Origin of the sequence: Streptomyces stelliscabiei, from assembly GCF_014873495.1 — a bacterium.
Taxonomy (GTDB): Bacteria; Actinomycetota; Actinomycetes; order Streptomycetales; family Streptomycetaceae; genus Streptomyces; species Streptomyces bottropensis.
On record NZ_JADBGF010000001.1, the window covers coordinates 8,655,294 to 9,116,666 of the forward strand.

General features: G+C 71.3%; 332 protein-coding genes, 4 tRNA genes, 22 pseudogenes and 1 riboswitch (2 of these 359 running past the window's edge). Of the genes and pseudogenes, 198 read left to right on the top strand and 160 right to left on the bottom strand.

Annotation, left to right across the window (positions count from 1 at the left end; translation table 11 throughout):
* The 10 genes from H4687_RS38070 to H4687_RS38115 all read right to left on the bottom strand — a co-directional run.
* Positions 1–297, bottom strand: partial view of an acyl-CoA dehydrogenase family protein gene (locus tag H4687_RS38070; protein ID WP_197696209.1) — the 5' portion only. The gene continues 1,026 nt to the left of window position 1, outside the view; 297 of the gene's 1,323 nt are visible here — the first part of the coding sequence; it begins with the start codon at positions 295–297; the stop codon falls past the left edge of the window.
* Positions 298–313: 16 nt separating this feature from the next.
* Entirely contained in the window at positions 314–1,138 is an 825-nt protein-coding gene (locus tag H4687_RS38075) for a hypothetical protein (protein WP_012999377.1), read from the bottom strand.
* 173 nt (positions 1,139–1,311) lie between these two features.
* Positions 1,312–2,733 (bottom strand): FadR/GntR family transcriptional regulator, encoded by a 1,422-nt coding sequence (locus H4687_RS48230; RefSeq protein WP_199835083.1) that lies wholly within the window; start codon positions 2,731–2,733, stop codon positions 1,312–1,314.
* A 244-nt stretch (positions 2,734–2,977) separates the two neighbouring features.
* The gene (locus tag H4687_RS38085; protein ID WP_106437240.1) at positions 2,978–4,282 is read right to left on the bottom strand and encodes an MFS transporter; all 1,305 of its coding nucleotides are present in this window, start codon (positions 4,280–4,282) and stop codon (positions 2,978–2,980) included.
* Between the two features lie 45 nt (positions 4,283–4,327).
* A complete protein-coding gene (locus H4687_RS38090) occupies positions 4,328–4,705 on the bottom strand; it encodes a nuclear transport factor 2 family protein (protein ID WP_012999374.1) in 378 nt (125 codons plus the stop codon).
* Between the two features lie 6 nt (positions 4,706–4,711).
* Positions 4,712–6,193, bottom strand: a complete 1,482-nt coding sequence (locus tag H4687_RS38095; RefSeq protein ID WP_037729166.1) for a carotenoid oxygenase family protein — start codon at positions 6,191–6,193, stop codon at positions 4,712–4,714.
* A gap of 541 nt (positions 6,194–6,734) precedes the next feature.
* Positions 6,735–7,520 carry an IclR family transcriptional regulator gene (locus H4687_RS38100; RefSeq protein ID WP_012999372.1) on the bottom strand — a complete coding sequence of 262 codons (786 nt, stop codon included), beginning with the start codon at positions 7,518–7,520 and terminating at the stop codon, positions 6,735–6,737.
* An 80-nt stretch (positions 7,521–7,600) separates the two neighbouring features.
* Entirely contained in the window at positions 7,601–8,443 is an 843-nt protein-coding gene (locus tag H4687_RS38105; RefSeq protein ID WP_012999371.1) for a fumarylacetoacetate hydrolase family protein, read from the bottom strand.
* Positions 8,440–10,128: a bifunctional 3-(3-hydroxy-phenyl)propionate/3-hydroxycinnamic acid hydroxylase gene (locus H4687_RS38110; RefSeq protein WP_012999370.1), complete on the bottom strand. Its 1,689-nt coding sequence runs from the start codon at positions 10,126–10,128 to the stop codon at positions 8,440–8,442. The genes H4687_RS38105 and H4687_RS38110 overlap by 4 nt, the downstream gene beginning before the upstream one ends.
* 5 nt (positions 10,129–10,133) lie before the next feature.
* Complete coding sequence (locus tag H4687_RS38115) at positions 10,134–10,628, bottom strand: VOC family protein (protein WP_012999369.1); 495 nt, start codon at positions 10,626–10,628, stop codon at positions 10,134–10,136.
* Between the two features lie 221 nt (positions 10,629–10,849).
* Here H4687_RS38115 and H4687_RS38120 point away from each other — a divergent pair, with 221 nt between their 5' ends.
* The 4 genes from H4687_RS38120 (at position 10,850) to H4687_RS38135 (ending at position 16,150) form a co-directional block, all read left to right on the top strand.
* Positions 10,850–12,481 (top strand): MFS transporter, encoded by a 1,632-nt coding sequence (locus tag H4687_RS38120; RefSeq protein ID WP_046913743.1) that lies wholly within the window; start codon positions 10,850–10,852, stop codon positions 12,479–12,481.
* 205 nt (positions 12,482–12,686) lie between these two features.
* Entirely contained in the window at positions 12,687–13,031 is a 345-nt protein-coding gene (locus tag H4687_RS38125; RefSeq protein ID WP_323131840.1) for a hypothetical protein, read from the top strand.
* Positions 13,032–13,125: 94 nt separating this feature from the next.
* A complete protein-coding gene (locus H4687_RS38130; protein WP_046913745.1) occupies positions 13,126–14,595 on the top strand; it encodes an aldehyde dehydrogenase family protein in 1,470 nt (489 codons plus the stop codon).
* A 34-nt stretch (positions 14,596–14,629) separates the two neighbouring features.
* Complete coding sequence (locus H4687_RS38135) at positions 14,630–16,150, top strand: carotenoid oxygenase family protein (RefSeq protein WP_012999365.1); 1,521 nt, start codon at positions 14,630–14,632, stop codon at positions 16,148–16,150.
* An 87-nt stretch (positions 16,151–16,237) separates the two neighbouring features.
* Here the strand turns inward: H4687_RS38135 and H4687_RS38140 are convergent, their stop codons facing one another.
* From H4687_RS38140 to H4687_RS38150, 3 genes are all read right to left on the bottom strand, one after another.
* Positions 16,238–16,825, bottom strand: coding sequence for a TetR/AcrR family transcriptional regulator (locus tag H4687_RS38140; protein ID WP_012999364.1), 588 nt, complete (start codon positions 16,823–16,825; stop codon positions 16,238–16,240).
* A gap of 142 nt (positions 16,826–16,967) precedes the next feature.
* Positions 16,968–17,453, bottom strand: a complete 486-nt coding sequence (locus H4687_RS38145) for an SRPBCC family protein (RefSeq protein WP_012999363.1) — start codon at positions 17,451–17,453, stop codon at positions 16,968–16,970.
* Between the two features lie 35 nt (positions 17,454–17,488).
* The gene (locus tag H4687_RS38150) at positions 17,489–18,898 is read right to left on the bottom strand and encodes a flavin monoamine oxidase family protein (protein WP_046773703.1); all 1,410 of its coding nucleotides are present in this window, start codon (positions 18,896–18,898) and stop codon (positions 17,489–17,491) included.
* A gap of 357 nt (positions 18,899–19,255) precedes the next feature.
* Between H4687_RS38150 and H4687_RS48235 the strand changes: the two genes are divergently transcribed.
* The gene (locus H4687_RS48235; protein ID WP_012999361.1) at positions 19,256–19,705 is read left to right on the top strand and encodes a hypothetical protein; all 450 of its coding nucleotides are present in this window, start codon (positions 19,256–19,258) and stop codon (positions 19,703–19,705) included.
* A complete protein-coding gene (locus tag H4687_RS38155) occupies positions 19,632–21,455 on the top strand; it encodes an MMPL family transporter (protein ID WP_318787723.1) in 1,824 nt (607 codons plus the stop codon). The genes H4687_RS48235 and H4687_RS38155 overlap by 74 nt, the downstream gene beginning before the upstream one ends.
* Before the next feature lie 108 nt (positions 21,456–21,563).
* Here H4687_RS38155 and H4687_RS38160 read toward each other — a convergent pair whose 3' ends face one another.
* The 10 genes and pseudogenes from H4687_RS38160 to H4687_RS38205 all read right to left on the bottom strand — a co-directional run bounded on the left by H4687_RS38160 (position 21,564) and on the right by H4687_RS38205 (position 33,478).
* Positions 21,564–22,145 (bottom strand): nitroreductase family deazaflavin-dependent oxidoreductase, encoded by a 582-nt coding sequence (locus H4687_RS38160; RefSeq protein WP_078580299.1) that lies wholly within the window; start codon positions 22,143–22,145, stop codon positions 21,564–21,566.
* 183 nt (positions 22,146–22,328) lie between these two features.
* Positions 22,329–22,751: pseudogene (locus tag H4687_RS38165) on the bottom strand (aldehyde dehydrogenase family protein); the annotation flags it as partial.
* Positions 22,752–23,338: 587 nt separating this feature from the next.
* Positions 23,339–24,256 carry an SDR family oxidoreductase gene (locus H4687_RS38170; protein ID WP_041670423.1) on the bottom strand — a complete coding sequence of 306 codons (918 nt, stop codon included), beginning with the start codon at positions 24,254–24,256 and terminating at the stop codon, positions 23,339–23,341.
* Between the two features lie 492 nt (positions 24,257–24,748).
* Positions 24,749–26,212, bottom strand: coding sequence for an aldehyde dehydrogenase family protein (locus H4687_RS38175; RefSeq protein WP_046913746.1), 1,464 nt, complete (start codon positions 26,210–26,212; stop codon positions 24,749–24,751).
* Between the two features lie 178 nt (positions 26,213–26,390).
* Entirely contained in the window at positions 26,391–27,521 is a 1,131-nt protein-coding gene (locus tag H4687_RS38180) for a hypothetical protein (RefSeq protein ID WP_012999356.1), read from the bottom strand.
* A gap of 148 nt (positions 27,522–27,669) precedes the next feature.
* Positions 27,670–28,455 carry a helix-turn-helix domain-containing protein gene (locus H4687_RS38185; protein ID WP_106437238.1) on the bottom strand — a complete coding sequence of 262 codons (786 nt, stop codon included), beginning with the start codon at positions 28,453–28,455 and terminating at the stop codon, positions 27,670–27,672.
* Between the two features lie 7 nt (positions 28,456–28,462).
* On the bottom strand, positions 28,463–29,275 hold the full coding sequence (locus H4687_RS38190; RefSeq protein WP_012999354.1) for a hypothetical protein: 813 nt from the start codon (positions 29,273–29,275) through the stop codon (positions 28,463–28,465).
* Entirely contained in the window at positions 29,275–30,519 is a 1,245-nt protein-coding gene (locus H4687_RS38195) for an acyl-CoA dehydrogenase family protein (RefSeq protein ID WP_041668939.1), read from the bottom strand. The genes H4687_RS38190 and H4687_RS38195 overlap by 1 nt, the downstream gene beginning before the upstream one ends.
* Positions 30,520–30,706: 187 nt before the next feature.
* Positions 30,707–31,816, bottom strand: a complete 1,110-nt coding sequence (locus tag H4687_RS38200; RefSeq protein ID WP_041668938.1) for an LLM class flavin-dependent oxidoreductase — start codon at positions 31,814–31,816, stop codon at positions 30,707–30,709.
* A gap of 96 nt (positions 31,817–31,912) precedes the next feature.
* A complete protein-coding gene (locus H4687_RS38205) occupies positions 31,913–33,478 on the bottom strand; it encodes an SDR family oxidoreductase (RefSeq protein ID WP_063778509.1) in 1,566 nt (521 codons plus the stop codon).
* A 248-nt stretch (positions 33,479–33,726) separates the two neighbouring features.
* Between H4687_RS38205 and H4687_RS38210 the strand changes: the two genes are divergently transcribed.
* The 4 genes from H4687_RS38210 (at position 33,727) to H4687_RS47690 (ending at position 36,031) form a co-directional block, all read left to right on the top strand.
* Positions 33,727–34,224: a flavin reductase family protein gene (locus H4687_RS38210; RefSeq protein ID WP_012999350.1), complete on the top strand. Its 498-nt coding sequence runs from the start codon at positions 33,727–33,729 to the stop codon at positions 34,222–34,224.
* A gap of 177 nt (positions 34,225–34,401) precedes the next feature.
* A complete protein-coding gene (locus tag H4687_RS38215; protein WP_197696208.1) occupies positions 34,402–35,259 on the top strand; it encodes an alpha/beta hydrolase in 858 nt (285 codons plus the stop codon).
* A gap of 223 nt (positions 35,260–35,482) precedes the next feature.
* Entirely contained in the window at positions 35,483–35,839 is a 357-nt protein-coding gene (locus H4687_RS38220; protein WP_159026084.1) for a sugar ABC transporter substrate-binding protein, read from the top strand.
* A gap of 66 nt (positions 35,840–35,905) precedes the next feature.
* Positions 35,906–36,031 (top strand): hypothetical protein, encoded by a 126-nt coding sequence (locus tag H4687_RS47690; RefSeq protein ID WP_264086509.1) that lies wholly within the window; start codon positions 35,906–35,908, stop codon positions 36,029–36,031.
* Between the two features lie 269 nt (positions 36,032–36,300).
* Here H4687_RS47690 and H4687_RS38225 read toward each other — a convergent pair whose 3' ends face one another.
* Positions 36,301–36,657, bottom strand: coding sequence for a transposase (locus H4687_RS38225; RefSeq protein ID WP_012999348.1), 357 nt, complete (start codon positions 36,655–36,657; stop codon positions 36,301–36,303).
* Positions 36,658–36,673: 16 nt separating this feature from the next.
* On the opposite strand from H4687_RS38225, the gene H4687_RS38230 reads away from it, so the two are divergent.
* Positions 36,674–36,928: a hypothetical protein gene (locus tag H4687_RS38230; RefSeq protein ID WP_148274189.1), complete on the top strand. Its 255-nt coding sequence runs from the start codon at positions 36,674–36,676 to the stop codon at positions 36,926–36,928.
* Between the two features lie 1,196 nt (positions 36,929–38,124).
* On the opposite strand, the gene H4687_RS38235 is transcribed toward H4687_RS38230, so the two are convergent.
* The gene (locus H4687_RS38235) at positions 38,125–38,343 is read right to left on the bottom strand and encodes an IS3 family transposase (RefSeq protein ID WP_046913748.1); all 219 of its coding nucleotides are present in this window, start codon (positions 38,341–38,343) and stop codon (positions 38,125–38,127) included.
* A 286-nt stretch (positions 38,344–38,629) separates the two neighbouring features.
* Between H4687_RS38235 and H4687_RS38240 the strand changes: the two genes are divergently transcribed.
* From H4687_RS38240 to H4687_RS47695, 3 genes and pseudogenes are all read left to right on the top strand, one after another.
* The gene (locus tag H4687_RS38240; RefSeq protein ID WP_012999346.1) at positions 38,630–40,102 is read left to right on the top strand and encodes a carotenoid oxygenase family protein; all 1,473 of its coding nucleotides are present in this window, start codon (positions 38,630–38,632) and stop codon (positions 40,100–40,102) included.
* A 1-nt stretch (position 40,103) separates the two neighbouring features.
* Positions 40,104–40,877, top strand: coding sequence for an SDR family oxidoreductase (locus H4687_RS38245; RefSeq protein ID WP_012999345.1), 774 nt, complete (start codon positions 40,104–40,106; stop codon positions 40,875–40,877).
* 228 nt (positions 40,878–41,105) lie between these two features.
* A pseudogene (locus H4687_RS47695) lies at positions 41,106–41,168 on the top strand (hypothetical protein); the annotation flags it as partial.
* A gap of 55 nt (positions 41,169–41,223) precedes the next feature.
* Here the strand turns inward: H4687_RS47695 and H4687_RS38255 are convergent.
* From H4687_RS38255 to H4687_RS38275, 5 genes and pseudogenes are all read right to left on the bottom strand, one after another.
* Positions 41,224–42,462 (bottom strand): annotated as a pseudogene (locus H4687_RS38255) (RNA-guided endonuclease InsQ/TnpB family protein).
* Positions 42,463–42,740: 278 nt separating this feature from the next.
* Positions 42,741–44,282 (bottom strand): ISL3 family transposase, encoded by a 1,542-nt coding sequence (locus H4687_RS38260; RefSeq protein WP_078907192.1) that lies wholly within the window; start codon positions 44,280–44,282, stop codon positions 42,741–42,743.
* A gap of 591 nt (positions 44,283–44,873) precedes the next feature.
* A complete protein-coding gene (locus tag H4687_RS38265; protein WP_046913749.1) occupies positions 44,874–46,127 on the bottom strand; it encodes an acyl-CoA dehydrogenase family protein in 1,254 nt (417 codons plus the stop codon).
* A 139-nt stretch (positions 46,128–46,266) separates the two neighbouring features.
* Positions 46,267–47,505 (bottom strand): FadR/GntR family transcriptional regulator, encoded by a 1,239-nt coding sequence (locus H4687_RS38270; protein ID WP_046913757.1) that lies wholly within the window; start codon positions 47,503–47,505, stop codon positions 46,267–46,269.
* Positions 47,506–47,554: 49 nt separating this feature from the next.
* On the bottom strand, positions 47,555–49,207 hold the full coding sequence (locus H4687_RS38275; RefSeq protein WP_012999339.1) for an MFS transporter: 1,653 nt from the start codon (positions 49,205–49,207) through the stop codon (positions 47,555–47,557).
* 195 nt (positions 49,208–49,402) lie between these two features.
* Between H4687_RS38275 and H4687_RS38280 the strand changes: the two genes are divergently transcribed.
* The 3 genes and pseudogenes from H4687_RS38280 to H4687_RS46905 all read left to right on the top strand — a co-directional run bounded on the left by H4687_RS38280 (position 49,403) and on the right by H4687_RS46905 (position 51,214).
* Entirely contained in the window at positions 49,403–50,695 is a 1,293-nt protein-coding gene (locus tag H4687_RS38280) for a PucR family transcriptional regulator (protein WP_046913750.1), read from the top strand.
* Positions 50,696–50,775: 80 nt separating this feature from the next.
* A pseudogene (locus H4687_RS46900) lies at positions 50,776–50,874 on the top strand (hypothetical protein); the annotation flags it as partial.
* Positions 50,875–51,001: 127 nt separating this feature from the next.
* Positions 51,002–51,214, top strand: a complete 213-nt coding sequence (locus tag H4687_RS46905; RefSeq protein WP_041668930.1) for a hypothetical protein — start codon at positions 51,002–51,004, stop codon at positions 51,212–51,214.
* Here the strand turns inward: H4687_RS46905 and H4687_RS38290 are convergent.
* Positions 51,165–51,710: a hypothetical protein gene (locus H4687_RS38290; RefSeq protein ID WP_167358628.1), complete on the bottom strand. Its 546-nt coding sequence runs from the start codon at positions 51,708–51,710 to the stop codon at positions 51,165–51,167. The two genes, H4687_RS46905 and H4687_RS38290, sit on opposite strands and share 50 nt — an antisense overlap.
* Positions 51,711–51,890: 180 nt before the next feature.
* Between H4687_RS38290 and H4687_RS38295 the strand changes: the two genes are divergently transcribed.
* The 3 genes from H4687_RS38295 (at position 51,891) to H4687_RS38305 (ending at position 53,511) form a co-directional block, all read left to right on the top strand.
* Positions 51,891–52,571 (top strand): IS110 family RNA-guided transposase, encoded by a 681-nt coding sequence (locus H4687_RS38295; protein ID WP_050398327.1) that lies wholly within the window; start codon positions 51,891–51,893, stop codon positions 52,569–52,571.
* Complete coding sequence (locus H4687_RS38300) at positions 52,568–52,912, top strand: IS110 family transposase (protein WP_012999333.1); 345 nt, start codon at positions 52,568–52,570, stop codon at positions 52,910–52,912. The genes H4687_RS38295 and H4687_RS38300 overlap by 4 nt, the downstream gene beginning before the upstream one ends.
* Positions 52,913–53,256: 344 nt before the next feature.
* The gene (locus H4687_RS38305) at positions 53,257–53,511 is read left to right on the top strand and encodes a transposase (protein ID WP_049875661.1); all 255 of its coding nucleotides are present in this window, start codon (positions 53,257–53,259) and stop codon (positions 53,509–53,511) included.
* Between the two features lie 187 nt (positions 53,512–53,698).
* On the opposite strand, the gene H4687_RS48555 is transcribed toward H4687_RS38305, so the two are convergent.
* Complete coding sequence (locus H4687_RS48555; RefSeq protein WP_158512226.1) at positions 53,699–54,181, bottom strand: transposase domain-containing protein; 483 nt, start codon at positions 54,179–54,181, stop codon at positions 53,699–53,701.
* A gap of 457 nt (positions 54,182–54,638) precedes the next feature.
* On the opposite strand from H4687_RS48555, the gene H4687_RS38315 reads away from it, so the two are divergent.
* The 3 genes and pseudogenes from H4687_RS38315 (at position 54,639) to H4687_RS38320 (ending at position 57,893) form a co-directional block, all read left to right on the top strand.
* On the top strand, positions 54,639–55,874 hold the full coding sequence (locus H4687_RS38315; protein ID WP_012999330.1) for an MFS transporter: 1,236 nt from the start codon (positions 54,639–54,641) through the stop codon (positions 55,872–55,874).
* 229 nt (positions 55,875–56,103) lie between these two features.
* A pseudogene (locus H4687_RS46910) lies at positions 56,104–56,343 on the top strand (IS5/IS1182 family transposase); the annotation flags it as partial.
* A 290-nt stretch (positions 56,344–56,633) separates the two neighbouring features.
* Entirely contained in the window at positions 56,634–57,893 is a 1,260-nt protein-coding gene (locus H4687_RS38320; RefSeq protein ID WP_012999329.1) for a cytochrome P450, read from the top strand.
* Between the two features lie 153 nt (positions 57,894–58,046).
* On the opposite strand, the pseudogene H4687_RS38325 reads toward H4687_RS38320, so the two are convergent.
* Both H4687_RS38325 and H4687_RS47700 read right to left on the bottom strand, forming a co-directional pair.
* Positions 58,047–58,898: pseudogene (locus H4687_RS38325) on the bottom strand (transposase).
* 17 nt (positions 58,899–58,915) lie between these two features.
* A pseudogene (locus H4687_RS47700) lies at positions 58,916–59,314 on the bottom strand (transposase); the annotation flags it as partial.
* A 30-nt stretch (positions 59,315–59,344) separates the two neighbouring features.
* On the opposite strand from H4687_RS47700, the gene H4687_RS38330 reads away from it, so the two are divergent.
* Positions 59,345–59,968: a 2'-5' RNA ligase family protein gene (locus tag H4687_RS38330; protein WP_106437236.1), complete on the top strand. Its 624-nt coding sequence runs from the start codon at positions 59,345–59,347 to the stop codon at positions 59,966–59,968.
* A gap of 135 nt (positions 59,969–60,103) precedes the next feature.
* On the opposite strand, the gene H4687_RS46915 is transcribed toward H4687_RS38330, so the two are convergent.
* Positions 60,104–60,592 (bottom strand): hypothetical protein, encoded by a 489-nt coding sequence (locus H4687_RS46915; RefSeq protein ID WP_012999326.1) that lies wholly within the window; start codon positions 60,590–60,592, stop codon positions 60,104–60,106.
* Positions 60,593–60,669: 77 nt separating this feature from the next.
* Here H4687_RS46915 and H4687_RS46920 point away from each other — a divergent pair, with 77 nt between their 5' ends.
* A complete protein-coding gene (locus tag H4687_RS46920) occupies positions 60,670–60,873 on the top strand; it encodes a hypothetical protein (RefSeq protein WP_041668927.1) in 204 nt (67 codons plus the stop codon).
* On the opposite strand, the pseudogene H4687_RS46925 reads toward H4687_RS46920, so the two are convergent.
* A pseudogene (locus H4687_RS46925) lies at positions 60,816–61,161 on the bottom strand (transposase); the annotation flags it as partial. The gene H4687_RS46920 and the pseudogene H4687_RS46925 overlap by 58 nt on opposite strands.
* A gap of 493 nt (positions 61,162–61,654) precedes the next feature.
* Here H4687_RS46925 and H4687_RS38345 point away from each other — a divergent pair.
* The 10 genes from H4687_RS38345 (at position 61,655) to H4687_RS38390 (ending at position 74,246) form a co-directional block, all read left to right on the top strand.
* Complete coding sequence (locus H4687_RS38345; protein ID WP_012999325.1) at positions 61,655–62,497, top strand: polyphosphate polymerase domain-containing protein; 843 nt, start codon at positions 61,655–61,657, stop codon at positions 62,495–62,497.
* Positions 62,494–63,171 carry a DUF4956 domain-containing protein gene (locus H4687_RS38350; RefSeq protein ID WP_037724132.1) on the top strand — a complete coding sequence of 226 codons (678 nt, stop codon included), beginning with the start codon at positions 62,494–62,496 and terminating at the stop codon, positions 63,169–63,171. Before H4687_RS38345 ends, H4687_RS38350 begins: the two co-directional genes overlap by 4 nt.
* Positions 63,171–64,952: a CotH kinase family protein gene (locus tag H4687_RS38355; protein WP_049875659.1), complete on the top strand. Its 1,782-nt coding sequence runs from the start codon at positions 63,171–63,173 to the stop codon at positions 64,950–64,952. The genes H4687_RS38350 and H4687_RS38355 overlap by 1 nt, the downstream gene beginning before the upstream one ends.
* Positions 64,953–65,037: 85 nt before the next feature.
* The gene (locus H4687_RS38360; protein WP_012999322.1) at positions 65,038–65,784 is read left to right on the top strand and encodes a response regulator transcription factor; all 747 of its coding nucleotides are present in this window, start codon (positions 65,038–65,040) and stop codon (positions 65,782–65,784) included.
* On the top strand, positions 65,781–67,352 hold the full coding sequence (locus tag H4687_RS38365) for a sensor histidine kinase (RefSeq protein WP_012999321.1): 1,572 nt from the start codon (positions 65,781–65,783) through the stop codon (positions 67,350–67,352). The genes H4687_RS38360 and H4687_RS38365 overlap by 4 nt, the downstream gene beginning before the upstream one ends.
* A 30-nt stretch (positions 67,353–67,382) precedes the next feature.
* Positions 67,383–68,219: a fumarylacetoacetate hydrolase family protein gene (locus H4687_RS38370; protein ID WP_012999320.1), complete on the top strand. Its 837-nt coding sequence runs from the start codon at positions 67,383–67,385 to the stop codon at positions 68,217–68,219.
* 152 nt (positions 68,220–68,371) lie between these two features.
* Positions 68,372–69,661 (top strand): bifunctional glycosyltransferase family 2/GtrA family protein, encoded by a 1,290-nt coding sequence (locus tag H4687_RS38375; RefSeq protein WP_037724135.1) that lies wholly within the window; start codon positions 68,372–68,374, stop codon positions 69,659–69,661.
* Positions 69,662–69,678: 17 nt separating this feature from the next.
* Positions 69,679–71,919 carry an ArnT family glycosyltransferase gene (locus tag H4687_RS38380; protein ID WP_037724136.1) on the top strand — a complete coding sequence of 747 codons (2,241 nt, stop codon included), beginning with the start codon at positions 69,679–69,681 and terminating at the stop codon, positions 71,917–71,919.
* 51 nt (positions 71,920–71,970) lie between these two features.
* Positions 71,971–72,714 (top strand): response regulator transcription factor, encoded by a 744-nt coding sequence (locus H4687_RS38385; RefSeq protein ID WP_012999317.1) that lies wholly within the window; start codon positions 71,971–71,973, stop codon positions 72,712–72,714.
* Positions 72,711–74,246, top strand: a complete 1,536-nt coding sequence (locus H4687_RS38390; RefSeq protein ID WP_012999316.1) for a sensor histidine kinase — start codon at positions 72,711–72,713, stop codon at positions 74,244–74,246. The genes H4687_RS38385 and H4687_RS38390 overlap by 4 nt, the downstream gene beginning before the upstream one ends.
* A 568-nt stretch (positions 74,247–74,814) precedes the next feature.
* On the opposite strand, the gene H4687_RS38395 is transcribed toward H4687_RS38390, so the two are convergent.
* Positions 74,815–76,422 carry an MDR family MFS transporter gene (locus tag H4687_RS38395; protein ID WP_012999315.1) on the bottom strand — a complete coding sequence of 536 codons (1,608 nt, stop codon included), beginning with the start codon at positions 76,420–76,422 and terminating at the stop codon, positions 74,815–74,817.
* Positions 76,423–76,467: 45 nt separating this feature from the next.
* The gene (locus tag H4687_RS38400; protein ID WP_012999314.1) at positions 76,468–77,010 is read right to left on the bottom strand and encodes an acyl-CoA-like ligand-binding transcription factor; all 543 of its coding nucleotides are present in this window, start codon (positions 77,008–77,010) and stop codon (positions 76,468–76,470) included.
* A 226-nt stretch (positions 77,011–77,236) separates the two neighbouring features.
* Here H4687_RS38400 and H4687_RS38405 point away from each other — a divergent pair, with 226 nt between their 5' ends.
* The 3 genes from H4687_RS38405 (at position 77,237) to H4687_RS38415 (ending at position 82,546) form a co-directional block, all read left to right on the top strand.
* A complete protein-coding gene (locus tag H4687_RS38405) occupies positions 77,237–78,454 on the top strand; it encodes a sensor histidine kinase (RefSeq protein ID WP_158512224.1) in 1,218 nt (405 codons plus the stop codon).
* Complete coding sequence (locus H4687_RS38410) at positions 78,451–79,125, top strand: response regulator transcription factor (protein WP_012999312.1); 675 nt, start codon at positions 78,451–78,453, stop codon at positions 79,123–79,125. Before H4687_RS38405 ends, H4687_RS38410 begins: the two co-directional genes overlap by 4 nt.
* 196 nt (positions 79,126–79,321) lie before the next feature.
* Complete coding sequence (locus tag H4687_RS38415; protein WP_012999311.1) at positions 79,322–82,546, top strand: efflux RND transporter permease subunit; 3,225 nt, start codon at positions 79,322–79,324, stop codon at positions 82,544–82,546.
* A 295-nt stretch (positions 82,547–82,841) separates the two neighbouring features.
* Here H4687_RS38415 and H4687_RS38420 read toward each other — a convergent pair whose 3' ends face one another.
* Positions 82,842–84,044, bottom strand: coding sequence for an IS110 family RNA-guided transposase (locus H4687_RS38420; protein ID WP_012999310.1), 1,203 nt, complete (start codon positions 84,042–84,044; stop codon positions 82,842–82,844).
* Between the two features lie 367 nt (positions 84,045–84,411).
* Here H4687_RS38420 and H4687_RS38425 point away from each other — a divergent pair, with 367 nt between their 5' ends.
* Together H4687_RS38425 and H4687_RS38430 are read left to right on the top strand one after the other, a co-directional pair.
* The gene (locus H4687_RS38425) at positions 84,412–85,446 is read left to right on the top strand and encodes an IS110 family RNA-guided transposase (protein ID WP_046913751.1); all 1,035 of its coding nucleotides are present in this window, start codon (positions 84,412–84,414) and stop codon (positions 85,444–85,446) included.
* 161 nt (positions 85,447–85,607) lie between these two features.
* Positions 85,608–86,048, top strand: a pseudogene (locus H4687_RS38430) (transposase); the annotation flags it as partial.
* Between the two features lie 62 nt (positions 86,049–86,110).
* Here the strand turns inward: H4687_RS38430 and H4687_RS38435 are convergent.
* A pseudogene (locus tag H4687_RS38435) lies at positions 86,111–86,266 on the bottom strand (transposase); the annotation flags it as partial.
* Positions 86,267–87,009: 743 nt separating this feature from the next.
* On the opposite strand from H4687_RS38435, the gene H4687_RS38440 reads away from it, so the two are divergent.
* From H4687_RS38440 to H4687_RS38450, 3 genes are all read left to right on the top strand, one after another.
* Positions 87,010–88,290 (top strand): lipase family protein, encoded by a 1,281-nt coding sequence (locus H4687_RS38440; protein ID WP_046913752.1) that lies wholly within the window; start codon positions 87,010–87,012, stop codon positions 88,288–88,290.
* A 776-nt stretch (positions 88,291–89,066) separates the two neighbouring features.
* On the top strand, positions 89,067–89,990 hold the full coding sequence (locus tag H4687_RS38445; protein WP_148274186.1) for a tyrosine-type recombinase/integrase: 924 nt from the start codon (positions 89,067–89,069) through the stop codon (positions 89,988–89,990).
* A gap of 782 nt (positions 89,991–90,772) precedes the next feature.
* On the top strand, positions 90,773–91,363 hold the full coding sequence (locus tag H4687_RS38450; protein WP_159026085.1) for a TetR/AcrR family transcriptional regulator: 591 nt from the start codon (positions 90,773–90,775) through the stop codon (positions 91,361–91,363).
* Between the two features lie 59 nt (positions 91,364–91,422).
* Here H4687_RS38450 and H4687_RS38455 read toward each other — a convergent pair whose 3' ends face one another.
* The 14 genes and pseudogenes from H4687_RS38455 to H4687_RS38520 form a co-directional block, all read right to left on the bottom strand.
* Positions 91,423–92,982, bottom strand: a complete 1,560-nt coding sequence (locus H4687_RS38455) for a class I adenylate-forming enzyme family protein (protein ID WP_012999302.1) — start codon at positions 92,980–92,982, stop codon at positions 91,423–91,425.
* A gap of 23 nt (positions 92,983–93,005) precedes the next feature.
* Positions 93,006–93,482 carry a hotdog family protein gene (locus H4687_RS38460; RefSeq protein ID WP_012999301.1) on the bottom strand — a complete coding sequence of 159 codons (477 nt, stop codon included), beginning with the start codon at positions 93,480–93,482 and terminating at the stop codon, positions 93,006–93,008.
* 73 nt (positions 93,483–93,555) lie between these two features.
* Entirely contained in the window at positions 93,556–94,347 is a 792-nt protein-coding gene (locus H4687_RS38465) for an ABC transporter ATP-binding protein (protein ID WP_012999300.1), read from the bottom strand.
* Entirely contained in the window at positions 94,344–95,339 is a 996-nt protein-coding gene (locus H4687_RS38470; protein ID WP_012999299.1) for an ABC transporter ATP-binding protein, read from the bottom strand. Before H4687_RS38470 ends, H4687_RS38465 begins: the two co-directional genes overlap by 4 nt.
* A complete protein-coding gene (locus H4687_RS38475; protein WP_037724141.1) occupies positions 95,336–96,190 on the bottom strand; it encodes an ABC transporter permease in 855 nt (284 codons plus the stop codon). The genes H4687_RS38470 and H4687_RS38475 overlap by 4 nt, the downstream gene beginning before the upstream one ends.
* A 3-nt stretch (positions 96,191–96,193) precedes the next feature.
* Positions 96,194–97,189, bottom strand: coding sequence for an ABC transporter permease (locus H4687_RS38480; protein WP_012999297.1), 996 nt, complete (start codon positions 97,187–97,189; stop codon positions 96,194–96,196).
* Between the two features lie 10 nt (positions 97,190–97,199).
* A complete protein-coding gene (locus tag H4687_RS38485; protein WP_225966946.1) occupies positions 97,200–98,834 on the bottom strand; it encodes an ABC transporter substrate-binding protein in 1,635 nt (544 codons plus the stop codon).
* Positions 98,835–99,466: 632 nt separating this feature from the next.
* The gene (locus tag H4687_RS38490; protein WP_046773329.1) at positions 99,467–100,882 is read right to left on the bottom strand and encodes an amidase; all 1,416 of its coding nucleotides are present in this window, start codon (positions 100,880–100,882) and stop codon (positions 99,467–99,469) included.
* A 266-nt stretch (positions 100,883–101,148) separates the two neighbouring features.
* Positions 101,149–101,541, bottom strand: a pseudogene (locus H4687_RS46930) (IS110 family transposase); the annotation flags it as partial.
* 502 nt (positions 101,542–102,043) lie between these two features.
* Complete coding sequence (locus H4687_RS38500) at positions 102,044–102,940, bottom strand: intradiol ring-cleavage dioxygenase (protein ID WP_012999294.1); 897 nt, start codon at positions 102,938–102,940, stop codon at positions 102,044–102,046.
* Positions 102,937–103,992 carry a maleylacetate reductase gene (locus H4687_RS38505; RefSeq protein WP_037724158.1) on the bottom strand — a complete coding sequence of 352 codons (1,056 nt, stop codon included), beginning with the start codon at positions 103,990–103,992 and terminating at the stop codon, positions 102,937–102,939. Before H4687_RS38505 ends, H4687_RS38500 begins: the two co-directional genes overlap by 4 nt.
* A gap of 2 nt (positions 103,993–103,994) precedes the next feature.
* Positions 103,995–105,785, bottom strand: coding sequence for an FAD-dependent oxidoreductase (locus tag H4687_RS38510; protein ID WP_012999292.1), 1,791 nt, complete (start codon positions 105,783–105,785; stop codon positions 103,995–103,997).
* A gap of 126 nt (positions 105,786–105,911) precedes the next feature.
* A complete protein-coding gene (locus H4687_RS38515) occupies positions 105,912–106,856 on the bottom strand; it encodes a helix-turn-helix domain-containing protein (protein ID WP_012999291.1) in 945 nt (314 codons plus the stop codon).
* Between the two features lie 103 nt (positions 106,857–106,959).
* Complete coding sequence (locus H4687_RS38520; protein WP_148274184.1) at positions 106,960–107,562, bottom strand: acyl-CoA-like ligand-binding transcription factor; 603 nt, start codon at positions 107,560–107,562, stop codon at positions 106,960–106,962.
* A gap of 360 nt (positions 107,563–107,922) precedes the next feature.
* Here H4687_RS38520 and H4687_RS46940 point away from each other — a divergent pair.
* Positions 107,923–108,090: pseudogene (locus tag H4687_RS46940) on the top strand (TetR/AcrR family transcriptional regulator); the annotation flags it as partial.
* Positions 108,091–108,328: 238 nt separating this feature from the next.
* Here the strand turns inward: H4687_RS46940 and H4687_RS38525 are convergent.
* The 4 genes from H4687_RS38525 to H4687_RS38540 form a co-directional block, all read right to left on the bottom strand.
* Positions 108,329–108,844: a MarR family winged helix-turn-helix transcriptional regulator gene (locus H4687_RS38525; RefSeq protein WP_012999289.1), complete on the bottom strand. Its 516-nt coding sequence runs from the start codon at positions 108,842–108,844 to the stop codon at positions 108,329–108,331.
* A gap of 54 nt (positions 108,845–108,898) precedes the next feature.
* Positions 108,899–110,479 carry a thiamine pyrophosphate-dependent enzyme gene (locus H4687_RS38530; protein WP_037724143.1) on the bottom strand — a complete coding sequence of 527 codons (1,581 nt, stop codon included), beginning with the start codon at positions 110,477–110,479 and terminating at the stop codon, positions 108,899–108,901.
* Entirely contained in the window at positions 110,476–111,429 is a 954-nt protein-coding gene (locus H4687_RS38535; RefSeq protein ID WP_106437233.1) for an SDR family NAD(P)-dependent oxidoreductase, read from the bottom strand. Before H4687_RS38535 ends, H4687_RS38530 begins: the two co-directional genes overlap by 4 nt.
* 73 nt (positions 111,430–111,502) lie before the next feature.
* Complete coding sequence (locus H4687_RS38540; protein ID WP_012999286.1) at positions 111,503–112,501, bottom strand: zinc-binding dehydrogenase; 999 nt, start codon at positions 112,499–112,501, stop codon at positions 111,503–111,505.
* A gap of 353 nt (positions 112,502–112,854) precedes the next feature.
* On the opposite strand from H4687_RS38540, the gene H4687_RS38545 reads away from it, so the two are divergent.
* From H4687_RS38545 to H4687_RS38585, 9 genes are all read left to right on the top strand, one after another.
* Positions 112,855–113,358 carry a MarR family winged helix-turn-helix transcriptional regulator gene (locus tag H4687_RS38545; RefSeq protein WP_231884904.1) on the top strand — a complete coding sequence of 168 codons (504 nt, stop codon included), beginning with the start codon at positions 112,855–112,857 and terminating at the stop codon, positions 113,356–113,358.
* A gap of 65 nt (positions 113,359–113,423) precedes the next feature.
* Complete coding sequence (locus tag H4687_RS38550; protein WP_041668926.1) at positions 113,424–114,632, top strand: acyl-CoA dehydrogenase family protein; 1,209 nt, start codon at positions 113,424–113,426, stop codon at positions 114,630–114,632.
* Positions 114,633–114,667: 35 nt separating this feature from the next.
* Positions 114,668–115,510, top strand: coding sequence for a class I SAM-dependent methyltransferase (locus tag H4687_RS38555; protein WP_037724145.1), 843 nt, complete (start codon positions 114,668–114,670; stop codon positions 115,508–115,510).
* Positions 115,507–116,061: a DUF1697 domain-containing protein gene (locus H4687_RS38560; protein WP_012999282.1), complete on the top strand. Its 555-nt coding sequence runs from the start codon at positions 115,507–115,509 to the stop codon at positions 116,059–116,061. The genes H4687_RS38555 and H4687_RS38560 overlap by 4 nt, the downstream gene beginning before the upstream one ends.
* Entirely contained in the window at positions 116,061–116,618 is a 558-nt protein-coding gene (locus H4687_RS38565; RefSeq protein WP_106437384.1) for a flavin reductase family protein, read from the top strand. The genes H4687_RS38560 and H4687_RS38565 overlap by 1 nt, the downstream gene beginning before the upstream one ends.
* Positions 116,554–117,636 carry an SDR family NAD(P)-dependent oxidoreductase gene (locus H4687_RS38570; protein ID WP_231884903.1) on the top strand — a complete coding sequence of 361 codons (1,083 nt, stop codon included), beginning with the start codon at positions 116,554–116,556 and terminating at the stop codon, positions 117,634–117,636. Before H4687_RS38565 ends, H4687_RS38570 begins: the two co-directional genes overlap by 65 nt.
* A 75-nt stretch (positions 117,637–117,711) precedes the next feature.
* A complete protein-coding gene (locus H4687_RS48250; protein WP_049875656.1) occupies positions 117,712–118,869 on the top strand; it encodes a zinc-binding dehydrogenase in 1,158 nt (385 codons plus the stop codon).
* Between the two features lie 42 nt (positions 118,870–118,911).
* Entirely contained in the window at positions 118,912–120,270 is a 1,359-nt protein-coding gene (locus H4687_RS38580) for an acyl-CoA dehydrogenase family protein (protein ID WP_012999278.1), read from the top strand.
* Positions 120,271–120,302: 32 nt separating this feature from the next.
* Positions 120,303–120,662, top strand: a complete 360-nt coding sequence (locus H4687_RS38585) for a VOC family protein (protein ID WP_012999277.1) — start codon at positions 120,303–120,305, stop codon at positions 120,660–120,662.
* On the opposite strand, the gene H4687_RS38590 is transcribed toward H4687_RS38585, so the two are convergent.
* The 3 genes from H4687_RS38590 to H4687_RS38600 form a co-directional block, all read right to left on the bottom strand.
* Entirely contained in the window at positions 120,637–121,026 is a 390-nt protein-coding gene (locus H4687_RS38590) for a hypothetical protein (protein ID WP_148274183.1), read from the bottom strand. The genes H4687_RS38585 and H4687_RS38590 overlap by 26 nt on opposite strands.
* 191 nt (positions 121,027–121,217) lie before the next feature.
* Entirely contained in the window at positions 121,218–121,841 is a 624-nt protein-coding gene (locus H4687_RS38595) for a TetR/AcrR family transcriptional regulator (RefSeq protein WP_012999276.1), read from the bottom strand.
* Positions 121,842–122,189: 348 nt separating this feature from the next.
* Complete coding sequence (locus H4687_RS38600) at positions 122,190–123,497, bottom strand: MFS transporter (protein ID WP_012999275.1); 1,308 nt, start codon at positions 123,495–123,497, stop codon at positions 122,190–122,192.
* Positions 123,498–123,699: 202 nt separating this feature from the next.
* On the opposite strand from H4687_RS38600, the gene H4687_RS38605 reads away from it, so the two are divergent.
* Positions 123,700–123,843, top strand: a complete 144-nt coding sequence (locus tag H4687_RS38605) for a hypothetical protein (protein ID WP_158512223.1) — start codon at positions 123,700–123,702, stop codon at positions 123,841–123,843.
* A 42-nt stretch (positions 123,844–123,885) separates the two neighbouring features.
* On the opposite strand, the gene H4687_RS38610 is transcribed toward H4687_RS38605, so the two are convergent.
* The 9 genes and pseudogenes from H4687_RS38610 to H4687_RS38640 all read right to left on the bottom strand — a co-directional run bounded on the left by H4687_RS38610 (position 123,886) and on the right by H4687_RS38640 (position 130,448).
* The gene (locus H4687_RS38610; protein WP_012999273.1) at positions 123,886–125,124 is read right to left on the bottom strand and encodes an acyl-CoA dehydrogenase family protein; all 1,239 of its coding nucleotides are present in this window, start codon (positions 125,122–125,124) and stop codon (positions 123,886–123,888) included.
* A 211-nt stretch (positions 125,125–125,335) separates the two neighbouring features.
* Positions 125,336–125,815: pseudogene (locus tag H4687_RS48560) on the bottom strand (zinc-binding dehydrogenase); the annotation flags it as partial.
* Between the two features lie 40 nt (positions 125,816–125,855).
* On the bottom strand, positions 125,856–126,659 hold the full coding sequence (locus H4687_RS38620) for a dienelactone hydrolase family protein (protein WP_037724147.1): 804 nt from the start codon (positions 126,657–126,659) through the stop codon (positions 125,856–125,858).
* A gap of 60 nt (positions 126,660–126,719) precedes the next feature.
* Positions 126,720–126,842, bottom strand: a complete 123-nt coding sequence (locus H4687_RS47715; RefSeq protein ID WP_012999271.1) for a hypothetical protein — start codon at positions 126,840–126,842, stop codon at positions 126,720–126,722.
* Positions 126,839–127,786 (bottom strand): SDR family NAD(P)-dependent oxidoreductase, encoded by a 948-nt coding sequence (locus H4687_RS38625; protein ID WP_012999270.1) that lies wholly within the window; start codon positions 127,784–127,786, stop codon positions 126,839–126,841. Before H4687_RS38625 ends, H4687_RS47715 begins: the two co-directional genes overlap by 4 nt.
* Complete coding sequence (locus H4687_RS46945; protein ID WP_037724148.1) at positions 127,783–127,965, bottom strand: hypothetical protein; 183 nt, start codon at positions 127,963–127,965, stop codon at positions 127,783–127,785. The genes H4687_RS38625 and H4687_RS46945 overlap by 4 nt, the downstream gene beginning before the upstream one ends.
* Positions 127,966–128,027: 62 nt before the next feature.
* On the bottom strand, positions 128,028–129,209 hold the full coding sequence (locus H4687_RS38630) for an acyl-CoA dehydrogenase family protein (protein WP_046918642.1): 1,182 nt from the start codon (positions 129,207–129,209) through the stop codon (positions 128,028–128,030).
* Positions 129,210–129,714: 505 nt separating this feature from the next.
* Positions 129,715–130,119 carry a hypothetical protein gene (locus tag H4687_RS38635; RefSeq protein WP_012999266.1) on the bottom strand — a complete coding sequence of 135 codons (405 nt, stop codon included), beginning with the start codon at positions 130,117–130,119 and terminating at the stop codon, positions 129,715–129,717.
* Positions 130,116–130,448, bottom strand: coding sequence for a hypothetical protein (locus H4687_RS38640; RefSeq protein WP_148274182.1), 333 nt, complete (start codon positions 130,446–130,448; stop codon positions 130,116–130,118). The genes H4687_RS38635 and H4687_RS38640 overlap by 4 nt, the downstream gene beginning before the upstream one ends.
* A gap of 37 nt (positions 130,449–130,485) precedes the next feature.
* On the opposite strand from H4687_RS38640, the gene H4687_RS38645 reads away from it, so the two are divergent.
* Positions 130,486–131,484 carry a PIN domain-containing protein gene (locus H4687_RS38645; protein ID WP_012999265.1) on the top strand — a complete coding sequence of 333 codons (999 nt, stop codon included), beginning with the start codon at positions 130,486–130,488 and terminating at the stop codon, positions 131,482–131,484.
* A 43-nt stretch (positions 131,485–131,527) separates the two neighbouring features.
* Here the strand turns inward: H4687_RS38645 and H4687_RS38650 are convergent, their stop codons facing one another.
* The 5 genes from H4687_RS38650 to H4687_RS38670 all read right to left on the bottom strand — a co-directional run bounded on the left by H4687_RS38650 (position 131,528) and on the right by H4687_RS38670 (position 135,816).
* The gene (locus H4687_RS38650) at positions 131,528–131,800 is read right to left on the bottom strand and encodes a hypothetical protein (protein ID WP_231884902.1); all 273 of its coding nucleotides are present in this window, start codon (positions 131,798–131,800) and stop codon (positions 131,528–131,530) included.
* 166 nt (positions 131,801–131,966) lie between these two features.
* Positions 131,967–132,845, bottom strand: a complete 879-nt coding sequence (locus H4687_RS38655) for a hypothetical protein (RefSeq protein ID WP_148274181.1) — start codon at positions 132,843–132,845, stop codon at positions 131,967–131,969.
* Positions 132,842–133,555: a ParA family protein gene (locus tag H4687_RS38660; RefSeq protein ID WP_012999263.1), complete on the bottom strand. Its 714-nt coding sequence runs from the start codon at positions 133,553–133,555 to the stop codon at positions 132,842–132,844. Before H4687_RS38660 ends, H4687_RS38655 begins: the two co-directional genes overlap by 4 nt.
* Before the next feature lie 183 nt (positions 133,556–133,738).
* On the bottom strand, positions 133,739–134,329 hold the full coding sequence (locus H4687_RS38665) for a helix-turn-helix domain-containing protein (RefSeq protein WP_046774077.1): 591 nt from the start codon (positions 134,327–134,329) through the stop codon (positions 133,739–133,741).
* Positions 134,311–135,816 (bottom strand): helix-turn-helix domain-containing protein, encoded by a 1,506-nt coding sequence (locus H4687_RS38670; protein WP_231884901.1) that lies wholly within the window; start codon positions 135,814–135,816, stop codon positions 134,311–134,313. Before H4687_RS38670 ends, H4687_RS38665 begins: the two co-directional genes overlap by 19 nt.
* Positions 135,817–136,548: 732 nt before the next feature.
* Between H4687_RS38670 and H4687_RS38675 the strand changes: the two genes are divergently transcribed.
* Positions 136,549–138,600, top strand: coding sequence for a phosphocholine-specific phospholipase C (locus H4687_RS38675; protein WP_046918641.1), 2,052 nt, complete (start codon positions 136,549–136,551; stop codon positions 138,598–138,600).
* Positions 138,601–138,705: 105 nt separating this feature from the next.
* On the opposite strand, the gene H4687_RS38680 is transcribed toward H4687_RS38675, so the two are convergent.
* Complete coding sequence (locus H4687_RS38680; RefSeq protein ID WP_046918640.1) at positions 138,706–139,665, bottom strand: DMT family protein; 960 nt, start codon at positions 139,663–139,665, stop codon at positions 138,706–138,708.
* Entirely contained in the window at positions 139,662–140,462 is an 801-nt protein-coding gene (locus tag H4687_RS38685; protein WP_046918639.1) for a phosphatase PAP2 family protein, read from the bottom strand. The genes H4687_RS38680 and H4687_RS38685 overlap by 4 nt, the downstream gene beginning before the upstream one ends.
* Before the next feature lie 230 nt (positions 140,463–140,692).
* Between H4687_RS38685 and H4687_RS38690 the strand changes: the two genes are divergently transcribed.
* Complete coding sequence (locus tag H4687_RS38690; protein ID WP_046918638.1) at positions 140,693–141,307, top strand: TetR/AcrR family transcriptional regulator; 615 nt, start codon at positions 140,693–140,695, stop codon at positions 141,305–141,307.
* A gap of 211 nt (positions 141,308–141,518) precedes the next feature.
* On the opposite strand, the gene H4687_RS38695 is transcribed toward H4687_RS38690, so the two are convergent.
* Entirely contained in the window at positions 141,519–142,604 is a 1,086-nt protein-coding gene (locus H4687_RS38695) for a DUF2510 domain-containing protein (protein ID WP_078907194.1), read from the bottom strand.
* Between the two features lie 553 nt (positions 142,605–143,157).
* Between H4687_RS38695 and H4687_RS38700 the strand changes: the two are divergent.
* A pseudogene (locus H4687_RS38700) lies at positions 143,158–145,830 on the top strand (ATP-binding protein).
* A gap of 1 nt (position 145,831) precedes the next feature.
* Here H4687_RS38700 and pcaDC read toward each other — a convergent pair.
* Genes pcaDC through pcaH form a run of 4 tightly spaced genes read right to left on the bottom strand, consistent with a single transcriptional unit; the run spans position 145,832 to position 149,768 of the window.
* Positions 145,832–146,953, bottom strand: coding sequence for a bifunctional 3-oxoadipate enol-lactonase/4-carboxymuconolactone decarboxylase PcaDC (gene pcaDC / locus H4687_RS38705; RefSeq protein ID WP_046918553.1), 1,122 nt, complete (start codon positions 146,951–146,953; stop codon positions 145,832–145,834).
* Positions 146,950–148,386: a 3-carboxy-cis,cis-muconate cycloisomerase gene (pcaB, locus tag H4687_RS38710; protein WP_046918554.1), complete on the bottom strand. Its 1,437-nt coding sequence runs from the start codon at positions 148,384–148,386 to the stop codon at positions 146,950–146,952. The genes pcaDC and pcaB overlap by 4 nt, the downstream gene beginning before the upstream one ends.
* On the bottom strand, positions 148,383–148,988 hold the full coding sequence (gene pcaG / locus H4687_RS38715; protein WP_046918555.1) for a protocatechuate 3,4-dioxygenase subunit alpha: 606 nt from the start codon (positions 148,986–148,988) through the stop codon (positions 148,383–148,385). Before pcaG ends, pcaB begins: the two co-directional genes overlap by 4 nt.
* 6 nt (positions 148,989–148,994) lie before the next feature.
* Complete coding sequence (pcaH, locus tag H4687_RS38720; protein WP_046918556.1) at positions 148,995–149,768, bottom strand: protocatechuate 3,4-dioxygenase subunit beta; 774 nt, start codon at positions 149,766–149,768, stop codon at positions 148,995–148,997.
* Between the two features lie 471 nt (positions 149,769–150,239).
* Between pcaH and H4687_RS38725 the strand changes: the two genes are divergently transcribed.
* Positions 150,240–150,701, top strand: a complete 462-nt coding sequence (locus H4687_RS38725) for a MarR family winged helix-turn-helix transcriptional regulator (protein ID WP_046918557.1) — start codon at positions 150,240–150,242, stop codon at positions 150,699–150,701.
* A gap of 3 nt (positions 150,702–150,704) precedes the next feature.
* On the opposite strand, the gene H4687_RS38730 is transcribed toward H4687_RS38725, so the two are convergent.
* Positions 150,705–151,709, bottom strand: coding sequence for a DUF3048 domain-containing protein (locus H4687_RS38730; RefSeq protein ID WP_046918558.1), 1,005 nt, complete (start codon positions 151,707–151,709; stop codon positions 150,705–150,707).
* Between the two features lie 130 nt (positions 151,710–151,839).
* Here H4687_RS38730 and H4687_RS38735 point away from each other — a divergent pair, with 130 nt between their 5' ends.
* Positions 151,840–153,030, top strand: coding sequence for a zinc-dependent alcohol dehydrogenase (locus tag H4687_RS38735; protein WP_046918559.1), 1,191 nt, complete (start codon positions 151,840–151,842; stop codon positions 153,028–153,030).
* A 46-nt stretch (positions 153,031–153,076) separates the two neighbouring features.
* On the opposite strand, the gene H4687_RS38740 is transcribed toward H4687_RS38735, so the two are convergent.
* Entirely contained in the window at positions 153,077–154,153 is a 1,077-nt protein-coding gene (locus H4687_RS38740; protein WP_046918560.1) for an ATP-dependent DNA ligase, read from the bottom strand.
* 87 nt (positions 154,154–154,240) lie between these two features.
* On the opposite strand from H4687_RS38740, the gene ligD reads away from it, so the two are divergent.
* A complete protein-coding gene (gene ligD / locus H4687_RS38745; RefSeq protein WP_046918561.1) occupies positions 154,241–155,251 on the top strand; it encodes a non-homologous end-joining DNA ligase in 1,011 nt (336 codons plus the stop codon).
* Positions 155,252–155,288: 37 nt separating this feature from the next.
* Here the strand turns inward: ligD and H4687_RS38750 are convergent, their stop codons facing one another.
* The 3 genes from H4687_RS38750 to H4687_RS38760 all read right to left on the bottom strand — a co-directional run bounded on the left by H4687_RS38750 (position 155,289) and on the right by H4687_RS38760 (position 162,215).
* On the bottom strand, positions 155,289–157,427 hold the full coding sequence (locus tag H4687_RS38750) for an abaA protein (RefSeq protein WP_046918562.1): 2,139 nt from the start codon (positions 157,425–157,427) through the stop codon (positions 155,289–155,291).
* Between the two features lie 100 nt (positions 157,428–157,527).
* On the bottom strand, positions 157,528–159,735 hold the full coding sequence (locus H4687_RS38755; protein WP_225966949.1) for an OmpL47-type beta-barrel domain-containing protein: 2,208 nt from the start codon (positions 159,733–159,735) through the stop codon (positions 157,528–157,530).
* Positions 159,735–162,215 carry a ThuA domain-containing protein gene (locus tag H4687_RS38760; protein WP_179859972.1) on the bottom strand — a complete coding sequence of 827 codons (2,481 nt, stop codon included), beginning with the start codon at positions 162,213–162,215 and terminating at the stop codon, positions 159,735–159,737. Before H4687_RS38760 ends, H4687_RS38755 begins: the two co-directional genes overlap by 1 nt.
* A gap of 199 nt (positions 162,216–162,414) precedes the next feature.
* Here H4687_RS38760 and H4687_RS38765 point away from each other — a divergent pair, with 199 nt between their 5' ends.
* The gene (locus tag H4687_RS38765) at positions 162,415–163,440 is read left to right on the top strand and encodes a multicopper oxidase domain-containing protein (protein WP_097251296.1); all 1,026 of its coding nucleotides are present in this window, start codon (positions 162,415–162,417) and stop codon (positions 163,438–163,440) included.
* Between the two features lie 43 nt (positions 163,441–163,483).
* Here the strand turns inward: H4687_RS38765 and H4687_RS38770 are convergent, their stop codons facing one another.
* A complete protein-coding gene (locus H4687_RS38770) occupies positions 163,484–164,350 on the bottom strand; it encodes a hypothetical protein (protein ID WP_046918565.1) in 867 nt (288 codons plus the stop codon).
* Between the two features lie 152 nt (positions 164,351–164,502).
* On the opposite strand from H4687_RS38770, the gene H4687_RS38775 reads away from it, so the two are divergent.
* Positions 164,503–165,561: a LacI family DNA-binding transcriptional regulator gene (locus H4687_RS38775; protein ID WP_046918566.1), complete on the top strand. Its 1,059-nt coding sequence runs from the start codon at positions 164,503–164,505 to the stop codon at positions 165,559–165,561.
* 10 nt (positions 165,562–165,571) lie between these two features.
* Here H4687_RS38775 and H4687_RS38780 read toward each other — a convergent pair whose 3' ends face one another.
* Positions 165,572–165,979 carry a hypothetical protein gene (locus H4687_RS38780; RefSeq protein ID WP_046918569.1) on the bottom strand — a complete coding sequence of 136 codons (408 nt, stop codon included), beginning with the start codon at positions 165,977–165,979 and terminating at the stop codon, positions 165,572–165,574.
* Positions 165,980–166,437: 458 nt separating this feature from the next.
* Between H4687_RS38780 and H4687_RS47720 the strand changes: the two genes are divergently transcribed.
* Entirely contained in the window at positions 166,438–168,378 is a 1,941-nt protein-coding gene (locus H4687_RS47720; protein WP_050398329.1) for a helix-turn-helix domain-containing protein, read from the top strand.
* Here H4687_RS47720 and H4687_RS38790 read toward each other — a convergent pair.
* Positions 168,356–169,573 carry a glycoside hydrolase family 64 protein gene (locus H4687_RS38790; protein ID WP_046914533.1) on the bottom strand — a complete coding sequence of 406 codons (1,218 nt, stop codon included), beginning with the start codon at positions 169,571–169,573 and terminating at the stop codon, positions 168,356–168,358. The two genes, H4687_RS47720 and H4687_RS38790, sit on opposite strands and share 23 nt — an antisense overlap.
* Positions 169,574–169,776: 203 nt before the next feature.
* On the bottom strand, positions 169,777–170,562 hold the full coding sequence (locus H4687_RS38795) for a VOC family protein (RefSeq protein WP_046914534.1): 786 nt from the start codon (positions 170,560–170,562) through the stop codon (positions 169,777–169,779).
* Between the two features lie 233 nt (positions 170,563–170,795).
* Between H4687_RS38795 and H4687_RS38800 the strand changes: the two genes are divergently transcribed.
* The 3 genes from H4687_RS38800 to H4687_RS38810 all read left to right on the top strand — a co-directional run bounded on the left by H4687_RS38800 (position 170,796) and on the right by H4687_RS38810 (position 172,804).
* Positions 170,796–171,044 carry a WhiB family transcriptional regulator gene (locus H4687_RS38800; RefSeq protein WP_028796893.1) on the top strand — a complete coding sequence of 83 codons (249 nt, stop codon included), beginning with the start codon at positions 170,796–170,798 and terminating at the stop codon, positions 171,042–171,044.
* A gap of 317 nt (positions 171,045–171,361) precedes the next feature.
* Positions 171,362–172,702 carry an SDR family NAD(P)-dependent oxidoreductase gene (locus H4687_RS38805; protein ID WP_046914535.1) on the top strand — a complete coding sequence of 447 codons (1,341 nt, stop codon included), beginning with the start codon at positions 171,362–171,364 and terminating at the stop codon, positions 172,700–172,702.
* A 26-nt stretch (positions 172,703–172,728) separates the two neighbouring features.
* A tRNA-Trp gene (locus tag H4687_RS38810) sits at positions 172,729–172,804 on the top strand.
* 37 nt (positions 172,805–172,841) lie between these two features.
* Here H4687_RS38810 and H4687_RS38815 read toward each other — a convergent pair.
* The 4 genes from H4687_RS38815 to H4687_RS38830 all read right to left on the bottom strand — a co-directional run bounded on the left by H4687_RS38815 (position 172,842) and on the right by H4687_RS38830 (position 177,389).
* Positions 172,842–173,819, bottom strand: a complete 978-nt coding sequence (locus tag H4687_RS38815; RefSeq protein ID WP_046914536.1) for an acyl-ACP desaturase — start codon at positions 173,817–173,819, stop codon at positions 172,842–172,844.
* Positions 173,820–174,043: 224 nt separating this feature from the next.
* Positions 174,044–174,820, bottom strand: coding sequence for a dimethylargininase (gene ddaH, locus H4687_RS38820; RefSeq protein WP_046914537.1), 777 nt, complete (start codon positions 174,818–174,820; stop codon positions 174,044–174,046).
* A 172-nt stretch (positions 174,821–174,992) separates the two neighbouring features.
* Complete coding sequence (locus tag H4687_RS38825; protein ID WP_046914538.1) at positions 174,993–176,624, bottom strand: ABC-F family ATP-binding cassette domain-containing protein; 1,632 nt, start codon at positions 176,622–176,624, stop codon at positions 174,993–174,995.
* A gap of 348 nt (positions 176,625–176,972) precedes the next feature.
* On the bottom strand, positions 176,973–177,389 hold the full coding sequence (locus H4687_RS38830) for a spore wall synthesis regulator SsgD (RefSeq protein ID WP_046920197.1): 417 nt from the start codon (positions 177,387–177,389) through the stop codon (positions 176,973–176,975).
* A gap of 293 nt (positions 177,390–177,682) precedes the next feature.
* Between H4687_RS38830 and H4687_RS38835 the strand changes: the two genes are divergently transcribed.
* The 4 genes from H4687_RS38835 to mmpA all read left to right on the top strand — a co-directional run bounded on the left by H4687_RS38835 (position 177,683) and on the right by mmpA (position 180,133).
* Positions 177,683–178,729: a WD40/YVTN/BNR-like repeat-containing protein gene (locus H4687_RS38835; RefSeq protein WP_046920196.1), complete on the top strand. Its 1,047-nt coding sequence runs from the start codon at positions 177,683–177,685 to the stop codon at positions 178,727–178,729.
* A 70-nt stretch (positions 178,730–178,799) separates the two neighbouring features.
* Positions 178,800–179,123, top strand: coding sequence for a hypothetical protein (locus tag H4687_RS38840; protein ID WP_046920195.1), 324 nt, complete (start codon positions 178,800–178,802; stop codon positions 179,121–179,123).
* A 46-nt stretch (positions 179,124–179,169) separates the two neighbouring features.
* A complete protein-coding gene (locus H4687_RS38845) occupies positions 179,170–179,859 on the top strand; it encodes an endonuclease V (RefSeq protein ID WP_192781767.1) in 690 nt (229 codons plus the stop codon).
* 127 nt (positions 179,860–179,986) lie between these two features.
* Complete coding sequence (mmpA, locus tag H4687_RS38850; protein ID WP_225966950.1) at positions 179,987–180,133, top strand: morphogenic membrane protein MmpA; 147 nt, start codon at positions 179,987–179,989, stop codon at positions 180,131–180,133.
* A gap of 42 nt (positions 180,134–180,175) precedes the next feature.
* Here the strand turns inward: mmpA and H4687_RS38855 are convergent, their stop codons facing one another.
* Positions 180,176–181,354 (bottom strand): saccharopine dehydrogenase family protein, encoded by a 1,179-nt coding sequence (locus H4687_RS38855; protein ID WP_046918883.1) that lies wholly within the window; start codon positions 181,352–181,354, stop codon positions 180,176–180,178.
* Positions 181,355–181,446: 92 nt separating this feature from the next.
* Between H4687_RS38855 and H4687_RS38860 the strand changes: the two genes are divergently transcribed.
* The 4 genes from H4687_RS38860 to H4687_RS38875 all read left to right on the top strand — a co-directional run bounded on the left by H4687_RS38860 (position 181,447) and on the right by H4687_RS38875 (position 186,803).
* Positions 181,447–181,827: an MmcQ/YjbR family DNA-binding protein gene (locus H4687_RS38860; RefSeq protein WP_046918884.1), complete on the top strand. Its 381-nt coding sequence runs from the start codon at positions 181,447–181,449 to the stop codon at positions 181,825–181,827.
* A gap of 168 nt (positions 181,828–181,995) precedes the next feature.
* Positions 181,996–183,225, top strand: a complete 1,230-nt coding sequence (locus tag H4687_RS38865) for a CaiB/BaiF CoA transferase family protein (protein ID WP_046918882.1) — start codon at positions 181,996–181,998, stop codon at positions 183,223–183,225.
* 46 nt (positions 183,226–183,271) lie between these two features.
* Positions 183,272–184,486 carry an acetyl-CoA C-acetyltransferase gene (locus tag H4687_RS38870; protein WP_046918881.1) on the top strand — a complete coding sequence of 405 codons (1,215 nt, stop codon included), beginning with the start codon at positions 183,272–183,274 and terminating at the stop codon, positions 184,484–184,486.
* A 142-nt stretch (positions 184,487–184,628) separates the two neighbouring features.
* On the top strand, positions 184,629–186,803 hold the full coding sequence (locus H4687_RS38875; protein ID WP_046918880.1) for a 3-hydroxyacyl-CoA dehydrogenase NAD-binding domain-containing protein: 2,175 nt from the start codon (positions 184,629–184,631) through the stop codon (positions 186,801–186,803).
* Between the two features lie 300 nt (positions 186,804–187,103).
* Here H4687_RS38875 and H4687_RS38880 read toward each other — a convergent pair whose 3' ends face one another.
* On the bottom strand, positions 187,104–187,847 hold the full coding sequence (locus tag H4687_RS38880) for a MerR family transcriptional regulator (RefSeq protein ID WP_050398331.1): 744 nt from the start codon (positions 187,845–187,847) through the stop codon (positions 187,104–187,106).
* A 78-nt stretch (positions 187,848–187,925) separates the two neighbouring features.
* Between H4687_RS38880 and H4687_RS38885 the strand changes: the two genes are divergently transcribed.
* The 5 genes from H4687_RS38885 (at position 187,926) to H4687_RS38905 (ending at position 194,082) form a co-directional block, all read left to right on the top strand.
* Positions 187,926–188,405, top strand: coding sequence for a macro domain-containing protein (locus H4687_RS38885; RefSeq protein ID WP_046916986.1), 480 nt, complete (start codon positions 187,926–187,928; stop codon positions 188,403–188,405).
* Between the two features lie 51 nt (positions 188,406–188,456).
* A complete protein-coding gene (locus H4687_RS38890) occupies positions 188,457–188,933 on the top strand; it encodes a F0F1 ATP synthase subunit B family protein (protein WP_046916985.1) in 477 nt (158 codons plus the stop codon).
* Between the two features lie 108 nt (positions 188,934–189,041).
* The gene (locus H4687_RS38895) at positions 189,042–191,006 is read left to right on the top strand and encodes a Xaa-Pro dipeptidyl-peptidase (RefSeq protein WP_046916984.1); all 1,965 of its coding nucleotides are present in this window, start codon (positions 189,042–189,044) and stop codon (positions 191,004–191,006) included.
* Positions 191,003–192,274 (top strand): M14 family metallopeptidase, encoded by a 1,272-nt coding sequence (locus H4687_RS38900; RefSeq protein WP_046916983.1) that lies wholly within the window; start codon positions 191,003–191,005, stop codon positions 192,272–192,274. Before H4687_RS38895 ends, H4687_RS38900 begins: the two co-directional genes overlap by 4 nt.
* Positions 192,275–192,357: 83 nt before the next feature.
* Positions 192,358–194,082 carry a BCCT family transporter gene (locus tag H4687_RS38905; RefSeq protein WP_046916982.1) on the top strand — a complete coding sequence of 575 codons (1,725 nt, stop codon included), beginning with the start codon at positions 192,358–192,360 and terminating at the stop codon, positions 194,080–194,082.
* 207 nt (positions 194,083–194,289) lie between these two features.
* Here H4687_RS38905 and H4687_RS38910 read toward each other — a convergent pair whose 3' ends face one another.
* A complete protein-coding gene (locus tag H4687_RS38910; RefSeq protein WP_046916981.1) occupies positions 194,290–195,240 on the bottom strand; it encodes an FAD-dependent oxidoreductase in 951 nt (316 codons plus the stop codon).
* Positions 195,241–195,306: 66 nt separating this feature from the next.
* Here H4687_RS38910 and H4687_RS38915 point away from each other — a divergent pair, with 66 nt between their 5' ends.
* The gene (locus H4687_RS38915) at positions 195,307–196,335 is read left to right on the top strand and encodes a hypothetical protein (protein ID WP_046916980.1); all 1,029 of its coding nucleotides are present in this window, start codon (positions 195,307–195,309) and stop codon (positions 196,333–196,335) included.
* Between the two features lie 75 nt (positions 196,336–196,410).
* A complete protein-coding gene (locus tag H4687_RS38920; protein ID WP_046916979.1) occupies positions 196,411–198,051 on the top strand; it encodes an ABC-F family ATP-binding cassette domain-containing protein in 1,641 nt (546 codons plus the stop codon).
* Positions 198,052–198,175: 124 nt separating this feature from the next.
* Here H4687_RS38920 and H4687_RS38925 read toward each other — a convergent pair whose 3' ends face one another.
* The 3 genes from H4687_RS38925 to H4687_RS38930 form a co-directional block, all read right to left on the bottom strand.
* Positions 198,176–200,569, bottom strand: coding sequence for a Tex family protein (locus H4687_RS38925; protein ID WP_097248990.1), 2,394 nt, complete (start codon positions 200,567–200,569; stop codon positions 198,176–198,178).
* Positions 200,570–200,780: 211 nt separating this feature from the next.
* On the bottom strand, positions 200,781–200,924 hold the full coding sequence (locus H4687_RS47725) for an LPFR motif small protein (RefSeq protein WP_020115189.1): 144 nt from the start codon (positions 200,922–200,924) through the stop codon (positions 200,781–200,783).
* Positions 200,925–201,009: 85 nt separating this feature from the next.
* Positions 201,010–201,876: an SCO6745 family protein gene (locus H4687_RS38930; protein WP_046916803.1), complete on the bottom strand. Its 867-nt coding sequence runs from the start codon at positions 201,874–201,876 to the stop codon at positions 201,010–201,012.
* A 124-nt stretch (positions 201,877–202,000) separates the two neighbouring features.
* Here H4687_RS38930 and H4687_RS38935 point away from each other — a divergent pair, with 124 nt between their 5' ends.
* Together H4687_RS38935 and H4687_RS38940 are read left to right on the top strand one after the other, a co-directional pair.
* Entirely contained in the window at positions 202,001–202,960 is a 960-nt protein-coding gene (locus H4687_RS38935) for a GlxA family transcriptional regulator (protein ID WP_046916804.1), read from the top strand.
* Between the two features lie 74 nt (positions 202,961–203,034).
* The gene (locus H4687_RS38940; protein WP_046916805.1) at positions 203,035–203,670 is read left to right on the top strand and encodes a DJ-1/PfpI family protein; all 636 of its coding nucleotides are present in this window, start codon (positions 203,035–203,037) and stop codon (positions 203,668–203,670) included.
* Positions 203,671–203,687: 17 nt separating this feature from the next.
* Here H4687_RS38940 and H4687_RS38945 read toward each other — a convergent pair whose 3' ends face one another.
* Entirely contained in the window at positions 203,688–204,431 is a 744-nt protein-coding gene (locus H4687_RS38945; RefSeq protein WP_046916806.1) for an enoyl-CoA hydratase/isomerase family protein, read from the bottom strand.
* A gap of 288 nt (positions 204,432–204,719) precedes the next feature.
* Between H4687_RS38945 and H4687_RS38950 the strand changes: the two genes are divergently transcribed.
* Positions 204,720–205,235, top strand: coding sequence for an ATP-binding protein (locus tag H4687_RS38950; protein ID WP_046916807.1), 516 nt, complete (start codon positions 204,720–204,722; stop codon positions 205,233–205,235).
* Between the two features lie 42 nt (positions 205,236–205,277).
* On the opposite strand, the gene idi is transcribed toward H4687_RS38950, so the two are convergent.
* The 4 genes from idi to galE all read right to left on the bottom strand — a co-directional run bounded on the left by idi (position 205,278) and on the right by galE (position 208,582).
* A complete protein-coding gene (idi, locus tag H4687_RS38955) occupies positions 205,278–205,871 on the bottom strand; it encodes an isopentenyl-diphosphate Delta-isomerase (RefSeq protein WP_046916810.1) in 594 nt (197 codons plus the stop codon).
* 126 nt (positions 205,872–205,997) lie between these two features.
* Entirely contained in the window at positions 205,998–206,525 is a 528-nt protein-coding gene (locus tag H4687_RS38960; RefSeq protein ID WP_046916808.1) for a GNAT family N-acetyltransferase, read from the bottom strand.
* Positions 206,516–207,454, bottom strand: coding sequence for a cation diffusion facilitator family transporter (locus tag H4687_RS38965; RefSeq protein WP_046916809.1), 939 nt, complete (start codon positions 207,452–207,454; stop codon positions 206,516–206,518). Before H4687_RS38965 ends, H4687_RS38960 begins: the two co-directional genes overlap by 10 nt.
* A gap of 159 nt (positions 207,455–207,613) precedes the next feature.
* Positions 207,614–208,582: a UDP-glucose 4-epimerase GalE gene (gene galE / locus H4687_RS38970; RefSeq protein WP_050398332.1), complete on the bottom strand. Its 969-nt coding sequence runs from the start codon at positions 208,580–208,582 to the stop codon at positions 207,614–207,616.
* 414 nt (positions 208,583–208,996) lie between these two features.
* On the opposite strand from galE, the gene H4687_RS38975 reads away from it, so the two are divergent.
* From H4687_RS38975 to H4687_RS39065, 20 genes are all read left to right on the top strand, one after another.
* Positions 208,997–210,802, top strand: coding sequence for a DUF5941 domain-containing protein (locus H4687_RS38975; RefSeq protein WP_046913552.1), 1,806 nt, complete (start codon positions 208,997–208,999; stop codon positions 210,800–210,802).
* Positions 210,799–211,551 (top strand): phosphocholine cytidylyltransferase family protein, encoded by a 753-nt coding sequence (locus H4687_RS38980; RefSeq protein ID WP_046913553.1) that lies wholly within the window; start codon positions 210,799–210,801, stop codon positions 211,549–211,551. The genes H4687_RS38975 and H4687_RS38980 overlap by 4 nt, the downstream gene beginning before the upstream one ends.
* Positions 211,539–212,603, top strand: coding sequence for an iron-containing alcohol dehydrogenase family protein (locus H4687_RS38985; RefSeq protein WP_046913554.1), 1,065 nt, complete (start codon positions 211,539–211,541; stop codon positions 212,601–212,603). The genes H4687_RS38980 and H4687_RS38985 overlap by 13 nt, the downstream gene beginning before the upstream one ends.
* A 28-nt stretch (positions 212,604–212,631) precedes the next feature.
* Positions 212,632–213,360 carry a CDP-alcohol phosphatidyltransferase family protein gene (locus H4687_RS38990; protein ID WP_046913555.1) on the top strand — a complete coding sequence of 243 codons (729 nt, stop codon included), beginning with the start codon at positions 212,632–212,634 and terminating at the stop codon, positions 213,358–213,360.
* Between the two features lie 8 nt (positions 213,361–213,368).
* Positions 213,369–214,241 (top strand): glycosyltransferase family 2 protein, encoded by an 873-nt coding sequence (locus H4687_RS38995; protein ID WP_225968267.1) that lies wholly within the window; start codon positions 213,369–213,371, stop codon positions 214,239–214,241.
* 95 nt (positions 214,242–214,336) lie between these two features.
* Positions 214,337–215,266, top strand: a complete 930-nt coding sequence (locus H4687_RS39000; RefSeq protein WP_046913557.1) for an ABC transporter permease — start codon at positions 214,337–214,339, stop codon at positions 215,264–215,266.
* On the top strand, positions 215,259–216,026 hold the full coding sequence (locus H4687_RS39005) for an ABC transporter ATP-binding protein (protein WP_005484611.1): 768 nt from the start codon (positions 215,259–215,261) through the stop codon (positions 216,024–216,026). The genes H4687_RS39000 and H4687_RS39005 overlap by 8 nt, the downstream gene beginning before the upstream one ends.
* 416 nt (positions 216,027–216,442) lie before the next feature.
* Positions 216,443–217,345, top strand: coding sequence for a squalene synthase HpnC (gene hpnC / locus H4687_RS39010; RefSeq protein ID WP_046913558.1), 903 nt, complete (start codon positions 216,443–216,445; stop codon positions 217,343–217,345).
* Complete coding sequence (gene hpnD / locus H4687_RS39015; RefSeq protein ID WP_046913559.1) at positions 217,342–218,292, top strand: presqualene diphosphate synthase HpnD; 951 nt, start codon at positions 217,342–217,344, stop codon at positions 218,290–218,292. The genes hpnC and hpnD overlap by 4 nt, the downstream gene beginning before the upstream one ends.
* On the top strand, positions 218,292–218,432 hold the full coding sequence (locus tag H4687_RS48565) for a DUF6380 family protein (protein ID WP_225966952.1): 141 nt from the start codon (positions 218,292–218,294) through the stop codon (positions 218,430–218,432). The genes hpnD and H4687_RS48565 overlap by 1 nt, the downstream gene beginning before the upstream one ends.
* Positions 218,429–219,856, top strand: coding sequence for a hydroxysqualene dehydroxylase HpnE (gene hpnE / locus H4687_RS39020; RefSeq protein WP_046913560.1), 1,428 nt, complete (start codon positions 218,429–218,431; stop codon positions 219,854–219,856). Before H4687_RS48565 ends, hpnE begins: the two co-directional genes overlap by 4 nt.
* Positions 219,857–219,924: 68 nt before the next feature.
* Positions 219,925–220,998 carry a polyprenyl synthetase family protein gene (locus H4687_RS39025; RefSeq protein ID WP_233443381.1) on the top strand — a complete coding sequence of 358 codons (1,074 nt, stop codon included), beginning with the start codon at positions 219,925–219,927 and terminating at the stop codon, positions 220,996–220,998.
* Between the two features lie 137 nt (positions 220,999–221,135).
* Positions 221,136–223,130 carry a squalene--hopene cyclase gene (gene shc / locus H4687_RS39030; protein ID WP_046913562.1) on the top strand — a complete coding sequence of 665 codons (1,995 nt, stop codon included), beginning with the start codon at positions 221,136–221,138 and terminating at the stop codon, positions 223,128–223,130.
* The gene (locus tag H4687_RS39035) at positions 223,130–223,774 is read left to right on the top strand and encodes a phosphorylase family protein (RefSeq protein ID WP_046913563.1); all 645 of its coding nucleotides are present in this window, start codon (positions 223,130–223,132) and stop codon (positions 223,772–223,774) included. Before shc ends, H4687_RS39035 begins: the two co-directional genes overlap by 1 nt.
* 5 nt (positions 223,775–223,779) lie before the next feature.
* Positions 223,780–224,811: an adenosyl-hopene transferase HpnH gene (gene hpnH, locus H4687_RS39040; protein WP_020115183.1), complete on the top strand. Its 1,032-nt coding sequence runs from the start codon at positions 223,780–223,782 to the stop codon at positions 224,809–224,811.
* 4 nt (positions 224,812–224,815) lie between these two features.
* Positions 224,816–225,973: a flavodoxin-dependent (E)-4-hydroxy-3-methylbut-2-enyl-diphosphate synthase gene (ispG, locus tag H4687_RS39045; protein WP_046913564.1), complete on the top strand. Its 1,158-nt coding sequence runs from the start codon at positions 224,816–224,818 to the stop codon at positions 225,971–225,973.
* A gap of 41 nt (positions 225,974–226,014) precedes the next feature.
* On the top strand, positions 226,015–228,042 hold the full coding sequence (dxs, locus tag H4687_RS39050) for a 1-deoxy-D-xylulose-5-phosphate synthase (RefSeq protein WP_046913565.1): 2,028 nt from the start codon (positions 226,015–226,017) through the stop codon (positions 228,040–228,042).
* Positions 228,039–229,448, top strand: a complete 1,410-nt coding sequence (locus H4687_RS39055; protein ID WP_046913566.1) for an aspartate aminotransferase family protein — start codon at positions 228,039–228,041, stop codon at positions 229,446–229,448. Before dxs ends, H4687_RS39055 begins: the two co-directional genes overlap by 4 nt.
* A gap of 96 nt (positions 229,449–229,544) precedes the next feature.
* Complete coding sequence (locus H4687_RS39060) at positions 229,545–230,177, top strand: helix-turn-helix domain-containing protein (protein ID WP_046913567.1); 633 nt, start codon at positions 229,545–229,547, stop codon at positions 230,175–230,177.
* Positions 230,174–230,296: a DUF6126 family protein gene (locus H4687_RS39065; RefSeq protein ID WP_037704099.1), complete on the top strand. Its 123-nt coding sequence runs from the start codon at positions 230,174–230,176 to the stop codon at positions 230,294–230,296. Before H4687_RS39060 ends, H4687_RS39065 begins: the two co-directional genes overlap by 4 nt.
* Positions 230,297–230,365: 69 nt before the next feature.
* On the opposite strand, the gene H4687_RS39070 is transcribed toward H4687_RS39065, so the two are convergent.
* Positions 230,366–231,163: a tyrosine-protein phosphatase gene (locus tag H4687_RS39070; protein ID WP_046913568.1), complete on the bottom strand. Its 798-nt coding sequence runs from the start codon at positions 231,161–231,163 to the stop codon at positions 230,366–230,368.
* Between the two features lie 223 nt (positions 231,164–231,386).
* On the opposite strand from H4687_RS39070, the gene H4687_RS39075 reads away from it, so the two are divergent.
* The 4 genes from H4687_RS39075 (at position 231,387) to H4687_RS39090 (ending at position 236,824) form a co-directional block, all read left to right on the top strand.
* Positions 231,387–233,462 carry an alpha-galactosidase gene (locus tag H4687_RS39075; RefSeq protein WP_046913569.1) on the top strand — a complete coding sequence of 692 codons (2,076 nt, stop codon included), beginning with the start codon at positions 231,387–231,389 and terminating at the stop codon, positions 233,460–233,462.
* Positions 233,463–233,764: 302 nt separating this feature from the next.
* A riboswitch (cyclic di-AMP (ydaO/yuaA leader) is annotated at positions 233,765–233,923 on the top strand.
* Positions 233,924–233,927: 4 nt separating this feature from the next.
* Positions 233,928–234,929, top strand: a complete 1,002-nt coding sequence (locus H4687_RS39080; protein ID WP_046913570.1) for a M23 family metallopeptidase — start codon at positions 233,928–233,930, stop codon at positions 234,927–234,929.
* A gap of 211 nt (positions 234,930–235,140) precedes the next feature.
* Complete coding sequence (locus H4687_RS39085; RefSeq protein ID WP_046913571.1) at positions 235,141–235,857, top strand: DUF6250 domain-containing protein; 717 nt, start codon at positions 235,141–235,143, stop codon at positions 235,855–235,857.
* 181 nt (positions 235,858–236,038) lie between these two features.
* On the top strand, positions 236,039–236,824 hold the full coding sequence (locus tag H4687_RS39090; RefSeq protein WP_046913572.1) for an SGNH/GDSL hydrolase family protein: 786 nt from the start codon (positions 236,039–236,041) through the stop codon (positions 236,822–236,824).
* A 345-nt stretch (positions 236,825–237,169) separates the two neighbouring features.
* Here the strand turns inward: H4687_RS39090 and H4687_RS39095 are convergent, their stop codons facing one another.
* Entirely contained in the window at positions 237,170–237,790 is a 621-nt protein-coding gene (locus H4687_RS39095; protein WP_179859969.1) for a TetR/AcrR family transcriptional regulator, read from the bottom strand.
* A 44-nt stretch (positions 237,791–237,834) separates the two neighbouring features.
* Positions 237,835–239,016 carry a Glu/Leu/Phe/Val dehydrogenase dimerization domain-containing protein gene (locus H4687_RS39100; protein WP_046913574.1) on the bottom strand — a complete coding sequence of 394 codons (1,182 nt, stop codon included), beginning with the start codon at positions 239,014–239,016 and terminating at the stop codon, positions 237,835–237,837.
* A 178-nt stretch (positions 239,017–239,194) separates the two neighbouring features.
* On the opposite strand from H4687_RS39100, the gene H4687_RS39105 reads away from it, so the two are divergent.
* The 13 genes from H4687_RS39105 to H4687_RS39165 all read left to right on the top strand — a co-directional run bounded on the left by H4687_RS39105 (position 239,195) and on the right by H4687_RS39165 (position 250,303).
* Positions 239,195–240,373 carry an MBL fold metallo-hydrolase gene (locus H4687_RS39105; protein ID WP_179859968.1) on the top strand — a complete coding sequence of 393 codons (1,179 nt, stop codon included), beginning with the start codon at positions 239,195–239,197 and terminating at the stop codon, positions 240,371–240,373.
* A gap of 388 nt (positions 240,374–240,761) precedes the next feature.
* A complete protein-coding gene (locus H4687_RS39110; protein ID WP_192781768.1) occupies positions 240,762–243,044 on the top strand; it encodes a sensor histidine kinase in 2,283 nt (760 codons plus the stop codon).
* An 80-nt stretch (positions 243,045–243,124) separates the two neighbouring features.
* Positions 243,125–243,556, top strand: coding sequence for a roadblock/LC7 domain-containing protein (locus H4687_RS39115; protein ID WP_046916332.1), 432 nt, complete (start codon positions 243,125–243,127; stop codon positions 243,554–243,556).
* 2 nt (positions 243,557–243,558) lie between these two features.
* Complete coding sequence (locus tag H4687_RS39120) at positions 243,559–243,930, top strand: DUF742 domain-containing protein (RefSeq protein ID WP_046916331.1); 372 nt, start codon at positions 243,559–243,561, stop codon at positions 243,928–243,930.
* Positions 243,908–244,507 carry a GTP-binding protein gene (locus H4687_RS39125; protein ID WP_046916330.1) on the top strand — a complete coding sequence of 200 codons (600 nt, stop codon included), beginning with the start codon at positions 243,908–243,910 and terminating at the stop codon, positions 244,505–244,507. The genes H4687_RS39120 and H4687_RS39125 overlap by 23 nt, the downstream gene beginning before the upstream one ends.
* On the top strand, positions 244,504–245,061 hold the full coding sequence (locus H4687_RS39130) for a GAF domain-containing protein (RefSeq protein WP_046916329.1): 558 nt from the start codon (positions 244,504–244,506) through the stop codon (positions 245,059–245,061). Before H4687_RS39125 ends, H4687_RS39130 begins: the two co-directional genes overlap by 4 nt.
* Before the next feature lie 198 nt (positions 245,062–245,259).
* Entirely contained in the window at positions 245,260–246,288 is a 1,029-nt protein-coding gene (gene tdh, locus H4687_RS39135; RefSeq protein ID WP_046916328.1) for an L-threonine 3-dehydrogenase, read from the top strand.
* A gap of 29 nt (positions 246,289–246,317) precedes the next feature.
* Positions 246,318–247,517 carry a glycine C-acetyltransferase gene (locus H4687_RS39140; protein WP_046916327.1) on the top strand — a complete coding sequence of 400 codons (1,200 nt, stop codon included), beginning with the start codon at positions 246,318–246,320 and terminating at the stop codon, positions 247,515–247,517.
* Between the two features lie 71 nt (positions 247,518–247,588).
* Positions 247,589–248,488: a LysR family transcriptional regulator gene (locus tag H4687_RS39145; protein WP_046916326.1), complete on the top strand. Its 900-nt coding sequence runs from the start codon at positions 247,589–247,591 to the stop codon at positions 248,486–248,488.
* Between the two features lie 46 nt (positions 248,489–248,534).
* Positions 248,535–249,119: a helix-turn-helix domain-containing protein gene (locus H4687_RS39150; protein WP_046916325.1), complete on the top strand. Its 585-nt coding sequence runs from the start codon at positions 248,535–248,537 to the stop codon at positions 249,117–249,119.
* Positions 249,116–249,712: a GNAT family N-acetyltransferase gene (locus tag H4687_RS39155; protein ID WP_046916324.1), complete on the top strand. Its 597-nt coding sequence runs from the start codon at positions 249,116–249,118 to the stop codon at positions 249,710–249,712. Before H4687_RS39150 ends, H4687_RS39155 begins: the two co-directional genes overlap by 4 nt.
* A 59-nt stretch (positions 249,713–249,771) precedes the next feature.
* A complete protein-coding gene (locus H4687_RS39160; protein WP_046916323.1) occupies positions 249,772–250,131 on the top strand; it encodes an MmcQ/YjbR family DNA-binding protein in 360 nt (119 codons plus the stop codon).
* Between the two features lie 98 nt (positions 250,132–250,229).
* A tRNA-Pro gene (locus H4687_RS39165) sits at positions 250,230–250,303 on the top strand.
* 57 nt (positions 250,304–250,360) lie between these two features.
* On the opposite strand, the gene H4687_RS39170 is transcribed toward H4687_RS39165, so the two are convergent.
* Complete coding sequence (locus H4687_RS39170) at positions 250,361–252,145, bottom strand: SulP family inorganic anion transporter (RefSeq protein WP_046916322.1); 1,785 nt, start codon at positions 252,143–252,145, stop codon at positions 250,361–250,363.
* A 208-nt stretch (positions 252,146–252,353) separates the two neighbouring features.
* Positions 252,354–252,755 carry a three-helix bundle dimerization domain-containing protein gene (locus H4687_RS39175; protein ID WP_046916321.1) on the bottom strand — a complete coding sequence of 134 codons (402 nt, stop codon included), beginning with the start codon at positions 252,753–252,755 and terminating at the stop codon, positions 252,354–252,356.
* Between the two features lie 436 nt (positions 252,756–253,191).
* Between H4687_RS39175 and H4687_RS39180 the strand changes: the two genes are divergently transcribed.
* Positions 253,192–254,652 (top strand): tetratricopeptide repeat protein, encoded by a 1,461-nt coding sequence (locus tag H4687_RS39180; protein ID WP_046916320.1) that lies wholly within the window; start codon positions 253,192–253,194, stop codon positions 254,650–254,652.
* 90 nt (positions 254,653–254,742) lie between these two features.
* Here the strand turns inward: H4687_RS39180 and H4687_RS39185 are convergent, their stop codons facing one another.
* The 8 genes from H4687_RS39185 to H4687_RS39220 form a co-directional block, all read right to left on the bottom strand.
* Positions 254,743–255,270 carry an NUDIX hydrolase family protein gene (locus H4687_RS39185; protein ID WP_005484552.1) on the bottom strand — a complete coding sequence of 176 codons (528 nt, stop codon included), beginning with the start codon at positions 255,268–255,270 and terminating at the stop codon, positions 254,743–254,745.
* Between the two features lie 109 nt (positions 255,271–255,379).
* On the bottom strand, positions 255,380–256,093 hold the full coding sequence (locus H4687_RS39190; protein ID WP_046916319.1) for a GntR family transcriptional regulator: 714 nt from the start codon (positions 256,091–256,093) through the stop codon (positions 255,380–255,382).
* Positions 256,094–256,136: 43 nt separating this feature from the next.
* A complete protein-coding gene (locus H4687_RS39195; RefSeq protein WP_046916318.1) occupies positions 256,137–257,138 on the bottom strand; it encodes a proline racemase family protein in 1,002 nt (333 codons plus the stop codon).
* Between the two features lie 25 nt (positions 257,139–257,163).
* Positions 257,164–258,060, bottom strand: a complete 897-nt coding sequence (locus H4687_RS39200; RefSeq protein ID WP_046916317.1) for a dihydrodipicolinate synthase family protein — start codon at positions 258,058–258,060, stop codon at positions 257,164–257,166.
* Between the two features lie 71 nt (positions 258,061–258,131).
* Positions 258,132–259,574: an FAD/NAD(P)-dependent oxidoreductase gene (locus tag H4687_RS39205; protein ID WP_046916316.1), complete on the bottom strand. Its 1,443-nt coding sequence runs from the start codon at positions 259,572–259,574 to the stop codon at positions 258,132–258,134.
* Complete coding sequence (locus H4687_RS39210; RefSeq protein ID WP_046916315.1) at positions 259,564–259,863, bottom strand: (2Fe-2S)-binding protein; 300 nt, start codon at positions 259,861–259,863, stop codon at positions 259,564–259,566. The genes H4687_RS39205 and H4687_RS39210 overlap by 11 nt, the downstream gene beginning before the upstream one ends.
* Positions 259,860–261,026 (bottom strand): NAD(P)/FAD-dependent oxidoreductase, encoded by a 1,167-nt coding sequence (locus tag H4687_RS39215; RefSeq protein ID WP_046916314.1) that lies wholly within the window; start codon positions 261,024–261,026, stop codon positions 259,860–259,862. The genes H4687_RS39210 and H4687_RS39215 overlap by 4 nt, the downstream gene beginning before the upstream one ends.
* 102 nt (positions 261,027–261,128) lie before the next feature.
* Complete coding sequence (locus H4687_RS39220; RefSeq protein WP_046916313.1) at positions 261,129–261,416, bottom strand: helix-turn-helix domain-containing protein; 288 nt, start codon at positions 261,414–261,416, stop codon at positions 261,129–261,131.
* Between the two features lie 348 nt (positions 261,417–261,764).
* Between H4687_RS39220 and H4687_RS39225 the strand changes: the two genes are divergently transcribed.
* From H4687_RS39225 to H4687_RS39270, 10 genes are all read left to right on the top strand, one after another.
* On the top strand, positions 261,765–263,624 hold the full coding sequence (locus H4687_RS39225; protein WP_050398335.1) for a glycoside hydrolase family 15 protein: 1,860 nt from the start codon (positions 261,765–261,767) through the stop codon (positions 263,622–263,624).
* 3 nt (positions 263,625–263,627) lie between these two features.
* Positions 263,628–264,095, top strand: coding sequence for a potassium channel family protein (locus tag H4687_RS39230; protein ID WP_046920001.1), 468 nt, complete (start codon positions 263,628–263,630; stop codon positions 264,093–264,095).
* 446 nt (positions 264,096–264,541) lie between these two features.
* The gene (locus H4687_RS39235; RefSeq protein WP_046920000.1) at positions 264,542–265,456 is read left to right on the top strand and encodes a glutathione S-transferase C-terminal domain-containing protein; all 915 of its coding nucleotides are present in this window, start codon (positions 264,542–264,544) and stop codon (positions 265,454–265,456) included.
* Between the two features lie 421 nt (positions 265,457–265,877).
* Complete coding sequence (locus tag H4687_RS39240; RefSeq protein WP_046919999.1) at positions 265,878–266,861, top strand: amino acid ABC transporter permease; 984 nt, start codon at positions 265,878–265,880, stop codon at positions 266,859–266,861.
* Complete coding sequence (locus H4687_RS39245; RefSeq protein WP_046919998.1) at positions 266,858–267,643, top strand: amino acid ABC transporter ATP-binding protein; 786 nt, start codon at positions 266,858–266,860, stop codon at positions 267,641–267,643. Before H4687_RS39240 ends, H4687_RS39245 begins: the two co-directional genes overlap by 4 nt.
* An 83-nt stretch (positions 267,644–267,726) precedes the next feature.
* Entirely contained in the window at positions 267,727–268,755 is a 1,029-nt protein-coding gene (locus H4687_RS39250) for an ABC transporter substrate-binding protein (RefSeq protein ID WP_046919997.1), read from the top strand.
* A gap of 58 nt (positions 268,756–268,813) precedes the next feature.
* Complete coding sequence (locus H4687_RS39255; protein ID WP_050398336.1) at positions 268,814–269,611, top strand: GNAT family N-acetyltransferase; 798 nt, start codon at positions 268,814–268,816, stop codon at positions 269,609–269,611.
* Positions 269,612–269,625: 14 nt separating this feature from the next.
* Entirely contained in the window at positions 269,626–270,879 is a 1,254-nt protein-coding gene (locus H4687_RS39260) for an LLM class flavin-dependent oxidoreductase (protein WP_050398337.1), read from the top strand.
* Positions 270,880–270,899: 20 nt separating this feature from the next.
* Entirely contained in the window at positions 270,900–272,246 is a 1,347-nt protein-coding gene (locus tag H4687_RS39265; protein ID WP_046919789.1) for an NtaA/DmoA family FMN-dependent monooxygenase, read from the top strand.
* Positions 272,247–272,747: 501 nt separating this feature from the next.
* Positions 272,748–274,109, top strand: coding sequence for an amidohydrolase family protein (locus H4687_RS39270; RefSeq protein WP_046919788.1), 1,362 nt, complete (start codon positions 272,748–272,750; stop codon positions 274,107–274,109).
* A gap of 121 nt (positions 274,110–274,230) precedes the next feature.
* Here the strand turns inward: H4687_RS39270 and H4687_RS39275 are convergent, their stop codons facing one another.
* The 3 genes from H4687_RS39275 to H4687_RS39285 are packed head-to-tail and all read right to left on the bottom strand — an operon-like array spanning position 274,231 to position 275,873.
* Entirely contained in the window at positions 274,231–274,713 is a 483-nt protein-coding gene (locus H4687_RS39275) for a Dps family protein (protein ID WP_046919787.1), read from the bottom strand.
* A 21-nt stretch (positions 274,714–274,734) separates the two neighbouring features.
* Positions 274,735–275,010: a WhiB family transcriptional regulator gene (locus H4687_RS39280; protein ID WP_046919786.1), complete on the bottom strand. Its 276-nt coding sequence runs from the start codon at positions 275,008–275,010 to the stop codon at positions 274,735–274,737.
* Positions 275,011–275,063: 53 nt separating this feature from the next.
* Positions 275,064–275,873 (bottom strand): alpha/beta hydrolase, encoded by an 810-nt coding sequence (locus tag H4687_RS39285; RefSeq protein ID WP_046919785.1) that lies wholly within the window; start codon positions 275,871–275,873, stop codon positions 275,064–275,066.
* A 197-nt stretch (positions 275,874–276,070) separates the two neighbouring features.
* On the opposite strand from H4687_RS39285, the gene H4687_RS39290 reads away from it, so the two are divergent.
* Positions 276,071–276,844: a sulfite exporter TauE/SafE family protein gene (locus tag H4687_RS39290; RefSeq protein WP_046919784.1), complete on the top strand. Its 774-nt coding sequence runs from the start codon at positions 276,071–276,073 to the stop codon at positions 276,842–276,844.
* On the opposite strand, the gene H4687_RS39295 is transcribed toward H4687_RS39290, so the two are convergent.
* Entirely contained in the window at positions 276,830–277,396 is a 567-nt protein-coding gene (locus tag H4687_RS39295) for a DUF309 domain-containing protein (protein ID WP_050398338.1), read from the bottom strand. The two genes, H4687_RS39290 and H4687_RS39295, sit on opposite strands and share 15 nt — an antisense overlap.
* 100 nt (positions 277,397–277,496) lie before the next feature.
* Between H4687_RS39295 and H4687_RS39300 the strand changes: the two genes are divergently transcribed.
* A tRNA-Pro gene (locus H4687_RS39300) sits at positions 277,497–277,570 on the top strand.
* A 110-nt stretch (positions 277,571–277,680) separates the two neighbouring features.
* Here H4687_RS39300 and H4687_RS39305 read toward each other — a convergent pair.
* Positions 277,681–278,514 (bottom strand): class II glutamine amidotransferase, encoded by an 834-nt coding sequence (locus H4687_RS39305; RefSeq protein WP_046920372.1) that lies wholly within the window; start codon positions 278,512–278,514, stop codon positions 277,681–277,683.
* A gap of 121 nt (positions 278,515–278,635) precedes the next feature.
* Complete coding sequence (locus H4687_RS39310; protein WP_417190218.1) at positions 278,636–280,591, bottom strand: helix-turn-helix domain-containing protein; 1,956 nt, start codon at positions 280,589–280,591, stop codon at positions 278,636–278,638.
* 389 nt (positions 280,592–280,980) lie between these two features.
* On the opposite strand from H4687_RS39310, the gene H4687_RS39315 reads away from it, so the two are divergent.
* The 9 genes from H4687_RS39315 to H4687_RS39355 all read left to right on the top strand — a co-directional run bounded on the left by H4687_RS39315 (position 280,981) and on the right by H4687_RS39355 (position 294,900).
* Complete coding sequence (locus tag H4687_RS39315) at positions 280,981–282,750, top strand: FAD-dependent oxidoreductase (protein ID WP_005484507.1); 1,770 nt, start codon at positions 280,981–280,983, stop codon at positions 282,748–282,750.
* 99 nt (positions 282,751–282,849) lie between these two features.
* Positions 282,850–283,809 (top strand): dioxygenase family protein, encoded by a 960-nt coding sequence (locus H4687_RS39320; RefSeq protein WP_046916862.1) that lies wholly within the window; start codon positions 282,850–282,852, stop codon positions 283,807–283,809.
* Positions 283,809–284,876, top strand: coding sequence for a maleylacetate reductase (locus tag H4687_RS39325; RefSeq protein WP_046916861.1), 1,068 nt, complete (start codon positions 283,809–283,811; stop codon positions 284,874–284,876). Before H4687_RS39320 ends, H4687_RS39325 begins: the two co-directional genes overlap by 1 nt.
* A 526-nt stretch (positions 284,877–285,402) precedes the next feature.
* Entirely contained in the window at positions 285,403–285,585 is a 183-nt protein-coding gene (gene fxsA / locus H4687_RS39330) for an FxSxx-COOH cyclophane-containing RiPP peptide (protein ID WP_046916860.1), read from the top strand.
* Complete coding sequence (locus H4687_RS39335; protein WP_233443384.1) at positions 285,582–286,874, top strand: FxsB family cyclophane-forming radical SAM/SPASM peptide maturase; 1,293 nt, start codon at positions 285,582–285,584, stop codon at positions 286,872–286,874. The genes fxsA and H4687_RS39335 overlap by 4 nt, the downstream gene beginning before the upstream one ends.
* A gap of 291 nt (positions 286,875–287,165) precedes the next feature.
* A complete protein-coding gene (locus H4687_RS39340; protein ID WP_046916858.1) occupies positions 287,166–288,503 on the top strand; it encodes a TIR-like protein FxsC in 1,338 nt (445 codons plus the stop codon).
* The gene (gene fxsT / locus H4687_RS39345; protein WP_046916857.1) at positions 288,493–292,512 is read left to right on the top strand and encodes an FxSxx-COOH system tetratricopeptide repeat protein; all 4,020 of its coding nucleotides are present in this window, start codon (positions 288,493–288,495) and stop codon (positions 292,510–292,512) included. Before H4687_RS39340 ends, fxsT begins: the two co-directional genes overlap by 11 nt.
* Before the next feature lie 1,016 nt (positions 292,513–293,528).
* Positions 293,529–294,779 carry an FxsB family cyclophane-forming radical SAM/SPASM peptide maturase gene (locus H4687_RS39350; protein WP_046916855.1) on the top strand — a complete coding sequence of 417 codons (1,251 nt, stop codon included), beginning with the start codon at positions 293,529–293,531 and terminating at the stop codon, positions 294,777–294,779.
* Between the two features lie 47 nt (positions 294,780–294,826).
* Positions 294,827–294,900: transfer RNA gene (locus H4687_RS39355), tRNA-Pro, on the top strand.
* 238 nt (positions 294,901–295,138) lie between these two features.
* Here the strand turns inward: H4687_RS39355 and rfbB are convergent.
* The 10 genes from rfbB to H4687_RS39405 form a co-directional block, all read right to left on the bottom strand.
* Positions 295,139–296,119: a dTDP-glucose 4,6-dehydratase gene (gene rfbB, locus H4687_RS39360; RefSeq protein ID WP_046916854.1), complete on the bottom strand. Its 981-nt coding sequence runs from the start codon at positions 296,117–296,119 to the stop codon at positions 295,139–295,141.
* On the bottom strand, positions 296,116–297,024 hold the full coding sequence (gene rfbA, locus H4687_RS39365) for a glucose-1-phosphate thymidylyltransferase RfbA (protein ID WP_046916853.1): 909 nt from the start codon (positions 297,022–297,024) through the stop codon (positions 296,116–296,118). The genes rfbB and rfbA overlap by 4 nt, the downstream gene beginning before the upstream one ends.
* Before the next feature lie 1,121 nt (positions 297,025–298,145).
* Positions 298,146–300,158, bottom strand: coding sequence for a carbamoyltransferase family protein (locus H4687_RS39370; protein WP_046916865.1), 2,013 nt, complete (start codon positions 300,156–300,158; stop codon positions 298,146–298,148).
* Positions 300,159–300,641: 483 nt separating this feature from the next.
* Entirely contained in the window at positions 300,642–301,385 is a 744-nt protein-coding gene (locus tag H4687_RS39375; protein WP_046916852.1) for an NAD-dependent epimerase/dehydratase family protein, read from the bottom strand.
* On the bottom strand, positions 301,385–302,434 hold the full coding sequence (locus H4687_RS39380) for a Gfo/Idh/MocA family protein (RefSeq protein ID WP_046916851.1): 1,050 nt from the start codon (positions 302,432–302,434) through the stop codon (positions 301,385–301,387). Before H4687_RS39380 ends, H4687_RS39375 begins: the two co-directional genes overlap by 1 nt.
* Positions 302,434–303,936 carry an NDP-hexose 2,3-dehydratase family protein gene (locus tag H4687_RS39385; protein WP_046916850.1) on the bottom strand — a complete coding sequence of 501 codons (1,503 nt, stop codon included), beginning with the start codon at positions 303,934–303,936 and terminating at the stop codon, positions 302,434–302,436. The genes H4687_RS39380 and H4687_RS39385 overlap by 1 nt, the downstream gene beginning before the upstream one ends.
* A 355-nt stretch (positions 303,937–304,291) precedes the next feature.
* Positions 304,292–305,545 (bottom strand): glycosyltransferase, encoded by a 1,254-nt coding sequence (locus tag H4687_RS39390; protein WP_046916849.1) that lies wholly within the window; start codon positions 305,543–305,545, stop codon positions 304,292–304,294.
* Between the two features lie 880 nt (positions 305,546–306,425).
* Complete coding sequence (locus H4687_RS39395; protein WP_046916848.1) at positions 306,426–309,197, bottom strand: ATP-binding protein; 2,772 nt, start codon at positions 309,195–309,197, stop codon at positions 306,426–306,428.
* Positions 309,198–309,286: 89 nt separating this feature from the next.
* On the bottom strand, positions 309,287–310,390 hold the full coding sequence (locus H4687_RS39400; RefSeq protein ID WP_373560605.1) for an arylcarboxylate reductase: 1,104 nt from the start codon (positions 310,388–310,390) through the stop codon (positions 309,287–309,289).
* The gene (locus H4687_RS39405; protein WP_046916847.1) at positions 310,387–311,349 is read right to left on the bottom strand and encodes a malonyl transferase; all 963 of its coding nucleotides are present in this window, start codon (positions 311,347–311,349) and stop codon (positions 310,387–310,389) included. Before H4687_RS39405 ends, H4687_RS39400 begins: the two co-directional genes overlap by 4 nt.
* A gap of 301 nt (positions 311,350–311,650) precedes the next feature.
* On the opposite strand from H4687_RS39405, the gene H4687_RS39410 reads away from it, so the two are divergent.
* The 4 genes and pseudogenes from H4687_RS39410 to H4687_RS48765 form a co-directional block, all read left to right on the top strand.
* Positions 311,651–320,161: a type I polyketide synthase gene (locus H4687_RS39410; RefSeq protein ID WP_192781769.1), complete on the top strand. Its 8,511-nt coding sequence runs from the start codon at positions 311,651–311,653 to the stop codon at positions 320,159–320,161.
* Between the two features lie 23 nt (positions 320,162–320,184).
* Positions 320,185–320,385: pseudogene (locus H4687_RS48760) on the top strand (polyketide synthase docking domain-containing protein); the annotation flags it as partial.
* A 42-nt stretch (positions 320,386–320,427) separates the two neighbouring features.
* The gene (locus H4687_RS39415; protein ID WP_451682055.1) at positions 320,428–334,662 is read left to right on the top strand and encodes a type I polyketide synthase; all 14,235 of its coding nucleotides are present in this window, start codon (positions 320,428–320,430) and stop codon (positions 334,660–334,662) included.
* A 14-nt stretch (positions 334,663–334,676) separates the two neighbouring features.
* A pseudogene (locus H4687_RS48765) lies at positions 334,677–334,727 on the top strand (polyketide synthase docking domain-containing protein); the annotation flags it as partial.
* Positions 334,728–334,742: 15 nt separating this feature from the next.
* Here H4687_RS48765 and H4687_RS48770 read toward each other — a convergent pair.
* Positions 334,743–334,922, bottom strand: a pseudogene (locus H4687_RS48770) (hypothetical protein); the annotation flags it as partial.
* Here H4687_RS48770 and H4687_RS48775 point away from each other — a divergent pair.
* The 10 genes and pseudogenes from H4687_RS48775 to H4687_RS39455 all read left to right on the top strand — a co-directional run.
* Positions 334,836–339,356, top strand: a pseudogene (locus H4687_RS48775) (type I polyketide synthase); the annotation flags it as partial. The pseudogenes H4687_RS48770 and H4687_RS48775 overlap by 87 nt on opposite strands.
* Positions 339,357–339,539: 183 nt before the next feature.
* Positions 339,540–343,994, top strand: a pseudogene (locus H4687_RS48780) (type I polyketide synthase); the annotation flags it as partial.
* 192 nt (positions 343,995–344,186) lie between these two features.
* A pseudogene (locus H4687_RS48785) lies at positions 344,187–349,679 on the top strand (SDR family NAD(P)-dependent oxidoreductase); the annotation flags it as partial.
* Positions 349,680–349,760: 81 nt separating this feature from the next.
* Positions 349,761–361,508 carry a type I polyketide synthase gene (locus H4687_RS39425; protein WP_192781772.1) on the top strand — a complete coding sequence of 3,916 codons (11,748 nt, stop codon included), beginning with the start codon at positions 349,761–349,763 and terminating at the stop codon, positions 361,506–361,508.
* A gap of 49 nt (positions 361,509–361,557) precedes the next feature.
* Positions 361,558–376,512, top strand: a complete 14,955-nt coding sequence (locus H4687_RS39430; RefSeq protein WP_046912787.1) for a type I polyketide synthase — start codon at positions 361,558–361,560, stop codon at positions 376,510–376,512.
* Positions 376,513–376,551: 39 nt separating this feature from the next.
* On the top strand, positions 376,552–382,701 hold the full coding sequence (locus tag H4687_RS39435) for a type I polyketide synthase (protein WP_046912788.1): 6,150 nt from the start codon (positions 376,552–376,554) through the stop codon (positions 382,699–382,701).
* 47 nt (positions 382,702–382,748) lie between these two features.
* Complete coding sequence (locus H4687_RS39440) at positions 382,749–383,621, top strand: 3-hydroxyacyl-CoA dehydrogenase family protein (protein WP_046912789.1); 873 nt, start codon at positions 382,749–382,751, stop codon at positions 383,619–383,621.
* A complete protein-coding gene (locus H4687_RS39445) occupies positions 383,618–383,896 on the top strand; it encodes an acyl carrier protein (protein ID WP_179859965.1) in 279 nt (92 codons plus the stop codon). The genes H4687_RS39440 and H4687_RS39445 overlap by 4 nt, the downstream gene beginning before the upstream one ends.
* The gene (locus tag H4687_RS39450; RefSeq protein ID WP_046912791.1) at positions 383,889–385,004 is read left to right on the top strand and encodes an acyl-CoA dehydrogenase family protein; all 1,116 of its coding nucleotides are present in this window, start codon (positions 383,889–383,891) and stop codon (positions 385,002–385,004) included. The genes H4687_RS39445 and H4687_RS39450 overlap by 8 nt, the downstream gene beginning before the upstream one ends.
* Positions 385,001–386,158 (top strand): HAD-IIIC family phosphatase, encoded by a 1,158-nt coding sequence (locus tag H4687_RS39455; RefSeq protein WP_046912792.1) that lies wholly within the window; start codon positions 385,001–385,003, stop codon positions 386,156–386,158. Before H4687_RS39450 ends, H4687_RS39455 begins: the two co-directional genes overlap by 4 nt.
* Before the next feature lie 143 nt (positions 386,159–386,301).
* Here the strand turns inward: H4687_RS39455 and H4687_RS39460 are convergent, their stop codons facing one another.
* The 4 genes from H4687_RS39460 to H4687_RS39475 form a co-directional block, all read right to left on the bottom strand.
* Positions 386,302–386,745 (bottom strand): AMP-binding enzyme, encoded by a 444-nt coding sequence (locus H4687_RS39460; protein ID WP_050398341.1) that lies wholly within the window; start codon positions 386,743–386,745, stop codon positions 386,302–386,304.
* Positions 386,746–386,770: 25 nt separating this feature from the next.
* The gene (locus tag H4687_RS39465) at positions 386,771–387,439 is read right to left on the bottom strand and encodes an O-methyltransferase (RefSeq protein ID WP_046912793.1); all 669 of its coding nucleotides are present in this window, start codon (positions 387,437–387,439) and stop codon (positions 386,771–386,773) included.
* 117 nt (positions 387,440–387,556) lie between these two features.
* Positions 387,557–387,880 (bottom strand): hypothetical protein, encoded by a 324-nt coding sequence (locus tag H4687_RS39470; protein WP_046912794.1) that lies wholly within the window; start codon positions 387,878–387,880, stop codon positions 387,557–387,559.
* Between the two features lie 20 nt (positions 387,881–387,900).
* Positions 387,901–388,686, bottom strand: coding sequence for a thioesterase II family protein (locus H4687_RS39475; RefSeq protein ID WP_046912795.1), 786 nt, complete (start codon positions 388,684–388,686; stop codon positions 387,901–387,903).
* Positions 388,687–388,889: 203 nt separating this feature from the next.
* Between H4687_RS39475 and H4687_RS39480 the strand changes: the two genes are divergently transcribed.
* The 6 genes from H4687_RS39480 (at position 388,890) to H4687_RS39505 (ending at position 396,191) form a co-directional block, all read left to right on the top strand.
* Positions 388,890–389,711: a metallophosphoesterase family protein gene (locus H4687_RS39480; RefSeq protein WP_179859964.1), complete on the top strand. Its 822-nt coding sequence runs from the start codon at positions 388,890–388,892 to the stop codon at positions 389,709–389,711.
* Positions 389,708–390,388 (top strand): 4'-phosphopantetheinyl transferase family protein, encoded by a 681-nt coding sequence (locus H4687_RS39485; protein ID WP_046912797.1) that lies wholly within the window; start codon positions 389,708–389,710, stop codon positions 390,386–390,388. The genes H4687_RS39480 and H4687_RS39485 overlap by 4 nt, the downstream gene beginning before the upstream one ends.
* Before the next feature lie 171 nt (positions 390,389–390,559).
* Positions 390,560–392,608, top strand: coding sequence for an AfsR/SARP family transcriptional regulator (locus H4687_RS39490; RefSeq protein ID WP_046912798.1), 2,049 nt, complete (start codon positions 390,560–390,562; stop codon positions 392,606–392,608).
* 183 nt (positions 392,609–392,791) lie between these two features.
* Positions 392,792–394,180: a crotonyl-CoA carboxylase/reductase gene (gene ccrA / locus H4687_RS39495; RefSeq protein ID WP_046917256.1), complete on the top strand. Its 1,389-nt coding sequence runs from the start codon at positions 392,792–392,794 to the stop codon at positions 394,178–394,180.
* The gene (locus H4687_RS39500) at positions 394,177–395,040 is read left to right on the top strand and encodes a 3-hydroxybutyryl-CoA dehydrogenase (protein WP_046917257.1); all 864 of its coding nucleotides are present in this window, start codon (positions 394,177–394,179) and stop codon (positions 395,038–395,040) included. Before ccrA ends, H4687_RS39500 begins: the two co-directional genes overlap by 4 nt.
* 605 nt (positions 395,041–395,645) lie before the next feature.
* Positions 395,646–396,191, top strand: coding sequence for a peptidoglycan-binding domain-containing protein (locus tag H4687_RS39505; protein WP_046917258.1), 546 nt, complete (start codon positions 395,646–395,648; stop codon positions 396,189–396,191).
* Between the two features lie 49 nt (positions 396,192–396,240).
* On the opposite strand, the gene H4687_RS39510 is transcribed toward H4687_RS39505, so the two are convergent.
* Together H4687_RS39510 and H4687_RS39515 are read right to left on the bottom strand one after the other, a co-directional pair.
* Positions 396,241–397,257, bottom strand: a complete 1,017-nt coding sequence (locus H4687_RS39510) for a glycoside hydrolase family 43 protein (RefSeq protein WP_192781841.1) — start codon at positions 397,255–397,257, stop codon at positions 396,241–396,243.
* Positions 397,258–397,374: 117 nt separating this feature from the next.
* Positions 397,375–397,794: a MarR family winged helix-turn-helix transcriptional regulator gene (locus tag H4687_RS39515; RefSeq protein WP_046917260.1), complete on the bottom strand. Its 420-nt coding sequence runs from the start codon at positions 397,792–397,794 to the stop codon at positions 397,375–397,377.
* Between the two features lie 289 nt (positions 397,795–398,083).
* Between H4687_RS39515 and H4687_RS39520 the strand changes: the two genes are divergently transcribed.
* The gene (locus H4687_RS39520) at positions 398,084–399,055 is read left to right on the top strand and encodes an alpha/beta hydrolase (protein WP_097248952.1); all 972 of its coding nucleotides are present in this window, start codon (positions 398,084–398,086) and stop codon (positions 399,053–399,055) included.
* Between the two features lie 78 nt (positions 399,056–399,133).
* Here the strand turns inward: H4687_RS39520 and H4687_RS39525 are convergent, their stop codons facing one another.
* The 3 genes and pseudogenes from H4687_RS39525 to H4687_RS39535 all read right to left on the bottom strand — a co-directional run bounded on the left by H4687_RS39525 (position 399,134) and on the right by H4687_RS39535 (position 403,733).
* Entirely contained in the window at positions 399,134–401,353 is a 2,220-nt protein-coding gene (locus tag H4687_RS39525) for an NADP-dependent isocitrate dehydrogenase (RefSeq protein ID WP_046917366.1), read from the bottom strand.
* 325 nt (positions 401,354–401,678) lie between these two features.
* Complete coding sequence (locus H4687_RS39530) at positions 401,679–402,761, bottom strand: mechanosensitive ion channel family protein (RefSeq protein ID WP_046919165.1); 1,083 nt, start codon at positions 402,759–402,761, stop codon at positions 401,679–401,681.
* 308 nt (positions 402,762–403,069) lie between these two features.
* Positions 403,070–403,733: pseudogene (locus tag H4687_RS39535) on the bottom strand (lysylphosphatidylglycerol synthase domain-containing protein).
* A gap of 174 nt (positions 403,734–403,907) precedes the next feature.
* Between H4687_RS39535 and H4687_RS39540 the strand changes: the two are divergent.
* Positions 403,908–405,800: an ABC transporter ATP-binding protein gene (locus H4687_RS39540; RefSeq protein WP_046919166.1), complete on the top strand. Its 1,893-nt coding sequence runs from the start codon at positions 403,908–403,910 to the stop codon at positions 405,798–405,800.
* Between the two features lie 22 nt (positions 405,801–405,822).
* Here the strand turns inward: H4687_RS39540 and H4687_RS48255 are convergent.
* The 4 genes and pseudogenes from H4687_RS48255 to wrbA form a co-directional block, all read right to left on the bottom strand.
* Positions 405,823–406,105: pseudogene (locus tag H4687_RS48255) on the bottom strand (DUF6766 family protein).
* Positions 406,106–406,745: 640 nt separating this feature from the next.
* Complete coding sequence (locus H4687_RS39545; protein ID WP_046919167.1) at positions 406,746–408,236, bottom strand: peptide ABC transporter substrate-binding protein; 1,491 nt, start codon at positions 408,234–408,236, stop codon at positions 406,746–406,748.
* Positions 408,237–408,276: 40 nt separating this feature from the next.
* Positions 408,277–409,482 (bottom strand): 3-hydroxybenzoate 6-monooxygenase, encoded by a 1,206-nt coding sequence (locus tag H4687_RS39550; RefSeq protein ID WP_046919168.1) that lies wholly within the window; start codon positions 409,480–409,482, stop codon positions 408,277–408,279.
* 241 nt (positions 409,483–409,723) lie between these two features.
* Complete coding sequence (wrbA, locus tag H4687_RS39555) at positions 409,724–410,338, bottom strand: NAD(P)H:quinone oxidoreductase (RefSeq protein ID WP_046919169.1); 615 nt, start codon at positions 410,336–410,338, stop codon at positions 409,724–409,726.
* 350 nt (positions 410,339–410,688) lie between these two features.
* On the opposite strand from wrbA, the gene H4687_RS39560 reads away from it, so the two are divergent.
* Positions 410,689–411,540 (top strand): shikimate dehydrogenase, encoded by an 852-nt coding sequence (locus H4687_RS39560; RefSeq protein ID WP_233443476.1) that lies wholly within the window; start codon positions 410,689–410,691, stop codon positions 411,538–411,540.
* Here the strand turns inward: H4687_RS39560 and H4687_RS39565 are convergent.
* Positions 411,520–412,731, bottom strand: a complete 1,212-nt coding sequence (locus tag H4687_RS39565) for an IS701 family transposase (protein ID WP_046919171.1) — start codon at positions 412,729–412,731, stop codon at positions 411,520–411,522. The genes H4687_RS39560 and H4687_RS39565 overlap by 21 nt on opposite strands.
* Before the next feature lie 206 nt (positions 412,732–412,937).
* On the opposite strand from H4687_RS39565, the gene H4687_RS39570 reads away from it, so the two are divergent.
* Complete coding sequence (locus H4687_RS39570; RefSeq protein ID WP_050398603.1) at positions 412,938–413,660, top strand: ScbR family autoregulator-binding transcription factor; 723 nt, start codon at positions 412,938–412,940, stop codon at positions 413,658–413,660.
* 897 nt (positions 413,661–414,557) lie between these two features.
* On the opposite strand, the gene H4687_RS39575 is transcribed toward H4687_RS39570, so the two are convergent.
* The gene (locus tag H4687_RS39575; protein WP_046918660.1) at positions 414,558–415,202 is read right to left on the bottom strand and encodes a ScbR family autoregulator-binding transcription factor; all 645 of its coding nucleotides are present in this window, start codon (positions 415,200–415,202) and stop codon (positions 414,558–414,560) included.
* A 176-nt stretch (positions 415,203–415,378) separates the two neighbouring features.
* Here H4687_RS39575 and H4687_RS39580 point away from each other — a divergent pair, with 176 nt between their 5' ends.
* A complete protein-coding gene (locus H4687_RS39580; RefSeq protein WP_046918659.1) occupies positions 415,379–416,380 on the top strand; it encodes a ScbA/BarX family gamma-butyrolactone biosynthesis protein in 1,002 nt (333 codons plus the stop codon).
* Between the two features lie 198 nt (positions 416,381–416,578).
* Here H4687_RS39580 and H4687_RS39585 read toward each other — a convergent pair whose 3' ends face one another.
* The 6 genes from H4687_RS39585 to H4687_RS39610 all read right to left on the bottom strand — a co-directional run bounded on the left by H4687_RS39585 (position 416,579) and on the right by H4687_RS39610 (position 423,133).
* Positions 416,579–417,352 carry a glucose 1-dehydrogenase gene (locus tag H4687_RS39585; protein WP_046918658.1) on the bottom strand — a complete coding sequence of 258 codons (774 nt, stop codon included), beginning with the start codon at positions 417,350–417,352 and terminating at the stop codon, positions 416,579–416,581.
* A gap of 78 nt (positions 417,353–417,430) precedes the next feature.
* On the bottom strand, positions 417,431–418,135 hold the full coding sequence (locus H4687_RS39590; protein ID WP_046918657.1) for an HAD family hydrolase: 705 nt from the start codon (positions 418,133–418,135) through the stop codon (positions 417,431–417,433).
* 30 nt (positions 418,136–418,165) lie between these two features.
* Positions 418,166–420,196: an anthranilate synthase family protein gene (locus H4687_RS39595; protein ID WP_046918656.1), complete on the bottom strand. Its 2,031-nt coding sequence runs from the start codon at positions 420,194–420,196 to the stop codon at positions 418,166–418,168.
* Complete coding sequence (locus H4687_RS39600) at positions 420,193–420,870, bottom strand: isochorismatase family protein (RefSeq protein WP_046918655.1); 678 nt, start codon at positions 420,868–420,870, stop codon at positions 420,193–420,195. Before H4687_RS39600 ends, H4687_RS39595 begins: the two co-directional genes overlap by 4 nt.
* Before the next feature lie 168 nt (positions 420,871–421,038).
* Complete coding sequence (locus tag H4687_RS39605; protein ID WP_046918654.1) at positions 421,039–421,821, bottom strand: 2,3-dihydro-2,3-dihydroxybenzoate dehydrogenase; 783 nt, start codon at positions 421,819–421,821, stop codon at positions 421,039–421,041.
* Between the two features lie 73 nt (positions 421,822–421,894).
* Entirely contained in the window at positions 421,895–423,133 is a 1,239-nt protein-coding gene (locus H4687_RS39610; RefSeq protein WP_046918653.1) for a 3-deoxy-7-phosphoheptulonate synthase, read from the bottom strand.
* 620 nt (positions 423,134–423,753) lie between these two features.
* Here H4687_RS39610 and H4687_RS39615 point away from each other — a divergent pair.
* The 17 genes from H4687_RS39615 to H4687_RS48265 all read left to right on the top strand — a co-directional run bounded on the left by H4687_RS39615 (position 423,754) and on the right by H4687_RS48265 (position 442,812).
* Positions 423,754–424,563 carry a dimethylarginine dimethylaminohydrolase family protein gene (locus H4687_RS39615; RefSeq protein ID WP_046918652.1) on the top strand — a complete coding sequence of 270 codons (810 nt, stop codon included), beginning with the start codon at positions 423,754–423,756 and terminating at the stop codon, positions 424,561–424,563.
* A 142-nt stretch (positions 424,564–424,705) separates the two neighbouring features.
* Entirely contained in the window at positions 424,706–426,778 is a 2,073-nt protein-coding gene (locus H4687_RS39620) for a copper resistance protein CopC (RefSeq protein ID WP_046918651.1), read from the top strand.
* Between the two features lie 88 nt (positions 426,779–426,866).
* Positions 426,867–428,141: an MFS transporter gene (locus H4687_RS39625; RefSeq protein ID WP_046918650.1), complete on the top strand. Its 1,275-nt coding sequence runs from the start codon at positions 426,867–426,869 to the stop codon at positions 428,139–428,141.
* A gap of 370 nt (positions 428,142–428,511) precedes the next feature.
* Positions 428,512–429,339 (top strand): isocitrate lyase/PEP mutase family protein, encoded by an 828-nt coding sequence (locus tag H4687_RS39630; RefSeq protein ID WP_050398604.1) that lies wholly within the window; start codon positions 428,512–428,514, stop codon positions 429,337–429,339.
* 156 nt (positions 429,340–429,495) lie between these two features.
* Complete coding sequence (locus H4687_RS39635) at positions 429,496–430,875, top strand: helix-turn-helix domain-containing protein (RefSeq protein WP_046912782.1); 1,380 nt, start codon at positions 429,496–429,498, stop codon at positions 430,873–430,875.
* 169 nt (positions 430,876–431,044) lie between these two features.
* The gene (locus H4687_RS39640; RefSeq protein WP_005484441.1) at positions 431,045–432,325 is read left to right on the top strand and encodes a lysine N(6)-hydroxylase/L-ornithine N(5)-oxygenase family protein; all 1,281 of its coding nucleotides are present in this window, start codon (positions 431,045–431,047) and stop codon (positions 432,323–432,325) included.
* On the top strand, positions 432,325–432,696 hold the full coding sequence (locus H4687_RS39645) for a cupin domain-containing protein (protein ID WP_005484439.1): 372 nt from the start codon (positions 432,325–432,327) through the stop codon (positions 432,694–432,696). The genes H4687_RS39640 and H4687_RS39645 overlap by 1 nt, the downstream gene beginning before the upstream one ends.
* Positions 432,693–434,231, top strand: coding sequence for a class I tRNA ligase family protein (locus H4687_RS39650; RefSeq protein WP_046912781.1), 1,539 nt, complete (start codon positions 432,693–432,695; stop codon positions 434,229–434,231). Before H4687_RS39645 ends, H4687_RS39650 begins: the two co-directional genes overlap by 4 nt.
* On the top strand, positions 434,232–435,305 hold the full coding sequence (locus H4687_RS39655) for an FAD-dependent oxidoreductase (RefSeq protein ID WP_179859962.1): 1,074 nt from the start codon (positions 434,232–434,234) through the stop codon (positions 435,303–435,305).
* Complete coding sequence (locus tag H4687_RS39660) at positions 435,302–436,600, top strand: ATP-grasp domain-containing protein (protein WP_046912779.1); 1,299 nt, start codon at positions 435,302–435,304, stop codon at positions 436,598–436,600. Before H4687_RS39655 ends, H4687_RS39660 begins: the two co-directional genes overlap by 4 nt.
* Entirely contained in the window at positions 436,597–436,941 is a 345-nt protein-coding gene (locus H4687_RS39665; protein WP_005484431.1) for a hypothetical protein, read from the top strand. Before H4687_RS39660 ends, H4687_RS39665 begins: the two co-directional genes overlap by 4 nt.
* Positions 436,938–438,293 (top strand): FAD-binding oxidoreductase, encoded by a 1,356-nt coding sequence (locus H4687_RS39670; protein WP_046912778.1) that lies wholly within the window; start codon positions 436,938–436,940, stop codon positions 438,291–438,293. The genes H4687_RS39665 and H4687_RS39670 overlap by 4 nt, the downstream gene beginning before the upstream one ends.
* A gap of 18 nt (positions 438,294–438,311) precedes the next feature.
* On the top strand, positions 438,312–438,818 hold the full coding sequence (locus H4687_RS39675) for a flavin reductase family protein (protein ID WP_046912777.1): 507 nt from the start codon (positions 438,312–438,314) through the stop codon (positions 438,816–438,818).
* Position 438,819: 1 nt separating this feature from the next.
* Positions 438,820–440,007 (top strand): acyl-CoA dehydrogenase family protein, encoded by a 1,188-nt coding sequence (locus H4687_RS39680; RefSeq protein WP_046912776.1) that lies wholly within the window; start codon positions 438,820–438,822, stop codon positions 440,005–440,007.
* Between the two features lie 52 nt (positions 440,008–440,059).
* Entirely contained in the window at positions 440,060–440,902 is an 843-nt protein-coding gene (gene ddaH / locus H4687_RS39685) for a dimethylargininase (RefSeq protein ID WP_046912775.1), read from the top strand.
* Between the two features lie 54 nt (positions 440,903–440,956).
* Positions 440,957–442,198, top strand: a complete 1,242-nt coding sequence (locus H4687_RS39690; RefSeq protein ID WP_046912774.1) for an ATP-grasp domain-containing protein — start codon at positions 440,957–440,959, stop codon at positions 442,196–442,198.
* Between the two features lie 443 nt (positions 442,199–442,641).
* Positions 442,642–442,812 (top strand): hypothetical protein, encoded by a 171-nt coding sequence (locus H4687_RS48265; RefSeq protein WP_404819300.1) that lies wholly within the window; start codon positions 442,642–442,644, stop codon positions 442,810–442,812.
* Positions 442,813–443,213: 401 nt separating this feature from the next.
* Here the strand turns inward: H4687_RS48265 and H4687_RS39700 are convergent, their stop codons facing one another.
* Positions 443,214–444,377, bottom strand: a complete 1,164-nt coding sequence (locus H4687_RS39700) for a hypothetical protein (protein WP_233443477.1) — start codon at positions 444,375–444,377, stop codon at positions 443,214–443,216.
* Positions 444,378–444,671: 294 nt separating this feature from the next.
* Here H4687_RS39700 and uvrA point away from each other — a divergent pair, with 294 nt between their 5' ends.
* On the top strand, positions 444,672–447,140 hold the full coding sequence (uvrA, locus tag H4687_RS39705) for an excinuclease ABC subunit UvrA (RefSeq protein WP_046912773.1): 2,469 nt from the start codon (positions 444,672–444,674) through the stop codon (positions 447,138–447,140).
* A 421-nt stretch (positions 447,141–447,561) separates the two neighbouring features.
* Here uvrA and H4687_RS39710 read toward each other — a convergent pair whose 3' ends face one another.
* A complete protein-coding gene (locus tag H4687_RS39710) occupies positions 447,562–449,346 on the bottom strand; it encodes a helix-turn-helix domain-containing protein (protein ID WP_046912772.1) in 1,785 nt (594 codons plus the stop codon).
* A gap of 291 nt (positions 449,347–449,637) precedes the next feature.
* Between H4687_RS39710 and dnaK the strand changes: the two genes are divergently transcribed.
* The 11 genes from dnaK to H4687_RS39765 all read left to right on the top strand — a co-directional run bounded on the left by dnaK (position 449,638) and on the right by H4687_RS39765 (position 459,975).
* The gene (dnaK, locus tag H4687_RS39715; protein ID WP_046912771.1) at positions 449,638–451,533 is read left to right on the top strand and encodes a molecular chaperone DnaK; all 1,896 of its coding nucleotides are present in this window, start codon (positions 449,638–449,640) and stop codon (positions 451,531–451,533) included.
* 8 nt (positions 451,534–451,541) lie between these two features.
* Positions 451,542–452,150: a nucleotide exchange factor GrpE gene (gene grpE, locus H4687_RS39720; RefSeq protein WP_046912770.1), complete on the top strand. Its 609-nt coding sequence runs from the start codon at positions 451,542–451,544 to the stop codon at positions 452,148–452,150.
* A 6-nt stretch (positions 452,151–452,156) separates the two neighbouring features.
* Entirely contained in the window at positions 452,157–453,107 is a 951-nt protein-coding gene (locus tag H4687_RS39725) for a DnaJ C-terminal domain-containing protein (protein WP_046912769.1), read from the top strand.
* Positions 453,107–453,514, top strand: coding sequence for a chaperone modulator CbpM (locus H4687_RS39730; RefSeq protein ID WP_046912768.1), 408 nt, complete (start codon positions 453,107–453,109; stop codon positions 453,512–453,514). Before H4687_RS39725 ends, H4687_RS39730 begins: the two co-directional genes overlap by 1 nt.
* A complete protein-coding gene (clpB, locus tag H4687_RS39735; RefSeq protein ID WP_046912767.1) occupies positions 453,505–456,144 on the top strand; it encodes an ATP-dependent chaperone ClpB in 2,640 nt (879 codons plus the stop codon). Before H4687_RS39730 ends, clpB begins: the two co-directional genes overlap by 10 nt.
* Positions 456,141–456,587 carry a thioredoxin gene (trxA, locus tag H4687_RS39740; RefSeq protein ID WP_046912766.1) on the top strand — a complete coding sequence of 149 codons (447 nt, stop codon included), beginning with the start codon at positions 456,141–456,143 and terminating at the stop codon, positions 456,585–456,587. The genes clpB and trxA overlap by 4 nt, the downstream gene beginning before the upstream one ends.
* A 5-nt stretch (positions 456,588–456,592) precedes the next feature.
* Positions 456,593–456,856, top strand: coding sequence for a UBP-type zinc finger domain-containing protein (locus tag H4687_RS39745; RefSeq protein WP_046912783.1), 264 nt, complete (start codon positions 456,593–456,595; stop codon positions 456,854–456,856).
* Complete coding sequence (locus H4687_RS39750; protein ID WP_046912765.1) at positions 456,856–458,664, top strand: FAD-dependent oxidoreductase; 1,809 nt, start codon at positions 456,856–456,858, stop codon at positions 458,662–458,664. The genes H4687_RS39745 and H4687_RS39750 overlap by 1 nt, the downstream gene beginning before the upstream one ends.
* A gap of 181 nt (positions 458,665–458,845) precedes the next feature.
* Positions 458,846–459,265, top strand: coding sequence for an aspartate 1-decarboxylase (gene panD / locus H4687_RS39755; RefSeq protein WP_046912764.1), 420 nt, complete (start codon positions 458,846–458,848; stop codon positions 459,263–459,265).
* A 49-nt stretch (positions 459,266–459,314) separates the two neighbouring features.
* Positions 459,315–459,659, top strand: coding sequence for a GNAT family N-acetyltransferase (locus tag H4687_RS39760; RefSeq protein WP_046912763.1), 345 nt, complete (start codon positions 459,315–459,317; stop codon positions 459,657–459,659).
* 85 nt (positions 459,660–459,744) lie between these two features.
* Positions 459,745–459,975 (top strand): hypothetical protein, encoded by a 231-nt coding sequence (locus tag H4687_RS39765; protein WP_192781773.1) that lies wholly within the window; start codon positions 459,745–459,747, stop codon positions 459,973–459,975.
* A 107-nt stretch (positions 459,976–460,082) separates the two neighbouring features.
* On the opposite strand, the gene gndA is transcribed toward H4687_RS39765, so the two are convergent.
* Positions 460,083–461,373: the 3' portion of an NADP-dependent phosphogluconate dehydrogenase gene (gene gndA / locus H4687_RS39770; RefSeq protein ID WP_046917807.1), read on the bottom strand. It continues 149 nt past the right edge of the window; 1,291 of the gene's 1,440 nt are visible here — the last part of the coding sequence; its start codon lies off the right edge, out of view — the gene reads right to left on this strand; the stop codon is at positions 460,083–460,085.

Consider the following 461,373-nt stretch of genomic DNA (forward strand, 5'->3'; position numbering starts at 1 on the left):
GGTCCAGCCCGCCGATCCGTCGCCGCTCGCGGCCGCGCTGACGATTTCGGCCAGATCGCGCGCTCCCAGGGCATAGCCGCCGAATTCTATCGGCACTGAGGCCCGAAACACTCCGGCCTCGTGCAGCGCATCGAGCGTGGGCGACGCCAGACAGCCGATTTTCTCACCTTCCAGGGCGTTCTCCCGGATCAGCGGTACCACTGCCCGCACGGCGTCACGGATGCGGCGCCCCTCCGGTGTCGTGAACGGCGACTCGTGGATAGACCCTGCTTGAGTCATATCTGGCGCTTCTTTCATGTACGTATCCTTTCTCTCACCAAGCCGATGGCGTGCCGAGCGGCAGGATTTCTCGTATTTCGTCGATACTGCGTATTTCGTTGTCGACCACTTTGAAGAGGGCCATCATGTAAAAAGAGCCGCTGTCGGGCCGCGGGCTGCCGGGGACGGGGTGGAAGTCGACGACGACCACACTCGCCGCGATCCCGCGGGCCACGTCGACAACGGGACAGCGGCGCCCACGGGCCGTCGGTCTGGCGCCTCGGGTGTTGTTCAGGCAACTCGCGACGGTGTGCACGGTGGCGTCCGGAGACAGCAGAGTGGTGAGGGTGTTCGTCACCTTCTTGCCGTTGTCGTAACGGTCACATCGGTATCCGAAGCGAGCCAGGCTGCCGTCGCTTTCCTGCAGTGCGGTCCAGTAGCTGTCCGCCGCGAGGACCAGCCCGTCCCGGTCGCAGGCTCGGTCGGGGGGAACCGGTGCGTCGTAGAGCACGTCGGGTGCCAGCAACTGGTCCACATCGGCGAAGTGCCCGCTCGGATCGGTACTGATGACGGCCTCTGCCTCGGTCACCTCGTCCCCGACGACCTTCAGTCGCAGGCCGAACGGCCGGCGTTGTCCCGCCGCGACGACGACCCCCATGGTGATGAGCTGCCCCTGGACCGGATCGGCGAAGGTCTGTAGGCCGAGGAAATCCTCGGCGGTCGCCCAGAGTCCATGTCCTGGCGCGGTCTCATCGGCGTTCTCCGTCGCCCGGAAAGAGTGCGCGAGGCTCGCGAGGCCCGGATCGTGCCCCACCAAGCTCTGCAGGAAGCTCTCCCCGTGCCTGAAAAGGTCCCGCTCGGGTTCCCAGCCGTGCGTCATTCCGACACCACCTGTCAGGGTTCGCATTCCTGCCCGCCTCCGCTCTGTGCGTGGATGTTTCCTATCGGTCCACGCAGATTGACCCTAGGCCTCGGCCCTCTCGGTAACCAGACGGCGTATTCGGGTCTGCCAGGGTTATTGACTGCGAAGGGGCCGGGTGCAATTCACCTGATTCACCGGAATTCCGGCTCCTGCCCTTCGAGCACGGCTTGGCGGTACTGCGCGAGCATTTCCTGTTTCATGGCCTGAAGCCGGGCTGCTTCCGGTGCGTCACGACGGCCGATGGCCCGCAGGACATCATGTGTGGACTGGGCGAAAAACTCGATGACCCAGGACGGCGCATGCAACTCCTCGCTCATGCTCCAGGACACATAGGCCTTGATGCCATTCACGAAGAGCGACAGCAGCACATTGCGCGCCAGGCGGTTCTGCAGCCTTTCGATCAGCTGAAAACTGGCTATCGGCGCGGCACTCGTCAGTTGTCGCAGTTCATCGAAGAGCGCGTCGAAAAGCTCGGCATCGCGGGGACCTGTCTTCCTGGCGGCGATCTCGGCCATCTCGATCATGAGACTGCCGAGTGCCAGGGCGGCGCCCTCGGGCGGTTCGGAGTGCGATGCGAGGTAGACGCAGACCTGACGGCTCAGGGGGGCTGGGCCCGGGCACCGGGTCACCAGGCCGTGTCCGCGTCCGGGCAACGTGACCGCCGTCTCCGCGTCCTCCATCATGCGGATCGCCTGGCGGATGACGCTGCGATCGACGCCGAATCGTTCGGCCAGTTCGCACTCGTTGCCCAGTGGCCGGCCTCGCACCCATTCCCCTGGCGTGATCTCCGACATCATCCGCCGCACGGCCGCGAACGCGGGTATGCGCATCTGCTCGAGCGGCTCCGGCACCGGCGTGCCCTTCCAGTCGCCCGTCCGTGCGACCTGCGCGAGGGTGTCCCGCGCCGCGCCGCAGAAGAGCGGACGCGCCTGACGCACGGCGTCCTCCGTACGGCCGCGATCGAGGTCATGGATGATCCGCTGCCGTATGTCGGCCAGCGCGTCGGCCTCCAGGGCGGTACTCATCCGCGGCAGCAGTGGGGCCAGGACGTCGTTGAAGTACTTCAGCGGACCGCTGTCGCTTGCGCCGATCACCTCGGTGGCGAATCGCCCGAGCAGCGCGGCGGTGTCCGGCATCTCGCCGTCGTCCGCCGCATGGTTCTCCCACAGCGGCCTTCCGCCGGCCTGCCGTGACCGGTCGCCTATGAGACGTACGGCGCTGATGTGCACGGCACTCCACGCCTCGACGATGTCCGGCAGTCCCAGGCCGGTGAGGTAGGCGTAACCGCCGATCATGACCAGCAGATGTGTGCCGCCCGGCCTGGCGACTGCGATGCCGCCCTGCGGGCCGCGCCGTACCCGCACCTCGTCACGTGCCTCCAGCACGCGTACGGCCTCCCGCATGACGTCCCGGCCGACGCCGTAGTACGCGGCCATGTCGGCCTCGCTGCCGTACACCTTGCCGACCGGCCAGCCGTCGCGGATGAAACGTTCCTCCATGTCCCGGGAGACGACCAGAGGCAGTTTGGTCAGTCGCTCCTGGTCGCCGACCACGCTGGAGTAGAGCTCCGACAGCATTTTTCCGGTCGCTCCGGTCGCTCCGGTCGCTCCGGTCGCTCCGGTCGCTCCGGTCGCTCCGGTCGCTCCGGTCGCTCCGGTCGTACGGGGGTGCCGTGCTCCGCCGGGGCCATCGGAGGGCCCGCGAGAGCGTCTGGTTGTGTTCATCGCTGTCCCTCAGATCCGGGGGGTGGCGGAGCAACGGGCGTGATCGCACTCGGTTGCCGGCGGCTCGCCGAGGCTAGGGGGTTGCCTCCTGTCCGGAGAGGCGTGTGTCCGTCCCGCCCGTGACCGTGTGCGTCCTGCCCGCATCGCGAGGAGCGGGCTTGACCACCGCGTAGATGTACGGCTTGAGCCTGAACATGAGCAGCGCGGAAACGGTGGTGGCGGCCACAGCGAGTGAGATCGGGAGCGTGTAGCTGCCGGAGGTGTCGAAGCCCATACCGATCAGCGTGGGCCCGGTTCCGATGCTGATCATGCTGCACGCGAGGCTGATGCCGAATATCTCGGCGGATGCCCGAAGCCCGAAGTACCGGGTGATCAGGTAGGGCAACAGGAGCGTCACGGCGGTCAGCGCGCATCCCATCAGGACGACTCCGACGCCCAGCATCCACAAGGTGTCCCCGGCGGCGAGAAGCAGGACCAGGCTGATCGCCGGCAGGGTGTAGAGCACGGCGGCGACGCGGTGCGACCTGATGCGGTCGGTGAGGGAGCCGGAAAAGAGCACGCCGACCATCCCGGACACCGCCATGAGGGATACCAGGAAAGTCGCCGTGCCGCCGGTGACGCCGCGGCCGGTGAACCAGTGCACCATGTGCGCCTGCGTGCCGATCAACGAACTCGTCGCGAGGCACTCCGCCGCCGTCAGGGTCCAGAAGGTCCGGGATCGGTATGCCCGCTTTGCGGGCACGCCTTCGAAGACCGCCGGGGACGGCGTGGCAGCAGCCGGGGAATCCGTGGCGGCATCCGCGCTCCGCACCTTCAGGAAGAACAGGGCCGATATGCATCCGACGACCAGGACAGCGGCGGCCAGCACCTCGTAGGCGGTGCGCCAGCCGAATGCGTCGATCAGCCATCGCGCCACCGGCGCGACCAGGGACTGCGACAGTGCGGGGGCCACCGCGACCACCAGACCGAGGGCGAGCGCCCGGTTGCTGTCCCACCACGAGGAGACGACGCGCACGTGGGCTACCGGCCCGGCCAGTGCGGCACCGATGCCGATGCAGACGGCGGATGCCCAGAACACGAATCCTGTTGAGTGTATCCGGGACAGGCCGAACAGCCCCAGGGCGAAGGTCGCGACACCGATGGTGACCGGGATGCGCACCCCGACCCGGTCGATCAGGCGCCCGCTGAAGGGAGTGCTGAAAGCGCCGACGTAGGCGGACACCGTGAACACCAAGGTGAAGACGGAAACGCCCCAACCCATCGATGCCGATACCGGACCGAGAAAGACCGACAGAGATCCGACGTAAATGGCCGACATGCCGAAGGACATGCAGAAGAAAGCGGCCACTGTAGCGGAGATGCGAGGATACGATGACATTCGAAAACCCTCTCGCGACCGGGCTCCGTTGCCCGAATTCGACGTCTATCCTGCTTCTTTGGGAGCGCCGTCCCAGTGCTCGGCGAGCTTGCCGTCCTCGATCCGCCACATGTCGAACCAGTAGGAGCGATAGGTCTTGCCCGGGTCATCCGGATCGGGCAGGTCCCGGGCCAGCATCATCACGACCTTGTCTCCTTCGGCGACGAACACCGGAGGCTCGGGCGCAGGGCGCATGGATTCCCGGGCCACGCGAGCCTGATCGGTTTTCGTCCACTCGATGATCGCGTCGGCTCCCGAGTCGATGTTGGGATTGTGCTGGACATAGGACTCGGTGAGGTATTCGCGCGCCTGTTCCGAGGTCGAGGGATCGACGAGGAGTGACATCATCTTGAGCACGATGTCCTTGGACTGGTCACCGGACATGGTGGGTCACCTCCAGGAGGGGACGAGGGCGCCGTCGATCCACGTCGAATGGATGCCGAGGCGCATGCGTACAGGAAGCCGCAGCCGGGCGACCGGCCCGCTTGCGAGGTCGAGCGTGTCGAGGATGACGAGTTCGCTGCGCTTTTCCGTCGGCCAGTTGAGCGTGGCGATCAGATAGCCGTCGTCCTCTGCGGACTCAGGGGACTTGGTGAAGTACACGGGGTCCTGGAACGTTGCGGCCGGCCCGGGATACCAGTCGTCACGGGTCCCGGCTACCAGGTCGAAGTGACTGAGCTGGTTGAACATCACCGGATAGGGGCGGCCGTTGACGTCGGTCTCGAGCTTGTCGCGGTCGAGCGTCGGCACGAAGACGTGGCGGTACGGCTTCGAATCGCGGCGCGGGTCGATGTGCGGCCCTTCGCCGTTGACGACTGCCAGCACCTCCCGCTCGGTGAGCCGCTGCTCGCCTGTGTGGTAGTCGATGTGCCAGCGCACGTGCCGGGTGGTGACGCTGCCAGGCGGTGTCGGCCTGCCGTTCTTGTCGGGCACGACCGGTGCGAAGCCGTTGCCGTCCGCCTCGTACAGGTCGAAGACGATTGCGCCGTCCTCCTCGTAGGCGTTGATCGTGTGGCCGGGAAAGGCCGGCGGGGCCTGGAACCAGCGCACCTCGGAAGCATCACCGAAGCGCGGAATGACTCCGAAGACCTGCGGAAGGTCGCCGTCGTACACGAAGTGCGGGCCGCCGGCCTTCAGACGGTCGAGGTCGCTGGTGATGGGCATGACCGGGAAGAGCATGAAGTTCTTGGTCAGCGCGCAATCGTGGATCATGGCCGAGTACGGTGCCTCGAACCAAGCCTCGTGGATCACCTTGCCCGAGGCGTCGATCACGTAGTAGGCGATGTCGCGCGTGGTCTCGCCTTTCGCGGCGTAACCGAAACCGAACATCTCGCCGGTGTCCGAGTCGAATTTCGGGTGGGCTGTGAAGGTCAGACTCGTGATATCACCGTGCGCATCCCATACGCCCCGGGTCTCGAGGGTTACGGGATCGATCTCGTACGGCAGTCCGTCTTCCTTCGACGCCAGCATCCGGCCGGCGTGGAAGTAGATGGCGGTGTTCGCCGTCGTACGGCTCGTGCCGGCGACGCTCGGATCGTCGGAGTACGGATCCCGGTAATTCCCGTAGAGGGATCGGCGGGCCTCGCGCTCGAGCAGAAAACGCTCGGTGCGTACATAGCGGGTCCGGAAGTCGACGCAGCCGTCCTTGATTCGAAAGGCGCGTACCGCGCCGTCCCCGCCCGCAGCGGTGGTCATCGGCCACAGCACCGGGACCTCGGGAACATACACCTGGTCCGGAACCGCCTGGACGAACAGGCCGTCGATGTCCGCGGGTACTGAGCCCTCGAGGACCTCCAGATCGAACACCTCGATATCGAACCGGCACGGCTCGTCCATTCCCATGGTGATTTCGGGGGGAAAAGTCTTTGCCATGAAGCCGTCTCCTTTGACTGCCGTCGTGCAGAATTTCGCCACGAGCTGCGGTTTTCTGACAGTAGGACGCGGTCGCTGCCCAAACCAGACGGTGGAATCACCGCACCCCACTTCCGGTGAGGGCCGGGCAGGTACCAGGCGCCTCGCACGCCGCTGACCTGGGTGTTTCTGATCTGCGCTACGGTCCCGGTGAGCGTTGTCGCGCGAACTCCGCTCGGCTGTGCATCTGCCTTGTGATCCGTGTTGGTTGCTGACACCGGTGAGCGTCAATGGCTGGTCGACGTTTCCGGAGTTGGGGCTGTTTCCTCGCCGCGGCTGGCGAGCCGAGCTCTTTGTGCGAGACGGTGGTCATGCCTTCGCCGGTGCGTAGGACGACATCCGCCTTCCATTGCCTTACCGACGAATCGCTGGGCCTCGGAGGCATCCATCTCGACCACAGAGGGCCGGTCGCCGTGATACTGAGAAATTGTGTGCCTGGCGCACGGTCGAGCCCTGACACGGCTTACCGCGTCACCCCTCCCGGACGGAGCAGGACCAGGGGTCAGCCCGCGACGACGGCCATCCGCTCGCTGATCTCCTGCGCGGTGGCCAGAACCTTCTGAGCGATCTCCGTCTCCGCCTCCGGGTAGACCCGGGAGGCGAGGGCGGCCACGCTGACCGCCGCGACCACCTGCTTGTTCTCGTCCCGGATCGGGGCGGCGATGCCGACCACGTCGGGATCCAGTTCGCCGCGGGTGACGGAGTAGCCGATGCGGCGGATCCGGCCGAGTCGTTCCATCAGGGCGTCGACGTCGGTGAGGGTGGCCGAGGTGAAGCGGCGCAGTTCGGCGTTCTGCAACAGCCCGCGGGCTTCGTCGTCCGGGCTCCAGGCCAGCAGGACAAGGGCGGAGGCGCCGGCGTTGATCGGCAGGGCGCTGCCGCGCTCGTACGAGATCCGCACCGCGCGGGTACTTTCCGCGCGGTCCACGCAGACCACCAGGTCACCGGTGCGCCGGGTCAACAGCACGGTTTCGTGCACCTCCTCGGCGAGCGATTCCATCGACGGCACCGCGACCTCGGAGAGACCGTAACTGCGGCGGGCCACTCGGGCGATCTCCAGCACTCGTAGGCCGAGCCGGAAGCCGCCGCCCGGAGCTTCTTCGAGGAAACGCCCGGCCACCAGGCTCTGCAGGTAGCGGTACGCGGTGGAGCGCGCCACGCCGAGCCGCTCGGCCACGGCGGCTCCGGAGATGACGAGATGGATGTCGTCGAACATGGTCAGGATGTCCAGTGCCCGGTCGGCCGTGGAGTTGCGCTCGCGGTAGCTGGGAGACATGTTTCCTGACATACGAGAGACTCTAGTGGGTGGGCGTGGGCCGGTGGCGGCCGCGCGGTGCCGCATGGTCGCCGTTGTCCTGTGGTCATGGTTCACAGCTGGTCCTTGATGACGGTGTTGCGGAGTTCCCCGATGCCTTCCACGGTGGTGATCAGCACTTGTCCGGGGCGAAGGAACACCTTCGGATCGCGACCGGCGCCCACGCCGCCCGGGGTGCCGGTGAGGATCAGGTCGCCGGGCAGCAGCGTGATGATGGTGCTGATGTACGCGACGGTCTCGGCCACGTCGAAGAGCAGATCCGCGGTGTTGGACTTCTGCATGGTGTGTCCGTCGACGCTGCAGGAGATGTCCAACCCCGAGGCACCGGGCGGGAGTTCGTCGGGGGTGACGAGCGCGGGCCCGACCGGGGTCGTGGCCTCGAAGGTCTTGCCGGAGAGGAACTCACGGGTACGGTGCTGCCAGTCCCGCACGGTGACGTCGTTGGCGACCGTGTAGCCGGCGACGTACTCCAGGGCCTTCTCGCGCGGCACACGGCGGCCGGGGCGTCCGACGACGACTGCCAACTCGGCTTCCCAGTCGAGGTCGTCGCTGACCGGCGGCGTGTGGATGGCGTCGTGGGCGCCGATCAGGGCGCCGTCGTACTTCGCGAACAGGGTGGGGTGCGCGGGGGTGGGGCGGCCCATCTCCTTGATGTGGGTGGCGTAGTTGAGACCGAGACACACGATCTTGTTCGGGTGAGGGACGAGCGGGGCGAGTGACGACTCGGCCAGGGGCAGGCGCTCGCCGTCGGCGGAGGCCGCGCGTTCCTGCCAGTCGTCGCCGGCTGCGAGCAGCGCGCCCACGTCGGCGTAGGGGAGCAGGACGAGTTCGTCGCCTTCCTGCCGGGCGGCGGAGGTCACGCGGTCGTCGGCGATACGGACGGTGCTCAGTCTCATCGGGGTACTCCTGGGGTGTCGTACGGGACCTCGGGGGCGGGGTCGGAAGTGGGCGGGCAGGCGGGCGGGTTGGCGCCCGGGGTGGGGCGGGCAGGAGCGAAGCGCCGCAGCGTCGCGCCGACGTACTCGGCCCGGTCGGGGGTGAACACCGCGGCCACGAACCGGTCGGGGCGCACGAGGACGAAGGAACCGGTCAGCCCGGCGAGGAGGGCGTCGAGCCGGCCGTCGGCGTCGGCGATCCCCGTCCGGCCGGCCAGGTCACGCGGCGCGCGGTCGTCCAGGAAGACATCCACGGCGGTGGCCTCGGGGAGGCCGGCCCGGACGACGGTTGCCCAGCCGGTGTCGCTTACACCGATCCCCAGCAGGCTCCAGCCCTGTCCGAGGATGTCGTCGAGCCGTGCGGGGCGGTGGTGCGGCCCGTGCAGCACCCGTGGCTGCGGCAGCATCGTGCCGACCAGTTCACCGCCTGCGCGGTCCGCCGGGAGGACGGCCCCCACCCGCAGCCGGGTGTCGGGACGGTAGCGCATCTCGGTGAGGTAGCGACGGGCCGGCGGGATGTGCGTCGCCGTGCGCACCAGCGCGTCGCGCAGCAGGGCACGCGGGCGGCTGGTGGTCATGACGATCCGGCCGAGGCGCACGGAGAGGTCGATCACGGCGCGGGCGTGCGGACGCCGCTCGGTGTCGTAGGTGTCGAGCAGGGTGTCACCGGCCCGGCCTGCCACCACCTCGGCGATCTTCCAGCACAGGTTGGCAGCGTCCCGGATCCCGGAGTTGAGGCCCTGGCCGGCGAACGGCGGCATCATGTGCGCGGCGTCGCCGAGCAGGAAGCAGCGGTCCTCGCGCAGCCGGTCGGCCAGCAGCGCGTGGAAGCTGTAGGCGACCGCGCGCTCGATCTGGTCGGGCGTGATCTCCCGGTGGGGCCGCAGGAGTTCGCGCACGAGGGCGAACGGGGGAGAGGTACCGGCCTCGCACTCGCCCGGCTTGAGGCGGAACTCGTAGCGGCAACGCCCGTCCCGGCCCGGGACGATGACGACGGGGCGGTCGGGGTCGCCGTGGTGCATGCCGAAACGCTGGTCGTGCGTGTCCTCGAGGGTGTCGGCCACCAGCCACACGTCAGGGAAGCTCCGTCCCCGCATGGGCACGGACAGAAGGTCGCGCACGGTACTGCGGCCGCCGTCGCAGCCGAGGACGTAAGGAACGTCCAACTCCTCGACCGGCCCGTCCTCCCCACCTGTTCGCAGGGACACGCGCACCCGGTCGGGGTACTGTGCGAGGGCGGTCAGCCGGGTGCCGAAACGGACGTCGACACCGGGCAGGCGGCGCAGCTGCTCACGCAGCACCCGTTCCAGATCGGGCTGGGCGAAGGGGTTCTTGAACGGATGTCCCAGGCGCTGCTCACCGGTGCCCCGGGCGTGCACGAGCGGCCGCCCGCCCACGCCGAAGTACCTCGTGCCGGTGCCCGGCACAAGGATCGGGTAGACCGCCTCGTCCAGGCCGCCGGCCGACTGCAGGGTACGAAGGGACTCGTCGTCGAGGCTGATCGCCTTGGCGTCGTTGCTTGTGGTGGTGTTGCGCTCCACCAGCAGCACCCGTACGCCCCGGGAGCCCAGCAGGTGGGCGGCCGTCAGCCCGGTCGGGCCTGCGCCGACGACCAGGACCGACGGCGGCGCGGATGTCGTAGGCACGGCAGTTACTGGACCGGCTGGTAGGCCGGTCCGCCCTCGGTCAGCAGCCGCTCGGCCTCGGCCATGATCTCCTCGGGGGGCAGGTCCAGATCGAGGCTCTTGCGGAACGGCTGGCGCACGTCACGCTCCAGGCGGAGGTAGACCTCGTTGCGGTTGCCCTCGGGATCGAAGAAGTAGATCCCGATCGCGTTGCCGTGGGTGACCTCCTGCTGGACCTCGATGCCCTCGGCGCGGAACCGGTGGTGAAAGTCGATGATCGACTCCAGGGAGTCCACGCGCCATGACACCTGATGGGTGAGCTTGGCGCCGGCAGGGGCGGTGCGGCCCTGCTGGAGGACGAACTCGTGGTGCTCATCCTCGGGACGCGCGGAGAAGAACACGATGCCCTGCTCCGGGTCCTCATCGGTGACGGTCAGACCCATGACGCGGGAGTAGAAGTCGCGCATCTTCTCCAGGTCGTCGACCCAGAAGCCGGTGTGGCCGAGTCCAGTGATCGCCATGCTTGTCTCCTTTTTCAGGACGGATGTTTTGTTTAATGGGACGCTAGATCGCTGACTGTGCCGACGTCAACGGTGAATCTCGGCGGGTCGGGCCTCTTGACTGTTCAAGCGCTTGGGGTGCAACGTCCTGTCTAACGCTACATGCGTCCGAGTATGTGGGACATCTGTCAGGCCCTGTCGGGCCACCGGGAACCGCTCAAGCCGCTACTGGAGACACCCTCATGAACCATTCCGCTGCGGAGGACCCGCCCTCGCTGGGCCTCGGCACCTTGATCGCCGCCTGCCTGGCCATCTGCGTGGCCCAGATCGGCATCCCGCTCTCGTCCCCGATCATCGGAGAGATCCAGCGGGACCTGGGGGCGTCTGCCGCCGCCCTCGCCTGGATCCCGGCCGCGTTCATCCTCCCGACGGCCATCCTGGAGCTGAACTTCGGTGTTCTCGGTGACCTCTTCGGGCGCAAGCGTCTGCTCGTTCTCGGAGGACTCCTGATCGCGGTCGGCTGCCTGGCCGTCGCTACGTCAGGCACACTGACCCAGCTCATCGCCGGCCAGGCGGTCGCCGGACTCGGCGCCGCAGCGATCTTCCCCTCGTCGCTGGCCGTGATCGTCGCGGGCACCCCGGAGCCCGCCGCCCGCGCGCGGGCCCTGTCGTACTGGGCCGTCAGCCTGGCTCTCGGCGCCATGATGGCGCCGCTGATCAGCGGGTTCATCGCCGAGCACACCGACTGGCACTGGGCCTTCGTACCTCTGACGGTGCTCGGCCTGGTGACCGCCGCCGTCAACCTCCGCTGGATCACCGATTCCCGCGAGCCGGCCGGGCGCGGACTCGACTGGCCGGGCCAGGTCACGATCGCCGTCGCCCTGCTGGCGCTGCTCTACGCCGTCATCGAGGGTGCCGTCGACGGCTACACCGCCCCGCACATCGTGCTTGCTTTCGTGCTGTCCCTGGCCGCCCTTGTGGGCTTCTTCATTGCGGAGCGCAGGTCGCGTACGCCGATGCTGCGGCTGGAGCTCTTCCGGAACCCCTCCTTCGCCGCGGCTGCTGCCATTGGACTGCTCGCCATGTTCGGCTTCATCGGCACCGCGTACGCGCTGAGCATCAAGCTGGAGGCCGTGCACCACCTCTCCCCACTGAACGCCGCCCTGCCCTTCGCTCTCATCCAGGCGATCCCGCTGCTGCTCACACCCGTCCTGCCGAGGCTGCTTCAGCGTGTGCACCCCCGGGTACTGCTCGTCGGCGGTCTGCTGTCCCTCGCCACCGGTGAGGTCTGGATGGCGCTGCTGCCGGGTGACGCCACGGATCTGGCGGCGATGGCCGGATCGATCCTGCTGCTGGGGGCCGGCTTCATCACGATGTTCTCCGCGCTGACGGCCGTCGCGGTCGGCACCGTGGACATCCGCCACGCCGGTATGGCCAGCGCGGTCACAAGCCTCGTCCGCGAGACCGGGCAGGCTCTGGGCCCCGCGATCGTCAGCGCCGTCGCCCTCGGTACGGCGAGCAGTGCCCTCGCTGCGAAGCTCGGCGCCGCGAAGCTTCCTGCCGAGGCCGTGGGCGTGGCCCAGGGAGTCAACGCGGAGGGCGGCGCGCTTGCGGTCGCCAACGCCGATCTCGGCGAGCTGTCGCGCACGCTTGCCCCCCTGGCCCGCGAAACCCTAGAAGCAGGCCTCGACCTCAGCCTCTATCTCTGCGCCGGTGCCAGCCTGCTCGCCGCATTCATCGCCGTACTCGCCCTGCGGCACACGACAGCCGCGAATGCGCCCGGCGGCTCGGACGGCAGGGAGGCGGTCGACCTGTCCACCCCGCCGCAGGACATCGACTCGGCAGCCCCGGCCAAGGCGCTGCCCAGCCACTGACCCGGCTTACCGGACCCACCTCACCCCGAGGGCCTCACCGTGATCCACTTCTACCGCGATGTCACCTCCCGGACGAACGGGTTGCACGGCGCCGCACTCCTGGCGCTGCGCGTCGGCGGCGGCCGGCTGTTCATCCTGCACGGCCTCGCCAAGTGCGACGCCGGCACGTCGGGCTTGGACTTCGGCGTGCTGAAAGCCGCTCGGACTGCCCGCGACCGGGCTGCTGAGCGTGCTCATTTCCACCTTCGAGACAGCCGCCGGGGCCTTCCTCATCGCCGGACTCCTGACCCGGGCGGTCGTCCTTCTCCTCTCCGCACTGACGTTGACGACCGGGCCCTGGAACAAGTTGAGCGTCTGGCACACCGGCATCCTCGGCCCGAATGGCGCAGGTAGAGCCGAAGTCGATTTCCTCTGTCTCGTGGTGTGCCTGATGCTCTTCCCCGCCGGACCGGGCGTGCCGGCGGCCGACTCCGCGCTCGGCCTGGAGCGAGCCTCGCAGGACAGGGGCCAGCTCGGAGACAAGGCCCTTGTTGGGACATCCAGGGAGTGAAACAGGGGATTGATGCCGGCAAGCCCCCACCTCCCCACCTTCGCGACACAACACATAATCTTCGCGCCACGGCGCACTACCGAATCGGGACACCATGACGTTCTTGGACAGCAGCACCTGGGAAGGCCGCATCTTCTCCGGCTCGGGTGAGTGGATCAGCGGCACCGGCGAGGGGTACGACGCCGTCGAGCCCGCCACCGGCAAGACGTTGGGCCGCGTCGGCTCCGCCACGCCCGCCGATGTGGAAAGGGCGGTGGAGCGGGCGGTGCGGGCCCAGCGGGAGTGGGCCGCGCGGCCGTATTCCGACCGTGCCGCTGTCTTGCGCCGCGCCGCGCGTCTCTTCGAGGAGCACCAGCAGGAGATCGAGACCTGGCTGGTACGGGAGTCTGGTGCGACTCGGCCGTTCGCCGCCCTGCAGGTCAGCAGCGGCGGTGCGGAGGAGTGCCACGAGGCCGCCGCCCTCGCCGGGGCACCCTACGGCGAGCTCCTGCGTTCCGGACAGGAGCGGCTGTCCTTCTCCCGCCGGGTCCCGGTCGGGGTCGTCGGCGTCATCGCCCCGTTCAATGTGCCGATCATCCTGGCCATGCGGGCCGTGGCCCCGGCGCTCGCCCTCGGCAACGCGGTCGTCCTCAAGCCGGACCCTCGCACCGCGATCAGCGGCGGTGTCGTCTTCGCCCGTGTCTTCGAAGAGGCGGGCCTGCCTGCCGGTCTGCTGCATGTCCTGCCCGGCGGGGCGGACGTCGGGGCAGCCGTCGTGGAGCATCCGCAGGTTCCTGTCATCGCGTTCACGGGTTCCACTCGGGCCGGGCGCGCCATCGGTATCGCCGCGGCCCGGCACCTCAAGCGGGTCCACCTGGAACTGGGCGGGAACTCCGCGCTCGTCGTGATGGACGACGTCGACCTGGAGCAGGCTGCCTCGGTGGGCGCCTGGGGGTCCTTCGTCCACGCCGGCCAGATCTGCATGGCCAGCAGCCGTCACCTCGTCCACGCGTCGGTCGCCGACGACTACACCGCTCTGCTCGCCCAGCACGCCGACGCGCTCAGGGTGGGCGACCCGGCCACCGAGGACGTCGCCGTCGGACCGCTCATCGACAGCGGTCAGCGCGACAACGTCCACCGCATCGTCACGGACACGGTCGAGGCCGGCGCCCGGCTCGCCGCGGGTGGCACCTACGAGGGCCTGTTCTACCGGCCCACCGTGCTCACCGGCGTACCGCTCACCGCGCCCGCCTACGCCGAGGAGATCTTCGGCCCCGTCGCGCCCGTCGTCCCCTTCCGGGACCTGGACGAGGCGGCCGGGCTCGCCGCCGGCACCGAGTACGGACTGTCCCTCGGCATCCTCACCCGGGACGTCGCGAAGGGCCTCGCCCTGGCGGAGCGCGTGCCCACCGGACTGGTCCACATCAACGACCAGACGGTCAACGACGAACCGAACATCCCCTTCGGCGGCGTCGGCGACTCCGGCACCGGCGCCCGTCACGGCGGCGCCATCGCCAACCTCGAGGCCTTCACTGAACAGCAGTGGGTCACCGTACGCGGCGAACTCCCGCGCTACCCGTTCTGACCGCCCCGACACACCAACCCGCACGGAGAGCCCCATGCCCGCGAACCCCATGACCGTCGTTCCCCGTGGGACCGGAGAGCGCCCCGCCCCCGCCGGCGCCGGAGCCGACTGGCACACCGGCAACAGGTTCCTCAACGGCCCCTTCGCGCCCTGGACGGAGGAGAACGAGGCGTACGACCTGGAGGTGGACGGCGAGATACCGTCCGACCTCGCGGGTGCGCTGTTCCGCGTCTCCTCCAATCCCCGTTTCCAGCCCCGCAACACCGACCGCTACCACTGGTGGGAGGGCGACGGCATGGTGTGCGGTGTCTACCTGCGCGAGGGCAAAGCCGCCTACCGCACCCGCTGGGTCCAGACCGACTCGATGAGGGTCGAGGTGGAGGCCGGGGAGGCGATCTACAGCGGCTTCGTCAACGGCGGCACCCCGGGCCGGCTGCCCGAGGGCGCCCCGCGCGCGAAGAACGTGGCCAACATCAACGCCGGCCTCTTCGACGACCATCTGCTCGTCTACTTCGACGGCGGACTGCCGCACGCGCTGGACCCCGAGACGCTGCGCACCCTCGGCACGTACGACTTCCACGGCGGCGTCGATGTCCTGTGCACCGGCCACTACAAGACCGACCCGGACACCGGCGACATGCTGTTCTTCGCTGCGGTCGGACCCACCATCACCTGGTACCGCGCCGACGTGAAGACGGCCGAGATCAAGGACTCGCACTCCTTCGACATCGGCGTGCCGGTCCTCATGCACGACTTCGCGGTGAGCGACACCTACGCAATCTTCTTTGTCACGCCCGCCCAGTTCCGCCTCGACCTGGTGGCCCAGAGCAGGCCCGGCGTGGTCTGGGACGAGAGCTCCCTTGAACATGGCGTCCAGATCGTCCTGATGAACCGCCACACCCACGAGATCACCTGGCACGAGCTCGGCGGCCACTGGGCCAACACCCACTTCTACAACGCCTACGAGCAGGACGATGAGCTGATCGTCGACGGGCACCGGATCAGCCGCCTCGGCAGCCCGGTCGACCGTCTCCTCACGCCCGTGGGCTCCCACGAGTGGTTCCCGCCGGCCCTGCCCTACCGCTGGCGCGTCGACCTGGCGACCGGACGGGCCACGGAGGAGATGATCAGCGGCGTCTTCGGCGAGTTCCCGAAGATCAACGACGCCTACATGGGTCGGCCGCACCGCTACGGCTACTTCGTCACCACGCGCAGCCTGGCCGACGACACCATGTCCGACGGCCTCGCCCGTCACGACTACCTTCTCGACCGCACCACCGTCGTTGACGGACCCGACGGCCTGACCAGCCCGAGCGAACCGGTCTTCGTGGCCCGTGAGAACGCCCGCAGCGAGGACGACGGCTACCTGCTCTCGCTGTGGTGGAACCGCGCCACCGACCTGAGCGAGCTCCTCGTCCATGACGCGGCCGACCTGCGCCGCACCCCGCTGGCCCGGGTCAAGCTTCCCAGCCGGGTGCCGTTCGGCTTCCACGGAAGCTGGGCCGACCACGACGTTCTGGACCGTGCCATCGCAGCGAAAGGCGACGACAGGTAGCGGGCGTTGCTTCGGATCCGGTCCTCGGTTCCGGGCGTCAACGGACTGCGATGGCGTGGGTGTCCTGGTCCGGACGACCGGGTGACCTCAGGCCATGGCCAGGACGGCCGAGACCAAGGACCGCAGGCAGGCGCTCTCGGCTTCCTCGTCCGGCAGGGAGAGGTGCTGCATCGTCAGTCCGTCGAAGCCGGCCAGGAAGAACCTCGCGATCGTCTCAGCGGGCTGGCCGAGCCGGTGACCGGTGCGTTCGGCGGCCTGCTCGACCAGCTTCGTCGTCACCGCCAGGACCTCGCTGTAGTGGTTCTGAAGGGCTTCCTTCAGGTGTGGCGTACGCAGGGCGAACATGCTCAGCTCGGTGAGCAGCTGGTGCGAGGCCGGCTGTTCGAGCACGGTACGCCAGAGTGCTTCGGCGAGCGTGACGACGGTTTCCTCGAAGCTCGCGTCCGTGGGCGCGGCCTGTGTCACCTGGTCGACGAGGTCGTGCGTGAGCTGTTCCATGACGGCCCGGTACAGCTCCTCCTTCGTGCCGAAGGTGTAGTGCACGGTCGCCTGCGCCACGCCGAGCTCGGCGGCGATGGCGCGGGTGCTGCCGGCGGCGACGCCCTCCCTGGCCATGAGGCCGATGGTCGCCTTGATCAGTTGCGGGCGGCGCTCCGCCGCGGATACATGAGCCATGACGTGATCCTATTCGACTCAGTCTGTCGAACAGGTCGCTCGACAAATCAGCGGTACATGATGACGGCCGCTCCTGGGCCCACGGCCGGTCGGACGGCCCGCCCGTCCGACCGGCCGCCGGCCCAGGAGTATTCGCCGCCTGTCAGAGAGCGGTCCTCGACGCCTCGGAACGCAGCAGGGTGTTGAGGTTGGCCATGGAGGTGCGCATGCCGGCGCGCATCGCGGGCTGCTGTATGGAGTCGAGGAGCAGGCCCAGCGGGCCGAGGCCGATGGTGTACTCGACCTGGTAGAGCATCTCCGTCGCCTCCCGGCCGTCGGCGCTCTGGACCGGGCGGAACTCGAAGGTGTTGGTGACGTCCTGGAGTGGGGTGAATCCGGTGCCCGTGTCGACGCGGCGCTTGAAGGGCTCGATCTCCCTGACGGTCCAGACCGAGTCGGTCTTGAGCGGGCCGAGGGTGCGGTTGCGCTCGGAGTAGGTCTTGCCGATGGTGGCGACGCCGTGGTGGTCGGTGACCTCGATGGCTCCGGCGACCCACTCGGCGTACCGGTCGGTGCGGGCGATGACGTCCCAGACCCGCCCGAGGGGGGCATCGATGACGGCGGTCTCGGTGACGACGAAACGGTTCATGACAGGGTTCCCTTGCTTGTCGGTACTTCTTGCGCTCAGTTCTGGTGGAGGAGGAGTTCGGTGGCGGTGTGGCGGCCGGAGCGGACCGCGCCGTCCATGTAGCCGTTCCAGTAGGGGGAGAACTCGGCGCCCGCCCAGTGCACGCGGCCGTGGGGGCGGCCCATCCACTGGCCGAAGTCGGTGAGCACGCCGGGGGCGGCGACGGAGGTGGGGCCGCCCTGGGTCCACTGCTCGGCGGTCCAGTCCTGCTCGACGTAGTCGACGGTGTCGAAGGCACGGTCCCCGACGACCTGGGCGAAGCAGCGCAGGACGGCGCCTCGGCGCTCGGCGGCCGGACGGTGGGCCCACTTGCGCCATTCCCGGCCGCCGAGGAAGCCCATCAGGACGCCCGGTCCGCCGTCGGGCGGGGTGTTGTCGAACATCTCACGGATGGGGGATCCGCCGCGCAGCAGGCCCATGCCTGACAGCCCGTCCTCGCGCCAGAACGGCTTGTCGTAGACGGCGACACACTTCATGAGGGTGCCGAACGGCAGCCGCTGGAAGAGCTGGTCCTGCTGGGCCGGCAGCAGCGGGTCCCACACGATCCGCGAGGCCACCAGCGGCGGTACGGCGACGATCACTCGGTCGGCCCGCCACTCACCGGCGTCGGAGACCACGGTGACACCGGTGGAGTCCTGGCTGACGCGCCGCACCGGCGCCGACAGGTGGACGCGGCCGTCGAGTTCTTCGGCGAGGCGCTGGGTGACGAGCTGTGAGCCGCCGACGAAGCGGCTGTCCTGGGCGCCTCCGGTGGTACCGGTGCCGCGCTCCATGGTGCCGGGGTTTGCCTCGTTGCCGAACGTCGAGACGTACCAGAGGCTGAACAGGGCGGAGGCGTCGCGGGCCTCGCCGCCGTAAGCGGAGTTCAGGAACAGGTTGATCATGTCGACGGCGTCGCCGGTGATCTCGGCCTTGCGCAGCCAGGTCTCATAGGTCAGGCCGTCCAGTTCACGGGCGTTCGGGGCCTTCCAGGGGGCAGCCGGGTCCACCTTGGCCGCGGCCTGGCCGATGCGGGCCAGGGCGATACCCATGTCCGGCAGCGCGAACAGGTCCGGAGGGGTGTGCCCCGTGAACCGCTTGGCCTTGCCGTCGTGCACGTAGACGGTCTCGCCGGGGACGGCGGCCTGGTAGGTGGCCACGCCGACCTCCTTGGCCAGCGCCAGGATGTGGTCCTGGGTGGGGCCGACGAACTGCCCGCCGATCTCGGTCACTTGACCGTCGCCGAGGTGGTGGTTGAGCAGCCGGCCGCCGACCCGGTCACGGGCCTCCAGCACAGCCACTGACTTGCCCGCCGCGACGACTTCCCGCGCCGCCGTCAGACCGGCCAGGCCCGCACCGATCACCACCACATCCGCCTTGCGGGCGTGGTGCGCCGTGGCGATGTCCTTGATCTGCGTGCTGCTCATGATCACTCCTTGTCCTGGGGTGGTCCCGGCGCTGCGGACGTGCTCCGCGGGGAGAACGGTGCAGGCCCATGACCTGGCTCTTCCCGGGGGCGGCGTGCTCCGGTGGCCATCACCATACACACGACATGGTCGGCTGACAATGTCGTGTGTTCAAGTTGAATGATTTGGTCGTATGATTTGATCGAACGACTTGAGCAAGTGATAAAGTCGATCGTCGAAGCGTGCCAGATGCCACCCACGGCACCGGCATGCCTCATGCCCGTGACCGCGCGACGGCACGGGCCCACCCGCTCCACCGTTCGTCCCGCGCCGCAAGGCGACGTCCGGGAAATTCCTTACGGACCTTGGGAGTTCGCCATGGCAGTCCTGCTCCATCGCCTGGGCCGCAGCGTCTACCGCCATCGCAAGCTGGTGCTCGGTATCTGGCTCGTGGCCCTGGCCGCGCTCATCACGTGCGCCGGAGTCTTCGGCGGCAAGCTCGACGACCGCTTCACCGTGCCGGGCACCGAGTCGCAGCGCGCGCTGGACACGCTCGGCAAGACGCTGCCCGAAGCCTCCGGAGCGGGCGCCCAGATCGTCTTCACCGCACCCGAGGGCCACCACATCACCGAGGCCCGCTACACCGCGGCCATAGCCACAACCGAGGCGGCGGCCACGAAGGCACCTCAGGTCAAAGCCGTCATGGGCCCCGAGCCAGTCCGGGGCCATCTCTGCCGACCGGAGCACAGCGATCGTGCAGGTGCAGTACTCCGTACAGCGGGCCGAGGTGTGCCCTTCGTCCCTGGACGTGATCGAACGGGCGGCTGAGAAGGCCGAGAAGAGCGGGCTCAAGACCTCGGTCGGCGGCAGCGCCTACGGCAGCAACGGCGTGCACATAGGCCCGTCCGAGATCATCGGCGTCGCCGTCGCTGTGCTCGTCCTCGTCGTCACCGTCGGCTCCCTGCTCGCCGCGGGCATGTCACTGCTGCCCGCCCTGCTCGGCGTGGCCGTGGGACTTGCCGGGCTGCTCGCCCTCACCCCGGCGTTCAGTATCTCCTCCACCGCCATCACGCTCGCGCTGATGCTGGGGCTGGCCGTGGGCATCGACTACAGCCTGTTCATCCTGACCCGCCACCGTCAGCAACTTGCCCGCGGAACCGACCCGCAGGAGTCCATCGCACTGGCCAACGGCACCGCCGGCAGCGCGGTCGTCTTCGCCGGCAGCACCGTGATCATCGCTCTGGCCGCACTCAGCGTCATCGGTATCCCGTTCCTGACCGTGATGGGCCTCGGTGCCGCCGGAGCCGTCCTTGTCGCGGTCCTGGCCGCGATCACCCTGCTCCCGGCCCTCGCCGGATTCGCCGGCACGCGGCTGACCCCGAAGCCCGGCAGCAAGGAGGCCCAGCGGGCCACCGACCCCGACGGATCCGCCGGCCGGACGACCCTGGGCGCTCGCTGGGTGAAGACCGTCGTCGCCAAGCCCCTGCTCACCGTCCTCGCCGGCGCCGGCATCCTCGTCGCACTGGCGCTCCCCGCGACGGACCTGCGCCTCGCTCTCCCAGACAACGGCTCGGCCCCGGTCACTTCCACCGAACGCAAGGCGTACGACACGGTCAACGACAAGTTCGGCCCCGGCTTCAACGGCCCACTTCTGGTGCTGACCGAGACCGACAAGGGCGCGGGCGCGCACGCGGGCGCTCAAGCCGCGCAGAAGCTCCGGAACCTCAAGGGGGTCAAGACAGTCCTGTCCCCCACGCCCACACACGACCCCGCGCAGACCGTCATCCAGGTCATCCCGAAGACCGGCCCCGACAGCACCCGCACCGGCCAGCTCGTCCGCGACATCCGCGCCGCCGCCCTGGACATCCGCGAGACAACCGGAGCGATGATCGCGGTCACTGGCACCACCGCCGTCAACATCGACGTCTCCAACCGCCTCAGCGACTCCCTGCTGCCGTTCATCGCGATCGTCGTCGGCCTGAGCCTGATCCTGCTGACCATGGTGTTCCGCTCGCTGGTCGTCCCGCTCAAGGCCACCGTCGGATTCCTGCTGTCGGTGGCGGCCTCGCTCGGCCTGGTCGGCGCCCTGTTCCAGTGGGGCTGGCTGGCAGACACCCTCGGCCTCGCCCACACCGGTCCCGTCGTCAGCTTCCTGCCGATCATCCTGACCGGCGTACTCTTCGGACTCGCCATGGACTACGAGGTGTTCCTCGTCTCCGGGATGCGCGAGGAATGGGTCCACACCGGCATGGCCCGCAGGTCGGTGACCGACGGCGCGCGGCACAGCGTCCGAGTTGTCACCGCGGCCGCCCTGATCATGTTCACCGTGTTCGCCGGCTTCTTCCCGCTCGACGACGCCCTGATCAAGCCCATCGCCTTCGCCCTCGCCGTCGGCGTCGCCATCGACGCCTTCGCCGTCCGCCTGACCCTCGTCCCGGCAGTCCTCACCCTCGCCGGACGCCACGCCTGGTGGCTCCCCGCCTGGCTCGGTCGCGCCCTGCCCGACCTCGACGTAGAAGGCACACGCCTCCAGACGACCCCGCAGACGCAGCACATGGAGCCCGAGCCGGCCCGCTGAACCGCCTGCGCCCCCAGCGGACTCGCCGCCGAAAGGAGCCCTGCCCCGGAAGAACCACGGGGCAGGGCCTCGCCTTTGCTGGGGGTGCCGTCTCCCAAGGCGCCCCGATCATGGGGACACAACCAGGCTGGCTGGAACACCGCCTCCACCATGGCGAGCAGCACGGGGCGCTCCCTCACCGAGAGACGGGATGGGGTGCCTGACAGCGGTGTCGAGCCGCACGAAGGGGATGGCTCGGCCGGCGTCGCGGTACGCCGCCTCGCCGCCGTCGACGGGCAGCCCCAGGTACGCGCACAGACGGTGGGCGGTGCGGGGATGCCTACGGGCATAGTCGGCCATGATGTCGGCGCCCTCGTCGGGCGTGAGGAAATGGGCCGTGACGGCGTGCGGCCGGTTGCCGAACTGGGTGAGGGTCTTTGGTTGTTCAAGCAGGTTCTGGTACCAGTCGGCCTTCGGTCCGAATCCAGAGGCGATGATCCAGCTCGCGTTCGCCGGATCGTAGGACACCACTTCCGGGACCACCATGCGGCCGAGGCCGCTGATCCGGCCTACGTGATGCAGCAGAAGCAGTCGTTTGCCGAAGAGGAAGCCGAGCCCGATGCGGAAGAGCAGGATCGGCAGCCGTGCGGCTAGGCGCCGCCAGCCGGTGGGAAGCGGGGGACGGCGGGCTGTGGTGTCTCTGTGGGGCATGGAGCTTCCGCGGGTCGGGGATGTCGGTTCTCGGCCTCGATCGGGTCCAACACCGGGTGCGAGCACCGCCTCGCGCACGCCACTTTTGCATGGTCTAAAGGTGGGGGAAGGGGCGCCTGCAGAGCCTGGAGGCGGCTCTCGAGGGCCGCGACATCGCTGGAGTGCGTCATGACCGACAAGAATCATCACGTGCTTGATGCGGGTGTAGTCGTCGAAGCCGTAGCCGGACAGGTCCTTGCCGTAGCCGGAGGCTCCGAACCCGCCGTGCGGCATCTCGGAGACGAACGGAAGGTGGGCGTTGGTCCACACGCACCCGAAGTCCAGGTCGCGGCTGAGGCGGTCGGCGGTGCCGTGGTCCCTCATCCAAACGCCGGCGGCGAGGCTGCAGGGCGCTCCGTTCGCCATCGCGACCGCCTCAGCCTCGTGCTGGAACGACTGGACGGTCAGGACGGGACCGAAAACCTCCTCCTGGACGATGCGATCGGACTGTCGCGCACCGGTGATCACGGTCGGGGCGAAGAAGAAGCCCCGCGTGCCGACCTGGGTTCCGCCCATCCGCACCTCGGCGTGGGATGGCAGGGTGTCGATGCACGACGCCACCTTGGCGAAGTGCCGGGCGGCGGCGCCGCGGAGGCCAACGGCGGTCGGCTGGAGCACGACACCCGACCCAGCCGGGGCTGCACCGTTCGTCTGCTGCTGCCGAACGGGTTCGTTGCCGTACTCATGGAGGGCGAGCACCTGTCGAGACCGAAGGAGTTCCACCGGTGAAGCTCAGCACCGTACGACTGGGACGAAATGCCACGGCCGCCGCGCGTCTTCAGAAGACGCACTGCGTGCTGCTGCCCTCCCCTGACGTCGGGCGCTGATAGCGTCCGGCGACGACTGGCGGGAGCGGTTCGGTGCTGACACCGGTTCCTGTGCGCCGCGGGCGGTGCGGCATCCCGGCCGGTCGGCGGCGATGGGCATGTTGGGCTGGTTCCTGTGAGCGAGCGCAAGCCCTACAAGACCGACGTGAGCGACGAGCAGTGGGCGCTGGTGGAGCCTGTGATCGTCGCGTGGAAGGCCGCGCACCCCTCGGTCAGTGGCTGTCAGGGCCGTTACGCGATGCGGGAGATCGTCAACGCGCTGCTCTACCCGGCCGGACCGGTTGCCGCGTGGCTGGGAGGTCAGTCGACCGCGTCAGTGGAGGCGCCTCATTCCGCCATGTCCGAGCTGTCGGGGCCGTTCATCCGGTCGATCGCGGCTCTGGCGGAATTCGTGCGCTCGCGGATCATGGCCTGGAATTCGAAGCGATCGGCGCCGATCTCCTGCCTGACAGGAAAGGCGGCCAGCAGTTCTTCGCAATTTTCAGCCACCTCTCCGCGAAACTCGCTGTGGCTCAGAATATGGCCCTTGTTCCTGAGGATGGCGTCCACCACCATCTCGCCCACCTCCCGTGGGTCCATCCCGGCATCCCCTGTCGGCCCGTGGGCGCCGACAGGGGATGCCGCCTGTCCGGTGCCGAACCGCGCCTGGCGGTTCTCCTCGGCCAGCAGCATGCGGGAGCGGGTGAGCCCCGGATAGAGCGTCGACACCCCGATGCCGTGGGGCGCGAGCGAGAGGCGCAACGAGTCCCCCAACCCACGGACCGCGTATTTGGACGCGGCGTAGATAAAATTGTCCACCGAGGGAAGCAGGCCTGCCATCGAGGATGTCGAAACGATATGCCCGCCCTCGTTCTGGCGCAGCATGTGCGGCAGAAAGCTCATGATGCCGTTGACCACACCGCCCAGGTTCACCCCGAGCACCCAGTCCCAGTCCTCGTAGCGCATCTCCTCGACGGTGGGTGCGGTGCCGACGCCGGCATTGTTGACGAGGATGTGTACGGCGCCGAAGCGCTGGACGACCCGATCCGCCGCGTCGGCCATCGCCGTGCGATCAATGACGTCAACCTCCAAGAATTCGGTGGACGGCCCGTCGCCGAGGACAGAGCGAGCCTCATCGAGGTGATCGGAGCGCAAATCCGCTACGGCGACGCGGACGCCATGAGCGAGGAGGGCCTGAACGATCCCCAAACCAATCCCACTCGCACCACCGGTCACAAACGCCACTTTGTCCGTCAGATCTCTCATGTCATCCTTCTTGTCGCCATGGCGTTGGAAGCAGCGCCAACTCTTGATCTCGATTGACGCCGGATGGGGGACGGGGGTGCTCGGCGTGCCCCCGCCGGGCTCCACCGCAGTGCTCTGCACCCAGCGGACCAGCCGCACGCGATCGCACAACCGGCCGGGGTGTCACAGCCCGCGGGTCGGGCTCATGGGCCGACGTACGGTGGCATGGTTTCGGAACACGTACCTCTGCGCGCACGAAATCAGCCGCCGCAGTCAGCCACCGCGTCGGGATCTCGCAGGTCAGCGACCTGTTGACATCAACTGCCCGGGACATCACGCATCGGGCCCCTACGCGGCACACACTGCCCGTCAAGGCACAAGACCATGGCCGCATGAGCAGGAAGCAGCGGCCTTCCGGCCGAGCCCGCGGCAGTCCCTCCTGGACGGACACCGCGGGCGCAGGATGTCCCTTGCACCTCATCGAGCCGGCGCGCCGGCTCAGTGGCGGCTGCGTCAGAACGGATAGCTGGGGATGTCACCGCGGACGGTGACCCACTGCTGTTCCGTGAACGCCTCCAAGTTCGCGGTGGCGCCACCGTGCCGGGATCCGTTGCCGGAGTCGCCACGGCCGCCGAATGGAACCGTCGCCTCGTCGTTGACGGTCTGGTCGTTGATATGCACGAGCCCAGTGGGGATGCGCTCCGCTAGCGCCAGGCCCTTGGCGACGTCCCGAGTGAGGATGCCCAAGGACAGCCCGTACTCCGTATCGGTGGCGAGCTTGGCCGCCTCGTCCAGGTCGTGGAACCGCACCACGGGAGCGACCGGGCCGAATATCTCCTCCGCGTAGGCGCGGGCGTTGAGCGGCACGTCTGCCAGGACGGTGGGCCGGTACATCAGCCCCTCGTAGGTCCCTCCGGTCACGAGCCGCGCGCCCACCGCGACAGAGTCCGTGACGACGGCATGTGCCGCCTCGAGCTGTCGCTGGTCGATCATCGGTCCCACAGCGACGTCGCCGCCGGCCGGGTCGCCCACCATCGCGGCCTGCGCACGCTGTGCAAGGAGCTCGACGTACTCGTCGGCGACCCCGGCGTGAACCAGATGTCGGCTGGAGGCCATACAGATCTGGCCGGCGTGGTGGAAGGAGCCGAACGCGCCGGCGGACGCGGCCCTTTCCAGGTCGACGTCGTCGAGAACGATCAACGCGGAGTTGCCTCCGAGCTCCAGGTGCGTCCGCTTGAGCCGCTTCGCCGCCGCAGCGGCGATGGCCTTGCCGGCGCGGGTGGACCCCGTGAATGCGATGACCGGCACCTGCGGGTGGTCCACCAGCGCTGCGCCCACATCGGCGCCACCGGGCAGCACGTGCAGGAGTCCGTCAGGCAGGCCCGCTTCCTCGAAGACACGAGCGATCGCCACGCCACCGCAGATCGCCGTGCGCGGGTCCGGCTTCAGCACAACTGCGTTTCCCAGGGCCAACGCCGGCGCCACGGCACGCATGGCGAGCACCATGGGAGCGTTGAACGGGGCGATGACGCCGACAACGCCGACCGGGAAGCGGCGCGAGATGGACAATCGCTCGTCGATGGAACGGAGGACTTCGCCGTACGGCGCCGCAGCCAGGGCAGCTGCCTCGTAGCACTCCTCGGCTCCACCGTTCGAAGACTGGAACTCCGCGAACGGCCGCAGTGCTCCCGACTCCCGCACGATCCAGTCCGCGATCTCCGCCTGGTTCTCCTCGAAGGCTCGGGCCGCGCGCCGCAGTACCTGCGCCCTCTCGACGTACGGCAGCGCCGCCCAACTCCGCTGAGCCTGCGTCGCCCGCTCCACTGCTCGCGCGAGGTCGTCCGGTGTCGCCGCGCCCACCCGGCCCAACGTGTCCCCCGTGGCGGGCTCACAGGAGTCGTACCAATCACCCGAACCCTTGATCCAGCCTCCGGAGAAGATCCTCTCCGTCCATTCCATGGAGTCGAGCAGTGCCATGATGTCTTCCTCACTTCCCTTGTTCGGTTGGTCGTAACTGGTGCCACGCCCGCAGGTACTCCTATGAAGGGGCGCGTTCCTCATGGGCTTCGAGGAGATCGGCATAGACGGCTTCAGCCGCGCCCATCCCTCACTCGGTAGCTGTCGCACCTGGCTCGGCCACGCATGCCCGGACGCGTCATGGTCGATTCAGCCACTGCCGCCCGCGAAGGCGCCGGCCAGCTGATGCGCCCGTCAGAAGTGGTGGGACATCCACACCACCTCGTGCTGTCGGCGACGGTTCACGGACCGGAGGCTGAGTCCCAGCCCTTACCGGCGCCGAAGTTGAGCGGGATGAACACCGGCGCTTCGATCTCGTGAATCCGACCCGAGTGGATCTTGAATATCTCCAGCCACTGCGTGCTGAACGGCGACGGGTCGTCAGCCGGTCAACGCCCGGATAACCCGTGAGCGGGGCGCACCGGACGTCGCCGTTCTGCATGAACGGCGGAAACGCCGCTACGAGTTCCTTGACCTCGTCGATCACGATCGGCCGCCGCGGCCACACCTTCCACAGATCGGCGAAGAGGCCCGAATCGATCTGTTCGGCAGCACTGCGCACGCTCATGCCGTTCATGAGGATCTGCATCCGCTCCCGCTCGTCTGCGGGCGTGTTCTGCGGAAGCAGCAGTTGAGGCGGCGTCGAGTTGCCGGTGGTCCGCAGACCCGTCTCATGTCGCACACAGTCGGCCGCGAACGGAGCGCGGCGGCTGTCCTCGCTCGTCAGTGCGTCGAAATAGGAGTCGGCGATCAATTGCAATTCGACGCGATCATTGGGCTGCTCGAGCGGCACATCCTGGAGGAGCGCATCAGGGGGTCGCTCAAGATTCGCCCACGCCGCCGGCTGGATCATGTCAGTGAGGAGATGCTCACCTTCGATGATCCGTCCCTTCAGCACCCTGAGGCGTATGCCGGCGAGATACGGGCGTCCGCGAACCTCCAGCAACCCGCCGACGACGATCTGCTCGGAGACCGCGTCAACGACGTCGACGCGGAAGCCTTCCGGCGCTTTGGTCAGCGCCCGCCACAAGACCCCTTCACCCATCGGAATGGCGATGGCGTTCTCGGTCATGCGCACCTGCGGATCGAGGGCCAGTTCTGCGGGCGAGTGACGGAGCAGGGCGTCAAAGTATCGGTCGGCGAGCGACTTCAGCCAGCTCCGCGCTTCATCGCTCTCGTGGCCCGGCGTCCGCGCATACGCCACTTCGGTCCCGCTGTCGGCGACGAAGCGGGGTACTGCCTCCGAGTCGATCGTGTGGACGTTCTTCATGACTTGTCCTCTCAACTCGCCTACGCAGCAAAGGCTGTCGAAGGGAGAAGCTCACAAACAGGCGTACGCCAGTTGCCACAGATCGCGCGGCCCCTCGCCGCTCTGCATGAACGGCGGCTGCAACGGCGGCTGCCTGGCCGGAGCCGGATCATTCGGGTGCCGCCTTGCGCGCCTGCAACGCGATCTCTTCTGCTGCGACCGCGAGCAGCGCAGCCGACTTTTCGATGGCTGCCGCGTTATCGGGTCCGCTGGCGAGGGCAACAGTCAGGCTGCCGGCGATGCCGTGCCCGTCCTGCTTCAGCGGAATCGAAACGTGGAGGACGCCCGGGTCGGGATCATCCACACCGACGGCGTAGCCGAGCCCGCGAACCGCCCGCATGCGCCGCTTGAAGACAAGCCAGTCGGCATCACCTGAGTCGACCCGCTGGTAGATCGACCGAACGATCCGCACCTCAAGGAAGGAGAGGAGGGCCAGCCCGGGAGCTCCCCGGAACAGCGGGGCCAGACGCCCCCTGGCGAACGCGCCCTCCGGGAACGGCTCGGCGCCGATCCGATGCTCGTGCGTCGTCATGACGGAATCGCGATAGATGCGACTCAAAAAGATCAGGCCCGGTTCAGCGTACTCCGCTGCCATCCTCACGACGGCAGGCTCCGCGGCGCGGATCAGTGGATCGGAGAGGCGCAGTTGCCGTTCGTAGTGGATGATGCCCGGCCCGAGCAGGTAGCGACCCGGCCTGATGCTGAAGATCAGTCCAACCGCCGCCAGGCTCCGAAAATACCTGTAGACGGTGCTCTCGGACTGGCCCATCGCGACGCACGCTTGCTCTACCGTCCACTCCGGCCGCTCAGGGGTGAACAAGTCCATCACTGACAGCATCCGGTCCGAACTTGTCCCGCTTCGATGCGTTTCGTCAGCCACTGCCACTCTCTCCATCCTGCCGCTACCAACCCGAGGAGGCCTTCAATGGAAGGATCTCCCGGATCTCGTCGATGATCCGAATCTCACCATCCACCACCTTGAAGACTCCCAGCATGTACATGGCTCCAGCGTCAGGCCGCGGGTGGTCCGGGATGGGGTGAAAGTCGACCACCACAAAGCTCGCCGCCACGCCCAACTCTGTGTCGAGCACCGGAAATCGGCGCTCACGTGCGTGCGGGCGCGCCGCACGGGTGTCGTTGAGCGCGGACGCACAAGTGTGAACCTTGGCGTCGGGCGACAGAAGCGTACGCAATGTATTCGTCGTCTTGGCGCCGTTGTCGAACTTGTCGCACCGGTAGTTGAAGCGCGGAATCGTCCCGTCGCTCTGCTCCAATCCCTCCCAATATGAATTGGCCGCTGCGCGCAGTCCCTCTCGATCGACGCGGCGGTCGGCCGGAACTACTGCTGAATAAATGATGTCGGGCTTCAGAAGGCGGGCAGCGTCGGCGAAATGCCCTTGGGAATCGGAACTGACGATCGCTTCGGCTTCGAGAATCAGCTGTCCACGCACCTGAATACGTTGCGCGAAAGGCTGGGGCTGGCCGCCTTCGAATGTGACCACGCCCATGCAGACCGCCTGGCCGGTGAGCGGATCGGCGAAGCTGATGATCCCTCCGAATTGCGGCGCCCGACGCCACAGCCCGTGGCCGATCTCCACGAGTGCACCGTTCTCGGTGCTGCGGAAGTCAGTATGGAATCCGAGCGTCTCAGGTGCGCCACTGGACAGCGCGGACAGATAGGCGGCGAGAAGGCCGGTCAGATCATTTGAGTCCATCACGATATACCTACAGGGGAGTGACCGAAATGAACGCGACCATAGTTGATCGCAGCGCTGTCGGACTGATGCGCGAGATGGCCGCGCAGCACGCCGACATTGCGCCAGTACCGGCCCAGCAACGCATCCTTCCTCGCGGCCGAAGAGCCCACTGTCCGGAACATGATGTCGACTGCCTCGTGCGCGAGATGGACGCTTTGCAGCATGACCATCGCCAGGCGCCGGCTGTCGTCTTCCGAACATGGTTCGCCTGTCGTGAACGTTCGTTCCGCGATCTCCATGTAGTCGGCCGCGGTTTGTAGCAGCGCGGCTCGCGCCGTATCGACCAGGGCGCGGCAACGTCCGAAGTTGAATTGGTACTCGGCCAGATCGGCACGTGAGGCCCCGGCCGGGCCGGTCGCCTTCCGCGCCCGGAAGGTCTCCTCGTAGACATCGAGTGCGCCTTCTGCGGCACCGACGATCACTGCGACGGACTCGGTGATGATGAAGGGCCGAGCGGGGCCGTAGAAGAGCGAACTGTCGCGGTAGGCCTCGGCAGGGGGCATTGCCGCTGTCTGCGGGTACGGCTTGGTCCGGTGCGCCGGCACGAAGACCTCGTTCATCACGGCGCGGTGGGACCCCGTGCCCTGCATACCGATCACGTCCCAGTTCCGCACGATCTCGTAGTCGGCGCGTTCGAACAGCCCCATCCGCAAGGGCGAGTCACCCGGCCGAGGGTCGTCGACCTGGAATGTCAGCAGGATGTGCGTGGCGTGAGCGCACCCAGATGCGTAGTCCCACGCACCGCTCACCCGAAAGCCTCCCGGCACCGCCACACCGGTCCCCTGCGGGGCGGCCACCTCCGGCGCTCGGAAATCGCCGAGGGCGCCGTACGCCTCCCGCTGGGCATCGAGGGGGAAAGTAGCGAGCTGGTGCACGTGTCCCGACACGATGGAGAGCACCCAGGCGGTTTCCGGACAGCCGCGCGCCACCGCCGTGACAAGGCGGACGAAGGTCGGCAGGTCGAAGCCGTAGCCACCGAACAGACGCGGCTGGATCACACGGTAGAAGCCCGCCTCCACCATGTCCCGGTTGGTCTCCGCCAGGATGTTTCCCGCCGCCTCCGTCTCCGCCTGGCGGTCGCGAAGATGACCGAGCATCTCCTCGGCACGCAGGATCAGTGCCCCTGGGGACAGATCGGGCTCCGGAGGCGCGATCGAAATGAATGGTGCCGTGCGCTGCTGCGCGCGCATCGGAGCGGTCATGATGTGCCTCTCCTTGTTGAATGGCTGCGGCGAGTGGCCGCGGATCAGCAGCGAGTGCTGCGGTGTGGGCACACGGGGCCCGACAACGACTGGTTGTGGGCGATGGTCGGCTGTCGCGAGCGCTACCTGGCGACACGACGAGCCACGGTGTGACCGCGTCCCAGGCGGCCGACCATCACGCGAGCGATCAGGAGGTTTGAAGCTCGCGAGACAGGCCGTCGAGAGTGCCCTCGCAGGGCCAGCTCTTGACCTCCGGCAGGCACTTGTCGGCGAACAGACGCATGTTCCGCTTGGCTTCCTCGCGCGGCATGCCGCCGAAGTGGAAGTGCGGGAAGAATCCCTGCAGGTTCAGGTCCGCATTGATCCGCTCGAGCGCTTCGATCACCTCGGTCGGGTTCCCGGCCGGCATCACCTTTGCCGTGTTCTCGGCCATCTCCTCGATCTTCTCGGGCGAGATCCGCATCTTCGCGTAGAACTCGTTGCCCTTGGTCGTCCCGAAGCTCTCCTCGGCCATGCCGTAGTTCTTCACCGCGGCGCGGAAGTTCACCCGGTGGTACTTGATGGACATCTCCTTGGCGCGGTCGCTGCTCTCGTCGACGAAGATGGTGCCCGACAGCATCGGCGCGGGGGCCGAACGTCGCGCACTGTGCGTCTCCCCCCACACCTGGTGGTAGGTGTCGACGTCGACGCCGAGGTTGGCGCGTGGCTCCGGATTGATGATCAGGACGCCGATACCCAGCTCGGCAACGGTCCGAACCGATTCCGGCGAGCCTGCCGATCCGAATATGCGTCCCTCGAAACTTCTGAACGGCCGCGGACGCAGCTCGCGGCGAGGTTGCTTCGTGCGCTCGCCGCCTTCGATGACACCCGTTTCGAGCGCGGTGATGATCAGCTCGGCGTGCTCTCGATAGAGTTGACGGGTCTGGTTGATGTCGACCCGCAGGCCGTCGTACTCCATCTTCCCGAGACCACGGCCGAAGCCGAGCAACAGCCGACCCTCCGTGACGTTGTCGAGCCACAGCGCCTGCTCGGCGACGCGCACCGGGTCGTTCCACGGCAGCACCACGACCTGCGTTCCGAGCTTCACTTGCTTGGTCCTGCCCGCGAGATACGCGAGCGACTGCAACGGTGAGGGAGAGATGGAGTAGTTGGAGAAGTGATGCTCCGTCACCCAGATGGACTCGAAGCCAAGGCCCTCTGCCTCGACCGCCATGTCGAGGTCTTCCTTGAGGAACTGCCTGTCATCGACCTCGTTCCCGCTCTGGTGCTGAAAACCAGTCGCGATACCTACATGCATCCTTCGCTCCTTCTGATCGGCCTGCGCGAGCACACTCCCAGACCGACCGTGCCGATTTGATCGTAACTTGTCACCATGTGAGAATGGAAGATGTTGTTACCCTGTGTTCTGAGGCGCCGAGCTTGAGGACTGGTCCGGCGCCTTCGTGCCTTCCGCCTCCAGGCGGTAGACCTCCCCCATCGGGCCGAGCGGGGGCAGCGCGAGATCCGACGGGGTCCGGGCGAGAGCCTCCAGCCACGGATCGAACACGCTCGTTATGCGCTCATCGGTCGCCGACGAGGGGAGGGCGTAGAGCGGCCCGTCACGCAGTGCCTCATGGATTCGTTTCGCAAGAACCGCTTCTTCCTCGTCCTCGTGAGTGAGGACGAGTGTCACCGCCAAACCCGTCGCGAGGAGTTCCGCCCGGAGCCCCTCGGTGAGGCCGACCAGGCTGCGGCCAAGCACCGAGTCCGCGCATCTGGCACTGTCGGCAAAAAGTGCGGTCGTCGGCAGAACGACCGCGACGCCTGCGCCGCCGGGGGACGCGACACGACCGGGAGCGAGCCCTCGGATGATGGTGAAACAACGCCGCAGGGCCTGATGCACTTGCGCCGTCCAGTCGACCGAACGTGAGCCCCCGGGGCTCTGTGGAGCGATGGCAAGCACCAGCGGCGCGGCATCCGAAGGGTCGCCCAGCTGCTCCGGCTCCTCCATCACTGTGTCGACCATCTTCATGTCGAGCACGTCCACCTGGCAGCCGAGAGCCGTCAGAGCGCGCCCCGCACGCGTCGCCCCCACGGGTTCAGCCAGAACGACCCTCTCGAGTCGGCTGGTCTTCCGTGCAGGAGTGGCGAGCCGGACGGCCCGCATGAGTGCATCGCGTCGCATCGTGACGACCGGTGCGATGCCGCCGTCGGTGAACACCATCGGCGCGTCTTCGTCGATCGCATCGAGCACTCGCTTGCCGACGTCGCGAGGGTCGGCGCCTTTCGACAGCAGCTCGCGAGCCGCATGCTGCACCCTCGCGCGCTCGATGTCGTCGCCCCGCAGGCCGCTGTCGCGATACGCCGCGGGACGCATCGTTTCATGGTCGTGAATGTTCGTATTCACCGCGGACGGGTACAGCGTCGTCACCCCGATGCCCTCCGCCGACAACTCCGTGCGCAGGCAGTCCATCACCGCGATCACGCCGAACTTCGCCGAGGAGTAGACACCGCCGTCGCTCGCCACCATGAGCCCGCCGGCGGAGGAGGTCGCCACGACATGACCGCCCGCGCCTCGTGCGCGCATGACGGGCAGCACGGTCTCCAATCCATTGGTGACCCCTTCCAGGTTGACTCCCATCAGCCACTCCCAGTCGGCCGGCCTGCTGCGCAGGATCGTCCCCAGAACACCGATGCCGGCGTTCAGGCAGAGGACGTCGACAGCGCCGAAACGGTCGCCAGTCGCCTCGACGGCATCGAGCCAGGCCTGCCTGTCGGTGACATCCAGCTGACGCGGCATCAGCCGGCTTCCGTGGCGGCGCAGGTGGTCCTGGGCATGAGCGAGGTGGTCGTCCCGCACATCGGCCACGACCACATTCATCCCCCGGTCGAGGAGTGCTTCGGCAATGCCGAGGCCGATGCCGCTGGCACCTCCGGTGATGAGCGCCGTATTGCCCGGCACCGCGGAGTGGGTGCGCATGTCCGCACTCCTCGGTCGCTTGTCCCTCGCGCCTTCCCCTGCGCCGACCCCGCGTCGTACCTCATCGCCCATGTCTTGGACGCTACCACGAAGCGACATGCATTGCCTCATCGTGAAAATCTATGTATGTTTTGGCAAGCCGGAGTGAGGTGTATCACGGTCAGGCGACCCCAAAAGGAACATCGGCGGGAAACGACGAGCCCGCGCTTCGGCTCGCGCAAGCCGACTCCGACAGAGAGGACGAAGCGATGACGATGAACCCGGCAGACTTCCGAGCCGCCATGAGTCACCACCCGACGGCCGTCTGCGTGATCACGACAACCACCAGCGAAGGCAAGGCAGTCGGGATGACCGTCGGCACCTTCACCTCGGTGTCCCTGGATCCACCGCTGGTCGGCTTCTTTCCGGACAAGAAGTCCACGAGTTGGCCGCGCATCGCCCAGACCGGTCGGTTCTGCGTCAACCTCCTGGCCGACAACCAGGAGGATGTGTGCCGCACATTCGCCGGGCGAGGACCCGACAAGTTCGCGGATGTCGTGCACCGCTTCTCCGAGCACGGCCTGCCCCTGGTGGACGGCGCGGTGGCCTACATCGAGTGTTCGATCCAAAGCGTCGCCGAGGCCGGCGACCACTACTTGGTACTCGGCGAAGTGGACGCCATGACAGTCGGCCGCTCCGCTTCGCCGCTCATATTCCACAAGGGCACCTACGCGCAAGTCGCCCCCACCGCGCGCCAAGTCGCTTGAGCCATCCTCCCCGACGCGCGGCGATCCCCTGACAACGAGGTGCTACGACGCCCGCCCGCGTCGACCGTGTGAAGCCGGGAGCAAGACACCATGGAAAGAGGACACGTGCCGCAGTTTCGAGCAGACGCCTTCGGCCCTGGCGCCGTTCCCGGGGATGTGGCCGCCCACAACGCGGCCATGGCCCGGCAATTCGGCGATCCTCCAGACATCTGGGACGTCGGCATCGACCGAGCACGCAGCGGCGGCTTCATGCCGCTGCCACCGGTCTCACCTCGTGCGTTCGACATCCAGATCGCCGACCGCCTGTCTCTGCACGTGGTCCCGAGCGCTCGTCCCCGGGCCGTGCTGCTGCACATCCACGGCGGCGGCTTCATACTCGGCGGTGCGGCGCACCAGGATGCCCTCCTGGAGAGGATGGCGGATGCGGTCGGAGCGACATGCGTCAGTGTCGAATACCGGCTGGCACCCGAGAATCCGTACCCGGCCGCATGGGACGACTGTGAAGAAGCCGCTCAATGGCTGCTGAAGCACGCAGGGGAGCGATTCGGAGCCGAGACCCTCCTCATCGCAGGCGAGTCCGCGGGCGCGTTGCTGGCCGTGGCGACCCTTCAGCGCCTGCGCAACCGCGGCCTAGCGGAACGTTTCCGCGGGGCAGCACTCAGTTTCGGGGTCTACGACTCGACGATGACACCGAGCCAGACGCGCGCACGCACAGGAACGCTCAAGGCCGCGAGTATCGCGAGAATCGTCGATGCCTATGCTCCCGACATCTCCCGACGTCGCGACGCGGACCTGTCACCGCTGTACGGCGACCTCAGCGAGATGCCGCCGGCGCTGTTCACCGTGGGCACACTCGATGCCATGCTCGACGATTCGATGTTCATGTACTGCCGCTGGCTCGCTGCCGGCGGCCGTGCCGAACTCGCGCTCTACCCAGGAGCGGACCACGCTTTCACCGAGACCGCGCATCCCTCGGCGAGTGAGGCCAACGCGCGTATCGATCAATTCCTGACGTCGTGCATCGAGTCGCACTGACCGCCGGCATCCTGCCTCGCCTTCTTGCTCATCTGCCCTCTCACCTTCCGCACCGACTCAGGGACATCGCCAAGAGGATCGTTCCGTTCCAGGACAGGGCCGCGCAGCATCGCACATGCGTCGAGAGCGGCGGGAGAGACGGACCTGCCGGCCGACCAGTCCTCCGGACAACGGGTGGGGGTGGCGGCGCGCACACGTCGGCCTCGTCGCAGGCGTGGGCGCAATGGGACTGCTCCTGGCTGCTTGTGGTTCATCGACCGGCTCCAGCAGCGAGTCGCCCAAGACAGTCGTCTTCTCGCCGCCGTCGCTTTCGATCGCTCAGATGAAGTCGATGGCTTCCGCACTCAAAACGGAGGCCCGTCCCGACGGCTGGAAGGCCGTGAACCAGGACCCGAACGCGGACGCTCAGGAGCAGGCAAGGCAGCTGAGCGCGGTCGTCTCCTCCGGCTCGGCGGGCGCACTGTTCATCGTCGCGATCTCGACGTCTTCGTTCAGACAGGTCGTGCGCGACGCGCAGGCCAAGGGCATCCCGGTGGTGACCACCGCTACGCCGGCGGACCACGGATTTGACGGCCCCTAGCCCGGCATCACCTTCGACGCCATCGACTACAAGGCGTACGGGGAGGCTGTCGGCCGAGAACTCGGCATGTGCATCAACGAGAGGCTCGGGGGCAAGGTCGAGGTGGTGCGGGGCCTCCCGGTGGTCGGCTCGGGTGGCAAGGAGGAGATGGTGCAGGCGGCAGCCCCGGGGGGCCGCCTGCGGGCCGGATGACGGTGAGACAGGACGGTCAGGCTGATGCTGGTGTGAGGGCGACTTGGTGGCCGAGGTTGCGGGTTTTGCGGCCGGGGTCAAGGTGGCGGCGGTGCCAGTCGGCGCCGAGCGCCTGGTAGGAGGCGTCCGGGTCGTTGATCAGGTGCCGGGCGATGACGAGTGTCGAGCGGCGACGGCGACCAGAGCTTTGGCATGGCCGCGGCGTCTTGTCGATGCGCCGGTCGCGGGCGCCGAGGAAGGTGTCGGTGCGGGCGGCGGCGTTGGCGGCCTCACCGAGAGCGCCCTTTGGCCAGGGGGTACCCGGCCCGGCCGGCCCCGAGGTGTTCTTCGCGTTGGACGGACCGGATCGTGCGAGGGCACAACTTGGCCCAGGACACCAGACGTTCAAGGGTGGGGAAGCGGCTCGTGTCGGCGCCGATCTCGGCGAGGAGGATCCGCGCGGTGGCCAGCCCGATGCCGGGAACGGCGTCCAGCTTCTCGGGCAGAGTCCGCGCACTGAGCGCGGCGGCCTCGTCCCCGGTGCTTGTGCTGCCTGGCGGGGTGGTGATCTCCTCCAACGTCCGGGCGATCAGCCGGTCGAGTTCGTCGATCTGCGCGGTGAGGTGATCGACGGTGGACTGCGGCACCCTCAGCAGCCGGGCCGTGGTCTTCGAACTGTCCGGTCAGGGCTTCGATGAGGGCCGGCTTCTTCTTGTCCAGCTTGCTCTCGGCGAGGTCGGCCAGGGTGCGCGGGTTGCGTTCCCCGGCGACCATCGCGTCGAGCATGGCCCGCCCGGACATGACGAACAGGTCCGAGACAACGCCGGACAGTTTGATCTGCACGTCCTGCAGGGCCTTGCCGACGCGGGTGCTTGTGCCGGGTACGTTCCCGGACGAACACGGTGCGGGTGCGGGTGAAGTCCCGCAGCTGTCGCACCGGCTTCGGTGGGACGACGAGGCGCGGACCATGCCGCGTTCGGCGAGTTTGGCCAGCCGGACCGCGTCCAGCCTGTCGGTCTTCGGGCGTCCGGGGACGTTCTTCACGTCACGGGCGTTGACGAGCCAGCAGTCCAGGCCGCTGGCTCGAGCAGATAGAAGAACGGGCGCCAGTACGAGCCTGTCGCTTCCATGACCACCCGCTCGACGCGCTGGCACACAAGCCGGTCGCCGAGTTCGAGGATTCGACGGGGACCGGCGCCTCCGGCACCACCCCGGACGCCCGCATACAGGCAAGCAGCGGCACGACGGCACGCGGAGTCGTCCTCTTACGGCAGTTGTGCCGACGCTCGGCGAGGAACTCCTCGATCACCTGGTCTGTCAGGGCTGCCGGTTGCAGAGAGCCAGCGGCCCGGTCACCACCACTCGCGACGGATCACGCTCATACATGACTGCCCTCCCAACCGGGCTTCCACCAGTCAGGCAGGCCGAGCCGCCGCAGGCGACCCCTGCGTCATTCCGATCGATCTACTGCTTGCCACCTCTACCTGCACGGTCTGTGCCAGACCGGGATAACGCGAAGCTCGGAACAGTACGAGCATCTGCCCCGCAGTTCGGAGTCGCGGGTGTACTGGGCGATGATCGCGGTGATACTGCGCCGGCTGACCGCTGGCCGCCCAGCTCGACGAACTAAGCCACCTCGAAAGCCTCCCAACCGCAAGGCCAGCGCACCCACCGAACTTGGGGCGTGGCCATCGAAGGGTGTGATCGCGATCTTGGTGGTGTCGTCCGTGTGGTAGCCCCAGTTGCGCGCGAGGGACTGATTCTCAATCTGCACGGTCCTGTTGCCGGGCGAAGCCGCCGCTGACCCCGAACATGGCCCGGCAGCGAGCGAAATCGTCCTCGCACGTGTCGACGAGCGCCTGAGCCCACCGCGGTCCGTCCCCGAACTGCTTGTCGTACGTGTAGATGAGTTCGTGCTCTGGGCCAGAATCTCGATCGCCGCGCCGCGCCTCCCTCGTCCCGGGGCAGCCCCCCGTGACAGCCCAGCCCAGTGAGTCTCCCACCGCTTCGTGCCCTCCGGCAGGGGCGCACAGGGGAGGTCCTCGAGTGCGCTCTGGCTGGACAGACCCTTGAGTGAGGCTCCCCCCGTCATGCGGGAGGTGCTGATCAGCTGGTCAGCAGGGGTTGATGGGGGGGGTGTTCAGATTCGTTGGTTCGGCCGTCGCCTGCTCGGCGCAGTGTTTCTCCTCGAACTCGATCGGGCTGAGGAATCCGAGCCGTTCCTGGATGCGGCGGGAGTCACAGAAGCCGTCGGTGTATTCGAAGAGCGCGATGTTGGCCTCAGCCCTCGCGGTGAAGGTGCGGCCGCGGATGCATTCAGTTTTGATGAGCATTCAGAGTCGCAGCTCCGCCTCCGTGGCCACCTGTGCGGCCCACCCGACCGGGCCCGGTCCGAGCACCGCCCGGGCGGCGGTCACCGGCTCCTCCTCGAGCGGTTCGCGTTGTGGTTGCCACCACAAACACCGGGCGGTTCATTGTCGTCCGGGACCGAGTGCGTGCAGGGGCCCAGCCGCTTGACTCTATCCAACGAGACCGGGCCGGGCCGCGACCGGACGACCGGACGCACGCCCCGCTTCGCCGCCCCTCGGGGGGTCCCCGACGCAGTGGAAGGAATGCTGGATGCAGCAGATCAGGTTTCCGCAGAACGAGTTCCAGAGCTTCGAGGCGCCCATGCGCGCGGAGGTCGACATCCGAGGACTGGAAGTAGTTCAGGGCGAGGTTCCGGAGCATCTCGACGGCGGCTTCTACCGACTGCTCGGCGATCGCCAGTGGCCTTCCTTCATCGAAAACGACATCTTCCTGCTGAACGAAGATGGCATGGCCTCATGCCTGCGCATCTCGAACGGCCGCGTGGACTTCCGGACACGGTATGTCAAAACTCCGCGATTCGTTGCCGAGGAGCAGGCCGGCCGGGCACTTTTCGGCGCGTACCGCAACCCGCTCACCGACGACCCGTCAGTGCAAGGCGTCCGCCGCGGAACAGCCAACGTGACCATGCTCTCGCACGCCGGCAAGTTCTTCGCCCTCAAGGAGGACAGCCCGCCGGTCGAGATGGATCCCTTCACCCTGGAGACGATCGGGGAGTACACCTTCGGCGGAGACTTCACGTCCGAAGCCTTCACCGCCCATCCGAAGATCGACCCGCGCACCGGCGAACTGGTGTTCTACGGCTACTGCGCGAAGGGCCCGGCCACGAAAGATATCGCATACTACGAGGCGGACCGGACCGGGAAGATCATCCACGAGACCTGGTTCGAAGCACCATACACCTGCATGGTGCACGACATCATGGTGACCGAAAACTACGTGGTGTTCCCTATTACGCCGCTGCGTCACGAATACGAATGGCTGGAGAAGCGCGAGCCGGCGTTCAAGTACGACACCGGCGAGCAGGTGCACCTTGGTGTACTGCCGCGCAAGGGCACCGCAGATCAGATTCGCTGGTTCGTCGGCCCCAACCAGTGTCACGGGCACACCGTGGGCGCCTATGACGACGGTCGCTACATCTACGCCGACAACACGCTGAGTGTCCGCAGCTTCTTCCCGTTCTTCCCCAACGCCGACGGTTCGCCGTTCGACCCGGAAGACACGAAACCCTACATGAAGCGCTGGGTCATCGACATGGGTAGCGAGGGCGACACTTTCACGGAGCGTCAGCTGCTGCAGTATCCCTGCGAACTCCCGCGCATCGATACCCGTTTCGAGACCCAGCCCTACAGCTTCTGTGCGCTGAACCTTCTCGATGTGCCCGGTCAGGATCGGGTCGGCGGCGGGTGGCAGTGGATCGCGACCATGGATGTCACCGGAAAGAAGCCGACCCGGATTCGCTATGCTGGCGACAACTGCTCGATCAGCGAGCCCCAGTTCGTTCCGGCGCACGACGGGGCTGCCGAAGGCGAAGGCTATGTCCTCGTTGTCGTCGGACGACACGAGGAAATGCGCAGCGAGTTCCTGATCCTCGACGCGCAGAATATCGACGGCCCGCCGATCGCGACCGTCGCGTTGCCGATGCGCGTGCGCAGCACGGGCCACGGATTTTGGTATGGGAAGCGTCAACTGATGGGCGAGACGCATCTTCTCGGGGCGAACTGACATGCCGCGCCTCGCCGGAAAAGTTGCGCTCGTCACCGGTGCCAGCCGGGGTATCGGCCGCGCCATCGCCTGTCGCCTCGCCGCCGATGGCGCCTTCGTCGTCATCCACTACGGGAAAAGTGAAGAAGGCGCCCGAGAAACACTCGCCATGATAGAAGCGGAAGGCGGGAGTGGCTGCATCGTACAGGCCGATCTCGGCAAGCCGGCTCAGTCCGTCATTCCCATGTTCGAGGCTATCGACGGTGAGTTGATGGGGCGGCAGTCCGGCAAGGACCTGGATATCTTGGTCAACAACGCCGGGCAGATGGTTATCGGAACCATCGAAACCATTACCGAAGCGCAGTTCGACGATGCCTTCACTGTGGATGTGAAGGCGCCATTCTTCATCACCCAGGCTGCGCTGGCGCGGTTGCGCGACGGCGGGCGCATCATCAACATCTCGTCCGGCACCGCGCGTGTCGTCAATCCCGGGGTGATCGCCTATGCCATGGCAAAAGGTGTGCTCGAGGTCTTCAGTAAGACCCTGGCGCTGCATCTCGGTCAGCGCCAGATCACCGTTAACACGGTGGCCCCCGGACCAACGGGCACCGAGGAGTTTCTGAGAATGTCGGCGGGCGACCCCGGTTTCGTGAAGCAGGCAGCAGCGCAATCCGCGCTGGGACGTATCGGCACGCCCGAGGAGATCGCAGACATCGTGGCCTTCGTCGCGAGTGGTGAATCCAGTTGGATCACCGGACAGGTCATCGACGCGACTGGTGGAACCTTCCTCGGGTAGGCGACGATTAGGTGGAGCGTGGTGCAATGACCGAACCGACGAACGGAGCCGAATCGTCCGGAGAAAGCGAAGTCGTCAGCAAATCCGGTGTGGCGGTCGGCCGACGTAGGGAACGTCCATAGATGGCCGGAGCGCCATGAACTAGAAGTCACCCGCACCTGCATCGTGGCTGGGGGCCGGTATGCCCCTGGCCACCTCGGTGAGTTCACCCAGCACCTGCCGTTCGAGATGGTCGACGAGGCGCTGGCCGCGACGAAGACCACCCAGTCCCGGCTGCGCGCTTTGCCTTCTCATGTGGTGGTCTACCTGCTGCTGGCCGCCTGTCTGTTTCGTCAACGACCCGGGATTAAAGTCCCGGGCTTGCACAAAGGGCACCAGTGGCTGTGGCGCTGCGTTTGCGTCCTGTCCCACGCCTCGGTTGCGGGGGTGGGCCTGGGGCGGTTGACTGCGCCCCGCGTCGCCACAACTCCCACGCTCTGGCACGGATGTTGCGGGAGGCGTTCCGGTCCGCGTGATCAACGAATCCGCAGGACCGGCACGCGAACCAGGCCTGGGAGACCCGGTTCGCCTTGTCCACATGCCCGCACTCGGCGCAGGTGCGGGAGGTGTACGCCGGATCAACGTACACCACCGGCACCCCCGCTTTTCGGGCCTTGTACGCGATGAACTTCCCCAGCTGGGCGAAGGCCCAACTGGTATGTGTGGCCCGTTGGGGCTTGCGAAGCCGTACCCGTTCGCGGATGCCTGTCAGGTTCTCCAGGGCGATTCCGCGACCGGTGCGTTCTGCCTCGGCCACCACATGTTTCGCGATCTTGTGGTTGATGTCCTTGGCCCGCCGTGCTTCCTTGCGCCGCCGTTTCTTCAGGCGGCGCTTGGCGGACGGGGTGTTCTTCTTCTGGAGCTTGCCACGCAGAGTCCGTTCCCGGGCACGGATGCGGTTGAGCTCGCGTCCGGCCATGATCTCGCCGTCGGATGTGGTGGCGATGTTGACGATGCCCAGGTCGATGCCAAGGAGGTCATGCGGTTCGGTGTTCGGCGGGGCTTCGGGCACCTCGCAGGTGGCGTTCAGGAACCACATGCCGTCCCGGTACAGCAGGTCCGATTCGCCCTTTCGGTACAGGGTCAAGGTGGCCAACTGCTCCGGTGCAGCGGTGAACGCGACGTCCTTGACCCGTCCGCGCACGGTCCAGATCGAGATCCGCCGCTCGGGAACCTGCCAGGACAGCATCCGGTCGTCGTACGGCTGCGCCCCTTGCGGACGGAAGGCGATCGGTTTCTCAGTGGCCCGGCGGTAGCGCTTCGAGCCGCGCGTGCCGAGGTTCCCGGCCTTGAGGTTGGCCTTGAGCGTGGCGTACGCATCGCACGTCTATTTCACGACGTGCTGGGCGGCCTGCGCGCCCAGTCCCCAGCGAGCCTTGATCTCGCCATAGGTGTGCTCGCGCAGCGCGAAGTTCCGCTTCACATCCTTCTCGAACGCGATGTTGCCGACCCAGGTGGCCGCCTCGTTGCAGGCGCGCAGGGTCGCCTCAAGTGCCGTCGCCTGCTCCGGCGTCGGCAACAGCCTGACCTGCACCACCAGCTTCACGATCACCCAACGTACACACCCGTACGACACCCCACCGCACGTTCACCCCTCATCACCCGACCGGCTGAACCCCGACACCGTGTGCGCAGCACCGGCTCCGCCGGACACGACTCTCGGCCGCTCCGCGGTCGAGCATGCACAGGCGGTACCGCGGCGCTCCGCGCCGCGACCACGAGGATGCGATTCCTCCCAGGGCTGAAGTCCTGGGGTCCTCGCAAGAATCCGCTGAAGTCGGGTACTGCGGTGCGTGGCGCAAGCTGACCGCCGCGCTGGAGGGCCTACCGATCGCCACACCCACGGCTGGCGGGTTGTCCCAAGCCCGCCGGGCGCTCCGATGATAGCGATGGTCGGTTCTTGCCTTGGTCCAGCGCCGCCTCCGGCGGCGTGAAGATCATGGCTGTGAGCGCAGGGGCGGCAGGTCGCTGCCCTCGGCGGCCTTGATCCAGCGGGGTAGGAGGTGGCCGTCGAGGTTCTTCATCATCGTGGCGAACGACGCGATATGCCGTCAGGTCGGCGAGTTCGGGGCAGCGGGCCATGATGTGCTTGAGGCGGAGATGCTGACCGGAGCTGAGGTTGTCGGGGTGGCGGGTGAGCCAGCCGGTGACCTGCCGGACGGTGGGCGCCTCGGATCGCTTCGGCGTCGGCGCTTCGGCCGACCGCAGAGGTTCGAGCCAGCGCCGGACACTGCGGCTGGTCCCGCGATAGCCGCGCTGCTGGATCTCGCGGAACAGCCGTCCGCTGTCGGTGCAGCCTTCCTGCCAGCGCATGTTGAGGCACTTGGCCCAGGGTTGCAGCATCTTGCGGCTCTGCCGGGGCGGCGCAAGCAGTCCCTCCACCGTGGTCGCGTGGGCGTACTTGCGGATGGTCTTGCGGTCCATCCGCAGGGTCTTGGAGATCACGTCGATGGCGACGCCCTTGTCGTACATCTCGCGCACCGCGGCGAAGTGACGCCGGGTGTTCGCCGCTCGCTTTCCCTCGATCGCCGGCGGTCCGGCGAAGGGTTCCACGACCGCGTCCTGGACCTCGTCTTCCGGTGGCGTGAGGCAGCGCCGGTGGGCGAGGACGCACTTCTCGACCGTCTTGCACAGGTTGAGCCAGAGATGGAACCTGTCCGCGATTTGGACCGCGTCGGGCGCGGCCGTGCGCACCGCCTCCGCATACGCGCTGGCCCTGTCTCTGCACACGATCTCCGCTCCGGGGTGCTGCCGTAGCCAGGCGGGGAAGGTCTCGGCGGTGCGGTCCGGCAGCACGTCCACCGGACGGCCCTTCTCGATGTCGATCAGCACGGTCCCGTAGACGTGGCCACGTTTGAGGGCGAAGTCGTCGACACCCAGCACCCTCGGACTCCGATCCGGTGGCTCCGCCGGCAGTGCCCGGAGGCGGCCGAGCAGGGTATTCGCGCTGACGCGGCAGTGCAGCATCGCCGCGAGGCGGGCCCCGGCCCGCCCGGCCAGGAACCTGCCGATCACCGCCAGCATCGCCTGCTGTGACTGGCTGCGGCGCCTGTATCGGAAGGTCAGACCCTCGACCTGCTCGGCGAAGGTCCGGCGCGGACACGACGACGCCTCGCACCGAAACCGGCGGACCGTCAGATAGATCGTCACCGGACGTCCCCCGACGGCGACATCGGCAAGCCTGCGCCGGTAACGGTCGTGCACACGACGGGAGTTGGCCGTACAAGTCGGGCACGACGCGGTCTCCGCGACCGTCGTAGCGGTGATCGTCAGTGTCGTGCCGACGAGTTGGAGGTCAGTCGCGGCCACGGATGCCAAGTGCGGCAGCTGCAGGTCAAGTATCTGATCACGTAACACGCACCCCATGATCAATCTGATGCATGGTCGCTCTGGGCGATCCCGAAATATTGATCAGAGCCGTTCAAAGTGACCATTGACACGAGTGGCCGACGAGCGGCTTCCGCGGCTGGCCGAATCGGTCCGCGACGCTGCCGACGAGATCACCACCGCGCTCGCCCGCGGAAATTCAGCACGCTCTCGACGCATCCACGTGCCGCCGACTCGACGGCGGAACCAAATCTGGCGACGACGCTGCCACGGGTGATGCTGCTCCACGAGTGGACCCATCCCACCTCGCACGCCGGTTCACCCGGTTCGTCCGGCTCGAGGTCATGCTCACGGACGTTGTCACGACCCGGATCGGGAACGACCCGGCGCGTGCCGAGCTGATCGCCGGAGCCGCGAAAGCCGGTCACATGGCCGCCGGCTACCAGCCCGACGTCGATCCCAACGGCATCATCTCGCGTATCTCATCGATGATCCGCAGCTCACCATCGACGGCCTTGAACAAGCCGAGCAGGTACATCGACCCGGCGTCAGGTCGAGGATGGCCCGGGATGGGTGAAAGTCGACCACGGCGAAGCTTCCGGCCACCCCGGGGCAGCAGTCCTGCGCTCGTCAGGCGATGCCTACCGGGGGCAGCCCGAAGTGCGTGCGCCCGAAGTTGATGGCGGCGCTGTCCACCTGATGCGCAACATGGCCCCGCATCACGCATATGTTGCGCCAGTAGCGACCGAGCATGCTGTCCTTTCGTGCTGCGGAACTGCCGGCGGTCCGGAAGATGATGTCTGCCGCCTGATGCGCGAGTTCGATACCTTGCAAGAGGACCAGCGTGATGCGTCGCTCGACCTCATCCGAGCAGGGTTCATTCGTCGCCTGGATTTCGTCCGCAACCTTCATGAAATCGGCAGACGCCTGAAGCAGCGCGGCCCGCGCGGTGTCCACCAAGGCCCGGCACTTCCCGAAATTCAGCTGGTACTCCGAAAGCTCGTAACGGGAGACCTTGATCGGTCCAGCTGGCCTGCGGACGCGGAACCCCTCCTCATAGAGGTCCAGCGCGCCCTCGGCCGCGCCGATGACCACCGATGCCGACTCCGCGATGGTGAACGGCCGGAAGGGTCCGTGAAAGAGCGGGCTGTCCTCGTAGAACGCCGGCGGCAGAAGAGTGTGCCGCATCTCCATAGCGCCGGGGTAGGGCTTCGTCCGGTGCTCCGGAACGAAGATGTCGTCAAGCGTGACGCGATCCGACCCCGTTCCCTGCATCCCGATCGTGTTCCAATTACGGACGATCTCGTAGTCCCGGCGATCGAACAAGCCCATGCGTACCGAGTCGACGTTCGGCTGCGGCTCGTCCACCACGAATACCAGCAGGATATGGGTACCGTGCTCGCTGCCCGACGCGTAGTCCCATGCGCCGCTCACCCGGTATCCGCCCGGCACCGCGACACCCACGCCTTGCCGCGCTGCGACCTCAGGTGCCCGGAAATCGCCGACGTGGCCATAGGCGTCGAGTTGAGCAGCCAGGGGATAGGTCGACAACTGGTAGACATGGCCAAGGGTCAGCGAGAGCACCCAGGCAGTCTCGGGGCAGCCGCGCGAGATCGCCGCGATCATCCGCACGTAGGTCGGCAGATCGAAGCCGTAGCCACCGAAGGCCTTCGGCTGGACGACCCGGTAGAAACCGGCGTCCACCAACGCCTGGTTCGTTTCGACGGAGATGTTCCCCTCCGCCTCTGTCGCGTCCTGCCGCGAGCGCAACATGTCGCACATCGACTCGGCTCGACGGATCAACTCTTCGGGATCGAGATCGGGCTCGGGCGGCGCGATCCTGGGGATGGACTGAAGTTCCTGGGCCGGCATCGCGGAGGTCATCGTTTCCTCACTTTCATGGGCTGCGTGTGGTCAGGGCCTCTGCCGCGCGCATCGCCTCGGCGGTGTGCCGACGGTGCACATGCTCGCAGTCTTAGCGGGACAGCTGGCAGGCATTTCCATGTCTTTCGCAACTTTCCGCTCAGAGAAGTGAGCGAATCACGTTCGAGAATGTCTCAACCCGCGCCCGCTGGGCGCTTCGTGCCGCTTGCGGGTCATTTTTCCGGAACGCTGCCAGGACGGGCCGGGTCAGCGGAAGGTACAACTGGTTCATGATACTGAGAACGGAAATTCTCTCGGGGATTCTGGCCGGAGGATAGCCTCGCAAGCTTTGGGTAAGGATATCCAACAACGGATTGTCGACCGCTTCCAGCGCCGCTTCCTCGACGGCGAAAATTGAGGCGAGTCCCGTATTCGCCCCCTGATCCAGCGCCCGGCGTAAACTGCTGAGCGCGGTGGCGATCTGCTGACAGGTCGTCGGGGTTGCCCGCTCAGCGGCCAGCGCAACCATTTCGACGCTCAGCAGCCGGAAGATACGCATGACGATGTCGGGATGGATCCCGCTACTGGCGAGGAGACAGGCGACCAGCCGCGCGACGGCACCGGCACGAGGTGTCCTGCTCACGAGACCACGCCCACGGCCACAGTAGGTTTCCGCGGCACCTGCGCTCTCCAGGATGCGGACCGCCTGGCGGAACGCGCCCCGATCGACGCCATAGCGGAAGCAGAGATCCTCTTCCGAGCCGAGGCGATGGCCCTGCACCCACTGTTCCGCGGTGCATTCCCGCAGAATGCGTTCGGTGATCTGACCCGCTCGTGAGCGGTTCAGGACCTCCGGCGCGAACAGTACGGTTGGATTGCCCGGGATCGCTCCGTTTCCGGACATCATCTGGCGGATCGCACCGAGCACGTCATCGAATAGGTCGAGTGCGACGGAAACTTGCCCGACGATGAGATCAGCGTCGTTGCGGACGTCGTCGGACAGTCCGTTGCGGACGCGTTGGATTGCTTCTTCGGCCTCGACCAGCTGCGGTTCCGTCGTTCCGAAGAAGAGCACGAAACCCATCAGGAATTTGGCCGTACGAGTGTGGTCGACTTCGCGGACCCGAAGCCCGCTGTTCGGCCCGCTGGGGCCGCGCACCATGCGGGCCGTGCCGCGCACCTCGAGAATGCGCACCGCCTCGCGGACCACGGCGCGACCGACACCGTATCTCTCCGCGAGTTCGACCTCGGATCCCAACGACGCGTCCTGCGGCCAACCGCGCGCGATGAGATCCTCCTCGACAAGGCGGGCGATCCGGCAGGCTCCCTTTTCGTCAGCCCCGCCCCACTCGTCGATCACGTCGGCCAGCAGACTTGCATCGTGGACGGCGGAAGACATCGCAGCAGCCGGAAGGCCAGAATGATGCCTGCGTAGCACCTCGGGCATGTCAGCTACTCCCCTCGAGAACAGGGGAATCGTTCTGCTGGCGGGGGCTGTCGACGTAGCGGTAGGTGGGAAGGAATAGGGAGCCGATGAACCCGACGGTAATCACGCCTGCGACGATCGCCATGGGCACCGCGTAGCCACCGGCGAGATCGTGGCCGAGTCCAAGAAGGACCGGCCCGATTCCCATGCTGATCGTGAGGGCCGCGAGAGCGCCGCCAAGTATTTCGGAGCTCGCCTTCATGCCGCAATAGCGGGTCACCAGGAGGGGTACGAGGCCGGTGATGCTGCTGTACGTGAGCCCGAGCAGCGCCATGCCCGTCAGCAGGCCGGGGGTGCCTCCCAGGAAGAGCAGCGCCATGCCGATCGGCGACAGGAGCAGGAACGCGGCGACGATCTTCGGACTTGGCACCCGATCCATGACGAACCCGCCGACCAACGGTCCTACGGGGCCGACGAGCGAGTACAGAGACAGGGCGAAAGTGGCGGTGTCCGGACTGACGCCCTGTCCGGTCGTCCACGCGACGATGTGGTTCGTGACGGCCACCAGCCCTGCGATCACCAGGCAGTTCGAGCCGATGACCATGAGGAACGCCCGGGATCGCAGTGCCTGGGAGCCGGTCAGTCCCTCATCTCTCGACAGCGCGGGACCGGCCCCATGCCGGGCAGGCGCCTCGCGAATCAGCAGGATGGAAACCGGGATCGTCACCGCGGCGGCGACGACGGCGAGCATGCGGTACGCGGCGCGCCAGCCGTCGGCCTCGATCAGGCCCGCAGAGACCGGCACGGCCACGGCGGTCGCGATGGCGGGCACCCCGCTCAGCACCAGCCCGAGAGCGAGGCCCCGGTTCTTGTCGAACCAGCCACTGATGACCTTGGCATAGGAAATGGGCCCCGCGATCGTGGCGCCGAGCGCCATCAGGAGCGCAACCAGATACATCGCCGCGGGTTGGCCACCGATGAGTGACAGCGAGAAGAAGCCCGCACACCAGAGCACGAGCCCGAAGGGCAAGGTGCGGCGCACGCCGTAACGATCGATGAGCCGACCGACGAACGGGCCGACGACGGCGCCTGCCAAGCCGACCAGCAGGGACGCCTGAGGATAGAGCGACAAACTCCAGCCGAATTCGTCGGACACCGGCTTCAGGAAGACCGGAAAGGTTCCTATGAACAGCGGGATGATGCCGAATCCGATGCAGATTCCGCAACCGATGGCCGCCACCGCGGCAGTACGTGCGTTTCGTCCTTCCTTCGGCGAGGCCGGGGTGCTCACCGGGACTCCAGGCACTGGACGAGCAATCGATCGATCCGCGCATTCGCTGCGCCCGCCGAGGGGTGGGGTGTCTCGATGAATGCGTGATCCGCCCCCGGATAAATCGCTGGTTCGGCGCGCACGCCGGCGGCAATACCGTGTCCGGAAGTCCACGCGGCCGTCCGGGATGCGCAGGCATGAGGCCATGCCATCTTCGTTCAGCAGGAAGATGTCGTTTTCGATGAAGGATGGCCACTGGCGATCGCCGAGCAGTCGGTAGAAGCCGCCGTCGAGATGCTCCGGAACCTCGCCCTGAACTACTTCCAGTCCTCGGATGTCGATCTCCGCGCGCAGGGGCGCCTCGAAGCTCTGGAACTCGTTCTGCGGAAATCTGATCTGCTGCATCCTGCATTCCTTCCACCGCGTCGGGGACCCCGTCGAGGGGCGGCGAAGCGGGGCGGGCGTCCGGTCGCGGCTCGGCCCGGTTTCGTTGGATAGAGTCAAGGGGCTGGGCCCCTGCACGCACTCGGTCCCGGACGACAATGAACCGCCCGGTGTTTGTGGTGGCAACCACAAAGGGAACCGCTCGAGGAGGAGCCGGTGGCCGCACGATGGGTGCTCGATCTTCGGCCCGGGCCCACGCAACCGCCGGTGACGCCCTGCTGCCCGGCGCCGACGGTGACCGCCGCCCGGGAGGTGCTCGGACCGGGCCCGGTCGGGTGGGCCGCACAGGTGGCCAGGGAGGCGGAGCTGCGAGTCGTCGAGCTCGTGCCGGAGATGGCCGGTTCCACCTCCATCGACACCGTCCGACGGCCCGCGGAGGCGTGTATCCTCGCCATCCTCATCGCCCTGCACGCCGACACCCCCGGCGAGGCGGTCGCGACTCCGCAGCTGGCGCTCGACGGCAACCGCGACAGCGTGCACCGCGGCGTCGCCCTGGACCGGGTGCTCCACGCGATGTGGATCTCGCACGTGCACCACTACGAGCGACTGCTCGAGTTCCTCGACCAGACCCTGCCTCCGCACGAGCTCGCTGGCACGGTGCGCCGGGTGACCGAGCTTTCCTTCGCCTACGTGGAGGCATTCACGGCGCGGTTCAGCGCCGAGTACACCGCGGAGCGGGAGGCGTGGCTGGGCAGCCTCGCCGCAACGAGGCGTCAGGTCATCGAGGACATCATTGCGGGTGTCCCCATATCGGTGCGCGATCCGGAGCTGGTGCTCGGCCTCGACCTGTCGCGTCACCACCGGGCCGCCGTGCTCTGGACCGAGGACGATGCGGGGACCGACTCCGCCCACACCCTCCACCGGCTCGCGGGCCGCCTCGCCGACGCCGCGGATGCCGGCCGACCGCTGGTGGTGCGCCCCGGCGGGACCTCGCTGTGGCTGTGGATGAGCTGGGCCGCGCCGCCGGAGCAGCGGCTCGCCGAGCGGCTGCGCGGCGCCGTCGACGCCCCGCACGGTATCCGAGCCGCCCTCGGCCCGCTCGACGCCGGCATTGACGGGTTCCGCCGCAGCCACCTCGGCGCCCTTGAGGTCCGCCGCGTCGCTGCAGCCTCCACCCGACGGTCGTCGTGGCTCGCCGACCATGACGAACTCGAGGTGATCGCCCTGCTCACGGCGAACCCCGAACACGCCCGCTGGTTTGTCCACCGCCAGCTCGGTGCGCTGGCCACGGACGACGACCGCTCGGCGGAGCTACGCGAGACGTTGCGGCTCTACCTGGCATTCGAGCGCAGCCGCACGGCCGCCGCCCAAGTGCTGCACGTCGCCCCGAACACCGTCGGCTACCGTGTCCGGCAGGCCGAGGCCATCCTCGGTACCGACCTGGCCAAGGACCCGCTCCGGATCGGGCTCGCGCTAGAGATCTACGACTATCTGAATCCTGAAAAATAGATAGAACATCCTGCATCGCGGGCGTAGTTCGATCATCGGGCTACCGGGGGGGGAAACTCGACCGCGGACCGGCCCTGGACATCCTCGGCATGCTCACCGACGACCGGCCGGTGGTCTCCGAGGCCGAAGTGGCCGGGCGACCGGGCACGTCGCGGTCCACGGCCTACCGCTACCTGCGGAGCCTGGTCGCTGACGACCCGGCGCCCGAGTTCTGCCCCGCTCAGCCGTCAGCTGTCCGTGCACCTCGCGTCGAACTCCCAGCCATGCAAGGGCGCCGACCGCGCTGGCCGTGGACTGTGGATCGAGATGGCCGAGATCGCCGCACGGAAGGTCGGCGCCGGCGACGCCGAGCTGATCGACGCTCCGCAGCACCTCGGCACGACAGAGCCGATCTCGAACGTCGCACCGATCGAGCGGGTACTGCAGCGCCTCGCGCAGAACGCATTGCTGTCCATCCTCGTGGACGGTGTCAAGGCGTACGACCACACGCGAGGAGCTCTCCGCACGATCCACCCTTGATGTCGTTCTGGCGATCCGGGACGGCGACGCCCAGGAAGCCGCACGCCTGCAGTCCGTGAAACGGGATGTGTTCGACAGGTGCCGCCAAGCCGTCGTCGTGAGCAGGGTGTCCGGCGACCTGCCGGTCTGACGTCAGGGGCCTGAGCCCGCATCCCAGCCGTTGCCAGCGCCGAAGCTGAGCGGGACTATGAGCGGCGAGGGGCGTGTCGCCGTTCTGAATGAACAGCGGGAACGCTGTCACGAGACCCTTTTCCTCGTCGAACACGATCGGCCGGTGTGGCCACACCTTCCACAGATCGGCGAAGAGACCCGAATCGATCTGCTCGGCGGTGCCGCGTACGCTCTTTCCCTCCATGAGGATTCGCATCCGCTCACGCTCGTCCGCGGGTGTGTTCTGCGGCAGCAGGGGCTCGGGTGGCGCCGCGTTGCCGGTGGTGCGCAGGCCGGTCTCATGCCGCACACAGTCGGTCGCAATCGGGGCGCGGCGGCTGTCCACACTCGTCAGCGCGTCGAAATAGGAGTTGGCCTCGCGCTTTCGCGAGTGAGCTTGTCCGGGTCTTGATCAAATATGCGGAGAGTGCTCCTGACCTGACCCTATGAGGGCTGGGGCTTCCCCTTGTGGTGCGTTCGGAGCACCCTGCTGTGGGGGAGCCGAGTCCGGGTCAGGAGGCCCGCGATGCAGGCTTACGTCGGGATCGATGTGCATCGCCGCCGGCCGCAGATCGCCGTGATGGACGAGAGCGGCCGGACGGCGGTGAACCGGAACGTCCCCAACGGGCGCGAGACGGTGCTGGGAGTGATCGGTGACCTGCCGGTGGGCACGCTGGTGGTGTTCGAGGCCGCGTATGGCTGGGGCTGGCTGATCGAGTTGCTCCAGGACTACGGCTTCGAGCCGCATCTGGCCCACCCGTTGCAGTGCAAAGCGATCGCTGCGGCCCGGTTGAAGAACGACAAGGTTGACGCGGCCACCCTGGCCCACCTGCTGCGCACGGATCTGCTGCCCGAGGCTTGGATCGCGCCGCCGGACATCCGCGAGCAGCGGGCCGTGCTGCGCCACCGAGCACAGCTCGTGCGGCTGCGCACCTTGTTGCGTAACCGCATCCACGCGGTTTTGGCCGATCACGGCTGCGACCGCGGGGCCAACTGCTTCAGTGGCGTGGGCCGGGAGTGGCTTCAGACGCTGCCGCTGCCGGAGGGGGCCCGGCGGACGGTGGCCGACCGGCTGGAGGTCATCGACGCACTGCAGGCCGTCATCGACCGGCTAGACGCCTCGCTCGCCGCGGTGGCAAAGGCCGACCCGCGGGTCAAGGCCCTGACCGCGCTGCCCGGCATCGGCCCGCCCCGCTCACCGCTTTGATCATCGCGGCGGAGGTCGGCGACATCCGCCGGTTCTCCTCGGCCCGCAAGCTTGCCTCCTGGGCCGGGCTCACCCCCACGGTCCGCGGCTCGGACCGCACCGTGCGCTACGGGCACATCTCCAAGCATGGAGATCCCTGGCTGCGCTGGATCATGAACCAGGCCGCGCAGACCGCCAAGCGCACCCCGCCGTATGCCGCCTGCTTCGAACAGATTGCCTACCGCCGCGGCAGGAAGATCGCCACCATCGCGGTCGCCCGCAAACTTCTCACCCACGCCTATCACGTGCTGCGCGAGGTCGACGCGGCCCAGCAGCAGAAGGAGCCGTGCACAACGGCATGACGACCACACCCCAGGGACGGGGTGCCAAGCCCCGGGCGAGCCCGCATTGTTGCACGAGCCGGCCCCGCCGAGCTCGTTGACCTGAATGAGCAGCCCGGCCCCCGAAGGAAGGTCATGATCCGGCTCGGTCGGCCGGGATCGAATGGGTGCGTGCGAGTTGCCTCCGCACGACCATGACTCGGGGGACCACGGCCCTAACACCCCTGTCCACAAAGGCGATCAACCCGGCGCGAGCCCATCGGCACACACCGGGCCGGGGCATCGTGCACCTTGACAGCCCCAGCCCTCATGGGTGCAACGATGGGACTGTTGAGGGTCCTGTCAGCTGCAAGGAGTCCTGGCAGATGAATGCCGCCTGGGTGCCGGCCGCCATGATCGCCGCCGACCTCGACGCATGGACCCGGCTCCTCCTCCTGCACGACGAACCCGAACTCGCCGCCGCGGAGCCGGAGACGATCCGTATGAAGCTCTACCACCTGCCCGCCCGGCTCACCGCCCACGCCCGACGCCGCACCCTGCACCTCGACCGGAGCTGGCCCTGGGCAGCAGCGTTCACCATCGACTGGCAGCGGGCCACTCAGCTTCCAGCTCTCACCTGACGGCCGGTCACCACCGCGACGAAGACCAGGAAGGAGAGGAAACCCCCGTCTCGGGCCCGTGGAACCCGACGCCTCCGCAGCGTCATGCGATGGCCCCTACAGCGACCGGTCGGACAAACCGGGGCAAGACACCGGATCAGCTGGACCAATCAGGCCGCTGACGAATCGAGGTTGACAGCCCTCGGGATCACGTGATCAACCGATGCAGGCACTGCCACGACCCTGGCCTGAGGGAACGGCCCCGGCATGGCGGTGCCACCAGGCCGACCGGAGTAGGCGTCGTCGGCGGGGGTGTCGTGCAAGTCGACCACGGTGCTGTCCACGGCCACCAGCCGCCACGTCCCGACCCAGCCCCCGGGGTGAGGATCTCCGTGATTGGCTCCGCCAGCCGCTCGTACAGATCCGCCAGCACCCCGGACCCCAGCCTCGGGCGGGACCACCGGTCCGTGAGCCGGGCCATCACCTGCTCGCAGTCATCACCGGACCACAACCCCAGAGCGAGCGCGAAGTACACCATCACATGCGCAGACAGTCTGGAATCCCGCCGCCTGGGCTGCCTGCCGTGCGCGACGACGACCTCGTCAACAGCCTCCCTGGACTGCTCCGAGGCCAGCACCCCGAACGGCATGAACTCCTGCAACGAACCCGATGGCATCCCGTCAACGTTCATGGTCACGGCGGAACCCTCCGCACACACAGACAGCGAGTTCTCACAGAAAATAGACAGACGATCTTAAGGTCGGGTTGCCCGTACACCTCCTGAGAACCGAGATCCGCCGTCTGGTTTTGCCGGCGATCCGAGGCATACCCTCCAGGCACCCAAGCGGGTAACTTGCCCGTAATCCTCTGGATACCCCGAAATATGGGTATATGGCATGTCTTGACCGGCATGCCAAGAATGATTCGGAAGTGAACGCCATCATCGCGTGAACGAAACCGACAAGGCGCGACTGCTTCGTGGAGGAATGAGTCAGGCACCGCACCGGAGCTGCCGGTGTGCGCGGCCCGCTGGGTACCGGGACGGCGCGCCAAAGGGAACCGAACTACCGGAACGTAGGGACGCAAAGACAGGAGGCGGCATGTCACGAAACGCTCGTATAGCCGCGACGGTTGGTATATTCATCTGCATGGCCTTCAGTATGGGAGGGATATTCGCGGGGTCCTTCTCGGTCTTCCTCAAGCCCGTATCCGAATCCCTGGGATGGGCCACAGCGGGCTTTACGCTCATTTTTACGCTTTCGCAGATTGTGATGGCGGTCATGAGCCCCGTAGCCGGGCGCATCATCGACCGGATCGGCGCGAAGACTCCTCTGTGTGTCGGGATCGCGTTCTTCGCACTGGGCCTCTTCGGGCTGTCGACGATGAAATCTACCGGAGCCGTCTATTGGCTGTCCGCGGTGGCCATAGGTATAAGCGCGGCCCTCGCCGGCCCGGTGGTGGCTATGCGGGTCGTGGCGTCCTGGTACAGCACAAGCCGCGCGCTTTTCCTCGGCATGGTGATCGCTGCCGCGCCGCAGTTGGCGCAGTCCATCGTCGCGCAAATATCTCGTTTGCTCATCAATGACTACGGCTGGCGCACCGCCTACGAAGTGTTCGCGCTGGCCGCTCTTGTGTGCGGCGGCAGTGCCGCGTTCTTCCTCGTGCGGACCAAGCCTGTCGACGCGGCGGACGTGGCACGGGTTGAGGTGGAGAAGGCGGCCAACGCGGCCGAGCCGGGAGTCCCCGCCAAGCAGGCCTTCCGCTCCCGGACCTTCTGGACCATCTCAGTGGCCGACGCTCTGGCGACCGGGGCCCTGGTCGGCGCGCAGACGGTGCTGGTGAACTGGATGACGGGACGCGGCACCTCTGAGGGGACCGCGACGACCCTGGCGTCGATTCTGGCCCTGTCCGTCGTGGTCGGTGTGCTCCTGAGCGGGTACGTCGCCGACCGTGCTCACTCTCCCCGAACCGCGACCGCGTTTTACCTCCTACCCATCCTCGGGCTGACTCTGCTCCTGGTCTCCGGTACCACGTTCGTCCTTCAGCTCCTCGGCGTCATCCTGACGGGTACCGGGATGGCGACCGTCGCCATGCTCCTGCCGTATCTGATCACCCGTTACTTCGGTCTGCGGACCTCCGCCGAGATCTACGGCGTCAGTGCGGGATTGAACGTAGTGGCAGCGGGCCTCGGCTCCGTGCTGATCGGTATCGGATTCGACGCGACAGGAAGCTACACACTCCCGATCTCGATCGCCGCGGGCGCCACAGTCATCGCCCTGTTGCTGATGACAACCTTGAAGCCCTACACCTACGGCGTCTCCACCCCCGAGGTGCCTGCGGTCAGCGATCCGCCGGCTACCACGTCAAACCCAGCCGTGTACTGATCTTTGACCACAGGCTTGATACGGGTGTGGCGAGTTCGCGGCCGGTCCCGGCCAGGAATCCGGTGAGGAGTTCGGGATGGCGCTCAATGAGGTCTTCTCAGCAACGTGATGGTTGCGGTGCGTGATCGCCTGTGCGTGCGCGGGATGGTGCCCCGGCGTCAGACACGTGTGAAGCCCCTGGTAGGAACGGGTCTGCCAAGATCACGTTCCGTACAGCCAGAGGCTTCACGTGCCGTCCAGTATCACCTGCACCGCTGTCCTCGATGTCCGCAGAGAGACTGCCGGGCATCTCGCGATGCTGCTGCGCGGCCACCGCGCCCGGCTGGGAACCCGCAGGGGCACACGGGTGCCGGGTGTCTTCAAGCAGGCCGTGCTGGTGCTGCGCTGGTCCGTCGACGGCGCGCGTCTGGTCCAGCTGGCCCGCGACAACGGCATCTCGCTGCCCACGACCTACCGCTGCCGGCACGAGACACCGGATCAGCGGGACCAATCAGGCCGCTGCCGAATCGAGGTTGGTCCAGCGGTCGGTTGCGGAAGGCTGCGACTTGTTCGTCGAGGTGGCGGGCCAGCGCCGAGACCTGCGACTTCTACACCATCTCCATGGACGCAACCGGGGGAGGCCTCTATAGCCGGGCAGATCACCCTGAACCAGGGGAATGAACTCCGGAGTTCATTCCACTCGTTGCGTCCGTACCACAGTGGTACTCCTTGAGCGCGGCCGTGGACTCTTGCCGCCGGCAGCGCGTACAGGAAGGGTGGATGGACGTGACGAAGTCGATAGACGAACACGTTAAGCATTTTGATATTCGCGACACCGCCTTTGACGACCCCGAACTGGTGTACAAGGTCTACGAGGCAATGCGGACGATCGGCGCTATTGTTCCCACTGACCAGCTCGACTTCAGCGGGCGCTTCAAAGAAACACTTCAGGTGATTGGCTATGCGGAGTGCCACCAGCTTCTGAAGGATTGGCGGCGCGTATCGAACGATCCGCGAAAGGCGTTCGACAATCTTTCCGAGATCGAGCGCCGGTCGGACCTCCCGGTCGACGACAGTGCGACCCCCATCAGTACTGATCCGCCGGTTCAGAAGGAGCTTCGAAAGGTATTGAGTCCGTCCTTCACTCCTGAGCGGATGGTCGCGCTCGAGCCAAAAGTTCGAGCGGTGGCGAACAGGCTCATCGACGAGTTCATCGAGGAAGGCAAGGGCGACCTCGCGGATTTTTCGTGGAAACTGCCGAGCGAGATCTTGTTCGCTGAGTTCCTTGGCTTCCCGGCCGAGCTGCTCGGCGAGGCGCTGGCGGCCCAGGGCGCAAGTTTGCTCGCGTCGGACGCGGCCGAGCGAGACCAAAGTGCCGCTAGAGTCTTCGAGCTCATCGCCGATGTGCTGAAGGAGCGCGTGGGCCAACCTCCGCGTGATGACATCATCGACGGCCTGCTCAATTCCGAGATCGGCGGGCGCCCGCTGACAGTGGGCGAGAGAATGGCCAACGCGACACTACTGGTCGCAGCCAGCCTGGAAACGACATCGAACGCGCTTTCCGCCGCCTACTACTGGCTGGCGCATCATCCCGCCGAGCGGAGTCGCCTGGTCGCGGATCCTTCACTCCTGCCCGCCGCGGTAGAAGAGTTCGTTCGATATTCGGGTTCAGTACACGGCTTGCCGAGGTACATCACGGCGGACGTCGAAATCTGCGGGTACGGCTTCAAGCGAGGTGACGCTGTCATCGTGAACTATGCGGCAGCAAATCGCGATGAAAATGAGTTCGCGGATGCCGGGAAATGCATCATCGATCGTGAGCCAAATCGGCACCTCGGGTTCGGCTTCGGCACGCATCGCTGTCTCGGTGCGCCCCTCGCGCGGCTCGAGCTTCGCGTAGGTTTTTCGGAGGTACTTCGGCGCCTTCCGGATTACCGGATCGCAAATGAAGACACGTGTGAGTTCAGTGGCTCATCCTTCACGCGCGGCTACCAAGCCCTGCCGGTTGCCTTCACTCCCGGCCGACGTGAGCATTCGTGACGCACAAGGCGGAGGCCATTTGCGACGTAAGCCTTGACGAAAGGTGAATGCAAGGTGGGTACGTACGAGACGGATCACGATGCGGACCGTACGGGTAGGTGTCTCGAGTCGTACGCCGATCGCCATTCTCGTAGGGACAGGTGAGTCCGACGGTCAGCCGGGGTTCGGCAGGAGTGCAAGCCGTTCGAGGGCGTCTGTGATCTCGCGGGTCCAGGGCCAGTGGTGGACGAGGCGGAGGATGCGGCGTCTGCCGGTGGTGACGAGCTGACCGGTCGCGGAGAACAGGCGGAGCCGCAGGCGGCGCGGTTCCCAGAGGCGGGCTTGCCCGGTCAGGGCGAGCACGGGCACTGTCTCCAGCCAGACCCTGTTCTGCGCGGTGTCGTGCAAGGGGAGGTTCCGCAGGCCGGTCGAACGTGCGGCCCGGATGCGGTCCTCCGCGCGGGCCCGCAGCCGGTGACGCAGTTCGAGTTCGGCGATCGGCCGGTCGGGGGTGTTGGTGGCGAAGCACGTGATCCGCATGCCGTCGGCGTCCGTGATTCTCAACTGGGCTGTGCGGCCGTTCCTTGAGGACGATCAACCCCATGCCTTTCGCCCAACCGTCGAGCAGGTCACCGGTGAGTTCGGCGACCCAGGCCCGTCACGGACTTCGCCGCTTGTCTCGACGGCCGGGGTCCAGGCCGATGCGGGGATCTCCAGGACGTGCTGGTGGACGGCCTCGGTAATCACCATGCCGACTGAGTAGGACAGCCAGCGTCCGCGCTGGGCGAGCCAGGCCACGAACTCATGGGTGCCGCCACCGGAGTCGCAGCGGACCAGCGTCCGCTGCCCTCGCCGGTACTTCCCTGGTAGTTGAGCGAGGGCGAGGCGGGTGGCGGTGATGTGGTCGGCGGCCGTGTTCGAGCCCGCGTTGCCTGGGCGCAGGAGAGCCGCGACGGGTTCTCCGGTCCTTCCGGGCCGTGGTCGACGAACCCCATGAGCGGGTGGTGGCCGTAGGTCTTCTTCCAAGTCGGGGCGGCGTCCTGCTTGTCCGAGTGCGCGACGGCCAGGACCCCGTCCAGGTCCACGATCACCTGCCCGCCGGCATCCGGAGCCTGTTCGCCAGCCAACTCCCAGACTCTTTTGCGGACTTCGGAACGTGCGGCGCGGATCGCGGTCAGCGCCTTCTCGCCCGAAGCGGCGAGGGTGTCGATCAACCGGGAGACCGTCGGATCGGAAGCCACTGGGCCGAACACGCCCGGCTCGGCCCGTGGCATGCCGACGTCGGCCAGGCAGGCGCTGCCGAGTGCGATGGCCAGGGTCGCATCCAGCAGGACCTTGCCCGGATCGTGCACGGCCCGCGGTTTGCGAGTGGTGGGTGTAGGTGGTGCTGGACGACACGTGAAGCCTCTCACCGACCTGCCAGCCGGTACGGCATCACGCACCGCAACCGTTGTGTTGCTGAGAAGACCTCAATGACGACGCAACCTGAGACCATGCGGAACCACTGGTGGTGGCGGCCCGGCTGGAGGGTGGGCCGCCGCTTCTACACCCGGCATCTGTCGTTCGAGGGCCAGGACGACGTGCACCGGCTTGCCACCGAGTACCGGTCCGCGCTCGCGCCTCTCGGAGACATCCTCACCCCGATCCCCGACCAGTGGCTGCACCTCACCATGCAGGGCATCGGTTTCGTAGGCGAGACCAAAGAGCAGCACGTTAACTCCATCGTGGAGGAAACACACACCCGCCTGGCCGTCGTACCGGCCTTCGATCTACGGATCGGCCCGGAGGTGCTGGACCCCGAAGCGGTGCTGCTGCATGTCCACCCCGACAGCCCAGTCCGGGCCGTCCGAAGTGCCATCCGGGAGGCCATCGGTGATGTCCTTGGAGATGTTCCGGAGAAGGCCGAAGGCTTCACCCCTCACGTCTCTGTGGCCTACAGCGCCGGAGACGCCCCCGCACAGCCGATCGCGCAGATCCTCGACGACCTCAACCTCACGCCGGCACAGGCACGTATCTCCAGCGCGGGACTGATCGTGATCCACCGAGACAACCAGATGTACGAGTGGGAGCCCTTCGCGAAGGTGTCTCTCGGTTAAGCAGCCTGGTCCGGGATCGGTACAACGACACGAAGGCACCGTGGGTGGGAGATCGGCCACTCAGCGGCCTCATCCACGGTGCGCGCGGTGCGGTTGGCGCCACATCAGTGATCTGCCGCGCAGACATGGCATGTCCTAAAGGCCTGCCTCGTCGGTGAGCAGCGTCATCCCCAGCGTGGTCGCGCCGACGGTCACTGCAACTGCCCCATGGCACTGGGAGTTCGGATCGTCAGCAGTAGGGTCGCCGTGGCACCCATTCGCCACGTACTCCGACCCCGCGTCCGTCATCTTCGTGATCTGCTCGGTGGTTGCCTCGTACGGTCGGCCGGAGTCGTTGATTGCGGCCTGCAGTTCACGGACAACGTCCATGATGTCGGCGACGTAGCGGGCGCAGGCATTGCTCGAGGGTAGCTGGCAGGCGCTCGTCGACTCTGCGTCCTTGCCTGCGGCGGTTTCTAGCTTGGGGCTGTAGATCGGCTCCAGCTTCTCGGGCTGCTTCGCTGCGGTGGAAGCGGCAGTCTTGGTCGGCGCGCTCTTGGAATCGACACCGTCGTCCATTGAGCAGCTGGCGACGGCCGTGGTGAGCAGAAGGACGGTGGCGAGTGCGGTCGCGGTGCGGCGCATGGTTCCCCCCAGTGGTTCGGCGCACGGTGCGGCATCCTGCGAGATCGTGTGTCGAGTGAAGGCTGCGTGTCTGGGTTGTGGCTGCGGATGCCGGCGCCCGGCCGCGCGCGGACGCGAGCCGGGGACAGGAGGCGGTGTGCCGTCAGCAGCTCTCGTCGTCCTTCACCGCGTACGTGCAACCGCTCCAGGACCAGCTCCAGCAGACGCCGCGGCGCCCGGTCGGCCACCAGACGGTCGCGGAACTCGCTCAGCACGGAATGGTCGAACTCGGGATCGGTTAACTCCAGCCCCAGAAGAAACTTCCAGTCGATGCGCCGCGCACGGTAGCGGCCCCCTGGCGATCCGACAGGCCCTCCACGAACTGCAGCACCGACACGAGCGCCAACTGATGTGGCGGCCAGGCGGGTTGACCACGTTGTGGGAACAGCTCCCACGAAGTCCTCGTCGGCGAACAGCGGCCCGAGCGCCTCCCGGATCCGCATGCACAGACAGCCCTTGGGAAAGGCCAGCCGGGCCACCTCGGCGGTCTGGGCCGGAACCTCGCCCGGCAGACGTGGACGCAGCGACATCTCGATCACCTCACGCTCGCGCCCCCACGCCGATCCGGCCATCATCCCGCCACCGCAAGGTCATTTGGCGACCACCGCCGAATTCGCCAACGGTGTCCTGAGAGGGACGTGACCGAAGCCCGCCCCGAACTGCCCGCGGCATCAACCCCCTGGGCACCCGAGACCGATACCGGCCGTCGCTGGGTCGGCCCACCGCACTGCAGGCGGTCAGCGCCGCCGCCCTACGGACCATCCACCAAAACCGACCAGAGCTGTCCCGGACCGTGAGGACGCCGCGTCAACGCGCGCAGTTCATCTACTGGTCACCTTGAGTACTCCTGGAATTACCTCGCAATTCTCAGCTGCTTCTCACATCCCACCGGTTTTGTGTCCTGCGTCGCCCGATTGGGCCGTACGACGAAGGAGGCGCATGGTGGCACTACCGGTGACCACGTGGCGGAAATCCGAGAGCCGGGGGGAGGAGCAGCCCCCGGCAGAGGAACAGCCGTTGCACGTGGCCAGCAGGCTGCACTCGTTCAACCGGTTCGAGCTCAAGTACCTCGTTCCGGTCGAGGAGGCGGCCGAGATCCGGGACGAGCTGGCCGAGCGGATGGACCGCGATCTGAACAGCCCGGTCGGCGGGTACGGGGTGTGGAGCCTGTACTACGACACCCCGCAGCTGCGGTTCTACTGGGAGAAGATCGAGGGCCTGAAGTTCCGGCGCAAGCTGCGCGTCCGCCACTACGGGAACCTGGACGGGGTGACCGACGAGTCCCCGGTGTGTGTGGAGATCAAGCAGCGGGTCAACCGGGTCACACAGAAGCGCCGTATCACCCTCCCGTACGGCGTCGCCCGGCAGTTGTGCGACGGCCGGGAGATGGTGGAGCACTCCGCCAGGGAAAGCGCCTTCATCCAGGAGGTGCTCGAACTCGTCGTACGACTGAATCTGCAGCCGACAGCGATCACCGGCTATCAGCGCGAGGCGCTGGTCGGCCGGGCCGCGGACACCGGGCTGCGGGTGACCTTCGACCGGCGCATCCGCGGCCGGGACCGGGACTTCCACTTCGGCACGCAGAACCCGGAGAACCGCTTCACCATCCCGCCGCACCTGTCGGTGATGGAGATCAAGGTCAACGAGCGCACCCCGTACTGGATCACGGACCTGGCGGCCCGCCGCAACCTCAGCCTCATCCGGGTCTCCAAGTATGTGCAGTCCATCGAGGCGTTCGGGCTCGCGCCCCGGTCCATCTTCCACGTCCACGAGGCCGACCATCCATCGCCTCACACCCCCACCACGAACGGGCTGTCCGAGCAGCCGTCGGCGCGTCAGGCGCCCTTGAAAGCAGGAGCACAGTGAACTTCGATCTGCAGGAACTCAGCGGCACGTTCAGCGTTGCCGATGTCGTCGTGGCCATGGCGCTGTCGTTCGTCCTGAGCACGTTGATCGGTTACGTGTACCGGTACACGCACCGCAACGTCTCCTACAGCCAGTCCTACGTCCAGACGCTCGTCATCGTGGGCATGGTCGTCGCGCTGATCATGCTCGTCGTCGGGTCCAACCTGGCGCGGGCGTTCTCCCTGGTCGGTGCGTTGTCCGTGGTCCGGTTCCGGAACGCGGTCAAGGAGACACGAGACGTCGGCTTCATCTTCCTGGCCATGGCGATCGGCATGGCCTGCGGCGCCCGCTTCTACACGCTGGCTGCGGTCGGCGCCGTGGTGATCTGCGCCGTCATGCTCGTCATGTTCAAGTTCAACTGGTTCGCCCTCAACGTGCAGCGGCAGGTCGTCAAGGTCCAGGTGCCGGCCGGTGAAGACTACGGCCCCGCCATCGGTGACGTACTGATCAAGTACACCAGCGAGTTCGAGCTTGTGAGCACCGAGACGATCCGCGGCGGCGCGCTGACCGAGGTGTTCTACACGGTGCGCATGAAGAAGGGCACCGAGCCCGGCGACCTGGTGGCCGCGCTGCAGGAGCGGACATCGGGCCAGCGGGTGACGGTGCTGACCGGTTACGACTCGACCGACCTGTGATGGCCGGCGGCAGCGAGGCGGCCCCCACGGCCGCTGTGCGCAGGCCGCGGCGGATGCGGGACCGGGTACCCGTACGGCTGCGGCACCACTGGAAGTCCGCCGGCGCCCTCTGCGCGGGACTGGCGGTGATGGTCTACTTCTTCGGCGACGCCCGAATCTCGCCGTACGTCACCTCCTCCTCCCGCGTGGAGGCTGACGCCATCACACAGAACGTCGAGGGCACGGTCGACCTGTACGACACCTCGGTCTCCCACTCCATCCAACTGGAGTACGACCAGACCGACTTCACGAAGATGATGAAGGAGTTCCGCGAGGACGGGACCAAGGACTACATCGAGGCCGACCTCACCATCGACGGGGTCTACCTCGAGGACGTTGGAATCCGCCTCAAGGGCAACTCCACACTGTCGTCCCTGCGCGGAAGCGGCCGGGGCAGGCCCGGTGGCGGCCGGACCATGCCCGAAGGCGCCGAGCAGGGCGCCCCGGAGGCGCAGCAGGACGGCGCCACCGGGGGCCGGGACCGCGGCCAGGCCAATGGCCGCGGTCCCGGCGGGGCCGGCGGCATGGGGGGCCTGATGACCAACTACAACCTGTCCGAGAAGAAGCCCGAGGAACTGCCCTGGCTCATCAAGATCGACGAGTTCGTCGAGGGCCGCGCCTATCAGGGCGAGCGGGAGATCTCGCTGCGCCCCGGAAGCAACGGCCAGGTGCCGGTGAACGAGGCCCTCGCGCTGAGCCTGACGGACACCACCGGTCAGAAGAACGAGCGGTACGCCTTCACGTCGGTGAAGGTCAACAACCGTCCGGTCGCCGCCCGGTTGATGGTCGAGAGCCCGGACACGGAGTACGCGGAGTCCGTCGCTGACGGGAACGGCGTGCTCTACAAGGCGCGGGCCGGCGGCAGCTTCGAGTACAAGGGCGACGACCCGACCGACTACGAGGAGTCGTTCGAGCAGCTCAACAAGGTGGGCAGTCAGGACCTGGAGCCGGTCATGAAGCTCATCAAGTGGGCGAACGAGGCGTCGGACGAGGAGTTCGAGAAGGAACTCGACCAGCACGTGGACGTCGAGTCCTTGGCGACGTATCTCGCCGCGCAGAACCTGCTCATGAACTTCGACGACATGGCCGGACCCGGCAAGAACTATCTGCTGTGGTACGACCTGGACACCAAGAAGTTCTCGGTCCTGGGATGGGACTACAACTTCACCTTCACCGGCGATGCGACCTCGGGCCCGGACGACGACACGGGCATGGGCGGTGCCTTCGGTGGTGGCGCTGGAGGTGCCACTGGGCAGAGCAGCCGGGGCGGCCAGGGCACAGGTGGCCAAGCCGCGCAGAACATGCCCTCCGGGATGCCGTCAGGAATGCCCGAAGGAATGCCTGAAGGAATGCCTGAAGGGATGCCTTCGGGGATGCCCGAGAATCTGCCGGAAGGCATGCCGTCCGAAATGCCTTCCGGTCTGCCGGGCGGTCAGAACGGCCAAGGCGGTCAGGGCGGTGAGGGCGAAGGCGGTGGGTTCGCCGGCATGATCGGCCACCCGCTGAAGGAGCGCTTCCTGGACTCGGACACCTTCGACCCCGTCTACAAGAAGGCGTACAAGGAGCTGTACCAGAAGTTCTACGGCTCCGGGACCGCACTGAAGGCGCTGAACGCCATCGCCGAACAGGCGGGGAAGGCCGGTGCCGACGGCAAGGAGCTGGACTCCGCCGTCGAGAAGCTGCGCAAGACGGTCACCGACCGTACCGCGGCGCTGGCCAAGAACAAGGAGGTGACCGGCTGATCCCCGGCGCCCGGACGGCAGTCCCCGTGGGGCGCCGTCCGGGCGCTCGGCGCACCGCGAACGCCTCACCAGCAAAGGAAGGTCTATGCCCGTCGCGCCGTCGGCGCCCGCGCCACCTCCACACAATGTGCTCGTCGTCGAGGACGACCCCAGCATCCGCACCTTGCTCACCTCCGCTCTGCACGCCGCCGGTTACTCCGTGAGCACCGCCGACACAGGTCAGACCGCCATGTTCGAGGCCGGTCGCGGCCAACCCGACCTGATCGTGCTGGACGTCGGCCTTCCGGACATCGACGGCTTCGCGGTGACCCGTCATCTGCGGGCTGAGGGCGTCTATACGCCGGTGCTGTTCCTGACGGCGCGTACGGACGTCGAGGACCGCATCATCGGCCTCAGCTCCGGCGGCGACGACTACGTCACCAAGCCGTTCCACGTGCAGGAGGTGCTGCTGCGCATCCGTGCCATCCTGCGGCGCAGCGACATGCCACCAAGCGGCGGGACCAGGAGGCCGCCGCTGCGGTACGAGGATCTGGAGCTGGACCAGCAGACCCACGAGGTGCGCCGGGCCGGGCTGCCCATCCAGCTGTCGCCCACCGAGTTCCGGCTCCTGGTCTGCCTGCTTGCGCAGCCGGAACGCGTGGTGGGCAAGAAGGAGATCCTGTCCGAGGTCTGGCACTACGACTTCGCCGGTGACGCCCGCATCGTCGACACCTACGTACGCAACCTGCGGCGCAAGATAGACCGGTTCGAACCCCAGCTCATCCAGACGGTCCGCGGTGTCGGCTACTGCCTGCGGGCCGCACGCCCCGGACCGGGGGCGGCGGCGCTGTGAGGCGGTGGCTGCGCCGGCTGAAACCGCGCTCGCTGCGCGCCCGCCTGGTGCTCGGCGTCACGCTGCTGGCCACCTCGGCGGTTCTGCTCTGTCAGGCGGCAGGGCTCGCCCTGCTCCACTCCTGGCTGACGGACCAGGTCGACGGGCGACTGAGCCGTTTCCAGCTGGTGCCCCAGCTTTACAAGGACGTGGCCGACGGCCGGACGGCGTCAGGGGCGTCCGCCAGGACGGGCGGCCTCCCTTCGGACTACCGGGTGTACTTCTACGACAGAGGCGGCCACCGGATTGCCATGTCGCTGAGCGGCGACGGGGGCAGTGCCGGGCCGCGACTCCCGAAGTCGGAGGCGGAACTCGGCCTCAAGAACGGCCGACCCGCCACGGTCGCCGCAACCGACGGCGGCAGTACCTGGCGGGTGATCGCCCGGACCGGCACCGACGGCACCCGGGTCGTGGTGGCGCTGCCTCTGAAGGAGGTGGACGAGGCGACCTCCCGGATGCTGTGGTTCAGCCTCGCTGTCGGGGTGGCCGTCGCAGCGGGGGTCGTCCTCTTCGGCACCCTCGCTGTGCGGCTGGGGCTGCGGCCGCTGGTCGGAGTCGAACGCACTGCCAGGCGCATCGCCGAAGGTGAGTTGGAACTGAGCGTTTCGGACCGGCATGCGGTCACCGAGGTCGGCCACCTCAGCCGTGCCCTGAACACGATGCTCGACCGGCTGCGCACCGCGCTGCGTCGCACCGAGGCGTCGGAGCAACGGCTGCGCCACTTCCTGGCGGACGTCGGCCATGAACTGCGAACTCCCCTCACGTCTCTGCAGGGCTTCGCCGAACTCCTGGTGCAGGAGCCGGAGATGAGCCTGGAGCGACGCCAGGAGGCGCAGCAGCTGATCGTGCGGAACGCCGACCGGATGAGCCGTCTCATCGAGAGCCTGTCCCAACTGGCCAGGCTCGGTGAGGTACCCGCGACGCGGTGGCAACCGGTCGACCTCCTCTCTCTCGTGGCCGACGGTATCGCTGCCGTCGCCGTGCGACACCCTGGGCGCAGCATCGGCCTTGGCACTCTCGCCGACCCCGAGGACGACGCCCGCGTGAACGAGTTGGACGTCGTCGACGCCGTCGGCGACCCGCATCAGCTGGCGCAGATCCTGTCGAATCTGCTCACCAATGCGTGCGTCCACACTCCGACCGGGACACACATCCAGGTGCGTGTCGGCACCCTTCGAGTCCGCCCACACGGGCCGGGCACGACGGGACCGGGCCGTACCAGCGCCAACGCTCCGCTCATACCCGGTACTCGGGTCTGTGTCGTCGAGGTCGCCGATGACGGGGCCGGCCTTGCCGAGTCGCACGCGCGGCGGGTGTTCGAGCGGTTCTACCGCGTCGATTCGACCGAGCGGGCCGCGGCAGCGGGGTCCGGCCTGGGGCTCGCGATCGCCGCCGGCGCCGCCGAGGCCAACGGCGGCCGTCTGGAACTCGAGGCCAGGCCAGGTGAAGGCTGCACATTCCGTCTGCTCCTGCCGTATCAGCCCGCCGCTGCGGCGACGGCTGCCCCGGCTCTCCACACCTGCGTATAGGGCCGCATCGCTACAAAAGGAGTGCCACCGGTGAAGCTCAGCACCGTACGACTGGGACAAGGCCGTACAGCCGCCGCACGTCTGCAGAAGAAACACTGCGTGGTGCTGCCCTACCCGGACGTCGGGGCGCTGGTCGCCTCCGGCGCCGACTGGCGGGAACCAGCCGCTGAGGAAACCGGTGAACGCCGCAGGCTGGACGACATCTCCTACGCGCCCCTCATCACCCGGCCGAGCAAGATCGTTCGTGTGGGACCCAACTACGCCGCACGGGTACGGGAGACGGGCACCTCCTTCCCCACCGTTCCGGTGTTCTCCGTGCGGCAAGGCGGCCAGGGCGTTGCAGGTGCCCGCGACGCCATCTGCCTGTCGGCCGAGGGCCGGGACGTGGACTGGGGCGTGGAGTTGGGCCTGGTGATCGGGTGCCGGACCCGTGAGGTCACGGCCCGGACGGCGCTGCGCCATGTCGCGGGCTACACCGTCGTCAACGGCGTCGCCGCGCGGAGCGACTCGGGAAGCGCCCCGGCGTCGGGACTGTCCACGGACGTCACCCTGGTGGGACCCGCCATGGTCACCACCGACGACGTGCCGACGGGCGGCCGGGGTCTGACGATGAGCTGTGTCATCGACGGACGGGTCCGCCAGAAGGCGAACACCTCGCAGCTGATCTTCGACGTAGCCACCGTCATCGCCCATGTCAGCACCGTAGTCACGCTGCTGCCCGGAGACCTGATCACGACGGGCAGGCCGGCCGGACCAGGCACTGGACGCGAACCCGAGGTCCTTCTGTACCCCGGTGTGGACATGGTCACCGAGATCAAGGGTGTCGGGGAACTCAGGAACTCCGTGGTGCGGTCGGGTTCGCAGTGAACCGTGGGAGTGCTTTCGGCCATAGATCTGACTCTCTGTCAGTTCTCAGCGTTCTTTCCCCGCCTCCACAGGCGGGGCGGCAACAGTGAGGCCGCGGCCCGGACCTGGGCCTCAGAGCCGCAGTCTGCCGTCCCCTCACGCCTGAGGAAGCCATGACTCCCACCCCCCATCTCACCGAGACCACTGCCCGCCCGGAGCGCTTGGCCCCGTTCCAGCAGGTCGAGCGGTCCCTTCATGCACAGGCCGGTACCGCGACGGTCGACATCGTCGTTCCGGTCTACAACGAGGAACGCGCCCTGCCCGGCTGCCTGCGCACACTCCACGCCCGACTGGCGGCGGACTTCCCCTTCCCCTGGCGGATCACGGTCGCCGACAACGCCAGCACCGACGAGACCCTCGCCACCGCCCGTCGCCTCGCCGACGAACTGCCGGGCGTCGGCGTCGTCCACCTCGACCGCAAGGGCCGCGGGCTCGCCCTGCGCACCGTCTGGGGCGCCAGCGACGCGGACATCGTCGCGTACATGGACGTGGACCTGTCCACCGGCCTCGACGGGCTGCTGCCGCTGGTCGCCCCCCTGGCCAGCGGTCACTCGGACCTCGCCATCGGTTCCCGGCTGGCACCTGGGTCGCGCACGGTGCGCGGCCCGCGCCGCGAGTTCATCTCCCGCTGCTACAACGGCATCATCCGGCTCACGCACGGCGTCCGGTTCACCGACGCCCAATGCGGATTCAAGGCGGCCCGCACCGAGGTGCTGCGGCCCTTGTTGCAGGTGGCCCGCGATGACGCGTGGTTCTTCGACACCGAGCTGCTGCTGCTCGCCGAGCACAACGGACTGCGGGTCCACGAGGTCCCCGTCGACTGGGTCGAGGACGTGGACACCCGGGTGGACATTGTGGGCACCGCCACGGACGACCTGCGCGGGCTGTGGCGGATGACGCGGCTCAAGGCATCCGGCGGCGCCCGGGTCGACGTACCGTCTCGCCCCGCACCGGCCGCCGAGCACCCCGACGCGGTCCTCGCACCCACCACCCGGCGTGGCGCGTTGTCGTGGGAGGTCGGCTGCTTCCTGGCGATCGGTGTCGTCTCCACGGTCGGGCAGGCGCTGCTTTACTGGCTGCTGCGCGGTTGGTGGAGCCCGGCCGTCGCCAACCTGGTCTCGCTGTTCGTCCTCACCGTCCTCAACACGGAGGCGAACCGACGCCTCACCTTCCGGTACTCCACTGCTCCGCCCGCGCGAGCGCACTTGGGCGCCGGGGGCCTGTTCGTCCTGGGGTACCTGGTCACCTCCGGCGCGGTGCTGTGGTTCAAGTGGCTCGATCCCGGGGCCTCGACAGCCGCTGAGACCGCGGTCCTCGCCACGGCATCCGTGGTGGTCACCTGCGTGCGCTTCGCCGTGCTGCGGCTGGCCGTCTTCACCAGCGCCCCCCGCCGTACCCGTTGACGAGAGCGACTTCCGACATGAGCAATCCCACGCACCTCAAGCCCGTAACGGCCGCCTCAACACCCGACGATTCGCCTGCGTTCGTCCGCTCGCTGCCTGCCTGGGCTGCACCGGCCGCACTCGGAGCGATCCTCGTGCTCGCGGCCGTCCTGTACGGCTGGTCACTGGGCTCTCTGGAATGGGCCAACAGCTATTACTCCGCGGCCGTGAAATCGATGGGGAAGGGCTGGACCAACTTCCTCTTCGGCTCGTACGACCCGGCCGGGGTGGTCACGGTCGACAAACCGCCGGCCGCGCTGTGGCCGCAGGTGATCAGCAGCAAGATCTTCGGGCTGCACGGCTGGGCGCTGGTGCTGCCGCAGATGATCGAGGGCGTGGCCGCGGTCCTCGTCCTGCACCGCACCGTGCGGCGCTGGGCGGGGGAGGGGGCGGCGCTGGTCGCCGCTCTGGTGCTCACTCTCACGCCCATCACCGTGGCCATCAACCGGGACAACAACCCCGACACGCTGCTCGTCCTGCTGCTGGTGTCCGCGGCGTACGCGCTCACCCGCGCGTTGCAGGCCGAGGGCAGGACCGAGACCTGGTGGCTGTGTGCGAGCGGCTTCCTGATCGGGTGCGGATTCCTCACCAAAATGCTCGCCGCCTGGATGGTCATTCCCGCGTTCACTCTCGCCTGGCTCGTGGGAGGAAGCGGCCCCTGGATACCGCGAGTGCGGCGTCTGCTGGGCGCGGGGGCCATCCTGGCGGCGTCCTCCTTGTGGTGGGTCGCCATGGTCGCCCTGTGGCCGGGCGACCGCCCCTACATCGGCGGCAGCAAGGACGGCTCGGCCTGGGATCTCGTCATCGGCTACAACGGGCTGGGCCGGGTCTTCGGCTCGAGCGACGGGTCGTCCCAGACCATGGGCGGGTTCGGCGGCGGGTTCGGTGGCGCGTCCGGCCTGGGCCGGTTGTTCAACGCGCAGGTGGGCGGCCAGATCAGCTGGCTGCTGCCGGTCAGCGCACTGGCCTTGACCGTCGCCCTGGCCGGCGTGGTGATGCGCCGACGCGGCACGCTGTCCGCCGACGCCCTGCTGCCGGCCTCCGGCTGGCTGCTGTGGGGAACCTGGCTGGTGGTCTGCGCGGCCGTGTACTCGACACAGAAGGGCATCTTCCACCCCTACTACACCACCCAACTCGCTCCGGCGATCGCCGCCCTGTGCGGCGGACTGACCGCCACCCTGGTCCGTGTCCACCGTGCCGGCGTGCGCTGGGCGCCCCTGGTGGGCGTGGCCGCGGTCGTGGTCAGCGCGGTCTGGGCCGTGGCAGTGGTCCGCCGCGACTCCGACTGGAACGGCTGGCTGGTATGGCCGGTCCTGCTGCTCGGCTGCGCCGCGGTCGTCCTGCTGCTCCTCGCGCGGCGGCGCGGCCGGCTGCTGACGGTCGCCGTGGGTGCCGCCGTCGCGTCGGTCCTGGTGGCCCCGGGAGCGTGGGCGGTCAGCGTACCGGGCTCGACATCCGCGATGGGCGGCTCCAACCCGACGGCCGGTCCGATGACGTTCGGCGGGGGCGGCCGGATGCCCCGGCAGAGCGGGAACGACGGCGACCTTCCGTCGTCGGGGATGCCGTCGGGCTTCCCTGGTGGTGACGCCCCTTCGGGACAGTCCGGCCAGCCCTCCTCCGGCGATGTTCCTTCGGGAATGCCGTCAGGCATGCCGTCCGGTATGCCCACAGGGGGAGCGAACGGCATGCCCGGCATGTCCGGAGGCTCGACTTCGGGAGACAGCGGCATGCCGTCGTTCCCCGGCGGCGGTTCCGGGAAGGCCCCCAGCGGACGCGGTGGCTTCGGGGGCGGGGAACTCACCAGCGAGCAGCGCAAGATCCTCGACTACGCCGTGGAGCACGCACCCCAGGCCCGCATCAAGCTCGCCGTCGAAGGCGGTGCCATGGCGGCCAGCTCCTTCATCCTGGGCTCCGACGAGACCGTCATCGGCATGGGCGGTTTCACCAGCGGCGACAACGCGCCGTCGGTGGACGAGTTGAAGGAGTGGACGAAGAGCGGGGAACTACGCTATGTCCTGGGCTCCGACAGGAACAGCGGCGGCAGGCCGGGCATGACCGGGTCGGCTAACTACAGCAAGCAGCGTTCCGACTGGATCGCCGACAACTGCACCAAGGTTCCGGCATCGGCGTACGGCGGCACGTCGTCGAAGGAGAGCAGCGGTAGCGCGATGGGCTTCGGAGCAGGAGCCGACGTGCTCTACGACTGCGCCGCCAAATAGGCGACGCCGGAGCAACGGGGACCACCCGGGAGAACGGACCAGCATCACGTCATGACCGAGCAGTCCGCAACGACTCGTCCTCGACATCGGCTTCTCGTGGTCGAGGACGAGCCCAGCATCCGCACCCTGCTGGAGGCGACGCTCCGCCTGACCGGGTACGAGGTGAGCAGCACCGACACCGGACAGTCCGCCCTCGTCGAGGTCGAACGCCTGCGACCGCACCTGGTGCTGCTCGACGTGATGCTGCCGGACCTGGACGGCTTCGAGGTGACCCGCAGGCTGCGGGCGGCGGGTGACGAGTGTCCGATCCTGTTCCTGACCGCCCGCACCGGCACCGACGACCGCATCCAGGGCCTGAGCGTCGGCGGGGACGACTACGTCTCCAAACCGTTCAGCATCGAGGAGGTGCTGCTGCGCATCGAGGCCATCCTGCGCCGCACGGCACCGGTGGACGCGGCACTGCCACCACCGAGCGTCCTGCGCTACGCCGACCTCGAACTCGACGAGGGCGCTCACGAGGTGCACCGCGCGGGACAGTACATCGCCCTGTCCCCGACCGAGTTCAAGCTCCTGGCCTACCTCCTGTCCAACGCCGGCCAGGTGGTGAGCAAGGTCCAGATCCTCGACCACGTCTGGAGCTACGACTTCGCCGGTGACGCCAGGATCATCGAGACGTACGTCCGCTACCTGCGCAGGAAGATCGACTGCTTCGAGCCGCCGCTCATCCAGACCGTGCGCGGCGTCGGCTACTGCCTGCGGCTGCCCCGCGAGCACGAGGGGATGCCGGAGGAGTGATCCCCCGCCTGCCCCGGCCGCCCGGCTCACTGCGACGACGACTGATCCTCGGTGTCACTGTCCTTGCCACGGCGGCGGTCCTGATCTCCCAGGCCATCGGCTACGTGGTGCTCCGCTCCTGGCTGCTCGATCGCGTCGACCAGCAGCTGGTGGAGTTCCACCCCCCGGCCCCGGCCTTCTACGACGCCCTCCGTGGCGCTTTCCCCGCGCCGGCCGAGCGCCCGGACGTACTGCCGTCGGATTTCCACGTCTACTTCTACGACTCCTCCGGGCATCGCCTGAACAACTCCCTCGGCACGGAGGCAAAGCCGGGGCCTCGGCTGGCCGATCAGGCGCAGGACCTCGGCTTGCGGGACGGGCACCCGGAAACCGTGTCCGCCGTCAGCGGTGACGGCCGCTGGCGGGTGTTGGTCAATCCCGGCCCGGACGGCATGAGCGCGGTGGTCGCCCTGCCGCTCGACACCGTCGACGGCGCCACCTCGAAGCTGTTGTGGCTGAACGCCGTGCTGCTCGCTGTCACGATCGCCGGCCTGCTCGCCCTGGGCCGGTGGGTGGTCAGGCTGGGGCTGCTGCCACTGACCAGGACGGAACGTACTGCCCAGGACATCACCGCGGGCCGGCTCGACCTGCGGCTGCCGGACACCGACCCGCGCACCGAGATCGGACGGCTCGGCCGGGTGCTGAACTCCATGCTCGACAAACTGCAGACCGCCCTGCTGGCCCGAGAGGCTTCCGAGGCACGGTTGCGCCGGTTCGTCGCGGACGCCGGGCACGAACTGCGCACTCCGCTCACCGCCATCCAGGGCTACGCCCAGCTCGCGCTGCGTCCGGAGCGGCGCCCGGAGCGTGAGCTGCGGGAGGCCAACCGGTTCATCGCGCAGAACGCGGAGCGCATGAGCCTGCTCGTCGACGACCTCCAACTGCTCGCCACCCTGGACCGCGAACCCTCCTACCGCAAAGAACGGGTCGACCTGCTCTCGCTCGCGGCGGACGCGGTGAGCGCGGCCGCCGTCCACAGTCAGTCCCATCCCGTCGACCTCGGCCCGTTGCCCACTCCGGCAGATCCGGGCGGCACCGAGGAACTCGACGTGGCCGAGACCGTAGGCGACCCGCGCCGACTGGGCCAGATCCTGGAGAACCTGCTGTCCAACGCCCGCGTCCACACGCCGCCGGGCACCCGGGTCCACGTACGGGTGGGCACGACAGAGACCGGACCCGGAACGGGCGGCACCGACCGGCCGGGACGCACCTCCGCCTCGCCGCCGCTCCCGGAGCGCCTCCCGGTCAGCGTGATCGAGGTGGCGGACGAAGGACCGGGCCTCGCCCCCGTCGACGCCGAGCACGTCTTCGAGCGCTTCTACCGGGCCGACCCCGCCCGTTCCCGCAGCCACGGCGGGAGCGGCCTCGGTCTCGCCATCGCCGCGGCCATCGCCCAGGGCCACGGCGGCCGTCTCGAACTCGATACCGTCCCGGGCGAGGGCTGCACTTTTCGCCTGCTCCTCCCCGCAGCCGACTTCGGGCAGGGCCGTTGATGAGTCGGTGCCTTCGGGTGCCAGAGGTGATGCGCGGTGCTCGCGCCGGTGCGGGCGTCCGACGTTCCGACAGACCGTCGGCCACGCCGCGTCATGGCTGCGCCGAGGGTTGTCAGGCGCCGGCGGCGGGCGGCTCCGGGGCGGTCCGCCGTCGGCTGGGCTCCTGCCGCCGGGGCTGGTGCAGAGCTCTCGTCCTTGGCCGCGGCCTGATCGACGCGCGGGTAGCGCGGCAGCAGGAAGATCAGCAGGAGAGCGCGTTGAAACGATCCCCAGGGGTCGCGGGCGCGTCGACTGCCGCAGCAAGCACAGTAGCCCCTGCGTTGCAGGGCTCTGGAAACAGCACCAACTCGGCCGAGACAGGACCAAACGCTCAGTAAGTGCCGGCGAATGGACGGGAGCGACCAGGGCCCTTCTTCTTGGGCCCATCCAGACCACAGGTATTTCACGGTGATCGCGCCGTCGTCCCACTGGATGGCGACCGCTACAGGAAGCTCCGGCCAACGGGCCCTGGTCGAACTCAGCGACGCCTCTTCAACGGTGCGCCGGGCGGTCACTCCGCTCTGCAGCTTCATTTCCGTGTCATGGCCGCTGCTCCAGCCTCGGGCTCGCAGTCACCGCCGCCCGGAATCGCCTGATCCATTTTGGGCCCATTGCTGCCGCCCAGCTTCTTCTCCGGGAGGAGAAAAGCGAGTACGAGGCCCAGGGCGAACAACGGCGCCATGTATCGGAACACCGGGGTCAATGCCTGCTGATAGGCAAGGATCACGGCGTTCTGCACCTTGTCCGGCAGAGCGTGGACGAGAGTCGGCGTCAATGAGTCGGTGGATCCCACCACCTTGGCGTCCGCAGTGGAGAGTCGATCGGCGAGCTGGTCAGTCAGGCGGTGGGTGAACACGGCGCCGACTGCGGCGGTGCCCAGGGTGGCTCCGATCTCGCGGAAGAAGTTGTTGGCGGAGGTGGCTGTGCCGACGTCACTCGGCGGGAAGGCGTTCTGCACAGCCAAGACGAGGTTCTGCACGATCAGGCCAACACCCGCGCCCAACAGGAACAGGTAGCCACAGACGACAACGATCGAGGTGCTGGTGTCGAGCGTGGACATGAGCAGTACGGTGACGCCGACGACCGCGGTGCCGAGGATCGGGTAGATCTTGTAGCGTCCAGTCCTGCTGATCAGCTGGCCCGACGGGAGGGCAGTGGCCATGATGCCGACGACCATGGGGATAAGCAGCAGTCCGGACTCGGTCGCGGTCTTGCCGTACACCATCTGCAGGTAGGTCGGCATGTAGCCGACGGCTGCGAACATCCCGACACCGATGACGACCATGCCGAGCAGGGTGGCGATGCTGAAGATCCGGTTACTGAACAGCCGCAGCGGGATGATCGGTTCAGCCACGCGGCTCTGGGAGAACAAAAACAGGGCCCAGGCCACGACGGCGCCGACGGCGAGGCCGAGGACGAGCGGGTCGGTCCAGGCGTAGTCAGTGCCGCCCCAGTCGGCGACGAGTACGGTGCAGGTGACGGCGGCGGCCATCAGCGCGATACCGACGTAGTCGATCGCGACCCTGGTGCTACGGCGGGGTAGGCGCAGCGCGAACGCTGCGACTGTGAGGGCGAGCGCGCCGAGCGGCAGGTTGATCCAGAAGGCCCAGCGCCAGCCGATGCCATCGGTGAACCAGCCGCCGAGCAACGGCCCGACGACCGAGGCCAGCCCGAAGACGGCGCCCATCGGAGCCATGTACTTGGCGCGTTGGCGCGGCGGCACCAGGTCGGCGATGATGGCCTGCGACGTGATCATCAGGCCTCCGCCACCGAGACCCTGCACGGCACGGCCGATGATCAGAACGGTCATGTTCTGCGCCATTCCCGCGGTTGCGGAGCCGACGATGAAGACAGCGATGGCGCCGAGGAAGAGTGTCTTGCGGCCCATCAGATCGCCGAGGCGGCCGTATACGGGCATGGCGATGGTGGCGGCGAGGATGTACGCGGTGGTCACCCAGGCCATGTGGTTCACGCCGTGCAGTTCACCGACGATGGTCGGCAGCGCGGTGCTGACGATGGTCTGGTCAAGCGTGGCGAGCAGCATCGCGGTCATCAGGCCCGCAAATATCAGGCCGAAGTGTTGCGGAATCCCGGAGGAGCCCTGCTCCTCCTTCTCCGCCGGGGTCGGTCCACTCATGAAGGGTTCCTCAATTCGATGGGGGAACGTCGCACAAGGACGGGCTCAGTCGGCCGACAGGGCGTGCAGGAGATCCAAGGCGCGTTCCACGTACGGAATCGGAGAGTCGTCCGTGGCGCTTCCCGGTACTGCACGCGCCCAGCGCTCCAGACCGCTGCGCACCGCGGTCAGCGCGACGGCGGCGATCAGGCTCGGCACCTCGTCGTCCGGCCGCTGCCCCATCCGTTGGGCGACCACGTCGGCGATGGACCGCTGAAAGCCGTCGATACGTGCCAACATCGCGGCCAGTACGGGGGGATGGCTGTCCGCCAGCGCGAACACGTCGTGCATCAGCGCCCGCTCGGGCGGGTTGTCGGTCATCTCCCGCACGAGCAGTTGGGTCACATCCGCGAGCACGGTCCGGGGAGATGCGACGCCGGCCGCGACAAACTCCGCGGCCAGGGCCGGGGGCACCTCCTTCGGCCCCAGCAGCAGGGCCTCCTCCTTGTTAGGGAAGTAGTTGAAGAAGGTGCGGGGTGAGACCCCGGCCTCCGCGCTGATCATGTCGACCGTGACCTTGCCGAAGCCGTGTTTCCGGGCAAGCCGCAAGGCGGCTGTGTGGATTTCACGCCGTGTCTCGCGGCGCCGTCGGTCGCGCAGACCTTCACCTGGGGATGCCATGCCGCAATTCTTGCATATTCTGCAAACTTTGCGGACTACGCAAGATGTGAAGCTCATGACTCGCCCGGGCTGCCAGGCATACCGCCACCGCAGTAGAGACGGATGCCGCAGCTGGGTGACGAGCCGCCGTCGTGGCGCTGCCTACGCTGTTCATATGCGAACGATCGGCCAACTTGGCCGCGCGGCGGTCCGAAACCGACCAGGAGAGGCGCGCCTCGTCGGCTACGTGGCCATGGCATCTTTGGTGACCGCGTGCGGCGATCCCAACCGCTTTCCCCAGTGGCCCAGCCTGCTGGACATTGCATTCGCCTGTCTGGCGAGCATCGCGTTGCCGGCCCGAGGTCGCAGTGCGCTCGGCGTGCTTGTGACGGTCTCCGGGTTGTCCGTGGCCTACCAGGCCTGTGGGGGCCCGTTCTTTCCCGCGCTGCCGCCGCTCATGGTCGCCCTGTACACGGTCGCGCTGCACTCCGGTCGGCGTCAGGCATGGACCGCTGCTGCCCTCACGGTGACCGCCATGGCCCTGGCGGCCGCGTTCTTCCAGCCAGGCCCGTTGCTGGGGCCACAGCGCGTGGGAGCCGTCGCGTGGATGGGGCTGGCCACAGTCGTCGGCGACTCGGTCCGTAACCGCCGCGCCTACGTCCGGGCCCTTGAGGAAAGGGCAGAACGAGCCGAACGGACGCGCGAGGAGGAGGCCGCCCGCCGCGTGGCCGGTGAACGAATGCGGATCGCCAGGGAACTTCACGACGTCGTCGCGCACGAACTCACGCTGATCAACGCCCAGGCTGGGATCGGCGTCCATGTCGGAAGGAACGATCCGGTTCAGATGGCCGAGCTCCTTGAGGCCATCAGGGACGGTTCGAAGGGCGCGCTCGGCGAGCTGCGTTCCATCGTGGGACTCCTGAGCCAACCCGGGGACGCGGTGGCGCCACGCGAACCGAGCCCAGGACTCGTTCGGCTGGAGGATCTCGTGATCTCTTTCGACCGAGCCGGCCTGCGCGTGGACGTGGACCGTGACGGACCGGAACGGGCGACACCGTCTGCGGTGGATGTGGCGGCCTATCGGATCGTGCAGGAAGCGCTGACCAACGTGCGCAAGCACGCGGGCGTGGACGCTGCCGGGGTACGGCTGCGCTACAGCCACGACGTGCTGCACGTCACCGTGGAGAACGACGGTGACCCTCTACGGCCCCAGAGCGAAGGCGACAGCACGGGTCGCGGCCTGATCAGCATGCGCGAGCGAGCCGCCGCAGTGGGGGGAAGCACGGTGATCGGCCCACGCCCCGGCGGCGGATTCGTCGTGGAGGCATGGTTGCCGTTGAGCAGCGCGCAGAGCACGGAACGTGAACGAGTGAGGAACGAGGGCGCCCGATGACGATCCGGGTCCTGCTGGCGGACGATCAGGCGCTGCTGCGCGGCATGCTCAGACGGCTTGTCGACAACACTCCGGGCATGGAGGTGGCCGGCGAGGCAGCGGACGGTGCCGAGGCGGTCGAGCTCGTACGGGCTCAGGGCGCGGACGTGGTCCTCATGGACATCCGGATGCCCGGAACCGACGGCATCGAAGCCACTCGGACCATCACAGCTGATCCCGCCCTCGGCGAAGTGAAGGTGCTGGTCCTGACCACGTTCGAGATCGACGAGTACGTTGCGGAGGCGGTCCGGGCGGGAGCGAGGGGTTTCATCGGCAAGGGCGCCGACCCGGAGGACCTGCTGGCGGCGATCGAGACCGTCGCGGCCGGCGAGCCCATGCTGTCAGCAGCGGCAACGGCCGCCCTCATGGGCCGTTTCCAGGCTCACGCCCCGCGCAACTGGGCGAAGGAGACTGAGCGCTTGGCGGAACTCACGCCACGAGAGCGCGAGATGTTGGTCCTGGTGGCGAGCGGCCTGACCAATGACGACATCTCCGAGCGACTGCAGTTGAGCCGACACACCGTCAAGACGCATGTCAACCGGGCCATGACCAAGATCGGTGTCAGTGAGCGGGCGCAGCTTGTGACGATCGCCTACGAGAGCGGATTGGTGCAGCCGGGCGACATGCTCTGATACCGCGTCCGGCCCCCGAACGCGGTAGGCGGCTGTATGCATAACGCGCCCGCGGTAGGCGCAAAGCACCGCGGGTGGCTGACGACCGGGCGACCGGACGCGAGAGAGGCTGGGGCAGGTCGCCGGAGGCCAGGCGAATTCGGCCATGAGGCGACTCGCACGACTCCGTCCATTCCCAGAAATGAGACCTGTCTCGATGTCCTGGCTGTCTCGGATCAGTCTGGCCAACCGCAAGTTGGCCGCATTGATCACGATCATCGTCGTTGCCTTCGGGGCGTACGCCGCCTCGTCCCTCAAACAGCAGCTGATCCCTAACATCTCCTTCCCCGCGGTCACCGTGACCGCCACCTATGCGGGAGCCTCGCCGCAGGTGGTGGAGGACCAGGTCGTCAAGCCGATCGAGGACGCCGTCAAAAGCGTCGACGGGGTCGAAACGGTGACCTCCACGTCGAGGCAGGGCTCGGCCTCCGTCCAGCTGCAGTTCGACTACGACGCTGATGTCGACACCAAGGCGAACGACGTCCAGCAGGCGCTCTCGAAGAGCTCCGCGAGCCTGCCCGACAACATCGACCCCGAGGTCCAGAAGGGCAGCAGCGACGACCAACCGACCATGACGCTGGCCGTCACCTCCGACGAGGATCAGCAGGACCTGGCGAAGGTGCTCGAGGACAAGGTTGTCCCGGAGCTGAAGGCCGTCGACGGGGTCAACCAAGCCACGGTCACCGGTGAACGCGACCGGAATGTCGTCATCACCCCGGACTCCGGCAAACTTCAGGACGCCGGCCTGACCGTCCAGTCGATCAAGAGCGCGCTGACGTCGAACGGCTCCACCTCGCCCGGCGGATCCGTGAACTCCGACAAGAAGTCGCTCAGCATCCAGATCGGCGGTGCCCTGACCTCCGTACAGCAGGTCAAGGACCTGTGGCTGAGCGCGGAGACCGGCGCCGGCAGCGCCTCGGGGGCGAGTGGTCCCGGCGGCGCCGCGGCAGGCACGTCCTCGACCACGGGTTCCACGGGTTCCGGTTCCTCCAGCCCGGTGCAGCTCAAGGATGTAGCGACGGTCGAGCTCAAGGACTCCGACGCCACCACGCTCACCAGGACCAACGGCAAGGAGAGCCTCGGCGTAGCAATCACGATGGACCAGGACGGCAGTTCGTCGTCCATCTCCCAGGACGTCCGCGGGAAGCTGTCCGGCCTGGAGAAGGACCTCGGCCACCATTCGCGGATAACCGTGGTCTCCGACAACGGCCCGCAGGTTCGGCAGGCCGTCGTCGGCCTGTTCGAGGAGGGCCTGCTCGGTCTGCTGATGGCGGTCGTCGTGATCGTCGTCTTCCTGCGCTCCGTCCGCTCCACCCTGGTCACGGCCGTCTCGATCCCGTTGTCCCTGCTCATCGCGCTGATCGCGCTGTGGACGAAGGACTACTCGCTCAACGTCCTCACCCTCGGAGGCCTGACCCTGGCGGTCGGGCGGGTCGTCGACGACTCGATCGTGGTCCTGGAGAACATCAAACGCCACCTCGGCTACGGCGAGGACAAGCGCACCGCCATCCTGACGGCGGTGCGCGAGGTATCCACCGCGGTCACTCTCTCCACTCTCACCACGGTGGCGGTGTTCGTGCCCATAGCCCTGGTCAGCGGCCTGGTCGGGGAGTTGTTCGGACCGTTCTCGATCACCGTCGTGGCGGCGATGCTGGCATCCCTGCTTGTCTCGCTCACTATCGTGCCCGCGCTCGCCTACTGGTTCCTCAAGCCACCGAAGGAAGCCGAGGCCGCCGACCCCGAGGAGTTCCGCAGGAAGGTTGAGGAGGAGGAACGAAGCGGCACCCTGCAACGGGCGTACGTCCCCGTCATCGACTGGGCCATTGGCCACCGCAAATCCGTCCTGGGCATCGCGGCCGCCCTGCTCGTCTTCACGTTCAGCCTGACTGCAGGCCTCAAGACGAGCTTCCTCGGCGACTCCGGCTCGAACTCCGTGAGCGTTACCCAGACCCTGCCCGAAGGCAGCAGCTTGCAGGCTACCGACGCCGCAGCCAAGAAGGTTGAGAAGGTCATCTCCGCTGTCGACGGGGTTGACTCCTACCAGGTCACCATCGGCTCCTCGGGCGGCTTCGCCGTCATGGGCGGCGGCAGCAGCGCCAACAGCGCCTCGTACAGCATCGCCGTCAAGGACGGGGCTGATTCGTCGGCAGTCGAGGACACACTGCGGGACAGGTTCCACGCCCTCAAGGGCGCCGGCGACCTGACGGTCGGATCCAACAGCGGCTTCGGGTCCAACAACTCCATCCAGGTCGATGTGAAGTCCGACGACGACGCGAACCTCAAGACCGCCACCGACAAGATCGAGAACGCGCTCAAGGGCCTCAAAGAGGTCACCGACGTCAGCAGCGATCTCTCCACGCAGTCACCACAGATCAGCATCCGGGCCAAGGGTGAGGAAGCTGCCTCGTACGGACTGACCGACACGAGCATTGCCTCAGCCGTGAGCGAGGCTGTGCAAGGCAGCACCGTCACGCAGATCACCGTCGACGGCTCGGCACGCGACGTGCTCGTCAAGACCACCTCCACCGCACCGAACAGTGTCAGCGGCCTTGAGGCGCTGAAGATCTCGACATCTCACGGGGAGGTCCGGCTCGACAAGGTCGCCACGGTCACGCAGACCCAGGCACCCACCAAGCGCCAGCGCGTCGATGGTTCCGGTGACGCCGCTGTCACCGCCACCCCGGCCGGAGACAGCACAGGCACTGCCAGTGCGAAGGTGCAGCAGGCGATCGACAAGCTCGACCTGCCGTCCGGCGTGACCTACGAGATGGGGGGCGTGACAGCCAGTCAGGGCAGTGCCTTCAGCCAGCTCGGCTTGGCCATCCTGGCCGCGATCGCGATCGTCTTCCTTCTGTTGGTCGGAGTCTTCCGCAGCATCCGCCAGACCCTGGTGCTGCTGGCCTCCATCCCATTCGCCTTCACGGGTGCGTTCGCCCTGCTGCGCATCACCAACACTCCGCTGGGCGTGGCGGCGCTGATCGGCATGCTGATGCTCATCGGGATCGTGGTCACCAACGCCATCGTGCTGATGGACCTCGTCAATCAGTACCGAGCCCAGGGCATGAGCGTCCAGGAGGCCGTGCGCGAGGGCGGACGACGCCGGCTCCGCCCGATCTTGATGACCGCGTTGGCGACCATCTTTGCGCTCCTGCCGATGGCCCTCGGCATCACCGACTCGGGCGGCTTCATCTCCACGCCGCTAGCCGTGGTGGTCATCGGTGGCCTCTTCAGCTCCACCCTGCTCACCCTGGTGCTCATCCCGACCCTCTACACAATGGTCGAGACCCGCCGCGAGCGCCGCACACAACGCCGTGCCCGCCGGGCCGCGCGAAAGCCCGCGCCAACGGCACAGGAGAACTCCACGCTGCAGCCGCAGCCGTAGCAGCTCAAGAAGAAGAGGTCGTGTGTGCGGGGGCTCTATCGGCCACCCGCACACACGCGTTGGCCGGCCACCCCGTCGATCCTTGTCAGGAAGCAGCGAAGACCTGTGAGTCGTCGGCGAAAGCCTTGAACTCCAGGGCGTTGCCGGCCGGGTCGAGGAGGAACATCGGGGAGTGTAAATCTGACGGCGGATCCGACGATCATGGAGAGACGTCAAGTGACCGGCATCGCCGTGGAGTTGGAGACCGTGGAGCCTGTCGAGAGTGCCCCGTGGGGGGGTGCCTCTATGTCTTTCGTCAAGCGAGGCGGGGGGTTCGGGGTTCGTAGAAGGTGCCGTCGCGGAGCATCGCGAACAGCACGTTGATGCGTTGCCGGGCGAGGCGGAGGAGTGCCTGGGTGTGGGTCTTTCCGCGGGCCCGGCATCGGTCGTAGTAGGTGCGGGAGGCGGGATCGTGCAGGGCGGCGAACGCGGAGAGGAACATCGCGCGTTTGAGCTGCCGGTTGCCGCCTCTGGGTGCGTGTTCGCCATGGATCGAGGTCCCGGACGACTTTGTGGTCGGGGCGAGGCCGGCGTAGGAGGCGAGGTGGGCGGCGGTGGGGAAGCTGGTGCCGTCGCCGACGGTGACCAGCAGTGCGGCGGCGGTCCTGACGCCGACGCCGGGCAGCGACGTCAGGACCTTGGAAAGAGGGTGGTCCTCCAGCAGGGCTGTGATCTGGGCTTCTGCCGCCCGTCTTTGTTCGCGAACGGCGCCGAGCGAGCGGGTCAGCGACGGGATCACGACATCCAGGGTGCCGGTGCCCGGGACCACGACGGTCTGCTCGTCGAGCGCCTCGAAGACGTCGTCGATCAGCCGCTTTGCCATGCGCGGGGCTTTGGGCCGGATTACCTCGACCAGCCTGCGGCGTCCGGCCTTTCGCAGCGCGGCCGGGGATCCGTAGCGTTCCAGCAGCCAGGTGACCGCCTGGTGATCCAGACGTGGGCCCAGGACCCGTTCCAGGGAGGGGTGGAACTGGGTGAGCAGGCCCCGGATGCGGTTGCTGGTGCGGGTGGCCTCGGCCGCCAGGTCCTGGTCGAAGCCGACGAGGACGGTGAGCTCGGCGGTGATCTCGTCGGTCAGCTGAAGCGAGCGCAGGGTGTGCGGCATGGTGCGGGCGGCGTCCGCGATGACGGCCGCGTCGCGGGCGTCGGTCTTCGCCTCGCCCGGGTAGAGGTCAGCGATCCGCCGCATCGACAGGCCCGGCAGGTAGGCGACCTGGCAGCCCGTGTCGCGGGCCACCGTCAGCGGCAGAGCGCCGATGGAGGCCGGCTGGTCCACGACGACCAGGACGGTGCCGAACTTCTCGCGGAGCTTGTCGAAGACCTGCCTCAGCTTCGGTTCGGTGTTGGGCAGCTGCTTGTCGAAGACCTTCTTGCCAGCCGGGGTGAGTCCGTGGCCGTGGTGAGCGCTCTTCCCGACACCCAGGCCCAGGAAGACGCCTGTCTCGTCGTACTCGTTCAAGCCGTCCTCCCGAACGGGGCGTGCGGTGCTGGCCTGGGCGTTGGCGTCGTGCGCGCATCCACGTTATGCAGACCTGTCGCCCGTGTACGGCCGGGCATTGCGCTCGGCCGGGCGGTAGTCGGACCTCTGACTTGTTGAATCGGACCCAGACGCACGGTCTGCAGCCGTAGCGTCCAGGGTGCCGGTCAGCATGGGCTCGCGTGACCTCATGCCGCCCCAATTCGGGCTGGCTCATGATGAGTTTGCCGCCGCTGGCCGGCACCCGCGCGGTGTGGCTCGACAGAGGCGTGACCAATGGACGCTGAGACTTCAAGTCAGAGTGCCCACCGCACCCGTCCCATCCCGTTGCGACCTGGTCAGGGTGCCCGTGATCACCATCGGTATCGATCCCCACAAGTCCTCTCACACCGCCGTTGCCGTCGATGCCGCCGGGCATCAACTGGCCCAGCGGCGCTTCGTTGTCAACGCCGGGACCGTCCGTCAGCTCATGCGCTGGTGCGAGACGTGGCCCGAGCGGCGCTTCGCCGTCGAAGGCGCCCGCGGCCTGGGCCGCAGCCTTGCCCAGCAGCTGGCCGCTGCCGGGGAGAAGGTGGTGGACGTTCCGTCCACCCTCTCCGCCCGGGCCCGGCTGCTGGCCACCGGCGGGGACCGCAAGACCGACGCCGCCGACGCCCTTCATGTCGCTCAGGTCGCACTCTTCCGGCAGGACTTGCGCACGGTCGAACCGGAGGACCAGTCGACGATCCTGCGGCTGCTGACCGAGCGCCACGACGACCTCGTCAACGAACGCACTCGGATCATCAACCGACTCCACGCCGTCCTGCGAGACCTGCTGCCGGGCGGGGCTCCCACCCGCCTGTCCGCCGAGAAGGCCGCAGCCCTCATGAAGGGCATCCGTCCCGCCACAGCCACCGACTCCTGCCGACGCGATCTCGCCCGGGATCTTCTCGCGGATCTTCGACGCGTCGACCGCCAGGTCCGTAACAACGAGGCCCAGATGCGTGACGCCCTGGCGGCCGCCCGCCCCGCGCTGACCGCACTGCCCGGACTGGGCACCGTGATCGCCGCCAAGCTGCTCGGGCACGTGGGCGACGTCGCGCGCTTCCCTACCGAGCACCATTTCGCCAGCTATACCGGTACTGCCCCACTGGACGCCTCCAGCGGAAAGAACACCCGCCACCGACTCAACACCGGAGGAAACCGAGCCCTCAACTCGGTGCTGCACATGGTGGCTGTCTGCCAGATCCGCGACGGCGGCCGTGGACAGGAGTACTACCTGCGCAAGATCGCCGAGGGCAAGACACCGGCGGAGGCACGGAGGGCCCTCAAACGGCGCCTCTCGAACGTGGTCTATCGCACCCTCAAACGCGACCGCCGCAAGGCCCTCCCTACGGCCGCTTGACACACAGAGGCACTCATCAGCGTCTCCAACGGCGCCTCTCGGGCCCGGTGGCACCACCCCCCAGGTCATCTGTTCGACAGGGGGGAACAGCCATGCCGGGCCCGGAGGCCAGCGGCCCTCTTGCAGGACCGCGAAGAAGATAACGGGGGCAGCCTGCGTCCGTGTCCGACGAGCAGCTGGTCGCGAGGCTGGTGGAGCGGGGCCGGTCGGAGGGGCTGCAGGTGACCAAACGGGTCCTGGAAGCCGCCCTGGAAGGCGAGATCACCGATCACCTCGGTTATGAGAAGCACGATCCGGCAGGGAAGAACAACGGCAACAGCCGCAACGGCACCCGTGCCAAGACCGTGCTGACCGACGTCGGGCCGGTCGAGGTGAAGGTGCCGCGTGATACCGCCGGCAGTTTCGAGCCGCAGAGCGTCGAGAAGCGGCAGCGGCGTCTGATCGGCGTCGATGAGATGGTGCTCTCCTTGTCCGCGAAGGGCCTTACCCACGTGGAGATATCAGCTCATCTCGCCGAGGTGTACGGCGCCGAGGTGTCCAAGCAGACCGTCTCCACCATCACCGACAAGGTGAGGGAGGGTATGGCCGAGTGGCAGAACCGCCGCTCGACCGCGCTTGACTTCTATCGGTGATTGCGAACGCCCCGCAACCGGTCCGGTCCGGCCCTGTAGAGCAGCGCGTTGACGATCTGCCGCATCTCGTACCGGCCCTGATGGCCGCTGACCGACGGATGCGCGGCCTTCCACGCGGCGATCACAGGCTCGATCAGCGCCCACTGATCGTCGCTCACGTCGGTCTTGTGGGGCTTGCGCTCGCTCACGGTGCCCAGCCCAACATGCCCATGGCCGCCGGCCGGCCGGGATGCCGCACCGCCACACGTTCAGGTGATGCCAAGACTCCTATGCACTCTCATTCCTCCCTCTCACAGCGCCGTGCAGCTCAGCTGGCCGACGGGCCACCTGAGCCGGTGACACCTACGGTGCTTTGCGCGTTGTTGGTGACAAGCAGCGTGCTGACCTGCTGACGACTATCCAGATTCATCGCACCAGGGCCGCACGTCAGTGGCCGCCGATGGTGGCAACTATCGCGCTTCGGCACACATGGACATGGAACCGGCCACCAAAGCGCCCCGGTCGAACGACGACGCATTGACAGACCGGGACATCGTGGGCGCTCGTGACCGGGCATGGCTCCCGCGTCGCTGAGGAGATGAGCAGAACACGTGGACCGGTCGGGGTGGGCAGATTAGGGCGCCGCCGTGTGAACACGACAGTAAGCGAGTGGGGGAGGGCTGGCGCTGATCTCTGCGGCGCGGTCCCCGGGCTGGTGCGCTGTCTGTCAGCTGGACGACCCGTCGCTCCGGGCTGTGGTTACCGCCCACCACCGACGACGACAGCGGCCACAACAACCCCTGTGCGTGCAAGAGCACGGCACGGATTTTTCACGAGGACACAGCGCAGACGGAGAAGGCACGCATCTCCTGACTATCAGTCAAGTCGTGGCGGTCCTAGCGTCAATAGCCCCGGCCACATCGCTCTCTCCGTGAAAAGAGGCCCCTTGGCGATGAAGAGATCACTCCTGCTCAGCGCCCTCACGACGGCCGCGGCACTCGTCGGAACCGTGGTGTCCCCGGCCTACGGCGTCACCGGGCACGCGGCTGCCGCACCCACCTGCAACGCGGCCGACTCCGACATCTACGCCGCTCCCACGAGTGTGGCCGCCACTCCGGGTACCGTCCTCAGCTGCCGTCCAGTCTCCCTCACCCAGGTGCCCGGCAACATCTCCATGACCGCGTGGAAGGTGCGCTACAGCTCAACCGACAACCAGGGTCGGCCCATCGCCGTCTCGGGCACCGTCGCCGTTCCGGCGGCCCCCTGGACCGGACCAGGCACCCGCCCGATCGTCGCGTTCAACCCGGGCACCCTGGGCCTGGGCCCCCAGTGCGCGTTCTCCAAGCAGCTCGCCGGGGCCTACCAGGACGAGTACGAAGGCGACAACATCGCCGCCCTGCTCAAGGCGGGCTACGCGGTCGCCGCCACCGACGGCGCCGGATACCTCGACGGACAGACACACCCCTACGTCTCCGGGACCGACGCCGGGCACGCCCTGCTCGACATCGCCCGGGCCGCCACCGCGCTACCAGCGAGCGGCCTCTCTCCGCAGACCAGCGTGGGACTGTGGGGCTACTCCGAAGGCGGCGCGGCAAGCCTGTGGGCCGCCCAGCTCGCCACCGCTTACGCCCCCGATCTGCATGTCGTCGGCGACGCATCGGGCGGTGTCCCCGGCGACCTCAAGACCGTCGCCGCCTCCCTGGAAGGCGGCGCCTTCTCCGGCTTCCTCGCCGACGCAGCCATCGGGATCCACGCGGCCTACCAGGCGCTCCCCTTCGACTCCCTGCTCAACGACGACGGCCGTAAGGCCGTCACATCCGCCAAGTCCCTGTGCCTGGCCGGTACCACGGCCACGCTCGCAGGCAAGAAGCTGGCCGACTACACCAAGGACGGGCTCAGCCTCGACCAGCTCTACCAGCAGCGCGGTACCGACGGCCGTACCTGGGGCCAGGTCCTGGATGCCCAGAAACTCGGCGTGGACGTGGGCCCCGCGTCCACCACCGCCCGCTACCGCATCCCCTTCCCGGTGCTGCAGTACCGCGGTCTGCTCGACGAGGTCATCCCCACCTCCACCGAGGACGCGACCCGCGCCGCCTACTGCAGCGCCGGCATCACCACCGCTTGGCGAACCTACCCCGGCGACCATCTGCTCACCGACAACCAGGCGATCGGCGACGTCGTCAACTGGTTCGGCGACCGCTTCGCCGGACGCACGGCCCAGAACGACTGCTGAGGCCACGCGTCGGCCGGACATCAGGCAGATCGGAGGGTGAGCGCCAGCGAGTCCCACATCCACCTCGACGGCCCCGGTCCGGCCATAGCGGTCTATGGCACGAGAAGGAGCAATGCTCAGAACCTGTGGATCGCCCGGGGAGGACGTACCTTCCCGGGTGATTGATCGATAGGTCACCGAGCAAGACCGGCGTTCGCAGTACCGGCCGGGAAGGTACGTCCGTGCTCACCGTAGTCAGCGAGAACGGCTCCACTCACGACCTTCGCCGGCGTGCTCGCCCACCAGCTCGCCACCCGGGCCGAAGTCCTCGGCTTCACGCCCCACAAGCAGTCCGGTCCCGCAACACGGGAGGTCTCCCGCCGCCGTGCCAGCCGCACGTCCCCGCCGGTGTCCGGCCAGCTCCTCGATCCCGGGCAGCCGCCCCTGTTCGCCATGGAGCGGGAGTGGACCGCGCTGCGCGGGCTGAGTACGACCGAGCTTCCGGCCCTCACCGAGCGTGCGGCACAACTGCCGGCCGGCTTCGCGCCGCTGACGCCGGTTCCCGACCCGCGGCGCCCCGCATCGGCAGGTGCGGGGTCCTGCGAATTCTCTAGGCCTGGTTGGGCGCCGAGGCACCGTTCAGCGTGGAGGATGTCCTTGGTCTGTCCGCCACGTTCTCCCCGACAGCAACGGCGCGCGCTCTGGGGTACCTGCGACGCCAGGGTCTTCTTCGCCCCGCCGGCCCCGCCCAGCAGGACGAAGATGCGCTACGCGAGATCCACGCCGGGGGGGCCAGCGTGTCAGCGAGCTTGGCCCGCGAACGCCGCAACCGGCGACACGAAGCCGCGATCGCCGCCAAGCTCACCGTGCTGCCCGGCCCGCTCGCCGCCCAGGTCCATGTATGGGTGAGGGTCATGCGCGGCCAGGGGCGACGCTGTCACCGGGCTGCCGACTACGCCCGTATCCGGCGCAACCTCAGCACCGCCCTGCCCGTGCTCAAGGCATGGGCCAGCGTCGGCCTGGACCTGCGGCAGATCACCGCCGAGCACATCCGCACCGAACTCAACCAGCGTCAGGTCAGCCAAGCCCGCGCGCTGCACCACGTCCTGCGCAGCGTCTTCGCCGCGTTGAAGCAGGAGAAAGTTCTCTTCCACAACCCGACGTTGGGAATCTCGCTGACCACCGCGGTGCCCGTCCCCACCCCGCTGCCCAGCGACCGGCTCCGCGGCCTCCTGGACCGCCTCGAGGGCCCCCGTGCCAGGCTCACCGTCGGCCTGGTCGCGGTCCACGGAGTGCGGCCTCTCGAAGTCACGCGGCTCAGACTCGCCGACCTCGATCTGCACCGCCGCACCCTGCGCATCCGGCGCGGCAAGGGCCACCAGCACGTCGTCCACCTGGACGTGCTGACTCTGCACCTTCTCGCCGCCTGGCTCACCGAGCGCCGCAAGAACTGGCCCACCTCGGACAACCCGCACCTGCTCATCACGAGCCACTGCGCCCACCACCCCGCCCAGCCACCCATGAGCTACTGCGCACTGAGGGCCGCCTTCGACCAGACCGGCATGCTGCCGAAGCAACTGTGGAGCGACCGCGTCCTCGACGAAGCCAGACACACCGCCGATCCTGTTCACCTCGTCCGCGTCTTCGGCATCCACCCCCACACCGCCGTCAGGTACGTCCACGCAGCCCACCCGGACAAGGCCTTGGCGAGAATCCGCTGAGGCGACGCCGGCCCCCGCGCGGTGATCCGTGCCAGCCCCAAACGCTGGGAAAGGAAGTTCTTCGAGGGGGAAAGGATGGGTACCCCGGGGCCGTCGCACAGGCCCACGCCGGCTTGGGGTGCCGGTAAGAACGCTGTCAGCAGCCGCAAACAGCGGTGATTCCTGACCGTTGCGAACGCCGACGCCCCCAGGCGCGGAAGCGGCAGCCAGTCTGAGTTCGTTGCTCTTCCCCAGCCGGGCGATAGCGGCCACCCCCGACCCTCCGTGGGGAGGGCCTGGCACCCGGGACCAATGAGGTCCGGCTCGCCGCGTGCGAGACCCACACAGGTGGGCTGACACTGCCCGACGAGGTCATCACGCTTGCCGCGGCCTTCCACTACGCCGACTACCGCCGCGTCAGCACCTGTGGCATGCCTCTGACGACCCCACGGGCTAGGCAGTCGACCAGATCTACGCCCGGATGGCCGGAGCCAAGAACGGCGTCCATGCACCGGAACGGGCGGCCGAGGCACTCCACTGGGTCGTACGGGATCTGAGGCAGGAGTCCCCAGGGCGGCTGAGCCTATGGCGCTTCATCCATCTGGGGCGACGAGGCCACGGTGCGGGTCGACTCCGTCACGCATGGTGCCCTGTGTTCGCGGGCATGCACGGACGGCGGCTCCGAGGTCATGGTCTCGACGACGGTGCTCATGACGCACCTCCGGGATATGTTTCGCTTGCTATATTTCGATGTCTGTGAGTCGTGCCGGGCGAGGGCCGGGTGCGCGGGCGGGGAGGTCTCAGTGCCGCGGTATGTGGATCCGGAGGAGCGTGTTCGCGACATCGTCGCGGCCTCCCTGCAGGCTTTGAGTGAGGGAGGGCTGGCCGAGCTGACGCTTCGGAAGATCGCGCAGCGGATGGGCGGGTCCATCACGCTGATCACGCACTACTTCGCCAACCGTGAGGCCCTGCTGGATGCCGTCCTGCAGTACGCGTTGGCTGATGTGGACGTCGTCCTTGAGGAAATGGGGCAGATTGCCGAGCCCCGGGACCGGCTGCGGGTCGCCCTGCAGTGGTTCCTGCCGGACACCGAGGAGGCGCTGAGAGATGAGCGCGCGCGGGTGGCGTTGCTGACGCATCAGGGTGCGGAGCCGGTCATCCGGCGGCACCTGGCGCGGATGGAGCCGGCGATGCGAGCGGTTCTGGTGCGGGCCGTCGAGGAGTTGGTCCCGGCCGACGAGCTGGAGGACACGGTCGACATGGTGCGGGTCTGGGTGTCCGGTATAGCCCTGTCCGTGGTCGAGCACCCGGAGATCTGGACGCCGGAGCGTCAACTGGCCGCGCTGGAGCGTTTCCTCAAGGTGCTGTCGCTCGTGGAGCTCCCGGCCGGTTGAGCGGACCGCAGCGAGGGAGCGGACCGGCCGGTGGCATCCGGTCGATCCGCTGCTCTGTCTCAGGGTGCCCGCAGATCGACGGCGTGTGCACGGTGCGGTTCGGCGCGGAGTTCCGCCTTCGCGATCTTGCCGCTGGCCGTGTGCGGCAGGCTGTCACGGAACTCGATGTAGCGTGGCACCTTGAAGCGGGCGAGCCCCCTCAGGCACCACGCCTCGATCTCCTGGGCGGTCAGGCTGGCCCCCGGCTTGAGTACGACGACCGCCTTCACCTCTTCGTCGCGCTGGGGGTCGGGAACCGGTATGACACCGACCTCCTCCACCTCCGGCATGCTCATGATCTGCAGTTCGACCTCGGCCGCGGCGATGTTCTCTCCGCTGCGGCGGATGACATCGCGGACGCGGCCCTCGTAGTAATGCTGTCCGTCGGCGTCCTTGCGGACGATGTCGCCGGTACGGAACCAGCCGCCGGGCAGGAAGAGTTCGGCGTTGGCCTCGGGGCGGTTGTGGTAGCCGAGCATCATGCCGGGTCCCCGCAGGCACAGTTCACCCGAGCGGCCCGGCTCGACCTCCTCGCCGTTCTGGTCGATGATCTTCGACTCGCGCTGAGGGAAGCACCAGCCCATGGAGCCGGTGCCGACGGTGTCGGTGCGCTCGTACGGGACAAAAGTGCCGTTGCCGACCTCCGTGCTGGCGTAGACCTCGCGCGCCCGCAGGCCGAAGCGGCGCTCCAGCGGCTCGTGCAGGGAGGGCGGCATGGCCGACACGGGTGCTTTTTTCAGGGCCAGTTTCCGGTCGGCGTCGCTCTCCGGGAGATCGAGCATGCCCTCGTCGATCCAGGCCATGTCGATCTGGTGGTCGACGAGCCAGTTCATGAACTTGCGCCGGCTCAGCCCCGCGGTGACGTACAGGCCACCTCCGCCGGCCAGCGCCATCATCAGATAGGCCTGGTTCTGCATGTAGTAGAAGGGGTGGTCCGCCAGGATCCGCTGGGCGTCGCCGAGCGCCGAGCCGTAGACGCCGATCTGGATCCAGTAGGTGTGGGTGAGCAGGCATCCCTTGGGGAGCCCGGTAGTGCCGGACGTGAACTGGATGTTGACCACCACACCGGGGTCTGCCCGGTGGGTGCGCGGCGTCGGCTCGTGCGCGGCCAGCGTGGCGAAGTCGTGCAGGCCGGTGACGGGTTCGCCGACGACGATGATCCGTTCGCTCGCCACGGGGCCGATGCCGTCATCGGTGAGTGCGCCGGTGACGACGTCGTCGGCGGCGACGAGCCACCGGGCGCCGGCGTCACCGAGGACGAAGTCGATCTCCCGCGGGGTGTACTTGGGGTTCATCGGCACGGCGACCGCGCCGGCTTCGATGACCGCGAGCCAGGTCAGCGGGAACTCCTCCTGGTTGCGCAGCAGGATGCCGACCTTGTCGCCGGGCGTGAGGCCGAGGAGTTCGAGGCCAGTGCGCACCCGGCTGATCCGCTCGCGCAGTTCCGCCCAGGTCAGTGTGGGGCCCCCGCCCTCGATGTGGGTGAGGGCGAGGTTGTCCGGCCACTGCCCGGCGGCGTAGTCCAGTGCCTCGGGGATGGTCTTGTCGAGGAGGTACTGCTGGTGTGCGTCCAGTTCCATGTTCTCGGCCTCTCTACGGCAGTTCAGACGGTGGACCACAGGGCGCGCTGCGTCGCGACGAATCCGGGGCGCTCCCGGCCCCTGACCTCGGCGCGCAGGTCGGTGACGACGAGGTGGCCCTGGTCCCCGCGGTCGATGACCTCGCGGACGTGGCCGTGGACGCGGAAGGGGTCGGTGGTGCGGATCACCGAGACGAAGCGGACGTTGTCCAGCCCGTAGTTCCAGGCGATCCACGGGCCCTCGGACCACAGGGAGTGGTTGCACAGCACGTCCAGCAGGCTGAGCAGGTGGAAGCCCTCCACCAGGCCGTCGCCGTACTCGTCCTCGCCCTCGTAGGCGTGCGGGTACTCGTCGTGGTACGACGCCTTCTCGAAGTCCTTGGTGCGTTCGTCGTCGACGACGAACCAGGGCGTGGTGAACGTCCCGCCCAGCAGAGCCGGTGCCTGGGAGGGGTGGGGGACGGTCAGGGTCGTGGCTCCCTCGGTGGAGAGGATGCCCATGGTCGGCTCCTTTGTGTAGCGATTGATTTACTACGAGGGCGTACGTGGCCCGGAGGCCGGCGGGCGCGGGGTGTCAGGCGCTTCGGCGGCGGGGCTGCCAGCCGGGCCGGGGCACCGCGTCCAGCAGTTCCCGGGTGTACGGGTCCCGGGGGTGGTCCAGCACCTCGGCGGTGGGCCCCTGTTCCACGACGCGACCGTCGCGCATGACCAGGCATTGGTCGGTGACCTGGCGGACCACCGCAAGGTCGTGCGAGACGAACAGGAACGCCACTGTGGTGCGCTCGCGAATGTCGCGGAGCAGGTTCAGTACCTGTGCCTGCACGCTGACGTCGAGGGCGGCGACGGCCTCGTCGAGGATCAGGATCTCCGGCTCCAGGGCCAATGCCCGGGCGATGGCCACGCGTTGCCGCTGTCCGCCGGACAGATCGCGCGGGAGCCGCGCCGCGTGCTGCTCGTCGAGCCCGACCTCGGCCAGCAGACCCACAGCGCGCTCCTGGGCCGCGGCACGCCCGAGCCCGATGCGCACGCGCAGCAGTTCCGTCAGACCGGCGCCGATGCGCTGGCGGGGATCGAGGGAGGCGAAGGGATCCTGGAAGACCATCTGCACGGGGCGCGCGGTCCCCTTCCCGCTGCCCGCGGCGGTGACCGTCCCGCTCGTGGCCCGCTCCAGCCCGGCGATGATGCGCGCAGTGGTGGTCTTGCCCGAGCCGGACTCGCCCACGACGGCCAGCGAGCCACCGCGCTCCAGGGTGAAACTGACGTCGTCGACGGCGACGAGCGCCTTGCCGCCCCGGGAATGGGAGGGGAACTCCTTACGCAGACCCTCCACGACGAGTGCGGGAGCGATGACTGATCGGGTCGTCATGAGTGCACCACCTGGGCAAGCTCGGCGCCGATCTGTTCCACTCGATGGCAGGCGACCAACCGGTCCTCCACGGTGCGCAGTTGTGGCCGGTTTTTCCGGCATTCCTCGGTGGCGAAGGGGCAGCGTGCGGCGAACGCGCAGCCCGAGGCCACCTCGTACGCCGAGACCGGCCGGCCCGGGATCGGCTTCAGCCGGGTCACGGCCGTCGCGCTGGGACGGCAGGCGAGCAGGCCGGCCGTATAGGGGTGCAGGGGACGGGAGTAGACCTCCGCGGTGGTTCCCCGTTCGACGACGGTCCCGGCGTACATGACGGCCAGGGAGTCGGTCACAGCGGCGGCCAGATCCAGGTCGTGGGAGATGAACAGCAGCCCGAGGTTCCGCTCGCGGATCTGCTCCTGCAGGATCGCCATGACCTCAGACTGCACGGTCACGTCCAGCGCGGTGGTGGGCTCGTCCGCGAAGACCAGCTTGGGGGAGGGCAGCAGCGCGGCCACGATCATCATGCGTTGCAGCAGGCCGCCGGAGAGCTCGTGCGGGTACTGGGTCAGGCGGTGCTCGGGGTCGGTGATGCCTATGCCCGCCATGAGTGCGCAGGCCCGCTGCCTGGCCTCTCGGGGGCCGAGCAGTTTGCCGGCCACGACGCCTTCGATCAGGAAGTCCCCGACGGTGCGCAGCGGGTTGGTGTGGGCGCGCGGGTCCTGGTGGATGAGCGCGACGTCCCGGGACCGGTACGCGCTCAGTTCACGGCGGGAGAAGCCGAGCACCGAACGTCCCTCGAAGTCGATCCGCCCGGACGTCGCGGCATGCCGTGGCAGCAGTCGCATGGCGGACTTGACCAGCATCGACTTGCCCGAGCCCGACTCGCCGACCAGTCCCACGGTCTCGCCCGCCGCCACGGTCAGATCCACGTCGCGGACCAGTGTGCGCCGGTTCCTGCGGTCCCCGGCAGTGATGCCGACGCCCTGCAACTCCAGCAGGGGTGCGTTGTTCATCGGGTCCCTCCGAACCGCTGGGTGAGGCGCTCCCCCAGCACGTTGAACGCCACCACCGAGATGACGATGCACAAGCCCGCCGCCATGCTCTGCTGCACGGCACCGTCCAGCACCTCGGACCGGCCGTCGGCCACCATCACTCCCCATTCCGGCGTCGGAGGCTGGATGCCGAGCCCGAGGAACGACACAGCCCCGAAGTCCATCAGCGCGGATCCGAAGCCGATCGTCGCCTGGGCCAGCACGATCGGTGCGACATTGGGCAGCAGGTGCCGCAGGCAGATTCGCCACGTCGGCAGACCCGCCAGCTGCAGTGCCTCGATGTAGGGCAGCTGTCGCTGCCGCACGGCGACACTGCGCACCACCCGGGCCACGTACGGCGTGTAGACGAGCGTCAGGGCCAGGACCGGCGCCCAGAAGCCGGCGCCGAACACGGCCGCGGCGACGACGGCCACGAGCACGCCGGGAATCGCGAACAGCAGGGTCAGCAGCCGGTTCAGCAGCCGGTCGACCCAGCCGCCGTGCCAGGCGGCCGCGAGCGCCAGCAAGGTGCCCAGGCCGGCGCTGCCCAGGACGATGATGCCCGGTCCCGCGAAACTCAGCCGGGCCCCGGTCAGGGCCCGGGAGAAGATGTCCCGGCCCAGCGAGTCGGTGCCGAACAGGTGGGCGCCGCTCGGTCCCTGGCTCGCGGCGAGGACATCGGTGGCCGCCGGGTCGTACGGCGCGATCCAGGGGCCGATCACCGCGAGGACCACCAGGCCGGCGGCCAGTGCTGCCGAGACCATGAGCAGCGGGTCACCGGGACGCCTGGTGCTGGTTCTCCGCAGACGGAGAGTGGCTGTGAGCGTGGCCATCGGTCAGCGTCCTTTCCTCAGTCGCGGATCCAGCAGGTGCTGGCCGGCGTCGAGCAACGTGGTCACGACGACGAACACGGTGACGATCAACGCGCTGACGGCGGTCACGACCGGGTAGTCCTTGGCGGAGACGCTCCTGATCAGCAACGAGCCGATGCCGTCGATACCGAAGGCGGGCTCCACCACCACCGCGCCGGCCACCAGCCCGGCCACGGTCAGACCGGAAGCGGTCAGGATCGGCAGTGCGGCGTTGCGCAGAATGTGCCGCCGGAAGACCCAGGAGCGGGGCAGCCCCCGGCCACGGCCGGTCAGCACATGCTCGGCCTCGGCCTCCTCGCCGATCGCACTGGAGGTCATCTGGATCAGATAGGCGGCATACCCGATGGACAGCGCGATGGCGGGGAGGGTGAGGTGCCACAGCCGGTCGGTGAAGCCGCTGCCCGCGCCGCCGGTCGGGAACCATCCGAGGTTCACGGCGAAGACACTGATCAAAAAGGTGGTGGCGACGAAGGCCGGCACGGCGATGCCCAGCCCGGCCAGGGCGTTGACCAGCGGGCGCCACCGCGGACTCGTCCCGCCGATCCCGCCGAGGACCAGGCCCGCGACGAGGATGAGGACCGCTGCCATGCCGACGAGCACAAACGTGGTGAGCAGCCGGGGAGCGAGCAGATCGGAGACCGGTTCCCGGTAGGTCAGCGAGGTGCCGAGGTCTCCGTGCAGGGCGCCGGTCAACCAGTGCCAGTATCGCTCCGGCAGCGGGTCGTCCAGCCCGAGCCTGACCCGCATCGCGGCGCGCGCGGAGTCAGAGGCGTGCGGCCCCAGCAACTGGGCCACCGGGTCTCCGGGAGACAGGGTGAGGACGGCGAACAGGAGGAAGGAGGCGCACAGGATGGTGAGGACGGGGCCCACGACGTAGGTCATGGCGAGGGCCGTGGCGGGGTGGCGCCAGGAGGTGCGGATCCGGGCCGGCACACCGGTCGCGGAAGTGGACACGGACATCTCGTCGCTCCTACTTCTGCGTGGCGCCGACGTAGGCCATCTGCGGCATGGACCAGTAGGCGAACGAGGTGATCGCCCCGGTCAGCCGGTCGTTGAGGAAGGTCGTGGTGTTGGTGGAGACCAGCGGGATGACCGCGTCGGCCTTCTCGTACAGCGCCTGCATCTCGATGATCTTCTCGGCTCGCTGGGTTCCGTCGAAGGTGCTGCGTGCATCGTCGAACAGTTTGGTGGCCTGCGGGTCGTCGTAGTTGACGTAGTTGTAGGTCTGCTTGGGCAGGAACGTGAAGCCGATGGTCTCCAACGGGTCCGGCGTGGCGCTGAAGTTCGACGACAACATGAGATCGACGCCCTTGCGCTTGGAAGCGTCGTAGCCCGCCTGTGCGTAGACCAGCGGCTGCATGCTCTGGATCTTGATCGTCAGGCCGGCTTCCCGGCCCTGCTGCTGGAGCAACTGCGCCGTGCGCGACTGAGTGTCATCGCCCGCGGCGATGGCCAGGACGATCTGCTGTCCCTTGTAGGAGGAGGACTTGACCAGCTTCTTGGCTGCGTCCATGTCGTAGGACCGCGCGGTCTCGAAGGCCTTGTACGCCTTCTCGTACGCTGCGCGCTGGGCGTTGGGCCAGGTTGCGGGGGGTGTCATGGTGTACAGGGGGGTGGCGGCTCCGTGGTACACGGCCTTCGCGAGGGCCTCGCGGTCGATCATCCGCTGCAGGGCGGCGCGCAGGTCGCCGTCGGCCATCACACCGTCCGGACGGGCGACGTAGAGGTTCATCGACTGAGGAGAGAGCCCGAAGACCAGTCGCCCCTTCTTGGAGTTCTGCAGGGCCGGCACGGAGGAAGCAGACAGCTCGTAGGCGCCGTCGATCTCGCCGGCGTTCAGCGACTGGGCGAGGGAGGTGGCATCGGTGACGAACGTGAACTTCACCGACTTGGCGAACGGGCGCCGCTCGCGGTTCCAGTAGGCGTCGTTGCGGCTCATCGTGATGCTGTCGCCGCTGGTCCATTTGTCGAGCTTGAACGGCCCGCTGCACATCAGGCCGCCGGCCGGGGTGCCGAGCTTGGAGCCGGCCTTCTCGGCGAACGTCTTCTTCAGGACCACCATGTTGGCCAGTTCGCTCGTGAACATCTCGTCCGGCTGTTTGAAGGTGACGGTGACCTTGTCGGCTGCCGTCGCCTTGATGGAGTCGACGTTGGCGAAGAGATAGCTGGTGACCTTCGACGGGTCGGCTGCCCGGCGCAGACTGAAGGCGACGTCCTCCGCGGTGACGGTGGACCCGTCCCAGAATGTGGTGTCCGGGCGGATCGTGAGCACGAGTTTGGTCGGCGACTGCTGGTCGTAGCTCGCCAGGTTGGGCTTGAGGTTGTACTTCGCGTCCAGGGTCAGCAGGGAGTCGCAGAGATTGCGGACCACCTGGCCGCTCTGCGGGGTCGCGGCGTTGGCCGGATCCAGCGTCTCCGGCTCGCCGCCGGTGAGGTTCCACGTGATCCGGTCGACGTCACCCTTTGCGGCCGGAAGTGAGGGGATCAGGTCGTCGGCGGAGACCGGCTTCTGCCCGCCCGATGAGCCACCGGAACACGCGGTGAGCGTGGACGCGGCCAGTGCGAGGCTGAGCACCGCGGCTCCTGGAATGTGTCGTATAGCCATCGGGACGCTCCTTCGGCGCAGCCTGTGGCCGCTTTCGAGCCAAGTTGACGGTGAATGTATAGCGACTGATGTACAACAGGCAATGAGTCAAGGGCGGGGTTTTCCAGGTCGTAACTTTCGTCCGGCAGCGCCCCTCTGTGCCGGTGCGGCTACCGTGCGTATCGCGACAGGTGTACGACGCCCGTCGGGCGCGCATCGCAACCGGACCTGCCGCATGGTGGCGCTCTGCCGCCAACGTGTGCCCCAGGTTGGGACGATGTGTCCTGGCCCACTTGTGGTCCGAGCCGAGGGCACTGGACCACAACGCGAGCACCGACGTGAGCGCCGAGTCCCGGGTGCTGTGCACTCGTCGGGAGGGCGCGGCACGGCGCGCGCTCTGGGCGACGGCAGCCGGTGGCGGACGGTGCCGTGCGCCGCCGCCCCGCGTCGGCTCGGTGTCCCGTCGTTGCCGGTGGGTCGACCCTGGTTCCAGCCCATGCTGTCGCGTGCCCGGGGGTTACCGGCGACGGGGCCTGGCGACCTCTCCACGGCCGAGCTCGAGACAGAGGGTCGCCGATTTCAGCCGCATGTGCGGTCGGCGAGTCCTCGTCCGCTCAGCCCAGGATGCGGCGTGCGGGGTGGACTCGGTGAACTCACAGGGCGGGGTGCCGTGTCCACCAGTCTGTGGCGCGCTCGTAGCGGGCGGCAGCGGAGACGACGGCCTCGTCGGCGTGCTGAGGTCCGATGATCTGGAGGCCGACGGGAAGACCTCCGGCCGTGAAGCCGCAGGGCACGGAGACGGCGGGGAGTCCGGCATGGCTGGGCGACTCGGTGAGCCGGTGCAGGTGCCATCCCGGATCGGCGAGAGGCAGCCCGTTCACGGTGGCGGGACCGCCCACGTCCCCGGCGTGGGGGAAGGCCGGGAAGGGCGTGGTGGGGGTGACCAACAGGTCGAAGTCGGCGAACACCTCCGCATAGGCGAGGTAGATGGCCGTCTTCGTCTCGCGCGCGGCACGTCCCACGTCCACGGGCGAAAGGCGCGCCGCCCGGTCCGCCATGTCCACCGCCAGAGGCCAGATGTCGAGCTCCGCCGCGCGCATCTCCTCCACGATCGTCATGTACTCGGGGCCCCAGTAGGCCACGGCGAATGCCATGGGGTCCGGCACTTCCACCTGGGTCTCCTCCACCACCGCCCCGGCGGCCCTCAGGTCCTCCAGAGCGGCGGCGAAGACGCGCTGCGTCTCCACGTCCACCGGGCCGTGCAGCAGGCCGCGGTCAGCCGCGATGCGCAGGCCGCTCAGGTCCCCCGCGGCCAGGGCCGCCTCCGCATACCGTTCGCCGGTGGCGGGCAGGGAGAGGCGGTCGAGGGGGTGGGGGCCGACGGTGGCATCAAGGAGGAGCGCGGCATCCACGACACGGCGGGTGATGGGACCCTCGGTGGTGTCCGGCTCCGTGTTGGCGAGGTGGGGAATGCGGCCGGTTGAGGGCTTGACCCCGACCGCTCCGCAGAGCGAGGCGGGGACGCGGATGGAGCCTCCGCCGTCGGAGCCCCAGGCCACGGGCGCGACGCCTGCGGCGGTCGAGGCCGCGGCGCCACCACTGGAGCCGCCGGCCGCACGGGCCGGGTCCCATGGAGTGCCGGTGGTGCCGGTCAGCTTGCTCTCGGTGACGCCAAGGAATCCGAACTCGGGGGTCGTGGTCTTGCCCAGCAGGATCGTCCCGGCGTCCTTGAGCCGGGACCAGGCGGCGGCATCCTTGTCGGGCACGTGGTCGGCGTAGGCGACGCAGCCGTATGTGGTGCGCACACCGGCCGTGTCGGTGAGGTCCTTCACCGTGATCGGAACTCCGTACAGCGCAGGCAACTCCTCCCCGGCGGCAAAGCGCTGCTCGGCCTTCAGCGCCTGCTCCCTGGCGGCGTCCGCGGTGACCGTCACCATGACGTTCAACCGGGCGTCCACCCGATCCAGGCGGTCCAGCGCCGCACCGACCACCTCCACCGGCGACAATTGCCGGCTTCGGTACAGCTGCCCGAGTTCATGTGCGCTGAGCCATGTCAGGTCGTCGGCCATGGCGGTACCACCCTCATCTGCATCCGATTTAATGAAGCAGGTGCTATACGAACGCCTTCGGCTTGTTGCGTCAAGAGGTGGGAGCGATCGGTAACGTGGGTTGCTGGAGCGGCCTGCGCTGTTCACATCTCCCTCGGAACCCTCAAAACCAGCCATGAAGGGTTCACCGCCCGCCACCCCAAGATCACAGCAGGCACCGACGGTGCCCGCATCCTCCGCGTGATGAAGCTCGACGCAACTGACCGCACTGCTGGTCCCGTCGCAGGCGGTGGGGTGGGCGTGAAGTGCCTCTTGTCACGGAGCATGGCCCAAAGGACGTCGACTCGGCGGCGTGCGAGGGCGAGCAATGCCTGGGTATGGATCAGACCCTCCGCGCTTCTTTTCAGGTAGTGGTCACGAGAGAGGCCTGGGCGCATCATGGCGGTTTGGGCGGCCGGCGTCTGCGTAGTTGGACAGATCTCCAACGACGGCGAGGAACTCGGCCCCGAGGATGGGGCCATCCTCGGCAGCGAGTTGATGACTTCGGCACGCTCGTCGAGGCGGAACATCTCGCGGATCTCCCGGTCGGTGTCTTTGATCCATACGTTGAGCATGAGGAGGTGGTGGGCGAGGTCGCACACGAGTTTGGCAGCACGGCTTTCGCCTGGCAGGGCGGCCTGCCCGTCATCAGCATCCCGACCACCTATGCCGGCTCCGAGATGACCCCCATCTGGGACCTGACCGGGAACGGTCGCAGACGAACCGGCCGATGCCCCTCGGTCCCACCGCGCTCCGGGGTCCGCGACCCCGAACTCACCCTCCACCTCCCCTCGGACATCTCGGTGACCAGCGGGAGAGGCAGGCGGCGGCTGTTCACTACTTCGAAGCGTTGCTGGCGATGCCGTCGTGCATGAGCAGCAGACCGCTGACTCCTCGGCGATCGAGGCATGGGATGTGCCCGGCCGCGTGGTGCGCTTCTTCGACCGCCGCGGTGCCGGTGGCGGGCTGTGGTCGACGGCCCTGTCCTGCCGAGTAGACGCCGTGACGGCGGTTGGGGAGTGGTCGCAGCGGCCTTCACAGCTGAACCGTTGACGACCGACCGGGCCCACAGCGCTCCAGTGTTCGCGATGGGCCCGGCCGTCATGATACGCGGCAGACCGGAACCCTGCCGCGGACATGATGTCACCCCCGGCTGCCGGTGGGTGCGAGGACGATGTCGAAGTGGACCTGCGTCCAGGTGCCGTCGATGACGCGCCCGTCCGGCGTCGGTGTGCCGGCAGGACGCTGCTCGAAGTCCTTGACGAGGGACTCCTTGACGCCGAAGACGGTGTCGGAGTCGAGCAGTTCGTCGCCGCTGACGAAGATGTGGGTTACCAGGGTCCGGCACTGCGGGGCCTCCACCATGAAGTGGAGGTGCGAGGCGCGCATCGGCGAGCGTCCGGTCGCGGCCAGCATATTGCCGACCGGCCCGTCGTGCGGGATCGGGTATGGAGTCGGTGTTATGCCCCAGAAGCGGTAGCTCCCGTCGGCGTCCGTGAACAGGTGCGCGCGGGCCGCGACCCGGTCGTCGTCGTACTGGACGTCGTAGAAGCCGTCCTCGTCTGCCTCCCAGACCTCGATCTTCGCCCCGGGAATCGGGTTGCCGTGGGTGTCGCGCACGGTTCCCTCGATCCAGCAGGGCTCGCCTGCGGCTCCGAAGGACATGTCTCCGCCTGGCTCGATCCTCGGGGAGCCCTCAACGAAGAAGGGTCCGAAGACGGTGGCCTCGGTGGCGTCGCCGTAGGCCTCGTTGTTGATCGCGATGGTCTGCATGGACGCGCCGAGGGTGTCCGAGAGCAGGATGAACTCCTGGCGTTTGTCCTCGGTGAGGTGGCCGACGGCGGTGAGGAACTCGATGCCCTTGGTCCACTCCTCCTCGGTGAGGCGGACCTCGCGCAGGAAGGCGTGGAGGTGTTTGACGACCGCCTGCATCAGCTCCTTGAGGCGGGGGTCCTGGCAGGAGTCGAAGGAGCGCTGCACCCGCGCGATCAGGTCTTCCTCGCGGGCCGCCTGCTCCGACGACACATCGTGGAGGGTCATGCGGGGTCACTTCCTTCCCAGGCCGCGCGCAGCAGCGCGGTGAGGTTCTCCTCGGTCACGGGGGTGGGGTTGTCCGCGGGAATCGCGGCGAGGACCGGCGCCACCGCGCGGGCAATGCCCTCCTCGGGCATGCCGTAGTCGCGCAGCGCGCGCGGGGCGTTGAGGGTTGCGCGCAGTGCGGCGAGTCCGGCTAGCGCCGTCGGGCTGCCGAAGGCCTCCGCGACGCGCCGTTCGGTCTCGGACACGGCCGGGGCGTTGAAGGCCAGGACGTGCGGGAGGACCACCGCGTGGGTCTGGGCGTGCGGGAGGTTGAACATGCCGCCGAGCACGTGGCAGATCTTGTGGTGCATGCCCGAGCCGGCCGAGGCGAAGGCGACGGCGGCCAAGTAGGCGCCGTAGAGCGTCTGTTGGCGGCCGTCCAGGCCGGTCGGGTCGGCGGCCACGGCGGGCAGGCCGCGGGCCAGGCCCCGGATGCCCTCTCCCGCCAGGGCCCGGTCGATCGGGTCGGCGTGCGGAGCCCACATGGAGTCGACGCAGTGGGCCAGGGCGTTGAGGCCGCTGGCCACGGACATCTCCACCGGCAGGCTCGACAGCAGCGAGGCGTCGTAGACGATCGAGCGCGGCAGAACCCGCGGGTCGATGCCGGTCGTCTTCACCTCGCCCTCGGTCAGGCCCCAGACGTTCGTCGCCTCCGAGCCGGCGTAGGTGGTGGGGACGGCCACGATCGGCAGGCCGGTCGTCAGCGCCACCGCCTTGGCCAGGCCGGTCGTCGAGCCGCCGCCGACGCACACCAGCGCGTCCACGGCACCCTCCGTCGCGGCCTTCCGGGCACGCTCGGCGACGTCGACCGGGACATGCATGACGACCTCGTCGTGGCGCACCGCCACCGGCAGGTCCGCGCCGACGCGGTCGGCGAGAGCCGCCTCCCCCGGTGCGGCGAGGAGCATCACCTTCGTCGCCTTCAGCGCGGCCACCTCGGCGGCCACCGCGGCCGGCGCCGCGCCGGGGGCGAAGACGACCCGCTGCGGCAGGGTCTCGTGGATGAACCGCACGGTCACGCCTTTCCGAGGAGCTGGGCGAGGGCGCCGCGCAGGGCCGCCTCGGGCTCGTCGGCGAGGCTCATCGAACGCCAGGCGACGTGTTTGTCGGGGCGCACCAGGATCGCGCCGGACTCCTCGACCTCGCGCAGCTTGGCCCAGTCGTAGTAGAGGTCCGTCACCTCGCGGCCGGGGCCGATCACCACGGCTTCGAGCGGGATGACGAGGTCCTGCGCGACCTTCTCGGCGGCAGCGGCCCAGTCCTCGCCGGCGATGCCCGTGATCAGGGTCCAGCGGGTGTAGGGCGCGAGGTCCATCAGGGCGAGCTTGGTGACGTTGTCGCCGACCCAGGCGTGCGGAAGGTGCGCGCCGGGGCTGGTGGACATGACGTGGTAGAGGTCCTCGTCCCTGCTCGGGGCGGGGCGGGTGCCGTCGGAGACGACGGCGGCGGACTCGTAGAACTGGCCGAGTTCGACGCCGTGCGCGTTGAACTCGTAGTGCTTGGTCTCCATCGCCGCCACCAGCGCGGCCCGCTTGGCCGCGCCCTCGGGGGTGTTGGCCTTGCGCTCCTCGATCAGGGCCCGCATCTCGTCCTCGTCCTGGGCGTCAAGGACGCCGAGGGCCTCGAAGAGGTCGACGAACTCGCGGCTGGACCTGTTGGCGCGGGTGACGATCCGCTTCGCGACAGGCGCCCGCTCCACCGAGTACGTCTCCAGCAGCGACGGGTCGGCCTGGCCGCGCAGCACGGCCGCGAGCTTCCAGGCGAGGTTGTAGGAGTCCTGGACGCTGGTGTTGGAGCCCAGGCCGTTGCTCGGCGGGTGGCGGTGGACGGCGTCGCCCGCGCAGAAGACACGGCCCTTGTGCAGGCGGGTGGCGTACATCTCGTTGTTCCCCCAGAGGCTGGTGCCGGTGATCTCGACCTCGAGGTCGGGGATCCCCAGCAGCTGCCGCACGATGCGGATCGCCTCGGCGTTGTCGACCACGGGGGGCTCGGAGTCGATGTCGTAGCCCCACACGATGAGCCACTCGTTCCACGGGCGGACCATCCGGACCAGTCCGGCGCCGATACCGCCGACGTTGGCGCCCGGCTGGATCACCCAGTACAGGACCGAGGGTCGGTGGCCGACGTAGGACGTGATGTCGGCCTTGAAGGTGATGTTCATCGAACCGGCGATGTCCATCGCGCCCTCGTAGGGCAGGCCTATGTCCTCGGCGACCCGGGAGCGGGCGCCGTCGGCGCCGATGAGGTACTTCGCCCGGATGTCGTACTCCTGGCCGGTGAGCCGGTCACGGACCCGGACGGTGACGCCCGTGTCGTCCTGCGTGTGCGCGAGGTACTCCGTGGAGAACCGGGTCTGGGTGCCGCGGACGGTGGCGTTCTTGACGAGGATCGGTTCGAGATAGGTCTGCGGGATGTCGACGGTGAGGCAGGGCGAGGCCAGCCGGTAGTCCGCCTCCCGGTCGGGCCGGGTCCCCCAGGTGTGGATACGGCCGATCTCCTCGCCCGCGATGGAGGTGCAGAAGACGGTGTCACCGACGAGGTCGTGGTCGGTGGCGTCGGCCAGCACCTGGTCCTCGATCCCCATGTCGCGGTAAATCTCCATCGCCCGCTGGTTGGTGATGTGCGCCCGGGGCGTGTTCGCGGTCCACCGGTACTTGGTGATCACGATGTTGTCGATTCCCAGGGTCGACAGGAACAGCGCCGCCGAGGCGCCGGCCGGGCCGGAGCCGACGATCAGGACATCGGTCTCGACGTGCGACGATGCCGGAAGTTCGGTCTCGCGTTGACCGTCGTTGAACTCGGGCATGGGGTCCCTCGCCTTCTTCTCGCGGTGCGCTGAAGGCAGCTTGCCCCCGGATTCGGCCGCATCCGGCGGGACGGGGTGGAGGACGGCCGAAATCCGTATGTCGGCGCTGTTTCCCTTGCGCTTCGTTCAGTCGCGCTTCGCTGCGGTACGGCGCAACTCGCCCGCCGTGACCCCGAATCGGGCGTGGAAGGTCTGTGAGAAGTGAGCGACCGAGCTGAATCCACACATGGCCGCCACCGACGCCGTGCGCGATTGGGCGGCGTCCGGTCCCGTCAGCACGCCGTAGGCGAGTTCGAGGCGCCGTCCCAGCACGTAGCGCGGAAACGTGGTGCCTGCCTCCGCGAAGACACGGGTGAGCTGACGGACGCTGATGCCGACCGCTTCGGCGACCTCGGGGGCCGACAGGCGTGGATCACGCAGTTGCTCCTCGATGCGGGCGCACGCGAGGGCGCGGTGCACGACGGGCCTCCGGGTGGCACCCCCGCTCACGAGCGCGGACGCCAGGTCGACGATCGCCTGCTCGTCGGGCCGGATCGCGGCCTCGCCCCCGACGGAGCGGCCGACCAGGCGGGCGAGCGCGCGGCCGTAGGGGTTCGCTTCGCTGCTGCGGACGATGAGCGGTTCTCCGAGTGCGGCCCGCTCCGGCAGCGCCTCACGATGCACCCGTACCGCCAACTCGTCCAGACCCTGGCCGAAACCGCGGACGAAGCTTCCGTCCGCGTCACAGACCACGACGTCGCCGGGACGGACGACCTGGCGTCGGCCTGCCTGCTGGAACAGCGCCTCCCCGCGCAGGGAGACGTAGACGGCGACGGAGCCCGTCGGCCGCCGTTCGACGAGGTCGGCGGAACGCTCCACGACGTGGGCCGTGGCGCAGACGCGCGCCAGATGGACCCGCCCGAGGGCGAGGTTGTCCTCGCGGGCCCGGAAGTCCTCACCGCCCGGTGTGCGGCACTTCAGCGCGATCAGGGCGTCGGCGTTGTGCTCCTCCCAGGCCCGCAGCCGCTCGGCCGGCGGCACATGAGCCGTCGAGAACGCCTGCGCCGGGCGGGGCGCCGCTGCGGGGTGCATGGCTCCGAGAGTAAGACCGTCAACCCGGATTCCCGACCCTTCGGGCGAAGAAGGCGTTGAACCAAGTCATGACGGGCCTCGATCGAGCCCTCAAGGGTCTCGGTCAGGCCTGAACCGTGAGTGCGGCCATCGCACGATCGAGCAGCAGTGATGAGGGCACCGTGGCCTCGCACGCCACCCAGGCTGCGACGGCCGCGTCGAGGCAGGCGAGTGTGGATCCGACCAGGGCGTCCGACCGGGGGTCCGTGAAGCCGTCTGCGCCATCGCTCAAACGGCGGGAGACCTCCGGCAACAGGGCCTCGTGCCAGCTCAGCTGTTTCTCCCAGTAGCGGGCACGCAGTGACGGGGTCTCTCTGATCATCCGCAGGTGGCGGAGCGACTCCTGCGGTGCCTCGTCCCACGCCCCGGTGATGACGTGGAACGTGTGCCGAAGTGCCTCCCAGGGCGTCTCATTCTCGGGCTGGGAGGAGAGGACGTCGGCGATGTCGCGGACTCGGTCACCGACCGAAACGGTGGTACGCGAATCCGTCCCGCAGTGGACGATCCTGCGCGCCGCCCGGTCGCGCAGAACTTCACCGAGGACGTCTTCCTGGAGCCGGTCAGGGCCGGAAACCTGGCACTGCCCTCCGCCGAGGGACGCGAGGCGTTCATCGACGTCGCCGACATCGCGGACGTCGCCGTCGCCGCGCTCACCAGCGACGCCCACACGGGCCGCGTGTACGAACACCGGGCCAGAGGCATTCTCCTTCCGCACCATCGCCTCCCTCATCTCCGAAGCGACGGGACGCGAGATCCACTGCACCCCGGTCGACCGCGCCACGTACCTGGACACCCTCGTCCAGCAGGGATTCCCGGACGAGGCCGCCCAGGCGGTCACGAACCTGATGGAGTCGATCGCCCACGGAGTCGGCGACAGGGTCACCGACGACGTCCGGCGGGTTCTGGGCCGCCCGCCGCGTCTCTTCGCCGACTACGTCAAGGAAGCGGCCGCATCGGGCGCGTGGGTTCCTGGCGGAACGGCCGGTCGTCGCCGCGTGAGGCGGACGGCGGGAACCGGCAGCACGGCATGTCGCCGCCGGGACGGCTCTCGGAACCGCGTAAGCGCGAGATCTACGAAGCCGTCCTCGAGCTCCTGTGCGAGGTGGGCTACCAGGGCCTGTCGATGCCGGCGCTCGCCGCCCGGGCACGCAGCCCTGCCACCATCTATCGCCAGTGGCAGGGCAAGGCGGGACTGGTGATCGCCGCGCTGATCAACCGTCAACCCGAACTGGCGGCGGATGTCGACACCGGTTCGCTCGCCGGCGATCTGTACGCGCTCGTGCGTCGGCTTCCGGACGTCGCATCGGGAGAGATCGAGCTGATGGCGGCGCTCGCGCATGCCGCCATGCGTGAGGAAGACGTCGCGAAAGCGATGCGCGACGCGCGAAGGGCCACCCGTGTGGGTAGCCCTTCGCTGACGATCGTCATCTCGGCTAATCCGTCTGTGGCACGAAGGCCGGCGGAAGGCACGCCGAGATCTCCGGACGTTCCAGCAGCGGCGCCAGTGCCTTGGCCAGCTGCTCCTGGTCTGCGGCGGGGAGCGTTTCGAGGAAGCGGTCGATGACGCTCCGGTTCACGGCTTCGAACCCTCTGATGGCGGTACGGCCGTCGTCGCTGATCCTGATCCGCTTCATCCGCCGGTCGGTCGGATCCTCGCGGCGTTCGATGAAGCCGCGGCGCACCAGACCGTCCAGAGACCGGCTGATCGCCCCGAGGGAGATCATCGCGAACTCGGCCGCCTCCTTCACGCTCAGCTCGGTGTCGATCTCGTCGAGGTGGTGCAGCACTCGGATCTGGGTGGTTGTCAGCTCGAGTGCGTCAACGGTGTCGAACACGTTGACCGTCGCCTCCCGCCCGAAGTAGGCGATGAGGGCGAAGAGGCTCGTCGACAGATCGGGTCTGGCGACCTCGCCGGACCCGGATGACCCGGTACCGATTGATGCGTGCATGCACGCAATTATTGCAGGCGTGCCGCGGGGCTTCAACTACGACAGCGTTGATCCTCACCCGGCGACGTCGAGTTGCAGCACCAGCGGACTCGTGCGCGTCCGCAGGCCCGGGAGGATCTCCTTGAGCAGTGCGTCGAGCTCTTTGCGTGTGCTGACGGAGTACGCTTCGCAGCCGAAGCCGGCGGCGAGCGCGGTGGCGTCGAGTTCGGGGAATCCTCCCCATGGCCCCTTCCCGCCGGCGTTCGCCGCGAGCCGATCCATCACGGCGTATCTCCGGTTCCTGACGACCACGGCCAACGCGCCGATGCCGTAGTGGGCCGCAGTCCACAGCGCTTGCACGGTGTACGCTGCGGAGCCGTCGCCGAGCACTGCCACGACGGGTCTGTCGGGCAGGGCCATGCGAAGCCCGATCGCGCCGGCGAGACCGAAACCGAGCCAGCCGGATCCGTTGCTCACGAAGGACAGCGGGGTGGTGGCGGGAATCGCCTCGACGAGTTCCAGGCGGGTGGACGGCGACTCTTCGACGAGGATCGCGTCCTTGTCCAGGTGCTCGGCCAAGGTCGCGAACGCCGCGGCCGGTGTGAGCTCCGCCGAGCCGTTGACCACGGCGGCCGGTCGGCTCCGCCAGGGCCCGGGCGTCCGCGCCCGCAGAACGGACGCGAGGGTGCTGCAGGTGCTCGCGAGATCGCCGAGTACTGCCACGTCGCATCCGCTGCGGTGGGCCTCCTCGGGAACGGACGTCAGAACCGCGAGACGGGTGCCGGCTGCGTAAGTCGGTACCGCCTCGTCGTACAGGTAGCCGCGCAGCATGCTTGCGCCGATCGCCAGGATGGCGTCGTGCCCGTCGAGTGCCGAACGCACGGCGCCGCGCTGCCACGGGAGATCCCCGCGGTACGCGGGGTGGTCGTGCGGGAAGCCCTGACGGCTGGCAAACGGTTCCTGCCAAACGGGACAGCCGAGCCGCTCGACGAGAGTGACGACCTCGTCCCACGCGCCGTCGATCGCCGCTCCGGAGCCGATGACGGCGACCGGATTGACGGATTCCTCGAGGAGGGCGACGAGCGGCTCGAGCTGATCGGGCGTCACAGTCCGTCCTAGCACGACGGTGCGCGGGGCTCCGGTCGCCAGCGGATCAGCCGGTTCGGACCAGTCGCTGAGCGGTGCGACCACGACGGCCGGACCAGCACCTGCTGCGGCCTCGTGATGAGCACGGGCGACGGCCGCGGGAAGATCCTGCGGCCGGGCCGGTGTCGTGGACCAGACTGCGTAGTCTCCCAGCAGGTTCTCCAGGCCGCTGGCGCTGAGGAACGGACCGCCGGCGATGTGGCGCCGGTCCTGCTGTCCGACGAGCACCACGAGCGGGACCCGCGCGGCATGGGCATTGGACAGGGCACCGACGGCATTGCCGAGGCCGGCGGACGTGTGCAGGTTCAGCAGCGCCGGTTTGCCGGTTCCCATCGCGTAGCCCGTGGCGATTCCGGCGATCGCGCCCTCGTGCAGGCCGAGCACGTACCGGAAGTCGGCGGGAAGATCGGTCAGGAACGGGATCTCGGTGGACCCGGGATTCCCGAACACAGTGGTCGATCCGAGGTCGCGCAGGACATCGAGAGTCGTGTCGCGCACCGAAAAGGTCATGAGGGGCTCCCGGGGATGCCGAGCGCGAGTTCTCCGGTGCCGGGGACGAAGCCCGGAGGCGGTCCCAGCCAGAATCCCGACTCGGGTGGATCGGCGAGGTCTTGCGCCGCGGTCCGGTCGACGACGGATTCCCATGCGTCGGCGACCTCGTCGACGGACGGGGCGGTGAGGCGGACGCCGTCGGTCTGGCGGTAGAGCACCTCGTGCAGGTGTCCCTCCTCGGCGACGACGTTCTTTCCCGATGCGGGGCAGTCGGGATGGACGAGGTAGGCGGCGATGGGCGCGACGCGGTCGGGCGAACGTCGCTCGATGACCTCCGGACTGAGCGGCGGGATGTCCGCCAGGCGCGCCGACATCGTGAGCGCGCCGGGGGAGAGGGTGTTGACGGCGATGCCGTCCTGCGCGCCCTCGAAGGCGAGGGTACGCGTGAGCCCCCAGATTCCGGATTTGACGGCACCGTAGACCGAGCCGTAGCCCGCGCCGAGCATCGCGCCGGACGTCGTGTTGAGGATGCGGCCGCCTCCGTTGCGCAGGAGATGCGGCCACACGGCCCGGCACATCCAGATGGTGCCGTAGAGGTGGACGTCGATCATGCGCGTGATCTCGTCGGGCTGCAGTTCGAGGAACTGGGCGAAGCGCATGACACCGGCGTTGTTGATGAGCGCGTCGACCCGGCCGTACGCGTCCAGCGCCGTGGCTACGACTGCGAGCGCACCGTCCTCGGTGGCGACCGAGTGCGTGTCGACGACCGCCGTGCCGCCGAGGTCGCGTATCTCCTGCACGACGGTCTCCGGGTGTGCGGCGAACGTTCCCTTGCCGTCCGGTCCGACGCCTAGGTCGTTCACGACTACGCAGGCGCCAAGTCGAGCGAGAAGAAGAGCGTAGGAGCGGCCCAGGCCCGGGCTACCGCCGGCACCTGTGACGATGACAACCTGACCATCGAAGTTCACTTGTCTGTTTCCTTTGCCGAGGGCGTCATCGCCACGGGTTGGCGGGCACCGTATTCGTGCTTGATCATGCTTGTCAGTGCTTCGGTACGATCGCCGCGCCGAGCACCGAGCGGTCGGACACGTCGGCCATCGCCGCGGCCGCGTCTTCGAGCCGGTACGTGCGCTCGGCGAGTTTCGCAAGGTCGAACACGCCGCGCTCGGCGAGCTGCACCAGCCACGGAAGGTCGCGCGCCATCAGCGCCGATCCCTGCTGGCACGGATGGATCGTGCGTCCCGCGATGACTGCGAACTCCGCGAGCGGGAACGAGACGCGGGCGAAGGGGTCTGACGAGATGCCGGCGAGGACCAGATGCCCGCCGAGGCCGGTCATCGCCCATGCCTGCTCGATGCCGCGTGCGTCGCCGGACGCGTCGAAAACGAAATCTGCGCCCCCGGCGAACAGGGCTCCGCCGCCATCATCGATCTTCCGCACCTCGGCGACGGGGTCGACGGCTCCGGGATCGAAGACATCGTTCGCGCCGAACCGCTCTGCGGCGGCGCGGCGCTGCGGGAGCGGGTCCACGGCCACGATCCTGGAGGCTCCCGCGAACCGTGCCGCCTGCACGTAGCCGAGTCCGATCGGGCCGCACCCGACGACGGCGACGACGCTGTCCGGCGTGATCGGAGCGGTGATCAGCGCGGCGCCCGCCCCGGTGACGATGGGGTTTGCCACCAGTGCCAGCTGATCGTCGGGGAGATCCGTGTCGACCGGGGTGCAGTGGTACTCGGTGGTGATGGTGTGCTGTGCGAAGAGCCCGACGTTGCTGTTGCCGTGCACCGGCGTTCCGTCGGCCGTTCTCGCGTAGGCGCGGCCGAACGGGACGAGCTTCGCGCAGTATTGCGGGAGGCCACGGACGCAATACCTGCAAGAGCCGCAGTTCGGCGTGCTCACCACGATCACGCGCTGCCCCGGCCGCACACGGTCGACCGCGGACCCGACCGCCTCGACGACCGCGACGCCGCCGTGGCCGTTGACGAGGTGGGTGGGCATCGCCGGGCCGCCTACGTCGAATCCCGCGCCGCCGGGCGGCATGCTGGGCCCACCCGCCGGGGGACCCGGGGGCATACCAGGGGCCGCCGGGCGGCGGGCCCGGAGGCATTTCGGGACCTCCGGGCGGGGGGCCGGGAGACATGCCCGCGCCGTCCAGTGCCGGTGGTGCCAGCGGGATGTCGGCCGAGCCTACGTTGGCTGCGCTGACGCGCAGAAGCACATCGTTGGCCTGCAACTCGCCCAGTTCGATTTCCTCGACCTGCAGGCCGGCCGGTGTCGAGATCGCTGCGATTGTCTTCATGGCACCTCCACGCCTATGGCATCGGCATCTTCGATAAACGCTTGCACGCATGCAATGGTTGCATGCGTGCTTCTAACGTGCAACCATTGCATGCGTGCAAGCAGCCAGTGACCGCGGACACACCGGGCCCGAGAGGGCCGTGCGCTCCGATCTCGGGGCCGGCTCAAGCGCGATCGCGGCCTTCTTCGGTAAGGAGGGTGTCGCCGGCATCTTCAGCGCCGTCGACGCGCTCGACCTGACCATGACCCAGGTCCGAGTGCTGCACCACGCCGCCGAGGCGGACCCCGAACTGTCAGGCAAGGAGGCAGCAGAATCCGTGGTGATGTCGATGGCGGCAGTCAGCCGGGCGGTGGACAGCCTGGTGCGCCGCGGGTACCTCGAGCGACGTGAGGACCTCGTGGACCGCCGGATGAAGGGGATCACCGAGTGCGGACGCCGGGCCATCCGGTACTCCGAGGCTGTGCACAGGGACATGATCGACCGGTTCGTGGAGGCGCTTCCGAGCGCCGAACGCGAGCGGCTCGCGGCGGCTCTGGCCCCACTGATGGAGAGACCGGAGATCGCCAGCCGTCTGCCGCGGCCTCAGTCGGGCGCGTGACGTTGCACCACAAACATCAGGCCCGTCGCCTTAGATGCGGCGGGCGAGAACAGCAGGAGGCAAAAGTGGCTGTTGAGGCCACGGTCGGCACATCAGTCGACCGAGAGGAACTCCTTCGGCGCGCGCGAGAGCTTGTGCCAGCCCTGCGAGAACGGGCGCGCGCGACGGAGGAGGGCTGCAAAGTCCCGGAGGAGTCGGTGCGCGAGATCGTCGCAGCCGGGCTTGTCCGCGCGGGCACGCCACGGCGCTTCGGCGGCTACGACGTCGAGTTCGAGACCGTGCACGAGATGACAATGGAGCTGGCCCGAGCCTGCGCCTCGACGGCCTGGTGCTTCCAGCTGTGGGCGCTGCACTGCTACTGGATGGGCTTTTGGCCGCTCGAAGCGCAGGAGGAGGTCTTCGCCGACGGTCCCGACATGCTGAGCGCGAGCGTTCAGCTGAGCGTGTCATGCGACTACGAGCGGACGCCCGGGGGCTACCGGCTCTCCGGCCGCGGACGGTTCGCCAGTGGTTCGGATCCCTCGCAGTGGCTCTTCGCGCTCGGAGTCGGGGCGGAAGGACCTCTCCAGTTCCTTGTTCCGCGCGCGCACTTCGCCGTACTCGACGGTACGTGGGATGTGGCCGGCCTGTGCGGCAGCGGCAGTAAAGACGTTGTGGTGCAGGACGCGTTCATCCCGTCGCACCGGGCCATCCGGCCGGCACCGCCGATCGACTTCGCACCCGAAGGTCCGCTCCCGTACGACCAGCACCGGCAGCGCCGGTACTCGGTTCCCCTGTCCGCCATCCAGGGGTGGGACTTCCCGGCCGTCGCCATCGGCGCGGCGCAGGGGGCGTACGACGAGATCGTGCGGCGGATGCACGGCACCAAGGGCTCGGTGCGCGCCGCGGATTCACCGGTGATCCAAGCTCAGATCGCGCAGTCCGCCGTGGAACTCGATGTCGCACGCACGCTGCTGCACCGCGACCTCGAAGACTCCCAGAGTAAGGGCGAGCGGGGCGAGACCCTCGCGCCGGTCGACTACGCCCGTTACATGGCCAACAAGTCCTACGCGCACGAGCTGGCTGTCGGGGTGGTCAACCGAATGTACGCCCTGGGCGGCGGCCGGAGCTTGTCGCGAAACGACCCGCTTCAGCGCGCGCACCGCGACGCGCACGCGACGGCCCACCCGGGAACGATCGGCCAGTTCCCGATGGCCTCCCAGCCGTACGGCCGCTGCCTGCTCGGGCTCGACCCGCGCGAGGTCAACTTCTGGACGGGACCGGCCCTGGGGTGATCCCCGCGGCTACCGGAGAAAAGGAGAACGAGAACATGCCCGAGACCCAGACGTCGGCGCCCCCCATAGCCGAACCCCCGATGCCGGCGCCGAAGCCGCCGATGACCCTTGAGGAGGCTTGGACGGCGATCGCCGTTCCGATGCCGCCGCCCGCGCAGGCCGCGGAGAAGCAGTGCTTCTCCACCGAGGAACTGCGTCAGGACTTCTACAGCTCCCGCCCGCCGTTCGGCGACCGGTTCATGCCGAACTGGATGCAGATGCGGCAGTCGGAGTTCACGCGGGTGCTGCTGGACAAGGCGGCACTGAAAGCCGGTGAGCGGGCGCTCGTGCTCGGCGAATTCCTCGATCACGTCGGATTCGTCGACATGATCAGCGGCGAGGTACAGCCCGGAGGTACCGCCGAATACGTCGACATGGTCCCGATGATCGAGGCCCACCGCGTGGGGCGTTTCGACCCCTACACCGAGATCGCCGCGAAGCACGAGCCGGAGGCGTTCGACGTCGTCATCGCCTCCCAGTGGGAGCACCTGCTCGACCCGGACGCGGAACTCAAGGCGCTCAGCCGACTGGTCCGCCCCGGCGGCAGGGTCCTGCTGTTCCATCCTGGCCCGACCGCGGCGACGTTCGCGCTGGCCGAGCAGGATGTCTGGCTGGACATGCTGCTGAGCTTCTTCATCACCTTCGCAGGCTCCCGTGAGGTGCCGCTGGACTCGGCGTTTCAGTGGAAGAAGGCCGCTTGGCTCGCCGTCAGCGTCGATGATGTGCGCGACGCGGCGGCCCGCTGCCTGACAGACGTGACGGCGTGGCAGCACCGCGGGATGGCGATCGTCGACGGTCGCAAGCCCGCTGCCGGGGACGAGCCCGGGAGGTCGGCGTGAACGTTCAGATCGCGTTCCTGCGCGGCGTCGGACACGGGCCAGGCGACATGCTGGACATGCCGGCGCTGCGCGAGGCGCTCGCCGAGGCGGGCTTCGCCGCTGTGCGCACGTACCTGGGCAGCGGAAACGTCGTGCTGCTCGACGATGGGGAGCCCGGCGTTCTGGCCGCTCGCGTCGGCGAGATCCTCCAGAAGCGCTTCGACCGGGACATCCACGTCATCGTGCGCAGCCTCGACGAGCTCTCCGAGGCGGTGGCGCGCAATCCGTTCCCCGACGCCGCCGCCGACGCCGAGCACTACAACGTCGCCTTCCTGGAGACGACGCTCGATCAGGCCGAAGTCGAACAGCTCGCCGTGCTCGCCACGGGGCGGGAACGAGTCGCGGTGATCGGACGCGAGCTGTACGGCTGGTACCCGGACGGATTCGCCGGTTCGCGGCTCATCGGCGGGATCATGGGCCTTCCGGTGCCCGCGACCGCTCGTGACTGGACGACGGTGACCGGCGTGCTCGACCTCGCGCGCGAGGTGCGCGCGGAGAATCGGAGCCGGTGATGCGTGAGCACGCGACGGGTGCATTGGCCTCGCCCGATGACCGGCTGACGCCGACCGGTTCCGGGCAGTTGGATCCACGCGGTCTGCGCGACGCGTTCGGCTGCTTCCCCAGCGGGGTGATCGCGCTCTGCGCGCTGGCGCAGGACGGCGTGCCGGCCGGAATGGCGGTCAGCTCGTTCACCACCGTCTCGCTCGACCCGCCGCTGGTGTCGGTGAGTATGCAGAACACATCGACGACCTGGCCGATCCTGCGCGAGCGGGCACGGCTCGGACTCAGTGTGCTGGCCGAACAGCAGCATCGCGAGGTCCGGCAGCTCGCCTCGACTGGAACCGACCGGTTCGCCGGAGTGAGCTGGCACGCCGCCGACGACGGCGCAGTGTACCTGGACGACGCGGTCGGCTGGTTCAGCTGCAGTGTCTGGAACCAGCTGCCTGCGGGCGATCACACCATAGCCCTGCTGGAGATCAGAGGGCTGCGAACTGTCGCGGGCGGTGCCCCCTTGGTGTTCCACGCAAGTCGATTCCGCCGACTGGCCCCCGTCGACCAATCCGCCTGAACGCACCCAACGGCCACTCTTCCCAAACGCAACGACGCGACCAGGGAGTAGAAGTGATCAAATCAGGAAGCGCCCGGGATCTGCGCTTCGACGACCAGGTCGTCATCATCACCGGCGCCGGAGGCTCACCGAGTCTCGGCCGCTCCTACGCCCGACTGCTGGCCAGCCGCGGAGCACGCGTACTGGTCAACGACCTGGGCGCGGGACCGGACGGCAGCGGCGTGGCGCCCGCGAACGCCGAGCTCATCGCCCGGGAGATCATCGCCGGGGGCGGCGAGGCCGTAGCCGACACGCACAGCGTGAGCACGGAGGACGGGGCCCGCGCCTCGTCCAGACCGCGATCGATCGCTGGGGCCGGGTCGACGCCCTCATTAACAACGCCGGCGTACTGCGATTCGGGCTCATCGAGGAGCTCGATCCAGCGGCCATCCGCGCGATGGTTGACGTACATCTGCTCGGCACGATCTGGATGTGCCGTGCGGTGTGGCCGCACATGCGCGACGCCGGCTACGGGCGGATCGTGAACACGACGTCGCCCGGGATGCTCGGCTCGGGCTACGGCTCCGTCTACGGCGCCGTGAAGGCGGGCAGCTACGGCCTCACCAGATCGCTGGCGATCGAGGGTGACCCGTTCGGCATCAGAGCCAACGCGCTGGCACCGCTGGCGGCCACGATCGCCTGGGACGTCGTTCAGGCGCCCGGCAAAGAGGCGATGGACGGCCCGGTCGCACAGGACATGAGTCCGGATCTGATCGCGCCGACCGCCGCCCTGCTCGCGCACCGCGTCTGCCCGTTCTCGGGCAAGAACATCACGGCGGATCCCGGTCGAGTATCAGAGACCTACTACCGCCAGACCGCCGGGTACGCCAAGGTCGCGCCGACGATCGAGGAACTCAACGACTCACTGCGCCAGGTCGTCGATCGATCCGACGCGCACGACATCGGCGATCCCGCTGAGGCGGCCACCTGGGTCGGCGGCCCGCCCCCGGTGCCGTCGGCCGGAGCGGCCCGCGCATGACGTGACGTTCGCTCGCGGTCCGCCAACGCTGCGGGCGAACGTCACCCGATCCACCTTCGCAACAAGGGAGTTTTCGTGAAGTTCTCAGCAGCGGTGTGGGACCACGCGGACGGCGTTCGTGTGGAGGAAGTCGAACTTCTCGAGCGACATCCGCGTGACGTACTCGTCAGGATCGAAGCGTCCAATGTGGCCAGCTCGGAGGCGAGCGCCCTGCTCGGCCCCGCCCCCGCCCCCGCCGACCTACCGCCCGACCTTCCCCCAGGCCTTGCTCTGCCGCCGTTGCCCTTGCACATCCTCGGCCACTCCGCGGTCGGTGTGGTCGAGGAGGTCGGCCCCTCCGCGGAGGGGGTGAAGGTGGGCGACCGGGTCCTGATGACCGGCAACAACAACTGCGGCGTGTGCCACTTCTGCCAGCGGGGCCGCTACGACCAGTGCGCCGCGATGGCGCTGTTCGGCCCGGCCACCGCTCGAACCGCGAACGGCGTGGACGTGCACCCCTTGGGTTACGTCGGCAGCCTCGCCGAGTGGGCCGTCGTGCTCGACAACCTGCTCGTGCCCGTGCGCACAGACCTGCCCGCCGACCAGTTGTCGCTGATCGGCAACCCGGTGTGCACCGGTGTCGGCGCGGCGCTGCGCACGGCCAGGATCGAGCCGGGCAGCGTGGTCGCCGTCGTCGGCTGCGGGCCGGTCGGCCTGTCCTACATCCAGGCGGCGCGACTGGCCCTGGCCGACCAGATCATCGCCATCGAGCCGCTGGCGCACCGCCGCGCGGCGGCACTGCGGATGGGCGCCACCACCGTCATCGACCCCGCCGAGACGGATCCGGTCGAGGCCGTGTGCGAGCTGTCCGGGGATGCCGGCGGGGTGAATCAGGGCCGTGGCGCCGACTACGTCTTCGACGCGGCGAACGATGCGTCGGCGACCGAGCAGGCCTGGGCCATGACCCGGTCGGCGGGCGATCTGACGCTGGCCGGGCTCGATCCGAGGCCCGGAGCCAGGGTCAGCTTCCCGATGGTGCAGTTCTCGAACTTCGGCAAGACGATCCACAGCTGCCAGATGGGCTCGCTGCTGATGCGCCGCGACCTGCCGTGGATGGTCAGGCTCGCCGAGCGCGGACAGCTCGACCTGGCCTCGCTGGCCGAACGCACCTACCCCCTGAAGGCAGTCGGCGAGGCCCTCCGCGACGTCGCCGAGTGCAACGTCCTCGGCGCGACCGTCGACCCGCGGCTGTGATCGTCGCACCGCACCCTGACCGGCATTAAGGAGATCAACGCCATGACAGCGCAGACGCCGACCCGCTCGATCGAGCGTTCGCCGGCCGAGCTGGTCGCGCACGCCGCCCAGCTTCGGGAACTGATACGCGACCAGGCCGAGGAGGCCGAGGGCCTTGGCCGCTACAACCAGGATGTGCACAAGGCCTTCCTGGAGGCGGGCTTCTACCAGCTGCTCACCCCGCGCCGCTACGGCGGCCTCGAGGTGGACCTTCGCACCTTCGCCAAGATCGTAATGGAGGTCGGCCGCGGTGATCCAGGCACCGCCTGGTGCCTGTGCCTGGGGCAGGGGCACGCTCTGACCACCGCCGCGCTGTGGCCGGAGAAGGCCCAGGACGAGGTGTTCAACAACGCGAGCGGCTACTTCCGGGCCTCCCACGCGTTCAACCCCGCGGGCACCGCCAAGCGCGTGCCCGGCGGGCTGCTGATCAACGCGAACTCCCGCTACCAGTCCGGGGTTCCGTACGCCACGCACGCCACGGTCTCCGTCGTGCTCGTCGACGAGGACGGCGGACCCGCCGGCGCACCGCCCGGCGCGCCTCCCGGTCCTCCGCCGGGTGCTCCGGTCGGCGCGCCGTCCGGGCCCCCACCGGGTGCTCCCGCCGGTGCGCCGCCGATGCCTCACGGCGACGTTCCGCCCTCTCAGATGCTCCAGGTGCTGATTCCCAAGGAGCAGTTCACGATCGTCGAGAACTGGGGCGCCGACGCGGTGCTGGGGATGCGTGCGAGCGGCTCCAACAGCATCACCGTGGAGAACCAGATCGTGCCCGAGCACTACGCGATCACCATGTCCCCGGACCTCTTGGCCTCGACGACCTCGCACGGCGTGAAGCTGCACGGCAACCCGATGTACCTGGGCGCGGCGACCGGCTCGTTCTTCCAACTCGAGCTCGTGGTCAGCGTCATCGGCGCAGCCCGGGCCGCCCTCGACGAGTACGAGAGGCTCGCCCGCACCAGGACCACCGCATACCAGGGCGGCGGCCTGCGCAACAAGGACCCGTTCTACCAGCGCGACTTCGGCGCCGCCAAGACGAAGACGGATGCGGCAACTGCGATCGCATGCTACGTCGCCGACACCATCACCGAGCGGAGCAGCGAGGCCATCGCGGGCACCATAACCTTCACGCCCGACACGGACATCGAACTCGGCTGCATGCTCATGCAGGCCGGCCACCTGGCCGCCGAGGCCGTGGACATCCTTTTCGCCTCCGCGGGCACCTCCGCATCCGGGCGCGGCCAGCGCATGCAGCGCTACCTTCGCGACGTCTGGATGTACCGCACTCACATCGGCGCGCAGTACGACCCGTTCGTGCGGCGATCCGGCGCCGGCAGCCTCGGCGACCCGCAGCCGTTCTTCCTCTGATCCGATCCAAGCCACTCCACCGGAGGGCAAGGATGTCCAACCCAGCAACTCACGGCGAGATCCACGCCAAAGACGCCGACGCACTGCAGCGCTTCTACACGGCGGCATTCGGCTGGGAGGTGCAGGACGTGGTCGACGGTGCGTACCACGTCCTCGCCGACCCGGACGCCGACCGCGGCATCCTGCATGTCGGAGTCGGTCGCGCGCCGCAAGACCGGGCCGGTCACCTGACCTTCTACGTGGAGGTTGACGACCCGGCGGCGGTGCTCGAGCAGATCGAGCGCCTCGGCGGTCGCACGGTCCGACCGCCCGCGCGGATGGGCACAGGACCGACGCTCGCCCTGTTCGAAGACCCCGAAGGCCACGTCATCGGCCTCGTCGAGCGCCACTGACCGGCGGAGGAAAAACGCATGTGGTCGCTGATTGTGCGCACTGGATCTGTGAGGTGGTCGTTCTCGGCCCGGGAGCAGCCGCGGTATCACAGAAACGAAACCTATCTATTTCGATTACCGTAGGGCGCCGCCGCTCGAATTCAACCGTTTCGATGGACGGGTTGTCGTGCCCCGGGGACGTGGGTCCCGGCTGCCAGGACTTCTGCATCACGCGCTCGGGCGGCGTGGTCTCGGCTTCCCCGTGATCGTGCGTCTCGGCGAGCTTCTTCTCCGGCAGCCACAAGGCGAGGATCAACGCGGCCACGAAGAGGGGCACCAGATAGCCGAACACCGGGGTCAGCGCGTGCTGGTAGGCGTCGATCACGATGTCCTGGCTTTTCGGCGGCTCGGCGGTGTCGCCGAAGCGAATGACGGCAGCCCGGAGCGCCGCGGGGCACAGCCCGCAGAGGACCGGCGCCGGGGGACCGTGACGCCTCCCCCACCGGGCCGACGGACCGCGGCGATCAGGCGCGGGCGGGCCGGGGGTCTGACGCCGTGCGGCTCGCCGTTTCCACGTCAGGACTCCGCGGGTGCGGGATGCCTGAGGGAAGGGAGCAGCACGGCGTCCACCAGGCGCAGCATGTAAGCCTCGTCGGCCTCCTCACCGTCCAGCACCGGGCGGGTCAGGCCGAGCGCGACCAGCATGATGTGGCAGAACTCGCGGGCCGGGTTGTCCGGGGAGATCTCGCCGCGGGCGGCGGCCCGGTCCACGATCCGCTTCGGGATCTCCGCGGCGGGCTTGGTGAACTGCTCGCGCATTGCCGTGGCCGGCTCCGGGTCTCCGAGGAAGGCGTGGGACAGCCCGGCCACGAGCTGGTGCTCCGGTGGCGCCGCACGGCTGACGCGGCGGACCATCTCGCGCAGGGCCTCGCGCAGCGAGCCCGTGTGGGCGTCCAGCTCCGCCGGGACCGGCTGGATCCGCTGGTGCTGGAGCGCGGCGACGACCAGCTTGGGCTTGCCCTGCCACTGCCGGTAGAGCGTGGCCGTACTGCACCGGCCGCGGCTGGCGACCGCCTGCAGGGTCAGCGCCTCGTAGCCGACCTCCCGCAGTAGTCGGAGGACGACCGAGTACAGCTCGGCTTCCCGCTCCGGGGTGAGGCGGGTCCGTCTGCCGGTCTGCGAGGCGACGTTGCTGGGCATCGGCTTCTCTCCGAATGGGAATAGTTTCGTTTCGAAACTAGGCCGCCCCCCGCGCATTGCAACGCCCCGGTCCCCGCGGCGGACTCTCGGGGTCCTCGCAACACCTGATGGCCTACGTGGTCGTCAGTAGATCACGCATACGCCGTGGCCCGGTTCACCCCGACCGCCCGGGCAGCACCCGAGAAGCTGCCGTTCTCCCGGTCCAGCGCCCCGAAGAACCTCGCCCTCAGCTCCGCAAAATCCACGATCCCCGCAACTCCCTCAACTCCAGGGTGTGGCGGGGATCGATAGAACCCGCCCGCGGCCGTGGGGCCCAGGACCTGGGCGGAGCGACCGGGCGGAGCGATCTCAGGGATGGGCGGCGCGGCCGGGGTCCGGGGCAGGAACGTCCCGGTCTGCTGTGAGTTCTTTCGCGGCCTCGGTCTCAGGCTCCGGGTAGCGAGGCATGAAGAAGGCCACGGCCGTGGCGATCACGATGGCGACGAGCATGACCAGGAGCACGCCGTCGTACGTGCCGGCCTGCTCCACGGCCACCTGTACGAGGAAGGGGATGGTGCCGAAGGCGACGACGCCGGTGATGCCGAGGGTCAGTCCCAGGAGCGGCGCGAAGGACCGGTCCCCGAAATACCGGCCCAGCAGATAGGGCGCGATCGTGTACTCGGCCCCCTGGAACCCGCCCAGCAGGGCCAGGGCGACGAACAGCAGCCAGGTGGTGCCGTGGGTGGTCGTCACGATCAGCATTCCGAGCAGGACACTCGCGAAGAAGGGGAAGGCCGCCCGAGCGGACTTCGACCGGTCCATCACGGGCCCGGCGACGCACTGGCCAGCGAACGACGCGAGCCAGAAGACCGACAGCGCGAGCGACACGGTCCCGCTGCCGTACCCGCGCTCGCCGAACAGATCGACACCGAGGGTCCGTACGGACATCGTGACCCCCGTCGGGACCAGGATGATCAGCATGAGGAGGAGCCAGGCACGCGACCGGAGCGCCGCGGCCAGCGGGACGCCGGGGGCGTTACGGTGTTCCTGCGGGCTCGCGTGCGCCGAGGCCTCGATGACTGGTCCGCTGTCCGGCACCGGGCGGGCCCCGGGGGCCGGCGGTGCCGTGTCCGGCTGGGAGAGCAGGACGATCTGGGCCGGAACGCAGAGCACCAGCACGCACAGGCCCAGCACGAGATACGTGTACCGCCAGCTGAAGGAGCTGGTGGACCACTCGAACAGCGGCGAGTAGACGGCGCTGGACAGGCTCGCCACCGCGCTGATCAGGGAGAACCCTACCCCGCGGTGGCGAGGGAACCATATCGACACGGTCTTGAAGCCCACCACCTGGGCGCAGACCTGGCTGCCCGCCAGGGCGACGACGGCGAGGACGCCGAAGAGCGCGCTCGCTGGCACCACCATCATCAGGCAGAACGCGACCCCGTAGATCAGCGAGGACCACACGGCGACGGTCCGCATGCTTACCTTGTCGACCAGGTAGCCACCGAAAGTGAGCACGAAGGGCGAGGAGAACAGCGGCAAGGACGACATGAGCAGCACCGTCTGCGACTGCGACCAGCCGAAGTCCTCGGATACCGGAGCGAGCATGTACGTGGTGAGATTGTTCACCACCGAGGGGCCCAGGATCATCGCGGTGATACCCGCGCAGATCGCCATCCACGCCCCCCGGGGGTAGCTCCGCAGCGACGCGAAATACTCACGAAGGGAGCCGCCCGCGGGATCGGGACCGGCAAGGGGTTGCTGGGGTGTGGGGTGAGGGTGGGGCATCGTTGACCTTCCTCTGGGGCAGTCGTGGGCCAAGTAGACGTCGTCCGGTCCGCGGCCCGCCGTTCTGCGGGGCCCCGGGGTGACCGGCGTCATGACGCCGGTGCGCGACGGGAGGGGCGAGGTCGTGGCGGCGCTCGCCGAGCGGGTCGGGCCGGCGGCCGAGGCGGAGATCGTCACGAAGGTGGTGGCCACGGCCACGGCCATCGGCGACCGGCTCGCCACGGCCGCGGACTGACCGTCGCCGGCTGACGGTCGCGGCTGAGGGGGAGCGGGGCCCTCAGAACGACCAAGCATGCGCCTCCCCGAAGCTGTGCGCCCCGTACTGCCGGGCGAACGTGTGGTACTGCGCGCCGATGTGGGTCCGCCACATGGCCACGTCGCGCAGGTAGCGCTGCATGCGCTGGCCCTGCCCGGACGCCGAGGTGCCGGCGGAGTTGAACAGGGTGTCCACGGCCTCGGCGGCCAGGTGCCCGGCCTGCATGAGCGTGGCGCCGAGCCCGGAGCCCATCTCCGCGGTGATCGTGAGCCGCCCCTCGACGGACTCGCGGCTCCACTCGGTCATGAGGTCGGCGGTGTGGCAGACGATGGCCTCGGCGGCGTTGGCCTTCAGCCTCGCCTCCCCGAAGTCGCGCTGGTACAGGGGGTCCTTGAAGCGCGGGCCGCCGCCGGGGACGGTGGTGTTCCGGGTCCGGGCCAGGTGCTCGAACTCGTCGAGGGCGGCGCGGGCGGCGCCGACGACGCTGACGACCAGCTCCAGGACGAAGAAGCCGCCCGTGACCGCCCCGAGGTACATCGGGTTGCCGTGCAGCCGCACCCCGGGCGAGGTGGTGGTGTTGATCTTGTCGGGGTCCATGACGATGCCGTAGTGCTCGGGCACCACCTGCTGCTCGACGATGACGCTGTTCGAGCCGCTCGCCCGCATGCCGAGGACGCGGTCCCCGCCCCAGTCGTCCGCGATGGTGAACTGCCCGGCGGGGATGAGAATCTGCATGAGGCGGGCGCCCGCGACCGGCTCGCCGGGAACGGGCGGCGGCGCGCCCTCCTCGCCGACCAGCACGGACACGGTGGCGTGGGAGGCGTACGGCACGCCGGACTGGTAGCGGGACCGGGCGTTCACCAGCCAGCCGCCCTCGACCCGCGTGGCGGTGCCGGCGGGGTTGAACGCGTGGGAGGCGCGGAAGTAGCCGTGTTCGTTGGTGAACACCTCGTCCTGCGCCCGCTCCGGCCAGTGCGCGGCGACGCTGAGCGCGTGACCCTGTCCCAGGCACAGGCACCAGGCGGTGCCCGGGTCGCCGCGCCCGACCTCCATGATGACCTGGGCGAAGGTGCGCACGTCCACCTCCAGGCCGCCGTAGCGGCGCGGGGTCAGCAGCCGGTAGAAGCCGGCCTCCTGGAACGCCTCGTGCACCGCCGGCGTGTAGTGGCCGAGCCGCTCGGCCTCCTCGGCCTGGTCCCGGATCAGGTTCCGCAGCTTCTGGGCGCGTTCGATCAGCACCGCCGCCGTCTCCGCAGTCATCGTGTGGCTCTCCTCGTCGTTGTTTCTCAGGGCAAGTCTGGTGAGGTGGGGTGGGTGGGGCAGGGCAGGGGAACTCAGCGGCGGGGACCACGCTGGCGCCGAGCACGGAGCAGTCGGCGACGTCCCGCATGGCCTGCACGACCTCGTCGAGGCCGTAGCTGCGCTCGGCCATCGCCTTGAGGTCGAGCTGCCCCTGCTCGGCGAGCCGCACCATCCAGGGCAGGTCGCGGCGCATCCGCAGCGAGCCCTGCTGGCAGCTGTGCACCGTCTTGCCGTGGTTGGAGAACTCCATCATGGGGAACGTGACGGTGGCGCCGGGGTCCTCGCTCAGCCCGGCCGGCGTCAGGTGCCCGGCCGAGCGGGTCATGGCCCATGCCTGCTCGACGGCCCGGGCCTCGCGCGCCGCCTCGAAGACGAAGTCGGCGCCGCGCCCCTGGTTGATGCCCCCGAGGTCCCCCGAGAGGTCCATGACGGCCTCGACCGGGTCGACCTCGGTGGGGTCGAGGGCCGTGGTGGCGCCGAGGCGCAGGGCGGCCTCGCGCCGGTGGGGCAGCGGGTCGATCGCGATGATCTGCGCGGCCAGGGCCAGCCGCGCCGCCTGCACGTAGGACAGCCCGACTGGCCCGCAGCCCACCACGGCGACGACGCTGCCGGGCTCTGTTCGGTGATGTACGCGCACACGGCACTTCACCTTCCTGTGCTGTGCTGGTCGGGTCCCGTGCGGTCGCCGCTCAGTCGGCGGGCTCGGCCGGGGTCGCCAGGTGGTGGGTGAAGAACTCGCGCACCAGGCGCCATCCCTCGACGGCCGCCTGGGGGGTGTAGCCGCCGCTGGACCAGTCGAAGAAGTCGTGGTCCGCGCCGTCGAAGAGGTGGTAGTCGAAGTCCTTGCCGGCGTCCCGAAGCACCTTCTCCTGGGCGGCGACCTCCGAGGGCGAGGGGACCAGGTCCTCGGAGCCGAACAGGCCCAGCAGCGGGGCCGACAGGCCGGGGGTGAGGTGGGCGATGGGCTCGACGAGCATGGGCGAGGCGTCGGGCGGCGGGGGGCCGGGAAGGGCCGGGGGCTTGTCCGGCTTGTCCACGATCACGCCGCCTCCGCCGTTGACGATGGCGTCCGCCCAGGTGGAGGTGCAGCCGATGTAGTAGGCCTGCCGGGCGCCCGAGCAGAAGCCGATCAGCCCCACCCGGCCGTTGGCGTTGGACATGGCGCGCAGGTACGCGGCGGCGCCGGCCGCGTCAGTGGCGACCCGGTCGTCCGGGGCGCCCCCCAGGCGGCGCATCTCGGCGGCGGCGTCGTCGGGATCACCCCACGGGTTCTCGCGGTGGTGGAGGTGGGGGCAGATGGTGTTGAAGCCATAGACGGCGAGCCGGCGGGTGTATTCCTTGCTGGCCTCGTCGTAGCCGGGCTCGTGGTGGAGCACCACCACGCCGCCGAGCGGTCGGTCGGTGAGCGGGCGAGCCACGTAGGCCTCGATGGGCTCGCCGTCCTGGCTGGTGAGGGTGATGGTCTCGGCCAGCGTGGCGTCGTACCGGGACATCGCTGTCCTCCTTCGTGCTGGGTGATTCGTGCGGTGTGCGGGGGGCGGGGCGGGTGGGGCTCAGGCCGGGCAGCGGCCGTCGACCACGGCCATGCTCAGCCGGCGCAGCACCGTGAAGGCCGCCTCGCGGACCGTGCCGGGCCCGTCGGTCAGCGGGTGTGCGGGCGGCACGCGGCCGGTCATCGGGAGTCCTCGGGGGGCCCACCGGGCCAGAAGCCGTCCCGGACGGGGTCGCCGTAGTCGCGGGACTGCTTGCGGTCGACCACCCGATGCCAGTGGGCCGCCAGGTCCTCGACCGTCATGCCGGGGTTGCCCCAGCCCTCGGTCTGGGCGAAGTAGCTCTCCCAGACCCGGCCGGACTCCGAGTGGATGCCGGCGCCCGAGCAGGGGCAGGACTCGTGGGCGAGGTAGGCCGCTGCCGGGGCGACCATCTCGGGGGTGCCGATCTCCGGCGGCGCGGGGTGGCCGGTCTCCGGCGGCGCGGGGATGCCGGGAGCGACCCGGACGGAGCCGGTGGCGGCGCCGGGGGCCAGGGCGTTGACGACGATGCCGTGTCGGTGCCCCTCCAGGGCCAGGGTGCGAGTCAGGCTCCACACGCCGGCCTTGGCGGCGCCGTACACCGAGGAGTAGCCCGCCCCGGTCATGGCCCCGGAGGTGGTGTTCACGATGCGCCCGTAGCCGGCCTCGCGCATGTGCGGCCACACCGCCCGGCACATCCAGATGGTGCCCATGAGGTGCACGTCGACGAGCGCGGAGATGGCGTCGGAGGGGAGGCGGTCGAACTCCCCGACCCGGAACACGCCGGCGTTGTTGATCAGCACGTCCACCCGCCCCCAGGCGTCCAGGGCGGTGCCCACCACGCCCTTCGCGCCGTCCTCGGTCGCCACCGAGTGGGTGTCGGCGATCGCCTCGCCGCCCTCGGCGCGGATCTCGGCGGCGATGGTCTCGGCGCTCGCGGCGTACGTGCCGCGGCCGTCCGGGCCCACGCCCAGGTCGTTGACGACGACCCGTGCGCCCCGCCGCGCAAGCAGCTGGGCGTAGGAGCGTCCCAGGCCCGGGTTGCCGCCGGCGCCGGTGACGACGACGACGCGGTCGTCGAAGCGCAGGGTGGGCTGTTCCCCGCTCACTCCACACCCTCCGGCACTGCGGCCAGTACCCGCTGCACGGCCGCGGCCAGCTCGAGGGCGGACTCCCGGCTGACCTCCACGGCGACGTGGGGGTGGGCGGGCGTGGGCAGGGCGATGGCCTCCCAGGCCTCCTGTGCCGTGCGGCGCGGGCCGCTCGGCGGCTTGCGTTCGATGGTCATGTCGGTCACTCCTGTCGGAGGTGAGGGCGGCCGCCGCCGAGGCGTGGCGCACCGCGGGTCGGTCAGAGGCGGAGCCCGAGGGGGTCCAGCCCCAGCACCGCGCGGGCGTAGGGCTGGGAGGCGATGTTGAAGTTGCCCAACGGCCCATGGGTGGCGGCGTGGACGTCGCGGTGGAGGCGCTGCAGCGGGTCCTTCGTGGACAGCGAGCGGGCGCCGCCCAGGTCGAATATGCGGTTGACGGCCTGCACCGAGAGCTTGCAGCCGTAGCCGCGGTTCCGCAGGTGGGCGGTGAGGTGCTCGATGGAGGGGTAGTCGCCGGCCTCGCCGATGCGCTGGGCCACCTCCATGTCCTCCAGCAGCATGGACCGGGCGGCCGCCACCTCCACCGTGGCCTCCGCGATCTGGGTCTGCACCATGGTGGAGTCGGCGCTTTTCACGCTGCCGGAGGTGCCGCGGGTCCGGGCGATGAGCTCCTCCGCCGCCCCCTGCGCGCCGCCGATCGCGACACAGGTCAGGTCCTGCAAGGTCGACATCGGGGCGAGGTAGCGCCGCTGCCGGTGGTAGCCGTACGCGCGCTCCAGGTCCGGGTCCCGCTCGAAGTCCACCGGGGGCCGCGGGATCTTGCCCCGGTGCTCCGGCACGAAGGCGTCCTCGATGAGGACGTCCTTGCTGCCGGTGCCGCGCAGGCCGGAGACGTCCCAGCTGCCGGCGTCGATGGTGTAGTCGCTGCGGGGCAGGATGAACTGCCGGATGCCCTCCTGTCCGGGGGCCACGACGAACATCCACTGGGAGTGGTCGCAGCCGCTGGCGAACTTCCCATGGCCGGATACCCGGTACCCGCCCGGGACCTTGCGCCACTCGGACTTCACGCCGAGCTGGACGCTGGCGGAGAGCATGTCGGGCCCGTCGGCGAAGACCTCTTCCTGGGCCTCCATCGACCAGAAGCCCATCCAATAGGCGTGCAGCGCCTGCAGGACGTACACCCAACCCGTGGACGGGCAGGAGCGGGAAAACTCCATGGCGACCTCGTACATGGTGGCGACGTCCACGTCGAGGCCCCCGAACTTGATCGGGGTACCGATGCGCACCAGCTCGGCATCGATGATGTCCTGCATCGTCTCCTGGGAGACCTGCGAGGCGTCTTCCGTGGCCTGCGCGCGCTGCCTCAGCGCGGGGGCCAACGCGGCGGCGCGTTTGAGAAGCTCCTCGCGGGCTGCCTGGTCCACTCCGGACTGGATGCTCATAACCTCACCTCGGGCCACAACAGGGGGAAGTCGGTCAGCGGCCGCTCGTGCGGAGGGCGTGGCACGAGAGGATGACCGTGACTGCTTGCGCGCATGCAATGGTTGCACGCTAGAAGCGTTCCATGCAACCATTGCATGCGTGCAAGCGTTTGTCGGATCCCCTGCCGACTGCCCAGCGGGAGGCCGCGAACAGCGCGGCGCCGGATCTGCGACTGGACGCCGCGGTGCGGCTATTGAGTGGCCTTCGGCGGGCAGCTGGTGCAGAGCCAGACGCCTCGGATCCGGACCGAGATCAAGCGTCACTTCGATCTGTTCAGCGCCGAGTTTGCCAGCGAGGACGGTCTACTGGCGTTGCCGCATGCGGCCTTGCTCGCGCGTGCGCGTCGCTGACCCAGGTCGGCTGCTGTCACGCAGCGGTCAGACAGGAGTCCGAGCCAGCCGGGCGTACATCTGAAGTTCGGCCGCTCTTCATCTGTGTACGGACCAATGTCCCGAGCTGTCAGGGTCAGGGGCGGCCGGGGACGGTGTCTCCGGTTCTCGGGCTGATCAGGGTGACGCCGCTGTGAGCCTGCAGGGCGACGCGCAGGGCCTCGTTCTCCAGGGTCAGGCGCCGGATGTGGTCTTCGTAGATGTACAGGTGACGGGTGAGGTTCTCCTTCTCTGCGCGCAGGCGGGCAATGGTCTGCTGGTCCTTATCGGTGTTGCGGGCGCGGGGCTGGGTCGCCGAGCGGGCTGCTTCCGTCTGGAGCCGGGTGATCTGATCGGGGAAGTCCCGGTAGAGGGTCTGGCGGGGGACGTTGAGGCGGCGGGCAAGAGCGGAGACAGTGGCCCGGGGCCCGTCTGCGGCGTCTTCCAGCAGAGCCTCGACGGCAGCATCGACGGCCTGGAGGGTCAGTTCGTGCCGTCTCATGTCCGCGCCTGTTGATCTGGTGCTGGGGTGGGATAGCCGAGAAAGGAGGCGATCTCGTCGCGGCGTCGGACCAGCCGGTCGCGGACGAGTGGAGCGAGGATGTCGCCGCGCGCTAACTGGACGTCCAGCAGGGCGAGTCGATGGCGCCAGGCCGCCCTGTTGTCTTCGGTGAAGGCGGCGTTGTTGCAGGCCAGGGGCTGGCAGCTGTTCAGTGCAGGAGCCTGGGCGCTGTCGGCCGGTGGCCTGCAAAGACGGCGGTCGGGGTTGTCGCTGCAGGTGACGAACGTGCCCGGATAGATCCGCGGATGCGGGCGGGTGATGTTGGACACCAGTGCGGCCGCTACGCTCGCTCTGCTGGAGCGTGGCGTGTCCGAGCAACTGATCGGCCAGCGGCAGGTGGTCATGACGACTGACCAGCTTCTGGCTGACACGCTGCAGGCCAAAGAGTCCATTGCGCTGCGGTCCGATATGACACTGGCTTGGGATGAGCGCAGCGCCAGTACCGCCGTCCTGACCTCGACGCCCGAGCAGTTGGCCGCGCTGCGGTCCACGTCAGCGCGGCCGGTGGAGATCATGCAATCAGCTCCCCGGGTGTCACGGCCGGAGTTGCGCAGCCTTCCACGACTGCCCAGCGGCCGTCGTGGCACGGAATGGCTGACGGCCGTCGACTACGCCAAGGAACACGGCCACATCCTGTGGTGCGACGACCGAATCTTGCGCGCTGTCGCACGGTCGCAGGGCGTGGCCTCCTTCGGCACGCTCGCTCTCATCGACGCCTGCGTGCAGAGCAACCTGATGGAGCCCCGGGAGGGATTGGTCATGAAGGCCGAGCTGCTCCGAAACTACTACGTCGACATCCCGTTCTTCGCCGACCTCTACAGTACTGCGGCGCAGGCCGACGGCTGGCAGGCAACGGCGGTTGCTGTGGCTGTGTCACGGCCAGGCGCATGGTCCGACCCACAAGCCGCGGCGGCATTCGTCCTCAATGCTGCTTCGCAGACCATTGGCTCCCTGCCGCACGAGGCCTCGGCATGGCTCAGCGCCGCCTACGCCGGCCTGTATCGGGCGACACTGCCCTCGCACCGGCCGCGCAACCTCCAGGTCCTTTCTTGGCAGGTCATCACCCAGCCGTGGGTTTCGGCCTCCTCGCTCCCGTTCGTCCTGGCGGGGCTGCACGCTGGCAGGGAGGATGTGGCCGACACCGACGCCCCGCTTCGGGCTGCAATCACCCAGTACTACGGCGCCCTGGTCGACCAGTTTGGCCATATCACCGCCGCCAGCACTCTGATGAGTCTGTTCGCCCTCACCGAGGGGGAGGACAAAGCCACTGCGGCGCGCACCGTGCTGACCTACCTTGCCCGGTAGACAGCAGGAAGGGAGCCCAGCGGCAGTTGGTCCGACTGCCCGCTCATGGCGTTTCAGCCTGGGGCAGGGCGAGGTCGGGTGGGTAGCCCTTGGCACGAAGCCAGCTATCGAGGGCCAGGGCGACGATGTCGCCGTGGGGAACGTCCTGGTCGGCGTAGTAGCGACGGATGCGTCTCTGAAGTTGCAGGACGTCAGGGACGGCGTAGTTGAGCTGTCCGCGTTTGATGTGGCGGTTGCCGATCACCGCGAGAGTGTCGGGATGGGGAGTGAGCGGATCGTCGGCGGGCTCGGACTGCGCATCGAGTGCGTCGGCCACGTCGCGTAGCCGACGGGCGTGGTGGGAGAGGTCGGGCACGAACGTTGCTCCGGTCAGTGCGGCTAGGCGGCTAGTTAGCCGCCTATTGGGCTATTGGAATAGTCGGCGGAAGGGGCGGCCGCGCACTCCGCGAGCTGGCTGCCGCCCCCCTGTGCCGTACGGCGGGTCAGAACCCGCGGGTGGTGAGCCACTCGTCCAGCGCGACCGAGACGATGTCGCCCATGGGCAGGTGGTCGAGTTCGTTGTCCAGCGCGAAGCGCTTGATCCGCTTCTTCAGCTTCAGCGCAGCAGGGACCGAGGCGTCCAGGCTCTCGCGCGCGATGATGCGCTGATTAAGGACGACTGCCGCCTCCGGGATGTCCTTCGGACGCCCCGGCCCCCGCTCCCATGACGTCCCGTTACTGGGCGCGGCATCCGAACCGGCATGCTGCTCGTGCTGAGGACTCGCTGCGCTGGCGCTCGCAGGGAACGCACTACTTCCCGCAACGGGAAGGACCGTCGAGTGAACCGCCACCTCAGCGGTGTACGCCCCACCTGGAGCGGTGCCCGTGTTTCGGGACGACCCACGCTGTGAGACGTGCTCGACTGACTGCGGGGGCTGGACCGCAGGTGCTGCAGGCCCCGCTGCCGGGGCCACGGTCTGTCCCAGCGCTTGCTGCTCCACCGACTCCACAGCAGCTACTGCTCCCGCCTCGGGGGCGACGACGGCCTGACCAGTCTCCTGATTGGCGGCCGACACCTGCACCGGGCTCATTGGTGCAGTCTCGATGCCCGCGTGGGCGGATGGTGTCGCAGGCGCCTGCGACACCTCGGCCATCGCCTCGGTCCGGGCCTGCGCTGATGCCTCGACGGGCACAGTGGAAGGGGGCTGACCTTGGGACTCCCTTGCAGCGGGACGGCCTTCGCCCTGGTCGGTGGCCTGTTCGGCGGCGTACTGCTCGGGGGTGAGCTCGGCGGCCGGGGGAGGGGGAGGTGGTGCCGTCTTCTTGGCCCCGCCCAGGGTGCGGCCGGTGCGGCGGGCCGGGGGTTTCATTCGCTCGCTCATGCGGTGAGCTCCTTCATCAGCTCGGCGTACTCGCTCAGCTCGGTCGGGATCTCGCCGAAGGCCTCCATGTAGTGCACCCAGGCGTGGATGACGGTCTCGGCGAGCGGGAACGGCTCGTCGCGGTCTGGGCCGATGCCCTCACCCTTCTCGGGCTCCAGCAGCTTGTCCTTGGCGTTGCGGGGCAGGCTGGTGCGGTCGTCGGCCTTCACGAGGACCACGTGGGCGGTGACGTCGCGCTCGTTACGGGCGGCGGCGCGCTCGGCCTCGTCGAAGGTGGCCACGAGCTTGCGGCGCTCGATCTTGGTGGGGGCGACCGGCACGAGCAGCAGGTTCGCCTCGGTGACAGCCTCGTGGAAGATGCGGGCGCTGCCGCCGCCGGCGTCGACGACGATCGCGCCGAACTCGGACCGCTTCTCACGGATGTACTCGGCGATGTCGTCGAACGGGTACCGCTCGACCACCAAGTCGGCCGGGATCTCGAAGCCGGCGGCCTGGGCGACCTTGCACCAGTCGTAGGCGGACTGGCTGGTGGCGTCGGCGTCCAGCAGCAGCGTCGGCAGCTCCAGGACGACGGCGTAGTAGAGGGCGATGAACCAGGCGGAGGTGGTCTTGCCGGTGCCGCCCTTGAGCATGCCGACGACGATGACGAAGGCGTCCCAGGCGCGGGCTGTGGCCGCGGCCAGGGTCTTGATACGGGTGTTCTCGTTCACGTGTGCTTGTTCTCCTGAAACTGGAAAGGGTGCGTTGAGTTGTGGGGGTCTGCGAGAGAGCCGACTTCGGTGCGCTGCTTGCCGATGACGGAGGGGCCCGTGCAGCCGCGCCGCGCCCGGCATGGCGCACGGTCGACTCCCTCTGTCGGGCATGGCGGGGGACACCCGACAGGCTGGGGGCGCTCATGACTGTTTCCTCGGGTCACGGGCTGGGCTGTGGTTGTGCTGGGGACGCATCCGGGTGCCGGCCTGGTGCAGGAGCCGGTAGACGGTGGCGACGGAGTAGTTGCACTCCTGAGCGAGGTCCGGGACTGAGGCGCCGGCCTCGTACCGTGCCCGCAGGGACAGCGCGAGCTTGTGCCGCTCGACGGCCCGCGCTGCGGCGCGCACCCGCAGCGTCTGCTGAGTGGTGCGCACGGTCCCACCGGCCTCGATCAGCAGGCGTCGGGCAGCACGCCTCGTCTCTCCCGCGGCCGCGGCGAGCTCCGTGAGGGTTGCGCCATGCTGCTCGTACAGGGTGCGCAGGTGGGCCGCCAGACGCTGGCGAGCCTGCGGATCCTGGCGCATCCGACGGGTTTGCCACGACGTGCGCATCACCGTCCCCACCTCGTGCAGCCGGTTGAGAACCGTGCCGTAGGACAGGCCGCTGGCGGCGACGAGTTCGTCGACTGTGGCGCCGGACTCGTACTGCTTGCGCAGGTCCTCTGGGGTCACCGGCTGGCTTTGGGCAGGGTTGGTTGGAGGGTGTTGTTGGTTCATGCGGCGGAGTTCCATTCGTTGAGGGCTTCGGCATGGGCGGCGGCCAGCTCGTCGTAACTGCGCTGGTCGGATGGGGTGATGAGGATCAGGCGGCCGTCGGTGGCGACCCGCCAGTCGGCGGCCGGACGACCTGTGACCGGGTCCAGGACGCGCCCGTCGGGGGCGTGCCAGGCGGACGGGATCTCGTCGGGACGTCGTGCGGGGACCAGGATTTGGCGGCCGTCGCGGTCGATCACCACGGCCTTGCTGCGGTGCTCCGCAAGCCGGTCCAGCGCCGCCCGGTACGCCGCACGCTCGTTTGCGTGAAAGGCCTTCCGTCGGGCTGCGACGCCCGTGGTGCCGTGGTGCTCGGCGACCTCGGCCCAGCCCTGTGCCGGTGTTGCGGCGAGGCAGGTGTCCGCGTCCGGGAGGCTGTTACCGAAGCCCTCCAGTGCGCGCGGTGCGAGAGCCCAGGTCTCCCCGGTGTGCCGGACGAGCCCGTGGTCGGCCAGGCGTTTCAGAGTCCGGTAGGCGGTCGCGCGGGACACCGAGGAAGTACCGACCAGCTCGGCGACCGTCTGGTGGGGGCGCTGGTGCAGAGCGCTGATGAGCATGAGGGCGGCGCTGCCGAGGCCGTGGTGGGCGAAGGCGTCGTGGCCCATCAGCCGGCCGAGGACGGTGGAGTCGATGTCGGCCGTCGTGGCCGTCTCAGGGGTGGTCCACTCCTCAAGTGCCGGGTCGGGGGGGAACTGAGTGGTCCGGAAACGAGACAACGAAGCAGGGGCACCGTGTCCGGGGGCGCTGCCGTCGCCCAGGTACCACGTGGAGCCCTCCCGGCCGTGGCCGACCCGCAGTCGGCGCAGCCAGCCCTGCGGCTTGAGGACGGTCTCGTAGACCGCCCGCAGCGTCGTGCGGGAGATGCCGGCTTCCTCGGCGGTCTGCCGTTCACTGGCGTGATGCAGGGGACCGCCCGCGATCTCGGCGAAGGTCAGATGCGCCCGCAGCACCCGCAGCGCGGTGCGTCCCCGCTCCCCGCGCCACGGCGTGGTCTCGATGCGGTCGCGCAGCGCGGCAAGGACCTCGTACGCGTCGTGCCGGGAGCTCAGCGCCCTGGTGCTGCTGACCGCTTCCGTGGCGTTGGCCCACACCCGGCGGATGTAGTCCAGGGCGCGCGACTGCCCGGACCGCAACGCGATGTTCCTCGCGTGCCGTCCGCCTTCGTGCTCGGGGTGCAGCAGGACCTGCGTGAGCTGGTCGACGGTGCCGTCGGCGCGGGCCACGTGGCAGGCGATGGCCGCGGTGATCCGGTGCCCGTGCTCAGCCGCGCCCTGGCGGTCCGCGCGCAAGGCCACAGTCCGGCCGCCGGAGGCGAGTCTGCTGTAACTGCCGGTGGCGTAGCGGCCGGTGAGGTCTCCGAGCAGAATGAGATCGGTCGCGGCCGACGGAAGTCGGACGGGGCTGAGAATGCCGCGGAATTCGGCGGAGTTTCGTTGAGAGAGGGCGTGATGGGTGCTGTTCGGCACGGTGGGTTCGTCTCGCAAGAACGTGGACGCCACCCAGGCCCGCTAAAACCACGGGTGGTGTCCGGAACCGACCTCCATCGGCGCCAGCAAGGTCTCCAGAATGGCCGTCCTGGAGGCCTTCGTTTGCCTGGCCCCGAGCGGAGGCAGGCGTCCCCATCGCAGCTCGACCGAGGTCGAAACAGAGCACCGCCAGAGTGATCCACTCTTGATCGACACCCGTCAACTCAGCTCCCCCAGAGGCCTGTTGCAGAGGTCGCTGCCTCTGACTGCCTCTGAGCGACCCGGGTCGAACCGGGGTCGAATCAGAGCGGTTTCCTCTGACTGCCTCCGCTCGCCTCCGCAACCCGTCCTAGCAGGTCACAGCCTCATCGCCCCCACACAAGCGCAGGTCAGAAAGGTGCGCTAGCTGTACCACTGATTCCTGGCGAAGGCGGTCATGTGAGGCATGGCGATCCCGTCCCTGAGAACCCTGAGCGCGGAGCCACGTCACTCCGCGTGCCACCACATTCCTGAGCGCGCCCGGGACCGGGCAATACCCCTTCCGTCAGACGGAAGCCCGCCGCGCAGGGCTTTGCCCGAAGGAGGGCCGCCCGCCCGCCGCTGTTCGCACGGCGGCCCTCCCCGCGTCACATCCGCGCCACGGACCCTTCCCCGGCGTTGGTTCCTCTTGGACCATTCCTTGCGCGCAGGTCACATCCGACGCACCACGTCAGGACAAGAGGTCATCCACCCATGCCTGAAGTCAACCGGCGGCGATTCCTCCAAGTAGCGGGCGCCACGACGGCGTTCAGCGCACTGTCGGCCAGTATCCAGCGGGCCGCGGCGCTGCCCGCGCACCACCGTTCCGGCACGATCGAGGACGTCGAGCACATCGTCGTCCTCATGCAGGAGAACCGGTCCTTCGACCACTACTTCGGCGCCCTGAGAGGTGTCCGGGGCTTCGGCGACCCGCATCCGGTCACGCTGGACAACGGCAGGAGCGTGTGGCACCAGTCGGACGGCACGAAGGACGTCCTGCCGTTCCACCCCGAGGCCGACGATCTCGGGATGCAGTTCCTGGAGGGCCTGCCGCACGGCTGGCCGGACGGGCACGCCGCCTACAACGGCGGCAAGTACGACACGTGGGTGCCGGCCAAGGGCACCACGACGATGGCGTACCTGACCCGTGAGGACATCCCGTTCCACTACGCCCTCGCCGACACCTTCACCGTCTGCGACGCCTACCACTGCTCGTTCATCGGCTCGACCGACCCCAACCGCTACTACATGTGGACGGGTTACACGGGCAACGACGGCAAGGGCGGCGGCCCCGTCCTCGGCAACGACGAGGCCGGCTACGACTGGACGACCTACCCCGAGCGCCTCGAAGCGGCCGGGATCTCCTGGAAGGTCTACCAGGACATCGGCGACGGCCTGGACGCGGCCGGCTCCTGGGGCTGGATAGCGGACGCCTACCGCGGCAACTACGGCGACAACTCCCTGCTCTACTTCAACAAGTACCGCACGGCCAAGCCCGGCGACCCCTGGTACGACAAGGCCCGCACCGGGACGAACGCCAAGGGCGGCGACGGCTACTTCGACCTGCTGAGGGCCGACGTGAAGGCGGGCAGGCTGCCGCAGATCTCCTGGATCGCCGCGCCCGAGGCGTTCTCGGAGCACTCCAACTGGCCCTCGAACTACGGCGCCTGGTACATCTCCCAGGTCCTCGACGCGCTGACCTCTAACCCGGCGGTCTGGGCGAAGACGGCCCTGTTCATCACCTACGACGAGAACGACGGCTTCTTCGACCACCTCGTGCCGCCGCTCCCGCCGCGCGACGCCTCCCGCGGCAGGTCGACGGTCGACGTCGGCCCGGACCTCTTCGCGGGCGGCGCCCACCATGTCGCGGGTCCGTACGGGCTCGGGCCGCGTGTGCCGATGCTGGTCGTCTCCCCCTGGAGCAAGGGCGGTTACGTCTGCTCGGAGACCCTCGACCACACCTCGATCCTGCGGTTCATGGAGCGCCGGTTCGGGGTGCGGGAGCCGAACATCTCGCCGTGGCGGCGGGCGATCTGCGGTGACCTCACCGCCGCGTTCGACTTCTCCCGCAGGGACAGCCGGCCCGCCGCGCTGCCGGACACCGACGCGTACGAGCCGCAGGACCGCGAACGGCACCCCGACTACAAGCCGGCCGTGCCGGGCGACGCCAGCATGCCGAGGCAGGAGCACGGGGTGCGCCCGGCCCGGCCGCTGAAGTACGCGCCCAGGGTGGACGGCGCGGTCGACCCGAAGACCGGGACCCTCACCCTCACCTTCGCCTCCGGCGGCAGGGCGGGGGCGGCCTTCCTCGTCACCTCCGGGAACCGTACGGACGGACCGTGGACGTACACCACCGAGGCGGGCAAGACCGTGTCGGACACCTGGAACTCCGTGTACTCCGGCGGCTCGTACGACCTGACCGTGCACGGCCCCAACGGCTTCCTGCGGGCCTTCGCGGGACCGGGGAAGGCGGGGAAGGCCGGGCCGGAGGTGACCGCCCGGCACACCGGCGACGACGTGGAGCTGACCTTCACCAACAAGGGCGCCGGCACCGTGACCCTGAAGGTCGCGAGCGCCTACGGCGGCCGGTCCCGCTCGGTCAGGGTGCGGCCCGGGGCGCGAGTGCGCGAGGTCTTCGACCTGACGTCGAGCCGCCGCTGGTACGACCTGACCGTCACCGCCGACGGGGGCTTCCTGCGGAGGTTCGCCGGGCACGTGGAGAACGGCCGGGCCGGGGTGAGTGATCCGGCGCTGGGGCGGCGGTAGGCGGGGCGCCGCCCGGTAGCTCCCGGGCGGCGCCGGTGGGTGCCGGTGTCTCGATGTGCGCCGGTGTGTCGGTGTGCGCCGGTGGGCGCCTCCTCCCCGTCCGCTTCAGAGGGGAGTGAGATGCCCGGGCGCCGGGCGGGGGAGCAGGGACGGTTCCGCCGGGGCGTGGTGGGGTTCCAGGGCCAGTACGGCCGCGACCGGGTGGTCCTCGTCCACGGGCGCGGGGTCCGTCGGCCGGACCTCGGCCTGCGGGGTCACCCGGGTCAGCAGCACCACGCCCCGCGCCGCGAGTGCCGCTCCCGCGACGGCGAGCGACACCCCGGCGACGCCGCCCCGCAGGCCCTCGCCGAGGAGGGTGAGGCCGATCATGGCGGCGGCCAGGGGGTTCGCCAGGGTCACGACCGCGAGGGGCCCGCCCAGACCCCCTCGGTACGCCGTCTGGGACAGCAGCAGGCCGCCGACCGCGAACGTGGCGACCAGGAGGGCCACCACGACGACCTCGGCGTCGAGGAGGGAGCCCGAGCGGTCGGTCGCGGCGACCGTGACGGTCTGGGTGAGCGCCGAGGCGACGCCCGAGGCCATGCCGGACGCGCCGGCGTGGCGCAGTCCGGGCCTGGTGCCGGGACGGGAGAGAAAGCCGATGAGGGCGGCGGTCGCGCCGGCCACGGCGACGGCCTCCGGGACGCTCAGCACGTCGTCGGGGGCGGGCCCGGACGCGGCGATCAGGATCGCGGCGAGTCCCGCCAGCGTGAGCGCGGTGCCGCGCCACTCCGTCGCGGTGACCCGGCGTCCGGCCAGCCGGGCCCCGAGCGGCACCGCCGCCACGAGGGTGAGCGCGCCCAGGGGCTGGACCACGGTGAGGGGGCCGTACTTGAGGGCCACGACGTGCAGCAGCGCGGCGCCCGCGTTGAGCGCCACCGAGGCCCACCAGGCACCGCTGGCGAGCATCCGCCCGACGCCCGTGGCGGTGCCGCGGGAGGCGAGCCTCTCCTGCGTCACGGCGGCGGCCGCGTAGGCGACGGCCGAGACGAGGGACAGGGCGACGGCGACCAGGGTGGCGTTCATCGGCCCGCTCCCACCAGGACGGGCTCCTCGACCGGAGCCAGGGACGTGGAGGGCTGCCCGGCGGTGGTGACCGTCCGGTGCGGCAGCGGGATCACGGCGAGGGCGGCGGCCAGCAGGGTGCCCGCCGCGATCGCGTCCAGCCAGTAGTGGTTGGCGGTGCCGACTATGACGACCAGGGTCACCAGCGGGTGCAGCAGCCACAGCGCGCGCCACCGGGAGCGGGTCGCGGCGATCAGGCCGACCGCCACCATCAGCGCCCAGCCGAAGTGCAGCGAGGGCATCGCCGCGAACTGGTTCGCCAGGGAATCGGTCGTCGGCGCCGCCGAGTAGACCGTCGGCCCGTACACCTGTCCGGTGTCCACGAGGCCGGCGACGTCCAGCAGTCGCGGCGGGGCCAGCGGAAACGTGAGGTGGAGCAGCAGGGCGGCGGCGGTGAGGGCGGTGAGGACCCGGCGCGCCCAGACGTAGTGCGCGGGCCGCCGCAGGTACAGCCAGACCAGGAAGGCCACGGTGGCCGGGAAGTGGACGGTCGCGTAGTAGACGTTCGCGAGGTGGACCAGTGTGTCGCCGTGCAGCAGCGCGGACTGGACGGAGCCCTCGTCCGGCAGACGCAGGAGCCGCTCCCAGTCCCACACCAGGTGGGCGTTGCGGTAGGCCTCGGCGGTGTGGCCGTCGGCCAGCGTCCGGCCGAACTTGTAGACGAGGAAGAGCCCTGCGACGAGCAGGAACTCACGGACGAGCGGCGGCCGCGCTGTCGCGGCGGCCCGCTCCTCCACAGGCTCGGTGTGGCATTCCATCCCCGGCCCTTTCACTGACGGCGCCGGTGGCGCTGGTTTCTCCTGGCAGTACGGACGATCGATACGCGGTGGTACCGATACGCGTAAGTACCGATACGAGAGTGTACCGATACGCCACTGTACCGAAACGAGGGGGTATCGATACGGCACTGTACCGATACGTCGGCGTTCCGGTACAGTGGCGTATCGACAGGCCTTTCGGCTGGGGACGACCGAAGGAGACACGAGTCATGACGTCGCAGGCAGCGGAGGGGCCGGAGACGGCCGTCGCCTCGCGCCGCTCCAAACTCACCCCCGAGCGTGAGCAGGAGTTCTTCGACGCCGTGCTCGAACAGATCCGTGAGTGCGGCTACGACTCGGTGACCATGGAGGGCGTCGCCGCGACCACGCGGTGCAGCAAGTCGACGCTCTACCGCCAGTGGAGAACGAAGCCGCAGTTCGTGGCGGCCGCGCTGCGCGCGCGCCGCAGTGTCCGCTTCGCCGGGATCGACACCGGCACCCTCGCCGGCGACCTGCGCGAGGTCGCCCGGCACGCGGGAGCGGGCTATGTGCTGGAGGGGCGGCTGTTCCAGGCGCTCGGCCACGCCGCCGTGCAGGACGACGAGTTGCGGACCGCCCTGCGGGACGCGCTGGTGGAGCCGGAGATCGACGCGCTCCGCACGATGATCGCCCGGGGGGTGGCCCGGGGCGAGGTCGCCGCGGACCATCCGGCGCTGGAGTTCGTCCCGGCGCAGATCTTCGGCGTCCTGCGGGCGCGCCCGGTCCTGGACGGCCAGGAGGCGGACGAGACGTACATCATCAAGTTCATGGAGGCCGCCGTGCTGCCCACGCTCGGCCTCGCCTGAGACTCAGGCCGCCGTCCCGGCATCGATCCGGACGACGGCCTGATCGCGCCGCACCGTGGGGACGGGGGCGGCGCGCACCCCGGCCGGGTGGGATTCCTCTGGAGCGGAGAGGAACCCCACCCGGCCGCCTTTTCCGCCCGGCGGACGGAGCGTGGCAGGGGGTGAGGGTGGGGGCGGGGTGGGCGTGAGGGCGGGCGTGGAGTGCGAAGAATCACACGCCCTGACCGCTGCCGCCCCCGCTGATCTCCGCCTTCTTGATGCCCTTGGTGATCTCGTCGATGACCGACTGCTTGGGTGCCTTGTCGCTCACGTCCACGCCGAAGCGGACCACGACGAGCCGGGCGGAGTCGGCCGGGGAGGGGAAGGCCAGCGACTCGACATAGCCGTCGTCGCCCTTGCCCGTGACCACCTTCCAGCGGACGTAGTACCCCTTCTCGCCGGCCACGGTCACCGCCTTGGACGCCAGCTCCTGATGGGAGGTGATCTTCCCGTAGCCCTCGGTGCCGTAGGCGTCCTCGGCGGCCTGGGAGATGTCCTCCTTGGCGGCCGCCTCGGCCGTCTTCGCCTTCAGCTTCAGCACCTCGGCGGGCGAGGAATAGGCGCCGCCGCGCGTGCAGGTCTTCGTGGCGTCGGCCGGGCACTTGTACGACGCCTCCGTCGTCACCTGCGCTCCCGCCTCCAGGGGCCCGCCGAGCCAGCCGTCGGGCACGGGGAGGCTGATGCCGCTGGTCGCGTCGGTGGCGTACCCGTCCTCGACCTGCGGGGGCTGCCCGGAGCCGTCCGGCCCGGGGGTCCGGCCGTCCGACCCGCCCGACCCACCGGGTCCGCCCCGGCCGCCGTCGTCGTCGCCCCGGCCGCCGTCGTCGCCCCGGCCGTTCTGCCCGCCGGAGCCCTGGGAGGTCGTACTGCCCTCGCTCCCACCGTCGTCGCCGGCCAGCGCGTACACCCCCACCCCGATGCTGACCAGCACCGCGGCCGCCACGGCGACGGCTATCCCGATACGGAGTCCGCGCCGGGGGGCGGGTGCCGGGTATCCGGGGTACCCCGGATACCCGGCCGCCGACGGGTAGGAGCCGGCCGCCGCCGGGTACGGTCCCGCACCCGGCGGGTACGGTCCGCCACCGGCCGGGTACGTTCCGCCACCCGGCGAGTAGGCCGGAGGCCCGAACCCCGCGGCCGAGCCCACGGGCCGGATCTGGTCCGTCCACGCCTTGCCGTCCCACCAGCGCTCGGTGGCGGGCGCGTCACTTGTCTGGCCGGGGTCGGGGTACCAGCCGGGAGGAGTTGCCTGCGTCATGGTGCAACCGTATGAGGCCGGAGTGAAAACCGGATGAGAGGGGACGCCTATTGGGGCGCCCGCGGCTCGATTTCCTGCCTGGACCGGTCAATTCCTGAGCCGATCCCCCGCTTTCCTCGCCTAATGTCTTATTTCGATGTCAACCGGCTGATTTCCGCACCGTCGAACCGAGTTCGACGACGACGGCCCCCTGGTGGTCGGCGGTTCGGGCGACGGCTCGAACGCCCGCCCGCCCCAACGGCCCACCGGTCGCGCGGACAGCCCGAGGGGTCCGGACATTTCGAACACCTCACCACCGCCGACGACACCCCTTCCGGGGTCGGCGATCCGCACGCGGGGGGATTCAGGAACGGGGGAAGTCGGCCTCGCGGCACGGGCAGTTGACTGTCCGTCACTCTCAACGCGGCAGGTGGGCGGCCGTATGCGTCGTCCTGGGGCCCTCTCCTGTCACCCGACACGGCAGTAGGTGCCCGGACCGGCCTCCACTTCGGCAGTCGGAGGGCTACGCTCAATGACCTGTACGTCGTCAGGGTGGCGCTGGGGAGGTAACGGGATGACGCAGGGACGGTCCGATCCGGCCACCTCGGCCTCCCTGTGGGAGCGCGAAGCGGAGATCGCCGCCATCACGCAGGCGATCGACGAGCTCCGTGCGGACAAGGCGTCCCCGGGCGCTGTCCTGGTGTTCAGCGGTGAGGCGGGCATCGGCAAGACCGCTCTCCTCTCCGAGGCCCGTCGGATAGCCGCGGAGCGGGGCTGTGCCGCTTGGTACGCGCGCGGTGGCGAGACCGTCACGTCCGTCCCCTTCAATGTCGTACGGCAGCTGCTGCAGCCCGCGTTGATCGGACTGATGGAGGAAGAGGTCCGGGAGTATCTGGGCGACTGGTACGACATCGCCGGACCCGCGCTCGGACTCACGGAGCCGGGTGAGGGGCCGGTCGACCCACAGGCCGTGTGCGACGGACTGGTCGCCGTCGTGAGCCGCCTCTCCCGGCGGAGCTGGCCGCTCGTACTCCTCATCGACGACGCCCACTGGGCCGACCAGGAGACCTTGCAGTGGCTGTCCGCGGTGACCGGACGACTCACGGAGATGTGCGTTCTCGTCCTGGTGGCCCGCCGCCCCGGCGAGGCCACCGGTGACGGCAGCCGTCATCTCGCCGAGGTCGCCTCCCAGGCCCGCCCGGTCCCCACGCTCAGGTCGCTCACCCCCGATGCCACCGCCGGGCTCACCCGCGCCACGGTCGGTGAACACGCCGACGATCCGTTCTGCCGCGAAGTATGGGCCGTGACGGGCGGCAACCCGTACGAGACCGTCGAACTCCTCGCGAAGGTGCAGGACAGTGAACTGGAACCGGCCGAGGGCTCCGCGGCCGAACTGCGGGCCCTGAACCGAACCGCACGAGGCCGCGGTCTCGTCGCCCGTCTCGAAACACTCGGCGTCGACGCCACCCGCTTCGCCTGGGCGGCGGCCATCCTGCACACCGGCATCTCCGTGGAGATCGTGGCCAGGCTCGCCTCCCTGAGTCCACAGACGGCGGCGGAGTGCGCCGATCTGTTGACCGCGGCCCGAATCCTCACCGAATCCAGTCCCGTCGACCGGCGGGCCGAGGACGGCGATCTGGAGTTCGTGCACCCGCTGATCGCCACCGCGGTCTACAAGTCGATCCCGCCGGGCATCCGCACCGCGTTCCACGGCGTGGCCGCGACGGTCGTCAGCGAGTCCGGGCGGGGCGCCGCGGCGGCCTCCCGCCATCTCGTCGAAGTGCACGCCGACGGCGACCCCGAACTGGTCGAGCAGTTGCGCGCCGCCGCGCGCGAACACCTCGCCGTGGGCGCCCCGGACGCGGCCCGCCGCTGTCTGGAGCGTGCTCTGAAGGAGCCGCCGCAGCAGGAGGTCCGCGTACGTGTGCTGTACGAGTTGGGCTGTGCCACCCTTCTCACCTCGCCCGCCACCACCGTGGAGTACCTCCGCTCCGCGCTCGCCGAGCCCGGCCTGGACAGCTCCGAGCGCGTGGACGCGGTCTTCCGTCTCTCCCAGGCGCTGCTCCACAACGACCAGTTGGAGGAAGCGGTCCGCACGGTCGACGCGGAGGCCGCGCGGCTGGAACCGGGCCCGGCGCGGATGCGGCTCCAGGCAGCCCACTACATGTGGGAGGTCATCCACGCCGACGTGGAGCTCTCGCCGACGCACTCCCAGGAGCTGTCCGCCCTTGCCGCGGCCTGTACGGGGCGGGACAACTCCGAGCGCGCGCTGCTCATTCTGCGCGGCTTCGACGCGGTGGTGCGCGGCGAGAGCGCGGAGGAGGTCGTCGAGTTCTGCGACCGTGCGCTCGTCAACGGCAGGCTGGCGCCGGGTCTTGGCTGGACCGACAGCGAGTGGGACATCGAGCTGCCGCTGATGCTGGCCATCGCGTACGCCTACGCGGACCGGCTCGACCGGGCGGAGAGCCTGTACACCGAAGCGCTGCGCACCTACGAGAGCGCCGGGTGGAGCGGCGGGCATCTCGCCCTGGCCCACGCCTACGTGGGCCACGGGCATCGCCTGCGGGGCCGTCTCCGGTAGGCCGAGGAGGCGTTGCGCAAGTCGCTGGCCTTCGCCGAGCGGGTCGGCCGCGGGCTTCCCCTGCACTGGTCGTCGACCTGCAACCTGGTCGACACGCTGCTTGCCCGTGGCCATGTCCAGGAGGCCTGGGCGGTCGCCGAGGAACACCGCTTCGCGCCCCCGTACCCGTCCACCGTCGTGCTGCCCGACCCCCGTTCCGTACGGGGCCGACTGCTCCTCGCCGTCGGCCGCACCAAGGACGGCATCAACGAACTGGAGGCTGCGGAGAAGGCGGCGGCAGCCAGGGGCCACCACAACACGGTCATCGCACCCTGGGGCGGGGATCTCGCTCGCGCCCTCGCTTCCGAGGACCCGCGCCGCGCCGCCGAACTCGCCGTGAGCGTCCGCCGTCGTGCCGAACGCCTCGGCACGGACACCGCCATCGGCGAGGCCCTCCGCGTCGAGGCCTTCCTCGCCACCGGCAAGCAGGCCGCCTCCTTGTATGCCAAGGCCGTCACCTACCTGGCGGAGTCGCCCGCGGCCTATGAACACGCGGCGGCCCGCGTCGACTACGGCATCGCCATCCGCTCGGCCGCCGAACTCGACCGGGGCCTGGCCCTCGCCGAGTCCTGTGGCGCCGACGGGCTGGTCGAACGGGCGAGGAAGGCATTGGACCAGCTCATGTGAATCAGCCCCGCTCCTCCTCCGCCAGCACCCGCTGAGCCGTGGCGAACGCCGAGTTCGCCGCAGGCACCCCGCAGTACACGGCCGTCTGGAGGAGGGCGGCGCCGATCTCCTCCGGGGTGAGGCCGTTGCGGCGGGCGGCTCGGATGTGCATGGCCAGTTCGTCGTAGTGGCCGTGGGCCACCAGGGCGGTCAGGGTGATCAGGCTGCGTTCGCGGGGGGACAGGGTGGGGTCGGTCCAGATCTCGCCCCAGGCGTAGCGGGAGATGAAGTCCTGGAAGCGGGCCGTGAAGGGCGTCTGGCGGGACTGGGCGCCGTCGACGTGCGTGTCGCCGAGGACCTGGCGGCGCACCTCCATACCGCGTTTCGCGTGTCCGTCGAAGTGCCCGCGCAGCGCGGCCAGGACGGCTTCCGGGCGCTCGGCGGGGGCGAGATGGGACGCGCCGGGGATCTCCGTGAGCGACGCTCCCGGCACCGCGTCGGCGATCTCCCGCAGATGCGCGGGCGGCGTCGCCGGGTCCTGCCGGCCGGCGACGAGGAGCGTGGGCGCGGAGATGTTCGGCAGGTCCTCGCGGATGTCGAACGAGGCGAGCGCGTCGCAGCAGGCGGCGTACGCCTCCGGGTCGGCTGCGCGGTGGTCGTCGACCAGCTCCGGCACGGTGAAGCCGGGCGTGAACCAGCGTGCGTCGGCGGTCTCCGCGAGCCCCGCCAGCCCCTCCCGGCGCACCAGCTCCGCCCGTTCCCGCCACGGCCGGGCCCCGTTGAAGTGGGCCGAGGAGCAGATCACGGCGAGGGACGCGACGCGCTGCGGGTGGTATGCGGCCAGGTGCAGACCGACCGCGCCGCCCAGGGACACCCCCGCGTACGCGAACCGTTCGACGCCCAGCGCGTCCGCCAGGGCCAGCACCAGCGCGGCCAGGTCACCGACCGTCGCCCCCGGAGCCAGCAGGCCGGCGGGGGAGTCGCCGTGCCCCGGCAGGTCCCAGCGGATCACCCGGTGCGTGATCGACAGTTCGGGGGCCACCTTGTCCCACAGCCTGGTCGAGGTGCCGAGGGAGGGGCCGAGCAGCAGCGGGGGAGCGGAAGTCGGGCCTTCCGCGCGGTGGTTGAGCATCGAGTCGGTCAACGTCGCTCCAGGGCGCGGTCGGTGAGGGCTCCGGCGGAGCCGGTGTAGTGCGTGGGGTCGGTGAGCTCCGTCAGGTCGAGGCCCCGCAACTCCGGTTCCTCGGCGAGGAGTTCGGCCAGCGGGCGGCCCTCGGCGTGGACCCGCCGGGCCACCCGCGTCAGCAGCTCCTTGGCGCGGGCCCTGCCCAGCACCGGAGCCAGCTCGGCCGCCAGCCGCTCGGAGACGATCAGTCCGTGGGTGAGGTCCAGGTGGGCGCGCATCACGCCGGCGTTCACCCGCAGTCCCCGTACGAGGTCCACCGCGTCCCGCGCCGCGCCCCCGACCAGCCGCAGCAGGTCACGCAACGGCTCCCACTCGGCGTGCCACGCCCCGGCCGGCCGCTCGTCCTCGGCGACCGGCGCGCCGTACAGCGTCGCCGCCAGCTGGGGCGCCCGCCGGGCCGCCGCCGCGATCAGCGTGGACCGTACGGGGTTCGCCTTGTGCGGCATCGCCGACGAGCCGCCCCCGCTGCCCTCGGCGACCTCCGCGATCTCCGTACGGGCCAGGGTGAGCACATCCGCCGCGATCTTGCCGAGGGCGCCCGCGGTGAAGGCCAGTGCCCCGGCGAGGTCCGCGATCGGGGTGCGCAGGGTGTGCCAGGGCAACTCCGGCTCACGCAGGCCGAGTTCGCGGGCATACGCGGCGACGAGTGCGCGCGTGTCGACCTGCATGTCCGACGGGGCCGGGGGCCCCGCCGCGGCGGCCCCGCCGACGCCCTCGGCCGCGGCCTCACTGTCGGCCCCGGCGTCGGCCCCGCTCTCGGCGCCGGTCGCCCGGAAGACGGTGAAGGCCGCCAACGTGCCGGCCGCGCCCCCGAGTTGGGCGGGCAGGCTCGCCCGCACGACCGCGAGCCGGTCCCGGGCGTCCAGGACCAGGGAGCGCCAGCCCGCCGCCTTCAGCCCGAAGGTCGTGGGCACGGCGTGCTGGGTGAGGGTGCGGCCCGGCATCGCGGTGTCCCGGTGCGCGGCGGCGAGGGCGGCCAGCGCGGACTCGGTACGGCCGAGGTCGGCCAGGACCAGGTCGAGGGTGCGGGCGGCGACCAGCATCGTGGCGGTGTCCATGATGTCCTGGCTGGTCGCGCCCCGGTGGACGTACGGGCCGTACGCCTCGCCCACCGCCTCGGTGAGGTCCGCGACCAGCGGAATCACCGGGTTGCCGCCGCTGCGGGCCCGTTCCGCGAGGGCGGTCACGTCGAAGGCGGCGGTGTCCGCCGCCGAGGTCACCGCGGGTCCGGCCGCTGCGGGGACCAGCCCCAGCGCGGCCTGGGCGCGGGTCAGCGCGGCCTCGGCGTCGAGCAGCGCCCGCAGGTAGGCGGTGTCGCCGGTCGAGGACGCGGCCGGGGAACCGGTCCACCCGGGGGCGAGCAGACCGGTGTCGGCATCGGCAGAAGTCACTGGAACTCCAGGAAGACCGTCTCGCCTTCGCCCTGAAGGCGGATGTCGAAACGGTAGGTGCCGTCGCCCTGTTCCTCGGCGACCAGCGTGCCCCGGCGCGCCTCGTCCACCCGGGCGAGCAGCGGGTCGGCGCTCAGCGCCGCCTCGTCGCCCGGCAGGTAGATCCGGGTGAACAGATGGACCAGCAGGCCGCGCGCGAAGACGCACACGCTGAGGTACGGCGCGTTGCGCCCGCGTGCGCCGGGTCGCAGCGTACGGGCCGTCCAGTGGCCGTTGGCGTCGGTCTGGACGCGGCCCCAGCCGGTGAACTCCACGCCGTTGCGGCCGAGGAAGCCACCGCCGGCCTGGTCGCGCCGCATGGAGCCGTCGATCCGGGAGAGGTTGCCGTCCGGGTCGGGGCCCCACAGCTCCAGAAAGGCGTCCGGCAGCGGGTTGCCCTCGCCGTCGAGGACGTAGCCCTGGAGCGCGATCGTGTCGGGGTGGCCGACGGGGGCGATGTCGCCGCCGCCGGGAAAGGGCAGGGCGTGGCCGTAGAACGGGCCGACCGTGTGGGACGGGGTCGGGAGCACCGTCTCCGGGCGGCTGGTGTCGATCTTCGTCATGGCGGGTCAGCGTCCTTCTTCGATCCAGGTGGCCTGCGGGCCGTCGAGCACGATGTCCCAGGCGTAGCCCATCGAGAACTCCGGCACGGACAGGCTGTGGTCGTAGGTCGCGACCAGCCGCTGCCGGGCCGCGTCGTCCGTCACCGACTGGATGATCGGGTCGTAGGGGAACAGCGGGTCGCTCGGGAAGTACATCTGCGTCACGAGCCGCTGGGTGAACGCCGAGCCGAAGATCGAGAAGTGGATGTGGGCCGGCCGCCAGGCGTTGAGGTGCTGGCGCCACGGGTACGGGCCCGGCTGGATCGTCGTGAAGTGGTAGTGACCGTCGTCGTCCGTCAGCGTGCGGCCGACACCCGTGAAGTTCGGGTCCAGCGGGGCGTCGTGCTGTTCGCGCTGGTGGGCGTAGCGGCCGGCCGAGTTGGACTGCCAGATCTCGACCAGCTGGCCGCGCAGCGGGCGCCCGGCGCGGTCGAGGAGCCGGCCGGAGACGGTGATGCGCTCACCGATCGGCTCGCCGGCGTGCTGCCGGGTGAGGTCGTTGTCGATCTCGGTGATGTCCCGCTCCCCGAAGGCGGGGGAGGACAGCTCCACCAGCTCCGGGTCCTGGGTGACGTCGATCCCGACGAGCGGCTGCTTCGGGTGCCGCAGCACCGAGGACCGGTAGGGGGCGTAGTCCCGGCGCGGCTGATGCTCCACGGGCGCGCCGTCGGCGACGCGCTTGGTGTAGGCGGCGTGTTCCGCGGCGATCTCTTGGTCGATGTCGTGCTGGGTGAGGGTCATGGGCTGTCCCTGGGGTTCCTGACGTTCATGTCGAAGGGTGAAGGTCGATGTCGCGCCCGTCAGGGGCGCGCGGGGCTGCGCGAGCGGCCCCGCCTGCGGTCCGCGGTCCTCCTACGTCGCCGCAGCGGAGCGTCGGCGCTCCCGGACGAGGGCGACCGTCCCGGCGGGCCGCGCACCGGCGGCGATCACCTCGTCCATCAGCGGGGCCCCTCTCGTCCGTGCACCCCGTGAACCAGTTCATCAGGGCACTGAGCATTTGGTGAAGTTTCGTTCACGCTGCCACTCGCCGGTCCCCTCGTCAAGGCCCGGGAGAACGACCATGTCACGTGCGTGCGCGGATCTGGACAGGCGCTGCCGGGGTGGCAGATATTATTCCGTGCACGTACGAATCGACGTGCACGTGCGCATCGTCGTCGGTGACCCACGGACGGCGGCGCACGGTGTCCGACTCATCCGAGCCGAGGAGCGAACATGGCCGCGGTGGACCTCTCCGCCCACCCCGGGCACCTGGCGCGACGGCTGCAACAGGCCCACTACCTGCTGTGGAACGTGATGGTCTCCGAGGAGATCACCTCGCCGCAGTTCGCGGTCCTCAACACCCTCGTCGCCGAGCCGGGGCTCGACCAGCGCACGGTGGGGGAGCGGGTGGGCCTCGACCGCTCGACCATGTCCGAGGTCATCAGCCGGCTCGGGCGCCGGGGCCTGCTCGACAAGGTGCGCGATCCGCAGGACGGGCGGCGTTTCCTGCTCCGGCTCACGGAGGACGGCGTGCGGACGCACCGCAGGCTCACGGTGCGGACGGCCCGGATGAACCAGGTGTTCCTGGCGCCGTTGTCGCCGGACGAGCAGGACCTGTTCTTCCGGCTGATACGACGGGTCGCCGACGCGGCCGAGGAACTGCGCAGCCCGGCCGAGCCACCGGGCGCCCGGTAGCCCTCACGCCTTCGCGTACACCACCCACACCTGGCCCCGCGCGAAGGTCATCGGCTCGCCGTCCGCCGTCGTGAAGGCCGTGCCGTCCGCCGGGGTCCTCCGCTCCCAGCGGGTGTCGAAGACCCGTCCGTCCCGCAGGACCTCCGCCCGGCCCGAGCCGACCGTCTGCGTGTACGGGGTGTTGTTGCCCAGATAGTCGTGGAAGCGGGACTCGCGGATCGTCACGTGCTGGATCACGACCGTGGCCGGGGCGACCCGGGTGCCGTCGGTGGTGACCGCCCGGGTGCCGTCCATGGCGACCTCCCAGCGACGGCTCTCCTGCGACCAGGCGAAGGTGAAGCGGGCCGCCGGATAACGGACGGTGCGGGAGTCCTCGGGCGTGCCGCCGTCGGGGAGGGGACCGTAGCGGAAGCCGGTGGTCAGGGCTTCGGCGCCGGGTGGGGAGTCGATCAGTTCCTTCGGGCGCAGATACAGGTTGTGCGGGACCGGCTTCTCGTCGCCGCGGAAATACGCGCCTTCGGCGTCCCCGGGAGTCTCCGCGTGCAGGGGCGCCCGGTCGATCAGCGGAAGGAGCTTGCCCTGCGCGCCCGAGAAGGCCAGGGTCGGCTCGTCGAACTGACGCAGCAGCTCCAGATCGGATTCGCGGGCGCTGCGCACGGGGCCGACGCTCTCCGGCAACGTCGTCGCGTAGACGGCCATCAGGCGGCTGAGACCGCCCTCGACCTGCTCGGCGTAGACGATGTCGGCGGCGTCGAGGCCGGTCTGGGGACGGGCGGCGGAGACATTGTCGATCTTCACCGCGAGGACGGAGCCCACGGGCGGCGCGCTGGTCCGGCCGTCCCGGCCGCCGTCGCTCCGCCCGCGTCCGTCGTCGCCGTCCGGCCCGGTCACCGTGCACCCCGCCAGCAGTGCGGCCGCGGCCAGGGCGGAGAGCAGCGCCCCCGTGCGCGCGCGACGCCCCGCCCGCCGCGCGCGGGGTCTTCCACGTACCGTGCTCGTTCCGTCCATAGTGTCTTCGATTGTGCGCTTATCCGTTGATGAATGGCCATACCGGTTCGTTTCTGACTGGTTCGGCGAGGAGGCGTCGGGTACCCGTGCGGAACTTGCCGGCCGAGGCAGGGAACGGAGTGTGGGCGCGATGAAGGCAGTGACGTGGCAGGGCAAGCGGGACGTACGCGTGGAGACCGTGCCCGATCCGGTGATCCAGGAGCCGACGGACGCGGTCATCCGGATCACGTCCACCGGGCTGTGCGGCTCCGACCTGCACCTGTACGAGGTGCTCATCCCGTTCATGACGCCGGGCGACATCCTCGGGCACGAACCCATGGGCATCGTCGAGGAGGTCGGTGCCGGCGTGCCCGACCTGGCGGTCGGGGACCGGGTGGTCGTGCCGTTCCAGATCGCCTGCGGTGCCTGCTGGATGTGTCTCACCGGACTCCCCACCCAGTGCGAGACCACCCAGTGCACCGGCGAGGGCATGGGCGCGGCCCTCTTCGGCTACACCCGGCTGTACGGTGCCGTGCCGGGTGCCCAGGCCGAGTACCTGCGCGTCCCGCAGGCCCAGTTCGGGCCGATCAAGGTGCCGCACGGGCCGTCCGACGACCGGTTCCTGTACCTCTCCGACGTCCTGCCCACCGCCTGGCAGGCGGTCGAGTACGCGCACATCCCGCCCGGCGGCAGCGTCGCCGTGCTCGGTCTCGGGCCCATCGGGGACATGGCCTGCCGGGTGGCCCTGGAACGCGGCGCCGAGCAGGTGTTCGGGATCGATCTGGTGCCCGAGCGGCTGCGCCGGGCACGGGAACGGGGCGTCGAGACGTTCGACCTCCGGGACTACGAGGACGAGAAGGACCTGGTCGGCGCGGTCCAGGACCGGACCGCCGGACGCGGACCCGACTCGGTGATCGACGCCGTCGGCACCGAGGCCCACGGCAGCGCGGCGGCCCGGCTCGTCCAGAACACGGCCGGACATCTGCCCCGCGCGCTCGGCGCGCGCGTCGCCGAGCACTTCAGCGTGGACCGCCTGGCCGCCCTCTACACGGCCATCCACCTCGTACGACGCGGCGGCACCATCTCCCTCTCCGGCGTCTACGGCGGCAAGGTCGACCCGCTGCCGCTGCTCACCATGTTCGACAAGCAGATCCGGCTGCGCATGGGTCAGGCGAACGTCCGCACCTGGACCGACGACATCCTGCCCCTCCTCACGGACGGGGATCCCCTGGGCGTCGACGACTTCGCCACCCACCGGGTGCCGCTGAGCGACGCACCGCACGCGTACGAGATGTTCCAGCGCAAGCAGGACGGGGCGATCAAGGTCGTGATGGAGCCCTGATACGGGCCGTCCCCGCCCGAAGCGCGCCCGGCGCCGCGGCCGCCCGTCAGGGCCCGGTGCCGGGGCCGAGGATCTCCGCCAGGTCGTAGGTGACCGGCTCCTCCAGCTGCCCGTAGGTGCAGCTCTGCGCCGTACGGTCCGGGCGCCAGCGGCGGAAACGGGCCGTGTGGCGGAAGCGGACGCCGTTCTCCATGTGGTCGTAGGCGACCTCGGCCACCCGCTCGGGCCGCAGCGGCACCCAGGAGAAGTCCTTCTTCGCCGACCACCGGCTCGGTGCCCCCGGCAGCCGGGCCGTCTCGTGCGCGGCCTCCTCGGACCAGGCGGCCCAGGGGTGCTCCCGGACATCCTCCAGGCGCCACGGCTCCAGTTCGTCCACCAGTTCCGCGCGCCGCTTCATGGGAAAGGCCGCGCAGACGCCGATGTGCTGGAGGGCGCCGCCGTCGTCGTGGAGGCCCAGGAGCAGGGAGCCGACCACCGGTCCGCTCTTGTGGAAGCGGTAGCCCGCGACCACCACGTCCGCCGTCCGCTCGTGCTTGATCTTGAACATCGCCCGTTCGTCCTGGCGGTAGCGCAGATCGAGCGGCTTGGCGATCACCCCGTCCAGGCCCGCCCCCTCGTACTGCTCGAACCACTGCTCGGCCAGCTCGCGATCCGTGGTCGCCGGAGCCACATGGACCGGGGCCGTCACACGGGACAGGGCCAGCTCCAGCAGCGCGCGGCGGTCGGTGAGCGGCACGTCGAGCAGCGTCTCGTCGTTCAGGGCGAGCAGGTCGAAGGCCACGAAGGAGGCCGGCGTCGTCTCCGCCAGCATCTTCACGCGCGAGGCGGCGGGGTGGATGCGCTCGGTCAGGGCGTCGAAGTCCAGCCGCCCGCCCCGCACGATCACGATCTCGCCGTCCATCACACAGCGCTCCGGCAGCCGCTCCCGCAGGGCCTCCACCAGCTCGGGAAAATACCTGGTCAGCGTCTTCCCGGTACGACTGCCGATCTCCACCTCGGCCCCGTCGCGGAACACGATCGCCCGGAACCCGTCCCACTTCGCCTCGTAGTGCATGTCCGGCGGGACCGTCGCCACGGACTTGGCGAGCATCGGTTTCACGGGCGGCATCACCGGAAGATCCATGCTCCGATTCTGCGACCGCGGTGCAGGTGTCGCGCGGTGGATGCACCCGGTATGCGGCGTTCTTCCGTTCCGCCTACCGTGGCTCGCATGGGCGAAGCGGTGGAGCTGGAGGCGGCGGGGCGGACGGTACGGCTGTCCAGCCCGGGGAAGATCTTCTTCCCGGAGCGCGGCTTCACCAAGCTGGACCTCGCGCGCTACTACATCGCCGTGGGGCCCGGCATCCTGCGGGCCCTGCGCGACCGGCCCACCACGCTGGAGCGCTACCCGGAGGGGGTCACGGGCGAGAACTTCTTCCAGAAGCGGGCCCCCAAGAACATGCCCGACTGGATCCCCACCGCCCACATCACCTTCCCCAGCGGCCGCAGCGCCGACGAGATGTGCCCCACCGAGGCCGCCGCCGTCGTGTGGGCCGCCCAGTTCGGCACGCTCACCTTCCACCCGTGGCCGGTCCGCCGCGACGACGTCGACCGCCCCGACGAACTCCGTATCGACCTCGACCCCCAGCCCGGCACCGACTACGCGGACGCGGTACGCGCCGCGCACGAACTGCGCGAGGTCCTGCACGAGTACGGCGGGCTGCGCGGCTGGCCCAAGACCTCCGGCGGCCGCGGCCTGCACGTCTTCGTGCCGATCCGGCCCGACTGGACGTTCACCCAGGTGCGCCGGTCGGCCATCGCCGTGGCCCGCGAACTGGAGCGCCGGATGCCGGAGCAGGTGACCACGGCCTGGTGGAAGGAGGAACGCGGCGCGAAGATCTTCGTCGACTACAACCAGACCGCCCGCGACCGCACCATCGCCTCCGCCTACTCCGTACGCCCTCACCCGCACGCGCCCGTCTCCGCGCCCCTGACCTGGGACGAGGTCGGCGTCGCCGTGCCCCGCGACTTCGATCTGGGGACGATGCCGGCGCGCTTCGCGGAGGTCGGCGATGTCCACGCCGACATGGACGAACACGCCTTCTCCCTGGAAGCGCTGCTGGAGCTGGCGGCGCGGGACGAACACGACCACGGGCTCGGGGATCTGCCGTATCCGCCGGAGTATCCGAAGATGCCGGGCGAGCCGAAGCGGGTGCAGCCGAGCAGGGCCAAGAAGGTGTGACGCGCGGACCGTCCCGCTCCCAGCCGCACCCGGCCGGTCACCCGGTGCTCCGCCCCGCGTCGGTCTGCGGGTCGGTCTCCGTGTCGCTCTCCAGGGCGGCCACCATCCGACGGCAGTCCCGCAGCAACTCCTCGTCGGCGGTGATGTCCTGGCGTGGATCGGCCGACCCGTCGTGGTGATGGCGGCGTGGTGACGCCAGCTCCGCCCGGAGCAGAGGGAGCGCCGGTGCCGCGGCGGCGCCCATCCCGGTGAGACAGGCGGCCAGGTGCGGCCGGGACCTCGGGTCGGCGGTCCAGTGGTGGAGGAGGCGGGGCAGTGCCGCGTCGATGTCGCCCGTCACCTGCCAGAGGGTGACCGCCGCACGTGCGGTCCCCTCCGTCGCGCGCAGCAGGTCGCTCAGGGGCGCCGCCGCCGGACCCAGGGTGCCGAGCAGCCGCAGGGCGACGTCACGGGTGGAGGCGTCGTCGGACTCCAGACCGGTCCGCAGGGCCGGCAGTGCCGTCGCGGTGTCCCCTGTCGTCGCCCACAGGGCATGGGCCGCCGCCAGGCGGGTGTCGGGGGACCCGGCGCCGTGGGTCGACTCCCTGAGCAGCGGCGCCGTTTCGGCCGCCGCCTCGCCGTACCGGGACAGGGCCCGCAGCACGCACCACTGGGTCGTCCGGCTGTCCCCGCCCGCGCGGAGCCGATCGACGAGCAGGCCCAGCGACTCGGCGTGGGCGATCAGGCCCAGGGCGCCGACGAGCCGGTCCCCGTCGGTGCTCCGGTCGTCCGGTCCGAGCGCGGTGAGCCGTTCGTGCAGCACGGGGCCCAGCTCGGCGGCGGTCTCGCGGTCGAAGGCCCCGAGCCACCCTTCGAGATGCGGGGGCAGCTCGGGGAGCCGGCCCACCACGGACCGCACCGCGTTCGCCACGCGCTCGTCGCCCTGGAGCGCGAGCAGGTCGATGGCCCTGCCGAACGCCATGTCGTCCCAGGACAGACCGCTCTCGTCGCCTCTGCGGCGCTCCGCGAACTCCGTGAGGAAGTCCACCACGTCGTCGGTCACGACACGGCTGATCGGAGCGAGCGTGCGCAGTTGCCCGAGCGCGGCCCGGCACAGCGCGAGTTCGGGCTCGCGAAGCTGCCGGGCGAGCGCGATGACCGGTCCGTCGTCCGGGGCACGCCACCCCCGCAGCACCTCTCCGCACATGGCGACGGCCCGCATGCGCTGCTCCCGGTCCGGGCTGCCGAGCTGGTCCATCAGCAGCGGGAACCGTATGTCGGTCCGGTCCCCCAGATCGCGGTGGAGCCTCCGCAGGATGTCGGGGGTCTCGTCGTCGGAGTCGGCCTCCGTGCGACGCGTGGCCTCCAGCTCGCGCAGATGGGACACCAGGGTGTCCGTCCGGGGGCGCTCGGACGAGGGCCGGGCCGTTCCGGCGGCGGTCGCCTTCCGCTCGTGGGCGTGCCGCATCGCCTCGACGGCGATCTCGGCGGTGTTCCCGGGCAGCCGGTCCGGGGCGCCGCGCGCCAGGTGATCCAGAGCGCTCAGCCGTGCCTCGGGGGCACGGTCAGCCGATCGCGCCACCGCCTCCAGCACGGGCCCCGCCTCCTCCGCCAGGCGCTCCTTGTGCCTGACGGCCAGCTCCCCGACCGCGTCCACCAGGGCCCGCTGTGCCTCCGGATGCGGCTCGTGGGGCAGTCGCGCGCTCAGCGCGGCGAAGGACCGCACCGGATCGGGGTGCAGCTGTGCCAGCGCCTCGGCGGCCGCCGCGCGCACCTCCGCGTCCGGGTCGGCCAGCAGCCCGTGGAAGGCGTCCGCACGCGCCCGGACCCCCTCCCAGGCGTCCAGGTACGGCCGGACGTACGCCGCGTCCTCCTCCTCGTCCTCGAAGAGGCCGCCTATCTCCTCCGGATCGGGTTTCTCCTCGCCCCCGATGCTGCACAGCAGGTACACGATCGCGGCGCGGTCGGCGAGCCCCTCCCACGCGGCCAGCTCGAACAGGAACGGGATGCACGCCACGGTGCTGCCGTAGACGTCCCCCTGGTGGTGCACCGCGCCGTACATGCCGTCCAGCGCGATGTCCCGCTCGGCGGGGTCGTCCGACGCCAGGCCCCGCAGCAGGTCCGGTACGTCGGTCGCCGAATCGGTGTACGCATGCCCCAGCGACGCCCAGTCGACGTCGTCGATCCCCGTGAGCACAAAGCCTCCCCGTCGCACAGCCGTGGCGTACGGCAGCCACTGAGCACAGCTTGCCGTACGCCACTGACAACGGGCCGGGCCGGAGCGGTCCCGGGCGTCCCTACAGCTCCTTGATCCTGACGTCCCGGTAGGAGACGACGTCGGTCGTGCCGTGCACCTGGAGGCCGAGGTAGCCCGAGGCGAACCGGCGCCCGTCGGTGCCCGGGTCGTCCGCGCGGGGCGGGGCGAAGTCCTGGCCGCCGGTGTTGTCGAACTCGTTGATCAGGACGCCGTTGCGGAAGACCGAGTAGTGCTGGTCGACCACGCGGATCTCGTAGTCGTTCCAGGTGCCCTTCTGGGTGACGCCCGCGCCGGCGAGCCCCACGCGGTCGAAGCCGTAGACCGACCCGGTCTTGTACATGTCGCCGTCGGGCCGGTCGAAGACCTGCACCTCATGGCCGTACTTGATGGCCACCCACTCCGGCCGTGACTCCTCCGGGTGGTCGTGGACCCCGGGGAAGCGGACGAACACACCGGAGTTGGCGTTGCCCGTGCCGGGGGCGTCGTCGCGCCACTGCAGGCGCAGCGAGAAATCGCCGTACTTCCGCTCGGGGAACCACAGCATGCCGAGCCCGGCCTTCGTGGTGCCGGAGGTGATGGAGCCGTCGGCGTTCCGCGCGAACGAACCGCCCCCCACCTGCTGCCACTTGGCGAACGACTCGGCCGTGCCGTCGAGGATCGTGCGGTAGCCCTCCGTCTGGCCGGGCCGGCCGATGCCGGACTTCTCCGCCGCCTGGCGTACGGCGGTGTGCTCACGCGGGTCGACGACCCCGTCCTTGAGCAGCTTGCCGAGGACGGTGTCCACGTGCTTCAGGAACAGGGCGTGGGACGTCCACTCCTTCTCGTCCTCGATCAACTCGTTGATGCGGCACCGGTTGTTGGTCACCCGGTTCGGCACACCCGAGTCGACCGTGCCCACGAAGACGGTCGACCGCTCGTCGTACTCGGCGCAGGCGGGGGCCGGAACCCCGCCGCCCGCGACGACGGTGAAGCTCACCGACCGCGCGGCAGCCGTGTTGCCCGCCTTGTCGCTCGCCCGGTAGGTCACCGTGTGGGTGCTCGCCCGGTCGACCACCACGGGCGCGGTGTAGGCGAGATAGGGGCCGCCGTCCAGCGCGTACTCGACCGCGGCGACACCCGAACCGCCGTGGTCGGTCGCGCTGACGGTGACCTTCGCGCTCCTGAGGTACGCGCCGGCGGAGTTCCGTTCGCCCTCGACGGTCACGCCCGTCACCGGGGGAGTGGTGTCGGCGGCGGGCGGGGCGACGACGGTGAAGGAGACGTTCTTCTCGGCCGCGACGTTGCCCGCCCTGTCCGTGGCCCGGTACCGCACCGTGTGCGTGCCGGCCTCGTGCACCATCACGGGGGCGGAGTACGGCTGCCAGGCCCCCGAGTCGCCCAGCGCGTACTCGATGGTGTTGACGCCCGATCCGGTGTCCGAGGCGGTGACGGTGACGGTCGCCATGGACACGTAGTCGCCCCGCGGGTTCTTCTCGCCGGCCACCGTCGCCGAGGTCTCCGGCGCGGTCGTGTCGTCCGTCGGCGGTGCCACGACCGTGAACCCGACGTTCTTCTCGGCCGCCGTGTTGCCCGCCTTGTCGACCGCGCGGTAGCGGACCTTGTGCGTGCCGACCCGGTCGATCACCACGGGCGTGGTGTACGGCAGCCAGGCGCCGTCGTCGCCGACCGCGTACTCGACCCGTTCGACCCCGGAGCCGCCCGTGTCGGTCGCCCGCACCGTCACCGACGCCGAACCGACGTACGCGCCCTGCGCGTTCCGCGTCCCGGCGACCTCGGCCGACGTCTGAGGCGCGGTGGTGTCCTCGCCGGTGCCCTCCGTCACCACGAGGATGCCCTGCATCTGACCGTGCCCGGGGATCGTGCAGTAGTACCGGTAGCGGCCCGGGGTGAGCGTGACCTCGGTGGTGTGCCGGCCGCCCTGGTCGTCGCCGGGGTTGGCCAGGATGTTGAGCGGGACGTCGTTGTTGTACTCCGGGTCGGAGACGTCGAACGTCAGGGTGTGCGGCATCCCCATGGTGTTGCCGGTCGCCCTGCTGTTCTCGAAGACGATGGTGGCGGGGCCCGCCACCGCGGTCTGCGGGACGGTCAGGTACTTGGTGATGTCGTCACCGGCGGTCCAGGTCAGCACCTGGGCGGCCGCGTCCGGGGCCGATGCCTGCCCGGTGCGGCCGGACGCGGGCGTCGAGGTGAGCCCGAGCACCATCAGCAGGGCCGCCAGCAGGGCCGCCCACACACGTCTGTCCCGCATCACTCCGCCTTCCTCGCCAGCTCGTCGGCCGCGGGCGTCGGACCGCCGCCCGTGTAGGTGACGCGCCACAGCGCCGACTTGGCGTCCGAGGTGAAGAACCCGCGTCCGTAGTCGAGGACGTACAGTGCGCCGTCCGGTCCGAACTTCCAGTCCATGAGGTTCCTGATGCCGTCGGCCCCGACGGGCACGATCTTCTTCAGCGACTCCGCGTGGACCGGGAGTCCGCCGCTGCCCTGGTTCTTCGGGTCCATGACCACCGCGTGGCGCGGCTGGTCGGCGTCGTAGAAGTCGCCGACGAACCACTTGCCGTCCCAGTAGGCGGGCCAGCGCGCCGAGTTGTCACCGGAAGCGGAGTACCGGTAGACCGGTCCGTTCATCGTGGCCTGGCCGCCGCCCTTGAGCCACGGCAGCAGGTACGTCGCCTCCTCGTTCTTGTACGAGGGCAGGCCGTCGGCGTCCCGGGGGAAGTCGGGGGCGCCTCCCTGCGGCGAGTACCAGATGTTGTTGCCGGTCACCGGGGGCAGGTTGACGAGCCCGTCGTTGTTCGGGGACTCGTTCTTCGGGTGGTCGCAGTCGTACCAACCCAGCGGCTTGGACGGGTCCGGCAGATTACGGTCCCGGTAGGGCTGCTTGTTGCCCATGCAGTACGGCCAGCCCCGGTTGCCGGCCTCGGTGATGGCGGCGAAGGTGTCGTACTTCGCCGGGCCCCAGGTCGTCGAGGGCGCGCCGGCGTCCGGGCCGACCCAGCCGGCGTAGAGGACGTCCGTCTTTCGGTCGACGAAGATCCGCGCGGGGTTCCTGACGCCCATCACATAGATCTCGCCGCGGGTCTTGCCGCCGCCCTCGGCGGTCTCCTTGCCGGTGAACAGGTTCCCCGGGGGCAGGGTGTAGGTGCCGTCGGGCTCCGGGTGGATGCGGAGTATCTTGCCGTTGAGGTTGTTGGTGTTGCCGGCGGTGCGGCGGGCGTCGGCGAACGAGAGGCCCTCGTAGTTCGGTTCGGGGTTGTTGCCCGAGTAACCACCGCTGAATCCGCTGGAGTTGTTGTCCCCGGTGGCGATGTACAGGTTGCCCTTGGAGTCCCAGGTCATCCCGCCGCCCGCGTGGCAGCAGCTGTGGATCTGCACCGGCCACGTGAGCAGGGTCTTCTCGCCGGCCAGGTCGAGCTTGTTCGTCGTGAGGTCGAGGGTGAAGCGGGAGACGCGGCGCTCGGCCGTGCGGGTGTCGCGGTCGATGCGGGAGTGCGGGGTGTAGTGGAGATACACCCAGCCGTTCTGCTGGAAGCCCGGGTCCAGCTCGATGCCCAGCAGCCCCTCCTCGACCTTGATCAGCTCGTCGCCGCCGCCCTTGTTGCCGAAGACGGTGAGCGCGCCGGCGAGGGTGACCTGCTTGGTCTTCGGGTCGTAGACGTGGATCTCGCCCTTGCCCTTGCCGATGTCGGGGTTGTTCCAGTCCGTGACCACGGGCTTGGACGAGTCGGCGCCGCCCCGGCCGATGTAGAGGACCCGTCCGTCGGGCGCGGTGACCAGGCCGTGCGGCTCGCCGATCTGGTCGTTCTGCCCCGGCTGGTTGGGCCGGGTCAGCCGCTCGGCCTTGTAGTTGGCGTCGATGGTGGCCTTGCAGTCGGCCCGCGCCAGGCGGGAGGTCCACAGCAGGGCGCCGCGCAGGTGCGTACGGAAGTCCGTCTCGTCGTACGCCTGGACGGTCCCGCCCATGGCGGTGTAGAAGGAACGGCCGCCGTCGTAGTCACGGCACCAACTCACCGGGTGGTCCCAGCCGTTGGCGCTCGATCCCGGCTGGTACGTGGACTCGCGGACCCGGGCCACGGTGTGCACCGTGCCGGACGGGTTCTTCGTCCAGTTGAGCCACTTGTCCGGCCGCTTCCACTGCACGGGCAGATCCTTGGTGGCCGGATGCCGCCGGTCGCCCACCTCGACGGTCGCCCGCTGTACGCCCGCCGGGCTCGACGCGGCCGGGCGGGCTCCGATCAGGCCCGTGAACCAGTCCGAGTACGGCTCGGCGCGGGCCGCGTCATGGACGCCGACGAAACCGCCGCCCGCCTCCATGTAGGTCTCCAGCCCCGCCTCCTGTTCGGGATCGAGGACGTCACCGCCGCCGGTGAGGAAGACGACGGCGTTGAATCCGCTCAGCCGGTCCTCGTCGGTGAAGACGGACGCGTCTCCGGTGGCGACGACCCCGAACCGCTCGGAGGCCGGACCCGACAGGCCGATCCGCTCGATCGCCTCGATCCCGGCGTTCACGACGGGCGACTCGTCCCCGGCCGCCGCGGAGCCGTGGAAGATCAGCACCCGGGGTCCGGACCCGCCCGGCGGCGACGTGATCGACATCGTTGTCAGCGGCGGTTCCGGCGCCTGGCCCGCGTGGGCCGCGGGGCCCGACAGGAGCCCCGCGGTGACGACCGAAGCGGTCAGCGTGGCCGCCCAGGCCCGTCTCTTGGCGTCGCTCAACCCTCGTAAGTACATGGGCACCTCCTCGGTCACAGCAACAGCGCCATGGAAGCTAGCCCCCATTTGCGCGGCTCGCCAAGACCTATGACCGGAATGGTGCGAACTTTGTCCTGGGTGTGGAGAAACCGCTGGGGTGCCGCTACCGTCACACAGGTTGATCACAGGTGCGTCTCCGCAAGATCCGTATGAGCATGGGGAGTTCCGCATGGACGCGATGGACAGACGAGGGTTCAGCAGGCGGGTGCTGCTGGGCGGCGCGGCCGCCGCGACATCGTTGTCCGTGGCCATCGAGACCGTCACCGCCCCCGAGGCCGTCAGCGCCGCCGGACGGGCGAGGACGGCTCCGGCGGGCGGCGAGGTCAAGCACATCAAGATGTACGCCGAGAAGCTGTCCGACGGGCAGATGGGCTACGGCTTCGAGAAGGGCAAGGCCTCCATACCGGGCCCGCTGATCGAGCTCAACGAGGGCGACACGCTGCACATCGAGTTCGAGAACACGATGGACGTGACGGCGAGTCTGCATGTGCACGGCCTCGACTACGAGACCTCCAGCGACGGCACCAAGCTGAACAGGAGCGAAGTCGAGCCCGGCGGCACCCGCACCTACACCTGGCGCACGCACGCCCCCGGCGCCCGTCCGGACGGCACCTGGCGGGCGGGCAGCGCCGGCTACTGGCACTACCACGACCACGCCGTCGGCACCGCACACGGCACCGGCGGCATCCGCAAGGGCCTCTACGGCCCGGTCGTCGTCCGCCGCAAGGGTGATGTGCTGCCCGACAAGACCGTCACCGTCGTCTTCAACGACCTGCGCATCAACAACAAGCCCGCCCACACCGGCCCCGACTTCGACGCCACCGTCGGTGACCGCGTCGAGTTCGTCGTCATCACGCACGGCGAGTACTACCACACCTTCCACATGCACGGTCACCGCTGGGCCGACAACCGCACCGGCATGCTCACCGGCCCCGACGACCCCAGCCAGATCATCGACAACAAGATCGTCGGACCCGCCGACTCCTTCGGCTTCCAGATCATCGCGGGCGAGGGGGTCGGGGCGGGCGCCTGGATGTACCACTGCCATGTCCAGAGCCACTCCGACATGGGCATGGCGGGCCTGTTCCTGGTCCGCAAGACGGACGGCACGGTTCCGGGGTACGAGCCGCACAAGCCGCACGTGGCCGTCGATCCGGGGGCGACCGACACGGCGGGCGGGTCCGGGGCCGCGCACGACCACTGACAGAGGGGCAGGACGGCCGCCCCCCCCGCAACGGTTCGCGCCCCTACGACGCCTCGACCTCGAAGACGGACCACTCGATGTACGGCTCCTCCTGGACGTACAGACGCGACCCCCGGCTCACGACCCGGCGCCGTCGGCCGGGAGGGGTGCCGTCCGGCCGGGTCAGCAGCGCCGTGCCGGTGGTCTCGACGGAGGTCTCGGTGAGGCGCGCCAGGGTGAGCAGGTCGTGGGCGCCCCGGTAGCCGCCGAGGAACGCGACCCGCTCCTCGTGCACGGCCACGCCCTTCGCGCCGCGCACCTCCGTCGTACGCGCGCGGAACGAGTCGTCGCCCCCGATCTCCACCAACGGGAACCGCGTGTAGGGGTACACCCAGGTCGCGGCACGGCCCACATTGAGGGCGTAGCAGTCGGCGATCTGGTCGACGCCCGCAGGCGGCCGGTACTCCCACAGCGGTGTGCCCGTACCGCTCCAGCGGCGGGCGCCCGGCGCGCTCAGCGGGTCGCCGAAGACGCCCTCGTCGAAGTAGCCGACCCACAGATCACCCGCCTCGTCGGTCAGCAGGTGCTCGATGCCGTCACCGACGCGGAACGCCCACGCGGGGCGGCCCAGCGCGTCGAAGACCTGCACCTGGTCGTCGCCGTCACGACTGCGCGCGTCGGCGACGACGAAACCGCCGTCCGGGAGGGAGCCTAGTTGGGGGAAACGGGCCGACACCGGGCCGAGCCACGTCGTGCGGGAGCCGCCGTCCGTGACCGTGACGACCAGGGCGTCGTACGGCGTCGGGGGCTTCGCGTGCTCGGTCAGCAGCCAGTGGACGCCGCCGAACGCGTCGACCGTGCTGTGCCGGAGGTGCAGATCGCGGTACGCACGCGGCAGGCGGGCGTACGGGGACAGGCGCTCAGCCCTCATGGGCCTTTCTCATGGTCATCCGAGGATCCTCGACGAGCGACAGCCCCGTGCGCAACGGGATTTCGGGGCACCGGCCGATGATCAGGGAGCGCTCTCAACGCCACCCCTCCGGGGCTATCCTGAGCGCACCCGCCCCGGAGGAGAGTCCCCAAGTGACCGAGACAGCGTCGCGCCCCACGTTGGAGGCCGTGGCCGCGCGGGCCGGGGTGTCCAGGGCGACGGTCTCGCGGGTGGTGAACGGGGGCGAGGGCGTACGGGAAGCGCTGGTCGAGCGGGTGCGCAGGGCGGTCGACGAACTCGGGTACGTACCGAACCAGGCGGCCCGCAGCCTCGTCACCCGGCGGCACGACGCGGTGGCCGTGGTGATCGCCGAACCGGAGACCAGGGTCTTCGCCGACCCCTTCTTCGCCCTCCAGCTCCGGGGCATCAGCAAGGAGTTGACCGTGCACGACTCCCAGCTCGTCCTGCTGCTCACCGAGGGCCCGGAGGACTACGCGCGCGTGGGCCGGTATCTCGCCGGCGGGCACGTCGACGGGGCACTCGTCTTCTCGCTGCACCTCGACGACCCGCTGCCGGGCCTGATCCGGGGCGCCGGCGTCCCGGCCGTGTTCGGCGGCCGGCCCGGCTGGGCGGACGGCTCGCGCGGCGACACCCCCACCGTGTACGTCGACAGCGACAACCGGGGCGGCGCCCGGGACGCCGTACGCCATCTCGTCGGCCTCGGCCGCACCCGGATCGCCCACATCACCGGGCCTCTCGACCAGACCTCCGCGGTGGACCGGCTCGACGGGTTCCGGGACGTCATGGTGGACGCCGACCCCCGGCTGATCGTCGAGGGCGACTTCACCCCGGCGGGCGGGGAGCGCGCGATGCGGGCACTGCTCGACCGGTGTCCTGAGGTGGACGCGGTGTTCGCCGCCAACGACGTGTCCGCGTCCGGGGCGCTGCGTGTGCTGCGGGAGCGGGGGCGGCGGGTGCCCGAGGACGTCGCGGTGGTCGGCTTCGACGACATGCTGCCGGTGGCCGAGCACTCCGATCCACCGCTGACGACGGTCCGTCAGGACATCGAGGAGATGGGCCGGTTGATGGCCCGGCTGCTGCTCCGTGGCCTGGACCGGCGGGTCGCCGGCGAACAGGCCGCCCAGGAGCCGGTCGGCGCGCCGACCGGCGTGGTCCTCCCGACCACGCTGGTACGACGCGCCTCCGCGTAGGAGCCCTGGCTCAGCAGACGACCCGGTCGAAGTAGAAGTGGTCGGCGCTGGTGATCTTCCGCCAGATGGCGTCCTTGCCACGGCGGTCCTCCGACTTCGCTTCCCTCGACTGGCCCCACCAGTGGTAGTAGGTCTTGCAGTCCTTCGGGAACCTCACGGCATCGGTGTCGTAGAACTTCGAGTAGTTGTCCTCCCGCTGTCCGGGGGACAGCCAGACTCGTGCCTTCTCGAAGTTGCCCACCCGCACCGGGTTGCCGTGGCACGGCAGGTTGTCGCCGTTCTCCCAGGTGCCGTAGGAGTCGGCCCAGCAGTTGGAGATGGACACGTAGGCGTTGGTGTTGTTGTCCACCTCACCGCCGCACCCCGGGGTCGGACAGGTGTCCGCCGCCGCCGGACCGGTCAGCGTGGTCAGATTCATCGTCGCTGCGACCACGGTGACCAGTGCCGTGTATACGAAGCCTTTCCTCAACAGGATTCCCTCCCTGGATGTCCCGGCGTCCCGCGGCACGTTCCGCAGAGTCCCCGCTCGGGACGGACGGGTGCGGATGTCGTCAGCGCGGCGGCGTGCCGTGGTGCGTGTCCCCCCGTCACCGGTTCGACCGGCGAGGAAGATCTTCGGTGGCCGGAAACCGAAGGACAAGAGCGGCAGGGCAAGTTGGCACGCCTGGAACGCGGTCCACGCTCTGTACTGGGAGAACGCCGAGCGCTGGAACGCCTCCGCCGGAGTGGGCGGCCTCGGCGCACGACCTGAGTACGCCGTCGGACGGGTTCTGTCGTGGCGAACCGGCGTTCGACGGTGGCGCATACTGTGCGCACGGCTGCCGGGGGGCGGCCCGGTACCAGCCCGATGCTGTGGCAGAAGACCAGGGGAACCGCATGGCCGAGGCGTCGCATCGCAAGCAGCTCGGGGCCCTCCTCGAAGACCTCAAGCAACGCAGCGGGCACAGCTATCAGTGGATCGGCCAGAGCGTCTGCGCCAGCAAGTCCACCGTGTACCGGTACTGCACCGGACAGATCGTGCCGCCGGATTTCGCCACGATCGAGCGCATAGCGAAGACGTGCAACGCCGGCAAGGCCGAGATGGCCGCGCTGTACCGGCTGTGGATGGCCGCGTCCTGCGCCCCGGACGAAGTCCCGGCCACCGGCCCGGACCACGCCCCGGCCCCCGTCCCGGCCGACTCCCCGGATCACGTTCCGGACCATGCCCCGGCCGACGTCCCCAACGACGTCCCCAACGACGCCCTCGCGGCACCCGAGCAGCCCGGCGTCCCCGTCACTGCCCCCGTCGGCGCCCCCGCCGAACCGGACTCTCCCACCACCGGCCCGCCCCCGAGCACGCCGCCGCCCTCACCACCCGCACCACGAGCCCGACCCGTGCCGGCCCTGCGGCCCGCCGACGGTTCGCGAAGACCAGGCGGACGCTCGCTGCTGTTCGCGCTCTCGGCCGCGCTGGTGACCCTTCTGGTGGCCATGACGGCGACGAGCAGTGGCCCCGCCCTGCGCGGTGCTTCGCCACGGAAGGCGGAACAGTGGATACCCGGGCCCGCCTGGGTGAGCGCCCCGGCCCCGGTACGGTCCACCCTCTTCGGCGTCACCATCAACAGCACCACGGGCACCATGCCGTCGTTCCGGACCGGTGCCGTGCGCCTCTGGGACAGCGACACGCGCTGGTCGAACATCCAGCCCCGGCGCGGCGAGTTCGACTGGGACGTCCTCGACCGGCTGGTCGACGGTGCCGAACGGGCCGGTCTGCCCGCGCTGTTCGTCATGGGCGGCACCCCACGATGGGCGAGTCCGGACGGCCCGGTCGGCCCCTACGCCGACGGTTCCCGGGCCGCGCCGCCCGACCGCCTCGCCGACTGGGACACCTTCGTGCGCGCCCTCGTGCGGCGATATCAGGGCCGCATCGAGGCCTACGAGTTGTGGGTGCTGGCGAACGACTCCCGGTTCTACAACGGCAGCGTGGAGACGCTGGTCGAGATGGTCCGCAGAGCCGGCCGGACGATCCGGGCCGTCGATCCGGAAGCCACCGTCGTGTGCCCCGGCATGGGGCGCCTGTGGGAGCCGGAGGCCGTCCACGTCCTCGAGCGCTTCGCGGAACTCGGCGGATACCGGCACTGCGACGTCGCGGGCGTCAAGCTCTACCAGCGCACGGCCTCCGATCCTCCGGAGACCATGCTCGCGCTCACCCGCACCGTCGACCGCATCCTGCATCGCGCCGGGGTCCATCCACGCCTGTGGAACACCGGCACCATGTACGAGATCCCCCTGCAGAAGCCCTTGAGCCGCCGTCGCGCCGCCGACTACGCGGTGCGCTTCTACCTCGTGGGGCTGTACGCCCGCGACGCCAACGTCGAGCGCATGTACTTCTACAACTGGGGCGGCACCAAGATCCCCGTCGTGCTGCAGGCCGAGGGCGGCGCGCCGACCCGGGCGGCGCTGGCGGTCGAGCAGCTGCAGCGATGGCTCGCCCACGCCCGGATCCACTCCTGTGGCCATGGTCTGGCCTCGGGTCTCGGCGCCAACGTGTGGGAATGCAGGTTCACCGTGACGGAGTCCGGGCCGAGTCACGAGGCCACCGTCCGCTGGACCGATTCCGGCACCGCCATGACCACGTCCGAACCGGGCCTCGCCTTCGTGCACCGGATCGACGGCACGGTGACCGCCGTTCGGCCCGGCGACACCATCAGGATCACCGAGCAGCCGGTCCTCCTCGAACAACACCCGGTGGGCCGTACGCCGGTGCGCCGCGAACCGCCCCGGCCCGTGGGCCGGGACGATCGCGGCGGAGCGCTCAGGCGCCCACCGTCACCGTGAACCGGCGCGGGTTGCCGTCGTGGGCCGCGCCCGACACGTCGGGCTGGCCGTCGGGGCGCACGTCGTCGTACGGAAAGGCGTACCCGATGGGGGAGTTGGCGTGCACCACACGTGACCAGTGGTTCGTCACGGTCCCCCGGTAGTAGTCGGCCGTCGTCGTCCCGTTCGGCTGTGTGGGGTGGGTGAGCATGATCGAACGGTTGAAACCGGCGGCGAGACGGGCGAGGAGCGCCTTCTTGGTGTCGGAGTCACCGGGGTTGTTGGTGAACGGGCCGTGGTTGCAGGTGAAGATGTCCTTCGAGGTCGGTCTGGTGAACGAGTGGCCGCCGGCGAAGGTGAGCGTGTCGCCGGAGACGCGGCCGGCGAGGACGCCGCGCCCGCCCTGGAGGTCGATCCGCAGATCCGTCCCCCGGTACTTCTGCCACACCTGGTCGATGGAGGAGTTCCAGTAGGCGCGGAACGGCATCAGGTCGGGCCGGTCGAAGTACGGCGCCATCAGGTTCTGCGGTGAGATGACGCGCAGCACCTTGCCGTCGCCGCCCCGGATGACGAGCCGGTCCCACGGCTGGCCGTCCCGCGCCGACTGCGCCACCAGATCGGCGGCGATCCGGCCCACCGCCCCGTCGGGCAGCGGGGCGACCGTGTGCGTGCGGTCGCCCTCCAGCGTCAGCCCGATCGGCAGGGCCGTCACCAGGTCGACGTAACTGATGTTGGCGAACAGCTGCGTGGAGTTGAAGGTGAATTCGCAGAACGACCACGTCTTGCCGTAGTTGGGATCGGCGGGCGTCGCGAAGGCGGGCTCGACCAGCGCCGGGCCCGGGTTGAGGAAGAACTGCAGGGTGCTGTCGCGGACGAAGTAGACGCGGGCACCGTACATCTGAGGAAGCGTCAGCACGGTGGGCGCCGACCCCGCCGGGCCGAGCGGGATCGCGCAGTCGACCGGCAGCGGTGTCTGCGGCGCCGGGGGCGAGGTGGGCCGGTAGACACCTCCGTCGGCCCGCAGCAGCAGCCAGGCGCCCGTCGCCTGCTCGTGCCCGGTGACGTACGCCCGGACCGTGCCCGGCAACGAGGCGTTGCGCAGGGCGAGTTGGCAGGTCGCGGGCGCGGCCTGGGCGGGTGTGCCGAGCGCGCCGCCGACGGCTGTCGTGCCGACGGCGGCTGCGGTTCCGGACAGGAAGATACGGCGGGAGATCACGGTGGCCTCCTGGGACGTGGGGGAGTGGAGGCACAGCGGACGGGGCCCCTGCTGTGGTTCCCCCACTGTTCCCAGGGGAAGTTGAGCCGTCAAGACTTATGACTGAGAGCGCTCTCAAGACTTTCGTGTCTTCATGAGGTGGCGACAGACCGAACGGCGTCCGGACCCGGTATCCGTGCGGAGCACCTGACGGCAGGCGGGGATCAGCCCTGCGGCTGCTCGCTCCGGATCACCGCGAACCGTGCCCCGTACGGGTCGGCGAGCCGGGCGAAGCGCCCCGCGCCCGCGAGATCCGTGGCGGGTGCATGGACGTTGCCGCCCAGCTCCCGCGTCCTGCTCACCGCCGCGTCCGGGTCCGCGACCTCGAAGTACGGCAGCCAGTGCGCTGCGGACGCCTCCTCGCCAGGGTCCAGCGGGACGATGCCGCCGAACATGGCACTCGGCTCGGTCCCCGACGGGCTCACGCAGGTGTAGCTGCCGCCGCCGACGTCGATCGCGGAGGTCTCCCAGCCGAACACCGAGTTGAAGAACCCGGCGGCCGCGGGCAGGTCCGGGGTGTGCAGCTCCAGCCAGCACAGCGCGCCCGGGTCGGTGACGACGTCGAGGCCCTTGTTGCCACGGGGCTCCCAGATACCGAAGGGGACGCCCGCCCGGTCGGCGAGGATCGCCATGCGGCCCTCGTCGGCGACGTCCATGGGCCGCAGCAGCACCGCGCCATGGGCCTGCTCGACCGCCTTGACCGTGGCCTCGGCGTCCGGCGTCCGGAAGTAGACGTTCCAGGACGGGGGGCCCTGTTCCGGCGGGTTCTGCACACCAGCGGCGGCGGTGCGGCCGTCGAGCTGGAAGAAGCCGTAGCCGCCCATGTCGGGGCCGGCCGGCCGGAACCGCCAGCCGAAGAGATCCTGGTAGAAGCCGGCGGCGCCCTCCATGTCGGGGGTGCCGAGGTCGATCCAGTTCGGGGCGCCGGTGACGTAACGGGTGGTGAGCATTGCTGTGCTCCTGACGAGGGGGTGCGAGGGCCCATGTCCTGTACTGCCGAGTCTGGCACCGTCCACGGACGATCGCCCGCTTCGCGTCACGGCCGAGGGCGTCGTTCCCCGTGGGCCTCGCTCAGCGCGCCGTCGTGCGTCGCTCCACCGCCTCGGGGATTATGGCGGGCCCGGACCGTCGTGTTGATGCCGCGTTGATCGAACGTTTTTCGGCGCGCGGCACGATGCTGCGCATGCACTACGACACGATCACCCCGATCGACAGCGCCTGGCAGGAGCGCGCGCTGTGTGCGCAGACGGGGGCCGACTTCTTCTTTCCCGAGCCCGGCAGTTCGGTGCGCGAGGCGAAGCGCATCTGCGGGATGTGCGAGATGCGCACCGCATGTCTGGAGTACGCCCTGTCCCACGACGAGCGGTTCGGCGTCTGGGGCGGGCTGTCCGAGAAGGAGAGGCTACGGCTCCGGCGCGCCGAGAACGGCTGACCCACGACACCGGGACCCCCGCTCACCCCCGCTGCCCCGATCCTCGTCGGACCGCAGGCGAACCGCCCGTCGGCGTAAGCCGGTCGGAGATAAAGCGGTAGGCCCCGTCCCGGGCGGTCGCATAGGATCCGCAGGCGCGGTTCGGAGGTGGCGCGGAGACGGTCGCACCGCCTCGGCAGGGCGAAACCCCGGTACGAATCCGGTCGTCCGCACCGCGCTCGACACCTTCCGCGGTGCCCGGCGTGCCACGGGTCCGACGGCCGCGTGGGTGCGGCCGGGACAGCGGTACGGGGCACGGCACGCGGGCGGGGGCACGCATGGGCGAGAGCGGCGGAATCACCGAGGAGGAGCTGGCGGCCTTTCACCGTACGGTCGGCAGGCTGCGGGCGCTGCCCGTGGACGACCCCGTGCGGCTGAGGACCGAGCGGGTCGCCGCGTCCTTCGCACGCGACGGATGGAAGCGGCGGCGTAGGGCGCTCGGCGCCGAGAAGTCCGCCGCGGACGCCGCCGTGATGGCCGCGACCGCCACCGGAGCCCCCTCGCGGCGCGAGGACGCCCCGCTGTCACAAGCGGCGGCGGGCGGCGGGGGAGTGCTCCACAAGGCGCGGCACTGCTATGTCTGCAAGACGTCGTATCGACAGGTCGACTCCTTCTACCACCGGCTGTGCCCGCGATGCGCCGCCGACAACACCGCGCGACGCGCTCTGAGCACCGACCTGAGCGGCCGCCGTGCGCTGCTCACCGGCGGCCGGGTGAAGATCGGCTTCCAGCTGGCGCTGATGATGCTGCGCGACGGCGCCGACCTGCTCGTCACCAGCCGTTTCCCGCACGACACCGTACGCCGCTTCCGGGCCGAGCCCGGCAGCGAGAAGTGGCTCGACCGGCTGACCGTCGTCGCCGTCGATCTGCGGGACCCGCGCCAGGTGCTGGGCCTGTGCGAGCAGTTGCGGCAGGAGGGCGAGCCGCTGGACATCCTCGTGAACAACGCGGCCCAGACGGTACGGCGGCCACCGGAGTCGTACGCGCTGCTGGCCGGCGGAGAGTTCGACGCGCTGCCCGAAGGGGCGCGCCAGGCACCCGGGTTCACCCCGCTGCGGATGCTTCCGGACGGGGCCGCCGCGCTGCCCGTCGCGTTGCGCGAGGCCGACGAGGCCGGGCTGCTGCCCGACCCCTCGCCGGAGAACTCCTGGTCGGCGCGGCTCGGCGCACTCGACCCGGCGGAGGTTCTGGAGACCCAGCTGGTCAACTCCCTCGCCCCGGCGCTCCTGTGCGACCGGTTGCTGCCGCTGCTGCTCGCCGGGCCGCGCCGGCGCCGGTACGTGGTCAACGTGACGGCCGTCGAGGGCCGTTTCGCCGTGCGCAACAAGACCGGCGGGCATCCGCACACCAACATGGCGAAGGCCGCGCTCAACATGCTCACCCGCACCAGCGCGGCCGAACTGGCCGACCAGGGCGTGCACATGTGCGCCGTCGACACCGGCTGGATCACCGACGAGAACCCGGCGCCGAAGAAACAGCGCATGGCCGGTGCCGGCTTTCGCACCCCGCTCGACATCGTCGACGGCGCGGCCCGCGTCTACGACCCGATCGTGCGCGGCGAGGCGGGCGACCCGGTGTCGGGCGTGTTCCTCAAGGACTACCGGGAGGCGGAGTGGTGAGCCACAGGGCTAGGGTGGCCCGCAAGGCGGGGTCGTAGCGCAGAGGCAGGCGCGCCGGTCTCCAAAACCGGAACACGTCGGTTCGAATCCGGCCGCCCCGCCCCCTGCCCGCCCGTGCGGGCCGGCCGGACCGTGTCGGTCAGGCCCCCGCGCGAGCCGCCATCCGCGCCTTGCGGGCCGCGAGCTTCTCGTCGAACTTGCGGGCCTCCGCGTCGAGCCCGCCCATGTAGAGGCCGAGCTCCTCCTGGGCCTTCATGCCCTCGGGGCCGAGACCGTCGATCTCCATGATCTTCAGGAAGCGGATGACGGGCGCGAGGACGTCGTCGTGGTGGATGCGCATGTTGTAGACCTCGCCGATGGCCATCTGCGCGGCGGCGCGCTCGAAGCCGGGCATGCCGTGGCCGGGCATCCGGAAGTTCACGACGACGTCGCGGACGGCCTGCATGGTGAGGTCGGGGGCGAACTCGAACGCCGCCTTCAGCAGGTTCCGGTAGAAGATCATGTGGAGGTTCTCGTCGGCCGCGATGCGCGCCAGCATGCGGTCGCACACGGGGTCACCGGAGTGGTGGCCCGTGTTGCGGTGCGAGACGCGGGTGGCCAGCTCCTGGAAGGCGACGTACGCGACCGTGTGCAGCATCGAGTGCCGGTTGTCCGACTCGAAGCCCTCGCCCATGTGGGACATGCGGAACTCTTCGAGCTTGTCCGGGTCCACCGCGCGCGAGGCGAGCAGGTAGTCGCGCATCACGATGCCGTGCCGGCCCTCCTCCGCGGTCCAGCGGTGCACCCAGGTGCCCCAGGCGCCGTCACGGCCGAAGAGGGTGGCGATCTCGTGGTGGTAGCTCGGCAGGTTGTCCTCGGTCAGCAGGTTCACCACGAGGGCGATCCGGCCGACCTCGGTGACCTTCGACTGCCCCTTCTCCCAGGCCTCGCCGTCCTCGAAGAAGCCGGGGAAGTTGCGGCCGTCGCTCCACGGCACGTACTCGTGCGGCATCCAGTTCTTGGTGACCTTGAGATGCCGGTTCAGTTCCTTCTCGACGACCTCCTCCAGCGCGTACAGCAGGCGCGCGTCGGTCCATTCGCTGGACGGGCTGCCGAGGTGAGGAGAAGTGATCGACACAAGTGCTCCAGGGGGACGAACAGGGGGCTTGTCTTCTTGCCGGCCAGGGGCGGGTGGCCTGAACCTACGGCATCGTAGGCTACGAATCCGTAGGTTACGATGCCGTAGGTTAAGGGCGCTGTAAAGAGTGCTGATCAGCGGGGTGGCGCAAGGCTTCGGCGGGCGTGCCGAAGGCCCCGTGGAGCCGCAGGTCCCGGGGCCGGAAGCATGAAGGGATCACCCGCTCAGGCGTACAGCCCTCGCAGCCGCACCGAGAGGCATGTCACACAGCCCTCCAGCTTCTCGAACTCGCTGATGTCGACCACGACCGGCTCGTACCCGAGGTCCGCGTACAGCTCCGCCGTCTTCGGCGCGCTGGCCGCCATCAGCAGCTTGTCGCCGCCGAGGAGCACCACATGCGCTCCGGCCTCCTCGGGCACCGGCAGGAAGCGGCCGAACAGCGAGGGCGTGTCCATCTTCGGGATGTGCCCGACGACCGTGCCGTCGGGCAGCGCGGTGACCGCCGACTTCAGATGCAGCACCTTGCTCACGGGCGCGGAGACGACCCGCGCCCCCAGGGGCTCGAACGCGGCCCGCAGCTGCTGCACCCCGGCCGCGTTCGTCCGCCCGCCGCGCCCGACGAAGACGGTGTCGCCGACCTTGAGGACGTCGCCGCCCTCCAGGGTGCCGGGTTCCCAGACCCAGTTCACCGAGCAGCCGAGCGCGGCCACGGCCTCCTCGATCCCCTCGGTCTCCTCCCGACGGGACTCGGCGCCGGGGCGCGCGATCAGGGCGACGTTCTTGTACATCACCACGGTGTCCTCGACGAAGACCGAGTCCGGGCAGTCGTCGGCCGGCTCCACCTCGATGGTCTCCCAGCCGTGGTCGCGCAGGGCCTTCCCGTACGCCTCCCACTGCTCGACGGCGAGGTCGACGTCCACCTCGGTGCGTTCGACGTGCGTGACGAGGCCCTCGGCCAGGCGGGGGCTGGGACGGCGGACGAGGGCTTTCCTGCTGGGCACGTGGGTGACTCCGAATCGGACGAGGGTTTTCCGGCGCCCGTGAAGCGACGCCGGTCCGCCATCATGCAGCCCCGGCGCACGAGGACAAAACCACCGGAGCCAGGCTGTGGCCCGACTGAGATACTCCGCGGTAGCCGGGCCCGGCGCGGTCGTCCGCGCCGGGCCCGCCGTATCAGCCGGCCGCCTCGATCTCCTCCGGCGTCGTGGCCCGCAGCTCTCCCTCCTCCATCAGCAGCCACCGGGTGATCCCGATCGACTCCAGGAACGGCAGGTCGTGGCTCGCCACGATCAGCGCCCCCTCGTACGACTCCAGCGCGGTCGTCAGCTGCCGCACGCTCGCCATGTCGAGGTTGTTCGTCGGCTCGTCCAGCATCAGCAGCTGCGGGGCGGGCTCGGCGAGCATCAGCGCGGCGAGGGCGGCCCGGAAGCGTTCCCCGCCGGACAGCGTCGCCGCCGGCTGGTCGGCGCGGGCGCCCCGGAACAGGAAGCGGGCGAGACGGGCCCGGATCCGGTTGTTGGTGGCGTCCGGCGCGAACCGGGCCACGTTCTCGGCGACCGTCAGCTCGTCGTCGAGGACGTCGAGCCGCTGCGGCAGGAACCGCAGCGGAACATGCGCCGTCGTCTCGCCGCGCACCGGCTCCAGCTCGCCCGCGATCGTCCGCAGCAGCGTGGTCTTGCCCGAGCCGTTGCGACCGATCAACGCGATCCGCTCCGGCCCGCGCAGGTCGAGCCCGCCCTTCACCCGGGCGCCGTACCTCAGTTCCAGGTCCAGCAGGGTGAGGACGGAACGCCCCGGCGGCACGGCCGTGTACGGCAGCTCGACGCGGATCTCGTCCTCGTCCCGTACGGCCTCCACCGCCTCGTCGAGCCGCTCCTTCGCCCCGGCGAGCCGTTCCTCGTGCAGGATGCGGTGCTTGCCCGCGGACTCCTGGGCCGCCCGCTTGCGCAGGCCCGCGACGATCTTCGGCACCCGCTTCTGGTCCTGCATCTTCTGCCCGAACCGCTTGCGCCGGGCCAACTTGACCTGGGCGTCGATCAGTTCGCGCTTCTGCTTCTTCAGGTCCGTCTCGGCGACCCGCACCATCCGCTCGGCGGCCTCCTGTTCCGTGGCGAGGGCCTCCTCGTAGGCGGAGAAGTTGCCGCCGTACCAGGTGACCTCGCCGGCGTGCAGATCCGCGATCTGGTCGACCAGGTCCAGGAGTTCACGGTCGTGGCTGACCACGACCATGACCCCGGACCACGCCTCGACGGCCTCGTACAGCCGGCGCCGTGCGAACAGGTCGAGGTTGTTGGTCGGCTCGTCGAGCAGGAGGACGTCGGGCCGGCGCAGCAGCAGCGCGGCCAGGCGCAGCAACACCGACTCGCCGCCCGAGACCTCACCGATCGTGCGGTCCAGGTCGACGTGGCCGAGGCCCAGCTGTCCGAGCGTCGCCAGGGCGCGTTCCTCCACGTCCCAGTCGTCGCCGATCGTCGCGAAGTGCTCCTCGGCCACGTCACCCGCCTCGATGGCGTGCAGCGCGGCACGGGCGGCGGCGATACCGAGCGTCTCGTCGACCCGCAGGCCGGTGTCGAGCGTGACGTTCTGCGGGAGGTAGCCGACCTCGCCGGCCACGCGGACGGTGCCGTCGGTCGGGGTGAGTTCCCCGGCGATCAGCTTCAACAGGGTTGATTTCCCTGAGCCGTTGACACCGACGAGCCCGGTCCGGCCGGGTCCGAAGGCGACCTGCAGATCCTCCAGGACGGGGGTGCCGTCGGGCCAGGCGAACGACAGGGACGTACAGGTGAGAGAGAGGGGAGTAGACATGAGGAACCTCGCGGGTGCGGGAAGCGGCCAGGGGCGACGCGTTCGAAACACCGCGGGGCGACAGGACGGAGGCGGGGAAGAACCCGCTGCCGGCAGGACGGCTCAGACGCCGAGGTCGCACGCAACGCACACACGCGGACGCCGGGATACGGCGGGGTGTGTGACGCGGTGTCTCAGGACCTCAGACGAGCAACGTCCTTCTCCAATCGACGGCAACAGGACCGTGAACCAACGTACGGAGGGCGCCGGAAGGCTGTCAACGCATTAACGCGCGGCCCGCTCAGGGGGGCGGCGCGAGGGGAGGCGGGGAGTGGGGCGGGGCCTCAGCGGGCGTCGTGGGGTGGGACCTCAGCAGGCGTCGCGCATCAGCTGCGCCAGGTCGTGGTCGAGGTCGACATGGTGGTGCTCCAGGCCCAGCGGCACCAGATCGATCGTGCTGTCCAGAAAGCGCCGTACCTCATCGGTGTGGACATGCACCACGGCGGTGCCCTCGGGAGCGTGGAACTCCAGGACCAGCCGCTCGTAGCCGTAGGGGCGGACGCGGACGTCCCCGTAGCCCACGGACTCCTGCATCCCGGTCACGAGCAGTTCACGGGCGAAGGTCCAGCAGACCTCGACGCCCTCCAGCGTGGCCGGGGCGGGGAAGGTCATACGGACGGCGAAGGGGTCGCGACGGTCGTAGTGGAGCGTGGCGGGAATACTCGGCATCCGCGGCGCGGCGGCGACGAGACGGGCCTCTACGGGCTGCTCGATGACGGTGGACAACGCCTTGCTCCCTTGTGACGGGTGGACGGATTCCGGACGACTGAGCCGGGCATTTCAGAAGACGCCGGATCGGGCCGATCCGTGCACATGAGGGTCGAGTGACCTCTGTCACCGAGCCCAATCACCGAGGTGATCGATTTCTCATCGCGTGTTCCGGGACATGGGAGAGGACACCGGACGTCGCCCCGCGGTTCCCGCGGAGGCCATCTGGACGGCACCGGATCGGTGCACTAGCTTCGCCCGCCATGAGGGGCTTGGGGCAGTCGAGGCGGATGAGTCGGACGAGTCGGACGATGGCGACGGGCCTGGCCGCGGTGGCGCTCGCCGCCGCCCTGGCGGTGCCCGCGCAGGCGCACGGGGAGGGCCGGCCACCGCACTGGGAACCGAAGCAGACCGGCACGGACGCGCGCTTTCGCGGTCTGGCCGCCGTCAGCCGGAACAGCGCGTGGCTGGCGGGTTCCGCGGGGACCGTGCTGCGCACCGGCGACGGGGGCAGGACCTGGCGAGACGTCTCGCCGCCCGGCGCACGGGAGTTGCAGTTCCGGGACATCGAGGCGTTCGACGCACGCAGGGCGGTCGTACTGGCCATCGGGGAGGGAGAGGCCTCCCGCGTGTACCGCACGGACGACGGCGGTGCGACGTGGACCGAGTCGTTCCGGAACACCGACCCGCGCGCCTTCTACGACTGCCTCACCTTCTTCGACCCCCGTCACGGACTCGCCATGAGCGATCCGGTCGACGGGAAGTTCCGCCTCCTGTCCACGAAGGACGGCGGTCGGTCCTGGTCGGTCCTGCCGAACGAGGGCATGCCCGCGGCCCTGGAGGGAGAGGCCGGCTTCGCCGCGAGCGGGCAGTGCCTGGTCGGTTCCGGTCCGCGCGACGTCTGGCTCGCGACCGGCGGGGCCGCACGCGCGCGGGTGCTGCACAGCGCCGACCGCGGGCTGACCTGGACGGCCGCCGACACCCCCGTCCCGGCCGGCGATCCGGCCCGTGGCGTCTTCGCGCTCGCCTTCCGCGACCGGGCGCACGGCATCGCCGTCGGCGGCGACTACCGCGCCGACCAGCCGTCCCCCCGGGCCGCGGCCACCACCGGGGACACCGGCCGCACCTGGAAACCCGCCGCGCAGCCGCCGCCCGCCTACCGTTCCGGGGTCGCCTGGCTCCCGTACAGCCGTGCGACCGCTCTCGCCGTCGGCCCCACCGGCACCGACGTCACCACCGACGGGGGCCGCACCTGGCGCACGGTCGACACCGGTTCGTACGACACCGTCGACTGCGCTGCGGACCGGGGCTGCTGGGCGGCGGGCGAGAAGGGGCGCGTGGCCCGGCTGGAGAACTGATCGCCGCGGGGTTGTTCCCACGGCGCTGGGTACCCGTGGCGCTGTTCGAATCACGAAGGGAGTGATCTGCATGCCACGCGGTTCGAGCCCCAAGAGGGAACGCCAGTACGAGCACATCAAGGAGAGCGCCGAGGACCGCGGCGAGAGCCAGTCGCGCGCCAAGGAGATCGCCGCCCGGACGGTCAACAAGGAGCGCGCGCGGTCCGGGGAGTCCAGGACCGCGAGCCGCACCTCCACACAGGACATGTCGTCGGGCAGGCGCGGCGGTCGGCGCTCGCACAAGGGCTCCGAGGGGCTCACGCGCGACCAGCTCTACGAAGAGGCCAGGAAGCGCGGCATCCAAGGCCGTTCGGACATGAACAAGAGCCAGCTCAGGAGCGCCCTCGACAAGTAGCCCCGCACCTGCGCGCCATGGGGGGATGCGTAGGCTCGTCAGCACCATGACGACCGTACGCATCCCGGCGGGCTGGCCCGCCACCGAAGAGCAGGCCCTCGCCGCGCAGGACGAGTTGCGGGGCAAGGTGGTCCTCGACGAGAGCGGACCACCGCCCGGCACCGGGTGCGTCACCGGCGTGGACGTGGCCTACGACGACGAGCGCGACGTCGTCGCGGCGGCGGCCGTGGTGCTCGACGCGGCGACCCTCGACGTGGTGGCCGAGACCACGGCGGTCGGACAGGTCTCCTTCCCCTACGTCCCCGGACTGCTCGCGTTCCGTGAGATCCCGACCGTGCTGGCCGCGCTCGACGCGCTGCCGTGCGACCCCGGTCTCGTCGTCTGCGACGGCTACGGCCTCGCCCACCCGCGCCGCTTCGGCCTCGCCGCCCACCTCGGCGTCCTCACCGGCCTGCCCACGATCGGCGTCGCGAAGAACCCCTTCACCTTCACCCACGACGACCCGGGCACCCCGCGCGGCAGCGCCGCCCCGCTCCTCGCCGGCACCGAGGAGGTGGGCCGCGCCCTGCGCACCCGCGACGGCGTCAAGCCGGTCTTCGTCTCCGTCGGCCACCGGGTGAGCCTCGACAACGCCTGCGCCCACACGCTCGCCCTCACCCCGGCCTACCGCCTCCCGGAGACCACCCGCCGCGCCGACTCCCTCTGTCGCCGGGCCCTGCGGGACACGACCGGCTGAACGCCGGCCCCGGACCCGTGAGCGGGCGCCGGGGCATCGTCGCGCATACGGACGGACCTGATACCTGAGTACGAACTGAGTACGCGTACGGATGCCGGCGCACGTCATGATCGGCAGGCTGTGCCGTATGACGACGCACCGAGCACCGAAGCCCGCCACCGCCCCCACCCACTCCGTCGAGCGGGTCGTGACGACCGGGCTGCTGCTCGCCCTGATCGCGGGGCTGGCCTGGATCGCCGGGATGATCTACACCCTGACGGGGTGGGCCCAGTAGGGCCCACCCGCCCGCCCCGAGGGCGCAGGGAGGGGCCGTCCGCTACCGGGACGCCGCCACCCGGAAGGTGATGCCCGCCGCGCGCAGCCGCTCGATCAGCGCGTCGCCCATCGCGACCGCCGTCGTGACCTGCCCCGCCGTGGCCGGCAGGTCGTCGAGGGCCAGGCACAGGGCGGACTCGGCGAACATCTTCGCCGTCTCGCCGTAGCCGGGGTCGCCGCCCGCGACCTCCGTGAAGACCCGGCGACCGCCGCCCTCGCCCACGAACCGTACCGAGAACCAGCTCTTCGCCCGCTTCTCCGCGCTCGGCCCCTCACCCGGCTTGAGGCGGTCGCCCAACCAGCGCCGCACCGGCGGAACCTGGGCCGCGGCGACGACCGCGCCGACGAACGCGACCCCGCCCACCGCGAAGGGCAGGGTCTTCACGGCCGCGTAGTGGCGGTAGCGGAAGTCCGGCCCGTAGCGGGGCAGGGCGCGCGCCGAGCGCTGCACCACCTGCGCGTCGATGGTCGGCAGCGGCAGCGCCCACGCCCCGACCTCCTTGGCGAACCGGGGCGCGCTCACCGGCGCGTACGCCCGCCGCCCCACCATGCGCGGCTCGTGCCGCTTGCGGTCCCGCGCGGCGGCCATCGTCTCCCGGGTGCGCGAGAAGCCGGTGAGCGCGGAGTGGAACGTGCCGCCGGAGAACATCCCCTCGGCGCGCACGAAGCCGTCCACGGTGATCGGCACGTCCTTCGGGAGCTGCCGCACGGTGAAGTACGCGCCCAGGTCGTGCGGTATCGAGTCGAAGCCGGCCGCGTGCACGATCCGGGCGCCGGTCTCCCGCGCGCGTGCGTCGTGCCGGACGTACGTCAGGTCGACGAACTCGGGCTCGCCGGTGAGATCCAGATAGTCGGTGCCCTCGTCGGCGCAGGCGGCCACCAGCTCCTCGCCGTGCGTGATGTACGGACCGACGGTCGTGGCCACCACCCGTGACTGCCGGGCGAGTTCGCGCACCGCCTGCGGATCCGACCCGTCCGCCCGGAGCACACCGATCCCCGCACCGCCGGGCAGTCGCTCGCGCAGGGCCGCCAGTTTCGCCGCGTCGCGCCCGGCGATCGCCCAGCGCAGCCCCTTCGGCGCGTGCGCGGCGAGATACTCCGCGGTGAGTTCCCCGACGAACCCCGTGGCCCCGTAGAGCACGACGTCGTACGCCCGATCCGGCCTGTTCTGCCCGCTCATTGCACCCCTCAGCACTCGCCCACGCGCCGTTGTCGGTGGCTGAGGCTAGCGTGAGGGACGAGCAGCCGAGCGCGCGGGATCCGGAGGTGGCCGTGACCGTACCCAGGAACGCCCTGAAAAAGTGGCAGAAGGTACGCGAGTTCGCCCTCGCCATGCCCGGTGCCGTCGAGGAGTTCCCCTGGGGCGAGAGCGTCGCGAAGGTCAACAGGAAGGTGTTCGTGTTCCTCGGTACGGATGACGGCGGCCATCCGCTGGGCGTCACCGTCAAGCTCAGGGACGAGGAGACCCATGCCCACGCCCTGAGCTGCCCCGGCGCCGAGCCCGCCGGGTACGGCCTGGGCAAGGCCGGGTGGGTGCGCGTCCCGCTTCAGGAGAAGGGCGCCCCGGCCGCGGAGCTGCTGTGCGACTGGGTCGAGGAGAGCTACCGCGTGATCGCCCCGAAGAAGCTGATAGCGGAGCTGGACGCCCGCTGACTCCGGCGCCGGAAGCCGGGCCGTGCGGGCTGACACGTGCGGCGACTCCGGGCACAATGACCGAGCGTCGATGACTAAGCGTTTGCTCATTCGGGGCTTGTGTGGAGTGGGTCCCGTTCCTAACATCACCGGTGTTACATCAAATGTGTCACAGAGCATGGGGGCTCGATGACAGTGGCGAAGACGCCCGGCCACGGCCCGCTCGCCGGTGTGCGCGTGGTGGAACTCGCGGGCATCGGCCCGGGACCGTTCGCCGCCATGCTCCTCGCCGACCTCGGCGCCGACGTCGTCCGCGTCGACCGGCCGGGCGGCACGGGCCTCGCCGTGAACCCCCTGTACGACGTCACCAACCGCAACAAGCGCTCGGTGGTCGTCGACCTGAAGTCCCCGGCCGGCCCGGACCTCGTCCTCGACCTGGCCGACCGCGCCGACATCCTGATCGAGGGCTACCGGCCGGGCGTCGCCGAGCGCCTCGGTGTCGGCCCCGAGACCTGCCACGCCCGCAACCCGCGCCTCGTCTACGGCCGGATGACCGGCTGGGGCCAGCAGGGCCCGCTCGCCCGGCGCGCCGGGCACGACATCGCCTACATCGCCCTGACCGGCACCCTCGGCATGATCGGTGCCCCGGACACCCCGCCGCCCGCCCCCGCCAACCTGCTCGGCGACTACGCGGGCGGCTCCCTCTACCTCGTCGTCGGCGTCCTCGCCGCCCTCCACCACGCCCGTGCGACCGGCGCCGGCCAGGTCGTGGACGCGGCCATCGTCGACGGCACCGCGCACCTCTCCGCGATGATCCACGGCATGCTCGCCGCCGGCGGCTGGCAGGACCGCCGCGCCGCCAACCTCCTCGACGGCGGCTGCCCCTTCTACGGCACGTACGAGACGGCCGACGGCCGGTACATGGCCGTCGGCGCGCTTGAACAGCAGTTCTACGCCGAGTTCGTCGACCTCCTCGGCATCGCGGACCGGGCCCCGGCCCGCAAGGACGTGGCCGCCTGGGGCGAGCTGCGCGAGAGCGTCGCGGCCCGCTTCAGAAGCCGTACGAGGGACGAGTGGACGGCCGTCTTCGAGGGCTCCGACGCCTGTGTGGCCCCGGTCCTGTCGCTGAGCGAGGCCCCGCACCACCCGCACCTCGCGGCCCGGGGCACCTTCACCGACTTCGGCGGCATCACCCAGCCCGCCCCCGCGCCCCGTTTCTCCGCCACCCACACCTCCGTCCGCGGCGGACCGGCACAGCCGGGCGCCGACACCGCCGACGTGGCCCACGACTGGGGCATACCGGGCCTGTCGCAGAACGCCTCCGTCGGGGACGGCCCGGCGCCGGACGCCTCTCCCGCCGGTGCCTTCCCGCCGGCCGGCGCCTCCCCGTCGGACGCGTCCGCCGAGGACACCGCCTGACACCGGCCCCCGGGCCGTACCCTCCCGCACTGGAAAGGCCAGACTCGTGAGCACCGAAGCGTACGTGTACGACGCGATCCGCACCCCGCGCGGCCGCGGCAAGGCCGACGGCTCCCTGCACGGCACCAAGCCCATCGACCTCGTCGTCGGCCTGATCCACGAGGTCCGGCGGCGCTTCCCCGGCCTCGATCCGGCCGCCGTCGACGACATCGTGCTCGGCGTCGTGGGCCCGGTGGGCGACCAGGGCTCCGACATCGCCCGCACCGCCGCGATCGCCGCCGGGCTGCCGGACACGGTGGCCGGCGTCCAGGAGAACCGCTTCTGCGCCTCGGGCCTGGAGGCCGTCAACCTGGCCGCCGCGAAGGTCCGTTCGGGCTGGGAGGACCTGGTGCTCGCGGGCGGTGTCGAGTCGATGTCCCGGGTGCCGATGGCCTCGGACGGCGGAGCCTGGTTCAACGACCCGATGACCAACCTGGCCGTCAACTTCGTACCGCAGGGCATCGGCGCCGACCTCATCGCCACGATCGAGGGCTTCACCCGGCGCGATGTCGACGAGTACGCGGCACTGTCCCAGGAGCGTGCGGCCGCCGCCTGGAAGGACGGCCGCTTCGACCGCTCCGTCGTCCCCGTCACCGACCGCGCCGGTCTCGTGGTGCTCGACCACGACGAGTACATGCGTCCCGGCACGACGGCCGACTCGCTCGCCAAGCTCAAGCCGTCGTTCGCCGACATCGGCGACCTGGGCGGCTTCGACGCGGTGGCGCTGCAGGAGTACCACTGGGTCGAGGAGATCGACCACGTCCACCACGCGGGCAACTCCTCCGGCATCGTGGACGGCGCCTCGCTCGTCGCCATCGGCAGCAGGGAGATGGGCGAGCGGTACGGCCTGCGCCCGCGCGCCCGGATCGTCTCCGCCGCCGTCTCCGGCTCCGAGCCCACCATCATGCTCACCGGCCCCGCCCCCGCGACCCGCAAGGCCCTCGCCAAGGCCGGGCTGACCATCGACGACATCGACCTCGTCGAGATCAACGAGGCGTTCGCGGCGGTGGTGCTCCGCTTCGTGCGGGACATGGGCCTCTCGCTCGACAAGGTCAACGTCAACGGCGGCTCGATCGCGCTCGGCCACCCGCTCGGCGCGACCGGCGCGATGATCCTCGGCACCCTCGTCGACGAGCTGGAGCGGCAGGACAAGCGGTACGGACTGGCCACGCTCTGCGTGGGCGGCGGCATGGGCATCGCGACGATCGTGGAACGCGTCTGAGACGGCCGGCGGATCACGCGTCGCCGACGCACGACGCGGATCGCACGACGCGGATCGCACGACGCCGATCGCACGACGCCGATCGCACAACGCGATCACCCGACCCAAGACTTCTGCGGAAAGACTCTACGGAGACCCTGTCATGACACAGAGCACCACCATCCGCTGGGAACAGGACCGCACGGGCCTCGTCACCCTCGTCATCGACGACCCGAACCAGTCCGCGAACACCATGAACCAGGCGTTCCGCGACTCCCTCGCCGTGACCACCGACCGGCTGGAGGCAGAGAAGGACAGCATTCGCGGCGTCATCATCACCTCCGCCAAGAAGACCTTCTTCGCCGGCGGCGACCTCCGCGACCTCATCAAGGTCACCCCCGAGACCGCGCAGCAGCTGTTCGACGGCGGCCTGGAGATCAAACGCAACCTGCGCCGCATCGAGACCCTGGGCAAGCCCGTGGTCGCGGCCATCAACGGCGCCGCCCTGGGCGGCGGTTACGAACTGGCCCTCGCCTGCCACCACCGCGTCGCCCTCGACGCCCCCGGCTCGAAGATCGGCTGCCCCGAGGTCACCCTCGGCCTGCTGCCCGGCGGCGGGGGCATCGCCCGCACCGTACGCCTGCTGGGCATCGCCGACGCCCTGCTGAAGGTGCTGCTGCAGGGCACCCAGTACAGCCCGCACCATGCCCTGGAGAACGGCCTGATCCACGAAGTGGCCGCCACGCAGGACGAGTTGATGGACAAGGCCCGCGCCTTCATCGACGCCAACCCCGAGTCGCGGCAGCCCTGGGACCAGCCCGGCCACCGCATCCCGGGCGGCACCCCCGCCCACCCCAAGTTCGCGGCGAACCTGCCCGCCTTCCCCGCCACGCTGCGCAAGCAGACGAACGGCGCGCCCTACCCGGCCCCGCGCAGCATCCTCGCCGCCGCCGTCGAGGGCGCCCAGGTCGACTTCGAGACGGCCCAGGTCATCGAGGCGCGCTACTTCGTGGAGCTGGCCGCCGGGCAGACGTCGAAGAACATGATCCAGGCCTTCTTCTTCGACCTCCAGGCCGTCAACTCCGGCGCGAACCGCCCCCAGGGCATCGAGCCGCGCCAGGTCCGCAGGGCCGCCGTCCTCGGCGCCGGGATGATGGGCGCCGGCATCGCGTACTCCTGCGCCCGCGCGGGCATCGACGTCGTCCTGAAGGACGTGACGCCCGAAGCGGCCGCGAAGGGCAAGGAGTACTCGCGGAAGCTCTGCGCCAAGGCGGTCGCCAAGGGCCGGACCACGCAGGAGAAGGCCGACGCGCTCCTCGCCCGCATCACCCCGACCGCCGACCCGGCCGACCTCGCGGGCTGCGACGCCGTCATCGAGGCCGTGTTCGAGAACACCGAGCTGAAGCACAAGGTCTTCCAGGAGATCGAGGGGGTCGTGGCACCGGACGCGCTGCTCTGCTCCAACACCTCCACCCTCCCCATCACCGAGCTGGCCGAGGGTGTCGTCCGCCGGTCCGACTTCATCGGCCTGCACTTCTTCTCACCCGTCGACAAGATGCCGCTCGTCGAGATCATCAAGGGCGAGCAGACGGGAGAGGAGGCCCTGGCCCGCGCCTTCGACCTGGTCCGCCAGATCAGGAAGACCCCGATCGTCGTCAACGACTCCCGCGGCTTCTTCACCTCCCGGGTCATCGGCCACTTCATCAACGAGGGCGTCGCGATGGTGGGGGAGGGCATCGAGCCCGCCTCCGTGGAACAGGCGGCTGCCCAGGCGGGCTACCCCGCCAAGGTCCTCTCCCTCATGGACGAGCTGACCCTCACCCTGCCCCGCAAGATCCGCGCCGAGTCACGGCGGGCCGTGGAGGAGGCGGGCGGCACGTGGGTGGAGCACCCCGCCGACGCGGTCATCGACCGCATGGTCGACGAGTTCGCCCGGCCCGGCCGCAGCGGTGGCGGCGGCTTCTACGACTACGGCCCCGACGGCCGGCGCGCCAAGCTCTGGCCCGGCCTGCGCGAACACTTCACCAGGCCCGGGTACCGGATCCCCTTCGAGGACATGCAGGAACGCATGCTCTTCGCGGAGGCCCTGGACACCGTCCGCCTCCTCGAAGAGGGCGTCCTGACCTCCGTCGCCGACGCCAACATCGGCTCCCTCCTCGGCATCGGCTTCCCCGGCTGGACCGGCGGCGTCCTCCAGTACATCAACGGCTACGAGGGCGGCCTCCCCGGCTTCGTGACCCGGGCCGAAGAACTCACCGCCCGCTACGGCCCCCGCTTCACCCCACCGGCCCTGCTACGGGAAAAGGCCCAGAGGGGAGAACCCTTCACAGACGCGTAAGCCCTCCGGGCGGGGCGCGTCGTCCGGCTGCGGCCCGGTGGGGGTTGCTCGCGCGATTCCCCGCGCCCCTAAAAACCCAGGCCCTGGCGGGCCTGAAACAGCCGAGGCCATGGCGGGCTCAGAACAGCCCAGGCTCCGCGGCCGTAAGGCAGTGGGCGCAGCCCCTGCTTTTCAGGGGCGCGGGGAACTGCGCGAGAAGCCCCACCGGGCCCGCAGCCGGGGGTCGAAGGGGCGCAGCCCCTGGGGATGGGACGGGTAGGGGCTGCCGGGGCGAAACACCCCCCGGCAGCCCCCACCCCCTCAAGACTCCACCACCCACCCCCGCAACTCCTCCGTCAACGACCGCTGAAAGGTCGTCAACAACGCCTGCACGACCAGCGGTTGCATACGTCCCGACAGCGACCGCGCAACCTGCGCATCCCGCCCCGCCACCGCCTCCCGGAACAACCGAGACAACTCCCCCGCGGCAGCACGCGCATACTCGATCAACACACCCCGCGCCGCGAGAATCGACTCCTCGGACAGGGGCACATCGAGCAGCTCCACCCCGAGCCGCAACAACCCCACATCCACCCGCAGAGCGTCCCCGTCCCGCTCGACCACCCCCATCGCGAGCAGCCGCTCCACCTCCGCCTCCCCCAGAGCCCGCCCGGCCCGCCGGTCCAGCTCCTCCCGCGTCACCGTCTCCACCGCGTCCGGCGCCCACGACGCCACCACCGCACGCTGCAGCGCGAGATCGCGCGGCGTGAGATCCGCCGGCAGCCGGCCCAGATACCGTTCGACGGCCGCGAGGGTCATGCCCTGCCGCTGCAGCTCCTCGATCAGCGCGAGCCGCGCGAGGTGATCCCGCCCGTAGTGACCGACCCGGCGGGGCCCGATCACCGGCGGCGGCAACAGCCCCCGGGTGCCGTAGAAGCGGACCGTGCGCACCGTGACTCCCGCCCGCGCGGCCAGCTCGTCGACGGTGAGAACGATCTCTCCGGCGCCCTCGACGGCGCCCTCGCCGGAGCCGCCGCCGGCGCTCTGCGCGGTGTCGGTGGTCATGCACAGCAGTATCGCTGTCGCACCCGTGCCGTGACATCCGGACGGCCGATTGTCAGTACCACCCCGTACGGTGGCGTCATGTCGGGGATCACCTACGTCCGCGGGGACGCCACCACGCCGCTGGGCAAGGGCGTCAAGATCATCGCGCATGTCTGCAACGACATGGGCGGCTGGGGCAAGGGCTTCGTCCTCGCCCTCTCCCGCCACTGGCCGGAACCGGAGGCCGCCTACCGCGCCTGGCACCGCGACCGGGCGCGCAACGACTTCGGACTCGGTGCCGCCCAGTTCGTGCGGGTGGGCCCGTACACGTGGGTGGCGAACCTGATAGGCCAGCACGGCACCCGCACCGGCAGCAAGGGCGCACCCGTCCGGTACGAGGCCATCGACACCGCCCTCGGCCTGCTCGCGGACAAGGCCCTGGAGCTGGAGGCCTCGGTCCACATGCCCCGTATCGGCTGCGGGCTCGCGGGCGGCACATGGTCCCGGGTGGAACCGCTGACAGCCGACCGCCTGGTGCGCCGCGGGATACCGGTGACGGTGTACGACCACGGGGACTGAACCCGGGCCGGGGCGCGATACCGCCGGGACGCGAGCGGGTAGGGCACCCGTATGGAACTGCTCCCGATGGACATCGGCCCGCTCAACCCGGTCGTCGCGGAACTCGTCGTCGCGGCGCTGCTGTTCGCCCTGGTGTTCCTCTTCTTCGTCCGGCTCGTGCCCCGGGTCCAGCGGGTCCTCGACGAACGGGAGGCGGCGACCAAGGGAACCGAGGCGCAGGCGGAAGCCCTGCGGGAGGAGATCCGGATCAAGCGGGCGGAGGTGGCGCGGACCCTGGCCGAGGCCCGTCACGAGGCAGCCCGCATCCGTCAGCGCGCCCACGAGGAGGGTGCCGCCCTGATCGCCGAGGCCCGCGCCGACGCCCACCGCGAGGCCACCACCCTCCTCGCCGAGGGTCGCGCCCGCCTCGGCGCCGACCGTGCCAGGGCCGAGGCCGAACTCGGCGTCCACGTCTCCGCGCTGGCCTCGGACCTCGCCGGCAGAATCATCGGCGAACCGGTCGAGGCGGAGGTCCAGCCGCGCCCCTGAGGCTCACGGCCCTGCGAGCGGCTCCTTTCGGCCACAGGCGTGGCCGAAGCCCCGCGAACCCCAATGATGCCTCTTTTGCACGGGAGTTGACCGCAGTACCGTCCGCGCATGCCGATACCTGTGCGACGCACACGCTTCACGACCTGGAGATCGCTCGCGACGGCGGTCACGGCCGCCGCCCTCACCGCCTCGTTCCTCACCCCGGCGGTCGCCGGCACCCCGGCCCCCCGGAAGAGCGAACCGGTCTACTCGTACGACAAGGCCATCCGCGAGGCCGTCTGGGTGGACACCGGGCTCGACGGCGACCGCGACGGGAAGAAGGACCGGGTCGCCGTCGACATCGTCCGTCCGAGCGAACCCGCCCGGCGGGGCCGCAAGATCCCCGTGATCATGGACGCCAGCCCGTACTACTCCTGCTGCGGACGCGGCAACGAGAGCCAGCGCAAGACGTACGACGCCCACGGGAACATCGTCCAGACACCGCTGTTCTACGACAACTACTTCGTGCCCCGCGGCTACGCGTTCGTCGCCGTCGACCTCGCCGGCACCAACCGCTCCGACGGCTGTGTGGATGTCGGCGGCCGCTCCGACATCCAGTCCGCCAAGGCGGTCGTCGACTGGCTCAACGGCCGCGGCAGGGCGTACACCACCCGCACGGGCGGCGCGTCGGCCAAGGCCCGCTGGACCAACGGCAGAACCGGCATGATCGGCAAGAGCTACGACGGCACGATCGCCAACGGCGTGGCCGCCACCGGCGTCGAGGGCCTGGAGACCATCGTGCCGATCGGCGCGATCTCCTCCTGGTACGACTACTACTTCGCCAAGGGAGCCCCCCTCTACGACTCGGGTCCCGAGTGGCTCTCCGACTACGTGGAGAGCCCGGGAGCCCGCGCCAAGTGCGGTCACGTCCAGCAGAAACTGGTCGACGGGGCCCCGCGCACCGGCGACCAGACCCCCTTCTGGGCGGAGCGCGACTACGTCAGGAACGTCCGGAAGATCGACGCCAGCGTCTTCGTCGTCCACGGTCAGCAGGACCTGAACGTCCGCCCCAAGCACTTCGGCCAGTGGTGGGACGCCCTTGCCGCGCACGGCGTCGAGCGCAAGATCTGGCTCTCCCAGACCGGCCACGTCGACCCGTTCGACTTCCGCCGCGCGGAGTGGGCCGACACCCTGCACCGCTGGTTCGACCACGAACTCCTCGGTTACGACAACGGCATCGACGACGAGCCCATGGCCGACATCGAACGCCACCCGGACCAGTGGGAGACGTCCACGCTCTGGCCGCCGCGCGCGACGAAGACCGCGACCCTCCGCCCGGCGAAGGGCAGCGCACCGGGCGTCGGCACCCTCGGCCTGCGCAAGCGGTCCGGCACCGAGTCCTTCACCGACGACCCGGCGCTGGACGAGACCGACTGGGCCGCGCACGTCGACAGGTCCACCCCCGACAAGGCGGGCTTCGTCACGGCTCCCCTCACCAGGGACCTGCGGCTGTCCGGCTCCTCCAAGGTCACCGTCACCGCCACGCCCACCACCTCCGTCGCCCACCTCTCGGCGGTCCTGGTCGACCTCGGCCCGGACACCATCCGTGACTACGCGGCGGCGGGCGAGGGCATCACCACTCTCACCGAGCGCACCTGCTGGGGCCCGAGCACCACCGGCGACAGCTCATGCTTCCGGGAGACCCGGGCGAAGACGGCCGACGTGGAGTACACGATCTTCAGCCGCGGCTGGGCCGACCTCGGCAACCACTCCTCGGGCACCGGAGCCCCGCTCACGCCCGGCACCCCGTACACGATCACGCTCGACCTGCACGCGAGCGACCACGTCGTCCCGGCGGGCCACCGTCTCGCGCTGATCGTCGCGGGCACCGACAAGGACCTGATCGACCCGCCGGCCGCCACGCCCACCCTGACCATCGACCTCCGGAAGACCTCCGCGAAGGTTCCGCTGGTCGGCGGTGCCGCCGCCTTCGAGAGGGCGACCACCGGCGCCACGGCCACCCCGGGGGCCACCGTGCTCGACGGCGTGCGCGACCCGGGCCGGGCCGCGCGCGTGCCCGGCGGTACGGCGTGAGGGCCCGGATCGCGGCGCTGATCGCCACCGCCCTCGCCGCACCCCTGCTGTCGACGCCCGCGTACGCGACGGACACCGCCCCGCCGCGCACCGGGTTCGAGCGGTCGGGCGGCGCCCGCTGGACCACTCAGCCCGAGGAGCAGGAGTTCCTGGCCGCCGTCGACCGGGCGAGCGACCGTGTGGCGCTCGCCCGGATCGGCACGACCGGGCAGGGCCGCCCGCTCCAGCTCGTCCGCGTCGGCGCCCGGTCCGCCTCGCGCACGGTCCTGCTCATCTGCAGCCAGCACGGCGACGAGCCCTCGGGCCGCGAGGCCTGCCTCACCACGATCCGTGACCTGGCTCGGTCCGGGGACGAGCGGACCCGGCGGCTGCTGCGGTCCACCACCGTTCTCGTCGTCCCCACGGCCAACCCCGACGGCCGGGCCGCCGACACCCGAGGCAACGCCGACGGCGTCGACATCAACCGCGACCACCTCGCCCTGCGCACGGCCGAGGCACGGGCGCTCGCCACCGTCCAGCGCGACCACGCACCCGACGTCGTCTACGACCTGCACGAATACGGTGCCACACCCCAGTACTACGACAAGGACCTCTTCGACCTCTGGCCCCGCAACCTCAACACCGACGCGGCCGTCCACGCCGAGGCCCGCACCCTCTCCCTGGACCACGTGCGCCCGGCCGCGCGGGCGGCAGGCCACTCGACCGGCACCTACGGCATCTGGACCGACCCGGTCACCGGCGACCCGATCCGTCAGGTCGCCGGTGACGGCCAGGAACGCATCCTGCGGAACATGTCCGGAATCAAGCACTCGGTCGGACTGCTGATCGAGAGCCGCGTGGAACCGGCGGCAGGCGGCACCGAGGGACCGGCCAACCACCTTCGCCGGGTGAACTCGCAGCTCGCGGCCCTGAAGGGGCTGTTCGCCTTCGCCGGTGAACGCGGCCGACGGGTCGACCGGGTGACCGGCGCGGCCCGTCTCGCCGGCCTGCGCGACACCGGCCCGGTCTACGTCGGCGGCGCCGACAACGACCCGGCCGAACCCGCCGAGGTGATCCAGGACCCGCCCTGCGGCTACCGGCTCACCGAACACCAGTACGAAGAGTTCGCGGACGAGCTGGCCCTGCACGGCGTCCGCGTACGGCCCGAGGGCGACGGCGACGGCGTACTCGTACCGCTGCGCCAGCGGCTGCGGGCGCTCGTGCCGCTGTTGCTCGACGAGCGGGCGCCGTACCACCTGACGGAGGGAGTGCCCGACACCACCTGTTGAACAAGAAAGTGTCGAGGTCACATGTGATAGGCGTTCCTGGGCAGGAGAGGGTCAGTTCCAGCCACTCTTGAAAGGTTCCACCTGTGACGCACGACCAACACACCTCCCACCACGGGGGAGGCGCGCTTCCCGGCTCGGAAGCGGGCCTCTCCGGCGGCGGGCGGCCCCGGACGGACCGCGTCGTGTTCGGCGTGACGGCGGTACTCACCCTGGCCTTCGTCCTCTGGGGCGCCATCTGGACCGACTCGCTCGAAACCGCCTCCGGCAAGATGCTGAGCGGCCTGATCCACAACGGTGGCTGGGCGTTCATGCTGGCCGCCTCCTGCTTCGTCATCTTCGCCCTGTGGCTCGCGGTCAGCCGCTACGGCCGCATCCACCTGGGGGTCGAGGGCGAGAAGCCCGAGTTCCGCACGGTCTCCTGGGTCGCCATGATGTTCAGCGCCGGCATGGGCATCGGCCTGATGTTCTACGGCGTGAGCGAACCCCTCGCCCACTACACCGCGCCCCCGCCGGGCACGAACCCCGAGGGTTCCGGCGAGCGCATGGAAACGGCGATGGCGACCACCCTCTTCCACTGGACGCTGCACCCCTGGGCGATCTACGCGGTGGTCGGCCTGGCCATCGCCTACAGCACCTTCCGCAAGCGGCGCCGCCAGACCATCAGCGCCGTCTTCACCCCGCTGCTCGGCGAGAAGCACGCCAACGGCACCACCGGCCGAGTCATCGACATCCTCGCGATCGTCGCCACGATCTTCGGCTCGGCGGCCTCCCTCGGCCTCGGCGCCCTCCAGATCGGCTCCGGTGTCACCGAGCTGGGCTGGATGGGCAAGGTGAGCACCGGCCTGCTCGTCGGCATCATCGCGGTCCTGACCCTGGCCTTCGTCGCCTCCGCCGTGTCCGGTGTCGAGAAGGGCATCCAGTGGCTGTCCAACATCAACATGGTGCTGGCCCTGCTGCTGGCGGTCTTCGTCTTCGTCGCCGGCCCGACCATCCTCATCCTCGACCTGCTGCCCACCTCGGCCTTCTCCTACCTCGGCGACCTGCCCCAGCTCGCGGGCCGCACCGAGGCCTCCGGCGGGCAGGGCGTGGCCGACTGGCTCGGCAGCTGGACCGTCTTCTACTGGGCGTGGTGGATCTCCTGGACGCCCTTCGTCGGCATGTTCATCGCTCGCATCAGCCGCGGCCGCACCATCCGCCAGTTCATCGGCGGCGTCATCCTCGTCCCCAGCTCGGTCAGCCTCGTCTGGTTCGCCGTCTTCGGCGGTACGGCGATGAAGCTGCAGGAGCAGGGCCGGCTCGGTGAGGAGGCCACCCCGGAGGGCCAGCTCTTCGCCGTCCTCCACGAGTTCCCCATCGCCACGGTCTCCAGCCTGCTCGTGATGATCCTCGTCGGCATCTTCTTCGTCTCCGGCGCCGACGCCGCCTCCATCGTCATGGGCACGCTCTCCCAGCGCGGCGCGCTCGAACCCGGCCGCTTCGTCGTCGTCTTCTGGGGCGTCGTCACCGGGGCCGTCGCCGCGATCATGCTCCTGGTCGGCAGTGGACAGGGCGACGCCCTCACGGGCCTGCAGAACCTGACGATCCTGGCCGCCGCGCCATTCGTCATCGTCATGATCGGCATGTGCGTCGCGCTCATGCGCGACCTGCGCCGCGACTCGGTGATCGTCCGCGAGGAGATGGCCTCCGAGGCGGTCGAACTCGCCGTCATCGAGGGCCACAAGCGCTACGACGGCGAGTTCGAGATCAGGGTCGGCCCCGGCCAGGGCACGGAGATCGAGGGCGACCCGATCGGCCACCGCGCGGAGTGAGAGGGGCAGGGGCGCGGGGGAGTGGGCGGGCGGCCGCGACACATCGCGGCCGCCCACGTTGCGCCTCGCACTCGCACTCGCACTCGCACGGGCACGCTCACGGGCACGCGCACGCTCACGGGCACGCGCACGCTCACGGGCACGCGCACGCTCACGGGCACGCGCACTGGCCTGGCACTCGCACGCGCCCCCCGGCGCCTCCGCCCGTCACCCGGAGGCGAGCCGTGCAGCCTCCCTCGCGCAGCCCCACGCCACCGTGACCCCCGCCCCGCCGTGACCGTAGTTGTGCACCAACACCCGCCCGCCCGGCAGGACCTCGCGCTCCAACCGCACGGCGGGCCGCGCGGGCCGCAGCCCCACCCGGTGCTCGATGACCCGGGCTCCCTCGATCTCGGGCCTGATCGCCGCACACCGCCGCACGATCTCCCGCGCGATCACCGGATCCGGCGTCAGGGACCAGGCGTCCTCCTCCGCCGTGCCGCCCAGGATCAGACCGCCCGGCTGAGGGATGAAGTACGTGCTCTCGGACCCGCCGTGATCCACCGAGGTGAGCCAGGTGGTGACCCCGGGGTTCTCCACGACGACCAACTGCCCCCGCACCGGCCGTACGGAGGGGTCCGGCACCAGCTGCCGCGCCCCCAGCCCCGTGCAGTTGACGACGACCGGCGCGTCGACCGCCGCGAGATCCGTGACCGTACGCTCCTCCACCACCCCGCCCGCCGCGGCGAACCGCTCGCGCAGCCACCGCAGATGGACCGGCATGTCGATCAACGGCAGCCGCGCCCAGAGGCCGACGCCCGCGTACTCACCGGCCGTCGCCACCCGCAGCCCGCGCACCCGGGAGGCCCACGCACCCAGTCCGTCCAGTTCGGTCTCGCCGTGTACGCCCTCGACCATGCGTACGCCCGTCTCGCCGGACCGGGCCGTCAGCTCCTCGTACACGGCCAGGGTGACGAGCGCCCACGCGCCGACGAGTTCCTCCGGCTCGATCCGATACGGCCACCACAGTCCGCCCGCGACGGCGGACGTCGTCAGCTCCGCGGGCTCCCGTGTCCAGATCCGGACCCGCCTGCCGCCCTCCGCCAGCACGACGGCCGTCGTGAGACCGACGACTCCGCCACCGACCACGATCACATCACTGTTCGATTCCTTGGTCACGCAGGGACGTTAACGGAATGTGGCGGACCGTGCGCACAAGTCTGCCTTTGTGGGGATACTCACACCATGTCTGCCGAGTACGCGACCTTCGGCCTGGCACCGGCGATGCGAGCCGGTGGCGTCCTCGCCAACGGTGACTACCAGGTGCACCGGGACTTCGTGGACTTCATCGTCGACGGACGCCCGCTGCTGTACCAGCTCTCCGACCTCGATGCCGTCTCCCCACTCGCCTCCGACGTCCCGCCCTCGATCTTCACCGCCCAGGTGCGCAGCCTGCTCCTGGAAGCCGAGGCCCCCCTGACGCGGGGCCGTTACATCATCTACGGCTGCCCCGAATGCGCCGACCTCGCCTGCGGAGCGGTGACCGCGGTCATCGAGCGGGCCGGCGAGGACTTCGTGTGGCGGGACTTCGCCTGGCAGACGGAGGAGGAGGCCGACCTCAAGCTGAACGGCTACACGGGCATCGGCCCGTTCCGCTTCCGCGGCCCCGAGTACCGCGGCGCGTTGCAGTCCCTGCTGTCGGAGTCCGCCGCCGAGCCGTCGGTCCGCCGCCGGGTCCTCCTCATCGGTGCCCGGGTCGCCGTCCTCGCCAGACTCGCCGCCGCCCTGCGTGCCATCGGCATCGGCACCGACATAGCGCACGACGCCACCGGTGTGCCCGAGGACGAACTGCGGACCTACGGTGCCGTGGTCTTCGGCCGGGCCGTCGGCGAGGCGGACCGTGCCGCCGTGCGTCTGGCCTTCGACCGCGCGGGGGTCAAGGTCGCCTACGTCGACGGGCTCGCCCCGATCATCCCGCTGCTCGTCGCGCAGATCGAACACGCCCTCGACCGCAGCCCGGCACGGCAGCGCCGCCTGACCCGTCTCGTCGCCGCCGGGGGACAGGCCGGCATCGAGATCACCTCCACCTGCCGTGTGGAGCTGACCGCCTACCGCCTCGACCGGCTGTACCGCCCCCACACCTACCGCTTCTTCGACGGCATCCTCCCGGCCGGCCGGCACCGCATCGGCCTGGACCCCAAGGCGGTGAGGGGAGAGTCGTTCATCGTGGCCCGCACCTCGGGAACGGTCCTGGTGGAGCCGATGGCGGCGTGAGTTCGCAGGGCGGGCGGGAGCCGGCACCCGACGCGGCTGGGAGGTCCCGTCCTCCTGTCGTTAGGATCGCCCCCTGTGACCGCCACCCTCGTCGTCAAGAACCTCGCCGCCGGCCACGGCGACCGCTCCCTCTTCTCCGGGCTCGACCTCGTCGTCGCCCCCGGCGATGTGATCGGGCTGGTCGGCGCCAATGGCGCGGGCAAGTCCACGCTGCTCAGGCTGCTCGCCGGTCTGCTCCCGCCGGAGGAGGGCGAGCTGCGGCTGTCCCCGCCCACGGCGACCGTCGGCCACCTGCCGCAGGAGCCGGAGCGCCGGGAGGGCGAGAGCGTCCGGCAGTTCCTCGCCCGGCGCACGGGCGTGGCCGAGGCCCAGCGCGTGATGGACGAGGCCACCCAGGCCCTGGTGGACGGCGCGCCCGGCGCCGACGACGCGTACTCGGTGAGCCTGGAGCGCTGGCTCGACCTGGGCGGCGCCGACCTGGACGAGCGTGCGGAGGAGGTCACCGCCTCCCTCGGCCTCGGCGTCGACCTGGACCAGCCGATGACCGGCCTCTCCGGCGGCCAGGCCGCCCGCGCCGGACTCGCCTCGCTCCTCCTCTCCCGCTACGACGTCTTCCTCCTCGACGAGCCCACCAACGACCTGGACCTCGACGGCCTGGAACGGCTCGAACGCTTCGTCTCCGGCCTGCGCGCGGGCACGGTGGTCGTCAGCCACGACCGCGAGTTCCTCACCCGCACGGTCACCAAGGTCCTCGAACTCGACCTCGCCCAGAATCAGATCAACCTCTACGGCGGCGGCTACGAGGCCTATCTGGAGGAGCGGGACACGGCCCGCCGGCACGCCCGCGACGACTTCGAGGAGTACGCCGACAAGAAGGCGGCCCTCCAGGACCGCGCCCAGATGCAGCGCTCCTGGATGGACAAGGGCGTGAAGAACGCGCGGCGCAAGGCGAACAACGACAATGACAAGATCGGCCGCAAGTTCCGCAGCGAGGCGAGCGAGAAGCAGGCCGCCAAGGCCCGGCAGACCCAGCGCATGATCGAACGGCTGGACGTCGTCGAGGAGCCGCGCAAGGAGTGGGAGCTGCGCATGGAGATCGCGGCGGCCCCGCGTTCCGGTGCCGTCGTCGCCACCCTGCGCGACGCCGAGGTGCGGCGCGGCGACTTCGCGTTCGGACCCGTGTCGTTGCAGATCGACTGGGCCGACCGCATCGCCATCACGGGCGCGAACGGCGCCGGCAAGTCGACGCTGCTGGGCGCGCTGCTCGGCCGCGTCCCGCTGGACTCGGGACACGCCGCCCTCGGCTCGGGCGTCCTGGTCGGCGAGGTCGACCAGGCGCGGGGGCTCTTCCACGGCCCCGAGTCCCTGCTCGACGCCTTCGCCGCGGCCGTCCCGGACACGGAACCCGCCGAAGTCCGCACCCTTCTCGCCAAGTTCGGCCTCAAGGCGGCCCACGTCCTACGCCCGGCGGTCACCCTCTCCCCGGGCGAACGCACCCGTGCGGCCCTCGCGCTCCTCCAGGGCCGAGGCGTCAACCTCCTGATCCTCGACGAGCCCACCAACCACCTGGACCTCCCCGCCATCGAACAACTGGAGTCCGCCCTCGACTCCTACGAGGGCACGCTCCTCCTGGTCACCCACGACCGCCGCATGCTGGACGCGGTCCACGTGACTCGCCGCCTGAGCGTGGAGGCAGGCAAGGTGACGGAGGGCTGAGGGCGAATCTCGGCTGGGGGTCGAAGGGGCGCAGCCCCTGGGTGGGGGCACCTCCCGCTCGAGCGAAGCCGAGAGTGAGGGAGGGACGGGTAGGGGCGGCGGGGGCGAACCCCCGCCGCCACACTCACCGCCGCTTCTTGTCCACCAACCCCGCCCGCCGCAACGCATCAGCCATCGCACTGTTGGAGGGCGCCGGAGCCCCAGCCCCCTGCCGGGACCCACCGCCCCCACCCCCACGCCCCTGCTGCCGAGGCGGCTGGGATCCACGCCCCCCGCGCTGAGGCCGAGACCCCCCACCCGACTGCCCCGAGCCGCCCTGCCCCTTGGCCGCCGCCTCGTCGTCCAGCCGCAACGTCAAGGAGATCCGCTTCCGCGGAATGTCGACGTCGAGCACCTTCACCTTCACGATGTCCCCGGGCTTCACCACATCCCGCGGATCCTTCACGAACGTCTTGGACAGCGCGGAGACGTGTGCCAGACCGTCCTGGTGGACACCGACGTCGATGAACGCCCCGAAGGCCGCCACGTTCGTCACGACCCCCTCCAGCACCATCCCGGACACCAGGTCGGAGATCTTCTCCACGCCCTCCTTGAAGGTGGCCGTCTTGAAGGCCGGCCGGGGGTCACGCCCCGGCTTCTCCAGCTCCTTCAGGATGTCCGACACGGTCGGCAGACCGAAGGTCTCGTCCACGAAGTCCGCGGGCCTGAGCGACCGCAGCACCCCCGTGTTGCCGATGAGCGCCGCCACCTCCTGCCCGGCCGTCTTCACCATCCGCCGTACGACGGGGTACGCCTCCGGGTGCACGCTGGACGCGTCCAGCGGGTCGTCGCCGCCCCGGATCCGCAGGAACCCCGCGCACTGCTCGTACGCCTTCGGACCGAGCCGCGCCACGCCCTTCAGCTGGGAACGCGACGTGAAGGGGCCGTTGGCGTCGCGGTGGGCCACGATGTTCTCGGCGAGGCCGGAGGAGATGCCGGACACGCGCGCGAGGAGCGGCGCGGAGGCGGTGTTCACGTCCACACCCACGCCGTTCACACAGTCCTCCACCACCGCGTCCAGCGAACGCGACAGCTTCACCTCGGACAGGTCGTGCTGGTACTGCCCGACACCGATGGACTTCGGGTCGATCTTCACCAGCTCGGCCAGGGGGTCCTGGAGGCGGCGCGCGATGGACACGGCGCCACGCAGCGAGACGTCCATGCCCGGCAGCTCCTGAGAGGCGAACGCCGACGCCGAGTACACGGACGCGCCGGCCTCGGACACCATCACCTTGGTGAGCTTCAACTCCGGGTGCTTGGTGATCAGTTCACCGGCGAGCTTGTCGGTCTCGCGGGAGGCCGTGCCGTTGCCGATCGCGATCAGGTCGACCGCGTGCTCCTTGGCGAGCCGCGCCAGCTTCGCGATGGCCTCGTCCCACTTGTTGGCCGGGACGTGCGGGTAGATCACGTCGGTCGCCACGACCTTGCCGGTCGCGTCCACCACGGCGACCTTCACGCCCGTACGGAAACCGGGGTCGAGGCCGAGCGTCGCGCGGGTGCCGGCGGGGGCGGCGAGGAGCAGGTCGCGCAGGTTCGCCGCGAACACGTTCACCGCCTCGTCCTCGGCGGCCGTCCGCAGCCGCAGTCGCAGATCGATGCCGAGGTGGACGAGGATCCGGGTCCGCCAGGCCCAACGGACGGTGTCCGTCAGCCACTTGTCGCCGGGGCGCCCGCGGTCGGCGATCTGGAAACGGTGGGCGACGATCCCCTCGTAGGACGAGGGACCGGGCTGCTCGGAGGGCTCCTCCGGCTCCAGGACGAGATCGAGGACGTCCTCCTTCTCACCGCGCAGCATCGCCAGGATGCGGTGGGAGGGCAGATCGGTGAACGGCTCCGCGAAGTCGAAGTAGTCGGCGAACTTGGCGCCCGCCTCCTCCTTGCCGTCCTTCACCTTGGCGGCCAGCCGCCCCCGTACCCACATGCGTTCGCGCAGTTCGCCGATCAGGTCGGCGTCCTCCGAGAACCGCTCGGTGAGGATCGCCCGCGCGCCGTCCAGCGCGGCCTGCGGATCGGCGACGCCCTTGTCGGCGTCCACGAACGCCGCGGCGGCGGCCAAAGGCTCGATCGTCGGGTCGCCGAGCAGCCCCTCGGCCAGCGGTTCGAGGCCCGCCTCCCGGGCGATCTGCGCCTTCGTGCGCCGCTTGGGCTTGAAGGGGAGGTAGATGTCCTCCAGCCGTGCCTTGGTCTCCGCGGCACGGATCTGCGCCTCGACCTCCGGCGTCAGCTTGCCCTGCTCGCGCACCGAGTCGAGGATCGCCGTCCGCCGCTCCTCCAGCTCCCGCAGATAGCGCAGCCGCTCCTCCAGCGTGCGTAGCTGCGCGTCGTCGAGCATCTCCGTCGCTTCCTTGCGGTAGCGGGCGATGAAGGGCACGGTCGAACCGCCGTCGAGCAGCTCCACCGCGGCTCTGACCTGCCGCTCCCGTACGCCGAGCTCCTCGGCGATCCTGCCTTCGATGGACCCTACGAGGGGTGTCGTCACGTTCCCGTACCGCCTTCTCCACTGGGGTTGCGCGGCAATTGTGGCAGGTGGCACCGACAGCGGGGGCTCAGGCCGTGAGACTCGTCGGACCGGGACGGGCGGACCGGACCCGGACCCGGACCGGACAGGACATGGCCGGAAGGGACGGTCCGGACGGACGGGGAGCCGGACGCGTCACTCGCGTCCGGCTCCCGAGGTCCACTCGGCCGTCTCAGGCCCGACGGGCCCGCCCGCCGCCGCGCGTCGAACTCGACGCGCCGCCGAAGAGCCGGGCCACGGCCCGGAACGGCAGCGTGACCACCGTCGCGATGGCCCCACCGATCTGTCGCAACACGTCTGCGATGGCACGGAACACGTACTTCCCCTTTCGTTTCCCGGCTGGCTGGGCCAGGACTGATCGAGTACCGCGCCCGCCGTCGTTCATGCCTGGACCGTTCGGATCAGCCCTTGCCGGTCATCCCCGCCGGGAACGCCCCCGCGGCGAGCATGGTCGTCACCAGTGTGCTCATCAGCTCGGTGAGCCGCTCCACCCCGGCCGCGCCCAGATGCTCGTACGGCGCCAGGTCGAGCCGGTCCGTGGCGTCCTCGATCTCCCGGCGCAGGGCCACCCCCGCCTCCGTCAGCTCGCCGTCGCCGTCGGTCAGCCCGCGCTCCCGGAGCCGGGTGAGCGCGGCGTCCCACTCGTCCCGGCTCCAGCCGCGTGTGCCGGCGGCCCACTTCGGGGACATGCCCTTGCCGGTCGCCGTGTGGCTGGCCAGCGCCTCCACCGGGTCCAGACCGGCGTCGAGGAGCACCGCGAGATGCCCGTCGCCCCGGTGCTCGCGCAGCAGCGTGGCCGCGTGCCAGAGCGCGAGGTGGGGGCGCTCGGGTACGGGGAGATCAGCGTGCGCGGCATACAGGGGGCGCGCGGTCCTCGTGCACGCCTCGGTGGCGCGGAGGGCCAGCCGCGCCGCCTCGGCCACCTCCTCGGAGGCGATCAGCTCCTCACCGAGCAGCCGCCGCAGCGTGGCGTCGACGGCGCGTTCACGGGCCGCCAGCACCGCCGGGGGCGCGGCGGTCTCCCACACGGCGGGCACGTGCTCCGCGACCAGCTCATGACGGAAGTTGAAGAACGTCGCCGTCACCACTCCCGCGCCGACCGGGCCCATGGCCGCGGCCCGCACCGCGAAGTACGCCGCCTGCGGGTGCTTCACCCTCAGGGCGGCCAGCTCCCGGCCGAGGTCCGGCGAGAAGTAGTGCGCGGAGTGGAAGGGGTTGAGGAATCCATGGCAGCGCCGCCCGGCGCGGTCCGGCAGAGAGGAGGTCATGGCGGCATGTTACCGACCGGTTGGTAGGTGGGGGCGGAGTTGGCCGGCTCCCATGTCGTCCATGGCAGGAAAGGTGGGGTGCTCGTCATTGCGGCCATGCCCCGCCCGCCCAAGAATCGATGACATGCGAACTGTCCTGGTCGTCCTCTTCGACGGCGTGCAGAGCCTCGACGTCACGGGCCCGCTGGAGGTCTTCGCCGGTGCGGAACAGCACACACCGGGGACGTACCGCATCGGCACGGCCTCCCTGGACGGCACGCCCGTGCGCACCTCCAGCGGCCTCACCCTCGTCCCTGACCACTCCCTCGCCGCCGCACCCGCCCCGCACACCCTGCTGGTCCCCGGAGGGCAGGGCACCCGCAGCCCCGCCCCCGAGACCGTCGCCTGGCTGCGTGAGCACGGCCCGCGCGCGAAGCGCCTGGTCTCGGTCTGCACCGGCGCGATCCTGCTCGCCGAGGCGGGTCTCCTGGACGGCCGCCGGGCCACCACCCACTGGGCGTACTGCGACACCCTGGCCCGCCACCACCCGGCGATCGAGGTCGACCCCGACCCCATCTTCGTCCGCGACGGTCACATCGCCACCTCCGCCGGTGTCACCTCCGGCATCGACCTGGCCCTCGCGCTCGTCGAGGAGGACATCGGCCGCGACGCCGCCCTCGCCATCGCCCGCCACCTCGTCGTCTTCCTCCGCAGACCGGGAAACCAGGCCCAGTTCAGCGCCCAGCTCGCCGCCCAGACGGCCCGGCGGGAGCCGCTCCGCGAGGTCCAGCAGTGGATCACCGAGCATCCCGGAGCCGACCTGGGGGTCGAGCGCCTGGCCGCCCGCGCCCGGCTCTCACCCCGCCACTTCGCCCGCGCCTTCCGGGCCGAGACGGGCATGACCCCGGGCCGATACGTGGACCGCGTCCGCCTCGAACACGCGCGCCGCCTCCTGGAGGACACCGCCGACGGCGTCGAGGAGATCTCCCGCACCTGCGGCTACGGCACCGCCGAGGCCATGCGCCGCGCCTTCGTGAAGGCCCTCGGCACCTCCCCGGCGGAGTACCGCCGCCGCTTCCGCCCGGCCCCGGCTCCCACGCACTGAACGAAGCCGGCATCGGGCCCCCGACCTGCGCCCAAGCCGACATCGAGACCCTGAACCGAAGCGAAAGGGATCCCATGCAGATCGCCATCGTCCTCTTCGACCGCTTCACCGCCCTCGACGCGGTGGGCCCCTACGAGACCCTCGGCCGTCTCCCCGACGCCGAACTCGTCTTCGTCGCCGAGGAGAGGGGCCCGGTCCGCTCCGACACCGGCGCCCTCGCGCTCACGGCCGACAGGACCCTCGCCGAGGTCCCGAGTCCGGACATCGTCGTGGTGCCCGGCGGCCCCGGCCAGTTCGCCCAGATGGAGAACGAGACCCTCTTCGCGTGGCTGCGCACGGCCGACCGCACCAGCGCCTGGACGACCTCCGTGTGCACCGGCTCCCTCCTGCTGGCCGGCGCCGGTCTCCTCGAAGGCCGCCGGGCCACCTCGCACTGGCTGGCGCTGGACTTCCTCGAGCGGTACGGCGCCGAGCCCACGGGGGAGCGGGTCGTGATCGACGGCAAGTACGTCACCGCGGCCGGGGTCTCCTCCGGCATCGACATGGGCCTGACCCTGGTGGGCCGGATCGCGGGCGACGAACACGCCCAGGCCGTCCAGCTGATGACCGAGTACGACCCGCAGCCGCCCTACGACGCCGGCGCCCCGCACAAGGCTCCCGCCCACCTGGTGGAGGAGTTCCGCACCAACAGCCGCTTCGCCCTGATGTGACCGGTGCCGGCCGCCCCTCAGAGCGTCCAGGTGAACCGGGGCCGCCGGCGCTCCAGGAACGCGGCGACGCCCTCCGCGGCGTCGGCGCTGCCACGTGCCTGCTCGGCCCAGTGGGCGTCGCGGTCGGTGCGGCCGTTCGCGAACTCCTTGGCCGCCGCCTGCGTCAGCCGGGAGCGCGAGACCAGCACCCGGGTGAACTCCGCGACCCGCCCGGCGAGTTCGCCCACGCGCAGCACCTCGTCCACCAGCCCCGTGCGCAGTGCGCGCTCCGCGTCGATCAACTCACCCGAGAACAGCAGGTACTTGGCGGTGCCCGGGCCGACCAGCGACACCAGCCGCCGCGTGGAGGAGGCCGGGTAGACGAGCCCCAGTTTCGCCGGAGTGATCCCGAACAGCGCTCCCTCCTCCGCGAACCGCAGATCGCAGGCCGCCGCCAGCTGCGAGCCGCCGCCCACGCAGTGGCCCCGGATCGCCGCGAGGGTCGGCTTGGCGAAGGCGGCGAGGGCCTCCTCGGCACGACCCGCCAGCTCCTGGGCCTCGCCCGGGGCCTCCCGCAGCGTGGAGATGTCGGCGCCCGCGCAGAACGTGTCGCCCTCCCCGGTGAGCACCAGGGCCCGTACGCCGGGGTCGGCGCCCAGCCGGTCGAGCAGCGGCGGCAGCGCCCGCCACATCCCGGCCGTCATGGCGTTGCGCTTGGCCGGGTGGTGGACGACGACGGTCGCGACCCCGTCGGCGACGGATTCCAGCAGCTGAGGCTCCATGCACCGGATGCTAGCCACCCCCCGCGCGCGTACGAGCGGGGCCCCGTGCCGGGCCCGGCGGGCGCTCCGGTCGGTGCTCCACCGGCTCGGCGTCAAACCCGTACAACCCGAATAGTTCCGAAAGGGACAAGCACCGAACAAAGGCAGTCGCACGACTTACTCAGTCGCTCGCGAACCATCCGAAAGTCGTCGATACGCGCTGACTTCTGTTCAGTCCTCCGTGCTCGGCACTCCGTTACCAACACTCGACATGTGGTGACAATCGAGCGCAAGGGTGGCGACCGGACGATGGACGACCAAGGGCGCGGGAGCGACCCACGCCCTGAAGGCGGGGGGCACGGTTCCGAGGACCCGGGGCCGCCGGAGCCACTGCCCTACGAGGGGGTCTGGCGGTTCACCGCTGCCGCCGTCGACGCCTCGGTGCCGCAGGCGCGGCGCGCCGTCCGGGACCTGCTCGCCCGTCAGGGCGTGCCGATCTCGGACGACCTCGTCCAAGGACTTCTGCTGATCGTCTCCGAGCTGGTGACGAACGCCGTCAAACACGCGGCGCTCCTGTCGCCCACGCTGGCCGTCGAGGTCGCCGTCGGAGCGGAGTGGGTGCGGGTCTCCGTGGAGGACAACCACCCCTACCGCCCGACCGCCCTGGAGACCGACCACGGCCGCCTCGGCGGCCGCGGTCTGCTCCTGGTGCGCGAGATCACGCTGGAGGCGGGCGGCATCTGCGACGTCGAGCACACCGCGAGCGGCGGCAAGGTGATCTGGGCCGCCCTGCCCCTCAGACCCGCACACCTGATCCAGGGGTGAATGATCACCCGTCCGCGGATCGGGTCCACCGACCCGGGGCCGTCACCAGCCCGCGGCCGGACCCGTCAGCTCCCTGACCGCCGGCCGGGCCGCGTCCAGCACCGTCATGAACCAGGCCGAGAAGGTGTCCTTGGCGTGCCGCTCCGCCAGCTCGTCCGGGGTCACGAACGCGGTGGCCCCGACCTCCTCCGGGTCCGGCCGCAGCGGGGTCCGCAGCAGACCGACGAACAGATGGTTGAACTCCTGTTCCACCAGACCCGAGTCCGGGTCCGGGTGGTGGTAGCGGACCGTGCCCGCCTCGCCGAGCAGCGCCGGGGAGACCCCCAGCTCCTCGTGCGTCCGCCGCGCGGCCGCCGCGAAGGGGGACTCGCCCGGGTAGGGGTGCCCGCAGCAGGTGTTCGACCAGACGCCGGGGGAGTGGTACTTGCCGAGGGCCCGCTGCTGGAGCAGCAGCCGCCCGCGCTCGTCGAACAGGAACACGGAGAAGGCCCGGTGCAGTTGACCGGGCGGTTGATGAGCGGCCAGCTTCTCCGCGGTGCCGATCGTGGTGCCGTCCTCGTCGACCAGCTCCAGCAGGATCGCTTCCGTGGTCCCGTTCTGCGAACTCTGCACCGCGGTGGCAGGTGTGATCGGCATGCCCATCCTTCGCCTCGTTCTTCGAGCCTCAAGTCTGCCGCACGAAACCGCCGCTCCCGGCACTTCGCGCGAACCCGCATGTCCTACCCGCCCGCCCCGGCCCGCAGACACGCCCCGGCCCGCGCGTCACACCCCGAAGGCGGCCGGATACCTGATGGTGCCGGGCGCCACAGGCCCGGAACCGTTCAGCACCAGCGCCATCATCGCCGCGTCCGGCACGTCGAAACCCGGCCGGATGCCGTACTCGGACGCACGTACGAAGCCGAAGCGCGGGTAGTACTCCGGATGCCCCAGGACGAGGACCAGCCCCTCCTCACGCGCGCGTGCCGCCCCCAGTGCCGCGCGGACGACGGCCGCACCCGCTCCCTGCCGCTGCCGGTCCGGCAGCACCGCGACGGGCGCCAGCGCCAGCGCGGGGACCTCGTCCACATGGCAGCGCGTGATGAGCGCGTAGGCCGCGAGCGTGCCGTCCGGCGCCTCGGCGACGTAGGACAGCTCCGGCAGCCAGGCCCCGGGGTCCTCGCGGAGCGCGTCGACGAGCCTGGCCTCCGCGGCGGTCTCGAAGGCGGCGGCGTTGACGGCGTACACACCCTCCCGGTCGGCCGGCGTCTCCGGTCGCGTCGTCCAGTGGGTCGTCCCGGTCGTCAGTGACACAGTTTCGCCTCGTGTTCCGCGTGGCCGCTCGGCTCCAGCTGGAAGGTGCAGTGCTCGACGTCGAAGTGGTCGCCGATGCAGCCCTGGAGGTCGTGCAGCATCTTCTCGTGGCCGATGGAGTCCAGCGTGTCGGAGCCGACCACCACATGGGCGGAGAGCACCGGCATACCGGACGTGATCGTCCAGGCGTGCAGGTCGTGGACGTCCTCCACGCCGGGCAGCGCCAGTATGTGGGCTCGTACCTCGGCCATGTCGACGTTCTTCGGGGCCGCCTCCAGCAGGACGTCGAGGGTCTCGCGCAGCAGCTTCACCGTCCGGGGGACGATCATCAGACCGATGAGCAGCGAGGCGATCGGGTCCGCGGCCTGCCAGCCGGTGAGCAGGACGACCGTCGCGGAGATGATCACCGCCACCGAGCCGAGCGCGTCCGCGGCCACCTCCAGGAAGGCGCCCCGTACGTTCAGGCTCTCCTTCTGGCCGCGCATCAGCAGGCTCAGCGAGATCATGTTCGCGACCAGACCGATCGCGCCGAACACGATGGTCAGCCCGCCCTCGGTGCCGACCGGTGTGACGAAGCGCTGGATCGCCTCGTACAGGACGTAGCCGCCGACGCCGAGCAGCAGGAGGCAGTTCGCGAGCGCCGCGAGTATCTCGGCGCGGGCGTAGCCGAAGGTGCGGTTGCCGCTCGGCGGGCGGTTCGCGAAGTGGATCGCGAGGAGCGCCATCCCGAGGCCCACCGCGTCCGTGGCCATGTGGGCCGCGTCCGCGATGAGCGCGAGCGAATCGGCGAGCACGCCGCCGACGATCTCGACCGCCATGACGGTGAGCGTGATCGACAGTGCGACGCGCAGCCGTCCGCGGTACGCCGCTGCCGCCGTACCCGTGGTCGGCGCGTGATGCGCGTGCCCGTGATCGTGCCCAGCCCCCATGGGGTTGCCCGCCTCTCGAAAGCGTCCGTGTGTTCGGCTCCGGATCACAGTGAACTACGGGTGGGGGGTATCCGGCAACGCGGCACTGAACACCGTTGTCATGTGCTCTGACCTGCGGAAACGATGCGCAGGTCAGAGCGTTGCCATGATCGGTACGGGTCAGAGGCCGCGATGCAGCCGCCAGCCCTCCCAGGCCGACTCGACCATCTCGCGCACCCCGCGCCGGGCCGTCCAGCCGAGCTCCCGTTCGGCCCGCGCGGCCGAGGCGACCGCGCGCGGTGCGTCGCCGGGACGGCGCGCCTCGACGAGCGCGGGTCGCCGGTCGCCGGTCACCTCGCCCACCAGGTCGATGAGTTCGCGGACCGAAACGCCCTCGCCGCGGCCGATGTTCACGGTCAGGTCGCCCGTGGCGCCCCCGGCGAGGCGCCGGGCGGCCGCGAGGTGCGCGTCGGCGAGATCGGCGACATGGATGTAGTCCCGCACGCAGGTGCCGTCCGGGGTCGGGTAGTCGTCGCCGAAGATCCGCGGGGCCTCGTCACGGGTGAGGCGGTCGAAGACCATCGGGACGACGTTGAAGACGCCCGTGTCGGCCAGCGCCGCGTCGGCGGCCCCCGCCACGTTGAAGTACCGCAGGCACACGGTGGCCATGCCGTGCGCCCGGCCTGCGGCCCGGACCAGCCATTCCCCGGCGAGCTTGGTCTCGCCGTACGGGCTCATCGGGGCGCACGGGGTGTCCTCGGTGATGAGGTCCACGTCCGGGTTGCCGTAGACGGCGGCGGAGGAGGAGAAGACGAAGCGCTCCACCCCGGCTCCGGCCGCCGCCTCCAGGAGGCCGGCGAGACCGCCGACGTTCTCCTGGTAGTAGCGGGTGGGCTGGGCGACGGACTCGCCCACCTGCTTGCGGGCGGCGAGGTGGACCACACCGGTCACGGCGTGCTCGGCCAGGACGCGCTTGAGGAGGTCGCCGTCGAGGGCGGAGCCGTGGACCAGCGGGATGTGCTCGGGGAGGCGGCCGCGGACCCCTGCGGAGAGGTCGTCCAGTGCGACGACCTGTTCGCCGGCCTCGGTCATGACCTTCGCCACGTGTGCGCCGATGTAGCCCGCCCCGCCTGTGATCAGCCATGTCATGGGGCCACCTTATTCGGGGGCGGGTGGGGGGGCCGCGTTGTGTCCGTTCGCCGGGGAGCGCGTGCAGGATCGGCGGGGACGGAGCTCGTCGTGGCCCGACGCACGGTTCCCCGCGCGCTGTGCGGCGGACGCGGATCACCGTCCTCACCAGGGCCCGCACCCACCCCTTACCCCCCTATGAACCGATATGCGCACCGGAGTTTGTGGCGCACCCCCCACATCCCCGATGATGATCGCGGCGGAGGAGCAACGGCCTGAGCAGGTGCGACCGATCAGGCCGTGAACGGGCGGTGAACGCCTGCTTCCCTTCATCCGATAACCTCTGCCGACACGCCGCCGGCCCCCAGGGCCTGGCCGCCTTCCACCACGTACATGTCCGGCGCGGTCGCGTCGGCACCCAGGGAGTGAGTTCCTCTGTCGACCGCCATCCTCACCGGTCAGCCGGTGCCCGGATCGTCGCTGGAGGGCGATCTGCGGTCGCTCGGCTTCGACGTACGGGTCGCCTCCGACGCCGGTGACGCCGCGCGGCTCCTGGCGACGGTGCCCGCGGACCAGCGGGTCGCGATCGTCGACGCCCGCTTCGTGGGCCACGTGCACGCCCTGCGCCTGGGACTCACCGACCCCCGCTTCGAGGCGGCCGCCCTGCCGGGCGCCGTGACCGTACGGGCCGCCGGCCGTCAGGCGCTGACCCGGGTGCTGACCCGCGAGAACCCCGCCGCGAGCGGCAGCACCGCCGTCGCCGTCGACAGCGTCGCCGACCGGATCGTCGCCGCCCTCGACGCGGACGGCGTCAGCCTGTACCGCCCCGAACTCGGCACCCTGGTCGCCGCCGTCCCCGCCGACCCGCAGACCCGCGACGAGGCCCACCGGGCGGTCGCCGCCGTCGACGACGAGGCCGTACGCCTGCGCACCGCGGTGAAGTCCCGCGACGGCTTCTTCACCACATACTGCATCAGCCCGTACTCCCGCTACCTCGCCCGCTGGTGCGCCCGCCGGGGCCTGACCCCGAACCAGGTCACCACGGCCTCGCTGATCACCGCCCTGATCGCGGCGGGCTGCGCGGCCACCGGCACCCGCGGCGGCTACGTCGCGGCCGGCCTGCTGCTGATCCTCTCCTTCGTCCTCGACTGCACCGACGGCCAGTTGGCCCGCTACTCCCTGCAGTACTCCACGCTCGGCGCCTGGCTCGACGCCACCTTCGACCGCGCCAAGGAGTACGCCTACTACGCGGGCCTCGCCCTCGGCGCCGCCCGCGGCGGTGACGACGTATGGGCCCTCGCGCTCGGCGCGATGGTCCTGCAGAGCTGCCGCCACATCGTCGACTTCTCCTTCAACGAGGCGAACCACGACGCCACCGCCAACACCAGCCCCACGGCCGCCCTTTCGGGCAAGCTCGACAGCGTCGGCTGGACGGTGTGGATCCGCCGGATGATCGTCCTGCCGATCGGTGAGCGCTGGGCCATGATCGCCGTCCTCACGGCGGTCACCACACCGCGCATCACCTTCTACGCGCTGCTCGTCGGCTGTGCCTTCGCCGCGACCTACACCACGGCGGGCCGCGTCCTGCGCTCCCTGACGCGCAAGGCCGAGCGGACGGACCGTGCGGCGCGGGCGCTGGCGGACCTCGCGGACAGCGGGCCCCTGGCCGAGTTCCTCGCCCGTGTCCTGCCCGGCGGACCGCGTGCCCTGGCGCCGGTGTTCGCCCTCGCGGGCGCTGCCGCCGTGGTGCTCGCGGCCTGGATCGACGGGCCCGGCCGGGCGGTGGTCATCTGCGCCGGCGCGTACGCCCTGGTGTCCGCGGAAGCCGTAGTCCGCCCCCTCAAGGGCCCCCTCGACTGGCTGATCCCCCCGCTCTTCCGCGCCGCCGAGTACGGCACCGTCCTGATCCTCGCGGCCAAGGCCGAGGTGAACGGCGCCCTTCCCGCGGCTTTCGGGCTGGTGGCCGCGGTCGCCTACCATCACTACGACACGGTGTACCGCATCCGCGGGGACGCCGGAGCGCCGCCGCGGTGGCTGGTGCGGGCCATCGGGGGACACGAAGGCAGGACCCTGCTGGTCACCGTCCTGGCCGCGCTGCTCGCGCCCACAGAGTTCAAGGTCGCGCTCACGGCTCTCGCCGTGACCGTGGCGCTGCTGGTGCTCTTCGAGAGCATCCGCTTCTGGGTGACCGCCCATAAGACAGGCGCACCCGCCGTACACGATGAAGGAGAACCCGCATGATCGGCCTCGTGCTGGCGGCCGGCGCCGGACGGCGTCTTCGCCCCTACACCGACACCCTTCCCAAGGCGCTCGTGCCGGTCGGTCCGGAGGGCAATGAGGACAGCCTCACCGTTCTCGACCTGACGCTCGGCAACTTCGCCGAGATCGGCCTGACCGAGGTCGCGATCATCGTCGGGTACCGCAAGGAGGCCGTCTACGAGCGCCGCGAGGCGCTGGAGCAGAAGTACGGCGTCAAGATCACCCTGATCGACAACGACAAGGCCGAGGAGTGGAACAACGCCTACTCCCTGTGGTGCGGCCGTGACGCCATCAAGCACTCGGTGATCCTCGCCAACGGCGACACCGTGCACCCGGTCTCCGTCGAGAAGACCCTGCTGGCCGCCCGCGGCGACGGCAAGAAGATCATCCTGGCCCTCGACACGGTGAAGTCCCTCGCCGACGAGGAGATGAAGGTCGTCGTCGGCCCCGAGGGCGGCATGACGAAGATCACCAAGCTGATGGACCCGGCCGAGGCGACCGGTGAGTACATCGGCGTCACCCTCATCGAGGGCGAGGCCGCCGACGAGCTGGCCGACGCCCTGAAGACGGTCTTCGAGACGGACCCGCAGCAGTTCTACGAGCACGGCTACCAGGAGCTCGTGAACCGCGGCTTCCGTATCGACGTGGCGCCCATCGGTGACGTCAAGTGGGTCGAGATCGACAACCACGACGACCTCGCCAAGGGACGTGAGATCGCGTGCCAGTACTGACGAGGCTCATCCCCTCGCCGGTCGTCGTGGACATCCGTCCCGGCGCGCTCGATGACCTGGCGACGATCCTGTCGGACCAGCGCATCGCGCCGTCGGGCCGGCTGGCCTTCGCGATCAGCGCCGGCTCCGGCGCGGCGCTGCGCGACCGGTTCGCCCCCGCTTTTCCGGAGGCGGACTGGTTCTGCGACGCCGACGGCACCATCGACGGAGCGGTGCGGCTCGCCGACTCGATCAAGAAGGGCGGTCACTACGACGCCGTGGTCGGGCTCGGCGGCGGCAAGGTCATCGACTGCGCCAAGTACGCGGCCGCCCGGGTGGGCCTGCCGCTGGTCGCCGTCGCCACCAACCTCGCCAACGACGGTCTGTGCTCCCCGGTCGCCACCCTCGACAACGACGCGGGCCGCGGCTCCTACGGTGTGCCGAACCCGATCGGCATCGTCATCGACCTCGACGTCATCCGCGAGGCACCGGTGCGCTTCGTGCGCGCCGGTATCGGCGACGTGATCTGCAAGATCTCCGCCGTGGCCGACTGGGAACTGTCCAGCCGGGAGACGGGCGAGAAGGTCGACGGACTGGCCGCCGCCATGGCCCGCCAGGCCGCCGAGGCCGTGCTCCGCCACCCCGGAGGGGTCGGCGACGACGAGTTCCTGACGACGTTGTCCGAGTCGCTCGTCCTGTGCGGGATCTCCATGTCCGTGGCCGGCGACAGCCGTCCCGCCTCGGGCGCCTGTCACGAGATCAGCCACGCCTTCGACCTGACCTTCCCCAAGCGCAATGCCCTGCACGGCGAACAGTGCGGCCTCGGCGGCGCGTTCGCCACGTTCCTGCGGGGCAACCACGAGGTCGCGGGCCAGATGGTCGAGGTCCTGCGCCACCACGGCCTGCCGGTCCTCCCGGACGAGATCGGCTTCACCGTGGACGAGTTCGTCCGCGTCGTGGAGTTCGCCCCGCAGACCCGGCCGGGCCGCTACACCATCCTGGAACACCTCGAACTGAGCACCGACCAGATCAAGGACGCCTACGCCGACTATGCCAAAGCCATCAGTAGCTGAACTCCGCCCGGTCGTTCACCCTCCGGGTGTGAAGGACCGGCGGAGCGGTGAGCACTGGGCCGGCCGGCTCTACATGCGCGAGATCTCGCTGCGGATAGACCGGCACCTGGTGAACACCCGGGTCACGCCCAACCAGCTGACCTACCTGATGACCGTCTTCGGCGTCCTCGCCGCCCCGGCCCTGCTGGTGCCGGGCATCGCGGGCGCCGTCCTCGGTGTGCTGATGGTCCAGCTGTACCTGCTGTTCGACTGCGTCGACGGCGAGATCGCCCGCTGGCGCAAGCAGTACTCGATGGCCGGCATCTACGTGGACCGGGTCGGCGCCTACCTCTGCGACGCGGCCGTGCTGGTCGGCTTCGGCCTGCGCGCCGCCGACCTGTGGGGCACCGGCCGCATCGACTGGCTGTGGGCCTTCCTCGGCACGCTCGCCGCGCTGGGCGCCATCCTGATCAAGGCCGAGACGGACCTCGTCGGGGTCGCCCGGCACCAGCAGGGCAAGCCGCCGGTCCAGGAGTCGGCCGCCGAGCCTCGCTCCTCCGGCATGGCGCTGGCCCGCAGGGCCGCCGCCGCCCTGAAGTTCCACCGGCTGATCCTCGGCGTCGAGGCCTCCCTGCTCATCCTGGTCTTCGCGGTCCTGGACCAGATGCGGGGCGACCTGTTCTTCTCCCGGCTCGGCGTCGCCGTGCTCGCCGGCATCGCGCTGCTGCAGACCCTGCTGCACCTGGTGTCCATCCTGGCCTCCAGCAGGCTGAAGTGAGCGGCGCCATGAAGGTCGGCGCGGTGATCATCACCATGGGCAACCGCCCCGACGAACTCCGCGCCCTCCTCGACTCGGTCGCCAAGCAGGAGGGCGACCGGGTCGAGGTGGTCGTCGTCGGCAACGGCTCGCCCGTCCCGGACGTCCCCGAGGGCGTACGGACGGTCGAGCTGCCCGAGAACCTCGGCATCCCCGGCGGCCGCAACATAGGGATAGAGGCGTTCGGCCCCAGCGGCCGGGACGTCGACGTGCTCCTCTTCCTCGACGACGACGGCCTGCTCGCCCACCACGACACCGCCGAACTCTGCCGCCGGGCCTTCGAGGAGGACCCGCGACTCGGCATCGTCAGCTTCCGGATCGCCGACCCGGACACCGGGCAGACCCAGCGGCGCCATGTCCCCCGGCTGCGGGCCGCCGACCCGATGCGCTCCTCCCGGGTCACCACCTTCCTCGGCGGCGCCAACGCCGTACGCACCCAGGTCTTCGCCGAAGTCGGCGGGCTCCCGGACGAGTTCTTCTACGCGCACGAGGAGACCGACCTCGCCTGGCGCGCCCTCGACGCGGGCTGGATGATCGACTACCGCTCCGACATGGTGCTGTACCACCCCACGACCGCCCCCTCCCGGCACGCGGTCTACCACCGCATGGTCGCGCGCAACCGCGTCTGGCTCGCGCGCCGCAACCTCCCGGCCCCACTCGTCCCGGTCTACCTGGGCGTCTGGCTGCTGCTGACCCTCCTGCGCAAGCCCTCAGGGCCGGCGCTGAAGGCCTGGTTCGGCGGTTTCAAGGAGGGCTGGACGAGCCCCTGCGGCCCCCGCCGGCCCATGAAGTGGCGTACGGTGTGGCGGCTGACCCGACTGGGCCGACCGCCCGTCATCTGACAAGCTCGAAATCTGAGAGCATTCGGCCGTACCCGGCCCAGGTTTCCGCCTCGGCCCGACCAGGCTGCGCACTTTGAGGACGAAAGTTTCCATTTGTGAGTGAGACAACGCATGACGGCAGGGTTGTGGTGAGCGACCGTCCGTCGCCCGACGACGGGCTCTCCGCGACGGAACTGGCCGCCAAGTACGGGCTCGCCGTGAGCGGCGCCCGGCCCGGACTCGTGGAGTACGTCCGCCAGATGTGGGGGCGGCGTCACTTCATCCTGGCCTTCTCCCAGGCGAAGCTCACCGCGCAGTACAGCCAGGCCAAGCTCGGCCAGCTGTGGCAGGTGGCCACCCCGCTGCTCAACGCGCTGGTGTACTTCCTGATCTTCGGCCTCATCCTGGGGGCCGACCGCGGCATGCCGCGCGAGGTGTACATCCCGTTCCTGGTCACGGGTGTGTTCGTGTTCACCTTCACCCAGAGTTCGGTGATGGCGGGCGTCCGCGCGATCTCCGGCAACCTCGGGCTGGTGCGCGCCCTGCACTTCCCGCGTGCCTCGCTGCCGATCTCCTTCGCGCTCCAGCAGCTCCAGCAGCTGCTGTTCTCGATGATCGTGCTGTTCTGCGTCGCGGTCGGCTTCGGCAGCTACCCGAGGCTGTCCTGGCTGCTGATCGTCCCCGTGCTGGTGCTGCAGTTCCTCTTCAACACCGGCCTCGCGCTGATCATGGCCCGCATGGGGTCCAAGACCCCGGACCTCGCGCAGCTGATGCCGTTCGTGATGCGGACCTGGATGTACGCCTCCGGCGTGATGTTCTCCATCCCGGTGATGCTGGAGGACCACCCCCAGTGGATCGCCGACGTCCTGCAGTGGAACCCGGCCGCGATCTACATGGACCTGATGCGCTTCGCGCTGATCGACGGCTACGGCCGCGAGAACCTGCCCCCGCACGTGTGGGCCGTGGCCGCCGGCTGGGCCGCGCTGATCGCGCTCGGTGGCTTCGTGTACTTCTGGAAGGCGGAGGAGAGGTACGGCCGTGGCTGAGTCACTCATCCCCACCGTCATCGCGGACGAACTGCACATCGTCTACCGCGTCAACGGCGCCAAGACCGGCAAGGGCAGCGCGACCGCCGCCCTCAGCCGCATCGTCAAGCGCGGCGAGGAGCGCGGCGTACGCAAGGTGCACGCCGTCAAGGGCGTCTCCTTCATCGCCTACCGAGGCGAGGCCATCGGACTGATCGGCTCCAACGGCTCCGGCAAGTCCACCCTGCTGCGCGCGATCGCCGGTCTGCTCCCGGCGGAGAAGGGCAAGGTCTACACCGACGGCCAGCCCTCGCTGCTCGGCGTCAACGCCGCCCTGATGAACGACCTCACGGGCGAGCGGAACGTCATATTGGGCGGCCTCGCGATGGGTATGTCCCGCGAGCAGATCAGGGAGCGCTACCAGGGCATCGTCGACTTCTCGGGCATCAACGAGAAGGGCGACTTCATCACCCTGCCGATGCGTACCTACTCCTCCGGCATGGCGGCCCGGCTGCGGTTCTCCATCGCGGCGGCCAAGGACCACGACGTGCTGATGATCGACGAGGCCCTCGCCACCGGCGACCGCGCGTTCCAGAAGCGGTCCGAGGCCCGTATCCGCGAGTTGCGCAAGGAGGCCGGCACGGTCTTCCTGGTCAGCCACAACAACAAGTCCATCCGGGACACCTGCGACCGGGTGCTGTGGCTGGAACGCGGCGAACTGCGCATGGACGGCCCGACGGACGAGGTCCTGAAGGAATACGAGAAGTTCACGGGCAAGTAGTCCCGAACGACCCGGGCCCCACCGGAACTGTTCCGGTGGGGCCCGGCGTCTGCAAGGGATACCGGGGAGCCGCGTCCGCAAAGGAAACGCCAACTTCGGCAAGGATCGGCAAGGACCGTGTCAACTCCGGCCGCCCGTAGGAATCTTGGGGGCAATCGGTGCTTTCTTGTGATGTGCAGGACACCCCGACGGAGCATGGTGCGTTGTACAACGTAAGCTGTAACGGTGCCGAATCGCGGCAAGTGGGTCCATAATGCGCGACACCCGGCATCCGCCGCAGACGCCGCCCACTGGGCGGCGTGTCCGAAATAGTGCGTCTTGGGTCGGCAGTGTAGAACGGGAGATGTGACGGCCATGGTTACGGAGACTCCCCAGCTCAACCACGCTTCCGCCGTGCCCGCGCCGGGTGACGAGCGGTGACCGAAGCCGGGACGGCGCGCACCGGGGACCCGGAGCGCGACACCCTCGACAAGGCCGGGACCGAGAACTTCCCCGTCGCCCCGTTCTTCCTGCCTCGGGCCTGGCGCGACGACCTCATGGCCGTCTACGGCTTCGCCCGCCTCGTCGACGACATCGGCGACGGCGACCTCGCCCCCGGCGGCGCCGACGCCCGCCTGCTCGGCGTGACCCCCGAGGACGCCGACGACCGACCGCTCCTCCTCGACGCCTTCGAGGCCGACCTCGCCCGGGTCTTCGACGGCACCCCGAACCACCCGCTGCTGCGCCGTCTGCGGCGCACGGTCCGCGACCGCCGCCTCACCCCCGATCCGTTCCTCGCCCTGATCGCCGCCAACCGCCAGGACCAACTGGTCAAGCGGTACGAGACCTACGACGACCTGCTCGCCTACTGCGCGCTGTCCGCCAACCCCGTCGGCCACCTGGTCCTCGCCGTCACCGGCACCACCACCCCCGAGCGGGTCCGGCACTCCGACGCGATCTGCACCGCGCTGCAGATCGTCGAGCATCTGCAGGACATCGCCGAGGACCTGGGCCGCGACCGGATCTATCTCCCCGCTACGGACATGAAGCGCTTCCACGTGCAGGAGAGGGACCTCGCCGCACCCACCGCGGGCGCGTCGGTGCGCGCCCTGGTCGCGTACGAGGCGGAGCGCGCCCGTCGACTCCTGAGCGACGGCGCCCCCCTCGTGAGCAGCGTCCACGGCAGGCTGCGGCTGCTCCTCGCGGGGTTCGTGGCGGGCGGAAGGGCGGCGCTCCACGCGATCGCCGCCGCCGAATTCGACGTACTTCCCGGCCCGCCCAAGCCCGGCAAGCTCCGGCTGCTGCGCGAGGTGGGCGCGACCCTGCGAGGAGAGGGGTGATCCGGACCGTGGAGTCGGAAACAGACATGTCCGCGCCGGTACTCGCCGCCTACAGCTACTGCGAGGCCGTCACCGGACAGCAGGCCCGTAACTTCGCCTACGGCATCAGGCTGCTGCCGACGCCCAAGCGCCGCGCGATGTCCGCGCTGTACGCCTTCTCCCGGCGCGTCGACGACATCGGTGACGGCGCGCTCGCGGTCGAGGCCAAGACGGCCCGGCTGGAGGAGACCCGGGCGCTGCTCACCCGGGTCCGGGACGGCTCGGTCGACGAGGACGACACCGATCCCGTCGCGGTCGCCCTCGCCCATGCCGGGGCGGCCTTCCCGATCCCGCTCGACGCGCTCGACGAACTCATCGACGGCGTCCTCATGGACGTACGCGGCGAGCACTACGAGACCTGGGACGACCTGAAGGTCTACTGCCGCTGCGTCGCCGGTTCCATCGGGCGGCTCTCCCTCGGCGTCTTCGGCACCGAGCCGGGTGTGCGCGGCGCGGAACGCGCTCCGGAGTACGCCGACACCCTCGGGCTCGCCCTCCAACTGACCAACATCCTCAGGGACGTTCGCGAGGACGCCGTGGGCGGCCGCACCTACCTGCCCGCCGACGACCTCGCGAAGTTCGGCTGCTCGGCCGGGTTCGCCGGGCCTCTCCCGCCGGCCGACTCCGACTTCGCGGGTCTGGTGCACTTCGAAGTGCGCCGGGCCCGCGCCCTGTTCGCCGAGGGCTACCGGCTGCTGCCGATGCTCGACCGCCGCAGCGGCGCCTGCGTGGCGGCCATGGCCGGCATCTACCGCCGTCTGCTGGACCGCATCGAGCGCGAGCCGGAGGCCGTGCTGCGCGGCCGGGTCTCGCTGCCCGGCCGCGAGAAGGCGTACGTCGCCGTACGCGGCCTCTCCGGTCTGGACGCCCGCCATGTGTCGCGCCGAACCGTCAGGAGGCGCGTCTGATGGACAATTCGCTCCAAGACGAACCCATCGGGGAAAAGCGGTACGCAACCCTCCGCACCACCGCGGCGTCCCTGACTGCGACGGTCCTCCGCGGCGGGATGCGGCACTCCGGCGGACCGGCAGGGGAGGGTGCACGATGACCGACGGCGCGCAGTCCGAGGGACTGCCGGACGAGGATCGTACGGACCGGCCCCGCGGCACGGCCGTGGTGGTCGGCGGGGGACTGGCCGGTGTCACCGCCGCGCTCTCGCTGGCCGACGCCGGCGTCCGGGTCACCCTCCTGGAGGGACGGCCCCGCCTCGGCGGACTGGCCTTCTCCTTCCGGCGCGGCGACCTCACCGTCGACAACGGCCAGCACGTCTACCTGCGATGCTGCACCGCCTACCGCTGGTTCCTCGACCGCGTCGACGCGGCCGCGCTCGCGCCCCTGCAGGATCGTCTCGACGTGCCGGTTCTCGACGCCGGGGGCAGGCCCGGGCGACGGCTCGGCAGACTGCGGCGCGACGCGCTGCCCGTCCCCCTGCACCTGGGGCGCAGTCTCGCCACGTACACCCACCTCTCGCTCGCCGAGCGCGCGAAGGTGGGGCGGGCCGCGCTGGCGCTCAAGGCCCTCGACCTCGCCGATCCCGCCCTGGACGAACAGGACTTCGGCGGCTGGCTCGCCGCGCACGGCCAGTCGGCGCGGGCCGTCGAGGCGCTGTGGGACCTCGTGGGGGTCGCCACCCTCAACGCGGTCGCCCGGGACGCCTCCCTCGGACTCGCCGCGATGGTGTTCAAGACCGGTCTGCTGTCCGAGCCGGGCGCCGCCGACATCGGCTGGGCGCATGTCCCGCTGGGCGAACTGCACGACCGGCTGACCCGCAAGGCGCTCGACTCGGCGGGCGTCCGCACCGTACTGCGTACCCGCGTCACCTCCATCTCCCCCGCGGGGAACGGGAGTTGGCGCGTCGAGACGCCCGGCGAGAGCCTCGACGCCGACACGGTCGTCCTCGCCGTACCGCAGCGCGAGACGTACGACCTGCTGCCCGGGGGCGCGCTCGACGAGCCAAGACGGCTGCTGGAGATCGGCACCGCGCCGATCCTCAACGTCCATGTCGTGTACGACCGCAGGGTGCTGAGCAAGCCGTTCTTCGCGGCGCTCGGCTCGCCCGTGCAGTGGGTCTTCGACCGGACCGACGCGTCCGGGCTGCGCGAGGGGCAGTATCTGGCGCTGTCGCAGTCCGCCGCCCGGGACGAGATCGACACCCCCGTCTCCGCACTGCGCGCGCGCTATCTGCCCGAGCTGGAACGGCTGTTGCCCGCCGCGCGCGACGCGCGGGTGCGGGACTTCTTCGTGACCCGGGAGCGCACGGCGACGTTCGCTCCCACCCCCGGCGTCGGACGGCTCAGGCCCGGCGCCCGCACCAAGGCACCCGGCCTGTACCTGGCCGGAGCGTGGACCGCCACCGGGTGGCCCGCGACCATGGAGAGTGCGGTCCGCAGCGGCATCGGCGCGGCGGACGCCGCCCTCGCCGCTCTGGGCCGGCCCCGGGACCACCTCTTCGACTTCGAGGAGGCCGCGTGAGGCTCGACGCGCGCAGAAACGGTTCCCGCACTCTCGGTACCACGAACACATCGACATCTGGAGAGACTGTGCCCACTGTGCCCCCGGCCGTGACGGCCGCCGCGAGGACCGCGGTGGACGTGACCGCGCTCCTGGAGCGCGGGCGGACCCTGGCCACACCCGTGCTGCGGGCGGCCGTCGACCGGCTGGCGCCCCCCATGGACACCGTCGCCGCCTACCACTTCGGCTGGATCGACGCCCACGGCAACCCGGCGGACGGCGACGGCGGCAAGGCCGTACGCCCCGCGCTCGCCGTCATGTCCGCCGAGGTCACCGGCGCCGCACCCGAGACCGGCATCCCCGGCGCGGTCGCGGTGGAGCTGGTGCACAACTTCTCGCTGCTGCACGACGACCTGATGGACGGCGACGAACAGCGCCGCCACCGCGACACCGTCTGGAAGGTCCACGGCCCCGCCCAGGCCATCCTCGTCGGCGACGCCCTGATGGTCCTCGCCAACGAGATCCTCCTCGAACTGGGCACCGCCGAGGCGGCCCGCGCCACCCGCCGCGTCACCACCGCGACCCGGGCGCTCATCGACGGGCAGGCCCAGGACATCTCCTACGAGCACCGCGAGCGGGTCACCGTCGAGGAGTGCCTGGAGATGGAGGGCAACAAGACCGGCGCCCTCCTCGCCTGCGCGTGCTCCATCGGCGCCGTCCTCGGCGGCGCGGACGACCACACCGCCGACACCCTGGAGAAGTACGGCTACCACCTGGGCCTCGCCTTCCAGGCCGTCGACGACCTGCTGGGCATCTGGGGCGACCCGGTCGCCACGGGCAAGCAGACCTGGAGCGATCTGCGCCAGCGCAAGAAGTCCCTGCCGGTCGTCGCCGCGCTCGCGGCCGGCGGTCCGGCCTCCGAACAGCTCGGTGAACTCCTCGCCGCCGACGCCAAGAGCAGCGACTTCGAGAACTTCTCCGAGGAGGAGTTCGCCGTGCGCGCCGCCCTCATCGAGGAGGCGGGCGGCCGGGAGTGGACCGCCCAGGAGGCCCGCCGCCAGCACACGATCGCCGTCGAGGCGCTCGACTCGATCCGGATGCCGGAGCGGGTGCGGGAGCAGTTCGCGGCGCTCGCCGACTTCGTCGTCGTACGGAAGAGATGACCGCCTTCACCCAGGAGTCGACCCTCACCGGTCGAATAGTGCTCGCGTAGTCGCCGGCCGGTGCCCGTCACCGGACACGCACCGGCCGACGGCTGACCCACCGCAGAGAGATCCGTCCACTGCACGAAGGGGAAGCCATGACAGCGACGACCGACGGAAGCACCGGGGCCCTGCCGCCCCGCGCCCCCTCGGCCAGCGACACCGACCACGGCACTCCTGTGGCGGCAGGGGTCCAGGAGGCTGCCGTGCACGCCGTACGGCGGGCCACCGACCTCCTGCTCGCCCGACAGGACGCCCAGGGCTGGTGGAAGGGCGACCTGGAGACCAACGTCACCATGGACGCCGAGGACCTGCTGCTCCGCCAGTTCCTGGGCATCCGCGACGACAGGACCACGCGCGCCGCCGCGCTCCACATCCGGGGCGAGCAGCGCCCGGACGGCACCTGGGCCACCTTCTACGGCGGCCCGTCCGACCTCTCCGCCACCGTCGAGGCGTACGTCGCGCTGCGGCTGGCGGGGGACGACCCGGCCGAGCCGCACATGGCGCGGGCGTCGGCGTGGATCCGGGAGCGGGGCGGGATCGCCGCCGCCCGGGTCTTCACCCGCATCTGGCTGGCGCTGTTCGGCTGGTGGAAGTGGGACGACCTGCCGGAGATGCCGCCGGAGATCCTCTACTTCCCGCAGTGGATGCCGCTGAACATCTACGACTTCGGCTGCTGGGCCCGCCAGACGATCGTGCCGCTGACCGTCGTCTCGGCCAAGCGCCCGGTGCGGCCCGCGCCGTTCCCGCTCGACGAGCTGCACGCCGACCCGGGGCGGCCGAATCCCCCCAGACCCCTGGATCCACTGGGCAGTTGGGAGGGCGCCTTCCAGCGGCTCGACCGGGCCCTGCACGGCTACCACAGGGTGGCGCCGAGGCGGCTGCGCCGGGCGGCCATGAACCGAGCGGCCCGCTGGATCGTCGAGCGTCAGGAGAACGACGGCTGCTGGGGCGGCATCCAGCCCCCCGCCGTGTACTCGATCATCGCGCTGCACCTGCTCGGCTACGACCTCCGGCACCCCGTGATGCGGGCCGGGCTGGAGTCCCTCGACCGGTTCGCCGTGTGGCGCGAGGACGGGGCCCGGATGATCGAGGCGTGCCAGTCCCCGGTGTGGGACACCTGCCTCGCCACCATCGCCCTCGCCGACGCCGGCCTGCCCGCCGACCACCCCCAACTGGTCAAGGCCGCCGACTGGATGCTCGGCGAGGAGATCGTCCGCCCCGGCGACTGGTCGGTGAAACGGCCCCAACTCCCGCCCGGCGGCTGGGCGTTCGAATTCCACAACGACAACTACCCCGACATCGACGACACCGCCGAGGTCGTCCTCGCCCTGCGCCGGGTCAGGCACCACGACCCCGAGCGGGTGGAGAAGGCGGTGCGGCGCGGGGTGCGCTGGACGCTCGGCATGCAGTCCCGGAACGGGGCGTGGGGCGCGTTCGACGCCGACAACACCAGCCCGTTCCCCAACCGGCTGCCGTTCTGCGACTTCGGCGAGGTCATCGACCCGCCGTCCGCCGACGTCACCGCGCACGTGGTGGAGATGCTCGCGGCGGAGGGCCTGTCCCACGACCCGCGCACCCGGCGCGGCATCGAGTGGCTGCTCGCCGAACAGGAGCCCAGCGGCGCCTGGTTCGGCCGCTGGGGCGTCAACTACGTCTACGGCACCGGGTCGGTGGTCCCCGCCCTGGTGACCGCCGGGCTGCCCGCCGCGCACCCCGCGATCCGCCGCGCCGTGGCCTGGCTGGAGACCGTGCAGAACGACGACGGCGGCTGGGGCGAGGACCTGCGCTCCTACCCCGACCCCGCCGAATGGGGCGGCAAGGGCGCCTCCACCGCCTCCCAGACCGCGTGGGCGCTGCTCGCGCTGCTGGCGGCGGGGGAGCGCGACACCAAGGCCACCGAGCGTGGCGTCGAGTGGCTGGCCCGGACCCAGCGCGAGGACGGCTCCTGGGACGAGCCGTACTTCACCGGCACCGGCTTCCCCTGGGACTTCTCGATCAACTACCACCTCTACCGCCAGGTCTTCCCGCTCACCGCGCTCGGCCGGTACGTCCACGGCGAGCCGGCCCTCCTGAAGCCCGGGGGACGCTGATGGAGGCGCCCTCCGCCCCGGCCCCGCTGCTGATCGCCTGCGCGCTCGGCATCGAACAGCTCGCCCTGCGCAGCGGCGACCGGGGCGGCGCCGGGGGCCCGGTCACCGTCCTGCGCACCGGCATGGGGCCGAGGGCCGCCGAGCGGTCGGTCACCCGGCTGCTCGCCGACCCGGGGCTGCGCGGGGCGGCCGTACTGGCCACCGGGTTCTGCGCCGGACTCGCCCCGGGCATGCACCCCGGCGACCTGGTCGTCGCCGAGGAGACCTGGGGGCCGGACGGCGCCGTGACTCCGTGCGTCTCCACCGGACGCCTGGTCAAGGAGCTGGAGCGCGCCGTGCCCGGACGCGCGGTCCACACCGGCCCGCTCACCGGGTCCGACCACGTCGTACGCGGCCAGGAACGGTCCGATCTCCACGCGACCGGCGCACTCGCCGTCGACATGGAGTCCGCCGTCACGCTCCACTGCGCCGTGAGATCCGGCGCACGCCCGGTTGCGGCCGTCCGGGTGGTCGTGGACGCTCCAGAGCATGAACTGGTCCGGATCGGCACGGTACGCGGTGGAATATCAGCTTTCCGCGTTCTTCGTGCCGTCCTTCCCGCTTACTACGAATGGCACCGTTCCTTGCTGCTCCCCAGGAGGTGAGCCAGATGGCCATGCCGCTCCGCCAGTCCATCAAGGTGGCGACGTATCTCGCTGAACAGAAGCTCCGCAAGCGGGACAAGTTCCCGCTGATCGTCGAGCTGGAACCGCTCTACGCCTGCAACCTGAAGTGCGAGGGCTGCGGCAAGATCCAGCACCCGGCGGGCGTGCTCAAGCAGCGCATGCCGGTGGCGCAGGCCGTGGGCGCCGTCCTGGAGTCCGGTGCGCCGATGGTGTCGATCGCCGGCGGCGAGCCCCTGATGCACCCCCAGATCGACGAGATCGTCCGGCAGCTGGTGGCAAAGAGGAAGTACGTCTTCCTGTGCACCAACGCCCTGCTGCTGCGCAAGAAGATGGAGAAGTTCAAGCCCTCGCCGTACTTCGCGTTCGCCGTGCACATCGACGGTCTGCGGGAGCGGCACGACGAGTCGGTGGCGAAGGAAGGGGTGTTCGACGAGGCGGTCGCCGCCATCAAGGAGGCCAAGCGGCGCGGCTTCCGGGTGACCACCAACTCGACCTTCTTCAACACCGACACCCCGCAGACCATCATCGAGGTCCTCAACTTCCTCAACGACGACCTCCAGGTCGACGAGATGATGATCTCGCCCGCCTACGCCTACGAGAAGGCCCCCGACCAGGAGCACTTCCTCGGCGTCGAGCAGACCCGCGAACTGTTCAAGAAGGCCTTCTCCGGCGGCAACCGCCGACGCTGGCGGCTCAACCACTCGCCCCTGTTCCTCGACTTCCTGGAGGGCAAGGTCGACTTCCCGTGCACGGCGTGGGCGATCCCCAACTACTCCCTCTTCGGCTGGCAGAAGCCCTGCTACCTGATGAGCGACGGGTACGTCACCACGTACCGGGAACTGATCGAGGACACCGACTGGGACGCGTACGGCCGCGGCAAGGACCCGCGCTGCGCCAACTGCATGGCGCACTGCGGCTACGAGCCGACCGCGGTCCTCGCCACCATGGGCTCCCTGAAGGAGTCCCTGCGCGCCATGCGCGAGACCGTCTCCGGCAACCACGGGAACCAGGGGTGACGCCATGACCGCCGTGTCGCTGGGCGTCCCCGAGGTACCGGTCCGGCCGATCGCCGAGCGACGCGTGTCGCGAGGCATCCAGGTGGGGTCGGTGGCGGTCGGGGGCGGAGCCCCCGTCTCGGTGCAGTCGATGACGACGACCCGTACGTCGGACATCGGCGCCACCCTGCAGCAGATCGCCGAACTCACCGCGTCCGGCTGCCAGATCGTCCGCGTCGCCTGCCCCACGCAGGACGACGCGGACGCCCTCGCCGCCATCGCCCGCAAGTCGCAGATCCCGGTGATCGCGGACATCCACTTCCAGCCGAAGTACGTGTTCGCGGCGATCGAGGCCGGCTGCGCGGCGGTGCGGGTCAACCCGGGCAACATCAAGCAGTTCGACGACAAGGTCAAGGAGATCGCGCGGGCCGCGAAGGACCACGCGACCCCGATCCGGATCGGGGTCAACGCCGGCTCGCTCGACCGGCGCCTCCTGCAGAAGTACGGGAAGGCGACGCCCGAGGCGCTGGTGGAGTCCGCGCTGTGGGAGGCGTCGCTGTTCGAGGAGCACGGCTTCCGGGACATCAAGATCTCGGTCAAGCACAACGACCCGGTCGTGATGATCGAGGCGTACCGGCAGCTGGCCGCCCGGTGCGCCTACCCCCTGCACCTCGGGGTGACCGAGGCCGGTCCCGCCTTCCAGGGGACGATCAAGTCCGCCGTCGCCTTCGGGGCGCTGCTCGCCGAGGGGATCGGCGACACGATCCGGGTGTCGCTGAGCGCTCCGCCGGTCGAGGAGATCAAGGTCGGCATCCAGATCCTGGAGTCGCTGAACCTGCGACAGCGGCGGCTGGAGATCGTCTCGTGCCCCTCGTGCGGGCGCGCGCAGGTCGACGTGTACCGGCTGGCGGACGAGGTCACCGCCGGGCTGGAGGGCATGGAGGTGCCGTTGCGGGTCGCGGTCATGGGCTGCGTCGTCAACGGACCCGGGGAGGCGCGGGAGGCGGACCTGGGGGTCGCCTCCGGCAACGGAAAGGGGCAGATCTTCGTGAAGGGCGAGGTCATCAGGACCGTGCCCGAGTCGAAGATCGTGGAGACCCTCATCGACGAGGCGATGAAGATCGCCGAGCGGATGGAACGGGACGGCGTCGCGTCGGGGGAACCGGCGGTCACCGTGAGCTGACAACACGGGCTGAGAGAGCACGGATCGAGAGGGGGCCCGACGTGACGATTCTGGAGAGCATCCGGCAACCGCGCGACCTGAAGGCGCTGACCGAGGCGGAACTCGGTGAACTGGCCGAAGAAATCCGGGAGTTCCTGGTGCACGCGGTCGCCAGGACCGGTGGTCACCTGGGGCCCAACCTGGGGGTGGTGGAACTGTCCGTCGCGCTCCACCGGGTCTTCGAGTCACCCGTCGACCGCATCGTCTGGGACACCGGTCACCAGAGCTATGTGCACAAGCTGCTGACCGGGCGGCAGGACTTCTCCAAACTGCGCGGCAAGGGGGGCCTGTCCGGGTACCCCTCGCGCGCGGAGTCCGAGCACGACATCGTCGAGAACAGCCACGCCTCCACCGCCCTCGGCTGGGCGGACGGCCTCGCCAAGGCCCGCCAGGTGCTGGGGGAGCGGGGCCATGTGGTCGCGGTCATCGGCGACGGCGCGCTCACCGGCGGCATGGCCTGGGAGGCGCTCAACAACATCGCGGCCGCCAAGGACCGGCCGCTGATCATCGTCGTCAACGACAACGAACGCTCGTACTCCCCGACCATCGGCGGCCTCGCCAACCACCTCGCGACCCTGCGCACCACCGACGGCTACGAGCAGTTCCTCGCCTGGGGCAAGGAGGTCCTGCTGCGCACCCCGGTCGTCGGCAAGGAGGTCTACGAGGCACTGCACGGCGCCAAGAAGGGCTTCAAGGACGCGTTCGCGCCGCAGGGCATGTTCGAGGACCTGGGCCTGAAGTACGTCGGCCCGATCGACGGGCACGACATCAAGGCCGTCGAGTCGGCGCTGCGCCGCGCCAAGCGCTTCCACGGCCCGGTCCTGGTGCACTGCCTGACGCAGAAGGGCCGGGGCTACGAGCCCGCGCTGGCCAACGAGGAGGACCACTTCCACACGGTCGGCGTGATGGACCCGATGACCTGCGAGCCGCTCACCCCGGCCGGCGGACCGTCCTGGACCTCGGTCTTCGGCGACGAGATCGTCCGGATCGGCGACGAGCGCGAGGACGTCGTGGCCGTCACGGCGGCCATGCTGCACCCGGTGGGCCTCGGCCGGTTCGCGGAGAAGTTCCCCGACCGGGTGTGGGACGTCGGCATCGCCGAGCAGCACGCCACCGTGTCGGCGGCCGGCCTCGCCACGGGCGGCCTGCACCCCGTCGTGGCCGTCTACGCGACCTTCCTCAACCGGGCCTTCGACCAGTTGCTGATGGACGTGGCCCTGCACCGGTGCGGGGTCACCTTCGTCCTGGACCGCGCCGGCGTGACCGGTGTCGACGGTGCGTCGCACAACGGCATGTGGGACATGTCCGTCCTCCAGGTCGTACCCGGGCTGCGGATCGCCGCCCCGCGCGACGCCGAGCAGTTGCGGACCCAGTTGCGGGAAGCCGTCGCGGTGGACGACGCCCCCACGCTGATCCGGTTCCCGAAGGAGTCGGTGGGGCCGGAGATCCCGTCCCTGGAGCGGGTGGGCGGCATGGACGTCCTGCACCGCTCGGCCTCCTCGGACGATCCGGCGGTACTGCTGGTCGCCGTCGGCGTGATGGCGTCGGTGTGTCTGCGGGCCGCGGAGCTGCTGGAGGCGCGGGGCATCGGCTGCACGGTCGTCGACCCCCGCTGGGTCAAGCCCGTCGACCCCGCGCTGCCGTGGCTCGCCGACGCACACCGTCTGGTGGCCGTCGTGGAGGACAACAGCCGGGCCGCCGGGGTCGGTTCGGCGGTCGCCCTCGCGCTGGGGGACGCCGAGGTCGACGTGCCCGTACGGCGGTTCGGGATTCCGGAGCAGTTCCTCCCGCACGCCAAGCGCGGGGAGGTGCTGGCGGACATAGGTCTGACGCCGGTCGAGATCGCCGGGCGGATCAGCGCCTCGCTGGCCGCCAAGGGCGAGTCGGCGAAGGGGAACCTGCCTGTGGCGAAGCCGTCCGTGGCCGTGCTGCCCGAGGCCGAGCCGTCGTCCGAGGCTGTGCCGTCTGTGGCGAAGCCGTCCGAGGCCGAGCCGTCCGAGGCCGAGCCGTCCGAGGAGAAACCGCAATGACCACCCTGGAACCCGCCGCCGGTAGCGAGGGGTTCGACCTCGCCGGACTCCTGGCCGAGCGCGGCGCGGAGCGCTACGAGCTGCACGCCCGGCACCTCAACCACCAACTCCCGCGCATGCTCCACACCATCGGCTTCGACAAGGTCTACGAGCGGGCCGAGGGCGCGTACTTCTGGGACGCGGACGGCAACGACTACCTGGACATGCTCGCCGGGTTCGGGGTGATGGGGCTCGGCCGCCACCACCCCGTGGTCCGCAAGGCGCTGCACGACGTGCTCGACGCGCAGCTCGCCGACCTGACCCGCTTCGACTGCCAGCCCCTGCCCGGACTGCTCGCCGAGAAGCTGCTCGCCCACAGTCCCCACCTGGACCGGGTGTTCTTCGGCAACAGCGGCACGGAGGCCGTCGAGACCGCGCTGAAGTTCGCCCGGTACGCCACCGGCAGGCCGCGCGTCCTGTACTGCCACCACGCCTTCCACGGGCTCACCACCGGCTCGCTCTCCGTCAACGGCGAGGACGGCTTCCGGGACGGCTTCGCACCGCTGCTGCCCGACACGGCCGTACCGCTCGGCGATCTCGACGCGCTGGCGAGGGAGTTGAAGAAGGGCGATGTGGCCGCCCTCGTCGTCGAGCCCGTCCAGGGCAAGGGCGTGCACGAGGCGCCGCCCGGCTATCTGCGCGCCGCCCGGGAACTGCTGCACCGGCACAGGGCGCTGCTGATCCTCGACGAGGTGCAGACCGGGCTCGGGCGGACCGGGGACTTCTACGCCCACCAGCACGAGGACGGGGTCGAGCCCGATCTGGTGTGCGTGGCGAAGGCACTCTCCGGCGGCTATGTCCCGGTCGGAGCCACCCTCGGCAAGGAGTGGATCTTCAAGAAGGTCTACTCGTCCATGGACCGCGTTCTCGTGCACTCGGCGAGCTTCGGCTCCAACGCCCAGGCCATGGCCGCCGGGCTCGCCGTCCTCTCCGTCATGGAGGACGAGCGGATCGTGGCGAACGCGCGGGCCACGGGCGAGCTGCTGAAAGCCCGTCTTACGGCACTGGTCGACAAGTACGAGCTGCTCAGCGACGTCCGCGGCCGGGGTCTGATGATCGGCATCGAGTTCGGCAGGCCCAGATCGCTGAAGCTGCGCAGCCGTTGGACGATGCTGCAGGCTGCCCGCAGGGGACTGTTCGCGCAGATGGTCGTCGTACCGCTGCTGCAGCGGCACCGCATCCTCACCCAGGTCTCCGGCGACCATCTGGAGGTGATCAAGCTGATCCCGCCCCTGATCATCGGGGAGCGGGAGGTGGACCGGTTCGTCGAGGCGTTCACCGAGGTCATGGACGACGCGCACAGCGGGGGCGGACTCATGTGGGACTTCGGCAGGACCCTGGTGAAGCAGGCGGTGGCCAACCGGTAGAAGGCCAGGTGCGGGCGAGCGCGGGTGCCTGCGTGCCGCTTTTGCCTCTGAGGCAAGGAATTTGCCGCAGAGGCAAAACTGCGGCTGAATGGAGGCATGAGCCCCTCCGAGGGTACGCACCCTCCCGAGCCCCCGCCGGACGAGGAATTGCCCGTCGTCGCCCCGCAGTTGCGGGCCCTGCGCCGCCGGGCCTCCCTCACCCTGGAGGCCGCGGCCCGCGCCGCCGGACTCTCGCCCGCGCATCTCTCCCGGCTGGAGACCGGGCAGCGCCAGCCCTCACTGCCGATGCTGCTCTCCCTGGCCCGCGTCTACGGTACGACGGTCTCGGAGCTGCTCGGCGAGACCGTCGCCGAGCGGGACGCCGTGCTGCGCGCCCCCGACATGGAGCCCACCCGGGCGGGCGGCTGGACGTACTGGCAGGCGGGTGCGTCCGGGCGGGGGATGCAGGCCCTGCGCGTCCATGTGCCGCACGGCTCGCAGGGCGACATCGTGCGGGTGCATCCCGGCGAGGAGTGGCTCTACGTGCTGTCGGGGCGGCTGCGGCTGCGCCTCGGGGACACCGCGCATCTGCTCGCGCCCGGTGACAGCGCGCACTTCGACTCCCTCACCCCGCACCGCATCGCCGCCGCCGACCACGACGGCGCCGACCTCCTGTTCGTCCACACCCTGCTGCAGAGCCCTACGGCCGCGCTGTGCCTCGGGCCGATCACTCCCGGAGAGACCCCATGACCGATCTGGAAGAGAAGTTCCCCCGTGCCCTGTGGGTCAGGCTCATCATCTACATCGCGGTCGGCCATGTCTTCGCGGCCTTCATCTACCTGCTGTTCGAACTCGGCGCCCAGCAGTAGCCACCGGGCGACCGGTGAGGACGGCTGTTCCGTGCGGCCGACTGCTCCCGGCCACGATCCGGCCCTGCCCTAGTCGAGCAGGCGCTCGCGCAGCCGCTCCCGGGTCTGCGGGGTCAGCTTCAGGCCCTGCTCCAGATAGGTGTCGACATCGCCCCAGGTGTCCTCCAGGGTGTCGAAGGCCGCCTGGAGATACTCGGCGCGGGCGTCGAAGAGAGGGCTCAGCAGCTCCATGATCTCCGGGGACCAGGCGCTCGCGGAGCTGCTGCTGCGGTGCACCTTGTAGCGGCGGTGCTTGGCGTTCGACTCCAGGTAGTCGGTGACGACGGCCTCGCGCTCGACGCCGAGGGCGAGAAGCGTGACGGCGATGGCGAGCCCCGCGCGGTCCTTGCCCGCCGCGCAGTGCATCAGCGCGGGCACACTGTCCTCGGCCAAGGCGTGCAGCACACGGGAGTGCTCGGCCGTGCGGCGCTTGATCATCGTCCGGTAGGAGGCGATCATCCGGCCGGCCGCCCTGCCGTCGCCCAGCAGTGCGCGCAGCTGGTCCAGGTCGCCGTCCCGGACCATCTTCCAGAACTCGGCGCCGTCCGCCGGGTCGCTCAGCGGCAGGTTCACATTGAGCACGCCGGGCAGCGCGACGTCCGGGCCCTCCAGCTTCTGGTCGGCCGCGTTGCGGAAGTCGAAGACCGTGTGCAGGTTGAGCGAGGCCAGGAACGCGGTGTCCTCGTCGGTGGCGTGCGCGAGGTGTCCGCTGCGGAACAGGACCCCGTGACGCACTCGGCGGCCGTCCACCGTCGGCAGGCCTCCCACATCGCGGAAATTGCGCACTCCGGTCAGCTCGGGCTCGGTCGACGGGATCTGCTGCGTCACTGGGGCTCCCTCCCATCCGTCCGTCGGAGGCATCACCGACGGGCACGCCCTCGACACTGAGGGGCGCCCTCGACGATACGACATGGGTGCGTACGCCAATGAGTTGTCCACAGGCGGTCGCGCCGCGCCCGTCCGAGGTTGTCCACAGGCGCCGTCGAGTGCGTGGAGCGACCTGCGATGATGTTGCCGCCTGATCGCACCTGTTCGAATCTGTGGGGGCTTGATGTTGGAAATCGGCACAGACGGCCGGACCTGGATTCTTTCCGGGCCCAGGAGCAGCTACGCCCTGCGGCTCACGGAGAACGACGAGCTGTTGCACCTGCACTGGGGTCCCCGGATCGCGCTCGCCGACGCCGACGCGCTGGCCGCGCGACAGCAGCTGCCGTACTGGCCGTTCGAGGCCCCGGTCGACGGACACGAGGAGTACCCCGTCGAGGGCGGTCCTCGCTTCACCCGTCCCGCCCTGTCCGTGCGCACGGACGAGCGGCGCGGCACCGAGTGGACCTTCCGGGAGTACGAGGCGGACGGTGACGAGCTGCGGTTGCGGTTCGCCGACGGCGCGCTCGGGATCACGCTGCACTACCGACTGCGCGACGACGTCGTCGAGCGCTGGGTGACCCTGGTCAACGACGGGCCGGCGGTGGAGCTGCTGCGGGCCGACTCGGCGACGTGGACGCTGCCGCCGCGCGCGGACGAGGCCTGGCGGCTGTCCCAGCTGCACGGACGATGGGCGGCCGAGTCCCGGCTCGTGCGCGGCGACCTCACCTACGGCGAGAAGGTCATCGGCAGCCGGCGCGGCCACACCGGGCACCAGCACCTGCCCTGGGTGGCCCTGGACACCGACGCCACCGAGGAGCACGGCGAGGTCTACGGCTGCGCCCTGGGCTGGTCGGGGTCCTGGCGGATCGCGGTCGCACAACTGCCGGACGCCCGCGTGCAGATCACCGGCGGCGCCGGGTACGACGAGTCCGGTCTGCTGCGGCTGGAAACGGGGGAGACGTTCACCACGCCCGTCTTCGCCGGCCTGTGGAGCGACGGAGGTCACGGCGGGGCGAGCCGCGCCTGGCACGCTTACCAGCGGACGTACGTCATCCCGGACGCGGACCAGGACCGGCCGGTGCTCTTCAACTCCTGGGAGGCCACCGAGTTCGACATCTCCGAGGAGCAGCAGGGGACGCTCGCGCGGCGCGCGGCGGCCATCGGGGTCGAACTGTTCGTCGTGGACGACGGCTGGTTCGGGGCGCGTACGAGCGACCGGGCCGGCCTCGGCGACTGGACGCCCAACCCGGATCGCTTCCCGAAGGGGCTCAAGCCCCTCGCCGAATACGTGCACGCCCTCGGTATGCAGTTCGGAATCTGGGTCGAGCCCGAGATGGTCAACCCGGACAGCGAGCTGTACCGGGCGCATCCCGAATGGGCCCAGTTCCAACCGGGACGAAAGCGGACGGAGCTGCGTAATCAGCTCGTCCTCAATCTCGCGCGCGAGGACGTCCGGGAATACCTCTGGGAGAAGCTGGACGCCTTGCTGTCCAGTGCGCCGATCGACTATGTGAAGTGGGACTTCAACCGCTGCTTCACGGATGCCGGCTGGCCCGGCGAGCCGTATCCGCAGAAGCTGTGGGTCGAGCATGTGCGCGCCTTCTACGCCCTGCTGGACCGACTGCGGGCCGCGCACCCCGGGGTGGCGTTCGAGTCGTGCTCCGGCGGCGGCGGTCGTATCGACCTCGGGGTGATGGCCCGGACGGACCAGGTGTGGACGTCGGACAACACCGACCCGCTCGACCGGCTCGCCATCCAGCACGGCTTCAGCCAGATCCACCCGGCCAGGACCATGGCCGCATGGGTCACCGACAGCCCGAACAACCAGCTCAACGGCCGGGTCAGCACCCTGCGGTTCCGTTTCGTCAGCGCCATGACGGGTGTGCTCGGCGTCGGCGGCGACCTCACCGAGTGGACGGAGGAGGAGCTGGCCGAGGCGGGGAGCTGGGTCGAGCTGTACAAGCGGATCCGGCCGGTCGTACAGCGCGGTGATCTCTACCGGCTGCGCCCGCCTACGGGTGGCCTGAGCGCCGTGCAGTACGTCCTCGACGACGAGGTCGTGGTCCTGGCCTGGCTCCAGGCCCAGCACTACGGCGAGCCGCCCGCTCCGCTCCGGCTGCGCGGACTGGAACCGACAGAAGTGTATGAGTGCCGCGAAACGGGCGAAGTGCACCGAGGGGCCGTTCTGTTGCACCACGGATTGCCGACGGGGCTGCGCGGTGACTTCGATGCGACGGTTATCCGCCTGCGTCGCACTTGAGCGATCTGTCCGAAATGCAGCTGTAATTCCAACACGCCCTGGAATAAAGCCTACTGGCACGTAGGGGCGTGAGCAGCGTCATATTCGTGACGTTCCGCTGTCGCCATGTGCACGTAATTCGCGCATGTTTCAGGGGCCGTTGAGAAATGTTCAAGACCGGTCTTCGACGGAGCGTGATGGTGGATTGATGTAAGGATCAGGTAGGAAGGTGCACAGGAAGTCCCAATGGTTGTCTCTGTGGGCACAAGTCGCTTACGTTCGGCGTCAATCCGGACGGACGCCCAATCCTGCCGCCGACCGGAGCCGCACACCGACCCGATCCACGGCAGGAGCGGGGGACCCACAGGAATCACCGCCTGTTCCGGTCTCCGGAACGGCTAGGGGTAAAGCCGTGCGCGAGCACGGCCGGACATCTCCAGTCCGCACCCGACAGCTCACCTCGTAGGCGCCGGAGAGGAATTCGCCATGCCCGCGAAGGGTAAGCACCGCCGTCCCAAGTCCCAGCGTTTCACCCGTTCGATCGCCGCCGCCGGGACCGGCGGTGCGGCGCTCGCGCTGCCGCTGATCGGAGCCGCCGGCGCCCAGGCCGCCACCCCGACGGCCGCCGTGTCCGGGGCCTCGGAGAAGACGGCCACGATCGCCACCGAGCAGGCCGCGGCCGAGGCGGGCGCGCGGATCGAGCAGGCGGAGAAGGCCGCGCAGGCGGAGCGGACCGCCACCAAGAAGACCGCCAAGACCTACTCGGTGAAGGTCGGCGACTACCTCGCGAAGATCGCGGACGAGCAGGACGTCGACGGGGGCTGGAAGCGCCTCTACTCGGACAACCGCGAGGCCATCGGCTCCGACCCGTCGCTGATCCACCCGGGTCTGAAGCTGTCGATAGGCGGGCAGGCCGCGGCGGGCGGTACGTCGCAGTCGTCGAAGCCGCAGCTGTCGCAGTCCTCGAAGCCTGCGGAGTCCTCGCCGTCGCCGAAGCCCGCCGCGCCCGCCAAGCAGGAGTCCAAGGACACCCAGGCGTCGACCTCCACGTCGAACGGCCAGTCCGCGTCGGCCAACAGCTCCGGCTTCAGCCTGCCCATCCAGGGCGCCACCATCGGCACCGCGTACAAGACCGCCGGCAGCATGTGGTCCAGCGGCTACCACACGGGCGTCGACTTCGTGGCCCCGACGGGAACCCCCCTCAAGGCCGTGGGCGCGGGCGCCGTCGTCTCCGCCGGCTGGGGCGGCGCGTACGGCAACCAGGTCGTCATCAAGCTGGCCGACGGCTACTACGCCCAGTACGCCCACCTCTCCTCGATCTCCGTCTCCGCGGGGCAGTCCGTGAGCGGCGGTCAGCAGATCGGCCTCTCGGGCGCGACCGGCAACGTCACCGGGCCGCACCTGCACTTCGAGATCCGCACCACGCCCTCCTACGGCTCGGACCTCGACCCGCTGGCCTACCTTCGCTCGAAGGGCGTCAGCGTCTGAGGCTCCGCTCCTCCACCGCACCGAAGGCCGGCCCCGCTTCTTGAGGGCCGGCCTTCGGTGTTGCGGTCCTGTGGCATGGCCGACCGAAGCCTCGACAGCGGGCGAACGGACGTACACAGTGATCTCCGTAAGCGCTTTCTACGCGGGGGATCCGGGTTTCGCGTCGCGTCGCGGCGTCGTTCCGTTTTCCTTCCACCGGGACAGGAGTGTCATGACCACCCGTAGAGCTTTCGGAGCCCTCGCCGCCGGTGCCGCCCTCGCGGCGCTCGCTCCGGCGGGGACGGCGGCCGCCCACCCGCGTCCGCGGCGGGGCCGGCTGATCGCCGCCGACGACTTCCGGCACGGGCTCGGGCAGTGGGCCGTGGAGTTGGAGAGGGGCGGGGTGGTCGCCGCCTCGCGGGGTGTGCTGGAGGTGGACGTGCCGGCCGGGGCCACGGTCTGGTTCAAACGGAGACTGGAAGGGCCGTACGTCGTCGAGTACACGGCCACGCCCATCTCGGCGGGCGGGGCCAACGACCGGGTCTCCGACCTCAACAACTTCTGGAACGCCGTCGATGTGCGCTCACCCGGTGATCTCTTCGCCACCCCGCGTTCGGGCGCGCTCGCCGAGTACGACCATCTGAAGACGTACTACGTCGGCTACGGCGCCAACACCAACACGACGACACGTCTGCGCCGGTACGTCGGTGAGGCGGGCGTGCGGCCGCTGATCCACGACTACACCGAGCCGCTGCTCGTCGCGAACGCGCCGCATCAGGTGCGGATCGTCTCCGACGGGTCGAAGGTCCGGTGGTGGAACAACAGCCGGCTCGTGTTCGACTACGTCGATCCCGCGCCGTACACGAGTGGGCACTTCGCCTTCCGCACCACCTGGAGCCATTTCCGGATCGAGGACTTCCGGGTGTGGAGGTTGCGCGGTCGCCGTTGAGAGGGAGAGGGGGCCGGGGATGGTGGAGCGCAGCCATCCCGACCTGGCGTATTCCGGGTTGGCCAACACTTGACCCGTGGTCTATCTCACCGTCCGTCAAGCCCTTATTACGGTCGCGTAGGTCACACGCCACGGTGAATCATGGGCCGATGTGGCAGACGATTCGAATGACAGCAGAACGATGATCGGGTCGTACGTGGCGCTGGGGGACAGCTTCACCGAGGGCGTCGGCGATCCGGGGCCCGACGGGCGGTTCGTCGGCTGGGCCGACCGGTTCGCGGTGCTCCTCGCGGACCGGTTGCCCGAGGGCGACTTCGACTACACCAACCTGGCCGTGCGGGGAAAGCTCCTCGACCAGATCGTGGCGGACCAGATTCCGAGGGCTCTGGAGCTCGCGCCGGATCTCGTCTCCTTCTGCGCGGGCGGCAACGACATCATCCGGCCGGGCACCGATCCCGACGAGGTCGCCGAGCGGTTCGAGCGCGCGGTGTCCAGGCTCACCTCGGCCGTCGGCACCGTCATGGTGACCACCGGCTTCGACACCCGTGACGTACCGGTGCTCCGGCATCTGCGCGGCAAGATCGCCACGTACAACCTGCATGTGCGGGCCATCGCCGACCGGTACGGATGTCCCGTGCTGGACCTGTGGTCCCTGAAGACGGTGCAGGACCGGCGGGCCTGGGACCTCGACCGGCTGCACCTGTCGCCGGAGGGGCACACGCGGGTCGCCCTGCGGGCCGGGCAGGTGCTGGGCGTCGACGTCCCGGCCGACCCCGACCAGCCGTGGCCCCCGCTGCCGCCGCGCGGCACGCTGGAGATGCGGCGGGACAACATCCAGTGGGCGCGGGAGTATCTGGTGCCGTGGATCGGGCGGCGGCTGCGGGGGGAGTCCTCCGGGGACCACGTGTCGGCGAAGGGGCACCTGTCGCCGGACGACATCAGGGTGCGGATCGGGGTGGTGGCCTGAGCGGGTCGCCTCCGGCGGTCGGCCGAATCTGATGCGGGACCTGGGCTTCGGGGGGTGGCGGGGCCTGGGTGTCGTGGGGGTGCGCGTGGTGGGCTTGGTCCTGCCTCACGTGGTTGCTCGCGCGGTACCCAGCGCCCCTGAGGGGGCGGGCGTCCGCGTGCTGTGTCGCTGGGTTGGGGCTGGTGTCGATGGGTTGCTCCCCACCGCCGTAGGGGTTCTGCTCGGTGGGCTCGGTCCGGCCCGTCGTGGTTGCTCGCGCGGTACCCAGCGCCCCTGAGGGGGCGGGCCTGGCGGCGCTGTGTTGCCGTTCGGCGGTGTGTGAGATGGCTGCCCGGGGCGGTGTCGTCAGCGGGTTGCCGCTGTCAGGGTTTCCCGGGTCAGGCCCAGTTCGTGGGCCAGGGCCTCGTCGGCCCATTCCTGGGCCCGGGTCCGGGAGAGGGTCCCGCCGTATGCCGTCAGCTGGACGGCCAGGCCGTCCAGGAGGGCGGTGAGGCGCAGGGCCGTCGCCGCAGGGTCCGGGCAGCTGAACTCGTCGGCCGCCACGCCCGCTTCGATGACCTCGGCCAGGGCGGCCTTCCACTGACGGTCCAGGTCGCGGGTGACCTCGCGCAGGGCCGGTTCGCGCAGGGCGGCCGCCCAGCCCTCGATCCACAGGCGCCAGCCCTTGGCCTGGCCGGTGGGGGCGTACCAGCGCACGGCCGCGCGGAGGCGGCGCAGTGCCGTGGTGCGGCGGCCCAGCAGCTTGCGGAGATGGGCGAGGTCGCCCTCGGCGGCGTGGCGGAAGGCCTCGGCCACCAGTCGTTCCTTGGTCGAGAAGTGGTAGAGCACCAGGGCGTTGCTCACCCCGAGGACGGCGGCCACGTCGGCGATCCGTACCGCCGCGACGCCCCGCTCCTCGATCTGCTCGATGGCGGCCCGGAGCAGCTCCGCACGCCGCTCGGCCACACTCAACCGCACCCTGCCCACGCGGCAACCCTACCCAGGCGCACGGGCAGCCGCCGAGGGGTCGCTCAGCGGTGCCGGCCGAATCGCTCCGTGATGACCGGGACCCGGTCGGCGGCGATGGCGTGGGCGGCGGCGCGGGGGGTCGTGCCATCGGCCTCGGCCCGGGTCAGCATCAGGTCGACGAGGGCACGCATGGACCGGCGGGTGTGGGAGAACGCCTCCTCGGCGGTGGGACCGATGTCGCCGAAGAGGGTCCACCACCACCAGGCGTTCGTCCCGGAGTTGACCACGACGTCCGGCAGGACGGTGACTCCCCGGTCCGCGAGCAGTTCCTCGGCCCTGGGCAGGACGGGCATGTTGGCCGCCTCGACGATCAGGCGGGCGGTGACGCGGTGCTCGTTGGTGGTGTCGATCGCGTAGGAGACGGCCGCGGGGACCAGCACGTCGGCCTCCGCGGCGAGCCAGGCCTCGCCCGGTGCCTCGTGGTCGGTCGGGCGGAGTGCGGCGCGGTCGACCGTGCCGTGCGGGTCGCGCGCGGCGAGCAGCGCCTCGACGTCCAGGCCCGCCGGATTGGTGATGGTGCCCTTGATGTCGGCCACGGCGACGATCGTGAGCCCGGCGCGGGCCAGGAAGCGCGCGGTGGCGCCGCCCATGGTGCCGAGGCCCTGGACGGCGACCCGTGTCCCGGCGTACGGCGCGGCGGCCCGGTCCAGGGCCGTGAGCACGGACTCGGCGACGCCGCAGCCGCCGACCAGCTCGTCGAGGCCGATGCCGTCGACCTGGACCGCGAAGGCGTCCGCGAGGCGCCGCCGGGCCGCCTCCTCGTCGTCGAGGAGGGGGTACACCGCCTGGATCGTCGACACCAGGCCCGCCTCCGCCGCCGCCCGGTCCATCAGGTCCTGGGTGAGACCGAGATCCTCACCCGTGGTCCAGAAGTGCTCGATGTACGGGCGCATCGCCCGCAGGTAGCGCACGAGGACGCCGTACGCCTCCGGGTCCCGGGGGTCGAAGTCGATGCCGCCCTTGGCGCCGCCGAGCGGGACGTAGCGGCTCCCGGGGGTGTAGTGCAGCGCCTCCTTCATGGTCATGCCGCGGGCGAGGCCGGCGACCTCGTCGAGTGTGCAGCCCGGCCGCATCCGCAGACCGCCGCTGGAGACCCCGCGCACCAGACGGTCCACGACGAGGAAGCCCCGCCGGCCCGTGACGTGGTCGGTCCAGGTCAGGGACACGAAGGGGGACGTGGTCATGCGGCTCCTCGGGAGGGCCTCGGGAGGCGGAGAACGGGGGCGACGAACGAGAGCGGCGGGAACAAAGTGAGCAACTGAATAGTTGGTCAGTATTGCATCGCGCGGGTCGGGTCGGGCCCGGCGCTGTCACAGGGGCGGCCCATAATGGGATGCCTGAGCGAATTCACCAGGAGGTGCCGTGTCCGGTTCCGGATCCCGTTCTCTCAGCTCGGGGCTGCGCGCAGCGCGGCCCGCGGCCTTCGGCGCGGACCCGAGCGGTGCCCGAATGGAGCGGATCCGCAGATCCCCGCACTTCGCGAACGGGGTCTTCGTGAATCCCGAGGGCGCCCAGGTCCGTCCGTCCGGCGGTGCCGCGGCGGAGATGGCGAAAAGCTGGTTCCGCAAGGACGAGCGGGTGCGGCGGGCCCCGGCCGGGCTGATCCCCGTCCACGCCACGACTCTCGCCGACCTGGCCAGGCCCCCGGCGAGCGGGCTGCGGATCACTTGGATGGGCCATTCCAGCGTGCTCGCCGAGATCGACGGGCACCGGGTGCTCTTCGACCCCGTCTGGGGTGAGCGCTGTTCCCCGTTCGCCTTCGCCGGCCCCAGACGGCTGCACCCCGTGCCGGTGCCGCTGGCCGCGCTCGGCCCGGTCGACGTCGTCGTCATCTCGCACGACCACTACGACCACCTGGACATGCCCTCGATCAAGGAACTGGCCGGGACGGACACGGTCTTCGCCGTCCCGCTCGGCGTCGGTGCCCATCTGGAGCACTGGGGCGTCTCCGCGGACCGGATCCGCGAGCTGGACTGGCAGGAGGCGACCAAGGTCGGCGGTCTCACCCTGACCGCCACCCCCGCCCGTCACTTCTGCGGCCGGGGCCTGCGCAACACCCAGCACACGCTGTGGGCCTCCTGGGTCGTCGCCGGTGACGAGCACCGGATCTACCACAGCGGAGACACCGGGTACTTCGGCGGCTTCAGGGACATCGGTGCCGAGCACGGCCCGTTCGACATCACCATGATCCAGGTCGGCGCCTATTCGGAGTTCTGGCCGGACATCCACATGACCCCCGAAGAGGGGCTGCAGACCCACCTCGACCTCCAGGGCGGTCGGCCCGGCGGTGTGATGATGCCGATCCACTGGGCGACGTTCAACCTGGCGATGCACGCCTGGGCCGAGCCGGGCGAGCGCATGATGTGGGCCACGCACGACGCGGGGGTCACCATGGCCGCGCCGTACCCCGGACAGCCGTTCGAGCCGCGGAGCACGCCGCCGGTGAACCCGTGGTGGCGTGCCGTGTCCCAGCAGCCGGTCGGCGGCTGGGCCGCCTGGCCGCCCGTGGGGGAGCGGCTGGACCTGGTGGCGGAAAGCTGAGAAACCGATCGGGAATTCTCCCGACAGGGTGATTTTTCGATGGACGTCGAGGGCCGGGGAGCAATGCGCTCCCCGGCCCTCGACGTCTTTCAGTGACCTGTTCTGAACAGCTCCGATCAGAATTCGGATACAAAAGGAAAGAGAGAGGAACAAGCGTCCGAAGATTAATCGGACTGTCGCACGAGGCCTCATACCAGAGCGGGACGCATTGCGAAGCTATTTGTCAACTGCGCACCGCACCTGACGCGTTGGCGACTACTGTGAGTTGCCGTCGGACGACGCTGGGCCGAATTCTTCGACTCTCCCGACCGACACGCGATGGCGCATGCCCAAGTCGCCCAGACGCGGCAATCCCCCACGCTCCAGACGGACCAGTACGAGGACGCTGATGTCTCACCTTCGCGCACCGGCCGCCCGCGCAGACCGCCGTGAGGGCGGACGGCACGGGCGATCGGCCACCCGCGCCGTCCCCTCGCTGCCCGAGATCCACATACGGCCACAGCTGATGCGCCTCGCGGTCCTGCCCCCCACCGCGGTCGCCCTCAGCGCCTGCGCCGCCGTCCTCTTCACCTTCCGCGCCGGCGGCGCCCGCCCCAGCCTCACCCTGTGGGCGGTCCTCGCCGGAACCGCCGCGGTGGCGCTGGCCGGCATCGCGATCGGCGCCGTCGCCGCCGGGCGCACCGCCGGATCCGTCCGCGAACGCCTCGGTGCCCTGCGACAGGTCAGCAGCAGGAGCGAGGACGACCTGCGCGCCCTCGTCGACGCGCTCCGGCGCGGCGACCAGCCGCCCGCGCGCGGGCCGCACGCCAAGCCCGCCGCGGACGCCGACGACTTCGAACTGCTCACCGCCGACCTGGCCCGGGCCCACGACAGCGCCGTCACCGCCGTCGTCCAGGCCTCCCAGCTCTCCAGCCACGCGGGCAACGAACAGAAGCTCGAAGTCTTCGTGAACCTGGCGCGCCGGCTGCAGTCCCTGGTCCAGCGCGAGATCTCCATCCTGGACGACCTGGAGAACGAGATCGAGGACCCGGACCTCCTCAAGGGCCTCTTCCACGTCGACCACCTGGCCACCCGCATCCGCCGCCACGCCGAGAACCTCGCCGTCCTCGGCGGCGCCGTCTCCCGCCGTCAGTGGAGCAACCCCGTCTCCATGACGGAGGTGCTGCGCTCGGCCATCGCCGAGGTCGAGCAGTACTCCCGGGTCAAGCTGGTGCCCCCGGTCGACGGCACCCTGCGCGGACACGCGGTGGCCGACGTCATCCACCTCCTCGCCGAACTCGTCGAGAACGCCACGGTGTTCTCCGCCCCGCACACCCAGGTCCTGCTCCGCGCCAACCTCGTCACCTCCGGACTGGCCGTCGAGGTCGAGGACCGCGGTCTCGGCATGCCCGTCACCGAGCAGAACAAGATGAACGCCCTGCTCGCCGACCCCGACCAGGTCAACGTCGCCAGCCTCCTCCAGGACGGCCGCATCGGCCTCTTCGTGGTCTCGCAGCTGGCCCGCCGCCACGGCATCCAGGTCCGCCTGCAGAGCAACATCTACGGCGGTGTCCAGGCCGCCTTCATCGTCCCCCAGGGCCTCCTCGGCAGCGAGTCCGGTGACCTGCCGCTGACCCAGCCCCGGACCGGGGCCCAGACCGGGATCCAGACCCAGCCGCACGCCGGACAGAGCACCGGCGTACGCCACCCCGACAAGCCCCGCCACGCGCAGGCGGCCCCACCCCAGCGGTCGTCCGGATCCGGCCCCGCCGACCGCCTGGCGGCCGACCGGTCCGGCCGCCCCGCCACCGACCGCCCCGCACCCGCGCAGCCCGGCCGTCCGGCCCCCGCGCGCCCCGAGCCCGGCCACCGCTCGGCCCCGAGCCCGGCGCGTGCCTCCGTGCCCCGGCAGCAGGGCCCGGGGCGGGCCGGGGACCAGCAGGGGCCCGGCAGAGGCAGCGGTGGCCCGGTCCCGCTGCCCATGCGACGCGGCGCCCGGGACGAGCGGCCCAACCCGGCCGAGGCCGTGCCCGGCGTCCGCCCCGACGACCGGCGCACCGTCACCGAGAACGCCGGGACACCCCCCACTCCCCGGGTCGGCGGCGCCGTACGCGGCACGATGGGCAAGCCGCAACTGCCCCGCCGCCGCGCCCAGGAGCACATCGTGCCGCAGTTGCGCGGCGGCCCCGCGCCCACGCCCTCGCGGGACCCCGACCACTACATCGGCCACGACCCCGGGCTGATGGCCGCCTTCCAGCGCGGCATCGGACTCGCCGAGGCCCGCCAGTCGGAGAGCTCCGACTGGGACACCTCCACCCTGGACACGTCCACGCTCGACACGTCCACACCGGCCCCGACCGCCGCGGACCTCACGCCCCCCGCCCCCGACGCCGCCTCCCGCATCGACACGGGACAGCTGGGCTCCGGACACCTGAACACCGGGCACCCGCACTCCCCCCACCTGAACATCGACCTGCCCACGGGCCGCCCGGCCCCGTCGGCCCACGGTGGCACGCGCCGCGCGGACGCACGGCCCGTCGAGCCCGGCCCCAGGGAAGCCCCCCGCAAGGACGCCGCCCAGCCCCTGGGCGGACACCCCAGGGGAGCCGCCCCCATAGCCGTACCGCCGTCGGCCCTCGACGCGGCACACGACCGCACGTCCCGGCAGGACGGGAGCGCACCGGCCGGATGACCACCCCCCTTCCCACCCCCACCACGGTCCCCACCCCCTCCGCTCCCGCAGACCAACGCACCCCAAGGAGTCGATCCACCATGGCGAGCGATGCGCCGACCGGCCATGTATCCGATCTCGACTGGCTGATGAGCGGCCTCGTCCAGCGCGTGCCGCACACCAGGAGCGCGGTCCTGCTCTCCTGCGACGGGCTCGTGAAGTCGGTCCACGGCCTCGATCCGGACAGCGCCGACCACATGGCGGCCCTGGCCTCCGGCCTGTACTCCCTCGGACGCAGCGCGGGTGTCCGCTTCGGCGACGGCGGTGACGTCCGCCAGGTCGTCGTCGAACTCGACTCGACCCTGCTGTTCGTCTCCACCGCCGGCTCCGGCACCTGCCTCGCCGTGCTCGCCGGACGCGAGGCCGACGCCGCCGTCCTCGGCTACGAGATGGCGATGCTCGTCAAGAGTGTCCGCCCGTACCTGGTCACCAAGCCCCGCCAAACCGTCCACCCCTCCGCGATGAGGCCTTGAACGTGCCCGCGGCCGGCGACGGACCTCTGTACGACGACGCCGCCGGGCGTCTGGTACGCCCCTTCACCGTCATCAACGGCCGGACCCGACCGACCACCGCGCTCGATCTCCTCTCACAGGTGATGGCCACCGGGGCGACCCCCCTCGGCTATCTCGGCCCCGAGCACGCACAGGCACTCGACCTGTGCCGGGCACCCGTCTCGGTCGCCGAGATCGCCGCTCACCTCAAGCTGCCGGCGGCGGTCACCAAGGTGCTGCTGTCCGACCTCGTCGACTGCGGGGCCCTCACCACCAAGCCCCCGGTTTTCCACCACAACCCGACAGACCGGTCTCTTCTGGAGGCAGTGCTCGATGGACTACGACGACAGCTCTGACCCCTTTCCCGCCGCACTCAAAATCCTGGTGGCGGGCGGGTTCGGGGTCGGCAAGACGACCTTCGTCGGCGCGGTGAGCGAGATCGCGCCGCTGAGCACGGAGGAACTGCTCACCACAGTGAGCGCCGCCACCGACAATCTCGACGGCATCGAGAACAAGGTCGAGACGACCGTCGCGATGGACTTCGGCCGCATCACACTCGATCCGCGCCATGTGCTCTATCTGTTCGGCACCCCCGGGCAGCAGCGGTTCTGGTTCATGTGGGACGAACTCTCCGAGGGTGCCCTCGGCGCCGTCATCCTCGCCGACACCCGCCGCCTGGAGGACTGCTTCGCCGCCGTCGACTTCTTCGAGCAGCGCGGCCTCGGCTTCATCGTCGCCATCAACGAGTTCGACGGCTCCTACCGCTACGACGCCGACGAGGTGCGCGCCGCCCTCGACCTCGACCCGGAGATCCCCGTCGTCTGCTGCGACGCCCGGATCTCCAGCTCGGGCATCCAGACCCTGCTCACCCTCGTCCGGTACCTCCTCGCCCACACCCCGACACAGCTCCCGAGCCACGGAGCCCACACGTGACGTACGACCCGCCGCGTCCGGTCGGCCGGCTGCTGCTCACCCCGGAGGACCGGGACGCCCCCGAGCGCGTGCGGCGGCTGCGGTCGCTGGGCCTGGGCGAATACGCCGAACCGGCCTTCGACGCCTTCGCGGACCGGCTCGCCGAGGTCGCCTCGGTGCCGTACGCGATGGTCAACTTCATCGACGAGCACCGGCAGTTCTTCGCCGGTCTGCATGTGTCGGCGCGGCCCACGGCGGACACCACGGTGCTCGGGGTGGACCGGCGTCTCGCCCGTGACCACGGCTTCTGCCCCTATGTGGTGGTCCGGCGCAAAGGCCTCGTCCTCGACGACGTGGCGGAATACCCGAGGTTCGCCGGGAACCCCGTCGTCGACGACCACGGCATCCGCTCCTATCTCGGCGCCCCGCTGCTCGACCGCACGGGCATCGCCCTCGGCACGGTGTGCGTCCTGGACGTCCGGCCGCGGCCGTGGGGCAGGGCGGGCCTGGAGACCATCAAGTCGATGGCCGCGGAACTGGCCGCCCGGATCGAGGGGCGAGAGGCGTTCCCGTGACCGGGGAAGCGGGCGGCACTTCATGGCGGATGGCGCGGCCCGGCCGGGTGTGAAGGAAAGCTGCGGCGGAGGTTAAGAAAACCTCGATGGACCCGGGATGCCGAGGTACGGCAGATTGATCGGCGATCCCACCCCTCTCCCCGGTACGGGCCTGTTCGTCATGCCCGGCGCCGGGGGCGCACCCACTGGAGCCGTAGCGTGAAGGCGCTGGTCAAGGAGAAGGCGGAGCCCGGTCTGTGGCTCGTCGACGTCCCGGAGCCCGAGATCGGCCCCGGCGACGTACTGATCAAGGTCCTGCGGACCGGGATCTGCGGCACCGACCTGCACATCCGGGCCTGGGACGGCTGGGCCCGGCAGACCATCCGCACACCGCTCGTGGCCGGCCACGAGTTCGTCGGCGAGGTCGTGGACACCGGCCGTGACGTCACCGACATCCAGGCCGGTGACCGGGTCAGCGGCGAGGGGCACCTGGTGTGCGGAAAGTGCCGCAACTGTCTCGCCGGCCGCCGCCATCTGTGCCGCGCGACCGTCGGTCTCGGGGTGGGCCGCGACGGCGCCTTCGCCGAGTACGTCGCGCTGCCCGCGACCAACGTCTGGGTGCACCGCGTCCCCGTCGACCTGGACGTCGCGGCCGTCTTCGACCCGTTCGGCAACGCCGTGCACACGGCCCTGTCCTTCCCGCTGGTCGGCGAGGACGTCCTGATCACCGGCGCCGGGCCCATCGGCCTGATGGCGGCGGCGGTGGCCCGGCACGCGGGCGCCCGCAACGTCGTGATCACCGACGTCAGCGAGGAACGCCTGGAACTGGCCCGCAAGATGGGCGTCAGCCTGGCCCTGAACGTCTCCGAGGCCCGGATCGCCGACGGGCAGCGTGAGTTGGGGCTGCGCGAGGGCTTCGACATCGGTCTGGAGATGTCCGGACGCCCCGAGGCCATGCGCGACATGATCGCCAACATGACGCACGGCGGCAGGATCGCCGTGCTGGGCCTGCCCGCCGAGGAGTTCGCGGTCGACTGGGCCCGGATCGTCACCTCGATGATCACGATCAAGGGCATCTACGGCCGCGAGATGTTCGAGACCTGGTACGCGATGTCGGTCCTGCTGGAGGGCGGACTCGACCTCGCTCCCGTGATCACCGGCCGCTACGGCCACCGCGACTTCGAGGCGGCCTTCGCCGACGCGGCGAGCGGCCGGGGTGGCAAGGTCATCCTCGACTGGACCGCGTAAGTCATCCGCCTCTTCTAGGAGTTCTTCCGATGTTCGACTCCGTGCGCGACGACCTGCGCGCCACCCTCGACGAGATCCGCGCCGCCGGCCTGCACAAGCCCGAGCGGGTCATCGGCACCCCGCAGTCCGCGACCGTCGCCGTCACGGCCGGCGGCCGGCCCGGCGAGGTCCTCAACTTCTGCGCCAACAACTACCTCGGTCTCGCCGACCACCCCGAGGTGATCGCCGCCGCCCACGAGGCCCTCGACCGCTGGGGCTACGGCATGGCCTCCGTCCGCTTCATCTGCGGCACGCAGGAGGTGCACAAGGAGCTGGAGGCGCGGCTGTCGGCGTTCCTCGGCCAGGAGGACACCATCCTGTACTCCTCCTGCTTCGACGCCAACGGCGGTGTCTTCGAGACCCTGCTCGGCCCCGAGGACGCGGTGATCTCCGACGCCCTCAACCACGCCTCGATCATCGACGGCATCCGGCTCTCCAAGGCCCGCCGCTTCCGGTACGCCAACCGTGATCTCGCCGACCTGGAACGGCAGTTGAAGGAGGCCGCGGAGGGCGGCGCCCGCCGCAAGCTCATCGTCACCGACGGCGTGTTCTCCATGGACGGCTATGTGGCCCCGCTCCGTGAGATCTGCGACCTCGCCGACCGCCACGACGCCATGGTCATGGTCGACGACTCGCACGCCGTCGGCTTCACCGGCCCCGGCGGCCGCGGCACCCCCGAGCTGCACGGCGTCATGGACCGCGTCGACATCATCACCGGCACCCTCGGCAAGGCCCTCGGCGGTGCCTCCGGCGGTTACGTCGCCGCCCGCGCCGAGATCGTCGCCCTGCTGCGCCAGCGCTCCCGCCCGTACCTCTTCTCGAACACGCTCGCCCCGGTGATCGCGGCGGCCTCCCTGAAGGTCCTCGACCTCCTGGAGTCGGCGGACGACCTGCGCGTCCGCCTCGCCGAGAACACCGCGCTGTTCCGGAGGCGGATGACCGAGGAGGGCTTCGACATCCTGCCCGGCGACCACCCCATCGCCCCCGTCATGATCGGCGACGCCTCGAAGGCGGGCCGCCTGGCCGAGCTGCTCCTGGAGCGCGGCGTCTACGTGATCGGCTTCTCCTACCCGGTCGTTCCGCAGGGCCAGGCCCGTATCCGCGTCCAGCTCTCCGCCGCGCACTCGACGGCGGACGTCCACCGCGTGGTCGACGCGTTCGTGGCGGCGCGGGCCGAGCTGGAGGCCTGAGCCGGAGCCCGGACCGGTGGCCCGGGCGGACCGGTTCAGGGGGAAAGCGCGCATTTGAGAGAATCGGTCTCATGATCGAAGCGCGGCGGCTCCACATCCTGCGTGCGGTGGCCGACCACCGCACGGTGACGGCGGCTGCCGCCGCGCTCTACCTCACCCCGTCCGCCGTCTCCCAGCAGCTGACCGCCCTGGAGCAGGAGACGGGCCACCGCCTGGTCGAGCGCGGCGCGAAGGGCGTACGGCTCACCCCGGCCGGCGAGATCCTGCTCGGCCACACCCACGCGGTCCTCGCCCAGCTGGAGCAGGCGGCGGCGGAACTGGCCGCGTACAGCTCGGGCGCGGCCGGCACCGTCACGGTCGCCGCCTTCGCCACCGGGATCGCCCAGGTCGTCGCACCCGCGCTGGCCCGCCTCGCGGTGTCGGCGCCCGGCATCCGCCTGCGCGTCCAGGACGCCGAGGGCGACGCGAGCCTGCCGATGGTCCTGGACCGGCAGGTCGACATCGCGGTCGCCGTCGAGTACCGGGGCGCCCCGGCCGCCGACGACCCCCGCCTCACCCACGTCCCGCTGTACGCCGAGCCCTTCGACGCGGTCGTGCCCCTCGGCCACCGCCTCGCCGACACGGCCGAGGTGCCGCTCGCCGAACTGGCGAAGGACCCCTGGATCGGCCCCTACCCCGGCAATCCCTGCCATGACGTGGTGGTCCTGGCCTGCGAGAACGCCGGCTTCCAGCCTCGTCTCGAACACTCCTCCGACGACTTCCGTGCTGTCGTCGCCCTGGCCTCCGCCGACGCGGGCGTCGCCCTCGTCCCTCGCTCGGCGCTGCGCGGCACGGACCTCACGGGCGTGGTCGTCCGCCCCGTGGACGGGGTGGCCCCCACACGCCGTGTCTTCGCCGCCGTCCGCCGCGGCGCGGAGGGCCACCCGCTGATCCGGCCGGTGCTGGAGGCGCTGGGGGAGGCGGCGGAATGAGACGGTCGCCGGTGTGACGTCCCGCATATGGGATAGCATCCCGAATATGGGAAACGTCGAGGAAGTGGCCGAACCGGATCCCGTCGATCTCCGGCTGGCCGCCCGCCTGGCCGAGCTACGGGCCGAACACGGCTGGTCCCTGGGGGAGTTGGCGGACCACAGCGGAGTGAGCCGGTCGACCCTCTCCCGGGCCGAACGGGCGGAGACCAGCCCCACGGCCGCCCTGCTCAACCGCCTCTGCCGGGCGTACGGCCGGACGATGTCCCAGCTCCTCAGCGAGGTCGAGGCGGAGCCGGCCTCCGTCGTGCGCGCGGCGGAACAGGCGCTGTGGGAGGACAGATCCTCCGGATTCCTCAGGCGCTCCGTGTCACCGCCGGTGCCCGGCCTGCGCGGCGAACTGGTCGAGGGGCGGCTCACGGCGGGCGCGGACCTCTCCTACGACGGCCCGCCGGTACCCGGCCTCGAACAGCACATCTGGGTCCTGGACGGCACCCTCCACGTCACCGACCGGGACGCCGAGCACCGTTTGGCCGCCGGGGACTGCCTGCGGATGCGGGTGTGGGGGCCGACGCGGTTCCGCTGCCCGGGGCCCGAGGACGTGCGGTACGCCCTGCTGGTGGTGAAGCCGTGAACGAGACCGCGGCCGACCCCGAGGCGCCGTCGGAGTCCTCGTCCGGAGCGGTGATCTCCCGGCTCACCGGACGACAGCCGCTGTCGCTGGTCGAGGGGTTGGCGGACCTGCTGGTCGACACCGTGCGGGGCGGTGCCTCGGTCGGCTTCCTCGCGCCGCTGGACCGGGCGGCGGCGTTGGCCTGGTGGACAGAACGCGTCGAGACCGTGCGGAGCGGCGGGCAGGCCGTGTGGGTGGCCCGTGACGGCGACCGGGTGCTCGGCACGGTCGGCCTCCTCTTCCCGGACCGGCCCAACAGCCGCCACCGGGCCGAGCTCGTCAAGCTGATGGTCCACCGGGACGGCCGTGGCCGCGGCCTCGGCCGCGCGCTTCTCTCGACCGCCGAGCGGGCCGCCGCCGAGGCGGGCGTCACCCTGCTCCACCTGGACACCGAGACCGGCAGCCCCGCCGAGCGTCTCTACGACGGGACCGGCTGGACCCGGATCGGACAGATCCCCGACTACGCGGCGGACCCGCACGGGACACTGCGGCCGACGTCCGTCTACTACAAGCGGGTGGGCGCCGACGTCGCACCCGGAACGGCAGCCCCGTGACGGCCTCGGCACCGGCTCCCACCGGGTGATTGTCGGTGGCGCCCGCTACGGTGCGTCCCATGCCGGATGCCGAAGACGTACGACGTGCCGCCCTCGCCCTGCCCGACACCACGGAGAAGGTCGCCTGGAACATGCCGACCTTCCGGGTGGCGGGAAAGATGTTCGCGACGCTGCCGGAGGACGAGACCTCCATGGCCGTGCGCTGCCCGAAGGAGGAGCGCGACGAGCTGGTCCTCGCCGAGCCCGGCAAGTTCTGGATCGCCGACCACGAGGCGGGCTTCGCATGGGTGCGGGTGCGGCTCTCCGCCCTGGAGGACGAGCCGGAGCTGCGCGACATCCTCGCCGACTCCTGGCGCCAGGCGGCCCCGACCGGACTGCTCGACGCGCACCCGGAGTTGGGCCTCCCGGCGGCCGACTGACACGGCGCCCCGACAAAACGGGTGCGCGACCACCGGTCCGAGTGCGGTATTGTTTCCGTGCACGTTCAGCCAGGGGAAACCCCAGGTCAGACGGGCAACGGGACGTGGCGCAGCTTGGTAGCGCACTTGACTGGGGGTCAAGGGGTCGCAGGTTCAAATCCTGTCGTCCCGACTTTACGGAGTCGTGGTTCAGGGGTCATTTCAGAGAAGATCTGAAATGGCCCCTCGATCATTTCTGCTCCCTGCCGTCGGAGCCCGGCCCGGCGGGCTGTTCCGGTGCGGTGCGAGGCGTCCGGTCCGCCCCCGAGCGCTGCCGGAAGGCGTGGACGGCGGCCTCCACGGTGGGGAAGAAGTGGCGCGGGTCGATGGTGCGGGTGAGCCCGTAGCGTTCGATCTTGTGGCGCACGGGGTCCTTGAGTTCGGCGAACACGAGGTGGACGTCCTCGGCGTTGAGTTCCCTGTCCAGCTCCTCCAGGACGTCCGCGGCGGTGGTGTCCACGTCGGTCATCGGCTCCGCCGCGATCACGATCCAGCGCGGCCTCGGCTCCGTACGCGCCAGCCGCCGGATCTCGTCGCGGAAGGCCCTGGCGTTGGCGAAGAAGAGCGGGGCGTCGAACCGGTGGATCACCAGGCCCGGCAGCTGTTCGGCGTGCGGGTAGGAGCGGACGTCGTGGTACCCCTCCAGATCCCTCACCCGGCCCAGCACGGTGTTGTACGGCCACCAGGCGCGCCGGAAGACGTTGAGGACGGACAGCGCCACGGCGATGGCGATCCCCTCCAGGACGCCCAGCAGAGCCACGCCCAGGAAGGCGGCCACCGACAGCAGGAACTCCGCCCTGCGCTGCCGCCACAGCCGTACCGTCCCCGGCAGGTCGGCCAGGGAGAGCGAGGCCGTGATGACGACGGCGGCGAGGGCCGGCTGGGGCAGGTCGCGGAACATGCCCGGGGCCAGCACCAGCATCAGGACGATGAGCGCCGCCCCCACGACGCCGGTGAGCTGGCTCCTGGCACCGGCCCGCTCCGCCACCGCCGTACGGGATCCGCTGGTGCTGACGGGGAAGCCCTGGAAGAGACCGGCCGCCAGATTCGCCACCCCGACCCCGGCCATCTCCTGGTTGCCGCGCACCTCCTGCCCACCGCGGGCGGCGAAGGCCGACGCGTTGGAGATCGTGTCGGCCAGGGACACCAGGGCGATGCCCAGCGCGCCGGCGAACAGCGGCGCGAGGTCGGCGAGCCGGATGTCGGGGATCGTGAAGGGCGGGAAGCCCTCCGGCAGTTCTCCGACCAGGTCGACGCCGTGCTCACCCAGGTCGAGGACGGCGGCCGCGGCGATCGCCAGGACCACCATCACCAGCACGGCGGGCACCTTCGGCAGCCGGTGCTGCATCACCAGGATCAGCAGGATCCCGCAGACGCCGACCGCGGCGGCGGCAGGCACCACCGCCCCGTCGGCGAGCTTCTGAACGAGGCCGACGCACTCCCCGATCAGGTGGTCCGCCTCGACCTTGAACCCGAGCAGTTTGGGCAGCTGGCCGATCAGGATGGTGACGGCCAGGCCGTTCATGTAGCCGATCATCGTCGGCTTGGAGATCAGGTCGGCGACGAAGCCGAGCTTCGCCACCGAGGCCAGGATCATGATCGCCGCCACCATGAGCGAGAGCACCGAGGCGAGGGCGACCGCCCGGTCCGGATCCCCGTCCGCCGCCACCAGGGGCAGCACGGTGGCGGCGATCATCGGCCCCAGCGACGAGTCCGGGCCCAGCACCAGGATGCGCGAGGGCCCGCACACGGCGTAGCCGAGCAGGCAGAGAATGGTCGTGTACAGGCCGGTGATGGCCGGCAGACCCGCCAGTTCGGCGTACGCCATGCCCTGCGGCACCAGCAGCGTGGTCAGGACGATGCCCGCGGTCAGGTCCTTGCCCAGCCACTCGCGCCGGTACGACATGAGGGCGCGGATGCCGGGAACGGCCCGGAGCCGGGACAGCGCCGGATGACTGTCGTGCTGGTCGGTCACGGGCTGTCCTCTCGGCGTTCCCGCAGCTCGCGTCCCCGGCTGCCGTCCTCGGGTGCACGGTACTGGTGGCCCCGTCGGACCGGGGAGGGGCGCACCCGTTCCCGGCCCGTCGGGCACGGTGCCCGGTGACCGACGGGCCGGGCACCGGTCGCCAGGCGGCCGCCGCGGCACCGGCCCGGGCCGTGCGGCCGCCCCCCGGCCTCACTGGTCAGCGCCGCTCGTCGTCCTCGTGACCGTGCCCCTGGCCGGCGGGCGCACCGCCGGCGGCCGTGCCGAGCGCCTTCCGGGCCCGGCGTTCGGTCAGGATCGGTACGTAGGCCCGGAGCGTGGCCTCGCGGAACGACTCGTACGCCGACCTGACCGCACCCTCGACGACGGCCTCGTCGACCGAGGGCCAGGCGGCACTCAGCCGCGCCACGATGTCCCGGAGGACCAGGGCGTCCTGAGACCAGCCGGGCGTCGGCCGGCCCGGGTCCGGCTCCGGCCGCCTCGCGGGATCCGTATGCCCGAGGGGCACCGGATCCGCTTGCCCGAGGGGAGCGGGGGAGTGGCGTGCGACGTCGGTGGGGCGCAGCGTGCCGACCGCGGGCATCCCCTCGTCGACCCTCATGACCGCACGATCCCGGCGTCCACGGGCCTCCGCGCCCGGCTTCCCCGGTGCGCCGGGAAGGCCCGGTCCCGTGCTCCGTTCCTGACCGTCACGCGTTCCATGCCTGACGACCTCCAGCCCCTCGCCGCCTCACCGCACACCGTCACGCCTGCGTGCCCAGGCTCATTCTCGGCCGGGCCGCACATGATCGCCCCCTGAGGCGTGACCTGTGTGCTCGGGACACCGCCGGCCCGGACCGTCGCGTGCGCTCGACACCGCGTAGGAGGGATCTCCGCACCGACGGCGGGCGCACGGTGGTGATGCGGGGGGGCGTCGGGAGTGCTCGGTGGACTACGGGGCGTGCCGGTCGCTTTGATGGGGGTCGCGGGTGATCCGTGCCGTCACGGGCGGCGCCCGCGAGCCGACGACACCCGACACGCGCCGGAGATGAACTGCCATGGTGACCGACCGGTACGGCAACCGTCTGCACGAGTGCACCGCCGAAGGGGCGGAGCACCTGGACCGGGCCGTGGAGGGGCTGTTGTTCTTCCGGCCGGAGTTCCCGGACGCCGTCGCGGACGCGGTGGCCGTGTGCCCGACCTCGCCGCTGGCCCAGGCGTTCGCCGCCTATCTCGGGGTACTGGGGACCGAACCCGGTGACGCCGCCCGGGCCGCCGGCCGGTTCGCGGACTTCCGAGCCGGACTGGACCGTTCCGCCCTGCCCGTACGGGAACGGATGCACATGGAGGCGGCACAGGCCTGGCTCGGGGGTGATCTGTCGGCGGCCTCACGGATCCTGGAGGATCTGGTCGTCGTGTGCCCACGTGATCCGCTCGCCCTGGCGGTGGGCCATCAGCTCGACTTCTTCACCGGCGACGCCACCCGCCTGCGGGACCGGATCGGCGGGGCCCTGCCCGCGTGGGACGAGCACGACCCCCACCGCGGGCCGCTGATGGGCATGTACGCGTTCGGCCTGGAGGAGTCGGGCCACTACGGCCGTGCCCAGGAGATGGGCCGGGCCGCCGTCGAGCGCAACGCCCATGACATCTGGGCCGTTCACGCCGTCGCCCACGTCCACGAGATGCAGGGGCGGTTCGCCGAGGGGATCGGCTTCCTCGACGCCCGTGTCGACGACTGGGCGAGCGGCAGTCTGCTGACGGTGCACAGTTGGTGGCACTACGCCCTGTACGCGCTGGAGGCGGGCGACACGGCCACGGCCCTGCGGATCTACGACGCCGTGCTGCATCACGAGAACTCGACCGGGTTCGTCATGGAACTCCTGGACGCCGCCTCGCTGTTGTGGCGCATGTTCCTGGACGGCTCGGACCAGGAGGCCCGTTGGCAGGCGCTGGCCGACGCGTGGGCCGCGCGCGAGGACCCGCCGTTCTACGCCTTCAACGACGTGCACGCCGTCATGGCCTTCGTGGGAGCGGGACGGCTGGAGACGGCGGACGCGTTCGTGGCCGACCGGGTGCGCTGGCTGCGGGCGCCGCGCGACGACGGGCGCGTGCCCACCAACCACGTGATGACCGGCCGCATCGGTCTGCCCGTGTGCGAGGCGCTGGTGGCCTACGCCCGTGAGGACTACGCGGCGGTGGTGGACCTGCTCTGGCCCGTCCGCCGCCTGCTGCACACCTTCGGCGGCAGTCACGCCCAGCGGGACGCGATCCAGCGGACCCTGTTGGAGGCGGCCCTTCGCGCCCGCCGGGACGACCTGGCGCGGCTGCTGCTCGGCGAACGCACGGGTCTGAGCCCCCACAGCCCCTACAACTGGCTCGGCCGGGCCCGGCTCGCCGACGCCCTCGGCGAAGCGGGCCGGGCCGCCCTCGCCCGCGACGCGGCGGCCGAGCTGGCGGCCCCCGCCGCACGGATGCTGAGCGGGGACCCGCACCACGCGTATCTCGGACGCACGCCCTGAACGCGCGCCGTCGGCCAGGACGGCAGCCCAGGTGCCCCCTGCCGCCGGCCAGGACCGACGGCCCAGGTGATCCGTAGGCCCGGCCGTCGGCTAGGACAGACAGCCCACGTGCGCCAGGGCCTGCTTCAGCAGCACTCCCTGGCCGCCGGGCATCTCGTTCTGCACGGACGCCGACGCCGCCTCCTGGGGGCTGAACCACACCAGGTCGAGGGCGTCCTGCCGGGGTCGGCAGTCGCCCGACACCGGGACGATGTAGGCGAGGGACACCGCGTGCTGACGCGGGTCGTGGAACGGGGTGATGCCCTGCGTCGGGAAGTACTCGGCGACGGTGAAGGGCTGCAGCGCGGACGGAACACGCGGCAGCGCGACCGGTCCGAGATCCTTCTCCAGGTGCCGCAGGAGCGCGTCGCGCACCCGCTCGTGGTGCATCACGCGGCCGGAGACCAGATTGCGGCTGACCGTCCCGTCCGGGCCGATGCGCAGCAGCAGCCCGATACTGGTGACTTCGCCGCTGTCGTCGACGCGCACGGGCACGGCCTCGACGTACAGGATCGGCATCCGGGCGCGTGCCGATTCGAGCTCGTCGGACGGCAGCCAGCCCGGCGTGGTTTCGGTCATGTCAGACATTGGCCGATCATACTTTCAACGTCAGTCGGTGCGCGCGTCGCTCCGATCACACCTGTCACTGATGCCCGGGTCCCTCCCCTCGCATGCGCGGCGAGGCCGATCAGTCGCGCGCGGCCCACAGTCCGCGCACATGACCGAGATGGCGGGTCATCACCGTGTGCACGGCGGCCTCGTCGCGGTCGAGCAGAGCGTCGAGGAGTTCCAGGTGCTCCTGCGCGGAGGAGAGCAGCCGGCCGGATTCGGCGAGCGCGGTCAGACCGTAGAGGCGGGCTCGTTTGCGCAGGTCACCGACCACCTCGACGAGATGCGCGTTGCCCGCGAGGGCGAGCAGACCAAGGTGGAAGCGGGTGTCGGCCTCGACATACGCGATGAGGTCCCCGGCGGCCGCGGCGGCGACGATCTCCCGGGCGGCGGGCCGCAGCGCCTCCAGCGAGACCGGGTCGGCGGTCCGGGCCAGGCCGACCGTGGTCGGGATCTCGATGAGCGACCGTACGTGGGTGTACTCGTCGAGCTGTCTCTCCGTGACGGCGGTGACCCGGAACCCCTTGTTGGGCACGGTGTCGACCAGGCCCTCCTTGGCCAGATCCAGCATGGCCTCGCGCACCGGCGTCGCCGACACGCCGAAGCGGGCGGCGAGCGCGGGCGCGGAGTACACCTCGCCCGGCCGCAGCTCACCGGCGATCAGCGCGGCCCGCAGCGCGTCGGCGACCCGCTCGCGGTAGCTGCTCTTCTTGCCGCCGAGCACCGGCAGGGCCGGGGCCGGGGGAGTGGCGGCGGCCGCGGTGGACGGGGCGCCGGTGCGCTGCGAGGCCATGGGAGGCATGCGGTCTCTCCTGGAGTCCTGAAGTCCCGGAATCCTAGAGGACGAATCCGGACGGGAACGGGTCGGAAGGGTCGAGCAGATACTGGGCCGTGCCCGTGATCCAGGCACGGCCGGTGAAGCTGGGCAGCACGGCCGGTACGCCGGCCACCTCGGTCTCGCCGAGCAGCCGCCCCGTGAACCGGGTGCCGATGAAGGACTCGTTCACGAACTCGGTGTGCAGGGGGAGTTCGCCGCGCGCGTGCAGCTGTGCCATACGTGCGCTGGTGCCCGTGCCGCAGGGGGAGCGGTCGAACCAGCCGGGGTGGATGGCCATCGCGTGGCGCGAGTGCCGGGCCGTGGCGCCGGGAGCGTAGAGGTGGACGTGGTGCAGGCCGCGGATCGAGGGGTCCTCCGGGTGGACGGGCTCCCCCTCGGCGTTGACGGCGTCCATCAGGGCGAGCCCGGCGCGCAGGATGTCGTCCTTGCGGTCGCGGTCGAAGGGCAGGCCGAACTGCTCCAGCGACAGGACGGCGTAGAAGTTGCCGCCGTACGCGAGGTCGTAGGTCACCGTGCGTCCGTCGGCGAGCGTGATCTCGCGGTCGAGACCGGCGGAGAACGACGGTACGTTCCGCAGGGTGACGGCCTTCGCCGCGCCGTCCTCCACCGCCACCTCGGCCACGACGAGGCCCGCCGGAGTGTCCAGCCGGATGGTGGTGACCGGCTCGACGACCTCGACCATGCCGGTCTCGACGAGCACGGTCGCGACGCCGATCGTGCCGTGGCCACACATGGGCAGATAGCCGGAGACCTCGATGTAGACGACGCCGTAGTCGCAGTCGGGGCGGGACGGCGGCTGCAGGATCGCGCCGCTCATCGCCGCGTGGCCGCGCGGCTCGTTCATCAGCAACTGCTTGACGTCGTCGCGGTGTTCGCGGAACCACAGCCGTCGTTCGTTCATGGTCGCGCCGGGGATCGTGCCGATCCCGCCGGTGATCACCCGGGTGGGCATGCCCTCGGTGTGCGAGTCGACGGCGTGCAGGACGAGTTTGCTGCGCATGACCGGGCCCTTCCTTCCGCTGTGGTTACGCCAGACCCGCCGCGACGGCCTTCTCGGTGGCCGCCCGGATCACGGCCTCCTGCTCCGGCAGCAGTTCCACCCGGGGCGGACGGCAGCGTCCGCCGGGCCGGCCCACGATGTCCATCGACAACTTGATGGCCTGCACGAACTCGACCTTCGAGTCCCAGCGCAGCAGCGGGTGCAACTGCTCGTACAGCCGCTTGGCCGTCGCGAGGTCGCCGTCCACCGCCGCGTGGTACAGCTCGACCGTGGCGGCGGGCAGCGCGTTCGGGTATCCGGCGACCCAGCCCTTGGCGCCCGCCAGCGCCAGCTCCAGCAGCACGTCGTCCGCGCCGATCAACAGGTCGAGTTCCGGGGCGAGTTCGGCGAGCTGGTACGCCCGGCGGACATCGCCGGAGAACTCCTTGACGGCCCGGATGTACCCCTCGCCGTGCAGCTTGGCGAGCAGTTCGGGGACGAGGTCGACCTTGGTGTCGATCGGGTTGTTGTACGCCACGACCGGCAGGCCCGCCTGCGCGACCTCCGCGTAGTGCGCGAGCACCGACCGCTCGTCGGCGCGGTACGCGTTCGGCGGCAGCAGCATCACCGACGCGCAGCCCGCGTCCCGCGCCTGCTCGGCCCAGCGCCGCGACTCGGCGGAGCCGTACGCGGCCACCCCCGGCATCACCCGTGCGCCGCCGATCGCGGCGACGGCCGTCTCGACGACCTTGATCCGCTCCTCGGGCGTCAGCACCTGGTACTCGCCGAGCGAACCGTTCGGCACGACGCCGTCACAGCCGTTCTCGACCAGCCAGGCGCAGTGCTCGGCGTACGCGTCGAGGTCGACGGAGAGATCGTCGCGCAGGGGGAGTGCGGTGGCGACGAGGACGCCACGCCAGGGACGGTTCTCGGGGGTGGTCATACGGTTTCCCTCTCAGTGGGGTGTGACATATTACTGAGTCCTGCGAGCGTCATGCCGGTGGCGAGAGAGTGTCAGGGGCTGCCGTCCTCCTCCCCGGGCTCGGGCGGCCGCCCCGCCCGTGCCAGCACGCCCAGCGGCACCGGCCGGGCGAACGGCCGCCGGGCCACGGTCTGCGCGCAGCCGGCGATCCCCGCGACCGCCGGCCCGCACATCCGGCCCTGGCACCAGCCCATCCCGGCACGGGTCAGCAGCTTGACCGTCCGCACGTCCCCGGCGCCCAGCTCCCCGACGGCCTCGCGGACGGCCCCGGCGGTGACCTCCTCGCACCGGCACACGACCGTGGCGTCGGTGACCTGCTCGGTCCAGCGCGCCGGCGGCACGTACACGGTGTCGAGCACACCGAAGAACTCCCGCAGCGCCGCACGGGACTTGGCGGCCCGGGCCCACTCACCCGGGTCCGGGACCCGGCCCAGCAGGCGGGCGGCGGCCGACCGTCCGGCGATGTGGCCCTCGGCGAGCGAGAGGGCCGCGCCACCGATGCCGGTGGTCTCGCCCGCCGCCCAGACGCCCGGTACGTCGGTGCGTTGCTCGTCGTCGGCCCATACACGCGTTCCGGTGGGCTCGACGCGGCAGCCGAGGGTCTCGGCGAGGTCGGTGTGCGGGAGCATGCCGTGCCCGACGGCGAGGGTGTCGCAGGGGATGCGCCGCCCGGTGCCCGGCCGGACGTGCCCCTCGGCGTCGAGCGCGGCGACGGTCACGGCCTCCAGCCGGTCCTCGCCGTGCGCCTCGACGACCGTGTGCCGTACGAGGGTCCGCACCCGGCGGCGCAGCAGCTCCACCGCGTACCCGGCCCCTTCGGCGAGCTTGTCCGCCCGGCCCACCAGCGCTCCCGTACGCCGTGCCAGGGCCTTCGGATCCGCCGACTCCACCAGCGCGGCCACCGTGACACCCGCCGCCGCGAGCCCGGTCGCCACCGGCAGCAGCAGCGGCCCGGTCCCGGCGACGACCGCCGTACGGCCGGGCACCACGAGGGAGCCCTTCAGCATGGCCTGCGCGCCGCCGGCCGTGACCACGCCGGGCAGGGTCCAGCCGGGGAAGGGCAGCACCTTCTCGTAGCCGCCGGTCGCGAGGAGGACGGCGTCCGCGCGCACCTCGACGGGCAGCTCCTGGGCGGGGCCGAGCAGGGCGTGGACGGTGAAGCGCCGGGGGCCCTCGGGGTGCCGTTCCACGCACCACACGTGATGGTCCGGGAGATGGGTGACGTGTCCGGCGGCGACCTGCCGGGCGAGGCCGTCGCGCAGCCGCCGCCAGGTGCGCCACTGGTGGTGGAGGGCCTGCGGCCGCCGCGCGCCGAGTCCGGCCGCGGGCTGCCGGTGGTACTGGCCGCCGGGCGCCTCGGCGGCGTCGACCAGCGTGACCCGTACGCCCCCTCCGGCCGCCGCCAGGGCCGCGGCGAGGCCCGCCGGGCCGGCACCGACGATCACCAGGTGGGGCCGTGGGGGTTCAGTGGTCATGGCCCGTCCCTTCCTGGGTGCTGATGGCGTCGCCCGGCCGGGCCGGGACCAGGCAGGCCCGCTGGTTGGGGCGGTCGTTGACGGTGACCAGGCAGTCGAAGCACACGCCGATGCCGCAGAAGATGCCCCGTGGCCGGCCCGCGCCCCGGGTGGTGCGCCAGGACGTGACCCCGGCGGCCCAGAGCGCGGCCCCGACGGTCTGGCCGGGCAGGGCCTCGATGTCACGGCCGTCGAGCGTGACGGTGAAGGCGGGCCCCGGTACGGCCCGCGCCAGTTCCAGCGGGTTCATGCCGCCTCCCCCTCGTGCGTCGCGAACCGGTCCGGGCGGAACGGCGTGAGGTCCAGCTCGGGCGGCCGGCCGCCGAGCACCTGCGCGATGAGCCGCCCGGTACCGGTGGCCAGCCCGATCCCGGCGCCCTCGTGCCCGCAGGCGTGGAAGAGGCCCGGGGCGCGGGGGTCGGGCCCGATCGCGGGCAGATGGTCCGGCATGTACGGCCGGAAGCCGGCGTAGGACCGCATCGCGCGTACGCCGTCCAGGAACGGGAACAGCCGGGTCGCGCCCGCCGCCAGCGCGGCGACGACGGGCAGCGAGAACGTCCGGTCGAAGCCGACCCGTTCGCGGCTCGCGCCGATCAGCACGGGCCCGGCGGCCGTGCCCTCGACCACCGGGGAGGTCTGCAGCGCCGCCGAGTCGCTGGCCACGTCGGCCACGTAGTCGGCCGCGTACACCTTGTGCCGCACCATCGGCGGCAGCGGTTCGGTGACGAGGACGAAGCCGCGCCGGGGGAGGACGGGGAGGGTGACTCCGGCGAGCGCGGCCAGTTCGCCGCCCCAGGTCCCGGCGGCGTTCACGACCGCCGGAGCGTGGAGATCACCCCGGTCGGTCCGTACGCCCCGTACGGCACCGTCCGGCGAGCGCAGCACCTCGGTCACGGTCCGGCCGGTGAACAGCCGGGCGCCGGATGCCCGTACGAGGTGGGCGGCGGCCAGGGTGGGCATGACCTGGGCGTCCTGCGGGTAGTGCACGCCACCCGCGAGACCGGGCGCCAGGTGCGGTTCCAGATCAGGGAGTCGGTGGGCGGGGACGGTCAGCGCCTCGACCCCGGCGGCGCGTTGCCCGGCCGCGAACCGCTCCAGCGCGGTGAGCCCTTCCGGGGCGGAGGCGACGACGAGGCCGCCCTTCGCCTCGTACTCGAACGCCGGCCCCAGGCCCGGCTCGGCGGCCAGCTCCGCCCACAGCCGGCTGGACAGCAGGGCGAGTTCCAGCTCGGGGCCGGGCTCCTTGTCCGAGACGAGGATGTTGCCCTCGCCGGCGCCGGTCGTGCCGCCGGCCACCGGGCCACGGTCCACCACGACGACGCTCAGGCCCGCCCGGGCCGCGTACAGGGCGCAGGCCGCGCCCACCATTCCCGCTCCGACAACCACGACGTCGCAGGTCAGTCGCTCGGTCACGCCAGTACTATGTCACATGGCTCTATGGCGCGGAAGCCTGTGTCGCCGCGTGCCCGAACCGTGGTCGTCAGCCGTCCATGATCGCCAGCCGCCCGTGGGCGGTCAGAGCCCCAGCCCCTGCACCATCTCGTCCACGACGATCCGACAGCGGGACAAGGGGCGCGGGTCGGCCCGTGAGGGGAGAGGCTCGTCGTCGGCCGTGCGGGCCGTACCGGCTGCGCGGTCCGTGCGGTCCGTCGACGCGGCCACCGGGATCTCCTTCAGCCACCGCTCGACGACCCGCACCGGCAGGCCGTTGCGGCGAGCGGCGTCGCGCACCGTGAGTCTGCCGGAGAGGATGGCCGCGAGGATGCGGATCCGCTCGGTCGGGGGAAGCTCCGAGTCGCTCAAGAGCCGGTCCTTTCCGTGAGCCGTTCATCGAGTCGTCGTCCCGTTCGCGGATGACCGTGCGCCGTGAGCAGCTTCGGACCGCACCCGAGAGCGGTCCCTGCCGTGGCATGGCCGTCGGCCGTCCGGAAGATGAAGAACCGCGCACCGCGTATGAGGAACCGCGTACCGCCCCTCTTGGACACCACACCCGGACACCACACCCGGACACCACGCCCCGACGCCACAACCCGGTCACCCTCCCGGCCGAGTACCGGAACGGCTCCCGGGCATGCCTCCCCCGCACGTCACGACAACTCGAACGCCCCGCCCCGCATGCCGCGACCCCACGGCCCCCCCGACACTGACCCCATGCCAGACCCCGCCCCCGACCCCCGCACCGGACCCGGCCGCATCGAGGACTACGCCCTCATCGGCGACCTCCTCTCCGCCGCCCTCGTCGGCAGGGACGGCAGCGTCGACTGGCTCTGTCTCCCCCGCTTCGACTCGCCCGCGTGCTTCGCCGCCCTCCTCGGCGACGAGGACAACGGCCGCTGGCGCATCGCGCCGGCCGAGGAGGACGGCCCGTACGCCCGCCGCCGCTACCGGGACGACACGCTGATCCTGGAGACGGAATGGGAGACGGCCGGCGGCCAGGTCCTGGTCACCGACTTCATGCCGTGCCGGAAGACCGGGGCCCCCAGCGTCGTCCGCATCGTCGAGGGTCTCTCCGGCACCGTCAACATGCGGATGGACCTGCGGCTCCGCTTCGACTACGGCCGGGTCCTGCCCTGGATGCGCCGGCGCGACGGGCATCTGACGGGGACGGCGGGGCCCGAGTCGGTGTGGCTGCGCACCCCCGTCCGGCCGGTCGCCCACGGCACCGCCCACACCGCCGTCTTCCCGGTCACGGCGGGCGAACAGATCCCCTTCGTGCTGACCTGGCACCCCTCCCACCTGCCCGCACCGGCCGAGGTGGACGCCTTCGAGGCCCTGCGCAGCACGGAGTCGTACTGGCGCCGCTGGCTGCGCAGGCTGACGTACGACGGGCCGTACCGTGACGCCGTCGCCCGCTCCCTGATCACCCTCAAGGCCCTGACGTACCAGCCGACCGGCGGCATCGTCGCCGCCCCGACCACCTCCCTGCCCGAGGAGATCGGCGGCGTGCGCAACTGGGACTACCGCTTCTGCTGGCTGCGGGACGCGGGGATGACCCTGGAGGCGTTGCTGCGCAGCGGCTTCAAGGCCGAGGCGGACGCCTGGCGGGCCTGGCTGGAGCGGGCGGTGGCCGGACGGCCCGAGGACGTGCAGATCATGTACGGCATCGCGGGGGAGCGGCGGCTCACCGAGTGGGAGGCCGACTGGCTGCCGGGTTACGAGGGCTCGCGCCCGGTGCGGATCGGCAACGCGGCCGCCGGGCAGCGGCAGCTCGACGTACCCGGTGAGGTGATGGAGGCCATCCATCTGGCCATCGGCTGCGGACTGCGCCCGCGCCAGCACCTGGTCTCCCTGCAGGCGGTCTTCCTGGAACACCTGGAACGGGCCTGGCCCGAGCCCGACCAGGGACTGTGGGAGATGCGCGGCGCCCCGCGCCACTACACGCACTCCAAGGTGATGTGCTGGGTCGCCTTCGACCGGGCGGTGCGGCTGGCCGAGGCCCACGCGCGCCCCGGTCCGGTGGAGAGATGGCGCGCGGTCCGCGACCGTATCCACCGCGAGGTCTGCGAGAAGGCGTTCGATCCGGAGCGGGGCACCTTCACCCAGTCGTACGGATCCCGCGAACTCGACGCCGCTCTGCTGCAGATCCCGCAGACCGGGTTCCTGCCTCCGGACGACCCCCGGGTGATCGGCACCATCGAGGCCGTACAGCGCGAACTCCTCACCGACGGGCTGGTGGCACGTTACTCCGCGGGCGCCGCCGACTCGCCCGACGGCCTCAGCGGTGGTGAGGGCGCCTTCCTCGCGTGCTCCTTCTGGCTCGCGGACGCCCTGCTGCTGATCGGCCGCGCGGACGAGGCCCGCGCCCTGTACGAGCGGCTGCTGGAGCTGCGCAACGACGTCGGCCTGCTCGCCGAGGAGTACGACCCCCGCACCCGCCGCCAACTGGGCAACTTCCCGCAGGCGTTCACCCACGTCCCGCTGATCCGGGTGGCCTACGAGCTGGACCGCCACGCCCCGCACGCCCGCCGGGAGAACCCCAAGGCGCCGCCGCCCGGCACGAGGAGGGGGTGAGACGTGCTGCCCGGCTTCCTCACCAGGGCCGTCGAGCTGCTGCTCGTCCGGGAAGGGGGCCACTCCCTCCATCTGAGAGCGGCGGGCGGGGCCACCGTCGTGCTCGTCGTGGTGATGCTCCTCGGCTCCTGGGCGGTGACCGCCGCCGAGCACGGCGCACCCCGCGCCAACCTGACCTCGTACCCGAAGGCCCTGTGGTGGTCCGTCGAGACGGCCACGACCGTCGGCTACGGCGACTTCTACCCGGTGACGTTCTGGGGCCGGGTCGTCGGCGCGGTCGTCATGGGCGTCGGCATCACCACGTACGGCATGGTCACCGCCGCGATCGCCACCTGGTTCGTGGGCCGGGAGCAGAAGCGCCACCAACTCACGCACCGAGCACACGAGTTGTGCGACGAGACCGCGCATGCCCTGCATGAGCGGTTCGACCGGCTGGAGCGGATGCTCGGAGTCGAGGGGGATCGCGACTGACCATCGGGGCGCCCTGTGCCCCGGGGAGGCCGACCGGTCGGTGTCCCACCCCTCGGACGTGGTGACCATTTCGCGGACACCCTCTTGACGCGCGGCGCGGTCGGCCCGACACTCCAGGTGAGGTATTTCCTAGTGAACAGGTAGGGAATGATGGGGCGCCTGGAGCCGGTGGTCACTCGTGTACCGCGCGCACGCCGGCAGTCCCTCCTTCTGACCTCCCGCCGGCACATCGATCTGCTGCGCGTCTGCAGCGCGAGACGCTCCCTGGGCTGACCCGACCGAGCCTGCCCGACCCGCCCGAGCCGTCGACGCGGCCCGCCGTCGACGCTCGCGCGTCCGTGTACTCGCGTCACCACCGCTGCGCCGCGAACCCTGTCGGCGCGTCACCACGTCACCACGTCACCGCGCTCTCACCCGACCGCGTGACAGAACCCCCGGGGAGACACATGTCCGCCATGCCCGTCCACGCCCTGAACGCCGTCCCCTCGCCGCGGCCCCTGCCCGCCTTCCGGGGCCGGATCGGCTGCGACGCCCGCAGCGGCCACTACGCCGTGCCGCGCCGCTACCGGCTCCATCTGTCGCTGTCCTGTCCGGGCGCCCTGCGCATCGCCGTCGTCCACAGCCTCCTCGGACTGGCGGACATCTGCCCCGTGACCCTCCTGCCCGCCGTGCCCGACGGCCCCGACGGTGAGCACTCCGCCCTGCGCCCGCTGTACGAGGCGAGCGCGCACCGCTACCCCGGAGCGGCCGTGGCGCCGGTGCTCAGCGACGACTGGTCCGGACGCATCGTCAGCACCCACGCCCCCGACATCATGCGCGACCTCGCCCGGCGCTTCGGCGGCGGCCGCCCGGCGCTGTACCCGGAGGGCGCCGAGGCCGAGATCGAGGGCGTCGCACGCCTGGTCGAGCAGGGCATGGACGGCGCCGCCCAGCGCGCCGGCCGCGCCGACGCCGACGATTCCGAGCGCCGCGCCGCCCTCGGCTCCCTGCTGCGCACCCTGCGCACGCTGGACGCCCGGCTCGCCGGGCAGGAGTACCTCCTCGGCGGCGAACTCACCGCCGCCGACGTCGAGTTGTGGGTCGCTCTGGTGCGGCTCGACACCGTGCACCGCTGGCACCTGGACGCCTCCGCCGTGCACCGCGTCGCCGACCACCCGCACCTGTGGGCGTACGCGCGCCGCCTGACCGCCCATCCCGCCTTCGGCCCCCACCTCGACCTCGACGGCATCGCGCTGCGTCACCACGCGCACTGTCAGGGTCTGGAGGCGGCCGGCGCGGCCGTGCAGATCCTGGACTGGGCCTCCCACGTCCCGGACCAGGGCGTATCGGCAGACGGACAGGTGTCCCATGGACTGGACTGACGTTGACAGCGGCCCGCCGGGCCTGAGTTACTTACGGCCACCCGCAGAGCACGAGGCCCACCGGGCCGGACGAACGATGGTGACGGACATGTACGCAACCCCGAGGACGGCCGCATGGCGCCGCCACGGTTGCGTGCCGCTCTGCGCCGATCGCGCCGTCGATCTGCTCCGGGTCAACAGCGCACTGTGTAGCGCACGCTAGCGCGCGGTCCGGGCCCGCCCGGCGCCGCGCTCCCGTCGAGGCCGACGGTTCTCCGCACCCCCGAGGCACCGCACCAGCGGTCCGTCTCTCTCCGCCGGCCCCGGTTCGTGCGCATCCGTGTGTCTTCCGTGCTCTCCGTACGGCGAGCGGTCCCCGACCGCCCGTACGGCCGAAGTCGCCTGCGTCGCCCGGGGTTTCGACACTCTTCCGGAGCCCTTGATGAGTGAACCCCCCGGCACCGCCCTGTCCTTGACCGAGGCGCCGCCGCCCGCCGACACCCCGCCCAAACCCCTCGCCGCCCAGCGGGTACTGCCGCTGCGCCGCCCCGGCCGCTGGATCGCCACCGCGGTCGTCCTGGTCCTGGCGGCCCAGTTCGTCCACGGCCTGGTGTCCAACCCCTTCTACCAGTGGGACCGTTTCGCCTACTGGTTCCTGCGCCCGACGATCCTCGACGGACTGCTCATCACCCTCGAAGTCGCCGCCTACAGCGCGGTTCTGGGCCTGATCGGCGGTGTCCTCCTGGCCCTCGCCCGGCTCTCGAAGAGTCCGGTCCTGCGCTCGGTCAGCTGGGTCTACATCTGGGCCCTGCGCTCGATCCCGCTGATCGTGGTCCTGCTGTTCCTCTACAACTTCAGTGCCCTGTACCAGACCCTCAGCCTGGGCGTCCCCTTCGGCCCGGCGTTCCTCACCTTCGACGAGTCGCGCCTGGCCACCGACATGGCCGTCGCCGTCATCGGCCTCAGTCTCAACGAGGCGGCCTACGCCGCCGAGGTCGTCCGCGGCGGCATCCTCTCCGTCGACCAGGGCCAGCACGAGGCGGCCTCCGCGCTCGGCCTGCCGAAGGGCTACCAGTTCCGCAGAATCGTCTTCCCGCAGGCACTGCGCTCGATCACCCCGAACTACGTCAACCAGCTGATCGGCCTGATCAAGAGCACCAGCCTGGTCTTCTACGTGTCGCTGCTCGACCTCTTCGGCACCGCGCAGGCCATGGGCTCCACCTACCCCGGCGACATCGTGCCGCTGCTGCTGGTCTCCACCGTCTGGTACCTCATCCTCACCAGCGTCGTCTCCGTCATCCAGTTCTACGTCGAGCGGTACTACGCGCGGGGCGCCACCCGCACCCTGCCGCCGACGCCCCTGCAGAGACTGCGGGCCGGTGCCACCGACCTGCGGTCCCGCATCCGCAAGGAGGCCGCCGTATGACCGCCGGGACGCTCGACCAGGCGGCCGCCACCGTCGAGGTGCACGACGTGCACAAGTGGTACGGCACCCACCGGGTGCTGAACGGCGTCGACCTGACCGTACGGCCCGGCGAGGTCACCGTGATCCTCGGCCCGTCCGGCTCCGGCAAGTCCACGCTGCTCAGGGTCATCAACCACCTGGAGAAGCCCGAGATCGGCCATGTCAGCGTCAACGGCGAGCTGATCGGCGTACGCCGGCACGGCGACCGTCTCAAGGAGCTGAGCGAGCGGGCGATCCTCGCCCAGCGCGGCCGGATCGGCTTCGTCTTCCAGAACTTCAACCTCTTCCCGCACCTGACCGTGCTGGAGAACGTGGCCGCGGCCCCCGTCGCGACCGGAAAGCTCGGCAGGGCGCAGGCGGACGACCTCGCCCGTGAACTCCTGGACCGCGTCGGCCTCGCCGACAAGGCGGCCGCCTATCCACGGCAGTTGTCCGGTGGCCAGCAGCAACGCGTGGCGATCGCCCGCGCCCTCGCCCTGCGCCCCGGCGTCATCCTCTTCGACGAGCCGACCTCCGCCCTCGACCCCGAACTCGTCGGCGAGGTGCTGGCCGTCATCAAGGACCTGGCGCGCGGCGGCACCACGCTGGTGATCGTCACCCACGAGATCGGCTTCGCCCGGGAGATCGCCGACCGGGTCGTCTTCATCGACGGCGGCCGGATCGTCGAACAGGGCCCGCCCTCGGAGGTCCTGGACCAGCCGCGGCACGAGCGGACCAGGGACTTCCTCGGCAAGGTCCTCTGAGACACGGGCCCGCACGGCCGCGAGCCCCGCGAACCTCCCCCCACACCGCCCGCCACACACCCACGCGAACGACAAGGACAGTCATGCCCACGCACACCCGGTTCTCCCGGCGCAGCCTGCTGCGCGGCATCACCGCGACGACCGCCGCCGCCACCCTCGCCACCGGGCTCGCCGCCTGCGGGGGCGACACCGAGGCCGCGACGAGGACCGAGGCCGCCGGCACGGTCACCGTCGGGCGGCTCGCCAACGGCGCCGCCCAGGAGACCGAGATCAAGGTCTCCGAGGTGAAGTCCATCAGCGCCAAACTGCCCGACGCCATCAAGAAGAGCGGCAAGCTGGTGATCGGATCGGGCACGCTGCCGTCCGGCAGTCCGCCACTCGGCTTCATCGGCAGCGACCAGAAGACGCTCACCGGCTCCGAGCCCGACCTCGGCCGACTCGTGGCCGCCGTCCTCGGTCTCGAACCCGAGGTGCGCCAGTCGACCTGGGAGAACCTGTTCATCGGTATCGACAGCGGCAAGGTCGACGTCGGCTTCTCCAACATCACCGACACCGAGGAGCGCAAGCAGAAGTACGAGTTCGCCTCCTACCGCAAGGACGATCTGGCCTTCGAGACGAAGAAGGACAGCGACTGGAACTTCGACGGCGACTACGAGAACCTCGCCGGCCGGACGGTCTCCGTCGGCAACGGCACCAACCAGGAGAAGATCCTGCTGGAGTGGAAGGCGAAGCTGGCGAAGGAGGGCAAGAAGCCCCTCACCGTCAAGTACTTCCAGGAGAGCAACAGCATCTATCTGGCGCTGAGCAGCGGCAAGATAGACGCCTACTTCGGCCCCAGCCCCAACCTCGCGTACCACGCGGCCAAGACCGCCGGCACACCCCAGGCGACCCGGATCGCGGGCCAGTTCTCCGGTGCCGGTGAAACCCTCCAGGGCCTGATCGCCGCGACCGCGAAGAAGGGCAGCGGGCTCGCCGAACCCCTCGCCGAAGCCATCAACCACCTGATCGACAACGGTCAGTACGACGCCTGGCTGAAGGCGTGGAACCTTCCCAACGAGTCCGTGGGGAAGTCCGAGGTCAACCCGCCGGGCCTGCCCCTCACCAACTCCTGACGCACAGTCAGGTCGTGTGAGCAGCAGGCCTGTCGACCGAGAAAGGGGCTCCGCCTCCGTGACGCACCGGACCGACCTCCACGGAGGCGGAGCCCCGCCCGCACCCGCCGACGCACCCCGCGCCGCGTTCGCCGCCCCCACCCCCGTGCTCGACATACCCGTCCTCGACAACGCCGTCTGGGCCTCCCTCGTAGGCCCGCACGCCCACTTCGCCGAACGCCTCGGCGCCGCCGCCCGCTACCCGGGCGACGTCTACGACTACGCCGCCCTCGCCGACCCCGCGGACCCGGCCGGCTGGGCCGACCTGCACGCGCTCGTCGGCGCGGAGACCGTCGTACGGATCAAGCCGGTCCACGAGGTGCCGGACGGCTGGGAGGTGGTCGGCGGTGGACAGGGCGTCCAGCTGGTGGACACCGCGCTGCGGGCCGAGCACGCCCCCGAAGCGGTACGGCTCGGGCTCGCCGACGTCCCCGAGGTCCTGGACCTCATCGCCCGCACCCGACCAGGCCCCTTTCTCAAGCGGACCGTGGAAATGGGCACTTATCTCGGCATCCGGGACCGGGGGCGACTGGTCGCCATGGCCGGCGAGCGCATCCACCCACCCGGCTGGACGGAGATCAGCGCGGTCTGCACCGATCCGGACCACCGCGGCCGGGGCCTCGCCACCCGGCTCGTCCGCGCGGTCGCCGCCGGCATCCGCGCACGCGGCGAGACACCGTTCCTGCACGCCGCCGCGGACAACATCACCGCGATCCGCCTCTACGAGTCCCTCGGCTTCACCCTGCGCCGCCGCTCCACGATCGTGGCGGTCCGAAGCCCCGGCACGCCCCGCGAGAGGGCCGTACGAACTTCCTAGGAAGGCACCCACCCGTGTCCCCAGCCGCGTCTTTCCCCTCCTCCACACCCGCCCCCGCCTCCGCGCCGTCCGCGCTGCACCTGGCCGTCGCCCTCGACGGCACCGGCTGGCACCCCGCCTCCTGGCGCGAGCCGGTGGCCCGCCCCCGCGAGGTGTTCACCGCCGCCTACTGGGCCGACCTCGTCGCCGAGGCCGAGCGCGGGCTGCTCGACTTCGTGACCATCGAGGACGGCCTCGGCCCGCAGTCGGCGCACTTCCTGGAGCCGGACGAGCGCACCGACCAGCTCCGCGGCCGACTGGACGCCGTCCTCGTCGCCGCCCGGATCGCCCCCCTCACCCGGCACATCGGCATCGTGCCGACCGTCGTGGCCACCCACACCGAGCCCTTCCACATCTCCAAGGCCATCGCCACCCTCGACTACGTCAGCTCCGGCCGCGCGGGCCTGCGGGTGCAGATCACCGCCCGGCCGAACGAGGCCGCCCACTTCGGCCGCCGTACGATCCCGCGCATCGAGGCCTACGACAGCCCGGACGCACAGGCGTTGGTGACCGAGCTGTTCGACGAGGCCGCCGACCACGTCGAGGTCGTGCGCCGGCTGTGGGACAGCTGGGAGGACGACGCGGAGATCCGGGACGTGGCCACCGGCCGCTTCGTCGACCGCGACAAACTGCACTACATCGACTTCGAGGGCCGGCACTTCAGCGTCAAGGGCCCCTCCATCACACCCCGCCCCCCGCAGGGCCAGCCCGTCGTCAGCGCGCTCGCCCACGACACCGTCCCGTACCGGCTGGTGGCCCGCCAGGCCGACATCGGATACGTCACGCCCCACGACACCGACCGGGCACGGGCGATCGTCGCCGAGATCCGCGCGGAGCAGCGGGCCGCCGGGCGCGCCGACGACCCGCTGCACGTCTTCGGCGACCTCGTGGTCCTCCTCGACGACGACCCGGCGGCAGCGGCCGCCCGACGGCAGCGCCTCGACGCACTCGCCGGCGAGCCCTACGCGAGCGACGCCCGGATCTTCACCGGCACACCGGTCCAACTGGCGGACCTCCTCGAGGACCTGGCCACCGCGGGTCTGACGGGGTTCCGACTGCGCCCCGCCGTGCTGGGCCACGACCTCCCGGCGATCACCCGCGGCCTCGTGCCCGAGCTGCAGCGGCGCGGCGTCTTCCGCCGGGCCTACGAGGCCGGGACCCTGCGCGGCCTGCTGGGGCTGCCCCGCCCCGCCGCACGCTACGCCGCCGCCACGACCGCGACCGTCTGAGCCGTAGGAGACCGACCGCCATGAGCAAACCCCTGAAGCAGATCCATCTGGCCGCCCACTTCCCGGGCGTCAACAACACCACCGTGTGGAGCGATCCCAAGGCCGGCAGTCACATCGAGTTCAGCTCCTTCGCGCACTTCGCGCGGACCGCCGAGCGCGCCAAGTTCGACTTCCTGTTCCTCGCGGAGGGCCTGCGCCTGCGCGAACAGGGCGGCCACATCTACGACCTGGACGTGGTCGGCCGCCCCGACACCTTCACCGTCCTCGCCGCACTGGCCGCCGTCACCGAGCGCCTCGGACTGACCGGCACCATCAACTCCACCTTCAACGAGCCGTACGAGGTGGCCCGCCAGTTCGCGAGCCTCGACCACCTCTCCGACGGGCGCGCCGCGTGGAACGTCGTCACCTCCTGGGACGCCTTCACCGGAGAGAACTTCCGCCGGGGAGGCTTCCTGCCGCAGGAGGAGCGCTACTCCCGCGCCAAGGAGTTCCTGGCCACGGCGAACGAACTCTTCGACTCCTGGGACGGGGACGAGATCGTCGCCGACCAGGAGACGGGCGTCTTCCTGCGCGACGCCAAGGCCGGAGCCTTCGTCCACTCGGGGCAGCACTTCGACATCGAGGGCCGGTTCAACGTCCCGCGCTCCCCGCAGGGCCGCCCGGTGATCTTCCAGGCGGGGGACTCCGACGAGGGCCGTGAGTTCGCCGCCGCCGGCGCCGACGCCATCTTCAGCCGCTACGCGAGCCTGGACGCCGGCCGGGCCTTCTACACCGACGTCAAGAGCCGCCTCGCCAAGTACGGCCGCCGCGAGGACCAGTTGCTGATCCTGCCCGCCGCGACCTTCGTCCTCGGTGACACCGACGCCGAGGCCGAGGAACTCGCCAAGGAGGTACGCCGCCTCCAGGTCAGCGGCGCCACCGCCCTCAAGCACCTGGAGTTCGTCTGGAACCGCGACCTGTCCTCCTACGACCCGGACGGCCCGCTGCCCGACATCGACCCGGACGTCGGTGACAGCCACATCTCCAAGGGCCGCGCCCAGGTGCGCATGTACCGCGACCCGCTCGCCACCGCCCGCGAGTGGCGGGAACTGGCCGCCGCCCACGACTGGTCCATCCGGGACCTGGTCATCGAGACCGGCAACCGCCAGAACTTCGTCGGCTCCCCGGAGACCGTCGCCCGCACCATCGACGAGTACGTCCAGTCCGACGCCGCCGACGGCTTCATCCTCGTCCCCCACATCACCCCCACCGGCCTGGACCCCTTCGCCGACAAGGTCGTCCCCCTGCTCCAGGAGCGCGGTGTCTTCCGCACGGACTACGAGGGCCCGACCCTCCGCGACCACCTGGGCCTGGACACCCCCGCCTGACCTCGACGACCGGGTCCCCCGTCCGGCGGAGCCGCACCGAGCACCGCCGCCGGACGGGGCAACCCGCCCCGGCCCCGTGACCCCGGCCCTGTCGGCGGGGGAGAGCGGCCGCCGTGCCAGTGCCGGCGCGCCGGCCGCCGATAGCCGCCTCGTGTGCGTGTCACTTGGCGCCCGCATCACTTGACGCCCGCCCCGTGAGGCCGTTGACTCCGCAGGGATGGGGGTGGTCGCCGTGGCGATCCGCACACACCGACCCGACGCCGTCCGCCGGGCAGGACGCCTCGGATCGGACCGGCCGTGCGAGGAGCACCACGAGCCGGCCCGCCCCGGCCGCGCGGGGAGCGCGCGTCCGCCGGGAAGACCCCGCACCCGGACCGTGGGCACGCCGCCCGCGTCCCGGTCGTCCCCGTCGTCGGCCGGGTCACGCGAACCTCCCGCGCAGCCGCCGCATACTGACGTTCCGTCAGCTCTCATACGCACCCACCTCTGGGAGGAACGGCGATGACCGAACGGATGCTCCTGCGCGCGGGCCATGTCGTCTCGATGGATCCGGACATCGGCGACCTGCCCCGGGGCGACGTCCTCATCGAGGACGGCACGATCACGGCGGTCCGGCGCGAGATCGACGCGGACGTGGACGCCGAGGTGCTCGACATGACCGGCCGCATCGTGATCCCCGGCTTCGTCGACACCCACCGCCACACCTGGGAGGCGCCGATCCGCGGCTGCGCCCCCGACGCCACCCTCGACGACTACTTCGTCGACGTCCTCGACACCTTCGCGCCCGTCTACACCCCCGAGGACGTGTACGCCGGCAACCTGGCCGGCACCCTGGAGTGCCTCAACGCGGGCATCACCACCCTCGTCGACTGGTCGCACATCAACAACACGCCCGAGCACCCGGACGCCGCGATCCAGGCGCTGACGGAGACCGGCATCCGTGCCCAGTACGCGTACGGGAGCGCGAACACCTCGCTCGCCGACTACTGGTTCGACAGCAAGATCGCGGTACCCGGCGACGACGTACGCCGCGTCCGCGACCGGCACTTCGCCTCCGGCGACGGCCTGCTGACCATGGCCCTGGCCACGCGCGGACCCGGTTTCTGCGCCGACGACGTCGTCACCCGCGAATGGGGCCTCGCCCGCGAGCTGGACATCCCGATCACCGTGCACGTCGCCATGGGCCGCCTCGCCGGACGCTTCGGCATGGTCAGGCAGCTGAACCAGCTGGGTCTGCTCGGGCCCGACACGACCTACGTCCACTGCTGTCACCTCAGCGAGGACGAGTGGCGGATGGTGGCCGACAGCGGCGGCACGGTGTCCATCTCCGCCCAGGTGGAGACGCAGATGGGCCACGGCTGGCCGCCCGTGATGCAGGCCGTCGAACACGGGCTGCGGCCGTCGTTGAGCATCGACGTCGTCACCACCGTGCCCGGCGACATGTTCACCCAGATCCGGGCCGCCTTCGGCGCCGAACGGGCCCGGCTCAACGCCGACTGCTGGCAGGCCAACCTGCCGGTGCCGAAGACCATGTTGACGGCACGTCAGATGCTGGAGATCGCCACGCTCAACGGGGCCCACGTGGCCGGCGTGGAGGACCGTACCGGCTCCCTGACGCCCGGCAAGCGGGCCGATGTCGTCGCCCTCGACGCCACCGCCCTCAACATGGCGCCGGTGCACGACGCGGTGGCGGCCGTCACCCTCTGCGCGGACGTCTCCAACGTGGAGACGGTCATCGTCGACGGAGTGGTCCACAAGCGCGACGGCCGGCTGCTCGCGGACGTGGGCCGGGCCCGCCGCCTGGTCGAGGAGTCACGCGACCGGTTGGTGGCCGCCGTGGCGGCGAGGAAGCCGGACGCCTGACGGACCACTGACACGCCGGGCCGCCGGGGTGCCCGAAGCAGTACGGCTTCGGGCACCCCGGCGGCCCGGGATCGTCGCGGAAGGCGGGCGAGGGCGCAGGCGCCGCCCGCCCGCCGCGCGGTCAGTCCTCGCGTGGCCAGTTCTCAGCCTCGAACATCCAGCGCTGCTTCTCCAGCTCGTAGGTGACGGAGATCAACAGGTCCTGCGTGACCTTGTCGGCCTCCTCCGTGACCTCGATACGCTCACGCAGCCGCCCGATCGCCGCCTCCAGCGCCTCCACCAGCAGCCGTACGACCTCGGTGTCCCGCAGCCAGCCGTCCTTCGGCCCCTGGAGGGCGAACCGGGTCGCCACGGTCTCGGGCCGGCCGTCCGGGGCCACCCCGATCGCCGCCGCGCGTTCGGCGACCTGGTCGGCGAACGTCCGTGCCGTGGACACCACCTCGTCGAGCTGCAGGTGGATCGAACGGAACCTCGGTCCCACCACGTTCCAGTGGGCCTGCTTCCCGATCAGCGAGAGGCCCAGCAGATCCACCAGGCTCTCCTGCAGCGCGTCGCCCGCGATCCGGCGGGCGGACTCGGGAAGTGTGCTCCTCACCATCGTCATTGCGCAGTACTCCTCATCGCTTCATCCAGGCATCCCGGCCAGCGCTTCGTGCCGGGCGGCGTCGGCGCTCCCGGCTCTGCGGAGCAGGTCGGTGCGTTCCTCCTCGCCCATGCCGCCCCACACGCCGGCCGTCTGCCCGTTGCCGAGCACCCAGTTCAGGCACTCGCGGCGCACCGGGCAGCGGCCGCAGACACGTTTGGCGGCGGCGACGTCGTCGACCGCCGGTCCTGTGGTGCCCACGGGGAAGAACAGTTCGGGGTCCTCTCCCACGCAGGCCGCTCTCCGCAACCACTCCATGCGGGTGCGGGTGCCCAGGTCGGACGCGTGAAAACGCGGCGTACGGCAGCGCCTCAGCGCCGCAGCGCGCAGTCCACGAACTCCTTGACGTCCGCGAGCACTTCGGCCTTGTTCGTCTCGTTGAACACCTCGTGCCGGGCGCCCGGATAGACCCGCTCGGCCCAGTCGGCGCCCCGGAACTCCTCGATGCCCGTACGGCTGCCGGACAGCGGCACGATCCGGTCGTCGTCGCCGTGCAGCCACAGCAGCGGGAGCGCGTCGAGCGGACCGTTCTTCGAGACCGCCGCCAGGCCGTGGTCGATCGCCTCCAGCGTCGGCCGCTTGAACGGGCCGTGCCACACCAGCGGATCGTTCGCGTACGCGGCGCCGACCGCCATGTCCCGGGAGAGCAGCTTCGGGTCGAGCGGGACCTCGGGCACCTCCGGCGGGGCGAGCAGCGCCCGCAGCGGCTCCCAGATCCCGATCAGCGGCCCCGACAGCACGATCGCGGCGAGCCCGGAACCGTACCGCTGGGCGTACCGCGCGGCGATCAGACCGCCCATGGAGTGGCCGATCAGCACCACCGGCAGACCCGGATACGCGGCCCTGGCCCGCACCTCCACCGTGTGCAGATCGGTGACCACGGCCTCGAAGTCCTCGATCAGCACCCGCTCGCCCGCCGACCTGCCGTGCCCCATGTGGTCGGGGCCGAACACCGCCGCGCCGTGCCGTACCAGGGCATCGGCCACATGCTCGTACCGGCCGATGTGCTCCCCGTAGCCGTGCACCAGGAGCACGACGTAGCGCGCCCCCTCGCACGGCCATTCCCGTGCGGTGACACCGCCCCGCGTACCGGCGAAGCTGTGCTCGCGCGAGTCGGCCATGACTCCTCCAACTACGTCGGTGAAGGTACCCGGGGGATCTTGCCAGCCCGTCGGACGATGGTCCATGGGCCGTCCGGGGCGAAACCCGCCACCGGGCGGCGGGGAGATGAGCGGATCCCGGACCGGGGCGGGAGCAGGATCAACTGGCGAGACGGTCCTGTCGCGCGCCGATAGGTGCGCATACCATCGGACCCCGCATGAACACGATGACTCTCTGGCACCTGTCCACGGCCGAGTTCGCGGCCCTCGCCTTCGCGGCCCTGCTCGTCGGTTTCTCGAAGACCGCCGTGAGCGGTGCCAACACGGTCAGTCTCGCGATCTTCGCGGCGGTCCTGCCCGCCCGTGCCTCGACCGGCGTCCTGCTCCCGATCCTCATCGTCGGGGACGTCCTCGCCGTCCTGACCTACCGCCGGCACGCCCACTGGCCCACCCTGTGGAAGCTCTTCCCGGCGGTCGGCGCCGGTGTCGTCCTCGGCACGCTCTTCCTGATCCGGGCCGACGACGAGATCGTGCGCACGTCGATCGGCGCGATCCTGCTGCTGATGGCGGCCGTCACGATCCGGCGCCGGCGCACGGCCGACAAGGACGACGAACCCGACGCCGTCACCACCCGCGCAGGCCGCGTCAAGGCCCGCTCGTACGGCGTCCTCGGCGGCTTCACCACCATGGTCGCCAACGCCGGAGGGCCCGTGATGTCCCTGTACCTGCTCTCGGCGGGCTTCCGGAAGCTCGGCTTCCTGGGCACGTCGGCCTTCTTCTTCCTCATCGTCAACGTCTCCAAGGTCCCCTTCAGCGTGGGCCTCGGCCTCATCGACGCGCACTCCCTGCTCCTGGACGCCGCCCTGGCCCTGTTCGTCGTGCCGGGCGCCTTCCTCGGCAAGTGGGCGGTGAACCGCATCAACCAGAAGCTGTTCGAACAGCTGGTGATCGCGGCGACGGTCGTGGGCGGCCTGCAGCTACTGCTCCGCTGAGGGGCCCGAGGTGGAGGACTCCGGCGCCGGGTGCGCGCGGCGCAACCGGGGGGCCCAGGCTTGCGCGTCGACCGCGCGGCCCTCCCGCTCCACGACGTCGGCCAGCCGCCGCGCCCAGGCCCCGACCCCGGCCAGATCGACGCCGTAGGGCTGCCGCCGTCCGCTGCCGGCCCCCCACTCCTCGACGGCCCCCGCCCCGCGCCGCAGCAACAGGGCTCCGCCCTTGACGTTCCCCCGCGCCGAGTGGGTGAGGCCCACCGCGAGCTGGGCGAGGCCCCGCCACAGCGCGCGTTCCTCGTCGGGCCCGGACTTCCAGGCGTCCTCGAAGACCTCGTGCGCGTGGAACGGCTTCCCCGCGTCCAGCAGTGCCTGCGCCTCGACGACCGTCTTCTCCGGCTCCCGCACCACCCCCTCCGGCTGCCGCTCGACCCCCGGCGCCCCGTGCGGCAGCGGGCGCCCCAGCCCGTCCCGGGGCCGCGCACTGCGCGCCCGCCCCTCCTCGTCCCGGTCCCGCCCCCGCGCCGTCGTCCCGTCCTCCGCTGTCCCGCTCATCCCTCGATTGTCCCCCGCCTCTCACCGGCTGCGGGGCAGGGGCCGACGTACGGTAAAGTTCTCACTGCGCGATCACGCGGTTTCACCGCGGACAGCGCACCGGGACGTGGCGCAGCTTGGTAGCGCACTTGACTGGGGGTCAAGGGGTCGCAGGTTCAAATCCTGTCGTCCCGACTTCACGAAGACGTGGTGAAGTCGTAGTTCAGGGGCCGTGGCGGATCACTCCGCCACGGCCCCTGAGTCATGCGCGGCCGGGCCGGGAGCCTTCCGGCGTCACCGGGCGGCTACACGGGCTGCGGGGTGAAGACACCCAGGACGTCCTCCCCGGGCCGGACGACGCCGTAGCTGTTCTCGGGGACCTCGTTCCAGGCGCCGGGCATGTCGCCCAGGGGCTCGGAGACAATGAGACGGGTCTCGTCGGAGACCTCCCGCAGGAACGACAGGTCGGGGTGGAGCGCGCGCAACGTCTCCACCCGGGTGCTGTAGAACAGCGAGCGCGACTGCTTCTGGCTGGAGTAACGGAAGGCCCACAGTGCCTCTCCGTCCGTCACGGCGACCGTCATCTGCAGCGGGAACTCCACCCCGTGCTCCCGACCGACCCGCTCCACCAGGCCCGCCATCCGCGCGACCGCGCCAGGAGGGTCCTCCTCCAGACCGAGCGTGAGCGTCAGGTAGAACATCAGCTCCGAGTCCGTCTGCCCCTCGATGTCGGCGAACAGCTCCGGGTCGACGGCCAGGGAGAGGTCCCGCCGTATCCGGTGGAAGTCCGCGATCGCGCCGTTGTGCATCCACATCCAGCGGCCGTGCCGGAAGGGGTGGCTGTTGGTCTGCTGCACCGCCGTACCGGTCGACGCCCGGATGTGGGCGAAGAAGAGCGGGGAGCGGACATGGTCGGCGATCTCCCGCAGATTGCGGTTGCTCCAGGCCGGACCGATGTCGCGGAAGATCGCGGGGGTGTCCAGGCCGGGCGAGTACCAGCCGATGCCGAACCCGTCACCGTTGGTGGTCTCGACACCCAGCCGGGAGTGCAGACTCTGGTCGATCAGGGAGTGCGCCGGCCGGTAGAGGATCGTGTCGAGCAGGATGGGTGTTCCCGAATAGGCGAGCCACCTGCACATCGGCTACCACCTTCCTGGCAAACGGGCCGTACGGGTGAAGCGGCTTTCCCATGGTCGTGCGGCCGTCCGATGATCGCCACACGACGGCCGCCCGGCACCGCCGCTCCCGTGCGCGAACGGCTCAGCCCCGGTACCCCCGGAGCTTCCGGTACAGCGTGGCACGGGCGATGCCCAGCGACGCCGCCGCGCGGGCCTTGTTGCCGCCGTTGCGGCGCAGGGCCTCCAGTATGGCGGAGCGTTCCGCGTGCTCCATGGGGCTCAGGCGCCGGGCCGCCGGCCCCTCGCGGACGGGATCCGGCAGTTCGGCGCGCACGACGGGCCCGGACACGCGCCGCTGTTCGGCCAACGCCCGTACCAGATGCACGAGTTCGGTGACATTGCCGGGCCACGGATGCTGCTCCAGGGCCCGCAGGGCGTCCAGTGTCCAGGTGAGCGGCGGCTGACCCGGTACCGGCTTCGGGGCCAGGGCCGTCAGTAACTCCCGGATGTCCTCCGGCCGTTCACGCAGAGCGGGGAGGGTGACCGACCGGGCGGCGAGCCTGTCCAGGAGGCGCTGGAGGCAGGGGCTGGGCGGTGCTCCGGGGGTGTAGGTGGCCAGCAGCGGTGTCCCCGGATGCGAGGCGAGGAGTGAGTTGAGGGTCGCGGTGTCGGGCTGCGCGAGGCGCTCCACATGGCGGATCAGGAGCGTGTGACCCTCCCTCAGCGCCAGGAGCATCGAGCCCAGTTCACCCTCCGCCGCGTCGACGACCAGCAGCTCGGGCGCCAGTTCGCGGGCGAGCGCGGTCTTGCCGGTACCGCGTTCGCCGACGAGCAGCAACGGCTCGGGCGACCGGGCCAGCTCCGCCGCCCGGCCGGCCGCGTACCGCCACGGCACCGAGCGCCCGGCCAGTGCCACGACACCCCGTCCGAGCGGCATGGCGCCACCGGATCCCAGCGGCTCCAGCACGGCCACCGCGCCGATCACCGACCCACGGTGGGCCACCGGGGAGACCTTCGCCGAACACCGCACGCCGTCCGGCAGCCGGACGCGGTACGAGTCCGGGGCGGCGGCGGACGTGGTCATCGCGCCGGACGCCGAAGCGGGCACGGGTACGGGCGCCGAAGCGGGCACGGACGTCGAAGCGGGGACGGGCACGGTGGTGTCCGTGACGGCTTCGGCCCCTGGCGCGGACACCGCTTCCGGCGAGGCCGTACCCGCGTGGTCACCCGCCGCATGCCTGCTCCCGCCGCCCGCGTCCCGTAACAGCGCGACGACGCTCCGCTCCAGCGCGTCCAACCCCTCCGGTGACAGCAGCCGCCCCGCGGCCTCGCTGACCAGGCGGTTGCGGCCGTCCAGGGCGACGACCGCCCGCCCCCGCTGCCGCGAGGCCCGCAGATACGCGTCCAGCAGGACCCGCTCGGCGGGCTGCGACCGCGCCAGCAGCTCCGCCTCGACGGCACCGGCGGCGGCCTCGGCGAGGGACGCCCACGGATGCGGGGCGCGGTCGGCGCACAATCCGGTGGTGACCGTCACCGTGCCCACGGCCCGCCCGGTCTCCGGCGCGAGCACGGGCACGCTGACCGCCGACACGTCCTGCCACAGGTCGAGGAAGTGCTCCGGACCGTGCACCTCGGCGCGGCGCCGGGTGCGCAGCGCGAGCGCCGCGCTGTTGTTGCCGACCACCTGTTCGGAGAGGTCCTCGCAGAAGGGGGCGCCGGGCGCGCATTCGGTCGCCCACAGCACCCGCAGCCGTTCGTCGGTCAGCAGGAGCGCCGCCCGACCGGTGCCCACGGCGGGGGCGAGGCGTTCGAGCACCGGCCGCGCCGCGGCCAACAGGTCGCACCCGTCCGGTCGTACGGCATCGCGCGGCGGGGCGGCGGGCCTCTGGGCCGCGCCGCTCGTGCCGGTCACCTCGGCCGACCCGGTCGCGGAGCGCGGCACGTCGTGGCGTAGGCCGAAGAACCGGGCACGCCTCCAGGCGGCGAGGATCTCCTCCGGTACTCCGTCCGGGAGTTGGCGCCCCGCGAGGAACAACTCACGGGCCCTGCCCAGCGATTCCAGGGCAGGGTGGACGGGGAGCTGCTCCACTGTGGTCACGACACCACTCACCGTACCCGGCGAGATCGAAAGCGTGCCGTCCATCCCGGAATTCCCCGACCGGTGAGCCCGCTCCGCCCGCTTGCCGCGCTACGGCCGCCCACCCGCCCGCCGGATCTCCCCCTCCCGCACTCCACGCCCGCGCGCTCTCCCAGCCGGAATCCGCCCTCCCGCTCTCCCAGCCGGAATCCGCGCTCCCGCACACCACGCCCGCCCGCTCTCGAACGGCCCCGGTCGGCGGCCCCGGCCTGTGGTCCTGCCGCCGCACCCCGTACGACGTCCGTCCGCCGAGCGGTGCGCACTGTCTCAAGTTGAGACACCCACGCTCCCGCGCCGCCCTCCATGATCTTGAGCGGCCGTGCCTGTCCTCATTCCTTGGAGCGTCTCTCGTGCACACCGTAGAGCCGGATGTCGTGACCGACGTACTGATCGTGGGCAGTGGCCCCGCGGGCGCCGCCGCCGCGCTCGCCCTGAGTACGTACGGCGTCCCCAACATCGTGGTGACCCGTTTCTCGCGTCTCGCCGAGACGCCCCGGGCGCACATCACCAACCAGCGCACCATGGAGGTGCTGCGCGACCTCGGCGTCGAGGACGAGGTCGTCGCGAGGGCCACGCCGCAGGATCTGATGGGCGACACGACCTTCTGCACCAGCCTCGCCGGGGAGGAGCTGGGCCGAGTCCGGTCGTGGGGCAACGACCCGCTCGTCCAGGCCGCCCACGAGCTGGCCAGCCCCACCCGTATGTGCGACATGCCGCAGCACCTCATGGAGCCCGTGCTCGTCGACGCGGCGGTGGCGCGGGGCACCAACCTGCGCTTCAGCACCGTCTACAAGTCCTTCGTCCAGGACGACGAGGGCGTCACGGTCACCGTCGAGGACCGGCTGCGCGGCGACGAGTACACCATCCGCGCCAAGTACCTCATCGGCGCCGACGGAGGCCGCTCCCAGGTGGCGGAGCACGCCGGTCTGCCCATGGGCGGCCAGATGGGCGTGGCCGGCAGCATCAACATCGTCTTCGACGCCGACCTCTCGAAGTACACCGCGCACCGCCCGTCCACCCTCTACTGGGTGCTGGCCCCCGGCGCCACCGTCGGAGGTATCGGCGCGGGCCTGGTCCGGTGCGTCCGGCCCTGGGACGAGTGGCTGATCGTCTGGGGCTACGACGTGACCGCGGGCGCCCCCGACCTGACCACCGAGTACGCCGAGTCGATCGTCCGCAGGCTGGTCGGCGACGACGAGATCCCGGTGACCATCAGGTCGTCCTCGGCCTGGACCGTCAACGAGATGTACGCGGAGACCTACTCGAGCGGGCGGGTCTTCTGCGCCGGCGACGCCACACACCGCCATCCGCCGTCCAACGGCCTCGGCTCCAACACCTCCATCCAGGACTCCTACAACCTGGCCTGGAAGCTCAAGCTCGTCCTCGACGGCACCGCGTCGCCCGCGCTCCTCGACACCTACACCGCCGAACGCGCCCCGATCGGCAGGCAGATCGTCACCCGCGCCAACAAGTCCATCGGCGAGACCGCTCCCGTCTTCGAGGCGCTCGACGGGCTCGCCCCGCAGACCCCCGAGCAGTTGTGGGCCAACATCACCGCCCGCAAGGACGACACCGAGGCCGCCGAGAAGCAGCGGGCGAAGCTCCGCGAGGCGATCGGGTTCAAGGTGTACGAGTTCAACGCGCACGGCGTCGAACTCAACCAGCGGTACTCCGCCGAGAGCTCCGCCGCCGTCGTCCCCGACGGCACCCCCGACCCCGGCTTCGACCGCGACCCCGAGCTGTTCCACCAGCCCACCTCCCGCCCCGGGGCCAAACTCCCGCACGCCTGGATCACCTCCGGCACCCGCACCCTGTCCACGCTCGACACCGTCGGCAAGGGCCGCTTCACCCTGCTCACCGGCATCGGCGGCGCCGACTGGATCCGGGCCGCCGGCGCCCAGGACCTGCTGGAGATCGCCACCGCCGTCATCGGCCCCGGCCAGGAGTACGAGGACCCGTACGGCGACTGGGCACGGCTCAGCGAGGTCGCCGACGGCGGAGCCCTCCTCGTACGGCCGGACGGGTACGTCGCCTTCCGGCACGCGCGGGCGGCCGTGTCCCCGGAGGAGGCCGAGCGGTTGCTGACGGGGGCGGTGCGGCGCATCCTCGGGCGTGCCTGAGGCGGAGGTCCCCGGGGCGGGCGTCGTGTGCGTCCCGTGCGGGGAACAGCTGTCGGCTCCGCCCCGGCGGAGCCGCGTGAACGTTCGTAGGAGTGGGGCATGACCACCGAATACACCACCCGGATCACCGAGGCCGTCGTCGACAGCTTCGACGGCACGGCCGACCCGCGCCTGCGCGAGCTGCTCGCCGCCCTCACCCGCCATCTGCACGCCTTCGTCCGCGAGGCGGAGCCGACGATGACCGAGTGGGAACAGGCCATCGCCTTCCTGACGGCGACGGGGCGAGCGTGTACGGACACCCGGCAGGAGTTCGTCCTCCTGTCGGACGTCCTCGGCATCTCGATGCTGGTCGAGACGATCAACAGCGAGGGCCGGGGCGGACGGGACGAGCGCGACGCGGGGGAGGGGAGGCAGGAGCGGGGCGAGAGCGAGGGGCACGACGGCGTGACCGAGTCGACGGTCCTCGGCCCGTTCCACATGACCGAGTCCCCGGTCCGCGAACTCGGCGCGGACATCGACCTGGTCGGCGGCGGCGCGCCGTGCGTGATCAGCGGGCGCGTGCTGTCGGCGGACGGCACCGCGCTGCCCGGCGCGGTCCTCGACGTCTGGCAGGCGGACGCCGAGGGCTACTACGACGTCCAGCAGCCCGACGTCCAGCCGCCGGGCAACGGCCGCGGACTGTTCACGGCGGACGCCGACGGCCGCTTCTGGTTCCGCACCTGCGTACCGAGCCCGTACCCCATCCCCACGGACGGCCCGGTCGGCGACCTCCTGCGGGCGACCTCCCGCCACCCCTACCGCCCGGCCCACATCCACTTCATCGTCTCGGCGAAGGGACACACCCCGGTCACCACCCACATCTTCGTGGCCGGCAGCGACCACCTCGACTCGGACGCGGTGTTCGCGGTGAAGGAGAGCCTCGTCCAGGACTTCACGGAGACCGACGACCCGCCCCTGGCCCAGCGGTTCGGCATCCCCAACCCGTTCCGTCACGCCCGCTTCGACCTCGTACTCGGCACGGGGGACTCCTCCGCCACGGACGACTCGGAGCTTGCGTGATGGAGTTCGAGTACGAGGCCCGGCCCATGCGGATCGTCATGCGTCCGGGCGCGGCGGTGACCGCGGTGGCGGGGGAGGCCGAACGGCTGGGCCTGCGGCGGCTGTTGGTGGTGTGCGGCCCCCGGGGCGCCGGGACGGCCCGCGCGGTCGCCGGCTCACTCGGCGACACGTGTGCCGGACTGTTCGCGCAGGCTCGCCAGCACGTGCCGGTCGAGGTGGCCGACCAGGCGGTCCGGGCGGCGCGGGACGCGGGCGCGGACGGTTGCGTGGCCGTCGGCGGCGGCTCGGCGATCGGACTGGGCAAGGCGATCGCGCTCCGCACCGAACTGCCGCTGATCGCCGTGCCGTCGACGTACTCCGGCTCCGAGATGACCCCGGTCTGGGGCCTGACCGAGCACGGCGCCAAGCGCACCGGCCGCGCCCCGTCGGTCCTGCCGCGCAGTGTCGTCTACGACGCCGAACTCACCCTCTCCCTCCCCGTCCCCCTCTCCGTGACCAGCGGCATCAACGCGGTCGCCCACGCCGCCGAGGCCCTGTACGCGCCGGACGCCTCGCCGCTGGTGTCGCTGACGGCGCAGGAGGGCGCCCGGGCCATGACGAGCGCCCTCCGCGAGGTGGCGGCCGACCCCGCGAACCTGGCGGCGCGCGGACGTGCCCTCTACGGCGCCTGGCTGTGCGGCACCGCGCTCGGGGCGACCACCATGGGCCTGCACCACAAGCTGTGCCACGTCCTCGGCGGCACCTTCGGCCTGCCGCACGCCGAGACCCACACGGTCGTCCTGCCGTACGTCCTCGCCTACAACGCCCCGGCCGCGCCCGACGCCCTGACGGCACTGGGCCGCGCCCTGGACACCACCGACGCCGCCGAGGCCCTGTGGAACCTGACGGGCGATCTCGGCGCGCCCCGCTCCCTGGCCGAACTCGGCCTGAAACAAGCCGACGTGGAACGCGCGGCGGCCGAGGTGACGGGTCAGGCCTACCCCAACCCTCGGCAGGCGACCACGGCGGACGCCCTGGCGATCCTCGAAGCGGCGTACGAGGGCATCCGGCCACGGGCGTGGTCCTGACCGACGCGAACCACACGACGCGAACCGCACGACGAGCACCGGGAACCCGAAGGCTTCAGGAGCGCCCCCGCAGGCGCCGCGGACGCCCCCTTCCCGGGGGCGGGCGTCGTCCCGCGCGGGCGAGGGGACCCGGGAACGAGCTCGACAACACCCGTGACACACACCTGCGTTCCGCCGACTTCCTCGGCGTCGAACGCTGTGCCGACCCGTCCAGGCCATTGCGGGTTTGCGGCGCAGGTAAAGAACATCCGGGCATGCGGGCATTTCGGAAGCAATGGGTTCCGTTTGCCGGATGGTTATGCCACGTGTCGCCACTACTCACTGACAGACGTGGCGGCTGCCCGAATTCGGCCATGGTGGCAAGGAAAGAGTGGACAGAATCTGGAATGCTCCCCCGCTGGGCCCGGTTCGATCGAGGTCAACCGTCGTGTGGACGTGCGAAGAGCACTGACAGAGCATGAACAGGGAATGTATCCGGGCGGGGCGCACTTTCCGCGCCCATCGGCTCTCAGGGAGGCAGCAAGGCATGGACGCGCCTCAGAACAGCCACAACGGCACGCAACTGGTCGACATCTCGACATTGTCGCCCGGCCAGCTGCGGCTGCTGGCGGGCATGGACACGGTGTTGGGTCATGCCGTGCGACGCCATCTCCAGGAGCGAGACAAGTCGTCGAAGACGACGGACGTCGTCTTCGAAAGCGCGCTGTGACGACGGCGGGGTGCGAGTCGGAGGGAACGCCAACAGTCCCCTTTCGGCAATTTCTGCTCAAAATACATAGCTTATGCAATTTGTCGTGCGACTACTGCTATGTGTATTTTGCGGCGGACCAGAGTTGGCGCAGACGTCCGGCGGTGATGACCCTCGACACCATGCGTCAGGCCGTCGACCGCATAGCCGAACACGTCCGTGAGCACGGCCTCCCCATGGTGCGGATCATTCTGCACGGGGGAGAACCACTGCTCGTCGGCAAGAGACACCTGGGAGAACTGCTCACCGCCGTGGGCGAACGCCTCTCCACTGTGGTCGAGGTGCGCTGCTCGATGCAGTCGAACGGCACCCTCCTCGACGAGGAGATCCTCACGCTGCTGCGCCGCCACGCGGTCGGCGTGGCGGTCAGCCTGGACGGTTCCTCCGCCGCACACGACCGGCACAGACGGTTCGTGAACGGCCGCCCGAGCCATGCGCGTGTCGCCGCCGCGCTGCGTCTGCTGAACAGCCCCCGTCACAGGGAGCTGTTCGTCGGTCTGTTGTGCACCGTGGACCTGGCCAATGATCCCGTGGAAACGTACGAGGCTCTGTTGGAATTCGAGGCTCCCCGGGTGGACTTCCTTTTGCCGCACGGCACTTGGGTGAGTCCGCCGGCCGGCCTCGGGCACCGCGACCTACCGCCGGCGCGGCCACCGGTCGTCGTTCCACAGGACGAGCCGACGCCGTACGCCGATTGGCTCATCGCCGCGTTCGACCGCTGGTTCGACGCGCCTCACAAGGAGACCCGGGTCCGGATGTTCGAGGAGGTCATGTCCGGTCTGCTCGGTGGTGCCGTGAACGCCGAGACGTTCGGGCTCGCACCCGTGGATCTCGTGGTGGTGGAGGCTGACGGGACGATGGAGCAGTCCGACTCGCTGAAGGTCGTCGGCGAAGGGGCGCCCGAGACCGGTCTGGACGTCTTCCGGCACTCCTTCTCGGACGCGTTGGCGAACGAGACGATACGACGCAGGCAGTCGGGGCTGCGCGGTCTCGGCCAGGTCTGTCGCGACTGCGCCGTGGCCCGTGTCTGTGGCGGGGGGCTCTACGCCCACCGTCATCATCCCGTGACGGGCTTCGACACTCCGTCCGTCTACTGCTACGACCTGTCGGCCTTCATCACCCACGTCCGTTCCAGGATCCGCGCGGGGATGGCACCCCTCGTCGTCGAGGCGGTCGAGGCGGTCGAGGCGCCCGTGGAACGCCCGACCGCCGTCCGCGAGCCGGAGCGTGACTCGGGGCGCACGGGGTGACGCCACGCAGCGCTTTGTGAACAGGCTGTCTCAACGGGCGTTGGACGCGAGGATCGGGGGAAGCATGCTTTCGGGCCCTCCGGAGAGGGGCCCGTCGGGCCGGGCGGCGGTATTGTCGTCCGTCTCGGCACGACTCAACCAAGGCTAAGGCTGAGGGGTACCGGTTGGGGGGTGAGGAGGTGTGGGAGGCAGCCGAACCGCGCGCACTTCCGCCGGTGTCGGTCACCTCCCGAGGCGCGAGAACCCATCCACCCCACGATAGGGACCCCGCGAACGCGCGTCGGGGGCTCCTTGGAACCGTACTTCTTCCTGAGTTATGCGCGCAGGCGCGGACCCCGGGTCCTCGTCAAGCGGTTCTACGACGACCTGTGCGCGGAATTACGCCAAGAACTACGGCGATTACACAAGAGCGATGCGGTCCCTTTCGACCGTCCGTTTCTCGACGTTCAGTCGATTCAAGTGGGGCAGGACTGGAACGCGGCCCTGGGCGAAGCCCTGGGGCACTGTCGGACCATGCTGGCCCTGTACACCCCCGACTACTTCCGCAGCGACTTCTGCGGTCGCGAGTGGAAGGCGTTCGAGGACCGGCAGCGCAGCCACAGAGCAGTGACGGGTGTGGACGCGAAGGCCCTCATCCCCGTTCTGTGGGAACCGGTTCAGAACATCCCCCCGGGCGCGGCCCACATTCAGTACGACAACCTCGATCTGGGCGAGAACTACGCGCAGTCGGGTCTGCGGCGCATCCTGGCCTCGGACCCGGGCGGCGACGAGTACCGCCGCATCGTCAATCACATCGCGCACCAGATCCTCGTCGCCGCAGAGCACTTCCGCATACGGCCCGTCAACGACCTGGACATCAGCGAACCGGGATCCGCCGGCCCCTTCCCGTCCGCCACCGAACGGGCGGAACCGGGCAGCAGGGCCCTGCTGTTCGTTGCCGCCCGGACCTCGGTGAACGCCCACAGGAAGGCGACCGACCCGGGCTGCCACGGGCAGAGCCCGACCGACTGGAACCCGTACCACGCCGAATCCCCTCAGCCACTGGTCGAAAGGGCGAGCCGTCTGCTGGAGGAGCGTGGCTTCACGGTACGGACCGAGATCGTCTCGGACGTGCTGGGCGCCGCCCTGGACGAGGCCCGTGGGCAGGGGCAGGTCGCGGTCCTCCTGGTGGAGGCCTCGGCCGCGGCGGACGAGCCGTTCGAGCGGGCCCTGCGTGCCTACGACCGCAGCAATCATCCGGGCTCCGCGGCCATAGTGCCGTGTGATCCGGACGAGGCGGGTGACGGCCCCCGGGGCAAGGCCTACTGGGAGGCGGTCCGGGGCGCCCTTCCGTTCAACTGGGCCAGGGGAGCCGGGGATCCCCTGCCGCTCCTGCAATCGGGCATCGGTTCGGATCAGTTCGAGGCCGTTCTCCACGCTGTCATAGCGAAGGCGCAGAACCAGCTCGTCTCCTTTCTGGAGATCCTGAAGATCAACTCTTTGGAGACGCCTCGGACCACGTCCCCCTCACTCCCCGTTCTGACCACCGTGGCCACCCCGCGCAGCCGTACCGGACTCGCACCGCCGATCGCTGCCCACCTCTCCTCCCACCAGACACCGTTTGAGAAGGAGCAGGAAGATGACCCATGACGACCGCCGCCGGGGCACCATCATCACCTTCTACTCCTTCAAGGGTGGTACAGGTCGCACCATGGCGTTGGTCAACACCGCCTGGATCCTCGCGAGCAACGGTCTGCGCGTCCTGGTGGTCGACTGGGACCTGGAGGCTCCCGGACTGCACACCTACCTCCAGCCGCTGCTGGCCGACCCCGAACTCACCGAGAGCGCCGGCGTCATCGAGATGGTCAAGAACTTCGCCCGGCACGCGGTGGTGCCGCGCGTGGGATCCGGTGTGGACGCCGCAGCAGCGTCCGGCCCGTCCCGGCCCGGCGGAGGCGGCCTCGCGGACGAGCCCGATCCCCGGGAACTGGCTCGGGTCGACCGGTATGCCGTCGGCACGGAACTACGGCTGCCGCCGGGCGGCAAACTGGACCTGCTCCCGGCCGGAGTGCAGGACCCCGACACGTACGCGGTCACCGTCAGCACCTTCGACTGGGGCACCTTCTACCGCATGGGCGGAGCCGACTTCCTCACCGCGCTCCGCGACGACATGGCCGCGCGATACGACTACGTACTGATCGACAGCCGGACCGGTCTCAGTGACACCGCGAGCATCTGCACGGTCGTCATGCCGGACATCGTCGTGGACTGCTTCACGCTCAGCCGGCAAGGCGTCAACGGCGCAGCCCACGTCGCCCGTTCGATCCGACGGATCGCCGACACCCAGCGACGCGACATCCGCATCGTTCCCGTCCCCATGCGCGTCGAGGACGCGGGCCGTGACCGTCTTGAGGCCGGCCGCTACCAGGCCCGAAACCTGTTCGCGCCCTTCCTGGACTGGGTACCGCCGGAGGAGCAGGACCAGTACTGGAGCAGTGTCGAGATCCCGTACAAACCCAGTTACGCGTACGAGGAGATACCCGCGACCGTCGGCGAGCGACGGCAGGACGGCACCCTGCTCGCCGCGTTCGAACGGCTGACCGCCCGGCTCACGGACAACAGGGTGACCCAGCTGAACAATATGCCCGAGCGCTACCGGCAGACGCTGCGCGCGGAGTACGAACGGTCCTCCCCGATCATCCGCAAGGACTTCTACGTCAGCTACGCCGCCACCGACCGGCTCTGGGCGGACTGGACCGTCACCGTGCTGCGGGCGGCCGGGTACGAGGCGACGCTCGCCCCGATCGAGGTCGAGGACCTCACGCCCGCCCCACAGGAGACGCCGACGTGGCTGGAACGCACCCTCGCGGGTGAGGGGCGCATGGTGCTGCTGCTCTCCCCGCAGTACACAGCCCTGCCTCAGGCCCGGGAGATCCGGCAGCGCACCAGTCGCAGGGATCCGTCCGGCCAGATAGGCATGGTCGTGCCCCTCCGTGTCGATGACTCACCTCCCCCGGCCGAGTTCGCCCCCCTTTCGGCGGTCAGCCTTGCGGGTGTCTCCGCCGAGGAGGCCGTGGCCCGCCTGCTGACCACCGTCGACCGCGTCGGCACGGTCGAGCCGGGGTCGCGGCCGGCGGCCACCGGCCTGGCCGCAGCCGCCCGGCTCCCCGGTACTCCACCGCAGGCCATCGGGGGGCGACCGCAGCGCAACGCTGTCTTCACCGGCCGTCGAACACTGATCGAACGGCTGCGCGACAGCTTGCTCTCCGGCACCACCGCCGTGCTGCCCCAGGCGCTGTACGGCCTCGGCGGCGTGGGCAAGACACAGGTCGCGCTCGAGTACGCCTACCGCTTCGAATCGGACTACGATCTCGTCTGGTGGATCAACGCGGCCGAGCCGACGCAGATCCGCCAGGACCTGAACAGGCTGGCCGGGCATCTCGGTGTGCCCCTCGGTGGCAAGGACTTGACGGCCATATGCAACGAGGTTCTGGACAAGCTGCGTCGCGGCACCCCCCACGCGCGCTGGCTACTCGTGTACGACAACGCCGAGAAGCCGGCCGATCTCGGCGGTCTGATTCCGGACAGTGGGCCCGGTCATCACATCCTCATCACCTCGCGGAACCCTGCCTGGGCCGAGCGTGCCGAACGCATCGAGGTCGACCTCTTCACTCGTGAGGAGAGCGTTGCGCTGTTGCGCCGCTACAACCCGGACCTGGAGCCCGCGGACGCGGCCCGGGTCGCTGAGGAACTCGGGGATTTCCCACTGGCCGTGAGCCTCGCCGCCGCTTCGTTGCAGGAGTCGGCGATGCCCGTGGACACCTATGTGGAGATGCTCCGTACTCAGATGACCGACATCCTGCGCAACCAGTCCGCCCCCGACTACCCGACGTCGGCAGCGGCAAGCTGGTCACTCGATCGGCTGAAATCCCGTACGCCGGCCGCGGCCGCACTGCTCCAACTGTGCGCGTTCTTCGGGCCCGACCCGATCCCGCGAGACATGCTCAGCAGTCGGCCCTCCCTCGAACTGCTCGAACAGCACGACCCGAGCCTGTCCGACCCACTGCTGATGAGCCGGCTCTACGGAGAGATCGTCCGCAACGGACTGGCCCAGGTCGATCAGCGGACGGACACGCTGACATTGCACCGGCTGATCCAGCGTGTGCTCCGGGACCAGCTCACGCCCGAGGAACGGACCGGCATGCGGCAACGGGCGCATGCCGTTCTCGGTCAGGCCAATCCCAAGGTTCCAGACGAGTCCGACAGCTGGCGGCGCTATGCCGCACTCCTTCCGCACCTGTGGCCCACCCGGGCGGAGGAGAGCGACCACCTCCCGGTGCGGAACTGGATCTGCGACACGGTCCGATACCTGTGGCGCAGCGGCGACGCCGACACCGCCAACAGGACGGCCGAACGGGTGCTCCAGAGCTGGCAGCCCCACTTCGGTGAGGACGACGCGCTCGTCCTGAGGCTGCGCACCGAACTCGGCAACGCACTGCGTGACCAGGGCCGCCTGCCCGAGGCGTACGAAGTGACGCGTGACGTCTACGAGCGGGGCAGCCGGATCCTGGGCGAGGACCACCCCTACACCCTGGGCGCGGCCATGAGCCTCGGCTCCGACCTGCGCAGTGTCGGCCGGTACGCCGAGGCCATGGAGAGCGACCGGGAGACCCTGCGTCGTACTCGGCGTGTCTTCGGTGAGAACCATTCACGCACGCTCTCCGCCGCCAACAACCTCGCCGTGTCCGAGTTTCTGTCCGGTGACCGGAAGGCCGCGCGCGACACCAACAGGGAGATCCTCAAACAGCGCCGGGAGATCTCCGGGCCGGATGAGCGGGCCACACTGAACTCCGCCAACAACTTCGCCCGCGACCTGCGGGCCGCCGGGTTCTTCCGGGAAGCGTTGAAGCTCGCCGAGGACACACTCAAGCGCAGTCGACGGGCCCTGGGGGCCGACCACATCGTCACGTTCCGCGCTTCTCTCGGGGTAGCGGTTCTGTACCGTCGGCGCGGCGACTACGAAGCGGCGTACAAGCTGACGAGTGAGACCTACGAACAGGCGTTGAAGGAGCTGGAGCCCAACCACCCCGACACCCTCGCCATCGCCACGAACCTGTGCGCGGACCTCTACGACCGGGGTGAGGCCGTCCGGGGCCGGGAACTCGCCGAGGAGACCCTGGAGCGTTACAAGCGCCGGTTCGGCCCGGACCATGTCTTCACCCTCGCGAGCGGCACCAACCTGGCCGTGCTGCGTCGGCTGACCGGGGAGCCGGAAGCCGCGCTCGAACTGTCGACGAGCACTCTCGAGCGTTTTCGCCGACTCCTCGTGCCGCGCCACCCCTACACCCTCACCTGCATGCTGAATCACGCAACGCACCTGTCCGAGAACGGTGACCACGCACAGGCCGTCGCGTTGGGGCGGGAGGCGTACGAGGGGTTCACAGAGGTGCTCGGTCCCGATCACTACCTCACCATCGCCGCGACCTCGAACCTCGCGACCGAACTGCGTCGGGACGATCCCGACGAGGCCGAACGGCTGCACCAGGATGCCGAACGGAGCGCCCGCAAGAGCGGCGAACTCGGCGGTGACCATCCCATGACCCGGGCAGTCACTCGCTGGCAGCCCATCGACGCGGACATCGAGCCGCCCGTCACCTGACACGACTCTCGCGAACGCAGTGCCACCAGAGTCCCGCAGACGAGAGAGTCTGCGGGACTCTGACGGTTGGCTGACTCACCATCGCGGCGAGCGAGTCGGACCGCCTCGCCGACCGAGCGACGCCGGCAACTGCGGCGCGATGGTGCCCTTCGCGCTGCGCGCGACCCTGCCGCATCTGTGGCCCGGTCGGGCGGCGTGCGGCCGACGACATCCGGGTACTCCTGCCGCGCACCGAGCTTCGCAACATCCCGCGATGCAGGGCGTTTCGCGCGAGGCCTACGTCAACGACCCCTACGTCCCACGGTCGATGGCGGCCCTCGTGGGTCCCGACCGCCTCCCTACGCGCCTCACCGCGGGCCAACGTGGGGCCCTGCGACGCGGTCATACTCGAACGAGAAGCACTCGCAAGGGCGTTGAAGATCGCGGGAGCTGATCACGACGACGTCATCACCCTGCCTTGCAATCAGTCGGTGGATCTCGCCGTGGCTGATATAACGAAGGAGTCGAAAGAGCACTAGGGTGAAGCCCTGCAACTCGCCATACATACCTTGAGAGTAAGCCACCCCACGTAAGCGGCGGGTGGAGAGCAGTGTGCGACCGGACGCGGATGGTGAACCACCGTCCACCTTCTTATCCGGGTCTGCCGAATACGATGCGCTCCACTCGGTTCGGTGAAGCTCTATGCTGCGGCACTTGGCGCGGATCCTCGCCGATTGCGATACAGGCCGCCGTTATCCTCCACTCGCGGTTACGGCAGCCTTGGCAGTGCGAACTTCCCACATCAGCTTGGCCGTTAGGAGACCGATGCCCCCCTTCCTGTTCTCGACGGATACGCCTGCAGGGTGCGCCGATTCCAGCGCTCACCCGATCTGGGCCGCCCGGAACCGCCTTTGTGGAGTGCCCGAGAACAGTGCTCTCGGGCATGTATTGCGCCGCCTCGTGCGGGAGGCCCAGAACCCGATCGGCACGGCCTCGGCCGATTTCGAATCGTCGCTCGAGTACGAGGCGCCGGTGTAATGAACCGCGTCCCCGTCCAGCCGCCCCCCGTGTCCCTGCGCCAGTTCGTCCTCAAGGTGCACAGCCGCTGCAATCTGGACTGCGATTACTGCTACGTCTACCACTCCGCCGACACCAGTTGGCGTGCCAAGCCCCGCCTCATGAGCGGGGCGGTGGCCGAGCAGGTGGCCCTGCGTATCGTCGAGCACGCCTCGACCCACGGTCTGCCGGACGTCCGGATCGTGCTGCACGGTGGGGAGCCGTTGCTTCTCGGGGCCGGAGGGCTGGAGGAACTGCTCGGTGTCCTCGGGCGGGGCCTGGCCGGGGCGGGGGTACCCGTCCGCTTCTCGATGCAGACCAACGGGGTGTTGCTGACCCCCGACGTCCTGGACGTACTCCTTCGGCATCGAGTGGGCGTCAGCGTCAGCCTCGACGGCACACGGACGGGCCACGACCGGCACCGGCGCTTCCCGCGGGGCGGGGGCAGCCACCGGCAGGTGACGGAGGGACTCGCCCGCCTGGCATCGCCACCGTACCGCCCCCTGTACGCGGGCCTGTTGTGCACGATCGACCTGGCCAACGACCCCGTCGACACCTACGAGGCGCTGCTCGCCGCACGCCCCCAACGCATCGACCTTCTGCTGCCGCACGGCACCTGGGACACGCCCCCGCCCGGACTCGCGGACCGGCGCGGCCGGATTCCCGCCGCCCCGCCGCTGACCGGCCACGGGGAGTCGGCCCGGCCGGACGGGGCGCCGTACGCCGACTGGCTGCGACGGGTCTTCGACCGCTGGTACGACGCCCCCGTACGGGAGACGGGTGTCCGCCTCTTCGAGGAGCTGATGGCGGGCGTCCTCGGGGGTTCGATGCGTACCGAGTCGGTGGGGCTGGCCCCGGCGACCCTGGCAGTGATCGAGACGGACGGCTCCATCGAGCAGTCCGACTCCCTCAAGGTCGCCTACGAGGGTGCACCCGAGACGGGGCTCGACGTCTTCCGCCACAGCCTCGACGACGTCCTCGACCAACCCCAGATCCGCCAACGCCAGTCCGGCGCAGCCGGGTTGGGGCCCACATGCGGCCGCTGCCCGCTGCTCGCCGTCTGCGGGGGCGGACTCTTCGCCCACCGCTACGCCTCCGGGAGCGGCTTCCGCAACCCGTCCGTGTACTGCGCCGACCTGGCCGCACTGACCCTGCACATCCGTGCCCGCGTCCGGGCCGACCTCGCCGGGGCGTCGCGGGGCTTGTCCGAGCTGGACGTCAGGGGTACGTAGGGTAGGGTTTACCTGCGTGTTCACAGGCGACATCGTGGACAGCGCGGCGGGACGTGGCGCAGCTTGGTAGCGCACTTGACTGGGGGTCAAGGGGTCGCAGGTTCAAATCCTGTCGTCCCGACTTTGCGAAGTCGCAGATCAGGGGCCGTTTCAGGAGAAATCTGAAGCGGCCCCTTGATCATCGAGGGGCAGGGGCACCGAACCGACCCGGCGGCTTGCCGTTCCGATCGGCCGTATGCGGCGGTGGCACAGTGCCGCATCGCACGCGGGGGTCGATCTCGACGAGTGGGTGCTCGTCACGCTCGACAGCGCGGCCGAGGAGATCCTGGCGGGGTAGCCGCCGCACCGGCCACGGGCTCTCAGGCGGGCTGCCGGCGCTTGAGGGGCCCCCACCAGTCCCGGTTGTCGCGATACCAGGCGAAGGTCTCGGCCAGCCCGGACTCGAAGTCGTGCCGCGGACGGTAGCCCAACTCGGTCCGCAACCTGGTGCAGTCGATCGCATAGCGCCTGTCGTGGCCCTTGCGGTCCGGTACCTGCCGTACGCGCGCCCAGGTCGCGCCGACTGCCGCGAGCAGCCGCGCGGTCAGTTCCCGGTTGCTCAGCTCGATACCGCCGCTGATGTTGTAGACACGGCCCGCGACACCGCCGGCGCGGACCAGCTCGACGGCCGCGCAGTGGTCCTCGACGTGCAGCCAGTCGCGCCGGTTGAGCCCGTCGCCGTACAGCGGGACGTCACCACCGTCGAGCAGCGTCGTGAGGAACAGCGGGATGATCTTCTCGGGGAACTGCCGCGGCCCGTAGTTGTTGCTGCACCGGGTGACCCGCACGTCGAGGCCGTGGGTGCGGTGGTACGACAGAGCCAGAAGGTCCGAGGCCGCCTTGGAGGCGGCGTAGGGGGAGTTGGGGTCGAGGGGGTCCCGCTCGGTGCGGGAGCCGCTCTCCACCGAGCCGTAGACCTCGTCCGTGGACACGTGCACGAAGCGGTCGACGCCGTGTCGCAGCGCGGCGTCCAGCAGGGTCTGGGTGCCCGTGACGTTGGTGCGCACGAAAGCGTCGGCGGAGGCGATCGAGCGGTCCACATGGGACTCGGCGGCGAAGTGCAGCACCTGGTCGGCCTGTCGCATCAGCTTGTCGACGAGGGGGGCGTCGCAGATGTCGCCCCGGACGAACGTCAGCCGGGGATCGCCGAGATCGAGATTGTCCAAACTCCCGGCGTAGGTCAGGCTGTCCAGCACCGTGACCTGGGACACCCCGCTGCGCTGTGCGGTGTCGCCCGCGAGCAGCATCCGTACGTAAGCGGAGCCGATGAAACCGGCGGCGCCGGTGACCAGCAGATTCACAGCCCCTCCGAAGGAAGCGGAGGCAGCACGCCCGCCTTGCACAGGCGCGCCCGCTCCATGACGTACTCGCCGTAGGGCGAATTGCCCATGCTCGCACCCAGCGCTTGGCAGTCGTCCGGGTCGATGTATCCCATGTGCATGGCGATCTCCTCGATGCAGCCGAGGCGGGTGCCCTGCCTGCGCTGCGTGTCCCTCACGAAAGTGCCCGCTTCGAGCAGGGATTCATGAGTGCCGGTGTCCAGCCACGTGACGCCCCTGCCGAGCCACACCAGTTCGGCGGTGCCCATCTTCAGGTAGACGCGCAGCAGGTCGGTGATCTCCAGCTCGCCCCGGGGGGACGGCTCCAGGTCTCTGGCGATGTCCGTGACCTGGGCGTCGAAGAAGTACATCCCCGGGATGGCGAGCTTCGAGCGCGGATTGAGGGGCTTCTCCTCGATAGAGAGGAGTTCGCCCTGCGCGTTGATCTCGGCGACTCCGAACCGCTCGGGGTCGGCCACCTCGTGGCCGAACAGCACACAGCCACCCATCTTGAGCGCGGTACGCCGCAGCATGGTGGGCAGGTTGGCGCCGTGGAAGAAATTGTCGCCGAGGACCAGCGCGCACTGCTCGCCGCGGATGTGGTTCTCCCCCACGAGGAAGGCGTCGGCGATGCCGCGCGGCTTGTCCTGCGTGGCGTAGTCGAGGGACAGCCCCAGCTGCCGGCCGTCGCCCAGAAGCGCCTGGAAGGCGGGGAGGTCGGCAGGACGCGTGATGATGAGGATGTCCCGGATGCCCGCCAGCATGAGCACGGAGAGCGGGTAGTAGATCATCGGCTTGTCGTAGACCGGCGCGAGTTGTTTGGAACCGGCGAACGTGAGGGGCTGCAGGCGGGTGCCGTTGCCGCCCGCCAGAATGATCCCCTTCATGCGCTCCACGCTCCTTCGTGATCGGTGTCGGGCATCGTCGGGGGCCCGTCCTCAGCCGTTCTCATGCGCGTCTTGGTGGAGCGGGGCCGACGACCGGCGCGGGGGACTTCGAGCAGGGTCATTGCATGTTCGGGATCGGTCCGGTTCGCCGGTCTCGTACATGGCGTCACGTCATGTTCCGTCCTGTGCCGGGACGTTCCCCGGGAAGCGGAACAGGCACGGCGCCGGTGATCATGTGGTTGTCGAAGACTCATGAGAACCGAGCGAGACCGAACATCGTCAGCCATGCCCTCCGGGCTGGGACAACTGGCCCTCCCGAACCCTCACGGCACCCCACAGGACGCCGCTGACCTGCGTCGGTTCCTGATCTGGGTGCCTGATCCACGCGGCCGTCGAGGACGGCGGTATCCGATGCCGCCCTTGTTGTGTGCGGCCGCCGCGGCCGTGTCGGCCGGCGCCCGCTCCCTTGATCCTTTTCCGGCATCGAGGCGATCAGCACGGCCACCCGTTGCGGGCTGTCCGAGGGACGCGTCGGTGGTCCCGCACCATGCCCTGCTGACCGAGGGCGTCTGCGACGGTACGGGAGCCGCACCGTTTCCGGGCTACGAGTAGCGGCGATCGCGCGGCGTTCCTCGCGTGCCTGCTCGATCGGTTCCTCCAACGCCTCGTACCACTGCTCGCCCTGCGCACCGCAGTTGTCCCGGATGCCGTGCTTGAGGTCGAAGGTGTTGGCGTTCAGGGAACGGACCATGGCGAGCCCCTGGTCGACCTGCCTCCGCAGCTCACCCTGCGAGTGGGACAGCTGTGCCACGGCGGCACGTATCTCGGTGCGCGCGTCTGCTCAGATCGACGGCCCACGCCGCAGGGCGGCCCGCACCGTCGGATCGCGCAGCACCGACTCGGCGAAGCCGGCGGGCAGCGCTTCGAGAGCCCGGAAGCCGGAACCGGCCCGGTCGGCCAAGCTCCTGAACTCCGCCCCGGCTGCCGGCACCACCCTCGTGCCCGCGAGCCTTCAGCTCGACGCCGAGCACCACGAACGGCTGCACGTCACCGCGCGAACCCATGGTCAGCAGGACGATCCGCATCGTTCTCCTCGAGTCCGTCACTCCGCCGGACGGGCGTCAGGCCGGGGTCAGCGTCAGGTACCGCTGCTGCCAGAGTTCGTACAGCTCGGCACGCACCGCGTCGGGAACGATGCCGGCCTCCTTCGCCAGCTCGCCGACGGTGCGCACGCCGTCCACGACGCCGAGCAGCGTGAACAGCTCCTCCGACATCCTGGCCACCGGAGCTCCGGCGTAGTCCAGGGAGATCTCGTGCCAGGCGGGACCCGCTGCGACGGCCCCGGTGCCGAGCCGGCGCGCCAGCCTGGTCACCGGCCGCAACCGGGGAACGAGTGTGTCCAGGTCGGCCGACGGGTCCGCCGAACGCCGGCGCACCAGGAAGTCCTCGACCACCAGGTAATCCAGATCGGTGGTGAGGTAGCACGCCACCACGTCGTCGATGGTCTGCACGATCGGCTCTGCGTTGTTGTTGAAGGACGTGTTGAGCAGCACCGGTGTCCCGGTGCGCTCGCCGAAGGCCGCGACGAGCCGGTGGAACCGTTCGTTCGCGGCCGGGTCGACGACCTGCACGCGTGCGGTGCCGTCGATGTGGGTGACCGCGCCCAGTTCCGGCCGGCGCTCCTCGCGGACGGGAACCACGTAGGACATGAAGTCGTAGTTCGCCTCGGTGGCGGGCAGGTCGAAGTAGTCGGCGGCGGCCTCGGCGGTGACCACGGGCGCGAACGGCCGGTAGCTCTCCCGCTGCTTCACCATCGCGTTGATCCTGGTCTGGTTCTCCGCCGGCCGGGCGTCCGCGATGATGCTCCGGTTGCCCAGCGCCCGCGGGCCGAACTCCGAACGTCCCTGCGCCCAGCCCAGGACCGCGCCGTCGGCCAGCAGTCCGGCCGCGACGGGCACGATGTCCTCGTGCCGCTCGAAGTCGAGCACCGCACCCCACGCGCCCAGGCGGTCGCGGACCTCCGCCTCGGTACCCAGCGCGGGGCCCGAGCTCGCGGTGCGGGACCGGCGGACCGGCCGGGCCGCACCGCCCAGTTGGTCGGCCGCGAGGAAAGCGGCACCCTCGCTCGCGCCGGCGTCGTGCGACGCCGGGTGCACGAACACCTCGCGGAACAGCCCGGAGCGCAGGATGTCGCCGTTCAGGGTGGAATTGTGGGCCACGCCGCCGCCGAAACACAGCCGGGACAGGCCGGTCGACTCGGCCCAGTGCGTCAGCACGTGCAGCACGATCTTCTCCAGCGCCTCCTGGGTCGCGGCGGCGAAGTCCTTGTGCTGCTGGGTGAACGGCTCGCCCTTGCGGCGCGGCGTGATGCCCCTCGCGAGCATCGACGGGCCGACCAGGTCGGGCACCGTCATGTTCGGCAGCAGGTCGTATTCGCCCTTGTCGCCCAACAGGTACAGCGAGCTGACGGCCTCGCGGAAGGTCGCCGGGTCGCCGTAGGGTGCCAGGCCCATCACCTTGTACTCGTCGCCGAAGCCGTAGCCGAGCAGTTGGGTGGCGTTGAGGTAGAGCATGCCCAGTGACTTGAAGACCGGGTAGTCGGCCAGCTTCTCCAGCCGTCCCCCGCCCGACCGGTAGACGGTGCCGGAGTTCTCCTCGCCGCGGCCGTCCAGGACCAGCACCAGCGACTCCGGCATCCCGGACCGGGCCACCGCCGCTATCGCGTGCGCGTCGTGGTGCGGGGTGAAGACGAGCTTGTCGTCGCCGAGATCCCAGTCGAACTCCTCGGCGAACCACTGCTTGATCAGCTGGCGGCAGTACACCGTGGGCACCTTCGGGTGGACGGTGTAGAAGAAGTTGAGCGTGGTGTCGACGAAGTCCTCACGGAAGTAGTACGCCACGCCGTCGAGCTGGTCGACCGTCACCCCCGCCACATCCAGGCACGCGCGGATCGCGTTGACCGGGAACTTGGTGGTCTTCTTGATCCGGTTGAACCGTTCCTCCTCGACGGCGGCGATCACCTCGCCGTCCCGCACCAGACACGCAGCCGAGTCGTGGAACAACTGGTCCGGCAGGAGGGGGACCAGATCCGAGTCCCGCGCGGAGAAGTTTCCGCTCAACCCGAGCACCAACATCGTGACCACCCCAACTCGTCGTTGACTTGACAACCCGCCTGCCGTCAGGCTGCGGGCCCTGCCGGACCACGACACTGAGTGGATGCGGGCCCTGGGAGTTCTGCAGCAGCCTAGGTGGGACGGATAGCGGATGAATATCGCCGACGGCCGGACCGGACGCGCCCGGTCAGGACGACAATCCGTTGCGCGGCAGCGGAAGCCGATACCGCAGGCTCAGGGCTCCCGGTGGCGTCCGTGGCCGGCAGGGTGGCCATGAAGGCGATCCGCACGGCCCTCGCTCTCGAGGCCGCGGAGTTCGGCCTCACCGAGTTCGACAAGCAGTTCGGCGCGCAATACCCCGGCGCGGTCGATCCATGGCGGAACGCCTGGGACGAGTTCGCCCCTTCCTCGACTTCCGCCCGGGCTTCGCAAGATCGGGTACACCACCAAGGCGATCGAATCCATCGACTTCCGGCCAGCGGGAAACACCGGCTGGGGGCGAGCTCAGCCGGCGTAGTCGGCCACGTACCGGTCGAGCAGCCGATCGAGGTGGCCGGCGCCGCCCGGCAGGACGGCGGTCGGCAGCAGGGCCCGCAACCGGGCGGTGGAGACCGTCGTGCGCACCGGCGGGGCGTCGACGACCTCGAGCCGGGCCGGAAGGCCCATCCGAGCCCGCACCCCGGCGGCGATCGCGGTCACCGGAACCGGTGTGCCGGAGGCGACGTGCACCACCTCGCCGTGCACGCCGGCCGCCAGCAGACCGTCCACAGTGGACACGACATCGCGCACGTCGACCAGATCCCGGTAGGTGTCCCGGTACAGTCGGACGGTTCCCGAACGCACCTGCTCGACGAACGCGGGCAGCAGTTGGTGCGGCCGCTGCCGTGCGCCGACGACGTGCGCCAGCCGCAGCACGAGCCAGTTCGCGCCCGAGTCCGCCACCTGCCGCTCCAGCCCGAGTTTGTGCCGCCCGTAGGGCGAACTCGGCGAGACGGGTTCCCGTTCCTCCACGATGTGGTCGGTCGAGCCGTACATCGCGTGCGACGCGGTCGACAGCACCACCGCGGTCAGGTTCTCCCGCAGGCAGCGCTGCGTCACATCGGCCATGAGCGCCCGCTCCCTGGCGAACTCCGCCGGATCGGTCACCCGTACGCTGGACACACCGGCAGCCACCACCACGGCGTGCGGGTGCCGGTCGGCGATCGTGCTGAGGTGGCTTGCGATGAAGCCCCGGCCGATGACGCGCATCAGTGTCCTCCGGACACGGTGACGACGCGAGCGGATGCCCTGACGGCGTCGAGAAGTTCGGCGGTGCACAGGGTGTCGGCGTTGGACGCCGCTGCCGAGTCCGGCACGCCGGCCCGGCGGGCTCGGACCTCGGCGGTGAAAGCAGCAGCCGATCGGGCGAACTGGTCGGCGGCCGGCGTCACGATCTCCTCGGCATGGTCCTGTTCATCGATGCGCAGCACCGGCTGGTGGGTCGCGGGTGGGGTGAACGCGCGTTCCAGCAGCAGCTGGGCGGACGAGCCCCACAGCCGGTAGCGGGAACCGTAGCTGTGCCGGAAGCCGAACTCGGCCGTCACGACCACGTCGCCGGTCGTGAGCAGCACGCTGCCGGACACGTCGACCCCGGTGACCGGATCCACGTGCAGCACCGCGCCGGCGACCTCGATCTCGTTGCCGAACAACAGTTGTGCCGCCCGGACCGGGTAGACACCGGCGTCCAGCAACGCCCCGCCGCCCAGTTCGGGCCGGTAACGCACGTCGGCGGCGGGCAGCGGCGGGAAGCAGAACGAGCTGGTGAAGTGCCGAGGCTCGCCGATTCGGCCGGCGGTCACCAGGTTCCGCACGACGGCGTGCACCGGGTGGTGCAGGAACGTGAAGTTCTCCCGCAGCACGAGGTTGTTCACTTCGGCCAGGCGCACCAGATCAGCGGTGTCGGCGGCGCACGTCGTCAGCGGCTTCTCCGCCAGGACGTGCTTTCCGGCCGCGAGCGCGGCGGCAGCCCACTCGTGATGGAGGGAGTTCGGCAGCGGGACGTAGACGGCGTCGATGTCGGCGCGCTCCAGCAGCGCCGCATACCCTTCGATCGGCTCGCCGCCGAACCGCTCGGTGAACGCCGCGGCCCTGGACCGATCCCGGCTCGCGACGGCCGCGACCGACACCCCGGCCGTACCGGTCAGAGCAGGCAGCATGCGCCGCCACGCGATGGATGCCGTACCCAGCACACCGATCCGCACCGTCGCCGCCGGGTCGAAGTCCGCTCCGGGGGCGGGTTCCGCGAGAGGCCGGACCATCAGGCGCCCCCACCCTGCGCGACCGGACTGTCGTCATCGAGGCGAGCCACGAGGCTGTGCAGGCACGCCACCAGACTGCGGGCCTGCACGTTCACGTAGTGGCTGTGCCGGAGCAACCCGACGATCTGGGCCATGGTCATCCACCGGTGCCGGGCCGGTCCGGCGCCGTTCGCCACCACCGGGTCGACCTCGACGATCACGTGCCGGGTCCGGGCGTGGAAGAACCGGCCGCCCTCCTCGGAGAGCTCGGTGTCGAACCGGATCCGGTCGGCCGGCGCGGCCAGCACGTCGTCCAGGAAGGGCGGCCTGGCCTCGGCCGGCAGGTGCTCGTAGCTGTCCGGCGTGCACTGCACCGTCGGCGCCAGCTCGACGAAGTCCACGAGCCCCGGCTCCATCTGGACGCCGACCAGTATGTGCAGCACCCCGGAGAACCGGGCGACCAGGAACGCCACGACGCCGAGCCCGTGCGGGGCGATCATCGGCTGCGTCCAGCTGTCGATCTCGCGGCCCCCGCCGTCCACCGCGACCGCGCGGACGTCGAAGAAGACGCCCGTGTCGTGAGTGATCCGGTCGGGCTGCCGGCGCCAGCCGCGCACCTCGCGCAGCGGGATCGGGGTGGCCTCGACCTCGCGGCGGGACCGCAGGTCGGTGATCCAGCTCAGGATCTCGCCGTCGGTGTGCAGCGCGCCCCACTCCGTTCCGATCGACCGCACGAGGGCCGCCCGGAACCCGGACGCGCCACAACCCAGCTCGCCCACGAGGTTCGGTCCGGAGAAGGACAGGCAGGACAGCACGGTGCGCGTGTTCATGTTGACCAGGTGGTCCTCGGTGAGCAGCGCGTGCACCTGGCCCAGTGACAGCCAGCGGAAGCCGGGCAGCACCTCGACGTCCGCGGTGGTCTCCACGACGATGTTGCGGTTGCGTTTGCGGTAGAACCACGAGCCTTGCTCGGACTGCAGCACGTCGGCGAGCACCGCCTGCGGTGGCGCGGACAGGAACATGTCCACATAGGGCACCGGGCGGCCTCGGTGTACCGCGGTGTAGTTGCTCTGCGTGGCCTGCACGGTCGGGGACAGTTGCAGCACGTTGCAGTTGCCCGGCTCCATCTTGGCCTGCATCAGGCAGTGCAGCACCCCGTCGAACTCCTTGACCAGGATGCCCAGCACCCCGGTCTCCGGCTGATTGATGATCGGCTGCGACCAGCTCGCCACCGGGCCGTGAGCGGCGGCCACCGACAGGCCCTCGATGGCGAAGAACTTTCCGCTGTCGTGCACCAGGTTGCCGGTGTCGTCGGCGAAACGCCAGCCGACCAGGTCGGCGAAGTCGATACCGGCGACCGTGGTGGTCCTGGCCACGGCCAGCCGTTCGGCGAACCAGGACCGGAAGTCCGGTGTGACCGTCACGGTGCCCTGGGTGGACAGTGCTGATCGGACGACACGCAGCGCCGCCGACGGGTCGTGGGTCCGAAGTAGACCACCGGGGGTGACCGGGGACGCGGTCATTCGGACTCCTTCGTGGATACCCCGGCCCTCAGGCCGGGAAGAGGACGAACTTCTGCGGAGCAGGACAGGAAACGGGGTTCACCCGGAGGGCGAACGAGCGTCGTGTGCGTTCGGTCAGCCGCTTCGGGGCGAAACGAAGCTGCGGACCGGCCTACCACCGGGCCGGCGGGGATGAAGACTGTGGAACTCGTGCAGGACCGATGGCCGGCACTCCGGCCATCGCCGTGAATGCGGGTCGACAACGGGTCGTGGAGTGGAAACTGCGACTCGCGAGGGTCGGATCTCCCTGCTGCAGCCAGGAGAGCGGTCAAGGTTCCTCCGGTTCCGGCTGGGGAAGGGCTGCCACCGGAAGCCGTCAGCGCCGGGTGACGGCGTGGTTCTCGATGACGTCTGCGGCGGCGGCCACGCCTCGATCAGCGCGCACCGCCGCCGCCAGCGCCGCCACCCGAGTGGCGATCGCCGGATCGTCGATGGCGGTTCGCACGGCGGCGGCCAGCCGGTCGCCGGTCAACTGCGAGAACGGCACCGGCGGCGGTGCGACGCCCAGCGTGGCCATCCGGCTCGCCCACACCGGCTGGTCGGCATAGCAAGGTACGACGACCTGTGGCACGCCGGCGGACACCACGGCCGCGGTGGTGCCCTGGCCGCCGTGGTGCAGTACGGCGGCGGCGCGGGGCAGCAGCCAGACGAAGTCGGCGCTTTCGGTCCGGATCGCCTCGACGCCGGCGGGCAACGGGCCGTCCGGGCCGCCGACGACCACCAGCCGGTGTCCGGTCGCCGCCGCTGCCGCCACGCTCGCCGCGAGCAGGCCGGGACCGTCCACCGCCCAGGCGCTGCCGAAGGTGGCCACCAGCGGCGGATCGCCGCGTTCGACGAACTCGGTCACCTCCGCCGGATTGTCCCAACGCACGTTGTCCGACCAGTACCCGGTGATGTGACAGTGCTCCGGCCAGTCTGCGGGCGGCGCGAACACGTGTGGGCTGAACTGGTACAGCAGCGGCCGGGTGACCCCGTCGTCACGGAAGGGTGAGCGGAGCCCGAGTCGCGGCAGCCCGGCGGCGGTCCGGCCGCGGTTCACGCTGGGCCGGTACACCAGCCACTCCAGCGCGCCCATGGCCCGGTGGGTGAACCGGTTGTAACCGCCGCCCAGCGACAGCTCCGGCGCGCCCAGCGCGGGCCACGCGGCGGTCTCGGTCACCGGCCAGGACGCGACCGAACACCACGGCACGTCCGGCCGGGCCAGCGCGCCGATCCGGGTCAGCGTGGTGTTGACGACCATGTCCGCGCCCTCGCCGGCGGCCACCATCTCGTCGATCAGGGTCTGCTGCTGGGCACCGGTCAGCCGTGGCGCCGCCATGGCCATCCGGTACATCGACGGCCCACGCCGCAAGGCGGCCCGCACCTTCGGATCGCGCAGCACCGACTCGGCGAAGCCGGCGGGCAGCGCTTCGAGAGCCCGGAAGCCGAGACCGGCCCGGTCGGCCAAGCTCCTGAACTCCGCCCCGGCTGCCAGCACCACCTCGTGCCCACGAGCCTTCAGCTCGACGCCGAGCACCACGAACGGCTGCACGTCACCGCGCGAACCGATGGTCAGCAGGACGATCCGCATCGTTCTCCTCGAGTCCGTCACTCCGCCGGACGGGCGTCAGGCCGGGGTCAGCGTCAGGTACCGCTGCTGCCAGTGGTCCTCGCCCGTCGATGAGCTGACAGCCCGCCCGCCATCGAGCAGTCCCGACCAGGCCGAGCCTAGGCGGGACGGATAGCGTCCGAATATCGCCGGACAGGGGCACCCGGCAACCACGACACACCAGGGACGGTGTCGTCCGACCAGAGTTCGTCCGCCAGATCCGTACGGGAGACCGCCTGGCCTGCTTCCAGGGCGAGGACGGCAAGCATGGTCCGGACTTTGCTGGATCCCACACCGTGCGGATGGCCGTCCGTGCCCACGGATATCGGACCGAGAAGATGGACAGCCACAACGTCCCCTCGCGTGCTGGTACGTGATTTCATCGGCGCCGGCCGACCCTGCGTCCCTCTCACGACTACTGACCCGCAGTCAGCGAGTCCGTCACAGCCGCTCCATCGTCGCAGGGCGCTCGGACCAAGGTCATCGGTCGACCGGGCCGATTCGGATCCGCACGGAAGAATGAGGGAGCACGCATGCGGTTCGGTCGTGCAACCCGTCCGTGCCGACGGGGGTACAGGGATGAATGCACTCGGCAGTGAGCCGATGGGCGCGTAGAACATGGCGAAAGTGCGCATCACCCGGCTCGGCGGCGTGCGACTCGGCGGCTGTGCGAAGCCGATGCCCGGCCGCCGCCCGAAGGCGTGACAGGCTCCCCCGGCTGAAGACGATCGACGCCCCGGCAACGGGGCCAGGGCGCCAGGTAACGGGTCGGCCGCAGGCGCCGTGGTGATCCACCGCGACCGGCGCCAGGGGCGCCACGAGACTCGGCGCCTCCCGTCGTGGCAAGGGCGGCGCGGTTCGCTCAGATGGATCCTACGGCCAGGGTTCTGAACTCTCTGGGGAGATCCGCGCGCCTGGTGACGTTGAGCTTGCGGTAGACGCGGGTCAGATGCTGTTCCACCGTGCTGATGGTGACGCACAGTTGGTCGGCGATCTCACGGTTGGAGTTGCCCAGGGAGGCCAGGGACGCGACCCGTCGCTCCGCGGCGCTGAGGGGATCGCGTGGAACGGTGCCCGGGTCGGGCGGTGTCTCCTCCCTGCAGCGCGGCGGCAGGGAGAGCTGCAGAGGTCCGGCGCCGCACACATCGGCCAGGTGCAGCGCCTGGTACAACGCTCGCCGTGCCTGTTCCGCCTCACCGATCGCGCGCTGCGCGGAACTCAACGCGGCCAGGGCCCGGGCCAGTTCGAGCCTGTCACCGGTGAGCCGCAGGACACTGACTGCCTCCAGCAGCAGGCTCGCCCGGCGCCGCGGTTCGGCGATCTCGGCGAGCAGGCACATGGCGACGCCGCGGCTGCGGGATTTGGCGCTGCCGGGGCGGGCCAGCTCCGCATCCGCGAGTCGGCGGACCTGCTCCCGCTGCCCGAGGCGCAGATGTGCGGCCGCCGCGCCGCTGCGCCAGGGCAGGAAGGCGGGCAGATCCATGTCCCAGGCGCGGGCCTGGTCGCCGCAGCGCAGAAAGTCGTCCAGGGCCATCACCACCCGGCCCGCGGCCAGGTGGTGATGGCCCCGGGCGTAGAGATACTGCAGGCCGTACCGTGACTCGGAGATCGCCTCCGGTACCGAGTGCCGCAGGTACTCCTCGGCGACGTCGTCCGCCCCCATGGCGGTCGCAGCCAGGACGAGCGTGCTCAGCGGCGCACCGACGGCGACTCCCCAACTGCGGGGCGAGAGGTGGGTCATGGCGGAGCGGGCGAGGGCGCAGGCCTCGCTCAGATCGCCCTGTCGCAGGGCCAGTTCGGCGCGGATCGCGGTGAGCTTCGCCTGCCAGGTGGGCGCCTGCCGGACGGTGGCCTCCTGCAGGAGCCTGGCCGACCAGACGGAGGCCTGGCCGAGCCGGTCCGCGTAGACGAGAGCGAGCAGCGACGACTCCAGCGCGTACAGACTGGTGTCGTCCAGGGGGCAGGAGCGCAGCACCTGTTCGGCGTTCCGGGCGCTGGACTCGTCGCCGCCGTTGCGCAGCGTCGAGCCGAGGACGGTCTCGGCGAGCAGGACGGCTCTGGCGGCCGCGGGTTCTCTGCTGTCGCGGATGCCCGAGCCGTCCTCGGCGGCGGGGAGGAGAGGCACCATCACGGGGTAGCGGTTCCGCAGCCACTCCCTGGTTTCCGTGAACAGGCCGTGCGGGCCCGGGATCTTCGGGCCCAGCGCGCGGATCACCTCGGCGGCCTCGTCGAAGCGCCCGTGCCACAGCAGGGCACGGGAGAGCGGGACGGCCAGATGGGCGGGCAGGACGCCCGTCAGCAGCGCTTCGGACAGCGGCCCCAGACGGGGAGCCACCGTGGAGGGGTTGAGCTGCCACTCCAGCCGCGCGAGCATCATCGTCGTGAGCGCCCGCTCCCGCGCGTCGTCGGAGCCGGACAGCGCCAGTTCCAGGCACTCCAGGGCGAAGCCGACGTCGCCGCTTCGGCGCGCCTGCTCGGAGGCGTCCATCAGCACGGGGACGGCCCAGCAGGGTGGCACGTGTCGCGCGGCGACCAGATGCCGGGCGACCGTGGGTGTCGGAAGTCCTTCGTGGTGGAGCAACTCCGCGACGTCGAGTCGCTGTTGCCGCAGCACGCCCCAGGGGATGTCGTCCAGGACGGCCGACCGTGCCGCCGGATGACGGAAACGGTTGCCGGCGACGAGCCCGGCGGCCTCCATATGCCGCAGCGCGTTCGCCACCGAGGACGGACCGAGCTGGAGCAGGCGGCCTATTCGGTCGGGGGAGGAGCAGGAGTCCAGCAACGCCATCGTGCGGGCCACGCCGAGGATGTCCGGCTCCCGGCCGTGCAGACAGGCGAGTACCGCTTGCGTGAACTCCTCTCCCGCGGGCGGGACTTCGGACCCCGCGTCGCCGTCACCGTCCACCAGCCGGTCGCGGTGGTCCCTCAGCAGGGCGTGGACGAGCAGGGGATTGCCTCCGCTGAGGGAGTGGTAGACGGGGCCGAGGGCCTGTGCCTTCTCCGTGCACAGGGCCTTCGTCGTGAGCTCGGTCGTGCCCTCCGGGGACAGGGGAGCCAACCGGACACGCCGGTAGAAGGGATGCCGGAGCAGTTCGGTGCTCAACAGCGGGAGACAGTGGCGGGCACTGTCCGGGCGGCTGAACAACAGCATCACAGGGGCGGATCTCGTGTGCGGGAGCAGTTGCAGCAGACAGCTCAGGGAAGCGGAGTCGGTGTGTTGAACGTCGTCGACGCAGAGCAGCAGGCCGCCCGCCCCGGCCGCGTGCAGCAGCGCACGGCACAGGCCGCGGGCGACATGGGCCTGCAGGGCGGCCGACTCATGAGGGGCGGGCGGATCGGAGGCGAAGCTGTTCTCCAGGACGGTCATCTGCGTACGGAGCGGGGCGGGCAGCGAAAGGTCCCGGACGAGTTGATGGGCGATACCGAACGGGACGTCGCGCTCGTGTTCCCGGCCGACGGCTCGCAGGACCTCGGAACCGGTCGCGGACGCCTCCTCGGCGAAGGTATAGAGCAACTCGGACTTGCCGATGCCCACGGAGCCGCTGACGAGGGCCACGTGTCCAATGCCGCGGCGGCTGCTCGCGAGTAATTCGTGTAACATGAACAGTTCGTCTTTGCGGTCGATCAGTATCATGCATGTACTCTTTGCAGCACGTCGGAATCCTATTCGTAAACTGACGAGTAGATTTCCGGAGGCCTGAGGTTTCTTTGCAGCGTCTTAGCTTAGTAGAGCCCCTCGGGAGCAGACGAAGTGGTCTGTAGCGGAGTCACATTCGCGACTCCGTCGGACGGCCATCTCGAGTCGGTGTCGTAACGCAGCGCCTGGTCGCGTTCGAGGATGTTGGGAAGCAACAGGTCTTCGTGCAGCACGGTCAGTCGAACCTGTCCTACGGTGCCGTATTCCACCGCCGTTGACCAGTCATCTTTGCGCACGACATCCATTGTCACCTGCGGGTAATTCGGAACATAGGGCATGATTTCGGCGTTCTGCTCGACGGGCAGACCCGCCGCGTTGCCGAAGGTGTTGCCGTAGCTGCGACCGCAGATGCCGTCGTCCATCGCGGCCTCGAAGTCCCGGTACATGTCCGGGCTCAACTGTGTGCCGCTCAGCCGCACCCCCCGCAGCGGTGCGACCAGTTCGGGATGGCGGCGCACCAGCGCCTGGAGGAGCGCGGGGGTGGTGTTGAGGTAGTCGATCCGGCCGTGGGTGAGCACGTCGGCGATCTGCTCCAGCAGATGGGTGGTGTACTCGGCCGCGTCCGCCAGTCGGCCGGCCCGGATGAGTCGCTTGACCCAGCGCGGGTCCATGTCGACGGCGTACACCTGCCCGGCATACAGGTCCGACACCTCCCACACACCGTTGCCGATCAGATGCGGTCCCGTGGGGGTCGCCTGGAGCCAGGTCCGCCCCTGGGCGAACCCCTCGGTGACGAAGGACCAGCGGCGCCACGCTCCGCGGTGCAGCAGCATGGCGGGCGTGTAGAAGACCCGGCAGGGCGTGCCGGTCGTGCCGCCGGTGTCCCAGACGCGGCCGGTCAGCGGGCGCGGCACGTCGAGCGGCACCAGGTCCGCCGGGTCCTGGGAGCGCAGGATGTCCATCGGAAACGGACCGAACGCCGTGAGCTGCTCATAGCGGGTGATGTCCCGTGCGTCGAAGTCGAGTCGGGCGGCGCGCCGCAGCCAGTACGGGCTGCCCGTCTCCGGGTGGAAGTGCCGCGCCACCACCTTCCGTGTCCACGCGTCGAGGTCGGTTTCGAGCCAGTCCTCGATCAGCGTGTCGCACTCCGTGCCCCGCACGGTGGGCGACACGTCGGCCGCCGCGCTCACCGGGCCCGCGCCGGCGAAAGGTCTATGCCGAACTCATACACACTGGTCAGCACCTGCTGGATGTGCTCCGGCTTGTCGACGTGCACCACCGGGAACGGGAATCTGAGGATGCCGTCCGGGATCGAGCCGCCCATGATGAGGCCGAGGCGCACGCCCTGGTCCTTCATCTCGTCGCAGACGTCCACGAGGCTGATCGGGTCCGTGGGGTTCCGGTCGAACAGATCCCGTACGTCCTCCGCCGTGGTCAGGGTCTTGCGCTCCAGGCAGGAGACCAGCGGCAGTTCGGGCGCCTTGAACGGCATCGCGTCGATGTACGGCGCCATGAACTCGCGGAAGTGACCGCGCAGCGGCGAGTGCACGGCGATCGGCCGGTCCGGCAAGGGGGCGACGGTGCCCGGCGGAAGGTCGGCCGTCATCGCGTCCAGTGCCTTCCGCTCGCCCGACAGCATCAGGATCCGCATGGCCCCGTCGGCCGTCGGCCCAAAGTCTCCGGACAGATGCACCCCGGCCCTGCCCTCGCCCCGGTACGCCGCCATGAGGTCGCCCTCGGCCGGCGCGAACGCCAGCGCGAGGCCCTGCTCCGGCTCCTCGGCGGACAGTTCGGGTGTGTGACGGGCGTGCGCCAGCATCTCGAACAGTTCCCGCCGCCCGATCGAGCCCGCCAGGCAGCTCGCCGTCATGGCGCCGAGACTCAGTCCGCCCAGCACCGCCGGGCTGAGCCCCTGCTCCGCCAGCACGTCGTGGATACCGAGGGCGAGTGCCGTCTCGCGGATCGTCCCGGCGCTCTGCCGCTCCTCCTGGGGCTCCGGCAGCTCCTCCTCGAGGATCTGGCCCACCGTGAGACCCGTCCACTCCGAGACCTGCTCGTACAGGTCCCGCATCACGGGACGGGTCCCGTACATCTCCAGACCATGCACTTCCGTGCCGACTCCGCCGCCGAACAGAAAGCCCAATGCCATAGCCGACTCCCGTGTATCTCGAACAAAAAAGGCGTGAACAGGACATGGTGCTCTCGGTGTGCCAACTGCGCGGCAAGGCCTTCGAGACGACTGATGCGCAGCTACCGTACCCAGCGCCCGGCCCTGCGAAAAGAGTCATCTGACTCTGTTTCGAGCCACCGTCGGGTGTCGCGGGCGGCGCTACCGAAACGATATGCGGGACTGACAGAGTTCTTCCGTGGCCCGAGTAATTCCTCTTGCCCGGATGGCCGGGAAGCCGGAAATGGAAGAAATGCCAAACAAGGACGACGGGGATCCCCGCATGCCCATTGCGGTCGTCGGATACTCCTGCCGACTGCCCGGCGCGCCCGACCCGGAGACGTTCTGGCGGCTGCTCGCGACGGGTCGGCACGCCATCACCGAGGCGCCGTCCGACCGCTGGGACGCCGACGCGATCATGTCGGCCGGGGCGGCACCGGACGCCGAGCGCGTGCGGTGGGGCGGTTTCCTGGACCGGGCCGACCTCTTCGACGCCTCCTTCTTCGGGATCTCCCCGCGCGAGGCCACCGCCATGGACCCCCAACAGCGCCTGGTGCTGGAACTCGGCTGGGAGGCTCTGGAACACGCCGGCATCGTCCCCGGCACCCTGGCCGACACCCCGACCGCCGTCTTCGTCGGCGCCGCCACCGACGACTACGCGACCCTGCGCGCCCGCCTGGGCGCCGCCGGCATCACCCGCCACACCGCCGTCGGCACCCAGCGCACCATGATCGCCAACCGGCTCTCCCACGCCCTCGACCTGCGGGGGCCGAGTCAGACCGTCGACAGCGGACAGTCCTCTTCCCTGGTCGCCGTCCAACTGGCCTGCGAGAGCCTGCGCGCGGGCGACTGCACGGCCGCCCTGGCCGGCGGCGTCAACCTCAACCTCGCCCTGGACGGCGCGCTCGTCGCCGCCGGCTCCGGTGCCCTCTCGCCGGACGGGCGATGCCACACCTTCGACGAACGCGCCAACGGCTATGTACGCGGCGAGGGCGGAGCCCTGGTCGTCCTCAAGACACTCGACCGGGCCATGGCCGACGACGACCGCATCCGCTGCCTGATCCTCGGCGGCGCCGTGAACAACGCCGGCAACGCCTCCTCCGGGCTGACCGTCCCCGACGAGAGCGCCCAGCGCGAGGTGATCCGGCTCGCCCACCGGCGCGCCGGGACACGCCCCGACCAGGTGCAGTACGTCGAACTGCACGGCACCGGCACGAAGGCCGGCGACCCCGTCGAGGCCGCGGCCCTCGGCGCGGCCCTCGGCACCGCGAGGACACCCGGCACGCCCCTGGCCGTCGGCTCCGCCAAGACCAACGTGGGCCATCTGGAGGCCGCCGCCGGTGTCGTGGGCCTGCTCAAGGTCATCCTGTCCATCGAGTACCAGGCCCTTCCACCCAGCCTCAACTTCACCGCCCCGCCCCCCTCGGTGCCCCTGGACCGCCTCAACCTGACGGTCCAGCGAGAACTGGCGCCCTGGCCCGACGACGACCTGCCGAGGACCGCGGGGGTGAGCTCGTTCGGCATGGGCGGCACCAACTGCCATCTGGTGCTGTCCGACTGGTGCGGCCGGGGCACTCCCGCGGCCCCCGACCTGCCGTACGCCCCGCTGCCCGCCCCCGTCGCCCTCTCCGGCCGCGACGAGCCCGCCCTGCGCGCCCAGGCGGCACGCCTGCTCGGCCATCTCGCCGACCGCCCCGAACTCGGGACCGGCGAGATCGCGTACTCCTGCGCCACGACCCGTACCCACTTCGCCCGACGCGCGGTCGCCCTCGCCACCGATCGCGACGACCTCCTCGCGTCGATCGCGGCCCTGGCCGAAGGCCGCCCCGCGCCGCGCCTGGTGGAGGGCACCGCACGCGAGGGCGGCCTCGCGTTCCTGTTCACCGGGCAGGGCAGTCAACGGCCCGGCATGGGCGCGGCGCTGCACGCCACCTTCCCCGTCTTCGCGGACGCCTTCGACGCGGCGTGCGAGGAGATGGACCGCTATCTCGACCGGCCGCTGCGGGACCTGGTCCTCGACAGCGGCGGCACCCCTGACGCGGCCCTGCTCGACCGGACCGGCTACACCCAGCCGGCGCTCTTCGCCTTCGAGACCGCGCTCTACCGGCTGCTCGAACACTGGGGTCTGACCCCGGACGCCGTACTGGGCCACTCCGTCGGCGAGCTGGTCGCAGCACACGCGGCCGGCGTACTGGACCTGCCGGACGCCTGCTCGCTCGTCGCGGCCCGAGGCCGTCTGATGGACGAACTGCCGGGTGGCGGCGCCATGGTGTCGGTCCAGGCGTCCGAGGAGGAACTCCGCGCCGACCTGGCCGGTTTCGCCGGCCAGGTCACCGTGGCCGCGTGCAACGGACCCGCCTCGACCGTGCTCTCCGGCGACGAGGGCGCCGTGCTCCGCCTCGCCGGACGCTGGCGCGACCGCGGCCGCAGGACCAGACGACTGCGGGTGAGTCACGCCTTCCACTCACCCCACATGGACGGCATGCTCGACGAGTTCCGCCAGGTGGCCGAGAGTCTCACCTACCGCACACCGCACCTCCCCGTGGTCTCCAACCTGACCGGCCGGACCGCCACCGAGGACGAACTCCGCTCTCCCGACCACTGGGTCCGCCACGCCCGCGACGCGGTCCGCTTCCTCGACGGGGTCAGGACCCTGCACGCCCGCGGCATCGTCCTCCACCTGGAGATCGGGCCGGACGCGGTGCTCTCCACCATGGCCCGCGACTGCGCGCCCGACGGCGCCGACCAGCTCTTCGTCTCCGCCGTGCGGGGGGACCGCGACGAAGGGGCCACTCTCTACTCGGCACTCGCGGAACTCCACGTGGGCGGCGCCACCGGGACCCTGAACCAGCTCTTCGCCCGCTCCCGAGCACGCCGCGTCGCCCTGCCCACCTACGCCTTCCAACGGCAGCGCCACTGGCTCGGCTCCCCCGGCGCATCGCTCCCGCAGGGCCCGGCCGCGCCGGAACTCCCGTCGCCGGAACCCGGCATGGCCTCCCCGACCGCCCCCGGCGACCGCCGACCCGCGCCGGCGGAGCTGGTGCGCGCACACGTGGCCCACGTCCTCGGCCACGACTCGCCCGACGCCGTGCAGATCGGCACCTCCTTCAAGGAACTCGGTTTCAGCTCGCTGATGGGCGTCGAACTGAGCGACCTCCTCAGCAGATCGACCGGCACACGCCAGCCGAGCACCCTGATCTACGACCACCCGACACCCGAGGCCCTGATCCGGTACGTGCGGAACGCGGCGGACGGCGACACGCCGGGCCCGGAGGCCCCCACCCAGGCCGGTGTGGGGGAGCCGGTGGCGGTGGTGGGGATGGCGTGTCGGTTGCCGGGTGGGGTGGTGTCGCCGGCCGGGTTGTGGGAGTTGGTGGTCGAGGGTCGGGACGGTGTGTCGGGGTTTCCGGTGGACCGGGGTTGGGATGTGGAGGGGTTGTTCGATCCGGATCCGGATCGGCCGGGGACGTCGTATACGCGGCATGGCGGGTTTTTGCATGATGCGGCGGAGTTCGATGCGGAGTTCTTCGGGATCTCGCCGCGTGAGGCGTTGGCGATGGATCCGCAGCAGCGGTTGTTGCTGGAGGCGTCGTGGGAGGCGGTGGAGTCGGCGGGTGTCGATCCGCACGCGTTGCGGGGCAGCCGCACCGGAGTCTTCGCCGGCACCTTCACCTTCCGTGACTCCGACAGCGGCCCCAGGCTGCCCGACTCCTCCGAGGGACGTCGGCTGACCGGTGGTGCCGCGAGCGTGCTGTCGGGTCGGGTGGCTTTTTCGTTGGGGCTTGAGGGTCCTGCGGTGACGGTGGATACGGCGTGTTCGTCGTCGTTGGTGGCGGTGCATCTGGCGGTGTCGGCGTTGCGGGCGGGGGAGTGTTCGCTGGCGTTGGCGGGTGGGGTGACGGTGATGTCGTCGCCGGGGACGTTTGTGGAGTTTTCGCGGCAGCGTGGGTTGTCGGTGGATGGGCGGTGTCGGTCGTTCGCGGCGTCGGCGGGTGGGACGGGTTGGGCGGAGGGGGTGGGGCTGCTGGTGTTGGAGCGGTTGTCGGATGCGCGGCGGCTCGGGCATCGGGTGTTGGCGGTGGTGCGGGGCAGTGCGGTCAATCAGGACGGGGCGAGTAATGGGTTGACGGCGCCGAGTGGGCGGGCGCAGGAGCGGGTGATCCGGGCGGCGTTGGCGTCGGCGGGTGTGAGCGCTGCTGATGTGGATGTGGTGGAGGCGCACGGTACGGGGACGCGGTTGGGTGATCCGATCGAGGCGCAGGCGTTGTTGGCGACGTATGGGCGGGATCGTGCGGCGGGGCGGCCGTTGTGGTTGGGGTCGTTGAAGTCGAACATCGGGCATGCGCAGGCGGCTGCGGGTGTGGCTGGTGTGATCAAGATGGTGATGGCTCTTCAGCGGCGTGCGTTGCCGCGGACGTTGCATGTGGATGAGCCGACGCCGTTGGTGGACTGGGCTTCGGGTGGGGTCGAGTTGCTGACGGAGCAGCGGGAGTGGGAGGCGGTCGAGGGGCGTCCGCGCCGGGCGGGGGTGTCGTCGTTCGGGATCAGTGGCACCAACGCCCACCTCGTCCTGGAGGAAGCGCCCCCCGCACCCGAACCGGAAGCGCCCCCCGAGCCGTCGCCCGGAACGGTCCTGTGGCCGTTGTCCGGCCGGACCGAGCAGGCTCTGCGCGCGCAGGCGCGGCGGCTGCGTGAGCATCTGAGCGTGACGCCCCGGGCGGGACTCGCCGACGTGGGTTTCTCGCTGGCCACCACGCGCGCCGCGCTGGAGCACCGGGCGGTGCTGGTCGGCGACGACCCGGACCGGATGCTCGTGGATCTGGCGGCGCTCGCGGACGGCGACCCGCCGTCCCGTGTGCCGTACGGCGTGCCGAGCGGCGGGAAGACGGCGTTCCTCTTCACCGGGCAGGGCAGCCAGCGCGTCGGCATGGGACGTGAACTCCACGCGCGGTTCCCGGTGTTCGCCGAGGTACTGGACGAGGTCTTCGAGGCGTTCGGCGACCGCCTCGGGCGGCCGCTGCGCGACGTCGTCCTCGCCGGGGCGGACTCCCCGGACGCCGCCCTGCTGGACCGGACCGTGTTCACCCAGGCCGGGCTGTTCGCCGTCGAGGTGGCCCTCTTCCGGCTCGTCGAACACCTCGGAATACGGCCGGACCGGGTGGCCGGACACTCGGTCGGCGAACTGGCGGCGGCCCACGCCGTAGGGATGATGTCGCTGGCGGACGCCGTGACGCTGGTCGCCGAGCGCGGCCGTCTCATGGAGGCGCTGCCCGAAGGCGGCGCGATGGTCTCGGTCCGGGCGCCGGAGGAGGAGGTCGCCGAACTGCTGCGCGGCCGACAGACGCGGGTGGCGATCGCCGCGGTCAACGGCCCGCTCTCCTGCGTGCTCTCCGGCGACGAGGACGCGGTCGTGCAGATCGCCGGGGAGCTGTCGGCGCGCGGTCGCAGGACCAGGCGGCTGCGGGTCAGCCATGCCTTTCACTCGCCCCGCATGGATCCCATGCTGGAGGAGTTCCGTCGGGTGGCTCAGGGGCTCGACCTGTCGGCGCCCGCCGTACCGCTGCTGTCGGACATGACGGGGCAGCCCGTCACCGGGCAGGCCGACGGCAGCCCGGCCGACGCGGACTACTGGGCGCGGCACGTCCGGGAGACGGTGCGGTTCGCCGATGTGGTCCGCGCTCTGCGGGCGGACGGAGTGACGACGTTCGTCGAGATCGGCCCGGACGCCGTCCTGACCGCCATGGGCCGCGACTGTCTCCCCGACGACGAGGACGAGGCCGAGGACGCCCGGGTGGAGTTCGTTCCCCTGCTGCGGCGCGACCACCCCGAGGAGCGGACCCTCGCGGAGGCACTCGCCCGGCTCCACGTCCGAGGCGTCGGCCCCGACTGGGCGGCGGTGTTCGCCGGCACGGGCGCCTCCCGCGTCGACCTGCCCACGTACGCCTTCCAGCGCAGGCGCTACTGGCCGAGCGCCGGACCGGTCACCGCCGGGGACGCTCCCGCGCTCGGGCTCGGTACCGGCGGGCATCCCCTCCTCGGTGCCGCGGTGCGACCCGCGGACTCCGACACGCTGGTGCTCACCGGGCGGCTGTCCCTGGACACCCATCCCTGGCTCGCCGACCACACCGTCCTCGGCACCGTCCTCTTCCCAGGCGCGGGGCTTGTGGAACTGGCCCTGCACGCCGCCCGCCGCACCGGCTGCGACCTGCTGGAGGAGCTGACCCTGCAGGCACCACTCGCGCTGCCGGACGCAGGGGCCGTCGAGCTCCAGGTCCAGGTGGCGGGGGCCGACTCCGACGGGCGGCGGTCCGTCACCGTACACACCCGGCCCGCGGCGGCCTCGGCCCGCGACCAGAAGAACGGCGGGACGGACGGCGGCGACTGGACGCTGCACGCCGTCGGGGTGCTCGCCCCGGCCGCCGGGGCGGTGGCCGATACCGACCACTTCGCGAACTGGCCGCCCGACGCCGAGGAGGTGGACCTGACCGGCTGGTACGACGCACTCGCCGCACAGGGCTTCGGCTACGGCCCCGCCTTCCGCGGGCTGCGCGCCGCGTGGCGACGCGGCACGGAGATCTTCGCCGAACTGGCCCTCCCCGAGGAACAGGCCACCGCCGCGACCGGGTACGGACTGCACCCCGCGCTGCTCGACGCCGCACTGCACGCCATCGAACTGGGCGCGCTGCCCGGCGGCGGCGAGACGCGGCTGCCCTTCGCATGGAGCGGGGTACGCCTGGACACGGCCGGGGCCACCGCGGCACGCGTCCGGCTGGCACCCGCCGGGCCCGACGCGGTCACCCTCGCGTTCGCCGACGCGGCGGGTCGCACGGTGGCGTCGGTAGGCGCGCTGTCGCGGCGTCCGGTCTCCGCCGAGCGACTCCGCGCGGCACAGAGCGGGGGACGCGACCCGCTGTACCGGGTGGAGTGGACTGTGCTGCCCGGCATCGCCGGTCCGGGCTCCGGCGCGACCCCCGAGCGGTGGGTGGTCGTCGGCGACGCCGCCGACGCGGCCCGCCTGGCCGGAACGCCGACGGCCGCCGGTGCCGGCATCCGGACCCATCCGGACCTTCCGGCGCTCGCCGGGGACATCGACCGTACGGCGGACGTCCCGGCCGTCGTCCTGGCACCGTTGACCGGCTCCTCCCCGGACGGTACGGACGCGGCACGGGCCGCCGGGCGTGCGCTGGCCCTGGCCCAGGGCTGGCTGGCCGATGAGCGTTTCGCCGCCTCCCGTCTGGTCGTCGTCACCCGGGGCGCGGTCGCCGCGGGGCCCGACGAGGACGTGTCCGACCTCGCGCACAGCGCTGTCTGGGGGCTCGTCCGCACGGCACAGACCGAGCACCCCGACCGGATCACCCTGCTCGACCTCGACGACGAACCCGCCTCGCGGCGGGTCATGGCGGCCGCCCTCGCCGCCGCGGAGGCCTCGGGCGAAGCCCAACTCGCCGTCCGCGCCGGGCGCGTACTCGCACCCCGCATGACACGTGCCACGACGCCCGTGCCCCCCGGGCCCGGTGAGGGGCCGTGGCCGGCGGACGGCACCGTACTGATCACCGGCGCGACCGGCGCCCTGGGCGCCGCCGTGGCCCGCCACCTGGTCACCGCGCACGGCGTACGCGATCTGCTGCTCGTCGGCCGACGCGGCGACGCCGCCCCCGGCGCCGTCGCACTCCGCCAGGAACTGGGCGAGTCGGGGGCCAGAGCCACTTTCGCCGCCTGCGACGTCGCCGACCGTGCGGCGCTCGCGGCACTGCTCGCCACGGTGCCCGCCGACCGTCCGCTGACGGCCGTCGTCCACGCCGCCGGTGTCCTGGACGACCGCGTCTTCGACGCCCTCACTCCCGAGAGCCTCGAAGCGGTCCTGCGACCGAAGGCGGACGCCGCCCGGCACCTGCACGACCTCACCCGCGATCTCGACCTGGCCGCCTTCGTCCTCTTCTCCTCCGTGCAGGGCCTGCTCGGCGGCGCGGGACAGGCCAACTACGCGGCGGCAAACACCTACCTGGACGCCCTGGCACAGCGTCGGCGGGCCGGCGGTCTCGTGGCCACCTCACTGGCCTGGGGCCCGTGGGCGGAGGGCGGCATGGCCGCCGGGCTCGGCGAGACCGACCGCCGCCGGTTCGCCCGTGTGGGCATCCACGCGCTCACCCCCGGCCAGGGCCTGCGACTCCTCGACGCCGCGCTGGCCTCCGGCGACGCCTGCCCGGTGCCGCTCGCCCTCGACACCGCCGCGCTACGGGCCGCCGGCACCGGCGTACCGCCGTTGCTGCGCGGGCTCGTCCCGGCGCGCATCCGCGAAGTGGCGGGCCCCGGCCCGAGCACGTCCGGCGAAGCGCCGGGCGCCCGGCTCGTGGCCCGGCTCACCGAACTCGACGCCGCCGCCCAGGAGAAGCAGCTGCTCGCCCTGGTGCGGACCGAGGCCGCCGCCGTCCTGAACTACGACCGCGCGGAGACGGTCGACGCGCGCCGGAGCTTCAAGGAACTCGGCGCCGACTCCCTCAGCGCCGTGGAACTGCGCAACCGGCTCGGCAGGGCGACCGGACTACGGCTGTCCGCGACCGTCGTCTTCGACCATCCGACCCCCACCGCACTGGCCGGACGGCTCCGGGCCGAACTCTTCCCCGCCGCAGACCCGGAGGTCACGGAGAGCGGGGAGGACCGGGCACACGACACCGTCCCCGACAAACCGGACCCCGCGGCCGGCGCGGAGGAACTGGCCGCCGAGGAACAACTGATCGACGCCATGGATGTGGCGGAACTGGTCCGGATGGCCCGCGAAGGCATCGAGTCCTGAACAGCACTGGGAGAAGAAAGCTCATGACCCGAACGCCGCCGTCCTCGTCACCTTCTTCGTCAGCTTCCTCGCAGTCCCCCGCGTCCTCTGCGTCCCCCGCGTCCTCTGCGTCCTCTGCGTCCCCGGTCTCTCCGGCCTCCCCTTCGTCCTCCTCCGACACGACCGTCGTGGAGGCGCTCAGGGACGCCCTCAAGGAAACCGCCCGGCTGCGCCGCGAGAACCGGCAACTCCAGGCCGGTGTGGGGGAGCCGGTGGCGGTGGTGGGGATGGCGTGTCGGTTGCCGGGTGGGGTGGTGTCGCCGGCCGGGTTGTGGGAGTTGGTGGTCGAGGGTCGGGACGGTGTGTCGGGGTTTCCGGTGGACCGGGGTTGGGATGTGGAGGGGTTGTTCGATCCGGATCCGGATCGGCCGGGGACGTCGTATACGCGGCATGGCGGGTTTTTGCATGATGCGGCGGAGTTCGATGCGGAGTTCTTCGGGATCTCGCCGCGTGAGGCGTTGGCGATGGATCCGCAGCAGCGGTTGTTGCTGGAGGCGTCGTGGGAGGCGGTGGAGTCGGCGGGTGTCGATCCGCACGCGTTGCGGGGCAGCCGCACCGGAGTCTTCGCCGGAATCATGTACCACGACTACGGACCCGCACTGCACATCCCCGCCGGAGGCGTGGACGGCCAGCGGCTGACCGGCGGCGCCGGCAGCGTGCTGTCGGGTCGGGTGGCTTTTTCGTTGGGGCTTGAGGGTCCTGCGGTGACGGTGGATACGGCGTGTTCGTCGTCGTTGGTGGCGGTGCATCTGGCGGTGTCGGCGTTGCGGGCGGGGGAGTGTTCGCTGGCGTTGGCGGGTGGGGTGACGGTGATGTCGTCGCCGGGGACGTTTGTGGAGTTTTCGCGGCAGCGTGGGTTGTCGGTGGATGGGCGGTGTCGGTCGTTCGCGGCGTCGGCGGGTGGGACGGGTTGGGCGGAGGGGGTGGGGCTGCTGGTGTTGGAGCGGTTGTCGGATGCGCGGCGGCTCGGGCATCGGGTGTTGGCGGTGGTGCGGGGCAGTGCGGTCAATCAGGACGGGGCGAGTAATGGGTTGACGGCGCCGAGTGGGCGGGCGCAGGAGCGGGTGATCCGGGCGGCGTTGGCGTCGGCGGGTGTGAGCGCTGCTGATGTGGATGTGGTGGAGGCGCACGGTACGGGGACGCGGTTGGGTGATCCGATCGAGGCGCAGGCGTTGTTGGCGACGTATGGGCGGGATCGTGCGGCGGGGCGGCCGTTGTGGTTGGGGTCGTTGAAGTCGAACATCGGGCATGCGCAGGCGGCTGCGGGTGTGGCTGGTGTGATCAAGATGGTGATGGCTCTTCAGCGGCGTGCGTTGCCGCGGACGTTGCATGTGGATGAGCCGACGCCGTTGGTGGACTGGGCTTCGGGTGGGGTCGAGTTGCTGACGGAGCAGCGGGAGTGGGAGGCGGTCGAGGGGCGTCCGCGCCGGGCGGGGGTGTCGTCGTTCGGGATCAGTGGCACCAACGCCCACCTCGTCCTGGAGGAAGCGCCCCCCGCACCCGAACCGGAAGCGACCCCCGTTCCCGACACCTCCCCAATGCCGCTGGTGCTCTCCGCCCGTACCCCGGACGCGCTGCGCGACCAGGCACGTCACCTGCTGCCCCTGCTCCGGGACACCGCCGGGCCCGCCGGCCGCGACCTCGCCTTCTCCTTGCTGACGTCCCGTTCGCTGTTCGACCACCGTGCCGTGGTCGGCGGGGACGGGCGGGCATGGGAGGAAGGGCTCGCGGCGCTCGCCGACGGTGCGCCCGGCGCGGACGTGGTGGCGGGCGAGGCCTCCGCCACCGGGCCGGTCGTGTTCGTCTTCCCTGGTCAGGGTTCGCAGTGGGCCGGTATGGCGGGGGAGTTGCTGGCGGGGTCGCCGGTGTTCGCGGCTCGGATGGAGGAGTGCGAGCGGGCTCTGGCGCCGTTCGTGGACTGGTCGTTGCTGGACGCCGTGCGCTCGGGGCAGGCGTGGGACCGGGTCGATGTGGTCCAACCCGCCCTCTTCGCGGTGATGGTGTCGCTGGCGGAGGTGTGGCGGTCGTTCGGCGTGGTGCCGGACGCGGTCGTGGGTCACAGCCAGGGGGAGATCGCCGCCGCCGTGGTGGCGGGCGCGCTGTCCCTGGAGGACGGGGCCAGGGTCGTCGCCCTGCGCAGCCGGGCGCTGGGTGTGCTGGCCGGACGCGGCGGCATGGTCTCCGTGGCCCTCGCGCACGACCCCCTGACCGACCTGCTCGCCGACCGCCCCGGACTGTCGGTCGCCGCCGTCAACGCCCCCTCCGCCGGGGTGGTGTCCGGCGACCCCGACGCCCTGGCCGAATTGCTCGCGCACTGCGAGGCCCAGGGCGTACGGGCCCGGCGCATCGACGTCGACTACGCCTCGCACTCCGCGCACGTGGAGGAGATACGCGAGACGCTCCTGGAGGCCCTGGCCGGACTGCGGCCGGCGGCCGCCCACGTGCCGTTGTACTCCACCGTCGAGGGCGGCTGGCTGGACACCACCCGGATGGACGCCGACTACTGGTACCGCAACCTGCGGGCCACCGTCGGCTTCGCACCCGCCGTCCGCACCCTCGCCGAGTCCGGATACACGGGGTTCATCGAGGTCAGCCCGCACCCCGTGCTCACCATGGGCATCGAGGAGACCGTCCACGAGACCGGCTGCGAGGCCGTGGTGCTCGGTACGCTCCGGCGCGACGAGGGCGGGCTGCGGCGCCTGCACCACGCGCTCGGCGAAGCCTTCGTACGAGGGCTCCCCGTCGACTGGAAGCCGGCCCTCGCCGGCGCCGGTGCCCGCCTCGTGGACCTGCCCACCTATCCGTTCCAGCGCCGCCGCTACTGGCTGGAGACCCCGCGGGCGTCGGACCCGGCCGCCCCGGCCGACGACGGACTGTGGCGGGAGATCGAGGCCCAGGACTCCGCGGCCCTCGCCGACACCCTGGGGGTCGACCCCGGGGCGGTGGGCGAGGTACTGCCCGCCCTGTCCGCGTGGCGCTCCGAACGGATACGGGGGCGGCGCGCCGACAGCTGGCGTCACCGTGTGGGGTGGCGACCGCTGACGCTCGCGCCGAGGGCGTCGCTGTCCGGGCGGTGGCTCGTCGTGCTTCCGGCGGCCGACAGCGGCGCCGATGTCCTGGCCGCGCTGACGGCGGCCGGGGCCGAACCGGTCCCCGTCGTCGTCTCCGCCCCCGACCAGGACCGGGAATCCCTCGCGGCCCTGCTGCGTGCCGCGTCGGGCGCGGACCCCGTGGCCGGCGTGTTCTCGTTGCTGGCCGAGGAGACGCGCCCGCACCCCGCCCATCCCGACGTGCCCGCCGGGCTGTCCCTGACCCTCGCCCTCGTCCAGGCGCTCGGCGACACCGGCACGGACGCCCCGCTGTGGTGCGCCACCCGGGCCCTGGCCGCCGTGGGCGGCGGCGAGCGGCCGGGCACCAGTGCGCAGGCCGCGGTCACCGGACTGGGCCGGACGGTCGCCCTGGAACGGCCCGGCCACTGGGGCGGCCTCGTCGACCTGCCCGCGGTGCTGGACGAGCGAGCCGCGGACCGGCTGGGCGCGGTCCTCGCCACCGTCACCGACGAGGACCAGGTCGCCGTGCGTTCCTCCGGCGTCTACGGGCGCCGCCTGCTCCCGATCGGTCCCGGCCGTCCGGCCGAGGCCCGCCACAGCCCGAGCGGCACCGTACTCATCACCGGCGGCACCGGCGGGATCGGGGCCCAGGTCGCCCGCGAACTCGCCGAGCGGGGAGCCGCCCACCTGCTGCTGCTCAGCCGCCGCGGACCCGACGCCCCCGGCGCGGACGAACTCCGCACCGAACTGACCGCGCTCGGCGCACGGGTGACCGTCGCCGCCTGCGACGTCGCCGACCGCGCGCAGCTGACGGCGGTCGTCGCCGCGATCCCCGAGGAGGAGCCGCTCACCACGGTCGTGCACGCGGCCGGGGTCCTCGACGACGGCACCCTCGACGCCCTCGACCCGGCCCGTCTCGCCACCCTGATGCGCGTCAAGGTCACCGCCGCCCGCACCCTGCACGAGGTCACCGACGGCATCGGCCTCGCCGACTTCGTCGTGTTCTCCTCCTTCATGGGCGTCCTCGGCAGCGCCGGCCAGGGAAACTACGCCGCCGCCAACGCCGCGCTCGACGCCCTGGTCGCCGAACGCCGGGCCGCCGGACTGCCCGGCACCTCCCTCGCCTGGGGCGCCTGGGCCGGCGGCGGCATGGTCGACGACCGGGTCGCCGACCGCCTCCGCCGCCTCGGCATCACCCCCATGGAACCCCGGGCGGCCGTCCGGGCCATGACCGCCGCCCTCGCGGACCACGACGAACTCTGCGTCGTCGCCGACGTGGACTGGCAGCGCTTCCGCGAGGCCGTCGGGCTGCGCGCCACGGCGCTGCTGAGCGGCCTGCCCGGATCCGCCGACGCGCGGACCCCGGCACCGGCCGGACCCGCCGAGCAGGACGGGCAGGTGCGCGGGCAGCTCGCCGCGCTCCCCGCCGCCGAACGGTCCCGTCACATCACCGACCTCGTGCGCACCCACGCCGCGACGGTGCTGCGCCACGGCGCGGCCACCGACATCGCCCCCGGCCGGGCCTTCGCCGAACTCGGCTTCGACTCCCTCACCGCGGTGGAACTGCGCAACCGCCTCGGCACGGCCACCGGACTGCGGCTGCCCACCACCCTGCTCTTCGACCACCCCACACCCCAGGCACTCGCCGCCCGTCTCCTCGCCGAACTCGCCCCGTCGGACCCCCCGACCGAGGAGGCCGACGCGACCCTCCCCGGGGGGACGGCCGACGTCGACGACGACCCGATCGCGATCATCGGCATCGGCTGCCGCTTTCCCGGCGCCGTGCACGGCCCGGACGCCTTCTGGCAGCTGCTCACCGAGGGACGGGACGTCATCGCCGACTGGCCGCCGGACCGGGGCTGGGACACCGACCGGCTCTACGACCCCGACCCGGACCGGCCCGGCACCACCTACAGCCGGCGCGGCGGATTCCTCCACGACGCCGGAGGCTTCGACGCAGCCTTCTTCGGGATCTCGCCCCGCGAGGCCCTGGCCATGGACCCGCAGCAGCGGCTGCTCCTGGAGACCTGCTGGGAGAGCGTCGAACACGCCGGTATCGACCCCACCGCACTGCGCGGCCGCCCGGTCGGCGTGTTCGTCGGCACCAACGGCCAGGACTACCCCGGCGTCCTCGACGGCGCGCCCGGCGTGTCCGAGGGCCATGTCATGACGGGCAACACCGCCAGCGTGATGTCGGGCCGGATCTCGTACGAACTGGGCCTCGACGGGCCCGCGCTGACCGTGGACACCGCGTGCTCCTCCTCGCTGGTGACCCTGCACCTGGCGGCCCAGGCCCTGCGCCGGGGCGAGTGCGCGCAGGCCCTCGCCGGGGGTGTCACCCTCATGACCACGCCCAAGCTGTTCGTCGAGTTCAGCCGCCAGCGCGGGCTGGCCCCGGACGGCCGCTGCAAGGCGTTCGCGGCCGGCGCCGACGGCACGGGCTGGGCCGAGGGCGTCGGCATGCTCCTCCTCGAACGCCTCTCGGACGCCCGCCGCGCAGGCCACCGGGTGCTCGCGGTGCTCAGCGGCACCGCCGTCAACCAGGACGGCGCCAGCAACGGCCTGACCGCGCCCAGCGGGCCGGCCCAGCAACGCGTCATCCGGGCCGCGCTCACCGACGCCCGGCTCACGGCCGCGGAGATCGACGCCGTGGAGGCGCACGGCACCGGCACCCGGCTCGGCGACCCCATCGAGGCCCAGGCCCTCCAGGCCGTGTACGGCGCCGGACGGACCACCGACGAGCCGCTGTGGCTGGGGTCGGTCAAGTCCAACATCGGCCACACCCAGGCCGCCGCCGGCGTCGCCGGCGTCATCAAGATGGTGCTCGCCATCGGCCACGGCGAACTGCCCCGGACCCTGCACGCCGACGAACCCAGCACCCACATCGACTGGGACACGGCGGGCCTGCGGCTCCTCTGCGAGCCCACCTCGTGGCCCCGGACCGGGCGCCCGCGCCGCGCCGGCGTGTCCTCGTTCGGCATCAGCGGCACCAACGCACACGTGATCGTGGAACAGGCACCCGATGCGGGCGAGGCGGACGGCACGGCCGGAGAGACCGCGACCGGCGGCGCGGGGCGGACCCGCCCCTCCCCGGCCCGGACGCTGCCGCTGCTCCTGTCCGCCCGGACGCCCGCCGCGCTGCGCGCCCAGGCCGCCCGACTGCTCGCCCACCTCGACACCGGCCCCGGTACCCCGCTGCCCGACGTGGCCCTGGCCCTCGTCCGCGGACGGGCCGCGCTGGAGCACCGGGCCGCCGTGCCCGGGGACGACGAGACGGCCGCGCGCCGCGCGCTGGGCGCCCTGGCCGCCGGGACGTCCGACCCGGAACTGGTCACCGGCCTGGCGGCACCCGGGCCTACCGTGCTGCTCTTCCCCGGTCAGGGAAGCCAGCGGTCCGCCGCCGGAGCCGCGCTGTACCGCGACGAGCCGGTGTTCGCCGACGCGCTGGACGACGTACTCGCCCACTTCGCCCCCCACCTCGACCTGCCACTGCGGGACATCCTGTTCGCCGCCGAGGGCGACGAGCGGGCCCCGCTGCTGCACCGCACCCGGTACACCCAGCCCGCGCTGTTCGCGCTGGAGGTGGCCCTGTTCCGGCTGCTGGACCACTGGGGAGTCGTCCCGGACCTGCTCATCGGCCACTCGGTCGGCGAACTCGCCGCCGCGCACGTCGCCGGGGTGCTGGACCTGCCCGACGCCTGCGCCCTGGTCGCCGCCCGCGGCCGTCTCATGGACGAACTGCCCGGCGGCGGCGCCATGGTCGCGGTCGAGGCCGGCGAGGACGAAGTGCTCCGTGTGCTCGGCCTCCTCGAAGAGGCCGCGGACGGCACGGTCGGTATCGCGGCCGTCAACGGACCGGCGGCCACCGTCATCAGCGGTGACGAGGACGCCGTCCTGCGCGCGGCCGAGGAGTTCCGCCGCCAGGGCCGCCGGACCCGGCGGCTCACCGTGAGCCACGCGTTCCACTCCGCCCGGATGGACGGCATGCTCGACGCCTTCCGCGAGGTGGCCGAGGGCCTGACGTACGCCGAGCCCCGCATCCCCGTGATCTCCAACCTCACCGGAGAGCCCGCCTCCGCCTCCGAGTTGTGCTCCCCGGAGTACTGGGTGCGGCACGTGCGCGGCGCGGTGCGGTTCATGGACGGCGTACGGCGGCTGGCCGCCGAGGGCGCCACGACGTTCCTGGAGGCCGGGCCGGGCGGCGTGCTCTCCGCCCTGGTGCCGGCCTGTCTGCCGGAGGACGGGCCCGGCGTGGCGGCGGTCCCGCTGCTGCCCAAGGGACAGCCGGAGGCGGCCTCGGTCGTCGCGGCCCTCGCCCGCCTGCACGTCCGCGCGGTCGCCGTCGACTGGACCGCCGGGCACGGGGGCCCCACCGCCCCGCATGTCGACCTGCCCACCTACCCCTTCCAGCACGAACGGTTCTGGCCGCGCCCGGCCGCGGGGAAGGACGCGGACCACGCCACCACGGACTCGGACCCCCTCTGGGACCTGGTCGGTACGGCCGACGCACCGTCGGTCGCCTCGCTGCTGGGACTCGACGAACGGGCGCCGCTCGGTGACGTACTGCCCGCGCTGTCCGCCTGGCGTGCGCGCCGGGACCAGGAGGTGGCCGCCGCCCGGCACCACTACCGCGTCGAATGGCAGCCGCTGGCCCTGCCCGCCCGCATCCGGTTGTCCGGCCCGTGGCTCCTCGCGGTGCCGGACGACCCCGCGGTCACGGAGACGGCCGCGGCCGTCGAACGAGCCCTCGCGGAGCACGGCGCCGAGACGACCGTCGTCCGGATCGCCGCCGGCGCCGGACGCGCGGAACTGGCCGAACGGCTCCCCGCCGGGGCCACCGGTGTGCTCTCCCTGCTGGCCCTGACCGACCTCCCGCACCCGGACGACGCGCCGCTCGGGGCGGGGCTCGCCCTCACCCTGACCCTTCTCCAGGCCCTCGGCGACACCGCCAGCCGCGCCCGGCTGTGGTGCGTCACCTCCGGCGCCGTCCGGGCGGGCCAGGACACGCCGCCGTCGCCCGCTCAGGCCCGGGTGTGGGGACTCGGCAGGGTCGCCGCCCTGGAACACCCCGACCGCTGGGGCGGCCTGGTCGACCTCCCCGAACGGCTCGACCCCGCCGCCCTGCGCGGTCTGTGCGCGTGCCTGGGAGGTGGGGACGGCGCCGACGCCGGGCACGGCGACGGCACGACGGACGGACTCGCAGGTGAGGACCAGATCGCGATCCGCCCGTCCGGCCTGCTCGGCCGACGGCTGGTAGGCACCCCGGAGGGCCTCCCGGCCTCCGGCGGCCGTGTCATCCCCGTCGTCGACGTCGACGCCGCCGACGCCGCCGGCGACGATGTCACCCCCGGTCGCCAGGTCACCCCCGGCGCCGTACCGGCCCCCACCGGCTGGCGCCCCCGGGGAACCGTGTTGGTCACCGGCGGCACGGGCGGCATCGGCCGGCACGTCGCCCGCTGGCTGGCCCGGGAAGGGGCCGGGCACCTCGTGCTGGCCGGCCGGCGGGGAACGGCCGCCCCCGGCGCGGCGGCGCTCGTCGCCGAGCTGGAGCAGGCGGGAGCCCGGGTCACCGTGGCCGCCTGCGACCTCGCCGACCGGGCCGCGACGGCCGCGCTCGTCGAGCGGCTCCGGGCGGCCGGGGACACACCGCGCGCGGTCTTCCACACCGCGGGCACCGTCTCCGACACCCGCACCGAGCAGTGCACACCCGCGCAGCTCCACGCCGAACTGGCCGCCAAGGCGGACGGAGCCGACCACCTCGACGCACTCCTCGCCGACGAACCGCTCGACGCCTTCGTGCTGTTCTCCTCCATCGCGGGCACCTGGGGCAGCGGCGGCCAGGCCGCGTACGCCGCCGCCAACGCGCACCTGGATGCCCTCGCCGCCCGGCGCAGGGCCCAGGGGCGCACCGCGCTCTCCGTCGCGTGGGGCCCCTGGGAGGGCACCGGCATGGCCGACGGCGACGCCGGTGCCGGGCTGCGCCGGCACGGCCTCGTCGGCCTGCGGCCCGAAACGGCGCTGACCGCACTCCGCCAGGCCCTGGACACGGGACGCACCGAGGTCGTCGTCGCCGACGTGGACTGGCGGCGGTTCGTCCCCGTCTTCACCTCCGGACGCCCCAGCAGGCTCTTGGAAACACTCCCCGAGACCGCCGGGGCCGCCGCTGCCCCCGAACCCTTCGAGGGCCGGCCGCCGGCCGGCACCGCGGCACCGGAGGACCACGCCGGCCGGTGGCGCGACCGGCTCACGGCCCTCCCCGACGCAGAGGGCGACCGGCTCCTCGTCGAACTGATCACCACCGAGGCGGCCGCGATCCTCGGCCACGGGTCGGCCGGGCGGGTCGACCCCGAACGCCCGCTGCGCGACATCGGCTTCGACTCCATCACGGCCGTCGAACTCCGCAACCGGCTCGTCGCCGCCACCGGTTTCCGCCTCCCGGTCACCGGCCTCTTCGACCACCCCACGGCGACCGGCCTCGCCCGGCACATCCGCGAGGGCCTCACGGGCGCCGCACGGTCCGCCGCCGTCCCGGACACCACCGCACCCACGGCCCCGCACGCCACCGATCCGGCCGACGACCCGCTCGCCGTGGTCGCGATGGCCTGCCGCTTCCCCGCGGGCGTGCGCGCCCCGGAGGACCTGTGGCGGCTGGTGGCCGACGAGGTGGACGCCATCGGCGCCTTCCCCACCGACCGGGGCTGGGACCTGGACTCCCTGTACGACCCCGACCCGGACCGGCCGGGCACCTTCTACAGCTCCGGCGGCGGATTCCTCGACGGGGCGGGCGACTTCGACGCCGGCTTCTTCGGGATCTCGCCCCGTGAGGCGCTGGCCATGGACCCGCAGCAGCGGCTCCTCCTGGAGACGTCCTGGGAGGTGCTCGAACGCGCCGGGATCGACCCGCTGTCGGTCCGCGGCAGCCGCGGTGGCGTCTTCGTCGGCGTGGCCTCCCAGGGCTACGGCACCGGACCGGGCACGTCGACCGACGGCGTCGAAGGGCATCTGCTGAGCGGCAACGTCACCAGCGTGGCGTCCGGCCGGATCGCCTACACGCTCGGCATCGAGGGCCCGGCCGTCACCCTCGACACGGCCTGCTCCTCCTCACTGGTCGCCCTGCACCTCGCCGGTCAGGCGCTGCGCGCCGGTGACTGCTCCTTCGCGCTCGTCGGCGGCGCCGCCGTGATGGCCGCCCCGGACGTGTTCGTGGAGTTCAGCAAGCAGGGCGGTCTCTCGCCCGACGGCCACTGCCGCTCGTTCGCCGACGGCGCCGACGGCACCGGCTGGGGCGAGGGCGCCGGCATGATCCTCATCGAGCGGCTGTCCGACGCCCGGCGCCTCGGCCACCCCGTGCTCGCCCTGGTCCGGGGTACGGCGGTCAACCAGGACGGCGCCAGCAACGGCCTCACCGCCCCCAACGGCCTCGCCCAGCAGCGGGTGATCCGCGAGGCACTCGCCCACGCCCGCCTGACCACGGCCGACGTCGACATGGTCGAGGCGCACGGCACCGGCACCGTCCTCGGCGACCCGGTGGAGGCACAGGCACTGCTGGCCACCTACGGCCAGGGCCGCGCGGCGGACCGGCCGCTCTGGCTGGGCTCGCTGAAGTCCAACCTCGGCCACACCCAGGCCGCGGCGGGCGTCGCGGGACTGATGAAGACCGTCCTGGCCATGGGGCACGGAACGCTGCCCAGGACCCTGCACGCCGACGACCCCACCTCCCGGGTCGACTGGTCCGGCGGCGCCGTCCGGCTCCTCGACCGGGCCCGCCCCTGGCCGGCCCCCGGCCGCCCCCGGCGCGCCGGAGTCTCGGCGTTCGGCATGAGCGGCACCAACGCCCATGTGGTCCTGGAGGAGGCGCCCCCGGAGCCGGCCGTCCCGGAGCCGCCGACCGCCGCTCAGGACACCGGCGCCCGGCCCGACGCCCCCTCGTCGCCCGCGCTGCCCTGGCTCCTGTCCGCCCGCTCGCAGCCGGCCCTGCGCGAGCAGGCCGCGCGGCTGCACGCCCACCTCACCGACCGACCGGAACTGCGACCGGCCCACGTCGCCCACGCGTTGGCGACCACCAGGTCCGCCCTCCCGCACCGGGCCGTCGTCGTCGGCCGTGGCCGCGGTGAACTGCTGGACGCGCTGGCCGCCCTCGCGGGCCGGTCGGCCGCGTCCGGAGCCGTCGAGGGACAGGCCCGCAGCGGCGGCCGTACCGTCTTCGTCTTTCCCGGTCAGGGTTCGCAGTGGGCGGGGATGGGGGCGGATCTGCTGGATGCGGCTCCGGTCTTCGCGGAGCGGGTGGCGCGGTGCGAGCGGGCGCTGTCGCCGTACGTGGACTGGTCGTTGACCGGTGTGCTGCGGGGTCAGCCCGGTGCGCCGTCGTTGGAGCGGGTGGATGTGGTGCAGCCGGCGCTGTGGGCGGTGATGGTGTCGTTGGCCGCGCTGTGGCGGTCGTGCGGCGTGGAGCCGTCGGCGGTGGTCGGGCACAGCCAGGGGGAGATCGCGGCTGCCGTGGTGGCCGGGGCGTTGTCCCTGGAGGACGGGGCCAAGGTCGTCGCCCTGCGCAGCCGGGCCCTCGTGGCGCTGGCCGGGGCCGGTGGCATGGTGTCCCTCGCCGTCTCCGAGGACCGGGCCCGAGCCCTCCTGGCACCCCACGGCGACCACGTCTGCGTGGCCGCCGTGAACGGCCCCGACGCGGTGGTGGTGGCCGGCCGGACGGACGCGCTCACGGACCTCCTCGCGGCCTGCGAGAGGGACGGCGTACGGGCCCGGCGCATCCCGGTCGACTACGCGGCTCACTCGGCCCAGGTGGCCCGGGTCCGCGACGACCTGCTGGCCGCACTGGCCGACGTGACGCCCCGCACGGGCGGGACACCGCTGTACTCCACGGTCACCGGCGAACCCCTCGACGGATCGCTGCTGACGGCGGACTACTGGTACCGGAACCTGCGCGAACCCGTCGAGTTCGCGCGGGCCACCGCACGGCTGCTGGACGCCGGATTCGACCTCTTCGTCGAGACGAGCCCGCACCCCGTGCTCACCGCCGGAGTCGAGGGAACCGCCGAACGGGCGGGCCGGACCGTCACCACCGTCGGGACGCTGCGTCGCGACGACGGCGACTCCGCGCGGTTCCTCGCCTCGCTCGCCGAGGCCTGGACCACCGGAGCCGAGGTGGCCTGGCCGGACGTCGTGGCCCAGGCCGCGCCCGGCGCCCGACCCGTCCCCCTGCCCACCTACGCCTTCCAGCGGACCCGGTTCTGGCTGCCCACCCCGGGCCGCACCGCCCCGGCGGCCGGCGCGGCCGGCGGCGGCGCCGCACAGGACAGCTTCTGGGCGGCCGTGGACAGCGGCGACCCGGCCGGGCTGGCCGCCGCCCTCGGCGCGGAAGCCGACGCCGCTCCGGAGGGCTTCGCCCCGGCGCTGCGCGAGGTGCTGCCGGTGCTGTCCGGCTGGCGTCGCGCCCGGCTCGACCGGGACGCCGTGCGGTCCCTCGGCTATCGGGTCCGCTGGCAGCCGGTGGCCGACCCGCCCGCCGCGCCGCTCGACGGCGACTGGCTCCTCGTCGTACCGAAGCAGCACACCGACGACCCGCTCGTCGGCGCGTGCCAGGACGCGCTGCGGCTCGGGGGCGCGCGGGCCCGTACCGTCACCGTCGACGCGGGCGACGCGGCCCGTACGGCGCAGGACGTCGCCGACGCCGTCGCGGACGCGGCCCGGCCGGTCTCCGGCGTGCTGTCCCTGCTGGCCCTGGACGAGCGTGCGCCGGGGCAGGAGGCCCTGGTGCTCGCCGGAACCGCCGCCACCCTCGAACTGCTCAAGGCCCTGGACACCCTGGGGATCGACGCCCCGCTGTGGTGCGTGACCGGCGGCGCGGTCGCCGTCCACCCCGACGAGCGGCTCACCCGTCCGGGCGGGGCCCAGCTGTGGGGGCTCGGCCGGGTCGTCGGCCTGGAACAGCCCAGGCGCTGGGGCGGCATCGCCGACCTGCCACCGCACCCCGGCTCCGACGAGGTACGCCGCCTCGCCGCCTTCCTCGCGGGCGGCCACGAGGAGGACCACCTCGCCGTACGGCCCACCGGCGCTCACGCGCGCCGACTCGTCCACGCCCCGGCGCCCGACGCCCCGGCGGGCCACGACCGGACACCGGCCGGAGGCACCGCCCTGATCACCGGCGACACCGGGACGCTGGGCGCGGACATCGCCCGCTGGCTCGCCCGGCGCGGCGCCCGCCAGGTCGTCCTGGCCGGGGACCGGAGCGCGGACCAGGTGGCCGTGGCCGCCCTGCGCGACGAACTCGCCGGACTGGGCGCCGAGTTGACCGTGCCCGACGACCCGAACGCCCCGGCCGCCCTGCCCGGCGGGGCACCCCTGACCGTCGCCGTCCACCTCGCCCGTGCCCATGACCCCGGCGCCTCGCTCGCCGAAGTCACCCCCGAGGACCTGGAGGGCGCCCTGCGTTCCGTCCTCGGCCCGGTGGCCGACCTCGACGCGCTGCTCGACGGCCACCCGGCACCCGACTCCGTCGCCCTCGCCGTGCTGTTCCCGCTGAGCGGTGTCTGGGGGGCCGCCCGGCGGGGCGCCGCCACCAGCGCCTACGCCGCCCTCGAAGCGCTGGCCCGCGACCGCCGCGACCGGGGGAACCGCTGCGTCACCCTCGCCCTCGGCGGCCAGGAACCCGCGCCCGCCGGATCCGACGCGGTGGAGCGCCCCCTGGACGCGGACACGGTCCTCGCGGCCCTGCAGCAGTCGCTGGACCACGACGAACCCGCCGCGATCCTCGCAGACGTCCGCTGGGAACGCGTCGTGGCCGCCGTGCCCGACCCCCGCGCGCTGCGGCTGCTCAGCGAACTGCCCGAGGCGGCCTCCGCCCCGGACGACACCACGCGGGACGACCAGGACGACGCGGCCGCCGAACTCGCCCGCCGGCTCGACCCGTTGGACGAACCCGCGCGACGCCGTCTGCTGCTCGACCTGGTCTGCGACCACGCGGCCGCCGTCCTCGGACACACCGGCCGCCAGGCCGTCCCGGCCGACCAGGCGTTCTCCGCCGTCGGGTTCGACTCGATGCTCGCCGTGTCCTTCCGCAACCGGCTGCGCACGGCGACCGGCGTCCCCGTCGCCGCGACCGTCGTGTTCGACCATCCCACCCCCACCGCCCTGGCCGACCACCTGTACGACGGGTTGTGCGCCCGTCCCGGACCGGCCGTTCCCGCGCTCGCCGAACTCCGGGCGCTGGAGGCGGCCCTGACCTCCGCCGACCCCCGCGCCCAGGGCGCCGACGAGCTCGGCGCGCGCCTGCAGGACCTCGTACGGACCTGGGCCCGGCGCACAGCGCCCGACACCGGCCCGGCGGACGCCGACGCGATCGGTTCGGCCAGCGCCGACGAGCTGTTCGACCTGCTTGACAACAACTTCGGAATGGCCTGAGGAGCACCGCGAAGATGCCGGACGAACAGAAGCTTCTTGAGTACCTCAGGCGGGCGACCGCGGACCTCGGGCAGGCGCGTCAGCGGCTGCGCGAGGAGGAGGACGCCAGGCACGAGCCCATCGCGATCGTCTCGATGAGCTGCCGCTACCCCGGTGGCGCCGACGACCCCGAGCAGCTCTGGGACCTGGTGTCCTCCGGCACCGACGCCATCTCCGAGTGGCCGGCCGACCGGGGCTGGGACACGGCCGCCCTCTACGACCCGGACCCCGACCGGCCGGGCACCTCCTACACCCGGCACGGCGGATTCCTGCACCGGGCGGGGGAGTTCGACGCCGCGTTCTTCGGCATGTCACCGCGCGAGGCCCTCGCCACCGACCCGCAGCAGCGGCTCCTCCTGGAGACCTCCTGGGAGACGCTGGAACGCGCGGGCCTCGACCCGGCGGCCCTGAAGGGCTCCGCGACCGGCGTCTTCGTCGGCGCCATGACCAACGACTACGGCGACGGCTCCCGAGACCGGTCCGACGTCCAGGGCCTGCTCCACACCGGCACCGCCGGCAGCGTGATCTCCGGCCGGATCTCCTACACCCTGGGCCTGGAGGGCCCGGCGGTGACCGTCGACACCGCCTGCTCGTCCTCGCTGGTCGCCCTGCATCTCGCGATACGCGCGCTGCGCTCCGGCGAGTGCTCCCTCGCCCTCGCGTGCGGTGTCACCGTCATGCCGCACCCCGACCCGTTCGTCGCGTTCAGCCGGCAGCGCGCCCTGGCACCCGACGGCCGCTGCAAGGCCTTCGCGGCCGACGCCGACGGCACCTCGTGGTCCGAGGGCGCGGGTGTGCTGCTGCTGGAGCGGTTGTCGGACGCGCGGCGGCACGGTCGGCGGGTGCTGGCGGTGGTGCGGGGCAGCGCGGTGAACCAGGACGGGGCCAGCAATGGTCTGACGGCGCCGAACGGTCCCTCGCAGCAGCGGGTGATCCGGGCGGCGCTGGCGGACGCCCGGCTGTTGCCCGGTGATGTGGACGCGGTGGAGGCGCACGGCACGGGGACCCGGCTCGGGGACCCGATCGAGGCGCAGGCGCTGCTCGCGACGTACGGCCAGGACCGTGAAGAGCCGCTGTGGCTGGGGTCGTTGAAGTCGAACATCGGGCACTCCTCGGCGGCCGCCGGGGTGGGTGGCGTGATCAAGATGGTGCAGGCGATGCGCCACGGGGTGCTGCCCCGGACCCTGCACGTGGACGCGCCCTCCCCGCAGGTCGACTGGTCCTCCGGCGCGGTCCGGCTGCTGACCGAGGAGCGTTCCTGGCCCACCGGCCCCGAGCGCCCCCGCCGCGCCGCCGTGTCCGGATTCGGCGTGAGCGGCACCAACGCCCACGTGATCCTGGAGGAGGCACCCCCGGCGGAGGACTCCGCCCCCGCCGGGACCACCGAGCCCGACGACACCGCCCGGGCCACGGAGTCCGGTGACCCGACGCCGCTGCCGCTGGTGCCCTGGGTGCTCTCCGCCCGCAGCGAGGAGGCGCTGACCGAGCGGGCACGGCAGCTGCTCCCCCTCGTCGACCTGCTCGACGCGGACCCCGGCCTCCGTGCCGGCGCCGTCGCACGGGCCCTCGCCACCGGCCGGTCGGCGTTCGAGCACCGCGCCGTGGTGGTCGCGGGCGACCCGGACGGCTTCCGTGCGGGACTCACCGGCCTGGTGACCGGCGCCGAGGCCGCGGGGGTCGTCCGTGGTGTCGCGGGACCCGCGGGCCGTACCGTCTTCGTCTTCCCCGGCCAGGGCTCCCAGTGGACCGGCATGGCACTCGGCCTGCTCGACTCCTCACCGGTCTTCGCCGCCCGCATGGCCGCCTGCGAACGCGCCCTCGCCCCGCACGTGGACTGGTCGCTCGCCGCCGTCCTGCGCGGCGACGCGGGCACCCCGCCGCTGGACCGCGTCGACGTGGTCCAGCCCGCGCTGTGGGCGGTGATGGTCTCCCTGGCCGCGCTGTGGCGCTCGGCCGGTGTGGAACCGGACGCCGTGCTCGGCCACTCGCAGGGCGAGATCGCCGCCGCGGTGGTGGCCGGAGCCCTGTCCCTGGAGGACGGCGCCAAGGTCGTCGCCCTGCGCAGCCAGGCGCTGACCGTTCTCGCCGGCCGGGGCGGCATGGCCTCGGTCCCGCTGCCGCCGGAGGAGCTGGCCGACCGCCTCCGGCAGTGGGACGGCAGGCTCTTCGTGGCCGCCGCCAACGGCCCGGCCGCCACGGTGCTGTCGGGCGACACCGAGGCGATCGACGGCGTGGTGGCCGCCCTCCAGGCCGAGGACGTACGGGCCCGGCGCATCCCCGTCGACTACGCCTCCCACTCCGCGCACGTCGAGGAGATCCGCGAACGGCTCCTGGAGTGCCTCGCGGACATCGAGCCGACGACCGGCCGGGTGCCGTTCTTCTCCACCGTGGACCTGCGCTGGCAGGACCCCGGCGCGCTGGACGCCGAGTACTGGTACCGCAACCTGCGGCAGACCGTGCGGTTCGAGGAGGCCACCCGCACCCTGCTCGCCCAGGGCTTCCGCTTCTTCGTCGAGTCCAGCGCCCACCCGGTGCTCACCGTGGGCATCAGCCAGACCGCCGAGGCCGAGGAGTCCGACGCCGTCGCCGTCGGCACCCTCCGCCGCGACCAGGGCGGCCTGGACCGGTTCCTGCTCTCCCTCGCCGAGGCCCACACCGGCGGACTCGCGCCGGACTGGGACACCCTGCTCGCCGGGCACCCGGGCGACACCGTCGACCTGCCCACGTACCCCTTCCAGCGGCGCAGGTACTGGCTGGAACGGCCCCAGGCCGGCGCCGAGAACACCGTCGGCGCCACCGACCCGGCGGACGCCGCCTTCTGGGAGAGCGTCGGCGGAGAGGATCTCCCGGCGCTCACCACGACGCTCGGCGTCCGCCCCGAGGATCCGCTGACCGTCGTCCTGCCCGCCCTGGCCGACTGGCGCAGGCGGCGCGACGAACGCGCGACCGTGGACTCCTGGCGCTACCGGATCGACTGGCGGCCCCTCGCCGCCGCCCCGGCCGGCCGCACCGCCGCCGCCCCGACCGGTACCTGGCTGGTGGCGGTCACCGACGGCACGGAGGGCGACCCGGCGCGGGAAGCCGTGGTCCGGGCGCTGCGCGAGGCCGGCGCCGTCCCCGTGCCCGTCGTCCTGACCGAGGCCCACGCCGACCGGGCCACGCTGACCGCGCACCTGTCCGAGGCGAGCACCGGCCCCGTCCACGGCGTCCTCTCCCTCGTCGCCCTCGACGAGCGCCCCCACCCGAGCCACCCGCACCTTCCCCTCGGCCTCGCGCTCACCCTGACCCTCGTGCAGGCCCTGGGCGACGCCGGCGTCACCGCCCCGCTCTGGTGCGCCACCCGGGGGGCGGTCACGACGGGCCGCGACGACGCGGTGACCAGTCCCGGACAGCACATGGTCTGGGGCCTCGGCCGGTGTGCCGCGCTGGAGCACCCGCAGCGCTGGGGTGGTCTGGTCGACCTGCCCGACACGCTCGACGAGCGGGCCGCCGCCCGGCTGTGCGGCATCCTGGCCGGCCGGGACGACGAGGACCAGGTCGCCGTACGCCACTCCGGCGCGTACGGCCGGCGGCTGGTCCGCGCCCGGCCCGCCGGCCCCGCCCGCGCGGACGCCTGGCAGCCACGCGGCACGGTCCTGGTCACCGGCGGCACCGGCGGCGTGGGCGCGCACCTCGCGCGCCGACTGGCCGAGGGCGGTGCCGAGCACCTCGTCCTGGTCGGCCGCCGGGGTGCCGACACCCCCGGCGCGGCCGACCTGACCGCCGAGCTGACCGCGCTCGGCACCCGGGTCACCGTCGCCGCCTGCGACGTCGCCGACCGCGACCGGCTCGCCGAACTGGTGGCCGGGATCGAACAGGACGGCTCCCGGATCAGGACCGTCATCCACGCCGCCGGCACGGGCCTGCTCGTGCCGCTGTCCGACACCGACCCCGACGAGTTCGCCGACATCCTCTACGCCAAGGTCGCCGGCGCGGAGAACCTCGACGCCGTCTTCGACCGGGACGACCTGGACTCCTTCGTCCTGTTCTCCTCCATCTCCGGCGTCTGGGGCAGCGGCGACCATGGCGCGTACGCCTCCGCCAACGCCCACCTCGACGCGCTCGCGGACCGGCGCCGGGCCCGGGGCCGCACGGCCACCTCCGTGGTGTGGGGCATCTGGGACCCCGAGGGCGGCGCGGGCATGGCCGCCAACCTCGTCGAGGAGCAGCTGCGCGGCCGGGGCATCCCCTTCATGGCCCCCCAGGTCGCGCTGACCGGGCTCCAGCAGGTCCTGACCGACGACGAGACCGTCGTCCTCGTCACCGCCGTCGACTGGGACCGCTTCGCGCCCGTGTTCACCTCGGCCCGGCCCAGCCCGCTCATCGGTGACCTGCCCGAGGTCCGCCGCGCGCTCGCCGAGGAGACCGCGCCCGGCCAGGACGGCGACGGCACCGCCTCCTCGCTGCGCGACCGCATCGCGGACCTGCCCCCCGCCGACCGCGACCGCCTGCTCACCGACCTCGTACGCGCTCACGCGGCCGCCGTGCTCGGCCACGGCTCCGCCGACGCCATCGCTCCCGAACGCGCGTTCCGTGAACTGGGCTTCGACTCGCTGACCGCCGTGGAGATGCGCAACCGGCTCAACGCCGCCACCGGTCTGCGGCTCCCGCTCACCGTCCTCTTCGACTACGCCTCGGCCGACGCGCTCGCCCGACATCTGCGCGGGGAACTCCTCGGCCCCGACACCGCAGCCCCGACCGGGCCGGCCGTCCCCGCCCATGTGCCCGCCGACGCCGACGACCCGATCGCCATCGTCGGCATGAGCTGCCGCTACCCCGGCGACGTCCGCACCCCGCAGGACCTCTGGCGGCTCGTCGCCGAGGGCCGGGACGTCATCTCCGCACTGCCCGCCGACCGCGGCTGGGACCTGGACGGCCTCTACGACACCGACCCCGACCGGCCCGGCACGACCTACAGCTCCGAAGGCGGATTCCTCTACGACGCCGGGCAGTTCGACCCCGCCTTCTTCGGGATCTCGCCGCGCGAGGCGCTGGCCATGGACCCGCAGCAGCGGCTGCTCCTGGAGACCTCCTGGGAGGCCCTGGAGCGGGCCGGCATCGACCCCGCCTCCCTGCGCGGCGGCCAGGTCGGCGTGTTCGCCGGCGCCGCCTATCAGGGCTACGGAGGACTGAGCGACGTACCCGAGGAGGTCGAGGGACACCTGATCGCCGGTATCTCCACCAGCATCCTGTCCGGCCGCATCGCCTACACGCTCGGCCTCGAAGGACCGGCGGTCACCGTCGACACGGCCTGCTCCTCCTCGCTGGTCGCCGTGCACCTGGCGGCCCAGGCCCTGCGCTCCGGCGAGTGCTCCCTGGCGCTCGCGGGCGGCGTGACCGTCATGGGCACCCCGCTGTCCTTCACCGGCTTCAGCAGGCAGCGGGGTCTCGCCGCGGACGGCCGCTGCAAGTCCTTCGGCGCCGACGCCGACGGCTTCGGCATGGCCGAAGGCGTCGGACTGCTGCTCCTGGAGCGGCTGTCGGACGCCCGCCGCAACGGCCACCGCGTGCTCGCCCTCGTACGCGGCTCGGCGGTCAACCAGGACGGGGCCAGCAACGGGCTGACCGCCCCCAGCGGCCTGGCGCAGCAGCGGGTCATCCGCAGCGCGCTGGCCGGCGCGGGAGTGGCCCCGGCCGAGGTCGACGTCGTGGAGGCGCACGGGACGGGCACCCGGCTCGGTGACCCGATCGAGGCACAGGCGCTGCTCGCGACGTACGGCCAGGACCGCCCCGCGGACCGGCCGCTGCTGCTCGGCTCGCTGAAGTCCAACATCGGGCACAGCCAGGCCGCCGCGGGCGTCGCCGGGATCATCAAGATGGTCGAGGCGATGCGCCACGAAGTGCTGCCCCGCACCCTGCACGCCGAGGAGCCGACCCCCAACGTCGACTGGTCCGTGGGCGCCGTGGAACTCCTGACGGAGCCCCGGCCGTGGACCCGCAACGGCCACCCGCGCCGCGCCGGCGTCTCCTCCTTCGGTCTCAGCGGTACCAACGCCCACGTGATCATCGAGGAGCCGTACGGCGAGGAGCCCGGGGAGGCGCCCGAGGGCAACACCCCCGCGACCGCCGTGCCGTGGCTGCTCTCCGGCCGGACCCCGGAGGCGCTGCGCGAGCAGGCCGCGCGGCTGCACGCCCATCTGACGGACCGTCCGGAGCTGCGGCCCCACGACGTCGGCCTCACCCTGGCCACCGCCCGGTCCGCCTTCGAACACCGTGCCGTCGTGGTCGGCGCCGACCACGCCACCCTGCTCACCGGCCTGGCCGCACTCGCCGCAGGACAGGACGACCCCGCCGTGGTCCACGGGACCGTGGCCACCCCGGGCCGTACCGTCTTCGTCTTCCCCGGTCAGGGTTCGCAGTGGGCGGGGATGGCGGTGGGGCTGCTGGACTCGGCCCCGGTCTTCGCGGAGCGGGTGGCGCAGTGCGAGCGTGCGCTGTCGCCGTACGTGGACTGGTCGTTGACCGATGTGCTGCGCGGCGAGCCCGACAGCCCGCCGCTCGACCGGGTCGACGTGGTCCAGCCGGTGCTGTTCTCGGTGATGGTGTCGCTGGCCGCGCTCTGGCGGTCCTGCGGCGTCGAGCCGTCGGCGGTGATCGGGCACAGCCAGGGGGAGATCGCCGCCGCCGTGGTGGCGGGGGCGTTGTCCCTGGAGGACGGCGCCAGGATCGTCGCCCTGCGCAGCCGGATCCTGACCGCACTCGTCGACCGGGGCGCGATGCTCTTCGTCGCCCTCCCCGACGACCAGGTGCGCGAGCGGATGGCACCCTGGGACGGTCGGCTGTCCGTCGCCGCCGTGAACGGGCCCGCCGCCGTGACCGTCTCCGGCGACCCGGAGGCCCTGGAGGAGTTCGGCGACCGGCTGTCCGAGGACGGCGTCATGCGGTGGATGATCCCGGGCGTCACCTTCGCCGGGCACTCGCCCCAGGTGGACGGGTTGCGCCGGGAACTGCTGGACGCGCTCGCCGGGGTGACACCCCGCCGGACCGACGTCGCCTTCTACTCCACCGTCACCGGGGGCGCCCTCGACACCACCGCCCTGGACACCGAGTACTGGTACCGCAACCTCCGCGAGCCCGTGGAGTTCCACCGCGCGGTCGCCGCGCTCATCGACGCCGGCCACGACACCTTCGTCGAGGTCAGCCCGCACCCGGTGCTGGCGGTGTGGCTGGAGAGGAGCCTGGAGGCGGCGGACGTCGCCGGGCTCGTCACGGGCACGCTGCACACCGATGACGGCGGCCCCGGCCGGTTCCTGACCGCGCTCGCCGGACCGCACGTCCACGGTGTCCCGGTGGACTGGCGGGCCGTGTTCGCGGGCACCGACGCCCGCCCCGTCGAACTGCCCACCTACGCCTTCCAGCGCCGGCGGTACTGGCTGGAGCCGACGGCGGCGCCCGCTGCCGGGGAAGGCGGTGCCCAGCCCGCCGACACGGCCTTCTGGGACGCCGTCGAACGGCACGACCTGCCCGCCGTCGCCGCCGCGCTGAACCTGCCGGACGAGGACGCGACGGCCCGTGCGTCCCTCGACGGGGTGCTCCCCGCACTCGCCGACTGGCAGCGCGGCCGCCGCGGCCGCACCACCATCGACGGCTGGCGCTACCAGGTCACCTTCAAGCCCCTGCACCTCACCCCCGGCACCCCCGCCCTCACCGGCACCTGGTGGGTCGTCGTACCGGCCGGTGCCGCCGCCCACCCCGTGGTGGCGGGCGCGCTGCGCGCCCTCGAACGGCACGGCGCCGCCGCCGTACCCGTCGAGATCGCCGCCGCCGGCACCGACCGGGCCGGCCTGGCCGCCCGGCTGGGCGCCGGGGCGGCCCCGGACGGCGGCGTGCTCTCGCTGCTCGCCCTCGCCGAGCAGCCGTACGCCGAGGGGACCGCCCTGCCGACCGGGCTCGTCCTCACCACCCTCCTCCTCCAGGCGCTCGGCGACGCCGGGATCAACGCCCCCCTGTGGTCCGCGACCTGCGGCGCGGTGTCCGTCGGACGCTCCGACGCCCTCACCGCACCCGCCCAGGCGACCCTGTGGGGACTCGGCGCCGTGGCCGGCGTGGAGTACCCGGAGCGCTGGGCCGGAATGCTCGACCTGCCCTCCGACCTGGACGAACGCGCCGGCGGCAGGCTGGCCGCCGTCCTGGCGGGCCTCGACGGCGAAGACCAGATCGCGATCCGGCCCTCCGGCGTCTACGGCCGCAGGCTCGTCCGGGCCCGGCCGGCCGAGGAGACGACGGCAGACGTCTTCGAGCCCGACGGCACGGTACTGATCACCGGCGGCACCGGCGCCCTCGGCGCCCATGTCGCCCGCCGGCTCGCCCGCTCCGGTGCCCGGCACCTGCTGCTCACCGGCCGCCGCGGCCCCGACACACCCGGTGCGGCGGAACTGGTCGCCGAACTCGCCGGCCTCGGCGCCGAGACGACGGTCGCCGCCTGCGACGCCGCCGACCGGGACGCGCTCGCCGCCCTGCTCGCGGACATCCCCGAGGACCGCCCCCTGCGCACCGTCGTGCACGCCGCCGGTCTGCTGGACGACGGCGTCCTCGACACCCTCACCCCCGAGCGGGCCGCCGGGGTCCTGCGCCCCAAGATGGACGCCGCCCTCAACCTGGACGCCCTCACCCGCGACCTGGACCTGACCGCGTTCGTCCTGTTCTCCTCACTCGCCGGCACCCTCGGCGGCACCGGACAGGGCAGCTACGCCGCGGCCAACGCGTTCCTGGACGCCCTCGCCGAGCAGCGGCGCTCGCTCGGCCTGCCGGCCACCTCCGTGGCCTGGGGCCTGTGGGCGGGTGACAGCGCCGCCGACGCGGCCCGGGAACGGCTGGTGCGCAACGGACTGCCGCCGATGGACCCGGAGCTGGCGGTCACCGCCCTGGAACAGGCCATGGGCCGGTCCGAGCCCAGGCTGGTGCTCTGCGACTTCGCCTGGGACCGCTTCGCGCCGGCCTACACCGCCCTGCGGCCCAGCGCCGCCCTGCGTGAACTGCCCGACGTCCGCGACGTCCTGGCCGCCGGCGGTGCCGACCGGCAGGACACGGGGGCGGACTCCCTCGCCACCCGCCTCGCGGCCCTGTCCGCACAGGAGCGGCAGGAGGAACTGACCCGCCTGGTCGCCACCGAGGTCGCCGCCGTCCTCGGCCACCCCGACCCCGCCGGCATCGACCCCGACCGGGTCTTCAAGGACCTCGGCTTCGACTCGCTCACCGCGGTCGACCTGCGCAACCGGCTCTCCGAGGCCACCGGACTGCGCCTGTCGGTCACCCTGGTCTTCGACCACCCCACCGTCACCGCCCTGGTGGACCACGTACGGTCCGAACTCGGCGGTACGGCGCCGGTACAGGCCTCCGTACCCGCGCCGGCGTCCTCACCCGTACAGACCGCGGTGGCCGACGACGACGCCATCGCCGTCGTCGCGATGAGCTGCCGCTACCCCGGCGGCGTCACCACCCCGGAGGACCTGTGGCGGCTGGTGACGTCGGGCTCCGACGCCATCACCGAGTTCCCCACCGGCCGTGGCTGGGACCTCGACGAGCTGTACGACCCCGACCCGGAGAAGCTCGGCCGGACGTACGCCCGCCACGGCGGCTTCCTGCACGACGCGGACCACTTCGACCCGGCGTTCTTCGGGATCTCCCCGCGTGAGGCGCTGGCGATCGACCCGCAGCAGCGCCTGCTCCTGGAGATCTCCTGGGAGGCGTTCGAACGGGCCGGTATCGACCCGGTGTCGCTGAAGGGCAGCCGGGCCGGGGTCTTCGTGGGCTCCAGCTACCGCGACTACGGCTCCCGCGTCCAGCAGCCCACCGAGGAGACCGAGGGCTACCTCGGCATCGGCAGCGCGGGCAGCGTCGCATCCGGCCGGATCGCCTACACCCTCGGCCTCGAAGGACCGGCGGTCACCGTCGACACGGCCTGCTCGTCCTCGCTGGTCGCCGTGCACCTCGCGGCCCAGGCGCTGCGCGGCGGCGAGTGCTCGCTCGCCCTCGCGGGCGGTGTCACGGTGATGTCCACCCCCGACGCGTTCATCGAGTTCAGCCGGCAGCGCGGGCTCGCCGCCGACGGCCGCTGCAAGCCCTTCGCCGCCGCGGCCGACGGCACCGCCTGGGCCGAGGGCGCCGGCATGGTCGTCCTGGAACGGCTCTCCGACGCCCGGCGCAACGGCCACCCGGTGCTCGCCCTGGTGCGGGGCTCGGCGGTCAACCAGGACGGCGCCAGCAACGGTCTCACCGCCCCCAACGGCCCCTCCCAGCAACGCGTCATCCGCCAGGCCCTCGCCTCCGCCGGGCTCGACAGCGCGGATGTCGACGCGGTGGAGGCGCACGGGACGGGCACCCGGCTCGGTGACCCGATCGAGGCACAGGCGCTGCTCGCGACGTACGGCCAGGACCGCCCCGCGGACCGGCCGCTGCTGCTCGGCTCGCTGAAGTCCAACATCGGGCACGCCCAGGCCGCCGCCGGCATCGCGGGCCTGCAGAAGATGGTGTTGGCCATGCGGCACGGAGTCCTGCCGCGCACCCTCCACGTCGACGCGCCGACCCCGTTCGTCGACTGGTCGGCGGGCGCCGTGTCACTGCTCACCGAGGACACCCCCTGGCCCGACCACGGGCGACCGCGCCGGGCCGCGATCTCGTCCTTCGGCGTCAGCGGCACCAACGCGCACACGATCCTGGAGCACGTCCCGGACGCGCACATGCCCGACGGCCTGACGGCTCCGGTGGGCGCCGACCAGCGGCCCGACGGGGAGGCGGCCGGGACCGGGGGCGGCGGCGCCGTGGTGCCGTGGCTGCTGTCGGCGCGCAGCCGGGTCGCCCTGCGGGCCCAGGCCCAGCGGCTGCTGGAGCACGCCGACGCCCGTCCCGCCCTGCGTCCGGCCGACATCGCGTGCACGCTGGCCACGGGCCGCAGCGCCTTCGAGCACCGGGGCGCCGTCGTGGGCGACAGCCGCGAGGCGCTGATCGGCGGCCTCAAGGCGCTCGCCACCGCCGGCAGCGCGCCCGGCGTCACCCAGGGCACGGCCGTGGCGGGCAGGACCGCGTTCCTCTTCGCCGGGCAGGGCAGCCAGCGCGCCGGAGCGGGCGCCGAACTGTACGCCCGCCACCCGGTCTTCGCGGACGCCTTCGACGCGATCTGCGCCGAACTGGACCCGCTGCTCGACCGGCCGCTGCGCGAGGTCGCCTTCGCCCCCGCCGGGTCGCCCGAGGCGGCCCTGCTGGACCGCACGGAGTACACACAGCCGGCGCTCTTCGCGATCGAGGTCGCCCTCTTCCGCCTGGTCGAGCACTGGGGCGTGGTGCCGGACCTGCTGTTCGGGCACTCCATCGGCGAGCTGGCGGCCGCGCATGTGGCCGGGGTGCTGTCGGCGCCCGACGCCGCCGCGCTGGTCGCGGCCCGCGGCCGGCTGATGCAGGCCCTGCCCGAGGGCGGCGCCATGGTCGCGCTGACCGCCTCCGAGGAGGAGGCCGCCGGGCTGCTCGCCTCCCACGAGGGCCGCGTCGCGGTGGCCGCCGTCAACGGCCCGGCCTCCGTCGTCGTCTCCGGCGACGAGGACGCCGTCCTGGACGTCGCCGAACGGTGGCGCGAACGCGGCGGCAAGGCCCGGCGGCTCACCGTCAGCCACGCGTTCCACTCGCCGCACATGGACGGCATGCTCGACGAGTTCCGGCGGGTCGCCGAACGCCTGGACCTCCGGGCGCCGCGCATTCCCCTGGTCTCCGACGTCACCGGTGAACTGGCCACCCCCGAGCAGCTGACGTCGCCCGAGTACTGGGTGCGGCACGTCCGTGAGGCGGTCCGCTTCCACGACGGCATGCTGCGGCTCGCCGCCGAGGGCGCCGTCACCTACCTCGAACTCGGCCCCGACGGCTCGCTGACCGCCCTGGGACGCGACTGCCTCACCGAGGACCCGGCGGACCCCGCCGACCCGTCGGCCGCGGGCGCCCTGGTACCGCTGCTGCGCAAGGACCGGCCGGAGTCCCGTGCCGTGACCGACGCACTCGCCCACCTCCACGTCCGGGGCACGGCGGTGGACTGGCCGGCCGTGCTGGACGCCGGTGCCCCCGGCGGGCCCGGAAAGGTCACCCTGCCCACCTACGCCTTCCAGCGCGAGCGCTACTGGCTGGAGGCCACCGCACCGGCCGGCGGCATGGCCGCCGCCGGGCTCCTCCCGGCCGACCATCCGCTGCTGGGCGCGGCCGTCCCGCTCGCCGACACCGACGGAGTCCTGTTCGCCAGCAGGCTGTCGGTACGCACCCACCCCTGGCTCGCCGACCACGGCGTCTACGGCACCGCCCTCCTCCCGGCCACCGCCCTGCTCGAACTGGCGGTACGGGTCGGCGACCAGGTCGGCTGCGGCCAGGTCGAGGAACTCACCCTGGAGGCCCCACTGGTGATCCCCGCGCGGGGTGCGGTGGTCCTCCAGCTCTCCGTCGGCGCGCCGGACGCCTCGGGCGCCCGGCCGGTCAGCGTCCACACCCGGCCCGAGGACACCTCGTCCGCCGACCTGCCGTGGACCTGCCACGCCCGGGGACTGCTGGTTCCCGCCGTCGAGGAGGCGGCACCCGCCCCGTCCATGACATGGCCGCCGGCCGGCGCGGAGCCGGTGGAACTGGACGGGCTGTACGAGCGGTTCGCCGAAGGCGGGTTCGGATACGGGCCCGCGTTCCAGGGGCTGCGCGAGGTGTGGCGGCTCGGGGACGAGGTGTACGCGGAGGCGAGCCTGCCGTCCGAACAGCAGGCCGAGGCCGCGCGGTTCGGGCTGCACCCCGCGCTCCTCGACAGCGCCCTGCACGCGCTGATCTTCGGCGTCCTCGAAGGCACCGACCAGGGGTGGCTGCCGTTCTCCTGGAACGGCATCCGCCTGCACGCCTCCGGGGCCCGCGCCCTGCGCATCCGACTGACTCCCGCGGGCAACAACGCGGTCTCCGTCCAGGCCGCCGACACGGCCGGGCAGCCGGTCGCCTCCATCCGGTCCCTGGTGCTCCGCCCGGTCTCCCCGGACCAGGTACGCGCCGCCCGGACCGCGCACCACGAGGACCTGTACCGCCTCGAATGGCCCACACTGCCCCAGCCCGCCGCCACCGCCGACACCGACGTCTGGGCCGTCATCGGCGCCGAGGCACCCGACTGGGCGGCTCACGGCATCACCCGCTCCGCCACCGACCTCAAGGCGCTCTCCCGGGAGATCACGGAGGGAGCCGCCCGGCCCACGGCCGTCCTCGCCCACGTCCCCGCCGCACCGGAAGGGCAGGACAGGGCCGACGCCGTACGGCATGTCACCGGCCGAACCCTCACCCTCGTACAGGACTGGCTGGCCGACAGCACGTTCGCCGACGCCAAGCTGGTGCTCGTCACCCGGGGCGGCGTCCCGACGAGCGCCGACGGCGACGCGCCTGACCTGACCCACGCCGCCGCATGGGGGCTGGCGCGGTCCGCGCAGACGGAGAACCCCGGCCGTTTCGTCCTCGCCGACCTCGACGGGACGGGGGCCTCCCGAGACGCTCTCGCCGCCGCCGTCGCATCCGGCGAACCCCAACTGGCGTTGCGCGAGGGCCGTGCGCACATCGCCCGGCTCGCCCGCGTACCCGCCGCCGAGCAGGCGGAGACACTCGACTGGGGACGCCCCGGCACGGTCCTGATCACCGGCGGCACGGGCGCCATCGGCTCCGTGCTCGCCCATCACCTGGTCGCCGAACACGGGGTGAAGCGCCTGCTGCTCACCAGCCGCCGGGGTCCCGCCGCCGAGGGCGCCGCCGACCTGGTCGTCGGCCTCGCCGCACTCGGCGCCCACGCGGAGGTCGTGGCCTGCGACGTCGCCGACCGGGACGCGCTGGCCCGGCTGCTCGGCTCGCTGCCCGAGGCCCACCCGCTGACCGCCGTCGTGCACGCGGCGGGGACCATCGCCGACGGGGTCGTGGACGCGATGACGCCGGCCCGCCTGGACACCGCCCTGCGGCCCAAGGTCGACGCGGCCTGGAACCTCCACGAGCTGACCGAGGGCATGGACCTGTCCGCGTTCGTGGTGTTCTCCTCCATCGCCGGGATCTTCGGTGGCATGGGCCAGGGCAACTACGCGGCGGCCAACGCCTTCCTGGACGCGCTGGCCCACCACCGCCGGGCGAACGGCCTGCCCGCCGCGTCGCTCGCCTGGGGCCTGTGGGCGAACAAGGGCGGCATGAGCGGAGGCCTCGACGAGGCCGACTTCCGGCGCATCGCCCGCGGCGGCATCGTCGCCTTCTCCCCGGCCGAGGGCGCGGCCCTGTTCGACTCGGCCAACGCCACCGGCGAACCCGTCGTCCTGCCGCTGCGGCTGGACACCGGAGCCCTGGCCGCCCAGACGGGCACCGGCGGCGTTCCGGCGCTGCTGCGCGGACTCGTACGCCCGCCCGCCCGCCGTAGCGCGGCGGTCGGCGAGGTCGCCCCGGACGCGGCCGACACCCTGCGCCGCACCCTGGCCGGCCAGCCCGAGCAGCGGCGCGAACGGACCCTGCTCGACTTGGTGCGCGGGCACGCCGCCACCGTGCTCGGCTTCCCCGGCCCCGCTTCGGTGGACGCCGAACGCGGCCTGCTGGAACTGGGCTTCGACTCGCTGACCGCGGTCGAACTGCGCAACCGGCTCGGCGCCGCCACCGGCCTCAGGCTGCCCGCCACCCTGCTCTTCGACCACCCCACCTCAGCGGCGATCGCCCGCCAACTGTCCGTCGAACTCGTCCCCGAGAGCGCCGGACCCGATCTCGCCGCCGACACCGCGGGCCTGGCCGAACTCGGCCTGCTGGAAGGCGCGCTGGACAACGGCACGGCCGGGCCGGAGCTGCTCGGCCGGCTCGAAGAACTGATCAGCAGGCTGCGCCCGGGAACCGGTGGCGCGGCGCAGGACCGCCTGGAGGAGCGGATGGACACGGCCAGCGACGACGAGCTCTTCGAGTTCATCGACAACGAACTCGGCATGTCGTGACCCCCCTGCCCCCATCCGCGCGACGGCGGCTCCCCACGCCCGGCCCCTCCCGCACGAAGGCCCCGAAGGTGACGGTGCACAGTGACTGACGGCACGCTCAACGACGACAAGCTCCGCGACTACCTCAAGCGGGTCGCGGCCGACCTGCACCGCACCCGGCGACGGCTGCAGGAGGTGGAGGCCCGGCAGCAGGAGCCCGTGGCCATCGTCGGCATGGGCTGCCGCTACCCGGGCGGCGTCGTGTCCCCGGAGGAGCTGTGGCAGCTCGTCGCCTCCGGCACCGACGCCGTCGCGGGCTTCCCCGCCGACCGCGGCTGGGACCTCGCCGCCCTGCACGACCCCGGCCGGGAGCGCCCCGGCACGACCTACGCCGCCGAGGGCGGATTCCTCACCGACGCCGCCGACTTCGACCCCGGCTTCTTCGGCATCTCGCCCCGCGAGGCGCTCGCCATGGACCCGCAGCAGCGGCTGCTGCTGGAGACCACCTGGGAGGCCTTCGAACGAGCGGGCCTCGACCCGGGCGCACTGCGCGGCAGCGACACCGGGGTCTTCGTCGGCGTGATGTACCAGGACTACGGACTACGGCTGCGCCAGGTCCCGGACGACATCCAGGGGTACATCGGCAACGGCAACTCCGACAGCGTCGCCTCCGGCCGCCTCTCCTACACCTTCGGCCTGGAGGGCCCGGCGGTGACGGTGGACACGGCCTGCTCGTCCTCCCTCGTCGCCCTGCACCTGGCCACCCAGGCCCTGCGCCGGCGGGAGTGCGGGCTGGCGCTGGCCGGCGGCGCCATGATCATGTCGACACCGGTGCCGTTCGTCGAGATGAGCCGGCAGGGCGGGCTCGCCGCCGACGGCCGCTGCAAGTCCTTCGCCGCCGGGGCCGACGGCACCGGCTGGGGCGAGGGCGTCGGCATGCTCCTGCTGGAGCGGCTGTCCGACGCCCGCCGCAACGGCCACCCCGTGCTCGCCCTGGTCCGTGGCACCGCCGTCAACCAGGACGGCGCGAGCAGCCGCCTGACCGCCCCCAACGGGCCCGCCCAGCAGCGGGTCATCCGACGGGCGCTCGCCGACGCCGGGCTCACCCCCGCCGACGTCGACGTGGTCGAGGCGCACGGCACCGGTACGCCCCTCGGCGACCCCATCGAGGCACAGGCCCTGCTGGCCACGTACGGGCAGGACCGGCCCGCCGGCCGGCCCCTGCTGCTCGGCTCGCTGAAGTCGAACATGGGCCACACCCAGGCCGCGGCGGGCGTCGGCGGTGTCATCAAGATGGTGATGGCGATGAGCCGGGGCGTCGTGCCGCCCACCCTGCACGTCGAACGGCCCACCCCTACCGTCGACTGGTCCTCGGGCGCGGTGGAACTCATCACCGAGGCGCTGCCCTGGCCGGAGACCGGCGCACCGCGCCGGGCGTCCGTCTCGTCCTTCGGGATCAGCGGCACCAATGGACACGTCGTCCTCGAACAGGCCGGACCCGAGCCCGAGTCCGCCCCGGCCCCGGGAACGGAGCCCGACACCACCGACGAGTGCGACACCACCGACGAGACCGGCCTCCCGACCGCCCTGCCCTGGCCCGTCTCCGGCCGCAGCCGCGAGGCCCTGCGCGCCCAGGCCCGCCGCCTCGCCGCCCACCTCGACACACATCCCGGACAGCGGCCCGTCGACATCGGCCACGCCCTGGCCACCACCCGGGCCGCGCTCGAACACCGCGCCGTCGTGGTCGCCGCCGACGAGGAGGGGTTCCTGCGCGGCCTGCGAGCCCTGGCCGAGGACACCCCCGAGCCCGGACTGCTCCGCGGCACCGGCAGCCCCGGAGCCGACACCGCGTTCGTCTTCCCCGGCCAGGGCTCGCAGTGGGCCGGCATGGCAGCCGAACTCCTCGACACCGCACCCGTCTTCGCGGAGCGGATCGCCGACTGCGAACGCGCCCTGGCCCCCCACACCGACTGGTCCCTGACCGACGTACTGCGCGACGCCCCCGGCACCCCGCCGCTGGACCGCGTCGACGTGGTCCAGCCCGCGCTGTGGGCCGTGATGGTGTCGCTGGCCGCGCTGTGGCGGTCGTACGGTGTCGAGCCGTCCGCCGTCGCGGGGCACAGCCAGGGCGAGATCGCCGCCGCCGTGGTCGCCGGGGCGCTGTCCCTGGAGGACGGTGCCAAGGTCGTCGCGCTGCGCAGCAGGGCCATCGTCGCGCTCGCCGGGGCCGGCGGCATGGCGTCCGTGCCGTTGCCGGTCGACGAGGTCCGCGCCCTGCTGAGCGACGGGGACGGCCGTCTGTCCGTCGCGGCCGTCAACGGGCCCGCCTCCGTGGTCGTTTCCGGCGACCGGCCGGCGCTGGACGACCTGATCGACCGGCTCAGCGCCCGCGACCTCAGAGTCCGGCGGATCCCCGTCGACTACGCCTCGCACAGCGCCCACGTCGAGCGCGTCCAGGACGAACTGCTCCGGCTGCTGGCCGACATCACCCCCCGCCCCTGCGACATCCCCTTCTACTCGACCGTCACCGCCGAACCGCTCGACACCACCGGCCTCGACGCCGGCTACTGGTACCGCAACCTGCGCCGGACCGTCGAGTTCGAACAGACCACCCGCGCCCTGCTGGCCGCCGGCCACCGTGTCCTCGTCGAGATCAGCCCCCACCCGGTGCTCACCGTCCCGATGGAGGAGACCGCCGGGGCGGCCGGGGCCGACGAGGCCGTGGTCATCGGCACGCTGCGCCGCGACGACGGCGGCCGGGCCAGGTTCCTCGCCGCCGTCGGCGAGCTGTACGTCCACGGCGTACGCGTCGACTGGCGTGCCGCCTACGCCGCACGGCGCACCCGCCGGGCCGACCTGCCGACGTACGCGTTCCAGCGCCGCCGGTACTGGCTGGAGGACTCCGCCACGCCGCAGGGCGACATGGCCTCGGCCGGACTCGCCGCCGCCGACCACCCGCTGCTCGGCGCGGTCGTCGCCCTCGCCGACGGGGACGGACTGCTCCTCACCGGCCGTCTCTCCACCCGCACCCACCCCTGGCTCGCCGACCACGCCGTCCGTGACGCCGCCCTGCTGCCGGGCACCGCCTTCCTGGAACTGGCGGTCCGGGCGGGCGACCAGGTCGGCTGCGGCCAGGTCGAGGAACTCACCCTGGAGGCCCCGCTCGTCCTGCCCCCGGAGGGCGGCGTCGCCGTACAGCTCGCCGTCGGCGCCCCGGACCGGGACGGGCGCCGCCCGCTGAGCCTGCACGCCCGCCCGGACGGCACCGACGACGTGCCGTGGACCTGCCACGCCCGGGGGCTGCTGGCTCCCACCGCCGAGGAGGCGGAGCCGGGCGATCCCGCGGTGTGGCCGCCGGCCGGCGCGGTCCCCGTGGAACTGGACGGGCTGTACGAGCGCTTCGCGGAGGGCGGCTTCGGGTACGGGCCGGCGTTCCAGGGGCTGCGTGCGGCGTGGCGGCTGGGCGAGGAGGTGTTCGCGGAGGCGAGCCTGCCGTCGGAGCTGCAGGCCGAGGCCGCGCGGTTCGGGCTGCATCCCGCGCTCCTCGACGGTGCCCTGCACGCGACCGGCCTCGGCGAGGCCGCCGAGGGCCGGATGCCGTTCGTCTGGACCGGGGCCGTCCTCCACGCGCAGGGCGCGACCGGTCTGCGGATGCGCATCACCCCGGCCGGTCCCGACACGGTGACACTGCGCGCCCTCGACCAGGCCGGACGGCCCGTCCTGACCGTGGCGGGTCTGGCCCTGCGGCCGGTCGGCGCCGGTGGTTTCACGGCTCCGGCCGCCGGCCGCCACCACGACTCCCTGTTCCGCCTCGACTGGACGCCGGTCCGCCCGGTGCCCGGCCCCACGGCGCCCTCCTGGGCGGTCCTGGGCCCCACCGAGGACACCCTGGGAGTCGCCCGCCACGCGGACCTCGCCGCGCTCCGCGACGCCGACGGGCCACTGCCGGAGTTCGTCCTCGCCGACCTCGGCGCGGCCCCGGACGACCAGGCCGACGGGCTCGCCGACACCACCCGCACCGCGGTGCACGACGCCCTGGCCCTCGTCCAGGACTGGCTCGCCGACGACCGGTTCACCGGGACACGGCTCGTCCTGGTCACGCGCGGCGCGATCGCCGCCCGGCCCGGTGAGGACGTACCGAACCTGCCGCACAGCGCGGTGTGGGGGCTGGTGCGCTCCGCGCAGACCGAGCACCCGGACCGCCTCCACCTCGTCGACCTCGACCCGGACGCCGACCTGCCGGCCGCCCTCGCCGCCGTGCTCACCGCCACCGGTGAGACACAGTTCGCGGTGCGCGGCTCCGAGGTCCTCGTACCCAGGCTGGCCAGGATCCCCGTACAGGACGACGACGCGGCCCCGCCCCTGGACCCCGACGGCACCGTCCTGATCACCGGCGGCACCGGTCTGCTCGGCGCCCGCGTCGCCCGTCACCTCGTCACCGGACACGGCGTACGGCATCTGCTGCTGACCAGCCGCGGAGGCCCCGACGCACCCGGTGCGGACGGACTGCGGGACGAACTGGCCGCGCTCGGCGCGGAGGTGAGCGTCGTCGCCTGCGACGCGGCCGACGCGGAGCGGCTCGCCGAGGTCCTGGCCGGCGTACGGCATCCGCTGACGGCCGTCGTCCACGCCGCCGGAGTGCTCGACGACGGCGTGGTCTCCTCCCTCACCCCCGAGCGGGTCGACGCCGTCCTGCGGCCCAAGACCGACGCGGCACTCAACCTGCACCGGCTCACTGCCGGCCTGGACCTCGCGGCGTTCGTGCTCTTCTCCTCCGCCGCCGGTACCTTCGGCGGCCCCGGGCAGGCCAACTACGCCGCCGCCAACGCCTTCCTGGACGCCCTGGCCCACCACCGCCGGGCCCAGGGCCTGGCCGGGCGGTCCGTCGCCTGGACGCTGTGGGAGCGGCGCAGCGCCATGACCGGGCACCTCGGCGACGACGAGGTCCGCCGTATCGCCCGCTCGGGCCTGCCGCCCCTGACCGACGCGCAGGGCCTCGCCCTCCTCGACTCCGCGCTCACCGTCGACGAACCGCTGCTGGTGGCCCTCCGGCTGGACACGGCCGCGCTGCGCGCCCGCACCGAGAGCGACCCCGTACCCCGTCTGCTGCACGGTGTGGTCCGGCTGCCGGCCCGCCGCCAGGCTGCCCTGGCCTCCGCCACCGACGGTGACGGTGACCGCAGCCCCCTGGCCGAGCGGCTCGCCGCCCTGGACGCCCCCGGCCGCCGCCGTGAACTCCTCGACCTGGTCCGGGGTCAGGTCGCCGCCGTACTCGGCCACCCGTCGCCCGAGGCCGTCGAGGCGGGCCGTGCCTTCCGGGACCTCGGCTTCGACTCGCTGGCCGCCGTCGACCTCCGCAACCGCCTCGGCAACGCCACCGGACTGCGGCTGCCCGCCACCCTCGTCTTCGACCACCCGACACCCGAGGTCCTCGCGGCCCACCTCGGCGGCGAACTGCTCGGCGCGGACACCGGCCGCGTGCCGACCGCCGTCCCGGCCGTCGGCGGCGGGGGCGCGGCGGCCGACGAGGACCCGATCGCCGTCGTCGCCACGGGTTGCCGCTACCCCGGCGGCGTCCGCTCGCCCGAGGACCTGTGGAACCTGGTCTCCTCCGGCACCGACGGCATCGCCGCCTTCCCGGCCGACCGCGGCTGGGACCTGGACGTCCTCCACGACCCCGACACCGAACGCCACGGCACCTCGTACGCGCGGGAGGGCGGTTTCCTGTACGACGCGGGGGAGTTCGACGCGGGCTTCTTCGGCATCTCGCCCCGTGAGGCGCTCGCCATGGACCCGCAGCAGCGGTTGCTCCTGGAGACCTCCTGGGAGACGCTGGAGCGCGCGGGCCTCGACCCGGCGTCCCTGAAGGGCACCGCGACCGGCGTCTTCGTCGGCGTCATGCACCAGGACTACGCCGCCCGGCTCCTGCCCCACATCCCCGAGGAGGTCGAGGGCTTCCTCGGCGCCGGCAACTCGGGCAGCGTCGTCTCCGGCCGCGTCGCCTACGTCCTGGGCCTGGAGGGCCCGGCGGTCACCGTCGACACCGCGTGCTCCTCCTCGCTCGTCGCCCTGCATCTCGCGACCCGGGCGCTGCGCTCCGGTGAATGTTCCCTCGCCCTCGCCGGCGGTGTCACCGTCATGTCCAGCCCCGAACTGTTCGTCGAGTTCAGCCGCCAGCGCGGCCTGGCCCCCGACGGCCGCTCCAAACCCTTCGCCGCGGCCGCCGACGGTGTCGGCTTCGGCGAGGGCGTGGGCATGGTGCTGCTGGAGCGGTTGTCCGACGCCCGCCGCAACGGCCACCGGGTGCTGGCCCTCGTGCGGGGCAGCGCGGTCAACCAGGACGGCGCCAGCAACGGGCTCACCGCGCCCAACGGTCCCTCGCAGCAGCGCGTGATCCGCGCGGCGCTCGCCGACGCCCGGCTGTCACCCGGTGACGTGGACGTCGTCGAGGCGCACGGCACCGGAACCCGGCTCGGGGACCCGATCGAGGCGCAGGCGGTGCTGGCCACCTACGGCCAGGACCGTGAACAGCCTCTGTGGCTCGGGTCGTTGAAGTCGAACATCGGGCACACCTCGGCGGCCGCCGGCGTGGGCGGTGTCATCAAGATGGTGGAGGCGATGCGGCACGGGGTGCTGCCCCGGACGCTGCACGTGGACGCGCCGACCCCGCAGGTCGACTGGTCCGCCGGCGCGGTGGAACTGCTGACCGAGGAACGCTCCTGGCCCGCCGGCCCCGACCGGCCCCGCCGCGCCGGAGTCTCCTCCTTCGGCATGAGCGGCACCAACGCCCACCTGGTCCTGGAGCACGTCGACGAGGACGTCGCGCGGCCCGCCCACCCCGGGGGGCCCACCGTCCCCTGGGTCCTCTCCGGCCACACCCCCGAAGCACTGCGCGCCCAGGCCGAACGGCTCGCCGGCCACGCCGACGCCCACCCCGGGCAGGACGCCGCCGCCATCGGCCTGGCCCTCGCCACCACCCGCACCCGGCACGACCACCGGGCCGTCCTCGTCGGCGACCGCGAGCAACTGACCGCCGGACTGCGGGCCCTGGCGGCCGACGCACCCCTCGCCACCGTGGCCAGGGGCACCGCGACCGCCGTCGGGCGCACCGTGTTCGTCTTCCCCGGCCAGGGCGCCCAGTGGACCGGCATGGCACTCGGCCTGCTCGACTCCTCACCGGTCTTCGCCGCCCGCATGGCCGCCTGCGAACGCGCCCTCGCCCCGCACGTCGACTGGTCCCTGACCGGGGTCCTGGCCTCCGCCACGGACCTGGAGCGCGTGGACGTGGTCCAGCCCGCGCTCTGGGCCGTGATGGTGTCGCTGGCCGAGACCTGGCGGTCCTGCGGCGTCGAACCGGACGCCGTACTCGGCCACAGCCAGGGCGAGATCGCGGCGGCGGTCGTCGCCGGGGCGCTCACCCTGGAGGACGGCGCCAAGGTCGTCGCCCTGCGCAGCAGGCTGCTGCGCGCCGTCGCCGGGCACGGCGGCATGGCCTCGGTGGCGCTGCCCGCCGACCGCACTCGCGAGCTGCTGGCCGGCTGGGGCGAGAGGATCTCGGTCGCCGCCGTGAACGGCCCGCGCTCCACCGTGGTCGCGGGCGAGACCGCGGCCCTGGCGGAACTCCTCGCCTCCTGCGAGAAGGACGGCGTACGCGCCCGGCGCATCGAGGTCGACTACGCGTCCCACTCCGCCGAGATGGACCCCCTCCGCGCCGAACTGCTCGACGTCCTCGCCGACATCGCCCCCGCAACGGCAGGCACCCGGATGTTCTCCACCCTGGAGGCCGGCTGGATCGAGGGGCCCGAACTCACCGCCGACTACTGGTTCCGCAACCTGCGGGGCACCGTCGAGTTCGAGCCCGCCGTACAGGCCCTGGCCGGCGCCGGATTCACCACCTTCGTCGAGTCGAGCCCGCACCCCGTGCTCGCCCCGGCCGTCCAGGAGGTGCTGGAGGACGGCGCCGTCACGGGTGTGGTCGTCGGCTCGCTGCGCCGCGACGACGGAGGCCGGGACCGGCTGCTGCTGTCGCTGGGCGAGGCCCACGTCCAGGGCGTTCCCGTCGACTGGCCCGCGGCCCTCGGCCGCACGAGTGGGCCGGCGGACCTGCCGACCTACGCTTTCCAGCGCACCCGCTACTGGCTCGACGCCCCCGTCCGCACCGGAGACGTGGCCGCCGCCGGGCTGGGCGCCACGGACCACCCGCTGCTGGGGGCCGCCGTGGACCTGGCCGATTCGGGGGAGCAGTTGCTCACCGGGCGGCTGTCGACCCGGACCCACCCGTGGCTCGCCGACCACGTCGTCTCCGGGACCAACCTGCTTCCCGGCACCGCCTTCCTGGAACTCGCCCTGCGCGCCGCCGACGAGGCCGGCAGCGCCCTCGTCGACGAACTGACCCTCCAGGCCCCGCTGATCCTCCCCGAGCGGGACGCCGTCCACGTCCAGCTGCGCGTCGGACCGCCCGACGACAGCGGCAGGCGCCCCCTCGGCCTCCACTCCCGCCCCGAGACCGACCCCGGCGCGGACTGGACCCCGCACGCCACCGGCACCCTCGCCCCCGGCGACCGCGCCGACGGCCCGCCCGCGCCGCGCACCTGGCCCCCGGCCGGTACCGAGCCGGTCGACCTGGACGGCGTCTACGACCGCTTCGCCGAGGCCGGTTACCGCTACGGCCCCGCCTTCCAAGGGCTGCGCGCCGCCTGGCGCGACGGCACCGACGTGTACGCGGAGGTCGCGCTCGAACGGCAGTCGGACAGCGGCGGTTACCTCGTCCACCCGGCCCTGCTGGACGGCGCCCTCCAGGCGTCCGCCCTCCTCGGCGACCGGCCCGGCCCCGCCCGGCTGCCCTTCTCCTGGAACGGTGTCACCGCCCACGCCGCCGGCGCGTCGGCGTTGCGCGTCCGGATCGGCCCGGCCGGGCCCGACGCGGTGAGCCTGGACGCCTGGGACCCGACCGGGCAGCCGGTGCTGTCCGCCGAGTCACTGGTGCTGCGCCCGCTGTCCCCGGACCTTCTCACGGCGGCCGTGACGGCCCGGGACGGCCTGTACCGCCTGGACTGGACCCCGGCCCCCGGCGGCGCCGACACCGCCACCCCGCTCACCGGCTGGGCGGACCACGACGACATCGGCTCCGGCGCGCAGCCCACGGCGGTCGTCTGGACCTGCCCCACCGCCACCGGCCCCGACGAGGCCGCCCGCGTCCGGGACACCGCGACCGCCACCCTCGCCGTCGTCCAGCGGTGGCCGTCCGACCCCCGCTCCGGCGACGCCCCCCTCGTGGTCGTCACCCGGCACGCGGTCGCGACCGGGCCCGGCGGACACCCCGCCGACCCGGCGCAGGCCGCCGCCTGGGGCCTGGTCCGGGCCGCCCAGACCGAACACCCGGACCGTTTCGTCCTGCTGGACCTGGACGACACCGACGAGTCGGCGGACGCCCTGCCCCACCTGCTCGGCCGCGCCCTCGCCACACGGGAACCACAGCTCGCCGCCCGCGCGGGGGACCCGCTCGTGCCCCGGCTGGCCAGGGCGGGGCGGCCCGGCACGCTGACACCGCCGGCCGGCGAAGCGCTCTGGCGGCTGGACACCACCGGAGCGGGCAGCCTCGACGGCCTCGCGCTCGTACCGTCCCCGGAGGCGGGCGCCCCCCTGGCCCCCGGCGAGGTCCGGGTGGCCGTCCGCGCCGCCGGCCTGAACTTCCGGGACATCGCGGTCTGCCTCGGCCTCGCCCCCGACCAGCGGATCCTCGGCAGCGAAGGGGCGGGCACCGTCCTGGAGACCGGCCCCGGCGTGACCGACCTCGCCCCCGGCGACCGCGTGTTCGGTGTCTTCGGCGGTGCCTTCGGCCCCGTCGCGGTCGCCGACCGGCGCACCCTCGCCCCGATCCCGCCCGGCTGGTCCTACGCCCGCGCCGCCACCGTGCCCATCGCCTTCCTCACCGCCCACTACGGCCTGTTCGACCTCGGCGGCCTGAAAGCGGGGGAGACGGTCGTGGTGCACTCCGCGGCCGGCGGTGTCGGCATGGCCGCCGTCCAGCTCGCCCGGCACGCCGGGGCCGAGGTGTACGGCACCGCGAGCCCCGGCAAGTGGGACGTCCTGCGCGGCCTCGGCCTCGACGACGCCCACATCGCCTCCTCCCGCACCCTCGACTTCGCCGACCGCTTCCTCGACGCGACCGGCGGACGCGGCGCCGACGTCGTACTGGACTGTCTGGCACGGGAGTTCGTCGACGCCTCCCTGCGGCTGCTGCCGCGCGGCGGGCGGTTTCTGGAGATGGGCAAGACCGACATCCGCGACGCCGACAGCGTGGCCGCCGCCCACCCCGGGGTCCGCTACCGGGCGTACGACCTGGCGGAGGCGGGCCCGGAGCGGATCGCGGAGACGCTCGACCTGATCCTCGGCCTGTTCCGCGCGGGCACGCTCACCCCGCTGCCGCTCACCTGCTGGGACGTACGGCGGGCCCCCGAGGCGTTCCGGTACGTCGGCCAGGCCCGGCACACCGGCAAGAACGTGTTGCTGCCGCCCACCGCCCTCGACGTCGACGGCACCGCTCTCGTCACCGGCGGCACCGGCACCCTCGGCCGTCTGGTGGCCCGTCACCTCGTCGCCGAACACGGGATACGGCACCTGCTGCTGACCAGCCGCAGCGGCCCCGACGCCCCCGGCGCGGACGGACTGCGCGCCGAACTGGCCGCGCTCGGCGCCGAGGTGAGCGTCGTCGCCTGCGACGCCGCCGACCGCGACCGGCTCGCCGAGGTCCTGGCCGGCGTGACACGCCCCCTCACGGCCGTCGTGCACGCCGCAGGACTCCTCGACGACGCCATGGTCTCCTCCCTCACCGCCGAGCAGCTGGAGCGCGTACTGCGTCCGAAGACGGACGCGGCGGTGAACCTGCACGAGCTGACCCGGGACCACGACCTCGCCGCCTTCGTCCTGTTCTCCTCCGCCGCGGCCCTGCTCGGCGGTGGCGGACAGGCCAACTACGCGGCGGCCAACGCCGCGTTGGACGCGCTCGCCGCACGCCGCCGCGCCGAGGGCCTGCCGGGCCTCTCCATCGGCTGGGGCATGTGGGAGGAACGCAGCGGCATGACCGGCCATCTCGGCGACGTGGACCTGCGGCGCATGAGCCGCAGCGGCGTCACCCCCCTGACCTCCGAGGACGGGCTGGCCCTCTTCGACGCGGCCCTCCGCTCCGAGGACGCCTATCTGCTGGCCGCGCGACTGGACACCGGCGCGCTGCGCGCCGGCGGCGGGCAGGACGTACCGGCGCTGCTCGGCGGACTGGTCCGGGCACCGCGCCGACGGGCCGCCGCGGCGAACGGCGACGGCGGCGGCCGGGCCGCGGGCCTCGCGGACCGCCTCGCCGGGCTGTCCGAGGCGGACGCCCACGCCGCGCTGCTGGACCTGGTGCGCGGCCACGCGGCGGCCGTCCTCGGCCACCCCTCGCCCGAACTGGTCCAGCCCACCCGGGCGTTCAAGGAACTCGGCTTCGACTCCCTCACCGGCGTCGAGCTGCGCAACCGGCTGTCGTCCGCGACCGGCGTCCGGCTGCCGGCGGGCATGGTCTTCGACCACCCCACCCCCGACGTACTGGCCCGCCACCTCGCGGCCACCACCGGCCGGCCGGCCCCGGCCAAGGCGTCCGCGCCGCTCGTGGAGCTGGACCGGTTCGCGGAACTGGTCGCCGGCCTCGCACCGGACACCCCCGACCGCGACCGGCTCTCCCAGCGGCTGCGCGAGGTGCTGGCCCGCCTCGAAGCCACCGCACCCGCAGGACAGGTCACCGCGGACCACATCGAGTCCGCCTCGCACGACGAGATCTTCGACCTCATCGACAACCAGCTGGGCATCTCGTGACGCCCCGGATCCACGTACAGCCGTTTCCAGGAGAAGGCGAGAACGCACAGTGAGCGACCGGACCGAGCAGAAGCTCCGCGACTACCTCAACCGCGTCACCATCGACCTCCAGCAGACCCGGCGACGGCTGCGGGACGTCGAGGAGCGCAGTCGTGAGCCCATCGCCGTCGTCGCGATGAGCTGCCACTTCCCCGGCGGGGTGCACAGTCCGGAGGACCTGTGGGAGCTGGTGGCGGACGGCCGCGACACCTACTCCGGGATCCCCGCCGACCGCGGGTGGGACGCCATCGGGCTGGCCGGCTCCGGCGTCCCCGTCACCGGGGCCTTCCTGGACGAGGCTGGTGGCTTCGACCCGGCCTTCTTCGGCATCTCGCCCCGCGAGGCGCTCGCCATGGACCCCCAGCAGCGGCTGATGCTCCAGACCTGCTGGGAGGCCGTCGAACGAGGCGGCATCGACCCCGTGTCGCTGCGCGGCAGCCGTACCGGCGTGTTCGCCGCCTCCATCGACCAGGGCTACATGTCGCTGGCCGACGGGGCGCCCGAGGGCGTCCAGGGCTTCCTGATGACCGGCAACGCGATCAGCGTCATGTCCGGGCGCGTCTCCTACGTCATGGGCCTGGAGGGGCCCTCGGTCACCGTCGACACCGCCTGCTCCGCCTCGCTGGTGGCGCTGCACCTCGCGGCGCAGTCCCTGCGCAACGACGAGTGCTCGCTCGCGCTCGTCGGCGGCGTCAACGTGATGGCCATGCCGGGCGCCTTCGTGGAGATCTCCCGCCAGGGCGGCCTCGCCGCCGACGGCCGCAGCAAGCCCTTCGCGGCGGCGGCCGACGGCACCGGCTGGGGCGAGGGCGTCGGCGTCCTGCTCGTGGAGCGCCTCTCCGACGCACGCGCCAACGGCCACCCGGTCCTCGCGGTGCTGCGGGGCAGCGCCATCAACCAGGACGGCGCCAGCAACGGCCTGACCGCCCCCAACGGTCCCTCGCAGCAGCGCGTGATCCGCGCCGCGCTCTCCGATGCCCAGCTGGCACCGGCCGATGTCGACGCCGTCGAGGCACACGGCACCGGCACCCGGCTCGGCGACCCCATCGAGGCCGACGCCCTGCTCGCCGCCTACGGCCAGGACCGCGACGGGGACCAGCCGCTGTGGCTCGGTTCGATCAAGTCCAACATCGGCCACACCCAGGCCGCGGCGGGCCTGGCCGGTGTCATCAAGGTCGTCATGGCGATCCGGCACGGCGTCCTGCCGCAGACCCTGCACGTGGACGCGCCCACCCCGCACGTCGACTGGAGCTCCGGCGGCGTGCGGCTGCTCACCGAGCGGCGCGACTGGCCCGTCGCCGACCGCCCGCGCCGCGCGGGCGTCTCCTCGTTCGGCATGAGCGGCACGAACGCGCACGTCATCATCGAGCAGGCACCCGAGGCCGAGCAGCCCGCCGACGAGCAGGCGCCCGAGGACGGCCGGCAGGGCGCGGCGGAGCCGATCGCCGGCGCCGGGCCGCGTACCGCGCCGGACGCCGGGTCCGGCTCCTCGTCCGGCGTGGACCCCCTGCCGACCGTGCCCTGGCCGCTGTCCGGCCGTAGCCCGGAGGCGCTGCGCGACCAGGCCGCCCGGCTCGCCTCCTGGCTCGCCGACCGGCCCGGCCTCCGCCCGGCCGATGTCGGCCACTCGCTGGCGGTCACCCGCTCCGCCTTCGAGCACCGGGCCGTCGTCGTGGCCGACCGGCCCGAGGGCTTCCTGCGCGGGCTCGCCGCCGTCGCCGCGGGCACCAGCGCCGCCGAGACGGTCCCCGGCCGCACCGGCGCGGGCGACGGCAGGACCGTCTTCGTCTTCCCCGGCCAGGGCTCGCAGTGGGCGGGCATGGCACGGCAACTTCTGGACGAGTCACCGGTGTTCGCCGCCCGCATGGCCGCGTGCGAACAGGCCCTCGCCCCGCACCTGGACTGGTCGCTGTCGGCGGTCGTGCGCGGCGAGCCCGACGCGGCGCCGCTGGACCGCATCGACGTCGTCCAGCCGGTGCTGTTCGCCGTGATGGTCTCCCTCGCCGCCGTCTGGCGGTCGTACGGGGTCGAACCCGACGCCGTCGTGGGCCACTCCCAGGGCGAGATCGCCGCCGCGTACGTCGCCGGCGCCCTGTCGCTCGACGACGCCGCCCGCATCGTCGCCGTACGCAGCCGCGCCCAGCTGGAACTGTCCGGCACCGGCGGCATGGCCTCCGTGGCGCTGCCCGCCGACACCCTGCGGGACCGCCTGCGCGCCTGGGAGGGCCGCCTGTCGGTCGCCGCCGTCAACGGCCCGGCCTCCGCGGTCGTCTCCGGGGACCCCGAGGCCCTGGAGGAGTTCCTCCGCCAGTGCGAGGAACGCGAGGTGCGGACCCGGCGGGTAGCCGCCGACGTGGCGGGCCACTCCGCGCACATGGACCGGCTGCGCGACGGCATGCTCGAAGCGCTCGCCGGCGTCCGGCCCACCGCCGCCACGATCCCGCTCTGCTCCACGGTGACCGGCGGATCCCTCGACACGACCGGCCTGGACGCCGACTACTGGTTCCGGAACATGCGGCAGACCGTCGAGTTCGACGCCGCCGTGCGCGACCTCGTCCGGCGCGGCCACAGCGTCTTCGTCGAGATCAGCCCGCACCCCGTGCTCACCGTCCCGACGCAGGACACCCTCGACGACCTCGCCGACCCCGACGCGGCGGTCCCGGCCCCGCCGACCCTGGTCACCGGCACCCTGCGCCGCGACGAGGGCGGCCTGCACCGGGTGCTCACCGCCCTCGCCCAGGTGCACGTGCACGGCGTGCCGGTGGACTGGGCGGCCGTGTTCGCCGCTCACCGGCCCGAGCGGGTCGAACTGCCGACGTACGCCTTCCAGAACCGGCGCTTCTGGCTGGAGCCGCAGACCCGGCCCGGCACCACGCAGGACACCACCGACCCCGCGGACGCCGCCTTCTGGGCCGCCGTCGAACGCGAGGACGTCGCCGAGGTCGCCGCCACGCTCGGGGTCGAGGCCGCCAGCTGGAGCGACGTCCTGCCCGCTCTCTCCGCCTGGCGCCGCGACCGCCGTGACCGGGCGGTCCTCGACGGCTGGCGCTACCACATCGCCTGGCAAAGGCTCACGGCCAAGACCGCCGGGCCGCTGCGGGGCCGCTGGCCGGTCCTCGTCCCGGACGGCCACACCGCCGACGCGGCGGTGACCCGTGCCGTCGAGGCCCTGCGCGAGCGCGGCGCCGACCCCGAACTCGTCGTCCTCGACCACACCCACACCGACCGGTCCCGGCTCACCGGCCACCTGCGTGAACTGCTGGCCACCGGGCCCGGCACGGAGGCCGCCCCCGCCGGAGTGCTGTCCCTGCTGGCCCTCGACGAGCGGCCGCACGAGGGCCTGCCCGCCCTGCCCGTCGGTCTGGCGCTCACCACCGCCCTCGTCCAGGCGCTGGACGACCTCGGGGTCCGGACCACGTTGTGGTGCGTCACCTCCGGCGCCGTCCCGGTGCACCCGTCCGAGCCGGTGCCCCACCCGGTCCAGGCCCTCGTCTGGGGCTTCGGCCGCACGGCGGCCCTGGAACACCCGAGCCTGTGGGGCGGTCTGATCGACCTGCCCGAGCAGTGCGACGCCCGCGCCGGGCACCTGCTCGCCGACCTCCTGGCCGGAGCCGGCGACGAGGACCAGCTCGCCGTACGGTCCTCCGGGGCGCACGCCCGCCGGCTCGTCCGCGCCACCCCCTCCACCCCCGCGCCGTCGGCTCCCTGGCGGCCCTCCGGCACGGTCCTCGTCACCGGCGGCACGGGCGGGCTCGGCGCCCACGCCGCCCGCTGGCTCGCCCGGGGCGGCGCCGACCACCTGCTCCTCGTCAGCCGCCGGGGTGCCGACGCCCCCGGCGCCGACGAACTGGCGGCCGAACTCACCGCCCTGGGCACCGGTGTGACCCTGGCCGCCTGCGACATCACCGACCGCGAGGCGCTCGCCGCGCTCGTCGACGGGGCCGCCGCCGAGGGCCACCCCGTCCGCGCCGTCCTGCACACCGCCGCGGCCGCCCAGCTGTTCCCGGTACGCGACGAGAACCCGCAGAGCATGGCCGCCACCCTGGCCGCCAAGGTCCAGGGCGCCGCCAACCTCGACGCCGTCCTCGCCGACACCGACCTCGACGCGTTCGTCCTGTACTCCTCCGTCTCGGGTGTGTGGGGCAGCGCGGACCACGCCGCCTACGCGGCGGGCAACGCCTACCTCGACGCCCTCGCCGCCCACCGACGCGGCCGGGGCCTCGCCGCCACCTCCGTCGTCTGGGGCATCTGGAGCGCCGAGGGCGGCGGCCTCGCCACCAGCGACCTCGAACGCGCCCTCCTCGAACGCGGCATCCCCTTCATGGACCCGCGGCTGGCCGTCGGCGGGCTCCAGCGCGTCCTGGACGACGACGAGACCGTCGTCGTGGTCGCCGACGTCGACTGGGCCCGCTTCGTGCCCGTCTTCACCTCCGTACGGCCCAGCCCCCTCATCGCCGACCTCCCCGACGTCCGCGCCCTGGCCACCGCCGAGGACCGGACCGACCCCGACCCGGACGCCGCCGACGGCGCCGCCGGACTGCGCCGCACCCTCGCGGGACTGCCCGAGCCCGAGGTCCGGCGGACCCTGCTGGAACTCGTCCGCACCAACGCCGCCGCGGTCCTCGGCCACGACTCCGCCGACGCCGTGCTGCCCGACCGGGCCTTCCGCGAACTGGGCTTCGACTCGCTGATCGCCGTCGAACTGCGCAACCGGCTCAACCAGGTCACCGGCCTGCGGCTGCGCGCCACCGTCGTCTTCGACTACTCCTGCGCGGCGTTCCTCGCCGAACACCTGCGCACCGAACTCCTCGGCGACACGGCCCCGGCCGTGGCCTCGACGGCCGTCGTCCCCGTCGCCGACCCCGACGAGCCCATCGCCATCGTCGCGATGAGCTGCCGCTTCCCCGGGGGCATCGACACCCCGGAGCGGCTGTGGCAACTGCTCATCGACGGCGGCGAGGTGCTCTCCGGCATGCCCGCCGACCGCGGCTGGCCCCTGGACCGCCTGTACCACCCCGACCCCGACCACCCGGGCACCTCCTACGTCCGCGAGGGCAGCTTCCTGCACGACGCGGGCGACTTCGACCCGGCCTTCTTCGGCATCTCGCCGCGCGAGGCGGTCGCCATGGACCCGCAGCAGCGGCTGCTCCTGGAGACCTCCTGGGAGGCGTTCGAACGGGCGGGCATCGACCCGGCGTCCCTGCGCACCACCCCGACCGGTGTCTTCGCCGGCGTCAACTACCAGGACTACACCTCGCTCGCCGGTTCCTCGCCGGAGGGCGGCGAAGGACATCTGGTCGCGGGCGGAGCCGCCAGCGTGGTCTCCGGGCGCGTCGCCTACACCCTCGGTCTGGAGGGCCCGGCGGTCACCGTCGACACCGCCTGCTCCTCCTCCCTGGTCGCGACGCACCTCGCCGCGCAGGCCCTGCGCGGCGGCGACTGCTCGCTCGCCCTCGCCGGCGGTGTCGCCGTGATGGCCACCCCGGGCGTCTTCGTCGGCTTCTCCCGGCAGCGCGGCCTCGCCGCCGACGGCCGCTGCAAGGCGTTCGGCGCCTCCGCGGACGGCATGGGCCTCGCCGAAGGCGTCGGCGTGGTGCTCCTGGAGCGGCTCTCGGACGCCCGTCGCAACGGCCACCCGGTGCTCGCCGTGCTGCGCGGCAGCGCCGTCAACCAGGACGGCGCCAGCAACGGCCTGTCCGCCCCCAACGGCCTCGCCCAGCAGCGGGTCATCCGCCAGGCCCTCACCAACGCCGGGCTGACCGCGGCCGACATCGACGTCGTCGAGGCGCACGGCACGGGCACCACCCTCGGCGACCCCATCGAGGCGGACGCCCTGCTCGCCACCTACGGACAGGACCGCCCGCACGGCCGCCCGCTCCGGCTCGGCGCACTCAAGTCCAACATCGGCCACACCCAGGCCGCCTCCGGAGTCGCCGGAATGATCAAGGCCGTGCTCTCGCTGCGGCACGGCGTCCTCCCGCGCACCCTGCACGCCGACGAGCCCTCCCCGCACGTCGACTGGGCCTCCGGCGAGGTGGAGCTGCTCACCGAGGCACGCGACTGGCCCGACACCGGCGCACCCCGCCGCGCGGGCATCTCCTCCTTCGGCTTCAGCGGCACCAACGTGCACGCCATCCTCGAACAGGCACCGCCCGCCCCCGACGCCGCCTCCGACGCGGACGCAGGCGCCGGACCGGAGCCGCGGCCCGCGCCCACCGCGCCCGTCGTGCCCTGGGTGCTGTCCGCGAGGTCGCCGCAGGCCCTGGCCCACCAGGCCCAGCGGCTGCGCGGCCACCTCGCCGGCGACGGCGCCCCCGAACCGCTGGACACCGGCTACTCCCTGGCGACCGGCCGTACCCCCTTCGAACACCGCGCGGTGCTCCTCGGTACCGGCGGCGACGCCCCGTCGGCCGCCCTCGACGGGCTGGCCGGCGGCGAGGACACCCCGGGGCTGATCCGCGGAGTGGCCGACACCGACGGCCGCCGGGTGTTCGTCTTCCCGGGCCAGGGCGCGCAGTGGGCCGGTATGGCGGTGCAACTGCTGGACACCTCCCCGGTGTTCGCCGCCTCCATCGCCGCCTGCGAGCAGGCACTGACGCCGTACGTCGACTGGTCGCTCGACGCCGTGCTGCGCGGCGCCCCGGACGCGCCGCCCTTCGAACGGGTCGACGTGGTCCAGCCCGCGCTGTGGGCCGTGATGGTCTCGCTGGCCGCGCAGTGGCGCTCCTGGGGCGTCGAGCCCGACGCCGTACTGGGCCACAGCCAGGGCGAGATCGCCGCCGCCGTGGTCGCCGGGGCCCTCTCCCTGGACGACGGCGCCAAGGTCGTGGCCCTGCGCAGCCGCGCGATCCTCTCCCTCGCCGGGCACGGCGGCATGGTCTCCGTGGCCGTCCCGCGCGAGCGCGCCGTCGCGCTCGTCGCCCGGTGGTCCGGGCGGCTCTCCCTCGCCGCTGTCAACGGACCGTCCGCCGTCGTCGTCTCCGGCGACACGGAGGCCCTGACCGAGCTGATCGCCGTCTGCGAGGAGGAGGGCGTACGGGCCCGCACGATCGCGGTGGACTACGCCTCCCACTCCGCGCACGTCGAGCGCATCCGCGCGGAGGTGCTCGACGCACTGGACGGCATCGCGCCGGTGGCGGGCCGGGTGCCGCTCTACTCCACCCTCACCGGCGACTGGCTCGACACGACGGAGATGGACGCCGGGTACTGGTACCGGAACCTGCGCGAGACCGTCGAGTTCGACGGTGCCGTGCGCGCCCTCGCCGACCAGCGCCACCAGGTCTTCGTCGAGGTCTCGCCGCACCCGGTGCTCACCATGTCCGTCCAGGACACCCTGGAGGACGCCGAGGCCCCGCGGACCGTGGTGACCGGAACACTCCGCCGAGACGAGGGCGGCCTCGCCCGCGCGCTCACCTCGGCCGCCGAACTGTGGGTGCGTGGCGTCCCGGTCCAGTGGCCGGTCCTCTTCGAGGGCACCGGCGCCCGCCGCACCGACCTGCCCACCTACCCGTTCGAGCACAAGCGCTACTGGCTCCAGGGCGCCGGACCGACGGCTCAGGCGGGCGCCAAGGACGAGATCGATTCCGCGTTCTGGCGGCTCGTCGAGCGCGGTGACGCCGCCGAGGCCGCCGGTGACCTGGCGGTGGACGCCGAGACGCTCGGCACGGTGCTGCCCGCCCTGAACGCCTGGCGCCGCAGGCAGCGGGAGGGCGCCGCCGTGGACACCTGGCGCTACCGCGTCGACTGGCAGCCGGTCCCCGACCCGCCCGCCGCGCCCCTGTCCGGCACCTGGCTCGTGGTCCTGCCCGAAGGGGTCGACGACGAGCCGGGCGCTCCGCTCGCGCGGGACTCCGTGACGGCCCTCACCGATGCCGGAGCCGACGTCGTGACCGTGCGGCTCACCGACGCGGACGCCGACCGCGCCACGCTGGGGGAGCGGCTCACCACCGCCCTGGACGGCCGCACCCCGCAGGGCATCCTGTCGCTGCTGGCGATCGCCGGACGGCCGCACCCCGACCACCCCGCCGTCTCCGCCGGTTCGGCCCTCACCCTCGTCCTGGTCCAGGCGCTCGGCGACCTCGGCGTCGAAGCCCCGCTGTGGTGCGCCACCCACGGCGCCGTCTCCACCGGCGCCGGCGACCCGCTCACCGCACCCGACCAGGCGCTGGTCTGGGGCACCGGCATGGTCGCCGCCCTGGAGCACCCCACCCGCTGGGGCGGTCTGGTCGACCTGCCGCCAGCCCTCAACTCCCTGTCCCGCGACCGGCTCCGCGCGGTCCTCGCCGGTGCCACCGGTGAGGACCAGCTCGCCGTCCGCTCCGCCGGACTGCTCGGCCGACGCCTGGTCCGCGCCCCCCGCCCGCCCGGCACCCGGCCCGCGTGGAAGCCCCGGGGCACCGTCCTCGTCACCGGCGGCACGGGCGCCCTCGGTCCCCACGTCGCGCGCTGGCTCGCCCGCGGCGGCGCCGAGCACCTCGTCCTTCCCGGGCGGCGCGGCGCCGACGTCCCCGGAGCCGACGAACTGCGCGCCGAACTCGCCGAACTGGGCACCCGGCTGTCCCTGCCCGCCTGCGACGTCGCCGACCGTGCCCAGGTCGCCCGGCTGCTGACCGGACTGGAGGAACAGGGCACCCCCGTCACCGCCGTGTTCCACGCCGCCGCCTACATCCAGCTGGCCTCCCTGGACGACACCCCGCTCGACGCCTTCGCCGAGGTCGTCGCCGCCAAGGCGGAGGGGGCCCGGCACCTGGACGAACTGCTCGACCGCGAACTGGACGCGTTCGTGCTGTTCTCCTCCGTCGCGGGTGTCTGGGGCAGCAGCAACCACGCCGCCTACACCGCCGGCAACGCCTATCTCGACGCCCTCGCCGAACACCGCAGGGCCCGGGGCCTGAGCGCCACCACCCTCGACTGGGGCGTCTGGTCGGCCGCCAACCCGTGGGCCGTCCGCGAGACCGTCGACGAGTCCGACTTCTACCGGGTACAGAAGCAGGGCCTGCCGCTCATCGAGCCCGACCTCGCGCTCGCCGGACTCCAGCAGGTCCTCGACGACGACGAGACGGTCATCGCCCTCGCCGACGTCGACTGGGAACAGTTCGCCGCGGTCTTCGGCTCCGTACGCCCCAGCCGTCTGCTCACCGGCGTACCGGAGGCCAGGCGGCAACTGGAGGAGGCCGCGACACCGGGCGCGAGCGCCGCCACACCGGCCGCCGACGTGCTGCGCGAGCGACTGACCGGGCTGGCCGGGGCCGAGCAGCGCCGCGTCACCCTGGACCTCGTCCGCACCCACGCCGCGGCCGTCCTCGGCCATGACTCCCCGGAGGAGCTCCGGCCGGGCAGGGCGTTCCAGGAACTCGGCTTCGACTCGCTGACCGCCGTCGAACTGCGCAACCGGCTCCGCACGGCCACCGGCCTCCCCCTGCCCGCCACCCTCGTCTTCGACTACCCGTCCGCGGCCGTGCTCGCCGAGCACATCCGCGCCGAGCTGCTCGGCGAGCACCGGACGCCCGCCACGCGGGAGCCCGCGCCCGCCGGCACCGGGGCGGCCGACGAGCCGATCGCGATCGTCGCGATGAGCTGCCGCTTCCCCGGCGGGGTGCACACCCCCGAACAGCTGTGGCGGCTGCTGGAGGAGGGCGGCGACGTCGTCTCGGAGTTCCCGACCGACCGCGGCTGGCCGCTGGAGTCCATGTTCGACCCCGACCCGGACCAGCCCGGCACCAGCTATGTACGGCACGGCGGATTCCTCTACGACGCCGGTGACTTCGACGCCGACTTCTTCGGCATCTCCCCGCGCGAGGCGGTCGCCATGGACCCGCAGCAGCGACTGCTCCTGGAGACCTCCTGGGAGACCTTCGAACGCGCCGGTCTCGACCCGGACCGCCTGCGCGGCACCGACACCGGTGTCTTCACCGGCGTCAACTACCAGGACTACGGCGCCTCCGTGGCCCAGACCCAGGAGAACGAGGGCCACCTCCTCACCGGCAGCGCGGCGAGTGTGATCTCCGGCCGGATCTCCTACACCCTCGGCCTGGAGGGCCCCGCGGTCACCGTCGACACCGCCTGCTCCGCCTCCCTCGTCGCGGTGCACCTGGCCGCCCAGGCGCTGCGTGCCGGGGACTGCTCACTCGCCCTGGCCGGCGGCGTCGCGGTGATGTCGAGCCCGGGTGCCATCATCAGCTTCGCCCGCCAGCGCGGCCTCGCCGCCGACGGCCGCTGCAAGGCGTTCTCCGACGCCGCCGACGGCATGGGCATGGCCGAGGGGGTCGGCGTGATCCTCCTCGAACGGCTCTCCGAGGCACGGCGCAACGGACACCCCGTGCTGGCCGTCCTGCGCGGCAGCGCCGTCAACCAGGACGGCGCCAGCAACGGCCTGACCGCCCCCAACGGCCCCTCCCAGCAGCGGGTCATCCGCGCCGCCCTCGCCAACGCCCGGCTCTCGGCGGCCGACATCGACGTCGTCGAGACCCACGGCACCGGCACCACGCTCGGCGACCCCATCGAGGCCCAGGCCCTGCTCGCCACGTACGGGCAGGAGCGCTCCGACGGGCGCCCCCTGCTGATCGGCTCCCTGAAGTCCAACATCGGCCACACCCAGGCCGCCGCGGGCGTCGCCGGTGTGATCAAGACCGTCCTGGCGCTCCGGCACGGGCAGGTGCCGCGCACCCTGCACGTCGACCGGCCCTCGACCCAGGTCGACTGGACGGCCGGTGCCGTGGACGTGGTCACCGACGCGACCCCGTGGCCCGCGACGGGCCGCCCGCGCCGCGCCGGGATCTCCGCGTTCGGCATGAGCGGCACCAACGTGCACGCGATCCTGGAGGAGGCGCCCGAAGAGAGCCGGCCGGAGACACCGGACGAGGTGCCGGACCGGGCGGTGGCCTGGCCGCTGTCCGCGAAGTCCCCGGACGCCCTGCACGGTCAGGCCGCGCGCCTGACCACCCACCTGAGCGAGGCACCGGACGCCACGCCCGCCGACATCGGCGGGGCCCTGGCGGCCCGCACCGCCTTCGAACACCGCGCCGTCCTCGTCGGCGACGGCATCCGGCTCCCCGCCGCGCTGACCGCGCTGGCCGACGGAGATACCGCCCCCGACCTCGTACGCGGCGTCGCCGGCACCGTGGGCCGTACGGTCTTCGTCTTCCCGGGCCAGGGCTCCCAATGGGCCGGTATGGCAAGGGAGTTGCTGGACGAGTCCCCCGTGTTCGCGGCCCGGATGGAGGAGTGCGAACGGGCGCTGGCTCCCTTCGTCGACTGGTCGCTGCTCGACGCCGTGCGCTCGGGCGGAGTCTGGGACCGGGTGGACGTCGTCCAGCCCGCGCTGTTCGCGGTGATGGTGTCGCTGGCCGAGGTCTGGCGGTCCTTCGGTGTCGTACCGGACGCCGTCGTCGGCCACTCCCAGGGCGAGATCGCCGCCGCCGTCGTGGCGGGCGCGCTGTCCCTGGAGGACGGGGCCCAGGTGGTCGCCCTGCGCAGCAAGACCCTCGACGCGCTGGCCGGTCGCGGCGGCATGGCCTCCCTGTCCCTGCCCGCCGACCAGGCCGAGGCCGCCCTCGCCCCCTGGTCCGGCGCCCTGTCGGTCGCCGCGCTGAACGGCCCCGCCACCACCGTGGTCGCGGGCGACGCGGAGGCCCTGGCGGCCCTGCTCGCGCAGTGCGAGGCGCAGGGCGTACGGGCCCGGCGCATCGACGTCGACTACGCCTCGCACTCCGAGCACGTCGAGGAGATCCACGGCATCCTCATGGACGCCCTGGCGGGCATCAAGCCGCTGCCGAGCGAGGTCCCGCTGTACTCCACGGTGGACGGCGGCTGGCTCGACACCACCGGCATGCACGCCGGTTACTGGTACCGCAACCTGCGGCAGACCGTCGGCTTCGACCCCGCCGTCCGCGCCCTGGCCGCCGAGGGGTTCACCTCCTTCGTCGAGGTCAGCCCGCACCCCGTGCTCACCATGGCCATCGAGGAGACCACCGAGACCGCCGGACGCGAGGCCGTCGTCCTCGGCACGCTCCGCCGCGACGAGGGCGGCCTGCGACGCGTCCTGCTGTCGGCGGCCGAACTGTGGGTGCGCGGAGGTGCGGTCGACTGGACCGCCGCGTTCCCCGGCGGGACCACGGCCGAGCTGCCGACGTACGCCTTCCAGCGGCGCCGCTACTGGATCCAGCCGCCCGCGGCGACGCCCCGCGGGCCCGGTGCCACCGGTCACCCGCTGCTCGGCACGGCCGTCGAGGTCGCCGACACCGGGGACCTCGTGCTCACCGGCAGCCTGTCGACACGCACCCACCCCTGGCTCGCGGACCACGCGGTCTCCGGCGTGGTCCTGCTGCCCGGCACCGGCTTCGTCGAACTGGCCGTACGCGCCGGCGACGAGGCGGACTGCCCCCGGGTCGAGGAACTGACCCTCCAGGCACCGCTGGTGTTCGACCGGGACGCCGCCGTCCGGATCCAGGTGCGGGTCGGCGCGCCCGACGACTCCGGGCGGCGCACCCTCGGTGTGTTCTCCCGGGCCGAGGACGGCGCCGGCACTCCCTGGACCGGGCATGCCACCGGTGTCCTCGCCCCCGCCGGGTCCGCCGACCCGGCGGCCCACCCGTACGGCCCGGCATGGCCGCCCGCCGGAGCGGAACCCGTGCCCGTCGACGGCCTCTACGAGCGGTTCGCGGACGCCGGCTACGGCTACGGCCCCGCCTTCCACGGCCTGACCGCCGCCTGGCGCCTCGGCCAGGACGTCTACGTGGAGGTCCGGCTGCCGGAGGACCAGCACACCGGGGCCGCAGGCTTCGGTCTGCACCCCGCGCTGCTGGACGCGGCCCTGCACGGTCTGTGGCTGGCCGCACCGGACGGTGCCGACCAGAACGACGCGCCCGGCACCGCCAGGCTGCCCTTCTCCTGGGAAGGCGTCCACCTGCACGCCTCCGGGGCGACCGAACTGCGCGTGCGGCTGAGCTACGACGACACCGGTTCGGTGGCGCTGGCCGCCGCCGACCCGGCCGGCCGGCCGGTCGCCGACGTGGCGGCGCTGGCCATCCGGCCCATCGCCGTCGACGCCCTGCGCGGCGCCGCGGCGCAGGGACGCGACTCGCTGTTCACCCTGGGCTGGACCGCCCTGCCCACCACCACCGAGCCGCCCGTCGGCCGGTGGGCCGCCCTCGGCACCGAGCAACTGCTGCCCGAGACCCACGAGAACCTCGACGCGCTGACCGCCGCCGTGGACGGGGACGCCGCCGTGCCCGACGTGGTCGTCACGCTCTGCCCGCCCGGCGGGAACAGCGCGGACGCGGCCCGTACCGCGCTCGCCGGCACCCTGCGGCTGCTGCAGACCTGGCTGGCCGACGACCGCTGGGCCGACACCCGCCTGGTCCTCGTCACCCGGGGCGGTGTCGCCACCGCACCCGGCGAGGACATCGGCGACCTGGCGGCCGCCGCCGTGTGGGGGCTCGTGCGCTCCGCGCAGTCCGAACACCCCGACCGGTTCGTCCTCGTCGACGCGGACGACCCGGCCGAGGCCCTGAAGGCCCTGCCCGCCGCGCTGTCCGCCACGGAACCCCAGCTCGCGGTACGCGACGGACGGACCCTCGCACCCCGCCTGACCAGGACCCCGCCGACGGATGCCGAGGCCGCGGCCGGCAAGCCGTGGGACCCCGAGGGCACGGTGCTCGTCACGGGCGCCTTCGGCGTCCTCGGCGGCCTGGTGGCCCGTCACCTGGTCACCGAGCACGGGGCACGCCACCTGCTGCTGACCGGGCGGCGCGGCGCCGACACCCCCGAGGCGGCCGCCCTGGTCGACGAACTCACCGCCCTGGGCGCCCGGGTGGAGACCGCAGCCTGCGACACGGCCGACCGGGACGCCCTGGCCGGACTCCTCGCGGGCGTCCCCGACACCCACCCGCTCACCGCCGTGGTCCACTCGGCCGGCGTCCTCGACGACGGGATCATCGGCTCGCTCACCCCCGAGCGCCTGGACCGCGTCCTGCGCCCCAAGGCGGACGCCGCGCTCCACCTGCACGAACTGACCCGCGACCTGCCGCTGGCCGCGTTCGTGCTCTTCTCGTCCGCCTCCGGCACCGTCGGCAGCTCCGGGCAGGGCAACTACGCGGCGGCCAACGCGTTCCTGGACGCGCTCGCCCAGCACCGTCGCGCCCAGGGGCTGCCCGGCCAGTCGATCGCCTGGGGCATGTGGGCCGAGCGCTCCGCGCTGACCGGCACCCTCGACGAGGTCGACCTGCGGCGCATGGCCCGCGGCGGCGTGGGGGCACTCACCTCCGACGAGGGCCTCGCCCTGTTCGACGCCGCGCTCGAACGGGACGACGCGGTGCTGGTCCCGCTCCGGCTCGACCTGGCCAGGCTGCGCGCCAGGGCGGGCACCGGCGCCGTACCCGCCCTCTTCCGCGCACTGGTACGCGGCGCCGCCCGCCGGACGGCGGCCACCGGCGGCGCCGCCGACGCGGCGGACACCCTGCGCGGGAGGCTCGCGGGCCTGTCCGCCGACGACGCCCGCGCCGTCCTCGCCGACCTGGTGTGCGCGCACGCCGCCGACGTGCTCGGGCACGCCGGAGCCTCGGCCGTCGACCCCGAACGCGCCTTCCGGCAGCTCGGCTTCGACTCGCTGACCGCGGTGGAACTGCGCAACCGCCTCAACGCGGCGACCGGACTGCGGCTCCCCGCCACCCTGGTGTTCGACTACCCGAGCCCAGCGGCCGTCGCCGGGTACTGCGCCGAACGCCTCGCCCCGGCCGGCTCCCCGCAGACCCCGGCATCGGCCCCGGCCGACGCCGACATCACCCGGGCCCTGTCGACGATCCCGCCAGCCAAACTGCGCGAATCCGGCCTGCTGGACGCGCTGCTGAAGCTGGCCGGACCGGACCCGCGGGGCGGCGAACCGCAGGCGGCCGGGAGTGAGAGTGGCATCCAGGAGATGGACGTGGACGACCTCGTACGGCTGGCGCTGGGGAGCGAGCGTGACTGACACCCGCGTACCGGCCCGGAAGAGGATGTGAGGAGAGGGATGTCCACGGACAAGGTGGTCGAGGCGCTGCGCGCCTCCCTGCTGGAGAACGAGCGGCTGCGCGGCGAGAACACGCGGCTGCGCGACGAGTCCCGGGAACCCGTCGCGATCGTCGCCATGAGCTGCCGCTTCCCGGGCGGGGTCCGCACCCCGGAGGACCTGTGGCGGCTGCTCGTCGAAGAACGCGACGCGGTCAGCGAGTTCCCCGCCGACCGGGGCTGGGACGCCGCCGCGCTGTACGACCCCGACCCCGACACCCCGGGCACGTCCAACACGCGCGAGGGCGGCTTCCTGCACGACGCCTGCGGCTTCGACGCCGGCTTCTTCGGGATCTCGCCCCGTGAGGCGCTGGCCATGGACCCCCAGCAGCGGCTCCTGCTGGAGACCTGTTGGGAGGCCGTCGAGCGCGGTGGCATCGACCCGCTGTCGCTGCGCGGCAGCCGCACCGGCGTGTACGCGGGCGTCATGTACAACGAGTACGGCGCCCGGCTGCAGCGGATACCGGAGGACGTCGAGGCGTTCATCGGCACCGGCACCGTGCCCAGCGTGGTCACCGGCCGGATCGCCTACACCCTCGGCCTGGAGGGCCCGGCCGTCACGATCGACACCGCGTGCTCGTCGTCGCTGGTCGCCCTCCACCTGGCCTGCCAGGCGCTGCGGGCGGGGGAGATCGGCCTCGCCCTGGCGGGCGGCGTCACGGTGATGTCCACACCGAGCCTGTACGTCGGGTTCAGCCGCCAGCGCGGACTGGCGCCGGACGGCCGCAGCAAGTCGTTCGCCGCGGCCGCCGACGGCGCCGGCTTCGGCGAGGGCGTCGGCGTGCTGCTCCTCGAACGGCTCGCGGACGCCCGGCGCAACGGCCACCCCGTGCTCGCGCTCGTCCGGGGCTCGGCGGTCAACCAGGACGGCGCCAGCAACGGCATGACGGCGCCCAACGGCCCTTCCCAGCAACGGGTCATCCAGCAGGCCCTGGCGGCGGCCGGCCTCTCGCCGGCCGAGGTCGACGCGGTGGAGGCGCACGGCACGGGAACCCGCCTCGGCGACCCCATCGAGGCGCAGGCACTGCTCGCCACCTACGGCCAAGGACGCCCGGCGAACCGGCCGCTGCTGCTCGGCTCGCTCAAGTCCAACCTCACTCACACCCAGGCCGCCGCCGGGGTCGGCGGCGTCATGAAGATGGTGCTCGCGATGCGCCACGGCCTGCTGCCCCGCACCCTGCACCTCGACCGTCCCACCCCGCAGGTCGACTGGACCGAGGGCGACATCGCCCTGCTCACCACGGCCACCCCCTGGCCGGACAACGGCCGGCCCCGCCGCGCCGGCGTCTCCTCCTTCGGCGCCAGCGGCACCAACGCCCACACCGTCCTGGAGGCGGCGCCCGCCGACGTACCCGCCGAGGACGAGATACGTGACGAGGCACCCGGCCCGGTGGCCTGGGCGCTGTCCGCGAAGGGCGAGGCGGCACTGCGCGGACAGGCCGCCGCCCTGCACGCCCGTCTGACCGGCACCCCGCAGGCACACCCCCTGGACGTGGGCTTCTCGCTGGCCACCGCCCGGTCCGGGTTCGCCGACCGCGCCGTCGTCGTCGGCGACGACCGTCCCGCCCTGCTGTCCGGCCTGGCCGCGCTGGCCGCCGGACGGCCCGACCCGGCGGTCGTCTCCGCCCGCGCGCTGCCCGGGCGCAAGGCCGTCTTCGTCTTCCCCGGCCTCGGCTCGCAGTGGCCCGGCATGGCCGCCCAACTGCTCGACGAGTCACCCGCGTTCACGTCCCGGATGGCGGACTGCGCACAGGCACTCGCCCCGCACATCGACTGGTCGGTCACCGACGTCCTGCGCGGCGCGCCCGGCGCGCCGTCCCTGGACCGGGTGGACGTCCTCCAGCCCGTGCTGTTCTCCGTGATGGTGTCGCTGGCCGCGCTGTGGCGGTCGTACGGCGTCGAGCCCGCCGCCGTCGTCGGTCACAGCCAGGGCGAGGTCGCCGCCGCCTGTGTCGCGGGCGCGCTCACTCTGGAGGACGGGGCCCGCGTGGTCGCGCTGCGCAGCCGGGCCCTGGCCGGACTCGCCGGTGGCGGCGGCATGGCCACCGGCGTGCTCTCCGCGGCCGAACTCGCCCCGTACCTGGAACGCCGCTCGGGCAAGGTCACGGTCGCCGCCGTCAACGGGCCACGCGTGCTCGTCGTCGCCGGACCCGGCGACGAGGTCGGCGCCCTCGTCGACGAACTCTCCGCCGAGGGCGTCATGGCCTGGCGCATCCCGGTGGACTACGCCTCCCACTCGGACGACGTGAGCACCGTACGCGACCGGCTGCGCGAGGACCTGTCCTCGCTCGTCCCCAAGGCCCCGGCCGTGCCCCTGGTGTCCACGGTGGACGCCGACTGGACCGGTGCCGGCGACCTCACCCACGCGTACTGGTACCGCAACCTCCGCCAGACCGTCCGCTTCCACGACGCGATACGCCTGCTCCTCGACGCCGGGCACCGCACCTTCGTCGAGGTGAGCCCCCACCCGCTGCTCACGTACGGCATCGGCGACACCGCCGCCGACGCCGGCGCGGACGACGCCGTGGTGCTGGGCACCCTGCGGCGCGACGAGGGCGGTCTGCACCGGATGCTGCTGGCGCTCGGCGAGGCGCACGCGAACGGCGTGGCCGTCGACTGGCGGCGCGTGTTCGACGGCACCGGGGCCCGTCTCACCGACCTGCCCACGTACGCCTTCCAGCGCACCCACTACTGGCTCGACGTGCCCGCGCACGCCGGGGACCCCGAGTCGGCGGGCCAGACGGAGACGGGCCACCCGCTGCTCACCGCGGCCGTGGATCTGCCGGACGGCGACGGAGTGCTCTTCACGGGGCGCCTCTCACCGCGCACCCATCCGTGGCTGGCGGACCACGCGGTCTCCGGCACGGTGCTGCTGCCCGGCGTCGCCTTCGTGGAGATGGCCGCCCACGCCGCCGTCCACGTCGGCTGCACCACGGTCGAGGAACTCACCCTGGCCGCACCCCTGGTCCTCGCCGCCGACGAGGCCCGACGACTCCGCCTGACCGTGGACGCGCCCGACCCCGAGGGCCGCCGGGCCGTGGCGCTGTACTCCCGCCCCGACGGCCCCGAGTCCACCGCACCGTGGGTACGCCACGCGGGGGGCACCCTGGCCGGGACGCCCGCCTCCGCACCGGGTGACCCCGGCCGGTGGCCGCCCGGCGACGGCGCCGAACGCCTCGACCTCGACCACCTGTACGCGGACTTCGAGGCGGCCGGGGTCCACTACGGCCCGCTCTTCCAGGGCCTGCGCGCCGCCTGGCGGGTCGGCGACGAGATCCACGCCGAGGTGGCTCTGCCCGCGTCGGTGCCGGGGACCCGCGCGAGCGGCTTCGCCGTCCACCCGGCCCTCCTCGACGCCGCGCTGCAGACGGTGGCCCTGCGCCCCGACGGCACCCGGGGCACGGACGCGCGTACGGGAGGCGTGCCGCTGCCCTTCTCCTGGCACGACGTGACGGTCGCCCCCACGGCCGACCCGGTGCTGCGGGTGGTGCTGAGCCCTGCCCCGCAGGGCGGCGACGCCGTGTCGGTACGGATCACCGACCGCACCGGGCGCCCGGTCGTCACCGTCGGCGCACTGACCCTGCGGGCGGCGGCGGGTGCTCCGGCCGCCGCCGAGCGGTCGCTGTTCCGCCTCGACTGGACCCGGCTGCCCGGCACCGGACCGGCCACCGGAACCTGGGCCGTGCTCGGCACCTCCGGCGGCGGTCTGCTGCCGGCCGGCTTCCGGGCCGCGCCGTGCCCGGACCTCGCCGACGTGCCCCCCACGTGCGACGCCGTGCTGGCCCTGTGCCCGCCCGTCGGCGGCGCGGGCCCCGAAGCGGCCCGCGCCGCCGTGAACGCCGTACTGGACCTGCTCCAACGCTGGCTGGCGGAGCCGAAGTTCACCGAAACCCCCCTGGTGCTGCTCACCCGTGGCGCGGTCGACCTCGACGGCGCCCCCGCGGACCTCGGGGGCGCCGCCGCGCGGGGGCTGCTGCGCACCGCCCAGCTGGAGCACCCCGGCCGCTTCGTCCTGCTGGACACCGACGGCGGCGACGGCCTCGAAGCGGCCCTCGCCACCGCCCTGGCCGAGGGCGAACCCCAACTGGCCCTGCGCGAAGGCATCTTGTACGCGCCCCGCCTGGTCCGCGCGCCCGTCGCCGACCGGCCCGCCGGATTCGGTCCGGAGGGCACCGTCCTCGTCACCGGCGGCGGAGGCACCCTGGGCGGACTGGTGGCCCGTCACCTGGTCACCACCCATGGCGTACGGCATCTGCTGCTGCTCGGCCGCCGGGGCGCCGCTGCCGAGGGCATGGCCGCGCTCACGGAGGAGCTGAGCGCGGCGGGAGCCGAGGTCACCGTCGCGGCGTGCGACGTGGCCGACCGGGAGGCGCTGGCGGCCCGCCTCGCGGCGATCCCCCCGGAGCACCCGCTGCGCGCCGTGGTGCACACGGCGGGTGTGCTGGACGACGGGCTGTTGACCGCCCTCACCCCCGAGCGGCTGTCGGCCGTCCTGCGCCCCAAGGCCGACGGCGCCTGGAACCTGCACGAGCTGACCCGGGACCAGGATCTGACGGCGTTCGTCCTGTTCTCCTCCTCCGCCGGTGTCTTCGGCAGTCCGGGCCAGTCCGCCTACGCCGCCGCCAACGCCTTCACCGACGCCCTGGCCGCCGTCCGCCACCGGGCAGGGCTGCCCGGCACCTCCCTGGCCTGGGGCCTGTGGGAGCAGCGCACCGCTCTCACCGACGGACTCGGCGACACGGACCTGCGGCGGATGGCCCGGAGCGGGGTGCGTGCCCTGCCCACCGAGGAGGGCCTGGCGCTGTTCGACGCCGCACTGGCGGGCGACGACCCCGTCCTCGTCCCGGTGGGCCTCGACCTCCGGGCCCGCCCCGGCGGCCCGGTGCCCCACCTGCTGCGGTCGCTGGTCCGGACCCCCGCCGCACGCCGGCGTGGCCCGGAACCCGAGGCGTCGCTGCGGCCCCGGCTGGCCGCCGTGCCGGAGGCCGAACAGGGCGAGATCCTGCTGCGGCTGGTGCGGACCCAGGCGGCCGAGGTGCTCGGCCACGCCGACCCGGACGCGCTGTCGGAGGGGGACGCCTTCCTGGAGAGCGGGTTCGACTCGCTGACCGCCGTCGAGCTGCGCAACCGCCTCGCCGCCGCGCTCGACCTACGGCTGCGCCCCACCGCCGTACTCGACGCGGGAACCCCCGCCCGGCTGGCCGGGCACCTGCGGGCGGAACTGACCCGGAGCACCGCTCCCGGAGCCGGGCGGGGGGTCGGTGAACCGCCGCGCGACGCGGTCAGCACCCTGTTCCGGCAGGCGTGCGAGGTGGGCCGGATCCACGAGGGCATCCAGATCCTCCAGCAGGCCGCGAAGCTCCGCCCCGACTTCGGGTCCGGCCCCGAGCTGCTGAGCTCGTCCGGACGCCGTCCGGAGCTGCTGCGGCTGCACGTCCGCGACGACGCGCCCGAACTGGTCTGCTTCGCGTCGGTGGTGGCGCTCGGCGGAGCCCATCAGTACAGCCGCTTCGCGTCCGCCTTCGAGGGCCGCTACGGCGTCAGCGCGCTGGACGCGCCCGGCTTCGCCCCCGACGAGCCGCTCCCCGCCGGCATGTCCGCCCTGCTGGACTTCCAGACCGAGGTCCTCCTGCGGCGCCTCGGCGACCGGCCGAAGGTGCTGCTCGGCTCCTCGTCGGGCGGCACCCTCGCGCACGCCGCCGCCGCCCGCCTGGAAGCGCTCGGAGCCGGACCGGCCGCCGTGGTGCTGCTGGACACCTATCTGTCCGGGGACGAGGCGATGACCCAGTTCGACGACGTCCTGGTCAGCGGAATGTTCGAGCGCGAGGACCGGGCCGCCCCGATGGACGGCACCCGGCTGACCGCCATGGGCCGCTACTTCCAGCTCCTGGACGACTGGGAGCCGCCCCCCGTCGCGGCGCCCGTGCTGCTGGTGCGGGCGTCGAGCCCCCTGGCGGAACCGGCACCGGACAGCGACATCGACTGGCGGGCCTCATGGCCGTCCGCGCATTCCGTCCTGGACGTTCCGGGAAATCACTGGTCGATGATGGAACAGCATCTGCGAACGACGGTCGACGCCGTCACGGGATGGCTGGATTCGGTCATTTCGTAATTCGCTTCGAGAACCCGGAAGAACCCGCCGAAGAAAAGTGGAGCGATATGTTGGAAAAAGATTCCGATGCCTCAGGTGAAAAGCCCCGTCTCACCGTACTCGGCGCCGGCGTCATGGGTGTCGGCATCACCGCGCTGGCGGTCGGACACGGTGTGCCCGTGACACTCATCGACGTCGACCAGGCCAAACGCGCGGAGGCGGAGGCCCGTATCGCCCACGAACTACGGCTCGCGCGGCTGATGGGCGCACTGCCGGACGACCTTCCCCCCGGGTCGCTCGTCATCGGTGAATCGTCGTCGGAAGCGGCCGGGTCGACCGCTGTCATCGAAGCCGTCACGGAAATAGCGGAAATCAAGGAGAAAGTGATCGCGGAGGTTTCCGCGGTCGTTTCCCCTGGTACTGTCCTGGTGTCCAACACATCGTCCATTCCCATTGACGAGCTGGCCTCGGCCGCCGTGCGTCCGGCGGAACTCGTCGGCACGCATTTCATGAACCCGTCCTATCTGATCCGCACGGTCGAGGTCATCCGCGGCGCCCGCACCGGCGAGGCCGCCATGGACTCCGTACGGGCCCTGCTCACCACCCTGCGCCGTCAGCCCGTCGTGGTCCGCGACGCCCCCGGCTTCGTGACCAGCCGGGTCCTGCACCCGATGATCAACGACGCGGCCCGGGTGGTGCAGGAGGGGACCGCGACCGCCGAGGACGTCGACGCCCTGATGCGGGGCTGCCTGGGGCACGCCACGGGTCCGTTGCGCACCGCGGACCTCATCGGGATCGACAACCTCGTCGACTCGCTGAACGTGCTGTACGAGCGCACCGGTGACAGCGGCTGCCGTCCGTGCGACCTGCTGCTGGAGAAGGTGCGGGCGGGCCATATCGGCCGGAAGTCCGGCCGTGGTTTCTACGAATACGAGGGATGAAAGTCATGACCATGCCATCTGAGGGGACCGTGGAGAAGGAACTCCTCGACTTCCTGCACCTACGCACCAAGACCGTCTGGGAGGAGGACACCGACCTCTTCGCGGCCGGCGGGCTCTCGTCCCTGTTCGCCATGGAACTCGTCGTCCACCTGGAGAAGTCCTACGGCATCGCGATCCGGGGCGCCGACCTGCGGCTGGACAACTTCCGTACCGTCACGGGAATGGCGGCACTGGTCCGCCGTCTGCGCGCGGCCGCCGGGGACGGCGGTGAGTGAGCGCCTCGCCGAGGCGACGGCCTCGGTCACCGGCCTCGTCGGTGACCGGGCCGGTGACTGGGACCGCTCGGGCCTGCTCCCCGCCGAGCTGCTGAGAAAGCTCGGCGCCGCCGGGCAGTTGTGCACCGGTGTGCCCACCGAGTACGGCGGCCTCGGCTGGGACAGCCGCACCGGTGGCGAGTTCACCGCCCACGTCGGCAGCCTGTGCAGCTCCCTGCGCAGCGTCATGACCTCCCAGGGCATGGCCGCCTGGACCGTCGAACGGCTCGGCGACGAGGCGCAGCGCCGCGCACTGCTGCCCCGCCTCACCTCGGGCGAACTGGCCGCCGTCGGCTTCAGCGAGAGCCAGGCCGGCAGCGATCTGTCGGGCATCGACACCCGGATCACCGTCGACGGCGACACCGTCGTGGTCGACGGCCACAAGGTGTGGATGACGGCTGCCCACTACGCCGACCTGCTCATCGTCTTCGGACGGATGGGCGACGGCGCCGCCGCCGTGGTCGTACCCGCCCGGGCCCCGGGCGTCGACGTACGACGGGTTGCCGACCCCCTGGGCTGCCGCGCCGCCGGACACGCCGAGGTCCGCCTGGACTCCGTACGCCTCCCCGCCGACAGCGTGCTGGGCGGCGGGGGCCTGTCCCTGCCGCTGCTCGTGACCACCGCCCTGGCCTACGGACGGATGTCGGTCGCCTGGGGATGCGTCGGAATCCTGCGCGCCTGCCTGGCCGCGACGACCCGGCACGCCGCGTCCCGCGAGCAGTTCGGGCAGCCGCTGGCCCGTCACCAGCTCGTCGCCAAGCACCTCGCCGATCTCTTCGTCGCGGAACAGGTCGCCTCCCGCGCCTGCGAACACGCCAGCCACCGCTGGGACAACGGCTCCCCCGACATGGTGGTCGCCACCATCCTCGCCAAGCACGTCAGCGCCGGCCACGCCGCCCGCGGGGCCGCGTCCGCCGTACAGGTCATGGCGTCGGCGGGAGCCCAGGACGGCCATCCGGTGGCCCGCGCCTACCGGGACGCCAAGCTGATGGAGATCATCGAGGGCAGCAACGAGATGTGCGAACTGCTGCTCGCCCAACACGCGTTGACAAGTGTGGAGCCGACATGAGCGACAAGACCGGCGCCGACGCGCCGGCTCTCGTGAAGTGCCTGGTCTGGGACCTGGACAACACCCTCTGGCTGGGCACGCTGCTGGAGGACGCGGAGGTGCGGCTGCCCGACGCGATACGGGCGGCGATCGTCGAACTCGACGCGCGGGGCGTCCTGCAGTCCGTCTGCAGCCGCAACGACCACGACCTGGCGTGGGCCCGACTCGAAGAGCTGGGCGTCGCCGAGTACTTCGTCCTGCCCGAGATCGGCTGGGGTCCCAAGTCCGAGGCGGTCCGGCGGATCGCCGAGGGCCTGAACTTCGCCCACCGGACCATCGCCTTCATCGACGACCAGCCGGCCGAACGGGCCGAGGTCGCCTACCACCTCCCGGACGTCCGCTGCTACCCGGCCGAGGAGGCGGTCACCCTCACCGGCCTGCCCGAGTTCAGCCCCGCCGTGAGCACGGTGGACTCCCGGCGCCGGCGCGAGATGTACCAGGCCGGTTTCCGCAGGGAGACCGAACGGTCCGCCTACGAGGGCCCCGACGAGGAGTTCCTCCGCTCCCTCGACCTGGTCATGCGCATCGGACGGGCCACCGAGGAGGAGATCACCAGGGTCGAGGAACTCACCCTGCGCACCAGCCAGATGAACGCCACCGGAGTGCACTACTCCGACCGGACACTGCGCGAGTTGTCGGCGGACCCCGGCCACGAGGTCCTGGTCACCACCCTCACCGACCGGTTCGGACCGCACGGGGCCGTCGGCGTCACGCTGGTCGAGAAGCACCCGGCCGTGTGGCACCTGAAGCTGCTCGCCACCTCCTGCCGCGTGGTGTCCTTCGGCGCCGGATCGGTCATCCTGAACTGGCTCGTGGACCAGGCCGCCGCGGCCGGCGTCCATCTCGTGGCCGACTTCCGGCGGACGGACCGCAACCGCATGATGGAGGTCGCCTACCGGTTCGCGGGCTTCGACGAAGAGCCCTGCGCCTGCCGCGACGCCGTGCGGACCGCGCCGGCACGGGCGGCGGAGACAGCGGAACATCAGGAGACGACGGAGGTCGAACGGCTGCATCTCGTCGCCGCACCCCGGACCCCCTCCACGACGGTCCGGCTGATCGCGCCCGATCTGACGGGGCGGCCCGCCACGGACACCTCGGTCGTGGCCCCTGCGTGAGGGCCCCTGCCGGAGGCAGCTCACGGCGGGCTCCCGGACCACCTCGTCCGGGAGCCCGCCGAGGACTCGTGCGACAGGGGCGTGGCCGGTCCGCCAAGAGCGCACCGGCCACGACCCGACCGTCCCCGAGGCCTCCGGGGGCCTCAGTCGCCCGACCGGATGCGGGCGATCAACTCCCGCTTCAGGACCTTCCCGCTGGGGCCGAGCGGGAAGGCGTCGACGAACAGCACCTCGCGCGGGTACTCGGAGGCGGCCATCCGCTCCTTCGCCCGGGCCACGATCCCGGCGGCGAGCGCGGCGTCCCCCCGGACGCCGGCCCGCGCCACGACCACGGCGTACACCTCCTCGCCGTGCACCTCGTGCGGGATGCCGACGACCGCGACCTGGTCGATCGCCGGATGGCCGGTCAGCGTCTCCTCCACCTCGCGGGGGTACACGTGGTACCCGCCGCGCAGCACCATGTCCTTCTCGCGGTCCACGAGGGACAGACAGCCGTCGGCGTCCTTCACGCCGATGTCCCCGGAACGGAAGCAGCCGTCCACGATCGCCCCGGCGGTCGCCTCCGGCCGGTTCGGATGACCGGCCATCTCGTTGTGCCCCCGGATGGCGCCGTCAGGCGTCCTTGCGCCGGGCGAGCGTGATGCCGTCGGCCATGGTGAGCATGCTCAGGTCCACCCGCTCGTCCGCGCGCAGGCGGGCGTTGAGTTCACGGATGCCCGCGGTGTCGGCGTCCGTGAACTGCGGATCGGTGACCCGGCCGAAGAAGAGCGTGTTGTCCACGACGACGAGGCCGCCGGGTGCGAGCAGTTCCAGGGACAGCTCGTAGTAGCGCGGGTAGTTCGCCTTGTCCGCGTCGATGAACACCAGGTCGAAGACGCCCTGGCCCTCGTCGGCGAGCAGCTTCTCCAGGGTCTCCGCCGCGTCGCCCACCCGGAGGTCGATCAGGCCGTCCACCTCGGCCCGCTTCCAGAACTCCGCGCCGATCGACGGCCAGCGATCGGTGATGTCGCATGTCACCAGTCGTCCGTGGGTCGGCAGGGCGCGGGCCATGCACAGGGTGCTGTAGCCGGTGAAGGTGCCGATCTCCAGGACCGAGGCCGCCCGGGTGAGCCGGACCAGCAGCGCGAGCAACTGTCCTTCCTCCGCGGGCACCTGCAGGGCGACGCCGCCGGGCAGCCCGGCCGTCGCTTCGCGCAGTTCCAGCAGGATGTCGTCCTCGCGCAGCGAGGTCTGCCTGACGTACTCGAGAAGCCGCGGCGTCATGCCGATCTGCTCAGCCATGGGGGATCTCCGTCTCGGTGGGAGTCGGTGTGAGCGGCGCGCCGGGCGGCGGGGGAGCGCCGGAGGACGAGCCGTGCGTGCTCGGGTACGGACCCGCCTCGGCGTCGTTCCGCGCCGTCAGCGCCCGGCGTGCCCGGGGGTGGGGGAAACCTGGGGGCCGTGGCCGCCCACGCCCTCGTCGTCCGCGCCGTGCCACAGCCTGGCGTCGTAGGGAGTGTCGGACACCGAAATGGTGGCTCGTTCTCCGGCCGACGGGCGGGCCGACACAGCGTCGGCCGGTTCACCGACGAGTGCGCGGACGTGGAGGCGCAGCCGTTCCACGTCGTCGGCCAGTCTGGTGAGCGCGGGAGGCTCGCCGAATCCGGAGGACCGCAGTGAGCCGACGCAGTGCGCCAGCCGGTCGACGGTGCGGAGCAGTTCTCTGACGGCGGCTGGGGGCATCGAGCTTCCTCCGAGTCTGCCTAGTGAGTGCCCGCGCCGAAGACCGGGAGCGAGCTCAGGCGATCGCGGACCGTGCTGTGCACCGCGTCCGGATGATCACTGAGAAAGAAGTGACCACCCTTGAACACCTGCGTGGCGAACGGCCCCTCCGTGTACTCGCGCCACGCCTCGACCTCCGCCACGGCCGCACGCGGGTCGGCGTCCCCCGTCAGCGCCACCACCGGGCAGCGCAGCGGCGGTCCCGGCACATGTACGTAGGTCTCCGCCGCGCGATAGTCGCCGCGTATGGCGGGCATGACCATCTGGAGGATCTCCGGGTCGGCCAGCGCCACGGCGCCGGATCCGCCCAGCAGCTCCAACTCCCGAAGAATTCCCTGGTCGTCGCGCTGGTGGATGTACTCGCTGCGTTCGAAGCGCGGCGCTCGGCGCCCGGAGAGAAACACGGTGACCGGGCTGTTCGCCCCGCCCTCCTGCTCCAGTCGGCGTGCCACCTCGTAGGCGAGGGTGGCGCCCATGCTGTGCCCGAACAGCGCCAGCGGCCGGTCGTCGGCCGAGGCGGTCAGGACCGGCACCAGCCGGTCGACCAGCTCCGGAACGTTGTCGACGCACTTCTCGGCCCGCCGGTCCTGACGGCCCGGGTACTGCACGGCCAGCACCTCCGCGGCGGGCGGCAGCGCGCCCGCCATGGCGTGGTAGGCACTCGCCGATCCTCCGGCGTGCGGGAAACACACGAGCCGTGTCCGGGCCCGGGGGGCGGCCACGAAGCACCGGAGCCACAGGTCCGGTTCCTCGGCGCTTCGATCCATCGTCCGTCCTTCGCCCTGGTAGGTCATGTGCCTGGCGGCAACGTAACGGAGGTTAGGCAGCCCGAATCGGTGGCGGCCACCCCTAGCCACCCCCTACCACCCCCAGAGATCCTCCCGGCCACCCCAGATCCGCTGCCTCGGCGCGGGCAGCAGCCGGTAGAAAGTGCTGCATGAGATCTTCCGGACGGGTATCAGGCAGGCTCATGGCAACAAGTGATCTTCATGTGGCCTATCCGGAGAACCGGCACATCGTGGCCGGCATGCGTCCCCAGTCCGACGACGACTGGCTCATCGTGGCCGGCGACGTCGGTGAGATTACCGAGGACTTCACGTGGGCGCTGACCCTGCTGCGAGAACGATTCGACACTGTGATCTGGGCACCGGGGAATCACGAACTCTGGACCCCTCCCAGCGACCCCGTCCAGTTACGCGGGGAGGAACGCTACCGCCACCTCGTGGACATCTGCCGCGGGCTCGGCGTCCTCACCCCGCAGGATCCCTATCCCGTGTGGGACGGACCGGGCGGCCCCGTCACCGTCGCACCCCTCTTCGTCCTCTACGACTACAGCTTCCGCACCCCCACCGCCGCGACCAAGGAGCAGGCGCTCACCCAGGCGTACGAGGCCGGTGTGGTGTGCACCGACGAGATGCTGCTGCACCCCGACCCCTACCCGAGCCGCGAGGCGTGGTGCCACGCCCGGCTGGTGGAGACCGAGCGCCGGCTCGCCGAGCGCGATCCCGAGCTGCCGACCGTACTGGTCAACCACTTTCCCCTGGTACGGGATCCGACAAGGGTCCTGTACCACCCGGAGTTCGCCCAGTGGTGCGGAACCGAACAGACCGCCAAGTGGCATGTGCGGTTCGACGCCAGGGTCGTGGTCTACGGCCATCTGCACATCCCCCGCACCACCTGGCACGACGGAGTCCGCTTCGAGGAGGTCTCGGTCGGTTACCCGCGCGAGCACCGGCAACGCGGCATGCCCCGAGGCGTCCTGCGCCAGATCCTTCCGGCGGTGACCGCGTGATCGACCAGTTGCTGCCCGCCACGGTCGCCTCCGCCTGGGCCCGGGAGGACCTGCCCGACACCCGCCTGTTCCCGGAGGAGGAAGCGGCACTCGGCGACGCCGTCGACAAACGCCGCCGCGAGTACACCACCGTACGGGCCTGCGCCCGCAGGGCCTTCACCCAACTCGGCATGGAACCGGCCCCCGTCGTCCCCGGCCACCGCGGGGCGCCGCGGTGGCCGGACGGGCTGGTCGGAAGCATGACGCACTGCGCCGGCTACCGTGCCGCCGCCCTCGCCCGGGCGTCCGACGCCTTCGCCCTGGGGATCGACGCCGAGCCCCACCAGCCCCTGCCGGAGGGGGTCCTCGACGTCGTGGCCCGGCCCGAGGAACGCTCCTGGATCGCAGGGCAGGGCGGTGGTACCGGAGTGTGGTGGGACCGGCTGCTGTTCGGTGCCAAGGAAGCCGTCTTCAAGGTCTGGTACCCACTCACCGGCCGGGAACTGGACTTCGACGAGGCCGTCGTCGATTTCCGTCCCCGGGAAGTCGCCCCGGGACACGCGTCGGGTGTCTTCGACGCCCGGCTGCTGGTGCCCGGTCCACGCATGCTCACAGAACTCTCCGGCCGCTGGCTGGTGCGGGACGGCCTGTCCGTCACCGCGATCGTCCTGCCCGCTCGGCCACCCGTACACGGGTGACGGCTGCGGAAAGGGTTCCACCCACTGTCGCGTCGCGTGGTGCGCGCCCAGCGTGCCACGGGGGACCTCGCGATCGACGGAATCGCATCATGTTTTCGTAGGGGTGAGGCAGTTATGGAGTTCTTGTTGCTAGGTCCCCTGGTCATCCGGTCGGGCGGGAACGAGTTGAGAGTGCCCGCCCCGAGGCAGCGGGTGATTCTCGCCGCCCTCGTGCTCAACGCGAACCGAGTGGTCACGGTGGACAACATCGCGAGCTTTGTCTGGGACGGCACCCCGCCGCCCAGCGCCGCCGCCACGATCCGCACCTATGTCATGAGGTTGCGTCAGGTCCTGGGCATGGCCGGGAGGGCACGGATCACCACCCGAGCGCCCGGCTATCTGATCGAACTGGAGGAGGACGAGACCGACCTCGGACGGTTCACCGCCCACCGTAAGTCCGCCGACGCCCTCGTCCAGGCGGGCCGCACCGCGCAAGCCGCCGAGGAACTCCGCAACGCGCTCGCCCTGTGGCGGCACGACCCGCTGATGGACGTACCCTCGCGCACCCTTCAGGACACGGAGGTCTCTCATCTGCAGCGGCTCCATCTGCAGACCCGCATCTGGTGCGTGGACCTCGACCTCGATCTGCAGCGCCATGCCGAGATCCTGCCCGAGCTGTGGCAGATGGTGCGGGAACACCCGCTCCACGAGGGGCTCATCGGCCGTCTCATGCTGGCGCTGTTCCGCTCGGGCCAGCAGCCGGAGGCCCTCGACCTGTTCCAGCGGACCCGCGCCGCGCTCATCGACCAGCTCGGCACCGAGCCCGGCTCCGAACTACGGGCCGTCCAGCGGCGCATCCTGCGCGCCGAGGACGAGCCGCCGCGGCACCGGGCCGCCTTCGAGGAGCGCCCCGAGGTACACGGCGGCCCCGGCGGGCCCTGGCCCGGCTGGCCGATCCCGGCCCAACTGCCCCAGGGTGTCACGGACTTCGCTACCCGAGGCCGGGAGACCGCCGCGCTGGGACGGCTGCTGCGCGGCAAGGCGCCCGCCGCGGGCCCGGCCACCACGGTCGTGATCAACGGTGCCGCCGGCATCGGCAAGACCGCGCTGGCACTGCACGCGGCCCACGCCGTCCGCGGTGACTTCGCCGACGGACAGGTCTACGCGGACCTGGAGGGCAGCACGGGGAAACCCGCGCAACCCGCCGAGGTCCTCACCCGGTTGCTCGTCGGCCTCGGGGTGCCCGATGTCGCGGTGCCGAGAACGATGGTCAACCGCACCTCCCTCTTCCGGTCCCTGGTCGCCGACCGCCGCATGCTCATCGTGCTCGACGACGCCGTGAGCACCGCCCAGGTCCGCCCCCTCATCCCCGGCAGCGGCGGAAGCCGGGTGATCGTCACCAGCCGCCACCGGCTCGTTGACCTCGAAGGGGTCCACGACGTCACTCTGGACGCGCTCGACGAGGAAGCCTCGCTTCAACTGCTGGAACGATTCGTCGGCCGTTCCCGCATGGACGCCGAACGCGCCGCCGCACACCGGCTCGTCGAAGCGTGCGCCGGTGTGCCGCTGGCCCTGCGCATCGTCGGCACCCGGCTGCGCTCACGACCCCGCCGCAGCCTCGGAGCCCTGGCCCACCGCCTGCTCGAACAGCGGCGCCTGCTCGACGAACTGCACATCGGCGACCTGTCGGTCCGCGCCGGACTCGACGCGGGATACGCCGCCCTGCGCGGCCGGTCCGTGCACGGCATCGATCTCGCGGCGGCGTTCCGCAGACTCGGCGCGGGCAACATGCCGTACGTCCGCGGCGAGACCGCTGCGGTGCTGCTGGGCTGCTCCCAGGAGAACGCCGAGGATGTGCTCGACGTGCTGGTCGACGCACACCTGCTGCGCGAGCACGACCACTTCCGCTACCACCTCGACGCCCTGGTGCGCGCGTACGCCCGTGAACGCGCCGACGCCGAGGAGCGTCCGGAGTACCGGACGGAGACACTGCGCTGCCTGCTCCGGTGGTATCTGCACACCCTCCTCCGGAGCGTTCGTCCGGGCCGGGCGTGGGAACCGGAAGGGACGTACCTACTGCGCCCGCCGACCGTGAACTGGTCGGACGACGACCGCGCCGGACTCGTCGAGGCCCTCGCCGAGGCGGAGCGGATCGGCGTCGACCTGGTCGGCAGCCGACTGGTCGGTGAGCTACGGGCACGGCTGCCACCGGTCGTGGCGCCCCGGGCCGCGTCCGGGTGAACCCCGGGCGGCCGCGGACCGCCGCCCGGCCCGTTCTCCCGGACGTCGCCGCCCTCCCCCTCTCCCCAGCCCGCCGTCCCTCGCCCCCCGACCTCCCGCAGCCGGCCTCTCCGTGCTGCCGCCCCCCTCGGCCCGTCCGCGCCCGACCGCGGACCGCCCAGTGACGACACTTCAGGAGCCCCCATGGACCCCTTGACCGAAGCGGTGCTCGCCGGCGCGCCCCCCGACCGGCTGGCGAAGGAACCCCTGCCCACCGAGTACACCGCCGCCCATCTGCGCGCCGAGGACGTGGACGTGTTCGGCGACGCCGCCGACCGGGACGTACGCCGCACCCTCCGGGTCGGTCCCGTACCCATGCCCGAACTGGCCGTGGACGAGGTACTGATCGCCGTGATGGCCAGCTCCATCAACTACAACACCGTCTGGTCGGCGACCTTCGAACCCGTACCGACTTTCACCTTCCTGCGCAGACTGGGCCGCCAGGGCGGATCCGCCGCCAGGCACGACCTGCCCCGGCACGTCGTCGGATCCGACGCCGCCGGAGTCATCGTCCGGACGGGCGCCGGGGTACGGCGCTGGCAGGTGGGCGAGCACGTCGTCGTCAGCTGCGTCCAGGTGGACGACCAGGAACCCGCCACCCACGCCGACGGCATGCTCGGTGCCGAGCAGCGCATCTGGGGTTTCGAGACGAACTTCGGCGGACTGGCCCACTACGCGGTGGTCCGGGCCAGTCAACTGCTCCCCAAACCGGCCCACCTCACCTGGGAGGAAGCCGCCTCGACGATGCTGTGCGCCGCCACCTCCTACCGGATGCTCGTCAGCGACCGGGGCGCCCGGATCAAACAGGGCGACATCGTGCTGATCTGGGGCGCCACCGGCGGACTCGGCGCCTACGCCGTCCAGCTGGTGAAGAACGCCGGCGGCATCGCCGTCGGCGTCGTCAGCACGGAGGAGAAGAGCCGACGGGCGCGGGCGCTCGGCTGCGACGTCGTCGTCAACCGCGCCGACATCGGCCTGGACGGCGATCTCGCCGACGACCCGGACGCGAGCATAGAGGCCGGCAAACGCCTCGGCAGGATCATCCGCGCCGAGACCGGCGAGGACCCGCACGTCGTGTTCGACTACATCGGCAGGGCCACGTTCGCCATCTCGGTCTTCGTCGTCCGCCGCGGCGGCACCGTGGTCACCTGCGGATCCAGCACCGGCTATCAACACCGCTTCGACAACCGGTACTTGTGGATGCACCTCAAACGGATCGTGGGCAGCCACGCCGCGAACCTCCAGGAACAGGCCGAGTGCAACCGGCTGTTCCGCCTCGGCCACCTCGTTCCGGTGCTCTCCGCCGTCCACCCGCTCGCCGAGGTGGCGCAGGCCGCCCGGCTCGTCCAGACCAACCGGCACACCGGCAAGGTCGGTGTCCTGTGTCTTGCGCCCCGGCCCGGTCTCGGGGTGACCGACCAGGCCCTGCGGGACCGCGTGGGCGAGGACCGGCTGAACCTGCTGCGCGACGCCGCTCCGGCGACCCCCGCGCCCGAGCGGGTCGTCGCCGGACGAGGGGGGACCGGGCGATGAACGCCATCCAGAAGGTCGCAGTGGTGGGCTGCGGCATCATGGGCTCGGGCATCGCCCACGTCTGCGCCCTCGCCGGAGTCGACGTCATGGTCGCTGCGTCCTCGCCCGCATCGCTCGCCAGGGGCAGGGCGCGGCTCACCGGCTCGCTCGACCGGGCGCTGGGCAAGGGCCGGATCACCGAACGGGACCACGAGAACGCCCTGGCCCGGGTGTCGTACACGAGTGACCTGGCGGAACTGGCCGACCGGCAGCTGGTCATCGAGTCGATCAGCGAGGACGAGCAGGCCAAGCGCGACCTGTTCGCCAGGCTGGACCAGGTGCTCCAGGACCCCGAGACCATCCTCGCCTCCAACACCTCCTCCCTCTCGGTCCTCAGACTGGCCCGGGCCACCGCCGACGGCGGCCGGGTGCTGGGCGTCCACTTCTTCAACCCGGTGCCCGCCCTGCCGCTGGTCGAGCTGGTCCCCACGCTCCTCACCCGGGAGAAGACCGCGGTACGGGCGGAGGAGTTCGTGACGGACACGCTCGGCAAGCGCGTCATCCGGTCCCCGGATCGCGCCGGCTTCACGGTCAACGCCCTGCTCATTCCGTACCTGCTTGCGGCAGTACGCATGGTGGAGGCGGGCCACGCGTCGGCGGAGACGGTGGACGACGCCATGACGCTGGGCTGCTCCCACCCGATGGGCCCGCTGCGGCTCGCCGACCTGATCGGGCTCGACGTGGTCACCTCGATCGCGGAGGCCCTCCACGAGGAGTTCCGCGAGCCCCAGTACGCCCCGCCACCGTTCCTACGGCGCCTGGTCGAGGCCGGCATGCTGGGCCGCAAGACGGGCAGGGGGCTCTACGACTACGCCCCTTGACCGCCGGCGCGCAGGAGGTGGGCGCCGTCCGAGCCGATGTCCGTCTCGGCGGCGGGGGTGTCGTGTCGTCCGCCTGTCTGCGGCCCTGGGCCGGAAGGCAGGCAGCGGCAACAGCACGCCCTCGCCGCACGACCATCGAGCGGCCGAGATCACGGGAAAGCTCAGCCCTTCCCTCGCCCCGTGAACCCACAAGCCGCCGCCCCGAGTTGCGGGTCCTCAGTGCCGGTCAGCACTCGCTTGCCGGTCCCGGCTTCCCCACCCGCCCGGAGCATCTGGCTCGCGGCGAGCGCGCGCGGTCACTCGGCCTTCTGCGGCGGGCCGGAGTCGAGTGCACTGGCTCCACAACGGCGTGCTGTCGGCGGGAGCGCGGGGGCCTTAGACCATTTCCACCCCGTGCGCATCTCGTGTTCACGGTGTGCGCGTTCGGTGCGCACCGCATCGATGTCCCACGGGCGTCCCACAACCCCCGTAAATCCGCAGGCAGTTGAGGGGACGGCGTCTCACTCTCCCGTGACCTGCGGTTTTCCTTGCCGGGACGGGTCCTCGTTGCCAGTGTCTGCGGTGCTCACCGGGCACCGGCCCGATGGCTCGAAGAGAGGACTCCCATGAGCCTGCGTAAGAAACGATTCAAGCTGGCCGCCTGCACGGTCGGCGCCGTGGCCGCGGCCACCCTCGCGCTGGCCACCACGCCGGCCGTCGCGAGCGGGACGTACAGCGGGCTCGCCTACGTCTACGGTGGCGACTCCTACGTCGACGACTGGGGCAACGAGGGCATCCTGTCGACCGGCACCAACACCAACTCCAACGCCACCTGCCTCTGGCAGAAGATTCTCTGGGCGGACGGCTTCCTGGACTCCGCCTCGGACATCGACGGCAAGTTCGGCTCGGGGACCAAGGCCGCGACCGAGGACCTCCAGAGGTACTTCGCCCTCGGCGTCGACGGTTCGGTCGGCCAGGAGACCTTCGGGCACATGGACAAGTGGCTGTACTTCGTCTCCGGCAGCACCGCCGACGGCCAGACGGCGAACCTCCGCTACGACGGGATCGTGCGCGACTTCAACCTCGGACGCAACGCGGACGGCAACTACACCTTCCCCGACGGCGACGGCAACACCCGGCTCGCCGGCTACAACTACCTGACCTGCACCTGATCCGTGTCCCACGGCCCCCGACCGCGGCTCGACGGCCTCGGTCGGGGGCTCACCCGCCGCCGTCGAGGTCGTCGCGGCGCCGCACCACGGTCAGTTCGTGACCGTCGAGGCGCATCTCGTAGAGCTTGCCGCGGGCGTTCTCGAAGGGGCGGTGGAGGACCATCATCAGCCCGCCGTCGAAGGTGCGGAACAGCATGCCGTGGCCGCTGTCCTCCCGCACCAGGGGCCGCCGTTGGTCCCACGGGCCCGCGAGGTCGCCGGAGCGCGAGACCGCGTAGGTCTGCACATAGCCGCCGCTGACGGTGCCGTCGTCGCCGGCCAGGTTCTTCTCGTACGTGGACCACAGCATCAGCAGGGAGCCGTCGGGCGTCCGGTACGGCTGGGGGCCGTCGGTGATGTAGGGCGCGAGCTGGTGGGGGACCCCGGCGGGGATCTGCTCGGTGAGCCAGGACGCGTCCGAGGCCTTGAACAGCAGGACCGGGTCGCCGATCGTGCGGGTCAGGTCCGGGGCCAGCCGGATCGCCTCCATGGTGCCGTCGACGGTCTGCAGCCACTCGTGCGCGTACACCATCCAGGGCTGACCGGACGGGTCGACGTACAGGGTGCCGTCCAGGGTCATCAGGTTCGCGGGCGGGGTGGGCCGGCCGGGGTCGACGACGGTGAACGGGCCCAGCAGCGAGTCGGACACGGCCGTGACCGTGCCGCGCATGTGGTGGGGCAGCTGGAAGGGCGTGCCCCATCGGCCGGCGGCCGGCAACGGGAGCGGCCTGCCCTCGTCGTGCAGCGTGGTGAACAGGTAGTACCTGCCGCCCCATGCGTGCACCTCCGGCGCCCACGCGCCCTCCGTCGCCCAGATCCCCGGCTGCTCGTCGGTCCGGAAGACCACGACGGGACGTGTCCAGTCCCGCAGGTCGGTGCTGCGGTAGACCATCGTGCCGGTGGCGTCCACGCCCGAGACGGCCGGGTCGTTGGACGTGTACAGGTGGTAGGTGCGGGTGGCCTCGTCGGCGACCACGAACGGATCGTGCAGCGGCATGTCGGGAAGCCGCACGCCGGGCAGGCGCATGTCGGGCAGCCGCTCGTCGTGAAGTCGCTCGTCGTGAGGCCGCTCGTCGGGCGGCCGTATCGGTTCGGTGTCGGTCACGGTCGCAGGATAGTCAGCGACGGGCATCGACCTCGCCGGTCACTCCCGGCCGACGTTGACCGTGAGCAGCCGCAGCAACTGCTTGGTCAGGGTGTGCTGTTCGGGGGTGAGTCCCATGGCCTCGCCGATGTTCACGGGGACGGCCCGGGCCCGCTCCTGGAGCCGGGCGCCGGCCTCGGTGAGGCGGATGGCGACGGAGCGCTCGTCGTCCGTACGGCGCTCGCGGCGCAGCAGACCACCGGCCTCCAGGCGCTTCAGGAGCGGGGAGAGGGTGCTGGATTCCAGCTGGAGCGCGGCGCCCAGGTCGCGTACGGAGATCGAATCCTGTTCCCAGAGCACGAGCATGACCAGGTACTGCGGATAGGTCAGCCCCAGCTCGTCGAGCAGCGGCCGGTAGCGGGCCGTGACCGCGCGCGAGGCGGCGTACAGCGCGAAACAGAGCTGATCGTCCAGGAGCATGCCGTGCCCCCGAGCCGGAGCCGGTGTCCGAGCCGGTGCCGGGGCCGAGCCCGGGTCCTGGGCCGTTCCGGTCGTGTCCGCGATGTCGCCGACTGTGCTCACGGTGTCGCTCCTCCGCCCTGCGCTCTGTATGACGATCACCCACCCTACCTTCAAGTCTCCCCGATCATATCGTGCGCGATTTAGTCGTGCACGATCTAGTCGTGCGATATCTTTGGGGTGTGCCGCCGGCACCCGGCGAACCGCGCCGGCCGAGCCTGCCCGTGGCACCCCACGCGAGGAGACCGCCATGTCCGACACCACCCCCGGCCCCCGCCCCGTCCTCGAACCCGCCGCCGCCGATTTCGCGGAGGCGACCGCGAACCCGCCGTACCTCTTCGACCTCGGCCCGGTGGAGGGCCGCAAGACGGTCGACGAGGTGCAGTCCGGAGAGATCGACAAGCCCGCCGTCGACGAGGAGTGGGTCACCGTGTCCGGCGGCCCCACCGGCGAGGTCAGGGCCCGTGTCGTCCGCCCGGCGGGTGCCCTGGGCACGCTCCCGGTGATTCTCTACATCCACGGCGCCGGCTGGGTGTTCGGCAACGCCCATACGCACGACCGGCTGGTGCGCGAGCTGGCCGTCGGCGCGAACGCCGCGGTCGTGTTCCCCGAGTACGACCTCTCGCCCGAGGCCCGCTACCCCGTGGCCATCGAGCAGAACTACGCGGTGGCCCGCTGGATCGTCACCGAGGGCGCCGGCCACCGGCTGGACGCCGGGCGCATCGCCGTGGCCGGTGACTCCGTGGGCGGCAACATGACCGCCGCGCTGACCCTGATGGCCAAGGAGCGGGGCGATGTCCCGCTGGTCCAGCAGGTGCTCTTCTACCCGGTGACCGACGCCGGGTTCGACACGGCGTCCTACCACCGGTTCGCCGAGGGCTACTTCCTGCGCCGCGACGCGATGCAGTGGTTCTGGGACCAGTACACGACCGACGAGCGGCAGCGGGCGGAGATCACGGCGTCCCCGTTGCGCGCCACGACCGAGCAGCTGACCGGTCTGCCGCCGGCGCTGGTCATCACCGGCGAGGCCGACGTGCTGCGCGACGAGGGCGAGGCGTACGCCAACAAGCTGCGCGAGGCCGGTGTCCCGGTCACCGCGGTCCGCTACCAGGGCGTCATCCACGACTTCGTGATGCTCAACGCCCTGCGCGGTACCCACGCCGCGGAGGCCGCCATCGGCCAGGCGATCGCCACCCTGCGCACGGCCCTCGGCACCGGCTGATCGCGGGACCCGGGGGAAAAGGGCCGACCCCGGCCGGGACTGATCCCGGCCGGGGTCGGCTCATGCGTGGGCGAGGGCTCAGGCGAAGTTCGCCAGCGCCTCGTTCCACGTGGCCGACGGGCGCATGACCGCGGCGGCCTTGGCCGGGTCGGGCTGGTAGTAGCCGCCGATGTCGGCCGGCTTGCCCTGGACGGCGATCAGCTCGTCGACGATCTTCCGCTCGTTCGCCGTGAGGGTCTCGGCGAGCGGGGCGAATGCCTTGGCCAGGTCGGCGTCGTCGGTCTGCGCGGCCAGCTCCTGGGCCCAGTACAGGGACAGGTAGAAGTGGCTGCCGCGGTTGTCGATGCCGCCGACGCGACGCGAGGGGGACTTGTCCTCGTTGAGGAAGGTCGCCGTGGCGCGGTCGAGGGTGTCGGCGAGGACCTTGGCGCGGGTGTTGCCGGTGGCCTCGGCGTACTGCTCCAGGGACGGGACCAGGGCGAAGAACTCGCCCAGGGAGTCCCAGCGCAGGTAGTCCTCCTTGACCAGCTGCTGGACGTGCTTCGGGGCGGAGCCGCCGGCGCCCGTCTCGAAGAGGCCGCCGCCCGCCATCAGCGGGACGACCGACAGCATCTTGGCGCTGGTGCCCAGCTCCAGGATCGGGAACAGGTCGGTGAGGTAGTCACGCAGGACGTTGCCGGTCACCGAGATCGTGTTCTCGCCGCGGCGGATGCGCTCCACCGACAGCTTGGTGGCCTCGACCGGGGCGAGGATCCGGATGTCCAGGCCCTCGGTGTCGTGCTCCGGCAGGTACTGCTCGACCTTGGCGATCAGGTTGGCGTCGTGCGCACGGGTGGCGTCCAGCCAGAACACCGCCGGGTCGCCGGTGGCGCGGGCACGGGTGACGGCCAGCTTCACCCAGTCGCGGATCGGGTCGTCCTTGGTCTGGCAGGCGCGGAAGATGTCACCGGCGGAGACCGCCTGCTCGATCACCACGTTCCCGGCCTGGTCGACGAGGCGGACCGTGCCGGTGGTGGGGATCTCGAAGGTCTTGTCGTGGGAGCCGTACTCCTCGGCCTTCTGCGCCATGAGGCCGACGTTCGGGACGGAGCCCATCGTCGACGGGTCGTAGGCGCCGTTGGCGCGGCAGTCGTCGATCGCGACCTGGTAGACACCCGCGTACGAGGAGTCCGGGAGCACCGCGAGGGTGTCGGCCTCCTGGCCGTCCGGGCCCCACATGTGGCCGGAGGTGCGGATCATGGCCGGCATCGAGGCGTCGACGATGACGTCGGACGGCACGTGCAGGTTGGTGATGCCCTTGTCGGAGTCGACCATCGCCAGCGCCGGGCCCTCGGCCAGTTCGGCGTCGAAGGCGGCCTTGATCTCGGCACCCTCCGGCAGGGCCTCCAGACCCTTGAAGATGCCGCCCAGACCGTCGTTGGGGGAGAGGCCGGCCGCGGCCAGCGTCTCGCCGTACTTCGCGAAGGTCTTCGGGAAGAACGCGCGCACCACGTGACCGAAGACGATCGGGTCGGAGACCTTCATCATCGTGGCCTTGAGGTGCACGGAGAACAGCACGTCCTCGGCCTTGGCGCGGGCGACCTGCGCGGTCAGGAACTCGCGGAGCGCCGCGACACGCATCACGGAGGCGTCGACGACCTCGCCGGCCAGGACGGGTACGGACTCGCGCAGCACGGTGGTGGAGCCGTCGTCGCCGACCAGCTCGATCCGCAGCGAACCGGCCTCGGAGATCACCGCGGACTTCTCGGTGGAGCGGAAGTCGTTCTCGCCCATGGTCGCGACGTTCGTCTTGGAGTCGGCGGACCAGGCGCCCATACGGTGCGGGTGGGTCTTGGCGTAGTTCTTGACCGAGGCGGGGGCGCGGCGGTCGGAGTTGCCCTCACGCAGGACCGGGTTCACGGCGGAACCCTTGATCTTGTCGTAGCGGGCGCGGATCTCGCGCTCCTCGTCGGACTTCGGGTCGTCCGGGTAGTCCGGCAGCGCGTAGCCCTGGCTCTGCAGCTCCGCGACGGCGGCCTTGAGCTGGGGGATCGACGCCGAGATGTTCGGCAGCTTGATGATGTTCGCCGCGGGCGTCTTCGCCAGTTCGCCCAGCTCGGAGAGGGCGTCGGGGATGCGCTGCCCTTCCTCCAGGTACTCCGGGAAGACGGCGATGATGCGTCCGGCCAGCGAGATGTCACGGGTCTCGACGGAGACGCCGGCCTGCGAGGCGTACGCCTTGATCACGGGCAGGAACGAGTGGGTCGCCAGGGCGGGCGCCTCGTCAGTGTGCGTGTAGATGATGGTCGAGTCAGTCACCGGGTGCTCCGCTCCACGTCTGCAACATTGCTCGACATCAAGATATCTCGTGCGGAGGAGGGACTCGACAGGGGTCGGCGTGTGCGGGGCTCACGGCACATCTTTCTCGCCCCCGCCGCCCCTACCCGTCCTTCCCCCACTCTCGACTTCGCCCGAGCGGGAGGTGCCCCCACCCAGGGGCCGCGCCCCTTCGCCCCCAGACATCCGTCCGGTGGGGCTTCTCAAGCAGTTCCCCGCGCCCCTGAAAGGCCTGCGGCCCTTTCAGGGGCGCGGGGAACTGCGTGAACGGGGGCCGAGGCGGAGCCCCGAAGCAGGGGCGGGGAAGCTAGGGGGCGACCTCGACCGAGGACTCCCGCTGGTGGGGGATCTCCACGCTGCCGCCGCCCGTCTGGAGGGTGATCGCCCGGCGCGGCACCGGCACGCTGATGCCCTCGGCGCGGTAGCGCTTGTGCAGGCGTTTGATGAACTCGTGCTTGATCCGGTACTGGTCGCTGAACTCCCCGACCCCGAGGATCACCGTCATCCCGATGCGCGAGTCGCCGAAGGTGTGGAAGCGGACGGCGGGCTCGTGGTCGGGGACCGCGCCGTCGACCTCCTTCATGGTCTCGGCGACGACCTCGTTGGTGACCCGCTCCACATGCTCCAGGTCGCTGTCGTAGCCGACGCCCACCTGCACGAGCAGGGTCATGTCCTGCTCGGGCTGGTTGAAGTTCGTCATGTTCGTGCCGGCGAGCTGGCCGTTGGGGATGATCACCAGGTTGTTGGAGAGCGACTTGATCGTCGTCTGCCGCCAGTTGATGTCGACGACATAGCCCTCCTCGCCGCTGCTCAGCTTGATGTAGTCACCCGGCTGGACCGTCTTCGAGGCGAGGATGTGGATGCCGGCGAAGAGGTTGGCGAGGGTGTCCTGGAGGGCCAGGGCCACCGCGAGACCGCCGACGCCCAGTGCGGTGACCAGCGGGGCGACCGGTATGCCCAGGGTCTGCAGGATGACCAGGCAGCCGATCGCGAGGACCGTGACGCGGGTGATGTTCACGAAGATCGTGACCGAGCCCGCGACCCCGGCCCGGGACTGGGCGAGCGTGCGCACCAGACCGGCGATCACCCGGGCCGACGTGATCGTGGCGACCAGGATGAACAGCACCGTCAGGGACTGGTTCACGTTGTGCTGCACGGTCTTGGTCAGGGGCAGCACCGCCGCCGCGGCCGCCGCGCCGCCGACGAACGCGCTCCAGGGGACCAGGGAGCGCAGTGTGTCGACGATGACGTCGTCACCGCCCCAGCGGGTCTTCGTCGCGTGACCGCCGAGCCAGCGCAGCAGCAGCCGCAGCAGGAACGCGGCCAACAGGCCCGCGGCGAGGGTGATTCCGGCCACGAGGTAGTCGTCGAGGGTGAGGGCCCGGGTCATCGGCCGCCTCCCGAGGGACGCGGGGAGCGGCTCCAGAGCCGTATGTGATGTGTCGTCACCTTGCCACCTGCTCGAAATCGAGATGCACGATCAGCGCCGGCCCGGACGCGTGTACGACGTCGGGCGCGACCGCTCATCCTGCCGCATCCGCACGGTTGATCGGCACCGGACCTGCGCGGATCGGCCGACGACCGGCCCCGCGTCCCCGGGATTGTCCGGATGTGCACCGCGGTACGGCCACCTCCCGTTCCGGGATCGCCCGCCCCTGCGGGCTCCGGCCGCCACCGCGCCCCTCACCTCACCCGGCGTCAGATCACCTTCGGCCGGACCGGCGCGCCGCGCGTCAGCGCGCCCGGCAGCAGGGGGGCCAGACCGTGATGACCCGGAACGTCAGCACCACCGCCGTCACCACGGTGAGCGGGCCGCGGCCAGGGCGACCACGAGTGCGGCCTCCACGGTGCCGAGACCGCCCGGAGTCGGTACGACGGCGACCGCGACCGTGGCCGCGAGATAGGCGAGTGCCATGTGCGCCACCGGCACGCGAAGCCCCAACGCCAGCCCCACGCTGACCGGTACGCCCGCCTGGAGGGCCAGGAACGCGAGCGAACCTCCCCAGAGCGCCAGGACGCACGCCGGCCGGGTGTGCACCGCGCGGGCCTCGCCCAGCACCGTACGCACGAAGCCGAACACGGCCCCACGCAGGCGTCGTACGAGCAGAACCACGACCACGGCGGCGCATGCGACGGCAACTGCCGTGGCCAGCAGGGGAGTCGACGCTCCGGCAGGAAGGAGCGCGCCGACCGCCGCGGCCAGCCAGGGTCGGCGTGCCGACGCCGACTGGGCGAGGCCCTCGACGGGAACGGCACGGTGCCGCACGGCGACCACCAGCACCAGGGCGAGGGGCAGCAGGCACAGGAGCCGCCGTACCGTGACCTGCCCGGCGTCGCGTCGGGGGAGTGGTATCGCTGTCACACCGGGAGAGGTTCTTCCTGCCCGGCCAACAGGGGGTTGCGGGCGCGCGGACGGCGGTCGACCGGCGGCGGACTTCCCCGCGCCCGGGTTCGCCGTCCGCACTCGCGCCCCGGCGTACGCCGTCCCACGCTTGACCTCAAGCTAGGTCGAGGTCCTAGCGTTCTTCGTATGAGTATGGAGACCACCGCCTGGACCCAGCTGCAGGGCCTGATGACCGCCCGGCAGCACAGCCGCCCCTTCGCCCGCGCGACGCTACGGCGTATCGGCGCCTTCGCCCGTCCACATCGTCGCCGTATCGCGTGGTTCGTCGCCCTCAGTGTCGTGACCGCGCTGCTCGCCGTGGCGACGCCGGTGCTCGCGGGGAGCGTCGTGGACGTGATCGTGTCCGGCGGCGACGAGGCACGCGTCGTCCGCCTTGCCGTGCTCATCGCCCTCATCGCGGTCGCCGAAGCGGCGCTCGGACTGCTCGGCCGCCGCCTGTCCGCGACGCTCGGTGAGGGACTCATCCTCGATCTGCGGACCGCTGTCTTCGATCATGTGCAGCGCATGCCGGTCGCGTTCTTCACACGTACTCGTACGGGAGCGCTCGTCAGTCGTCTCAACAACGACGTCATCGGCGCCCAGCGGGCCTTCAGCAACACCCTGTCCGGAGTGGTGAGCAACGTGGTCACTCTGCTGCTCACCCTCGCCGTCATGCTCACGCTCTCCTGGCAGATCACGCTCCTCTCCCTCGTCCTGCTGCCCGTCTTCGTGATCCCCGCCCGCCGCATGGGCCGCCGGATGGCCCGGCTCCAGCGGGAGGCGGCCGACCTCAACGCGGCGATGGGCACCCGGATGACCGAGCGCTTCTCGGCGCCCGGCGCCACCCTCGTCAAGCTGTTCGGACGGCCGGACGACGAGTCCGCCGAGTTCGCCGAACGCGCCGCCCGGGTCCGGGACATCGGCGTCCGTACGGCGATGGCGCAGTCGGCGTTCATCACCGCCCTCACCCTCGTCTCGGCCCTGGCGCTCGCCCTGGTGTACGGCCTCGGCGGCTGGTTCGCGCTGCGCGGCACCCTGGACGCGGGCGCGATCGTGTCCCTGGCACTGCTGCTGACCCGGCTGTACGCGCCCCTGACCGCGCTGGCCGGGGCGCGCGTGGAGATCATGAGCGCCCTGGTGAGCTTCGAGCGCGTCTTCGAGGTGCTGGACCTCAAGCCGCTCATCGAGGAGAAGCCGGACGCCCGCGAGGTGCCCGAGGGCCCGGTCGCCGTGGAGTTCGACGACGTCCGCTTCGGCTACCCGTCCGCCGACAAGGTCTCCCTCGCCTCCCTGGAGGAGGTGGCCTCCCTCGACACCCGAGGCGGCACCGAGGTCCTGCACGGCCTCTCCTTCCGCGCCGAACCCGGCCAGACCGTCGCCCTCGTCGGCTCCTCCGGCGCCGGCAAGTCGACCGTCGCCCAACTGCTGCCCCGGCTGTACGACACGGACGCGGGGGCCGTCCGCGTCGGCGGCGTCGACGTGCGCGACCTCAGTACGGCGTCACTGCGCGCCACCCTCGGCATGGTCACCCAGGACGGTCACCTCTTCCACGACACCGTCCGGGCCAACCTGCTCCTGGCCCGCCCCGAGGCCACGGACGACGACCTGTGGGACGTCCTGCGCCGGGCCCGCCTCGACGACCTCGTCCGCGCCCTGCCCGACGACCTCGACACCGTCGTCGGCGAACGCGGCTACCGGCTCTCCGGCGGCGAACGCCAGCGCATGACGATCGCCCGGCTGCTCCTGGCCCGCCAGCGCGTCGTCATCCTCGACGAGGCCACCGCCCACCTCGACAACACCTCGGAGGCCGCGGTCCAGGAGGCCCTCACGGAGGCACTGGAGGGGAGGACGGCCGTGGTCATCGCCCACCGTCTGTCGACCGTACGGACGGCCGACCAGATCCTCGTCGTCGAGGCCGGCCGGATCGTGGAACGCGGCCGGCACGAGGAGCTGCTGGCGGCGGACGGACGGTACGCCGAGCTGTACCGGACGCAGTTCGAGAAGACGGCGGAGCCCGAGGTGGAGGCACCGGTCGGCGCCGTGTAGGACAGGTGCGGTTCCCCGGGGTTCAGCCCTCGACGCCGGTTGCCGTATCGGCGGCGCCGACCGGCTTGGACTCCGGGGAACCGCGCTGGCGCAGATAGATCGAGAGGATCGCCATGGAGGCGCTGGCGAGGATCCGACTGCCAGTTCTGCAGCGTCCGGCTCCAGAAGTCGGCCGAGAGGACGTACTCGCTCCAGGTGTCGGGCGCCTGGAGCCCCCTCGGCTGCTCCTCGCTGTAGGCCGCCACACCCGTGATCGACTGGGCGAGCCACGACAGCGCGAGGACGGCCCCCGTGACGTACCCCAGCGAACTGGCCTACAGCCTCAGGCGCAGGCCGCCCGCCGCCGCCCAGCGCGGGGACTCGGGACGGGCGTGCGCCCCACCCGCTGCTCCTCGTCCGACTCGGTACCGATGCTGTCCGGGTGCTTGGACTCCGGCGACCCGCGCCGCACCAGCCAGACCGCCGGCGCCAGCACCGCGCACACGGCCACCCCGTGGTGAGCGCGATCCGCACCGCGCGACCGTCCCGCGGCAACGCGTCGAGGGCCCGGCGCAGCCCGTCCGCGAACTCCCGGGTGCGGCGGACGAAGGCCCTCATCTCCGGGTCGCCGAACTCGCTGACCCCGTCGATGTCCTGCGGCAGCACACAGACGTCGACGTCCTGTCGGAGCGTCCCCGGCCCGCCGTCGGCGTACACCGCGACGCCGCCCGCCAGGGCGAAGGGGTGCCCGCCGGCCTTCGGCAGCGAAGCGACCTCCTTCGCCGCTTCGAGGATGGCCTGGCTCCGGTCGGGAGGAAGCCCGTCGTCGTCCGGGCCGGCGGGATCGCCCATGCCTTCCACGATCGTGCGGCCCGGGCCGCCGGCCGGACGTGCGGGCCCGGACATGCGAGAGGCCCGCCGTCGCGGCCGGGCCGCGGTGACGGGTCTCGCGCGAGGGTCAGTTGGTCAGTCCTCCAGCGTCACATCGAACAGATCCAGCTGCAGCAGCGGAGTGACGGTGACGTTCCTGGTCCGGGTGGACCAGCCCGACTCCACCTTCTGGTACCACAGCGGAATCGCCGGCATGTCCTGCAGGATCTTCTTCTCCGCCTGCTGGTAGAGCGCCCAGCCCTCCTGCTCGGTCGGGGCGGCGTCCGCCTCGGCCAGCAGCGCGTCCACCTCCGGGTTGGAGTAATGGGAGCCGTTGACCGCCGCGCCCGTGCGGAAGATCGGGTTGAGGAAGTTCTCGATGGACGGGTAGTCCGCGACCCAGCCGGAGCGGAAGACGGTGGTGATCTTCCGTTCGTTGATCAGCTTGCGGAACTCGCCGAAGGTCGGGACCGGCGCGTACCGTGCCTCGACGCCCAGGGCCGCGGTGATCGTTTCGCATGCCGCGTCGATCCACACCTGGTTGGCCGAGTCGTCGTTGGAGGTCAGCTCGATCGGCCCCTGGAAACCGGACGCCTCGAACAGCGCCCTCGCCTTCTCCGGCTGGTAGGTGCACAGCTCCCCGCCGGCCCCGCCGCCGTACCCGGGCACGATCGGCGGCACCAGCCCGTCGGGGAGCATCTTGTCGCCGTCGAACGCCTTGTCGATCACATACTGCCGGTCGATGGCCATGGAGAGCGCCTGGCGCAGACGCGGGTCGCCGAAGCGCTCGTCGTGCATCGGGAACGAGATCGACTGCACGCCCATGTACGGCTTGGAGACGCAGCGCCCGGCCAGCTCCTCCTTGTACCGGCCGCCGTCGAGCGCGTCCGCCGGAACGAAGTCGAGATAGTCGAGCTTGTTCGCCACCACATCCGCGTAGGCGTCCTCCAGCATCCGGTAGAACCGGAACTCCACGCCGTCGACGTGCGGTTTGCGGACTCCGGCGTAGTCGTCGTAGCGCGTCAGCAGGATGTGCTCGCCGACGGTGCGCGAGGCGAAGCGGAACGGCCCGTTGCCGATCGGGTGGGCCTCGAACGCCTCGCGGTCGGAGAAGAACGCGCGCGGCAGCGGGAAGAACGCGGTGTACCCCAGCTGGGTCACGAACGCGGAGAACGGCGCCGACAGGGTCACCTCGAAGGTGCTGTCGTCGATCACCTTCAGGCCCGACAGCTCGTCCGTCGATCCGCTCTGGGTCGCCTCGTAGCCCTGGATGTGGGAGAGGTACTCGGCGCCCTGCAGTCCGTTCGGGCCGTAGGCGGTGTAGTTCCAGGCGTCGACGAAGCTCGCGGCGGTGACCGGGGTCCCGTCGTGGAACGTCCATCCCTCGTGCAGGGTGATCCGGTAGACCCGGGAGTCGGCCGAGTCCATCGACTTCGCCACCGCCCGGCGCGGTTCGGCCGTGTGCGGGTCGTACTCGACGAGGCCGGTGAACAGGGCGTTCACGATCTTCACGCTGTCGCGCTCGGTCGCGTCGCCCGGCACCAGCGGGTTCTCCGGTTCGGTGCCGTTCCAGCTGATGATGTTCATACGGGTGCGTCTCCTCATAGATGTTGTCGGGTGGCGGTGCTCAGCCGGCCGCGTACGCCGGGCGCGCGTCCAGGGCGCCGGCCCGGGCGCCGTGCAGCCACTCGACCCGGTCGTGCAGGTCCCGCACGGACAGCGCGCCCAGATCGGTGTCGCGTCGCCGGGCCGCCTCACCGGTCGCGTGGTAGAGCCGGCGGCCCATCTCACGGGCGGTCAGCTGGGCGGCGGCGGTGCGGTCGCGCCGTTCGTCGGCGAACTCCTCGAAGCGCCGCTCGAAGTCCGCCTCCTCGGCGCCGATCAGGTCACCGAGGACCACCGCGTCCTCCAGGGTCTGGCAGGCGCCCTGGGCCGCGTACTGCAGCATGGGGTGGGCCGCGTCGCCGACGAGGACCACTCGTCGGTCGGTCCACCGCCGGACCGGGTCGCGGTCGCAGAGCACCCACGAGCGCCAGTCCTCGCCGAGGCCGAGCAGCCTGCGGGGGGTCTCGCCGAGCCGGGGGAACGCGGCGAGCACCCGGGCACGGGACACGGGGGTGCCCGTCACCTCCTCCGTGGCCCCGTCGTCGACGGTGGCGGCCAGGTTCAGGAACCTGCCGTTGCCGATGGGGTAGTGGACGAAGTGCCGGTCGGGACCGGCCCACAGGGTGACCGTGTTCCAGCGCAGTTCCTCGGGTACCGCCTCCATCGGGATCACGGAGCGGTAGATGGTGTGCCCGGACACCCGGGGGGCGCCGTCCCCGACCAACTGCCCGCGCACGGCGGAGCGGATGCCGTCGGCGCCGATCAGCGCCGCGCCGCGCACCCGTTCGCCGGAGGCCAGGTGCACGGTCACGCCCGCGTCGTCCTGCGTGTAGTGCACCACCCGGGCGCGGGTGCGCAGCCGGACGGCGGTCGAGGCGCGGCAGGCCTGCAGCAGCGGTGCGTACAGGTCGACGCGCCGGACCACCGCGTAGGGGTTGGCGAAGCGCCGACGGTACGCGTCGTCGAGCGGCAGGCCGGCGATCCGCCTGCCCGTGGTCCCGTCCATGAGGCACAGCTCGTCGATGTGGACGGCCCGGGCCCGGACCGAGTCACCGACGCCGAGCCGGTCGAGCGCGTGGAACGCGTTGGGCGCCAACTGGATGCCCGCGCCCAGCTCGGTGAAGTCGCTGCGGCCCTCCAGCACCAGCACCCGGTGGCCCTGGCGGGCGACGCTCAGCGCGGTCGCCAGCCCGCCTATGCCGCCACCTGCGACGATTATCTGCGCCATCTCGCTTCCCGACTCCCTGGTCGTGGCGGTTCGTTCGGTCGTGCTCGGGCCGCCGGCGCAACGGTCTCGACGGCGGGGAAAGGCAGTGCCGCCGCTCCGGAACGCTCGCGTAATTCCCGCTTCTCACAGCGGAATTCACACTTCTCGCGCCATCCCGCCGTCGATCGGCGGGAGTTCACCCGGAACGAGCGCGGGGTATTCGCGGATTTCAACCGAGTTCCCGCGCCGTGACGGCTTCGGATCAGAGGGCCTTGAGGCCGATGTTGAGTGCCGTCGCGATCTCGACCGCGCGGCGGGCCTGGAAATCGATCGCATCCAGCTTCTCCTCGCCGGGAGCGGTGGTGTCGTGGGAGACGTGGCTGGTGCCGTACGGGTTGCCGTTGGCGGCGGCGAACTGGATCGGGTCCGCGTAACCGGGGGCGACGATGATGGCGCCCCAGTGGTAGAAGGTGTTGTTCAGCGCCAGCAGGGTGCTCTCCTGGCCGCCGTGGGTGGTGGAGGTGGACGTGAACGAGGAGACCACCTTGTTCACCAGCCTGCCCTGGTTCCAGAGGTCGCCGGTGCTGTCGATGAACTGCTTCAGCTGGGCGGCCGGCAGGCCGAACCGGGTGGGCGTGCCGAACAGGAGGACGTCCGCCCACTCCAGGTCCTCCAGCGTCGCCCGGGCGATGTCGGCGGTGGCGGCGAGGTGCTCGGCCCATTCCGGGCTCGCGGCGACCGCGGACTGCGACGCGGTCTCCTCGACCCTGCGCAGGCGCACCTCGGCGCCGGCCTTCTCGGCCGCCACGGCGGCTGCCTCGGCCATCGTGTGCACATGACCGGTGGACGAGTAGTAGATGACGGCGACGTTGGTCACGATCAGAACTCCAATTCGCAGGGGCTGCCGGACGGGGCGAAGCGATTGAGCGGGCCGCGCAGAAAGGACTCTTCCGCGACGGCCGGTGCGACGGCGAACAGGCGGCCACGATTTCGTCACCTTGCGGGTCGGAAGAAGCGCGGCCCGGCCACCGGAGGGAGAAAAAGCCGTGCGCGATCCGATTCACCGCCGGTCTATGTCAAGTCGGCGCGCCACCCGGGCGATCCGGCTCCTAAGCTGTCCCGATATCCGAAATCCACCCTCCGGCGCGGAAGGAGCGTCAACGATCCATGGACACGGACCGAAACCCCGTGGGACGGACGCCGCCCGCGGACAGAAGGAGCAACCGCGTGGCGGTGCTCGGATCGCCGGTGGGCCGCTCCCTGTCGCCCACGCTGCATCGAGCCGCCTACGCGGCGATGCGACTGCGCTGGGACTACGAGACGATCGACTGCGACGCATCCGCCCTGCCGGCGCTGTTCGACTCGCTCGGCGACGACTGGGCCGGGCTCTGTCTGACCACTCCGCTGAAGCGAGCCGTCCTGCCGCTGGTCGACGAGGTGTCGGACCTGGCCCTGGACGTGGGCGGCGCGGACACGGTGGTCCTGCGGGACGGCCGGAGTTTCGGTGACCACTGCGGCGTGCACGGCATCGTCGCCGCCCTACGGCAGGCCGGGCTCGGCGCGCCGGGATCCGCCGTGGTGCTGGGGGGCGGAGTCGCGGCCTGCGCGGCGCTGGCCGCCCTGCGGGAGGTGGGCGTCAGGGAGCCCGTCGTCGTGGTGCGCGAGCGCGGTCACGCCAGGGAGGCCGAGGCCGCGGCCGGACGGCTGGGCGTCTCGGTCGACCTGCACCGCTTCGAGGAACTGGGCCGGCTGCTCCGGGGTGTCGGAGTGGTGGTCTCCACCCTGCCGGCCGGCGCGGCCGACGCCCTCGCCCCGACGGTCGCCCGCTCCGGCGCCGCCGTCCTCGACGCGGCGTGCTCGGCCTGGCCGACCCGGCTGGCCAAGGCGGCGGGTTTCGTCGGCGGCACCGTCGTCCACGGACTGTCCCCGCTGTTGCACCGGGCCGAGCGGCAGATCGAGCTGCTGACCGGTCTGACCGATGTGCCGGTCGCGGCGATGCGCGCCGCGGCCCATGACGAACTGGTCCGGCGAGCCGGCCTGGCGGCCGAGCCCGCCGTGTCAGGCGGACAGTTCGTGTGAGACACCGGGGCGCTGCCGGCGTGCCGAGGACAGCACGAGGATCGCGTGCGCCACGGAGCAGAGCGTCACATGGCGGTGCCAGCCGGCGTAGGAGCGTCCTTCGAAGTCGCGCATGCCGACCCGGGTGCTGACCTCCGTGAAGTCCTTGCTCGCCCGCCGGGTCAGCCGTCCCAGGCGCAGCAGCGCGGCAGGCGGCACGTCCACCAGATTGGACAGCCAGAGCTCGGGCGACCCGCCCTTCTGCATCGGCCATCCGCCGACGAGTGTCAGCGCCTGGTCGGGCTGTGCGGGCATGCCCGGCCTGCGGGCGGCCGGCATGGTCACCCTGGTACCGCTCACCAGGACCGACCGGGTTATCGAGTACTCCGGGTCGACCCAGCAGACCGGCTTGGACAGCTTCTTGCCCCGCTCGACCAACTGCCGTGCCTGGAACAGCTGTTTGCCCGAACCGGACTGGCCGGGGTCGAAGCCGAGCACCCGGGTCGCCCCGTCGACACGCATGACGAACGGGATTCCGCGGCGTGTGATCTCCTCCAGCAGGGCGGGGGAGTCCAGGGTGCGGGCGTCCAGCACGACCGGCCGACGCCGTAACCCCCAGGCCGCGTCGGCGAGTTCGGCCGCCGTGTGCACCGCGCCCGCCTCCACGCTCATGGCCGTGGCGTCGTCCGGGATCCGGGCCCGCCGTCGCCGCTCCGCGTCCTCCAGCCACTCGGCGGGCAGGTTGAGGCCCCAGTTGACGGGCACGCTCAACTGCTCGTTGGCCAGGGAGACCCCGTAGGCCTGCTGGCTGTTGACGACCCGGCCGAGGTCGAAGCGGAAGGACTCCTCGACCCCGACGGAGTGCGCCCCGGCCTTGGGGATGGCCATGGAGCCGATCACCCATGCCTGCGGCAGCAGGACCCGGTCCAGATGGCGGGCGAGCGCTTGCCGTACGGGTGCCCACGCCCAGGAGGAGTCACTGATGAAGTGGTGCAGACTCTGTTCGGCGGCGCCGTGGTCGGTCACGGCGGCCAGGGCGCGCATGGACTTGCGGCCCGGCACGGACAGCAGTCCGGAGACGTACCACTCACCCCTGGTGCGCTGGTCACGTCGCTTCAGTGAGGCCAGCATCCGCCGGCAGAAGTCGGTGACGAAGTCGTCCGCGACGTCTCCCCAGGTCTGTGCCAGGTCATCGCTCTCCACGCCTTCCATGGCTCTCCCTCCTTCTGCTGAGCGTCGACAGACCGACCATACAATACCGGACGGTTGGTTTTCTATACTTCGTCATGTCGTCTCGTCCCGCAAGCGGTCTCGACCTGAGGCAATAATATACCGCACGGTTGGTTTATTGTGGGAGTGTTCACCGGCTGCACTCTGGCGCGGGCCCGAGGTGAGATCGCCGTGACGAGGGAGAGGCCATGCCACGCCAAGAGCGCGCCGAACGCACGCGCGAGCAGATCGTCCGGGCCGCGGCCGTGTGCTTCGACACGAAGGGCTTCGGGGCGACGAGCCTGAGCGACATCGTGGAGACGGCCAAGGTCTCCAAAGGGGCCCTGTACTTCCACTTCACGTCGAAGGAGAAGCTGGCCCAGGCCGTGGCGGCGCGGTCGAGCGCGGACTGGCGGATCATCCTCCGGGCGGCCAGGGCACCCGGCGGTCCGGTGCTGCAGGTCCTGATCGACACGACGCACGGCCTGGCCCACCGGATCAGGCACGACGTCGTGTTCCGGGCGGGCCTGCGGCTCTGCGACGAGCGCCGGCCCGGCGGCAGCGGCCATCCCGGCGCGTACCCGAGCTGGCGGCGGGCCGTGGCGCTCGTGCTCGCACGGGCCGGCCGCCGGGGCGAACTACTGCCCGGTCTGGACCCCCGGCAGGCCGCCCGCATGCTCACGGCGGCCACCGCCGGCGTCGAGATGCTCTCCCGCCAGGACCGCGGCTGGCTGGCCGCGGCGACCGTCACCGGCGTATGGGAGTCCCTGTTGCCCGCGCTCGTGCCGCCGGAGCGGATCGGCGGCCTGCGCCCCTCCGGGCGACCCATGCTCCCGGCCCCGCGCGGGCCGTCACCACGGGGCGCCGGACCGAGGGAGCGCGGGCGCCCGGGGGAACGGGCCGGCGCGCCGGGGCGGGCCGGCGTGGGCTGAGGGCCCGTGCGGGGGCGGTGCGGGGCAGGACGGTGCGGAGTGCGGGCCCGCGCGCCGTTGATCGGCGCCGGGCGCGTTCCCGATCCGGCCCGGCCCGGCCGGGGTGGGGTCCGGCCGCCGGCCGCTGGTCAGGGCGGCCAGGGCTCACGGGGTTCTGGGGTGACGCCGGGTGACGGAAACGGCCCTGGTGATGGGGGTGTGTGCCGACGCGCCCGTCGGGTTGCCGGGTCGGTCGGCGGTGGGGTGGGGCGGCCGCTGCTCGGCATCGGCGGGGGGTTTCGCGCCGCTCGGTGGAGGGGGCGGGGCCCGTGCGCCGGCTGGTCGCGGTGGGGGAGGGCTCCCGTGCTGCTTCGTGGGGGTGGGGCCAGGCTCAGGCGGCTTCCGCTCGGGTATCGGCGGGGGGTGCCTTGTCGTGCGTGGGTGCGTGGGTGCGTGGGTGGGTGCGTGGGTGGGTGCGTACGGGACCCGTGCGCTGGTCGCTGCGTGGTGAGCGCCCCCACCCGCTCGTCCGGGTCGGTCGAGGGCGGGGCGGCTTCGGCTCGGCCTGGCCGGGGGTTCCGTGCCGCTACGGCCGTGCGAGCCGGCCCGTGCGCCCGCTCGGCGCGGTCAGGTGAGCGCCCCCGAGCCGCCCGTGCGCATGGGCGACGCCCGCCCGTCGGCTGCTCGGAGGCGCCCGAGACCCCCGCGTCGCCACCGACGTAGGCAGGGACTCGCGGCCTCTGCCCGAAGTGGGCTGGGCGCTCTCGCCGAACGAGGTCGGGCGAGTGGCCGCCGCTGCCGCTGGTGCTGGTCCGGGCGGGGCCGTCCTGGTGGGGCGAGTGACCTGCAGCCGTCGCTCGCGTGGGCGGGCCCGGGGGCCCGCGCGTCGCTGGACGTCGCTGCGGGCCCCCGGGGTCACTACACGGCGGCTGCCTGGTGTGCCTGTTGCAGGCGGGCGCCACGGTCGGGGGCCGTGTCGAGCCGGGCGAGGGCGGCCGGGATGGCGACGGACGGCAGGATGTGCTTCCACATCGCCGACACCCGCTTCTCCAGATCCAGCAGGGCCGAGCTGATCTGGGAGAACGCCTGGATCCCGGTGAAGGATCCGACGATCAGCTCCGCCGTCTCATGGCAGTCGACGTGCGGCAGCACCTCGCCGTCGCGCCTGGCCTGCTCCAGCAGTTCCTCGCACACCTTGGCCCAGGCCAGGAAGGGGCTGTCCGACGCGAAGTCGATGGACCCGCGCTCCAGCGCCAGACGGCTCCCGGCGCGCAGCATCGCGTCGTTCGGCAGTGCGTGGGCGACGGCCATGGTCAGGTCGATCACCTCCTGCAACTTGGACGTCTGGGGTGACACGTGCAGATGGAGCGTCTGCTCCTCCAGTACGCCGCGCGCCAGGTCCTCCTTGGACGGGAAGTGGAAGTACAGGGCGCCCTTGGTCACCGACACCCTGGACAGGATCTCCTTGATCGACGCCGCGTCGTAGCCCATCTCGTCGAAGACCAACGCCGCGCCCTGCAGGATGAGCCGCCTCGTCTCCACTGCCCGCGCCTGCTGTGCCATGCGGTTTCTCCTGTGCTCGAGTAATGCCACCGCCGACCGGAGCGGTACTCGGAACGGCCGGTACGACAACTTATCAAGTCGGTGCCCTCAGACGATGGAAAAAAACCGGCTGACCTGTATTGTGATGGAGCCGACAGGGGTTCGAATCTCCTTTTGGGGGGGACATGTCCGTATCAATGCTTGAGAACGACGTGGAACTGGAAGCCCCGCTTCCGCTGCTCGACCGGCCCAACAGCTCTGATTCCAGCTCCAAGATCTTCATCCCGGCCCAGAGAGGGCAGCAGCCCAGGTTCACCACCACGGTGCCCAAGGAGTACGTCCACCGTGCCGCCGTGGCCGAGGTGCTGCTGACGGGGTGGCAGCGCCTGGACGACACCCGCTTCGTGGCCTCCGCGCAATGGCCGCGCGCCCACAGCTACTTCACGTCCTCATGCGGGGAGCACTACGACCCGACGCTGGTAGCGGAGACCATCCGCCAGGTCGGCACCCTGCTCTCGCACGCCGAGTTCGGTGTTCCGCTCAACAGCCACTTCATCCTGAACGGCCTCGAATACACCTGTGAGCCCGAGCAGTTGCAGATATTCGGGACGCCGGCCGAGCTTTCGCTGTCCATCACCACCGCGAACGTCCGGCACAGGGGCGGGCAGTTGGCCGGGGTGGACTTCCACGTCGAGATCATGCGCGACGGCCGGCCGGTGGGCTCGGGCGTGGCGAAGGCCAGCATGCTCCGGCCGCAGGTCTACAGCCGGATCCGCGGTGAGCGGCTGACGCCGGACGCCCGGACGCAGACGCCGCTGGCCGAACCGGTCGAGCCCGCGCTGGTCGACCGCCGTTACGCCCCGGACGTGGTGCTCGCCCCCGGGGACGCTCCGGGTCGGTGGCTCCTGCGGGCCGACCAGCGTCACCCCATCCTCTTCGAGCACCCCAACGACCACATCCCCGGGATGGTGCTGCTGGAGGCCGCCCGGCAGGTCACGCGGGTCCTCGTCCCCGGCAGTACGGCCATCTCCACCGATAACTCCTTCGAGCGGTACGTGGAGTTCGACACGCCCTGCCTCATCGAGGCGGAGGAGTGCGAGTCGGCCGATCCGGCGGTCAGGGTCGTGTCCGTGCGGGCCGTACAGGACGGTCGTACGGCGTTCACCAGCACCATCGTCCTTGCGGTGCCCACCGCGTAGACCGGCGCCGGGGGGCGGGCTCGCCCGGCGCCACGACGACGGCGGCAGCGGCGAGCATCGGACGCGAGCGACGTGGGCAGCGCGAGGAGCACGACGAACGCGATGAGCACGACGAGTACTTGGACGCGAGGGCGAGACGAACGTGAGGAGCACGACGAACGGGGTTCCGCACCACGCGGAACCCCGTTCGTCGTCCGGTCAGAGGATCGTGAAACCGCCGTCCACCGGCAGGATCACACCGGTGGCGAACGAGGAGCGGTCGCTGCACAGCCAGGCGGCCGCCTCGGCTATCTCCTCGGGCTCCGCCGTGCGGGACTGCGGGGTGAGCTGATGGAGCATCGGCTCCACGCCCGGGTTGTCCCGGAACCAGTCGTTCACCATCTCGCTGCGCGTCGTCCCCGGAGCCACCGCGTTGACCCGGATGCCCTGGCCGGCGTACTCGGCGGCCGCAGCCCGGGTCAGACCGACGACCGCGTGCTTGGACGTGACGTACGGCGCCGCGACCGGCGTCGCCACCAGGCCGCCCACGCTGCTGGTGTTGACGATGGAGCCGCCGCCCGTCTCCAGCATCGCGGTGATCTCGTGGCGCAGGCAGTTCCAGACGCCGCGGACGTTCGTGTCCATGATCCGGTCGTATGTCTCGTCGTCCATCAGATGGAGCGGGGTCTGCTCCACTCCGTATCCGGCGTTGTTGAAGGCCACGTCCAGCCGCCCGAAGTGCTCGACGGCAGCCCGTACCGCCTCCGCCACCTCGGCGCCGCGCGCCACGTCGGCGACCGCGTACCGGGCCTTGTGTCCCTCGGACTGCAAGGCGTCGACCAGGTCGGCCAGTTGTCTCTCCCGTCGGGCGACGAGCAGTACACGGGCGCCTTCGCGTGCGAAGACCCGGGCGGCGGCGGCACCGATGCCGCTGCTCGCACCCGTGATGAGGGCCACCTTGTCGACGAGAAGTCCGTTCCCTGAGGATGTCATGCCCACTTCATAGCGCAGTGGGGACGTCACGGAACGGAATCACGTCTATCAATTGGTCGAAGCCGCAAGATACTTCGTTTATCGGTCCTGCCAGCAGGTCCCGTCCGCCGCCTCGGCGTCCAGGGTGCGCAGCAGGTCCGCCCCGATCTCGGCCGGTGACCGCACCAGATGCCGTACGCCCACCGCGCGCATCGCCTCCCGCTGGAAGCCGTGCTCGAAGTCGCTGGGGCTGCCGACGAAGGGCACCCCGAGGTCGCGGGCGGTCTCGGCGACCCTTGCCACGTCGTCGATGACGAGCACCTGGTCGGGCCGGAGCCCGAACGTCTCGGTGACGAGTTCGCGGATCCCGGGGCGGTAGGCGTCGGTGCACACGTATCCGGGATCGTCGAAGAGGTCGGCGTGCTCGCCGAGGGCGCTGTCGAAGTGGGAGCGGTCGAGGCCGCCGTAGCAGACGGTCCGCAGTCCCGCGGCGCGGAGCAGTCCGACCATGGCGAGCGCTCCGTCGAGAATCCGCACCCCGTGACGTTCGACGTACTCGGCCCGTTCGCGGAAATACACCTCCAGGACCTTCTCCGGGGACCAGGCGACGCCCGCCGCCTCGGCGATCACCCGTGCGGCCTCGGCCTGCCGTTGGGAGAAGATCCGCCGTTCCAGCTCGGCCGTGTAGACACCGCCACGGCTGACGATGAAGTGGTGGATCACCGGACTGAACGTGTCGTTCAGCATCACCCCGTCGATGTTCACCGCAGCCGCACGCAGATGCCGGAGCCGTCCGCCCGTCATGCCCTTCCCCCTTCAGTCGGCGGGGTCATCCTAGTGAGCGGGGGCGTGAAGATCCCGTCGTTCCGCGCGCGGGCCGGTGCGGATCCGGTCCGGACGCGAGGGGCGCTCCTCCAGGAGGGAGGTGAGCAGATCGGCCATGACGCTCAGGCCGTTCTGGCTGAGCACCGACTCCGGGTGGAACTGCACCGAGCGGAAACCCGGCCCGCGCACGGCATGCACCTGGCCGTTCTCCTGGTCCCGGCACACCTCCACGGTGTCCGCCACCCCGGGGGCGACGATCAGATCCGTGTTCGCGCGGGCGGCGAAGGTGTTGTAGAAGCCGACCAGTTCGAGCCGGCCGAACAGATCGATCTTTCTCTGCACCCCCTGGTCGGGGTGCTCCTTGCGGACCAGGTCGAGGCCGAGGAGTCCGCTCAGTACCTGGTGGCTCAGACACACCGACAGAAACGGCCGTCCCTCGTCCAGCAGCCGGCGCGTGAGCGCGCGCAGACGGGCGATCTTCGGGTGCCGCGTCCGCCTCGGGTCCCCGGGCCCCGGCCCGAGCACGACGAGGTCGTAGGCGTCGGGGTCGTAGGCGTCGTCGAAGCGGCGCACGGTCACGACCGGTCCCAGCGCGCGCAGTTGGTGGTCCCACATCGCGGTGAAGGTGTCCTCCGCGTCCACCACCAGCACCCTCCGGTCGACGAGCGCGGGCACCGGGTGGGCCCTCGGCCCGGTGTCCCCCAGCCAGAAGGAGGAGAGGGCGCTGTTGCGCTGCCGCAGGGCGGCGAGGACATCGGGATGGCGGGCGAACGACGCCGGCCGCGAACCCGGACCGGTGGGCGGTTCGGTCGGCTCGGGCCCGGGCGCGTGACCGAGGGCGGACAGCAGCCCCGCCGCCTTCGCCCTGGTCTCGGCCGCCTCGGCCCACGGATCGGAGTCGCGGACCAGGGTGGCGCCCACGCCGAGAGTCATCCGGCCGGCCGCGTCGATGACGGCGGTTCGGATCAGGATGGAGGAGTCCAGCGTACGGCCGCCCTCGGCGTCGCGGCCGATGAGCGCCAGCACACCGCTGTAGTAGCCGCGGCCGTGCGGCTCGAATCTGCGGACGACCTTGGCCGCGCTCTCCAGCGGACTGCCGGTCACCGTCGGCGCGAACAGGGTCTCCCGCAGGACGTCGCGGACGTCGGCGGTCGCCCGGCCCTCCACGACGTACTCCGTGTGCGCCAGACCGGCCATCTCGACGAGCCGCGGACCCTTCGCCCGGACCCCGAAGTCGCTGACCCGGGCCATCATCTTCAGTTCCTCGTCGACGACCATCGACAGCTCGTCGGCCTCCTTGGCGTCGGCCAGGAAGGACAGCACCCCGGTCAGCGTGGGGCCTTGCGCCGGGTACCGGTAGGTGCCGCTGATCGGGTTCATGACCGCGACCCCGTCCGACAGGCTCAGATGCCGCTCCGGGGTCGCGCCGACGAACGTCCTGCCGCCCACGTGCACCACGAAGGTCCAGTACGCCCCCCGCTCCCGCTCCAGCAGACGGCGGAAGACCGCCAGGGCCAGCAGCGGCGAGTAGTCGGAGATGTCCGCGACGAAGGTCCGTCTGACCACGAAGTTGGCGCCCTCGCCGTTGCCGATCTCCTCCTCGACGACGCGGCGGACCAGGTCCGCGTACGCCGCGTCGTCGATGTCGAAGCCACCTCCGGCCAGATCGATCCGGGCGTCCGGCAACTGCGCCAGTGCCTCGGAGACCGGGAGCGACTCCTGCGTACGGACCCGCAGCGTGATCACCGGGGCCCCGTCGTCCACCGCCTCGAAGCCGCGCTCGGAGAGCTGCCGGTAGGGGATCACGACCAGTACCTCGTGCTCGGGGCGCCCGGTGCCCGGGTCCCGGCCGGCGGTGTCGCTCCGCAGCGGGATGTCGGCCAGGCGGGCCACCTCCGCCGAGTCGCCGACCAGCACCTCGATCCGGTCCGCGGGTCCGGTCCGCGGCCGGTGCAGCAACGCGAACTCCGGGTGCGGCGCCGCCAGGATCCGCCCGAGCGGCGACGCGGCGTACGGGTCGTCGCGCACTGCCTGCGTCACGGCGCCGCCTCCTGTCGGACGTGTCCGCCGTCCGGAACCGGGGAGAGCCGGTCCAGGACGGCCGCGGTCGTCAGCGTCATCGCGCACCGCTCGGCCGCGTAGCGCAGGGCGAACCGGTGGTGCTCGGGTGTGAAGTCGGCGACGGCGTCGGCGACGAGGAACGACTGGATGTCCGAGGCGAAGGCGTCCGCGCTGGTCATGAGGATTCCGACATGGGCGTACACACCGCACACGATCAGCTGGTCGCGCCCCCATTCCCGCATGGACGCCAGGAGCCGGGTGCGGTGGAAGGCGCTGTAGCGCCACTTGGTCAGCACCAGGTCGCCCGTACCGGGCCGGATCGGGTCGACCACCTCACGGTGCTCCTGCGCGACGGTCATCCCGGAACCCCAGAAGTCCCGCAGCAGACCGCGCTGTTGCTCCGTCATACCGCCGGGCTGGGTGGTGTAGGCGACCGGGACGCCGAGCGCCGCGCACCGCTCCCGCAGGGCGGTGACATGGTCGACCAGTTCCGTCACCGGCGACCGGCCGGCGGGGAAGGGCTCGACGAAGTACTTCTGCATGTCATGGATCAGCAGGACCGCCCGCCGCGGGTCCACCGTCCACCGGGCGGTGTTCCGCGGCAACTCGTCCTCGGTCGGCATCGGGTAGGCCGTGATGGCCGGGATTCCCATACGGGAACTCCTCTCTGGGAGCCGGTGCGGCCCCGGGGACGGTGGGATGCGGACTCGCACCCCACCCCGCGCCCCCGGGGCCTCTGTGATGGATCGCCGCGGCGTCGCGACACCGCCTCGGAGACGACGGCCGGCGAAGGCGCCGTGCGGGACTTCGGAAAGACCCCCCTAGTGACCGAGCGCCGCGCCGCCGTCGACGGTCAGGTCCTGCATCGTGATGTGGGCGGCCCGGTCGGAGAGCAGGAACACCACCGCGTCGGCGATGTGCTGGGGCCGTGCGATGCGCCCCAACGGGATGCCGACACGGAACGCGGACGCGACGCCGTCGATCGACGCCCGCTCGGCGCCCTCGTCCCAGAGCGCGGTCAGCATCGGGGTGTCGGTGGAGCCGGGGGCCACCACGTTGCAGCGGATACCGAAACGCGACACCTCCAGGCCCAGACACTTGGTGAACATGGTCGAGGCGGCCTTGGACGCCGCGTACGCGGCCATGTCCACCCGGGGGGTGCCGGACGCGTTGGACGCCACCGTCACGATGGCGCCCCGACGGCGTTCGATCATGCGGCTGACCACGGCGCGCGAGACATGGAAGACACCCGCGGTGTTCACCGCGAAGGTGGCCGCCCAGTCCTCGTCGGTGAGGGCCCATGTCCGCCCCGGCCGCAACACGCCGGCACCGTTGACGAGGTGGTCCAGCGGACCGAGGCGCCGCTCCACCAGTTCGACGACGGCCTCGACGGCGGCGCTGTCCGTCACGTCGGCGGGGAACGCCTCCGCCCGCCCGCCCGAGTCCCGCACCCGCGCGGCCAGTTCCTCCAGCCCCTCCGCGTTCCGGTCGAGCATCGCGACCACGGCACCGTGCGCGGCGAGGGTACGCACCACGGCCTCGCCCATGCCACCGGCTGCCCCCGTGACCAGGGCGACCCTGTTCTCTATTCCATCGACATCCATGACGAATCCAAAGATCGACGACGATCGGCCGCGGCCGACCAGGGGTTTCGCGGTGGGACCGGAACGCGGCGCGTCAGCGCAGCAGCGACCGGCCCTGCCAGGCGGCGGCGACCTCAAGTGCCTGCGCCGGATTCAGCCGCGGATCGCACAGACTGGTGTAGCGGTCCCCGAGGGATTCGACGGATCGCGCGTCGTCGACGCACTCGACGACGTCGTCGGGGGTGGTCTCCAGATGCAGACCGCCCACGACCGCGCCGGCCTCGTCGATCGCCTTCTGGAACTCCCGCACCTCACGGATCACGCTCTCCACGAGCCTGGTCTTCAGGCCGCCCGGCCCGCTGATCGTGTTGCCGTGCATCGGGTCCGACAGCCAGACCACCGGGTGCCCCGCGTCGCGCACGGCCGCGGCCATGGCGGGCAGCCGGTCGGCCACCGCGTCCGCGCCCATCCTCGCGATCAGGGTGAGACGGCCCGGCTCGCGGTCGGGGTCGAGCCGTTCGCACAGGGCCAGCAGGTCCTCGACCCGCATGTCCGAACCGACCTTGGAGGCCACCGGGTTGGCCACGGACGCCAGCAGCGCCACATGGGCACCGTCCAACTGGTTGGTGCGGTAACCGATCCACGGCCAGTGGGTCGAGGCGAGATAGCGCCGGCCCGTCTCGTCCGTGCGGATCAGCGGCGCCTCGTAGTCGAGCAGCAGCGCCTCGTGGCTGGTCCACACCGGGGTGACGAAGGCCGGGGGCTGCAGGGCGATCCGGGACCGCAGCGCCTCCATGGCCCGGCTCGCCGCGTCGTAGCCCGAGCGCAGCCGGCGCGGGTCGGGGCGCCGTGACCGCGCGTCCGGCTCGGGGCCGTTGACCATGTGGCCCCGGTAGACCGGCAGTTCGACGCCGTCCACCAGCTCGGTGGGGCGGGAGCGCGGCTTGGCGAACTGGCCCGCCATCCGGCCGACCCTGAGCGTGGGCAGCAGGGTGTTCATGGACATCACCCCGGCGAGCGCCTCCAGCAGCGCCACCTTGCGGGTGACATGGCCGGGCTCGCACTCGGCCGGGTCCTCCGCGCAGTCCCCCGCCTGGACCACCTGGAACCGTCCGGCCACCACCTGGGCCAGCAGGCCGCGCAGTTCGGCCACCTCCCCGGCGGTCACCAGCCCCGGCCGGTCGGCGAGTTCGAACGTGACAGTGGCCAGGAGGTCGAGGTTCTCCCATTCGGGCTGCTGCCGTGCGGGCAGGGCCCGCCAGAGCTCCCCCCGGTCCTCCAACAGGGCCGGCCCGCCTGCGGCCGGTCGGGTCGCGATCGCGTCGCTGGTCACCAAGAACCTCCGTGGTCGTGAATGGTTCACCGTCTCTGAGAGGGCGTGTCCGATACGCCGCACCGCTCCCCGCGCCGCGCGGACGGCTGACTCTCGCCGAGTGCGCTGTCGTGGCACGGGCGATCAACCGCGCGGCGGTCGACTCCGCCGGTTTCCACGGGACTTCGTCGTACGCCGGAATGCGAAGCCGTTCGGAACCGACGCCTTGAATACTCCGCGACCGGCCACCGGCCCGATCCCCTTCTCCGGAAGTGCCGGGCGGACTCCGTCAAGTCCGTACCTTTCGCGCGCGCCGACGCCCCTGCCCGTGCTTCGCGCGCGCCACGTCGTCGCGCGCGTGTTCCCCCGGGCCCGTGACGGCGGACGGACGGAAGAGGCCCCCGGCGGCGAAGGAACAGACGCCCGGCGGCGAAGGAACAGACCCCACCGCGGACTTGATTGCTTTCGCCGTTCAAAGCTCCCGGTCAATTCGGCCTCCTGTTGGACTCGGAGGTACGCGGACGCCGATCACCCCACCAGGACCGGACCGAACACACCGTCGACCTGGTCCGACGCGGACGCGCGAGACGTACGGGGCCCGGCCGACCGGGCGGCTCCGGCAGACCACCAGAAAGGGCACCGTGAACAGCGAACTGCTTGTATCCGACGTGAGCCACTTCCGGGTCGACTACGAGATCAACCCCTACATGGACACGGCCGTCCAGCCCGACATCGAGGCGGCCCACGCCGAGCACCAGGCCATCGTGGCCGCGCACCTCGCGGCCGGCCGCAAGGTGGAGTACGTGCCGTCCGCACCCGACTGCCCGGACATGGTGTTCACCGCCAACGCCGCCCTCGTCCGCGGCGAGCGGGCCCTGCTCGGCAGCCCCCCGCCCGAACGCAAGGCCGAGGTGCCATACTTCGCGGAATGGCTGGCCGACCGGGGGTTCGAGGTCATCGAGGCGCCCTACGCGTTCAGCGGGCAGGGCGACGCGCTGGCCTACGGCGACCAGCTGCTCACCGCGTACGGCCAGCGCACCGACGAGCGGATGCTCCGGGTGCTGGCCCGCGAACTCGACTACGAGGTGGTGCCGCTGCGTACGGCGGGCTGCCGCTGGTACGACCTCGACCTGGCCGTCGGTGTCATCGCCCCGGGCCTGCTGGCGTACTGCCCGGACGCCCTCGACGCACCCAGCCTGCGGACCCTGCGCGGCCTCGGGGCCGACCTGGTCGAGGTGTCCGCCGAGGAGGCCGCGAGGTTCGCGCTGAACCTGGTCAGCGACGGCACCACCGTGACCATGACGCGGGGCGCGCCGCTGCTCGCCGCCGCGCTGCGCGACCGAGGCCTCGACGTGGTCGAACTCGACACGACCGAACTGGCCAAGGGCGGCGGCGGGGTCCGCTGCACCGCCCTGACGCTCGACAACCCGCCGGCGCGGCAGGGTTCATGATGTCGGGGCCGTGCGCCCCGGGGACCGGGTCCGCACGGCCGTCCGCACGCATGAAACGGCCGTACACACGCACACGTTCGTCGTCCCTCCCCGCCGGTGAGCGGGGCGGGCCGATCGCCCACCGATGGGGGAGCAGGCAGGTATGAACAGGGGATCCGCGCGGGTGCGCCGGGCTCTCGGCGCGCTGACGGCGGTGCTCGCCGCCGTGCTGATCGTGCTGGGCGGGGCCGGTACCGCGGCCGCCCACGCGGAGCTCGACTCCACCGACCCGGCGCCGGACTCGGTCGTGCCGAGGCAGCCGTCCGCCGTCACCCTCACCTTCAGCGAGGGGGTGACGCTGCCCGCCGACTCGCTCCGGGTCCTCGATCCGGCGGGCGAGCGGGTCGACACGGGTACCCCGGGACATGCCTCCGGCCGGCCCGAGACCGCACGGGTGGCCCTGCGCGACGGCCTCGCGGACGGCACCTACACGGTGGCCTGGCAGGTGATCTTCGCGGACTCGCACCCGGGCGGCGGCGCCTTCACGTTCTCCGTCGGAAAGCCGTCCGCCAGCTCCGTCTCCGTCGCGGAACTCCAGGGCACCCGGACGGACGGCCTGATCACCTTCCTGTACGGCACCGGTCGCGCGGTCGCGTACGCCGCGTTCGCGCTGCTGGCGGGGGCGGTGGCGTTCGTCCTGGTCTGCTGGCCGGCGGGCGCGGCGGTCCGGCGGGTGCAGGGGCTGCTGGCGGCCGGCTGGATCGGTCTGCTGGGCTCCACCATCGTGCTGATGATGCTGCGCGGCCCCTACGAACAGGGCAGTGGCATCACGCCGTCGACGGATGACGTGTCGGCGCAGGCCCATGTCCCCGTGGACGAGCGGATCTATGTCGCGCTGGCGATCCGCCTGCTGCTGCTCGCCGCGTGCGGTGTGTATCTGGTGCTGCTGGTGGGGCAGTTGGGCCAGCTGGGGCAGGGGCAGGCCCGGTCAGAGTCGCTGTCGCAGGGGCAGGCGCGGTCCGACGACGACGCGACGGGGCGGTCCTGGTCCCGGAGTCGTCTCGGCGCGGTCGGGCTGCTGCTGGCGGTCGGCCTGTCGGCGACCTGGGTCATGACGAACCACGCCTCCGAGGGTGCCCAGGTCTGGCTGGCCCTGCCGGCGACCGCGCTGCATCTGCTGGCGATGGCGGCCTGGCTGGGCGGGCTGGTGACGCTGGCCGTCGGGCTCCGCCGAGGGCTCACGGCCGCCGCGGTGGAGCGCTTCTCGCTGGTGGCCGTCGGCTCGGTGACGGTCCTGGTTCTGACGGGGCTGTACCAGTCGTGGCGCGGAGTGGGCTCCTGGGAGGCGCTGTTCGACACCGAGTACGGGCGTCTGCTGCTGATCAAGGTCGGATGCGTGGCCCTGATGCTCGGGGCGGCCTGGTTCTCCCGCTCCCGCCTCGCCCGCCTGCGCTCCGAGGCGGAGACGGGAACTTCCGCCACTCCCGGGGCGGCCGGGGCGGGAGCGTCCATCAGCCGCAGGGCGGCCGGGGCGGGAACATCCGTCAGCCGCAGGGCGGCTGGGGCGGTGTCGCCCGCCACCCTCCCGGCGACCGAGGCGGGGACGCCGGCCACCCCCATGGCCGCTGAAGCGGGGACGCCCGCCACCCTCCCGGCGGCCGAGGCGGGAACTCCCGCCACCCTCACGGCGGCTGAGGCGTCGTCGCAATCCGGGGGCGACTCCGCGCGAGTGGGCCTGCGCCGCTCCGTCCTCGCGGAGTCGGCTCTGGCCGTGGCGGTCCTCGTGGTGACCACGATGCTCACCTCCACACCGCCGGCCCGCACGGCGAGCGCGGCCGGTTCCGCTCCGCGCGGCCCCGCAACTTCTGGCGAGAGCGCCGCGCCGGGCCGCACCCTCACGCTGACGATCCCGTTCGACACGGGCGGCCGGACCGCGAACGCGCGAGGCACGGCGACGGTGAGCCTCGTCCCGGCGGCGACCGGCGGCCGCACCGTAGAACTGCGGCTGACCGGGGCCGACGGACGCCCGGCGGACGTGCCCGAGGCCGCCCTGGCCTTCACCCTGCCCGCCGAGAACCTCGGACCGCTGGGCGTGACGCTCCGACCGGACGGCGCCGGACGCCGGGTGGGCGAGGTCCGGCTCCCGCTGGCGGGCAGGTGGACGGTGTCGCTGACCGTGCGCTCGTCCGACATCGACCAGACGACCGAGAAGCGGCGGGTCACGATCGGAGGCTGAACTTCCGCTCGGGCGAGGGAAAGCGCGGACCTGACAAGGTGTCCGCTCTCCGCTTTCCGGGCGGTCGGGCGTCGACCACGCTGGGCGAATGATTCGTCACAAGTTCATGTGGCCGTGGATGATCGCGGCCATCGGATTCGTCGCGCTGGTCGCGGCGGCTGGGTTCCGGGCGACCCCCGGAGCCCTGGTGGAGCCGCTGCATCGTGAATTCGGATGGTCCAACGGGACCATCGGTTTCGCCATGTCCGTCAACCTCGCCCTCTACGGCGTCACCGCGCCCTTCGCCGCCGCGCTGATGGAACGCTTCGGCGTGCGCAAGGTGACCGCGAGCGCCATGGCCCTGATCGCCCTGGGCAGCGGCCTGACCGTCTTCATGACCGCGTCCTGGCAGCTGGTGATGCTCTGGGGCGTGATGGTCGGCCTGGGTGCCGGCGCCATCTCCCTGGGCTTCGTCGCCACGATCGGCACCCGTTGGTTCGTCAAGCAGCAGGGCCTGGTCACCGGTCTGCTCTCGGCGGGCGGTGCCACCGGTTCGCTGGTCTTCCTGCCGCTGGTGGCGAAGCTCTCCGAGGCGCCGGGCGGCTGGCGGACCGCGGCGATCGTGGTGGCCGTGGTGGCCTTCTCCACGGTGCCGCTCGTGCTGCTCTTCTTCCGTGAGCACCCCGCCGACGTCGGGATCCCGCCGTACGGCGCCGACGAGATCGTCCCCGCGCCGCCCGCCGTCAACAACGCGGCGCGGCTCGCCATCGACGGCCTGAAGAGCGCCGCCCGCACCAAGGCGTTCTGGTTCCTCGCCATGGCGTTCGCGATCTGCGGCGCCACCAGCAACGGGCTGGTCAACACCCACTTCATCCCCGCCGCCCACGACCACGGCATGCCGACGGTCACCGCCGCCGGGCTGCTCGCCCTGATCGGGATCTTCGACCTCATCGGCACGGTCCTGTCCGGCTGGCTCAGCGACCGCTACGACTCCCGGATCCTGCTGCTCGCCTACTACGCGCTGCGCGGGGTGTCGCTGCTGGTCCTGCCGCAGCTGTTCAGCGAACAGGTCACCGGCTTCATGCTCGTGTTCGTCATCTTCTACGGACTCGACTTCATCGCCACCGTGCCACCGACCGTCGCCCTGTGCCGGGAGTACTTCGGCATGTCCGCGCCGATCGTGTTCGGCTGGATCTTCGCCGCCCACCAGCTCGGTGCCGCCTTCGCCGCCACCGCGGCCGGCCTCACCCGCGACGGCTTCGGCAGCTACGCGCCCGCGTGGTACGTCGCCGGTGCCCTCAGCATCGGCGCGGCGTTCATGTCCGTGTCGATGAAGCGTCCGGCGCCCGAGAAGACGCTGCTGCAGGAGCCCGCGGTCGTTTGACGCCCGGGAACCCTCCGCGTCAGACAGTCCTTCCCGACCCCTCCCCTCCGTTCAGTTCTCTCCGAGCGGTTCCCTCAGATCCGTCCCCTCCTCGTCCCTCCCTCCTCCTGTCCCTCTCTCCCTGTCCGTCCCCCTTCCTGTCCGTCCCCTCGCGAACCGGGGTGGCGCCCCGCTGTGCTCCACGGAGGCGCCACCCCGGACTCACGGACGGGCCTCGGGTCCCACCACGGGTCCCCCCACCGGTCCGGGCCCCGAGCCCCCGGTCGCGGGTCCATGGTCGCGACCTGACGGAGTCACCCCGGTTCCGTCGACCGTAATTCCCGTTTAGGGAAGCATGTTGAGTAGATCCTCTTTTGTGAAAGGTGCCGTCATGGCGAACAACCAGCAGGTCAAGGCCGTCCTCCTCCGCGAACTGCACGAGAAGGGCGTACTGGTGCTGCCGAACGCCTGGGACGCCGGCAGCGCGGCGCTCATCGCCCAGGGCGGCGCCAAGGCCGTCGCCACCACCAGCGGCGGCGTGTCCTGGTCGGCGGGCAAGCCCGACCAGCAGGCCCTCACCCGCGACGAGATGACGACCCTGGTGCGCCGCATCGTCGACGCCGTGGACGTCCCGGTGACCGCCGACATCGAGGGCGGGTACGGAGCAGCCCCCGAGGACGTGGCGGAGACCGTCACCGCCATGATCGGGGCGGGCGTCGTCGGTGTGAACCTGGAGGACTCCAAGCCGAGCGGCGAGCTGTTCTCGGCCGAGGAGCAGGCCGCCAGGATCCGCGCCGCGCGGCAGGCCGCGGAGCGCGCCGGGCTGCCCGAGCTGGTGATCAACCTGCGCACCGACGTCTTCCTCTTCCAGATCGGCGCACCCGAGGGCCGGCAGGCCGACGTACTGGCCCGTGCCACGGCCTGCGCCGAGGCCGGGGCGGACGTCCTGTTCGTGCCGGGCCTGCTCGACCTCACGGTGATCGCCGAGCTGGTCAAGGGCCAGCCGCTGCCGGTCAACGTGATGGCCGGGCCGGGCGCGCCGACGGTGGCCGAGTTCGAGGCGGTCGGCGTACGCCGGGTCAGCGTCGGCACCGCCATCGCCCAGGCCGCCTACACGGTGGCCCAGCGGGCCGCCGCCGAGATGGTCGGCAAGGGCACGTACGACGTGCTGGCCGACGCGCTCGACTTCGGCGCGGTGAACAGCAGCTTCAGCCGCTGAGACCGCGGGAGACCCACGGGAGAACCGCGCGGCCCGAAGACATACCCGCGCACGGGGGCGCGGGTCGGTCGGTGACACCGGACTGGTCCGCCCCTCGCGCTTTCCACAGGTATACGAGCCCATCCGATACGTATACGAGAGATCTAGGGGATGGAAATGGGGAGACCGGAGAAACCGGTGGACGCCTCGGGCGGAGCGGTCGCGGACTTCGCCGGCCGGCTGCGCCGACTACGGATCGAGGCCGGCAGTCCGACGTACCGGGACATGGCCAAGGCCGCCATGTACTCGGCCTCGGTCCTGTCCAGCGCGGCGAACGGGCACCGGCTGCCCACGCTGCAGGTCGCCCTGGCGTACGTGGCCGCCTGCGACGGTGACCGGGAGGAGTGGCGCCGGCGCTGGCTGGCGGCGGCCGGCAGCGGGGTCCCGGTGACGCCACCGCGCCCGGCCGCGCCGCCGCCCCCCGAAGCGGCGACCGGGGCCGCACCCCCGGACCCGCAGGGCCCGACGCCGACACTGCCGAAGCCCTTCCAACTGCCGCCCCGCCCGCAGGGATCGGTGGGCCGTGCCGAGGAACTGGCCCGGCTCGCCGCCGCCCCGGCCGGTCCGGTGCTGATCAGCGGCCCGATCGGTGTCGGCAAGAGCGAACTGGCCCTGCACCACGCGCACGACCTGGCCCCCGACATGGTGGACGGCCAGCTCTACGCCGTCGTCGGCCCGGTGCCCGAGGGAGGGTACGACGTGTCCGCCCTGATCGGCGGTTTCCTCGCGGCCCTCGGGGTGCCCGAGGAGCGAATACCGGCGACGGTGGACCAACGGGCCGGGCTCTACCGCTCGTTGCTCGCCCAGCGCAGGGTGCTCGTCCTGCTGGAGAACGTGTACTGCGAGCGGCAGGTCCGCCCGCTGCTGGTCGACTCCTCCACCAGCACCACCGTGGTGGTCAGCCGCTCCTCGCTGCTCGGCCTGCGTGACGTCCAGCGGGTCCGGCTGGAGCCGCTGCCGCGCGCCGACTCCGTCGCCCTGATCGCCCGGGGCCTGCCGGAGCGCGCCCAGGCCGACCCGGCGAGCGCCGACCGGCTGGCCGAACTCTGCGGTGACCTGCCGCTGGCACTGGACATCGCCACCCGCAAGCTGCTCGCCCGTCCCGAACTGTCGCTGCGCGGCGCCGTGGGCCGGCTCGACCGCCCGGAGGCGCTGCTGGACTGGCTGAGCGTCGGTGACCTCTCCCTGCGCGAGATCCTCAACTCGGCCCACGTCCAACTCGGCGACCCGGCCTCGGATCTGCTCGACCGGCTGGTGAACCTGCCCCAGCCGGAGCTGCGGGGCGACGAATCAATCCTGGCCGGAGCCGATCAATTGATCGACGAGTTGGTCGAGGCAGGCATGCTCCGGACCACCGAACGGTTCGGCTCGTACCGGCTCGACCCCCTGGCGCGGGCCTTCGTCGCCGACCGCGATCCGGCCCACAACCTGCTGCCTCGTCGTTCTGTGCCGTTCCCCCGCATCCGGCCCAGTGCGGAGGCGCGGCAGCTGACCTGACCCTCCGATCAACTCCGGGCCGGCGCCCGTTGATCGTGCGCTCCGGACAAGCCTGTCGATCAACAGCCGACCTCGTTGTACTCGTCCTATCGAACGGATCCGAACAGCACGACGGACCGTTCACCTGCTCGCTCGAACGAGCGGTAGGACGAGTCACGAGAGGCTGAGCATGACTAACCACGAGGTCGAGGTCCTGGCGATCGGCGCCGGCCCCTCCAACCTGGCCCTGGCGGTGGCGATCGAGGAGTCCGGTGCGACCGGGCTGGCGTCCGACACGCTGATACTGGAGCAGCATCACGACGTGGTGTGGCAGCGCAACCTGCTGCTGCCGTTCGCCCGCAGCCAGGTCTCCTTCGTCAAGGACCTGGTGACGCTGCGCAACCCCCAGAGCCGGTTCTCCTTCCTCTCCTTCCTGCACGCCAAGGGCCGGCTCGACGAGTTCGTCAACCTCGGCACCTTCAACCCCTTCCGCCGGGAGATCTCCGAGTACCTGCAGTGGGTGGCCAACTCCCTGGACCACGTGGGAGTCCGCTACAACTCCCGGGCCCAGAGCGTCGCCCCGCGCAAGGCCGACGACGGCACCGTCATCGGCTGGCGCGTCACCCTGACCGACGGCGACACCGTGGACGCCCGCGACCTGGTGGTCGGCACCGGCCGCGACGCCAACATCCCCGCGGAGTTCGCCGGCCTGCCGCACGACCGGCTGATCCACAGCACCCAGTACTCCACCCGTATCGCCCAGTACCCGATCGACCGCCCGGTACGGGTGGTGGTGATCGGTGCCGCGCAGAGCGCCGCCGAGATGTTCGTCGCCGTCCACCAGGACCTGCCGCTCAGTCAGCCGACCCTGGTGCACCGCTCGATCGGCCTGATGAACTACCAGACCAGCAAGTTCGTCAACGAGCTGTTCTTCCCGTCCTTCATCGACGAGTTCCACGGCAGCTCCCCGGACGCCCGCAAGCAGATCCTGGACGAGGTCCACCTCACCAACTACGCGGGTCTGGCGGCGCCGTTCCTGGACGAGATGTACATGAAGCTCTACGAGCAGAAGCTGACGGGATCGCAGCGCTCCGCCGTCCGGTCGATGACCGAGGTGATCGCGGCCCGCGAGGAGGACGGCGAGGTCGTCCTCGAACTGCGCGACCGCAGGACCGGCCGCGTCGAGATCCTCCGCTGCGACCTGGTCCTGCTCGGCACCGGCTACGACCAGCGCATGCCCGCGATGGTCCGCAGTCTGGCCGACCAGGTGGGCGTCGACCAGGTCGAGGTGAACCGCCGCTACCGGGTGGACCTCGGCGAGGCCCGCGCCGGTCTCTACCTGCAGGGCTTCAACGAGCGCACCCACGGCATCTCCGACTCGCTGCTGAGCGTGCTCGCACAACGCTCGCACGAGATCACCACCGACCTGCTGGACCGCCGCAGCGTCGGCGCCACGACCGGGGTCCGCTGATGGAGATCCGTCGACTGGACCGCGCCAATCTGACCCCCGCCTACGGCATCGAGGGCGAACGCCTGCAGCCCTGGGACGCGCTCAACGCCCCCTTCGAGGGCGCCTGGTGCGTGGTCCGGGCCGGCGGTGAGTCCACCCCGCACAGCCACCACGAGTACGAGATCTTCATCGCGCTGAGCGGCCGTGCCGCCCTGGTCGTGGACGGCGCCGAGCGCGAGTTCGCCGCCGGCGACATCGTCCACCTGCCGCCGGGCTGCGACCACAAGGTGGTCAACGGCTCCGCCGAGGACTTCGAGTACTACGGGATCTGGTGGGACACCGACATGTCGGAGAGCTTCCTGACCCGCCATCAGAAGGAGAGCACAGCATGAGCAAGCGCGTGGCGGTGATCTCACCCGCCCCGACCGCCAACGGCGACCTGCACCTCGGTCATCTGGCCGGTCCGTTCCTGGCCGCCGACGTCTTCACCCGCTACCAGCGTGCCGTCGGCCGGGAGACCGTCTTCGGCACCGGCGCCCAGGACACCTCCACCTTCGTGGTCACCACCGCCCGTCGGCTGGGCACCACCCCCGAGGCCCTGGTCGCCGACTCCACCGCCAAGATCGAGGCCACCCTCGCCGCGATGGGGATCGCGGTGGACGGTTTCACCCGGGACGAGGAGCGCTTCACCAAGCAGGTGCTGCGGTTCGTCAGCCGGCTCCACGACGAGGGAAAGCTGGTCCTGCGGCCCACCCTGTTCCCCTACGCGCCGAGCACCGGACAGTACCTGGTCGACGGCTTCGTCAAGGGCGGCTGCCCGAACTGCCTGGCCGAGGGCTGCGCCGGCCTCTGCGAGAGCTGCGGCCACCCGCTGGCCGCCGGGGACCTGATCGACGCCCGCTCCACCGAGAACCCCGAGGAGGTCCTGGAATGGCATGAGATCCCGGTGCTGGTGCTGCCGCTGGAGGAGTACCGGGGCCGGCTGCGGGAGTACTTCGCCACCACCGGCGCCGCGCTGCGGCCGCACATGGCCCAGGCCGTCGAGGAGATGCTGTCCCGTCCGCTGCCGGACTTCCCCCTCACCTACCCGATCTCCTGGGGCATCCCCGCCCCCTTCCCCGAGGTCGCCGGACAGTGCGTCAACCCCAACGCCGAGACGATGGCCTGGTCCATCTACACCACCGGTCTCTCCGCCGAGACACGCGGCGAGGTGCTGGCCGAGGACGACCAGCTGTGGTGGCCGGAGTCCGACACCGAGGTCGTCTACTTCCTCGGCTTCGACAACACCTTCCCGTTCGCCATCGCCGGGGCGGCCATGCTGCTCGCCCTCCACGACCGGTACGCCCTGCCCGCCGGCTTCGTCACCAACGAGTTCTACGAACTGGAGCACCAGAAGTTCTCCACCAGCCGGGGCCATCTGGTCTGGGGCCAGGAGCTCGCGGACAGACTGCCGCGGGACATCGGCCGCTACCACCTGGCCGCCACCAGCCCCGAGAACCAGCGCACCAACTTCGGCTGGTCGGCCCTGGCCGCCGTCACCGGAGCCCGGCTGGTCGAGCCGTGGAACCGGGTGGCCGCCAAGGCCGAACGCTGGACCGGGCAGACCCTGCCGGTCTCCGCCGCCTCCCGTGAGGCCGCCGCCCGCATCACCGAACGCTTCGCCGCCACCTACGAACTCGGCACCTTCAGCCTCGGGCGGGCGGCGGAGACACTCGCCGAACAGCTGGGCCGACTGGACCGCTGGGAGGTGACCGACGCGCAGGCCGGCGACTTCTTCCACCAGGTGCGGACCGTCCTGCGGGGCGCCGCCCCCCTCCTGATCGACCTCGCCGAACGCGCCGGCGTCGACACCCGGCTGACACGGGACGATCCGACGACCGAGATCACCGTGGGCCGGCTGCCGCGGCTGGACGGCGAGGCGATGTAGATGGCCACCGACAGACGACGCGTAGTGGTGGTCGGCGCCGGGGTGACCGGACTGCTCTCGGCGGTGCGCTGCGCACTGGCCGGACACCACGTCACGGTCCTCGACCGGGACGCGATCCCGAACCCCGGCTCCACCTCCTTCGACCAGCACCGCGCCGTCCGCGCCCTCGACCTGACGGACCGCGCCGCCTCCCGGCGGGTAGCGGTGGCACACCGCCGCTGGATGGCGCTGGAGGCCCTGACCGGGTCCAAGTTCTACCGCCGGGTGGGCATGATCACCGCCTGGGCCGCCGACGAGGTGGACGAGGTGATGGCCGCCGCGGCCGCCGCCGACCTGCCGGTCAGCGTGGTGGACCCGGACTCCGTACCCCACGTCCGCTTCCCCGAGAACACCGTCGGGGTGCTGGAACGCCACGGCGGCGTCCTGCTCGCCGACCACGCGCTGCAGGTGCTCGTCCGCTGGCTGAACGAGCAGCCGAACGTCACCCTCCGCCCCTGGCAGCAGGTCAAGGCGGTGGATCCGGAGACCGGCCGGGTGTACCTGCCCGACGCGGAGTTCCTGGACTCCGACCTCACCCTGATCGCCACCGGCCCCTGGTCCAAGGACCTGGTCGACCTGCCGATGGTGTTGCACCGCCAGACCCTGGTCTACCTCAAGCCGCCGGAGCAGCTGGCGTCGGCCTGGGAGAACACCCCGGGGATCGGCCGGATCGGCACCTCGGGCCTGGCCTGGCTGCTGCCGCCGGGGGACGGGACGCTGCTCAAGGTCAGCTCGGCCTCGGTCTGCCGGGAGGCGGACGCGGTCACCACCGGCTCCTCGGTGGAGGAGCGCCGGTGGGCCGAACAGGTCCTGGCCGAACGGTTCCTGACCGACCCCGACCGCTACAGCGTGATCGCGGTCAAGCGCTGCCACTACCTGGTGGACGCCGAGACCGGCGCCGCCCACCTGGTCAAGATCGGCCCGCACACCTGGGCGAGGACGGCCAGCGGCGGAGACGGCTTCCGTACCGCCCCGCTGGTCGCCGAACGGATTCTCGAAGCACTCACCACAGACTTCCGGGAGGAGACGATATGAGCGCCGAAGACCGCGTGCTGCTGGTGATCGGCAGCGGACTCAAGGTCTACCGCGAGTACCTGATCGAGTCCGCCGCACGCCGGGCGGCCGAGCTGGACCTCAAGCTGGTCCTGGTCAACAACCTCAAGCCCACCTGGCAGAACGACTACTTCGACGAGATCACCGTGGCCAACGTGTTCGACCACGACGAACTCCGCGCCGCCGCCAGGGAGATCGCGAGCCGCCGTACGGTCGTCGGACTGTTCTGCTACGACGAGCCGCTGGTGATGCCGGCCGCCGAACTCGCCGCCGAGTTCGGGCTCCCGGGTCTCGGACTCGCCGGTGTGCAGGGCTGCCGCGACAAGCACCGGACCCGGTCCATGCTGACCGCCGCCGGCCTTCCCCAGCCCGGCTTCGAACTGACCGACACCCTGGAGCAGGCCCGCGAGGTGGCCGCCCGGATCGGCTACCCGGTGGTCGTCAAACCACGGGCGCTGGGCGCCTCGATGGGCGTCGTCCTCGCCGAGGACGAGACCCAGCTGGACCGCGCCTACCTGGTCGCCTCCAACGCCAGCCTGGTCGGGGACGAGCCCTTCCGGGGCGGCGCGATCGTGGAGGGCTACGCCCGCGGCCCCGAGATCAGCATCGACGGCGTCGTCCACCAGGGCGAGTACCGGGCGCTGTTCGTGGCCCGCAAGGAGACCGGGCACTACCCGTACTTCGAGGAGGTGGGCCATGTCGTCGACGCGGCGGACCCGCTGCTGCGGGACCCGGAACTGATCGACGTCCTGACCAAGGCGCACGAGGTGCTTGGCGTCGAGAACGGACTGACCCACACCGAGGTCAAGCTCACCTCGTACGGCCCGGTGATCATCGAGATCAACGGCCGGCTCGGCGGGGACCTGATCCCCTTCCTCGGCCGGATCGCCACCGGGATCGACACCGGCGAGCTGCTGGTGGACGTCGCGGCCGGGCACCGCCCGGACACCGCCTTCACCCGGCACGAGGTCGCGGGCATCCGCTTCGGCTACCCGGTGGAGGACGCCACCATCCACGCGGTCAGGGTGCCGACCGGACTGCCGGGGCTGGTGACCGCCTCCCCGATGGTCGAACCGGGCACCGAACTGCGGCTCCCGCCCGGCGGATACCTCTCCCGGCACTCCTTCGTGGTCTGCTCCGGCGAGGACACCGGGGCCTGCCGGGAGCGCCTCGCCACCGCCCTCGCCGCCGTCGAACTGGACGCTGACCCACTGGAGCGCAAGGACGTCGCCGCACGGCTGGAGATGCCGGCCGGACTGCTGGACGCGGACGTATGAGCATCGACTACAACGGCCGCCAGTTCCGCAAACTGGCCGCGGCGGACGGGGTGACGGCCCAGTACCACCAGAAGGACGACCTGGTGTGGGCGGACTTCGCCGGCGGTCTCGTCCGCCGGGGGAGCGTGAACGGGATCTGCGAGCCGGACGGCACCCTCCGCCTCGCCTACACGATGGTGCTGGACGGCGGCGAGGTCATCGCCGGGAGCACCGTCAACACCCCGGAACAGGACATCGAGTTCGGTCTGCTCCTGCGCGAGGAGTGGAAGCGGTACACGCCGCGCTCGGAGACCGGCGTCTCGTACCTGACGGAAGTGACGGAACCGGAGGAAGCGGGATGACCGACTGGCAGGGCCTGCGCGAGCGGGTCGACGGAACGGTGCGGCTGCCGGGGGAGCCCGGCTTCGACGAGAACAGCAGCGCCTTCAACAAGCGCTACGCGGACATCCGCCCGGCCGGGGTCCTCTCGGTGGCGAGCGTCGCGGACGTCGCCCGGGGCATCGCCTGGGCCCGGGAGCAGGGGCTGCCGGTGGTGGCCCGCGGCGGCGGCCACAGCTACGCCGGCCAGGCCGCCACCCCGGGGCTGGTGCTCGACCTGCACGGCCTGAACACCGTCACGGTGGACCGTGAGCGGGAACTGGTCAGGGTCGGCGGCGGAGCCCGCTCCGGCGAGCTGTACGCCGAACTCCAGCGCCACGACCTCGCGGTGCCGCTCGGCAACTCGGACGAGGTCGGCATCGGCGGCCTCACCCTGGGCGGCGGCGTGGCCGCGGTCTCCCGGGCCTTCGGCCTGACCTGCGACTCCCTGGTGGAGACCGAGATCGTCCTCGCCGACGGCACGCTGGTGGTCTGCGACGAGACCAACCACCCCGACCTGTTCTGGGCCAGCAAGGGCGGCGGTGGCGGCAACTTCGGGATCAACGTCTCCTTCACCTTCCAGGCCCGCCCGACGGTCGACAGCTCCACCTGTCTGGTGGTGTGGCCGCTGGACGACGCCGAGGCGGTCCTGCCGGTGATGCAGCGCATCATGCGGGACGCGCCGGACCGGTTCGCCGCCCGGATCGGGGTGAGCCGGGCCGGTGACGACGACGGGATCGTCTCGGTGATCGGCCAGCACCTGGGCCCGGCCTCGGAGCTGCGCGCCCTGCTGGCGCCCGCCCTGGCCACCGGCTCACCCTCCACGGTGGAGATCGAGGACCGCGGCTACTGGGAGGCCAAGGACTACCTGCGCCACGAGACCTCGGGGGACCCGTTCGCGGTCCGTACCCGCACGGTCGGCGAGCCGCTCACCGAGGCCGGCGTGGACACCGTCCTGACCGCCCTGCGCAAGTGGCCCGGCAGCGGCAACCCCGACGGCGCCGGTATCGCCCTGTTCACCTGGGGCGGCGCCATCAACCGGGTGCCCGTCACCGAGACCGCCTTCCCCCACCGGGACGTGCTCTTCCTGATCTCCATGGACACCTCCTGGTCCACCGACGACCCCGCGGACGTGCGCCGCGCCAACCTCGACTGGCTGACCGAGCTGCACGCCGCGATGGGCGCCCACGCCCGGGACGCCTCCTACGTCAACTTCGCCGACCCCGACCTGCCCGAGGCCCAGGCCGCCTACTTCGGCCCCAACCTGGCCCGGCTCCGCGAGATCAAGCACCGCTACGACCCCGACCGGGTCTTCACCTTCCGCCAGGCCGTCTAGCACCGAGGAGAAGCCGTCATGTCACCCGATCTGCGCGGCACGATGCGCAACTTCGCCACCGGAGTCTGCGTCGCCACGACCTACACCGACCGCGGGGGCTCTCGCCGCCACGACGCCGTCACCCTCAACTCGCTGACCTCGGTGTCGCTCGACCCGCCCCTGGTCTCGCTCTCGCTGCACCGCGACTCCCAGTTCCTGGGCGATCTGCTGGAGACCAAGAAGTGGGCCGTCTCCATCCTGGACAGCGACGCGGAGCCGCTCGCCCGTGGCCTCGCCAAGGGCCGCGACGCCCGCGCCGAGGCCGTCGCCGCCCTCGACGCCAACCCCGGCCCCGCCACCGGAGCCCTGATGCTCGACGCGCAGAGCAGCCTGGAGTGCGTGCTCTGGGACAGCTTCGACCTCGGCGACCACACGATGCTGATCGGCGAGGTGGTCTCCACCGGCGTCCGCGACCAGCAGCCTCCCCTGCTCTTCCTGCACGGCAACTTCCACCAGCTCGCGACCGCCACCGCCAAGGAGTCCTGACATGACGCACACCCAGGCGATTCCCAACACCGCCGCCGAGATCCTCGCCGCCTCCCGGGCGCTGGCCCCGCGACTGCGGGAGCGGGCCGTGGAGATCGAGCAGAACCGCCGTCTGCCCGCCGACGTCGTCGAACTGATCCGCTCGACCGGCGCGTTCCGGATGGGCTTCAGCAAGGCATGGGGCGGCCCGGAGCTGACCTCGGTCGAGCAGACCGAAGTGGTCGAGGCCCTGGCCTACGGCGACTCCTCGGCCGGCTGGGCCGTGATGATCGGGATGGACTCCGGCCTGTACGCCTCGTTCCTCGACGAGCGGGTCGCCAAGGAGATGTTCCCCCGGCTGGACATGACCACCGCCGGCCTGCTCTTCCCCACCGGCCGGGCCGAGCGCGTCGACGGTGGGTACCGGCTGACCGGCAAGTGGCAGTTCGGCAGCGGCATCACCCACGCCGACTGGGTGATCTCCGGCGCCTTCATCTACGAGAACGGCGAACCCTACCTGGTCGACGGGTCGCACGACTCCATCCTGCTGATGGTGCCGCAGTCCGACGTCGAGATCATCGACACCTGGAACACCACCGGCCTCGCGGGCAGCGGCAGTTGCGACTACGCCATCCACGACATCTTCGTCCCCGAGGGCCGCACCCTCACCTTCGGCACGGTACGCAACGGCGAGGGCCCGCTGGCCCAGCCCGAGGTGCACATGCGCAACATGCCCGGCGTCCCGCTCGGCGTCGCCCGGGCCGCGCTGGACTGGGTGCGCGAGCAGGTGGTGGCCAAGTCCCCGCCCGGCGGTGGCGGCTGGGCCGACAACTGGCGGATCCAGGTCGGACTGGCCGAGTGCGAGGCCGACTTCAACGCCACCCGCGCCGCGGTCTACGGAGCGATGGAACGCCAGTGGGAGGTGCTGGCCGCCGGCGGCACCCTCGACGACCTCACCCCCGACGAGCGCGCCGCGCTGCCCCTGTCCCGGCTGCACGCCTTCCGTTCCGCCCGCTCCATCGTGATGCGCCTGTACGACCTGATGCAGACCGCCTCGATCTACAAGCCCAGCCCGCTCGACCGCTGGCTGCGCGACACCATGACGATGTGCCAGCACGTGGTGGCCCAGGACAAGATCCTGCAGTCCGCCGGCGCCCACCTCCTCGGCGCCAGGCCCGCCTTCCCCCTCAGCCTCGGCATCACCGGCTGACCGCGCACCGGCGCCCCCGTTCCCCGCATCCTCTCTTCGAAGGGCCCTTCTCATGACCGAACTCCTCGCGCCCGCACTGGAACTGACCGAGCGTCATGCCCGTACCCGGGACTACGTGATGTGCCGCCCCGACCACTTCGAGGTCACCTACAGCATCAACCCGTGGATGAACCCCGAGAAGCCCACCGACAAGGCACTGGCCCTCGCCCAGTGGGAGGACCTGCGCGCCCTGTACGTCGAGTTCGGCCATCGGGTCCGCACCATCGACGCCGCCCCCGGACTGCCGGACATGGTCTTCGCCGCCAACGGCGCCCTCGTGGTCGACGGCAAGGTGCTGGTCTCCAAGTTCCGTCACCCCGAGCGCCAGGCCGAGGCCGGGTTCTGGGCCGACTGGTTCCGCGGCCGGGGCTATACGGAAGTGGTCCAGGCCGCCTTCACCAGCGAGGGCGAGGGCGACTACGTGACGACGGCCCGCGCCGTCCTGGCCGGCAACGGCTTCCGCTCCGACCCCCGCTCCCAGGACGAGGCCCGGCAACTGTTCGGCCGCCCGGTGATCAGCCTGAAACTCGTCGACCCGCGCTTCTACCACCTGGACACCGCCCTGGCCGCCCTCGACGACGACGAGATCGTGTACTACCCCGGTGCCTTCGACGCCGAGAGCGTGCGGGTGCTGGAGAGCCTGTTCCCGAAGGCCGTCCTCGCCGACGAGGAGGACGCCCTGCTCTTCGGACTCAACCTCGTCTCCGACGGACGCAACGTCATCCTCCCCGAACCGGCCACCGGCCTGGCGGCCAAGCTCCGCGCCCACGGTTTCCGCACCCACCACGTCGACCTGTCCGAGCTGCTCAAGGCGGGCGGCAGCGTCAAGTGCTGCACGCTCGAACTCCGCCACTGACCCCCGACCCGCGACCCGCGCCCCCGCCCCCCGTCCCGGTACAGGAGAAGCATCATGACCGAGCAGCCCTGGATCATCGTCGGATTCGTCAACATCCTGCCCTACATCAAGGAGTTCGCCCCGAACTCGGTGATCGTCATCGACGAGCCGGACGTGATCCGCAAGCAGGACGTCAAGAGCGCCCTCGAAGGCGCCGAGATACTGCGGGAACTGATCGAGTGGGAGTACCAGCTCCCCGCCGCCGCGGACGAGTTCTTCAACACCTACCCCGACCTCGACCCGGCCGTCGTGGCCCCGCTGGTCGAGTACGCCACACCGTTCGCGGCCCGGCTCGCCGAGCGGTACGGCCTGCCCGGGGCCGGCGCCGGAGCGGCCGGCATCATGCGGGACAAGTCGCTGCTGCGCCGGGTCACCCGGGCCGCCGGCGTCCCCAACCCGGCGTCCCGGGAGGTCACCTCCCCCGACGAGGTACGGGAGTTCGCCGCCACCCACCCCGGCTCGCTGGTCCTCAAGCCCGCCAACCGGCAGGCCTCCGTCGGCACCAAGGTGCTGCACTCGCTGGACGACCTGGACGCGGCCTGGGAGGAGTGCACCAGCCAGGACGAGGGCGACCGGGTGCCGGACCGGGAGCGCGAACTGCGGATGATCATCGAGCAGTACGTCCGCGGCGCGGAGTACAGCGTCGAACTGCTGGTCCGCGAGGGCGAGACGCTGTTCTCCAACGTCACCGGCAAGCTGCTCTTCCCCGGCCCGCGCCCCGTCGAGCTGGGCCACACGGTGCCGGCCGCCGGCCTCCCGGACGAGCTGAACGACCTGATGGTGTCCCAGACCGAGGCGGTGCTGCGCGCGGTCGGCTTCGGCAGCGGCATGGTGCACTGCGAGTGGATCGTCAGCGACGGCCGCCCCTACCTGGTGGAGTGCGCGGGCCGCTTCCCCGGCGACGGCATCCCGATGCTGATCGAGGAGGCGTACCGGATCGATCTGGCCGGGGCGTTCTACACCGTCATGCGGGGCCTCCGGCCGGAGCCGCTGCCGCGCAGGGCGGCGGGCGGCGCCGCGGTCCGCTTCATGGAGGCGGTGCCCGGCGAGGTGGTGGCGGTCGACGGCGCAGAGGAGGCCGGCCGGCTGCCCGACGTCCTCTCGCTCTCGCTGCACCTGAAGCCCGGGGACACCGTGCGCGAACTGCAGAGCTCCTGGGACCGGGTGGGCTCGGTGATGACCAGGGGAGCCACGTCGGCGGACGCCCTGCGCACGGCCGAGGCGCTGGTGGACACGATCCGGATCACCACCGTCTGAACTCCACCGACACCGCGCACGCCGATGCGACCGGGGGCCGAACCAGGTCCCCGCTTCGCCTTGCCCGCCCACCGACCGCCGCCGCAGCGGGCGACTCCAACGCCTCGCCGAGCAGTTCCACGAGCCGCTCGGCGGCCTGCCGCGCGGGCCCCTCCGGCGCCCGTGCTCCTCGTCCATGCGCAGGACGTCCGTGCTCGCGGGCCGCACCTCGGCGGGAGTGCCGCGGCGGATCATACGGGCGGCCGCATCCAGGACGTCGGCGGCCGCGTCGAGCAACTCCCGCGCGCGGTCCCGCCCGGGTCCCTCCGCCGGGGCGCCCACGTCCGGGTCGGCGAGGGCGGCGACGACCGGCCGAATGCGGTGCCGGGCCGTCACCTGGCCGCGGGGCGACTCGTGACGTTCCTCCCGCTGCTGGCCGTATGGGCCTTTGCCGCGGGAATGGCGTGGCCGTCGGATCCACCGCCGGGATCGTCGCAGCGACGACGGTCGGCAGCATGCTGGTGACCGTCACCCTGCCCACGAGCGTCGGGCGAGCCCTGGAGCACGCCGGGGTCATCGCGCTCGGGGGCGTGGCGCAGGCCGTGCTGATCCTGGTGTTCCCGATCCGGAGTTAGCAGCCCACGAAGGTGCTGAGCGCCAGGCCCGCGCCCCGCCGAGCGCGATCTTGCGTGGACGCCAGGCGCGCTGGAAGGCGGCCCGCCCGCGGAGTAGGCGCCGAGGGCGGCGGACGGGGCATACGCGGGGGAGAGCAGCCACTGTGCCGGCCCGACGACGATCGCCACCCCGGCGGCCGTGCGCAACGCGAGCAGGGGCTCCAGCCGCCTCTCCTCGATCGTGAGCCCGGATCGCACGACCTCCCCGAAGGCCCGCAGCCACCTCACCCATGTGAGGCTAGCCGGAACGCCCTGCCGGGGCGCGTCGGTCTGGTCGAGGTGCGGCAGCCGTGCGGTGCCGCGGCACGACCGCAGCGGAATATTCGTACGCGGACGACCATCAACCACCAGCGCATCTCCGGCTAGTCGCCGTCGTCGACCCGGAGCATGTGGCGGCGTTCCTGTTCGCGCTTGGAGTAGGCGGCTGCCCGGATCGCCTCGTCGCTCTCCAGGCCTGATCCCAGCGCCCCGCCCACCGTCGCGACCGAAGCGACGAACCAGGACAGAATCCAGTATTCCGCGGCGTGAAGCGGGGTTCCTGTCGTGGAGGCGAACACTTGGCCGTTGAGGATGAACAGAGCCCACACCAAGTTGATGACGATCAAACCCGAGTAGCAGACGAGCACCCCGATACCCACGGTCATGATCGTCGAGGCGTTGTAGAGCCTCGCCCTCTGCCTCGCCTCGGGCGAGTGCTCTGCCGTTCGATGCCACAGCTGCGCGTCCACGATCAGCCAACCGATCATGAGCACGACCGACCCGACCGTGGCGATCACGAGGCGCGGCGCGCTCAGGGACCCGGCCAGGTTCCAGATGGTGGAGTTCACGGTGGCGACCGCTCCCGTGGCGAGTGCGGCCGCCAGGGCTTTCGACAGGCCCGGCACCAGGCGCCACGGCCGGTTGGCGCGGACCATACCGACGAGCACCCTCAGGTAACCGCGCGGTCCACTGACGATGTACCGCAGATCAGCGGTCTCCCCCTCACCGACCTGGCCCGGGTGAATGGGCGCGAATCGACTGACGAAGGGAGCCGGCAGCGGCTGAGTCCGCGGAGGTCCCTCCGTCCCTCCGTCTCGCCGGCCCGCCAGACTGAGCACGGTTTCCTCCACGGCCCGCCGGGCCCTCGTCTGCAGCCGCAAGCCCCCCAGCGTGGGAAGGGACAGCAGTGCCAACCCGTGTTCGTGACTCAGATCCACCACGAGCCTGAGCCCGTGCGAGTGCAGCGGAAGGTCGGTGAGGGCCACGACGATGTCCCAACGCTCCGCTCTTCCGCGGTCCATGATCCGGCGCATCAAGGTGGGCAGGTCCTCGGTCCCCGTGGTGAAGGGCTCACTGATCACCTCGACGTCGAACCGTCGCCCCTGGCCAGACTTGTCGGCGAGCCGAGCAGGAAGTATCCGGGCCATGCGCTGTGCGATCTCCGTGGGCGCGTCCGGATCCGCCAGGAGAGCCACGACCGTAACGCCCTGAGACGACATCCGCATGCCTCCTTCTCGTCGGCTGCCCCCGCGCTCGCCCGTGCCCACAGGATGCCCCCGAGGTATCGCCGACGCCGCGTGACACGCTGGCCCCTCCCAGCAGGTGCAGGCGGTACGGCCGGATCTCCTCGTCCATCCCGTGCAGGTCTGCTTGACGAGAACCTCCGGAAGGGCGGTCTCCAGCAGCAACGCCACCCTGTCGGCGTCCGCCGGCAGCGGAGTGCGCGCCACCCAAGGCCGTGAATCGAAAACGGATCCGGGACACTCCCGACGCTCGTGTGAGCGGGGCCCGGTGACGGCGCCCGTCGCGCGTTTCCTGGCGCGATCAGGTAATCAGGAACGGTGAACGAGGACGCGACCGATCCCTTCGTGCATGTCCGGGGCGCCAGTGAGAACAACCTGCGGAGCATCGATGTCGACGTTCCGCGGGACGCGATGGTCGCCTTCACCGGCGTCTCCGGTTCGGGCAAGTCCTCGCTCGCGTTCGGCACGCTCTACGCGGAGGCCCAGCGGCGCTACTTCGAGTCAGTGGCACCGTACGCCCGAAGGCTGCTGCGACAGGTCGGCGCACCGCACGTACAGGAAATCACCGGACTCCCACCGGCCGTGGCCCTGCAGCAGCGACGCGGGTCGCCCAGCTCGCGCTCGACGGTCGGCACCATCACCACGCTGTCCAATCTGCTGCGCATGCTGTACTCCCGCGCCGGCACCTATCCGCCCCGGGCCGCACGGCTGGAAGCCGAGTCGTTCTCACCTAACACCGCGGCCGGCGCCTGCCCGGAGTGCCACGGCCTGGGCGTCGTGCACGACGTCGCCGAGGACCTGCTCGTCCCGGACCCCTCGCTGAGCATCCGCGAGGGGGCGATCGCCGCCTGGCCGGGCGCCTGGCAGGGCGCCAACCTGCGCAGTGTCGTGAACGGCCTGGGGATCGACATCGATCGACCGTGGCGCAGGCTCAGGAAGAAGGACCGGGACTGGCTGCTGTACACGGACGAGCAGCCCTCCGTGTACATCGAGCCGGAGGAGGACCGCGTCGACTACGGCTACCAGGGCAAGTTCTGGAGCGCCCGCAAGCACGTCATGCACGTCCTCGCCGACTCCAAGAGCGAGAGGATGCGCGAACGGGCGCTCCGGTTCGTCAGGAGTGTGCCCTGCCCCGAGTGTCACGGCAGCGGACTGCGGCCCGAGGCGCTCGCCGTGACCTTCGCCGGACGTTCCATCGCCGAGATCAACGCGATGCCGCTCGCCGAGGTCGTGGCGCTGCTGCGGCCCGTCGCGGCACGGTCCGAGGCCGACGCCACCACGTCGACCGCCCGATCCGGGGAGACGACCGAGGTCGCGGTCCGGATCTGCGGCGATCTGGTCGCGCGGGTCGACGTACTGCTCGACCTGGGCCTCGGATATCTCAGCCTCGGGCGCCGCTCGACGACCCTGTCGCCCGGCGAGGCGCAGCGCCTGCGCATCGCCACCCAGCTGCGCTCGGGGCTGTTCGGCGTCGTCTACGTCCTCGACGAACCCTCCGCGGGCCTGCACCCGGCTGACGCGGAACCACTGCTGGACGTGCTGGACCGCCTCAAGGCGGCCGGCAACTCGCTGTTCGTCGTGGAGCACGACATGGACGTCGTACGGCGGGCGGACTGGGTGGTCGACATCGGCCCCGGCGCGGGCGAGGGCGGCGGACGTGTGCTGTACAGCGGCCCGGTCGCCGGTCTTGAGCGGGTCGGGGAGTCGGCCACGAGCCGGTACCTGTTCGGGCGCGCCCAGCCGCTCGATCACCGCCCGCGCACACCGCACGGCTGGCTGCACCTGCGCGGCGTCTCCCGCCACAATCTGCGCGACGTGTCCGTCGACGTACCGCTCTGCGTACTCACGGCGGTCACGGGCGTGTCCGGTTCCGGAAAGTCGACGCTGGTCACGCAGGTGCTCGCCGAGGTCGTCCGCGGCCACCTCGGAGTCGTACCCGAGGAGCCCGACGAGGCGCAGCTGGAGGTCGACGTCCAGGACGCGTCGGGGGTCGAGTCGTTCGACCGGCTGGTCCGGGTCGACCAACGGCCCATCGGCCGAACTCCCCGGTCCAACCTGGCCACGTACACGGGGATGTTCGACGCGGTGCGCAAGCTGTACGCGGCGACGGACGAGGCCGGGGCGCGCGGCTACTCGGCCGGGCGGTTCTCCTTCAACGTGCCCGAGGGGCGGTGCGAGACCTGCCAGGGCGAAGGATTCGTCGCGGTCGAACTGCTGTTCCTGCCCGGCACCTACGCGCCGTGCCCGACCTGCGAAGGCGCCCGGTACAACGCCGAAACGCTGGAAGTCACCTACCACGGCAAGAACATCGCGGAAGTGCTGGCGCTGTCCGTCGACGCCGCCGCCGAGTTCCTGTCCGCCGTCCCGGCCGCCTCCCGCAGTCTGGAGACGTTGCGCGAGGTGGGACTGGGGTACCTGCGGCTGGGCCAGCCCGCGACGGAACTCAGCGGTGGTGAGGCGCAACGCATCAAACTGGCCACCGAACTGCAACGAGCCCGCCGCGGGCACGCGCTCTACCTGCTCGACGAGCCGACGGCGGGGCTGCACCCCTCGGACATCGCGCTGCTGCTGCGACAGCTGCACCGGCTCGTCGACGCCGGCAACACGGTCGTCCTCGTCGAGCACGACCTGGACACGATCGCCACCGCCGACTGGGTCATCGACCTCGGGCCGGGCGGTGGCGACGCGGGCGGACGGGTGGTCGCGGCGGGCCCGCCGGCCAAGGTGGCGAGGGCCCGCCGCAGCGCCACCGCGCCCTATCTCGCCGCCCGGCTCGCGCTCTCCTGACGGCGGAGCGAGGCCCGGCTCGCGATCTCCTGACGGCGGCACGAAGGGCTGAGCACCGGTCAGCGGGGTTGGGGGCGCCGCCGCGCGTCGCCATGCCGCGTTCCAGCTTGTGGCGGGTATCGCTCGCGCGGTGTCCCCGTGCCACCCGGGTCGGCGTGGCTCCGAGTGCCGGGGCCACGGCACCCAGTGCCCCGACCCTCAGGAGTCGCCCTTGCGCGATCGGGGAGCAGGCCGTGACCGTCACGGGGAGGGTGATCGGCCCGGCCGTGTCGGCGACGTCCAGATCGCTCTCGCCGGTGGTGTCCGCCCCTGCGCCGCCGCCCTTCGGCCGCGACAGCTGGCGCAGCATCCGCTGACGCTCTGTGACAGGGCAGCTCGCCCGACGCTCCTGACCCGCTCGCGAAAGGTTCTGGCGAGGCGATCAGCCGGGACCACCCAGCACGATCTTCCACACACGGGTCGCCACCTGGAGGTTCAGCCGGTCCTCGACGTTCGCCAGGTCGTAGCCGCTGATGTCGCGGATGCGCTGGAGCCGATAGCGCAGCGTGCTGCGGTGGATCGTGAGGGATTCCGCGGTCTCGTCGTAGTTGCCGCCGCAGTCGAAGTACCGGGACAGGGTCTCGACCATGGCGGAGTTGTGCAGGGAGTCGTAGTCGATGAGCTGCCCGAGCCATTCCTGGACGAACGTCTCCAGTTCCCGGTGACCGTTGCCGGGTCCCAGGATGCGGTAGAGGCCCAGCTCGTCGAAGAACGTCGTGCCGTAGCGCTCACGGGAGTGACGGCGCACTTCCATGGCGCGCTGCGCCTCCTGGTAGCGGTGAGGTATGTCGTCCAGGGAGTCGCAAGGGGCGCTCACCCCGATCGTTCCGGACCGTGTCCCGGTCTCCTGGGCGAGCGCCTCGTACAGCGCGCGGGCGTGCGGCCTGTCGTCGGCGACCAGGACCACGTGGTCGGAACGGCGGGTCAGCAGCGAGCGCATGCCCACGGCGGAGGCCGCCCGTCCCACGGTCCGCGCGAAGGAGTCGTCCACGGTCCGGTTCGGCCACTGCACCACGACGATGTAGTGACTGCGGTGCAGGTCGTGTCCGACTGCCTCGGACCGGGCGTAGGCGCTCGCCCCATCCGTCCCCGCCAGGAGGTCGTCGACCAGCTCGCGGTGCAGCCTCAGCTCCACTTCGGCCAGATCGCGCAGGTGCGTCAGCTGCGGGGCGAGCGACGCGGCGGCGTGTTCCAGCGCGAGCACGGTGTGCTCGTCGGCCTCGGCCCGGGCATCGACCAGGCCCAGCACGCCCAGGATCTCGCCGTGCGGGCGGACCAGGGTGATCAGCCGGTCCTTCACTCGCACCGGCCCGGCCTGACGGGCGACGGCGTGCAGCATGTCGTCCTGGTGCACGGGGTCCGGCTCGGGATAGGGGTCGGGGCGGCCCGGGCCGGTCCAGGACCTCAGCCGACCGAAGCGGTCCTCGACCAGCGCGGGGAGTCCGGTGAGCCTGTGCAGTGCGCGGGTGATGGCTTCCTCGCCGCCGCCGTTCGAGGCGGCGACCTCGGCCATCAGCGCGTGAACGGCCCGCTGGTACCCCAGCTCCGCCACGACGGAGATCAGCTGCCGCTGGAGGGCCGAGCGTTCGTCCCTCAGCCGGTGCAGCTCCCACGCGTCCTCGCGTCGGCGGCGGTGTGCGAAGGCGACCGACAAGGCGGCAGTGGTGTGCCGGACGATCGTGGCGAGCAGGGATAGCTCGGCCTCGGCCGGCCGTGAGCGGGACGTCACCACGAGGTAGCCGTGGAGGCCCTCATGTCCGCGTAGCCCCAGAGCCCGGCCCCAGGGCCTGCCGGGTACGGTCACGGGTCCGTCCCGCCCGGCCAGCTCCCGCACCCTACGGCCCACGGCCGAGGCGGGCCTCTGCCCGTTCCTCGGGCTGGGGACCAGGTGGCCGCCCACCTTGAGGTATCCGGTCTCGGCGCGGTATGGCCCCGCGGCGGCTATGTGGTCCATGGCCAGTCGCAGGATCTCGCCTTCGTCCGGGGTGTCGAACAGGGCGCGCGAGAGCACCGTCAGATCGCGGAGGGCACGGTCGGCCGGGGTACGAACGGATGGGCGGGGCCGTGTGCGCGCGGCCGTGGCCTTCCGCCGGGCGCTGCCCCGCGGAAGGCTGCTCGCCCGGTCGGAGCGGTGGTGGTACAGGCTGTTCGTCCTACTGCCGGCCATGGGATCACTCCGTTCTCCATGAGCCTTCAGGGAGGCGAGCGGTATGTCGCGTACCCGCTCCCGGCCTGCCTACCCGAGATGCTCCGGTTCTTTCCCTCGTACTCGTGGGGCGACCGGACCCGCGCAATCCTGACTTCCCAGGCGCAGGCGTGGAGCCACCCGGTTCGTCACCCTGGGGAGTGCTCGAGATCCTCCGTGCGCACCGGTGCGAAACCGGCGGAGGCTCGACCTCTACCTGAACGAACGTGATCCGGAGAGTCGGCGCAGGCGCCGTACCGGGAGGAGTTCCCCATGGCCAAGGCAGTGGGCATCGACCTGGGCACCACCAACTCGGTGATCGCCGTGTGGGAGGGCGGTGAGCCGTCCGTCGTGCCCAACAGCGAGGGCAACCGCACGACACCGTCCGTGGTGGCCTTCACCGACACCGGGGAACGCCTGGTGGGCCAGTTGGCCCGGCGCCAGGCGATCCTCAACCCCAAGGGCACCATCTACTCGGCCAAGCGGTTCGTCGGCCGGCACTTCGACGAGATCTCCGACGAGGCCAGGGCGGTGGCGTACGACGTCGTCGAGGGCGACGGCGGGGCCGCCCGCTTCAAGGTGCGCGACAAGTTGTACGCGCCTGAGGAGATCAGCGCACAGGTGCTGCGCAAACTCGCCGACGACGCCTCCAAGCAGCTGGGGGAGCGGGTCACGGAGGCGGTCATCACGGTGCCCGCCTACTTCAACGACGCTCAGCGCACCGCAACCAAGGACGCGGGACGGATCGCCGGACTGGAGGTGCTGCGGATCATCAACGAGCCGACGGCGGCCGCCCTCGCGTACGGCATGGACAAGAAGGAGCACGAGACCGTCCTCGTCTTCGACCTGGGCGGCGGCACCTTCGACGTGAGCATCCTCGACGTCGGCGACGGCGTGGTGGAGGTGCGCTCCACCGCCGGTGACAGCCACCTGGGGGGCGACGACTTCGACCGGCGTCTGGTGGATCACCTCGCGGACGACTTCCAGAAGGAGAACGGCATCGACCTGCGCAAGGACCCGCAGGCGCTGCAACGCCTGTTCGAGGCGGCGGAGAAGGCCAAAACCGAGCTCAGTTCGGTGACGCAGACGCAGGTCAGCCTGCCGTTCGTCACCGCCGACGCCTCCGGGCCCAAGCACCTCACCGACTCGATCATGCGGTCCACGTTCGAGCAGATCACCGGCGACCTGGTGGAGCGCTGCCTGGGACCGGTGCAGCAGGCGATGGCCGACGCCAAGGTCGGTGACAGCGACATCGACGAGGTCATCCTCGTCGGCGGTTCCACCCGCATCCCCGCTGTCCAGACCCTGGTCCGCCGGCTGACCGGCGGCAAGGAACCCAACATGAGCGTCAACCCCGACGAGGTCGTGGCCCTGGGCGCCGCGATCCAGGCCGGGGTGCTCAAGGGCGAGGTCAAGGACGTCCTGCTGCTCGACGTCACCCCCCTGTCGCTGGGCGTGGAGACGCGCGGCGGAGTGATGACGAAGATCATCGAGCGGAACACCACCATCCCGGTGCGCCGCAGCGAGACCTTCTCCACCGCCGAGGACAACCAGTCGGCCGTCGATGTGGTGGTCCTCCAGGGCGAGCGCGAGCGGGCCGCCGACAACCGGGTGCTGGGCCGGTTCCAGCTCACCGACATCCGGTCGGCGCCGCGGGGCGAACCGCAGGTCGAGGTCACCTTCGACATCGACGCCAACGGCATCCTCAACGTCAGGGCCCGCGACCGGGACACCGGCAAGGAACAGGGCATCACCATCAGCGAGAGCTCCAACCTGGACCGCGGTGAGGTCGAACGCATGGTCCAGGAGGCCGAGAGCAACCGGGGTCAGGACCAGGCACTGCGCGAGGCCGTCGACGCCCGCAACGAACTCGACGCCGTCGCGTACCAGGTCGAGAAGCGCCTCGCCGAACTGGGCGACGCGGCGCCGGCGCACGAGAAGGCACGCGCCGAGATGCTCGTGTCCGACGCCCGGGCGGCGGTCAAGGACGAGGCGGGCGCGGAGCACGTGCGGCCTCTGGCCTCCGAACTCCAGCAGGTGCTCGCGGGGCTGACGGCTCATCAGGACGCAGGTGCCACGGGCGGCGGTCCGGGCCAGGACGCCGCCGCCGGCGGTCCCACGAGTGGCGGTGACGATGATGTCATCGACGCCGAGTTCGACAAGGGCTGAGGCGCGCCATGGCCACCCACCCCCAGGAACCCGACCGGGCCGCGTCGGATCCGGTCGTACCGGTCCCGGAGGGCGCCGGACGCCCCCCGCGCGGGGATCTGCCCCGTCCGGGCCCGCCCCGGTCCGAAGCGGCGAACGGCGAACCGGGACCCGACGCGGCCGGTCCCGCGCGTGCCGAGGACGAGTACACGACCGCGATCCGGGAACTGGAGGACCGCTGGCGGCGCGCACTCGCCGACCTCGACAACCTTCGCAAGCGTCACGCCAGGGAACTGGAGCGCGAACGGGCGGTGGAGCGGTCCCGCACGGCGGCCGCCTTCCTGCCCGTCCTCGACAACCTCGAACTCGCCCTGACCCACGCGGGCGCCGGTCCGGACGCGATCGTGGAGGGCGTCCGGACCGTACGCGACCAGGCGGTGAACGTCCTCGAACTGCTCGGCTACCCGCGGCACGCGGAGACCGGCGTCGCCTTCGACCCGGCCCGGCACGAGGTGGTCGGTGTCGTCCAGGACCCCGACGCCCCACCGGGCACGGTCGTCCAGGTGCTCCGCCCCGGCTACGGGGACGGCGACCGGCAGCTCCGGCCCGCCGCCGTGACCGTCGCGAAGCGGGAGTGACCGGTCATGGCACGGGACTTCTACGAGGTGCTGGGCGTGTCGCGGACCGCGAGCCAGGACGAGATCCAGCAGGCATATCGCAGACTCGCCCGCAGGCATCACCCTGACGTCAACAAGGACCCCGGGGCGGAGGAGCGTTTCAAGGACCTCAACGAGGCACACAGCGTTCTGTCCGATCCCGGGACCCGGGCCCGCTACGACCGCTTCGGCGAGGACTTCCGCAAGATCCCCGAGGACTTCGACGAACGGGTCGCGGCGGGAGCGGGCGGCGGCTTCCGCGGTCGGGGGACCGCAGACGGGGGCGGTCCCCGCGTCCGGTACACCACCGGCTTCGGCGACGAGTTCGGCGCGGAGGGCATCGACATCGAGGACCTGTTCGGCTCCATGTTCGGAGCCGGCGCCGCCCGGGGCGGCGTCCCCGGAGCGGACCAGGAGGCCGAACTGCCGCTCACCGTCGAGGAGGCGTACCGAGGCGGCCGTCGCACCGTCACGCTCGCGGGTCCCACCGGGCAGCCGCGGCGCTACGAGGTCGACGTGCCGCCGGGCGTCACCGACGGGCAGCGCATCCGGCTGGCGGGTGAGGGCGGCCGGGGCAGCGGTGACGCCGCCGCGGGCGACCTGTACCTGCGCGTGCGTGTCCAGCCCCACCCCCGGTTCCGGCTGCAAGGCCGGGACGTGCACGTACAAGTCCCGGTCACCCCCTGGGAGGCGGCCCTGGGTGCGACCGTGCCGGTGCCCACCCCCGGCGGTGGCACGGCCAAGGTCACGGTGCCAGCGGGCTCGTCCAGCGGCAGGCGGCTGCGGCTGCGCGGCGAGGGCATGCCGAACCCGCGGGGCGCGAACGGCGACCTGTACGCCGAACTCCGCGTCATGGTGCCGCCGACCCTCGGCGACCGGGAGCGCGACCTGTTCGAGGAGCTCGCCGCCACTTCCTCGTACGACCCCAGGAGGATGTGATGAAGGACCGACCCGCGGGAGCGACAGGCATCGGCCGGGACGGCGGGGGCGCCCGTCCGGTGCGGACGGGTGCCGACCTCACCGCCTCGACGGCTGTCCGGTACGCGCTCGTGCCCGTCCCCAGGCTCTCCCTGGCCGCCGTGGCCCTTCGCTCGGGCCTCCACCCCGATCTGATCCGCCGGTTCGTCGCCCTCGGCCTGGTCGACGCCGAACGCGACGCCGCGGGGCGCCTGGTGTTCGACCCCACGGCCCCGGCGGTCCTCGCCCGCATCCAGCGGCTGCGCACCGGCCTCTGCCTCAACTACGCATCCATCGGCCTGGTGCTGGACCTGCTCGACCGCATCAGCCTGCTCGAAGCCGCCCTGCGCGGCCGTGGCACGAGGAGTGAAACACCCCCATGGACATGAACCGTCTCACTCAGAAGTCCCAGGAAGCCCTCCAGGAGGCCCAGACCGCGGCCGTCGGCATGGGGCACACCGAGGTCGACGGGGAACATCTGCTGCTCGCACTTCTCGATCAGGAGGACGGTCTGATCCCGCGGTTGCTGCAACAGGCCGGCGCCGAGCCGCAGGAACTGCGCGCCGCCGTGGGAGAGGAACTCTCCCGCCGCCCGAAGGTCACCGGCCCCGGCGCGGCACCCGGCCAGGTCTTCGTCACCCAGCGCCTCGCCCGCCTGCTCGACGCTGCCGAACGGGAGGCCAAACGCCTCAAGGACGAGTACGTGTCCGTGGAGCACCTCCTGCTCGCGCTGGCCGAGGAGAGCTCTTCGACCGCCGCTGGGCGACTGCTCAAGCAGGCCGGCATCACCGGGGACTCGTTCCTGAGCGCGCTCACCCAGGTCCGCGGCAACCAGCGCGTCACCTCCGCCAATCCCGAAGTGGCCTACGAGGCGCTGGAGAAGTACGGTCGCGACCTGGTCCTGGAGGCCCGGTCCGGGCGGCTGGACCCGGTCATCGGCCGGGACGCTGAGATCCGCCGTGTCACCCAGATCCTCAGCCGCAAGACCAAGAACAACCCCGTCCTCATCGGCGATCCCGGCGTCGGCAAGACCGCCATCGTCGAGGGCCTGGCCCAGCGCATCGTCCGCGGCGACGTTCCCGAGGGCCTGCGCGACAAGACGGTGTTCGCCCTCGACATGGGCTCTCTGGTCGCCGGCGCCAAGTACCGCGGCGAGTTCGAGGAACGCCTCAAGGCCGTGCTCAGCGAGGTCAAGGCCGCCGAGGGACGGATCCTGCTCTTCGTCGACGAGCTGCACACGGTCGTCGGCGCGGGCGCCGCCGAAGGGGCCATGGACGCGGGCAACATGCTCAAGCCGATGCTCGCCCGCGGCGAACTGCACATGATCGGCGCGACCACCCTCGACGAGTACCGCAAGCACATCGAGAAGGACGCCGCCCTCGAACGCCGCTTCCAGCAGGTCCTGGTCGAGGAACCCAGCGTGGAGGACACCATCTCCATCCTGCGCGGACTTCGCGAACGCCTGGAGGTCTTCCACGGTGTCAAGATCCAGGACACCTCGCTGGTCGCGGCGGCGACGCTCTCCCACCGCTACATCACCGACCGTTTCCTGCCCGACAAGGCCATCGACCTCGTCGACGAGGCCTGTGCCCGGCTGCGTACCGAGATCGACTCCATGCCCGCCGAACTCGACGAGATCACCCGCCGGGTGACCCGTCTGGAGATCGAGGACGCGGCCCTGTCCAAGGAGAGCGATCCCGCCAGCAAGGCCCGCCTGGGGGAACTGCGCAGGGAACTGGCCGACCTGCGCGGCGAGGCCGACGCCAAACGCGCCCAGTGGGAGGCCGAACGGCAGGCGATCCGCCGCGTGCAGGACCTGCGCCAGGAGCTGGAGCAGGTCCGCCTTGAGGCGGAGGAGGCCGAACGCGCCTACGACCTCAACCGCGCCGCCGAACTCCGCTACGGCCGACTCCAGGACCTGGAGCGCCGGCTCGACGCGGAGGAGGAGCAACTGGCCGCCAAACAAGGGCAGAACCGGCTGCTGCGCGAGGTCGTCACCGAGGAGGAGATCGCCGAGATCGTCGCCGCCTGGACCGGCATCCCCGTCTCCCGCCTCCAGGAGGGCGAACGCGAGAAACTGCTGCGCCTCGACGAGATCCTGCGCGAACGGGTCATCGGCCAGGACGAAGCCGTCAAACTCGTCACCGACGCCATCATCCGCGCCCGCTCCGGCATCCGCGACCCTCGACGCCCCATCGGCTCGTTCATCTTCCTCGGCCCCACCGGCGTCGGGAAGACCGAACTGGCCAAGACCGTCGCCCGGACTCTGTTCGACTCCGAGGAGAACATGGTCCGCCTCGACATGAGCGAGTACCAGGAGCGGCACACCGTCAGCCGGCTCATGGGCGCACCGCCCGGATACGTCGGCTACGAGGAAGGCGGTCAGCTCACCGAGGCCGTACGCCGCAAGCCGTACTCGGTCGTGCTGTTCGACGAGATCGAGAAGGCGCACACCGACGTCTTCAACACCCTGCTGCAGATCCTCGACGACGGCCGCATCACCGACGCTCAGGGCCGCACGGTCGACTTCCGCAACACCGTGATCATCATGACGTCCAACATCGGCTCCGAGCACCTCCTCGACGGCGCCACCGCCGAGGGTGAGATCAAGCCCGACGCCCGCGCCCTGGTGGTGGGCGAGCTGCGCGGGCACTTCCGCCCGGAGTTCCTCAACCGCGTCGACGACATCGTGCTGTTCAAGCCGCTGGGTGAGCGGCAGATCGAGCGGATCGTGGAGCTGCAGTTCGACGAGCTGCGGCGGCGGCTCGCCGAACGCCGCATCACCGTCGAACTCACCCCTGCCGCCCGCGAAGTGATCGCCCACCAGGGCTACGACCCGGTGTACGGGGCCCGCCCACTGCGCCGCTACATCTCCCACGAGGTGGAGACGCTGGTCGGACGCGCCCTGCTGCGCGGCGACGTCCAGGACGGCGCGACGGTCCGCGTCGACGCCGAACACGGAGAGCTGGTGGTCACCTACGACCAGCCCGGGGACGTGAAGGGAGCGCGGGCGGCATGAGCACGATGCAGGCGACGACCGTCAGTTGTCCGAACTGCGGGCGCACCAACCGGGTGCCCGTGGCCGCGGAGGGTCGCCCCAGGTGCGGCCACTGCAAGCAGCCCCTGCCGTGGATGGTGGACGCGGGCGACGACGACTTCACCGAGGTCGCCGAGCGGGCCGACGTCCCCGTCGTGGTCGACCTCTGGGCCACCTGGTGCGGCCCGTGCCGCATGGTGAGCCCCGCGCTGGAGAAGGTCGCCACCGATCTCGCCGGCCGGATCAAACTCGTCAAGGTCGACGTCGACAAGAACCCGCGGCTGTCGCAGCGTTTCCAGGTCCAGGCGGTACCGACACTGCTCGTCCTCGACCAGGGCGAGACGGTCGCCCGGCAGGCGGGGGCGGCGCCCGCCCCCGCTCTGCGCCAGTGGGTGGAACAGTCGATCACGGCCTGGGAAGGGTGATCCGGATGACCCTGCACGCAGACCCCCACCTCGCGCTTGTCCGGCCGGTCCAGCCGCTCACCCCGGAAGGGTGTCAGGAGTGTCTGCTGCTCGGCTCCCCGTGGGTCCACCTGAGGCTCTGCCTGACCTGCGGGCACGTCGGCTGCTGTGACTCCTCGCCGAACAAGCACGCGCGCAGGCACGCGGCTGGCGACGCCCATCCGATCGTGCAGTCGTTCGAGCCCGGCGAGGACTGGCGCTGGTGCTACGTCCACGAGGCGTTCGTCTGATGTCCGGCGACCAGTCGCTGCCGGGCGAAGGACCGGTGCCGGAGGAAGCGCACGAGGCCGTCTTCTGGGAGACCCCGGACGTCTACGGCGCGTATCCGCGCCTTACGGAGGACCAGACGGCACGTCTGGCGGAGCACGGGCAACGCCGGAGCATGGCTTCGAACGACGTGCTGATCCGGGAGGGGGAGCGCTGCGAGACGTTCTTCGTCGTCCTCAGCGGTACCGTCGCCGTCGTCGAGGACTACGGCACCTCCGAAGAGCACGTCCTGCGCGTGCACGGCCCCGGTCGCTTCATCGGCGAACTCGGGCTGCTGCACGGACAGGTGGCCTTCTACACCGCCGTCGCCAGGGAGCCGGGCGAGGTCCTCGTCGTCTCCTTGGACCAGTTGCGCCACCTGGTGTCCCAGGACTCCGCCATCGGGGACGTCGTACTGCGCGCCTGTCTGGGCCGTCGCGCGCTGCTCGTCGGACAGGGCGCCGGCTTCCGCATCATCGGCTCGCGCTACTCGCCCGACACCAGGCGGCTGCGCGAGTTCGCCATCCGCAACCGGCTGCCGCACCGCTGGATCGACCTGGAGACCGACGAGGAGGCCGAGGACCTGCTGCGCCGCTTCGGCGTCGGCCCGCAGGAGACACCGCTCGTCATCTGGCGGGACACCACCCTGTTGCGCAACCCCAGCAGCGCGGAACTTGCCCGGCTCATCGGCCTGCCGTCACTGCCCGCCGGAAACCGTCTCGCCGACGTCCTCATCGTCGGCTCCGGGCCCGCCGGCCTCGCTGCCGCGGTGTACGCCGCCTCCGAGGGCCTGAGCACCACCGTGGTGGAGGCGATGGCCACCGGCGGCCAGGCCGGCACGTCGTCCCGCATCGAGAATCTGCTCGGCTTCCCCGCTGGCATTTCCGGTGCCGAACTCACCGAACGCGCCCTGCTTCAGGCCGACAAGTTCGGCGCCGAGATCAGCATTCCGGTGGAGGCGACCGGTCTTCGTCCCACGGACGGGGACCACTACGTGGTGGCGTTCGCCGACGGCAGCGAGATCGCCGCTCGCGCCGTCGTCCTGGCCACGGGTGCCCGCTACCGCCGGCTCCAGGTGCCCGGCATCGAACGCCTGGAGGGAACGAGCGTCCACTACTCGGCGACCGTCTACGAGGCCCATCAGTGCCTCACCGACCCGGTGGCCGTCGTCGGGGGAGGCAACTCGGCGGGCCAGGCGGTGCTGTTCCTCGCCGGGTACGCGCCGAAGGTGCACCTGCTGGTCCGAGGACCCAGCCTTGAGGCCAACATGTCACGCTACCTGGTCGACCAGGTCGAGCAACATCCGCGAGTGGAGGTCATGCTGCACACCGAGGTCACCGAGGTCATCGGCCAGGAGGTGCTGGAGGAGCTCGACGTGGTCGACAACCGCACGGGCGGGCACCGCAGACTCGCGGTACGGGGCCTGTTCGTCTTCACCGGCGCCGAACCCCACACCGAGTGGCTCGCCGGCAGGATCGCGCTCGACTCGCGCGGCTTCGTCCTCACCGGCCCGGAGTCCCAGGAAGCCTGCGCCCACCCCGAGGTGTGGGGCGGGCGCTCGTGCATGACCCTGGAGACGAGCCTGCCCGGGGTCTTCGCGGTAGGGGACGCCCGGAGCGGCTCGGTGAAGCGGGTGGCCTCGGCGGCCGGTGAGGGCGCGATGGCCATCCACTTCGTGCACCGGCACCTAGGGCACTCGGCCGCACCGGGCACCACGGGCACGTCCGGTGCCGCGGGCGGCTCGGACGTCTCCGCACGCCTACGTCACAAGGAGTCCGCATGGCTCGCATGACGAATGGCGGGCGATGAGATCACGAGAATTCTCGCGCGGCACCAGAAGGTCAGTAACGGGTCAGTGTGAGTCCTGATACACCTGGCGCCGACTGACCGGACATACGAATCGTTGTACTCTCCGAAGACCGCCCTTGACCTGCATAAAGCAGGCAGGGAGCAGACGAATCGGGAGCTTCGCCATGTTCCGCACCATGTTCAAGTCCAAGATCCACCGCGCCACCGTCACCCAGGCCGACCTGCACTACGTAGGCTCCGTGACCATCGACGCCGATCTGCTCGACGCCGCCGACCTGCTGCCCGGCGAGCTGGTGCACATCGTCGACGTCACCAACGGCGCCCGTCTGGAGACGTACGTCATCGAGGGCGAGCGCGGCTCGGGAGTCGTCGGGATCAACGGTGCCGCGGCCCATCTCGTCCATCCCGGGGACCTGGTGATCATCATCAGTTACGCTCAGGTCTCCGACGCCGAGGCCCGCGCACTGAAGCCCAGGGTCGTGCACGTGGACAGCGGCAACCGGATCGTGGCCCTCGGCTCGGACGCCTCCGAGCCGGTGCCGGGTTCGGACCAGCGGCGCAGCCCGCAGGCCGCCACCGTCTGAAGGTCACGCGCGAGCGCCCGGCGTCCCCGATCCGCACGCGAGGAGTGCCATGAGCGACGTACAGATCCGTGACGACCGGCCGGGCGGCCGGCTGGAGGCCTTCGCCGGTGACGAACTGGCCGGTCACATCCAGTACTTCGTCCTGGAAGCCCCGCGGCGCGCACTCGTCCCGGTCCACACGATCGTCGAGCCCGCGCACGAGGGACGGGGCGTCGCGGGATCGCTGGCCAGGGAGCTGTACGGCATCGCGGCCCGCGAGGGCGTCGTCGTCGCACCGCTGTGCCCGTACGTCGTCAAGTGGGCGGAACGCCACCCCGACGAGGCCCCCGTCGCTGATCCCGAGCTGCTGCGGGCGGCGAAGGACTGGCTGATCGCCCACCCGGAAGGCTTCTGAGGGACGGGCCGGCGGGGGCGGTCACGGTGGTGCGGCCGACCGGGTGACTGCCTGTGCGGACGACGGGTACCCGTGGCATCGGTCCTTGGACCGACGTACCCCATGGCTGGAGGACGCGATGACGTACCCCGACCGGGACCCCGTGCACCCGGACCCCGCCCCGGGCCCCGACCGCCCGGAACCCCTTCCGCAGCCCCCGTTCCCCGACCCCGTCCCCACCCCGGACCCCCGCCCCACCCCGACCCCGGACCCGATCCCCCAGCCCCCGGGCCCGGACCTGGTGCCGGGAGAACCCGGGCCCGGCCCGCTGTCCTAGGCGCACGAGGACGAGAAACGGCCCGGCGTGGATTCCTCCACGCCGGGCCGCGTCCAGCTGCCCAGGGGCGGGGGAACCTCAGGTCCCCTCAGACCCCGTCAGCCGTTCTACGCCTCGACCTCGGACCGGCCCTGCCCCCACAGCGTGTGGAACGAACCCTCCCGGTCCACCCGCCGGTACGTGTGCGCACCGAAGTAGTCCCGCTGCCCCTGAGTCAGCGCCGCGGGCAGCCGCTCGGCGCGCAGCGCGTCGTAGTACGCCAGCGCCGCCGCGAACCCCGGCGTCGGCACACCCTGACGCGTGGCCGCCACCAGCACCTCGCGCCAGTCGTCCTGCGCCGCCGCGATCTCCTGGGCGAACGCCTCGTCGGAGAGCAGGCTCGGCAGGTCGGGACGGGCGTCGTACGCGGCCCGGATGCGGTCCAGGAACGCGGCGCGGATGATGCAGCCGCCCCGCCAGATCGACGCCACCTTGCCGAGGTCGATGTTCCAGTCGTACTCGTCGCGGGCCGCGTCGATCTCGTGGAAGCCCTGGGTGTACGACACGATCTTGGAGGCGTACAGCGCCTGCTCGACCCGGTCGGCGAAGGCACCCGCCTCGGCCGCGCTCAGCGGGGTGGCCTTGGGGCCGGCCAGCGAGCGGGAGGCGTCGCGCAGCGCGGCGTGGCCCGACAGCGAGCGCGCGAAGACGGCCTCGGCGATGCCGGAGACCGGGACGCCCAGGTCCAGCGCGATCTGGACGGTCCAGCGGCCGGTGCCCTTCTGCTCCGCCTGGTCGACGACCACGTCCACGAACGGCTTGCCGGTGTCCGCGTCCACGTGGGCCAGCACCTCGGCGGTGATCTCGATCAGGTACGAGTCGAGCCGGCCGGTGTTCCAGGTGCGGAAGATCTCCGCGATCTGCGCGGGGCTGTATCCGGCCACATCGCGCAGCAGCTGGTAGGCCTCGCCGATCAGCTGCATGTCGGCGTACTCGATGCCGTTGTGGACCATCTTCACGAAGTGCCCGGCGCCGTCCGGCCCCACGTGTGTGACGCACGGCGCGCCGTCGGCGGCCTTCGCGGAGATCTTCTCCAGCATCGGGCCGAGGGAGTCGTAGGACTCGACCGGGCCGCCCGGCATGATGCTCGGGCCGTTGAGCGCGCCCTCCTCACCGCCGGAGATACCGGCGCCGACGAAGTGGATGCCCTGCTCGCGCAGCGCGGCCTCACGGCGGCGGGTGTCGGCGAAGTGCGCGTTTCCACCGTCGATGATCATGTCGCCGGGCTCCAGCAGCGGCGCGAACTCCTCGATCACCGCGTCCGTGGGCCCGCCCGCCTTCACCATGACCACCAGACGCCGGGGGCGCTCCAGCGCCTGCACGAAGTCCTTGGCGGTCTCGGCCGCGATGAAGTCGCCC

Bases quoted from the DNA above. Each gene is read 5' to 3' on its own strand.
- H4687_RS38075 (WP_012999377.1), bottom strand. From the start codon at position 1,138: ATGACGCACGGCTGGGAACCCGAGCGGGACCTTTTCAGGCACGGGGAG.
- H4687_RS38085 (WP_106437240.1), bottom strand. From the start codon at position 4,282: ATGTCATCGTATCCTCGCATCTCCGCTACAGTGGCCGCTTTCTTCTGC.
- H4687_RS38090 (WP_012999374.1), bottom strand. From the start codon at position 4,705: ATGTCCGGTGACCAGTCCAAGGACATCGTGCTCAAGATGATGTCACTC.
- H4687_RS38095 (WP_037729166.1), bottom strand. From the start codon at position 6,193: ATGGCAAAGACTTTTCCCCCCGAAATCACCATGGGAATGGACGAGCCG.
- H4687_RS38100 (WP_012999372.1), bottom strand. From the start codon at position 7,520: ATGTCAGGAAACATGTCTCCCAGCTACCGCGAGCGCAACTCCACGGCC.
- H4687_RS38105 (WP_012999371.1), bottom strand. From the start codon at position 8,443: ATGAGACTGAGCACCGTCCGTATCGCCGACGACCGCGTGACCTCCGCC.
- H4687_RS38115 (WP_012999369.1), bottom strand. From the start codon at position 10,628: ATGGCGATCACTGGACTCGGCCACACCGGCTTCTGGGTCGACGACCTG.
- H4687_RS38120 (WP_046913743.1), top strand. From the start codon at position 10,850: ATGAACCATTCCGCTGCGGAGGACCCGCCCTCGCTGGGCCTCGGCACC.
- H4687_RS38130 (WP_046913745.1), top strand. From the start codon at position 13,126: ATGACGTTCTTGGACAGCAGCACCTGGGAAGGCCGCATCTTCTCCGGC.
- H4687_RS38135 (WP_012999365.1), top strand. From the start codon at position 14,630: ATGCCCGCGAACCCCATGACCGTCGTTCCCCGTGGGACCGGAGAGCGC.
- H4687_RS38140 (WP_012999364.1), bottom strand. From the start codon at position 16,825: ATGGCTCATGTATCCGCGGCGGAGCGCCGCCCGCAACTGATCAAGGCG.
- H4687_RS38145 (WP_012999363.1), bottom strand. From the start codon at position 17,453: ATGAACCGTTTCGTCGTCACCGAGACCGCCGTCATCGATGCCCCCCTC.
- H4687_RS38150 (WP_046773703.1), bottom strand. From the start codon at position 18,898: ATGAGCAGCACGCAGATCAAGGACATCGCCACGGCGCACCACGCCCGC.
- H4687_RS48235 (WP_012999361.1), top strand. From the start codon at position 19,256: ATGGCAGTCCTGCTCCATCGCCTGGGCCGCAGCGTCTACCGCCATCGC.
- H4687_RS38160 (WP_078580299.1), bottom strand. From the start codon at position 22,145: ATGCCCCACAGAGACACCACAGCCCGCCGTCCCCCGCTTCCCACCGGC.
- H4687_RS38170 (WP_041670423.1), bottom strand. From the start codon at position 24,256: ATGAGAGATCTGACGGACAAAGTGGCGTTTGTGACCGGTGGTGCGAGT.
- H4687_RS38175 (WP_046913746.1), bottom strand. From the start codon at position 26,212: ATGGCACTGCTCGACTCCATGGAATGGACGGAGAGGATCTTCTCCGGA.
- H4687_RS38180 (WP_012999356.1), bottom strand. From the start codon at position 27,521: ATGAAGAACGTCCACACGATCGACTCGGAGGCAGTACCCCGCTTCGTC.
- H4687_RS38185 (WP_106437238.1), bottom strand. From the start codon at position 28,455: ATGGAGAGAGTGGCAGTGGCTGACGAAACGCATCGAAGCGGGACAAGT.
- H4687_RS38190 (WP_012999354.1), bottom strand. From the start codon at position 29,275: ATGGACTCAAATGATCTGACCGGCCTTCTCGCCGCCTATCTGTCCGCG.
- H4687_RS38195 (WP_041668939.1), bottom strand. From the start codon at position 30,519: ATGACCGCTCCGATGCGCGCGCAGCAGCGCACGGCACCATTCATTTCG.
- H4687_RS38200 (WP_041668938.1), bottom strand. From the start codon at position 31,816: ATGCATGTAGGTATCGCGACTGGTTTTCAGCACCAGAGCGGGAACGAG.
- H4687_RS38205 (WP_063778509.1), bottom strand. From the start codon at position 33,478: ATGCGCACCCACTCCGCGGTGCCGGGCAATACGGCGCTCATCACCGGA.
- H4687_RS38210 (WP_012999350.1), top strand. From the start codon at position 33,727: ATGACGATGAACCCGGCAGACTTCCGAGCCGCCATGAGTCACCACCCG.
- H4687_RS38215 (WP_197696208.1), top strand. From the start codon at position 34,402: ATGGCCCGGCAATTCGGCGATCCTCCAGACATCTGGGACGTCGGCATC.
- H4687_RS38220 (WP_159026084.1), top strand. From the start codon at position 35,483: ATGGGACTGCTCCTGGCTGCTTGTGGTTCATCGACCGGCTCCAGCAGC.
- H4687_RS47690 (WP_264086509.1), top strand. From the start codon at position 35,906: ATGTGCATCAACGAGAGGCTCGGGGGCAAGGTCGAGGTGGTGCGGGGC.
- H4687_RS38235 (WP_046913748.1), bottom strand. From the start codon at position 38,343: ATGCTCATCAAAACTGAATGCATCCGCGGCCGCACCTTCACCGCGAGG.
- H4687_RS38240 (WP_012999346.1), top strand. From the start codon at position 38,630: ATGCAGCAGATCAGGTTTCCGCAGAACGAGTTCCAGAGCTTCGAGGCG.
- H4687_RS38245 (WP_012999345.1), top strand. From the start codon at position 40,104: ATGCCGCGCCTCGCCGGAAAAGTTGCGCTCGTCACCGGTGCCAGCCGG.
- H4687_RS38260 (WP_078907192.1), bottom strand. From the start codon at position 44,282: ATGGGGTGCGTGTTACGTGATCAGATACTTGACCTGCAGCTGCCGCAC.
- H4687_RS38265 (WP_046913749.1), bottom strand. From the start codon at position 46,127: ATGACCTCCGCGATGCCGGCCCAGGAACTTCAGTCCATCCCCAGGATC.
- H4687_RS38270 (WP_046913757.1), bottom strand. From the start codon at position 47,505: ATGTCTTCCGCCGTCCACGATGCAAGTCTGCTGGCCGACGTGATCGAC.
- H4687_RS38275 (WP_012999339.1), bottom strand. From the start codon at position 49,207: ATGCAGCAGATCAGATTTCCGCAGAACGAGTTCCAGAGCTTCGAGGCG.
- H4687_RS46905 (WP_041668930.1), top strand. From the start codon at position 51,002: ATGGCCGAGATCGCCGCACGGAAGGTCGGCGCCGGCGACGCCGAGCTG.
- H4687_RS38295 (WP_050398327.1), top strand. From the start codon at position 51,891: ATGCAGGCTTACGTCGGGATCGATGTGCATCGCCGCCGGCCGCAGATC.
- H4687_RS38305 (WP_049875661.1), top strand. From the start codon at position 53,257: ATGAATGCCGCCTGGGTGCCGGCCGCCATGATCGCCGCCGACCTCGAC.
- H4687_RS48555 (WP_158512226.1), bottom strand. From the start codon at position 54,181: ATGAACGTTGACGGGATGCCATCGGGTTCGTTGCAGGAGTTCATGCCG.
- H4687_RS38315 (WP_012999330.1), top strand. From the start codon at position 54,639: ATGGCCTTCAGTATGGGAGGGATATTCGCGGGGTCCTTCTCGGTCTTC.
- H4687_RS38320 (WP_012999329.1), top strand. From the start codon at position 56,634: ATGGACGTGACGAAGTCGATAGACGAACACGTTAAGCATTTTGATATT.
- H4687_RS38330 (WP_106437236.1), top strand. From the start codon at position 59,345: ATGACGACGCAACCTGAGACCATGCGGAACCACTGGTGGTGGCGGCCC.
- H4687_RS46915 (WP_012999326.1), bottom strand. From the start codon at position 60,592: ATGCGCCGCACCGCGACCGCACTCGCCACCGTCCTTCTGCTCACCACG.
- H4687_RS38355 (WP_049875659.1), top strand. From the start codon at position 63,171: ATGGCCGGCGGCAGCGAGGCGGCCCCCACGGCCGCTGTGCGCAGGCCG.
- H4687_RS38360 (WP_012999322.1), top strand. From the start codon at position 65,038: ATGCCCGTCGCGCCGTCGGCGCCCGCGCCACCTCCACACAATGTGCTC.
- H4687_RS38375 (WP_037724135.1), top strand. From the start codon at position 68,372: ATGACTCCCACCCCCCATCTCACCGAGACCACTGCCCGCCCGGAGCGC.
- H4687_RS38380 (WP_037724136.1), top strand. From the start codon at position 69,679: ATGAGCAATCCCACGCACCTCAAGCCCGTAACGGCCGCCTCAACACCC.
- H4687_RS38385 (WP_012999317.1), top strand. From the start codon at position 71,971: ATGACCGAGCAGTCCGCAACGACTCGTCCTCGACATCGGCTTCTCGTG.
- H4687_RS38395 (WP_012999315.1), bottom strand. From the start codon at position 76,422: ATGAGTGGACCGACCCCGGCGGAGAAGGAGGAGCAGGGCTCCTCCGGG.
- H4687_RS38405 (WP_158512224.1), top strand. From the start codon at position 77,237: ATGCGAACGATCGGCCAACTTGGCCGCGCGGCGGTCCGAAACCGACCA.
- H4687_RS38410 (WP_012999312.1), top strand. From the start codon at position 78,451: ATGACGATCCGGGTCCTGCTGGCGGACGATCAGGCGCTGCTGCGCGGC.
- H4687_RS38415 (WP_012999311.1), top strand. From the start codon at position 79,322: ATGTCCTGGCTGTCTCGGATCAGTCTGGCCAACCGCAAGTTGGCCGCA.
- H4687_RS38440 (WP_046913752.1), top strand. From the start codon at position 87,010: ATGAAGAGATCACTCCTGCTCAGCGCCCTCACGACGGCCGCGGCACTC.
- H4687_RS38455 (WP_012999302.1), bottom strand. From the start codon at position 92,982: ATGGAACTGGACGCACACCAGCAGTACCTCCTCGACAAGACCATCCCC.
- H4687_RS38460 (WP_012999301.1), bottom strand. From the start codon at position 93,482: ATGGGCATCCTCTCCACCGAGGGAGCCACGACCCTGACCGTCCCCCAC.
- H4687_RS38465 (WP_012999300.1), bottom strand. From the start codon at position 94,347: ATGACGACCCGATCAGTCATCGCTCCCGCACTCGTCGTGGAGGGTCTG.
- H4687_RS38470 (WP_012999299.1), bottom strand. From the start codon at position 95,339: ATGAACAACGCACCCCTGCTGGAGTTGCAGGGCGTCGGCATCACTGCC.
- H4687_RS38475 (WP_037724141.1), bottom strand. From the start codon at position 96,190: ATGGCCACGCTCACAGCCACTCTCCGTCTGCGGAGAACCAGCACCAGG.
- H4687_RS38480 (WP_012999297.1), bottom strand. From the start codon at position 97,189: ATGTCCGTGTCCACTTCCGCGACCGGTGTGCCGGCCCGGATCCGCACC.
- H4687_RS38485 (WP_225966946.1), bottom strand. From the start codon at position 98,834: ATGGCTATACGACACATTCCAGGAGCCGCGGTGCTCAGCCTCGCACTG.
- H4687_RS38490 (WP_046773329.1), bottom strand. From the start codon at position 100,882: ATGGCCGACGACCTGACATGGCTCAGCGCACATGAACTCGGGCAGCTG.
- H4687_RS38500 (WP_012999294.1), bottom strand. From the start codon at position 102,940: ATGACCCTCCACGATGTGTCGTCGGAGCAGGCGGCCCGCGAGGAAGAC.
- H4687_RS38510 (WP_012999292.1), bottom strand. From the start codon at position 105,785: ATGCCCGAGTTCAACGACGGTCAACGCGAGACCGAACTTCCGGCATCG.
- H4687_RS38515 (WP_012999291.1), bottom strand. From the start codon at position 106,856: ATGCACCCCGCAGCGGCGCCCCGCCCGGCGCAGGCGTTCTCGACGGCT.
- H4687_RS38525 (WP_012999289.1), bottom strand. From the start codon at position 108,844: ATGCACGCATCAATCGGTACCGGGTCATCCGGGTCCGGCGAGGTCGCC.
- H4687_RS38530 (WP_037724143.1), bottom strand. From the start codon at position 110,479: ATGACCTTTTCGGTGCGCGACACGACTCTCGATGTCCTGCGCGACCTC.
- H4687_RS38540 (WP_012999286.1), bottom strand. From the start codon at position 112,501: ATGCCGCCCGGCGGCGCGGGATTCGACGTAGGCGGCCCGGCGATGCCC.
- H4687_RS38555 (WP_037724145.1), top strand. From the start codon at position 114,668: ATGCCCGAGACCCAGACGTCGGCGCCCCCCATAGCCGAACCCCCGATG.
- H4687_RS38565 (WP_106437384.1), top strand. From the start codon at position 116,061: ATGCGTGAGCACGCGACGGGTGCATTGGCCTCGCCCGATGACCGGCTG.
- H4687_RS38580 (WP_012999278.1), top strand. From the start codon at position 118,912: ATGACAGCGCAGACGCCGACCCGCTCGATCGAGCGTTCGCCGGCCGAG.
- H4687_RS38585 (WP_012999277.1), top strand. From the start codon at position 120,303: ATGTCCAACCCAGCAACTCACGGCGAGATCCACGCCAAAGACGCCGAC.
- H4687_RS38595 (WP_012999276.1), bottom strand. From the start codon at position 121,841: ATGCCCAGCAACGTCGCCTCGCAGACCGGCAGACGGACCCGCCTCACC.
- H4687_RS38600 (WP_012999275.1), bottom strand. From the start codon at position 123,497: ATGGCGATCTGCGCGGGTATCACCGCGATGATCCTGGGCCCCTCGGTG.
- H4687_RS38605 (WP_158512223.1), top strand. From the start codon at position 123,700: ATGACGCCGGTGCGCGACGGGAGGGGCGAGGTCGTGGCGGCGCTCGCC.
- H4687_RS38610 (WP_012999273.1), bottom strand. From the start codon at position 125,124: ATGACTGCGGAGACGGCGGCGGTGCTGATCGAACGCGCCCAGAAGCTG.
- H4687_RS38620 (WP_037724147.1), bottom strand. From the start codon at position 126,659: ATGTCCCGGTACGACGCCACGCTGGCCGAGACCATCACCCTCACCAGC.
- H4687_RS47715 (WP_012999271.1), bottom strand. From the start codon at position 126,842: ATGACCGGCCGCGTGCCGCCCGCACACCCGCTGACCGACGGGCCCGGC.
- H4687_RS46945 (WP_037724148.1), bottom strand. From the start codon at position 127,965: ATGACCATCGAACGCAAGCCGCCGAGCGGCCCGCGCCGCACGGCACAG.
- H4687_RS38630 (WP_046918642.1), bottom strand. From the start codon at position 129,209: ATGAGCATCCAGTCCGGAGTGGACCAGGCAGCCCGCGAGGAGCTTCTC.
- H4687_RS38635 (WP_012999266.1), bottom strand. From the start codon at position 130,119: ATGAGACGGCACGAACTGACCCTCCAGGCCGTCGATGCTGCCGTCGAG.
- H4687_RS38655 (WP_148274181.1), bottom strand. From the start codon at position 132,845: ATGAGCGAGCGAATGAAACCCCCGGCCCGCCGCACCGGCCGCACCCTG.
- H4687_RS38665 (WP_046774077.1), bottom strand. From the start codon at position 134,329: ATGGAACTCCGCCGCATGAACCAACAACACCCTCCAACCAACCCTGCC.
- H4687_RS38675 (WP_046918641.1), top strand. From the start codon at position 136,549: ATGCCTGAAGTCAACCGGCGGCGATTCCTCCAAGTAGCGGGCGCCACG.
- H4687_RS38680 (WP_046918640.1), bottom strand. From the start codon at position 139,665: ATGAACGCCACCCTGGTCGCCGTCGCCCTGTCCCTCGTCTCGGCCGTC.
- H4687_RS38685 (WP_046918639.1), bottom strand. From the start codon at position 140,462: ATGGAATGCCACACCGAGCCTGTGGAGGAGCGGGCCGCCGCGACAGCG.
- H4687_RS38690 (WP_046918638.1), top strand. From the start codon at position 140,693: ATGACGTCGCAGGCAGCGGAGGGGCCGGAGACGGCCGTCGCCTCGCGC.
- H4687_RS38695 (WP_078907194.1), bottom strand. From the start codon at position 142,604: ATGACGCAGGCAACTCCTCCCGGCTGGTACCCCGACCCCGGCCAGACA.
- pcaG (WP_046918555.1), bottom strand. From the start codon at position 148,988: ATGACGAAGATCGACACCAGCCGCCCGGAGACGGTGCTCCCGACCCCG.
- pcaH (WP_046918556.1), bottom strand. From the start codon at position 149,768: ATGACCCTCACCCAGCACGACATCGACCAAGAGATCGCCGCGGAACAC.
- H4687_RS38725 (WP_046918557.1), top strand. From the start codon at position 150,240: ATGGCCGCGGTGGACCTCTCCGCCCACCCCGGGCACCTGGCGCGACGG.
- H4687_RS38730 (WP_046918558.1), bottom strand. From the start codon at position 151,709: ATGGACGGAACGAGCACGGTACGTGGAAGACCCCGCGCGCGGCGGGCG.
- H4687_RS38735 (WP_046918559.1), top strand. From the start codon at position 151,840: ATGAAGGCAGTGACGTGGCAGGGCAAGCGGGACGTACGCGTGGAGACC.
- H4687_RS38740 (WP_046918560.1), bottom strand. From the start codon at position 154,153: ATGGATCTTCCGGTGATGCCGCCCGTGAAACCGATGCTCGCCAAGTCC.
- ligD (WP_046918561.1), top strand. From the start codon at position 154,241: ATGGGCGAAGCGGTGGAGCTGGAGGCGGCGGGGCGGACGGTACGGCTG.
- H4687_RS38755 (WP_225966949.1), bottom strand. From the start codon at position 159,735: ATGCGGGACAGACGTGTGTGGGCGGCCCTGCTGGCGGCCCTGCTGATG.
- H4687_RS38760 (WP_179859972.1), bottom strand. From the start codon at position 162,215: ATGTACTTACGAGGGTTGAGCGACGCCAAGAGACGGGCCTGGGCGGCC.
- H4687_RS38765 (WP_097251296.1), top strand. From the start codon at position 162,415: ATGGACAGACGAGGGTTCAGCAGGCGGGTGCTGCTGGGCGGCGCGGCC.
- H4687_RS38770 (WP_046918565.1), bottom strand. From the start codon at position 164,350: ATGAGGGCTGAGCGCCTGTCCCCGTACGCCCGCCTGCCGCGTGCGTAC.
- H4687_RS38780 (WP_046918569.1), bottom strand. From the start codon at position 165,979: ATGAATCTGACCACGCTGACCGGTCCGGCGGCGGCGGACACCTGTCCG.
- H4687_RS47720 (WP_050398329.1), top strand. From the start codon at position 166,438: ATGGCCGAGGCGTCGCATCGCAAGCAGCTCGGGGCCCTCCTCGAAGAC.
- H4687_RS38795 (WP_046914534.1), bottom strand. From the start codon at position 170,562: ATGCTCACCACCCGTTACGTCACCGGCGCCCCGAACTGGATCGACCTC.
- H4687_RS38800 (WP_028796893.1), top strand. From the start codon at position 170,796: ATGCACTACGACACGATCACCCCGATCGACAGCGCCTGGCAGGAGCGC.
- H4687_RS38805 (WP_046914535.1), top strand. From the start codon at position 171,362: ATGGGCGAGAGCGGCGGAATCACCGAGGAGGAGCTGGCGGCCTTTCAC.
- H4687_RS38825 (WP_046914538.1), bottom strand. From the start codon at position 176,624: ATGTCTACTCCCCTCTCTCTCACCTGTACGTCCCTGTCGTTCGCCTGG.
- H4687_RS38835 (WP_046920196.1), top strand. From the start codon at position 177,683: ATGGCGACGGGCCTGGCCGCGGTGGCGCTCGCCGCCGCCCTGGCGGTG.
- H4687_RS38840 (WP_046920195.1), top strand. From the start codon at position 178,800: ATGCCACGCGGTTCGAGCCCCAAGAGGGAACGCCAGTACGAGCACATC.
- H4687_RS38845 (WP_192781767.1), top strand. From the start codon at position 179,170: ATGACGACCGTACGCATCCCGGCGGGCTGGCCCGCCACCGAAGAGCAG.
- mmpA (WP_225966950.1), top strand. From the start codon at position 179,987: ATGACGACGCACCGAGCACCGAAGCCCGCCACCGCCCCCACCCACTCC.
- H4687_RS38855 (WP_046918883.1), bottom strand. From the start codon at position 181,354: ATGAGCGGGCAGAACAGGCCGGATCGGGCGTACGACGTCGTGCTCTAC.
- H4687_RS38865 (WP_046918882.1), top strand. From the start codon at position 181,996: ATGACAGTGGCGAAGACGCCCGGCCACGGCCCGCTCGCCGGTGTGCGC.
- H4687_RS38875 (WP_046918880.1), top strand. From the start codon at position 184,629: ATGACACAGAGCACCACCATCCGCTGGGAACAGGACCGCACGGGCCTC.
- H4687_RS38880 (WP_050398331.1), bottom strand. From the start codon at position 187,847: ATGACCACCGACACCGCGCAGAGCGCCGGCGGCGGCTCCGGCGAGGGC.
- H4687_RS38885 (WP_046916986.1), top strand. From the start codon at position 187,926: ATGTCGGGGATCACCTACGTCCGCGGGGACGCCACCACGCCGCTGGGC.
- H4687_RS38890 (WP_046916985.1), top strand. From the start codon at position 188,457: ATGGAACTGCTCCCGATGGACATCGGCCCGCTCAACCCGGTCGTCGCG.
- H4687_RS38895 (WP_046916984.1), top strand. From the start codon at position 189,042: ATGCCGATACCTGTGCGACGCACACGCTTCACGACCTGGAGATCGCTC.
- H4687_RS38915 (WP_046916980.1), top strand. From the start codon at position 195,307: ATGTCTGCCGAGTACGCGACCTTCGGCCTGGCACCGGCGATGCGAGCC.
- H4687_RS38930 (WP_046916803.1), bottom strand. From the start codon at position 201,876: ATGACCTCCTCTCTGCCGGACCGCGCCGGGCGGCGCTGCCATGGATTC.
- H4687_RS38935 (WP_046916804.1), top strand. From the start codon at position 202,001: ATGCGAACTGTCCTGGTCGTCCTCTTCGACGGCGTGCAGAGCCTCGAC.
- H4687_RS38940 (WP_046916805.1), top strand. From the start codon at position 203,035: ATGCAGATCGCCATCGTCCTCTTCGACCGCTTCACCGCCCTCGACGCG.
- H4687_RS38945 (WP_046916806.1), bottom strand. From the start codon at position 204,431: ATGGAGCCTCAGCTGCTGGAATCCGTCGCCGACGGGGTCGCGACCGTC.
- H4687_RS38950 (WP_046916807.1), top strand. From the start codon at position 204,720: ATGGACGACCAAGGGCGCGGGAGCGACCCACGCCCTGAAGGCGGGGGG.
- idi (WP_046916810.1), bottom strand. From the start codon at position 205,871: ATGCCGATCACACCTGCCACCGCGGTGCAGAGTTCGCAGAACGGGACC.
- H4687_RS38965 (WP_046916809.1), bottom strand. From the start codon at position 207,454: ATGGGGGCTGGGCACGATCACGGGCACGCGCATCACGCGCCGACCACG.
- galE (WP_050398332.1), bottom strand. From the start codon at position 208,582: ATGACATGGCTGATCACAGGCGGGGCGGGCTACATCGGCGCACACGTG.
- H4687_RS38980 (WP_046913553.1), top strand. From the start codon at position 210,799: ATGATCGGCCTCGTGCTGGCGGCCGGCGCCGGACGGCGTCTTCGCCCC.
- H4687_RS38995 (WP_225968267.1), top strand. From the start codon at position 213,369: ATGAAGGTCGGCGCGGTGATCATCACCATGGGCAACCGCCCCGACGAA.
- H4687_RS48565 (WP_225966952.1), top strand. From the start codon at position 218,292: ATGGACAATTCGCTCCAAGACGAACCCATCGGGGAAAAGCGGTACGCA.
- hpnE (WP_046913560.1), top strand. From the start codon at position 218,429: ATGACCGACGGCGCGCAGTCCGAGGGACTGCCGGACGAGGATCGTACG.
- shc (WP_046913562.1), top strand. From the start codon at position 221,136: ATGACAGCGACGACCGACGGAAGCACCGGGGCCCTGCCGCCCCGCGCC.
- H4687_RS39035 (WP_046913563.1), top strand. From the start codon at position 223,130: ATGGAGGCGCCCTCCGCCCCGGCCCCGCTGCTGATCGCCTGCGCGCTC.
- hpnH (WP_020115183.1), top strand. From the start codon at position 223,780: ATGGCCATGCCGCTCCGCCAGTCCATCAAGGTGGCGACGTATCTCGCT.
- ispG (WP_046913564.1), top strand. From the start codon at position 224,816: ATGACCGCCGTGTCGCTGGGCGTCCCCGAGGTACCGGTCCGGCCGATC.
- H4687_RS39055 (WP_046913566.1), top strand. From the start codon at position 228,039: ATGACCACCCTGGAACCCGCCGCCGGTAGCGAGGGGTTCGACCTCGCC.
- H4687_RS39060 (WP_046913567.1), top strand. From the start codon at position 229,545: ATGAGCCCCTCCGAGGGTACGCACCCTCCCGAGCCCCCGCCGGACGAG.
- H4687_RS39065 (WP_037704099.1), top strand. From the start codon at position 230,174: ATGACCGATCTGGAAGAGAAGTTCCCCCGTGCCCTGTGGGTCAGGCTC.
- H4687_RS39075 (WP_046913569.1), top strand. From the start codon at position 231,387: ATGTTGGAAATCGGCACAGACGGCCGGACCTGGATTCTTTCCGGGCCC.
- H4687_RS39080 (WP_046913570.1), top strand. From the start codon at position 233,928: ATGCCCGCGAAGGGTAAGCACCGCCGTCCCAAGTCCCAGCGTTTCACC.
- H4687_RS39085 (WP_046913571.1), top strand. From the start codon at position 235,141: ATGACCACCCGTAGAGCTTTCGGAGCCCTCGCCGCCGGTGCCGCCCTC.
- H4687_RS39090 (WP_046913572.1), top strand. From the start codon at position 236,039: ATGATCGGGTCGTACGTGGCGCTGGGGGACAGCTTCACCGAGGGCGTC.
- H4687_RS39100 (WP_046913574.1), bottom strand. From the start codon at position 239,016: ATGACCACGTCCCCCTTCGTGTCCCTGACCTGGACCGACCACGTCACG.
- H4687_RS39110 (WP_192781768.1), top strand. From the start codon at position 240,762: ATGTCTCACCTTCGCGCACCGGCCGCCCGCGCAGACCGCCGTGAGGGC.
- H4687_RS39115 (WP_046916332.1), top strand. From the start codon at position 243,125: ATGGCGAGCGATGCGCCGACCGGCCATGTATCCGATCTCGACTGGCTG.
- H4687_RS39125 (WP_046916330.1), top strand. From the start codon at position 243,908: ATGGACTACGACGACAGCTCTGACCCCTTTCCCGCCGCACTCAAAATC.
- H4687_RS39140 (WP_046916327.1), top strand. From the start codon at position 246,318: ATGTTCGACTCCGTGCGCGACGACCTGCGCGCCACCCTCGACGAGATC.
- H4687_RS39145 (WP_046916326.1), top strand. From the start codon at position 247,589: ATGATCGAAGCGCGGCGGCTCCACATCCTGCGTGCGGTGGCCGACCAC.
- H4687_RS39150 (WP_046916325.1), top strand. From the start codon at position 248,535: ATGGGAAACGTCGAGGAAGTGGCCGAACCGGATCCCGTCGATCTCCGG.
- H4687_RS39160 (WP_046916323.1), top strand. From the start codon at position 249,772: ATGCCGGATGCCGAAGACGTACGACGTGCCGCCCTCGCCCTGCCCGAC.
- H4687_RS39175 (WP_046916321.1), bottom strand. From the start codon at position 252,755: ATGAGGGTCGACGAGGGGATGCCCGCGGTCGGCACGCTGCGCCCCACC.
- H4687_RS39180 (WP_046916320.1), top strand. From the start codon at position 253,192: ATGGTGACCGACCGGTACGGCAACCGTCTGCACGAGTGCACCGCCGAA.
- H4687_RS39185 (WP_005484552.1), bottom strand. From the start codon at position 255,270: ATGACCGAAACCACGCCGGGCTGGCTGCCGTCCGACGAGCTCGAATCG.
- H4687_RS39190 (WP_046916319.1), bottom strand. From the start codon at position 256,093: ATGGCCTCGCAGCGCACCGGCGCCCCGTCCACCGCGGCCGCCGCCACT.
- H4687_RS39195 (WP_046916318.1), bottom strand. From the start codon at position 257,138: ATGCGCAGCAAACTCGTCCTGCACGCCGTCGACTCGCACACCGAGGGC.
- H4687_RS39200 (WP_046916317.1), bottom strand. From the start codon at position 258,060: ATGACCACCCCCGAGAACCGTCCCTGGCGTGGCGTCCTCGTCGCCACC.
- H4687_RS39205 (WP_046916316.1), bottom strand. From the start codon at position 259,574: ATGACCACTGAACCCCCACGGCCCCACCTGGTGATCGTCGGTGCCGGC.
- H4687_RS39210 (WP_046916315.1), bottom strand. From the start codon at position 259,863: ATGAACCCGCTGGAACTGGCGCGGGCCGTACCGGGGCCCGCCTTCACC.
- H4687_RS39225 (WP_050398335.1), top strand. From the start codon at position 261,765: ATGCCAGACCCCGCCCCCGACCCCCGCACCGGACCCGGCCGCATCGAG.
- H4687_RS39235 (WP_046920000.1), top strand. From the start codon at position 264,542: ATGTCCGCCATGCCCGTCCACGCCCTGAACGCCGTCCCCTCGCCGCGG.
- H4687_RS39240 (WP_046919999.1), top strand. From the start codon at position 265,878: ATGAGTGAACCCCCCGGCACCGCCCTGTCCTTGACCGAGGCGCCGCCG.
- H4687_RS39245 (WP_046919998.1), top strand. From the start codon at position 266,858: ATGACCGCCGGGACGCTCGACCAGGCGGCCGCCACCGTCGAGGTGCAC.
- H4687_RS39250 (WP_046919997.1), top strand. From the start codon at position 267,727: ATGCCCACGCACACCCGGTTCTCCCGGCGCAGCCTGCTGCGCGGCATC.
- H4687_RS39265 (WP_046919789.1), top strand. From the start codon at position 270,900: ATGAGCAAACCCCTGAAGCAGATCCATCTGGCCGCCCACTTCCCGGGC.
- H4687_RS39270 (WP_046919788.1), top strand. From the start codon at position 272,748: ATGACCGAACGGATGCTCCTGCGCGCGGGCCATGTCGTCTCGATGGAT.
- H4687_RS39275 (WP_046919787.1), bottom strand. From the start codon at position 274,713: ATGACGATGGTGAGGAGCACACTTCCCGAGTCCGCCCGCCGGATCGCG.
- H4687_RS39280 (WP_046919786.1), bottom strand. From the start codon at position 275,010: ATGGAGTGGTTGCGGAGAGCGGCCTGCGTGGGAGAGGACCCCGAACTG.
- H4687_RS39285 (WP_046919785.1), bottom strand. From the start codon at position 275,873: ATGGCCGACTCGCGCGAGCACAGCTTCGCCGGTACGCGGGGCGGTGTC.
- H4687_RS39290 (WP_046919784.1), top strand. From the start codon at position 276,071: ATGAACACGATGACTCTCTGGCACCTGTCCACGGCCGAGTTCGCGGCC.
- H4687_RS39295 (WP_050398338.1), bottom strand. From the start codon at position 277,396: ATGAGCGGGACAGCGGAGGACGGGACGACGGCGCGGGGGCGGGACCGG.
- H4687_RS39305 (WP_046920372.1), bottom strand. From the start codon at position 278,514: ATGTGCAGGTGGCTCGCCTATTCGGGAACACCCATCCTGCTCGACACG.
- H4687_RS39320 (WP_046916862.1), top strand. From the start codon at position 282,850: ATGACCACCGAATACACCACCCGGATCACCGAGGCCGTCGTCGACAGC.
- H4687_RS39325 (WP_046916861.1), top strand. From the start codon at position 283,809: ATGGAGTTCGAGTACGAGGCCCGGCCCATGCGGATCGTCATGCGTCCG.
- fxsA (WP_046916860.1), top strand. From the start codon at position 285,403: ATGGACGCGCCTCAGAACAGCCACAACGGCACGCAACTGGTCGACATC.
- fxsT (WP_046916857.1), top strand. From the start codon at position 288,493: ATGACCCATGACGACCGCCGCCGGGGCACCATCATCACCTTCTACTCC.
- H4687_RS39350 (WP_046916855.1), top strand. From the start codon at position 293,529: ATGAACCGCGTCCCCGTCCAGCCGCCCCCCGTGTCCCTGCGCCAGTTC.
- rfbA (WP_046916853.1), bottom strand. From the start codon at position 297,024: ATGAAGGGGATCATTCTGGCGGGCGGCAACGGCACCCGCCTGCAGCCC.
- H4687_RS39370 (WP_046916865.1), bottom strand. From the start codon at position 300,158: ATGTTGGTGCTCGGGTTGAGCGGAAACTTCTCCGCGCGGGACTCGGAT.
- H4687_RS39375 (WP_046916852.1), bottom strand. From the start codon at position 301,385: ATGCGCGTCATCGGCCGGGGCTTCATCGCAAGCCACCTCAGCACGATC.
- H4687_RS39380 (WP_046916851.1), bottom strand. From the start codon at position 302,434: ATGGTCCGGCCTCTCGCGGAACCCGCCCCCGGAGCGGACTTCGACCCG.
- H4687_RS39385 (WP_046916850.1), bottom strand. From the start codon at position 303,936: ATGACCGCGTCCCCGGTCACCCCCGGTGGTCTACTTCGGACCCACGAC.
- H4687_RS39390 (WP_046916849.1), bottom strand. From the start codon at position 305,545: ATGCGGATCGTCCTGCTGACCATCGGTTCGCGCGGTGACGTGCAGCCG.
- H4687_RS39395 (WP_046916848.1), bottom strand. From the start codon at position 309,197: ATGATACTGATCGACCGCAAAGACGAACTGTTCATGTTACACGAATTA.
- H4687_RS39405 (WP_046916847.1), bottom strand. From the start codon at position 311,349: ATGGCATTGGGCTTTCTGTTCGGCGGCGGAGTCGGCACGGAAGTGCAT.
- H4687_RS39410 (WP_192781769.1), top strand. From the start codon at position 311,651: ATGCCCATTGCGGTCGTCGGATACTCCTGCCGACTGCCCGGCGCGCCC.
- H4687_RS39415 (WP_451682055.1), top strand. From the start codon at position 320,428: ATGGCGTGTCGGTTGCCGGGTGGGGTGGTGTCGCCGGCCGGGTTGTGG.
- H4687_RS39435 (WP_046912788.1), top strand. From the start codon at position 376,552: ATGTCCACGGACAAGGTGGTCGAGGCGCTGCGCGCCTCCCTGCTGGAG.
- H4687_RS39440 (WP_046912789.1), top strand. From the start codon at position 382,749: ATGTTGGAAAAAGATTCCGATGCCTCAGGTGAAAAGCCCCGTCTCACC.
- H4687_RS39445 (WP_179859965.1), top strand. From the start codon at position 383,618: ATGAAAGTCATGACCATGCCATCTGAGGGGACCGTGGAGAAGGAACTC.
- H4687_RS39455 (WP_046912792.1), top strand. From the start codon at position 385,001: ATGAGCGACAAGACCGGCGCCGACGCGCCGGCTCTCGTGAAGTGCCTG.
- H4687_RS39460 (WP_050398341.1), bottom strand. From the start codon at position 386,745: ATGGCCGGTCATCCGAACCGGCCGGAGGCGACCGCCGGGGCGATCGTG.
- H4687_RS39465 (WP_046912793.1), bottom strand. From the start codon at position 387,439: ATGGCTGAGCAGATCGGCATGACGCCGCGGCTTCTCGAGTACGTCAGG.
- H4687_RS39470 (WP_046912794.1), bottom strand. From the start codon at position 387,880: ATGCCCCCAGCCGCCGTCAGAGAACTGCTCCGCACCGTCGACCGGCTG.
- H4687_RS39475 (WP_046912795.1), bottom strand. From the start codon at position 388,686: ATGGATCGAAGCGCCGAGGAACCGGACCTGTGGCTCCGGTGCTTCGTG.
- H4687_RS39480 (WP_179859964.1), top strand. From the start codon at position 388,890: ATGGCAACAAGTGATCTTCATGTGGCCTATCCGGAGAACCGGCACATC.
- ccrA (WP_046917256.1), top strand. From the start codon at position 392,792: ATGGACCCCTTGACCGAAGCGGTGCTCGCCGGCGCGCCCCCCGACCGG.
- H4687_RS39500 (WP_046917257.1), top strand. From the start codon at position 394,177: ATGAACGCCATCCAGAAGGTCGCAGTGGTGGGCTGCGGCATCATGGGC.
- H4687_RS39505 (WP_046917258.1), top strand. From the start codon at position 395,646: ATGAGCCTGCGTAAGAAACGATTCAAGCTGGCCGCCTGCACGGTCGGC.
- H4687_RS39510 (WP_192781841.1), bottom strand. From the start codon at position 397,257: ATGCGCCTGCCCGGCGTGCGGCTTCCCGACATGCCGCTGCACGATCCG.
- H4687_RS39515 (WP_046917260.1), bottom strand. From the start codon at position 397,794: ATGCTCCTGGACGATCAGCTCTGTTTCGCGCTGTACGCCGCCTCGCGC.
- H4687_RS39520 (WP_097248952.1), top strand. From the start codon at position 398,084: ATGTCCGACACCACCCCCGGCCCCCGCCCCGTCCTCGAACCCGCCGCC.
- H4687_RS39530 (WP_046919165.1), bottom strand. From the start codon at position 402,761: ATGACCCGGGCCCTCACCCTCGACGACTACCTCGTGGCCGGAATCACC.
- H4687_RS39540 (WP_046919166.1), top strand. From the start codon at position 403,908: ATGGAGACCACCGCCTGGACCCAGCTGCAGGGCCTGATGACCGCCCGG.
- H4687_RS39545 (WP_046919167.1), bottom strand. From the start codon at position 408,236: ATGAACATCATCAGCTGGAACGGCACCGAACCGGAGAACCCGCTGGTG.
- H4687_RS39550 (WP_046919168.1), bottom strand. From the start codon at position 409,482: ATGGCGCAGATAATCGTCGCAGGTGGCGGCATAGGCGGGCTGGCGACC.
- H4687_RS39565 (WP_046919171.1), bottom strand. From the start codon at position 412,731: ATGGAAGGCGTGGAGAGCGATGACCTGGCACAGACCTGGGGAGACGTC.
- H4687_RS39570 (WP_050398603.1), top strand. From the start codon at position 412,938: ATGCCACGCCAAGAGCGCGCCGAACGCACGCGCGAGCAGATCGTCCGG.
- H4687_RS39575 (WP_046918660.1), bottom strand. From the start codon at position 415,202: ATGGCACAGCAGGCGCGGGCAGTGGAGACGAGGCGGCTCATCCTGCAG.
- H4687_RS39580 (WP_046918659.1), top strand. From the start codon at position 415,379: ATGCTTGAGAACGACGTGGAACTGGAAGCCCCGCTTCCGCTGCTCGAC.
- H4687_RS39585 (WP_046918658.1), bottom strand. From the start codon at position 417,352: ATGACATCCTCAGGGAACGGACTTCTCGTCGACAAGGTGGCCCTCATC.
- H4687_RS39590 (WP_046918657.1), bottom strand. From the start codon at position 418,135: ATGACGGGCGGACGGCTCCGGCATCTGCGTGCGGCTGCGGTGAACATC.
- H4687_RS39600 (WP_046918655.1), bottom strand. From the start codon at position 420,870: ATGGGAATCCCGGCCATCACGGCCTACCCGATGCCGACCGAGGACGAG.
- H4687_RS39605 (WP_046918654.1), bottom strand. From the start codon at position 421,821: ATGGATGTCGATGGAATAGAGAACAGGGTCGCCCTGGTCACGGGGGCA.
- H4687_RS39620 (WP_046918651.1), top strand. From the start codon at position 424,706: ATGAACAGGGGATCCGCGCGGGTGCGCCGGGCTCTCGGCGCGCTGACG.
- H4687_RS39625 (WP_046918650.1), top strand. From the start codon at position 426,867: ATGATTCGTCACAAGTTCATGTGGCCGTGGATGATCGCGGCCATCGGA.
- H4687_RS39630 (WP_050398604.1), top strand. From the start codon at position 428,512: ATGGCGAACAACCAGCAGGTCAAGGCCGTCCTCCTCCGCGAACTGCAC.
- H4687_RS39635 (WP_046912782.1), top strand. From the start codon at position 429,496: ATGGGGAGACCGGAGAAACCGGTGGACGCCTCGGGCGGAGCGGTCGCG.
- H4687_RS39640 (WP_005484441.1), top strand. From the start codon at position 431,045: ATGACTAACCACGAGGTCGAGGTCCTGGCGATCGGCGCCGGCCCCTCC.
- H4687_RS39645 (WP_005484439.1), top strand. From the start codon at position 432,325: ATGGAGATCCGTCGACTGGACCGCGCCAATCTGACCCCCGCCTACGGC.
- H4687_RS39650 (WP_046912781.1), top strand. From the start codon at position 432,693: ATGAGCAAGCGCGTGGCGGTGATCTCACCCGCCCCGACCGCCAACGGC.
- H4687_RS39655 (WP_179859962.1), top strand. From the start codon at position 434,232: ATGGCCACCGACAGACGACGCGTAGTGGTGGTCGGCGCCGGGGTGACC.
- H4687_RS39660 (WP_046912779.1), top strand. From the start codon at position 435,302: ATGAGCGCCGAAGACCGCGTGCTGCTGGTGATCGGCAGCGGACTCAAG.
- H4687_RS39665 (WP_005484431.1), top strand. From the start codon at position 436,597: ATGAGCATCGACTACAACGGCCGCCAGTTCCGCAAACTGGCCGCGGCG.
- H4687_RS39670 (WP_046912778.1), top strand. From the start codon at position 436,938: ATGACCGACTGGCAGGGCCTGCGCGAGCGGGTCGACGGAACGGTGCGG.
- H4687_RS39675 (WP_046912777.1), top strand. From the start codon at position 438,312: ATGTCACCCGATCTGCGCGGCACGATGCGCAACTTCGCCACCGGAGTC.
- H4687_RS39680 (WP_046912776.1), top strand. From the start codon at position 438,820: ATGACGCACACCCAGGCGATTCCCAACACCGCCGCCGAGATCCTCGCC.
- ddaH (WP_046912775.1), top strand. From the start codon at position 440,060: ATGACCGAACTCCTCGCGCCCGCACTGGAACTGACCGAGCGTCATGCC.
- H4687_RS39690 (WP_046912774.1), top strand. From the start codon at position 440,957: ATGACCGAGCAGCCCTGGATCATCGTCGGATTCGTCAACATCCTGCCC.
- H4687_RS39710 (WP_046912772.1), bottom strand. From the start codon at position 449,346: ATGGCCGGCAGTAGGACGAACAGCCTGTACCACCACCGCTCCGACCGG.
- dnaK (WP_046912771.1), top strand. From the start codon at position 449,638: ATGGCCAAGGCAGTGGGCATCGACCTGGGCACCACCAACTCGGTGATC.
- grpE (WP_046912770.1), top strand. From the start codon at position 451,542: ATGGCCACCCACCCCCAGGAACCCGACCGGGCCGCGTCGGATCCGGTC.
- H4687_RS39725 (WP_046912769.1), top strand. From the start codon at position 452,157: ATGGCACGGGACTTCTACGAGGTGCTGGGCGTGTCGCGGACCGCGAGC.
- H4687_RS39730 (WP_046912768.1), top strand. From the start codon at position 453,107: ATGAAGGACCGACCCGCGGGAGCGACAGGCATCGGCCGGGACGGCGGG.
- clpB (WP_046912767.1), top strand. From the start codon at position 453,505: ATGGACATGAACCGTCTCACTCAGAAGTCCCAGGAAGCCCTCCAGGAG.
- trxA (WP_046912766.1), top strand. From the start codon at position 456,141: ATGAGCACGATGCAGGCGACGACCGTCAGTTGTCCGAACTGCGGGCGC.
- H4687_RS39745 (WP_046912783.1), top strand. From the start codon at position 456,593: ATGACCCTGCACGCAGACCCCCACCTCGCGCTTGTCCGGCCGGTCCAG.
- H4687_RS39750 (WP_046912765.1), top strand. From the start codon at position 456,856: ATGTCCGGCGACCAGTCGCTGCCGGGCGAAGGACCGGTGCCGGAGGAA.
- panD (WP_046912764.1), top strand. From the start codon at position 458,846: ATGTTCCGCACCATGTTCAAGTCCAAGATCCACCGCGCCACCGTCACC.
- H4687_RS39760 (WP_046912763.1), top strand. From the start codon at position 459,315: ATGAGCGACGTACAGATCCGTGACGACCGGCCGGGCGGCCGGCTGGAG.